The organism is Prolixibacter denitrificans (assembly GCF_003014495.1).
Classification (GTDB): domain Bacteria; phylum Bacteroidota; class Bacteroidia; order Bacteroidales; family Prolixibacteraceae; genus Prolixibacter; species Prolixibacter denitrificans.
In genome coordinates, this window is record NZ_PYGC01000001.1 from 57,672 (window position 1) to 497,593 (window position 439,922).

The following is a 439,922-nucleotide window of genomic DNA, read 5'->3' on the forward strand; positions in this document are numbered from 1 at the left end:
TAGCGTTTTCCTTTCAGCCGCACTCCTACCGGGATGTCAATATAAGTGGACGGAATATTGAGATACGATTTCTCATCCAGACCATTCGTTCCCAGCCCATTTAATATCTCCTGGTTGATGGTATCGTTATAGACCAGCTGCCGGCTTCCAAAACTCATTCCCGGAGTGATGCGCAAATCGGCAAATTCAGTCAAACGAAAATTAGAAACAATTCCTACCGAGAATCCGGGAGAAATCGGATCGACATCCACGCGGATGGAGCGCCCTCTGTAGTATTGCTCTGTCTTACTCTTAACTCCAGCATTTTCGGGAAGCTGCAGAACGGGATTCTGTGCAATTGGATCGGGATAGAACCGGAAACCAAAATCCATCGCGTTTACGCCCAGAAAGAAACCAAAATGAATGGGTCGATCATCAAAGCTTGATAAACTCTGCACTCTCCCAAACTGGGCATAAGTAATATTACCTACCAGCATGAAGGCAAGTAAAAGAAGTAAATATCTGGACTTTTGGTAAATCATCTGTTTCCCGTTAAGGTGCACCTTTTTTCTATGATCAATAACACGATTTTTAAGTGTTTATTGCTCACTCCGCTAAAATGTATTCCCAATTCGCTTTCAGGAATACTCCTGTTATTTATCGCCCAGGTATATCGTTGCGATACCGAAAGTCAAGCGGTACTCGCGCGTATTTTTGAAGCCGGCGTTTCGCATAATAGCCAAAAAATCGGAACCATCAGGGAAAGCCTGTACCGATTCAGGCAAATAGCTGTAGGCCGTTTTGTCTTTCGAAAAAAAGCGTCCCCAAAACGGGAGAATCCGGAACGAATAAAAATGGTACAGCTGCTTCATCGGAAAACTTCGCGGCTGCGAGAACTCCAGAACACATGTAACACCACCGGGTTTTAAAACGCGATGCATTTCTTCCAGACCTTTGCTCAGGTTCTCAAAGTTTCGAACGCCAAACGCTACCGTGATGGCTTCAAAAGTTTCCTCTTTGAACGGGAGATTTTCAGAATCGCCCTCCAGCAACTCAATTGTTCCATTGAGTCCTAAACGCTCCATCTTTTTCCGTCCCTCAGCCAGCATCCCGGTCGAGATATCGACTCCGGTAACTTTATCCGGACTCAATTTCAGCGCTTCGATGGCAAAATCACCGGTCCCCGTAGCAATATCCAGCATCTGTTTCGGCTGATACGGCTTCAGTAACCTGATGGCTTTTCGCCGCCACCCCTTGTCGATACCAAATGAGAGGAAGTGATTCAAAAAATCATAACGAGCAGCTATACTATCGAACATAGCTGCTACCTGCACCTTTTTACTGGTGTCAGAATCTTTATAAGGAGTTACCACAAATTTCAGGTTTATTCCGTCTCTACATTTTCTGTCATCTTGTCCACAAATCCGTAGGAAGTGTCATCGATGCGAATCTCTCCGCGCGTAACGTGTCCTAACGTGAAGAAGGGCAATTTATGCTCACGAAGGTAGTCGACCAGTTCATCTTCTTTATCTTGCGAAACACAAGCGATTACACGTCCCATCGATTCACCGAACAGGAAAGCATCCTGACGGATTTCCGCATCGGTGGTGATATCAAAGCCCAGGTCGTTGGGAAGCGAGGCTCTCAGCAACGTGAAGAACAAACCTCCGATTCCTACCGGACTTAATGACTCCACCAGGTTGCGTTCGGCCAGGCCTTTTACCAAATTCATCAGCTGTTTCTCCAGATCGAGATTGAACTGCATCAACGGCCACTCTTTTATTTCATGATAATGATCGAGGTATTCCGATGCATTTACATCATCATACGATTTCCCGATGAGGAAAATATTGTTCCCTTTCTTTTTGAACTTTGGCGTAATCAACTGCGCATCCTTCTTCATTTTTCCCACCATGCTCACAATAAGCGTTGGCGGAATATTGGCTCGCTCGCGGGCATAATCGTAAAAGATTTTCCGGTGCGAAATCTGCAAACCAAATGCTTCGGCTGCTTTCTCCAAACCACTCCGGGCCTCCTGAACCAACTGCTGATCCATCGGGTCCGACAATTCCACATGGTTGAGCATTACACTCATGGCCACTGGCTCTGCGCCGTAACACACCAATCGTCTGACGGCTTTGGCTACCAGAATTTGAGAAGCGACTTCCGGCTCAACGATCATCCGCCGGTGATCGGCATAAATGGTTAACGAGAACATCCGGTTTTCTCCGTCGATCTCAAAAATTCCCGCTTCACTGGTGTCATCTTTTCCTAACTGCGAAGGATCATCCACCATGGCAGAAAAATCGTTGAAGAAGTTGACCGGCGAAAGATGCGGTATGGCCACCATGGAATAAATGACACTCTGTAAGTTGTCCGGTTCGGGAACCAGATCAATGCTAAACGGCTTTTTTTCTTTTTCGTACATGTGCTTTGAAGGTTTGGTTATAGCCAAAGATTCCTCCTCAAAATTAGCGAACCGATCATTTTATCCTAAAAAATCGTCGTTATTTTTTAATTTCGGCACTAAAACTGAACATTATGAGAAAGATTGCCATCGTAACCGGGGCTACTTCCGGCATTGGTGAAGCAACCGCCAAAATACTGGCCCAAAATGGCTTTAACCTGATTATTACAGGCCGGAGAAGCGAAAAACTGAAAGCTGTTGAAGAAGAGTTGCTGAAGATTGACGATACGAAAGTCCTCAGCCTTGTCTTCGATGTACGAAATAACGATGAAGTGCAAAAAGCACTCTGCAACCTTCCGGCAGAATGGAGCAACGTTGATGTGTTGGTCAACAACGCAGGACTTGCGGTGGGTACCGAACCTGCACACGAAGCCGTTGTCGACGATTGGGAACGCATGATAGACACCAACGTGAAAGGCCTGTTGTATGTCAGCCGTTGTCTGACTCCGGGAATGGTAGAGCGCAAAAAAGGACACATTATTAATATATCTTCCATTGCCGGAAAAGAAGCGTACCCCGGAGGTTCGGTGTATTGTGGAACCAAGCATGCAGTGGGCGCTATTTCAAAAGCCATGCGGATTGAGTTGGTACAACATGGAGTTAAGGTTAGTACGATTAGTCCCGGAATGGTGGAAACTGAATTCTCCCTCGTTCGCTTCAAAGGGGATGAAAGCAAAGCTGATAATGTATACAAAGGACTTACTCCGTTGTACGCGCAGGATATCGCCGAAACCATCTTGTTCATGGTCACCCGTCCTGCCCACGTTAATCTAGACGATGTACTGATTATGCCGACTGATCAGGCCAGTGCCCGTGATGCACGGCGCGACCAATAAGCGGTAGCAATTTGTTGTTCAGAAAAATGCAGAAGCCAGGAGCAAAATTCCGGCAAAAACATTTTTCGAGGTAAAGAAGATTAAATCCCGTACATTTGTCGGGTATCAAACATTCAATATTTAGATAATGAAAATTGAGGTTTCCAACGGAGAGATTGCAGATAAACTGACCATCATCGAAATTAAACTGGAACGAATTTCGGATGAAGCAAAACTGGTGAACCTGAAAAAGGAATACGAAGTGCTGAATGAAGCCGTTTCCCAAATCATCGACAAAAAAGACGCGTTGTACAAGGAATTGTATGACATCAATTGTCAGCTTTGGGACATTGAAGATCGAATCCGCGACCTGGAACGCAACAAGGATTTCGGGCAGGATTTCATCGAAACAGCGCGTGCCGTTTATTTCACCAACGACAAACGTTCGGACGTAAAAAGGCGCATCAACGAAAAAACAGGTTCCAACCTGGTCGAAGAAAAAAGCTACGAAGACTATCAATAGTTTTTGTTCTGAACAAATATCTCCCCGGCTTCATTCGTGTTGCCGGGGATTAAATTTATATGCCGGTGCAACGTATTTTAGTTTTCCGACTTTCCGCCATGGGTGATGTAGCCCTCACGGTTCCCGTTATTCGGGGAATGCTTGAGGAAAATCCGAACCTGTCCATCACTTTTGTTACCCGCCCGTTTTTTGCTCCATTCTTTGAAGGAATCCCCAGACTCCAGCTCTACTTCCCCGATTTAAAAGGAAGACACAAAGGTTTTGGTGGTTTATTTCGGCTTTTTCTCGACTTGCGGAAAGAAGGCCGGTTTGAAACGGTTATCGACCTGCACAATGTTCTTCGGACAAAACTAGTGAGAAGTTATTTTCGCGCGGCCGGCACGTCTGTTTTCTACATCGACAAAGGGAGAGAAGAAAAGAAAGAGCTGCTGAAAACAAAAGAGATCAAACAGCTAAAACATTCTTCGGAACGTTATTGCGATGTTTTCAGAAAAGCCGGCTTCAATGTTCAGATGTCGCCAGTTCCCGCCATTGCCTCTTCCGCAAAAGCGAGCGAAAAAATTCAGGAATACCTGGAAAGCCAAAAATTACCGGAACAAACACTGAAGATTGGTTTTGCACCGTTCGCCACTCATGCAACAAAAATATGGGGATTGGAAAATGCCCGGCAATTGATGCAGCTGATTAACGAAAAGTATCAGGCTCACTTTTACTTATTTGGCGGAGGACAAGAAGAAATCGAAAAGTTGCAAGCGTTATCAACCGACAATGACCACATTACATTGGTAGCCGGCCAAATGAATCTTTCGGAAGAGATTGCGCTAATTACCCGAATGGATTTCATGCTGTCAATGGACTCTTCCAATATGCACATTGCAGCGCTGACCGGAACCAAAACAATTTCCATCTGGGGAGCAACCCATCCGGCGTTTGGATTTTACGCTTTGGGACAACCGGAGGAATACAGTCTGCAAACTCCTGCAGACGAACTGGCGTGCCGTCCCTGTTCGGTTTTCGGGAACAAACCATGTATTCACGAAACCATAAAATGCATGGAAATGCTAACTCCCAATATTGTGTTCCGTAAAATGGAACAACTTAATCTTTTTCAAATTCAGTAGCAGTGGCTACGTCTTTCACCAACGACCACGACATGAAGAAGCTGATTATTATTACACCAATCAAAGACTCGCTGGAAACGCTTATGCATACTATCGATACTTTGCGTTCCGGAACGAACACCATACCTTATTATATTTTCGATGATTTCAGCAATGAAGAAACCATTGGATGGCTGAATGAGAACCAGGAAAAATACCAACTGAAAATCGTCCACCTCAGCGATTATACCAGTCACCCCTCTCCCAATTACCGTCTAACACTGAACATGGCCCGAAAAATGGCACTTGAAGAAGGTGCTCACCTGGCTATTATCGAATCGGACGTGATTGCTCAGCCGGAAACGCTGGAAGCCTTAGTTGAGTTGACGGAACAATTACCGGATGCTGGTTTGGTTGGTTCCGTAACAACCGACAGTTACGGGAATATCAATTTCCCATACAGCTACGTGAAGAAAAGTATGCCAGAAGTGTACCAGACACCGAGAAGTATGAGTTTCTGCTGCACGGTTCTTTCCAATGATTTGATGAAAGCTTTCGACTTTGCGGAACTAGATAGCAGCCGCGACTGGTACGATGTGTATATTACGAAAAGAGCCCGCCAATTGGGATTCAGCAATTACATCAGCCTGAAAAATCCGGTGATTCATAAACCACACGGAAGCCGTCCGTGGAAAATGCTTAAATACAAAAATCCGATTTTGTACTATCTCAAGAAATTTACTCAGAAGCGCGACCGAATCTAATTAATTTCCGGAAAGTACTTTTCCATTTCATTTTCCGGTGACGGTAATTTTTATTTTTCTGGTCGAATTCCAGCAATTTTTGCATCGCCAGTCCCGGATCTTTCTCATTCAGCAAGGCATATTCAGTAGCTAGTAATTCCAATGTTTGCCGGTCGGTATCGAGCTGCCGAAAGTTGTGCAATCCTTTCTCGAAATCGATTTCACCGAAATTCATCCGGTTCAAATCAATCAAACTGAAGTGGTACTCATCACCATCGTGACGAATGAGGGTGTTACCAGGAGAATAATCGAGGTGGAAAATGCCGTTCTTGTGGAGTTTCTCAAACGTGAAAGCCACCCATTGTCGCAAAATCCGGTCGCGTTCACTGACCTGGTAATTCAACACTTCCCGTAAGGTAAAATCGTATTTAAAGTGCAGCGAAGCGTAAAAGCTCTCCTTTAATACACCGCCCCGAATGTACTCGGCATAAGCGACCGGCTGTGGAGTCGGAACACCTAATTTCAAGAGTTTTTCTGCGTAAGCGAACGAACGGGCCGCTTTTGAACCTCTGAAATAAACGTACACAAACTTGTTGAGCAGGTTCGGCAACTTAAACGATTTGACATTGATAATCCTGTCGCCCTTCTCAAAAATCTTCACCTCGTTCCTCGACTTGAAAATCGTTTGCCCTGTTTGAGCAAACTCTTCCCGCAGGTTAGCCACCCAATTTTCAAGTTCTCGAAATTCCGGAGCTATCTGGTAGTTATTTTTTTCTTTCATGAGTTTGATGGAAGAGTAAAACTTCCTTCACAACTGATTACTGATTCATAAAACCCTGCTCACGGAGTACCTCCAGCAGCATATTAGAGAACGTTACATTGTCGGCTTTCTTGTATCGGATGTCCGTAAAAACCTGCGCCAGCGATTCTTTGTTATTCTCGGCTACAAATCCTTTCGAATCTTCGCGTGCTTCCTTCTCTGCGTACATCCGGTCAATATCTTCATCAGAGTAGTCATGATATGTCTCGTTATGAACAACGCTTTCCAGCGGAAGACGGTCTATTTGCTCCGGATCTTCAGCAGGCCATCCAAGCGTAACCGTCGTGATTGGCACGACACCTTTCGGAAGCTCCAACACGTCGATGATATTTTTGGCCAGATACGTGGTAGTTCCCAGATAACAAATCCCCATTCCCTCACTTTCGGCAGCAACACAAACATTCTGGGCCACCAACAGCGCATCGATGGCCGCTGTAACAAACGACAAGAAATTATCGTATCCCGGTTCGGCGTCCCTCAGCTTGCACCATTTATTAAACCGGTTGAAGTCCGCACAAAAGGTCAACACAACCGGAGCCTCTTTAATCATGGGCTGATTGAAGTGACATGGCGCCAGTTTATCCTTCATTTTTTGGTCCTTCGACACAATAATACTGTAAACCTGCATGTTTCCAGTAGTAGAGGCCCGCGTTCCGGCTTCCAGTATTTTATTCAGCATCGGCTTATCGACCGGTTCTGAAGTATATTTTCGAATGGTACGATGGTTTAATAATGTATCTATGAGTGCCATAACGTCAAAAGATAATGATTTTGAGATGCAAAGATAGGAAAAACGAAAGGGCAAAAATAATGACCAATTAAAGGTATCGCCGAAAATTAGTACTATTTTGCCGCAACGAAGCTTTTTCGTTACCTCCTGATAATAAACACGGAAAGTAATGGAAGGAGAGAATTATAAAGTAGAATGACAACAGAATTCAGACAGAAAACCATCTTAAACGACTCAATATGAAGAAAAAAAGCCTCCTTTTTATTATGATTATGGCAAGCGCCTTTTTATTCACCCAATGTCGCTCATGTGGGTGTACCGGTTACACCGCAAAATCAAATAAACGGGTCGCCAAACAGAACCATTCAATGTGGTATAAAAAGTAGTAAAAACCGTCAAAATATCGGACTTTTATATCCTCATTTTCAGACACAAACAATCAGAACCGCGTAATATCAGAATTAACAAAAAGGTAAACAACAAAAATTTGATGTTTTTGAATATATATTGTTTCTTTGTGGGACTATTTAATTAGAGGTTCTAATTCATCCTATAAAACTTTAAAAGAATCAATTATGTCTAAAGTTAAGATTGGTATTAACGGTTTCGGTCGTATCGGACGTTTGGTTTTCCGTGCTGCCGCAAAAAGTAATGATGTTGAAGTTGTCGGTATCAACGACTTGATTGATGTTGATTACATGGCATATATGCTCAAATATGATTCTACTCACGGTCGTTTCGATGGCACTGTAGAAGTAAAAGACGGTAAACTGGTTGTTAACGGTAACGCAATCCGTGTTACTTCCGAGAGAAACCCTGCAGATCTGAAATGGGATGAAATTGGTGCAGAATACGTTGTTGAGTCAACTGGTCTGTTCCTGACCAAAGAAAAAGCTCAGGGGCACATCGATGCAGGTGCCAAGAAAGTTGTAATGTCAGCTCCTTCTAAAGACGATACTCCTATGTTCGTTATGGGTGTTAACCACAAAAAATACACCTCTGACATGACTTTCGTTTCTAACGCATCTTGTACTACTAACTGCCTGGCTCCTGTAACCAAGGTATTGAACGACAAGTTCGGCGTTGTTGAAGGTTTGATGACAACCGTTCACGCTACTACCGCTACTCAGAAAACTGTTGACGGTCCTTCACTGAAAGACTGGCGTGGTGGCCGTGGTGCTGGTCAGAACATTATCCCTTCTTCTACCGGTGCTGCTAAAGCTGTAGGTAAAGTAATTCCTGAGCTGAACGGAAAACTGACTGGTATGTCACTACGTGTTCCTACTCCTGACGTATCTGTAGTTGACCTGACTTGCCGTCTGGAAAAAGCTGCTTCTTACGAAGCTATTTGCGCTGCAATGAAAGAAGCTTCTGAAGGTGAACTGAAAGGTATTCTGGGTTACACCGAGGATGCAGTTGTTTCAACTGACTTCGTTGGCGAAACCTGTACTTCAGTATTCGACGCTGGTGCTGGTATCGGCCTCAACGACAACTTCGTAAAAGTTGTTAGCTGGTACGATAACGAAATGGGTTACTCAACCAAGGTTGTTGAGCTCATCAACCACATGGCAACTGTTGATCACAAGTAATCAATCAACGGTCATCGACCAAATCACAATATTAAAACCCGGGGTTTCTGCCCGGGTTTTTTATTTCCTTTCGCTGGGGTTCGCTTTCGCGGATAGCCAATCCATTTCAGCTTCCCAAAAACCACTGGTAAACCGTTTTTCAATCCGCTGCGCAGAAAAAAAAATTCCCCGCGCACTGCTTCAGCAACGGATGCGCACCCGAGCAAATTTTCCTGCGCAGGAAATGAAAAAGCAATGCGCACCCGATTGAAAGCAAATTCTTCTAAATCATTTCCCTTTCCTGGAGAGCCCGGAATAAAAATAGTTCTGGTCCGCTGAAGTCACCGAGAACGAGGTTTAAGAATTTCCTCCTTCCAGCCATCGCTTAAATAACGATACTTTCTCGCGACTGACCAGCACCGGTTCGTCCGGTTCTTTCTCCAATTTCAGGCGAAGGCGGTTACCCGAATAAATCAGCACATCGCGGATGGCACTCAAACTGACCAAAGCTCCCCGGTTGACCCGGAAAAATTGCTTCGGATCGAGTTCCGTTTCTAACTGGTCTAGGGTAAAGTCCAGATCGTAGCTTTTTCCTTCACGTGTTAACACGAAAGTGGCCCGCTGTTGTGAATAAAAATAAACCACATCGGCAATGTCCAGTGGACGAAGATGCTCCCCTACCCTTATCAAAAACCGGGTCCGGTAGTTCTTTGTCATCATCCGGTAGATTTTGTCAATCGCCTCAACTGAGATCTTTTCCTGATTGCCGGTTTGACTGAAAAGACGCTCATATTTTTCCAACGCCGAGTGAAGCTCCTCTTTTCCGATGGGCTTCAGCAGGTAGTCGATGCTGTTTACTTTGAAAGCTTTCAACGCGTATTCATCGAATGCCGTTGTAAAAATCACCGGGCAGGAAACGTCGGCTTGTTCGAAAATCTCAAAACTCAATCCGTCGGCCAGCTGAATGTCGAAGAAACCCAACTCCGGAGCACCATTCTTTTTCAGCCAGGCAACTGTCTGACGAATACTATCGAACGGACCCGCCACGTCGACTTCCGGAAGGTATTCTCGAATTAACGTCTCCAGTCTTTCGGCAGCCAGCGGCTCATCTTCCACAATCAGTATCTTCATGATAATTGCGTTTCTTCATTCCTGAATAAGGGAATACGGGCTACATAAAATTCTCCTTCCGTACCAAACTCCGGGACTCGTTCCCCCATCAAACGATAACGTTCCTGTAAATTCTTCTGTCCCATCCGGGCTGACACCGGCAGGGTTGATTTTAGTTGCAGATTATTCCTCACCACAACAAAATTATCTTCCCGTTTTACTTCGATATGCAATGGCTTTTCGTTGGATATTTCGTTGTGCTTAATGGCATTCTCCAGCATCAGCTGAAGCCCCATCCGCAGAATCTTCTCCGATTCGCTTCCGCTGAGAAGAAAATCCACCTTCAGCTTTTCACCAAACCGGAACTGCTCCAACACCAGGTAAGACTGGCAAAATGAAACCTCTTCCGCAAGGGTAACCACATCGTCTTGTTCCAGTACGTAGCGATACACTTTCGACAGGTCACCAATAAACCGGCTGGCTTTTCCGGCGTCGACATACACCAACGAATTGAGTGTATTCAGGCAATTGAAAAGAAAATGCGGATTGACCTGATTTTGCAAAGCAGCCAGCTTCGATTCGATGTTGGCCTTTTCCATTTCGGCGTGTTCCTGCAATAAGTTCCTCCAGTTTTTGAAGAAGATGGAGGTGTAAATAATCCCGGCGATACCAATGGAAATAAGGAACTCAATCACGACAGTGAACTTGTAATATTTCATGAATTCGTAAACCGGAACGTGATTCATGAAAATGGCCCAGAGGAAGTTGAACAGAAATACAAAGAAAAGTGAGTACACAACAATCCCGGTCCACATCAATAAGTAGGTTCGCGAACGGTTGATTCTCCAGGGATACCAATGCTGTACCAGCGAAGTAACCCATTCGTTTCCTTTCCACAGGCCCATCCCAATAATTGTGTTATATAATAATATGTTCCAAAACGAATGAATCACTGAATTCAAATCATTCATGGTAAGGGTTACTCCAAACCCTACGCACAATACAATTATCAGATCGCGCAGATGTCTTTTCCAGGAGGTTGCTATCTTTTCCATTAGGTTAAAAGTAATGAAAAGCGTTGAAACATAATATTCGTACTACTTTTTGCACTCTTCCAGAAAATGTTGGTTGGTTTCTTTTCCCCATGCCGGAGCAAACGGCGACGACATTTTCTGTTCGGCGAATAGCTTTTCGGCTTTCTCGAACAACGGCAAAGCGTTGTCTTTTCCGCCGCCCCAAAAAGCTGGTGTATGGTAAACATTCATGGCCATCAGGAATGTGGCGCGCGGATTATTGGCATCGAGCGAAAGCGCTTTTTTAAGAGCACCTGCCGCTTTCTGCGAGAATTCCTGTCCTCTTGAACCATCAACACCAATACGTGCCTGGTACAAATAGCCCTGTAAAGCCATCACCTCGCTGTTTTCCGGTGAGCGTTCCAGTGCAGTATCAATAAACTTCTGCGCCTGGTCGAGCATCTGGTCGCGTTTTTCCTTCTCTTTTCCGGTGTAACTTCCGTTGATGAGTGACAGAGCGCCGTAGTAAGCCGGCATCCATTTCGATGTTTCCACCTGGCTGACACGTTCGAAAATCTGCGATGCAGCGACATATTCCGAAGGTGTTTTTGCTGCGCCCATTTTAGCAAGAGCGTTCTGCATGGCACCTGCATAATTTTGGGCCCAAAGATTGGTGGCTGCAAAAACCACAACGACGATAATAGAAACTACTTTTTTCATGATGTTGCTTTTTTAGTTGTTATTTAATTTGAATGAAGACACCAAGGATGATGCTACGCAGCGTTTCGGCCTGCACGGGAATCCGCTCATATACACCGGAACCATTCGGCTTATCGGAATAACGGTAGGTGTAGGGCTTGTCACGTCCCAACACATTCCCGACAGAGCAATAGAAAATAGTGTAGTTACCAAAGAGATACGCCAGATGTGCCGCATTCAGACTAAAGTTGGAATAGGCCGGGGCTTTCCGTTCCATGAATTCCGGCGTGTTTGGGTCATCATACGGCCTTCCGCTGGCGGCGGTTAAGCTAAATCCAAACTGCGTATTCCAGCCGGCAATCCAATACTTCCCCACCAACGACAACGTATTCTTAGCCACAAATCCGGGAGTTGCCTTTTCGGGAAAATCACGGTAGTCGCGTTTGGTATCGAGGTACGAATACGCAATCCAGTAATCGAGCAGTGGAATGCTTTTCCGGTCACGGAAGAAAACGTCAACTCCTTTTGAATAACCAGTTCCTGATGACGTATAGTGAGAAGGAGCATATTCGTTGGAAGCCTGGTTGAATTTCACCAGATTCTGGTAATCCTTGTAGTAGGTCTCAACCCGGAAATCCCGTTTATCGTAAGAATATTGATAATTCAGAATGAAATGCTTTGCTTCTTCGGCTTTCAGTTGGTGGTTGAAGGCCAAGAACTCATCGGGTGCATTTTGGTAGAAGGCTCCGTAAGCCAGTGAAAGCTGACTGTGCTCTCCGGTTTTCCGGGCAAGTGAAAGTCTCGGAGCTACTTTTACCTTTTGCAGGAGACCGAAATATTCGGGTCGTACGCCTAAACGAACAGCCCAGTTGTCGCCCAACTGAAGCTCTCCCTCAGCATAGGTAGCGAGTGTTCGTTGTGTGAAGCCAGCTTTCTGCCCGGCCACATTCTCGTTGGAGCGTTCATTGTCGTGCCAGTTAGCATCTAACCCCATGTTGATTTTCACCTTTTCCGAGGGCAGGTATTTCAAACCGGCGCGTCCCTGAGAGTAACGGTCCAAAATGTGGTAACTCCCCTCCTCCATTTTGATGTGATCGTCATAATAATCGCCCGATATTCCACCATAAACCATCCAGACATCCGACAACATATTCCGGTAGGTGGAATTCACATATTGGTTGGAAGAATTTAATGCCACATTCTCCCAATTCGTCGACGACGTGGCGTACGGAGCAATCAGCTTATGATGATTAAATGAGTAAAGTGTCTTCCACATTCCCTGTTTTCCAGATTTTACCTGTGCATGTACCAGGCCATTCATTTGAACCGGATCTTCAGCGAAAGCTTTACGGGGCGGATTGATTTTGTTATTGAGGCCGAGGTTGTAATATTCGCCGGAAACACTGACGGATGCCCGATCGAAACGTTTTGTGTAGCCTCCCTGAAGACCAACGTTCAGCAAACCAATAGAAGCATCGGATTCCTCCGGCAAATCGATGGTACGCAGAATAAGCGCCGAAGAAAGAGCCTGTCCATATTCCGCCGAATAACCTCCGGTACTGAACAGCGTTCCTTTGAACAGCTCGGGCGAAAACCGTCCGCGTGAAGGCAAATCGGGTGTGGAGCTACTGTACGGTTGCTGCATTTCCATACCATCGATGAACGTTTTGGTTTCGTAAGCTTCACCTCCACGCACGAAAAGTCGTCCGTCTTCCGCGACTTGTTGCGTTCCCGGCAAGGTTCGCAAAGCGCCGTATACGTCTCCTTCCGATGTGGGCGTAGTTAAAATATCGATGGCCTTCAAGGTAACCGTCTGTTCGTCATCGGCTGTGCCAAATGTACCCGCGGTAATAACCACCTCATCGACCTTGTTATTTTCAGGTTGCAGTTTAATCACCATAGCTGTGTCGGCTTTCGCCGGAATGGCAACCGTGTAAGGAATGTATCCAAGGAAGGTCACTTTCAATCGCTGAGCCCCCGTCAATTCAGAAGTCAACTGAAAGACTCCGTCACTATCGGAGGTCGTTCCTTCATAAGTATTTTCAAAATAGATATTGGCACCCGGCAATGGATGATTTCGTGTGTCGACCACTTTCCCATGAATGGAAATCTGACCGAAGGTCGTAACCGAAAGCAAGGCAAACAGGAATATGAGCTGAATTTTTTTCATCGCAATTTTGGATATTGTGTACCCCAAAGTTGCGGTGTGTCAGAAAGAAAGGAAAAATGAACCGGACGAACTGTCAAATAATGCCGACGAATGGTTGTCAGGCAGGATGAATTGTAGAAGACATTTGGGAATAAATCTTATTCGTAGCGAAGTGATTCGATGGGATCGAGTTTAGCGGCCTGCATGGCGGGCATCAATCCCGAAACCAAACTGACCAAAAGGCATAGGGCTACCCCGGAAAAAATCCAAAGCCACGGAACGATAAACGAGCTTCCTACCAAAGCGGAAACACCATTACCAGCGAGAATTCCCAGGACAATTCCCAGCAATCCTCCCAATTGCCCAATCACAATGGATTCAATCAGGAACTGTTGGCGGATGGTACGGGAGTTGGCTCCCATCGCTTTCCGGACGCCTATCTCGCGGGTTCGCTCCGAAACAGTAACGAGCATAATGTTCATCAAACCAACCGCTGCTCCCAGCAGCGTGATGAAGCCAATAATCGTAGCTGCCAACGTAATGTATTTGATATTCTCCAATAGAATATTTACCAGGTTATCGCTTTTCACAATATTGAAATCGGATTCGTCAGTCACGCTGAGGCCACGAACAACGCGGAAAACTCCTTCAGCCTCCCCCACCGCAATATCAAGCAACTGCGGTGATTTGGGCATTACCTCGATTTGAAAATTCATCTGCGGACGCGAGAAAACCTGTCTCACATTGGAATAGGGCAACAGCACTAGCCGGTCGCCCGATGCACCAAAGCCGCTTCCCTTCTCGGCAAGTACACCCACCACGCGGTAACGCGCCGTTCCGATGGAGATAATCCTGCCAGTGGGATTAACAATTCCCGGAAAAAGTTTGCGGGCCAAGCCATTTCCCAATAAGGCTACATTGCTCCCCGAATGAATTTCCTGTGAAGCAAAATTTCGCCCTTTACTAATATCATAACCGGCGGTCTGCAGGTAATTACCATCCACACCAAGCACCCTGACATTTGGATTGCTTTTTTGCGATTCGTACCGAACCGTTGCGATTCCTGTCGCAAAAACAGAAATGGACACATCAGCCGGAAAATCGAACTGGTTTTTGAATTCCTGCGCCTGGAAATAACTGATGTAGCTGTAATTCTTACTACGATACCGGTTTCCGCCCACTTGTACCCGCATGCCGCGACTCTGAATGGTGAAGGTGTTGGCGCCAAGCCGCGTAAATTCTGCTGTGATGGAATTTTTGATAGAATCAATCGCCGTGAGGATACCCACCAATGCTGTAATTCCAACTGCAATGATCAGAATTGTCAAGACTGACCGCACCCAGTTTCCCCGGATGGATTGGATGGCCATAAAGACATTTTCTGTGGTGAGCGGATTGAACAGCATGAGCAATTTGGTTTGCCTCTCCAAGGTAGAAATATTTCAAACATTTTGAAACAATTCCCCCCTTACAAACCTTTAGGATTTGTATTCGTTTATGATTAATAAATGTTATTTTGCGACATATCTAAATAAATCGATTAAAAAATGGCATACGATGTTGAAATGATTCGTCAGGTGTACGAACGTTATCCTGAAAGAATCGCGCAAGCCCGTAAACTTCTTGGGCGTCCCATGACCCTTAGTGAAAAAATTCTTTACTCTCACCTTTCCGGTGATCTTCCTAACGAACCGTTTAAACGTGGTGATTCATACGTCAACTTTTCACCCGATCGCGTCGCTATGCAGGATGCCACTGCACAGATGGCCGTTCTCCAGTTTATGCAAGCCGGAAAAGATCAGGTATCGGTCCCTTCGACCGTTCACTGTGACCACCTGATCCTGGCAAAGGAAGGAGCAAAAGAGGACCTCACGAAAGCTGAACAGAACAACAAAGAAGTATACGATTTTCTGGCATCGGCCTCGAAAAAATATGGAATTGGTTTTTGGAAACCGGGAGCAGGAATTATCCACCAGGTGGTGCTCGAAAATTACGCTTTCCCGGGTGGAATGATGATTGGAACTGACTCGCATACCCCGAATGCCGGCGGTATGGGAATGGTTGCCATTGGTGTAGGTGGAGCTGATGCCGTAGATGTGATGGCCGGACTGCCCTGGGAACTGAAATTCCCGAAACTGATTGGTGTGAAGCTGACCGGAAAACTCAGCGGATGGACCTCTCCGAAAGATGTGATTCTGAAAGTAGCCGGAATCCTGAGTGTAAAAGGAGGAACCGGAGCCATCGTTGAATATTTTGGCCCCGGAGCTGAATCGATTTCCGGAACCGGAAAAGGTACCATCTGTAATATGGGTGCTGAAATCGGAGCGACAACTTCCACTTTCCCGTTCGATGAGTCGATGAAAAAATACCTGAAAGCGACCGGACGTACAGACGTGGCTGAGATGGCTTCCAAAATTGAAGAGCACCTTCGCCCTGACGCTGAAGTGATGGAGAATCCGGAAGCTTATTACGATCAAATTATTGAAATCAACCTTTCGGAACTGGAACCGCATATCAATGGTCCGTTCACTCCGGATTTGGCAACTCCCGTTTCACAATTCGGTAAAGTAGCCAAAGAAAACGGATGGCCGCTGAAAATGGAAGTTGGTTTGATTGGTTCGTGTACCAACTCATCGTACGAAGATATCAGCCGGGCTGCATCAGTAGCTAAACAGGCTCTCGATAAAGATTTAAAAGTAAAAGCTGAATTCACCGTTACTCCGGGTTCCGAGCAGGTTCGCTATACGGTTGACCGCGACGGTTACCTCGATACATTCGAGAAAATTGGTGGTGTGGTTCTGGCCAATGCCTGCGGCCCCTGTATCGGACAATGGGCGCGTCACAATGCCGAAGACCTGGATGAGAACTCCATCATGACTTCGTTCAACCGGAACTTCTCCAAGCGTAACGACGGTAACCCGAAAACTCACGGTTTTGTGGCTTCTCCCGAAATCGTAACAGCATTCTCGATTGCCGGTACGCTCGATTTTAATCCGGCAACCGACTACCTGGAAAATGCGAAAGGAGAGAAAGTTAAACTGGACGAACCGACTGGTGATGATTTGCCAGCCAAAGGTTTTGACGTAAAAGACCCGGGCTTCATCCCGCCTTCGTCTGAAAACAAAAATGTAGACGTTGTCGTGAAACCGGATTCAGAACGTCTCCAGTTGCTTACACCGTTCGAGCCCTGGGATGGAGAAAACCTGACCGGCATGAAACTGTTGATCAAAGCAAAAGGAAAATGTACCACTGACCATATTTCGATGGCCGGACCGTGGCTCCGTTTCCGTGGACACCTCGACAACATTTCCAACAACATGTTGATTGGTGGCGTCAACTACTTTAACGAGCGCACGAATGCAGTGAAAAACCAGCTGACCGGTGAAATCGGTGAAGTGCCTGCAACTGCACGTGATTACAAGGCCAAAGGAATCGGCTCGGTTATCGTTGGCGACGAAAACTACGGCGAAGGTTCTTCCCGTGAGCACGCAGCTATGGAACCACGTCATCTCGGCGTTCGGGTTGTACTCGTTCGTTCATTTGCCCGCATCCATGAAACGAACCTGAAAAAACAGGGTATGCTGGCATTGACATTCGACAATCCTGCCGATTACGACAAAGTACAGGAAGACGATACCATCGATGTATTGAAACTGACCGAATTTGCTCCGGGTAGTTCACTGATCGTGGTACTTCACCATGCAGATGGCACAACCGACGAAATTGTTGCCAATCATACTTACAATGAAGCACAGATTGAATGGTTCAAAGCCGGTTCATGTTTGAATTTCATTAAAGAAAATCAGTAATATCACCATAAATGATAAAAAAGGCCGGTATCAACCGGCTTTTTTTATACAATTTAAACTTTCCATCCTATTATTCTAAAATTTGGATATTATCAATCTCATTCCTTATATTTACACCAACTAACAATCAGAAAAACAAAGGTATGGAATCAGAAAACATGCAAAATGAGCAAACGAATCAAACAGGAGCTCCACACTCCTTTCAACATGAAATTCCTAATGCATCGGTCGTATTAATTCTCGGAATCATCGCCCTTATTATTTCATTTTTCAACAGTCTTGTAGGTATCGTTGCCGGCGTTGTCAGCCTCGTAATGGCCCGCAACGCAGAGCGCCTATATAACGAAACACCAAGACTTTACACACTATCCTCTTTTTCTAATATCCGTAGCGGAAAGACCTGTGCCATCATTGGAATCGTCATCGCCGTGTTAAAAATTATTCTTATCGGAATCATCCTCGGATTGCTTGGAGCATTCATCCCGTGGGATCAAATTACACATGGAAGTATCCAATTATAAAAATAGTTTGATTCTACATTTTTTAACATTTTTTAATACAATTTCTAACCGATTTTAGAATTTCATCTTTTACTTTGAAATGCTGTTTATGAAAATAGTTCTTAAAAGAAAGTTTTAAACGAGTTTTAGTTTTTCTTTTTCAAGGACTTAAAAAACAGCTCGCAAATTTGACAGTTGGATTACTAGCCATCAAGTCATACTATAAAAAATAATCAGCCTTGGCGGAAGCGGCATCAGAAAATGAAAGCTGTCTGATGTTTTGAAAAGGATTGTGCTTAAAAAAATAAAAACAGAAAACATTTTCCGATTAGATCTTAATTTATTGAACTAAATACGATTATCATGGAAAAGAACCTTAATGCACCGGAGGTTACCTTTAAGAAAAGCGTAGCCCCGTCTCAGTTCCTTGACGTCAAAACCAGAGAAAACGACTTACTTATGGAAACGGAATGGGATAACTTGGACGAGTACTCTGATTTCGGTGAATTGGAGGATCTGAATCAAATCTACGGAGACATCGACGAGATCTTATAACTGAAGGGGCTTTGGCCCCTTTTTTATTTCCGGCCCCCCTTACTACCTTTGCACAAAACCCGTGCAACCCATTCATGAAAAATACCCTTTTTGTTTTGCTTGGTCCTACCGGTGTAGGAAAAACAGATCTCAGCATTGAAATTGCCAAGCACCTCCACACCGAAATTATCTCCTGCGATTCTCGTCAGCTTTACAGAGAAATCCGAATTGGAACTGCTGTTCCGGAAGAAAAATACTTGCAACAGGTTCCCCATCATATGATTCAAAACCTTTCGGTAGAAGATGAATATAACGCCGGCAAATTCGAATACGATGTGCTGAATTTGCTGGACAAGTTGTTCCAAAACCATCAAACGGTTTTGATGACCGGCGGCTCCATGCTCTATATCGACGCTGTATGCAAAGGAATCGATGACCTACCGACGGTTGATAAGGAACTGCGTCAAAAACTTCTCGACCGGTTCGAAAATGAGGGACTGGAACCTTTACGCACAGAATTGAAAAAGCTCGACCCGGACTATTATGAGCAGGTCGACCTGAAAAATCCCAAACGCATTCTCCATGCACTGGAGATTTATTACATGACCGGAAAACCTTATTCTTCCTTACGGAGAGAAGAAGCCAAAAAACGACATTTCGATATCATCAAGATTGGATTAAACCGCGACCGGACCGAACTGTATGACCAAATCAATCGGCGCGTGGAACTGATGATTGAAGAAGGTTTAGTCGAAGAAGCCCGCGGTGTTTACTACAAGCGCCACCTGAACCCGTTGAATACTGTTGGCTACAAGGAACTCTTTGCCCATTTCGACGGAGATTTCACGCTGGAACATGCCATCGAACGAATCCAGGCCAACTCCAGGAAATATGCACGAAAACAGCTTACCTGGTTTCGGCGTGATAAAAACATTCGCTGGTTTCACCCTGATGAGAAAGAAAAGGTATTACAATATATTGACGAACAACTTTCGCAGAACGAGAAAGCATGAAAGGGGACTTCACCATACGGGTTTATGGATTGATTTTAAAAGGACGAAATGTGCTGCTGACCGACGAATTCCAGTTAGGACAACCAATGACCAAATTTCCGGGTGGCGGACTCGAATATGGTGAAGGAACCATCGATTGCCTGCGGCGAGAGTTCAGGGAAGAAATGCAGCAGGAGATTAAAAACATTCAACACTTTTACACCACCGACTTTTTCCAACAAGCAAAGTTTTTCGAGGAAACTCAACTGATGAGCATCTATTACCGGGCTGACTTTACCAATGAACTTTCAACTGATTTTCCGGTTTCCGGGGAACAAGATTATTCCAACCTGAATACAAACGGCGATATGCATTTCCGGTGGTGTCCCATCGAAAATATCGGGCAACAGCTCAGTTTTCCGGTTGACCAAAAAGTGGGTAACATGTTGCAGCAAATGGACGGGATCCATTAACATAAAAAAGCGGAAACATCGTTATGTGCCTCCGCTCAACTCATTATTTTCCTAAATCCGGTTGTATAATAATCGGAACTAATTATTGGCAGACTTTCGGGGACAAATCAATAATCGTCATCCTCCTCATCTTCCTCATCGTCTTCGTCCGCTACATCTTCAATTTCCTCAACTTCTTCTTCTGTATCCTCCAGACCCTCCATCACGAAATCATCGCGCAATGTTCCGTCGTCATCATAGTCATCATCATTCTCGATGATCTCGTACGCCTCATCACGAGTCATTCGGACCAGGTAGTAAAATTCTTCCGCTTCAAAAGGCAAAGCCGAAACAATCTCTCCCTTCGAATTGGTGTAGGTTACCAGATTGTCTGCAAATCCAAAAGGATACTGGATTTTTATCTGCGTCTGCGTATCGGTGGGAAGTTTATCGTAATCCTTTACAACCCGGGGTTTAGTTATTCTATCCATCTGCAAATCAATTTAGGTCTGAAATAATTCCGTTCGTTTTTTCCAATCTTGACTGCCAAACTGTTTCCGGCAGCATTTACTTCGTTTATATGGTCGAAAAATAGTAATTCAGGACATCTAAAAAACAACTTTGAGAAATTTATGAAAAAAAAATTTCCTAAATCCCGTTTTTGCTTTCAATCATCTGTTCTTCAACATATATCCTTCATGCTATATAACTGTTTTTCTTCCGAAAAATTGCCAAATCTCTTCGCGAACAAAGGGTTTGGGCTTTGGGGTGAAATTCTCTACATTTGTTGATTCTGAAAATAAGCTGAATTAAACATCGAAAAATGAAGCTATCATACACCTGGTTAAAGGATTATATTGACCTGGATTTAACTCCCGGGGAAGTGGCTGAAACCCTGACCCAACTTGGCCTCGAGGTAGGCAGCGTAGATGAGGTAGAAACCGTAAAAGGAGGTTTGAAAGGGATCGTCATTGGTGAAGTGAAAACCTGCGTTCCCCACCCCAATTCCGATCACCTGAGTTTGACTACGGTCGATTTGGGCAACGGAATAGAAAGTCCCATTGTTTGTGGTGCTCCCAATGTGGCGCAGGGACAAAAAGTAGTCGTAGCAACTGTTGGAACTACACTTTATGACGGAGATAAAGAATTTCTGATCAAGAAAGCGAAAATACGGGGCGAAGTTTCGGAAGGGATGATTTGCGCCGAAGACGAAATTGGCCTCGGAACCGACCACGCCGGTATTATGGTATTACCTTCCGAAGCAAAAGTTGGTATGCCCGCCAGTGACTATTTCAATGTAAAAAGTGATTATGTCATTGAAATTGACCTGACCCCGAACCGTATCGATGGTGCTTCACACATCGGTGTCGCCCGCGACCTGGCTGCTTATTTGAAACAAAACGGGAATATCGATTATCACGTTCCTTCGGTAGATCATTTTTCGGTGGACAATCATGACCTGGATATTCCGGTAACCATTGAAAATAAAGAAGCCTGCCCGCGTTATTCCGGAGTAACCATTTCCGGTATTACCGTAAAGGAATCACCCGAATGGCTCCAGAACCGGCTGCGTTTGATTGGACTGAGTCCGATCAATAATATTGTCGATATCACTAATTACGTGCTTTTTGAAACCGGCCAACCACTTCACGCTTTCGATGCAGCTGAAATTGCCGGCAACAAGGTAATCGTAAAAACGCTTCCCGCCGGTACGAAGTTCGTCACCCTTGACGAAGAGGAGCGCGAACTCGATGCCAACGACCTGATGATTTGCAACGAATCGGAAGGAATGTGTATCGGCGGTGTTTTCGGGGGAATCAAATCAGGTGTAAAAGAATCGACCACGGCCATCTTCCTGGAAAGTGCGTATTTCAACCCGGTTTATATCCGGAAAACGGCCCGTCGCCACGGATTGAATACCGATGCGTCGTTCCGCTTTGAACGCGGCGTCGACCCGAACAACGTGATTTATGCACTGAAAAGAGCAGCATTGTTGATCAAAGAACTGGCCGGCGGAACCATCTCATCCGACATTGTCGATGTAGTAGCCGATTCTTCCATTATGGATTATTTCCCGGTAACGGTTTCATATAAACATATCAACCGCCTTATCGGGAAAGAGATTCCGGCCGAAACCGTGAAAAGTATTCTCTCTGCTCTCGAAATAAAAATTGAAGCAGAAACTCCGGATAACCTTGATTTGCTGGTTCCACCATACCGTGTAGATGTACGCCGGGAAGCCGATGTAATTGAGGAAATCTTGCGGGTATACGGTTACAATAATGTAGAGCCCGAAAGTGCCGTAAAATCAACTATCCAGAATGCGGAGTTTCCTGATAAGATGAAACTCCAGAATTTGCTTTCTGAAATGTTGACGGCTAACGGATTTAACGAAATCATGTCGAATTCGCTGACCAAAGCCGGTTACTATGAAGAGCTCGAGAGTTTCAAAGCTGAAAATACCGTTGAGTTATACAATCCGCTGAGTTCCGATTTGAACGGTATGCGCCAAACATTGATTTTTGGAGGCATGGAGGCGGTTGCCCGGAATACCAACTACCGGAATCCGGATTTGAAGCTGTATGAATTCGGTAATGTATACAAGTTCAAAGGAAACAAGTCTACCGACAACCCAGTGAAGAATTTCGCCGAGGAGGAACACATTGGATTGTGGATTACCGGCGAAGATGAACCGGAGAACTGGACCACTCAGAGTCGTCCGACCACATTCTTTACACTGAAAGCTTTCGTGGAAAATATGTTGACACGATTGGGACTGGACGTAATGCAAGTCCAGGTGGATACGGTTGATTCTGATATTTTCTCTTCGGGACTGGAATACAAGTTCAATAATCAATCGGTGGCACAAATCGGTTATGTCAGTTCGAAGGTGAAAAAGACTACGGACGTGGACACTGACGTTTTTTACGGCGACCTGAACTGGACCGCCATATTGAAACTTTTGGACAAGAATGGTGTTTCTTATACTCCGCTTCCCAAATATCCGGAAGTGCGCCGCGATCTGGCTCTTTTGCTCAATAACGATGTAAAATTCAGTAGTGTAAAAGAAATTGCCTACAAAACGGAACGGAAACTCTTACGCAACGTCAGCATTTTCGACGTGTATGAAGGGAAAAACATTCCGGAAGACAAGAAATCATACGCGGTAAGTTTCTTCCTGCGCGACGAGGAGAAAACACTAAAAGATAAGCAGATTGACAAAGTGATGAAGAAGTTGCTGAGCGCGTTCGAACGCGAACTGAATGCTCAGTTACGATAATCATCATTAATAAAATAATTCGGGGCCAATTCGGATGTTCGGATTGGCCCTTTCTTGATTCACAACGCTGATGACGCCCAATACAACCAAAGGTGTTTTGCTGGCCATGACGACAGCCTTCCTGTGGGGATTTCTGGCCATTGCCCTAAAAGTAGCCTCAACCATGGTTGACTCGTACACCATCGTCTGGTTTCGTTTTACCATCGCTTTCCTGGCTTTGTTTTCTTTCTTCCTGTTCCGAAACCGGGAAATGTTGCGGATTCTCATCAAACCGCCATTTATTCTGGTGGTCGCAGCACTCGCGCTTGGATGGAATTACCTCGGATTCATGCAGGGAGTTAGTTACACTTCACCGGGGAATGCACAGGTCATCATTCAGCTCGGACCGGTTTTGCTGGCACTGGCCGGCATCATCATCTACAAAGAGAAACTTTCCAAAAGGCAAATTATCGGTTTCGTAGTTGCCTCGGTAGGTTTTTTACTCTTCTACCGCCAGCAATTGATCACTATGTTAGGCAAAGAAGCTGATTTCAACACGGGCGTACTTTGGATTGTCTCAGGAGCTTTTGCCTGGAGTATTTACGCTGTGTTTCAGAAAAAACTGGTGCAAACCCACGATGCACAAGCAATGAACATGTTCATATATGGCTTACCAGCTCTTCTTTTTATGCCTGCAGCCAAATTTGATCATTTAGCAACCCTCACACCAAGCTGGTGGATTCTTCTGATTTTTCTTGCTGCCAATACGCTAATTGCATACGGAACGCTGGGAGCTGCCTTCAAATACATTGAAGCGAATAAAATCAGCATCATTGTTGCTATGAACCCCATCATCACCTTCATTACCATGGCCATCCTGTCGGAACAACATGTTTCCTGGATTCCGCCGGAAAATATTTCCCCGCAAGGTTATCTGGCTGCTATTCTTGTGCTTACCGGTGCGGTATTGGTGGTGAAGCGAAAGCGTAAGAAAGTTTGATGGCCATTCGTTGAGTTTAGCTGGCTATTTTTTTTTATTTTTTGCCATCCTAAACAAAACGAACTTATGAATCTTAGCTTTACCAAACTGAACCGGGTCATGCTCGTACTCATGACTGCATTCTTATTTTCCTGTCAACACGATGATTCGAAGGTAATGACCGTGACCGGAGAAATTCCGGCTTCACAGATGGGCGTTACGCTTTCGCATGAACACATACTGGTCGATTTTATCTGTGCCGACAGCATCAGCGCCGATCGGTACAATCGTGAAGATGTGGTGAAAAGGGTTCTTCCCTACCTGGAAGCGCTGAAACAATATAATGTAAATACGTTTGTCGACGGAACGCCGCAGTTTCTGGGCCGTGACCCTGAATTGCTAAAAGAGCTGTCGGAAAAAACCGGCATGAATTTCATTACCAATACAGGTTGGTACGCTGCCGGAAATTACAAATACTTACCTCAGGAAGCCTACGATTTGAGTGCGGAAGAAATTGCAGCCCGCTGGATAGATGAGGCCCAAAACGGGATTGGAGATACTGGCATTAAACCCGGATTCATTAAGATAGGTGTGAATGACCCGATGACCGACATGGACGTTAAAATTGTGAAAGCTGCCTGCATCACGCACCTGGCAACCGGATTGACCATCATGTCGCATACGGGACTGGCCGGACCTGCCTTTTCGCAGTTGAAAATTCTGGATGAATACGGAGTTGCGCCGTCAGCTTTTATCTGGACACACGCCATGATTGAGCCGAAAATGGATAAAATCCTCACCGCTGCCGATATGGGAACCTGGGTTGCCTTCGACAATCTTACTCCCGAGTACAAAATGGTCAGCCGGATGCTGGATCTTCTCAAATACTTTAAAGCCGCCAGACGACTCGACCGGGTTCTCATTTCTCAGGATGCAGGTTGGTACTCTCCGGGAGAACCTAATGGAGGCGATTTCAGAGAATACTCCACCATTTTCGATACGTTGATGATATTGCTCGACAGAGGAGGTTATACTATGGATGAAATTAACCAAATCCTGGTGACCAATCCGGAAAACGCTTTTACCATCCGCGTACGCAAACTGCAGAAACAGGCTGACAAAACTTCGGATTAACATTTCCGGTCACTTCCTGTTCCTATTTTTGTAACTTCGTTATTGAATAAAAAAAGGAGCAGTTATGACGGATATTCGGGTTACCAAAGGAGATATCACACAACTGAAGGTTGATACAATTGTGAACGCAGCCAATAACTCATTGCTGGGTGGCGGCGGTGTTGACGGCGCCATTCACCGGGCTGCCGGCTCCGAACTGCTGGACGAATGCCGTACCCTAAACGGATGTGCAACCGGCGATGCGAAAATCACGAAAGGTTATCGTTTACCGGCGAAGCATGTGATTCATACGGTTGGTCCGGTTTGGTCAGGAGGTGCTTACAAGGAACGCGAACTGTTGGCATCGTGCTACCGACGCAGCCTGGAAATTGCGGTCGAACATAAACTAAAATCCATCGCCTTTCCCAACATCAGTACGGGCGTATATCATTTCCCAAAAGAAGAGGCTGCCCGCATCGCTGTGGCGGAAGTGAAACAGTTTGTAGAAAATTCGCCATTACCTGAGGAAATCATTTTTTGCTGCTTCGACGACGAGAACTATTTGCTTTACCAGGAAGCTCTACGTTGATCAGTACGATCAATTTTTTCTCTTTTTGTTATTTTCGTCACCATGAAAATTACCATGAAACCGGTCACCAGCCCTGACTCCATCGAATTAGTCGCCCGGCTGGCCGAAGAAATCTGGAACGAGCATTACGTGCCCATCATCGGGCAGGAACAAGTCGATTACATGATTGGGAAGTACCAGTCGGTTCCGGCAATTACCAACCAGATTGACAACGAAGACTACATCTATTTCCTCATATATGCCGAAGAAAAAGCGGTAGGATACGTCGGAATACTAATCAGGGACGAGGAACTGTTCCTGAGCAAATATTACGTACACAGTTCGCAGCGTGGGAAAGGATATGGAAAAGAAGCGCTGGAATTCATACGTCTGTATGGCGTCGATCGAGGATTGAAAGGTATTTCCCTTACTGTGAATAAATTCAACTCGAACAGCATTGCTGCCTACGAAAGAATGGGATTTCTCAACCTTGGGCCGACCGTCGCCGATATTGGCAACGGCTTCATCATGGATGACTACAAAATGCGCCTTCCGCTGGATTAATTCCGGGAAACCGGCTTAAGTAAACAATTCGGCCAGGCTACCGTAATAGTCTTCTTCCCAACCACTTTTCATGTTATCGAAAGCTTCGTCGGGAATGTTGGTCTGATGAACCTCCATGCTGGTTCCATGCTTGTCGGGATGCAGTTTAATGGTGACGACCGAATCTTCATCCTCACCGAAATACCACTTCTGAACAATTTTTTTATCCTGTTCGAACTCTACATTCTCGCCCGAAATAGCTCCATCCCAAATGCTGAACTGCGAGCCCGGTTCGGTACTCATCACCGCCGGTTCTCCCGTCCAGATTTCCAGCATAACCGGGTTGACCAACGCATTATACACATCGGCTGGCGATGCTTTCAGCTTAAAATATTTCTTGAACTCTTTCATCGAATTTTCTTTTTTTTTCGGGATTATTCGGTCCAAAAATACGGAGAATATCCGGTGTGCGTCATTTACCAGGCTCAATATAAAGCAAACTTTCTATTTTTGTCCATCGATTAATAAGAGAGTAACGATATTATGATAACGAAAGTACGAGATTACGCCAACCTGGTTAAATTCGAACATACCATTTTTGCCTTACCATTTGCACTTGTCGGTTTCACACTGGCTATTACCCAAACAGCATCTGTTTTTCGCTGGGAAGAATTGATTTCGGTTCTGCTTTGTATGGTTTTTGCCCGGAACACGGCCATGGGTTTCAACCGGTATCTCGACCGTGAAATTGATGCGGAAAATCCTCGCACAGCCCAGCGCGAAATTCCTGCCGGTATTGTTACCGCTCGCAATGCTGCTGTTTTTGTGGCCATCAACGCGATTTTATTCATCGCCACGACGTGGTTCATTAATCAGCTGGTCTTTTTCCTTTCGCCAATTGCTTTGATTGTCGTGATGGGCTACAGCTACATGAAGCGCGTCACTCCGCTTTGCCATTTTGTGTTGAGCGCCGGACTGGCTTTGGCGCCGATCGGAGCGTATCTGGCGGTAACCGGGAAGTTTGCGCTGGTTCCCATCCTGTTTTCGTTCATTGTCTTTTTCTGGGTTAGCGGATTCGATATCATTTATGCTTCGCAGGATGTGGAGTTCGACCGAAACAAAGGACTGAACAGTGTTCCGGTTTTACTGGGCGTGAAGAAAGCACTGCGTTTTTCGGCACTCGTGCACGTGCTGGCAGCCATTATGGTTGTCTGGGCCGGCATAGATTTACACGCCAACTGGATATACTGGACAGGTGCAGCCATTTTCATCGGCTTGCTTACTTACCAGCAAAGCATCGTGAAACATGACGACCTGAGCAAAGTGGGGCTGGCATTTGGTACCACCAACGGTGTCGCCAGTGTGATTTTCGCTGTCTTCGTGATTACCTCACTTTACATCTAAACTCCGAAGGTTTCGGAACTACTAAAATTGGTATGTAAATCCAATGGTGAAGAGTTCCTGGAACTGCCACTTAGCCCTCTTGCCAATTTGGTTTCCGGCAGCATCATACACAGGGAATTTGGTATCATCGTCGTAGATCAGGTGCGTCATAACCCGGGTATTAATTGAACGCGTCACTTTCATGACCAGCGTTTGTTCCCAGTCGAAATCGAATTTGGTGAACGGATAGCGGTAGTTGACAAACATCTGACCGGCTGTTTCGTAGTGAATGTTTTCGACGATGTCCTTCTTGAACGTTGTTTTAACAATGAAACCGGGTTCCCATAATTTCTTTTCTCCGGGTTTCAATCCATAGTTTGTTGGATCAATTTCCGTTGTATCCCGAACATACGTGGTTTTCGATGTCAAGGGCGAGATAAACAGCGAGAAATCGGCGTTCGGCTTGTAATCCAATCCAATTGAAAAAGTCACATAACCCGGAGCCATAAAGGCAGAAATAGGCTTCTGATGATCGGGATCGGAATACCCTTTGGTCATCTGGGTCTTAAAGTCAAAATCTGCCGAATAATACCACCGGTTAAACGCCGAGTATCCCAAACGGGATTGGTATTCGATTTTATCATCATTCTTCTGTAGCCCTTTGGTATCGGTCCGGTTCATCCCGTAACGAAGCTCAAAGTTGTTCTCCCATTTCATTTTCTTCTTCGAATAATTGATATGGTATTTGGCCACAGCCAGGGCGGACAGCGAACTCTCACCTCCCTTGGCCCAGTTTTTCAACGTCGTTTGTGTGAATCCCAGCGAACCGTCGCCCCCCATTTCCCAGGGTGATAGTTTGGGAGTGATGGTAGGCATCGTCAACAAATTGTCATCGGGCTGTTCCCGCTTGATGGTTATTTCCCGACGGTCGGTAGTTGTAAAACGTTGGATCTGGACTCCATCATCAATAATGACGTCCACTTTCCCCTTGCCCCGGTTTTTCAAGATAACGCCCAGTGAATCGTTCTGAGCATTTTTCAGGTAAAACCGAATCGGCGGCATCGGGTGGTTGGCAGTCCACATCGACTTTTGCTCTCCTGCCAGATTGGTAAAGCTCAATTTCACCGAATCGGCAGCAGCATATTGTGTAAGAAAACGCAATGCCATTCGAAGTGAATCATTCGTAGCAGCTACTGCTCCGTCATTGTAGTATGATAATTTATCGTAGTTGCTTTGCTCCACTTTCTTCCGGTAGGCCTGAGCTGCCGAATCGATATACTGTTGTATATATTTCGAACGATACTGGGCGATGACTGAATCGCGGTAGCTGGTTAAAACTGAATCGTTGTAGCGCAACCGGCATGATTCGACCACACTGCTACGAATAGAATCGAAAGCCGCCGGCGAAATCGAATCGGTTACTCCGAGATTGGTAAAATGCCGGGTAAGACAGCGCTTAAAGGCTGCCGGCATTTGCTTCAGCGAGTCACTCAGCAATCGTTGTGGATCCATCGCAGGAATGAGCCGTACCTCTTTCTCGACATTTTCCAGCAGCGATTCCGGGACTTCAATCATGCTGTTCTTCAAGCTATCGGTCCATTGCTTTTGCAACGATTTCACCTGGTTATCGAGCTGAGTAGATGTTACATACCCGGACACTCTTTCCGGGTGAGGAATATCCTGAGGTCTCCGATCGTAAATGTACACCACGCCGTAATCGGCCAGCAGCTTTTTCATTTCCACCACCGACGTATCGATGGGCTGATTTTCGGCGTAGTTTAATACACCTTTGATGGCTTTCTGATATGTACGATCGGTTAGATACCACTCCCCTCCCGAGTACATGATCCGGTTCAAATAATTCACACTCCACTTTAATGTATCCATCGGATTTTCCGGCTGATCACGACGTTGATCTTTTTTCACAGAAGCAGAACCTTCTGTTTTGGCCCATACAGGACCGGCCAACATCGTAACGAATGCCAGCAATAAGACCGGAAATATTTTTGACATAATTACGTCCCCTGGTTTGGTTTGACACAAAAATAACGATTCAGGACAGATTTATAAAAAGATTTAAAATCATTCCTCCCAACTTTATGTATATCCATTTTCGTGCCATTTTATTCCGGAAACCAAAGAAAATCTTCATCTCAATTATCATTTCGAAATATTATATACAAAAAACCTCCCGGGAATAAGCTATCGGAATGACAACTCATCCGCCGGAAGGCGTTCGAAACATATGAAGGTATTCTATTTTATGCAGTTTTCCGGTAACGCATCACGGCCAGCGAGAACATAACGACGCCATATCCCAGCATGGAAAGAAACTCGTACTTCAGGTCGAAAAATCCGGAGCCTTTCAGCACCACATTCCGAATCACTTTCATCATGTAATACAACGGATTCAGATGGTCGAGCAACTGAGCCCACTTCGGCATACTTTCAACCGGTGTGAACAAGCCGCTCATCAGGATAAAAATCAGCAAGAAAAAATAGCTCAGGAAGAAAACCTGCTGCTGCGTATCGGAAACAACCGAGATGAACAGCCCAAGCCCCATGACACCCAACAGGAAGACTGTTGTAAATCCGTAAAGGACCAGCAGATTTCCATGAAAAGGCAGGTTAAATACCAGCTTGGCTATCAGCAGTCCAAATGACAATACTACCAGTGCAATCACCAGGAAAGGAATCATCTTGGCTGCAATAAACTGGTACTTTTTAATGGGCGTTACATTGAGCTGCTCCATGGTGCCAATCTCCTTTTCCCGAACCAGGTTAACCGCCGAGAGGAACATTCCCACCACAGTCACCAAAATCACCATAACACCCGGAGCCATGTAAAATGCATAAATGAGCGTCGGATTGTACCAGTATCGTGGAGAAACCACAATTTGTTGTGGTGGATCGAATTTGGAAACTCCCATCCAGCTCGCCCTGAGATTGTTGTTGTAATCCCTGATCAGAGAATTCATGTACGACCAGGTCAACTCGGCGGACATACTATTGATGGCATCGACGCGTAACTGCAGCGATACTTTGTTATCCCGTCTCAAATCCCGCTCAAAATTCTGAGGAATGTCGAGCACAACATTTGCCTTGCCTTTTAATAATTGATCATCCGCATCGAAATCTGCATCGTTTACCTGGATTACCTTGAAAAACGGATTTCCTTCGAGCTTATTCACCAGCTGACGCGATGCATCACTCATATCCTGATCGACCACCAAAACATCCGACTTTTTCAATTCCAGCGTAGCTGCATTTACCAGGATAAGCATCTGCACAATGGGCATCACAAAAATGATGGGCCACATCGATTTGTTTCGAATAATCTGGATGAATTCTTTTTGAAGAAGATATCGTAGTATTTTCATTTCTCGTTCTGTTTAAATTCGTTCTTCTACTCCAAACGCAGTTTGAACTTCTTCATACTGATGACCAGGAAAACGGCTGTCATTCCTGTCATTATCAGCAGTTGCTTCCAGATATAGCCGGCTCCAACCCCTTTAAGCATCACAGCCTTTACCGCTTCAATAAACCAACGGGCCGGCATAATATTCGACAGCACCTGCAGCACCACCGGCATATTATCGATTGGGTAAATAAAACCCGACAACAACATGGTGGGCAGCATTAGCGCCATGATGGAAACGAACATGGCCGAAAACTGGCTGGCCGCAATGGTCGAGATTAAAATGCCCAGCGAGAGTGCCAGCATGATATACAGGATGACCACAAACATCAACAGTATCAGGCTCCCCCTGACAGGAACACCGAAAACCAGGTTCCCCAGCACCACAATCGTTATAGCGTTAATGACTGAAAGAATCAGGTACGGCGTGACTTTTCCAATAATGATGTGATGTGATTTCAATGGCGAAACCAATAGTATCTCCATCGTTCCCATCTCCTTCTCCCGCACAATGGTAATCGACGTCATCATCGCAGAGATGATAATGAGAATCAATGCCATCGTTCCGGGAACGTACATAAATGCGCCTTTCAAACTTTCGTTGAAGAGCATCCGGACCTGGGGCTTTATCTCGTAAGGAATATGGTAGTTGATAAATTTCTTCTGCAGGTAATCCTGTACAATGGCATTGGTATAATTCGAAAGTAACTGTGCCGTATTGGGATCCGATGCGTCGGCTATTACCTGCACATCCGCCTTTCCGTCTCGTTCCAGTTTCTTACCGAAATCCTGTTGAAAAACCACCACTTCCTTGATGTTCCCCTTGCGGAAGATATTGTCAATCTGGCCGTCGTTGTCCAGCATGGCATCGAGCTTGAAGTAGCCCGACGACAATAATTTATGCGTGATTTCCCGGGTCACTTCATCGTTCGATTTATCCAGAATGGCAATGTGGGCATCCTTGATTTCGGTGGTAATGACGTAACCGAATAACAGGAGCTGCACAATCGGGATACCGAACAGGATGATCATCGTTCGCGGATCACGAAAGATGTGGCGAAACTCTTTTCGTATAAAACCAAGTAATTGTTTCATCTCTTTTTCTATCTATCGAAATTCATGAATGACCGACTACTCATTTGAGCGGGCCAGTTTCAGGAATACGCCGTCCATGCTGGTGGCATCCCATTCTTTTTTCAGTGCTTCAGGCGTATCGAGTGCGACAATTTTACCAGCCGACATGATGGCTACCCGGTCGCAATATTCTGCCTCGTCCATATAGTGGGTTGTCACAAATACAGTGATTCCCTCGTGGGCTGCCTCGTAGATCAAGTCCCAAAAACGACGGCGGGTTACCGGGTCAACGCCTCCTGACGGCTCGTCGAGAAAAACGATGGACGGGTCGTGAATGATGGCCAACGAAAAAGCCAGTTTTTGTTTCCATCCCAGCGGTAAATCGCGAACCAGTTTTTTGCGTGCCGAGGTGAGCTCCAGCTTTTCCAGCAACTCTTCCGTTTTTTCTCTCCGGATACGGGTTGGAATGCCGTAAATGCCGGCAAACAACCGGATGTTTTCATGCACCGTTAAATCTTCGTACAGCGAAAACTTTTGCGACATGTAACCGATACGGCGTTTGATCGCCTCCCGCTGTTTGAATCCATCCAGACCTGCAACCGTCAACTCTCCCGATGTAGGTTCCAGCAGTCCGCACAACATCCTGATGGCTGTGGTTTTTCCAGCTCCGTTGGCCCCCAGAAAACCGAAAATCTCGCCTTTATAGACATCGAAACTCAGATGATCATCGGCCACAAAATGTCCGAATTTCTTCACCAAATCGCGTACCCGGATGACTGTATTTTCTTTTTCCATATCAGCTATCATGTTTTTGCATCAGGTCCATAAATACATCCTCGATGCCCGGTTCCGTTTCTTTCACTTCCACGTTAGTGTGGCCCAATCCGGTCAGATAATTCATCATCTCTTCCGCCTGCATTTCCTGATTCTTCCATGTAACATGCAGGTATTCTCCAAACCCGAAAACGGATTCAGCTTCCGGATGCTCACGCAGATGATGGATGCACAGGTACATGTTATCCGATCGAATGGCCCACAGCTTGTGAGCAAAGCTTTGTGTCACTTTTTCCGGTGTATCGATGGTCAGAATATTTCCGTCCTGGATAAGGGCTACCCGGTCACAAAGATTGGCTTCATCCATGTAAGGTGTCGAAACAAAAATGGTGATTCCCATTTTCTGCAACCGCTTCAGCATTTCCCAGAACTCCTTCCGGGAAACTGCATCCACTCCGGTGGTTGGCTCATCGAGTATCAGCACTTTCGGGGCGTGAATCAGTGCACACGAAAGTGCCAGTTTCTGCTTCATTCCGCCTGACAATCTTCCGGCCAACCGCTCCTTGAAAGGTTCTATCTGTTGATAAATGTCCTTCACCAAATCGTAATTCTCCTCGATGGTTGTCCCGAAAACCGTGGCAAAAAAGTTCATGTTCTCCTCAACGGACAGGTCTGGATAAAGCGAAAAACGTCCCGGCATGTAACCAAGTTGCTTTCTCAGTTTCCTGAAATCGTCCACCACATCGAGTTGATTCACGGTTGCACTTCCGGCATCGGGTTTGAGCAAAGTGACCAATATCCTTATCAGCGAAGTTTTTCCGGCACCGTCGGGGCCAATCAGGCCAAACAGCTCTCCTTCCTTCACGTCAAGTGATACACCACGCAACGCTTTTACCTCACCGTATTTTTTTTCGATATTTTCGACTGATATCATCATCTCTTCAGTCTTTTAAGATTCGTAACTTCCGGAAATCCCCTCAGCAAATGCTGCCTTTACAGGGGGAAATCGGTTTGTTCCAACTTCCCCTCTTCATGGCTATTTTTGAGAATATAATAAAGGCCCGCAGGCTCGTAGAAACTTCCGGTTTTACTCGTTAATATCAGTTTTTATGATTGAAGCGAACTTCTCCCGGCATACCGATTTTCAGGCTGCCGTCGTTCGGAACTTTCACTTTCACGGCATAAACCAACTTCACCCGTTCTTCTTTGGTCTGAATGATTTTCGGTGTAAACTCAGCCTGCGATGAAATCCAGGTAATGGTACCGGTCAATTTGGTATCGGTTGTCTTCGAATTGTCAATAAGCACCGTCACCTTCTCACCCAGTTTTACGTGTGCCAACTGAGCGCCACTGATATAAATCTTGAGATTCAGGTAGGACAAATCGGCAATTTTAAAGAGCGATTGTCCCGGCGTTACCAACTCACCCATCTCTTTGTATTTCTCCAGTACAGTACCTGAAATGGGTGCTGTGATGTCGCATTTCCCCAACTGGTCTTCGATTTGTGCGACCTGTGCATTTACCACATCAATCTCCTTTTTCAGGGAAACTTCCTGGGTGCGGATGTTGGCAATTTGCCTGTTAAATACATCAATCTGTCCCGTGATGTCATCCATCTGCTTCTGTGTTGCAGCACTATCGGCCAGCATTTTGGTAATACGATGTTTATCAACTTCAGCATTCGCTTTTTGCTGCTTAACGACCGCTATTTGTGTTTGCACGCTGGTCATCTTCGAGCGGATGGAAGCTTTCTGTGCTTCGAGTTGTTCCTTTTTTAGGTAAAGCTGGGTGGTATCTACCAGGCCAACCTGTTCTGAGGCTTTCAGTTGATCACCTTCGCTCAGATTAAACTGAAGCAAATTTCCAGTCACCTGGGATGAGACAATTACATCGTCGACTTCAAAGTTGCCGTAAGCATCCGAGAGTTTATCGTTCCGGTTACAGCTCATCAGCAGAACGCCCGCTGCGAAGGCAAAAAGATATTTTAGTTTCGTTATGCGTTTCATGACGTTATCAGTTATTTGAGAGATTTCCTGTTAATGTATTGTAATTGGCAACTGCCTGTAAATATTGAACTTTCCTTGATTCTAAATTGATTCGCGCCTGAATTTCAGCATTCAAATCAGTAACATAATCAGCTGAAGTTATCACCCCATTTTCGAGCTGTGAAGCCGATTGCGCTGCTACCTTATCGCGGATACTGACCAATTTTTGGTCGGTATTGATAAGCGATTCCAGCTTCTGAATATTTTCAGACGATTGAACCAGGGCCATATTGACATTTTGTTTAAAGGTTTCCCTGGAAGAGTTGACCATCTGTTTCTGAATATCCAGCACTTCGCGTTTCCGGCGACTTTGTTTCCAGTCGAAGATGTTCCATTTAACACCAACTCCAACCAGATAATAAGAACTAAACTCGGACTTCAGCATATTCAAACCAGGCTTACCATAACCTACCTGGCCAAATCCAAACACTTTCGGATTCCTTGTTTTTGAAATCAGTTCAGCACTTTTATCAATGGTATTCTCCATCCGGTTGTAGAGCTTCAGTTCCGGGCGTTGCCACTCTTCATTCTTCTGTGCAATTACCGGTGCCTGGAACTGTGTATTTCCACCAATCGACAGTCCGGTCAACACAGCCAACGATTTAACGGCAGCCATCCGTTTCGCATCCACTTCCTCGATTTGCTGGTCGGTGAGAATTTTCTCGGCACGCAGCGTTTCCACATTCCTGGCCTGAACCATCCCATTTTTCAGTCCCGACTCCAGCACCCGCAACCGCTCGGAAATGTTCTCCTTTTTCAGCTCCAAAACCTTGTGGCTTTTCTGCATCAGGATGATTCCGAAGTAAAGCTGATTTACCCGGTCGTTCAGCGAATACATTTCCACTTCCAGCTTTTGCTGGTCGGCAGCTAAGTTGGCTGCATCGACCTCTTTTTGCGCTTTTGTCAATCCGCCGTCGTAAATATTCTGATGCAAATCGATATAAACCTTATACTGGTCCTTTGAAGGAGTCGGAATATTTATTCCCGGAAGGGATACCGACACGCTGGTCACATCGCTCTGGTAGGTAGCCTGACCATTCAAATTTACTGTTGGCAACCAGTTTGCATCCAGATTCTTTGTCTTCAGATCATTCATCTGCTGCTCCCGGTCCAGGTCACTCAATTTCGGATAATTCTCCCGGGCTTGCTTGTAACATTCCTCAAGAGTTACCTGCCCTACCTGGCCAAACGCCATCTGAACCGGTAAAATGAGTAAGATTAATAATCGTTTCATGTGATAATCGTTTGTTCATTTTTGTCAATACACACCTATTTCACCCCGAACTTTGCCGGGCTCTCATTTTGCACCCCGTTCATCCGAACAGGATATGTTATGGTTACTGTGAATAGCCTGCTCATACAACGACGGAAATGGCCGGTTTCCTTATCTCTACAGGCACATCAAAATGTATAATTGTCTCTTGTACCATTCAATTGCCAAATCCATCTTCTCAGCGGTAACAACTTCCACTTCATCCACCATCGCCATTCGAACCACCGATCATGCTCATGGCATTTCTTTCCACACCGATGGCAATATTCATCTTCATTTGAACAAGCTCTGATGGGATCAAAATCGTGACCGAACAGCAGGCAGACCAAATGAGTTCTGCCTTTTTCTTTTGCGATTGAATTTCTGTTTTTCATGTGGCTCGTAATTTCTGTCTTTTCGCAGGGACGGACTATATTTCAGTTTTTGCAAAACAACGCTGCCATCGCTTGCCAATCGTCTTATCTTTGGAAAACAGGACCTTCCGGCAACGGTCATCTCCGAAGCGGTTCTGCCAACCGTTCTACTTTTTTACCAATGCCTGCTTTATAAAAGCACTGATGGTCCTCCGCCTCTCATCCAGATACGCATCGTACTCCTCGTTATTACTCTTGAAAAAGATCGTCTGGAACAACGGGCGTCCGGCAAAAGGCATAATGACCATTCCAATCATATTCGGTATCAAATCGGCCGCCCGAATCGGATTAATATTACCGGCTTCAACTTCTTCGTCAATTTTCCTCTGTAGGAATTCGGGATCAATTCCACTGGATTGAAGTATTTTGACAAATTTGTCCGGTTCCCGATTAATTTCGCCAATTAAAAACTGAGGCAAAAAAGGGTTATCTCCAATAACGGTAATATAACGATCGACAACGCGGTCGATCTTGTTTAGCAAAGGGCCCTCTTCCTTAAATATTTTCATTAATTCAGGAATCAACAGACCAAATGCGTCCCGAAAGATGGCTTCGAATAGTTTTTGTTTCGAGCGAAAGTAGTAATGAAGCAACGACTTGTTAATTCCTGCTTCATCGGCTATTTCCTGCATTCTGGCACCGTCCATTCCTTTCCTGATGAAAACGTCTCGGGCGGCATTCAGTATCTTTTTCTCTGTTGATTCGCTTGTCATTTCCGATTTATCATTTGGTTTAACCACATGGTCAAAAGTAGATCATATTTGTGACCTACCAAACATTTTGGCTAAAAAATTTAACCACTTGGTCAAATCAGATAGTTTAATTCCAAGAAATCAGACTTTTACCGATTGATTTTTTTTCGATTCAGGTAATTGAGAAGGAATAAAGAGCTGCCTGTTATGACCATTCCGGCAATGGAAAGTACATCGGGATGCTCATCGGGGAGCAAAATCCAGGCGAAGATGGCACCGAAAACCGGGATGATGAATTTCCACATGTTCAGGTCCGAGACTTTTACCCCCGGACGTTTTAAGAGCGTAAACCAAATGGAAAAAGCAGCAGCCGAAAGAAAACTGAGCCAGCCTAACGCGGCATAATACTCAAAAGGTTTTGGTGAAAAATGAAGCCCTTCAACCGGGATGGAAAACAAGAACAGCATCACACCGCCCATAATCATACTGGCTGAACTAAGCACCAGCGGCGGAACTTTGTCTTTATCCTTTGCTACAATAATATTGGTGAATCCGGAATTAATGTTGGTCAGTATCAATAATGCAATGCCGACCAGTATCAGTTTTCCTTCTCCGGAAAGGCTACCCCGTTCAAGGCTAACTAAAACAACTCCGGCCAATCCCAGCAGAATAACGCCCACTTTCTTCAAACTCATTTTGTCATCGGGCATACTAAAATGAGCCACAATAGCGACAAACACAGGTCCCGAACCAACCACAATGGCGCCCAACGCTCCCGGGACCATTGATATTCCGGTATAAAAAAGTGAGTAATGGACAAACGTCTGCAATAGCGTGATAACGAACACCACTTTCCAGTTCTTCAGAATAATACGGAGATAGTCCTTTCGTTGAGAGCAAAAAGGAAGAATAATCAAGCCGGAGATGAAAAAGCGGATTCCGGCAAACTGAAGGGGTGTGGTATATGGTAAGCCAATTTTAATTCCGACAAAAGCCGATGCCCACAAAAGGCAAGCTAAAATGGCCAGGAAAATCGTACTGCTGAGTTTGGTGCGCATGAATCAGGTTTCAAATATTTAAAGAGTTGCAAAACTATGCCTTAAATTTATATCAGCAAAGAAACAACTGTAACCATGGAATTGATTCGACAAATTTTATCAGACACAACGATAAACGCGGGAACCATCGGTTCGCGACTACTTATTTCCTTACTGATTGGAATCGTTATCGGAACAGAGCGGGAGATTCACAATCAACCAGCCGGCCTGCGAACGCATGTTCTCATTTGCCTGGGTTCGACCATCCTAATGATGCTTTCCGTTTACATCCCGCAAACTTATACCAACTTTCCCAACGGTGACCCGGCACGGTTAGCGGCCCAGGTAGTTTCCGGCATTGGATTTCTGGGAGCCGGCGCCATTTTGAAGATGGGCGTTAACATTCGCGGACTGACAACGGCAGCCACCATTTGGGCGATAGCCGCCATCGGTCTCACTGTTGGTGCTGGAATGTACGTTGCTTCTTTCCTCGGAATGTTCATCATGCTGTTCATTCTTATTTTACTAAATGCTTTCGAGAAGCGCTTCCTGAAACCAACCGAACGGAAGGTCATCAGCATTTCCGGGCCACAACGAATGGATGCCAAAGCTTTCGCGGAAATATTCAGGAACGAACGAATCCAGATTATTTCGCGCAACATGGAAGAGGACCGCAACAAAAGTATTTCGGAATTCAGTTTTGCGGTACAGCTCCCCCATCATGTCGAATTGCAAAAAGTAGTTGATAAACTGGCTGACGCCGGAAAAGCATACCGGATTAAAGTTTCCGACAAATAGTATGAACCGAAATTAAAACGAATACCGATGACATATCCCCGCAAAGCATGCAATAGGGAGCGCAACATTATTGTGACCGGTGGAGCCAACGGAATTGGCTTCTTCCTCGCGAAAGCACTCCTGGAACAGGGAGACCATGTTGCGGTTCTCGATCGGAACCGCGGAGCATGCGACCAACTTGTCATGCTCTTTCCCGAACGGTTCCAGTTCTACTCGTGCGATCTGACACGCGAAGATGAGGTATGGACAAGTGTAACAAGCATTGCCGAACAATGGAAGAACATCGATATCTTGGTCAATAATGCATGTTCCGCGGTTTTTAAATCCTTTCGGGAGCGCGCACTCATCTCATTCAAGGAAGAACTCGACGTAAATCTGTTCGGTTACATCCGTACTATTCAGGCCATTTTGCCCACCATGAGAAAACAAAAAAGCGGGATGATTTATAATTTCTCTTCCGGGGTCGGGATAACAGGTTTTCCCGGGATGAGTGGCTATACCTCCTCAAAAGGTGCCGTGGAGGCCCTGACCAAAACACTTGCACTGGAACTGGCCCCGGAAAACATTTCAGTTCACTTGATCCATCCTCCGCTGACCCGAACCACCTCTTCCTCCCCTTTGGGTATTCCACGGCAAATGATGGAAGATCCACAACATGTGGGCACTCGTATTGCCCGTAAAATAGGTTCGGGAAAGCGTGTCATTACCCCCGACCGGAAAACGGCTGTTTTTATCCGGTTGGCTTACCTTTTTCCCTATGCAACCGGAAAATTACTTGCCCGAATGACCCAAAAAGCCAGCGGGAACGCATTTTAAAGATAAGACTGAATTAACCGAATCGCCTGTCCGTAGTAACTGCTTCCAAAGAGGTTCAGGTGGTTCATCACGTGATAAAGCAGGTAAATATTTTCGCGGTATTCATAACCATCGGGCAATGAATTTTCTTCGCGGTAAGCCGAATAAAATTCGGATGAAAAACCACCAAATAATTTCGTCATCGCCAAGTCGGCTTCGCGGTGACCGTAATACACCGCCGGGTCGATGATGACAGGCTCACCATTTTCGTCACTCATGTAATTGCCGCTCCACAAATCGCCGTGCAATAACGCAGGCAGCTCTTCACTTCCCACCAGAATATCTTCTATTTTTTCTTCCAACTTTCGGAAACCGGAACGGAGTTTTTCGTCGGCATAACCGTTACGCTCGGCTAATCGGAGCTGAAAGAGCAAGCGTTTATTGAGGTAAAAAGTCGTCCAGTTGTTGGCTTCTTTCCCTTTCGGGATATTCATCTGCGGGGTCGCCCCGATGTAATTGTCTTCATAAAAACCAAAGTGCTCTGCATAATAGCGGTGCATTTGTGCAAACTGCCGTCCGAAATCTTCAAAGAAATTTCTCTTCCTTCCGCCTTGCGGGATAAACTCCAGCAACAGAAAGTCATCGCCTTGCAACAACACTTCCGGCACACGAACAGCTTCTGCCTTCGCCAACTCTTTCAGGCCGTTGGCCTCATTCCGGAACATCGAGTTATCGAATCCCGACTTCAGGAAAAACGAACGTCCCGATTCTGTTTTCACACGACGGGAATTGGCAATGCAACCACCACCGACGGATTGTGTTCCAGTGATTTTTTCTCCGGCCCAATCTTCAATTCTGGCAATTATTTCCGCTTCACTTCCCATTTTGAATATGCTTTAGTAAACCATTGCAGGCGTCTTCAAGCAGATCCAAAACCAATTCAAATCCTTCTTCCCCGCCGTAATATGGATCGGGAACCGAAGTGTAGCCAAACTCCTCGAGGAAGTCGGTCATCTTGTGTATTTTCTTCCTATCGGATTCATTTCGTGCCAGCGACTGTAAATCGCGAATATTCTGATCATCCATGCCGATCACCATATCAAAACGGTCGAAATCGACGTCAGGATTGACAGGACGCGAAATGCTGGTCAGGTTGTACCCGCGCTTAATAGCATGCGATTGCATCCGCTGGTCGGCCGGTTCGCCTTCGTGGTAACCAATAATGCCCGCCGAATCGCACTCAATTTCATTTTCCAGATTTTTTCTGTCGATGTATGCGTTCATCACTGCTTCGGCACTGGGTGACCGGCAAATATTTCCCAAACAAACAAATAGGATCTGCTTCTTCATACGTGTTAAATTTCAAACCCGAATATCGCAAGTTTTTTGAGGCCTCGCAACCCAGATGAATTATCTTCTCTGTTTCTTGTTTCCAAAAATGACTTAATTTTGACTCCGAAAAATTCATGACCATGAGAAAAATTTTCTTAGCAATTTTGCTTATCGCCGGTACATTCGGCTTTGCCAATGCACAAATTAATCACCAACATGCATTGGGGTTACGACTGGGAGACAACGCCAACTTTGGAACCGAAATCAGTTACCAGTATACGCTTACCCCCATGACTCGCCTGGAAGCTGACCTGGGTGTTCGCTCGGGAAACAGTTGGAACAGCTGGGCCATTACCGGTGTTCACCAGTGGGTTTGGCACATCGACGGAGGTTTCAACTGGTACGCGGGAGCAGGTGCGGGAATCGGCTCGTGGAGCTACCGGAATAATTATACTGACTACGGCGATAGCGGCCTTTTTCTAACCATCGCCGGAACAGCCGGAATTGAATACAATTTTGAGATTCCGCTGCAAGTTGCCATCGATACCCGCCCGCAGATCGGATTCATCAATCCGCAAGGAGATAACCTCAACTTTGATCTGGCCCTGTCCGTTCGGTACTGTTTTTAATCCCATCTTTGATTATTAAAAGATAAAACTTCGATACAACAGATTTCCCTGTTTTTTTGACAAATCGGGGGAATTTTTTTTTTAATGCCCGATGAGAGATTTGACGACAGGAAATGAGACGAGATTAATCGTCAGGTTTGCCCTGCCCATGCTCGCCGGTAATGTTTTCCAGAATCTGTACAACATTATCGACAGCGTGATAGTAGGAAACTACCTGGGCAAGGAAGCCCTGGCTGCCGTTGGTGCGTCGTTTCCTGTCATTTTTACGCTCATTGCACTGGTTATTGGTGTCGGTTCGGGCGCTTCTATCGTCATCTCCCAGTTTTTCGGGGCAAAAAAGACCGATGAAGTCCGGCGTACCATCGATACCATTTTCATCTTTTTTATAGGAGCAGCCATTATTCTTGCCGCTTTAGGCATCACTTTTTCGGAACCGATCTTCAGGCTACTGCAACTACCGGAAGAAATTTTACCGCAGGCACAAACGTATCTTCACATTTACCTAATTGGACTGTTTGCTTTTTTCGGTTTCAATGGCATAGCCTCCATTCTGCGTGGTTTGGGTGACTCGAAAACACCACTCTATTTCATGATCATTGCCACGCTGGCCAATATCGCATTGGATTTACTTTTTGTTGTGGTCTTTAAATTGGGAGTCGGCAGTGTTGCCCTGGCTACCGTTATTTCACAGGCCGGAGCGTTTGTTACAGCAATTATCTATTTGAACCGGACGCATGCTCTCGTAAAAATTACGCTCACACGCCTTCAATTCGACAGAGCGATATTTAAGAGCTGTGTGAAAATTGGCTTGCCTACCGGATTTCAACAGTCGTTTGTAGCGATTGGGGCAATGGCCATCATGGGAATTGTGAATGGATTTGGGACCAACGCCGTTGCTGCCTACACAGTTGCCCTACGAATCGATTCTTTAGCCAAAATGCCGGCCATGAATTTTGCCTCGGCTCTCTCCTCTTTTGTCGGACAAAACCTCGGAGCCAACAAAGAGCAGCGCGCCCGAAATGGTTTCCGCTCCACACTAGTCATTTCTGTAATTTACAGCATCATCATCTCCCTGTTAATTGTCTTCTTTGGAGAATTCCTGATGCGAATGTTTACCGATGATTCGGCTGTTATTCATATCGGCGAAAAATACCTGGTCATCGTCAGTTCATTTTATCTCGCTTTTGCTGCCATGTTCTCGGTGATTGGTATGCTGCGCGGCGCCGGTGATACTCTTATTCCCATGTACATCACCGTTGTCACGTTATGGATTATCCGGCTTCCCCTTTCCTGGTTTCTTTCCCGGGGACCACTTGGTGTCAGTGGAATCTGGTGGGCAATTCCGATTGCCTGGATTGTGGGAGCCATCGGATCTTATATCTATTACCTGTCGGGAAGATGGCGCGGCAAAACCGTTTTTCATCACCAGAATTTTTCATCCGGACAGCCGGTTCCCAAACCTGCTGTAAAACAGTAAAAAAGCTCCGTTACCGCAAACGGACAAAAAGAAGATGCTCTACAACATAATTGTAAAACATCCTTATTCCTTTTAAATATCTATTTTCATTTCCGAAACTGGAAAGAATTTGTTGGCCTAACCTGCCATCTCGTTTCAAATAACCAAAAAATCAAAGCAGGGAAATTTTGCCCTGATCAAACCAATAATCACTAAAGCGTCTGTTATGATTCATTCCGTTTTCTGGCTTATTCCGGCCGCCTCATTATTTGCCCTTTTGTTTGCGTGGATATTCTTTAAGAATATGATGACCAATTCGGAAGGGACCCCTACAATGATAGAAATTGCCCAGCACGTACGTGAAGGTGCCCTGGCTTATCTCACCCGACAATACAAAGTGGTGGGACAGGTTTTTGTGGTGCTCGTTGTCCTGCTTGGGATACTTGCTTATCTGGGAGTTCAAAACCCGTTCGTTCCCGTGGCTTTCCTCACCGGAGGTTTTTTCTCCGGATTAGCGGGCTTTCTGGGCATGCGAACAGCAACCTATGCTTCTGCCCGTACGGCTCACGGAGCTTCTGCATCGTTGAATAAAGGCTTGAAAATTGCCTTCCGAAGCGGAGCCGTTATGGGACTTGTTGTCGTCGGATTCGGTTTGCTCGACATTTCCATCTGGTACATGATTCTGAACAAACTGGTGTATACCGCGACAAACATGCATGAAGGACTTTCATGGATTGGGCTCACCTTTGTTCATGCCGGAACTACAGAACATGAAAAACTAATTGAAATTACCGCTACCATGCTGACCTTCGGTATGGGAGCTTCCACCCAGGCACTGTTTGCCCGTGTCGGAGGTGGAATTTACACCAAAGCTGCTGACGTAGGTGCCGACCTCGTGGGTAAAGTGGAAGCCGGTATTCCGGAAGATGATCCAAGAAATCCGGCCACTATTGCCGATAACGTAGGCGACAACGTAGGTGATGTTGCCGGTATGGGCGCCGACCTGTACGAATCGTATTGCGGCTCAATTCTGGCAACTGCTGCACTTGGAGCTGCTCTTCCCGGTCTCACCGGAGAAGATCAGACCAAAGCAGTTATTGCACCAATGCTCGTTGCTGCTATCGGTATTCTCCTTTCTGTTGCCGGTATTTTCCTGGTAAGAACCAAAGAATCGGCTACACAGAAAAACCTACTGAATGCCTTGCTCCTTGGAACCGGTGGAAGTTCGTTCTTCATTCTGGTTGTTCTTGGATTTATGGTATACTTTGACTGGATTAGCTGGGGAATTTTCGGAGCCGTTGTTTCCGGACTTCTTGCCGGTGTTATCATCGGACAGGGAACTGAATACTTTACTTCCGATGAATATAAACCAACCAAAGGCATTGCCAAACAAGGGTTACAAGGGCCAGCCACCACCATCATCGAAGGAATGGCAGTGGGTATGTACTCAACCTGGATTCCGGTTATTACCATTGTTATTGGCATTATTGCAGCCTACGGATTCGGTGGAGGTTTCCACAGCTTTGCCGATGGTGTTTATGGTATTGGCTTCGCCGCTGTTGGTATGCTCTCCACATTGGGAATTACACTGGCAACCGACGCATTTGGGCCGATTGCCGATAATGCTGGAGGAAACGCTGAAATGGCAGAACTGCCGCCGGAAGTACGTCAACGCACCGATGCACTCGATATGTTGGGAAATACCACGGCTGCTACCGGAAAAGGTTTTGCTATCGGTTCCGCTGCGCTTACCGCAATGGCCTTGCTGGCTGCATATATGGAAGAAATTCGCTTATGGCTGGGAAAACTGGCAGGTGACGGCGTCAGAGAAGTTGGCAACGTGTTGTTCTATAATGATCATATGCCAATGGTAACAGCCGGACAAAGGGCTGTGGAAATTGCAACGGCCAATATTCAGGACTTTGCCGATGCTTACAATCTGACACTTTTCAACCCGCTTCTGCTGGGTGGTATTTTTATTGGTGCCATGATGGCCTTTGTTTTCAGCGCGATGACCATGAAAGCTGTCGGACGATCTGCCGGAGCCATGGTGGATGAAGTTCGCCGTCAGTTCCGCGAAATTCCCGGTATCATGGAAAGGAAACAGAAACCGGACTATGCCCGTTGTGTTGAGATTTCGACCCGCGGTGCCCAGCGCGAGATGATACTTCCCTCATTACTGGCGATTATCGTCCCTGTTGCCGTAGGTATTCTTTTAGGCGTTGCAGGTGTTGTGGGGCTGTTAGTCGGCGGTTTGACCACTGGTTTCACGCTGGCTGTTATGCTGAATAATGCTGGCGGTGCCTGGGATAACGCCAAAAAATTCATCGAAAAAGGTGAATACGGCGGAAAAGGCAGTGAGGCTCACAAGGCTGGTGTTGTTGGCGATACCGTGGGTGATCCGTTTAAAGATACATCCGGTCCGTCATTAAATATCCTGATTAAGCTGATGACGATGGCCTCCATCGTTATGGCTGGTGTTACAGTGGCGTATCATATTCTGTAATACAACTCACACTTAATATTTAAAAGGAGGTGACCGAAATGGACACCTCCTTTTTTTGTTAAAAAGCAATTATTCTATAACTTTCTAAGGAGAAAGAAATCCTATCAAATCATTTAGAATTATTAAAAATACCTAAAAACATTTGCCCTAACCCACCCGCAGTGAACGATTTGATAATATAATATGTTACATATAAATAAAACTAAATTAAATAGAACATGGCGGATCTCAAAACAACGTACATGGGGGTGCAGCTGAAAAACCCCATCATTCTTGGAGCCAGCAGTATTGTTGACAAGCTCGAAACCGTGAAAAAAATTGAACGGGCCGGAGTCGGCGCCATTGTTTACCGCTCGCTTTTCGAGGAGCAGATTCATCTCGAAGAAGCTCAGCTGGACGACATGCTCGGGGAATATGATGAAAGGCACGCTGAGATGATCGACATTTTCCCGAACATTAAACATGCCGGAGCCAAAGAACATCTGTACCAGTTGAAAAAAACGGTCGACAACGTGGATGTTCCTGTTTTTGCCAGCTTGAATGCCATCTATGATTCTACCTGGGTAGAATATGCCAAACAACTGGAAGAAACCGGAATCGCTGGTTTGGAACTGAACTTTTACAGTGTACCGGTTGAGTTGGAAAAAGCCGGGGCGAGTATTGAAGAACATCAGCTGGACATTCTGAAAAAAGTGAAAAAAGCGGTGAAAATTCCGGTCAGCGTGAAAATTTCATCCTTCTACAGCAATCCACTGAACTTTGTGCAGCAGCTCGACAAAGCAAAAACCGATGCCGTAGTTCTTTTCAACCGCTTCTTCCAACCTGAAATTGATATTGAGACCGAAGAGTTCTATTACCCGTTCGATCTGACACATGAAAAAGACTACCAGATTACTTTGCGTTTCGCTGGTCTGCTCTACGGACAAATTAAAAGTGACATTTGCGCCAGTCGTGGTATTTCCGACGGGAAGGATCTGATTAAGATGCTGCTGGCAGGTGCGACCTCCGTGCAGGTTGTCAGCACAATATTCAGGAACAAAGCCGGAGCCATTACCAAAATGCTCGATACGCTCGAACAATGGATGGAAGAAAAAGGCTATAAATCAGTTGACGAATTCCGCGGAAAGCTCGCTATGAAAAATCTGCAGGATCCATACGCATACAAGCGGGCCCAGTACGTCGACATCCTGATGAACTCAACAGAGATAATCAAAAAATATCCAATGATTTAATTCTCCGATTTCAACCCGGCAAACGCCGGGTTTTTTATTCTCCCATTTTGCCTTCCTTTTAGATTCGTTTTTACTTTTCTCCCCTCCTTGTTTAGAACTGATTAAAATCAGTGTATCAGCGTGTAAAAGTTTATGAAAGTCATGTATTAGGCATTTCCTCTTTCCTATTTTTACCATCAGGAAAACCAAACCTTAATAACCGACTATGGAGCTTGCCCGTATAGTTGAGATAGTTAACGGCAGAGTCATCTGTGGAGAGGAAAAACTCAGACGAACCGTCAAGTATGGCTTCAGTTCTGACCTGATGAGTGATGTTCTGACCATCAACATCGAGAACTTGCTGTTGATGACCGGCCTCGCTAATCCTCAAACCATACGAACAGCCGAGATGGCCGATATTGAATTTATTCTGTTTGTCAGGAATAAGAAAATCACCATGGAGATGATAAAACTGGCCAGGGAGAATGATATCGTACTCATTACAACCGGGTATTCACTCTTTCGGACCTCAGCTTTATTATTTAATGCAGGTTTAAAACCGGTGTACTGATGAAACTGAATTTTCAGGTAGAAGGAGGCAATTTTGCCAAGGCGGGCGTCGCATCCAGTGAGGTGAAAAAGGTACTGAAGAAACTGGGAGTTCCTCCGATGGTTATCCGGCGCATTGTTGTCGCCCTGTATGAAGCGGAAGTAAATATTGTCGCCCATGCACAACAGGGAATCATTAGTGTCGACGTACGTCACGATAAGGTGGAAATCGAGTTGCGGGACAAAGGACCGGGAATTGGAGATATCTCCCAGGCAATGCAGGAAGGTTTTTCGACAGCATCAGAAGAAGTGCGCGCCATGGGATTTGGTGCCGGAATGGGATTACCCAACATTAAGAAAAATGCAGATGAACTGAATATCGAGAGCAAGGTCGGTGAAGGAACCACGGTACACATTACTAATTATTTTGCCAAACCATGAATCAATCGAACCAATTGGAACTACACCACGCTATCAAAATCGCCCCGGATAAATGCCGGGCGTGCACGCACTGCCTGCAGGTGTGTCCTACCGAAGCCATCCGTATTCGGAACGGGAAGGCCACCATCATTCCGGGCCGGTGTGTCGATTGCGGCGAGTGTCACCGGGCTTGTCCTTACCATGCTTTTTATGTGGAACAGGACGACCTTTCACGCATATTCGATTACAAATACCGGGTCGCACTTTTCCCTGCCGTTTTCGTGAGTCAGTTCCCTGAAAATATCTCGGAAGAACAAATATATAGCGTACTGAAGCAAATTGGTTTTACCCACACTTGTGAAGTGGAACAGCCGATCTCGGTACTCATCGATTCCATTAAAGACTTTGCACAGAATGAATACGACAGCGAAAGTCCGATTATTTCCTCATTCTGTCCGGCTACCGTTCGCCTGATTCAGGTGAAATATCCGGCACTGACCGATCATCTGGTTTTGCGAAACGCTCCGCATGATTTGGCTGCCTGGTACGTCAGACAACGATTAGCCGAAGAAGGAATCGATCCGTCGGATGCCGGCATTTTCTATATCACGCCGTGTGCTGCCAAAATTGCAGCAGTGAAAAGTCCGGTAGGTGAGAAAAAATCAATTGTCGATGGCATCATTAACATGAGCGAGATTTACAACCAGGTAATGGCAAAAGCAACCGGAGTCACCGGAAACTTTCATTCCTGCGATTGCCGCAATGAAATTTCCCGCGAAGGAATACTCTGGAGTCTTCCGGAAGGAGAGAAAGCAGCTTTCGAAGGGAAATCTCTGTCAGTTGATGGAATGCATAATGTTATTCGTATTCTGGAACGACTGGAAGACGGGGACCTTCCCGACATTGACTTTCTGGAACTACGGGCTTGTGAAGAAGGCTGCGCCGGCGGCATTATGATGACAGGCAATCGTTTTCTGACAGCCGATCGTCAGCACAGCCGGGCAAAAAACTTTCCAAAAGCTCAATCATCTGTCGGAATGGAAGACCTCGCAGAGAAATTGCGTATCGCACCGGTTCAGCCCCGCCCGATGGTTCACCTGGACACCGACATGGAGAAAGCTTTCGCGAAAATGGAGAAAGCCCGTTCCATCATGTGTCACCTACCGGGAATTGATTGCGGTGCCTGTGGTGCTCCGTCCTGTTTGGCTTTGGCCGAAGATATGGTACGGCACGAAGCCCGGATGACCGATTGCATTTACATACAGCAGTTGTGGCAGAAGGAAGGCAAAATATCAGCTGAAAAGGCATTCCGCAACCTGGAAAAACGGTGGGGAGAAAATCGCTTCGACATGGACTGTTCGAAAAGAGGCGCGAAGAATGATAACGGATTTGGATTAATGAACGAAGGAGAAGATGCCGACTTGTACTAGTTTTTATTGCAGAGTAAGATATGAATTGATGCGGCAGGAAGCCGCCGAAAAAAGGAATCAAACCAAAAATAACCTGGATAGAATGACAGTAAAAGATGTACAAAAAGCCCTCGAACTAGAAGTCTTTGGCGGCAAAAAGGGGCTGGACAGTGAAGTAACAGGAGGCTATGTTTCCGACTTACTGAGCGATGTGATGGGAAATGCCACCGAAGGATTGGCCTGGATAACCCTCCAAACTCACCTGAATGTAATGGCGATTGCATCGCTGAAGGATTTATCCACAGTCATTCTGGTTAATGGAAACAAGCCGGAAGAAGATATGCTGGAGAAAGCCAACGAAGAGAATATTCCGGTGCTCGGAACAAAACTGAGCACGTTCGAAATCGCCGGGAAATTGTACCAACTTCTAAATTCCTAAACCATGAAATCGTTCCGGGCCGACCTGCATATTCATTCTCTTCTTTCGCCTTGCGGAAGTCTGGACATGAGTCCGGCCCGGATAATTCATGAGGCAAAGGAACGGAAGCTCGACATCATCGCGGTAGCCGACCACAACTCGACGCGGCAAGCCGGATTGATAAAAAAGCTGGGACAGGACGCGGGAATAACCGTGTTAACGGGTGCGGAAGTCAATACTCGTGAAGAAGTGCATTGTCTTTGCTTGTTCGGCGATGACGAAGCAACCCGGACTTTTCAGGAATTCCTGGACGCCCGTATACCGGAAGAAGAAAACGATGTGGTCATTTTCGGCGACCAGGTGGTAGTCGATGAAGACGAACAAATCGTTTACACGGAAGATCGTTTGCTGATTTCCGCTCTCCGCGCAGGCATCAAGGAGATTGAAACACTGGTGCACAAGCTGAACGGACTTTTTATCCCGGCACACATCGATCGACCGTACAGTGGCATTCTCGACCGTTTGGGATTCATTCCCGAAAATCTGGAATACGATGCTCTGGAACTCTCCTACCGCATGTCGGAAACGGAAATTTGCGGACAGCATCCTGAACTGTGCGGAAAATATTTCCTCCGCTCATCGGATGCACATTACCCGAAAGACATCGGGAGGGCAACCACAACATTTGAGTTGGAAGAAAATTCATTTGAAGCCGTCAGGGCTTATTTGCGAAGTAAGTTAAACCAGTAGCGATGAAAGAGCTTTCGTTACACATTCTCGATATCGTCCAGAATTCGATTCGTGCCGAGTCGACGCGAATCGAAATTACTATTGAGGATTTTGCACAGAAGAACGAATTCCGGATTCTTATCTGTGACAACGGGAAAGGAATGACATCGCAGGAAATGGAAAAAGCACTTAATCCGTTCTACACATCGCGCACAACCAGAAAAGTCGGGCTTGGTCTTCCGCTGCTGAAACAAAATGCGGAACAAACCGGAGGGAAACTAATTCTCAGTTCATCGGTAGGAAATGGTTGCCGTGTGGAAGCTGTTTTGGTTAACAACCATATCGATCGCCAGCCGTTGGGCGACATCGCTGAAACACTGGTTCAGCTATTTTCCTCGTTTCCAACCATCCGGTTCAAATTTAATTATCTCACCGACCGCGGAGATTTCAACATCGATACGGATGAAGTAAAGCAAATACTGGAAGACGTTCCGATAACCAATAGTGAAGTAAGAGAATTCTTAATCAATCATATTAGAGAAAACCTGAAAACGATTCAGGTATCATAACCAATAGATCAATTATGAGCAAAATCAAATCGTTAGAAGAGCTGCGTAAGTTACGTGAAGAGGTGCAAACCCGGATGAAACTTCGCGAAAACAGCGACAAATCAGATGACCTGGTGCGCATCAAGGTGGCCATGGCGACCTGCGGAATCGCTTCGGGAGCCCGCGAAACCATGCGTGTGCTGATTGAGCAACTCGATCAACGTGGAGTCGATGCTGTCGTTACGCAAACCGGATGTATGGGCTATTGCTATGCCGAACCCACAGTGGAAGTTACCCTTCCGGGGAAAGAACCCATTGTGTTTGGCGAAGTGAAAGAAGAACGTGCCCGGGAAATTATCGACAAGTATGTCGTGAATCAGGAATTAATCGACGGTATTATTCCAGTCAATCATCAATCAATTTAAACGTTTAATCGCTTTTCCAAAAACCTTGTTATGACAGATTACAGAATGAACATCCTGGTATGTGGCGGAACAGGCTGCCGCTCATCCGAAGGTGCCACCCTTTACGATGAGTTGGTCTCGCTTCTCGCGGATAAAGGCCTCGAAAAAGAAATCCAGGTCGTTTCCACCGGTTGTTTCGGATTTTGTGAAAAAGGCCCGGTGGTGAAAATACTTCCCGACAATACTTTCTATGTTCAGGTACAGGCTGCCGACGCCCGGGAAATTATCGAGGAGCACATCATCAAAGGACGGAAAGTAGAGCATCTGCTTTACACTGCCCCCGAAACCGGGAAAAAGGTATCCGATTCCAAGCACATGGATTTCTATAAAAAGCAGGTTCGAATCGCCCTTCGGAACTGTGGCTTCATCAACCCGGAAAACATCGACGAGTACGTTGCCCGCGAAGGCTACGCCGCCATGGCCAAATGCCTTGGCGAAATGACTCCCGAACAGGTAATCAAGGAGATCAAGAAAGCTGGCTTGCGCGGACGCGGTGGTGCCGGTTTTCCTACCGGGACGAAATGGGAGTTGACCCGTAAAAGTGAGGCAGACCAGAAATACGTGGTTTGTAACGCCGACGAAGGTGACCCGGGAGCTTTCATGGACCGCTCTATCCTGGAAGGTGACCCGCACTCAGTTATCGAAGCAATGTCCATTTGTGGCTACTGCATTGGCGCCGACAAAGGATTGGTATACATCCGGGCTGAATATCCACTGGCCATCAAACGCCTGAAGATTGCCCTGGAACAGGCACGCAACTACGGCCTTCTCGGAGAGAATGTCCTGGATACCGGTTTCAATTTTGATATTGAACTTCGTTACGGAGCCGGAGCATTCGTATGTGGTGAGGAAACCGCTCTCATCCACTCCATGGAAGGAAAACGAGGCGAGCCAACTTTCAAACCACCGTTCCCGGCTGAAAAAGGATATCTCGGCAAACCGACCAATGTGAACAACGTAGAAACCTACGCCAACATACCTCCCATTATCAACAAAGGTTCCAAATGGTTCAGCGGCATCGGTACCGAAAAATCCAAAGGAACCAAGGTTTTCGCCTTAGCAGGAAAAATCAACAATGTTGGGTTGATTGAGGTCCCGATGGGAACAACCCTTCGTGAAGTGATTTACGACATTGGTGGTGGTATCAAAGGTGGGAAAGAGTTCAAGGCAGTACAAACCGGAGGTCCTTCGGGCGGCTGCCTGACCAAAAACTTCCTCGATACGCCTATCGACTACGAAAGTCTGACTGAAGCAGGCTCAATGATGGGTTCCGGTGGTATGATTGTGATGGACGAAGATGATTGTATGGTTTCCATCGCCAAATTCTACCTCGAATTTACGCTTGACGAATCGTGCGGAAAATGTAATCCGTGTCGTATCGGAAACAAACGGTTGTGGGAAATTCTGGATAAAATTTCCAAAGGAAATGGAACGAAGGAAGACCTGAACCGATTGAAACTCCTCAGTAATGTGGTGAAAGACGCGTCACTTTGCGGACTGGGACAAACCTCTCCCAACCCGATTTTGTCAACCATGGACAACTTCTGGGACGAGTACCTGGCCCACGTCGAAGACAAGCGCTGCCCTGCCGGCCAATGCAAGGCCATGATGCAATACGTTATCGATCCTAACAAATGTACCGGTTGTACACTTTGTTCGCGCATCTGTCCTGTTGCCGCTATTGAAGGCGAACGCAAGAAGCCGCATGAAATCGATCCGGAAAAATGCATCAAGTGCGGTGCCTGTATGGAGAAATGTAAATTCGAAGCCATCTCAGTGGCCTGATTGACCAATCCGTAAATCATCTGAAAAATGAAAATGGTAACATTAACCATCGATAATAAAACCGTTGAAGTTCCTAAAGGAACAACTGTTTTAGAGGCAGCAGCCAAAGTGGGCGTCGAAATTCCCACGCTCTGCCACATGAAACTGGACAACCTGGAAATTGAAAATAAACCCGGTGGCTGTCGTGTGTGTCTCGTCGAAATACAGGGCAGGAAAAACCTCGCACCTTCGTGTGTAACTGAGGCAACCGACGGAATGATTGTCAAATCATCCTCTATTCGCGTAATGAATACCCGCCGGACCATTGTCGAACTGATTCTAAGCGATCACCCGGCCGAATGTCTGACGTGTGCCAAATCGGGCAACTGCGATTTGCAGAGCCTGGCCATTAAAATGGGTATCCGGGAACTGCATTTCTCCGGAGAAAAATCGGTACACCGCGAGGACAAGTCTCCGGCCATTATCCGCGATATGGATAAGTGTATCATGTGTCGCCGCTGCGAAACCATGTGTAACGAAGTACAAACCGTTGGTGTGCTTTCAGCTGTCAACCGTGGATTTAACTCTGTGGTATCTCCGGCTTTTGAACAGGACTTGCAGGACTCGGCTTGTACTTATTGTGGACAGTGTGTCGCTGTTTGCCCCGTCGGTGCGCTTACCGAGCGTGACCAAACCGGAGCCGTTATCAGAGCTTTGTCCAATCCCGATAAAACCGTCGTAGTTCAAACCGCACCTGCTGTGCGCGCTGCATTGGGCGAAGAATTCGGCCAAGAGGCTGGTACGCTCGTAACCGGAAAAATGGCCGCTGCGCTGCGTCGTTTGGGCTTCGATTATGTTTTCGATACCGATTTTGCTGCCGACCTCACCATCATGGAGGAAGGAACGGAGTTGCTCGACCGGTTAACCCGTCACCTCAACGGCGATTCTACCGTGAAGCTTCCTATCCTGACGTCTTGTTGTCCGGCCTGGGTAAAATTCATCGAGCACAACTTCCCATCATTGCTCGACGTACCGTCATCAGCCAAATCCCCACAACAGATGTTTGGTGCCGTAGCGAAGAATTACTTTGCTGAGAAACTGAATGTCGACCGGAAAAAACTGGTCGTTGTGTCTATTATGCCATGTGTGGCCAAGAAGTACGAGCGTGGCCGCGATGAATTCGCAGTGGATGGTAACTCTGATGTAGATTTTGTACTCACAACCCGTGAGCTTTCACACCTGATCAAGCTGGCCAACATCGATTTCCACACACTTCCTGATGAAGAATTCGATCAGCCAATGGGTATGTCAACGGGAGCTTCCGTCATTTTCGGAACAACCGGTGGTGTAATCGAAGCGGCTGTTCGTACGGCATATGAGCTTTATACCAAGAAACCACTTCCGAAAGTAGAATTTGAGGAATTGCGCGGTATGGAAGGTCTACGTCATGCCACCATCGATTTTGGTGGATTGCCATTGCATATTGGCATTGCGCATGGTTTGGGGAATGCCCGTAAACTGCTTGAAGAAATCGCTGCCGGAAGAAGTCAGTTCCATGCTATCGAGATCATGTCGTGTCCCGGCGGTTGTATCGGTGGTGGAGGACAACCATTCCATCATGGAAAATCGGACATCCTGAAAAAACGCCAGCAGGCCATTTACCAGGAAGACCGGAATAAACCGATTCGCAAATCGCATGAGAACCCGTTCATCTACCAGTTGTACGAAGAGTATCTCGGTGAACCGATGAGTGAAAAAGCGCATCACCTGCTACATACCAAATATTTCGACCGCTCCACCGTGTTTGAACAGGACGGTAATGCTTCTGAAACTGACGATAAAAAATAATTTATCATGGAAATAACCAGAGATTTGAAAAACCATAAAGTGCAGTTGTCGGAAAATGCAATTGCATTGGTCAAAAAAATATGTCGCCGTTTCAATTACCAGGAAGGCGAACTCATCAACATCCTTCACGCCGTGCAAAGCCAGTTTGGTTACCTGCCTGCAGAAATCCAGGAGCTGATCGCCAAAGAGCTGGACATTTCAGTGGCCAAGGTGTATGGTGTTGTAACGTTCTACTCGTTCTTTACCATGAAACCGAAAGGCAAATACCCGATTTCGCTTTGTATGGGTACCGCTTGTTACGTAAGGGGTGCTGAAAATATCCTGAACGAAATCAAACGGCAGCTTAACATTGATGAAGGAGAAACTACTCCGGACGGGCTGTTTTCGCTCTCCAGTTTGCGCTGCGTTGGTGCCTGCGGACTTGCTCCGGTACTATTGGTTGGTGAAAAGGTGTACGGACGTGTGGCTCAGGCAGATGTACGAAAAATCATTTCGGAATACAAAGCCGGTTGCCTGACACATCCGACAAAAGAGTAAATACACATATGTTAAGGTCTGTATATCAGACAGAACGGGTCTATTTAGACCCGTTTTTTTTTATGATTTTTGCTATATATTTCTTTAACTTTTCACTATTTTAAGGATATTACAATTTGTTTTAACTCTTATTTCATACCAGTTTTTAAAATATGACTTTTACACATATAGCATTTCATCCGAATTCTATATAAATTCGAAAAGAACGTAGATGATTCAGGAGAGAGAGCCCTTATCGCAGACATCATTTTTTCTTCACTATAAATCATCAAACTATGGATCCAATCCAATCCTTAATTAAAGAGCTGGCGGTGAAACACGGCCGCAAGCGCGAAAGTCTGCTACCTGTACTTCAAGGAGTTGTAGAACAGGAACGTTACCTTTCGGAACATTCCATGATTGAGATCGCGCGGGAACTTGACCTGCCGGCAGCGGAAGTCTATGGAACAGCCACTTTTTATTCTTTCCTCGAACACCGGAAAATGGGCCGTTTCATCATCAGGATTTGCAAAACAATTTCCTGCTCGATGAAAGGGAAAAACCAGGTGCTTCTGGCCATTCAGGATATGCTCAAAATATCGACAGGTGAAACCACACCTGACGGCCGATTCTCCCTGGTTGAAACTAACTGCCTCGGACTTTGTCACAAAGCCCCGGCCATGCTGATCAACGAGGAAGTGTATACCGACCTGACTCCGGAAAAAGTCCGTGAGATTCTGTCGGATTACATGAAGAAGTAACTTTTTCAAACCAAACCAAAAAATCAATCCAAATGGCTGAATCATATCATCTGTTGAAACGAGCCGATTTCATTTTCCGGAATGAAAATGACTGGGAAGAAATTCTCACCAAAACCATTAAGCGCACACCTCAGGACATCATCAATGAGCTGATTAGTTCGGAACTGAAGGGACGTGGCGGCGCTGGTTTTCCAACCGGTTTAAAATGGAAAATTACAGCTGAAGCCAAATCAGCTGAAAAATATGTCATCTGTAACGCCGATGAAGGAGAACCGGGAACCTTTAAAGACCGGGAAATACTCTCCAGGGTGCCCTACAAAGTGCTGACGGCAATGGCTGTTTGCGGACACATTATCGGTGCCAAGAAAGGCATCATTTACCTTCGCGGTGAATATCACTCGCTGAAAGAGTCACTGGAAAAAACCATTTCCGAATTTGAGTATTACTGCAAGAAAATCAAACTCGAGTTTTCTGTTGATGTATTCATGGGAAGTGGCGCCTACATTTGCGGAGAAGAAACCGCCTTGTTCGAATCACTCGAAGGGCATCGCGGGGAACCACGAAATAAGCCTCCCTACCCGACCATCAAAGGGTATATGGACAAGCCGACCGTTATCAACAATGTTGAGACGCTCGCTCATACCTTTACCATCTTTAAATACGGCGCCAAGAAGTTCTACGATTTGGGCGTTCAATTCTCACGCGGGACCAAACTATTCTCTGTTTCAGGCGATACTCCCAAACCGGGCATCTACGAGCTGGAGCTCGGAATGAGCCTTCAGGACTTCGTCAACGAATTCGGTGATGGCGATACCAAAGCAGTTCAGGTCGGTGGAGCTTCCGGATTTTTGGTACCCCGAAAAAAATTCCAGGAAACCGCTATCGGTTACCAGGGTAAACTGACGGGAATTTCCCTTCCGACCGGAGGATCGATGATGATCTACAATAGTTCACGATCCATGTTTAATGTGTTGGACAATTACCTTGAATTTTTCCGCGAAGAATCGTGCGGACAGTGTACGCCTTGCCGCGTAGGTTGTCAGCAACTCCTTATCGGGATTAAAGCAGTGAAACGCGGAGAGCGCCCGGCACAATACCTCGACAAATTGCTGAAGCTGACGGAAACGATGCAGTTGACAGCCAAATGTGGATTAGGGCAGTCAGTCGCTAACTCGTTTGCATCTATTGTCGAGAACTTCCGGGAAGAGATGATCTACTAATCGTGAACCAATCAAACCGTATATCATGACTCAAAAAGTTCAAATAAATATCAATGGTTTCCCGGTAACAGTAAAACCCGGAACCACCATTTTGGAGGCTGCACGGAAAGCAAATGTCACCATTCCTACCTTGTGCTACCATAAAGACTTATGTGTGGCAGGTAACTGCCGTGTTTGCGTGGTAGAAGTGGCCGGTCAGAAACGTCTGTCAGCAGCCTGTGCCACCCCTTGTGAAGATGGGATGGATATTCTGACCAATAGTCTGAAAGTAAGGAATTCCAGAAAACACATCATCGAGCTCCTGCTTTCGGAACACAACGCCGATTGTACCAAGTGTTACAAAAATGGCAAATGCGAGCTGCAATCACTGGCATCGGAATACAAGATCATGACGCAGGATTTCATCGAACTCCTGCCGTGGAAGAACTACACCATCGACATGATCTCGCCCAGTATCATCAAAGACGACAGCAAATGTATCCGTTGTCAGCGCTGTGTACGGACCTGTGCAGAGCTTCAGGGCGTAAATGCATTGACCGTTGCTTACAAAGGCGATCATATGAAAATCTCTACGTTCTTCGAAAAACCAATGAACGATGTGGTTTGTACCAACTGCGGACAGTGTGTGAACCGTTGTCCTACCGGTGCCCTGGTTGAAAAGAACTACGTGGAAGAAGTTTGGGATGCCATTTCTGATCCTAAAAAGCATGTGGTTGTTCAAACTGCTCCGGCTGTTCGCGTGGGACTGGGAGAAGACCTCGGATTCGAACCGGGAAGTCGCGTAACCGGAAAAATGGTCGCCGCACTGAAACGCTTAGGTTTCGATTCGGTACTGGATACCGATTTTACCGCCGACCTAACCATCATGGAAGAAGGTACCGAGCTGCTTACCCGACTGAAGAAAGCGCTTGTGGATAATGATAAGGAAGTGAAACTTCCGATGGCTACTTCGTGTTCTCCGGGATGGATCAAGTACATCGAGCACATGTATCCCGAGTATTTGCCCAACCTTTCTACCTGTAAGTCGCCTCAACAGATGTTCGGAGCATTGGCTAAAACCTATTATGCCAAAGCACGCAATCTAGATCCGGACAAAATCGTTTCGGTTTCCATCATGCCGTGTACAGCCAAGAAATTCGAAGCTGCCCGTTCGGAAATGCACGACAGCGGCTACCGCGATGTGGATTATGTCCTCACTACCCGTGAGCTTTCCATCATGATCAAACAGGCCGGTATCGATTTCATGCAGCTGGAAGATTTGGAATTCGACCGGTTAATGGGAGAATCAACCGGTGCCAGCGTCATCTTTGGTGTAACCGGTGGTGTTATGGAAGCAGCACTGCGCACCGCTTACGAACTGGTTACCGGACGGCCGGTACCGTTCGAAAACCTGAACATTACGCCCGTCCGGGGTATGGAAGGCGTCAGAGAAGCCAGCGTTAAAATTGAGAAACCGTTGAAAGAATGGAAATTCCTCGATGGTGTTGAACTGCGCTGTGCTATCGCTCATGGTCTCATTAATGCAAAAACCGTAATGGATGCTGTAAAAGCAGGAAAAGCCAATTTCCACTTCCTGGAAGTGATGGCCTGTCCGGGCGGTTGCCTCGGCGGCGGTGGCCAGCCCATACCAACCAACTCTGAGATCAGGGAAAAACGCGCCAAAGCCATTTATGCAGAAGACTCAGGCAAACCGATCAGGAAATCGCACGAAAATCCGGAAGTACAAAAAATCTATAAGGATTTCCTTGGCGAACCACTTGGTGAAGTATCTCATCATCTGCTTCATACCACTTACACGCCGCGGGAGCGTTTCTAATCTCGTGTCATTGATTTAACATCTAAAACCCTGGTTGTCGTCCGACCAGGGTTTTTACTTCTGTAAACAACCATTTCCGGATGAGTTGAAAACCTGTCAAAAATCTTATAAAGAGACCGCTTTTCGTGATTCCGGTCATGCTGTTCTCAGCGGGGAAATATATACCTTTGTCTTATAAAACCAACCAATCATGCAGTATCAGACAGCGGCAGAGTGGAAGAAAGAAGTTATTGTCAGGGACGAGATTGATAAGTACCTGATTGACGGGAAAGATTTTATTGATGAGGAAAAAATTCATACACAAATCGCGAATGGCAAAAATCCTGATCCGGAATACATCCGGCAGATTTTGCAGAAATCACTCTCGATAAAAACACTCGCCCCGGAGGAAACTGCCGCCCTCCTTAATGTCGAATCGCCCGAGTTATGGGACGAAATCAATGAAGCAGCGCTCCTGGTAAAGAAAAAAGTTTACGATAACCGCATCGTATTTTTTGCACCGCTCTATTGTTCCAACCTTTGTGTGAACAATTGCGAATATTGTGGTTTCCGGGAAGAAAACTGCGATGAAAAAAGGCGCATTCTTACCCAGGACGAAATCCGCAAAGAAACGGAATCCGTCATCGACGAAGGCCACAAACGATTAATCCTGGTCTTCGGTGAACATCCGCGTTCGGATGTCGATTACATGGTCGATACCATCAATACGGTTTATTCCGTTTACCGCGATGCTCCGGTTTCGGGCCGGGAAGCCAATATCCGCCGGGTCAATATCAATGCGGCTCCGATGAGTTCAGCCAAGCTGAAAAGATTGAAGGACGCGGGAATCGGTACGTACCAGGTTTTCCAGGAAACGTATCACCACGAAACATACAGCAAAGTACATCCGGCGAATACGCTGAAGGGCGATTACCGCTGGCGACTTTATGCGCTTCACCGAGCTATGGATGCAGGTCTCGATGATGTAGCTATCGGCGCATTATTCGGTCTCTACGACTGGCGTTTCGAGGTAATGGGATTGCTTTACCACACCATCGATTTGGAAAACCGTTTCGGTGTAGGACCGCATACCATTTCGTTCCCGAGAATTACACCGGCATCCGGTTCTTCGTTGAGCAATAACCTGCCACATCAGGTTTCGGATGAAGATTTCAAGAAACTGGTAGCTGTTTTAAGGTTATCGGTTCCGACTGCAGGGTTAATCGTTACCGCCCGCGAACAACCCGAACTGAAGAAAGAGGTTATCAACCTGGGCTGTACCCAGACCGATGCTTCCACCCGCATTGGAATCGGTGCTTATTCCGACCAGAAAACAGAAGAGGATCTGGATAAGAAGCAATTCACCATTGGTGACCCACGCGACCTGGACGATGTGATAGGCGAAGTGGCCGAAATGGGATATATTTCTTCGTTCTGCACGGCAGGTTACCGTTGTGGAAGAACCGGTGAAACCATTATGGGGATGCTCAGCCACTGCGTGGAAGGAAAGTTCTGCAAATTGAATGCGGTACTCACCTTCCGGGAATACCTGAATGATTATGCTTCGCCGAAAACCAAAGCGATAGGTGAAGAACTGATTTTAAAAGAGATTGCTGAAATAGAGGCAGAACCCTATTTTAGCAGTCGCCCACACCTGATGGAGAAATTCAGGGCAGAATATAAAGATATTCTGTTAGGAAAAAGAGATTTGTATCTCTGATATTTTTGAATTGACATTATAATCTGATATCAGCCGCCGGACCTTGTTTCGGCGGCTTTCTTTTTTATCATGTAATGGGTAATAAACGGCCTTTTGAGCTCATTTTGCTGTCCTCTTTTTGTTATCCTTACAATCTCAAGACACTGGTTTCAAAGCTCATATCGCAGACAAAATTTTATTTTACTCAACATAAAGTCAAGATTTTATCATTGATTAATGTAAATTTGTTAGAAGTACATTATCAACTAAAAATTATGAACAAAGGAACAGTTAAGTTCTTTAACAGGACCAAAGGCTTTGGTTTTATTAAAGACGCAGAATCAGACAATGAGTATTTTGTCCATGTAACCGGATTGATCGACGAAATACAAGAAAACGATGAAGTTACTTTCGAACTGAAAGAAGGTAAAAAAGGTTTGAATGCGGTAAATGTTAAACTACTATAGTTTATTTCATTTCAGAACAACTTCAATGCCCCTGCTCAAAAAGCGGGGCTTTCTTTTGTAAAAAACAGCCCCTCTTTCACAAAAATGGGCCATTCTGTTTCAGACTAACTTTGCTGTTACGGCAAAACTACAAACCTATTTTCCGCATATGTTTTTGTATCCTCCTGAGAGAAATCGCTCCGAAACAACAACAACAACAACAACAACAACAACAACAACAACAACAACAACAACAACAACAACAACAACAACAACAACTACTACTACTACTACTACTACTACTACTACTACTACAATCAAAACGACATAAAATTCCCTCTCGAATTAATCACAAGTCTGACCTGCCCGTATAGTAAACGGGCAAGCCGGACCCGTTTCAATCTGAACCTTCACTTCGCCTTTTTATGATGTAAGGTTGTGAAAACCTGAAAAACGAACATCGATGCAGCTATAATTCCCACCAATAAGGCAATCCTGCAATATGTGCCACAGAAATAATCATACCCTGCTCCACACATTGATGAAATGCATCCAATCAGGACCATTGCTACATAATAAACGAAGGCCAAAGTCCCCAATCCAAATAATATGGTTAGCAGTTTGTTCATAAACTTTGTTCTTATTATAAATTTATGACCTTACGTTTAATGATACAGCATTGACTTTGTGAGAGTTCTCCCGTAACTTTGTGAAATATTTCACAGCTTATGCGAAAGTCCGCCTTCTCTACCCAATTATTACGCAACTGCACTCTTTGCAGTGAAAAGTCTTGTGCCGCCATGGCCTTGGGGGAAGATGAACTACAGCTTCTGGAAGAGAATTGCAGTGAAGGCATCTTCCGAAAAGGCGAAGAGATTCTTTCAGAAGGTTCGCTTACTTCCCACATCATTTACCTGCAAACCGGTTTAGTGAAAGAATACATAAAAAGCGGCGATCAGCCGGAATGCATTGTCCAGATTATACAAAATCACGCTTATCTTGGGTTACCATCTCTATTTGGCGACCGTGTAAACCATTATTCTTATGCAGCGTTGACTGATGTGGCCGTTTGCTTTATCGACGTAGCTATTTTCAAACAATTTATCCTCGACAACGGAAAATTTGCTTTCGAAATACTCTCGACGGTGAGCCGGGACAGCCTAACCAATTACCATCGCTTCATCAGTCAGGGACAGAAAAAAATCTACGGGAAATTGGCCGATACTTTGCTCTATTTCTCAAAAGCCATATTCCGCTCCAATCGCTTTCGACTTCCACTAAACCGAAATGAAATTTCCTACCTTATCGGTACCAGTCGGGAGAGTGTTTCCAAACAATTGAACAGTTTCGTTCGCGACGGCATCATCAGTCTTCGCCGAAGAGAAATTATTATAAACGAGCCGGAAAAACTGGAACAAATCAGCCGATTAGGATAGTCGTCCCCGTCCTCACTTCTTTGTAATCATTCTGCTTTAATGTATCTTATGCAGGAATTTCAATATGACAGACCTGAGTGACATTTCGTATAAGTCTCAACCACATTAATTTGCACAAATGAAAAGAAGAAGCTTTTTCAAAACAGCTGCCATTGGCGGGGCAGCGTTCACACTTTCTCCATTGGCTGCCTGCGATCAAAAAAACAACCAGGTAGCGGCATCAAAAGCCGATTACACTCAGTTCGATCTGAACGAAGTTACCGTAGCGCAACTCCAGCAGAAAATGAAAAGCGGAGAACTCACGGCCGAACAATTGACGAACAAGTATCTGAAACGAATCAAAGAAGTCGACCAAAGTGGCCCGACACTTCGCACCGTTATTGAATTGAATCCGGATGCTGTTGCCATTGCACGGAAAATGGATGAAGAGCGGAAAGCCGGAAAATTGAGAGGCCCGTTACATGGTATCCCGATTCTGATTAAAGACAACATCGATACCGGTGATAAAATGCAAACAACGGCCGGTTCGTTGGCCTTGGAAGGCAATCGTCCCCAAAACGACGCGTTCATTGTTTCGAAGCTTCGTGAAGCCGGTGCTGTATTGTTGGGAAAAACCAACCTAAGTGAATGGGCCAACTTCCGTTCAAATCACTCATCAAGTGGATGGAGTGGACGCGGCGGACAAACTTGTAACCCTTACGTGACCGACCGTTCTCCCTGTGGTTCCAGTTCCGGTTCCGGTGCAGGGGTTTCGGCTAACTTTAGTGCCATCGCCATCGGAACCGAAACGGATGGTTCCATCGTCTGTCCTTCCGGGATAAATGGTGTGGTAGGTATCAAGCCAACGGTTGGTCTTTGGTCACGTCATGGTATCATTCCAATCTCGCACAGTCAGGACACGGCCGGCCCGATGGCCCGCACCGTTACCGACGCCGCGACTCTGCTGGGACCGTTAGTTGGTGACGATGCTAACGACAGAGCCACGATGAGCGCTTCCAAATGGAAAGGAACCGATTACACCCAATTTCTTGATAAGAATGGATTAAAAAGGGCAAGAATCGGTATTGTAAAAGATTATTTCGGTTTTAACGCCGATGTGGATGCACTCATGAAACAGGCCATGGATGCCATGAAGAAGCAGGGTGCCGAACTGGTCGAATTGGAACCTATGAAAGATCACGATCAGTGGTCGAAGGCCGAATGGACCGTTCTGGTGTATGAGTTCAAAAACGACCTGAACAAATACCTGGCTGAACATCCGGAAGCTCCGAGGAAAAATCTGAAAGAGCTGATTGAATTCAATAAGCAAAATAGCAGTAAAGAGCTGCAGTGGTTTGACCAGAGTATCTTTATCACGGCGGAAGAGAAAACTCCTTCAGAAGAAGAATATCTGAATGCACTTAAAATGACCAAAACGCTTCCGGCAAAATACATCGACGGTGCCATGAAAGAGCACAATCTGAATGCATTGATTGCTCCGACCAACGGACCGTCGTGGACCATCGACCGGGTAAACGGCGACCATTTTGGCGGAGGAAGCTCCGATCTGGCAGCGGTTTCGGGTTACCCGAGCATTACCGTTCCTGCCGGATTTGTGCATGAGTTGCCTATCGGCTTATCCTTTATCGGAACAGCGTGGTCGGAACCACAGTTGATAAAACTGGCCTACTCTTTCGAACAGGCGACCAAATTACGGCAAGCGCCTAAGTTTATTCCGTCACTTTTAACGACACAAGCTTAGCAGTTAATTTGAATCGATAAAAAACTCCCGACCATAACGGTTCGGGAGTTTTCTGTTTTTATGAAACTTGATTTACTAATAGAGCTTCTCAGCCTGAGCAATCGATTTTACCGGACAAATGGTAAAGCTATACTGGTAGCTTTTCGCCGACAGGCGATAAGGTTTATGAGCGATTGCCTGCGCACTCCAGGTATCGTCACCACCAACGCCTAACTGCTTGTAGTCGATGTGTACCGTATAAAAATCACGGACTGGTACCTCATCAATGTGTTTGGCCTGCTCCAAATCGGCTGCAGTATAAGGCCATACACTGAAATCAACTTTTGGTTCGCCACGGACCATCAAACCACCGTTTTTCCCGGCAAGGGCAAACCAGCGAACATCGCTCCGGTTACCGTTCTCCTGAGGACGAACGTATTTGTACTGCAAATCGCTGGTCGGCGTTTGATACAATGCCAGCTTGGCGCCCGATTTCCTGTCCCAGTAATTCTCCCACGGACCTTTTCCGTAATAAGCCGTTTCAGTCAATGTCGCCGGAACTTCCATAGTAAAACCGAAGCGTGGCAAATCCGGAGCATTATCTCCTTTGATAATCTCGGCTGATACCTGCAATGTTCCATCGCTTTCGGCAGAATAATGCACTTTCAGTGTCGATGCGTCAACAGGTAATGTGTAAGTACAAACAACGCCTGATTGATTATCGTCGATTTTGGCTGACTGGAAAATCATATTGGCAACAGCCTCTTTCCAAACCCGCATATCGCGGAAGATATGATTGCCTCCTGCCTCGTCATTGTCCGTAGGCACTCGCCAGAAATTCGGTTTCAGTGGACTGACGAACTGTTCTTTGCCGTCCACTTTATAGGATGAAATTTCGCCTTTCTGTTTGTTCATGACTACCGTGAAATTTCTTCCTGATAAGGTGATATCGTTGCCGGTTTCAGTTGCAGTTACCTTGCCAAGAACTACCGCCGCCGGTTTCACTTTATGTCCCGGAAGAATGAACTCATTCCAGGCGATCTCGAATCCGGAATCTGCCCATGAATTCTTCTTCGCCAATTCCCAACTGAGGTTCAATACGTACTCAGCATCTTTTTTTAGCTTGGCTTGATCAACGGGAACGTGAAAACGGGCATTTTCTCCTGGGGCACAAGCTGGTGTTGGTACAACACCGTGCTGCACTTCCACACCATTTTCCAGTAACGACCAATTGAGCGTATAAGGTTCCAAACCGGTAAAATCCTGCCGGTTCACTACCGTGAAATCAAGATTATTCAAATCAACCGGACTAACACTAATGGGCTGGAATACGTGCTTGCATTCCCACAAAGCCGGTTTCGCCGTGCGGTCGGGTGCGACAATTCCGTTGATACAGAAATTGCCATCGTTGGGCTTGTCGCCGAAATCACCACCATAAGCCCAGTACGGTTTTCCGTTTTTGTCTTTTTCCAGAATTCCTTGATCAATCCAATCCCAGATGAAGCCACCCATCAGGTTGGGATGCGAGCGAATAACTTCCCAGTATTTTTTCAAATCGCCGGTGGAGTTACCCATAGAGTGCGCATATTCACACATGACAATCGGGCGATGAATCCACGGACTCTCAGCCAGTTCTTCCAGCACCGTTGGCGACGGATACATCCTGCTGATAACATCTACCCACTGCCGATCTGTTGGATTGGCGTCATAGGGCTTTTTCCAATATTCTTTGCTGGTAATTGGGATATAATCCGGACTCGTTGGATCGCCCTGTGCCCCTTCGTAGTGAATTAACCGGGTCGGGTCGTAACTGCGAATCCAACCTGCCATTGCCGCATGGTTGGGGCCGACTCCCGACTCGTTTCCGAGGGACCAGCCGATTATAGCCGGATGGTTCTTATCCCGTTTCACCATGCGCACCGCCCTGTCAACAAATGCGTAGGTCCAGGCCGTATTATTCGTGAAATAACCGGTCAGGCCATGTGTTTCGAGATCACTTTCATCGAGCACGTATATACCGTACTTGTCACACATATCGTAGAAATACGGATCGTTCGGATAATGCGAAGTACGAACGGCATTCAGGTTAAACCGTTTCATCAGGAGAACATCATCCAGCATCTCTTTCCGGGTAACTGCTTTTCCATTTACTTCGCTGTGGTCGTGACGATTCACTCCATATAGCTTCACCGGACGGCCATTCACTTTGAATACGCCGTGGTTCCACTCTATTTTCCGGAAACCAACATGGGTACTGGTTGCATCCACCACATTTCCGCCGGCATCCTTTACGGTAACCACCAACGTGTAGAGATACGGATTTTCAGCCGACCATTTCATCGGATTGGTAATATGCGCTTTCAACAATGCAAATGGTACGTTATCGCGCTGCGGCAGCCGCTCGTGGATAATATGATTGACCGATATGCTCATGGTATCGGTTTTCACTTCTGTTCCCTGTTCATCGTACAATTGGGCATTGAACGTCCAGCCTTTCGTGTTTGTGTCATCCATGACTTTGACGCGAGGCCGGACTTGCAGCTCAGCATCTTTATAAGCTGCATCTAAATCCGTGCGAACCGCAAGATCGTATATATTCACTTTCGGTTGCGCTACGAGGTATACTTCCCGGTGAATACCACTCATCCGCCAGTGATCCTGATCTTCCAGGTAACTTCCGTCGCTCCAACGGTACACCTGAGCCGCCACACGGTTCTTTCCGGGTACGAGGTAGTCAGTAATATCGAACTCTGCCGGGAGTCGGCTTCCCTGACTGTAACCCACTTTCTGCCCGTTGATCCACACATACATAGCCGACGAAACGCCGCCAAAATGTAAAATCACTTCCCGGTTCTTCCAATTACCGGGAATATTGAAGTCGCGAATGTATGAGCCCACCGGATCGTCGCGCAAAATGTATGGCGGCTTCGCCGGGAACGGATAGGTAATGTTGGTATAAATCGGGGTACCATATCCTTTCATTTCCCAACTCGATGGCACCGAAATATTGTCCCACCCGGAAGCGTCAAATCCTTTTTGGGCAAAATCGGTGGTGGCATCTTGTGCTTTGGGAACAAAGTTAAATTTCCATGTTCCGTTCAACGATTGGTACCAGGGACTCTGTTCCCTGTCGAGTGTCAGGGCTGTTTGGGTATCCTGAAACGGGTAAAGCGTGGCATGCGCTTCCAGTTTGTTCCGCTCAATCATCCGCGGATTCTCCCAGTCCTTCGGATATTTTTGTCCAAAAGCTGTTAACGACAAAAGCGCTAACACAAATGCAATCAGTGACTTTTTTCTCATCATAAGTTTGGATTAACAGATCAAATTCCAGGGAGTAAAATAAGAAGTTTGGCGCACATATCCAACCAGTACCCACCAGTAGTTTTTATACTTATTTTAATGATAAAAGGGATACAACTGTCCCTCTCTTAACAAGATTAAAAAAGAGTAACATAATATTCTAATGTAATGTCTGACACTTTCAACGGCCTTAAGAAGATAGGCCATATTCGTAAATGAGGCAGTAACAAAAAATTAACCGACTAACTAGTCGTCTGATTGACGCTTCTTTCTTCTTCTATCGAGAAATATCAAGAATCCTCCCACGAGAATAGCCCGTGCAGCAATCATTTCTGAATCCATAAAACAACTTCATTTTTGTTTGCCAACAGCTTTATAAAAGGATTGTTCAGAATAGTTATCCAGCGAACTATTTCATTTTCTTCACTTTAAGCGTATAGAAAATAGTCATATCCGGCTTCACCACAGGCATCGTCTCGGTTAGCAAAGGTTTCACACAAGGCATGTTGTCATACGACCAATTATTCCCGAGGATATCCAGCGAATTCTGAGTATTTCTGGCCTCTTGGGCTTTTTCTTCAGATTCGTGATTTAGCTCCGGTAGTGATAGAACCGTCATCGGGTGTTGTCGGCTCTCCTGGTAATACGTTCCCAAATCGGTGTAATTGGGTACATCAATGCCGGTGGTGCCGAGGTTCAATGATAACTTTTCCTGAGAAAATGCAGAAGTGGTGAAAAAGCCCACAATGAAGGAAATCAGGATGATGGGTTTCATAGTTTGGTATTTTATTTTCTTATTCTATAAAATCAATTTCAACAATCTGCCCGACCATGCAGTAGCTCCCCAAATCCGTTCGCTCATGATATCGGAAACACACGACCTTATCTTCCTTCAATTCGATGTCAAAATCATTCAAATTGATTGGCTCCAGTTTGGTAGAATCCGCCAGTTGAATGATCCACCCGCACCCGTCTAATCCGGTCAGGTTTTTCAATATCCCAGTTTCAGTATCAACACAATGTATTTCATCTTCGCGCTCACAGGCAACCGGTATTAACAACATGAGCACAAAAGCCACCAGAAGTTTTAACTGAATGAAGCTCATCTTTTTCATTACAATGGGTTTAGCATCTCTAAAACAAAGATGTTGTCAACCGGGAATACGTTGCGAGCAGTATCCTATCTCCAGATTTCCTGCTAAAGTTTTTGTTTTACTTTCTCTTCATCCAGCCGATACATTCGAATCGTTTTCGTATCCCAATAACTTTTCTTCACCAGCTCCTTTAACTTGTGAAATTCTTTAGGTGGAAACATTCCGTTTTTTGAATAAAACACTCCGTCGGAATAGTAAACCGTATGAATAACCCAATCATAGTAACTTACGAAAGCCAATATCACATGATTCGGGATAATCGCTTTCCGTCCCTTTTTGGCGAGGAATTCTCCAACCTTCACAAAGTGGTCATTCAAAATCTCCTCTATCGATTCTCTGTCAGTAGAAGAATACTTACTGAAGATATCCTGAGCATATACACTATCATTCTGGAAATACCTTTCCAAGGCATATGAATAGCAATTCTGAGCAGAGGTTTTAATAAATTTTACATACTCTTCCTGCTTTTTCTTTTGAGTCCAAAAAGCAGAATCTTTATCCGTGCTCCTAAACTCACTGAAGTCAATCTGAAGGTCCTTCTTTTGCATGGCTAATGTGATAGTATCGTTCAACCATAGCACATCAAGCCAAACGGTGTGCTCACCGGTTTTTGCAGTATCCAGAACAATACCGCTTAGATTAACTTTGTGGAGGCCTTTTGAAACAGGTTCACTGTGTGCTTTTACCACGGACACCCATAAAACGGCAACCACGATAACGAGGTAGCTAAATTTCATGTTAGTGGTAGTTTAGTTCAACGGTTAACAGCAATTGCCCCTATTATGCGGAATGATCTTATGAATTATTGGTCTGTTTATCTGAAACATGTCCACAACCAGGGCACGATTCAATATCGTTTGTCATTCACTAGCTTAATATACTAATTTATTTTTTCCAACGCCTGCTGAATATCCGATTTTAAATCCTCAATATCTTCCAGACCAACTCCCAGTCGAATCAAAGTATTCGGGATTTTAAACGAATCTTTTGTCTCGTCTGACAAATCACAGTAAATGGTAGAGGAAGGATGGATTATCATCGATTTATTGTCGCAGAAGTTAGTGCCGCGCCGGATTACCTTCAGGGCATCCATGAAATCGAAGCACTGCTTTTTGCTTTTCAGCTCAACACCGACCAGGCACCCCACCTTTGAGTTGAAATACTTTTTCGACAGTTGATAGTAGGGAGACGTCTCCAGTGACGAATATTCCACGCGTTGAACCTTTTCCTGGGCAGAAAGCCAGGAAGCCAGGTTGTGGGCATTTTCGCAAATCCGGTCAATACGTAGCGTCAGGGTTTCCAGTCCCAGCATTTGCAGCCATGCATTTTGCGGCGATAAACAACATCCCAGGTTACTGAACAGCTCTTTTCTCAGTTTCTTCTCGAAAGCTGCATTACCATACATTTGGAAATTTTCCTGTAGCTTCGGGATATATTGCCACTTATCCGACAGGTAAGTAAAAACTGCCCCGCCTATCGATGTAGCCCCTCCGGAAATGAACTTGGTGGTCGACAGAACCTCAATGTCTACGCCGTATTTATGACTTTGGAAGAGATAGGGCGTCAGCAAACTGTTATCCAGAATGAGTAACACCTTCTTCTGTTTGGCAATTTCCGAAATCCGTTCAAAATCGAAGACAATCAACTGCGGGTTGGTAATGACCTCCAGAAAGATGGCGCGCGTTTGCGCATCGATGTTCTGTTCCACTTCGGCGGGATTCTCCGGGTCGACAAATTTGACATAAATGCCCAACGACTTGAGCGTCTTTGTAAAGAAGGAATACGTATTACCAAACAGGTATTTGCTCGCCACGATGTTGTCGCCGGTGTCGCAAATGGAAAGGATGGTTGACGAGATGGCTGCCATTCCCGAACTCACACTCAGGCTGCTTTGGGCATTGGCCAGCGACTTCAGCCGAACTTCCAGCTCCCTTACCGTAGGGTTCGAAATTCGCGAATAAACGAAGGAATCACTCTCGCCCCGGAACGCACGTTCCACCGATGCTGAGTCTTCAAAATCATAAGCTGCCGTTTGAAAAACCGGCGTTTTCAAACTTCTCACATCTCCCTGGTACGAATCATTTTCATCACCGTGAATCAACCGCGTATTTAATCCCTTCATAAGTCTGTTTATTCGTTCATCAATTGCTTTTCCAAACTATTCACCTAACGGTTGAAGGGAGTTTTTGTTGGAGTTTGGAGTGATTTTCTCATAGAAATATAGATAAAATAGATGAAATGTATTCTATCTTTAAAGATGCACCAGACAACAGAGTATTTCTTATTTTAAAAAAGGGATAGCAGGTACATACTTGCTTTTCAATCCTTTTTGACTTCTTCTTATATTGAGAAAGATAAGTGCCAGGTTATAGAAGTATAAACCAACCACCACGATTCCAATTAAAGAGAAATGAAGCATAATATAAGGTAATGAATTCAACAAATTGAAATTCAGAGAAACAATGTGCCCTTTGCTCGCTATCAGCAGAATCAAATAGAGAACCAAGGTCCATGTAATTTGAAAGCTGATAAGTTTTTTGCCCGTATCATCGACGTATTTTACCTTTTCTCTTTTCAGAATCCACATAACCAGCGGAATGATGATTCCCAGGATAGGTTGGATGATAATACTGGCAGAGCTTAAATTCAGTAGTATCAGATAGCCTTTGTCTTCTATTTCGTCCCATTCAAGCAGATCGTCTGGTGTTACCCCAAGTGCTTGGGTAAGTTTTACCAGAGAATCTCCTCTTGGAATCGATTCTCCTTTCTCAATGCGTTGAATTGTTCGTAGACTTAACATCGACTCTTCCGACAACTGTTCCTGAGAAAAACCTTTTCTTTTTCTTAGATCTCTGATTTTGGTTGCTAGATTTTGATTAGTCATTTTAAAGTGATTTATAATTCACCGATAAAAGTACATCGACGCCCGCCCGATTGTAACGCCATATTTATGTCAACTTTACGTCAATTACGCCATCACATGGGCACAAATGGCATACAACAGTCTATGTAGGAGCCGGAAGAAAAGAAAAGCCTTCTCCCTTTTCTACACAAACAAGCGAACATTTTCGAACGAAGGAGTGTAATTTCCGGCTTCGATACCATGAATAATTTCCACCACCTTATCATTGGAAGGGGTAGCGACATGATACTCTTTCCCATATTGGGTGACCACTCCGTTAATGGCATCTACCTCGGTCCGTTTACCTTTTTCCAGGTCCTGAAGCATACTGGCCTTCAGCCTGGCATGTTTCCGCATCGCGATAGGAATAATCATGAAAGAAAACAGTTGTTTCAGCCGATTGGTATAATCCAGCAACTTTCTCAAATCTCGCCCCTGGATAGGTTCCATTTGAATGCCTGCTGCATCCGCTACAGCAAAGCACTCCTTCATGACTGTCTGGATACACTTCCTCGACTCGTTGTTTTGGGCAGCCTCTCCAATCGTGCAGCCCAGAACAGTCGACACACCACTAAAAGCACTGTTAATCGCCAACTTCGACCATCGTGCTCCAACAAAATTGCGTTCGATATCCACAGTCCCCATCACTTCCAGTATCTCTTTTATTTGATGCAATTTCTTCTCGTTTTGATGGGACAAAGCGCCAATACTAAACGTGAGACTATCGGGGCTCGAGGTTAATTCGCTCACTCCATTTCCCAGTAAAGTGGCACCCCAGGCAATGGTACAGCCAAAGGTTTTTTCTTCGCCAATCACCTCGGCCACTGACAATTCGGGGAAACCATTCTGCGCAGTACAGATAATGCCATCTTTGTTGAGATAGCGGGCGATTTGTTGCACCACCTTTTTGTTCTCCTGCTGTTTGGTGAGCAGAAAGATGATATCGTATTTTTCAGACATTTCTTCCGGCAGAAAAGCTTTTACCGGAACCTTCAGGTCAATAGTTCCGGTAATATGAGCGCCGTTGGTCTTCATCCCTTCCACATGCGCCCGGTTACGGTTGATCAAATCCACATCCAGTCCGGCTTTTGTCAAATAGGCTCCGATAACCGTTCCCAGCGAACCCGCTCCGTAAATCGCTATTTTCATATTCATATCAGTTTTAACAAGGAGTTTGCTTTCTGCAAATTAGCTAAAATCAACTTGAAAACACGGTTGCATAGGTTGTGAGATTTCCTTACTGTAAATTTTAATAGGCGTTACCAATGCTGTCACCATTTGGCTGGAGATTGCAATTGTTCTTTTAATAAGTGATTAATATGAAGATATTTCCTAAGATATATTGTAGTTTTACTTCCACAGAGTATTTTTGTTGACATAGCATTAGATATTACCAGCGAATGAAAAAGCGATATTCTATTATTAAAGGGTCAGGATGTTACATACCTGAAAAAAGAGTCGTAAATGAAGATTTTCTGAATAATGATTTTTACGATTCTGAGGGAAATAAAATCAATACCCCGAACGAAGAGATAATTAAAAAATTCGAGAAAATCACAGAAATCAAAGAGAGAAGGTATGTTACAGACGACCTGCAAACTTCTGATATTGCATATTTTGCTGCGAAAGACGCTATCGTAAATTCGGGCATTGACAAAGAAAGCCTTGACTATATTATTGTCGCGCATAATTTCGGAGATATACAAAGTAATAACCGAAAGTCGGATTTGGTTCCCAGTCTCGCAGCCCGGGTTAAAAACAAATTAGGTATTGAAAACCCGGGAACCATATCATTTGATGTGCCTTTTGGCTGTCCCGGATGGCTTATGGGTATGATACAGGCTGATTATTTCCTGAGATCGGGTGACGCAAAAAGAGCTTTGATAATCGGGGCGGAAACTCTCTCCAGGGTATCCGATCCTCATGACAGGGATAGTATGATTTATTCCGACGGTGCCGGTGCAACCATTCTGGAAGCGATTGAGAGTGATGAGCCTGTTGGAATTCTAGCCCATAATTCCCGATCCGATACACTAAATCATGCTTTCCTGCTTTGGATGGGCAAATCAAACAACCCGGATTACGAAGGAGATCAATTATTCCTAAAAATGCATGGACGTAAATTATATGAATATGCGCTGAATACGGTTCCTTCGGTTGTGAAAGAAAGCCTGGAAAAAGCAAAAATTGAGTTGGAACAAGTAGATAAGGTGCTAATTCACCAAGCCAATGCCAAAATGGATGATGCCATACTGGCGCGGTTGTTTAAGCTCTTTCATAAAAAAGATATTCCCAAAGACATTATGCCAATGACCATTGCTGAACTTGGAAATAGTTCGGTGGCAACTGTTCCCACATTACTGAACTTACTACTCAACAATAAATTACCTAACCAGAAGGTGACCAGTGGTAATATCCTGGTGTTTGCTTCTGTTGGGGCCGGGATGAATATTAATTCAATGGTCTACAAAATGCCATAGTTTTTTACTGTTTCCGGTCTATTAGGCCTCATCTCTAGTCTCAGGGCAGCGGTTAATTGAGTTACTTTCTACCGCTGATATACATTGCTTTGGATTTTGTTCCCAGTAGCAAACTTTTCTGGATTTCAAAGCCATTGTTGATGAGTAGTTGCTCTACACGTTTTCGGGTCGTCTTTTCCTTTGTCGCTTCCGCAGAAGGTTTACCAAATGTCTTTAAATAACGGATTCCCATGGCCAGCTTATTAAAAAAACTCATCTCCTCGATGGCGAAAGAGTTGATGATCAACAATCCGCCTTTTTTCAGTACCCGCCTACTTTCGTAAATAACTCGTTCGGCATTACCTATCACATGAATCAGATTGGCCATGAAAACGGTGTCGAAGGTCTCATCTTTAAATTCAAGATTTAACGCATCCGCTTTCCGGAACTCAACATTCTCCAGATTGCCTCTTTTTTTCTTCGCAAAAACAATCATCTCATCCGACAAATCTGTCGCAACTACATGCTCTGCATTTTTTTGCAGCGTTTCCGTATACAACCCGGTTCCGCATCCCAGTTCCAGTACTTTCCCGAGTTTAGCCTCTTTCAGCAATTCCTGGTGGGCCAGCAAAAGAATTTCTTTTCCTACCACATGACTTTGCTTTTCTTCAAACTCATTAGCGAAGCGGCTCCAATAGGTTTCTTTCGAATGGTTCTCCATCATTGGCTTGGTTATGGGTTTGTTTGTTCAAAATGTAGACTGCTGAATAATTCGCTGATACCCAATCTGACTGAGGTTCGGTTCGTCGTTTCAACGATTTTGGGGTTAAAATTTCGGGGTGGTTTTGTGTTGCTTGTACAAGTTACGGAAAGTGTATACAAACTAAAAGAGCGTCCCGGGCGGGACGCTCTTTTGAGAACCAATCTTAAAACCTAATAATTATCTTTCAGCCACGACCAAATACTTGGAAGCTTTCCAGAACTCTTCAGGATTTGTAATCGTGATGGCTTCAACTTCGTTGTCTTTCTGCTCGATTTTGTACGAATCAGCAGGATGTGCTGTTACCATGTTGATTTTTCTCCCACTCACCGGAATCGTAGTCGTCTTGGTGATATCGATTGCCGTAAATTTCGACGGATCGATTTGGTCGTTTAACTTGTCCGTCCTTCCGATTCCCAGTAAGCCTCCTGTGGCTGAAATGACATGCTGATCCCTCAGCTCCTTTGTCGTACCGATTACATAGTAAGCGGTATGAAGTCTATCTGTCTTTTCGTTCAATAATTTCTCTTGCATCGAATTCTGAGTCGACAGTGTGCTAACAGTGTCGTTCAACTGCGCTACCTGTCCGTTCAGATTGTCAACTTTTCCGTTCAGTTCAGTAACCTGAGCAGTCAAATTAGCAATCGACTCCTCTTTTTCCTGAATCTGCTTTTGCAGACTTGCGGTCAATTTTTTCAGTTTCGAGTTACGGTACCAACTGTTTTTTAGTTTCTTGTTCAGGTCGGCCAGCTCTGCTTTGTTTTTGTCCAGCAGATTTTTCACCAAACTCAAATCGTTCATTACCTGAGTTTTTGAATCAGCCGTCTGCTCCCCTGCAGCCTGTACCGAAATCAACTTTTCTTTAACTTTGATGGAATCGAGGTTGGCTGCAATAGACTGAAATGACTCAACAAAATCGTTGATGGTGGAGTCACGTTTCTGTGCTATTTGGGTCAATTGTGCATTCTCTTCCTTCAACTTCTTTAGCTCCTTCTGATTACATGCCGTAAAAAAAGGCAACACGAGCAAAATAATAGCTAACTTTCTCATTTCTCTTTTCTCTTTCGTTTTCGTCCAATAATTAATTTCAAATCACCTGCTAACTAACAAGGGAATACTGTGCCAAAACTTTTTGACAGAATTCTCAACACTGGATACAATTCGCAAATCACTAAAAATCAATAGAAAGAGAGAGCATAAAATTTACTAGGGAAAAATCCGGGTTTACCACGTTCTACAAGGGCTGTGGGACAGATTCCACACTTTGTGGAATGGAATTCCACAGATCTGTTGCCCTTCCACAGTTTCCACACTAAATGAAAATGATGGGATATTAACGGGAGGAAGCTTTTACCCGCTTATGGAAATGTTTGGAGTCGCCCCATTTGCCATAGCCGATTTCACCTTCTGCCAATGCGATGCGGGCATCGAGACATCCCTTACACTGTTCGGGCTCTTCGTCAACGCAGGGTTTGTTTTGGTACAGGGCATAATCGTTTCGATACAGACCGGGCGTAATGTTCGGCATGATGACATTGGCACCTACCTTCACCGCTTTTTCGCGCCCCAGCGGATCGATGGCCTGCAATGCTGTTGCCGCGGCAATATTAATGTCGGGCATGAGTAACCGTAAAACGGCGATCATCTTTAGCGACAAGTTGAACCGTTGCTGCAGCGGCATGAGTGTTTCCCGGTAGGAATACAAGGGTGTTTCGGCATGCTCTAGATATGGGCCCATTCCAACCATGTCGATATCGAAGTTCTTGAAGAAAAGCAGGTCGTCAGCCAGGTTTTCGAGCGTTTGGAAAGGGAGTCCAATCATAACGCCGGTTCCGGTTTGATACCCTGCTTCCTGCAACGAACGCAGACAAGCTATTCGGGTATCGAAATCGTGTAGTTCATCGTTGGGATGTATTTTCCGGTACAGTTCCGGAGTTGAAGATTCTATGCGTAATAAGTAGCGGTGTGCACCGGCTTCGAACCAGCGACGGTACACTTCGGGCGACTGTTCACCTAACGATATGGTAATACCCAGCTCACCGTTGCTCAACTTTTTGATTTCGCGCAACAGGTTTTCCACCCGGTCGGCGAAAGCCGGAGAAGCCAGCTCACCCGACTGCAATACCAGCGAGCCATATTGGTTTTCCCAGGCAAAACGGGCTGCTGCCAGAATCTCTTCATCCGACAAATTGTAACGTTTTACCTCATCGTTGTCCTTGCGAATACCACAATAGTAGCAGTTCTTACCACACACATTCGAGAACTCGACCAGCCCGCGGAAATATACTTCTGAGCCGGTATTCTCGGCTTTCACTTCGGCCGCTCTTCGAAAAAGCAGGGCCTTCTCCTCTCCTTCCAGCGAAAGCAGGCGGACAATATCCTCCCGGGAAAATTCGGACTGTGCTAATATGTTGTTAATATCATTCATGGTTACGGTGCGGTAAAAATACCATATTCTTTGATATCAAGATATGATTTTCTTCCGGCAAGTTCATGAGAAGAAATCATACGTTCTGCTCACCACAGTGCACCTCATTGAACTACCTGAGAGTCTGAATTGTTGATAAGGCGTGACAAATGCAAAAACCATCCCCCATGAAGAATGCATTGTACTACGATAGGGTCGGGCAGAATATTGTCCGGTGTAAACTGTGTCCTCACTACTGTGTCATCAACGAGGGAAAGCGCGGGGCCTGCCGGGTACGGAAAAACGTGGGCGGAGACTTGTATACCGAAATTTTTGAAAAGGTAGCCGCCTACGGCTCCGATCCCATCGAAAAGAAACCTCTTTATCACTTTTATCCCGGAAGCAAAATTTTATCAATTGGCACCATTGGTTGTAACCTGAAATGTTCGTTTTGCCAGAATTACCGTATCTCACAGGTATCGCCTGACGAATTTGATAATTTCAATTTATTCACCACCGAAGAATTGGTGCAAATTGCATTGAATGACGAGTATAATTTAGGGGTTGCTTTTACCTACAGTGAGCCTGGAATTGCTTACGAATATATTTACGAAATCGCCAAAAGGGCGCTGAATACGAGGCTAAAAACCGTGATGGTGACCAATGGTTACATCAATAAGGCACCCCTTCTGAGGCTCTTACCCTACATCGATGCGTTCAATGTCGACCTGAAAGCATTTTCGGAGAATTTCTACCACAAAATGACGCATGCAAAACTCGAGCCGGTTAAAAACAGTATCCGCGTTATTGCGCAATCCGATAGCCACCTGGAGTTGACCAACCTGGTGATTCCCGGCATGAATGACGATTACCAAGAATTTGAAGAAATGGTGCGCTGGATAGCCGGTGAAACCGGCAAAGATACACCGCTACATCTCTCCCGCTATTTCCCGGCATTCAAACAGAACATTGCTGCCACACCAGTCAATACGTTGCTCGATTTGTTTGAGATTGCCGTTCGACATTTGAATTACGTCTACCTGGGAAACCTGGCAGATACTCGTCGAAGCTCTACCTTTTGCAGTAAATGTCACCAGCGGGTTATCGACCGTTCCGGATACTACACCGAAATTTCCGGGCTGGACAAAAAGGGAAATTGCACCAACTGTCACCATCACATCCTCGATCACATTTAGGCTAAGCACCAGGCAGGTCCATTTTCATTCGTTGTTCAATTCTTTTAAAAAGAATACCTTTGCGCTGATTTTATAACGCATGAAGGAAAAAGTAGTAGTCGGATTATCGGGCGGCGTCGATTCGAGCGTTGCCGCATACCTCCTCAAACAGCAGGGGTACGAAGTGATTGGTGTGTTCATGATTAACTGGAAAGAACGCACCGGAACCCTTACATCGAGTTGTACCTGGGAAGATGATATCACCTTTGCGGAAATGATTGCCAAAAAGCTGGATATTCCCTTCCATGTAGTCGATTTGTCGGATTTCTACCGGAAACGGGTAGTTGATTATATGTTCGAAGAGTACGGGAAAGGGCACACGCCCAACCCCGATGTTCTTTGCAACCGCGAGATCAAGTTCGACATGTTCATGGAGAAAGCGCTGGAGCTCGGTGCCGACTATGTAGCTACCGGACATTACTGCCGTAAAGCGGAAGTGGAGAAAGACGGAAAAACGTATTATCGTTTGCTCGCCGGTTCGGATCCAAACAAAGATCAGAGTTATTTCCTGTGTCAGCTCAACCAGGAGCAGCTGGCTAAATCGATGTTCCCGATAGGACATTTGATGAAACCCGAAGTGCGTGAAATAGCCCGTGAACAGGGATTGATAACGGCCGAGCGCAAAGATTCTCAGGGAATCTGCTTTGTGGGAAAAGTGGACTTACCTGTTTTTCTTCAGCAAAAGCTGGAACCGAAAAAAGGCAATGTGATTGAAATCCCGGCAGATTTTATGGCCCGGAAAAAAGATGTAGAAAAAACGCCGGACAATTTTAAAAAGCTGTGCTATGCTTTTCCTTACAAACCCTGGAACGGAAAAGTGATTGGCGAGCATAACGGTGCCCAGTTTTATACCATCGGGCAACGAAAAGGCCTGAATATTGGCGGCTATACTGAGCCACTATTCGTGTTGGCGACTGACATTAACCGGAATATCATATACGTGGGCGAAGGAAAATCACATCCCGGCTTGTACCGCCCCGGATTATTTGTTCCCAAAGAAGACATCCACTGGATCAGGCCCGATTTGGAAATTCCGATCGGAGAAGAAAAAGATTTCCTCTTCCGGATACGCTATCGTCAACCGCTGGAAAAAGGGCGGATGTACATGCGCGAAGAAGGTCTCTACGTCCTTTTCGAAGAGGAACAACGCGGCATTACGGCCGGTCAGTTTGTAGCCTGGTACACCGGTGACGAGCAAATCGGTTCAGGGGTCATCTACTGAGCTCAATTCCGAAAATCATTGTTGTTTTTCTTCGGCGATAGCTCCGTCTCCTTTCTGAATCGGGATGTAACGCAACGACGGCGACTCGATGAGTTCACCCAGACCTAATTTGGGCCACATTGCATCTACTTTCCGGATGGTCTCTATGGAAGAGACCACCGGATTGGGCCAGTCGCGTTTGAAATTATCTAATGAGCCGGATTTCCGGGTTCCGTCAAGTACCAGATGAGAAACTTCGCCTTCGTTTTCGGCTTCAAAAATCTGTGAGTCGCGTTTGGGATCGATATTGCCCGTAACATACCATCCCACAGAATTCATATCATGAATGTCGAGCTCTTCATCAACAATGGCAATGAATTTAACGCCTTTAAAGGCAGCATGTGCAGCCAGCTTTTTGCCGAGCGATTTGACCAAACCCGGTTCATTTTTCTTCACCGACACAACAACAAACGAAATGCCTACATCAAGCAAGTTGGCATTGATATCGTGTACTTCCGGAATCTCCTTTTTTATGTTTTCCACAGAAATTTCGGAACTCTTCGGGACCTGGTAATTTGCCAGTTCTGCATATAGCTCCTCTTCGTATTTGTGGGTGGCATCGAGGCCCATTTTGGAGCCGTAAGCAAATTTGGAAGATGAATGATCTAGCACATCCATCGGCCCCTGCGTGAAATAAATATCGTGCGCCGGATCAACTACCTGTGAAACCAGCCGGGCAATTTCGGGATAATTATGAATATCGGTTTGCCCATCGGCTACAATCATCACTTTGTTGAACATCATCTGACCGGCGCCCCACATGGCATTCATTACTTTGGCTGCCTGCCCGGCAAATGTCTTGTCAATTTTGGAAATGGTCAGGTTATGTGCCACACCGGCCGGAGGTAATTCCATGTCTTCCATTTCCGGAATCATGGTAAGCTTCATCGGGCTCAGGAAAATTCGTTCGGTTGCCCGACCAATGTAAGCATCTTCCTGTGGCGGAATTCCCACAATAGTGGCCGGGTAAACCGCATCTTTACGATGAGTGATACACGTTACATGAAACCTCGGATACCAATCGGCCAATGAATAAAAACCTGTATGGTCACCAAACGGACCTTCCCAGATAAAGTCTTCTTCCGGATCGACATACCCTTCGATGACAAAATCGGCGTTAGAAGGAACTTCCAGGCCGTTGGTAATACATTTTACCAGTTCGACCCTTTTCTTCCTTAGAAAGCCCGCTAACAGGTACTCATCGATGTTATCGGGCAGCGGAGCCGTGGCAGCATAGGTATAAGCAGGATCACCGCCCAAAACAACTGAAATGGGCATGCGTTCGCCCCGTTTCTTGTATTCGTTGAAATGACGCGCCCCTGTTTTGTGCTTGTGCCAATGCATACCGGTCAGTTCCGGACCAAAGACCTGCATGCGGTACATTCCCACGTTTCGAACACCGGTTTCCGGATCGCGGGTCACAACACACGGCAAGGTCACAAACGGACCACCGTCAGCCGGCCAACACGTCAGTACAGGCAATTTGCCCATATCCGGCTCTTTCATTACCACCTCCTGGCATTTACCTTTTCCAGTTACGGATTTGGGCATCCATGAAGAAATCTGGCCCAGCATGGGAAGCATTCGCAATTTCTCCATCAAGCCGGCTTTGGGACTTACCAGCTTCTTAAAGAGGTCTTCGATTTCGTCTCCGATAGCATTCAGGTTATCGGCACCCAATGCCAAGGCCATTCGCTCATTCGAACCAAAAGCGTTGATCAAAACCGGGAAATCAGTTCCTGTGTTTTCAAACAGCAGTGCCTTTCCGCCTCCGGGAGACTTAGACACCCGGTCAACAATCTCGGGTATTTCCAATACCGGATCTACAAACTCACTGATTCTGATTAACTCTCCCTTTTGCTCTAAAAGCTCGATATACTCGCGAATTCCCTGAAATGCCATTCTCAAAAATTTTGATACAAAAATAGGGGATTTTAGCCATCCCCCATCTTTTCGTTTGAATAATCAATATTATCAAATTCCCGCCTGGTCTTTGAACCACTGCAGCGGTTGCGATTTCGGACGTTCGATGGGTAATCCGTACATACGGTCCCAAACGAGTTGTGCCAGTACACCTAAAGCACGGCTGACACCAAACATCACGGTATAAAAGAAATATTCATCGATACCGTAATGCTGAAGAAGTGAACCGGAATAGGCATCTACATTTGGCCATGGATTCTTCACTTTACCCAATGACTGCAATACCGGAGGCACTACTTCGTAGAGGCAGTTCACCACATCAACCATGTGGTCATCTTTCACATATTTCTCAGCGAATTTCTTCTGTGCTACATAACGAGGATCGGTTACCCGAAGAACAGCGTGTCCAAATCCGGGAATTACTTTTCCTTCCGAGATGTAGTTTTTCACATAATTCGCGATTTTCTCTTTTTCTTCGTCAGCACATCCGCATGGGCCAATTTCTTCGAGCATGCCTTTTATCCAGCGAATCACTTCCTGATTAGCATACCCATGAAGCGGTCCAGCCAATCCGGTCATACCAGCAGCATACGCATAGAATGGATTACTCAATGCTGATGATACCAGGTGCGTGGTGTGCGCCGAAACATTTCCTCCTTCATGGTCAGCGTGAAGGAACAAATACATACGGAACAAGCGATACACTTCTTCACTGTCGTATCCCATCATATGGGCAAAATTGGCAGCCCAATCGAGTTTCGGATTTGGCGGGATGATGTCACCTCCCTGGAAGTTGCGGCGATAAATATAGGCTGCAATCGTCGGAAGCTGTGCAATCAGGTTCATCACGTCTTCATAGGTCGTATCCCAGTATTCATCTTTCGGGACGCCTTCGCGATAAGCTTTCTGGAACAGTGACTCTGTGGCCATAGCCATAATACCCGTACTGAATTGCGTCATCGGCTTGCTGGTCGGAGGCAAAGCATTGATCACATCAAAAACATGTCCGGGAACTTTATTCCGCTTCGTCCATTCGTTTGTCAAATACTGGACATCTTCAACAGTCGGCAGCTCATCCAGCAACATTAAATAAAATAAGCCCTCGGGCAAAGGTTCTCCTTCCGGATTTAGTTTGGGAAGCTTCTCCTGCAATTCGGGGATCGAATAGCCCCGGAAACGAATACCGCTTTCCGGATCCAGCTTCGAAGTAACAGTGAGCAAACTTGTAACGCCTTTCATGCCCGTCAGCACCTGGCCCATCGAAACGGTGTCGAGCTGCAGATCACCGTACTCTTTTACCAGCTTTTTTACAATTTGTCTCTCCTGCTCCCCCTTCTTCAGGAGTTTTTCCTTGATATAGTCCATAGTAATAGGTGTTGAGTTGTTCTCAAATCTAATTAATTTATTTAAATATTCTCATATTTCAAACCCTGTCAATTCAATATCATAACAAAAAAAAACGTTAAAAGGTTGATAGATTTAGCGCGCATTCTAACATAAATCTACCCGTATAAAACAAAAAAAGGGGAAGCAAAAATGCCTCCCCTTTTTTGAGTGTAGAATGTTGTATTGATTATTCAGCCTTCTCTTCGTTTTCGTCAGACTGAGCATCAGATTTATCTTCAGCTTTCGGCTCATCAGCTGCCTTTTCTTCCGATACCTCGTCTGCCTTAACAGCTTCTTCTTTGGTATCAGCTTCCGGTGCAGCTTTGGTCTCTTCCTTGGCAGCAGGTTTCTCTGCGACGGGCTTTTCACTGCTTTTCTTTTTCGAACCACCCCTTCTCGAACGAGTTTTCTTAGGAGCTTCTTCCTTCGCAGCCAACATGTTTTCGTTGTAGTCCACCAGCTCGATGATACACATCTCAGCGTTATCACCCAAACGGTTACCGGTTTTCAGAATGCGGGTATATCCTCCCGGACGCTCGCCCACTTTTACGATAACTTCGCGGAACAACTCATTAACAGCTGTTTTACTGCGCAATGAACGGAATGCCATACGACGGTTGTGTGTCGTATCGTTTTTCGCCTTCGTGATGATAGGCTCAACGAACGAACGCAACGACTTAGCCTTAGCAACAGTAGTACTGATTCGTTTGTGCAGGATCAGGGAGTTGGCCATGTTAGACAACATCGCCTTCCGGTGAGAGCTAGTCCTGCCTAAATGATTGAATCCTTTATTATGTCTCATTGTTTATTATTCCTTGTCTAATTTATACTTACCGATGTCCATCCCGAAGTTCAGACTCATACCAACAAGTAAATCATCAAGTTCGGTAAGCGACTTTTTACCAAAGTTGCGGAACTTGAGCAGATCATTCCGGTTGTACTGAACCAGATCGCCGAGGGTATCTACATCAGCTGCTTTCAAACAGTTGAGTGCACGTACCGACAGATCCAGATCGACGAGTTTGGTCTTCAGGAGCTGACGCATGTGAAGTACTTCTTCATCGAATTCTTCATTCGCAAATTTCTCGTCTGAGTCGAGGGTAATCTTCTCGTCAGAGAACAGCATGAAATGGTAAATCAGAATTTTAGCAGCTTCCTTCAGTGCATCTTTGGGATGAATTGAACCATCGGTTTTGATATCAAGAACCAGTTTTTCGTAGTCGGTCTTCTGCTCCACACGGTAGTTTTCAACCGCATACTTAACGTTCTTGATAGGAGTAAAGATGGAATCGATAGGAATCACACCGAATTCTTCTTCAACGGGCTTGTTCTCAACGCTCGGAACATATCCGCGTCCCTTTTCGATGGTCAGTTCAATCTGAAGCTTTACTTCTGGCTCCATATTGCAAATAACCAACTCGGGATTCAACACGCGGAAACCAGTGATGAAATTGTTAATATCACCAGCCTTGAATTGCTCCTGGCCGAACAGGGTAACCGTTACCTTTTCCGTCTCGAAGTCTTCAACTTCCTTTTTAAACCTGATTTGCTTCAGGTTCAGAATCATCTCAGTTACATCCTCGATGACTCCCGGAATGGTAGAAAATTCGTGCTCTACCCCTTCGATTTTGATTGTGGTAATAGCGTATCCTTCCAAAGATGATAACAGAATCCTCCGCAATGCGTTACCGATGGTAATACCATAACCAGGTTCCAACGGACGAAATTCGAACTTGCCGAATTTGTCATCGGATTCAACCATTATCACTTTATCGGGCTTCTGGAAAGCTAAAATTGCCATAAACCTTAAATTAATTTTTATTTCGAATACAACTCTACGATAAGCTGCTCCTTGATATTTTCAGGAATCTCTTCCCGTTCGGGAACATTCAGGAACTTACCAGTCTTAGCTTCCCCATCCCACTCAATCCAGGGATATTTGTTATGACGTTGCGAAGACAATGAATCGGTAACTACTTCAAGCGATTTCGATTTTTCGCGAACACCGATAACATCACCCGGACGTACACTGTACGACGGGATATTTACCACATTGTTGTTCACCACGATGTGTTTGTGGCCTACCAACTGACGTGCAGCTGCACGAGTGGGAGCAATTCCTAAACGAAATACTACGTTATCGAGACGACTCTCGAGAAGCTGAAGTAATACGGTACCGGTAACTCCTTTATGTGACGCCGCCTTCTTGAAAAGGTTGCGGAACTGTTTCTCAAGGACACCGTAAGTATACTTAACTTTTTGTTTTTCTTTAAGCTGGGTTCCGTATTCGGACACCTTCCGGCGACGACGGTTGTTACCGTGCATACCCGGAGGATAATTCTTGTGCTCAAATGCTTTATCTGGCCCAAAAATGGGTTCGCCAAATTTTCTTGCGATCTTAGTTTGTGGTCCTCTATATCTTGCCATTATTTTCTTCTTTTAAATCATCAAAAATTAGACACGACGACGTTTCGGAGGCCGGCAACCATTGTGTGGCAGCGGAGTAACGTCAACAATCTCGGTAACCTGGATACCTACGTTCGCGATAGCACGAATAGCTGATTCGCGTCCGTTACCCGGTCCCTTAACGTATACCTTTACCTTCCGTAATCCAAGATCATAAGCAGTTTTTGCGCACTCTTCCGATGCAGTCTGTGCTGCATAAGGTGTATTTTTCTTTGATCCGCGGAATCCTTTCTTTCCAGCCGAAGACCAGCTAATAACCTCTCCGTTATTATTGGTCATCGAAATGATGATGTTATTGAAAGAAGAGTGTACGTGAGCCTGTCCTACAGCCTCTACGTTTACTACTCTTTTTTTCGAACTTCCAGACTTCTTTGCCATATCTACTTAAAATTATTTAGTAGCTTTCTTCTTGTTAGCAACCGTTTTTCTTTTTCCTTTACGGGTTCTGGCGTTGTTTTTGGTGCTCTGACCACGTACCGGAAGGCCAATACGGTGGCGAATGCCACGATAGCAACCGATATCCATCAGTCGTTTAATGTTCAGCTGATATTCGGAGCGCAGTTCACCTTCAACTTTATATTTTTCATTGATCACTTTGCGAATAGCAGCGAACTGGCTATCGTCCCAGTCCTTTACCTTGACTTCTTTGTCAACTCCAGCCTGCTCGAGAATCTGCTGTGCACGGCTGCGACCGATACCAAAGATATAGGTCAGGGCAATTTCACCTCTTTTATTGTTCGGTATATCTACACCAACTATACGAGCCATATTATTAACGAATTAAAAAATCCTTACAAAATTAATACATTATCCCTGACGTTGCTTGAACTTCGGGTTTTTTTTGTTAATAACGTAGAGACGACCTTTACGCCGAACGATTTTGCAATCGGCACTACGTTTTTTGATAGATACTCTTACTTTCATTTTTCTGCGCTTTAATTTTTATATCTGAAAGTGATCCTTCCCTTAGTAAGGTCGTATGGAGACATCTCAACTTTTACTTTGTCACCAGGTAAAATCTTAATATAGTGCATCCGCATCTTGCCCGAAATGTGAGCCGTGATTACGTGACCATTTTGTAATTCTACCCTAAACATCGCGTTTGACAATGCTTCAATAATGGTTCCATCTTGTTCTATAGAAGGCTGTTTTGCCATAAAAAGTTGTTTTTTTTAATTGCTTCTTCTATAAAGTTAAAAGTTGAAAGTTTTTCAGCTTTCCCATCCCGTACCACAATGGTATGTTCATAGTGAGCTGACGATTCTCCATCTACTGTTCTAACGGTCCAGCCATCGTCTTCGGTTACGACTCCGGGCTTACCCGAATTCAGCATCGGTTCTACAGCCAACACCATCCCGCGCCTGAGCTTCACTCCACGCCCCGGCTTGCCGTGATTGGCAACCGCTGGTTCCTCGTGAAGATTCCGCCCAATGCCATGCCCAACCAAATCTTTCACTATGGTGAAGTCATGTAGTTCGGCATGACGCTGGACAGCATGTCCTATATCTCCGAGCCGGTTTCCTTCAATTGCCGCGGTTATGGCGTCCTCGAGCGAACGATAAGTTGCCCGGCATAAGGTTGTTTCACGTTCCGGAACATTTCCGACCATAAAGGTATAACATGAATCACCGTACCAGCCGTTTAAGAGTACACCACAATCTATGGAAACAATATCGCCGTCCTTTATTTTATATCCGGACGGAATACCGTGCACTACCGTGTTGTTCACAGAAGTGCAAAGGGTATTGGGATATCCCTGATACCCCAGAAAACCAGACTTTCCGTTATTATTTCGAATGAACGTTTCAGCTATCCGGTCCAACTCATTCGTTGTGATACCGGGTTGAATATATAGTGCTATTTCAGCTAATGTGCGACTTACAAGTAAGCAGCTTTCACGAATGAGGTCGATTTCTTCATTGGTTTTGAAGTAAATCATTCTCCTCCGCCTTATATTACAGAAGGACCGCCACCGGTACGTCCCTTGATACGACCACCTTTCAACAGGCCATCGTAGTGACGCATGAGCAGGTGACTTTCAATCTGCTGTAAGGTATCCAGAATAACTCCTACAAGAATCAACAGTGATGTACCGCCATAGAAGTGCGCAAACTGGGAGTTCACTCCCATCATCATTGCAAATGCAGGCAGAATCGTTACCAGTCCCAAAAAGATGGAACCCGGCAGTGTAATTCTTGACATGATGGTATCCAAATATTCAGCCGTGCGTTTACCCGGTTTTACTCCCGGAATAAACCCGCCATTCTTTTTCATGTCCTCAGCCATTTGGACCGGATTAATGGTAATAGCGGTGTAGAAATAGGTGAATATGATTACCAGCATGAACTGGGTAAAGTTATACCAGAATCCGGTGTAGTTCGAGAATGCAGACACGAAGCCACTCATTGATTCCGAACCGGAAAATCCGGCAATACTCATCGGTACGAACATGATCGCCTGGGCAAAGATGATAGGCATTACACCAGCAGCATTCACCTTCAGGGGAATGTACTGACGAACACCGCCGTACTGACGGTTACCTACAATCCGTTTTGCATACTGCACCGGTACTTTCCGGGTACCCTGTACCAACAGGATAGTAACCATAAATACCAGGAACAACAATACAAATTCGACCAGGAACATCACCAGTCCTCCTCCCTGCTCTTCTAACCGGCTAACAAACTCGGCGAAGAGTGCGAAAGGCAGACGGGCAATAATACCAATCATGATAATCAGCGAAATACCATTACCAATTCCCTTATCGGTAATTCGTTCACCCAGCCACATGATAAACATGGAACCGGCTGTCAGAATCACCGTCGAGGCAACAGTAAATGCAGCCCCTTTGATAGCGAAAGCTGTCTCGGGAAGCTGGTAGTGCAGGTTAGTCAGGTAAGCCGGAGCTTGAAACAACAGAATACCCACTGTTAAATAGCGGGTAATCTGATTAATTTTATTACGTCCGGATTCTCCTTCCTTCTGCAACTTCTGAAAATAAGGAACTGCGATACCCAAAAGCTGCACTACAATTGAAGCACTAATGTAAGGCATAATTCCCAATGCGAATACCGATGCATTGGAGAATGCCCCCCCGGAAAACATGTTCAACAATCCTAACAGTCCTTCTGATGATTGCGCCTTCAGTGCACCGAGCTGCGCGGGGTCAATCCCCGGCAACGAGACGTATGAACCGAGTCGGTAAACCAACAGAAACAGAAAGGTAACAGTCAACCGGGATCTTAGATCCTCAATTTTGTAGATGTTCTTAAGGGTCTCGAATAACTTTTTCATTAGGTTCAGAGTATTTCAGTAGTTCCTTCTAATTTTTCGATTGCCTCTTTAGCGCTCTTTGAGAAAGCATGGGCTTTTACGTTGAGTTTTTTACTCAATTCACCGTTTCCAAGAATTTTCACCTTATCGTTTTTAGAGATAAATCCTGCGGCGATGAGCGTGTCAACGTCGATTGCTTCCAGGCCTTTATCGTCGGCTAATTTCTGCAAAACACTCAGGTTGATAGCTTTGTATTCAACCCGGTTCACATTCTTGAAACCGAACTTAGGCACAAGGCGCTGCAAAGGCATCTGTCCACCCTGGAATCCGATTTTACGTGAGTAACCGGAACGGGATTTGGCACCTTTGTGACCACGGGTTGATGTACCTCCTTTACCGGAGCCCTGACCACGGCCAATCCTCTTTTCGCTTTTGGTGGAACCTTTTGCAGGCTGTATGTTATGCAATTCCATATCTGAAAAAAAGTTTTTTGTCGTTAAACTTCTTCAACCTTAACAAGGTGTTTCAGTTTGTTAACCATTCCCTGAATTTGCGGGGTAGCCTCATGCTCGATGGTCTGGTTGAGTTTTCTCAGTCCCAGGGCCACCAGGGTTTTCTTCTGAACCTTTGAAGCACCGATTCCGCTTTTCACCTGTGTAATTCGAATTTTTGCCATTTCTCTAGGTGTCTTTCTTAACCGTTAAACACTTTATCGAGGGTTACGCCACGATGTTCAGCAACTGTGTATGCATCGCGCATTTCGAGCAATGCATTAAACGTTGCTTTCACCAGGTTGTGTGGGTTAGACGATCCTTTGGACTTAGCCAGGATGTCGTGTACTCCAACACTCTCCAGTACGGCGCGCATAGCACCCCCTGCTTTTACTCCGGTACCCGAAGATGCCGGTTTCAGGAAAATTCGTGCACCACCATACTTGGCGATTTGCTCGTGTGGAATGGTTCCGTTAATAACCGGAACCTTAACGAGATTTTTCTTTGCTGCATCAACACCTTTCGCGATGGCGGTGGTTACTTCACTGGCTTTACCAAGACCCCAGCCTACAATTCCGTCTTCGTTGCCAACAACGACGATAGCTGAAAAGCTGAATGTTCTACCACCTTTGGTGACTTTGGTGACACGGTTAATTGCTACTAACCGGTCTTTAAGGTCGAGATCGCTGGTTTTTACTTTTTTAATGTTCTTTGCCATAATGCTTAGAATTTAAGACCTCCTTCGCGAGCAGCTTCTGCAACTGCTTTTACACGTCCGTGATACAAATATCCCCCTCTATCGAATTTAACGGTACTGATGCCTGCAGCTACTGCTTTTTCAGCAGCCAGTTTCCCAACTTTTGCTGCAATCTCGATTTTCGTACCCTTTTCAGAGGCGATTTCTTTATTCAGTGAAGATACGGCAACCAAGGTATTACCCGCTACATCATCGATCAGCTGCACGTAAATCTGCTTATTGCTGCGATATATACTCATGCGAGGAGCCTCGGCAGAACCAGAAATTTTAGTCCTGATTCTTTTACGAATTCTATCTCTTCTTTCTTGCTTTGTAAGAGCCATAACTCAAAAGTCAAATTATTTAACATTGGCCGATTTTCCAGCTTTACGACGCAGCTGCTCTCCAACAAACTTGATACCTTTTCCTTTGTAAGGTTCAGGCATACGGAAGGAACGAATTTTAGCAGCAACCTGGCCGATGAGCTGTTTGTCAGCACTCTTAAGTGTTACGATTGGATTGCTTCGCTTGTCGGTCACGGCTTCTACCTTCACTTCGTCAGGAAGCTGAATGTAGGTATGGTGAGAATATCCCAGAACCAGATCAAGAATCTGTCCTTTGTTCTCGGCACGGTAACCAACACCAACCAATTCCAATTTAATTTCATAACCCTTGGAAACGCCTTCAACCATGTTGTTAATTAATGAACGGTACAAACCGTGCATCGCTTTATGACGCTTCTGCTCAGTAGGACGCTTCACCTCAATGGTGTTTCCTTCTACAGAAACCTCCATTTCGGGATCGACCTTTTGGGAGAGTTCTCCCTGGGGACCTTTTACGGTAACGATATTTTCGTCGCTTACGTTTACGGTCACTCCGGCAGGGACTTCAATGGGCAGTTTTCCTATCCTTGACATTGTAATTCCTCCTTTATTAATAAACGTAGCACAAAATCTCTCCACCTACTTTCAGGTCCGTTGCTTCTTTATCGGTGATAACCCCTTTCGATGTGGAAAGAATGGCTACACCCAGACCGTTCAGTACACGCGGAATTGAATCGGTGTTACAGTAACGGCGAAGTCCGGGTTTGGAGATACGTTTCAGCGTTTTGATCGCTGGTGTACCGTCTACCGGATGGTACTTGAGAGCGATTTTAATGCTTCCCTGGTAGTTTTTCTCTTCATCAATTTTGTAATTCAAAATGTAACCTTTCTCCTTCAGGATTTTGGTCATTTCGATTTTCAGGTTTGATGCAGGAATCTCTACTACTTTATGTTTTGCCTTAAGGGCATTTCTCAGTCGAGTCAGATAATCTGCAATCGGATCAGTCATCTTTGCAATAATTTAAATGATTACCAACTTGCTTTTTTTACTCCGGGAATCAGGCCGGCCGAAGCCATTTCACGGAACTGAATCCTGGAGATGCCGAACTGACGCATGTACCCTTTCGGACGACCAGTGAGTTTGCAACGGTTGTGCATACGTACGCGTGATGAGTTACGCGGCAGTTTGCTCAGTGCAATATAATCACCTTCTTCTTTCAGGCGTGCCCTTTTTTCGGCATATCTTTCAACGAGTTTCGCACGTTTTACTTCGCGTGCTTTCATTGATTCCTTAGCCATATCCTTTAATTCTTTTTAGCGTTTTTAAACGGAATACCAAATGCGCGAAGCAATGCATATCCCTCTTCATCGGTGTCAGCCGAGGTTACGAACGTAATATTATACCCGTTAATTTTCGTCACTTTATCGAGAACGATTTCGGGAAAAATAATCTGTTCGGTAACTCCAAGTGTATAGTTTCCACGTCCGTCGAATTTGTCGTTAACTCCTTTGAAGTCGCGAATACGCGGCAGAGCAACGCTAATCAGACGATCGAGAAATTCATACATTCTTTCACGACGAAGTGTTACGCGAACTCCAATCGGCATTTTTTTACGCAACTTGAAGTTCGAGATATCTTTCCGTGAAGTAGTGGTAACGGCTTTCTGACCAGTAATTGCAGTCAACTCTTCTACTGCAATCTCGATAAGCTTCTTATCGGCGATAGCGGCACCAACTCCCTGGTTGATAATAATTTTCTCGAGTTTCGGAACCTGCATGATGGAGTTATAACCAAACTCCTTTTGTAACGCAGGAATAATCTCATCTCGGTACTTGTTTTTTAGTGTAGGTACGTAATCCATTACTTAATCTCCTCTCCTGATTTTTTCGAATAACGTACTAATTTTCCTTTGTCGTTCAGGCGACGGCCAATGCGAGTCCGCTTACCGCTTGCAGGATCAACCAACATTAAGTTGGAAATGTGCACCGGAGCTTCTTGTTTCAAGATGCCTCCCTGTGGATTTTCTGCATTGGGTTTGGTGTGCTTTGACACCAGATTGACTCCCTCGACGATGGCGCGGTCTTTTTCCCGGATTACCTCGAGCACTTTTCCTTGCTGCCCTTTTGAGTTGCCGGATATAACCACTACGCTATCCCCTTTTTTGATATGTAACTTTTTCTGCATTGTTCTGAATCTTTTTAAAGTACTTCAGGTGCCAAAGAGACAATTTTCATATGGCTGTCACGCAGTTCACGGGCGACGGGACCGAAAATACGGGTTCCACGCATTTCGCCGGTTGCATTAAGCAACACCACTGCATTGTCGTCGAAGCGAATGTATGAACCATCCTGACGGCGCACTTCTTTCCGCGTACGAACAACAACAGCCTTCGAAACAGTCCCTTTTTTCAAGTCGCTGCCAGGAAGAGCGTTCTTAACCGTTACCACCACTTTGTCACCCAAAGAGGCATAACGCTTGCGGGTACCGCCTAAAACGCGAATGACCAAAGCTTCCTTTGCTCCGCTGTTATCGGCAACTGTACAACGTGTTTCTTGCTGTATCATGGTTACTTAGCTCTTTCTAAAATTTCAACTAGTCTCCATCCCTTGTTTTTCGACAGAGGACGGGTTTCCATAATTTTTACGGTATCGCCAATGTTGCAGGTATTAGCTTCGTCGTGTGCATAAAATTTGCTGGTTTTATTCACAAACTTCCCGTACATAGGATGTTTAACCTTACGCTTTTCTGCAACGACAATGGTTTTATCCATCTTATTGCTAACGACAACGCCGATACGCTCTTTCCGAAGATTTCTTGTTTCCATTGTCTTAATTATTTTTCTTCAAGTTGACGTTTCCGCAGTTCCGTTTGCAAACGAGCAATATCTCTGCGGGTATGGCGAATTCTCAACGGATTATCAAGCGGGCTCACGGCATGATTCATTTTCATCCGAACCAGCTCTTCATTCGCGTTATCGATCTTCTCAACGATTTCCGCTGTGGTTAACTCTCTGATTTCAGAAGTTTTCATTACTCATTAATTGAAGATTCTACAAAATCGCGTCGAACAACAAATTTGGTCGTTACGGGCAACTTCTGCGCTGCCAAACGTAATGCCTCCTTCGCCAGTTCGAACGGAACGCCGTCAACTTCAATCAGGATTCTTCCTGGAGTAACGGGTGCGACAAATGCTTCAGGAGCTCCTTTACCTTTACCCATACGTACCTCTGCAGGCTTCTTGGTAATCGGTTTATCTGGAAATATTCGGATCCAAATCTGTCCCTGACGTTGCATGTGGCGGGTTACCGCTACCCTGGCTGCCTCAATCTGGCGGCCGGTAATCCATGTTGTTTCCAGGGATTTAATACCAAAGGTTCCGAATGCCAGTTGATTGCCACGTTGGGCATTCCCCTTCATCCGTCCCTTTTGTACTCTTCTGAACTTTACTTTTTTTGGCTGTAACATCTTTTCTAACTTTCTCGATGGTTAACAGACTAAATTATTTCCTACGCTTCTTGGCTCCGCCACCTTGCTTGCCTCCACGTCCAGGTCCTTTTTGTGAACCTACATTGGGCGACAGGTCGCGTTTACCATAGATTTCTCCTTTGCAGATCCAAACCTTTACACCGATTAAACCGGTTTTGGTCAGGGCTTCTCCAAGGGCGTAGTCAATGTCGGCACGAAGGGTGTGCAACGGGGTACGGCCATCTTTATACATTTCTGAACGAGCCATTTCAGCTCCGTTCAAACGACCGGAAACCTGCACTTTAATACCCTCTGCTCCCATTCGCATAGCGGAAGCAATGGCCATTTTTACGGCGCGGCGGTAGGCAATTTTGCCTTCTACCTGGCGTGCGATATTATTAGCGACGATGCGAGCGTCGAGTTCAGGACGTTTAATCTCGAAGATGTTGATCTGAACTTCTTTCTTGGTGATCTTCTTCAACTCCTCTTTCAACTTGTCGACTTCCTGACCACCTTTACCAATAATAATACCGGGCCTTGAGGTATGGATGGTGATAGTGATAAGCTTCAGCGTACGCTCGATGATAATCTTCGAGATACTAGCTTTAGCCAAACGTGCAGAAAGATATTCCCGCAGCTTGTGGTCTTCGACCAGTTTATCACCATAATTGTCACCTCCGAACCAGTTGGAATCCCATCCTTTGATGATTCCAAGCCTATTAGATATCGGATTTACTTTTTGTCCCATGTATTATTATTTAGAAATTTCTTCAACAACATTCTTACTGGCCAGACGGATGGTTACATGGTTCGAACGTTTCCGAATACGGTGTGCACGACCCTGGGGTGCCGGGCGCAGACGTTTCAGAATACGTGCCGAATCAACGAACACCTCTGACACGTAAAGATCACTTTCCTCAATCCTTACGCCTTCGTTTTTGGATTGCCAGTTCGCAATAGCTGAAAGCAAAAGCTTTTCAACTGCGCGAGAGGCTTCCTTTGACGAGAACTTCAGGACGTCCAGAGCTTGATTCACCTCCATGCCGCGGATCATATCAGCGACAAGACGCATTTTACGCGGCGAAGTGGGACAGTTGCGCAGAACGGCCTGATATTGTTGTTTTTTTGCTTCTTTGAGCAATTCAGCGCTCTTTCTTTTTCTAGAACCCATCGTTAGTACTTTTTACTACATTTTAACATTACCGCGGGTATGGCTTATTTCTTTTTGTTTCCACCATGACCCCGGAAGGTACGTGTAGGTGCAAATTCTCCCAATTTGTGACCAACCATGTTCTCAGTTACATAAACAGGGATAAACTTGTTTCCGTTGTGAACAGCGATGGTATGGCCTACAAAATCAGGTGAAATCATGGAATGTCTGGCCCACGTTTTGATTACCGACTTCTTCCCACCTTCATTCATGGTGAGAACCTTTTTTTCCAATTTAAAGTCGATAAAAGGGCCTTTTTTAAGCGAACGGCTCATAATCGATGATTACTTTTTCCTACGTTCAACAATGTACTTATTCGAAGCCTTCTTCTTAGCGCGGGTTTTATAACCCTTAGCCAGAACGCCTTTACGCGATCTTGGGTGTCCACCCGAAGAGCGTCCTTCTCCACCACCCATTGGGTGATCGACTGGGTTCATAGCTACTCCGCGAACTCGCGGACGACGACCAAGCCAGCGGCTTCGACCGGCTTTACCTGATCTTTCAAGCGCATGATCGGTGTTTCCAACTGTACCTACCGTTGCACGGCAAGCAGTAAGAACCATACGGGATTCGCCTGAAGGTAATTTGACAATCACGTACCTTCCTTCACGAGAAGTAAGCTGCGCATACGAACCAGCCGAACGAGCCATGACGCCGCCTTGTCCGGGATGCAACTCAATGTTGTGAACGATGGTACCCAAAGGTATATTGGCTAACGGAAGGGAGTTTCCAACTTCCGGAGCAACGTTTTCTCCCGAAATAACGGATTGGCCTTCACGAAGACCGTTCGGGGCGAGGATGTAACGTTTTTCTCCATCAGCGTAAACCAAAAGAGCAATACGTGCGGTACGATTCGGATCGTACTGTACAGATTGCACTTTAGCGGGAATACCATCCTTATCGCGCTTAAAGTCGATAACACGGTACTTCCGCTTATGCCCGCCACCTATATACCTCATTGTCATCTTACCGGTGTTATTACGCCCACCGGTTTTTTTAATGGGCTTCAACAATGATTTCTCAGGTGTGTCTGTCGTAACGGTATCAAAGGCACCAATGATTTTGTGCCTTTGACCCGGTGTTACAGGTTTTAATTTTCTAACTGCCATCTCTTAATTTAGATATTGCTGTAAAAATCAATAGTGTCACCTTCTACCAAAGTAACGATTGCCTTTTTATACGAGTTGGTCTTACCAGTCAGAACACCACTTTTAGTATAGCGTGATTTGGCTTTACCTGGATAGACCATGGTATTTAAGGAGGCAACCTTAACGCCATAGAGATCTTCTACAGCCTTTTTAATCTGCTGTTTATTTGCCCTGCGATCAACAACAAAACCGAAGCGGTTTAACGTTTCCGCCTGGTCTGTCAGTTTTTCGGTTACAATGGGGCGAATCAGAATATCAACCATCATTTTTAGCGTTAAATCTTAAACATTTCCTCCATTGCCTTCACAGAACTCTCCACTAAAACCACTTTCTTAGCATGCATAATTTTATATGTACTTAATTCAGAAGCGGTTACAACTTCGGCATTCTGTAAATTTCTGGATGACAAATATATGTTTTTATTTGCTTCAGATAAAACAATCAGCGACTTTTTATCAGCCACCGCCAGATTGTTCTGAATAGCAACAAACTCCTTGGTTTTTGGCGCTTCGAAATTGAAGTCTTCCATTACCACGATATCGTTGCTTTTGGCTTTATAGGTCAGAGCCGATTTTCGGGCTAATGCTTTCAGCTTTTTGTTCAGCTTGAAACCATAGTTGCGCGGTTGCGGTCCAAATGCACGACCTCCACCACGGAAAATAGGCGACTTGATACTACCCGCACGGGCTGTACCAGTACCTTTCTGACGCTTTAATTTACGGGTCGAACCGGTAATCTCACCACGTTCCTTCGACTTGTGGGTACCCTGACGCTGATTGGCCAGGTACTGTTTTACATCAAGGTAAATGGCGTGATCGCTAGGTTCAACAGCATAGATAGAATCAACCAACTCTATGCTTCTTCCGGTTTCTTTTCCTGCTGTATTTAAGATTGCAATTTCCATTACTGTGCAATGATTAAGTATGAACCTTTGGCTCCGGGTACGGAACCTTTAACAATCAAGAGATTTTTCTCTGGGATAACCTTCAGCACTTTCAGGTTCTCTACTGTTACTGTCTTACCTCCATCGCGTCCGGCCATACGCAGACCTTTAAATACACGAGCAGGATAAGAAGCAGCTCCGATAGAACCCGGTGCACGCAGACGGTTATGCTGACCGTGTGTGGATTGTCCAACACCGCCAAAACCATGACGCTTAACTACCCCTTGAAAACCTTTACCTTTTGAGATACCCTGAATATCGACCCAGCTTTCTTCCTGGATAATGTCAACAGTTACGGTATCGCCAAGCTTGAGTTCTTCATCGAATCCATTGAATTCGACTACTTTGCGTTTAGGACTGGTACCGGCCTTTTTATAGTGGCCAAGTTCAGCTTTTGTGCTGTGCTTTTCCTTTTTGTCCTGAAAACCCAGCTGAATTGCTTCGTAACCATCAGTATCGACGGTTTTAACCTGGGTAACGACACAGGGACCAGCCTCAATCACAGTGCATGGGATATTTTTCCCCTCAACACTGAATACGGAAGTCATTCCGATTTTCTTTCCAATTAATCCTGGCATTTCTACTTACTTTAAGCAGTTTATCAAACTTTAATTTCAACCTCAACACCGCTGGGAAGCTCGAGCTTCATCAGGGCATCGATTGTTTTCGCAGTTGAACTGTAAATGTCGATCAATCGCTTGTACGACGACAATTCAAACTGCTCCCTCGATTTTTTATTTACGAAGGTTGACCGCAATACAGTAAAAACGCGACGATGAGTAGGAAGCGGTATAGGACCGCTCACTACTGCACCGGTAGTCTTCACTGTTTTTACGATCTTTTCTGCTGATTTGTCGACCAAGTTATGATCGTAAGATTTCAGCTTTATCCGAATTTTTTGACTCATGATAAGAACGTATTACAGCAATTATATTATAACAGATCAGTTCTTCCTTTAACATTTTCCAGAACCTCAAGTGCGATGTTCTTCGGAACCTCAGCGTAATGCGAGAATTCCATCGAAGAAGTTGCGCGACCAGAAGACAAAGTACGGAGTACGGTAACGTATCCGAATTGTTCTGAAAGCGGAACAGATGCTTTCACCACGCGGGCACCCAGTTTAGAGTCCATGCTCTCAACCTGACCACGACGACGGTTCATATCGGAAACAATGTCACCCATATATTCGTCCGGTGTAACAACCTCTACCTTCATAATCGGCTCAAGCAATACTGGTTTCGCTTTCGAAGCAGCATTTTTGAATGCCTGGCGACCGGCAACCTCAAACGACAACTGGTCGGAGTCGACCGGGTGGAACGAACCATCGAGCAAGGTAACTTTCAAATTCTCTACCGGGAAACCAGCCAACGGACCGTTCACCATAGCATCTTTGAAACCCTTCTCAACAGACGGGATAAATTCCTTCGGAATGTTTCCACCTTTTACTGCGTTCTCGAACTGCAGACCTGAGTGACCTTCATCAACCGGGCCAACTTTAACAATAACGTCCGCAAATTTACCACGACCACCAGTCTGCTTCTTGTAGGTCTCACGCAACTCAACAGTTTCGGTAATCGCTTCCTTGTAGGCAACCTGAGGTGCTCCCTGGTTACACTCAACCTTGAATTCGCGTTTCAGACGATCGACGATAATTTCCAGGTGAAGCTCACCCATACCGCGAATAACTGTCTGTCCGCTGTCTTCGTCAGTTTGTACAACGAAAGTCGGGTCTTCTTCAGCCAGCTTAGCCAAACCGTTAGACAGTTTGTCCAAATCCTTCTGAGTCTTCGGCTCAACAGCCACACCAATAACCGGTTCCGGGAAGGTGATAGACTCAAGCTGAATAGGCTTATCAACAGCACACAGGGTATCTCCGGTGCGGATATCTTTGAAACCAACGGCTGCACAAATATCTCCGGCCTCAACGGCGTCACGCGGTTGCTGCTTATTGGAGTGCATCTGATACAGACGAGAGATACGCTCTTTTTTACCGGTACGGGTGTTCATTACATACGAACCGGCATCCAGCGTTCCTGAATATACACGGATAAAGCAAAGACGACCTACGTACGGGTCGGTAGCGATTTTAAATGCAAGTGCGGTCAGCGGCTCATCAGCTTTCGGCTCACGCATAATCACTTCTTCAGTACCCGGCTTGTAACCTTTTACAGCACCAACATCGATTGGACTGGGCAGGTAAGCACAAACAGCGTTCAGCAACGTCTGAATACCTTTGTTTTTAAAAGCTGAACCACAAAGCATCGGAACGATATCGCCAGCAATAGTCGCTTTACGGATAACACCCTTCATCTCCTCAACAGAAATACTGTCCGGATCTTCGAAGAATTTTTCCATCAGCTCCTCGTCCTGCTCGGCAACTGCTTCAACCAGCTTCTCACGATATTCGTTTGCCTGGTCAACCAGGTCAGCCGGAATCTCTTCAATATCGTATGCTGCACCCATGGTTTCGTCGTGCCATACAATGGCTTTCATCGAAATCAGGTCAACAACACCTTTGAATGTTTCTTCGGAACCAATCGGAATCTGAAGCGGAACCGGATTTGCACCCAGTTTTTCTTTCACCTCACCAACTACTTTGAAGAAGTCGGCTCCCGAACGGTCCATCTTGTTAACAAATCCCATACGCGGAACACCGTATTTTACAGCCTGACGCCATACAGTTTCCGACTGGGCTTCTACACCACCAACGGCGCAGAAAGTTGCAATAGCACCATCGAGTACACGCAGCGAGCGCTCAACCTCTACTGTGAAGTCAACGTGTCCGGGAGTATCGATAATGTTAATCTGATGAATAATATCATTATACTTCCACTCAGTAAATGTTGCAGCCGAAGTAATGGTAATACCACGCTCCTGTTCCTGCTCCATCCAGTCCATTGTAGCTGCACCGTCGTGAACCTCACCAATTCGGTGAGTACGACCGGTATAGAACAAAATCCTTTCGGTGGCAGTGGTTTTGCCGGCATCAATGTGGGCCATGATGCCTATATTTCTTGTATTTTTTAAATCCCTTGCCATGTGAATAATTATACTCTATTCGTGAATCCTTTTACTAATAACCTAACAACACGATACGATTAGAAACGGAAGTGTGCAAATGCACGGTTCGCTTCTGCCATACGGTGGGTATCTTCTTTCCTTTTGAAAGCTCCACCTTCTTCGTTAAATGCTGCCATGATTTCAGCAGATAATTTCTCTGCCATCGATTTACCTGAGCGTTTGCGTGCGAAAAGAATCAGGTTACGGATTGAAATCGCGGTCTTACGTTCGCCACGGATTTCCATCGGCACCTGGAAGGTTGCCCCTCCTACTCGCCTACTTTTTACCTCTACCTGAGGTGTAATGTTCTGAAGGGCTTTTTTGAAAATATCGAGAGACGAAAGTTCGTTGTCTTTCATCCGCTCATCTACTATCGCCAGGGCATCGTAGAAAATTTTGAATGCAGTGGTTTTCTTACCATCACGCATCAAGTCATTTACAAACCGGGTTACCAGTGTGTCATTGAATTTCGGATCTGGCAACAGAATCCTCTTCTTTGGTTTTGACTTCCTCATTTTAGTTACTCTTGTTAAGTGTTATTCGAATCAGCTGTTGTTCAGTCTTCAGTTTGATAGCCTGCATGCACAGACCCTTACTCAACTAAACCACTACACAAATAACTAAATTGTACTAATTTCATTAACTGCAATAAATCGCTTATTTCTTCGGACGTTTAGCACCGTATTTCGAACGACGCTGCGTACGACCTTCTACTCCGGCTGTATCGAGCGCACCACGAATCAAGTGGTAACGTACACCAGGAAGGTCTTTTACACGACCACCACGCACCAGCACGATAGAGTGCTCCTGCAGGTTGTGTCCTTCACCCGGAATGTAAGCGTTTACTTCTTTACCATTGGTTAACCTTACCCTGGCAACTTTACGCATTGCTGAGTTCGGCTTCTTCGGCGTAGTCGTGTACACACGCACACAAACGCCACGACGTTGCGGACAAGCGTCCAGCGCGGGAGACTTACTCTTCTCGTTAATCTGCTTTCTCCCTTTACGTACTAACTGTTGAATAGTAGGCATAAAAGTTTAAAATTTGAACATTAATATATTTACGCACACAAAATGGTTCGCAAAGGTACATTATTTTTCGGAGAATCAGCACTGTTTATTACCCAACAGCGGCAGATCCTGCCTAAAATCGGTTTGCAAAATTACACATTTTCAAGACAAAACCTCATTATCAATAAAAAAAATAGTGCTATCTCCTCGATTTTGAGGATTTTTGAGTTTCTGGAAGGATTTTTCACTAACGCGCCACGCGTTCGCGGAAGATGGATTTGATAGGATCGAAGAGTCGTTGTATCAAACGACGATCTTCGGTAATAATCTCGGCTGTGCCGGAAATCTCGTGATTAAAATCGAGCTTCGTTCCATAGTTAGTCACCAGGCCGTTGGGCAAATTAACCTCACATGAATAGTAGTTATCATTCGGGACTTCCGAAATTTTATCGACACGACCTTCAACCATACCATATTCCATGTACGGATAATTGGCAAATTTAATGTTGACTTTCTGTCCTACCTTCACTTTTCCCGATCCCTGTATCTGCAATTTCACTTTACCAATAATGCGACTGGGTTTATCGGGAACAATCGTAAACACATTCTCGCCCTTCGTCACATTCTGGTTCACACTCCAAAACTTAGTGAAGGTGGCGTTGCCATCAATGGGCGCTTTCATTAAGTAATTCAACTCCCATACACCAATTTCGCCCCGGAGGTTATTGTAGGCTTCTTCCAGCGAAAGCTGTAACCCTTTTTTCTCCTGGTCGTATTTGTTCTGCATGTCGATGACCGACTGTTGCAAATCCAGAATTTTCATCTGGGTTTCGGCCAGCGTTGTCCGGACACCTTCAAAATCGTATTGCTTATTCAGCAACGTCTGCTTGGAGGTTTGATATTCAGCCAGCGACAATACACCTTTATTATATAGTAGTGAATCGCGCTTAAACTTCTGCTTTGCCAGTCCCAAATCTTCCTCAACCACTTTCCGGCGGCTCCACTGCCGGTCGTAGTACATCCGGTAAACTCCTACCTGGTCCTGCAGTGCATTAATTTTTTCGGGATAATAATTACGCTCGGAGAAATGGAGGTAATCATTGTATAACTTCAGAAAGGCCGTATACTTCGGTTGAATGGTACCAAGCGTATAACTATCCTTGAAAACGGTTTGCTTCTTCAAATCGAAGTCGATGAAGAATGGCGACAACCAACGCAAGTGCTTTTCCAAATCCAGCACATCGTCGAAATTGGCCGGATTTTCCAACAACGCAATCCGCTGCCCTTTTTCAACATGCTCCTTATCTTTTACGTACAACTGCGTGATTTTCCCATCGACACGAGCCACTATATTAGCCGGCGGATTTTCGGTGGTAACCACAATGGGAGAGGTAATAATATCGGGATATTTGAAGAACCAGCTACCTACAAAAAGCAACACAACCACCACAAAAACCAGCGTTGTGCCGTTTCGCGTAATCCACGCAGGCATCCGTCCAAGAATATCCTGAACTTCCTCGCTTCTGATTTCCAAGTGTCTCTTTTTTTCCATAAAACCGGTAGCGGTTACTTATTATATATGGTATCCCGAAAAATCAGGCTCCCAACTCCAACTGGTTTTTCACCAGATGGAAATATTGTCCTTTTTTAGCAATCAATTCATTGTGCGTTCCCCGCTCTACAATCGCCCCTTTTTCAAGCACGACAATCTGATCGGCGTTCTTCACCGTGCTTAACCGGTGAGCCACGACAACCACTGTTCTTCCTTTATAGAACTCCTCCATGTTTTCCATGATGATTTTTTCGTTGTTGGCATCCAACGCATTGGTTGCCTCATCGAGGAAAATAAAATCGGGGTCTTTGTAAATGGCACGGGCCAGCAAAATACGTTGCTTCTGTCCCTGCGACAATCCTACACCTTCCTGTCCAATTTTAGTATTGTAACCAAGAGGCAGTGATTCGATGTAGTCCTGAATATTGGCCATCCTGACAGCGTGCAGCATTCGCTCCCTGTCGATAATATCCTGGCCAACGGCTATATTATTAATAATGGTATCCGAAAAAATAAATCCGTCCTGCATGACCACTCCGCACTTGTCGCGCCACAAGCGGCTGGAAAAGTTTCGCAGCTGAATATCGCCTAAATGAATGTCGCCTTTTACCGGCTGATAAAAACCCAACATTAACTTGATAAGCGTCGTTTTTCCACTTCCGCTCATCCCCACGATTGCTGTCGTTTTTTCGGCTGGCACACGCAAACTAATATCCTTAAGCACCATGGGTGAATGTGGCCCTTCGTACTGGAAGTGAACACCATCGATGGTTATCTCTTTGTTTTCCGGGAAAACCGTAATCTTGGGGTCTTCAGCTTTTTCCTCATCTTCCTTTTCGTGAATTTCACCCAACCGCTCCAGCGAAATCTTCGCATCCTGCGCTGTCTGGAAGAAGTTCATCAATCCTTCAATCGGGGCATTCATCTGACCGATGATATACGAAACAGCAACCATCGCACCAAGCGTCATCTGACCATCAATAACCAACTTTGCTGAAAAGAACGAAACCAGAATATTCTTCAACTGGTTGACAAAGCCCGAGCCAATCGTCTGCGTCTGCGTAAGCGATAACCGCTGTACATTTACGCGAAACAACCGTGCCTGAATGCGTTCCCACTCCCAGCGCTTCTGCTTTTCGCTATTGTTGAGTTTGATTTCCTGCATTCCGGTTATCAACTCAATCAGCTTGCTTTGGTTATCGGCCAACTGCGAAAAACGACGAAAATCGAGCTCCCGCCGCTTTTTCATGAAAAAGAGAATCCATACCACATAAAGGATGCTCCCGATAAGGAATATAGCGAGAATCTGCCAGCTATAAATGGCCAGCACGATGGAGAACACCACCAGGTTGAACATGGAGAAAAGGACGTTCAGCGACTGATTGGTCAGGAATTGTTCTATCCTGACATGATCGCCGATACGCTGCATCATATCCCCTATCATTTTCGTGTCGAAAAAGCCAATAGGCAACCGCATCAGTTTCACCAAAAAATCGGATATCAGTGAAATATTGATACGCGTCGTGAGGTGCAATAATATCCAGTTACGGATAAATTCTACGGTAGTTTGCGATATAAATAAAACGAGCTGGGCGACCAGAACCAGGGTAACAAATCCCATGTTCCGGTTGTTGATACCCACGTCGACCATTGATTGGGTCAGGAACGGGAAAATCAACTGGAAGACACTTCCCAGGAATAACCCCAGTGCCAGCTGTACCAGGTATTTCTTATAAGGCTTCAGATAGGCAAACAGGAACCGGAACGAAGATTTATCCTTCTTCTCGTCTTCGATATTATAAAAATCGGGAGTCGGTTCCAGTAGTAAACAAAGACCTTTGGCATTTTCAGTATCTGTCGATCCGGTCCATCCTTTCATAAACTCGCTTACCGAATATTTCAGCAAGCCATACGCCGGATCGGCAACGTAAATTTTCCCTTTTTTGATTTTATATACAACGACGAAATGCTCCTGCTTCCAATGAACAATACAAGGCAACGGAACCTGCTCCGTCAACTGCTCAAAGGAGACACGCGCCCCGATAGAACGCATACCAATCGATTCGGCCGCATCCGATATTCCCAGCATGGATACGCCTTCGCGAGTCAGGTAACTTCGGTCCCGCAGGGTTTGAAGTGAAAAATTTTTCCCGTAATGTTTGGCAATCATCCGGAGGCACGACGGACCGCAGTCCATGGCATCCAATTGCTTAAAGAAGGGAAATCGCTGCATGTACAGATAGTTTAGTCCCTGGAAATGTTTAAGAACAAATATAGCGGGATTCAATTATATTCAAAACAAAATGGTTTTTTATGTATAGTTCAGAAGGCCATATTCGATAAAATATATTCTAAAACATATTTCTACGACTCTATTTCAGGTCATTTCAACCTCCATTTCACCGGAATAAATTCTGATAAATCTGATTGACAAGTTATTTAACCTAAAAAACCGATACTCTTACCCGAAAAAAGCCATCAATCTATTACCATAAAAGGGTTGTGTCTTGTTAAATAATTTTTAATTTTGGTAGACTCGTTTGGCACCTGCCTGAAAAAAACAGGTGCCGTTTTACTATTCAAAACCTTTAAACATTTTTTTCCATCCTAAAAACTTTGACTGCACATGAAAGTATACCAAACCAATGAAATTAGGAATCTGACGTTACTGGGTAATGCCGGCGCCGGGAAAACCACCCTCGCGGAGACGATGCTCTACGAGGGTGGTGTTGTCAACCGCATGGGTGAAGTAGAAAACAAAAACACCGCTTCTGACTATCACCAGGTTGAACAGGAGTACGGAAACTCCGTTCATCCAACCGTTCTCTATACCGAATACAACGGTTGCAAGCTGAACATCATCGATACTCCCGGAATGGACGATTTTGTCGGTGGTGTCATTCCCGCCCTCAGCGTAGCTGCCACCGGACTCATGGTCTTCAATACCGTGAACGGCGTGGAAGTCGGAACCGAAATTGCCAACCGTAACGCTGAAAAATTTCACACTCCGCTTATTTTCGTGATGAACCACCTGAATCACGAAAACACTAACTGGGATATGTCCATCGATTCGGCGAAAGCCGCTTTCGGAAACAAACTGGCCATCGTACAGTATCCGGTCAATCCTGGTGTTGGATTCAACAAAGTGGTCGACGTACTAAAAATGAAAATGTACGAATGGCCTGCCAATGGTGGAAAAGCTCAGATTGTTGATATTCCGGAAGAGGAAAAGGAAAAAGCTGAGCAAATACACAACGAACTCGTGGAAATGGCCGCCGAGAATGACGAGGACCTGATGGAACTGTTCTTCGAAAAAGGCGAGCTTACCGAGGACGAGATGCGTACCGGTTTGAAATTAGGGATGCTCGACCGCAGTGTTTTCCCGGTATTCTGTACCTGTGCTTCCTGCGATATGGGAAGTCGCCGTTTAATGGAGTTCATCATTAATGTGGCTCCGCATCCCGGAGAACTTGCGCCGAAAAAAACGGTCGATGACAAAGAAGTCAAAGCCGATGCCAACGGCCCGACTTCACTCTTCGTTTTCAAAACTTCCGTAGAACAACACGTTGGTGAAATCACTTACTTCAAAGTGATGTCGGGAACTGTAAAAGAAGGTATGGACCTGATAAACACGACCCGCGACGCCAAAGAACGTATTTCGCAGATTTATGCCGTAGCCGGAAAAACCCGGACAAAAGTTGCCGAAATGGTTGCCGGAGATATCGGTGCTACCGTAAAACTGAAAGAAACCAAGCACAATCATACCCTGTCCGACAAGGATGCAAATTATAAATTTCCGCCGCTGCAATACCCGGAACCACGGTACCGGACGGCCATTAAAGCAGTAAACGAGGCCGATGAAGAAAAGATGGGTGAATACCTGCACCGGATGTCCGAAGAAGACCCGACTTATGTAGTTGAGTACTCGAAGGAATTGAAACAGGTAATTGTGCACGGTCAAGGAGAATATCACCTCAACACGCTGAAGTGGTACTTTAACAATATCTTTAAAATTGATATTGAATATCTCAAACCGAAAATTCCCTATCGGGAAACCATTACAAAAGCAGCTCAGGCCGACTACCGTCACAAAAAGCAGAGTGGTGGTGCCGGACAATTTGGCGAGGTGCATATGATTATCGAACCTTATGAGGAAGGAATGCCCACCCCATCTGCCTATAAAATTGATGGTAAAGAATGGAAGGTCAGCCTTCGTGGTACTGAAGAGCACAAACTTTCGTGGGGTGGTAAACTGGTATTCTGCAACTGTATTGTTGGTGGTTCCATCGACGCCCGCTTCCATCCGGCTATTCTGAAAGGAATTATGGAAAAAATGGAAGAAGGTCCGTTGACCGGTTCATACGCCCGTGACATCCGCGTTTGTATTTACGATGGTAAAATGCACCCGGTTGACTCCAACGAGATTTCGTTCAAACTGGCCGGACGTAATGCCTTTAGCCAGGCCTTTAAGAAAGCCGGAGCAAAAATCCTCGAACCCATCTATGATGTAGAAGTATTGGTACCATCCGATCGCATGGGTGATGTGATGAGCGACCTACAGGGACGCCGTGCTCTCATCATGGGTATGAGTTCCGAAAAAGGATTCGAGAAAATTGTGGCTAAAGTTCCATTGAAAGAGATGGACCGTTATTCGACTGCATTAAGTTCGCTGACGCAAGGACGCGCTATGTTCACCATGAAATATGCCGGTTACGAAAAAGTTCCGGGGGAAATTCAGGACGAACTACTTGCTGCTTACGAAGCGGAACAAAACGAAGAATAAACTGTCTTTTCCAACCTATGATTAACTTAAAACCCCTGCATCCATCACCGGAAGCAGGGGTTTTTCATGTTTTATTCTTTACATATCCTGAAGGTCACCTCAACAGGTGAATAAATCCTTTTCGTCGTCGTCGTGTTCCATCACGGCCTTTCGCGTCCACCACATAAAAATAAACGCCTGCTGAAGCCGGTTTCCCGCCAATCTTACCATCCCAGGCTGCCAATTCGGAGTCTGCTGGAATGTAGCCACTCTTTTTGTAGTGATGCACCGTTCTGCCCCAGCGATTCAAAATCTGAAAATCGAGTGATTCCAGCGAACGCGTTTTGATTTTCAACACGTCGTTCATGCCGTCACCGTTCGGCGTAAATACAGGTGGCACCAATACCAGAGCAGTATCGGCCACAATGTAATCGCTCAGGTAAAACGTATCACGGCAGGTGAAATTCGGATTTTCCTTCGCTGCTACCAGCTTCACCATGTAACGTCCCGAATTTTCGTAAGTGTAAACAGGATTCACTCCAGTCAGCGTTTCCATAATCGAATCGACTGGTTGCGTTGCCGTGGAAGCTTCTTCCCTGATAGCTGTAATATCTTTGAACAGAAACCATTCGTATTTGTCATCGTCCGCATTAACCGACTCGTTATTAAACTGCACCTCCAACGGCGCCTGGTAATTCGAGTACTGCGGATCACTTTCCTGGGTGGTTGTCCACGAAAATTTGGCTTTTGGTACTACCGATTGGTACGTCACCGTGGCAGTTGCTGAGCAGCCCGCCCGGTTGGCTACTTCCAGCCGGTAATCTGTATTTTGTGCCGGAACATCGTACATGGTAAAGGCCGGCTGAGTAGACAAACGCACGTCGCCATCGTACCAGGCATAAGTGTTGTTCGATGCCACCGTGACCTGCTGATTCGAAGTAATATCGTAATAGGCAAAAGTCGAACCCGTTACCGTCGATTCAAGTTGAAATGAAGTACAGGTTGATGCAGATACCGCTGCCGTTGCCTGCAACCAGCTATTGAAAACCCACGCCCGGAACGAGTAATTGGTACCACCATCGGTGAAAGAAACCTGGTAACAACCATCTGCCAGATTCTGTATAACAGACGACGTCCCGCTTTCGGTTGAATATGCATCGAAAGTACCGGTGGAACTGTTGTATTTTGTCCAGTTGAATGTTACGACACCACCAGCCGATTCCGCCTGCAACTCGGCAATCTGCTGCCCCTGCTGGGTACAGAAGTAGTAAATCATATCGTTATTCGGGGTCACCGGATAACTCGTACTTTCCGAAAAATCAGATGCCGGCGCAGTAAGTTGCTGCGCATTCGAATGATGAGTCATTCCGGATACGAGAAAAACAACAAGCCAGACTTTAACAACCAGTGGGTTAATTTGCATGCAGGTAATTCTTTGCGGTTAAACCTGAATACAAGTATAAAAATAATCGACGGGAATTAATTTGAATTCCTTGACAGACCATTGAAATTTTTCCTATTAGGCAGTTATATTTGCAATTGGTTACTGAAAAGAAACTGTTATTTTTTAACCGATTAATCCACTCCCGGCGTGAACAACTACCTCGAGGAATTAAATGAAGCCCAACGCGATGCCGTTATCAATACCGAAGGACCTTCGCTGGTGATTGCCGGTGCCGGTTCCGGGAAAACGCGCGTGCTGACCTACCGAATTGCCCATCTGTTGAAGAATGGCGTTCCACCTTCATCAGTCCTGGCACTCACCTTCACAAACAAGGCCGCACGTGAAATGAAAGAGCGGATCGCAAAAATTGTTGGCTCCCAAACGGCCCGCTACCTTTGGATGGGAACTTTTCACTCTATTTTTGCCCGCATCCTGCGCAGCGAAGCGGAAATCATCGGTTACCCGTCCAACTTCACGATTTACGACACGCAGGACACCAAAAGTTTGTTGAAGACCATCATCAAGAGCATGAAGCTCGACGATAAGACCTACAAACCTGGCCTGGTTTACAATCGGATGTCGGCAGCCAAGAATAATCTGATAACGCCGGTTGCTTACCAACAGAACAGTCAGATTCGGGAAGCTGACCAGGCCGCTCGCCTGCCCCGTTTAGCTGAAGTTTATAGCGAATATGCCAAGCGATGTAAAAATGCGGGAGCCATGGATTTCGATGACTTGCTGCTGCAAACGAACCTGCTATTCAAAAACCACGAAGATATTCTAAAGAAATACCAGGAGCGTTTCAAATACATTCTGGTCGACGAGTACCAGGATACCAACTTCTCGCAATACCTGATTGTGAAAAAGCTGGCGCAGGACCACGAAAACATCTGTGTGGTTGGCGACGATGCCCAAAGTATTTATTCGTTCAGGGGAGCGAAAATTGAAAATATTCTGAACTTCCGTAAAGACTATCCGGAATTCAACACCTATAAACTGGAGCAGAATTACCGTTCGACGCAGACCATTGTCGATGCGGCCAACAGTCTCATTCAAAAAAACAAAAGACAGTTGCCCAAACGGGTATTCAGCGAAAATGCCACAGGTGAGAAGATTCAGGTAATTGGTGCGCTGACCGACAACGAAGAGGGCTACCTGGTGGCCAACGAGATCATAGACATGCGGATGAATCACCAGCACCGGTATGCCGATTTTGCCATCCTCTACCGGACTAATGCACAGTCGCGTATTTTCGAGGAAGCGCTGCGAAAGAGAAATATTCCGTACAAAATCTACGGCGGACTTTCGTTCTATCAGCGTAAGGAAATTAAAGATTTGCTGGCTTATTACAGGCTGACCATCAACGTGAAGGACGACGAAGCTTTCAAGCGGGTCATCAATTATCCGGCACGTGGCATCGGTAACACCACGATGACGCGCCTGGAGACTTACGCGGTTCAGAACAATCAAAGTATATGGGAAATTGCTTCGAATCCGGATGAGTGCCAAATGGCTGGGCTGAATGCCGGCACACAGCGTAAAGTGGCCGAGTTCATTCACATGATCGAAGGATTTGCCGGTCAGCTCGCTTCGGCAGAATCTTATGAACTGGCCATGCAGATTGCTTCCGACAGCGGCATGCTAAAAGAGTTCTACAAGGACAAAACACCGGAAAACCTTAGCCGATACGAAAACGTGCAGGAGTTGCTGAATGCCATCCAGGATTTTTCACTGAACGCGAAAGAGGAAGGTCGTCCCAACCAGCTCAACCATTTTATGGAAGAAGTCGCTTTGCTGACTGACCAGGATACTGACAAAGAAGAAGATTTTGATAAGGTAACCCTGATGACGGTTCACTCATCCAAAGGTCTCGAGTTCAAAAATGTATTTATCGTTGGCCTCGAAGAAAATCTCTTTCCTTCGGGATTTTCGGGTACGTTGACCGCCCCGGAACTGGAAGAGGAACGACGCCTGTTTTACGTGGCACTCACCCGGGCCGAGCAAAATGCGTGGCTGTCGTTTGCCAAACAACGCTATCGCTGGGGAAATCTCGAATTCTGTAATCCCAGCCGCTTCATCGGCGAAATTGACGAGCAATTCCTCTATTTCAAATCCGGTGGACTGCAAGCTCATATTCCCAGACGGGAATCGGTGCCTACCGCGAAAGAAGAAACGAGAGGTGCCAGACGAAGCCCAATGGGCATTCGCAGTCAACAAGGAAACGAACAACTCGGTAAACGCCTCACCCGACTAAATGAAGCCAGTAGACAAAACGCCGCAGCCTTTACGGGAAGCGATCCGGAAGAAATACAGGCAGGCATGTTTGTAGAGCATCAACGTTTTGGCCGGGGAAAGGTAGTAGCCATTGAAGGAGCAATGCCCGACAGGAAGGCCAAGGTATTTTTTCCCAATGCCGGAGAAAAACACCTGCTGTTGAAATTTGCCAAACTAAAAATCGTGGAATAATATCCGGTAGTTGAGAAATTCATTTTCGATACCCCGAAAACCTTAACTTTTTGTATTATGCGGCAAAAGGATTAGATTTGTGATCGAAATCCTTCGTGCTTTTGCCTGATACTCCCGCATTATGCAAAATGCCACTTAACCGAAGATACTTTTCAATGGATTATAACTCGAATCGAAAAAAACTGAAACTTCCTGAATACGGAAGGAATATTCACAAGATGGTTGACTACGTGGTTTCTATCGAAGACCGCGAAGAGAGAAACCGTGCGGCCAATCAAATCATCGAAATCATGGGGAACATGTATCCCTATCTTCGTGATGTCAGCGATTTCCGGCACAAATTGTGGGATCATATCGCCATTATGTCCGATTTCAAACTGGACATTGACTACCCTTACGATCCTCCCCGTCCGGAAACCTTCCTCGAAAAACCCAAGCCGGTACCATACACTAATGCTCCGATCAAATATCGGCACTACGGAAAACTCATCGAAAAGATGATCGAGCAAGCCGCTCAGTACGACGATGACAGTCCGGAGAAAAAACAACTGACCCAGATGCTGGCCAACCAGATGAAGAAATCGTTTGTCGTTTGGAACAAGGAAACGGTAAACGACGATAAAATTTTAAAAGATCTGGAGGAATTATCGGAAGGTGACCTGAAAACCGAAGAAATTTCAAGACTTGCCGATACCCGCGATATTCTCAAAGGTGGCGGAAGCAGCAATAAAAAGAAAAGCAAAGGAGCTAACCGGAAACATAAGTAATTAGCCACTTATATGGCACGGTTTATCATAGAAGGTGGACGCACACTCACCGGAGAACTGATTCCACAGGGAGCCAAAAACGAAGCTTTACAGGTAATTTGCGCGGTCTTACTCACCGACGATGAGATAAATATCTCCAACATCCCCGAAATCAGCGATGTGCTAAAACTCATCGAAATGCTGAAAGGGTTTGGGGTGAAAGTAAACCGCAAAGCGAAAGGCGATTATAGCTTTCAAGCCAACCAGGTTGACATCGATTATCTCAATACTGAAGAATTTCGGAAGCTGGCAAGTGGCTTGCGCGGTTCGATCATGATCATTGGTCCGCTGCTGGCCCGCTTTGGGAGAGGAATAATTCCACAACCCGGAGGCGATAAAATAGGGCGCCGCAGGCTGGACACCCACTTTATTGGTCTTGAAAAAATGGGTGCCGATTTTCATTACGATGCAGATAACGGCCAATACCAAATAAAAGCCAACCGACTTTCCGGCACCTACATGCTCCTCGACGAGGCCTCGGTTACCGGTACCGCCAACCTGGTGATGGCCGCGACACTCGCCAAAGGAACCACAACGATTTATAACGCTGCGTGTGAACCCTACGTGCAGCAACTGTGCAGAATGCTTAATTCGATGGGTGCCGTCATCAGTGGAATTGGCTCCAACTTGCTCACCATCGATGGTGTCACATCGCTAAGCGGATGCAAACACAGGCTCCTGCCCGACATGATTGAGGTAGGAAGTTTCATTGGCCTCGCAGCCATGACTTCTTCTGCCCTCACCATTAAGAATGTTTCGTTGCAGAATCTCGGCATCATCCCCGATGCTTTTCGCCGGTTAGGCATACAACTCGAAAACCGGGGTGACGATCTCTTTATTCCTTCTCAGGAACATTACGAAGTGGAGTCGTTCATCGATGGTTCCATTATGTCTATTGCCGATGCGCCCTGGCCGGGACTAACACCTGACTTACTTAGTGTTTTCCTGGTCGTAGCAACACAGGCCCGCGGCAGCGTCCTGATTCACCAGAAGATGTTTGAGAGCCGTTTGTTCTTCGTCGACCGGTTGATTGACATGGGAGCTAAAATCATCCTTTGCGATCCGCACCGCGCAACGGTTATCGGTCTCGACCGGGCCCTTCAGTTACGGGGAACACATATGACCTCACCCGACATCCGGGCAGGAGTTGCTTTGCTTATCGCTGCCCTCTCCGCTTCCGGCACCTCGACCATCGATCATATCGAGCAAATCGACCGGGGATACGAAGCAATCGACGTCCGGTTAAACAGTCTTGGCGCGAAGATTGTAAGAGAACCATAAAAGATTCAATCTCTGAATGTCGAACTTAAAAACATGGTCATGAAATATCGCATCCTCACCTCACTGCTTACTATAGCTTTTATTGCGTTTACGGCAAATGCAAGCCTTGCCAAGAACCACAAAAACAAAAGCACAGGTCCGCCGGTGGGAACATCGGTTGGAAAAACAGCGCCCAACATTGTCGAAACCGGCATCAATGGTGACACCCTCAAACTTTCCGCTTTGCGCGGAAAAATGGTGTTAATCGATTTCTGGGCATCGTGGTGCGGACCATGCCGCCGCGAAAATCCCAACGTGGTAAAAGCTTACGATGAGTTTAAGGATAAAAATTTTCAGGAAGGAAAAGGCTTTACCGTATTTAGCGTCTCGCTCGATCAAAGCCATACTGCATGGGAACATGCAGTCAAAATGGATAACCTGTCATGGCCCTGGCACGTCAGCGATTTGAAAGGATGGATGTCAAAATACGCAGGAGTTTACGGCGTGCGCGGAATTCCTTCCAACTTTCTTATCAACGGAAAAGGAGTCATTGTTGCGCGCAATCTTCGTGGCAATCAACTTGTAGAGACCCTTTCCACATTACAGAAATAATTTGTTAACAGTCCGGTAGGAATCCTTACTTTTGCGGACAATTACTTTTCGGTTCAACCGCTTTGACAGTCGGTCGGGGCGAAAAATGTCAATTTGTCCGAATTAGGCAATTGGCAAAAGTTTTGTTGAACAGTGACGAAATCGATTAGAAAACTTCAATCGTATGAGCAAAGAAAAAAAACAACAGGAGGAACAAAAAGAAATGAATACCAACGAAATGGAAGAAAAAGAAGTAACAATTGACAGCTCCTCCGACAATGACGAAGTTTCAACAGCAGATAAAGAAAAACAATCAGAAGAGAAACACGACGATAAGAAAGACAAGAAAAAGTCGAAAAAGGACAAGGACGCGGACAAAGTAGCAGAATTGGAAAAGCAGGTCGAAGCAATGAATGACAAATATCTGCGCCTTTCTGCTGAATTCGATAATTACCGCAGAAGAACATTGAAGGAGAAAATGGAACTGACCAAAACAGCTGGAGAGAGCATTCTGGTCAATATTCTCCCGGTTATCGATGATTTTGAACGCGCAATTAGTTCTATGGAACAGGGACTAGAATCAGCCGCCGTGAAAGACGGTGTTGAGCTGATCTACGGCAAGTTTAAAGAATTTCTGAACCAGAATGGTGTCAAGGAAATTGAGGCCAACGGTACAGAGTTCGATACCGATCTGCATGAAGCCCTGACAAAAATTCCGGCACCATCCGACGATCTGAAAGGCAAAGTAGTCGATGTTATCCAAAAAGGATACGTATTGAATGACAAAGTGATTCGATTTGCCAAAGTGGTAGTTGGAGAGTAAAACGGAAATATTAACTGACAGGAAAGAAATCGGATAATGGCAAAAAGAGATTATTATGAAGTTTTGGGGGTTAGCAAAAGTGCCAGCCCGGAAGAGATAAAAAAAGCCTACCGAAAAAAGGCGATTCAGTTCCACCCCGACAAAAACCCGGGTGACAAAACGGCTGAAGAGAATTTTAAAGAGGCTGCCGAGGCTTACGAGGTACTAAGCAACCCCGAAAAACGTCAGAGATATGACCAATTTGGACACTCCGGACTTGGCGGCGGTCAGGGCGGATTCAGTGGCCACGACATGTCCATGGACGATATCTTCTCCATGTTTGGTGATATTTTTGGTGGTGGATTTGGCGGTTTTGGAGGATTCGGATCCGGTGGAGGACGGACACACCGTCGCACGAACCGCGGTTCCAACCTACGGGTAAAAGCCAGCCTGACGCTGAAAGAAATAGCACACGGTACCGAGAAAAAAATCAAGGTCAAGAAATACGTCACCTGTGACAGTTGTCACGGTAGTGGAGCAAAAGGTAGCGATGGTTACAGTAATTGTTCCACCTGTCATGGTTCAGGCCAGGTAACCCGTATCAGCAACACCTTCCTCGGCCAAATGCAAACCACTTCCACTTGTCCGACGTGTGGTGGCGAAGGCCAGATTATTACACACAAATGTGATAAGTGCCACGGCGAAGGAATTGTCAGAGGTGAAGAGGTTATTAACATTAAAATACCCGCAGGCGTGGCCGAAGGAATGCAGCTTTCCGTTAGCGGAAAAGGAAACGCGGCCCGTCGTGGTGGTGTTCCCGGAGACTTGCTGGTACTTATCAACGAAGTGAAACATCCGGAACTGATTCGGGATGAGAATGATTTGATTTACAACCTGTATCTGTCATTCCCCGACTTGGCTTTGGGAACAACCTCTGAAATTCCAACGGTCGATAACAAGGTGAAGGTGAAAGTTGATGCCGGAACTCAACCGGAAAAAATACTTCGCTTACGCGGAAAAGGACTACCCGATCTGAACGGCTACGGCAAAGGCGATTTGCTGGTTCGTATTCACGTTTGGGTACCGAAGAAGCTGAGCAACGACGAAAAGAAACAACTGGAAAAACTCCAGGAATCGGATAATTTCAGTGCGAAAAATGCCGCTTCGGAGGACCGGAATTTCTTTGACAAGGTAAAAGATATGTTCTGATAAGAGAAGGCAACTGAATGGTTGCCTTTTCTTTTTGAATAAGAGCAATGTTTATGATTAATGCTCCGCCATTATTTTTTCGCATTAATTAAACATTAAAATACCTCCATTATTTTCGTTTGCTGTTGTGCCGTTTTTAATAAAATACGTATCATTGCAGCAACAATAAGATTATGAACAACGCAATCTTCCATTACGGACATCATCATTTCCTGCTAAAAGGTAGGCCGTAATTGGAATGTCAAAAAATATTCATTAAAATTAACAGGCTTACCTTGAATGAGGTAAGCCTTTTTTTACATCTAAAAAATCGACATGGACTCAACATTACGCATCGCGATTCAGACCAAAGGCCGCTTAAATGAAGACTCAGTCGGTCTGATTAAAGAAACCGGTATTGACCTGATCTCCGGCAAGAGAAGACTCATCTCGGCAGCTAAAAATTTTCCCATGGAAGTTTTGTACCTTCGGGACGATGATATCCCACAGTCAGTTGCTGACGGCGTGGCTGACATCGGAATCGTTGGATTGAACGAAGTGGCTGAAAAAAAGCAGCAGGTGGATATCATCAAGCATTTGGGGTTCAGCAAGTGCCGCCTTTCACTGGCCATCCCGCAATCGCAGGTGAACGAGTACGAAGGTCCGGAATGGTTCAACGGAAAGAAAATTGCAACTTCCTATCCGGAAATCCTCAAGGATTTTTTGGCTGAGAAGAAAATTGATACTGAGATTCATGTCATTACCGGTTCCGTGGAAATCGCACCCGGCATTGGCCTGGCTGACGCCATTTTCGATATTGTCAGTTCCGGAAGTACATTGGTAAGTAACCGCCTGAAAGAGGTCGAAGCGGTGATGAAATCCGAAGCTGTTTTGGTGGCTAACCCACAACTTTCCAAAGAGAAACAAGGTATACTCGATGAATTGATTTTCAGAATCGAGTCGGTGGAAATGGGTAAAGGCAAAAAATATATCCTGCTAAATGCCCCGAACCACAAAATAGATAAGATTGTTGAAGTGCTGCCCGGAACAACTTCACCAACTGTGATGCCCCTGGCGATTGAAGGCTGGAGTTCACTGCACTCGGTAATCGATGATAACGAGTTTTGGGAAGTCATCGGTAACCTGAAGAAAAACGGGGCAGAAGGCATCCTGGTGGTACCAATTGAGAAAATGATATTATAAAAATTCGTTCGATGCAGATTTACAATTATCCTCTTTTTAATACGTGGCCCAAAATTCTCTCGCGCCCGGCTAACAACTATTCTTCGATCAACAGCACGGTCAGGATGATTCTTGACAACGTGAAAAAGAAAGGTGATGCTGCTGTTCGTGATTATACACGACGTTTCGACGGAGCCGACCTCGAAGAATTCAGGGTGAGCAAGGATGAAATGGAGAAGGCTGCAGGTTTGATTGAGCCTGAACTGAAAGAGGCTATTCAGAAAGCGGCGAAGAATATTCTCGCTTTTCACGAGATACAAAAGCCGCCTATGCGGATGATTGAAACAGCACCCGGTGTGAAGTGCTGGCAGAAATCTGTGCCGATCGACAAGGTTGGACTCTATATTCCCGGCGGATCAGCACCGCTGTTCTCAACCGTTCTGATGCTCGGAATTCCGGCCCAGATTGCCGGTTGCAAGGAAATCGTTCTTTGCACACCTCCCAACGAAAAAGGTGAAATCCACCCGGCCATCCTGTTCGCAGCTGGGTTAGTCGAGGTTTCCAGAATTTATAAAATCGGGGGAGTACAGGCTATCGGTGCGATGGCTTACGGAACGGAAACAGTTCCCCGCGTCTTCAAAATATTCGGCCCGGGCAACTCCTGGGTGACGGCTGCCAAGCAGATTGTCTCCGTGAATGACTGTGCCATAGACATGCCGGCTGGTCCATCGGAACTGGCTGTAATGGCAGATGAGTCTGCGGACCCGGAATTCATTGCCGCCGATTTGCTATCACAGGCTGAGCACGGCCCCGATAGCCAGGTTGTTCTGGTTACCACAGAAGAACCGCTAATCAGCAAAGTCATGCAGGCCATCGACCGGCAACTTTCGGAACTGCCACGCGCGGCTATCGCCACCAAAGCATTGGAAAACAGCCGGGCTATTTTGGTAAATGACGAAGAGCAGATGATTGAGCTAATCAACTTCTACGCACCGGAGCACTTAATCATTGCGACCCGGAATACAACGAACCACGCTGACCGGATAACGAATGCTGGTTCTGTATTTCTGGGGAATTTCACTCCAGAAAGTGCCGGCGATTATGCTTCCGGAACGAACCACACGCTCCCAACACAAGGATGGGCACGCTCATTCAGTGGATTGAACCTTGAGAGTTTCTGTAAGAAGATTACTTTCCAGGAAATATCGAGAGACGGCATCCAACAGCTGGGACCTATCATCGAAGCAATGGCCGAGGGGGAACTGCTCTATGCCCACAAAAATGCAGCAACCTTGCGTATCAACTCCAGTGAATCATAGAAAATGACATTCGATATACAAAATCTGTTGCGGGACAACATCCGAAAATTAAAGCCTTATTCATCCGCTCGCGATGAATTCTCGGGCGAGGCAGCGGTATTTCTCGATGCCAACGAGAATCCATTTAATGCTCCGTACAATCGGTACCCCGATCCCCGACAAACAGAGCTGAAAAACAAAATCGTACCAGTTAAAAAGGTTCCCGCTGAAAATATTTTTCTGGGAAACGGAAGCGACGAACCCATCGATTTACTAATTCGGGCGTTTTGCTCTCCCGGAAAAGACAACATTGTTGCCATCGCTCCCACTTACGGCATGTATCGCGTGGCAGCCGATGTAAACGATGTGAGAGTTATCGAATCTCCACTGAATGCCGATTATACGCTTTCACCGAAGCCGGTGCTGGACACGGTTACACCGGATACGAAAATGATTTTTCTCTGCTCTCCCAACAATCCTACCGGGAATGCTCTGGAAAAAGAGGCCATGCTGGAAATCTTGAATAACTTCAATGGTCTGGTCATTGTCGACGAAGCGTACATTGATTTTTGTCCGGAAAAATCGCTGCTTCCCGAGTTGCCGGAACATCCTAACCTGGTTGTATTGCAAACCTTCTCCAAAGCATGGGGAATGGCAGGTATCCGGTTGGGAATGGCATTCGCCAGCCAGGAAATCATTGACGTACTCAATCGCATCAAATATCCGTACAACATCAACATTCTGACCCAGTTAAAAGCAATCGAGCTGATTGAGCTGGAGAAAGAAAAATCGGATTGGGTTAAAATCCTGGTTTCCGAAAGGGAAAAGCTGGCTGAAAAGCTACGGGAGTTCCCGTTTGTGGTGAAGGTTTATCCCAGCGATGCCAATTTTCTATTGATAAAAACACACGATCCACGCGGAATTTATGATTACCTCGTTGAAGAGAAAATCATTGTGCGCGATCGCTCCGGAGTGGCGCTTTGCGAAGGCAGTCTGCGCATCAGCGTAGGTTCTGAAATGGAAAATCAACGACTGATTGAAGCACTGGAAGCGTTAGTTTGAAAAGCTTTCAATATCATCTGAAAATGAAAAAGAAAAAAGTACTATTCATAGACAGGGACGGAACGCTGGTAGTTGAACCGCCGGAGGATTACCAGTTGGATTCGTTGGAAAAGCTGGAATTCGTACCGGGCGTTTTTCGCAACCTGTATAATATCCGGAACCTACTCGACTTCGAATTGGTGATGGTCACCAATCAAGATGGTTTGGGAACGGATTCATTTCCGGAAGAAACATTCCATCCGGCTCACAATAAAATGTTGAAGGCTTTTGAAAACGAGGGCATCACATTCGACGAAATTCATATCGACCGGACTTTCCCGGAAGAAAATGCGCCTACAAGGAAGCCGGGAACAGCCCTGCTGCAGAAATACTTTAGCGAAGAATATGATCTGCCCGGCTCTTTTGTCATCGGCGACCGGCTAACCGACGTAGAATTAGCCAAAAACCTTGGAGCCAAGGCTATCTTCTTCTCCGATAAGGAAATCGATGATGAAGTGTTGAAAGCTCATTGTGCATTGACCACCAATAGCTGGGCGAAAGTTTTCCAGTTCCTGGCAACAGGTGAACGAACAGCTACCATTGAACGGGAAACCGCCGAAACGAAAATCAGTATTACCGTCGACCTCGACGGCTCCGGCAAAGGAAATATCTCAACGGGTCTGGGATTTTTCGATCACATGCTCGACCAGATCGCCCGCCATTCCGGTTGCGATTTGACAATACATGTGAACGGTGATCTCGAAGTAGACGAACATCATACCATCGAAGATACCGGCATTGCTTTGGGAAATGCCTTCCGGCAAGCACTTGGCGATAAGCGGGGAATAGAACGTTACGGGTTCTACCTTCCGATGGATGACTGTCTGGCTCAAGTCGCTCTCGACTTCGGCGGCAGACCGTGGCTGGTTTGGGATGCGGAATTCAAGCGGGAAATGATTGGCGATGTTCCTACAGAGATGCTCTTCCACTTTTTCAAATCATTTTCCGATGCTGCCCTGTGCAATTTGAATATAAAAGCGGAAGGAACAAATGAACATCATAAAATCGAGGGAATTTTTAAAGCATTCGCCAAATCAATCCGGATGGCCATACGAAAAGATCCGATGAAAAATTCATTGCCATCGACGAAAGGGATGCTTTAGTTTTCCGTTTTTCTATTAACATAAAAATACTTCATCCCAAAGAAAGATACATTCATCACATAAAAACGGTCGTTCATCAAAAAATTTTGTTCAAAAGGAAAAGGATCGCTTAATTCGGTCTCAGAACCAAAACCAGTTAAGATAACGGAGTTGACGAGTTCGCTTTCGCACAGAAACTGAAAAGCTCGTCGACACAATCCGTAGCAAAAACATCCATTTATGGTAGCTACCGCCCAACTAGCCGGCGGTCCTACCATCCGGATGCTAAAAGGTTCTGACACCACCACGATAGCTGGTTGTTTACGATACAAACACTCAGATTCGCATTTAATATATCCTTTTCCACCATTTTAAAAAGCTTCCTGAAAAACAGGAAGCCTTTTGTTATGCCCGTTTGGTTTTAAATTGGGGTTAAATTTTGGAGGTAAAGCTCTTAAAATTTCTTTCAACCCCTGGTTTTTCTTTATTTTAATAGGTACAAAACAAATTTAGCCTTCGTGGAAAGTATCAAATCAATACACACCGATAAAAACACCGCAATTCTTCTCATCCACTGCCCTGATCAACAAGGCATTTTGGCTGCGGTTACCGAATTTCTGAACCGGAACAAGGGTAATATTATCTACCTCGACCAGCATGTCGACAGGCAGGAGAAGTTATTTTACATGCGGGTTGAGTGGGAACTCGACGGATTTGTGATTCCTCGTGAGAAGATTGCCGAATACTTTGGAACGCTGGTAGCCGGCCGTTTTGATATCACTTTCTGGCTTCACTTCTCGGACAAACCACCAAGAATGGCTGTTTTTGTGTCGAAGCTTTCTCACTGTTTATTCGATATCGTCGCCAGGTATACTGCCGGCGAATGGGACGTTGAAATTCCTCTGATTATCAGCAATCATGAGAAGCTGGCCCCCGTTGCTCAACGGTTTGGGATTGACTTCGAATATCTTCCGATTACGAAAGAAAATAAAGCTGAGCAGGAACAGAAAGAGTTGCAACTGCTGAAGGACTATGACATCGACTTTGTTGTGTTGGCCAGGTATATGCAAGTGTTGTCCGATGATTTTGTCAAACACTACCCCAACAAAATCATCAACATCCATCACTCGTTTTTGCCGGCATTTGCAGGTGCGAAGCCTTATCACGCGGCTCACGCCCGCGGTGTCAAGATTATTGGAGCAACCAGCCATTATGTAACCCCGGAACTGGACGCAGGCCCAATTATAGCTCAGGATGTGGCGCGTATTTCTCACATCGACACCGTGAATAGCCTGATGAGGAAAGGACGTGATTTAGAGAAGATTATTCTCAGTGAAGCGGTCTACAAACATCTCGAACGAAAGATTCTTGTATATAATAACAGAACAGTAGTATTTAACTAACATCCTCCTACAATGAAACACATTTCAAACCAATTTCGATTAACTTTTTTAGTTCTCTTAATTTCTTTGACGTCCAAAGTTCAATGTGCTACCACAATAGCGCAACACAAGCGAAAAGTTCCAGCTGCCTATGGTTACATTCTTCAGCCTGGCGATCAAGCTCCTATATTTTCAATGACGCTGACCGATGGTACCAAAGTTTCCACGAACGACTGGAAAGGCAAAGTCGTTATGCTCCAGTTTACAGCCAGTTGGTGCGGTGTTTGCCGTCGCGAAATGCCCCACATTGAGAAGGAAATCTGGGAAAAACACAAAGACAACCCCGATTTTGTCCTTATCGGAGTGGATAGAGACGAACCGCTGAATGTTGTCAAAAGGTATGCTTCCGACATGAAAATCACCTATCCGTTAGGACTGGATCCCGGTGCTGATATTTTCGGACTATTCGCAGACAAAGATGCGGGTGTCACCCGGAATGTCATCATTGGAAAAGATGGAAAAATAGCTTACATGACCCGTCTTTTCAAAATGGATGAGTTCAATCAGATGAAAGAAGTCATCGACTCGTTACTGAAACAATAAGTCTGTTATTTGACAAAACTATACTCTTTAAATGGACGTAGCCATTATAAAATACAATGCCGGAAACATCATGTCGGTTGAGCTGGCGCTGAAACGACTGGGCGTGAATGCAACCATTACGGCCGATCCGGATTTCATCCGCAAAGCCGATCGGGTTATTTTCCCCGGGGTTGGCGAAGCGTCGACCACCATGGCCTATTTGCGGGAACATAACCTGGATCGTCTCATCACCAGTCTGAAACAGCCTGTACTGGGCATCTGCCTCGGCCTTCAACTCATGTGCTCGCACAGTGAGGAAGGCGATGTGGATTGTCTCGGTATTTTTCCCGAAAACGTGAAAAAATTTATTCCGGCTCCCGGGCAAGAATATGTTACCAAAGTCCCGCATATGGGATGGAACAGCATCAGTAACCTGAAAAGCGACTTGTTCGATGCTTCGTTGGAAAATCAATATGTCTACTTCGTGCATTCGTATTATGCAGCTGCCGGCGACGATACCGCGGCAACCTGTAATTACATTACACCGTTCAGTGCCGCTTTGCAGCGCGACAATTTTTATGCAACCCAGTTTCACCCCGAGAAAAGCGGACCAATCGGTGCCCGGATTCTCGAGAACTTTATCAACCTCAAAGCCCGTTAAGGAGATAGTACCATGATTGAAATTATTCCGGCAATCGATATTATCGATGGGAAATGTGTCCGTCTGAACCAGGGCGATTATGCACAGAAGAAGGTGTACAACGAAAACCCGCTGGAAGTGGCACGTTCGTTTGAAGATGCCGGATTGAAACGACTTCACCTGGTTGATTTGGACGGCGCCAAAGCCAGTCACATTGTCAACCATCAGATCCTGGAAAGCATTGCCACAAATACATCGCTAACCATTGATTTCGGCGGTGGGCTCAAATCAGACGAAGACCTGCGGATTGCTTTCGAGTCCGGCGCTGCGATGGTGACCGGTGGCAGCATTGCCATTAAATCACCCGAAGTATTCCAGTCGTGGCTGGAAAAATACGGCAACGAACGAATTATTCTGGGTGCCGATGCGCACAATCGGAAAATTGCGGTCTCGGGCTGGCAGGAAACCACCGATGCCAATATCCTGGATTTCATCGCCCTTTGGCAGGAAAAAGGAGTAACTCAGGTCATCAGTACAGACATCAGCCGCGACGGTATGCTTTCCGGACCGGCGACGGAGCTTTACCGCGATATTTTAAACCGAATACCGGAATTGTACCTGATTGCCAGTGGCGGCATCAGCTCGATGCAGGATATTCTGGATTTGGATGAAGCCGGAATTCCCGCTGTAATTACCGGGAAAGCGATTTATGAAAACCGGATTTCGCTGAAGGAAATCGGGCAATATTATGCGAAAAACAGCTAATGCATGCTTGCAAAACGAATTATACCATGCCTCGATATCAAAGACGGACAAACCGTTAAAGGTGTCAATTTTGTCAACATCCGCAACGTAGGCGACCCGGTGGAACTGGGTGCTTTGTATGCCAAACAGGGTGCTGACGAACTGGTTTTTCTTGATATAACAGCAACCCACGAAGGCCGAAAGACCTTTGTCGACCTGGTGAAACGGATCGCCCGCGAAATCAATATTCCCTTCACGGTAGGTGGAGGAATCAGCGAACTAGAGGACGCCGGTAAGTTGCTGGCAGCCGGGGCCGATAAAATCTCAATCAACTCCTCGGCAGTAAGAAATCCACAGTTAATTGATGACCTGGCAAAGAACTTTGGAAGTCAGTTTGTCGTTGTAGCTGTTGATGCACGGAAGAAGCCGGAGCATTGGGCTGTGACCGTGAATGGTGGGCGCATTGAAACCGACAAAGAGCTTTTTGGCTGGGCCAAAGAAGCCGAGAGTCGTGGAGCCGGAGAGATTCTCTTTACCTCGATGGACCACGACGGTACGAAAAACGGATTTGCTAACAAGGAGCTGGCCCAATTGTCCGAAAGTCTTTCTATCCCGATTATTGCATCGGGCGGCGCGGGGAACATGGAGCACTTCGTCGATGTGTTTACCAAAGGAAAAGCCGATGCCGGACTGGCAGCCAGCATTTTTCACTTCCGTGAAATTTCCATCCCCGATCTGAAAAGCTACCTGCGTCAACAAGGAATTGTCGTCCGGTAAAAACGGGAAATAAATGAATTAATTGTACTTCGAAAATAAGGAACAACGAAATGGAACTTGATTTTGACAAAGCCGGAAACGGATTGATACCGGCGATAATACAGGATAACGTGACCAACAAAGTTTTGATGTTGGGATTCATGAATAAAGAGGCCTACGACAAAACGGTAGCCGAAAACAAAGTCACTTTTTTCAGCCGCACTAAAAACCGACTGTGGACCAAAGGGGAAGAATCAGGCAATTTCCTGCACGTGGTTTCCATCCAGTCCGATTGTGATGATGACACACTGCTCATCAAAGTGAATCCGGCCGGACCGGTTTGTCACACCGGAACCGACACTTGCTGGGGCGAAGTGAACCGCAGCGACGACTTCATGTTCCTGAAAGAGTTGCAGGATTTCATCGACAAACGCAAAGAAGAGATGCCCGAAGGTTCGTACACTACTTCTCTCTTCCAGAAAGGAACTGCAAAAATTTCACAAAAAGTGGGCGAAGAAGCCGTTGAAACGGTGATTGAAGCCATGGCGAACAACGATGAACGTCTGTTGTACGAATCAGCGGACCTGATGTATCACCTGATTGTCTTGTTAACCTACAAAGGCTACCGCCTGGAAGACATCGCCCGGGAATTGAAAAAGCGGCATAAATAACGAAGACTGCTTTAAATAAGACATACAGTTCGCCGCCAGCACATACCATGAAAGTGTTTTATTTTCATGGTATTTTGTTTTCCGTTAACCGGAAATAATCATTCGTATTTTATCAAATCGCAAAAGAGTGGTTGTTTTCATCGCCATGTTCACTAACTTCAACGAATGTTTTCGTTTACTGAAGATCCTCAAGCTAAAACAATACGTATGAAACGGTCTCTTAAGTATTTGCTGCTAATTGCCGTGCTGGCAGTTCCTTTTGTTACCAAAGCAGCTTCCCCTAAAGACACGACGAATCCCACATCGGACGTGATTTATTCTGACCAGGATAAAGTGATTCTCGACCGGATTTTTCATGACCTGGAGCCCCAAAAAGATTCCTCGATGGGACAATTAATGGTAATGATCGGTAAAGAATTTCTGGGCACGCCGTATGTTGCCCACACACTGGATAACCGTGATAAAGAAGAGTTGATTATCAACCTGCGGGAACTCGATTGTACCACTTTCGTGGAAAACTGCCTGGCAATTGCCCGGACCATCAAAAGTGGAAAACCGACATTCAGAAAGTTTACACGCGAACTGGAAAATGTTCGTTACCGGAATGGCAAACTGGACGGCTATCTCAGCCGGTTGCACTACTTCAGCGATTGGATTGCCAATAACGAGAAAAAAGGACTGGTAGAAGATGTTACTTACCAACTTGGCGGAACACCCGACCCGCTCACTCTCAACTTCATGAGTACGCACGCCGACCTTTATCCTCAACTAAAGAAACATCCGGAGTGGGTTCCCCAAATGGCCGAACGGGAAAAAGAAATTTCAGCCCATTCGTTTTACCTGATAAAAAAACAGGATTTGGAAGAGGTTGAGTCGGGAATTCAGGATGGTGATATTGCTGCCCTTACCACAAATATCAAAGGGCTCGACATCTCCCACGTAGGCATCATGGTGAAAGAAAACGGAAGAGTACATCTTTTGCAGGCCTCTTCACTCGCCAAAAAGGTGATAATCGACCCAACGCCATTGGCCGATTACCTCGCTCCCCGAAAAAATGCTTCCGGCATTATGGTGGTAAGGCCGCTGTCGCCAAAAGATTGACAATATTGATAAGCAACAGGAAATCCCGGGAAAAACTTCCGGGATTTTTTGATGACCACCGTTCTTCTTTTTTCACTCACCCAAGCCATCGGTACCAAGAACATCAGAACATCCCGAAAAATCGTCAAGACTTTATTTTAATACATCAAAATATTTTTCTAAAACGTCAAGACATTTCTGACAAAAGATCTAAGCATTTCTGCAAAAATGTCAAGACATTATTTGAAAAGATCAAGACATAATTTTAGGAGGTCCGTATTTTTTTAAATAAAGTCCGGACTTTTTAAAAAAAGATAAGGACCTTCTTTCCATCAGATCGGGATTTTCTTTCGATCAGGTCCGGACATGGTTGGAAAAAGATCGGGACTTTATTACAAAAAGATACGGACCTGTTTAAAACGAGATCCGACTTTCTTAAGAACAGGCTATTTCATACAAAAAACTGAGGCCGCCTCTTTTGAGACAGCCTCCTTTTTTACTAATTCAAAATTCAACAAGTCAATCAATAAATCTGATTAATACATATATTCTTTTTGCATTACGGTGCTTAATCCTGCATGAGGTATTCGTTAATCTTTCCGGCAGCATCGCGACCCGAACGAATGGCGTGAACAACCAGGCTGGCTCCACGGGCTACATCGCCTGCGGCAAACACTTTGTCAACCGATGTGGTGTTGGTTACTGCTTTCACGTTTCCACGTTCGTCATATTCAACACCCAATCCGTCAAGCAAACCTTCGTGTACCGGGGAAACAAATCCCATGGAAAGCAGCACCAAATCGACTTCAATCAATTCTTCCGTACCCGGAATTTCTTTCATCTGGAAACGGCCGTCGATTTTTTCCCAAACTACTTCCACCACTTCTGCTCCGGTCACCTTCCCGTCTTTACCAATCAAACGTTTGGTGGCCAATGCCCAGCGCCGCTCGCAACCTTCGAGGTGCGAACTCGACGTACGAAGTGTATTCGGCCAGTAAGGCCACGGGTTGGTGTCGGCACGTTTTTCAGGCGGCTTTGGCAAAATCTCGATTTGTGTTACCGACTCAGCCTTTTGGCGAATGGAAGTTCCCACACAGTCGGAACCGGTATCACCACCTCCGATAACGAGCACTTTCTTTTCCTTCGCGGAAATGCGTTCGTCTTCAGTGAATACTTCGCCACGATTGACTTTATTCTGCTGCTTCAGAAAGTCCATAGCAAAGTGAACACCTTCCAAATCGCGTCCCTCTACAACCAAATCGCGGGGCTGCATAGCTCCCACTGCCAGACAAACGGCATCGTAGTCCTTCAACAGCTGCTCCGGAGTAATATCTTTACCAACTGTTGTGTTGGTTTTGAAGTCTATTCCTTCGGTAACGAAAAGCTCCAACCGCCGATCGATGACGTTCTTGTTCAGCTTGAAATCGGGAATGCCGTAACGAAGCAATCCTCCAATAGCATCGTCCTGCTCGAAAACGGTAACAGAGTGACCGGCCTGATTCAATACATCAGCTGCAGACATTCCTGCAGGGCCGGAACCAATTACGGCTACTTTCTTTCCGGTGCGTACTTCCGGAACACGAGCCTGCACATATCCGCGATCGAACGCCTGTTCTACTACCGAAGCCTCGTTTTCCCGAATGGTAACCGATTCTTCATGAATGGCCAACACACAGGATTTTTCGCAGGGTGCCGGACAAACGCGACCGGTAAACTCAGGGAAGCTGTTGGTTGACGAAAGGATATCGTAAGCCTCTTCCCATTTCCCCAGGTAGATGGCATCCTGCCACTCAGGAATTTTACTGGTTACCGGGCAAGCCCAGTGGCAAAACGGAATGCCACAATCCATACACCGGGAGGCCTGATCTTTCCTGTCCTTTTCGTTCAAGGTCTGTTCAACCTCGCCAAAATCGTATATTCTTTCTTTAACGGGACGGTACCCGCTCTCTTTTTTCGGTATCTCAATAAAACCTTTTGGATTTCCCATGATGAAGATTTTTTTTATTAAACGTGCTGAATTACCTTTCTCTCTTCTCTTCCGGCTTATTCGTGTCGAGCCGGATCATCTTCCGTTAACTGAAGTTTCTTCTTCAATTCCTTCAATTTAAGCTCTTCAAGCACTTTCTTGTATTCGAATGGGATCACCTTAACAAATTTGGGAAGGTACTCATCCCAGTTAGTCAGAATTCGCTGGGCCAGGGAACTCTGTGTATGCAGCAAGTGGTTACTAATCATCTCCTGCAGTTCCTGAATATCGGATCTGTCCTCAACAGGTGTCAGTTCAACCAACCCTTTGTTACAGTAGTAATCGAAGTCGCCTTTCTCATCAAGCACGTAAGCGATTCCACCACTCATACCCGCTGCAAAGTTCCGCCCGGTTGTACCCAGAACGACGGTCCGTCCACCGGTCATGTACTCGCAGCAGTGATCTCCGGTTCCTTCCACAACAGCTATCGCACCAGAGTTCCGAACGCAGAAACGCTCACCGGCAACTCCCCGGATATACACTTCGCCACTGGTTGCACCATATAACGTTGTGTTACCCACAATGATGTTTTCTTCCGGGACGAAATTGGCTCCCTGCGGCGGAACAACCGTTATCTTTCCTCCGGAAAGTCCTTTTCCAAGGTAGTCGTTCGAGTCGCCTTCCAGGCGGAAAGTGCTGCCTTTGGTCAGGAACGCACCGAAACTCTGGCCGGCCGAACCTCTAAAGGTACAGTTAATGGTATCTTCCGGAAGACCTTCTTCTCCGTATCGCTTGGAAACTTCACCCGAAAGCATGGCTCCGACAGTCCGCATCACATTGTTGATATCATGCGCAATCCAAACTTTTTCTCCGCTCTTGATGGCTTTATTAGCCTCGCGGATGAGGGTCCGGTCAATCACATCGTCCAGATTCTTGGTGTTGGGCTGTACGTTGTGAAGCGGATACTGAGCAGCTTCCTTCGGTACATACAGCAACTTAGAGAAGTCAACCGTCTTCATCTTCCAGTTCATCACGTCAGGATTCGGCTCCAGCAGATCGGCACGCCCGACGAGTTCATCGAAGGTGCGGACACCAATCTCGGCCATGTATTCGCGAATTTCCCGGGCAATGAATTGGAAATAGTTGATAACGTATTCCGAGCGTCCAATAAAACGCTTCCGTAACTTCTTATTCTGAGTTGCAATTCCTGCCGGACAGGTATTCAGGTGACACTTACGCATCATCACACATCCCATCACAATCAGTGACGCGGTAGCGATACCAAATTCCTCAGCTCCGAGCAGTCCCATGATAACGACATCACGACCATTTTTCAGCTGCCCGTCGGTCTGCAGCTTAACGCGACCACGCAGGTTATTCATAACCAACGTTTGCTGTGCCTCCGAGATTCCGAGTTCGGCCGGCAGTCCGGCATGCTTGATCGAACTGGCCGGAGAAGCTCCTGTCCCTCCTTCGGTTCCACTAATAATAATGATATCGGAGAATCCCTTGGCTACACCAGCAGCTACCGTTCCTACACCGGTTTCAGAAACCAGCTTCACAGAAACTTTAGCGGCGGGATTTACATTTTTCAGGTCGTAAATCAACTGTGCCAGGTCCTCAATCGAATAAATATCGTGGTGCGGAGGTGGTGAAATCAGCGTAATCCCCGGTGTCGATTTACGGGTTTTTGCGATGATTTTGTTCACCTTATATCCCGGAAGCTGTCCACCTTCTCCGGGTTTTGCCCCCTGCGCAATTTTAATCTGTATCTCCTGAGCATTCATCAGGTAGTTATTGGTCACGCCAAAACGCCCCGATGCGATCTGCTTGATTTTGGAGTTTCTGTCAGTGCCGAACCGGTCCGGATCTTCTCCTCCTTCACCGGTATTGCTTCGTCCGCCAATGGCGTTCATAGCAATTGCCAATGCTTCGTGTGCTTCTTTCGAAATGGAACCGTAAGACATGGCTCCGGTCACGAAACGCTTCATGATATTTTCTTCCGACTCTACCTCATCGACCGGAATCGGATTCTTCTTCCACTGCAAAGCACCCCGAATGAAAGCCGGCTTCTGATTTTCCTTGTCAACCAGTTGGCTGAACTTCTTGTACACATCGTAATCGTTGGTTTTGGTTGCCCATTGCAACAACCCGATGGTTTCCGGGTTCCAGGCGTGATGCTCACCATCTTGCCGGTAATGATATTCACCGGTATTCTTCAGCATAAACTTATGTTGACCGTTGGGAGCAAATGCCTGAGCGTGGAACATCATCGTTTCACGGTAAATCTCTTCGAGACCGATACCGCTGATGCGCGACGCTGTACCTTTGAAATATTTCTCAATCAGTTCCTGGCTTACGCCGATGGCTTCAAAAATCTGGGCGCCGTGGTACGATCGCAACGTGGAAATACCCATTTTCGACAGAATCTTCAGCAAGCCTTTGTCGATGGCTTTGATGTAGTTCTTCCGGGCATCTTTGTATTCCATTGAGATCTCGCCTTCGCGAACCTGCTTATTCAACGCAGCAAAAGCCAGATAAGGATTTACAACACTGGCACCATATCCCAGCAGCAGCGCAAAGTGCATTACCTCTCGCGGCTCGGCTGACTCGACGATGATACCAATCTGCATCCGCTTTTTCTTCTGGATGAGATGGTGATGAACTGCTGAAACACAAAGCAACGAAGGAATCGGAGCCTGTTCTGCAGAAATACCGCGGTCGGTTAATATGATCAAGTTCTTTTTGTCGTCAACGGCCTTTTCGGCCTGAGCCAACATATTATTGAACGATTTCTTAAATCCTTCCACCCCATCTTTTACCGGGAAAAGCATGGGAATGGTGGCATGATTGAATGCCTCGTGCTTCAAATCCTTGATTTTCCCCAAATCGGTATTGGTGATAATTGGGCTGTCGAATTTGATCAATTTGCAGTGCTCCGGGCTCTCTTCCAACATATTTCCCGAAAGAGAACCAATGTAGTTGGTGAGAGACATCACCAGTCCTTCCCTGATGGGATCGATTGCCGGGTTGGTCACCTGGGCAAACATTTGACGGAAGTAACTGAAGAACCGCTTCGGCTTTTCGGAGAAAACAGCAATGGGCGTGTCGTTACCCATGGAACTGGTCGGCTCTGCTCCGTTTTCAGCCATCGGTTTCAACAACATGTTGATGTCTTCTTTCGAGTAACCAAATACTTTGGCGTAAGCCGGGAAATCCTCTCCCATATTCGAAGAAACGCGCTGTTTTACTACGATGTCTTCCATCAACAGGCGGTTTTCTTTCAGCCAGTTGATATACGGATTTCTGCGCGAAAGTTGTGCCTTTACTTCCTTATCGGGAATCAGGATACCTAATTTCGTATCGACCAGCAACAGTTTTCCCGGACGCAAACGGCCTTTTTCTTTAATTTCATCTGCCGGAAAAGTTTGCACTCCAACTTCCGAGCCCATCACAATCAAATCATTGTTGGTGATCACGTAACGTGACGGACGCAAACCATTCCTATCGAGTGTACCACCGATATAACGGCCATCGGAGAAAACCATCGATGCGGGTCCGTCCCATGGCTCCATCAAGGTGGAGTTGTATTCATAAAATGCTTTCAGACTTTCCGGAATCGGGTTCTTTTCGTTGAACGACTCGGGAATCATCATACACAATGAGTGCGGCATGTCGCGGCCTGTCATGTGCAGGAACTCGAGTACGTTGTCAAACGAGGACGAGTCTGACTTTCCGGGTTCAACCACCGGGAAGAGTTTTTCGAGCTCGTCGCCGAATAAATCGGACTGAAGCAGCGCTTCGCGGGCATGCATCCACAGGCGGTTTCCTTTAACCGTGTTAATTTCACCGTTGTGTGCCACCATGCGAAACGGCTGCGCCAGATCCCAGGTTGGAAAAGTATTGGTACTAAAACGGGAATGAACCAGTGCAATCGCACTCTTCATCTCCGGATGAGTTAAATCTTTATAGTAGCTACGCAACTGATCCGGCGTAAGCATACCTTTATAGATAATTACCTTCGTTGAGAAACTGGGCAGGTAAAACGATTCTTTCTCATTCAGATGAGATTCGCGAATCTCTCTCTCAGCCTGCTTTCGAACCAAATACAACTTCCGCTCCAGCGCATCCTGTTCCATGTGAGCTGTAACGAAAACCTGTTTCACGTTGGGTTCGGTCCGTCGTGCAATCTCACCTACGACAGAGCTGTCAACCGGAACATCTCTCCATGCAATTAAACGCAATCCTTCCAGTTCGATATAACGATTCATTACCTCCTGACACACGGCGGCCTCTTCTTCGTCTACCGGAAGAAAAACCAGGCCTGTTCCGTAATGACCTGCTGAAGGCAAATCTATTTTCTGTGAGATGAAAAAGTCGTGCGGAATCTGCAGCAATATGCCTGCCCCGTCACCGGTTTGATTGTCGGCGCTGGTCGCACCCCTGTGGTCCATGTTCCGCAAAACAGTCAGTCCTCGCTCTACTATATCATGCGACTGCTGTCCTTTGATGTGCGCAACAAACCCAATACCACAGGCATCGTGCTCGTTTGCAGGGTCATACATTCCCTGCGGTTGTGGAAATCTTTTCTGCACCATATCTGAAAAATTTAATAGACTAAACTCAGGAAAGTCAGGAAGTGACAACTAATACTTCCGTAAATCTTTCACAAAAAAAAGCTACCAGGCGGAAAACTGTAAGTAAAAAACAGTCTATTTTTTTAGACTGAAAGCAAAAATAGCTTTTAAATCTTATAATTCCAATAATGAAGACGATACCCGGGGGTACGGAATACACTGAATTGGGGGTTGTTAGCGCTACCATAAATATGCAACAGGGTGATTTATAAGCGCATAATCGAACGTATTAAGTTTTCGTTAATAGAAACACCTAATATTATTATAATATGAAGGATTAAGTGCAGAAAAAAAGCCTTTCCGTTATCGAAAAGGCTTTTTTAAGAGCAATTTGTTCAAACCAATCATCATTACTGCCCCAACAGCTTCTGAAAGGCTAGTTCAACCTTCTCAAATGAAAAGCCCTTCAGGACTTCTTCCATTTTTTGATCAATTTCATTCAGACACAAATTCCCAATACTCCCTTCATGTGTATGGTTTACCGCCATATCGGGCTGAAATTCACCTCTGTTTATTTCCTCTCCCACTTCCCGGTAGGCATCACGAAAGGGTACTCCGGAAAGCACCCGGCGGTTTACCTCTTCCACGCTATACATATATTTATAACGTTCATCATCCAAAATGGACTGGTTCACCTCCAGGTTGGCAATTGCAAAATTGGCAATGTCCAAACAGTCATTCAACTCGGCAAAAGCCGGAATGAAGACCTCCTTCACCAGTTGCAAATCCCTGAAATAACCACTGGGCAGGTTATTCACCATTAATGTAATTTGATTCGGCAATGCCTGTATCTTATTACAGTGCGAACGCAAAAGCTCGAAAACATCCGGATTCTTCTTGTGCGGCATAATACTGGAACCTGTCGTCAGCTCCTTCGGCAACGACACAAAATTGAAATTCTGACTCATATACAAACATACGTCCATGGCCAGCTTTGCCAGCGTAGCCGCCACTGACGCCAACGCAAAGGCAACAACCTTTTCCGTCTTACCTCTTCCCATCTGCGCGTATACCACATTGTAATTCATGGTATCGAATCCCAATAAGTCCGTTGTCATCTGCCGGTTCAACGGAAAGGATGAACCGTAGCCCGCAGCCGAGCCCAGCGGATTCTGGTCGGCTACCCGGTATGCAGCCTGAACCAGCAACAAATCGTCAATCAAACTCTCCGCGTAAGCACCAAACCACAAACCAAACGACGAAGGCATTGCTACCTGAAAGTGCGTATATCCGGGCATCAGCACTTCTTTATATTTTTCACTTTGGGCAACAAGCGTGCGATACAACGACTCAACCTTCTCTACTATTAATTTTAACTCATTACGAGTAAAGAGCTTCAAGTCGACCAGAACCTGGTCATTCCTGGAGCGACCGCTATGGATTTTCTTCCCAACATCCCCCAGCCGCTGGATCAACAGCATCTCAACCTGGGAATGCACATCTTCGACGCCATCTTCAATAACGAAATCACCGTTTTTGATCTCCTTATATATATTACGTAGTTCATTGGTCAAAACCGTGAGCTCATCTTTCTCGAGCAGATGAATAGACTCGAGCATATGAATATGTGCCAACGAACCTAGCACATCAAATTCAGCAAGCGAATAATCCATCTCCACATCTTTACCGACTGTGAATCTTTCGATTAGCGAATCGACTTTATATCCCTTGTCCCAAAGTTTCATGATATTTATTATTAGGATTTGCCAAACAAAGTTAATTGAAGTTTGCACAAAGGACTATTCATAGCCACACATTGAGCTCTAAATACGAAAAATTTGATAATCCCTTAATTATTCCGACCCGATTTAGTCATTATCTATAAAATTTCATCACACCCCCTCTTAGGCCACCCCACCAGCAGTAAAAAACTGTTCTTACCAAAACAGACTTCATTCTATTCAAATAACCAATACCTTAACATTTACCCCAAGCAGAATTCATTTTACAATCATTTTGTCATAAATACCCTTTTTTACCTACCAATTTGGGACGATCTTTTAAATTTTTGTTAATTGATGATACCACCCCTTATTTTTATGAGGTTCAAATGAAAAATAAATATACTTTTGAAATCGTTACCCCATTTGAAAAGGGGTTGAATTTCATTTTTTATTGTTTTTTATAATTTACACCCTATAAAATTAGCACCAACACGAAAAATAAAGACAACTCAGGAAGAAAACTTAAAATGCATGTTTAACCCTAAAAATTGCTCAAAATGAAAAAACTTGTTACTGTATTCTTCTCATCCTTACTGTTGCTTTCTGCAACTGTAACCATGGCTCAGGATTCAAAAGGCTCCTGGAATGTTGGAGCAGACCTCTATAACCGTTACGTATGGAGGGGAACTGACTTTGGAAACTCACCTGTTGTTCAGCCCACCATTGAATACTCGGTTGGTGGTTTTGCTATTGGCGCCTGGGGTAGCTACTCGCTGAGTGCCAACACAGGCGGCACCGAAGCAGACCTCTACATGAGTTATGCTTTCGATTCCGGATTGAGCTTCACATTTACCAACTATTATTTCCCGGTTGAACCAGGAAGCAGTGGTAACTATTTTGACTTCAGCAACACGTACCACACTTACGAAATTGGTGCGTCTCAAGCTCTGGGTAATTTCTCCCTTTCGGGATATTACTACCTGAATCAAAACAACGACCTATACTTCGAAGCTGGTTATTCTTTCAAAAAGGTAGATCTGTTTGTAGGAGCCGGAAACGAAAGCTACACCACCGACACCAACTTCAATGTAGTCAACATTGGCCTTTCTACATCAAAAGAAATTCCGATTACCGACAAGTTCTCGCTGCCTGTTACCGGTAGTGTCATTGTCAACCCCGATAAAGATCAAATATTCTTTGTCGTAGGTATTTCTCTCTAGTCCATCATCAAGAAAAAAATCACATACACATGAAAAAAATTGAAGCGATTATCCGAAAAACAAAATTCGATGAGGTAACAGAAGCCCTCAAAGAAGTAGGGATTGATTTCTTCTCGTACTGGGATGTCCGGGGTATCGGACAAGCCCGCCAGGAAAGAGTCTATCGTGGAGTGGTTTACGACACGAGTTCCATTGAGCGCACTAAACTATCCATCATTGTGCGTGACAAAAATCTGGACAAAACGATAAAAGCCATTCTGGAAACAGCCCGGACCGGTGAAATTGGTGACGGAAAAATCTTCGTTGTTGATATCCAACAGTCCTACCGTATCAGGACCGGTGAGTCTGGTGATGAAGCCTTGTTTATTAAAGGTTTGGAGGAGTAAATCAAAACATTCAAAATATTAAATTATGCAAGATACTTCGAAATTAACAGATATTGCGTCGGCGGTTAGTTCCAACGCAACCTCACTCGATACCGTCTGGGTACTTGTAGCAGCCGTTTTGGTGATGTTCATGCAGCCTGGCTTCGCAATGGTGGAAGCCGGTTTTACCCGGGCAAAAAATACAGCCAACATTCTGATGAAAAACCTGATGGACTTCAGTGTCGGTTCATTGGCTTTTTGGCTGGTTGGATTTAGTCTGATGTTTGGCAGCGACATCGGTAGTTTTATAGGTAAACCGAATCTCTTCTTTACCGCAAGTTACGGGAATGACATTCCGGATTTAGCCATCCTGTTTTTCCAAACCGTATTTGCGGCAACTGCGGCAACAATTGTTTCCGGTGCCGTTGCTGAACGGACTAAATTTAGTTCATACCTAATTTTCAGTGTCGTTATAACCCTTTTTATTTATCCTGTTTCAGGCCATTGGGTCTGGGGCGGAGGTTGGCTTTCGGAACTTGGCTTTCATGATTTTGCCGGCTCGACCGTTGTTCACTCTGTTGGTGCCTGGTTAGGTCTGGTAGGTGCCATTATGGTAGGACCCCGTATCGGGAAATACAACGGCAAGTCAAAGGCCATTCCGGGCCATAACCTCACCTTTGGCGCTCTTGGCGTATTTATTCTGTGGTTTGGATGGTTTGGTTTTAACCCTGGTTCACAGCTGGCAGCTGCCGGATCAGATAATTCTCATGCCATTTCATTAATATTTATTACAACTAACCTGGCAGCAGCTGCGGGGGCTTTAACCTCCATGTTTGTTTCGTGGGGACGTTATAAATTCCCGTCGCTGTCCCTGACACTGAACGGTGCTTTAGCAGGATTAGTCGCCATTACAGCTGGCTGTGACACGGTTACTCCGGGTGGCGCAATTATCATTGGCGCTGTTGCCGGAATTATCCTGGTATTCGGAGTTGAATTTATCGACCAGAAACTGCGCATAGACGACCCAGTGGGTGCAGTATCGGTTCACGGATTGGGTGGAGCCGCCGGAACCTTGATGGTTGGTCTGTTCTCTACCAATGGTGGTTTGTTCTATGGCGGTGGAGCAAAACTCCTGGGTATTCAGGCAATCGGTGTACTGGCAGTTATGGCCTGGACTTTAGGTACTGGCTATATCCTGTTCAAGGTCTTGAAATCAACTATTGGCCTGCGTGTTTCACGCCGGATCGAAGAGGAAGGTCTGGATGTTTACGAACACGGAGAATCAGCTTACAACTAACAGCCATAGGTTAGTTATAAGACGAGGGGGAGTTGTTCATTCAACTCCCCTTTTTGCGTTCTTACATTTCGTTTTCTCTTCTAATTATACGCGGCTTGTTCCTTTTTCAGATTTCCCTAACTTAGGAAACCTGAATCGTAAAGCAAACATAATGGTAAAAGAACCTCAGCAAGTCCCTTTGCTTAAAAACCCCAACCTACATATTATTTTTTCAATTACCCTGATTGCTGTAATGGGCGTAGCCAGCATCACGCCGGCCTTTCCCGATGTGATGCATTACTTCAAAATCACTCCGGTTGAAGTCGGATATCTCATCACGGCTTTTACCTTGCCCGGAGTATTACTTACGCCTATCGCCGGGATTTTGGGCGACCGACTGGGACGCAAAAACATCCTGATTCCTTCCCTACTCCTTTTCGGAGCGGCAGGACTGGCCTGCATGTTCACCCGCTCGTTTCATATTCTGTTGGTCTTCCGCCTTCTCCAGGGAATCGGAGCAGCATCGCTAGGAAGTCTGAACATCACCTTGATCGGCGACCTCTTCTCGGGACAACGCCGGGCGGCTGCTATGGGATACAATGCCAGCGTGCTCAGTATTGGAACCGCTTCTTATCCGGCTGTTGGCGGTATGCTCGCCATGTACGGATGGCAATATCCTTTCATTTTACCCATTCTCGCGGTCCCGGTTGCCATTTGGGCTTTAACCCGCCTGAACAATCCCGAACCAGACAAACAACCAGACTTAAAAACCTACCTGAAACGAGCGTGGAACAACATTAATCAACGCGACGTTTGGGGATTATTCGTGATAAACATCCTCATCTTCGTCATTCTCTATGGTGCTTATCTCTCCTATTTCCCGCTGCTGCTTGAAAACCGACTACGCGCCAACTCACTGCAAATAGGCCTTATGATGTCCGGTTTCTCTGTTGTCACCGCCATCACCTCCTCACAACTAAAAAATATCAATCGCTGGTTGAAGCCTCGAACTCAATTGATTTTCAGCTTCAGCTTTTACCTGGTTACGATGGTCGTTATGTCGTTCGCTTCGTCATGGTTTGTACTTTTCATTCCGCTCATCACCTTCGGACTGGGACACGGCATGGCGATTCCAGGAATTCAGAATCTTCTGGTCGGTTTTGCTCCGATGAAGGAACGAGCCGCTTTTATGTCAATCAATAGTATGGTGTTGCGTCTGGGCCAAACAATCGGTCCCGTTTTTATCGGTTTCTTCTACGGCCTGGGTGGAATTTCCACTGCTTTTATTGCGGGAGCCGGCGTAGCCCTCACGATGATATTGCTGGCGGTCTTTTTTATCCGGTTAAAAACAGATACGAACGCGACCACCTAAGGAACCTTTCATCAGCCTGATTTGTATTATTACTAACAGAAATAATTATCTCGACATATGCGCAAAGACGATATCAAACTGGGAGAAGCCGTCTCGATGGGAATTGGCGGAATGGTAGGAGGCGGAATATTTGCCGTTCTCGGACTCGCCATTTCATTGAGCAAAGGAGGAACACCGGTTGCTTTTATGCTGGCCGGAATCATTACTTTATTAACGGCATATGCCTACTCTAAGCTTTCGCTGAAATATCCAAGTAAAGGTGGAACTGTCAACTTTATTAACCAGGCATTTGGCAAAACCATCTTCAGCGGAGGTGCCAACAACCTGTTATGGATTAGCTACATCATTATGCTTTCGCTGTATTCCTCAGCTTTTGGCAGCTACGCCGGAAACCTTTTCCATGTCGTTAGTGACCCAACGCTCAATAAGCACCTGTTCATTTCGGGAATTATCATTTTCTCGACCATATTGAATTACCTCAGTGTTCGCGTTGTGGCTGAAGCAGAATCGGTTGCCGTTTACATCAAGATGACGATTCTGACGCTGTTTATTATTATTGGCGGTTATGGGCTGTTTCATGCTAATCATCTTACTCAGTTCGAATTCAACAACTGGACCGGTCCGGTTAAATTGTTCAGCGGCGGAATGGTTATTTTCGTGGCTTACGAAGGTTTTGAGCTGATTGCCAATGCCTCATCGGATATTGTCAACCCCAAAAAAAATATTCCACGCTCCTATTTTATCGCCATCTCCATTGTGATTTTGCTTTATGTGCTGATTTCATTTGTAACGGTCGCGTCCCTTTCGTTCGATAAGATTCAGAAAGCCCAGGAATACGTACTGGCCGAAGCCGCCAAACCGGAACTGGGACACATCGGGTTTACCATCATCACGCTGGCAGCCATGATTTCTACGTTCACGGCAATCAATTCAACACTTTTCGGCGGAAGCCGTGTGAACTATGAATTGGGAATCGACGACGAACTGCCACACGAGTTCACCAAGCATTTCTGGAACCAGCCGGTGGGACTTCTTTTTACTTCGGCTTTTACGTTGCTTATCGCGAATACGCTCGATCTGGAAAGCATTTCTACATCCGGTAGCGCAGGCTTTCTCATCATTTTTGCGATTGTCAACCTGGCCAACGTCCGATTGTACAAAGAAACCGCCTCGAAACGGTACATTTCAATTGCCGGCTTTGTGATGTGCTCTGTAGCTTTTCTCTTCCTGTTAAAGAATCAACTGACGAACAATTTCTGGGGAATGATCATTTCGTTAGGCATTATTGCCACCTCGTTTGCCATGGAGTATATTTATAAAGCTACCGAGAAGAAGAAAAAAACCGAATCGGCCTACTCCAAAGACTGACAAAAAATTTCGTGCTTCAGATTCCGGGTAAATCAAACCTCCGGCCGTTTCGACTGTTTTATGGAGAGAATACCCTAAAACAAATCAGAATGAACCTGGAGAATATTACCCAATTAATCAAAGAGAGAAGAACGCATCCTACTCGCTTTTTTAACGACAAGGAAGTTCCGAAAGAGCTCATCAAACAATTGCTTGAAAATGGCAACTGGGCCCCTAATCACAAGAAAACGGAACCGTGGAGGTTTGTTGTCATCAGTGGCGAAGGCAGAGAGAAATTTGTTTCGGAAGTGAAAACCGAACTGGAAGAAGCACAAAAAAACGGAGCCGACATTCCTGGCGACAAGGTCAACAAGTTTGCGCTGCACTTCCGGAAGGCACCAGTAGCTGTTGCTATTATAGCCAATCTCGATGAAGAACACCGCCTTCCCGAATGGGAGGAAATGGCTGCCGTTTCCATGGCAGTACAAAATATCTGGTTATCAGCTACCGCTGCAGGATTGAGTGCTTTCTGGGCAACGCCTCCGTTTATTAGCCAATTAGGTAGCTGTCTCGATTTGAAACCGAACCAAAAATCGATGGGATTTCTATTCCTGGGATATGCAAACCGACCATTCCCAGCCAATGGAAGAGAGCCCATTGAAGACAAAATTACCTGGAAGGAATAAGTCGCTAACCCGTATTTTTTAGTGTATCCAAACAAAAACCACAAGTATGACCTCTTCTGAAGAAACAAAGCTGGCTATATTGATTGACGGAGATAACGTTCCGGGCAAAATGGTCAAAGAGATGATGCTCGAAATTGCCAAGTATGGTAATGCAACCATCAAAAGAATTTATGGCGACTGGACCCGCCCCAACCTCAACAGCTGGAAGAATGTGCTACTCGAAAATGCCATTACACCTGTGCAGCAGTACAGTTACACAACCGGGAAAAATGCTACTGACTCGGCAATGATCATCGATGCCATGGACATTCTCTATTCCAAAAAAGTCGATGGTTTTTTTCTGGTATCCAGCGACAGCGATTTTACCAGGTTGGCAACCCGTCTGCGGGAAGCAGGGATGAAAGTGTATGGCCTGGGCGAGAAGAAAACGCCCGATCCATTCATTGCCTCCTGCGATAAATTCATCTATATCGAAATCCTGCAGGAAGATTCGGACACCGATTCAAAAACGGAAGGAGCATCCGGCACGAAAGGAAAAGCCAAACGAAAAAAGACCTTTGACAGAATTACCGGAAAAGTAATTCGCTTAATCGAATCAACCATTAATGACACGGCAGATGAAGATGGCTGGGCATTCATGGGTGACGTAGGGACGCTGTTATTGAAAAAACAACCCAACTTTGACCCGCGAAATTTCGGATATCCCAAACTGACTCCGCTCATCGATTCGATTGATAAATTTGAAATTGAGCCAAGAGCCAGCCAGCGAGGAAAATCTAACCTTATTTATGTTCGAAACAAGGAATAATACTTGTAAAAGTGATTAAAATGCTATAGCAAATCCACTTTTAATATCTATTCCTCACAACACAACAAGTCCACACACCACTGAAATACAGATAAATACCAGACTGTTTTCGCACACGGTGAATACACGGTTTTTTATTATTTTATTAATAAAAGTCATATATTTACCCCTACGAACCATGTATTTCTCTCAATGACAGATGATCAGAAAATATGGAATGATTTTAAATCGAATAAAGACTATGCTCTTTCCCATATTTATCATCACCACATTGATTTGCTCTTTCGCTATGGAAGAAAGTTCACCAGGGATGACGATCTGATTAAGGATGCCATCCAGGAACTCTTTTTTGATTTAATCAGGAGCAGAGAAAATTTGGGTGACACAGATAATATCCGGTTCTATCTGCTCAAGTCATTAAAAAACAAACTAATCAGGATATTACAAAAAGATCAGAAATACATTCATCAAAAGACAGAAAATAACCAGCCGGAATTTTCATCTGTCTATTCGTACGAAGAAGACCTAATTGAACGTGAAAACAGGGAACGAAACGAACAATTACTTTTAAGAGGACTAAATGAACTCTCTCCGAGGCAACGTGAAATCCTTTTTTACCGTTTTACCTGTGAACTTGACTATCCGGAAATCTGCGACATCATGTCTATCAGGTATGACTCAGCTAGAAAAATGGTTTTCAGAGCATTGAATGCACTCAGAAAGGTAATCAGCTCAAGCGATATTATGCTGTTTTTCCTGCAAAAATCAATTCAATGTTAATTTATTTTAATTTTTTCTAAAATTTTCTGTCCACAAACTGCCCCCTCGTGTCTTTACTACTTAAAAGCATAACTGTAAAGACACCAGCAATTGAAAGTTAAGTACCTAAAATACACGACAGAGGAGCTGATTGACAACAAAAACTTCAGGGCCTGGATATTACACGGCAAAAAGAATAAACAGTGGAGTGAGTTTATCAATCTGTTTCCGGAATTTGAGGAGAAAGCACAGACAGCCCGGAAAATCATCCTCTTTTTACACGAAAACGGAACAAGTTCGCAATCCGCTACGGTACATGAACTTTGGAACGAGATTCAGGAATTTGACAAGAAGATAAACCGGCGCAAACAGTTTATTCGTTTCGGAGGATATCTGAAATACGCTGCCATCGTTGTCTTTGCTCTGCTAATTGCAGGCGTTGGATACCGGGTGATACGGAACAACGAAGGCCCTTATCAGTTTTCACAAAATCCGGTAGCCCAAGGCAACGACGATGCACGGCTGGTTCTTTCGAACGGACAGCACATTGCGCTTCGTAAAAACAAATCTTCTATTCGGGTCGACAATACCGACGACGCAATCAAGATCGATAACGACAGTGTCATCAATATGGCTCAACTCGACGCACATAACAATGGCCAGGGATTGAATGAGGTTACAATTCCTTACGGGAAAAATAGCTATATCGAACTGACCGACGGGACCAAGGTGTGGCTGAATGCCGGGAGTAAATTCGCTTTTCCTACCCGCTTTACAGGAAAAAAACGCATTGTTTACTTAACAGGAGAAGCCTATTTTGAAGTAAAACATAACGACAAGCAGCCCTTCGAAGTGAGTGTGCAGGGAATCATCGTCAAGGACATTGGAACCCGTTTCAATATTTCAGCTTACGATTCGGACAAAAGCATTGAAACCGTATTGCTGGATGGAGAAGTCGAATTGAAAGAAGCTGGTGGATTTAGTCTGCTGAACAAAGAGATTGTGATGAAGCCAGATCATAAAGCGTCGTTCAATAAATCGGAAAAGGTTTTCAAAGTGGTTCCGGAACCCAATGCCGACCAGTACATCACCTGGATCAACGGGTGGTACCAATTCTCAGGGCAACGAATCGACGATGTATTCAAACGGCTGGAAAGATATTATAATGTGCAGTTTATTTATCGCCGGCCGTTCCCTTCGTCGGAGTTAGTCGCCGGCAAACTTGACTTGAAAGATTCTCTAAAACAGGTATTAACAACCTTATCCGATATTGTTCCAATTGATTACCGGATTTCGGGCAATCAGGTAATCGTAAACCAGAGAGTAAATGAATTAAATCCGAGAAATTAAAAACAATGAAGGCCAGGAGTCTGCCAACTCCCAGCCTTCTGAAAATCAATGTAACATAAGTTTCACATTAACAGTCCAAATGTATGAAAAAAATTTGTAGGAAATTGTACCCTTCCTATGGGGGTGCATCTAATCTCTTGCTCAAAATGAAGCTATTAGTTGTCTTCGTTTTCGCCGCTTTTTCAACCTACGCGGCAACAAGTTACTCACAGGAAGTGATGTTTAACTTCAACCTACGATCGGTCACTGTTAAACAAGTATTTAATCAAATCGAAAACAACAGTGATTTTATCCTGATTTACAACGAAAATGCTGTCGATTTGAACCGGACTGTATCCGTTCGCGCGAGGAACGAATCAGTTCAGGATGTCCTCGACCAGGTTTTCAGGAATACCGGAAATACGTATAAAATTTATGACCGCCAAATCGTGGTCAAAGCTCCGGTAGAATCGCCAAAAATGCCGAAAGTATCGACTTCCGGTCAACAACAGAAAACCATTTCAGGTACGGTAACCGATGAGGATGGGACCGCGCTGCCTGGAGTTACCGTCGTTATTCCAGGTACGACAACCGGTACCGTAACCGATATCGATGGTAAGTTTTCGCTCGATATTCCGGCGGATGCCAAAAATCTTTCCTTCTCTTTCATCGGCTATTCCACCCAGGTGGTACCGATTGGAGAACTGACAACTTTCAATATCACCCTGAAGCCGGAAACTACCCAGCTGGGTGAGGTTGTGGCAGTTGGTTATGGTGTTCAGCGCAAAAGCGATCTGACCGGCGCTACCGACCGGTTAACTGTTGACGACATGAACAAGAGTGTCGCCACATCTCCTGTGGAAATGATGCAGGGACGTGTTTCCGGTGTGAACATTACCCAAAACAGCGGTGAACCGGGAACAGGAATGACGGTACGTATTCGTGGTTCCAACTCCATCCGTTCCGGACAAACTCCGTTGTATGTGGTAGATGGTGTCCCGCTGGACAACGCCAACCTTACTCCCGACGGAGGAACCGCAGCCGGTATCAACCAAAGTTCCAAGCTCAATCCTATCAGCTTCCTGAATCCTGACGACATCGAATCAATCGATATTTTGAAGGATGCATCGTCCACCGCTATTTATGGTGCCCGTGGTGCCAATGGTGTTATTATCATTACAACCAAAAGTGGTAAACAAGGAAAAGGAAGTATTACATACGACGGTTACATGGGGGTTTCTCAAATCCGTAAAAAAATGGATATTTTGAGCGCCAGCCAATTCCGCAGCTATACCAAAGCTGATGGTTCCAAACTGCTCGATTTAGGCGCAAATACCAACTGGCAGGATGAAATCTTCACGACAGCCATTACACAAAGTCATAACCTTAGCTATGGGGGTGGTACCGAAAACTTCACCTACCGCTCTTCATTCGGTTACCTAGACCAGGAAGGTATTGTAAATGGCACAGGAATGAAGAAAATTAACGGTAGTATCAAAGTTTCGCAAAAGGCTTTCAATGGTAAACTGAAACTGGATGGAAACCTGACCATTTCTCATATTGAAGATATGCGTGCTCCGATTTCAGAAACCGGTGGTTTCGAAGGCGACTTGATTCTTACCGCCCTCAAACTGAACCCAACTTATCCAATCTACAATCAGGACGGCACCTACTATCAGCATGCCATCGACCAACGTAACCCCGTAGCCATGATTAACCTGGTAGACGACCGGACACAAACCGATCGCATCCTGGCTAACATGTCTGCAGAATACGAACTGATCAAGAATCTGAAATACAAAATCAATATCGGTTTCGACCGGACCAATGCCGAACGTCGGGTCAATCAGAATAAAAAGCTGACTTATCTTTCAAACAAAGGTGAAGCAGATATTAACAATATCACCGCCAACAACCGCATGGTCAACAACTACCTGACTTACCTCACGAAAATTGGCGATGACCATTCGTTCAACTTCCTGTTAGGTCAGGAGTACCAATATGTGAAAGTAACCACACACAACACAAATGTAAACGGCTTCGAAGTTGAAGACATCAAGTACACCAACAACCTTGGTTACGGTGATTTTTCGAATGCCGATGTTTCTTCTTCTGCTTACGAACGGGAACTCCAATCATTCTTCGGAAGGGTTAACTATAATTATAAACAGAAATACCTCTTTACTTTTACCGGACGTTACGATGGTTCATCTAAATTCGGTAAGAATAAGAAATATGGTTTTTTCCCGTCCGCTGCTCTTGCCTGGAGACTTTCACAGGAAGATTTCCTGAATAGTTCGACTACAATAAGTAATCTGAAGCTTCGCTTAGGCTGGGGACGCACCGGTAACCAGGAAATTCCGGATAAAATTTCGTTGATGGCCGTAGGTACCACTGCTGACGCCAATGGATATATAAATGGTGCACTGTCTCCCGGAATTACTTTCATCAGGACTCCGAACCCAGACATCCAATGGGAAACAACAGAGCAGACCGACCTGGGTCTCGACTTTGGATTTTGGGATAACCGCCTGTCAGGTACCCTTGACTATTTCCATAAGAAAACCTACAATGTGCTGCTTGAAATTCCTTCCAAAGCACCTGCTGCAACACAAACACAGTGGCAGAATGTTCCGGGGCTGAAAATCCTGAACGACGGTATTGAGCTTTCGCTGAACGCTCTCCTGGTACAGAAAAAGGATTTCACCTGGGAACTGGGAGGTAACTTTTCTTACATCAAAAACGAGGTTAAAGATCTTCCTGTTAAGTTGATTGAAACTGGTAATGCCAGCGGACAAGGTCTTTCGGATACCCGTGTGCAGATTATCACCAACGGACAGCCTATCGGAACATTCTACGGAATGGTATTTCAGGGATTCGATTCAAATGGAATCAGTATCTATAAAACCGATGGTGACGGAAATGCCTTGAAAGAATACTTGGGCTCAGCATTGCCGGATTTCACCTATAGTATGACCACCAAGGTTCAGTACAAGGGATTTGACTTTAGCATGTTCTGGTATGGTTCACATGGAAACAAAGTGTACAATAACACGGCAAACGCATTATTCACGAAAGGTGCACTCGATAAAGGCTATAACGTAACAGTGAACGTACTGAACTCAGACGAAAGCCCTAACAATTCCAATGCTTACTCATCGCGTTTCATTGAGGATGCTTCATTCTTAAGATGGTCAAATGTGACGCTTGGCTATACCTTCGACACGAAGAAAATTAGTTGGTTAGGCAGTGCGCGCGTTTATGTAACGGGTAATAACATAGCACTTATCACCAACTATTCCGGTTTCGATCCGGAAGTGAACGTGGATGCCAACCAAAATGGTGTTCCTTCGCTCGGAATCGACTACACCCAATACCCAAAACCGCGCACATTTACCTTTGGTGTTAATCTTAAGTTTTAATGCTTAAAAAGATGAAAAAAATGAAAAAGCTTAAATTAATTAAATATAGTGCAGTGCTCTTCTTACTCGGAATAATGGCCTGTACCAATCTCGAAGAAAACGTACTGGATGAACAGTTGGGGACCAACCTTGTCAATGATCCGTCCAACATCCAGGCATTGATCAACCCTCCGTATGCCAGCTTGCGTCATACCATTGAATGGTATGATTACTGGGCATTGCAGGAAGTAACCTCAGATGAAGTGATCGTTCCAACCCGTGGTTCCGACTGGTACGACAACGGCGCCTGGATCCAACTGCACTTACAAACCTGGACACCTGACCACATCCGGATGAAGAACGTATGGAATGCTCTCAACCAAGGAGTTTCCCGTGCGAATACGGCAATTTATTACATTGGTCAGTTCGCCCAGGATGCCACTACCGAGCTGGATATCAACGAAGCTCGTTTCTTACGGGCCTATTTTATGTATTTAATCGATGATTTGTATGGACAAGTTCCTTTCCGTCAGGCAGATGATTTGGATTTCTCCGCTACACCGGAGGTTATGAACAGAAAACAAGCTGCCGACTTCATCATTTCAGAACTGAAAGCCATCATGCCCAATCTGAAGACCAAATCAGACGTTGGCTCTGCCAGGGTTACACAAGGTGCAGCACAGGCACTTCTGGCCAAAGTTTATTTGAACTATGAAGTTTATACAGGTGAAGCTAAATGGGATAGCTGTAAATACTACTGCGATCAGCTGATTAACAGTTCAGATTATGCAGTGGCTGACGACTACTGGTCGATGTTCCAGAAAGACGTAGCAGAACATCCGGAGTTCATTCTGCGTGTTCCGATGGACGATAACGTTACTATGGGTAGCGGTAGTGTTTGGGTCAATTTCACCCTGCATTACAGTCAGACTTTCGGAAATATCACCAGTACATGGAACGGCCCTTCTACTACCTCAACGTTTTTCAATACATGGGATAAGCAAAATGATGTTCGCTTCTACGACGACCGCATTAAAAGCCAAACAGGTTTCAACCAGGGATTTTTGGTTGGTCAACAATACGGACTGGACGGAACAGCTTTGGAACAACGTAATGGAGATCCTCTTGTGTTCGTTCCTGAAATTAACCTCACCAGCTCGCCTGAAAATGCTGGTATCCGAGTGGTAAAGTTTGCTCCGAACCCGGAAACGCAAAACCAATTCTCGTCTCCTAACGACGTTCCGATTATGCGTATTTCGGATATCTACCTGATGCGTGCAGAAGCTGAACTGAGAATGGGTGATGAGCCAAGTGCTTTGGCCGATGTAAACTATCTTCGCTCAAAACGTAATGCTCCCGACCATACCTTACCTCAATATACGACACTCACGCTTGGTGATATTTTGAAAGAGCGTGGTTATGAACTGTATTGGGAAGGCTTACGTCGTCAGGATTTGATTCGCTTTGGTAAGTTTACTGACCCGTGGCAGGAAAAACCGGCAACTGATGCCAGTAAAGAAATATTCCCAATCCCACAGTCAGCTGTCGATGTTAACGAAAATCTGACTCAAAATCCTGGTTATTAGTCCGGGACAATTTCATAAGTGGATTAATAGAAAGATGCTGCCCCGGAATGGGGCAGCTCTTGTTTTAAACTGAGCCTCAACAGGCATCCTGTGAGCATCCAAACATCATCGATCGAACATCACATAGAAATCTTACTTCCATCATGAAATATGTCCTTCTGTCACTTCTCATTCTGGTAATCGGAAACAATGTATCTAGAGCATCAAACGAACAGCAGGAAGGTTGGGAAATTACAGCGACCGATACCTCCAACTATGTCGGCATATCCTTGGCCAATGGCCGAATCGGACTCCTCCCGTCTGCTGTACCCTTCAAGGTAAAATCTATCATCCTGAACAATGTATTCGATGAATACATGTACAACAAAAAGGAGCGCCTTATCACCAGCCGGGTATTATTGGGAATCAACTTTGCCAACCTGAAAATGGTGATCGACGGAGACGCAATCACTGCTCAAAATATCTCCCACTGGAAACAGGTTCTAAACATGAAAGATGCCCGATTGACCACCTCTTTTCAGTTCAAAAACAAAGCCTCTATTTCTTACTCCATCTACGCTTTACGCGGAATGCCCTATTCCGGTATGATGGATGTAACCGTGAAGGCCCTGAAAAAGGACGTCAAAATATCGGTATCCGGACAAATCATTTGTCCGAAGGATTATAATCATGTGGTACAAGTTTTTAAAACACCTCAGGACAATGAAATCCGGATGCCTTTACTACAAACGGTGGCGTTAAGTCCTACCGGGAAACAAAAACTGGCCACCACAGCCACATTCGTTTTCAACAACAATGAAGAACCGAAGTTGAAAGAATCGGTTGAATCGCCATTTGAGCATTCTCTCACTTTCTCCCGGGAACTAAAAAGCGGCAAAACTTTCAATTTTGCCTGGGCCGGTGCTGTTTGTACGTCGAAAAACTTCAGTGATCCGCAAAGTGAATCGGAACGAATGGCCATTTATATCATGCGGGGCAATAAACAGGCTGTGATTGATCAGCACACCCGCCTCTGGCATCAACTCTGGCAGGGAGATATTCAAGTGGAAGGCGATTTGGAATCGCAACGCGATATTCGCCTGGCTCTTTACCATCTGTATGCCTTTTCACGTGATGATTCCAATCTCAGTTTATCACCGATGGGACTTTCATCGCAAGGTTACAACGGTCACGTTTTCTGGGACACCGAGATATGGATGTATCCGCCGTTACTGGTATTCAATCAGGGAATTGCCCATTCCCTCCTGAACTACCGGGCTGCTCGTCTGGACAAAGCCAAACAAAAAGCATCTGACTATGGATACAAAGGCGCAATGTTCCCCTGGGAATCGGATGATACCGGAGAAGAGGCCACACCAACTTTTGCTTTAACCGGGGCTTTCGAGCAACACATCACAGCTGATGTGGGAATTGCCTTTTGGAACTATTTCCGGGTAACCGGAAACAAAGAATGGCTGAAAGAAACCGGCTACCCGGTTATCAAAGCAACGGCCGATTTCTGGGCCAGTCGTGCGGTTAAAAACTCTGATGGCTCCTACTCCATCAACAACGTGGTGGGAGCAGATGAATTCGCGCCCAACGTGGATGACAACGCCTTTACCAATGGCTCCGCCCAGACAGTGATGCGTTATGCAGAGAAAGCGACTGAGTTGCTCAACAAAAAACCGAATCCCAAATGGGAAAAAGTGGCTTCCAACCTACGTTTTTACTATTTCCCGGATGGTGTCACCAAAGAACACAAAACTTACAAAGGGGAGTTCATCAAACAGGCCGATGTCAATTTGCTCGCTTATCCGCTTCAGATTGAAACCGACACCGCAGCTATTCGCCGTGACCTGGCGTACTACGAACCCAAAATGGCAAAAGACGGACCGGCCATGGGGCACTCCATCGTGTCGATTCTCTATTCCCGTTTGGGAAATGCCGAAGAGGCTTTCCGGATGTTCAAAAAGGCTTATATGCCCAACAAGCGTCCTCCGTTTGGCGCTCTGGCCGAATCGGCTACCAGCGATAACCCCTATTTTGCTACGGGTGCCGGAGGAATGCTCCAGGCCGTCATCTTCGGCTTTGCCGGATTGGAAATCACCAGCCAGGGCATTGACCAACATACTCCGTGCCTGCCTTCGCAATGGAAAAAGCTGACTATTACAGGTGTTGGTCCCGAGAAGAAAACCTTTACCATCGTTCATCACAAATAGTTTAGCTAGCACTTGTTCTTATGTTAATTTAAATCATTTTTGTTATGAAAGTCAGAAAATATTTTGCTCTGCTGACGGTGGCCATTTTAACAGCCATGGCAGCATGCCAGTCACCCACAAAAAAGGATGACCAATCCATTCCGAACCGAAAATGGTGGAAAGAAGCCGTTGTTTACCAGATTTATCCGCGAAGTTTTAAAGACAGTAACGGAGATGGAGTCGGTGACTTGAAGGGAATTATCTCCAAGCTCGACTACATTAAAAGTTTGGGCGTGAATGTCATCTGGCTGAACCCAATCTACGCCTCCCCTAATCATGATAATGGATACGATATCAGCGATTACCGGAAAATTATGAAAGAATTCGGGACCATGGCTGATTTCGATAGCTTGCTGAATGGAATGCACCGTCGTGGTCTGAAACTGGTACTCGACCTGGTGGTCAATCACACCAGCAGCGACCATGAGTGGTTCAAACAATCACGTAGTTCGCGCACCAACCCTTACCGGCACTTCTACCACTGGTGGCCGGCCGAAAAGGGAAAACCTGCCAAACGGTACAGCTATTTCGATGTTGACAACAATGCATGGAAATACGATTCGACGACCAATGCCTATTATCTGCACTACTTCGCTCGTTCACAACCCGATTTGAATTGGGAAAATCCTGAGGTTCGTAAGAAAATCTACAGCATGATGCGCTATTGGTTCGACAAAGGCATCGACGGTTTCCGGATGGATGTGATTCCGTTTATTTCAAAGGATACGACCTTCCCTCCACTTCCGAAAAAATACCACGGTAACTTCCTGCATTACTACGCTAACGGACCACATCTGCACCAGTATTTGCATGAAATGAACCAGAAAGTCCTGAGTCACTACGATATCATGACGGTAGCCGAAGGTGCTGGCGTCACCAGCGACGAAGCCATGAATTTCGTCGATCCGAAGCGTCAGGAGCTGAACATGCTATACAACTTTGAAGTGATGGGACTTGGTTTAAAAGGTGGAGAGTACCGCGACCTGGATTCCAACGGAGTCAGCCTGGTACAGTTCAAAAAGATTTACACCAAATGGGACAGCGTTTACGGAGAAAGAGGCTGGGGAACTATTTTCCTGGGTAACCACGATATGCCCAGAATGGTCACCCGGTGGGGAAATGATTCACCGGAATACCGGGAGCTCTCGTCCAAAATGCTGACAACTTTCCTGTTGACAATGCATGGAACTCCTTACTACTATTTTGGTGACGAACTGGGAATGGACAACATCAAATTCGACAGCATCAGTGATTACCGGGACATCGAAACCCTGCACATTTACGAGCACATCAAGGAAACCGGTGGTGACTTGCAGCGCTTCCTGAACAACGAAAAGATGATTGCACGCGATAATGGCCGAACACCTTTTCAATGGGATACGACAGCCAATGCAGGTTTTACTTCCGGGACACCGTGGATAAAAGTGAACCCAAATTACAAAACGGTCAATGAAGCGGTAGAAGAAAAAGATCCCAATTCTACCCTCAACTATTTCCGCAAAATGGTTCAGTTCCGGAAAAACAACCTCATAATGGTTTACGGAAAATATGAGTTGCTCGATCAGGACAATCCCAACGTGTATGCATACACTCGTGAACTCAACGGCCGGAAAATGTTGATTCTGCTCAACTTCACCGATCATCAGGCTGATGCTCATCTTCCGGTTAACATGAAAAATGCCAAACAATTAATTGGCAACTATTCGAAAACAGCTGAAAAAGAAAATCCATTATCGTTGAGACCTTACGAAGCCAAAGTTTATCAACTCTGATTTGAAGATTTTACCTCGACACCAAAGCTGACATGTTTTCCACCACAAGGGCTCCTTTATTGGGAGCCCTTTTTGTTTATAATGATTCCAAAATTCAACGGAATTGAAGTGACGTGCTCGCACACCATTTTTTTTTTAATATTTTTATTGTGTTGATTAAACACAATGAGAATATCATAGTCTAACAGAAAATCAACTTAGACGAATGATTATTGACTGAATTAGCCAAACGACACAAACAATATCTTTACATAAAACTCTCTAGTGAAGAAGTTTGCAAAAAACAAAACCGGAATCTGTTTACCAATATAGTCTCTCAACCTAACTTCTTCGTCGATGCTAAACCAATTTAGTTTCCCGGCGAAGAAGTGTTTTTGCTTTAGTATTTTGTTACCGAAACATAACTAAACCTGACATGAAGTATCTTACACGAAGAGATTTTTTTCGTCGTACTGCCTTCGGAATTCTTCCGGCACTCGCTTTGCCTCATCTTGCTCATTCGTCATTGTCTTTTTCGTCTACCGATGTAGAAGTGGAAACGTCTTATGGCAAGCTTCGTGGATTGCGAACGGAGGGTGTGAATATTTATAAAGGTGTTCCCTATGCGGGAAGTGTATCCGGCGAGCGACGTTTCTTAAAGCCGGCCGCACTAAAACCATGGACCGGTGTCAGGGAAGCCACGCGACTGGGACCGCCTTCCATTCAGCCTCCCAATCAAACCTATGGCATCAATGAACCCGATCCGGCAGAAGATTGCCTGACGCTTAACATCTGGACGCCCGCCAACGACGATAAGAAAAGACCCGTCATGGTTTACAATCACGGTGGTGGTTTTAGAACCGGTTCGGCCGGAAGTGTAGCACAAGACGGTTCCAACCTCGCCCGGATGTATGATGTCGTGGTTGTCGCCACCAATCATCGGCTGGGTTTGCTCGGTTATCTTTACCTTGATGAAATTGCCGGCGATGAATATGCCGGCTCCGGAAACCGCGGAATTCAGGACATCGCTATCGCGTTGAAATGGGTTAATGAAAATATTTCAGCTTTCGGCGGCGATCCCGATAATGTGATGATTTTTGGCGAATCAGGTGGTGGAGCAAAAACATCCTGCCTCTATGCCATGCCCGAAGCAGCACCGTATTTTCACAAAGCCTCCATTGAAAGCGGACCGGGCGTAATGATGAAAACAGCTGATGTCGCAGCTGAAACCACCGAGTTGTTACTGAAACGACTGGGAATAGCACGTACCGACTGGAGGAAACTCCTGAAACTTCCTCCTTCGGTACTTCTCGATGCGCAAGAGCAACTGCAAAAGATGGGAGACCTTTCTCAAATCGCCGGTTTCCATGGCATTGGTGCAGCTGGCAAAGGCGGGTTCGGTCCGGTGGTCGATGGAGTTGTTCTCTCAACTCATCCGTTTGATCCGATAGCTCCCTCCCTCTCAAAAGAGAAACCGTTGCAGGTTGGGTGGAACGAAGATGAGTTCATCTTTTTTGCAATGGTTTCCGGAGACACTGAAGCCTTTCAACTAACTCAGGAGAAATTATACCAGCGAATTGAGTCCATCCTGGGAGATAAAGCTCAGTTGGTTGTCGACACGTACCGGGAAGCTTATCCCAAAGCCACACCAACCCAGCTCTTTATTGCCATCCGCTCCATCCTGATCATGGGATTGGGCTCCATCACCATCGCCGAAAGGAAAACAAAACAGGGTGGCGCTCCGGCTTATCTCTACAACTTCGGTTACAAATCTGATTTGAAAGTTCCGGGCACCGACTATGAATTTGGCTCGATGCACGCGCTGGATATTCCATTCAAGTTTCACAACATCGATAATGTGCTGGACAAATCGGGTCACCGAAGTTCCAGTATGGCCGGCAATCGGCCTGAGCGTTTTGCTGCTTCGGACAACATGTGCCAACTGTGGACTTCCTTCGCCAGGACGAGTGTCCCTTCAGCAAAAGGACAACCAACTTGGCCGGCCTATAACCTGGACAATCGTCCCACCATGCGTATCGACTCTTCCTGTGAAGTAATTTATGACCGATACGCCACAGAACTAAGCATGTGGCGAAAAGCATTGAGTTAAAGATAAAACCTAACTAAATCATGAAGACAAACCGACGTAGTTTCTTTAAAACTTTGGGTGCCGGAGCAGCCGGTGCCAGCCTGGCATCTCTTCCTTTTTCAGGAATGGCAACCGAACAACCTTCAGTGAACGACGATGACCAGCAACTCTTTATTGGCGACGATATCGCGATAGCAGAAACAGAATACGGTAAGGTTAGAGGCTTTATTCTTCGCGGAATACACCAATTTCGTGGAATTCCGTACGGAGCCGATACAGGTGGAAAGAACCGCTTTATGCCGCCACAAAAACCGGAACCATGGAAAGAAATTCTGCCTGCCGTTTGGTGGGGAAATACGGCTCCGCAAATCATGGATGGCCGGTATGCGAACGCTTATGCTTCGTTTGTCGACCACTGGAATTACGATGATGTGAGTGAAGATTGCCTCAAGTTGAACATCTGGACTCCAGCCATCGATAAAAAGAAACGGCCGGTATTGGTTTGGTTACACGGAGGAGGTTACACCAACGGTAACGGTATTGAGCAGGATGGCTACGACGGCGAAAATTTCAGTCGCAAAGGCGATACTGTTTTTGTATCGATAAATCATCGCCTTGGTCCCATCGGTTTCTCTGATTTGTCTGGTGTAGGTGGAGAAAAATATGCCGATTCCGGTAACGTGGGGGCGCTCGATATGGTCGCTGCACTGAAATGGGTACAAAATAACATCGCCAATTTTGGCGGAGATCCGCGTAATGTAACGATCATGGGACAATCCGGCGGAGGTGCTAAAGTTTGTATTCTCACGGCGATGCCCGATGCAAAAGGTACGTTCCACAAAGCAGTTCCCCTGAGTGGCTCGACCACCGAAGCAATGGACCAAAACTATTCCAGGAAACTGGGAGAATACGTTTTGAAAGAAGCCAATCTGACATCTTCCGAGATAGACAAATTGCAGGAGATGCCCTGGAAGGAATATATTCTTTTGGCCAACAAGGCTCTCAAAAAAATGAGGGAAGATACTGGTGAAAACAGAGGATTCAGGGGTGGTTTCGCGCCCGTAGCCGATGGAAAAAATATTCCGAAAGGGAAATTTTACACCGAACCAAATGGCCTGTCTTCGGATGTGCCGATGCTTATTAGCAGTACGTTTCATGAGTGGGCCATGAGCCGGACCAATCCGGAGCTGGAAAAAATGACAGCTGATAAAGCCATCGAGATGCTGAAGAAATGGGCTGGCTTTGGCGGTGGATTGGGTGATAAAGCGCCCGAAGTTTACGCTGCATATGCCAAAGCGTTCCCGGATGCTAAACCCGTTGAATTGGCCATTATGATTAGCAGTAACCGAAAAGGCGTTGTCGAAACGGCCAATGCCAAAGCCAATCAAAAAGCGCCGGTTTATGTAGCCTGGTTTGGTTGGCAACCACCACTGTTCGACAACCGCATGCGGGCTTTCCATTGTCTCGATATCTCGTTCTGGTTCGCCAACACCGACCTCATGCTAACGCACAGCGGAGGTGGAAAACGCCCGAGAATGTTGTCTGATAAAATGTCGGGAACACTGATTCAGTTTATGAAAACCGGTAATCCGAACGGAGGAGGTCTGCCCGAATGGCCGCAGTATACAGTAGAAAAAGGTGAAACCATGATTTTGAACGACCGCTCCAAAGTGAAAAACGACCCGGACCGGGAAGCCAGAAATCTAATCTAACGATTATAAATGACCGGAAGCCACTTTTTCATTTTGATTAGTTCCAGTTAAACTCAGGCATTTTCCGGTCATTTTTCTTTTATTTTCCAGAATGTTACATTATTATTGTGTCGTTCGGACGCATTGACATTTAACGCCTGATGAATTGCTAACCTATATCATATTAAAAACAACAATTAATTGTTGTTCAACTAATCTAAACTAAAAACATCATGACAACAAAACGCGAGTTTTTAAAAAAGCTTTCGCTGATTACCGTTGGAGGAGTGCTGGGCGGAAGTGCTGCTCCCGCATTCGCATCCAAAACATTGAATAAAATGGCCGGCCCGTCAAAAAAAGTTGGCCTGCAGATTTATTCGCTGGGAAAAGAACTGACCGATGATGTTCCAAACGGAATGAAAAAGATAGCCGATATGGGCTACAGCTACATCGAGCTTGCCGGCTACCGCGACAGAAAAATGGGACAGTACGGCATGGATGAGTATCGTAAGATTGTGGAAGATGCTGGCCTGGAAATCCGTAGTTCGCACGTTAATCCAGACACCCGCGAGTACAACAAAGGGAATGTTGCTCAGATCGCCGATTACTGGAAGAAAACCGTTGAAGACCATGTAAAACTGGGAGCCACCACGCTGGTTCAACCTGGTATGCCCAAAATCGAAAATCATGACGATGCCGCCCTGGTTTGCGACGTTTTCAACCAGGCTGGAGAAATCGCGAAAGATGCCGGTATAAAGTGGGGCTATCACAACCACCACATGGAATTCAAGCGTATTCTTACGGAAGAAGACAAAAAGAAGAATGCTCCGTGGTGGATGCCGGTCGGCGACGTCATTTATGACCTGATGCTTAACGGGACCAACCCGGATTTAGTGTTTTATGAGATGGATGTGTACTGGACCGTCATGGGACAAAACGATCCGCTGGAGTATTTCGAAAAATACCCGGACCGTTTCCCGGTATTACATATCAAAGATCGGGAAGTGCTGGGCCAGTCAGGGATGATGAACTTCGAAAATATCTTCAACAAGGCTTACGAAAACGGTTTGAATTCATATTACGTAGAACTGGAGCAAGTGAAAAAAGGCATGAACCAGTTTGAAGGAGTAAAACAATGCTTCGACTACCTGGCCAATGCTTCATTCGTCAGAAACAGTTAACAGCCTATAAGCAATCAACTATAACATAATGAAATCTTTCATAAAAATAATCTCGCTTTCCCTGTTTGTACTCACTATCGGTATCTCAGGGTGCGGTCCGAAATATACGACCGAAGACAAAGGTGATTTTGTGCTCGTCCACAACCAGGCTGGAGCTACCGTTGGCTATTCACCGAACACCGGAGTAAAAATTCTGACAGTCGATCGTTTGGGATTTAAAGACCTGAATAAAAATGGTCAACTCGACAAGTACGAGGACTGGCGACTTCCGGTGGATGAACGAGCGAAAGATTTGGCCAGTAAAATGTCGGTAGAACAAATTGCGGGGCTCATGCTTTATAGCGCGCATCAGGCAATTCCCGGACGACCGGGAGGCTTTTTCACTTCAACTTACAATGGAAAATCGTTCGACGAAAGCGGTCTGAAACCGAGTGCTTTGTCTGATGAACAAAAGAAATTCCTGACAGAGGACAACCTGCGGCATGTTCTTATCACAACCGTGGAAAGTCCGGGAGTTGCGGCCCAATGGAACAACAATGCCCAGGCACTGGTCGAAGGCATTGGCATGGGAATTCCTGTAAACAATAGCTCTGACCCGCGCCACGGAACCGATTCGAATGCGGAATACAATGCCGGCGCTGGAGGGAAAATCTCCATGTGGCCGGGAACGGTCGGCATTGCCGCTTCTTTCGATCCTGATTTGATGAAACAATTTGGCGAAATCGCTTCCGCGGAATATCGCGCGTTGGGGATTGCAACGGCTCTTTCACCTCAAATCGACCTCGGAACGGAACCTCGCTGGAGCCGCTTCGAAGGAACCATGGGTGGCGATCCCGATTTGACGACTGATATGGCCCGGGCTTATGTCGACGGCTTCCAAACTTCCATTGGTAAAGATGAAGTTGCCAACGGATGGGGCTACAAAAGCGTGAACGCCATGGTTAAACATTGGCCGGGCGGTGGCCCGGAAGAAGGTGGCCGCGATGCGCATTTTGGTTATGGAAAATACGCTGTTTATCCGGGCAATAACCTGAAAGATCATTTGAAACCTTTCACCGAAGGGGCTTTCAAACTGAACGGAGCAACCCAAATGGCATCAGCATTAATGCCATATTATACCATTTCCTTTAATCAGGATACAGTCAACGGGGAGAATGTAGGAAACAGCTATAGCAAATACCTGATTACGGACTTGCTTCGTGGTAAATACGGCTACGATGGCGTGGTTTGCACCGACTGGATGATTACCAAAGACACGAAGGCCGTCGACCTGTTCCAGGGGAAATGCTGGGGAGTTGAAAATCTGAGCGAAGCACAACGTCACTATAAAGCCATCGAAGCCGGAGTAGACCAGTTTGGCGGAAACAATGAAATGAGTCCCGTTATCGAAGCATACAAAATGGGCGTTGCCGAACATGGTGAAGAATACATGCGCAAGCGATTCGAACAGTCAGCCGTTCGTCTGCTCCGAAATATCTTCCGGGTAGGCTTGTTCGAAAATCCATACCTGGATGTAGCTGAAACTGAAAAAATCGTCGGTAATCCGGAATTCATGAAGGCAGGTTATGATGCTCAGCTTCGGTCCATTGTCCTGTTGAAAAACCAGAATCACATCCTTCCGGTGAAAAAACAGTTGAAAGTATATGTACCGATTCGTTACACACCGGCAGGTAAAAACTGGTTTGGTTTTGCGACACCCGAGAAAAAGGAATATCCGTTCAACATGGACATTGTCAATAAATATTTCGAGGTGGTTGACAATCCTGAAGAAGCAGACTTCGCGCTCGTCGGCATCGAAAGTCCCGATGGCGGAGTTGGCTACGATCGTGAGGATTTGAAAAAAGGCGGAAACGGCTACCTCCCCATCAGCTTGCAGTATGGAGAATACACGGCCGAATACGCGCGCGACCCGAGTATTGCCGGCGGCAGTCCGTTCGAGGATTTCACGAACCGCACCTACAAAGGAAAAACAGTCACCACACACAATCAATTCGATATGGGAATGGTGAACGATACCAAAGCGAAAATGGGCGTCAAGCCTGTTGTGGTTGTCATCAAAGTTTCCAAGCCGATGGTTTTCTCGGAGATTGAAAAGAATTCGAATGCCATTCTCATTCACATGGGTGTGCAGGATCAGGCCATTATGGATATTCTGTCCGGAGCCGCAGAGCCTTCAGCTTTGCTGCCTTTCCAAATGCCGGCCAATATGAAAACTGTGGAAGAACAAAAGGAAGATGTTCCGCGCGACATGGAATGCTATGTTGACTCGGAAGGTCACACGTACGATTTTGCCTATGGCATGAACTGGAGCGGAGTAATCGACGACGAACGGGTAGCCAAATACAAATAAGCTACCGCGAACCTTGTCCCTAACCAGAAACATTTCTGATAGCTAAAAACAGAAAGGCCTGTAAATCTTGCGATTTACAGGCCTTTCATTTTCTGTCGGTCTGCAGGGATTCGAACCCTGGACCCGCTGATTAAGAGTCAGTAAATTTTGTTCTTGATTGTTTTTATTGGTGTATTGGATATCATATAAAATTTTGTTATTCAATTGCTTCTGTGTTTGTTTTGTTTTTCTTAGATTTACTTAATAATACACTTGTGATTTCACATTGATTTCACGCAGTTATTTAGTATGCAAAAAGACAAAGCATTTACAGAAATTCGAAAAGACAGAATTGAAAATGTCACATTGGCTCTCACATTGGATACCAGGCGACCAACTGACAAATTACCGGTTGCAGTAAGAGTAAATAAAGAGAGGAAGACAATCTATTACCGTACAGGTCTCAGATGTACTTTGGATGAGTGGGAGAAGATATCCAAATCTGCCAAAAGAGGGATAAACTTTGAAATAAAGAAATCCCAAATAGCAATCTATGACAAGGTAAAAGCGAACGTTGATTACCTCTTAAGGGAAAACTCATTCAACTTCGACAATTTAAAGTCAAGTTTGACTGGAGAGAAGTCATCCAACTTTTCAATATTTTGGAAGGATTTCGCGGATAGTAAAAAAGTAGGGACGCGCAAGAGTTATCTTAATGCCTTAAACTCTTTCTCATCTGCTGTTGGAACAAATATCGATTTCAGCAGTGTTTCACAATTGATGATTGAGAAGTGGAAAAGCAAGATGGAGAGAAACGGTCTAAGCAACACTACTCAGGGAATATATTTTAGGGCCTGTAGAGCCGTTGTAAATGATTGCATAAGACAAGGCCTAATAAAAAGAAATCAGTACCCATTTGGCCGGGGGAAAGTCATAATAAGGAGAGGTAGGAGTCGCAAAGATGAATTTTTAGACGTTTCCACCATTAAAAAATTAATGCGATTTGAACCTCCGGAGGAATGGTTGAAGGGATATGCTGACGCTGTGGTTGAAGCAATAAACTTCTGGATGTTCTCGTATTTAGGTAATGGCTTAAATCTCGCCGATATCGCCCAGTTGAAATATGAGAAACACTATTTCGAGTCTGGTAAAACCGAATTAAAATTCATACGTGAAAAAACAAAAGACACGACAGATGAGGATGTCGAGATAATAATACCAATTATTCCAGAGGTGCAGAAAATACTGGACAACTACGGAGATGTTCCGGAGCCTGACAATTTTGTTTTCCCACAAATCCTGAATGGAGAAACAGATCCATTCAGGATAAAAGACATTGTAACACAACACAACTCAAATATTCGGAGTCGGATACAGGTAGCTTGCAAGATACTTGGGATAGAGAAAAACCTAAGCATGACATGGGCGCGACATTCCTTTGCAACTAATTTAACTATTGCAGGTGTATCTGAACGATATATTAGCCAGGCAATGGGACATTCAACAAAAAAAAGCATAACACAAGGTTACATCGGCTTGTTTCCGCCTGAAAAAAGGATGAAGTTTAACAAAATGCTGTTGGAGGAATAGATATGAGCGATAAACCATATTTAAGACTGATTGAAATTCTCGATGGCCTATATAATCCTGATTATATTGAAAAGGAGAATGATATAGATTGGGCCGACCTGGAAATAAAGGCTACCGAAAGTATAATAGAAGAACTATTCCATTTCCAAAACGATGAACAGCGAACCGGGTTTTTAAATTTCTTTTTTAGAAGAATTTTTAATCAGGGAAAGGATTATAATTTGGGTTTGTTGAAACGTCAATATATTCCTGACAATTGGACCAAATCAGAATACGAATACATTAAAAATTGCAAACTTGTTCTTAATGGCCTGATAACTGACGTTTCGGAAGCCTGTCTGCAATATGATGGTATAGATTTTACCGAAATCATGGAAAACAATATCAAAACATCCACTGAAGAAAGACCTGATTTTGTTTGGTATGTAAAAACAAAATCTACACCTGAGACTGATATTTCAACCAGAAAACAGAGCTTATCTATACCCCAAATTGCACTTAAATATTATTACGAAGGTGAACTAATTACCAGAGACAACGGTCCAGAAATTGCAAAAAAATACGGTTTTACATCCAAAACATCAGGAGAGAAATTATATCAAAATTTCACGTTTTATTCAAAGACATCTAACAGAACTGGAGACCCTGGAACCAAAATAAAGATGAAAAATATAATAGGTCTTGTTAAATCTGTAATAGAGTTGTTGCCAGAAAACAAGAAGACAAAACCAACCGACGAGGTTAAAATACTAGAAAAGAGACTACTGAAAGAATATTAATTTTTTTATAACCGGTTATAACCGGTCACAGCTTTTTCTTCATGCGACCTTTACACAAGAAACATCAAATCTTGTGTAAAATGAATAATCCTTTTGAAGTAATTGACGCTCGGCTAAGCACAATTGAAGAACTCCTCATCGAATTAAAACACGGGCCAACAAGAGTCGAAAAAACCAATAGGCAAAAACTAAATGGCATCCGTGGAATAGCCAAATATCTTAAATGTTCCGTACGCACCGCTCAAGCACTAAAGGACAAAGGTTTATTTCCAGTGTATTGGGTCGGTAAAAATCTGTATGCTTATTCAGATGAGGTGGAAGAAGGGCTGAAAGAGAAAACCGCCAGATCAAATCACTCGAAATAATCCCAGTGATACCAGAAGGATACATATTGCAGCCTAGAGCTATCGACCAATCCGACATCATACATGAATCTCCAGTTGTGAGAGAGTTATGGTTTTACCTTCTCAGGAAAGTAAACCATAAAGATAATGGCAAATACAGACGGGGGGAAGGTTTTTTCAACCTATCGGGGATTGCCGAGGACCTTCACTGGTGGGTTGGATACAGGAAGAAGAAGTATTCAAAACCGCAGCTTACGAAATCTCTAGGAAGGCTACGCGAAAGAAATATGGTAGAAACAGCGAAGGCAACGCGAGGACTAATCGTAACAATCTGTAAATACGACTATTATCAAGACCCAGAAAACTACGTAGGCAACAGCGAAGGAAATACGAAGGAAACACGAAAGAAAAGACAGGGCTCCACTAAGAACAATAACAAAGAAGAAGGGAATAATGTAAGAATAAGAGAAATCATAGATTTCTATAACGAAACTTGCGTTTCGCTTCCTCCAGTAAAAGCTTTAACGGATAAAAGAATTCAATCCATCAATGCCCGAATTCGTGAACATGGAATAGATAGCGTTAAATCGATGCTCACGAACGCTTCAAAATCTACATTTCTTTCCGGACAAAACGGAAGAAACTGGATAGCCGATTTTGGATGGCTGTTCAAACCTGAAAATTTCATAAAAGTATTGGAAGGAAAGTATGACTATAAGAAATCTGAATCAGAGAAAGGATTTAGGATAGGACAAAAATTACATACGAATAAATACCAAAAAAAATTAGAATGGTAAATGTAAATTTCAACGAGGCGCTGAAGAATCTTCAGATTGCAAAAGTGGATGTGATACGCAAAGCAACATCCTTTTCGTTTGGCACCGTTCCGGAATGCAAAAAGCTTTTTGAGGATGCATTCAAATATGTTGACCACACTGCACGGCCGTTTATCTGGCAACATGAGTATGACCATGTAGTAAATTGGATGCATGACACCAGAGGCAAAGGATTGTTCCTCACAGGCGACATGGGGCGCGGAAAGTCTGTTATCATTATGCAGGTTATTCCACTGCTTTTTCATGTGAAGTTTAGAAAAAACATTCACCCGGTTTCAGCGGAGGAAATCCCCAATAAACTAGAACAAATAGCGAACCGTCCATTTGTGTGTATTGATGATCTAGGAACAGAGGCGGCAGTAAACAATTATGGAGAAAGGTTCGAAGGTTTTATGCGGATTGTCAACGTATGCGAAACTAATCTAAAGCCCCTTTTTGTTTCATCCAACTTGAATTCAGAGCAGATTATGAAACGCTACGACGAAAGAACTTTAGATAGAATTGCCAGGCTTTGTAAAGTCGTGAAATTTGAAGGAGTTAGCTTAAGACCGCAGTAAGTAGCAGCTCATTTTTAATCAGCCCCATCCCCATTAATATCACAGTTACTATATGTCCTGAAGCATAAAAAAATTGAAAAATATTTTTTCACCACAATCATACCACACGCTGATAATCAGGCATCTAATTTTTACAGCAAAAGATAGGCATTAAAAATAGAATTCACTCTTTCCATTTTAACCTAAATGCGAAAAATATGTCAGAAAGCACTTACCAAACAACTTTGAATGAATCGGTCCTGATGGACGTTTCAAAGATATTTTCGGCCTTTGTCGATGAATTGTCAAAGCTCATTTCATCTGTCACATTGAGCTCGACAGGTTTGGCGAAGAGTGGCATTTGGCGGTCTGTGGCGACCAAACAAAAGATTGAAACTTTAATACATCTACTCTCCGAATCGATGATTTTGTACGCAGAGGACGCCGCACTGAAGCATTGGAAGCGCGCGGAGCTCAAGATGAACGACAGAGCAAAAAAAGCCCTATCATCCTCGGACAGGACTTTTAATCAGGATGAGCTGGTCCGGATATTTAACATCAACCTCAATAACCTTCCCGCATCTTCTTTTTCTGTCGATGAAGTAGAATCATTCTCATTCGACAAGCGGAAATTAAAGGCGTTTCTATCCGGCTCCTTCAATAAAGGGGTTTTATCAGTAAGGGAACGGGTAGAATCAATTACGCAGTACCTCATTGATGATATCGAATTTATTGTAAAGGAGAATATTGAGAGTGCAGGATCCATGGCAAGTATGGATTCCCATCTTCGTGAACTTATGATCTCAATGAGGTACAAACGGAACCGGGTATTTATGTCTTACCTGAATATGCTCAGTCTTTTGTCAAAGATAGCCTACATAGAGGCTATGCTGAACCGCCGCGAGATACTCGAAACCATTATCCCAGACTATCGCTCAAAAAATTAACTAAACCTACCTAATCATGACAGATAAAGACCTCGATCAATACATCGAAAAGAACTACCGAAAGTTTCTTGACTATGCCAATTTTCACGCCTCGCGTAATGGCCTGACCAATTTAGGCTCCGAGCTTCTGAATTTTGTCCTGGAGATTGTCCTGGGAGATATGGACCGGGGGAAGGTCCTCGATTTGTTAGGGCGCAAGTACGGCAACTACAACGAGCTGCACACCTACATCCTAGGCATGATTAAAATCAACGCCTTCTCTCCCCGCTCCGACTTTCACCGGAAAGTACTCAACCGGCTCCCCATCGATGACAATGTGAATGTATCCCACCTCCTTTTAACGGATGAAACAGAGATGCAGCGGGATATCTCAGGCGATGTGGTAAGGGAAATGAACGTCTTGAGGTTATTGTCTAGTCGCGTATTGAATGACGAGGAGTTGAGGCTGTTCAATCAGAAATACATAAAGATGGACCACCTGTCTAATCTTGAGGGCAAGCAAGAGGTAATGTATAAGATAATGAACGGTGCCGATGAGAAACTAAAGGCAATGGTCAAGTTTTGCCAATTCCTTGTAAAGGATAAGGCAGCGGTAATGGAACTGTAAAAAATAAGCATCATGAGCGACACGGGAGCATTATATTTTGTTGTTGACCTTGACGTTAGGAAGCTATATGCCGATATCGAAAATGTCAATAAAAAAATCGAAAAGATGGCCGATAATTCCATTGCGCAGGGTAAGCGAATGGATGACACCTTCAGAGCTGTCGGTGGTGCCATTGCCGGGTATTTCTCTCTTCGGTCAATGGCTGAGTTTGCTAAACAAGTAGGTTCTGTACGAGGTGAGTTTGAGCAGCTGGATATCTCTTTGCAGACGATGCTCAAAAGTAAGGATAAGGCCGACAGGCTCATGCAGCAAGTGACACAGTTTGCCGCCACTACCCCATTTGAATTGAAAGATATTAGCAAAGGTACCAAGCAGCTTCTTGCATTCCAGGTAGGCGCCAATGACATTATTCCCACTCTTACAGAATTAGGTGACCTCGCATCCGGGCTGAATACTCCACTTAGCGAGCTGATATCTGCATACGGAAAAGTGAAAGCCAAAGGTAAACTACAGGCCGAAGAGATGAACATGTTTTTGGAAAGGGGTATTCCACTCGTTTCGGAACTGGCGAAAAAGTATGGTGTGGCCGAAAGTGCCATTTACACCATGGCCAGCCAAAGTAAAATCTCATTCCAGGACCTGCAGGATGTGCTGCATAAGCTAACGGCAGACGGCGGCATGTTTGCCGGCATGATGGAGAAGCAATCTCATTCAATCCTTGGTATGGTTTCCAACTTACAGGATAGTTGGGATTTGATGCTGAACAACATGGGTAAAGCAAATCAAGGAATGATTTACGATACCATTGGGTTCGCCCAGACGCTGGTTGCCAACTACCAAAGCATAATTGATATTATCAAGGTATTGATTGCTACAGCCGGAGCATATAAGGCTGCTGAAATTGTGGCCGGATTGATTGAACAGGCACAAGCTGCCGGGTCGCTGGCAAAAGCCCTGAAAGAAACAGCTATTGCACAAAAAACGCTTAACCTATTGCAGAAAGCTAGTCCTATTGGGTTAGTAGTGGGTGCATTTACAGCTCTAATTACTTCTCTTGCATTATTTGGGAAAGAAGCTGATAAAACCACTGAGAAGATTGACCAGATTAAACAGAGTGCAAAAGATGCCGCAGGTGAAGGTATCGATAAGGAGATTGCAAACATTGACGTACTTCTCGGGAAGCTGAAAAATGTAAACAATCAATCAGGAGACCGGGCGAAAGTTATCAATACCATCAATTCACAATATGGTAGTTATCTGAAGAATCTACTTACTGAAAAGACGGCCTATCAGGATATCGAGAAGGCACTGATAAACGTCAAGAATCAACTGAAAGAGAAGATTGAACTCGAAGCACTATCACAACAGGCCACTTCACTATATAAGAACGTCCGGAAATATCAGAGCCTGATTGATGAGGTATCAAAGATGAGTGTTGATAAGTTCAATAAAGAATTTGTGGGCAAGAATAAAGACCTCATAAAGGATGTTATGGGTAAATACGCTGTTGGAGGCTCGATCGTTGAAGGTGTGCAGGGAGCATTTAGGCAGCAATTCATAGATAACATCCAATACATTTTAAAGAGATTCAAAGACGAATACAACAAAATCATAAAGGACATCAATGACCGGACATCCGGGAAAGGTAACGGAGGTGGAGGTGGCGGCGGTGTACCCGGGTTCGATGAGGATAAATTCAAAGCCCAATTAAAAGCTGCGAAAAAGGATTACCAGGATTATGCAAGCCTTATTTCAGAGGAGTCAAGAAAGCAGTATGTGGCAGATTCAAAATATGTCACTGAAGGCAAAAAGACTTTTGAAGATTACCTAAAAGACCTGTATGAGAAGGCAAAGACTATCGGGGAGAAGATCCAGATTGAAATATTTGCAGCCGGTGAAGGCATTAAACTGAACTCTTCACCCATCCCGAAAAAATTGACGCCAAAAACCGGCTCTCAATTGTCGGGTGGTTTGAGTAATACGAAACAGGGGCTCGAAACTCAGAAGTTGCTTTCTCAGGCAAACCTAAAGGTAGAAAAGCAAATCACCGAAGAGAAGAAACGTCAGCAGAAGATATTTGAAAAGAATATGCAGACGCTCGACAATATGCTTTATGCCACCGGGCATCTGGTTGCTAAATATTCTCAACAGCTTGGCCTCACAGAGGACCAGTCGAAAGTTTTACAGGATGGTCTGAACGCTATGAGCGGCATCGCCGATATCGCCCGGGGTGACGTATTGGGAGGTAGTATCAAGATAATTGATTCAATGCTTTCACAATTCCTAAAGGCGAATGAAGCTATTTCGGTGCACTACGAGAATGTTCAGAAGAACATCGAGAAGTTGGTCAATTCTGTCAATATTGCGAACGAAGCCCTCGCAAATATTGGCTCCAGGAATATCCGTCAAAATTTGGCCCTCATCAATAGTCAAATATCAAGCCTGACAAAAGAAGCTGCGAATCTGGCAAAACAACTCGATGGTCAATATTCAGGCAGGCGAAACTATACTGGTAACTCAGGCTCTACTGCCGTCAGTTATTATGGTATTGTACGTGATGAGGTGGCCAGCCTTGAAGAGAGTATTAAAACACTTTCAAGTAGGTTGCTTTCTGAGAGCATTTCCGACGACCAGCGCAAAGCGATTGAAGCCATTTTACAAAGCTACAACGAGCTAAAGGCGCAAATGGATTCAATGACGCAGGATATCACCGGTACCACTGTTCAGGATTTGGCCGATTCAATTGCCCAGGCTTTCATTGACGGAACGGATGCGGCTGAATCATGGGGAAAAGCTGTTGACAATATTATCCGGAAGGTCATCATTGACCAATTAACGGCAAAGTTACTTACCAAGCCTATTCAGGATGCAATTGACCAGCTGGTGTCTGATACACAAGGTGGATTGACTACGCAGGAAGCTGATAAATTCAAACAATCGATTCAGAATATTGCCGACCAGGTAGGACCAGCATTTGAACAAGCTCAACAGGCTCTTGCAGATATTGGAATCAATATCAGCTCAACTGCAGATGCTGCTTCAGGATTAGCCGGACAGGTTAGCCGGTCCATTACCGAAGATACTGCTTCTGAACTGGTAGGATTATGGAACCGGACAGCTTTAGATACCCGGGCGATACGCGACAATTCAAAGTTGGCCATCACTCATCTGGCAAAGATTGAGGCGAATACCGGTACAATTGCAAGAAACAGTGATTATCTGAAAAAGCTGGATTCTATCGATTCCAGACTAGCGAAGCTAAGCACAAGCGGAAGCAGAATATAATCAGGCAGCAATGCCGAAAATTGAAATAATCATGGACAGTAAACAAATCATTGAAACAGACGAAAAGTCAATCAATTTCGTATTAACAAGCATTCAATCCGACATCAACAGCCTGAATAAGGGTATAATCGGATTATTGGTTGAGGACGGTATCACTCCAACCGCTGAACTAGTAAGCCGAATCATCAACGAAGGAGTTGAGGTGATTCGAAATGTGCTACTGGAGCGGTGTGACAAAGACATTAAACGTCTGAAAATTCGCAGCAAAACGATTGAGGAATCAATGCGTAATGATGCGAGGCAACTTGCGGACCGGTATCAAACTGCCGTGTATTCCATCAATAACGCTTTTGCAAGGACATCAGGCAGTATTAACCAGATGACCGGTCAAACTTACAGCACTCAGCAGGCCTTTGCAGTTGAGAACGGGAAAGCGGTCATTTTGGAGGACTTCAGACAGCAGGTAGAGCAAGACTTCACTTATGAGGTAAAAAGCAAAAATCAGGCGGATTTATGGGAAATGCTTGGACGGTTCGCTGAATCTTACAACCAGGTAAACAAAGCGGCTGAACGTGCTGGAATTATGCCGGTAATGGTTGACGACTTCGGCTCCGGATTTCGGTTAAAGAATGATTCGGATGAAATAGAACCGGATCCTCGAGTATTGAATCTTGTTTAACAAAAAAATATAAGAGATATGAATATTAGTTTGATGAAAAAAATCGTCAGAGAAGTTGACAAGAATCAAATTCCCGAAAGCTTTCTAAAGGGCCGGACCATCGAATCTGAGGCCGATTTAAGCGCAGTAGTGGAATCCTACCGGGAAACCGTCGGGACTGTTAAATCGGTCAAAAGCGATGAAGATTTGAATAAAGATATTCAAGAATGGGCCGCAAAAGGTAGCGATAAATGATTTGAAGGGGATTTCCCCTTCTTCAATCTCACATCTAACGGATGAACGACTTCGAAAAAAAACACATTAACAACGCCCTCCGGAATGCTAGTTTGATTGGGCGTCTTTATGATGATTTGGTGAAAAAAATGGCCCGGTTGCTTAGTCAGTATAAGCCTACCGGGGCAAAATCAGTGTGGGATGGAAACAAGGCCCTTGAGCGGAAACTTGACCAACTCCTGCAGTCGTTTGGCGTGACACTTACCGGGCACCTGAAAGAGATGATTGAGAAAGATTGGGAGCTGGCAGAACAAAAGAACGACGAGCTGGTAAAGAATCTTCTCAAGGGTTCAACTGTTACGGTTGCCGGCGTTGTGGTTTACGATTTATTCAACCGGAAAAGGCCGGGCAAGTCGGTCCGTGTAATACTCAAGAGCATCAAAAACCTTTTCAAAAGGAAAAAATCAGATGTGAAGCTGTCGGATGTGATGGCGGCCCCCCGCCGGAGAGAAGCCCTATTGCAGTTTTTGAACAGGAAAGAGGGAGGCATGGGCCTTTCTGAGCGTGTCTGGAAGCTCACAAAGCTAAACAAGTCCATGATTGAGGAGTTGCTCCATAATAATATCATCCAGGGAGGCAGCGCGGCCCAAAATGCAACCCATCTAAAAAAGTACCTCAATAATCCGGACATGTACTTCCGGCGGGTGAGAAATAAGAAAACAGGTAAGCTGGAATTGTCAGCCAGAGCAAAAGAATTTCACCCAGGGCGAGGTGTATACCGGTCCAGTTATCAGAACGCGTTGAGGCTGGCCCAAACCGAAACAAACATGGGTTACAGGATGGCCGACCATAACCGCTGGAAGAATAATCCTACGGTTGTAGGCTTCGAGGTAAAAACTTCGCATAACCACCCCACAGAGGATATGTGTGATGACCTGAAGGGAGAATATCCAAAGGACTTCATTTTTACAGGCTGGCATCCAAAGTGTATTTGCTATGCGGTCCCCGTTATGCTGTCAGATAAAGAATTTGAATCGCATGAAGATGCAATTCTCACCGGTCAAGAGCCGAAAATCAACAGCAAAAACCGTGTAAGGTCAGTGCCGGCCGGATTTAATCGATGGATAAAAAGCAAGGCTAAGGCATCAAAGGGGTGGAAAAATCAACCGTACTTCATCCGGGACAACTTCAAGGGAGGCAAGATAGAAGGAGGTTTGAGGTTATAGAAATAAAAAAGCCTGTGGCCGAAACTTATCAGTGAAGACCTGATGTTGAAGCGTAACAGGATGCAATATTCACAAAAACGTTTTAACAAATGGAGTTATCAAAATTAAGTAACGAGGAAAAAGGGAACCTGGCCATTGAGCTGGTTAAGTCCCTAAAATCAGATGGCGCTGACATCAGCACGCTAAAAGACGAGCTTCTCTCTGTCGATTTAAAACCGGATGACAGTGGAAGGGTAAGATCAGGAACCAACCGGATTAAGCTCGGCCAACTAGAAAACGATATTCGCAGAGCCGTTGAGTTTATTAATGGCCCCCTGCATTCGGCATTTGACAGTTTGGGCGTTGAATTCTCATTCGAGTTGGTGAAAGATGTTTTTTCTGGCGGCAGCAAGTTCGGTGAATTATTCAACAGCAAACTACACAAGGACCTTTCTTTGATGTCTATTCCGGCATCCAGAACACTAATTGAGAATTCGGCCAGAGACGGGCTCCAGGAATTCAATAATGTTGTCAGTGATGGCAGGAGTCGGTTCGGATATAGCGTGTTCGATTTCATCACTTTTGAGGATGGATCTGCAGTGTTTTCCGATGACGGGATGAACCATCTCCAGGATGAATGCGGTATTTTCCTTTCAGACCCAGAAGAAATCAGTCTTTATTCTGCCCATCTCAAAGCATGTGACGCACTGAACGACCTATTCGGCGGCTACGCCCGTATGGATTGGCATAAGATATTTGATTTTGAAAAGGACGGCACGTTTAAACCTTCCCCGGTGTATTATGACGTGCTGTTGAACGGTATCAAAAACGCAAAAGGCAAGAACGATGGAAAAGACTGAATCGCAACAGATAGCGGAAATCATTGACAACGGCACCCAGAAAATAGCTGAGGCGTCCGGAAAGAAGTACAAGCCGATTGAATTCGAGCAGGAGAAACAGCCCACAGAAGAAGAGCGACAGCAGCTCAGTGATAAGGTTGTAGGGCAAATAAAGGAGGGTGAAAAAGAAGAGGAAAAAAAGATGGCCGAGCATGTGAAAATGTTTGGGGAAAAGCCGAAAAATGTTTTCTGGTAGAATCATCCCCATGGCCATAAATCCGTCAATGCGGTGCAAAAATGGGTTTAATGAAGCATTGATTTTAACCAAACAGCAAATATTCAATCGGTTAAGGTTTTAAATAATAGTCTACACACGCCCATTTTTCAGGTCTTCATGATTATTTCAATAGGTAATGGCCGGCACAATCATAATATGCCGGCCCGCTTACCGCTATCGACTCAAATCTATTTTAAGTAAACGCAAAGCTCGAACGACATGCCAGCACCGAAGGGAAATAAAAACGCAGTAGGCAACAAAGGAGGCCGAAAGACCAGCTTTAAACAGGAGTATTGCGAACAGGCTTACCAGCTTACTTTACTTGGAGCCATAGACAAGGAATTAGCTGATTTCTTTCACGTAAGCCAGAGAACTATCAACTACTGGAAAAAGACACACAAGGAGTTCGCGGAGGAAGTCCGAAGGGGTAAAGATATGGCAGATGCTAATGTGGCCGAGAGACTCTATCAGCGGGCCCTTGGATTTGAGCATGACGCGGTAGAGATAAAGGTTGTTAATGGTGAAGTTCTCAAAGTTCCAATCAGGAAGGTTTATCCCCCGGACGTAATGGCCGCTACTTTTTGGCTCAAAAATCGTCAACCTACCAAATGGAGAGACAAGCAGGATGTCAACGTCGAGGGTGAAGGGCTGAACCCTACCGTCATTATTTTGCCCTCAAATGACCGTTAATCGCTCGTCAGTGTGTAGAGTTTTTGCATACCTACGCACGCGCGCGAAGGTTTTTGCATGTTGACATTTATTGACATTTTAAAGCCAATAATCTAAAATCGCTGACTAATCCTTTCTTAACTTATCATTCAGCAATTCGAGCTGTGTTTTTATATCTTCCAGTAATTCTACTCGTCGGTTAATTCTGTAATACCAATTCCAGAAGCCCCGTAGCAACAGATAGACTACAATTAAGATGATACTCAGTATCACAATGTCAAGTGAATCCATGTGTAAAGTATTAGCAAATCAGTAATGATTTAATATGTTTCGGTAGGCTGCAAGGATTTAGATGCAAATTACACAAAAGGATCTCTATATCAAAATACTACAAAGACGTTTGGAATATTCAAAATAAAATTTGTAGGTTTGTTATGTCCAATAATGAAAATCGAAGTTGAATCTTTAAAAGCAAAGAGAATCCTAGAAAAATAATTTGATGTAAAATACTGGTAGCCGGGTAGACCTGTTTGGAGTTGCTCCCGTGGACAGGAATACTACTTCCTTGAGCTTTGCTTTAGGTTTTTGTTATTGGACACCTGCCCGGTTGCCTCAATATTAAATGATATGTCCAATAACATTGCAAAAAAAGATGAAAGCGTAATGCTTGAAAACGGTTCGAAACTCCTTATTGATACCGTAAAAATACACTGGAATAGTGTTGACATCCCAGAAACCATTAGAGCATTGAACAATGTTTTTTTCTCATGGGTAGCTGCAGCTGATTGGGAGCACAAATACAGAAGCTCTAACTCCAGCGAATTCCACAACCTCATCGAATTTCTACTTGACATAGAGCCGGTATTGGCAGATATAGAATTGGCCGGAACCGCAAAATCAGACGTTGAGCGCAATGATGTAAATCAAACACCTTCGAAGGAGAGTGAGGATAAGGTGAGCATTGAAATTACCAAATCCGGATGGCAGATCACTGTTAACAACAACGGAAATAAGGAAACTCAGACTCATCTTGTCTCAAACGGGAAAGCCGCATTGGCTGATTCACGGTTTGATGACAAAAAGATTGATAGAAGCATTATTGATGCCCTGCGCGGAGTTGACCTTATCAATGTTTCTGAAGCTCTTAATAATTGATGACCTTAAAATCAGATAAACCATGATTACAGCAACAGAAGCACAACTAGAAAGGATATTCCGAAGGATTTATACTCTTGGTGAGAGAAACGGAGCCGAAAAGGTACTGGTTGAGCAAGGTAAGATTCCGGATTACATCCGAAGAACCGAAGCTAAAAAGCGTATTGGACCTTCTACTTATGCAAAGTTGGTAAAAAAAGGATTCCTGCACGAGAGGAAGATGGATTCAAGTAAACCGAATAGTCCGATAGTGATTCCAAGGGATGAATTCAACTATGTCCAAATGATGGTCGATAATCCGACGTTTTGATGGTATCAAAGTATTCTCAAATGTAATTATCATGCATTATGATTTCGCCATGATTTCACCACAACAAAAAGTGAGATACAAAATAAATTGCATCTCACTGATTATCTGTGTCGGTCTGCAGGGATTCGAACCCTGGACCCGCTGATTAAGAGTCAGCTGCTCTGCCAACTGAGCTACAGACCGTTTATCCAAACCTCAAAATTACGAAATATCCGGTGCCGTTGTTCTCTGTGAGGCCGTTTAATTCAAGGTATCGTCGCTGGTTTCTTGCGGATTTATTTGTCGACGACGCAAACAATTTTCTACTTTGATGGTATGTATGGAGTGATGAATGAAAAAGAACTAAATCTCTCACTCCGGGATATTGAATACCTGATTGTTGGCCAGGGACTGGCCGGAACCATGCTTGCATTTGAATTGCACCGACGCGGAAAAGATTTCGTGGTAGTTGATTCTCCTTCCGGTGAAAAAGCCAGTCGCATAGCTGCCGGAATCATCAATCCGGTTGTTTTTCGCCGCCTGACAAAATCGTGGTTAGTGGATGATCTTTTTCCAGTATTGAAAGAAACCTATCGGGAACTTGAGAAACTCCTCTCCTGTCAACTACTCCATCCGTTGAAGATTGACAAAATTTTAGGCAAGGAAGAAGGTTCGTTCTGGCTAACTAAATCTATTGAAAACAATTTGGAGTCCTACATTCATTCCGAACCAGATACCACTTTTCATAAAGACGGCATAGAAGCACCTTATGGAATTGGCAAGGTCTTTAACGCCTTCCGGGCCGATTTGCCGTTGCTAATCGACCGCTTCCGGGAATTTCTGATTCAAGAGAATCGCTTCATTGGTGAAAAACTGGACACCAATGATATCATTCGGGAAACCGGAAAAGTGCAATGGAAAAACATCACGGCACAAAAAATCATTTTCTGCCAGGGATTCCGCGCCAGCGACAATCCTTTTTTTCAGTCGGTCAAATTCAAACACACCAAAGGGCAGGTGCTGGATTTGGAGATTCCCGGGCTGAACATTACTGATATGGTCAACAAGGGAATGTTTGTGTTGCCGCTGGGTGAAAATCGTTTTCGGGCTGGCGCTACTTACCGTTGGGAGTTTCCGGATACAATTCCTGACCACGAAGCGACAGCTGAATTAACCGAGAAAATGGACAAGATTGTCAAAGTTCCTTATTCCATAACCGGAAAACGAGCCGGCATTCGGCCAACAACACACGACCGACGACCTGTTCTTGGTTTGCATCCAGATACTCCGGAAATCGGTATTTTTAATGGATTGGGTTCGAAAGGAGCCATGCTGGCCCCTTATTTTGCCCGTGAATTTGCCCACTTCCTTTGCGGAGAATCCGATACCATCCATCCGGAAGTCAATCTTCTCCGGTATTACCGAAAAAAATAACTGGCTTACGAACCGGTCTGAAACAGCGTCGGCGGCTTTTTCCATTTAATGCCGCACCCGGCAGAAGGTTTCTGATCTTCGGGAACCGGCTTTCCATTAAGAACTGCATCGAGCGCTGCCCGCAAATCTTTTCCGGTGATGGGCACATCGTTTTTCGGACGGGCTTCGTCCATCTGTCCGCGATATACACATTTTAAATCCTTATCGAACACGTAAAAATCAGGAGTGCAAGCTGCCATATAGGACTTGGCCACTTCCTGCGTTTCATCGTACAGATAAGGAAACGGGTAACCTTCTTTCGCGGCTGTCTCCTTCATCAATTCCGGTGCATCATCGGGATAGTTATCCACATCGTTGGAGCTGATGCCAACAAAGCTGATGCCTTTGGCTCCGTACTCGTTGGCAATGGCTGTGATTTCGTGATTCACATGCTTTACATACGGACAGTGATTGCAAATAAACATCACAACCGTAGCTATATCTGATTTGATATCATCCAATGAAATATTCTTACCCGAAACAGTATCGGGCAACTCAAATGCAGGCGCCTTCTCGCCCAGCGGAAACATTCTTGAAAAAGTAAGTGACATATCGATTCTCCATCTTTCGTTCACTCCGTTTAACGAAAAGAATCCATCATGGTTTACGAAAAACAGTAGAAAGTCTGAATCACATAAGTTTTAAATCTTCCAGCAACCGAATATAAATATCGATTCCGTTCCGAATCTCTTCCTCGAGAATATATTCATCGGGCGTGTGTGAGCGTGCCGAATCGCCGGGTCCCACTTTCACGGTAGTGTAGGGAATAACCGCCTGATCGGACGTCGTTGGAGAACCATAAGTCTCCAGTCCCAGCTCAACACCACGCTTCACCAGTGGGTGGTCGAGCGGTATGCCTGAAGAATTCAGTCGGTACGACCGGGCTTTCAGATTACTCTCCAGCAAACCAGAAAGCATATCGAAAACTTCTTCATTGGAGTAACATTCGTTGGTCCGAACATCGATGACGAACTTACAACTATCGGGAACAACGTTATGCTGATGACCGGCTTCAATTTGAGTAACCGTTGTTTTCACCGGTCCCAGAACCGGAGATTCTTCCGGAAATTTAAAATCCAAAAGATGTTGAATATCGTCCAGCGCTTTGTAGATGGCATTTACACCTTCGTTTCGAGCAGCATGCCCGGTTTTTCCGACCGCTTCTGCATCGATGACCAGCAACCCTTTTTCGGCAATGGCCAGATTCATCCCGGTAGGTTCGCCCACCAGCCCCAAATCAATCGGTCCCAGTCCCTCCAAAATAGAAGCAACGCCATTGGTTCCGGAAATCTCTTCTTCCGCAGTAGCGCTCCAAATCAGGTTGAACGGCAATTCCGATAACTTGTCGAAATAGCGGAAGGCTGCTAATTGTGCAACTACTGAAGCGCCGGCATCATTGCTGCCCAGGCCGGTCAGCTTACCATTTTGCACCACCGGAGTGAAGGGATCGTTTGTCCAACCATTGGCCGGCTTCACCGTATCGATGTGTGAATTGAACAACACAACGGGCTTCCCATCCTGCCAGTTCCTGTTCTTCAGCCAAAGATTATTTCCCTGACGGAAAGGAGAAAATCCCCACTCCTTTACCTGATTTTCCAGAAACGTAGCTACCGCATCCTCATCGCGACTTAACGACGGAATGCCAATCATATCCTGCAGCAGACGATAGGCGTCGCTGTGAAGTTTTTCAATCGAAAGATTCATAGCATAAGTAAACAGCTGCTTCCCGGACGGAAAGCAGCATCAAATGAGTGTATTCAATTATTCTTCCTCTTCTTCGTGGAAAAGTGCCAGGCGGGTTCCGCCTTTGGAACCGGAAAGGGCCGATGCGTTGGTCACGACCACCGCGTTAACTCCCTGTTTCATTGCATTGAAACCGGTCGTCAGTTTCGGAATCATGCCACCATTTACTGTTCCGGTCGATTTCATCTCTTCGAATTCGGCCATGGTAATTTCGTCAATCACCGAATCTTCATCCGATTCGTCCATCAGCACGCCGCGTTTATCGAAGCAATAAATTAGCGTGACCCGATAGCTGGAACTTAACGCAATAGCCAGTTCCGAGGCAATCGTATCGGCATTGGTATTGAATAGCTGCCCATCGCCGTCATGCGTAATGGGTGCTACCACCGGAACAGCACCATTCTCGAGCAATTCGCGGAGCATGCGATTATTCACATTCACCACATCGCCAACAAAGCCGTAATCAACCTCGGCAACGGGACGTTTTTTGGCACGGACGATATCCAAATCGGCACCAGTCAATCCAAGAGCATTGGTTCCCAAAGCCTGAAGCTTCGCAACCAGGTTTTTATTGACCAGGCCAGCATATACCATGGTAACCACTTCCAGAGTTTCTTCATCCGTAACGCGGCGACCTTCCACCATTTTCGGTTTAACGCCCAACTTTTCGCCAATGGCTGTCGCCTTGGTGCCTCCACCATGTACCAGAATCTTATTTCCGGCAATGCGCGAAAAATCACGAAGCAGACTTTGAAGCGATTCTTCTTCCTCAACTACCTTTCCGCCCACTTTGATGATGGTCAGATGTTCGATCATTTTAGTTCCTCCAGTATCATTTTTAGCACCGCCTGTGCCGATACTTCGCGGTTGGCAGCCTCCTGAATGACGATGGAATCGGGACTATCAATTACACCATCGGAGACAATAATATTCCGGCGAACCGGCAGGCAATGCATGAATTTTGCCTGATTGGTCAGAGCCATTTTTTCCTCGTCAACCGTCCATTTTCGGTCACGGGAAAGGACCTGTCCATAACTACTGTAAGATGCCCAATTTTTTGCATAAATAAAATCGGCATTGGAAAAAGCTTTCTTCTGATCGTATTCAACTTTCACATCGCCCATAAATTCAGGCGCTAACTCATATCCTTCAGGATGGGTAACCACCAGCTCGTAATCAGTTTGACGCATCCATTCCACAAACGAATTGGGAACAGCCTGCGGAAGAGCCTTCGGATGTGGTGCCCAGGTAAGCACGACTTTGGGGCGTTCTTTCGTTTTAAATTCTTCGATGGTCACATGATCGGCGAACGACTGCAACGGGTGCCGCGTAGCTGCTTCCATACTCACGACCGGAACGCCGGAGTAATCGATAAACTGGTTGATGATTTTTTCCTGGTAATCATCTTCTTTGCTTTTGAACTGCGCAAACGACCGTACCCCAATGATATCGCAGTACGAACCGATGACCGGAATCGCTTCGCGAAGATGTTCGGGCTTGTCTCCATCCATGATGATCCCCAACTCCGACTCGAGCTGCCAACCATCCTGATTGACATTTAATATCATGGTATTCATGCCCAAATTCATCGCCGCTTTTTGAGTACTGAGGCGCGTACGTAAACTCGAGTTGAAGAAAATCAGCACCATGGTTTTGTTTTTGCCCAGATGCTGATAGGCAAACGGATTCTTTTTCATTTCGAAAGCGATTTTCAGCGCTTCGTTCAGGTCGGGTAAATCGTGTACGGATGTAAAATGCCTCATGATCTATTTTTTCAGCTCGTTATGTATTCTTAATAAGTTGATGAGATTATTTCGGACGGATTTGTCCGTCGCCTTCTATCAGCCACTTGTAGCTGGTGAGTTCTTCCAACGCCATCGGGCCGCGGGCATGCAGCTTTTGTGTGCTAATGCCGATTTCGGCACCCAAACCAAATTGCGCTCCGTCAGTGAAAGCAGTGCTGGCATTGGTGTATACAGAAGAAGCATCGACCAGTTTGCGGAAAAGATCGAGATGCTCCTGATTTTCGGAAATGATGGCTTCGCTGTGCTTGGAACTGTATTCGGCAATGTGATCGAGCGCCTCCTCGAAAGACGCTACGGTTTTGATGGCCATTTTATAATCGAGAAACTCGGTTCCGAAGGATTCTTCGGTCGCCGGCTTCAATAAATCTTCCGGATAATGCTCTTCCAATGCTTCCATTGCCTGTTCGTCGGCGAAAATTTCCACCTGACTTTCCGGCAGCAATTCCGCCAGGTAAGGCAAATCGCTCAGACGCGATTCATGGATGATCAGGCAATCGAGCGCGTTACAAACACTCGGACGACGCGTTTTCGCATTGTTGATGATCTCGCGCCCTTTCTCTTCATCACCGAACTCATCGAAATACGTATGGCAAATGCCGGCACCTGTTTCGATGACCGGAATGGTTGCATTTTCACGGACGTAATTGATGAGTCCCTGACTCCCGCGGGGAATTAGCAGATCAACATAGCCCTGTGCATTGAGCAATTCCCCTGTCGCTTCCCTCCCGGGAGGAAGCAAAGTCAATATATGAGTATCCAGGTTGAACGATTCCAATACGCGGTGAATAATGGACACGATAGCTTCATTTGAATCCGCTGCATCGCTTCCGCCTTTCAGCACACAAACGTTTCCTGACTTCAGGCATAGCGAGAAAACGTCGAAGGTTACATTCGGACGGGCCTCGTAAATGATCCCGATGACGCCAAAAGGCACACTGACTCGTTTGATTTGCAATCCATTCGGTCGCGTTGTTTCCGACAACAATTTTCCCAACGGTGAAGACATGGAAGCTACACTTCGCATATCGGATGCAATTCCTTCGATTCGTTCCGCGGTCAGCTTCAGTCGGTCATATTTCGGATCGAATGGTGCCATCCGCTGCAGATCTTTTTCGTTCTCCTTCAGGATAAAATCCATTTCCTTTACAGCTTCGTCGGCAACAGCCATCAACACCTGATTTATGGTCTCTTCCGTCACCAGATTCAGCTTCCGACTCGCCTGAAGCGCCTGTTCAAATTGTTCTCGATACTGCATGTCCGGTTGGTTTTTATCTGTTTCTGTTGTTTTTGTCGTAAGGCTAAATTCTATTTCTCAACTTAGCTGAGTTCTATCCAAGGTAGAGGTAATCGTAGTGGATAAATGGCTTTTCGTATTTTGACCCCATTTCACGCTCAACGATTTTAGACGAAAAGCCAGCTTTCCCAAGACCGAGTAGTTTTCCACTTACATCCTTTACCCTAACGATGTCGCCGGTTTTAAACTGACCTTGCACACCGGTAATTCCGATGGTGAGCAAACTGGTTGCTCTTTCTGAAAGCAGTGCGTCACGGGCTCCGTCGTTCACAAACACTTCGCCCCGGGCAAAATCGTCAGAATGGGCCAGCCACTTTTTTACTGTATTCGATTTACGCTTTTCCGGCTCGAACCAGGTATGGGGTAAATCCGAGTTCGGCTCCATCAAATCAGTCAGAATATTTAAATGAACACCGTTCGCAATATGAACCGCTACGCCTTGCCCAGCCAGTTTCGAGGCGATGGAACTTTTAGTCAGCATTCCTCCACGGCCAAAATTCGATTTCTGCGTAGAAATTAATTCTTCTGAAACCGTTTCGCCAACAGCAATGTGTCGAATCAATTCACTGCCTGATTCCCCCGGATTTCCAGTGAAAACGCCATCCACATTGGTGAGTAGAAACAGCGCCTCCACATCCATCATCGACGCAATCAAGCCGGAAAGCTCGTCGTTATCAGTAAACATCAATTCCGTAACCGAAATGGCATCGTTCTCATTGATAACCGGCACGACGCCACTTTCGAGCAACGTGTTGATGCAATTACGCATGTTCAGGTAATGCTGCCGGTCGCTGAAATTCTCTTTGGTTGTTAACACTTGGGCACACGTCAGTCCGTGTTCCCGAAACAGGTCGGCATACCGGTTGATAAGCTTCACCTGTCCAACAGCCGACCAAAGCTGACGCCGCGAAACCGTATCGTGCTTTTTCTGCGGCTCTACCTCGGCCCGACCTGCAGCAACTGCTCCCGAAGAAACAAGAATCACCCTGACTCCTTTCTTCTGCAACGCAGCAATTTGATCGACAAAGTGCGCCATACGGGCAACGTTCAGCATACCATCGTCGCGGGTAAGCAGATTGCTTCCAATTTTTACCACAATACTGGAGTAGCGGTTTGCCATGAGATAAATGCCTTTTTTCCTGAAAAGTAAATTTCAGGTGAATGGGGTTTCACATTTCCGGAGACGGATATTTAACCGTTGTTAATTTTATTGTACGATACCAACAATCCCTGAATCAATGCCGACGAAAATCCCTGATGTTCCATGGCGTTCAATCCGGAGATGGTAATTCCTTTCGGTGTGGTCACCTTGTCTATTTCCCTTTCGGGATGATGACCAGTTTGCAGAATGAGTTCGGTAGCACCTTTCACCGTTTGAGCAACAATTTCCTGTGCTACTTCAGCTCCAAAGCCAATTTCAATTCCGCCTTGTGCAGCTGCACGAATGAAACGCAGCGCAAATGCAATTCCACAGGCTCCCAAAACAGTGGCTGCGGCCATCAGTTCTTCGTTGATATAAATAACTTTCCCCAGCGTTTCGAACAGTTCCTGAATCACATCTTTTTGTTCGTCATTGCAATCGGGTGCCGAAATACAGGTCATCGACTCCTGCAGTGCAATGGCTGTGTTTGGCATCACCCGGAATGGAATAACATTGTCGGGCAACCACGATTTCAAGCTCTCAATGCTCACACCCGTCATCAGTGAAGCCACCATCTGCCCGGTAACAAGCGCGCTACTAATTCCCTGAAGGACACCTTCGGCCTGGTAAGGTTTCACCGCTACAATAACCAAATCGGCTCCTTTCACCGCAGCGGCGTTGTCTGCAGTAACACGAACACCTTGCTTTGCCAGGTCGTCGAGCAGATGCGGTCGCCGACGGGTAATCACCAGTTGCTTCGCAGGCAAACCGGCTTTCAAAAAGCCCTCGGCCATGGCCCGTCCCAGGTTTCCTCCTCCAATGATGCAAATATTCAGGTTCTTCATAGCTTTTCTCATTTTTGTCCTATTCTGCGTTACCACAAACCTAAAGCAGAACACAAATAAGACAATCAATTTAATACATTTTGACGGTATTTTTAACCAATTATTAACCCAATACCCTTTTCAGCGACGATAAAAACCGCTCGGCTTGTTCACGGGTAACAGTTAACGGCGGCAATAACCGAATGGTGTGAGTTCCGGTTACACCGGTAAATATCTTTTCTTCGAAGAGCAGCTTCTTTCGAATTTCTGCGATAGGCTCATCGAACTCCAATCCGATCATCAGACCGCGGCCACGGACTTCCCTGATTTTGTCAAAGCCAGCCAGTGACGCCATCAGGTAGTTCCCAACTACTTCAGCATTTTCGATTAACTGCTCACTCTGCATAATGTCCAACACAGCGATACTGGCTGCACAAGCAAGATAGTTGCCACCGAAAGTTGTTCCCAACATTCCCTTCCGGGCTTCAAACTCCGGACTAATCAGAACACCGCCTACCGGGAAACCGTTTCCCATGCCCTTTGCTATGGTGATGAGGTCGGGTTTTACATTGGCATATTGATGCGCAAAGAATTTTCCACTTCGTCCGTAGCCCGATTGGATTTCATCCAGAATCAGAACGGTTCCGTACCGATGACATAGTTTTCCGGCTTCTTCCAAAAAAGAAGATTCCGGCACACGACAACCACCAATGCCCTGAATGCCTTCCACGATGACCGCTGCCACATCGCCTTCCATCAGTTCGTTTTCTAAGGCTTCTATATCATTCAGCGGGAGGATGATTCGGTCGACAGTATCATTCAGCGGAGCTATGATAGCCGGATTATCGGTGACAGCCACCGCTGCTGATGTCCGTCCGTGAAACGATTTCTCGAAAGAAACAATACGGGCTCTTTCCGTATGAAAGGAAGCCAGCTTCAATGCATTTTCGTTGGCTTCGGCACCCGAGTTGCACAGGAAAAGAGAATAATCTTCGTAACCGGAAAGCGCTCCCAGTTTATGAGCGAGTTCGCGCTGTAACGGATTCTGGACTGAGTTGGAATAGAACCCCATTTTCTTCAGCTGCTCACTCAGCATCTGAACATAATAGGGATGCGAATGACCAACCGAAATCACGGCATGTCCGCCGTACAAATCGAGGTATTCAACACCATTTTTATCGGTGATGGTACACCCTTTGGCCGCCACCGGTTCTACATCGAACAGCGGATATACATCGAAAAGTTCCATATTTTTTCGAATTAGATTCGGGATTAAAATGCGACCGGCTTCAGGTTGAGCCCGGCGGTTTCATTCAATCCGAACATCAGGTTCATATTTTGCACGGCCTGCCCTGACGCACCTTTCAAGAGGTTATCGGTGCAGGAGAGAATAAGCAGTTTGCCATCATGTTTTTCCAGGTAAAGCAATGCCTTATTGGTATTCACGACCTGCTTCAGGTCCGGATTTCCCGGCGACAAATGCACAAACGGATGCCCTTCGTAATAGCGCTGATACAGTTCGCGGGCTTCTTCCACTGTTCCTTCAAAATCGGTGTAAACCGAAGCAAAAATGCCACGTGTGTGGTTTCCCCTTACGGGAATAAAGTTCAGCGGCTGCTCAAACTGCCCTTGCAGCTGTGCTAAGCTTTGACGGATTTCTCCCAGGTGCTGGTGCTGAAAAGCTTTGTACACCGACACATTGCTGTTGCGCCAGCTAAAATGCGAAGTCCCGGACGGCGATTGCCCGGCTCCGGTCGAACCGGTAATAGCATGCACATGCACTTCCTGATTCAACAAGCCCGATGATGCCAACGGCAGCAACGCCAACTGAATACCGGTAGCAAAACATCCTGGATTGGCAATGCGTTTCGCGGTGCGAATCTCTTCTCGGTTCAATTCGGGCAAACCGTACACGAAGTCGTTTCCTTCCCGCTTTAAGCGGAAATCATGACTCAGATCGATGATTTTTACACGCTTCGGGACATCATTCTTTTCGAGGTATTCGGCTGACTTTCCATGTCCCATGCAGAGAAATATCACATCAACAGCATCAAAGTCAATGTCTGAAAACACCAAATCGGTTTCCCCGATTAAATCTTTGTGCACCGAAGTAACCGGTTGCCCATCGTTACTGGAACTTTGTATACAGGAAACATCGGCAGCCGGATGATTTAACAGGATGCGCAAAAGCTCACCTGCCGTATAACCCGCACCGCCAACGATCCCTGTGCTTACTGTAGCCATTGAATGTGTTTATTTCTTATTGACTGAATAGAAAATCTTCAACTGGTTGCCCAGAATTTTGGTGAATCCTTTGGCATCATCTGCCGTCCATCCCTTATTCATCTCGCCGTATTCACCGAATTCCGACTTCATCAAATCGTGCTCCGATTCAACGCCGACCAACTGGAAGGTGTACGGACGCAGTTTGATAATCACCTTTCCGGTAACATTTTCCTGCGTGCTTTCCAGAAATTTTTCGATATCGCGCATCACCGGCTCGAGGTACATCGCTTCGTGAAGAAACATCCCATACCAGTTGCCCAACTGATCTTTCCAGTACTGTTGCCACTTGGTCAGCGTATGTTTTTCCAGCATCTGATGTGCTTTAATAATGAGCATCGGAGCAGCCGCTTCGAATCCGACCCGCCCTTTGATACCAATGATGGTATCGCCGATGTGCATGTCACGGCCAACAGCCCATGCTGCGCCAATTCCTTCGACCTCACGAATAGCATCGATGGTACTGAAATGCTTGTTGCCATTCACCCCTTTCAACTGACCTTTCACAAAATCAAGCGTCAACGTCTCCTCGCCTTCGTTGGTCAGCTGGCTCGGATACGCTTCTTCCGGCAATGTCTGATTACTGGTCAGCGTCTCCTTACCTCCGATACTGGTTCCCCAGAGTCCGGCATTAATGGAGTAAGCCATCTTCGTATAATCGGCCTGTACACCGTGATCTTTCAGGTAGTTGATCTCAAACTCACGGGTCAGCTCCATGTCACGCGTAGGTGTAATAATTTCGATTTCCGGCGCCAACACCTGGAAAGCCAAATCAAAACGAATCTGGTCGTTTCCGGCTCCGGTACTTCCGTGCGCCACATATTTGGCACCAATCTTTTTCGCATACTCAATAATGGCAATAGCCTGAAAAATACGCTCCGAACTGACGGAAATAGGATAGGTATTGTTCCGCAAAACATTGCCATACACCATGTATTTAATACCTTTCTGGTAATACTCTTCCGTTACGTCGAGGGTTTTATGACTCTTCACACCCAACGCGTACGCACGTTTTTCAATATCGGTCAGCTCATCGGGCGAAAATCCTCCCGTGTTGGCAATGGCCGTATGAACTTCCAGGTTCTTCTCTTTCGACAGGTAGATGGCACAATATGATGTATCCAAACCTCCGCTAAATGCCAGTACTACTTTATCACTCATAATAGTTTATGCTTTTTTCCGGTAACCGGATAAGATAATTATTCTGATTTTTTCCCGTTCTTATTTTCGGCCAGTGCCTGTTTTTCTGCTTTGCGTTTATCGACCCACTCGCGAAATACCTGGAAGGGAGTTTTTCCTTTTTTCCCGTTGCCATTTTTCCAAGCCGGATCGTAAAGCATTCCGGTACACAAGCACTTGCTTCGACTGGTTCGCTGCAGAATATCATAATTCACACAGCTCTGACAACCTTTCCAGAATTGCTCGTCATCCGTCAATTCGGAAAAGGTGACTGGCTTGTACCCCAAATCGGAGTTAATTTTCATCACCGCCAGGCCGGTGGTCAGACCGAAAATTTTGGCTTCGGGGAATTTGCTGCGCGACAGTTCGAACGCGCGCTGCTTGATGCGGCGGGCCAAACCATGGCCACGATATTCACGGGGAACGATCAGTCCCGAGTTGGCAACAAACTTGTTGGTGCCAAATGTTTCGATGTAACAAAAGCCGGCAAACTTATCGCCGTCGATGGCAATAATGGCTTTGCCTTCTTTTATTTTCGATTCAATGTATTCATGTGTACGGCGTGCGATACCCGTACCGCGCTCCTTCGAAGCCAGGTCGATGGCATCGTTCACCTCGTCCACATACTTGATGTGTTCCTCTCCGGCCACTACGACCTTGATGGCATCTTTTTCGTTTTTGTTATTCTTCTTTAACGGAAACATGTTTTTCCTTATTAATCAATTTTACCTTCCAGTTTGGGCATGGTCATGATTAACGCGTTGATAACATCATTACGGCCAACTCCCTCTCTGACAATGAGCAGAATAGTATCGTCACCTGCCACTGTTCCTAATATTTCAAATAAATTTGCTTTGTCAATTACTGATGCAATGCTGCTGGCATACCCTGGAAGCGTTGTCACAACCCCCAGATTTCCCGAAAACTCTACTTTCAAAAAACCGTCGGCCAAAAAATTGGCATGCGAAATATCCGGAACCGACTCATCAGTATTCGCGAGATTTTCACGCAAACGGTATATATATCCATGTTGTGAATCGCTGATTTTCATCACCTGAAGCGATTTCAAATCCCGCGAAAGCGTCGCCTGTGTCACCTCGTATCCCTCTTTATTCAACAGATTCAGCAGCTCGTCCTGGCTGCGGATCCGGTCTTCGGAGATGATTTTTTTGATGGCCAACAAGCGTTGTGTCCGGTTCTTCATTATGAATATTTATTTATTCTTGTTGCAATTTTATGCATTAAAATCGAATAATTATGCATTTAAATGTAAATTTATTCATAATTTTGACCCATTCTCAAAAGCGAGGTGAATAATTATTAATTATTTTACATTGAAATTTTGGACATCAAGCAGGAAATAACCTATTTTTGTGCCGTGCAACATGTCTTTAGAATATTAGACAGACACGCTGAGAAATGCGTTTTTGCTGCCGAGTACAAGGCAGTGGGAACGCATTTTTTTTGTCCACACGTTTCGAAAAATCATATAAAATCAGCAATAAAATCAACCGGAAATGCAAAACGTGCAGAAAGCAAAATTGATTCTTGAGGACGGGACCGTATTCGAAGGGAAATCTTTCGGATACGAGAAGTCGATAGCCGGAGAAGTGGTGTTTTACACGGCAATGACGGGTTACCCCGAAAGCCTCACCGATCCTTCCTACACCGGGCAAATCCTGGTATCGACTTACCCGATGATTGGAAACTACGGCGTTCCCAACGACGTGGAAGAAGATGGTATTTTCAGGTACTTTGAGTCGGACAAAATTCATGTGAGCGCGCTCATTATATCTGATTATTCATTCGAGTACAGTCACTGGAACGCGATGAAAAGTCTGGGAGACTGGCTGAAGGAAAATGAAGTTCCCGGTCTGTTTGATATCGACACCCGCGCCCTGACCAAAATCCTCAGGGAAAAAGGTTCGATGCTGGGAAAAATCGTTTTCGAAGGAAACGAGATCGATTTTTATGACCCGAATGAAGAAAACCTCGTTTCCCGGGTAAGCGTCGACGATATTCAGACATACGGAAACGGCGACCACAAAGTAGTGTTGGTCGACTGCGGTGTGAAAAACAACATTATCCGGTGTTTATTGCGACGAAACACGACCGTCATCCGCGTGCCGTGGGATTACGATTTCAATACAATTGAGTGTGACGGAATTTTCCTTTCCAACGGACCGGGTGACCCGGCGATGGTGCAGGAAACCGTTGAAAATGTCGGCAAAGCGTTGGACGATGTGAAGCCCATCATGGGTATCTGCCTGGGAAACCAGCTGCTGGGACGTGCCGCCGGAGGTGATACTTACAAACTGAAATATGGTCACCGGAGCCATAATCAGCCGGTGCTGATGACCGGCACGGACAAATGCTACATTACTTCACAAAACCACGGTTACGCCATCGACGACAAAACCCTGCCGGAAGATTGGGAACCGTTGTTCGTGAATGTGAACGACCAGACCAACGAAGGCATTCGGCACAAAACCAAGCCCTTCTTCTCTACGCAGTTCCACCCCGAGGCCTCTTCGGGTCCGGTGGATACGGAATTCCTCTTCGATGATTTCATCACCAACATCAAGAAGTACAAAAAGCAATGAACCGGCCGAATGAAACAGGCAACACAACTTGTTCATTCATCATGCAAAACGATTGAAAACCATGCTCAATAAAGATATCAAGAAAGTGATTGTCCTCGGTTCGGGGGCACTGAAAATCGGAGAAGCCGGCGAATTTGACTATTCCGGTTCGCAGGCACTCAAAGCGCTGAAAGAGGAAGGCGTCGAGACCGTTCTGATTAACCCGAATATTGCCACCATCCAAACATCGGAAAACATTGCCGATAAGGTGTATTTCCTTCCGGTGACGGCAAAATTTGTGGAAGAAGTGATTAAGAAGGAGAAACCGGACGGTATTTTGCTAGCCTTTGGTGGACAGACTGCCCTCAACTGCGGGGTTGATTTGTACCGTGGCGGTATTCTCGAAAAATATAATGTACAGGTAGTAGGTACTCCGGTACAGTCCATCATCAACACCGAAGACCGGGAGATTTTTGCCGGCATTCTGGGTGAAATCAACGTGAGGACGCCGCGAAGCATCGCCTGTTCTTCCATCGAGGAAGCGAGGGCAGCAGCCGAAAAACTGGGCTTCCCGCTCATCATTCGTGCCGCCTATACCTTAGGAGGTATGGGTTCCGGCTTCAGCTCCAACATGGACGAGCTGAATAAACTGGCCGATAACGCCTTCTCCTACTCGCCTCAGATTCTGGTGGAAGAGTCGCTGAAAGGCTGGAAAGAGGTAGAGTACGAAGTAGTGCGCGACCGTTTCGACAACTGTATCACGGTGTGTAACATGGAAAACTTCGACCCGCTGGGTATTCACACCGGTGAGTCGATTGTGGTGGCACCGTCGCAGACCCTTTCCAATGCCGAATATCACAAACTGCGGGAACTCTCCATCAAAATCATCCGCAAAATCGGTGTGGTGGGAGAATGTAATGTACAGTTCGCCCTCGACCCAAACTCCGAAGATTACCGCGTAATTGAAGTGAACGCCCGTCTGTCACGTTCCTCGGCGCTGGCATCCAAGGCTACCGGTTATCCGCTGGCTTTTGTGGCAGCCAAACTGGGACTGGGCTACGGTTTGCACCAACTAAAAAATGCGGTGACCAAAGTAACCACTGCTGCTTTCGAGCCGGCACTCGACTACGTGGTCGTGAAGATTCCGCGCTGGGACTTGACCAAATTCACCGGCGTATCAAAAAACCTCGGCTCCAGCATGAAATCGGTGGGCGAGATTATGGCCATCGGTCGTTCGTTCGAAGAAGCCATACAGAAAGGTATTAGGATGGTTGGACTGGGCATGCACGGATTTGTGGCCAACAGCGGGCAAGCAAAAATCGACGATGTGGAAGAAGAGCTTCAGCAGCCAACCGACCGTCGTATTTTCGCTATCGCGGAAGCTTTCCATCACGGGCATTCGGTAGACAAAGTGTGGGAAATGACCCGCATCGACAAGTGGTTCCTGCAAAAGCTGAACAATATTTACATCCTGCGCAACGAGCTGGAGAAATTCAACAAGCTGGAAGATATTCCGTACGAGATGCTCCTGCTCGCGAAAAAGCAAGGTTATTCCGATTTCCAGATTGCGCGTCTGGTTCTCAAGAGCGCCGATGAAAAAATCAATGGCGACTTGATAAAGGTGCGCGAATACCGGAAAAAACTCGGCATCGTGCCATACGTGAAGCAAATCGATACGCTGGCCGGCGAGTACCCGGCACAGACCAATTACCTCTACATGACCTACAACGGTTCGGAGCATGATATCGACTTCCAGCACGACGACCAGTCGGTGATTGTGCTGGGCTCGGGGGCTTACCGGATTGGTTCGTCGGTTGAATTTGACTGGTGTTCGGTGAATGCTGTCAACACCATCCGGCAGGAGAAGTATCGCGCCATCATGATCAACTACAATCCGGAAACGGTTTCGACCGATTATGATACCTGTGACCGGCTCTATTTCGACGAGCTCACCTTCGAGCGCGTGATGGACATCGTGGATTTGGAACAGCCAAAAGGAACGATTCTTTCGACTGGCGGTCAGATTCCGAACAACCTCGCCATGCGCCTGCATCGTCAACATGTCCCGATTTTGGGAACCTCGGCAGAGAAGATTGACAACGCTGAAGACCGGAATAAATTCTCGGCCATGCTCGACCGTCTGGGAGTCGACCAGCCGCGCTGGAGCCAGCTGACGACCATTGAGGACATATACAAATTTGTGGATGAAGTCGGTTTCCCGGTTTTGATTCGTCCTTCGTATGTTCTGTCGGGAGCAGCCATGAATGTGGTTTCGAACCGCGACCAGTTGCAACATTTCCTCGAACTGGCCGCTCACGTTTCCAAAGAGCATCCGGTGGTGGTTTCCGAATTCATCGAAAATGCCAAGGAGATTGAGATTGACGCGGTAGCCAAGAATGGCGAAGTGGTGGCTTACGCGATTTCGGAACACGTAGAGTTTGCCGGTGTGCACTCCGGCGATGCGACCATCGTTTTCCCGCCGCAAAAGTTGTATGTGGAGACCATCCGCCGCATCAAGAAGATTTCGCGGCAGGTTGCCCAGGCACTGGAAATTACCGGTCCCTTTAACATGCAGTTCCTGGCCAAGGACAACGACATCAAGGTTATCGAGTGTAACCTGAGGGCTTCCCGCTCCTTCCCGTTTGTTTCCAAAGTATTGAAGACAAACCTGATTGAAATCGCCACGAAGGCGATGCTGGATGTTCCCTTCGAGAAGCCGGACAAATCGGCGTTTGAGCTCGATTACGTGGGTGTGAAAGCACCACAGTTCTCTTTCCACCGTTTGCTGAATGCCGACCCGGTTCTGGGTGTCGACATGGCTTCGACTGGTGAGGTGGCCTGTATTGGTGAAAACTTCTACGAAGCGCTGCTGAAGTCGATGCTCTCGGTGGGTTACCGCATTCCGAAGAAGAGCATCCTGATTTCGTCGGGACCAACCCGCGGAAAAGTGGAAATGCTGAACAGCGCCCGCATGCTGAAGGAACGCGGCTTCACGATTTACGCGACCGGCGGAACGCACAAGTTCTTCCTCGACAACGGCATCCAAACGGAACTGGCCTACTGGCCCGATGAGGAAGACCAGAGCCCGAACACCCTGGAACTGATTCGCGATAAGAAAGTGGAAATGGTTATCAACATTCCGAAAAACCACACCAAACGCGAGCTGTCGAACGGCTACCAGATCCGGAGAAACGCAGTCGATTTCAATATTCCGCTCCTGACCAACGCGCGCGTAGCCAGTGCTTACATCTACGCCATCACCAAAATGAGTGAGGAGGATATTATCATTAAATCGTGGAACGAGTACAAGTAAAGCACAACTCCATAGAATAAACAAAGGCTGTCTCAAACGTGCGTCGCACAATTGGGGCAGCCTTGTTGGCTATAAAGTAGCAATGATAATAATCTCCTTTACCTCTTCTTCGTCAGTAAATCAAACAATTCAGCATTAATGTAGTAGTTTCCCGTTCCAAGTTTGACCTTTTGTAACATGTTGTCGTCCGCCAGCTTATTCAAATAATTGGCTGCAGTCAACCTAGTTACACCTAAATCTTTAACGACAAATTCAATTTTTGTATATGGATGTTTAAACAGATTATTCAATAAATCCTGACTGTAAAACTTATAATTATCCCTTAGACGATGCTTATAATCAAGCATCAATTCTTTGATTTTAATAATCAGTTCAATTGTTTCCTTTGCGGTTACTTCTACTCCTTTTATCATAAACAGGAGCCATTCCTCCCACAGACTTTCATCCCGCACTTTTTGCAAAAATCTGTAATACTCTTGTTTATTCTTAATAATATAACTGCTCAAATATAAAATTGGGAGGTTCTGCAATCTCTCCATTATCAGATAAAGGATGTTAATTATTCTCCCGGTTCTCCCATTTCCATCATAAAAAGGATGGATACTTTCAAACTGGAAATGAATGACAGCCATTTTTATCAATGGGTCACAATCCTGCATCTCGGAGTCATTGACATATTGCTCAAGATTTGTCATTAAACTCAATATTTCCTCATAATTTTGAGGAGGAGTATAAACCGTTTCTCCTGTTACAGTATTTTTTAGTGCCGTTCCCGGTAATTTCCTAAATCCAGCCTTATTATCTTCAAGCACCTCTTGAATCTCAAGAATCATTTTATTTGTCAGTAAACCACTCTTTGAAATCAACTCAAATCCCTTTTTCAATGCTAAAATGTAATTTTGAACTTCTTTAGCTTCAAGCGAGGTAAAGGAATTCAAATTCAATTCTGACTTATATAGATCATCATGCGTTGTAATAATATTCTCAATTGCAGAACTATCCTTGGCTTCCTGAAGTCCGAGCGTGTTAATCAGAATATTTTGATTGGGAATGGAAGAAGCAACACCTTTTAACTCAGCTAAAGCAGCATGAGCTGAAGGCAAAGCCTTTAATACCTTCTTCGTCTCCAAATCTATATTTAATGGAAGTTTTGACAATCTCATAACTGTTATTATGTATAGATTTTCCAATTACCTATACAAATATACTTTCTTTTGTAAAGAAAATCCCAAAATCTATACATTTAAATCATCCAATGTATATAAAACATCATTCTTCATACATACTCCTTTTCTTGTTGATATTCATTATCAAATCGTGGAACGAATACAAGTAAAGCACAACTCCAATAAATGAAACAAAGGCTGTCTCAAACGTGCGTCGCACAATTGGGGCAGCCTTGTTGTTTATTTATAATTCATTCAAGGGGCGCTAGCCCTTTAATCTTCGTAGCATCGTTGGTTCAGTGATAATATAGGGGCGGAGCCCTGACATCTTTCCATTCTCATGCCAATTACATTAGCAATTTTTATCATAACCCAAATTTCATCCTTTGGAGGTTTGTGAAAAGCCCGGGCGGCGGCAAGTGAGCCTTTTTTCGTTTGTGAATGGCTTTGGCGGCAATGATTGGAGCTTTTCATGGATGCGAATGGCTCGGGCGCGGAAAAGTGAAGTAATTTTCGTTTGTGAAAAGCTTCGGCGGCGATGAGTGAGCGTTTTCACGTTAGTGAATGACCTGGGCGGCGAAAAGTGGAGGCTTGCACATTTGTTAACGGCTTCGCTGGCAAAAAATGGAGCTTTAAACGTTTGTTCACGCCTTCCCTGAGAAAAAGTGGACGCATGCACATTTGTTAATGGTTTCCCTGACGAAAAAGTGGAGCTTTTAGCATTTGTTAACGGCTTCGCCGGGGAAAAGTCGGGCTTTGCGCATTTGTTAACAACGCCACCGGATAATTTACTCGTGGAATTCGTCCTTCACCGTTTCACGGAGGTCGTACAGCAGCCACTGCTTTTTCATCACAGCAGTGCGGTCGGCCTGCAGCAGTTTCAGGAAGTCCTTCACCCCCACAGGTTCGTTGCCGTTGCCGTGAATGAGCACAATGCTTCCGGCCGTGGCGGGTTGTCCCTTGGCCAGCCAGGCATCACTGCCAATGGGAATCAGGCCATAGCCGAGTACATTGTCCACCAACCGGTGCTCCGACACCAATCCGGGAAACCGGAAAAACACGGAAAAGAGCAATCCTTTTTGCAACATCGCAATCTCGGTTTGCAGCACTTCGAAATTGAGATTGGTGTTGGGCTCCAACAGAAAGTTCCGGTTGAGCGGCGCGTGCGGATTGTAGTGATGGTTGTAGGTGTGGTTAACCCACGTGACGGCAATCTTGCCCTCGGTATTCATCTCTTTCAACCAGGCGATATCTGCCGGGTGTGTCAGCATGAAGCGGCCGGTAACCGACAAGGCCACCGGAACCGGTTTCTCGGTTTTGGCGAATTCCGAAATCAGTGAGGTAAAAATACCCCTGTCGAGCGGGCGGTGCGACGGACACAAATCGACGGTTAGCGTGATTCCCTTTTCTTTCGGGAAACCGTGAACAATACCGGCATCCTGCAAAGCAAAGGAGCGTTTTTCGGCGGTTTGAATGGCTCTGATGTAAGGCGTGTTTTTATAATCGGCCCGTATCTGCGGCCAGGTGAGCGGCCTGGCAACGATATGCCGGGCCGGAATAATCATGGTCTGGAGGCTGTTCGGGTCGACCCCGATGTAAAACAGCTCTCCCGACTCATCGTATCTCCGAATGATCAGCACCAGTTTTTGCAGGTAATCGCCTGTGCCAAACCAAACCCGGTAGTTACTGATTTTGGTCTGAACTGCTGCGCTAGCGTTGCCATACACGAACAGCATCATCACCATCACTCCTGCGAAAAGGAAGAACCTGGATTTTTTGTAAAAGCCTTGCACCATATGTTGTCCTGAAAGACCGGTCTGTTTCCTGGTTGATTTATCTCCCGGGCGCAATAAGGTTCGCTGCCGGTGGCTAAATATAGTTAATTAGCCGATCGGAAATTCTTCGACAACTTTTTTTAACAGGCCTTGCAGCGCATACAACTTTCACCCTGACGAATCGCCTTCCCTACTTTATATTTCCCGGCAGGAGAACATCAATCGATGCGGTTGCGTTTTAGTGGTCGCTCAGGTAGAAAGGCGGGCCATTGGATTTAAATATGTAAAACAATCGATAATATGTCCGGCCCAATTATTGAACATCCGGGTTAATTTTCCTAAAATTGCAGGCAAAACTAACCTGTCGGACAAACAAATGACTGTGACGGGAATAAGTACTGAACCGAAAAAACATGTATCTATGAAGATCTGGTATTCCTTATTCGCTATATTGATTCTCTTTTCGGCCTGTAGCCATAAAAAATCAAACAAGCTGAAGCACATCCCGTCGTTGCAAACCATTGACAAGCCTTACGGTCAGTTGACGAAACTGGAAGCAGACACAACGAAAGTAAGAGACTGGCCATTCCTGATTTACACCCCCTCGGAAGAGCGCATTAAGCACGAAACACCTGTTATTTTGTTTGTCCCGAACAACACAGGAAAAGCCACCGACAATTTCGATTGGGAAGCCAAGCAGGCCATCAAGGATGCCCGGGCTATGGCTTCGGAGCTGACCGAACAACTGCCGGTGATTTATGTAACGTCAATTTTTCCGCGCCCGCTGCAATACGAGCAGTGGAGAATCTATACGCACGCACTCGATCGCGACGTGATGACTACCTCGCACAAAGCACTGGCACGATTGGATTTGCAGGCTATCGAAGCCTTCAACGAAATTAAAGAGATACTGAAAGAACGCTGGGGCATCGAAACCGACCCGAAGATTGCCGTTATGGGTTTCTCAGCTGCCGGTATGTTTGCCAACCGCTTCACGGCTCTGCACCCCGAAATGGTAAAAGCATCCGTGGTGGGCTCGCCCGGAGGCTGGCCCATTGCCCCGCAAGGAGAATGGGAAGGACGAACCTTGCGCTACCCGGTTGGTACCGGCGATTTCAAGGAGTTGATTGGTAAGCCGTTTAATTTGCAGGCGTTCCGGAGAATCCCCATGTTCTTTTTCATTGGCAGTGATGACACGAACGACTCGGTGCCGTACGACGATGGTTACGACAAGGCCGACCAGGAACTGATTTATAACCTTTTCGGGAAAGATATGCAGCAACGCTGGACCGAAGCAGAAAAGCTTTACAAAGCAGACAGCATCAATGCCACTTATGAAACCTACGACGGTGTGGCTCATAAGGTAACCGACCAAATGAAAGAAGATGCCATTTTATTCCTAAAGAAAAATCTTCAGTAGATTGTTATATTTGAAAAACCTGACTTTTCCGGCTACAACCTAACATCGGAGCGGTTTCTGAAAACGCCGCTCCCATATAGTTTTTTGATAAAAAGTACAGGTTATGGCATTCAACAGACGTAATTTCCTCAAAACCTCAGCCCTGATAATCGGGCTACTGACCATCGTTCCATCGATGCAGTCGTGCAGTTCAGGCCGCCGGCCCGAGCATGTTTCATTTGCCGTATGCTCGGATGTCAATGCCGATGTCATTCCGGATGCAGCCAGACGGCTGAAAGATTTCGTTAAAGCTGCAGAGAAGAATAACGTCGACTTCATTATCTCACTGGGTGCCTTTTGCCCGCCCAAGCCGGAATACAAAGAATTTATCAACATCTGGAATAGTTTTGACGGCGATACGTACCAGGTCCTCGGGGAACATGACCTGGACGAAGCGTCCAAGAATGATTTCCTCCGCTTCACCGATATGCCATCAAACTATTACGCGTTCAAGAAAGGGAATGTCCATTTCATCGTGCTCGATACCAACTACCTTTTTTTCCGGAACGAATACATCGATTATGACCACGGCAACTTTTACGACGAGGTGAAAAAAGGCGTAAATTACGTTTCCCCGAAAGAACTGGATTGGCTGAAGAAAGAGCTGAAACGATCGAATTTAACCACCATCATTTTCTCCCACCAAAGCCTGGAAAATCCCAAAGGTTGCGCCAATGGTGCCGATGTGCGAAAGATTCTGGAAGAAGCCAACAAAGAGGCCGGATACAAAAAGGTGGTAGCTTGTTTCAGCGGACACGACGGTACGGATGTTGAAAAAACCATCAATGGCATTCATTACATTCGCATCAACAGCTTGTCGTACCGTTGGGTGGGCGAAGATTACCAGAGCGATAAGCACTACCCTGCCGCTATCGATCATAATTTCCCGCTGGCGAAGTTTACGCTTCCTTATAAAGAACCGTTGTATGGTATCGTGAAAATTACGCCTGGAAAACTGACGTTAACCGGCAAGCAGACGAGCTTCATTCCGCCCGAACCTGCCAACCTGGGTGTTCCATACAACCTCAACGGCTCGCCCGTAACTCCGGAGATTTCGAATCGCCAGTTTACGTGGGGAAAACAGGAAAAATAACTTCACGTTGTACAGAATTCGGAAAATAATTTCGTTTTTTCAGTAAAATTCCACGTAAGATCTGTAACTATTCCCAAGGTGAATGAACCAATGTAAATGAAGTTGCATTCACTAAACTTATTGAACGTGGAGTTTTTTAATTACGCTTTCCAGGGAAAAACCAAATTCCGCTACTGGCTGCTCATGTTTTTGCTGCTGTTTATCTTCGCGGAGGTGTTGGGTTCTCTCCCGTTTATCGCGGTCATGGCCATCCAGGCAACGCGCGGTTTCGATTTACACTACTCTGCCAGTAACCCGATGGACCTGACCGGTATGGGAATTCCCGCAAGCGTTGGAATCATGCTGGCCATGATGCCGTTTGTACTGGGCTTTGTCGCTTTCGTGATTTTCATGAAACCCGTTCATCAACGGCCTTTCAAAACGCTGCTAACGGGTGCGCGCCGCTTTCGCTGGAAACGTTTTTTCTGGGCCGTATCCGTTTGGCTCGTTTTGCTGGCCGCTTATTCGCTGGTAGCCCACCTAACGGGACTTGAAACCTTTCACTGGAGTTTTAATTCCAAAGGCTTTATCGGACTTGTGCTGGTAGCCATCTTCATCATCCCGTTGCAAACCGGTTTCGAGGAAGTGCTTTTCCGCGGCTACCTGATGCAGGGATTTGCGCGGCTGACTCTCACCCGCTGGGTTCCGCTAATTGTGACGACTCTGATTTTCGGAAGTCTGCACTTCGCCAATCCAGAAGTACAGGAATACGGTGCGTGGATGGTGATGCCGCAATACTTGTGGTTCGGATTATTCTTCGGCATTTGTACCATTATGGACGACGGTCTCGAACTAGCCTGGGGCGCCCACGCCATCAATAATATTTTCGGCACGCTGTTCGTCACACAGGAGGCGAGCGCCATTCCTACCAAGGCCTTTTTCACGATAACGAAATACAATCCATCGTTCGATATTCTGGCGCTTGTGGCCATTTCGCTGGTTTTCATCTGGCTCGCCGCAATGCGGTTCCGATGGGGAAATTTTTCACTTCTCTTTAAAAGAATTCATTTACCTTTAACTGAATATAATCAAAACGAAATCATAGCCGAACCTGAAATTCAGCCGGCCAAATCAATTGACAATTCATCTTATTAACCTTAAAACCATGGAATTATTTTCAGCGCAAAATGTTGTAAAAAACTACAACAAGTTCCGGGCTCTGTCGGAGGTGAGCATTTCGGTAGCCGAAGGAAGCATCTTCGGGTTGCTGGGCCCCAACGGAGCCGGAAAAACAACACTGATACGCATCATCAACCAGATTACTGCACCCGATAGCGGCAAGCTGGAATTCAAAGGACGCCCGCTCAAGGCGGATGACGTTTTCCGGATTGGTTACCTGCCGGAAGAACGCGGTCTGTATAAAAAAATGAAAGTGGGTGAACAGGCACTCTACCTGGCCCAGCTGAAAGGAATGAGCCGCCGCGATGCCATGAAGCAACTGAAATACTGGTTCGAGAAATTCGAAATTACTCCTTGGTGGGATAAGAAAGTAATGGAGCTCTCCAAAGGAATGCAGCAGAAGGTACAGTTTATTTGCACCGTTCTGCATCAGCCCGAGCTTCTCATCTTCGATGAACCGTTCAGCGGCTTCGACCCCATCAACGCCGATTTGCTAAAGAATGAAATCCTGCAACTCCGCGACAAGGGAGCCACAATCATCTTCTCCACACATAACATGGCTTCGGTTGAAGAGCTGTGCGATCACATTGCCTTGATCGATAAATCGAAAAAGATACTGGACGGACCGACCCAGGAAATACGCCAGCAATACAAGTCAAACATCTTCGAAGTGGAATACCGGGGCGATTACGACAAACTGACAAGGAATTTGGGCAACGATTACCAGATTCTTTCCAACGAACCGTCGGAAACAGCCCAAAAATTAGCGGTACAGTTCGTCAATGGCAGTACACCCAATGAATTGCTCCGCGGCTTACTCGAACATGTGGAAATTCTTTCGTTCAACGAGATTATTCCCAGCATGAACGATGTCTTCATTAAAGTCGTCACCGAGAATAAGCAGAACTGATTCAGGTGTCTGTAAAACGTTCCACAAATTCCAATCACAGAAAAACATTGACTATGAAAAAAGTTGGTATCATCATAAAAAGAGAATACAACACGCGGGTAAAAAAGAAATCATTCATTATTCTAACCCTGCTGATGCCTGTCCTTTTTGCCGCCGTTACCATTTTGCCAACCTACCTGGCCACCATGAACGATACGGAAGAGCGCACGGTAGCTGTTTACGACGGTTCCGGCATTTTCCTCGGAAGGCTCGAAAGTACCGAATACACCAAGTTCCATTTCATTCCGAAAGAAGATTACGACAAACTGCGCGACAATCTGAAAGGCTCGAAGTATTATGCTTTGTTGTCCATTCCGCCGAATGTCGTTACCACGAATAACGTCGAACTCTTTTCAGAGAAGAACGTTCCCTTCGATTTGAAGAACAAGATTGATAACAACCTCTCCAGTATTCTGGAAAACGATAAACGATCGGCTTTACTGAAAGAAGCTGCCGTGCCCGATTTGGAACAGAAGCTGGAAGCTGCTCGGACCAATATCCATGTGAATACCATCCGCGTAGGCGACAAAGGCGAAGAGCATAAAAGCTCTACGGAAATCGCCATGGTCCTCGGCTACATCTTTGGCTTCATGATTTACATTTTTATTTTCATATATGGCACCATGGTCATGCGTGGCGTGATGGAAGAGAAGCAAAACCGAATCGTCGAAGTGATTGTCTCCAGCGTGAAACCCTTCGAGCTAATGATGGGAAAAATCGTTGGTATCGCTTTGGTCGGACTCACACAGTTTGCCATTTGGGTGACGTTATTTATTGGAATTTTCCAGGTAGCTAAAGGCTTCATTCCCGACATGTCGCCTGAGCAGGCACAAAACCTCATGGCACAAAGTCAGATGAGCGGACAAATGGAAAGTGTTGCCCAAAGCAGTCAGGTACAGGAAATCTTTTCCATGATGAGTAGCATTAACTTCCCGTTGATAATTGGTTGTTTCTTCTTCTTCTTCATCGGCGGTTATCTGCTTTACAGTTCGCTGTTTGGTGCTGTTGGTTCCGCCATCGATGCTGAAGAAGATGCACAACAGTTTACGTTGCCGGTCACCATTCCGCTTATCATCGCCATCATTGTCATGATGAACGCTATTACCAACCCGGAAGGACCGATTGCGTTCTGGTTTAGCCTGATACCGTTTACTTCTCCGGTTGTGATGATGGTGCGAATACCGTTTGGTGTCCCTGTTTGGGAACTCATCCTTTCGATGGTTTTACTGGTCGCCACATTTATTGGAACCGTTTGGGTAGCTGGTAAAATTTACCGCACCGGAATCCTGATGTACGGTAAGAAACCAACCTGGAAAGAGCTGGGCAAATGGCTCACCTACCGGAGTTAAACCGGAGTGGTGAATTTTCATAATGATTAATATAAAATTGACTTGATTCATTCGGACAATTTTATCCGAAATATCGTATATTTGTCATAGCATGAATATCCTAAGAAGCCATATGTGCAATTGTTGTACCTGTTATACCGCTATCAGGAAGGATATTCTATGCGCAAGCTGATTCTGATTTTTTAGTTCCATAGAAAAACCTTCCCGAACCGGGGAGGTTTTTTTTTGTTCAATTATACTGTTACATCATAACCAATTATCAGACGAATTATGAAAGTTAAAACTATTCTGGAAACCATTGGTAATACGCCGCATGTACGTATTAACCACCTTTATCCCGACGATTACGAGGTATATGCCAAAGTGGAAAAAACCAACCCGGGAGGCAGTATCAAAGATCGTATTGCACTGCAAATGATTAATGATGCGGAAGAAAGAGGCGCGCTGAATCCCGATAGTATTATCATCGAGCCAACCTCCGGGAACACTGGCATTGGACTGGCATTGGTAGCCGCGGTAAAAAAGTACAAACTCATCCTGGTGATGCCCGAATCGATGTCCATCGAACGCCGTCGCATTTTGAAAGCGTACGGTGCCCAACTCGAACTGACGCCCAAAGAACAGGGAATGAAAGGTGCCATCAACCGTGCGAAGGAGCTGGCCGAACAAAACCCCGGTTCGTTCATCCCCTCCCAGTTCGATAATCCGGCCAACATCCAGGCACATGCTGAATTTACGGCAAAAGAAATTTTAGCTGATTTCCCGGAAGGAATTGATTACCTGATTACCGGCGTAGGAACGGGCGGACACATTTCCGGTGTTTCGATGGAGTTGAAAAAACGCTTCCCCGATATGAAAACATTTGCCGTTGAACCGGAAACTTCACCCGTGATTGGTGGCGGAGCCCCGGGACCTCACCCGATTCAGGGAATTGGTGCCGGTTTTATCCCGGAGAACCTGAAAACGGAAACGCTGGACGGAACCATCCAGGTATCGAAAGATGAAGCGTTTGAATTTGCTCAGAAAGCAGCCGCAGAAGAAGGCTTGCTGGTCGGAATTTCATCTGGTGCATCACTGGCCGCGGTGAACAAGAAAATCAAAGAGCTTCCGAAAGGCAGCCGTATTCTGACTTTCTCCTACGATACCGGAGAACGTTACCTGTCTGTTGACGGACTATTTTAATACACGATATTTTACATCGAAAAGGAGGATGGCAACACGCTGTCCTCTTTTTATTTGCTCTTCACTCCCACTCGAATTGCACTTCGCTTTCACCAATCCCCCAATAACAACATTGCGATTTTTCAGTTATCTTTCCCTCCCGTAACCGGATGAACCGGCAGATAAATAGATTTTCTGTAATTAACAGCCAAGCAAAAGATAACCGCAATGAGCCGCAAAGCCATAATCGATTTAGGCACCAATACCTGCAACCTTTTAATAGCAGAGTCACTCGCCAATGGTGAATTTGTCACGTTGTACGAAGGCAAGGAAGCTGTTAAGCTCGGCTTGGGTGGTATCCACAAACAGCTGCTACTGGCCGACGCCATTGAACGGGGATTGAACGCGCTGCACAAACATGCCCGTACCATAGACGAACACCAGGTGGAAGAGGTACGAATATTTGCCACATCGGCATTACGCGGAGCGGAAAATCGGGATATTTTTCTGGATGCAGTGCGCACTAAGCTGGGCTGGGAAATCGAAATCATTGACGGTGCCCGCGAGGCGGAGCTCATTTTCAAAGGCGTCAACCTTTCGCTTCCGGTAAATGGTCAAACCGTTCTGATTCTCGACATCGGTGGCGGAAGCAACGAGTTTATCCTTTCGCAGGGCGACAACATCCTCTGGAAACAAAGTTTCAATATCGGGATGGCCAGAGTACTCGAAATCTTTCGCCCTTCCGACCCGCTACACCCGGATGAAATTCTCAAAATGGAACAGTGGTTCGAAAAAGAGCTTGAGATGCTTTGGCAGGTTTGCGAGAATCACCGCCCCGGAATCCTGGTAGGCTGTTCGGGTGCATTCGATACATTTACCGATTTGTACGAAGAAGTAGAGCCTGAAAGCAACTACCGAACCGCTTCACTTTTACCGGTGGGCGCCTTTCAAAAAATTCACGATACCCTCAAAGGTTCTACCTTGCTGGAACGCCAGAAAATGAAAGGGATGGACCCAATGCGGGTTGAAATGATTGTGGTTGCCTCTGTATTCGTTAACTTTGTGCTGCGCAAACTGGAGATCGGGCAGATGTACCAGTCGCATTTCGCGCTGAAGGAAGGCGCGATGCATGAAATTATGTCCAACAAATCTGAATCCTAAAAATATTATGTCTAAAATCCTGGTCATCGACGACGAACGAAGCATCCGCAATACCATGAAAGATATCCTCGGCTTCGAAGGATACACTGTTGATTTAGCTGAAAATGGCCCGGAAGGTCTCGAACTGGTAAAAGCCAACGAGTACGATACCATTTTCTGCGACATTAAAATGCCCGAAATGGACGGCATTGAAGTGCTGCAACGCATCATGGAGATGCGGTCGGATGCTACGGTAGTCATGATTTCAGGACATGGCAACATCGACACAGCTGTCGATTCCATCAAAAAAGGAGCTTACGATTTCATTGAAAAGCCGCTCGACCTCAACCGGCTGTTGATTACCATCCGCAACGCCAGCGACAAGACCAACCTCGTTCAGGAAACCAAAGTCCTGAAACAGAAAGTCGATAAACAGTACGAGATTGTTGGGGAATCGGAGGCTATCTCACGGGTTATCGACATGACCGACCGGGTAGCTCCTACTGAAGCCCGTGTATTGATTACCGGAAGCAACGGAACCGGGAAGGAATTGGTTGCCCGTCGTTTGCACGAGAATTCTGCTCGTGTACAGGGCCCCTTTGTGGAAGTGAACTGCGCCGCTATTCCATCAGAACTGATTGAGAGTGAATTGTTCGGACATGAAAAAGGAGCCTTTACTTCGGCCAACAAACAGCGGAAAGGAAAATTTGAACAAGCTAACGGCGGAACACTGTTTCTTGACGAGATTGGCGACATGAGTCTTTCAGCGCAAGCGAAAGTTTTAAGGGCGTTGCAGGAAAATATTATTTCCCGCGTAGGCGGCGACAAACAGATTAAGGTGGACGTCCGCGTGGTGGCTGCGACGAACAAAAATCTGCAGGAAGAAATCGAGAAAGGCAACTTCCGTGAAGACTTGTACCACCGCATCAGCGTTATTCTCATCCATGTTCCTGCACTTGAAGAGCGGAAAGAGGACATACCGTTACTGGCTGAACATTTCAACAAGCAGATTTGCAACGAGTACGGTCAACAGCCAAAAGAAATCACCGAAGATGCTATTCTGGAACTGAAAAACAAGAAGTGGACAGGCAACATACGGGAATTTCGAAATGTCATCGAACGGTTGATCATTCTTTGCGATAAGGTTATTACCGACGAAGACGTTCGCATGTACGGAGGGAATTGATTTTTTCGTTAAATTCAATTGATGATTAGTTCATCACTAACCAATTAATCAATTGACTTATGAAACGAATGCTTTTCGCCATCGTTGTCCTATTGGCCGGAATCCCTAACCTATTCAGTCAGGATATTCAGCTTCCTGAGCCCAACAAAACCGGCGGCATGCCTTTAATGGAAGCGCTCGCCAACCGACACTCTACCCGCGAATTCACCAATGACACCATCCAGCCACAGACGATGTCAGACCTGCTGTGGGCTGCTTGGGGGATCAACCGCAGAAACGGTAAACGAACCGCTCCTTCAGCCATGAATCGACAGGAAATTGACATTTACGTGGCAACACCCGAAGCACTTTACTTGTACAATGCAAAGACCAATCACTTGAAGAGAGTGCTGAGCGGAGACATCAGAGCATTGTGTGGTTTGCAGCCCTACGTCGCAACAGCTCCGCTGAATCTCATTTACGTTGCCGACCTCGACAGGCTGCAACTGATCGAAAATTTCGATGACGCACCTTCGGACACGTATGCCAATAGCGGATTCATCGCTCAGAATGTTTATCTCTTCTGTGCCTCGAAAGGCCTGGGATGTGTGGTCCGCAGCTCCATCGACAAAGAATCGCTGGGAAAGAAGATGAAACTGAGGCCGCATCAAAAAATACTGTTGGGCCAGACCATCGGGTATCCGGGCGCTGAAGAAGAGTAGCTTTATCTCTCTTTAGAATTTCATCAGTTTATCCAGTGAAAGTCGGGCCAGCAAGCTTTCGGTTGGCTCCGGGACCAGTATGTTCAATGATTTGTTTTCGACCGAAAGGTGAAGAGGTTCATTATTAACGAAAGGTTCGCCATCCACCTGGTAGCCCAATGTTTCACCTTCAATCTGAATATCTTTCCCCTGGAAATATTCGCAGTATTTCGAACCATCGAGCTGACGGTTAAACAAGCGCAGAGCTAAATCGGGTGCCATGCCTACAGGGAAAGGTTTGAGTATACAGATATCAAGCAAACCGTCGTCGACTTTGGCACGTGGTGCAATAAACGCGTTGTTCCCAAACTGCGAAGTGTTGGCCACCGTTACTACGAAAGCTTTCCGGCGGAATGTCTTCCCATCGATGGTAATCCGGTACCAATGCGGCTGGTACGTCACAAAGTCCCGCAGGACATGCGCTACGTATGAAAGCGGCCCGCGTAACTTGCTTTTTGCAAAACGACCGGCAATGTGGGCATCAAACCCGACGCCGCAGACATTCACGAATCGTCGGCCGTTAACCGTTCCGGTATCGATGACCTTCGGCTGACTGGTCACCATCTCTTTTAGTGCCCGGGCAGGCCACATCGAAAGCCCCAACTCACGGCCAAGTGCATTGCCCGACCCGGCTGGTATCAAACTGAAAAACTTCTCACTTCCCGCTACCGCCGAGATAACCTCGTTGACTGTTCCGTCTCCTCCAACCGCTACAAAAACATCAAACCTGTCCCAATTTTCCCTGACCAGGTGCGACGCATTTCCTTTTCCGGTTGTAAAACAGGTCTCAACAGCAACAGCTATTTCACCAAATACGCGTGCTATCATTTCCGGGAAATGTTTCTTCCCGCTAATACCAGCCACAGGATTGATAATAAACAGGTAACGATATTTCGAATTCCCGGTCATACGCTTCTTTTCAGGGACAAAAGTAACCTTTTCGTTTTTCCGGCAGACCGCGCGCCTTTCATTTCTTTCCGATTTATTTTGTGTCGTTGGGCAATTCGTATTGCTTTTCAGCCGCCAAATCTTATTTTTATCTAGCTAATTTAACCAGATTATATGTCTAACGGTCTCGTCAATCCCAAAGCCAGTTTCGGAACTATGCCGGTATTCCTGACGGCATTATCCACCATTCTCGGAGCCATTCTGTTCCTTCGTTTTGGATGGGCTGTCGGTCAGGTCGGCTTTTATGGTGTCATCGGCATCATCATCATTGGTCATTTGGTAACCATTCCTACAGCTATGGCTGTCGCTGAAATCGCCACAAACCAGCGGGTGCAGGGAGGAGGAGCCTACTTCATCATCTCCCGGTCATTCGGACTGAACATTGGTGCTGCTGTTGGATTGGCGCTTTATCTTTCACAGGCCATCAGTGTGGCATTTTATGTGATTGCATTTGGCGAGGCTTTTGAGCCGGTTTTCGACTGGATTAGGGTAAACTACGGCATTGTCCTCGCCGACCGACGAATCATCACCGTACCGTTAATGCTTATCCTTTCGGTATTGATGCTGGTCCGGGGTGCTAACATGGGAGTTAAAGCACTCTACTGGGTAGTGGCCATTTTGGTTACATCGCTTGGCTTTTTCTTCTTCGGCGATTCCCCCATCAAACCGGAAGTGATTAACCTAAGCAGCCGCATTCCCAATGGCAACAGCTTCTTCTATGTGTTTACCATTATATTCCCGGCTTTCACTGGACTAGCTGCAGGTCTGGGTCTTTCGGGCGACCTGAAGCATCCTGAGACATCTATACCCCGTGGTACGATCTGGGCCACTCTGGCAGGATTGATTGTCTATTTCCTGGCGGCCTACAAATTTGCGGTTTCTGCCTCTCCTGAAGATTTGGTTGGTGACCAGTTGATTATGCAACGCATTGCTGCCTGGGGGCCCATTATCCCGATAGGACTGGCTGCAGCTTCGCTATCATCAGCGCTTGGCTCTATTATGATTGCTCCGCGAACACTACAGGCCATTGGTGCCGACGATATTTTTCCGCAATTTAAACTCAACCAGTGGCTGGCAAGAGGTAAAAAAGCCGACAATGAACCCATCAATGCATCGACCATCACGATTATCATAGCCTTTGTCTTTGTTTTCGTCGGCGATGTCAACTTCGTGGCGCAAATCATCTCCATGTTTTTCATGATTACTTATGGAGCTATCTGCTTGATTTCACTGCTCGAACATTTTGCCGCCGATCCGGCTTATCGTCCGACATTCCGGTCCCACTGGAGCATTTCATTGATTGGTACGTTGGCCTCCTTCTGGGTGATGTTTAAGATGAATATGCCCTATGCCGCATTTTCACTGCTGATAATGACATTGCTTTATGTGTTCATTACGAAAAGCAAGCATGAGAGACGCGGGTTTAACAAGCTATTCCGAGGCGTAATTTTCCAATTGAGCCGCGAACTACAGATATTTGCCCAACGGGCAGACCGTGAAGACCGCGAATTGAGTTGGCGTCCATTTGCCATCTGCATTTCATGTGACACCTTTAGAAGGAAATCGGCATTCGATTTTATGCGTTGGATTTCACACCGCTATGGTTTCGGAACATACATCCATTTCATCAAAGGCATGTTGAACCGTTCAACAACCGCTGAATCGAAGATAGCTCTCGAGCGCTTACTTAAACTGGCAGCCAGCTTCCCCAACCGGGTTTACCTCGACACTATTATATCGCCGTCTTACACCTCGGCTATCGCACAGGTTGTGCAGCTTTCCGGAATTTCCGGACGGGGAAATAATTTGATTCTTTTCGAATTCTCCCGAACGGATCCGCATTCCATTACCGACGCCATCCAGAATTATCCTATGCTTGAGTCGGCCGGGTTTGACATTTGTATCCTGAATACCGGCTACCGTGGATTCGGTTACAAAAAAGAAATTCATATCTGGATTAAACCGGAAGACTACAAGAATGCGAATCTTATGATTCTTCTGGGATACATCACGTTGGGACATCCTGAATGGAAACGCGGTTTCATTAAAATATTCGCCATCGTTCCACACGCTGAGATGCAGGAGGAACGAAACCGACTAATTCGTCTGATCAAACAAGGACGAATTCCCATCAGCCAGTCGAACGTTGAGATGATACCGCTGGAAGAGGGTGAAGACCGGAAAGAGATCATTTCCCGTTTCTCTGTCGACGCTGACCTGACCATTATCGGTTTTAAAACTGAAAAACTGAAAAATGGTATCGAATTGTTTGACGGGTACGGCGATTTGGGCAATATTTTGTTCGTATCATCTAACCAACACAAAAGCATTGAATAGAAAAGCAGGAGAAATTGCTTGCTCCTGCTCAAATATTCTCTCAATATCTACCATTATCTCCACGGAACCATCACCCGGTCCAGACTTTTCCGTCCCTGAATATAGGAAAGGAAAATTCCGTAGTTGGTGAATGGAATACCGATGGCTTCCAAATCACGGATGCGTGCCTGCATTTTTTGGCCACTAATCATGCAGCCTCCACAATGAATAACCAGACTGTATTTCTCCAACTCTTTGTTTTCCTGAAACTCTCGTCCGAAGTTATGCTCCACTTCCACCCCTGGGAAATGCTGCTGAATGTATCTTGGAATTTGCACAATCCCAATGTCCTCTTTAATCCGGGAGTGATTACAGGCCTCGGCGATCAATATCCGGTCGCCGGCCTTGATGTGCTCCAGCGCATTGATTCCTTCGTGAAATCCATTTAGTTTGCCCCGACTAACATAATTAATCATCATGATGGAGAAAGTCGTCAGCAGCATGTCATCCGGCGCCCAATCCTTCATGATGTCCATTGCCTGCGAATCGGTGACAATGGCTTTTGGACGACGTTGCAAACTGCCCAAAAAATCATCCCAGCGTTTTCGTTCGGAAGGATCTCCGCTACGCGCTTTCCCTAAATCCATCCTATAGGAAACCGGAAAGGCCCAGTGCCTTGTGATGTATTCTTCCGCCATCGCCTGCGGACGCAAATACCGTCCCGGCGGGGTTTCCTCGTCCATCGGAATATTCAGGATATAAAACTGGTCTTTTTCCACAAAAGGAAGAAGCTCCAGTTGCTGATTCTTCGACTCGAAATTACCGAGGATAAACTCCAGCAACGGTTGCCGGAATGCCGGGTTGTTGGCTGTTATTCTTAGTTTATGATGAAACTGAATGTAGGGCAATTCCCTCTCCACGTTGGCAATTTTCTCTTCATCGACCGCCTGAAACAGGTTGTAAATGACCAACAGCTGTTTGTCCAACTGGCGTGCTTCTTCCAACACCAGCGCCTCTGTTTCGAACTCATCGGTAGATGGATCGATGATCAAGAGAACCAGATCGCATTCCTTTAGCGTGGATAAAACTTTCTTCTTCTTCTTTTCGCCGAGTCCGGTTCCTTCATCCAAACCGGCTGTATCGAAGAGCTTCACCGGCCCCATTCCGTGAATTTCCTGTAACGTTATTTTGGTATCGGCTGTAGTTCCCGGTGTTGAATCGACAATCGAGGTTTCCTGCTGTGTCAACAGGTTCATCAAGGTACTTTTCCCCGAATTCATCTTACCGAAAATGCCAATGTGATCGCGTTCGACAAGCATGGTTATTGATTTCTATTTGGTTACGATTATTTTCTCTTCCCGCCAATTTAGGAAACTTTTTTCTTGTGATTCAGGAAAACGGGCCGGAAAACTGAAATAAGCCACCTTTCCAATAAAATGGAGGCTTTCCCGAAATTCTTTTTAGTTTTGTAATACTCAAACAGCAATCAATGGAAAGAATCGCAATTTTCCCGGGCTCTTTCGACCCTTTCACCATTGGGCACGAATCCATCGTCAGACGTGCCATTCCACTTTTCGATCAAATCATTATCATGATTGGTTATAACTCGAATAAAAAGCCGTTTTATCCGCTGGCCAAGCGCAAAGAGTGGATCAAGAAGGTTTTTGAAAATGAGCCGAAAGTCAGTGTTGGAAAATTTGAAGGCCTGACTGTTGATTACTGCCGGAAAGTTCATGCCCAGTACATTCTGCGCGGATTGCGTACCGCTGCTGACTTCGAGTACGAACGTGCCATCGCACAGGTCAACAAGAAGATGCATCCGGAAATTGAAACCGTTTTCCTCTTAACCACTCCGGAGCATACACCAATCACTTCGACCATTGTGCGCGATATTCTCCGCCATGGTGGAGACGCCAGCATGTTCCTTCCCAAACAATTGGATATTCAGGAATTTTATACCGAACAGGAAGAATCGTGAGTTGATGATTAAAAGATTGTTTTTTATCGTTCTGGCCGGACTTAGTCTGGCCTTGCAAGCCAATGCATCGGAAGTAAATATCAACGGAGTTGCCCCGGATTATGCCGGGAAGAAGGTTACGTTTTACTATCACCCCGATCCGGTTTTGTACCAGGATGTTCCACTGGCTTCTACAACAATCAAAGAAGACGGGAGCTTTTCACTTTCCTTCTCTCTTTCCCGGACGAAACAGGTTTATTGCAATCTCGATAAATACCAGGGAGTTTTAGTCGTAGAACCCGGCCAGGAGTATCAAGTCATCCTTCCGAAATATGTTCCTCTGACTGATTCGCAAAAGAAAAGCCCGTATTTCAAACCCATTCCTTATTGGTTGGGCCTGAAAAACCGTCCGAAAACCGATATCAATTTCAGGATACGGGAGTTTGTCGAAGAGCTCACCCACGAAATCAACCAAAATGTAAACGACATTTATCACGATGGCTCGCAACGGGTTGCCGGCGAAATCATCACTAAACTCGAAAAGGCTTTTCCGGATACGAAATCTTCTTATTTCAATGTAACGAAAGAGTACTACTACGCCGGACTCGAATATGACGCCAGTCAACGAAACCCGGATGCCGTCGCCATGAAATATTTTGCTACCCGACCGGTGGAATTGGGAAATGCCAAATACCAGGAACTGTTCCGGACGATGTTTACCAATTTCCTGAAAAAGAAAGCGCAATCGGTCGATTTTGAAAAGGTAACACCATTGGTAGACAGCGGCAACTGGAAAGGTCTGCTGGATTTCTTCACAGGAAAAGGATACGATACATCGTTTGCTGAACTGGCTATTCTGAAAGGTCTGAACGATGGTTTTTATTCTTCCTTCTTCGAAAAGGAAGGTGTTCTACGCACATTGAAACACGCTGAAACAGAAGCGACGAATGCCGAATACCGGAACCTGGCCAAAGACATCACGAAACATCTCACGGAAACGATGACCGGAAGTGAAGCTCCTTCGTTTAGCCTGAAAAACAATACAGGCAAGGAAACCGCGTTGAGTTCTTTTCACGGTAGGTATGTGTACCTGAACTTCTTCAGCACCGATAACAATGAAAGCCTGCAGGATTTGAAATTGCTGAAAAATGTTCAGCAGCGTTTTCATCAGGTCCTCACGGTAGTTTCGGTTTCCATGGGCGACAATTTCGACACCGCCAAACAGTTGTGGGAAAAGAATGGTTACACCTGGCCCCTCCTGGATGCTTCGGGTAACCAAAAACTGGCCGATGCTTACCGAGTGAAAGATTTTCCAACCTATTATTTGATAGGTCCTGACGAAAAATTGCTGCTATCGCCGGCGCCGGCTGTTTCCAGGGGATTTCAGGCTGCCTTTGTCCGGGTTTTCCGGAGCACCGAGAATCAGCGAAAAAGAGCTGCTTCTTCCCCTTCCAACAAGTAGTGTTAGGGAAACACTTATGCAAGATGATCGTTTTCTTAAGTTGATTTCGTCCAGCACTTTTAATCGGTCTACTTAAAAAATCTTGTTAATTTTGCATGAAAACAAAAATCAACTACCGCTATGGAAGCTCTACAAATCGAGGTCGCCAAACGATTACTCGCAATAAACACCATTAAAATATCTCCGGAAACACCTTTCACATGGGCATCGGGCTGGAAAGCACCGATTTATTGTGACAACCGCAAGGTGTTGTCGTACCCGGAAACCCGCAAATTTATTTATCAGCAATTTGCCAAACTCATTAAAGAGAAATATCCGGAAGCTGAAGTAGTCGCCGGTGTAGCTACGGGAGCGATTGCTCACGGAGCATTGGTTGCCGAAGAGTTGGGCCTGCCATTTGTGTATGTTCGCTCGAAGCCGAAAGATCACGGTCTGGAAAACCTCATCGAAGGCGATCTGCAGCCAAGCAAGAAAGTTATTGTCATCGAGGATTTGGTTTCCACTGGATTAAGTTCCCTGAATGCCGTAGCCGCTTTGCGCAACTATGGCGCCGACGTGCTGGGAATGCTGTCCATCTTTTCATACAACTTCTCGATTGCCGCTGATAAATTCAAAGAAGCCAACGTTGAACTGACTCCGCTCAGCAATTACAACCTGCTGCTGAAAGTAGCACACGAATCGGGCGAAATTACCGACAGTCAACTGGAAAATCTGAACCGCTGGAGACAAGATCCGGCTCACTGGGGACGATAATCAAACGATATAATTCTATTTTTGCAGCCGGGCACTCGTTATCAATGCCCGGCTTTTTATTTAACCAAGACAAATACCATGGGAACAGAAAAATATGTGAGCGAGGTAAAAACCGTTGCGTATGAGCAAGGAGTTGTTTACCAGAAACTCTCGAATCTGGAGAATCTGAAACCACTGCTAAAACCTGAAAACATTGAAAAAGTACGCGAGCAGATACCCAATGCTCCGGAAATTAACATCGAGGATTTTGAGGCAACCCCCGATAATTGTTCTTTTAAAATCAGTCCTATCGGGAAAGTGGGAATGAAAATTGTCGAGCGCGAACCGGAAAAGAGTATCAAACTAACGGGCGACGGAACCGTTCCTTTCCAGTTTTATTTCTGGATTCAACTTGTCCCGGTCGATGATAGCTCTTGTAAGCTACGGCTTACGCTCCATGCCGATCTGAACCCGATGATTAAGATGATGGTGAACAAACATCTAAAAGACGGCATCGATAAAATGGCGGAAGCTATCAGCCGCATACCGTTTGATTTGAACGGAGACTCGTCGGGCGAAATCGAATCGTAATCAAATGATAAATTCCACCTCCTTCAGGTGGAATTGTTGTTTGGTCCCGTCGCGTCTTTCAACAACCAAACGCCCGATTTCGTCTACACCGGTAATTCTACCTTCGAACTCTTCGTCTCCGGCATGGTAAGGCGCCCACTCGTTCATCCGGAATAACCGCTCCTCATACGCTCTGTTGATTTTCTGTACCTCACCAATCTTCAACTGCATATACCAGTCGTCCAACCGATCGCAGAGTTCTTCCAGACATTCATCCAATAAAAATTCTTTATCTGTCAACAATGATAAGGAAACCGGATTAGGCGCATCGCTGAGAAACTCCCGCTGGTTAATGTTTAACCCGATGCCTACAATGCTCGAAGCGATAGTTCCTTCGCGCAATGAATTTTCGATCAGAATTCCGGCAATTTTCTTTTTCCCTACGTAAATATCGTTGGGCCATTTAATGTGCACATCGGATACGTAAGCGCTCACAAAATCGGAAACAGCGAGCGCAACGGCTTTTGAGATGAGAAACTGGCTAAGGATGGGGACAAAATCCGGGTAAAGCACAACACTCATGGTAATGTTTTTTCCAGGCTCGCTTTCCCAGTGCTGATTTACCTGTCCCCTTCCCTTCTCCTGAACTGAAGTTGAGTAAACAATTCCTTCCGGCAGACGTTTTGTCATGAGTTGTCTGCTGGCATAGTTATTGGTCGAGTCTGTCCGGCTCAGATGTTCCATCTGGTTGCCAATGATTGTGCGCATATCGTAATTACATTTTGAGTGTAAAGATGGCAACCAATTTTTCAATAACTTAACAAAATCGCAATTTTACAGCGATCTGGTTAAAAAAATTATCTTTGTAATTTTAAATTCAATACATGGTGAATAAGACCCGGAACAGCGATTCCGAACATCTTATCGAGGCAATTGTTGAAGGAATACGCCGCAAGAAAGGCCTCGATATCATAAATATTGACATGAAAAAATTGGGTAATACGGAATGTGACAATTTCATTATTTGCCACGGTAATTCCAATACCCACACCGATTCGATTGCCCATTCAGTTGAAGAAACCGTCGAGGAAATTGAAAATACCAGGGTTTGGCATAAAGATGGATATCAAAATGCTCAATGGATTTTGCTCGACTATGGCGATGTGATGGTGCATGTTTTCCAGGAACAGTACCGAAGGTTTTATGATCTGGAAGAACTATGGGCCGATGCCCGGATTATACAAATTGAATCAGAAAGTTGAACTTTATATGGCTGATAATAACATCAAAAAGAATAGCGGATCGGGCACGCCGAATAACAATAAAAAGCCGCAAGGTGGCGGTGGAAAAGGTCGCTTTAACCCTAAGTTTAATCCCATTTATGTTTACGGGATTATTATCCTGATCTTCATTGCGCTTCAGTATTTTCGTTCGGGTGGTTCTCCTGTCGAAACCAATTGGCGAGAAGTGAAAAACACCATGCTGAAGAATGGTGACATTAAGAAAATAGTGGTCGTTAACCGCGAGAGGGCTGAAATATTCCTGAAAGATAGCGCTTATGAAAAATACAAATCGAAATTCGACCAGGGTTTCGGCACTCCCAGTCAGGCAGGGCCTCAGTTTTACTTTATCATCGGTTCAGTCGACACATTCGAGCAAAACCTGAAACAAGTTCAAGCAGATCTTCCCGAAAAGGATCAGGTAATTCTGACCTACGAAACACGACGGGACATTTTCATGGAAGTGATGAGCTGGATACTGCCCATTTTGTTGCTGATCGGTATCTGGTGGTGGATTTTCCGCCGAATGAGCCGTGGTGCCGGAGGCGGCGCGGGTTCGAATATCTTCAATGTCGGGAAATCGCAGGCAAAAGTTTTTGACAAAGATTCTCATGTCAGCACAACTTTCAAAGATGTTGCCGGACTCGCCGAAGCGAAACAGGAAATCGAGGAAATTGTGGAATTCCTGAGGAACCCCGGCCGATACACCAAGCTGGGAGGAAAAATCCCGAAAGGGGCGTTACTGGTTGGACCTCCCGGGACCGGGAAAACCTTGCTGGCCCGTGCCGTAGCCGGTGAAGCCAATGTTCCCTTCTTCTCCATGTCAGGTTCCGACTTTGTCGAAATGTTCGTGGGGGTTGGTGCGTCGCGTGTACGTGACCTGTTTAAACAAGCTAAAGAGAAGGCTCCGTGTATCGTCTTCATCGATGAGATTGACGCAATAGGACGTGCCCGTGGACGAAATCCCAATATGGGCTCCAACGATGAACGCGAAAATACGCTGAACCAGTTGCTGACTGAAATGGATGGTTTTGACACCAACTCCGGAGTTATCATTCTGGCAGCGACCAACCGCGCCGATATTCTCGACCGCGCACTGATGCGTGCCGGACGTTTCGACCGCCAGATTCATGTAGAATTGCCGGATATCAACGAACGGGGTGAAATCTTCCAGGTACACCTGAAACCATTACGAAAAGGCGAAGATGTGGACGTTAGCTTCCTCGCCAAGCAAACACCCGGATTCTCGGGTGCCGATATCGCCAACGTGTGTAACGAGGCTGCTTTGATTGCAGCACGCCGTAAGAAGGAGACCGTACAGAAACAGGACTTCCTCGATGCCGTTGACCGGATTATCGGAGGACTGGAGAAAAAGAATAAAATTATATCGCCCAGCGAAAAGGCAACGATTGCATACCACGAAGCGGGACACGCTACCGTTAGTTGGTTACTGGAACACGCGCATCCGCTCGTGAAAGTAACCATTGTACCCCGTGGAAAAGCATTAGGTGCAGCATGGTATCTCCCGGAAGAAAGACAAATTACGACCCGCGAACAGATGCTGGACGAAGTTTGTGCGACACTAGGTGGCCGGGCTGCAGAAGAAAACGTATTTGGTACTATCTCCTCCGGTGCACAAAATGACCTGGAGAAAGTCTACAAAACGACGTACGCCATGGTCTGCTATTTCGGAATGAGTGATGCAGTAGGAAATGTAAGCTTCTATGACTCTACAGGTCAATCGGATTACAGTTTCAACAAACCTTATAGCGAACATACGGCTGAACTGATTGATCATGAGATAAAAGATCTGATCGATGTTCAATATCAGCGAGCGCGGAAGATTCTAGCCGACAACGCTGAAGGACATAAGCAACTAGCTGAAAAATTACTGGAACGTGAGGTTATCTTTTCGGAAGATTTGGAAGCGATTTTTGGACCCCGTCCGTGGGACCCGCAGAAGGGACCGGAAAAAAAGATCGAAGTTCCTATGGCAGACAACAGCGAAAATAAGCCGCTGACTTCGCCTCCAACTACTTCGCCGAAAGATTCGCCAAAGGATAACAAAGAATCAGCATAACATGAAAAATCCCGGTGCCAGGGAACAAATACTCGACCGGATAAAAAATTCTGCCTTCAGGCAGAAAAGCAAACAAAACGGAATAACCGGAAAGGCGCAGGAAGAGCCCTCTCCGGTTTTTCCCGTTTCTAACCTGCATTTATCGGAACAGTTTCAGCAAGAACTGGAAAAAATACAAGGCCATTTTCATCTGGCAAAAAGCCGTGACGAACTGCTTGCCCAACTAAAAGGGCTTAAGGAAGAATACCGTTGGCCGTTTGTTTTTTGCCGCGATAAAGGCCTTCGGGAAATTTTGAAAGATGCCGGTTTAGAAGTATCTTCCGAAATGCAGCGTTTTCCGGAAACGAAGGCAGCTTTAACCGGTTGCGAATGGTTGATTGCCGAAACCGGAGGAGTATTAGTACATTCGGGTAGCGCCAGCGGACGAAAGCTACATTTCTTTCCCGCCGTGCACATGGTTATGGCCAGCCCTAATCAACTTGTCAGAACACTGGAAGAGGCACTTATCAAAATGGAAGAGCAATACGGTGAAAACCTTCCGTCGCAGATAACGCATATTGCAGGCCCCAGCCGAACAGCCGATATTGAGAAAACATTGGTAATGGGCGCACATGGTCCCAAAGCGGTGCATGTTTTGCTAACGGAATATAAATAAACAAAAAAAGGGATTGTTATGGAAAAAGGATGGAAACAAATTTTCATGACCGGACAGGACTTTAAGGCTCAGATGGCCAAAGACCTGCTCGAAGAAAGCGGAATTGAAGCGCTTATCATGAATCATAAAGATTCAACTTTTACTACTTTTGGCGACATCGAAGTTTATGTCCGCGAAGAAGATGAAGAGCAAGCGCTGGACATCGTTAAAAATCTGAAAAGCGGGGAAAATTGAACGATCTTAAAGTCCGTACTCTTTGGGGAACTATGTTTGTAGCTGTGCTTATCGGGGCAACCTGGATAAGCCCCTATACCTTTTCCCTGTTATTTGTTTTCATTAGTAGTTTTACATTGAAAGAATTTTACGATTTGTTGGCCAAATCCGGTGCGGTCCCTCATCAGAAACTTGGAATATTTGCCGGCATTGTTCTTTTTTTGGTATCCTTTTTTGTCGCGCGGGGAGCCTTGTCGGAAGCATGGCTTTTAACGTTGATCCCTCTAATGCTTTCCCTGTTTATTGCCGAACTTTATCGCAATAAATCCATGGAAATGCCTTTCCGGAATATTGCCTATACGGCCATTGGGGTGATATACATTTCGGTTCCATTTGCCCTACTCAACTTCTTTGTATTTCCCAGAGGAATGGGTTACACCTATGAGCCTAAAATATTGCTCAGCCTTCTGTTTTTCATTTGGGCCAACGATTCAGGCGCCTACCTGATTGGTTCGCAATTTGGGAAACACCGGCTGTTCGAACGTATTTCTCCCAAAAAATCGTGGGAAGGTTTCTTCGGCGGACTGGCAGCCGCCATTATTGTGGCAGCTATGCTGGCTCAGTTCTGGGAACAGTATAGTTTCTTCCCGCTGGCCATTATTGCAGCTATTACCGTGGTGGCCGGTACCTTCGGCGACCTCATTGAATCCATGTTTAAAAGAAGCTTAGGGGTAAAAGATTCGGGAAGTTTTATGCCGGGACACGGTGGCCTGCTCGACCGTTTTGATAGCATTCTAACAGCTATTCCTATGGTATATTTTATTCTTGTATTTCTTCGCTGAACAATATTTACGTAAATTTGCCCAGCACGTTTAAGACCAACCATGAGAATACACAAAGAAGGCTATGCCATTATTGCAGTAGCAGTGCTGATTTGGGCGTTACTGAACGGCCTCGTATGGGAAAGTGGAGAACCTTATTTCTTCGCGTTTATGTTGTTGATTTCAACGTCGGTACTTGTATTTACCATTCGTTTTTTCCGATATCCCGACCGGGAAATTAATCGTGGGAACAAAACCATTCTGGCTCCGGCGGACGGACTGATTGTAGCCATTGAGGAAACCACTGAAACGGAATATTTTCAGGATCGGAGATTACAGGTTTCCGTTTTCATGTCACTGTTCAATGTGCATGCTAACTGGTTACCCGTTGCCGGGAAAATTAAATACGTAAAGCATCACAAAGGACGATACATGTCGGCATACCTGCCGAAATCATCAACCGATAATGAACGGACCACAACCGTTATTCAAATGGAAGATGGTACCGAAATTTTGGTCCGGCAAATTGCCGGCGCCATGGCCAAAAGGGTTGTTACCTACGCCAAAGAAGGTGACACGATGGATCAAGGAGGTGAACTCGGTTTCATTAAATTCGGTTCCCGAGTGGATCTGTTCCTACCTGTTGGCACTGAAATAACAGCCGACATGTGCGAAGCCGTTACCGGAAGTCAAACCGTTCTGGCTAAACTGAAATAACGCGTCAAAAAGCTCAGGTAATCATGCGAAAACACATTCCGAATTTTGTTACTTCGCTTAATATTGTCAGTGGTAGTCTTTCTGTTATGTTTGCCCTCGAAGGGCACATTAACCTGGCCGTGCTGACGATGTTTCTGGCCGCCGTATTTGACTTTTTCGACGGAATGAGTGCCCGCTTACTGAAAACATATTCTCCTATCGGGAAAGAGCTGGACTCACTGGCTGATATGATATCATTCGGACTGGCTCCCGGAATGATGGTGCTGACCTTACAGAAATACGCGCTATTTGGTAATGTATCTTCATTAGTGGGGACATCGGGTGGATGGCTGACCTGGGTATTCTTACTCAGCGCATTCTTTATACCGGTAATGTCAGGGTTGCGGCTGGCGAAATTCAATATCGATGACCGTCAAACAACCTCATTTATCGGGTTGCCAACACCTGCCAATGCTATCTTTTTTGCTTCGCTGGCGCTGATTGCCGAAAACGGAAACAGGCCTGTATTAGACGGGATACTGCTCTCGCCTTACAGTTTGTTTTTTTTCACGATAGTGATGTCGCTGTTGCTCGTTTCCGAAATACCCATGTTTTCACTGAAGATTAAGAACCTGAAATGGAGTGGTAACCAGGTACGCTACCTGTTCCTGCTAATGGTTCTTGTGCTTACCTATTTCTTCAGCTTCTATGGCATCACGCTTTCCATTTTATTGTATATCCTTATCTCTTTCACCCTTAGCCTGAAGAAGTCTGTTTGAGCTTCATTGCTGGTTTCTTTACCTGTAGGAAAGTTGTTTCATTCCCTTTTATGCCGAACAGTTATTTCCGTAAAATCTTTCCCCCGAAAGCAGGAATAAGCTACTTACCTATTGTTCCCTCATAAATAATTCTGCAAACTAAAAAGGGCCATCTTCGCAAAGACAGCCCTTGAATAATTTTATACAAACCGGATTATTCCTCCTCCAGTTTATGCTCATATTTTTTGAGCGCATACTGCACTGCTTTCAAGCTGATGTAGATAAGTATCGGCCAGCTTAACAACCATAATATCGATTCCAAATACATAAACTAAAATTTTTGGGTTTAATAAACATGACCTTCGCCCTCGCCGGTAATTTCCGATTCGGTGATTTTCTCGCGGTTAATGGCTTTCCAGGCATACCAAATATATGCCAGTACAAAAGGAAGCATCAACGAAACGTAACTCATCACTGTCAGGGTATATTTCGATGATGAACTATTTACAATGGTCAACGACGATTGCAAATCGAAATTCGACGGATAGCAGCAGGTGTTATTGTAACCGGCAACCAACATCAGGGCAAATATGGTGAGCACTGTTCCGATCCCGGCGTACCAGATTCCATTGGTTTTGTCTTTCAACAGCGAACTGATGATGCCCCAAAGCACCCCGACTACACCAACAAGGAAGATAATCAGTACTACCGGCATCTGCAGAAAGTTGTGCAGGTACTTGTATGGCTCCATCGATACCTCAAACGTTTTGGGGTCGTAAGCAAAACCTTTAATGAGAAGCAAACGAACCACGAAGTAGAGGAAGAATACCAAAAATGGAATGGTATTATACAGCAACTGTTTCTTGGCATTCCGAAAAATAGTTTCGTGGTCGATGCTGTTCATGAAATACAGAAGGGACAGAACTCTTGCCAGGAAAAATATTGCAAGTCCCAATGCCACGTTGCTGAATGTCAAAACAGCTTCCAGGCCGTGTGCCGGATTTTCCCATTGCGATAGGTTCATGTTGCTAACCGAGAAGTTGGCTCCGTTGAAGAATGTTCCAACTACCACGCCAAGGAGCACGGTTCCCAGCAATCCGTTAACAAACAGGAACACGTCGAAAGTGCGCTTGCCCAGGAAATTACTTGGCCGGCTCCGAAATTCATACGAAACAGCCTGAATGATAAAGGCAAATAACAAGGCCATCCAGGCCCAGTAGGCTCCGCCAAAGCTGGTAGAATAGAAAAGCGGGAACGAAGCGAAAAGTGCCCCGCCGAAAGTTACCAGCGTGGTAAACGTAAACTCCCACTTGCGACCAAGCGCGTTGACAATCATGGTACGCTCGTTGCTGGTTTTTCCCAGCCGGTAAATCAGCGTCTGGCCTCCCTGAACAAACATCAGGAAAACAAGTAACGCAGCTAAAAGTGATATGATGGCCCACCAATAGTGCTGGAGGGTTAAATAACTCATTGATTCAAACATGGTTAGTGTCCTCCGTCTTTAGGTCCGATTTTAATTTGTTTCGCCATAATTTTCACCTCGGCAATCAACAGCAGCGTGAATACAAAGGCAAACAGCCAGAAAGTTACCTGAACAGCGCTCGCATCGATATGCGACACAGCTGCCACCGTTGGCAACAGATCCTGAATTACCCAAGGCTGACGGCCAACCTCGGCCAATGTCCAACCTGACATCGAGGCTATGTAAGCCAGCGGCATGGTAATAATTGCCAACCGAAGGAACCATTTCTTCTTATCGAGTGTGCCTCTGGTAACCCATAGAAAGGCAAACAAGAAGAAGAAAACAAAATAAGTCCCCAACATTACCATGATGCGGAAACTATAGAATACCATAGGAATACTGGGAATCAAATCAGTTGGGCTCTTAAGATATCCATACCCGAAATATTTGAAGTAATTCTTCTGGAAATCGTCAGACATAAATTTTGCCCGTAACTGAGTAGCCTCATCAGCGTTCCCGTTGTCCAGAGCCATCTTATAATCCTTCAAAAGCTGGATGGCCTCCTTCCCCCGGACAATCTTTTCAGGGGCCGATAAAATATTGTGTTCACTATTTCCATTCAGTAAATCTTTAATTCCTGGCATAAACTGGGTGGTATTAAAATACGCGAGAAGAGAAAGGCCCCTGGGAATTTCGACCCTAAAAAGGAAATTCTTCAGTTGCTTATATTCAGGATCAGATTGTTTGGTAGAAAGTACTCCCATAGCAATCAGGCCGGGACCATTCTTACCTTGGTAAAGACCTTCCATGGCAGCCAGTTTCATAGGCTGGTGGTAGGCTACCTGCTGTGTTGAGAAATGACCGAAACCAATCACAAAAACGGAGCTGATCAGACCGAAAACAGCTGAAACCAGGATACTTTTCCGGGCAAAAATAACTTCTCTCTTTTTTAGAATGTACCAGGCAGAGATACCAATGACAAAAATGGATGCCAGTTCAAATCCGGAAAAGATGGTGTGCAAAAATTTGCTGGTCGCTACAGGGGAGAGAAACACATCCCAGAAATTGACCATTTCATTCCTGGCCGTATCCGGGTTAAACTGCATTCCTACCGGGAATTGCATCCAGCCATTGGCAACCAATATCCACAATGCCGAGAGATTGGCCCCTAATGCAGTTAGCCAGGTAGATACAAGGTGAAACCTTTTGCTCACCTTTTCCCAACCGAAAAACATCACAGCAATAAAGGTCGACTCCATAAAAAAGGCCATGATACCTTCGATGGCCAAAGGAGCGCCAAAGATGTCGCCTACAAACCAGGAGTAAGTTGACCAGTTGGTTCCAAATTCAAATTCCAAAATAATTCCGGTTGCCACACCAATGGCAAAATTAATCCCGAATACTTTCATCCAGAATTTGGTAATTTTTTTCCACTCAGGATTTCCGGTCTTTACATAGATAGTCTCCATGATCGCCAGAATAAACGTAATCCCGAGTGTCAGCGGCACGAACAACCAATGGTACATCGCCGTGAGGGCAAATTGGGCCCTCGACCAGTCAACCAAGGATAGATCAAGTAATTCATTCATGTTTTACGATTATTTGATTAATTGATTATTTGATATTGGTCAGATTCTCAATAACGTAATCTCCCCGTTCCTTATCCGTCTTAAAATTCTGCTTGAGCAAATCGGGGAAGAAAAACAGCTTGAGCACAAAAAACATCACAAAAAGTTTTATTAAAATGATTACCCAGAGACTTTTCCCCCATGTCATCTGCCTGAAGCCTTCATAATAAAAGTGGGCGATTTTCTTCAAAATTTTCATTGTGTGCAAACATTATGCGCGATAAACAACTAACCACTTAACAAAAGAAATTGGGAGTTGTTTACTTGGTTTCATTCTGAATAAGGACATAACCAATGAAGATCCTCAACATTAAAATGTATTAGTTTTTCATACGTTTAAAATTTATAATTATGGTCCATCATTTAATTCTAAATTTGAGAACCTATGGAACCGCTTCGCTCTCACATGAACTTTTTTTAATCATTGCCTTTGGCGAACTTTTGATTAAATCAGTTCATGTCCGTTTCATTTAAAGAATCTGAATAGGGAATTTGAATATTATGTAACATTATATTCCGTTTAGGTACAGCAATGTCTGCCAACATTTGATTACCGGGGCTTAAGATAAAAGCATTGAAACAATATCCGCTCCCGGTCCATCATGTTTTACGACACCTTTTGATGGCACCAAAGAGGGTAATGAACTTTGTTACTGAAAGAAGCACATCTATCTTACAGATATAATAAACATGATAAAAATTAACTTTTATACCGAAAAGACTAATCATCTGTCATTTTAGAGGTAAGTTCGCGTACCAACCGGAACTGCGAAAGGAACTCGTGGGCAATAACGCGAAGAACGGTATAAACCGGGATAGCCAATATCATTCCGGCAATTCCTGCAAAACTTCCCGCCATCAGTATCACCAGGAAGATCTCCAGCGGATGTGCCCTGACACTGTTGGAATAGATAACCGGCTGAAATACCACGTTATCGATTACCTGAACAATAACCACCACCAACAGTACCAGCAATATCAGCGGTAAAGCCACATCCGGAAAACTGTCGTCGAGGTGTGTTGCAATAGCGACCAGGACACCGAAAGCTCCTCCAATCCATGGTCCAATGTATGGGATAACATTCATGACACCGGCAAAAACCGCCACAACCAATCCGTGATTAAAGCCCAAACCGATGACCGAAAATCCGATGGTATCCAATATCATAACTCCTAACACCTCGAATATAATACCGATAAAATATCGCTTCAGCAGGTGGTTGATAGAAGTCATTACGTGCTTGGCTTTCGTCTCATATTTGCTGGAAACAAAAACCAGAATAATGTGACTGAACAACTGCTCTTCCTTTAAAAAGAAAAACAGAATGAAGGAGACCGAAAAAAACATGAGAAACAGGTTGCCCAACGTGCCGGCAACCGAAGAGAACAAATTGGTAACCTGACCCAGGTTTAACATGTTCGCCAATTGCTCCTGGATGTACTCCTGCATTCCAGAATCAGCTCCGCTGTCGGCAACAAAATGCGGAAGCTTGTTTGAAAGATGCGCAAAAGCCACATCGAGATAATCCACCACCGAAGTGACATCGATGGCTGACAAATCCTTTATCTCCATTGCCACCAACGGAATTAAAGCCGCCAGAAACCCAATGGTGGCAGCCAACATGATCAGAAGTGTAATCAGTGCGCTACTCGTTTTTCCGAGATGCTTTTTTTTAATTGAGATACGCTGAATAGCCCGCATTAAAGGTCTTCCGATGAGCGAAAGCACAGCTGCAATCAGGATGTAGGCTACAATATTTCTAAAATAGAATAACAGAAAAATCAGGATACTAATCCCGACGAACAGGATGACATTGCGGGTTCGCTGGTTCATATATTTAGCATTTCGGATAAACAAAAATACAAATTAGTTGCTCGTTTTACATCAGTAATTCAATTTATCCCAATTCGCTGTTATCATTCCGGATACCGCGCGGACACCAACCACCTAACACAAAAAAAAAGAACTGCCCCAAACGGACAGTTCCTTTTCTTTTCAATCGAACAAAGAATTTACAGGAATCGCTTCCCGTTTTCACTATCTAATTCTTAGTGGATTATTCACTTTTTGTTTTAATAATGCGATATCCAGAACATCCAGTACGGTATCGACAAAATGGAACTTCAATCCCTTAATGTAAATGGGCTTGATCTCTTCCAGATCCTTCTCGTTCTGCCGTGATAAGATGATTTCCTTTATACCGGCCCTTTTCGCTGCCAGTATTTTTTCTTTTATACCGCCTACCGGCAATACTTTTCCACGCAAGGTAATCTCCCCGGTCATAGCCAGGTTGCGTTTTACCTTTCGCTGCGTAAAGGCCGATGCCAGCGATGTAGCCATGGTAACTCCTGCCGAAGGACCGTCCTTCGGAATAGCGCCTTCCGGAACATGGACATGAACGTCCCACTTCTCGAACGCCTCAGGTGTCATGCCCAAATCGGGCGCATGTGAACGAAGGTATTCCAGCGCAATGGTAGCCGACTCCTTCATCACTTCACCGAGATTTCCGGTTAACGTGAAGCGCCCTTTCCCTTTGCTCAGACTGGTTTCAACGTAGAGAATTTCACCACCGACTGCCGTCCAGGCTAAGCCGGTAACTACTCCTGCAAACTCGTTTCCTTCGTATGTTTCGCGGGTGTAAATTGGTACGCCAAGATATTCCCTGACATCCTCAACTTTGAGTTTCTTGTTATATTTTTCACCAAAAGCTTCTTTCCGTGCTATGCGACGAACAATTTTTGCCAACTGCTTATCGAGTTCGCGAACGCCGGACTCGCGGGTATAATTTTCAATCACCTTCGCCAACACTTCTTTCGGGAACGTCAGGCTTCCCTTTTTCATTCCATGATTTTTCAGCTGACGCGGAACGAGGTGCCTTTTGGCAATTTCAGTCTTCTCCTCAACCAGGTAACCGCTCACATCAATCAACTCCATCCGGTCGCGAAGTGCGGGCTGAATAGTGCTGAGCGTATTCGCGGTAGCAATAAACATCACACGCGAAAGGTCGAAGTCAACGTCCAGGTAGTTGTCGTGAAACTCAGAATTCTGTTCCGGGTCCAAAACTTCCAGCAATGCCGAAGCCGGATCGCCGTGAAAATCCTGCGAGACTTTGTCAATCTCATCGAGAATAAAAACAGGATTGGCGGAACCGGCTTTTTTTAGATTCTGAATAATTCGGCCCGGCATAGCGCCAATGTATGTTTTCCGGTGGCCCCGAATTTCTGCTTCATCATGCAGACCTCCTAAACTCATCCGGATGTATTTCCGCCCCAGCGAACGAGCGATAGACTTACCCAACGACGTTTTACCTACCCCGGGAGGCCCGTAAAGACAAACGATAGGCGATTTCATGTCGCCCTTCAATTTAAGAACAGCGAGATGTTCCAGAATACGTTCCTTCACCTTCTCCAAACCATAGTGGTCTTCATCCAGTACTTTTTCAGCTCGCTGTAAGTCAAAGTTATCTTCGGTGTATTCGTTCCATGGGAGGTCGAGCAATGTTTCGAGGTAACCAACCTGGATGGAATATTCTCCGGCGGCCGGATTCATCCGATTCAACTTCTCCACCTCCTTTTCGAAGAAGCCTGCCATTTCTTCATCCCACTTCATCTCGGCGCCCCGCTTCTTCAACTCCTCAATCTCTTTTTCAATCGGGTTGCCGCCAAGCTCATCCTGGATAGTCTTTATTTGCTGATGAAGCAGATACTCCCGCTGTTGTTGATCCAAATCAACTTTCACCTTACGTTGAATATCCTTCTTCAACTCCATCACCTGAACCTCACGAACCAACAGCCCCATCAATTGATTTCCACGACTGCGAATGTCATTTTCTTCCAGGAGATCCTGCTTTTCGTGCGCTTCCAGCTCAACATTGTTACAAATGAAGTTGATCAGAAAGGTCGGACTTTCGATATTTTTGATGGCAAACTGCGCTTCAGGCGGCACATTGCCGGTATATTTCATCAACTTGAGCGACAAATCCTTCAACGATTCGAGCACCACTGCGAATTCAGAATCATCACTTTCCAGTTCATATTCGTCATGAGGATGAACCAGTGCTTTCAGGTACGGCAGTTGCTCTGTAACGCCGGCGACCTTAATTCGTCTCTTTCCCTGAATGATAATGGAAGTGGTACCATCGGGCATCTCCAGAATTTTCAGAATTTCTGCCATGGTACCTACCGGATACAAATCTTCTGTCTGCGGCTCTTCTACCTTACCGTCTTTCTGGGTAACCGTTCCCAGCAACTTATCGCCGGCATACACATCGCGGATGAGTTTCAGCGACTTCTGACGCCCAACCGTAATGGGCATCACTACGCCCGGAAACAAAACGGCATTCCGAAGCGGCAATATTGGCAGACTTTCCGGCACCTCCACCGATTTAAAGTCCGACTCATCACCATCGGCAATAATTGGTATGAATTCTCCCTGGTCCTCCATCAAACTGCTAAATACGAATTTATGTTTTTGATTATTTCGTTTCATGTATAATCTCTCTAATGACATTTTGTCGTTGTTTTTCGTTTTCACAAGCTGTAGGTTAACAGGTCAATTCCTATGCCAAACCTCCATATTTTACTTCGCTGCCGATTTCTCCAGCCGAATTACAGTGGGAAAGTGATTATCACAACAAAAAAAGCCCCGTAATGATTTACGAGGCTTTCTTCATATACTAAAAGTCGATTACTTTTTTCTCTTATCCATGTGCTTCTGGTAACGATTCATGAACTTATCAACACGTCCAGCGGTGTCGACCAACTTCATTTTACCAGTATAGAAAGGGTGAGAGGTACTAGAGATTTCCAGTTTGATCAATGGATACTCTACACCGTCAACTTCAATATTTTCCCGTGAAGGGGCAGCCGATTTGGTGATGAATGTATGTCCGTTGGACATATCCTTGAAGACCACCAGTCGATAATTTTCCGGATGTATTCCCTTTTTCATTTTTTCCTCGTTTAATATCTTATTCTGAATTTCTTACTTTCCCAAACGGTTTGCAAAGATATATATAGTTCAGAAATCTGCAAAAGAATCCAATAAAAGATTTGTCTAAATAATATCCTGAAACTGAACTGAAATCAATCTTCCTTTTCGGTTTCAGCAGTATCACTTTTCTCTTTGTTTTTGCGTTCCTCCCTCAAAAGGCGCACATCTTTCATCAATTTAGGTGCACGCTCAAACGGTTGATTCGGATCGAACAGGTAACGCATCGTGTAATGGGTCTTGGCGTGTACGCCTCCCACCGATTTATACATGGCCACCATTTTCGGATTGAAATCACCAACCCACGACATTTCAATTTCGTTGTACCAATGCTTCCGCTTCATCACTTTGTCGAGGTGCCAGAAAATGGCCGACTCCAAACCGGACCCCTGGAATTTCGGGACAACTCCCATAATAAGAATCCGGGTACGGGTAATCGTTTTCTTCTTTTTATAATACCAGAATTTCAGCACGTTCTTCAAATTGACTTTGCCGTCGAGCTTGACGAGAATCTGGTTCCAGTCGGGAATCATACCAAAGAAAGCAACCGGCTCGTCGTTGTGGTAAGCAAACCAAAGAAATTCTTCATCGGCGATGAACCTCGCCAACCGGACCATTCCCCGGATATCGTCCAAATCAACCGACTGGTGATTATCGTGACGGGCCCAGGCCTGATCGTATATTTTTACAAAATCCTGGATGTATTTCTCAATATTGCTGAAACGGACATGCTCGAAATGAAAGTTTGGTTTCTGAGCTACCCAGCCGGCAATTTTCCAGAACCTTTCCGGGAATGGATCTTTATGATTGAGGTGATAGCTGTATTGTTCGAAGTAAACCTTGAACCCATAAGCTTCGAAAAAATCACGGTAGTAAGGCTTATGGTAAGGCATACCGAACGCCTGCGGCTGAAATCCGTCAACCAGTAATCCCCAGTTCATCAGGTTTTCGCCAAAATTAACCGGTCCGTCCATCGCTTCCATTCCGCGTTCCTTCAGCCAGTTTTTTGCTGTTTCGAATAACAAAAACGCGGCTTCCTGCTCCTCAACACACTCAAAGTATCCCATTCCTCCGGTGGGTTGCTGAAAAGTGTACGCTTTATTTCCGTTGATGAAAGCGCCTACCCGGCCCAGTAATCTGCCGTCGTCATCTGTCAGAATCCACCGGGTGCCATCGCCGTTTTTATAAAAGGCATTTTTCTCCGGATCGAAGGTGTTATCAATCATCACCTCCAATGGTGGCGCCCAGTTTTCATCGCCACGATACACCTCGTGTGCTACCTGGTGAAAAAGCTTGCGTGTTTGCTTATCCTTTACTTCCCTGACTTGCATATTCCTTGACTTGGTATTTTCTCCGCTAAATTAGAGTAAAAATTGAAATTGACAGTATCAATATTTTGATTAGCTGAACTGCACCCTGGATGACTCATCCTTTATCGTTCAGCATTTCCTGAACATACTCAGATTCCAGTTCATCAATAATTTCTTCCGCCACCATTTGTGACACAGGCGAATCGATGGTTTGCAAAGTACGAGCAAACATAACAGCCAGCTTGTTCAGATTCTTATTCTTCCGCCCCAGGTGCGTAAACGATCGAATAAAGATGCTCGACAATTCCGGATCTTTGGACAACGGCGGCAACACCTCGAAGAATGATTCGAATTCCTCGTCAGCAGTTGTTTTATCTGTCATAGCCAGCCGTCCCATCATCAGTAGGCCAGTCATTTTTACCAGATTTTTCTTCTCCAGACACCATTCTTTTGCCTTCTGAAAAGCAAAAGGGGTATATACAAACAAGTTCATCGACGCCTGCTCAGCCATCTCAATATTCGGAAAACTCTTTACCCAGTAATCCAGTTGTTCTTCGGTTACCTGCTTCGGTTCATCAAGCAACGTAGCCAGTATCATCGTCTCCCGCCACTGTTTGTTCCACAGTTTCAGCGCCAGCAAATGATTTCTGTCGTAACCCGAAGCCAACTGCCGTAACGAAACCACCGATGCTCCCAGGTTGACTTTATATTCCAGTCCTCGCTTAGTCATCATTTCTGCTACAGCGCCATTTTGAATGGGCCGGAGTTTCCGGATGATTTCCTGGTAAGTATTTTCGATTTTCGGATTATCAAGCAGGTATTCCATTACTTCAATATATGACGGTTTCTATCAGAACAAACAAAGTTAATATTCCTGCAGAAAACAACAGGTGTCTTTTCCCATCGAGGTAATCGGCCAACGATACTCCTTCGCGTCGATAAAGCCAGTAGGCAAGATAGTATTTTTCGAACAGATAGGCGATAACGGTCGCAGCAGCAATGCCTTCCAAACCAAACGGGAAGGAAAGCAGCACACTCAATCCGACATTGATAAGAATCTCGTAAAACGAAGCCCGGCTGATGAGCTTTGTCTGCCCTATTCCATTCAGAATGGTTTGTGGAAAAACGAGTCGCGGAATGATGAGCAGCAAATAAATATTGAAGATAGAAGCCGATTCGGCGAAAGCCTGGCTAAAAATAACCGGAAAAAACCAGGGCGAGGAAATCATTAATACCGCGGTAAGCGGAAACATCCAATTCATCATTTTGGCCGACCGTTCCCTGATTTCCTTTAAATGACTTTTAAAGCCCGAAGATTTTCCAAACTTAGGCAACATGGAATTACTGAATGCATTCGCAATGAGAACAACAAAAGGTAGCTCGCGGGCACCGAACCGGAAAATGGCAAATGCAGCTGAATCGAACCGAATGGTTACCAGCCAGCCATCGATATATTGGGCCGAGCCACTAAGCAACGTTGCCAAAATAAGTGGCCACGAACGCAGCAATAATTTCCGCGCCAGCTCTCTTGAAAAAACAACCGACGAATGATGAAAAATCAGCTTTACCAGCCAAACGAACCGGAGCAAAGCAACAAGTCCCAGTATCTCCAGTATCGTTTCAATACCTCCGCCATAAAGCAAAGCAAACAGAATAAGGAAGAACTGAAGTCCAAAAGCACCCGCACCGTAAAGGAGCATTTCCACCGAACGGTTCTTAACCAGATAAACATACACCGTCAGGTTAGCCGGTATCCCGAAAACCACGAAAAGAAGAAACCAGTACCAGGCGTGCCCCGAAAGAAATGCCAGCAGCCCGGCTTTGTAAAGGATCGTAAATACCAGTGCGGTTGCCGTCGAAAATACCAGCAGCAAAAAAAATACAGTAAAGAGAAATGGCGATTTTCGTTGTTCACCATCTGACTCTTCGGCGCCAGCCATGGGCAGTGCTCCCTGTATCAAGCCGTTCACCCAGAAAAAACTGGCCAATCCGGCCCAAAATAGAAATGACTCGTACTGACCAATGTCGCCGACATTCAGTTTGGAGTGGGTCAGCAAAACACCAATCAAAACGAGCATCCCGAAACGGAGCAATTGAAAAACCTGCAACGATTTTCCGCTATTCCAACTCTCTTTCCGTATCAAATTCTAATTTTATTGTTTACCCGAAAGACCAAACTTAATGATTCTCTGCCGGATGAAAAATTATCATTTTCGTCCTACTTCATTCTGTCACAAAATCATCCTGCCGACCTTGAATTATTTGACCATGCAATGAAATCGAAAGATGAGATTTTTTCCAATATTTTTTGTCCGATGATTTGTACCAATCAAAAAACATTATCTATATTTGCATCCGCAATCGCGAAAAATGGTGGATGTAGCTCAGTTGGTTAGAGCACTGGATTGTGGTTCCAGGGGTCGTGGGTTCAAATCCCATCTTCCACCCTACTTCAACCGGTTTCTGAAAATTCAGAAGCCGGTTTTTTTGTTTTAATACATCTCCTTTTCCAACCTCTATTTCTCCTTCTTTTCATTCTGAATTTAACACTTTTCTCTATTGTATTTTCTACAATAAGCAAATTGTCAATTTTCCGTTCACCACTCAAAATTGAACGTTCACCACATAAAATCGACCGTTCGTCAAAAAAAGTTGGTCATTTGAATACAATACTTTTAATTTATCATTGACAGTTACCCAAAGCTATTAATCAACCACACAAAACCGTTCATCCATGAAAGTCAAAATGTTTAACATCGATGGCGAAGTTCTATTCCTGAAAAAGATTTCCACAAGGAATTTGGAAAAGCGTCGCTCTCCGGAAGATAATAAAATGAAAAACCTCAAAAAAGGCATCTATTTTCTTCATTACGACTTTGAGACCAGTCAATTCACAAAAAAAGTCGTAATCAGTTAAAACTTTCCACCAGAGCCGGGCATTAGCCCGGTTTTTTTATCTGCCTTCTTTTGCCAGCATTCTCCAGATTCGTGGATTTCTCCTGAAAAAGTCCTAAATTTCATCTACGTATGATTTGGATGTCCACCCGGACAAAGAAAAACTAACCCGCAACCTGCTAACCGATGAAAAAAGTAACCTTCCTTCTTTTGCTGTGCATCACGCTGCCCCTCATCTCTCCGGCGCAGGAGCGAGAGAGAAGAGTGCTTTCGAATAAAGTGAGAACCATTGTTGCCCGCGACCGGTTGGACGGCTGGTACGCCGCTTTCAACATTGGATACTCGCCCATCGATGAGCGCAATTCGGTTATTTTTGGTCTTCGTGGTGGCTGGGTGATGGGACATTCGTTTACTCTCGGCTTAGCCGGAAATGCTTTTATCTCTCAAAAGAACTCGTTGAGCAATATTCCTGAACTAAACCGTTACCTCGCCGGCGGATATGGCGGACTTTTGCTGGAACCCATTATAATGCCCCGCTCGCCTGTTCATTTTTCTTTCCCCGTTATTGTTGGTGCGGGAGCAATCAACTATTGGGAAGGCTATGATACCCTATCGGGAAGCGCCTCAGTTGTTCCGGCCAATTACCACGACTTAAGTCCTTTTTTCGTTGTAGAACCCGGGCTGGAAATCGAATTAAACGTCTCCCGGTTCTTCAGACTCGATTTGGGCGGAACATATCGGTTCACCAACAAAATCAAGTCGAATAATTTCGCTCCCGATGTACTCCAAACCTGGACCGCTTACCTCAATTTCAAATTTGGTCGGTTTTAATAGAAACTCATTCGGCCTCGTCCCTCTAACTCTCCAATCTTCAATAAACTGATCCTCGTCTTGGTTCGCATGTAAAAATATGGATACATTTGCGGTTCAAAACGCAAGAACTGTGAAAAACAAAATATCAGTATATCTGGCCGTTACCATGGCAATGGCTTTTTGGGCCATCTCATTTGTATGGGTCAAAATTGTGTACCAGGCCTATGGTCCGCTAACCACCGTATTTTTCAGGCTGGTAATAGCCACCATACTGTTGTTTGCTTATACGAAACTTACGGGCAGACTGATGAAACCGGCTCGGAAAGACTGGAAAGCATTTATCCTGCTGGCCTTTTTCGAACCGTTTCTCTATTTCATGGGCGAAAGCTTCAGTCTAAAATATGCTTCAAGCACCGTAGCAGCAGTCATTGTGGCTACCATTCCTCTTTTTTCGCCACTAGCTGCATCCCGTTTTCACGGAGAAAAAGTATCGCCCCGAACCATTTTAGGAATCATTCTCTCGTTTGTCGGGGTAACCGTGGTTGTTCTGGATACTTCGGAAAACCTGTCTGCTTCGATATTGGGAATTACACTGGAGTTTGTTGCCGTAGCGGCCACCGTTGGTTATACCGTTGTTCTGAAAGGTTTGACAAAGAAATATAACACGACCAGCATTGTGGCTTACCAAAGCTTCATCGGCATTTTTTATTTCCTGCCCTTTTGGATGACGTTTGAGATGAACAGCTTTATCCATACACCGGTCAATGTCGATTCGCTTATCGCGATTTTAAAACTCGCCATCTTCGCTTCCGGATTTGCCTTCCTGTTTTTCACGTACAGTGTGGGTAAATTGGGCATCAACAAAGCCAATATTTTTATGAATAGCATTCCGGTATTTACAGCCATTTTTGCCTGGCTGATTTTAGGAGAAACACTTTCGCTCCAAAAATTAACCGGAATTTCGATTGTAATCGCCGGACTATTCCTGGCACAGATGAGAATCAGAAAAAAAGCCCTCAATAATACTCAGGATGAAGTACATCGAAGTGAACGCGAAGAACGTCCGGGAACTATCTCAGCGCAATGAAGACGAAACCCGCAAATTCTTCGCTCAGTTAAAGAAAAAGAAACCCAAACAACTCGATAGTGTTGTCGCCCGTTTGCACGATGAGGCTTTCCAGGAATTCGACTGCCTCGATTGCGCCAACTGCTGCAGCAACTTCAGCCCGATTATCACCGAAAAGGATATCGATCGTCTGGCAAAGCATATGAAGATGAAACCGCCGGCTTTCATTGACCAATATTTGCATGTTGATAACGAAGGTGATTACGTTTTCAACCAAACGCCTTGTCCTTTTTTGATGCCGGATAACTATTGCATGGTGTATGAAAATCGTCCAAAAGCTTGCCGCGAATATCCGCATACCAACCGTCGGAAGTTCGTTCAGATTTTGAACCTGACGCAAAAAAACCGGGAAGCCTGCCCCATCGTTTATAAAATAGTAGAGAACCTGAAAGAGGAAAACTGGTAAACCACGTTTCTACACTATTCAGCAAAAAACATATCTTAGCATAATCATTGCGGTTTCCCGAAAGGGAATAAAAGGCACGAATAACTCAGGCTTACGTGAAAACCAGACTAATCATTGCACTATCGCTTCTACTATCCCAAATGGCGTTCGGTCAGATTGGCGGCGAAGGAACGTACCGGTTTCTCGATCTGACCACCTCTGCACGCGTGGCCGCATTGGGCGGTAACCAGGTAGCGTTGGATGATGACGATTTGGATCTTGTTTTTCACAATCCGGCTTTGCTGCGTGACACGATGCGCAATCAGCTTGTGCTGAATTACGTCGATTATTTTTCCGATATCAAATTTGGTTATGCTTCTTACGCCTGGCACCTCGATAAAATAGGGACGGTTGCCACGGGTATTCATTTTATCGACTACGGAAAATTTATCGAAGCACGCGAAGACGGAACCATTACCGGTACTTTCAGGGCAGCCGAATACGCTTTGAACATATACTGGGCCAAACAGATAACGCCTCGCCTACGCGGAGGAGTCAACATCAAACCCATTTACTCTGTTCTCGAAACCTACCACTCGTTTGGATTGGCTATGGATGCCGGTCTTATTCTTTCGGGACGCGACAATCAATCCACTATCGCGCTCGTGGCAAAAAATATTGGCACACAAATTACCACTTACTACCAGAATGGCGATTACGAAAAACTGCCGTTCGATTTGCAATTCGGCTTTTCCAAGCGACTGGAACACGCGCCGCTCCGGCTCATGGTTACTGCTCGTCATCTTACCAACTGGGACTTAGCCTATAATGAAACGGCATCCGGTTCAACTACTTCGACATTAACGGGACCGACATCCGAGAGCGGTTTTTCCAAAGTGATGCGGCATCTTATTTTTGGTGCAGAATTACTTCCAAGTAAGAATTTCACGATTCGGGTGGGCTACAATCATCAACGCAGGAAAGAACTATCGGTCGAATCCCGTCCCGGAATGGTTGGCTTCTCCGCTGGTTTTGGCGTTCGCATCTCCAGGTTCAATCTAAGCTACGGACTAGCATCTTATCACATCGCCGGTGCATCACACCATTTCTCTATCAGTACAAACCTTTCCCAATTCCTCCCCTGATTCAGCGGATATTCCATTCCTTTTCTTCGGCAAGAAACTTATCTTTGCCCTGCAAACTGAGAATAACATGTCTGAAAATAAAAAAATAGTCATCGCTGTCGATGGCCACTCCTCCTGTGGAAAAAGTACGCTGGCCAAAGCGCTGGCATCCCTTTTAAACTACGCTTATATCGACACCGGTGCCATGTACCGCGCTGTGACCCTTTACGCCCTGCGGAACGGATTGATCAATAATGGCAAGGTAGATGAAGCTGGCTTAATCGCTCAACTCGATCAGATTAAAATTACCTTTCGATATAACGAAGCTGCCGGAAAAAGCGAAACGTTCCTCAACGGTGAAAACGTAGAAGAAGAAATCAGGCAACTGCCGGTTTCCCGGAATGTCAGCCCCGTGGCGACCATTGGTGAAGTGCGGAAACATTTAGTGGCGCTTCAGCAGGAAATGGGAAAAGACAAGGGAATTGTAATGGACGGCAGAGACATTGGAACGGTGGTTTTCCCGGACGCGGAATTAAAGATATACATGACGGCATCGCCGGAAGTGAGAGCTCAGCGCCGGTATGATGAACTGAAAGCCAAAGGCGAAGATGTTTCCTTTGAAGAAATTAAAGCCAATGTTGTGGAGCGGGATTACATCGATGAGAACCGCGAAGAGAGTCCACTCCGAAAAGCAGATGACGCCATTGTTCTCGACAATAGTCACCTCACTCCTGATGAACAGTTAGAGTGGGCTAACGAAAAAGTAATGGAAAGATTGAATCGCAATGGAAATTGAGATTGACAGCAAATCGGGATTTTGCTTCGGCGTAGTGAACGCGATTCAGAAGGCTGAAAAAACGCTCGAAACTGAGGACAGTCTTTATTGCCTGGGAGATATCGTTCACAACAATACCGAAGTGGAACGTCTTTCCCGAAAAGGGCTCGTTACTATCGACCATGAAAAGTTTTTCCAGCTGAAAGATTGCACCGTATTGCTCCGTGCTCATGGCGAACCACCTTCCACATACGAGCATGCCCGCAAAAACAACATCACATTACTCGATGCCACTTGCCCAGTGGTTCTGAAACTTCAGGAGAGAGTTCGTAAAGGTCAGAGCCAACAGGAGGCTCGTAACGGGCAGGTCGTGATATACGGAAAGAAAGGCCACGCCGAAGTAAATGGTTTGGTCGGGCAAACTAATGACAAAGCTATTGTCATCCAATCAGCTGATGATCTGGAGCAAATCGATTTCGACCGGCCGGTGGAACTGTTTTCTCAGACCACAAAAGACATGGAAGGCTTCTATCAGCTGGCCGAAACCATAAAACAGCGCGGCACCGAAGTGATCATCCACGATACACTTTGCCGGCAGGTTTCCAACCGCGTTCCACGTATCAGGGAATTCGCCCGTCGTTTTGATTTGGTGCTGTTCGTTAGTGGCAAAAAAAGCTCTAACGGAAAAATGTTATTTGGAATCAGTAAGGAAACCAATCCCAACTCCAAATTCATTTCCTCACCGGATGAAGTCAAGGCGGAATGGCTTGAAAATATTCAAAAAGTTGGTATTTGCGGAGCAACCTCCACTCCCTGGCATTTGATGGAAGACGTGGCTGAGAAGGTCAGAATACTGACGAAATAATTTTATAATTAATTAACGGTATCGGTTGTTGATAAGAAAACATCGACGCTACTTTTGAGCCGGATTCAAATTTTTCAGAAAATGAAGGAGAATGTTCTCAACATGCCTGAACCCAATGTGTACAGCGACTGTCGCATTAAAAAAATAGCCGTTTTAACATCGGGAGGTGATGCGCCCGGCATGAACGCTGCCATTCGGGCCGTTACCCGAACTGCCATCTATTTTGGCCGCGAAGTAGTCGGAATTTACTACGGCTACAAAGGAATGATTAACAAGAATTTCCAGACCATGAAGTCCGGTGATGTCAGTAATATCATCCAGTCGGGGGGAACGATTTTAAAATCGGCCCGGAGCAAGGAGTTTATGACGAAAGAAGGCCGAGAGAAGGCATACCAAAACCTGAAGGAAGAAAACATCGATGCTTTGGTGGTGATTGGCGGTGACGGGACTTTTACCGGTGCGCGTATTTTTGCCCAGGAATTTAATTTCCCCATCGTCGGTGTTCCGGGAACCATCGATAACGATCTGTTTGGAACCGACTTTACCGTTGGTTACGATACGGCACTCAATACCATTGTTCAGGCTGTCGACAAGATTCGAGATACGGCAACGGCTCACGAGCGTCTGTTCTTCATCGAAGTAATGGGCCGCGATGCCGGTTTCCTGGCCTTGAACGGTGGAATTGCAGCCGGCTCCGAAGCGGTTCTGATTCCTGAATTCGACACCGATATGGGTACACTGGAAACCTACATCGAAACCGGATACCGGAAAAATAAAAAATCATCCATCGTTTTGGTAGCCGAAGGCGATAAAGCAGGCGGTGCCTTTAACATTGCTTCCAAAATTGAAAAAGAATATCCACAGTATGATGTACGCGTCACTGTTTTGGGACACGTACAACGCGGTGGTTCGCCAACTGCATCCGACCGAATTTTGGCAGGTCGTTTAGGGGTTGCTGCGGTAGAGGCATTGCTGGATGACCAAAAGAGTGTGATGGTAGGAATCGAGTTCGATGAAATTGTGCACGTACCGTTCAACAAAGCCATCAAAAATGAGAAAGCGGTCAATCAACACTTGTTAAGAGTACTGCGCATGCTGTCAATATAATTCTGTCAGAAACCGAAAATATTTGCACGTTAGCCGGAGTTTTCTCCGGCTTTTTTGTTCTTTAGGGAAATCAATTAGTTTTGCTTGAAACTGTTTTTACATCAATGATACACCACGCACAGCGCTTTGTCGATGTTATTCTGCCACTTCCGTTGCCGGGAAAATTTACCTATTCGGTGCCGGAAGAGATGAATGGAGAATTGCAGCCGGGCGTGCGGGTCATTGTGCAGTTTGGAAAGAAAAAGTTCTATTCAGCATTGGTTCACCGAATCCACAACGATGAGCCCACCGGATACGAAATCAAGTCCGTAGAAACGATACTGGATAAGCAACCCGTCGTTCATCCCGAGTTGTTTGAATTTTGGGAGTGGATTGCCTCGTACTACCACTGCTCACTGGGCGAAGTGATGAAAGCTGCTCTTCCGTCCGGACTAAAACTGGAAAGTGAAACCCGGGTGATTTTCAACCCGGAATACGAGACTGACAAAGATGAACTGTCTTCCCGGGAACACCTTCTGTTGACTTTTCTCCGTAACCGAAAAATATCCTCTGTTTCCGATTTGAACCGTGCCGACCAGAAAGGCAACGCCTATTCAGTCATCAAATCGCTGTTGAACCGGGGTGCCATTTCGGTAGAAGAATCGCTTCGCTCCGGCTATAAACCACGAACCGAAACATATGTCCGCCTGGCCGAAGAATATTCCGGCGAAAGCCAGTTGACAGAGTTGGTAGATGACTTGTCGCGTGCTCCGAAACAGCAGGAATTGTTGATGCGTTTTCTGGAATACACGCGTTTTGGTAGTGTTGAAGCATTGGAAGAATACAACAAAAAACTTCTGCTGAAGAAGGTCGGAACCACGACTGCCACACTCAATACCCTCATCCAAAAAGGAATTTTTGAATCGGTTGAAAGACGCGTCGATCGCATCAGTCAGTATGCCGGGAATATCCGTGACGGTTTTGAGCTGAGTCTGGCACAGGAAAAGGCTTATACGGAAATCGAGCAACACCTCGAAGATAAACAGGTCACCCTGCTCCACGGCATCACTTCCAGCGGCAAGACAGAGATTTATATCCGTCTCATTGAAAAATATATTCAGGAAAAGAAACAGGTTTTGTACCTGTTGCCCGAAATCGCCCTGACGACTCAAATTGTGCAACGATTGAATCAGGTGTTTGGCGACAAAGCCGGAATTTACCATAGTCGCTTCAACGATGCCGAGCGAGTAGAAATTTGGAACAAAGTGCTAAACTTCAATCCGGAATCGGACGAAAACCAGTACCAGGTTATCATCGGGGCACGTTCGTCGGTTTTTCTTCCTTTTCGGTTTCCTGGATTGATCATCGTAGACGAAGAGCACGAGAATTCATACAAACAGTTCGACCCGGCACCGCGCTACCATGCCAGAGACGCAGCCATCGTGTTGAGCCATCTGACAGGCGCAAAAGTTCTGTTGGGAACTGCTACACCAGCCATCGAGTCGTATTACAATGCCCTAACGGGAAAATACGGCCTGGTAGAGCTTTCCGAGCGTTTTCAGCAAATTGAATTGCCGAAAATCCTCACTGCCGATCTGCGGGATGCATATAAACGCAAACAGATGCGCGGACATTTCACGCCTCTGCTCTTCGAGGAAATTGAAAAAGCACTGGAAGCAAAAGAACAGGTAATCTTATTTCAGAACCGTCGTGGTTTCGCTCCGTTTATTGAATGCAAAACCTGCGGCTGGGTGCCCAAATGCAAGCATTGCGATGTAAGCCTGACTTACCACAAACACAACAACTCGCTGGTTTGTCATTATTGCGGCTACACACTGCATCATCCGTCTAATTGCCAGGCATGCGGAAGCGCTGAAATTACCACAAAGGGATTCGGTACCGAGAAGATTGAAGATGAAGTTTCGCTTATTTTCCCTGATGCCCGGATAGCCCGAATGGACCTGGACACTACCCGTGCGCGGAAATCATTCGAAAAGATCATTCATGACTATGATTCAGGAAAAATCGACATCCTGATTGGTACACAAATGGTGACCAAAGGCCTCGATTTTCAAAATGTGAGTATCGTTGGAATTCTCAATGCTGACAATCTGCTCAACTATCCCGATTTCAGAGCCTACGAACGTAGCTACCAACTCATGGCACAGGTGAGCGGCCGGGCAGGCAGGAAACGCCGGCAGGGGAAAGTTATTATCCAGACATCGGAGCCCGACCACCACATCATTCAGCAAGTAATCGAAAACGACTATACCGGCATGTACAAAGGACAGCTGGCCGAACGAAAGCATTTCAAGTATCCACCTTATTACCGCCTGATTGGCCTGGTTTTAAAGCATCGCGACAAACGTGAACTGGAGCGCATTGCCAATCAGCTGGGCAGCATGCTTCGACGCTCGTTCCGCAACCGTGTGTTGGGACCGGAAGACCCGGTCATTAACCGGATTCAAACCTGGTACATCAAGCAATTCTGGCTGAAAATAGAACGCGATATTTCCATCGTCAGTGCTAAGAAAAAGCTGCAGGAAATACTGGACGAAGCCAAGACTCAACCGGGCAACTCGGGTGTCCAAATCAATATCGATGTGGACCCGATGTAAGTACTCTATTTATTATTATGATAATCATTTACAGTCTGAACAACTAACGTTCCACGCAAAAATGTTATCAACGTTCCACGCGTAGAATAAAATTATTTACTCTCTGGCTGTCTGACTATTATCATCCCTCCCGGATATTTACCTCCAAAAAATTGTTGATAAACGCGGCGTTATTAACAATCTATGCCCCCCGATTCCGTTCTACATTTATCTGTTTACATGTAAATTTTTAATTTTGACAAACATTCTTAATCCAAAACAAACGTAATGGGAAAGATTATTGCATTAGCGAACCAAAAGGGTGGCGTGGGTAAAACAACCACGGCTATCAACCTTGCGGCAAGCCTTGCTGTACTGGAGCAGAAGGTTCTGATTATCGATGCCGACCCCCAGGCCAACGCTACGTCGGGCGTAGGATTCGACGTTCGCAACGTTACCACAAGTATTTACGAATGTATTGTGGACGACGTCGATCCGCACAAGACGATTCTGAAAACCGAAACAGAAAATCTTGAACTTCTTCCATCGCACATCGATTTGGTTGGAGCAGAAATTGAAATGCTCAACCGCCCAAACCGGGAGATGGTGATGAAAAATGTTTTGGAGAAAGTCCGCGATGATTATGATTTTATTTTGATTGACTGTTCTCCCTCTCTTGGACTGATTACCGTCAATGCTTTATCAGCAGCCGACTCGGTAATTATTCCGGTACAGTGTGAATATTTCGCACTCGAAGGTTTGGGTAAACTGCTCAACACCATCAAGATCATTCAAAACCGGTTGAACCAGAAACTCGAAATTGAAGGTTTCCTTCTGACGATGTACGATGCCCGCCTCAACCTGTCGAACCAGGTTTACGAAGAGGTAAAAAGGCATTTCCAGGATATGGTTTTTGAAACCATTATTGCCCGGAACATCAAGTTGTCGGAAGCTCCGAGCTACGGTGTACCGGCTATTTCATATGATGCCAGCTCGAAAGGTGCTGTCAGCTACCTGAACCTGGCCCGTGAATTATTGCAAAACAACGAAATGACAAAACTCAACAGCAAACAAGCTGTAGAACAATAACTCGAACACTAATCATTTTTTAATTTCTGAATTATGGCCAAACGAAATGCTCTGGGAAGAGGACTGGGCGCGTTGATTGATGATGCCGATCAGGTAAGAGAAGCTACCTCGGTTTCCAATGAAGTTGAATTGTCGAAAATTCAGGCGAATCCTTTTCAGCCCAGAACCACTTTTGACGAAGAAGCGCTGGAAGAACTGGCAACTTCTATCCGCGAAATTGGTATCATCCAGCCGTTAACACTTCGGAAATTAAATGATGAGCAGTATCAAATCATTGCCGGAGAAAGACGTTTTAGGGCGGCAAAAATTGCCGGTCTGGACAAAGTTCCCGCGTTCGTCAGGGAAGCAGGTGATGAAGAGATGCTGGAGCTCGCCCTGGTCGAGAACATTCAGCGTGAAGACCTGGATGCCATCGAGGTAGCCCTCAGTTATCAACGACTGATTGAAGAGTGCGATCTCACCCAGGAAAGCCTGAGTGAGCGTGTTGGGAAAAAACGTTCAACGGTGTCGAACTATCTGCGCTTGCTTCGTCTGCCTGCCGTTATTCAAAAAGGCATTCGCGAGCAGGAAATCAGTATGGGACACGCCCGGGCATTGGTCAACATTGCCGAGCCTGAGACACAGGTGATGATCTTCAAGCAGATTGTCAAGTATGATTTTTCAGTCCGGAAAGTGGAAGAGATCGTACGGAAAATCAACTCCGATGATGGTGAAGGCAGTGCCAAACCCAAGAAGACGCAAAGTTTCCCCGAAGAGTACGGAGAATTGAAAACTCACTTGTCGAAATACTTCAATACCAGTGTCGATTTCAAAATAAATGACAAAGGAAAAGGGAAAATTGTGATTCCTTTTACCGATCCAAAGGAATTAGAACGGATCATTGGCATTTTTGACAGACTGAATTCCTAAATTTGTGTCGAAAATAAAGAATCGACATTTTGAAAAAATTTTTAACGGGGCTACTCATCATCATAGGCCTGCTAGGGAATAGCATAGCGAGCCAGGCACAGGTGCGGAAAGCGGTGAATGACAGTGTGAAGATTTCTGAAAGTCTCTATCACAAAAAGCATTCGCCGAAAAAAGCGTCAATATATTCGGCCCTGTTTCCAGGTCTTGGGCAGATATACAATAAAAAATACTGGAAGCTTCCAATCATCTATGGAGGCTTTGCAGGTTTGATATACGGATTTAGTTGGAACAATAATTTGTATAACGACTATTTTGAAGCGTACCGGACCATATCGCAGTACAGTAGCCCAAGCCAATTAACGGCACAGGACAAGGCATACCTCGACAAGTTTATCAATAATCCCTCGATTGATCTTACCAACTCCACTCATTTCAATTATGTGACCAAGCAATTGCAAAGTGGTAAAGATTTCTATCGGAGAAACAGGGATTTAACAATTATTGGTATGTTTGCATTGCATGTGCTAAATATCATTGATGCAAGCGTTGACGCAAACTTTTTCGATTATGACATCAGTGATGATTTGAGTATGCGGATCGCACCTGCTCCAATGAATTATTACGGCAGGCAAACAGTTGGCGTTAAGGTCAACATCAAATTTTAGAGAACGATATGATGGGAAAGTGGAAGAAAATTACATTGCTCGTGGCTTTTGCGGGATTAATCCCGGCGACACTGGTTGCCAAGGATGATTCCAAGACCAGCCGGGATTACGATTTAAAAAAGGCAAGGTTTATTGCCGTTACCAAACTCGACACTGTCGACAATGGTTACGACAAGACCTATACCCTCCCGAATGAAGATTTAAGCGAACTTGAAGCACAGAAACTCGATTCGATGGTCAACACATGGTATGTCCAGAATGCCTTCGAATTTGATAGTCTCAGTTACAATACTCTACCCGACTCACTGAAGAAAGCACTTCCGGATTCTGTTTACATCAACAGGCTTCAGGATATAAATTCGTACATCGATCTGTCTTTCAACAATACCGTCAAGAATTTTATCACGCTCTATACCATCAAACGGCGTGACCAGGTAAAAGTGATGCTGGGACTGGCCAATTATTACTTCCCGATATTCGAGCAGATTCTCGATAAATATAATCTGCCGCTGGAGCTGAAATACATGGCTATCATTGAATCGGCATTGAATCCGAGAGCTTTCTCCCGGGCTGGTGCCTGCGGTCTGTGGCAGTTTATGTACGGAACGGGCAAAATGTTAGGACTGGAAATCAATTCATTTGTTGACGAACGTCGCGACCCGGTGAAATCAACCGAAGCAGCGGCCAAATACCTACAGGATCTGTACAACATTTATGGCGACTGGCACCTGGTAATTGCGGCCTACAACTGTGGTCCGGGCAACGTAAACAAAGCAATCCGCCGTTCCGGTGGAGCCCGGAATTACTGGAAAATCTATTATCACCTTCCGCGCGAAACACGTGGTTACGTACCGGCATTTATTGCTGCTGCGTATGTAATGAACTATGCTAAAGAGCATCATTTGGCCCCTACTCAACCTTCGTTTGATATTGTAACTGATACCATCCAGGTTCACAATTATCTCAACTTTCAACAGGTTTCAGCGGTGCTGAATATTCCGGTAGAAGAGCTTCGTGATTTAAATCCGCAATATCGCAGGGACATTATTCCAGCGACAGCGAAAAAGGCATACACGCTGAAGATTCCGGCGAATAAAACTTCGGATTTCATCGATAAGGAATCGTTTGTTTTCGCTTACAATCGCGATAAATTCTTCCCCAACAACAAAATTGTTGTTCCCAGTCACCATTATTCCTACTTCACTCCGGGTGATGTGGCAGGCAAAGACAAAGTTTACTATACTGTGAAACGGGGAGATAACGTAGGTTTTATTGCAGAATGGTTCCATGTGAGAGCTTCCCAGGTAAGGTACTGGAATAACATTCACCGGAACTTGATTCGTGTTGGACAGAAACTGGTCATTTATGTTCCCAAAGGGAAAGGAGCACATTACAAGCAGTACAACTCGATGACCTTCGCACAAAAGCAATCGGGTAAAGTGCCTGGCAACAGGGCAGTTCAATCAACGGTAGATGTTGACGGTCCGTATACTATATACACCGTGCGCAGGGGAGACAATCTCTGGACGATTGCACGGAAATATCCGGGAGTTTCCAATTTTGATATCATGAAAATGAATGGAATCAAAGATGCGAAAAGCCTGAAACCAGGCCAACGGATTAAAATTCCAACGAATGCATAAAGCAAAATCAAATAAAGAATAAAGGGCTGGCAAACACCAGCCCTTTTCTTTTTTCTAATTCATTTTGCACCGGAGTAATTTTGGAGCACTCGAACTCCGGCGAGGTAAAAAGGCAATTAGAATAAAAAGGAGTATGTGCAATAATAACTTTTTATGTCCATACATACAAATTTTGAACTTAATTTTCAGAGTCATAACTCCTTTTCTTCCCATCACCATTTCCATTAAGAACCGTCAGCATCCTGCATTCTTTATTTCCTTCTCAACTCTAAGCTCCTTCCGGGATTTACAATTTTTTTAACATACTCTATTCTCCTGATCTGATGCAAACTCCTGTATCGGAATGACGACAAGAAAGTCCGTTTTCGGAGCATATTCATACAGGTTCTAAATATTTCTATACCTTTGTACCGCTTTCAAACAATGGGGTGCCTTAAATAACAGGCTGAGAACATACCCTTTGAACCTGTCCGGGTAATTCCGGGTAGGGAACATGTGTTACTCTACTCCCATTGGTTTTTATTCATCTAAAAACCGATTTAAAATGAAAAAAATTCTTGCTTTATGGCTGCTGCAGCTGATCTTCCTTTCAGCGAATGCGCAGAACACGTTGAACGGACGTGTGGAAAATGAAAAAGGCCAACCGCTCATCGGTGCCAACGTTGTTATTGAGAACACTTTTGTCGGGATGCCGACGGACCAAAACGGAGAGTTTAGTTTCAAAGATTTAAAAGCGGGTAATTACAAGCTGAAAGTTTCTTACCTGGGGTATCAACCCATTTCCCGGAAAATTACCGTTCCAGTAAAAGGAAAAATCACCATTACCATGAAATCTTCCGCGGTATTGGCTGATGAAGTAATTGTTTCGGCAACACGAGCAGGAGACAAAACGCCTGTCGCCTATTCCGATGTGTCGAAAAAGAGCATCAAAGAACAAAACATGGGACAAGACATTCCCTATTTGCTGAGCATGACGCCTTCGCTGGTGACTACTTCGGATGCCGGGGCAGGAATTGGTTATACCGGTTTCCGGATACGAGGAACCGATGCCAACCGCATCAATGTGACCGTTAATGGTATTCCGGTAAACGATGCCGAATCGCACGGTGTATATTGGGTAGACTTGCCCGACCTCGCTTCATCGCTCCAAAATGTGCAGGTTCAGCGCGGAGTGGGAACATCGACCAATGGTGCCGGCGCATTTGGCGCAACCATCAATATGCAAACCAACAATCTAAACAAAGAAGCTTACGCGGAAGTGAACTCTTCTGCCGGCTCTTTCAACACCTTCAAAAATACGGTGTCAGCCGGGACCGGCTTGTTGAACGGAAAATTCTCGTTCGATGCCCGGCTTTCTAAAATTACTTCGGACGGCTATATCGACCGGGGATGGTCCGACCTGAAATCGTATTACCTATCCGGAGGTTACTACACACCCAAATCGATTCTGAAAGTCAACATCTTCTCCGGTATCGAAAAAACATATCAGGCCTGGTATGGAATTCCGTCCGATATGCTGGCGACCAACCGCCGGTATAATCCGGCCGGCGAGTACACCGATGCGCAGGGGAAAGTGCACTATTACAAAAACGAAACCGACAATTACTGGCAGGACAACTACCAGCTGCTGTACTCCCATCGCTTCAATGAGCATCTTAATATGAATGCGGCACTGCATTACACTTACGGTCGCGGATATTACGAGGAATACAAGCCGAACCAAAGTTTCTCGGACTACCTGATGACGCCTCCAACCGTTGGTGGCACGCAGGTACAGTCAACCGATTTAGTGCGCCGGAAATGGCTGGACAATGATTTTTACGGAACAACTTTCTCGTTGAACTACGACAAGGGGAAAAATAGCATGACGCTGGGAGGTGCCTGGAACCAATACGACGGCCGGCACTTCGGCAAAGTAATCTGGGCTCAATATTACGGCGAAAATCCGATTAACCATCAGTGGTACTATTCTACCGGACTTAAGACCGATTACAACGTATATGGCAAGTTGAATCACCAGTTCACCTCTAGGCTCAATGCTTATTTCGATTTGCAATACCGGCATATCGGTTACAAAATCGATGGAAAAGACGATGATTTGAGGGATATCACTCAAAGTCACTATTTTGACTTCTTCAATCCCAAAGTGGGGCTTTACTATTCGCCAAACGACCAGAATAAGATGTACGCGTCGTTTGCAAAAGCCCATCGCGAACCGAACCGCAGCAACTACGTCGATGCCGATCCGAACGGTCCCATGCCTACCTCTGAAAATCTGAACGATTACGAAGTCGGCTATAATTACCGCTCCACGAATTTCGCTTTCGGTGTTAACTTCTACTTCATGGACTATGTCAATCAGCTTATCCTGACTGGCGAAATTAACGATGTTGGCTCAGCGATTATGACCAATGCTCCGGACAGTTACCGGGCGGGAATTGAATTAACCGGAGGTTGGCGAATTTGCAAGTCGCTTAGATGGGATGCCAATGCTACTTTCAGCCGGAACAAGATTAAAAACTTTACCGAGTACGTTGACGACTGGGATAACTGGGGACAGCAGATTTCCAACTACCTCGGAACAACCGATATTGCTTTTTCTCCGGATGTTGTAGCGGGAAGTAAAATCACCTGGCAACCAGCTAAGCCGCTTTCGGTGAACTTCTCGTCCCACTATGTCGGAAAACAATACATCGACAACACTTCGTCGGAAAACAGGAAACTCGATGCTTACTTTTTCAGTAACCTGAAAGCTGATTATCATATCCCAACGAACCTTTTCAAAGAATTAACCTTATCGGTTATGGTGAACAACATCTTTAACGCGATGTATTCAAGCAACGCGTGGGTTTACTCCTATTACGAAAATGGTGTGAGAAAGAAGATGGATGGATATTATCCGCAGGCGGGTATTAATTACCTGGTCGGGATTCGAGCCAAATTCTAAAATCTGAGGTAAAAAAGGAAATAAAAAAACCCGCTCGAGGCGGGTTTTTATTTTTTAGTCTTGATTGCCGTCACCAATGACAGCCTGAATACCTTCGTTTGTCAATACAAACTCTTTGTCTTCCTTAATGCAGAAACCTTTCTTCACATTCTTGTTCAGACAGTCGCTGGCATTAGAAAGCTTTGGAATTCCGGCAGCTTTCAATTTCTTGGAGATCATCGGTGTAGAGAATTTTTGGGTTCCCTGTGAGTGCAGATAAACTGCAGTCGCCAAAAATTTCCGCACCTGATTGTTATCGGCTTTTTTCTCTTTCAGGTAATCCAATAACGGATCACTTGATACAGGTTTTTTCGCCTTCACTTCGCGTGGTTTGCGACCACGACGTGCAACAGGACGAGCTTCTTCAGCTGCTACTTCTTCAACTTCTTCCCCTGCAGAAGCTGCTGCAACCTCGCCTCCTAAACTTAATAACGCCGGAGCGCGATCGAGAATACGTCCTAATTGTACTTCTACCCATTCCTTTTCACCCTCGCACGAGAAACGGAATGAACCTAATGTTAATTCAATTTTTGAGTCGGCCATTTTTTAGAATTTTAAAATATGCTGCTATCAGAAATGTGATAGTATTCAGAATACTATCGAGCCAAAATTACAATACTTATAGCTATGTTGCAAGCATTTTATTTTCAATGTTCGATTATAATAGCATTTATAACATATTTTAAAGCATGCCGATTCAAACCGAATAGGAGATTGAAAACCAACAACAAATACCAGTTCCCATTCTCACCAGGCCATGCATTCAATGCCCAAAAGCGTCGAAAGGTGGCTATTTGCTATAACTCCGACTTTAGTTATCATCCATTTGGTTCAGGATGTTTTCAACTTCTTCCTCCGTCTGATGCAACCGGTCTTTGCACACCTTAATCAGATAGGATACTCTTTTTACCTTATCGGAAAGCTCATCCACATCAAGTTCCTCACTTTCCATCTGCTCAAGTATCTCTTCTATCTCATTGACAGCCTCTTTGTATGATATTTTTTTCTTTGTCATGACTGATTTATTTTTTTGATGATTTATTTTCTTTATTTAAAACACGACTGGTAAATGTGCCGTCTTTCAACAATGTACGTACTTCGTCGCCTTCTTGTAATTGCGCTGTTTCTTTCAATGCGTTACCGTTATGATACGTAATCGAATAGCCTCGCTTCAGAATATTCAGCGGATTCAATAACTCCTTTCTCTTTTCTGCAAGTAACAAATGGTTCTTTTCAGCAGAAAAACGACTTTTCGATTGTCCTTTAAGCTTTTCCAACAGATTATCCAACTTCGACTTTCCCTCCTCCAGCTGATGAGCCGAAGCCCGGCTGATAAAATGGCGGTATTCATCGAGTTTGTAGCGATTATCATGAATGATTCGCCCTGATAATTCTTTTATCTCATCTTTCTTCCGGGATAACCGGTATTCATTGTTCCGCAAAATCTCACTAACAGAACTTTCCAGCTGCCAGCCATACCGGCTTAATTTCTTTTGCCGGTTAAACAACAATTGCTGAACCACGGGTTTCAACGTTTTCACAGCGCTATCGAGCCGCTGCCGGGATTCTGCCAGAATGTCTTCCACTGAATTGACAAACTCCTGTTGTAATTCATCCAGATGGACATCAAACTGCATGACTCCGGCAATCAGAAACTCGGCTACAGCTGTCGGTGTTTTCATACGCGTATGCGCTACCATATCGCTGATGGTGTCATCCTTTTCGTGCCCTATACCGGTTATCACCGGAAGGGGAAACTGCGTGATATGAAAGGCCAGTTCGTAATCGTCGAAACAACTTAAATCGAGCTGCGAACCTCCCCCGCGAATGATCACCACCACATCAAAGAAATCTTCGTACAGGTAAATATGCTCCAGTGCAGCAATAATTGATTCACTGGCCTGGTTCCCCTGCATCAGGGCCGGGAACAGATGTGTGTAAAAACGGTAACCGTAGGCGTTCTTATTCAGTTGATTATGAAAATCCTGATAACCCGCCGCCGTCGATGAAGAAATAACCGCTATTTTCTGCGGAACCAGTGGCAATTCCAACTCCTTGTTCATCTCAAATACGCCCTCGTCCTTCAACCGGTTGACCACTTCAAGCCGTTTCCGGGCCATGTCGCCCATTGTGTAAGTCGGGTCAATATCCCGAATATTCAGGCTGAAGCCATACAACGGATGAAACTCGACGGTGGCATTCACCAGCACTTTCATTCCTTCTGAAAGTGGCTGACCAGCCGTTGTCTCGAAGAAAGGCCGCAGCATTCGGAATGTATATGACCAGATGGTTCCGCGCGCCTGTGCCAGCACTTCATCAGAATCTTCATCCTTTTCAACGAGCACCATGTAGCAGTGTCCGCTCCGATTGACTTTCATTTCAGATATCTCGGCAATGACCCAGACAGCTGTCGGGAAAGCATCCTGAAGAACTCCTTTTACCCGATTATTTAGTTCAGATAGTCGTAATTTATTTTCCATTGATGAAGCCATGTGCGCCTTACTTCTTAATGAGTTTATGGTTCTCTGTTTCTCCATTTGTGATCACCCGCAGGAAATACAAACCTGACGGCAGTGAACCAAGATTTATCCATTGGATTCTGCCTGACAAACGTTCTTCCTTCAAAATTGTTCCTGTGCCGTTAATCAATATACAGGTAGCCGAAGTATCATCCAATAATCCCGACCTCTGGTACTCCAATCGAATGTTGTTGACAAATGGATTGGGAGACACTTTCCATTGCTCTTCCGGTTTATCTTCGGTTACTGTCTTCTGCAAAAGTAACGACGCCTTTTCGAAATCGGGAATTCCATATCCCAGGTAATTATCCGGCGAATCATACTGACTGGCACTTCGGATAACGGCATCGATTATTTCTGCCGGTGTTTTTTCCGGATATTCCTGCCACAAACAGGTAGTCAGGCCGGCGACAAGCGGAGAAGCAAATGAGGTTCCGTTTGACGTACCGAGCTCCTCCGGATATTTTTGAATCCAGGCATCCCAACCACAGGCAGCCACTTCCGGTTTAATGCGACCGTCAGCCGAAGGACCGATGGAGCTGAATCTTGCCCTCTCCCCTGCTATATTGACCGCCGCCATGCTCAAAATTCCGTTTGCATCGGCCGGCGCAACGATGTGCTGCCATGCATTATCTCCTTCATTTCCAGCACTGACGCAAACAATCATTCCTTTCTTTTCGGCCAGTTCCACAGCCCGCGTAATCATCAGTGTTTTTCCGTCAAGCTCATCGTAGCTGAAATTATATGCCGGATCATCAAAGTTGAAGTAGCCCAGCGAAGCGTTGATAACGTCGGCACCAATGCTGTCCGCCAGTTCCAAACCAGCAATATAGTTGTCCATCTCAACCGGGTATTCCGAATTCTCATCTTCTGTCCGAATGAGATAATAACTCGCATCCGGTGCTGTTCCAATCAATGTGCCGGGCGAATTCGCCGCCATAAGCGAAAGAACATTCATGCCATGCTGATATTCCTGGAAAACATCGGATTGGGGATTGACAAAATCACGAGTTCCCAACATTCGGTTTTGTTGAAAAAGTGAGTCGAATACCGCTAGCTGATTTGCCGCACGGAAACCGGCATCAAGAATTGCGATCAGCATACCTTGCCCTTTAAAACCATTCTCGTGAAGAATTTTCCCGTTCAACTGTGCTACCTGCTCGCTGGAATAACCATAGCTGTCGTCAGGTTCACCTTGTGCACTTTTTGTCGAAGGTGCTTTAATTTCATCCCACTTACTTTCAGCATTTTTCAATACATTCTCCGGTCTGGTTAGTTTTATCGAACGAACAAAATTCCAGTCCGAAACTCCGGCAGTGTCTTCGGGAGACACAACAGCAACTGTTGCAAAATTGAACCAGCGGGAGGTGTACAAAACTTTAAATCCGTGCTTCTTCAAACTATCGAGATACACAGCGGAGACAGGCAGATCGTATTCATCAATCGGGATATGGTACCGGATGCGACGCGAGAGTGCCCGTTCTGACAAAAAGCTCTCCGGATGCGACAAATCATAAGCTGAGCCAACTTTATCGGTAAATTCGATGCGATACCTTGCACCGGTACTTTGCGCATGAACCAACAAAGGGAGGTACAATAATATGATTAGCCAGGCTAGTTTCATTCGGGAGCTTTTCAGTAAAATTAATTTTTCCGGACAATGAAACAGAATTTTCGTCCATTCTTCTTTGCTTGTCGTTAAAACATCCCCGCTAAATAGACTCTACCAACCTCCAATTTTATATTTTTGAGGAAAAGTGTTGTGATGAGTTACTGGCGAAAAGTGCGTGGATTTCTGTTTCCAACCCGTTATTTAGTATTCTGGGTGGCAGCTGTCGTTTTCCTGATAACGCGGTTGGCAATTCGCTTTCCGCAACTGACTGATAATTGGTATTCCCACGGACTCTATCCGGTTATTGCCACCATCCTTTCGTTCTTCAGTCGTTTTGTACCTTTTTCGCTTTGGGACATCTTCTGGACAGCATTTGTGCTCGCAGCCATTGTTGTTATCCTTTTACTGATATTCCGGAAAATCAGGTTCACTCCAACATTGCTGAAAACCTTGCAGTTTCTGGCCATTCTTTACAGCTACTTCTACCTCGTTTGGGGATTCAATTATTTTCGCCCTTCTATCGACAACCGTCTTCATTTTCCTACCGGGAAATTGCCGGATAGTCTCTTCATCGAAACACTCGATACTTTGATTGCCCAAACGAACGCATCATGGATGGAGATGGACAGTCTGAAGAAAGCTGACATCAATAGTGCCGTTGAAGCTTCGTACAAGGCCAACGCTGACTTTTTACAAATTACTTATCCCAACGGTTACCGTCGGCCGAAAACGATGCTTTATTCAGGGTTATTTGCCAAATCAGGAGTAAGTGGTTATTTCGGGCCGTTTTTCAACGAAGTTCACATCAACGGGAAATTGTTGCCCACCGAATATCCGTTTGTGCTGGCGCACGAAAAAGCACATCAGTTTGGAATGGCACGGGAATCGGAAGCCAACTTCTGCGCTTATGTGGTTTGCAGCACGTCCTCAAATCCATATTTGCGGTACTCAGCCAATTTTAATTTGATACAATATTTTCTCGTGGATGCGCTTCCGCTGAAAAACTATCGCGATTACGTGAAGAAACTAAGGCCCGAAGTGATTGCTGACATACGAGCTGAACAAAAATACTGGCGATCGTTGCGAAATGAAAAGCTGGACCGGATACAAACGGCCGCCAACGACGCCTACCTGAAAAGCAATAACATTAAGCAGGGAACTTTAAACTACAACCAGGTAGTTGAGCTGGTTCTCCGCTGGTATGAGCAAAAGGAGAAACATTAACGTCGGGGCGCCATATATCCGGACGGGTCATTGCGATACTTCTCCGGGTCTTTCAGCACTTCCCGGTTTTTCTCCATCTCGTAGAATTCTTTCTGCTGAGCTTTGTTCAGTACATCGGAATTCAGCAAAACACCCTTATCGTATTTCAGGGTATATTTTAAAGTTCCGTCCTGGTTGTAAAATTTCCAGTCGCCATTGCGCAGATTATTAACGTAATTTCCTTCAATCTCGGGGTCGCCGTTCTCGAAGTATGCAACCGTCAATCCATCTCTTTTCCCGTTGACGTAAACCATCTCGAACTTAAGCTTGCCATCGGGATAATATTCGCGCACAACTCCGTTCATTTTGCCTGCTTCCCACTCACTGGTCCGGGCCGGCTTTCCACTCTTAAACCAGATGGTATCGGTTCCCATATGCAATCCATTGAGGTAATGCTCGCAGGAAACAATGCGGTCGCCATCGAAGTAGGACCAGGTACCCGATTTTTTCTTTCCCAGGAAAACCCCTTTTGCTGTTCTTTTACCATCTTTATTATAAATCTCGGCAATGATGCTGTCCGAACCAGGCACATAGTGCATTCGGGCCTGCAACTGACCGTTGGGATAATATCGTTTCATTTCGCCAACCGGCTCACCATCGACAAATGTTCCTTCGTACTGAATATTACCATTGGGATAGTGGCCAATCCAATGACCTTGCTTTAAACCGTTGGAATCAGTTTGATTCACCGGCTCCTGCGCAAATCCGAAGCTCATAAAACCGATGAGCATAGTAAACACAATGAATAGTCTCACATGCGTTGTTTTTAATTACCCAAAATCTCTTTTCAACAAGAAAAGCAAACAGCCTTTGGCATTCCAGGTTAGGACAATTTCCCGACTAATATAAAATAAAAAGACCGTCTTCTGAACAGAAAACGGTCTTTTTGAATTATCCTTGGGTTTATTAACCTCCAAAGTCGTCGAACAGTACGTTCTCATCCGGAACGCCCAATTCGTATAGCATTTTGGTTACCGCATCATTCATCATCGGCGGTCCGCAGAGATAGTAGTCAATCTCTTCGGGTTCCTCGTGCTTGCTCAGGTAATTGTCATAAATCACCTGGTGAATGAAACCTGTCGGGCCGTCCCAGTTATCTTCAGGAAGCGGTTCCGACAAAGCCAGATGGAATTCGAAATTCGGGAAGTTCTTCTCGATGTCACGGAACTGATCGTAGTAGAAAACTTCTTTCCATGAACGGGCACCGTACCAGAAAGTTACTTTCTTATTCGATTCTTTCACCGTGTGGAACAGGTGGAACAAGTGCGAACGCATCGGTGCCATTCCGGCTCCACCGCCGATGAACATCATTTCGTTATCGTTATCCTTCAGGAAGAATTCACCGTAAGGTCCTGAAATCGTTATCTTATCACCCGGCTTCAGCGAGTAGATGTAAGAGGAACAGATTCCCGGATTCACTTTCTGGAATCCACCGTTTACCCGGTCGAACGGAGGTGTTGCAATACGGATGTTCAGCATCACAATGTTCCCCTCTGCCGGGTGGTTGGCCATTGAGTAAGCACGGTAAGTCGGTTCCGGATTTTTCATCTTCAGATCGAACAAACCGAATTTCTCCCAATCACCACGGAATTTTTCGTCGATGTCGAAATCTTTGAAGTCCACTTCAGTTTTCGGTACATCAATCTGGATATAACCACCTGATTTGAAGTCGAGGTTTTCGCCTTCGGGCAGTTTTACCACAAATTCCTTAATGAAGGTAGCCACGTTCTTGTTCGAAACAACTGTACACTCCCACTTCTTGATACCCATCACCTCCTGAGGGACGCGCATTTCGATATCCTCTTTCACTTTCACCTGACATGAAAGACGCCAGTTGTTCTGCTGCTCTTTCCGGGTGAAGAATCCGGTTTCAGTCGGAAGAATACTTCCGGCTCCCGAATCGACCTGGCAACGGCACATACCACAGGTACCACCACCACCGCACGCTGACGGCAGAAAGATTTTATTATTTCCTAGTGTTGAAAGTAACGTAGAACCGGGCTCCGTTTCAATCGTTTTTTCACCATCGTTGATGTTTACAACGACTGACCCCGATGGGGTTAACTTCTTTTTCGCATACAGCAAAATACCAACCAGCAGCAGGATGACCAGAAGGAATACCACTACGCTGGTGACGATAACTGCTGTTTGTGTTGCCAGAATTATCATGATTTCAATTGATTTTATCATTTAACTCTTAACCCTTTCGGAGATTAAAACTTAATTCCCATAAAGCCCATAAATGCAATCCCCATCAGACCAGTAATGATGAATGTAATACCCAGTCCACGAAGCGGAGCCGGTACATTCGAGTACTGAATCTTTTCACGGATGGCCGCAATAGCTACAATCGCCAGGAACCAGCCAACGCCGGAGCCTAAACCATAAGCTGTTGCTTCGCCGATGTCCACAAATTCACGCTGCTGCATGAACAATGAACCACCGAGGATTGCACAGTTTACTGCAATCAGGGGAAGAAAAATCCCCAGGTTGGTATACAGAGCCGGTGCATATTTTTCAACGACCATCTCCACCAACTGTACCATCGATGCGATAACAGCGATGAACATGATGAAGCTAAGGAAGTCCAAATCAACGTTGGCAAAGTCTTTACTCAACCAGGTTAACGCACCTTCTTTCAATACATAGTTCTCAAGCAGGTAATCCACCGGTACGGTGATTCCCAATACAAATATGACTGCAAGCCCGAGTCCGGTAGCCGTTTTAACCGATTTTGATACCGCCAGGTAGGAACACATTCCCAGGAAGTAGGCGAATACCATGTTGTCGACAAAGATGGACTTGACAAACAGGTTAATATAATTTTCCATATCGCTTGTTCGTTTTTTCTGTTTCCGATTAGTCCTCTATCAATTCACGGTTTTTGGCACGCTGTACCCAGATGATGACACCTACAGTAACCAATGCCATCGGAGGCAGAATCATCATACCGTTATTGGAATACCATCCTCCGTTATCGATGTACCAGCTGGCCGGAATCACATGGTATCCCCAGAGAGTTCCCGATCCCAGAAGCTCACGGAAGAATGCAACAATCACCAGGATGAGGCCGTAACCTGCACCGTTACCGATTCCATCGAGAAATGCCGGAATCGGTTTATTACCCAATGCAAACGCCTCCAGACGTCCCATAATGATACAGTTGGTAATAATCAGACCAACGAATACCGACAACTGCTTACTTACATCGTAAACATATGCCTTTAGAATCTGGTCGACCAGAATCACCAATGCAGCAATAACAACCAACTGAACGATAATACGGATTCGATTGGGAATGGTGTTACGAAGCATTGATATAATTAAATTGGAAAATGCCGTAACCACGATTACAGCCAGCGACATTACCACAGCCGGTTTCAACTGAGCGGTTACTGCCAGTGCCGAGCAAATACCTAATACCTGAACGGTAATCGGGTTTTTGCTGTTCAGCGGGTCGGTCAGCAATCTCAGGTTCTTTTTTGAGAATAAAGGTTCCTTGTCGCTCATTTTATCTTATTTTTTTAAAGAATTCAGTGTATTTGCTCAAATCAACCTGAAGCATCTTCTGCAATCCTTTACTGGTAATGGTACCACCCGAAATGGCATCCACACTGTGTTTCGGATTAGCTTTACCTTTCTCACTTGATTTGGCCACAAAAATGGAAACAAATTTTCCTTCAGAATTGAAAATCGATTTGCCGGCGAATTGCTTTTGAAATCCTTCGGTGGCAATTTGTGCTCCCAATCCGGGTGTCTCTCCTTCGTCGTCGAAGGTCGCTCCGAAAATGGTGCTTCCATCGCTGTCAAAAGCAAGATATCCCCAGATAGGTCCCCACAAACCGGTTCCCCTTACGGGAATGATGTATTTCTTACCCTGATCGCCCAAATCGGCAACATACACAGGTAATTTCTGTTCGTCAGCCGGCTTGGCGTGTTCCTCTTTCAGGTTAACGGTAAAGGCATCCCCTTTGATTTGGTCGCCTTTCGTGTTAACAACGTACGAGTCGGTAATCGTCTTTTTGTAGACTTGCTCTGCCTTATCCGCGCTGACTTCGATATTTAACGACTTCAGTATGCTTTGTTGTTTCTCAATCTTCACATTCTCCTGCTGCGGTGCTTTCAGCTTCATGGCAGCAAACGACAGAACCGCCGCTACCAAAACAACCATTACCGAAGCATATATAAATGTGTAAGCGTTTCCGTTCTTATCCATTTCTTAAATATTTAGGCTTTAACAGTTGCGCGTTTCATTCTACGTTTAATGTTGCTCTCTACCACATAGTGGTCAATCAGCGGAGCAAATACGTTCATCAGCAGGATGGCCAGCATCACACCTTCAGGATAAGCCGGATTGATAACCCGAATCAGGATAGCCAGGAATCCGATGAGGAAACCATAAATCCATTTTCCTTTTGGCGTTTGTGCAGCCGAAACCGGGTCAGTAGCCATAAAGACAACACCGAAGGCAAATCCACCCATGATGAAATGCTCCCAGAACGGAACGGCCATATAAGCATTCACAGCAAAAATATTCAGCAGAAGTCCCATAACGGTTCCACCCAATACAGCTGAAAGCATGATTTTCCAGCTTCCAACTCCGGTCCAAAGCAAGATGGCTGCACCAATCAGAATGGCCAGCGTTGATGTTTCACCTATGGAGCCTGGAATAAATCCGAAGAACATATCAGAAACGGAATACGTGATGGGATGTCCCTGTGCTGCCTGCGCCATTGCGGTAGCACCTGAAAAACCATCGACCGCATGGTTGCCGGCTCCGATTCGCGTCCAGACTGAATCGCCGGACATGAAAGACGGATATGCAAAGAAGAGAAACGCACGTGCCGTAAGTGCCGGGTTCAGTATGTTCATACCGGTTCCACCGAATACCTCTTTACCGAAAATGACGGCAAAAGCGGTGGCTACTGCAATCATCCATAGAGGAGTATTAATTGGCATCACCAGCGGAATCAACATACCTGATACCAGGAATCCTTCGTTAATCTCGTGCCCGCGCATCTGCGCTGTAGCAAACTCAATTCCCAATCCGGTAACATACGAAACGACTACGATTGGTAAAACACGAATGAAACCATAAAAGAAAGTCTGCCAGAAATCAGCAGTTTCTCCCACAGCCAAATTGTGTTGATAACCTATGTTGTACATGCCGAAAAGCAAAGCGGGGATCAGGGAAACGACAACAATCACCATCGTTCTCTTCAGGTCAACATAGTCACGGATGTGTGTTCCGTTCTTATTGGTATGATTCGGGACAAACAAGAATGTCTCGAATCCGCCAAAGACCGATTTGAACATGTGAAATTTACCACCCTTTTCAAAATGGGGCTTTGCTTTATCGAACAAATTTCTAATTGCTTTCATCGATATATTTGAATTATTTTCAACTAAAAAGACAGTCCGTTAGCCTAACTCTTTGATCATGGAGTCAATGCCTTTTCTCAAGATGCTCTGTACCTGAATTTTTGAAGTACAAACATACTCGCAAAGCGCCATATCTTCTTCCACAACATCATAGATACCCAATTTCTCCATCTTGTCGATATCATTGGCCAAAATGGCTTTCAACAAGTATACAGGAAGAATATCCATCGGTAATACTTTTTCGTATTCACCCGAAACAACAAAGGCACGTTCTTCACCGTGCATGTTGGTATCCAGACGATATTTCTTCTTCTTTGAACCGAGCCATGAGAAGAAGGTATGAGACGGACTAAACTTGTTAAATCCGGGGAGGGCCCATCCGAAAGCTTCGTAATAATCGCCTTCCGGGATAACCGAAACCATTGAATCGTAAAATCCTAAGAATCCATCCGATTCGATACGGTTACCAGTCAGTACGTTTCCACTAATAAAACGAACATGATCGTTGGTCAACCGGCCTTTGAACAAACCTGCCAGGTTAGCACCAACCCACGTACGGTAATAACGTGGTTCTTTCACCTCGGAGCCCGCAAAAGCAATAATTCGGGACGGGTCGTAAATGCCTTTTTCAAACAGTTTACCTATGGCAACAACATCCTGCGGCTGAATGGTCCATACGACTTCATTCTTTGCAAGCGGAGCGACGGTATGCAATTGAATACCTACATTTCCCGCCGGATGGGGCCCTTGGAAACGATTGATTTCGACGCCTTTTGAATTGGCAAATACTTTGTTGGCACCTTCAGCAGGAAGACCCAGATAGATTTTACCATCGGTCAGTTTGCTGAGGGCATCCAAACCTGTCTGCCAGGCGCTCTCTTCACCGCTAAGGATGTAATCATAATCGGGAGCCAGAGGGGCACTGTCGAAACACGAAATGAAGATATCCCTGGGATTTTCGTCCGGGCGCGCCACGACTCCGTAAGGTCGCATTTTAAACGCCGGCCACAAACCCGAGCGGAGCAATTCCTCGCGTACCTCATCACGGCTTAAATCAGCCGGATTAGCTTTCCGGAATTCCTCAGACTGGTTCTCACCATCTGCCTTCACAACCACCTCTAAAATCTTGCGACGCTCACCCCTGTTTACGGCAACCACCTCGCCGCTCACCGGAGAAACATACTTTACTTCCGGCTGATACTTGTCAAAAAACAGCGGAGATCCGGCTTTTACCTTGTCTCCCTCTTTTGCTGCAAGTTTCGGGGTAAGCCCATGAAAGTCGGTAGGTTTAATGGCGAAAGTGTCGGGGCGATCCATTTGGTCCAGGATTTTCTCTGCCCTACCCTTAAGCTGAATATCTAAACCTCTCTTGAGCTTTATAACGTTTGACATTGTAGTGATTTGAATGATTAATTTGATGCACAAAAGTAAATATTTAGGTACTTTTTCACAATCTTTGCTCTAATTTATAAGCACATTCTAAAATATTCATTCCCAACGCTATTCAATTTCTAAAAGTAAATCTTGCAAATGTCTGAATATATGTATGTTTTAAGACCTTGATAGTTTATTTAGTTTTTCGTTAATTTTATGCCATGCTTCGTAAATTCACCATACGTACTATTTTCATCCTCACGGCTTCTCTCCTCTTTGGGCCCAGAATATCAGCAAAAAATTTACCGCAAAAAGACAATCCCGATAATGAAAACCTCCTGACGAATCAGGTTTACAGCGATAATATTCATACTGTTCAGTTTTATAGGGAAGGATGGGAATTTTCGCAGCCTGTTCTTGTTTTGGGCTCCGACCAACATTTGGTTCTTAAATTCGATGACCTTTCCGGTGAAGCACAAACCTACAGCTACACCATCAAACATTGCTCTGCCGACTGGACTCCTTCCAGTTTGATTGAGTCGGAATACCTTGACGGATTTTTTGAAAATACCATTGACGATTATGAATATTCGGTGAATACGACGATTCCCTACGTCAACTACCTGCTCCGAATCCCGAATGACGATGTCAAACCGAAAATTTCGGGCAATTACGTTTTAACTGTCTGGAACAATTACGATCACACAAAACCAGTACTTACCCGGCGTTTTTTTGTGGTTGACCAGAAAGTGAGCGTAACCGGAAAAGTAAAACCGGCCACTTACGACAGCTACAGGGGACCAAATCAGGAAGTTGATTTTGCGATACAACACCCCGATTTTTCCATACAGAATCCGCGCGACGAAGTGAAAGTTTTGCTGATGCAAAACGGGCGCTGGGATAATGCAAAAACGGATTTGCTTCCACAGTTTATTAGTGAAAACTCGTTAGTTTACGATTACAGCGAAGAAAACGTGTTCAAGGGAGGAAATGAATTCCGGAATTTCGACATGAAAAGCCTGAGAGTAAACGGAAAAGGCATTGCCGGAATCCAATATTTATCGCCGCTCTTCCACGTTACCCTGTATCCCGACAAGGACCGCCACGGACAGGATTACCACTTTGAAAACGATTTGGACGGGCATTATCTCGTGAAACGGGACAATGTGACTGACAGTGATGTGGAAGCCGACTACGCTATGGTCCATTTTTCACTCGACATTCAGGCACCGCTTACCGAAGGAAACATTTATGTGTTCGGTGAACTTTCGGGCTGGCAGTGCAATCCATCCAACCAGATGACATACAGCATCGAACGCAAACAATACGAATTGGCTCTGCTGCTGAAACAAGGATTTTACGACTACGAATATGCTTATGTGCGGAACGATGATGGAAAGATCGACACCTCGCTGTTGGAAGGCAGCCACGTGGAAACCGAAAATAATTACCAGATTTTTGTTTACTACCGCGGCATCAGTTCGCGCTACGACCAGTTAATCGGCTACCAGGTTATTAATTCGGCCAATCAGTAGGTTCTGCACACAGGCCGAAAGACATTTCCAACACTCCCGAAACCGTCAGACACAGAAGAAGTAATTCTTTCGTGTAACATTTTTGTATTACTTTCGCGGCGCAAATTTTATCGACAATTAAACCATGCGCGAAAGACTAACGGCTTTTCTGAGACTTTTTATTTTCTGGTTTTCCTATTTTATTAGTGCCCGAATATTTTTTGCCGTTTACGAAGTTTCGCTTACGCGGAAATATGCTTTTAGTGAAATCCTGCTCGCTTTTCTACACGGTTCCCGCCTCGATCTGTCGGCTACTGGCTATTTTCTGATGTTAAACGGGTTGTTACTAACGTTATCCATCATTAGTGGAGCGAATGTCTTCCGGAAAATCATTCTTGGAATCAACCGGTTCTTCATCGTTCTTTTCGCGCTGGTCATTGTAGGCGATGCGGAAATCTACCGCAACTGGGGCAGTCACCTCGACAGCACTCCGCTGATGTACCTCAACACTCCCAAAGAGATGTTGGCGTCAACCTCAGCCGGAAGATGGATTCTGCTCTTTACCTTAATTTTTTCCTTTGCGGGATTATGGCTCTTTCTTTTCAAGAAATTCGTTTCTCCCAAAGTCAACTTTTTAAACGCTGTCAGGTATACCTATGCGCTCCCTATGCTGTTGCTCACCGGCGCAATGATTCTTCCCGTCAGGGGAAGTCTGGGAATTGCCCCCATCAACACCGGCTCGGTTTATTTTAGTAAGGATTTGTACCCGAACCACGTTGCAGTCAACTCGGTCTGGAACTTTTTGTACAGCCTGAAGAAACTGCGCAAGATGAATCCACCGTACCGTTTCATGCCCAATGAAAAAGCAGATTCGTTGTTTCATAACTTCTACGCCCATCAAGGTAGTACAAAACACCTTCTGAAAACAGAGCACCCCAATGTTGTCTTGATCCTGTTGGAAAGTTTCACGGCAAAAATGATTGAACCGCTCGGCGGTGTTCCCGGAGTAACTCCGAACCTGAACCGGTGGTGCCACAATGGAATTTTATTTGATCATGTATATGCTTCGGGCGACCGGTCTGCAAAGGGAATTGTGGCCGTAGTGAGTGGTTTTCCGGCACAACCGACCGCCTCCATCATCAAGCTTCCGCAGAAAACCCAACAGCTTCCGTTCATCAGTCGTGAAATGAAAAATGTAGGCTATAACTGCAGTTACTACTATGGCGGGAACGTCGATTTTGCCAATATGCGCAGCTACATTACGCTTGCAGGTTTCGATACCATTGTTTCGAAGAAAGATTTTCCGGAAAAAGACTGCAATTCCAAATGGGGAGTGCACGACCACGTCATGTTCAAGCGGCTGTACGACGATATCTCAAAAAGCAAGGAACCGTTTTTCAAAATGCTGTTCACGCTGAGTTCCCACGAACCGTTTGATGTTCCCATGAAGACTGTTATCAAAGGAGACGATGAGGCATCGAAGTTCATGAACTCGGCTTATTACACCGATAAGTGTCTGGGAGCTTTCCTCGATTCGGCCCGGAAAAGCAACTGGTGGAACAACACATTAATCGTTATGGTGGCTGACCACGGACATCCGCAGCCGGGAAATTCGTTGCCGACCGATCCGCTCAAATACCACATCCCCCTACTCTTCACCGGCGGAGCACTGGCTGTTACTGACACTGTAGTTCACACATTCGGTAGTCAGACTGACATCGCGGCTACGTTGCTACACCAGTTGAGCCTGAACGCGAACCAATTTCGTTACAGCAAAGACTTACTGGCCGACAGCACAAAAAGTTTTTCCTTTTTTGCCTTCAACAATGGTTTCGGATTTCTGAGCGATTCGGCTACTCGTGTTTTTGACAACACTGCAAAAGAATACGTCACATTAAAGGATTCGACGAAAGAGAACGACGCTTTTGGAAAGGCTTATTTGCAGGTAATGTGGAACGACTTTTTGAATAAATAAGACAAGGTCAATTCAGGGAAAATCTCAGGCAATTAAACAACACGGAGGAATCCGTTGCCCGCTTCGATAGGAATCACAAAAAAGAATTTGGACCCTTTTCCCGATTCGGAGGACACCTCTAACCGCGATCCCAATTTATCGACAAAATCCTGGGCAACCGATAGTCCAATTCCTGTTCCGCCATATTCGCGGGTCAGGCTGTTATCGAGCTGATGAAAGCGCCGGAATATGTCTTTATGCATTTCAACCGGAATTCCAATGCCGGTATCGCGCACAAAAAATTCGATGTTATTCTGCTCCAGCAAACGGTAACCAAACTCAATTTCACCCTCGTGTGTAAACTTCACGGCATTGTCGAGCAGGTTCTCCATGATATCCCTGATTTTATTGCCATCGGAGTAAATGGAAAACTGCGGATTATCGTTACCAGTTGAAATATTCAGTAGCAGATGTTTTCTTCCACGCTGCTCTTTTTCATAAATGAATTGCCGGTGCAGATCAACCATCAGGTTATTAACAGAGAAGAATTGCTTTTTGACTTCAATCTGGCCACTTTCAATCCGGGCCAGTTTAATCATATCGTTTATCAGATGCAGCAGCGTTTGTCCATTTTTGGTAATCAACTGAAGATATTTGTCGCGCTCGGCTTTGGGAACTTCTTCTGCAATCAGCATGTTCGAGAACCCGAGAATAGCATTCATCGGGGTACGTACTTCGTGCGAAATATTCTGCAGGAACGCTGATTTGAGTCGATCGGCTTCTTCTGCCTTTTTTTTGGCTTCTTCCAGTCGTTGTTCGGCCAGCTTCCGCTTGGTAATATCGCGCGAAACAGCCATTACTGCAACGTCAGACAATTTCACCATCCGCATTTCAAACAAACAGGTTCCCCTACCGGGAATCTCTAGTGCATATTCGATAGTTTCAATCGCATCGAATTTGATTACTGTTTGGATGGAGTGAAAAACCTGACGCACCATGCGCTCTGTAAATCCCACTTCAAAAATAGAACTGCCAATAATATCGTCGGGCGCGATATCGATTCCTTCCTCTTCCTTCGCTACGTAGTCAATGTAAGTGCCGTCCTTATCAATAACGAAGAAAATATCAGGGATGGTTTCCAACAATAATTTATACCGATGCCGACTGGCAGACAAATCATCCAATGTTTTTTTCGCTGCCGTCACATCGCTGAACATTCCGATTAACTCTTCGGATTCGAGATGGAGAATGGAGATTTCGTACCACTTCTCCATATGCGGAACATAAATTTCGTACTTGCTTTTCTTCCCGTTCAGGAAAATCGCTTGCCAATCGACTTTGTCCCGAAATATCTTTTGAAAAACAGATGATGCCGGACGGCCCCGAACTTCGCTATTCTTCACACCGAACATTTCCTCAAATGCCGGATTGACCCGCAACATTCGCAACCCCGTTTTCTGCCCCTGTTCATCACGAATATAGGACATGTGCAGTATTCCGTCGGGAATCTGAAGCAGAATACTACCGACTCGCCTTTGCTGCATAACCAGCCGTTCGGTCGTTTCCTCAAATGCTCTGCGGTTGAACGAAAAAATAATGTAGGAGAGGAACCAAACCACCAGGTAAATCAGCAGTGGATTGATATAAGGATTATGATCGGGCCAGAAAACAGACATTATATATCCATGATCTTTCACCCACCATGTATGAAGAAATAGCGTGGTAAACGATATGACGAAATAAATGAGAAATTGTATCTGCCTTTCGGCGAAGATGAGCAGAAAGAACAACCCAAAAATCAGCGCGCTTATCGTAAGTGGAATAGACTGCTCTGGTGGCAGCATGGCATATTCCGAAGAAATAAACAGAAAATAAACCGGGATTGGAAGAAGATGAATGAGACCAACCGCAGCACTTCGCTGACCTTTACTAACAAAATAATAACCGAGAATTGCAATCCCGAAAAGGCTTAACTCTCCCTGATAATTATTACGGGTCGGGAAACTAAATGAATCAAAGATAATCCAGCCGGATGTAAGAATAATGGCGGCGAGATAAAAAAAGAAAAGCGTCCGGATTTTTCTCAGATCTCCATGAGTTGCTGCAGGATATGCTTTTCCAATAAAGTTGAATAATTTTTCAAACATCTAATCCCCAGGGTTAGTTTTGCAATTTTAAGCAATTAAAAATAGTAATTTTTCTTCCTCCTACAATTTCGTCTTTTTTCTGTCTCGCTTCCTCACCGCGTGAATAAAGGGAACAGCTCTAAAGCTGATTTTTATTAGCAAATCTCTACATCTAAATCCATAGATTTGTTGCAAAAGGAATAAAAAATTTTATCCTAAACATATATAATAACGCAAAAATACAGAAAATCATGCCCAAAGGATTCTTTAATATTCCTGAAGTAAAAAATGAGCCGGTAAAGAGCTATGCTCCAGGCACACCGGAACGTAAGGAATTACAGGAAAAAATCAAAGAACTGCGCTCGATGACAGTTAGCCTTCCAATGATTATTGGAGGAAGAGAAGTAACAACCGATAAGAAGATTGAAATGCGCCCGCCGCATGATTTGGGGCACCTGCTGGGACACTATTACCAGGGTGATGCTTCGCATGTAAGTCAGGCAATCGACGCTGCTCTTGAGGCCCGCGAAAAGTGGTCCAAGATGTCATGGCAGCACCGTGCCGCTATCTTCCTGAAAGCAGCCGACTTGCTCTCAGGTCCGTATCGTTCAAAAATCAACGCTGCGACCATGCTGGGACAGTCGAAAAATGCTTTCCAGTCAGAGATTGACGCAGCCTGCGAGTTGGCAGATTTCTACCGCTACGGTGTGAAATGCATGGTTGATATCTACGAAATGCAACCTGAGTCTTCAAAAGGAATATGGAACTACGCGGCTTACCGCCCGCTCGAAGGTTTCGTTTTCGCTTTGACTCCTTTCAACTTCACGTCCATCGCCGGTAACCTTCCGGTTGCTCCGGCACTGATGGGTAATACCGTTGTTTGGAAACCATCGAAAACCGCTGTTTATTCTGCAGCTGTTATCATGGAAGTGTTGCGCGAAGCAGGCGTTCCGGACGGAGTAATCAACCTGGTTCATGTGTCAGGACCGACTGCAGCTGATGTTGTATTCAGTCATCCTGATTTTGCCGGAATTCACTTCACCGGTTCAACCGGAGTCTTCCAGAACATTTGGAAAACCATTGGTGAGAATATTCACAAATACAAAACTTACCCGCGCATCGTTGGTGAAACCGGCGGTAAAGACTTCATCTTCGCCGACAATACAGCCGACATCGATGCATTGGCTACTGCATTTGTTCGCGGTGCTTTCGAATACCAGGGACAAAAATGTTCTGCAGCTTCCCGTATTTACATTCCGAAGAGCATCTGGCCGAAGGCTTGGGCAGCTATCGAAGCTCAGTTGAAAACCGTTAAAATGGGTGGACCGGAAGACTTCACCAACTTTGTTAACGCGGTTATTGACGAATCTTCTTTCGATAAACTGAAAGGTTTTATCGACAACGCTCAAAAAGATGCAGACGCTGAAGTAATCTTCGGAGGAAAATGCGACAAGAGCAAAGGTTACTTTATTGAGCCTACTGTTATTCTGGCTCATAAGCCTGATTACATCACCATGCAGGAAGAACTGTTTGGACCTGTAGTAACAGTTTATGTCTACGAAGACGACAAACTCGACGAAACACTAACCATCCTGGATAATACCTCGATGTACGCGTTGACCGGAGCTGTTTTCTCTCAGAACCGTTACAGCATTGAGAAGATTATGGACCGACTGGAAAATGCAGCCGGCAACTTCTACATCAACGATAAACCGACCGGAGCCGTTGTCGGACAGCAACCATTCGGTGGAGCCCGTGGTTCGGGAACTAACGACAAAGCCGGTTCAGTTTTCAACTTTATTCGTTGGGTATCGATGCGGGCAGTTAAAGAGAACTTTGTTCCGCCGCACAACTACATGTATCCAAACTTCCTTCCCGATAAGGAGTAGGATAGTTAAGCATACTTTCATAGTTCAAGAGGAACCTTTTTGCAGGGTTCCTCTTTTTCTTTTAAAAAGGATTGTTTTAATTTGAATAAAAATCAGAAAGTCAACATGCCGAAAATCCCACGGATATTACTCAGAATTGTAGCCAATAAATATTTGCTGGCTTTTGTAATATTCTTCGTGTGGATGACTTTTCTGGACGATCACAATTTTATTTCGCTGTTTCAAGACCAACAGAAGCTCCATAAGTTAAAAGCCGACAAAGCTTATTATGAGCATAAAATTGAATCGGACCGCAGGAAATTAAAAGAGTTACAGACAGATTCTCAAAACCTTGAAAAGTTTGCCCGCGAGCAATACCTGATGAAAAAGAAAAACGAAGACATCTTCATTATCGAAGAAAAATAATTCGTTTTTTAAACAGGCATAGTTTTTGTTTTTCACGTATTTGCATGGCAGAACCAGACCTGAAAAGGCATGGCTGCGGGCTTTAGGTATTTGATAAATCATGATTAATTTCTAATTTACTTAAGAAGAACAACCGATTATGCAATTCGATTTCTTCAAAATAGAAAGCCAGATTGCTCCGAAACAAGGTCGAATCATTATTTCGGAACCTTTCCTACCGGGAAATTATTTCAACCGGTCGGCAGTTCTTCTTGTGGAGCATTCAACAGAAGGAGCGGTTGGATTCATCCTCAATAAACCGGTCGATTTTCCTGTACATGAGTTCATGAATGAGTTCACCAATTTCGAAACGCAGGTTTTCATTGGCGGGCCAGTAAGCACTAATATGATTTACTTCATCCATACGTTGGGTAATTTGGTTCCCGGAAGTGTAAAGGTAATGGACGACCTCTATTGGGGCGGCGATTTCGATCACCTTAAAACGTTGATATCCTCCGGAGTTGTTAATCCAAATCAAGTTCGCTTTTTCCTCGGATATTCCGGATGGAGCGAAGGACAACTCGAAGCAGAAATTAAGGAGAATTCGTGGCTCGTAGCTGAGACCAACGTAAAAAGTATCATGGGAAGTGACCAGAATTTCTGGCTCGAAAGTGTCAAACAAGTTGGAGGTCGTTACAGCATGTGGCAAAATTTCCCGGAAGATCCGAACTGGAATTAATCAATCATCGATATAACATCAGCCTTTTGCACTGCGAAAGGCTTTTTTATTTTGCGCCATCAGCTGCAGTTTTTTCACGATTTCGAAAGTTTTGGTATTGTAGTATCGCCGGTTTCCAATCCCCATTACCCACTGAATTCCCAAAGCATTGTCAATCAGAAAGACCTCTTCTGCTTTTTCCAGTTCAGCAGTAGTAATCCTGTCATTTTCAACGGTCATAAAACCGGCTTGACGGGCTGCTTCGCTAACCATTTCCGTCAGCACAACCTTGTAGCCTTCACTTTTTTCGGAAGGTACATAAAGAACATTCTCCCGGATGAATCCAAACGACGTGCCAATTCCTTCACAGCAAAATCCGGCGTGGTTCAGCAAAATCATGTTCTGACGGCGCAGCGACTGCGCCTTTGCTGCTGCAATCATCCATAGAAACCGACTTCCGGTTTCGTACGGATTCATCACTGTATCCGATTTTTTCCCTTCGTTAAAGATGTCAATCAGCAAACCGTTTTCGTTCATCGGGAAAAAACCTCGGGGAATTTCTTCTGCCGTCAGCAGTACATCGGTTCCTTTCATTCCGGGAAAAAGATAAATGACTACTCTCCCGGCCAGGTAAAACTTGTTCTTGTTCAGTAAGCGGGAAACATCGCGGCGCAGACGGGCACCTGCCAAATCGAAATCTTCAGGGAGGGCCAGATTCACCGCCCGGGTAGCAGCACACAGATAAGCATAGTTTTGCTCGTGAAACAGGATTTCGTTGTCCTCGGTTCGAAACCAGACTTTGATGCCGGCCTCGAGACGGAACAACTCATTTCCTGCAAACAACTTTTCGTCGGCACGAAAAAATTTGCCGTTATATAGAACAAAACCACCTTTCACTGAATTTTGTATTCTTTTAGAAAGTTAAGGCTTATACACGTCGTCCAGAATGGGTTGAATGGCATCACCCCAAGGCTTGTTAGTTTCCACCCGAATTCGTTGCAATCCGGCTCGCTCAGCAGCTTCCATATCGATATCCGAGTCTCCGATAAACCACGAGTGTTCGCGATCGATCTCATACATTTCAATCGCTTCATCAATCAGCAAAGTCCCGGGTTTGCGGCATTCGCATTCCTGAATATCGGAATGGTGCGGGCAATAAAAGATGTCCGTTAACTGCACTCCTTCGGCTTCAAGCAATTCCCGCATATACCGGTGCACCCGGGCCACATCTTTGTGGGTGTACTCTCCCTTATCGATCCCTCCCTGATTGGTAATCACAATCAACAGGTAACCTGCATCCTGCAATCTCTTCAGGTTGGCACCAACGCCTTCAATTAACTTGAAATTGGCTGTGGTATATATGTAATATGCCGGCGTTTTATCGTTAATCGTTCCATCACGATCGATAAAAACTGCTTGATTGTTTCCCATTTAAAACAGGTTATTGATGAACTCGATAAACAACGAAGGACGAATAATGATGGGCAGTATAAACCCAAATATCGCCCCAAGGAAATGAGCATCGTGACCCACATTATCCACATTCCGCTTGCTCATCTGGTAAGAATAAACCAGGTACAGGACTGCGAAAACAACTCCCGGAATGGGCAGCAATCCGAAGAAGTAGATTTTATTCCAGGGGGCAAAGAAGATGGCAGAAAAAACAACGGCCGAAACCGCTCCTGATGCCCCGACTGCATTATAGTAATAATTGTTCTTTTGCTTAATTAAACCTCCCAGGCTTGAGAAGAGAATCCCTCCAAAATACAGTACCAGATACAGGTAGGTTCCGCGTGAACCGAAATTCAGGTAATAATAATGTTCAACGGCTGTACCGAACGACCAGAGCACAATCATGTTAATGAGCAGGTGTTCCCAGTTCGCATGCAAAAACGCGTGAGTGAAAATCCGGAAATACTCCTTCCGGTGAACAACCTGATAGGCGTTGAATTGCAGACGTCCCATCACATCCTGCTGCGAAAAAGCCAGAATTGAAACCAATGAGGTGATAATGATGATAATAATTGTCATACCTGATTTCTTAATGTAAAATTTTATAAATCAACTCACGAAGCAATTCACCACTGTCGGTCGAGCCTCCGCGGGCACCTTTCGATCGCATATCGTATTCGCGCAATAGCGCAACAGCGTTCACCGAACGTTTGATGTTATAATTCCGGGCCGCATTAACATAGTCGCGGATGAAGTAAGGATTAACCCCGATAGCTCCAGCCGCAGCTTTTTCGTTGGTTTTATTCTCCAAAAAATGATAGGCCAGAATCTTACGAAAGTAAGAATGCAATATCCCGATGACAACCGGAAACGGATGCATCTTTTGGTTGTCGGCAAAGTAATTGACAATGCGATTCGCCTTCAAAACATCACGCTTTCCAATGGCCTTTTGCAACTCAAACGCGTTGTAGTCCTTGCTAATACCGATATTACGTTCTACCTCATCTGGCGTAACACTCATGCCCGGAGGTAACGAAATGATCACCTTCTCCAGCTCACTCACAATCCGCTTCAAATCGTTACCGATGTGGTCGGCAATCAACTGGGCCGCGCGAGGCTCCACCCCGTAGCCTTTTACCCGAAGATATTTTGTGATCCAGGCCGGTATTTTACTTTCGTAGATGGGTTTTGCTTCGAAATAAACTCCATTTTTTTGCAGGGCTTTATAAAGCCGCTTGCGCTTATCTACATTTTTGTATTTATAGCTGATGACCAGCAATGTCGAAGGTTGCGGATGCTCGATATACGGAGCCAAATCTTCTATATTTCTGATATTCTGCGCTTCCCGGACTACCACCACTTGGTGCGAAGCCATCATGGGGAAGCGGCGGGCTGCTGTAATGATGGTATCCACATCGGCGTCCTTCCCGTAAAGGATGGTCTGATTGAAGCCTTTTTCCGCTTCGGTTAATACATTACTGGTTATCTCTTCACTGATTCGATCGATAAAATAGGTTTCCTCCCCTTCTAAAAAATAAACGGGTTGGTAATGCTTGTTTTCTATGTCAGATAAAATGGCATTAAAATCCATAGTTAATCGAATCTCAGATGTTTGACGGATTTTCCGTTATTATTCAACTCGAGTAGTGATTCAATACCGATTTCCAGATGCTCGTCGACATACCTGCGGGTTACTTCCTTGTCGCTGGCTTCGGTTTTCACTCCGGTAGAAATCATGGGTTGATCGGAAACCAGCAACAAAGCTCCGCTAGGAATCTGGTTATAAAAACCTACCGTGAAGATGGTGGCTGTTTCCATGTCGACTGCCATGGCGCGGGTTTTTTGCAGGTAGCGTTTAAAACGCTCATCGTACTCCCAAACCCGTTTGTTGGTGGTAAATACCGTACCGGTCCAATAATCGCGTTTGTGATCACGAATAGTGGATGAAATAGCTCGCTGCAGGCTAAATGCCGGAAGTGCAGGAACTTCAGGTGGCAAATAGTCGTTCGATGTACCATCGCTCCGAATGGCAGCTATCGGCAATATCAAATCGCCCAACTCATTCTTCTTCTTGATTCCTCCACATTTTCCCAGAAAGAGAACACCATGAGGATCAATCGCGCTGAGCAAATCCATTATCAGTGCTGCATTGGGACTGCCGATACCAAAGTTGATGATGGTAATGCCATTGGCACTGGCATTCGGCATCGCTTTGTCCTCACCCACAATGGGCACATTGAATTTCTCTGCAAACATCTCGACATATTTCTGGAAATTTACCAGCAGAATATAATTTCCAAAATCATCTAAACTACGCCCGGTATAACGTGGTAGCCAGTTTTTTACAATTTCTTCTTTTGTCTTCATCTGTCAATTTTATGCAAAATTATCAGCTTTTTCCTTTTCTGACCGCTCATCAATCATAAATTAAACAATTAGTTTTGCCTGAACAGAACAATATGTGATGAACTTAAATTTGCCGAAATACAACCTGCGTATTCGCCTGGCTGACGGAAAAAAGAGTGTCTTTGACCCCTGTCGAAAAAAATGGGTGCCGCTAACGCCGGAAGAGCGGGTCAGGCAATTGTTTATTCGTTACCTAAACGAAGAAAAGCAATATCCTCTCTCGTTAATCGCGGTTGAAATGTCTTTGCGTATTAATCGCAATGCATTCCGCAGCGACATTGTTGTTTTCGGTTCACAGGCAGCACCGCTACTCGCTGTGGAGTGCAAAGCGCCCCAGGTGAAAATTACCCAACAGGCATTCGATCAAATTGCCCGCTACAATATGCAGCTTCAGGTAAAATACCTGGTGGTGACAAACGGAATGGAGCATTACTGCTGTCGTTTTCTGCCCGACACCAACAGCTACGAGTTTTTGCCGGCTATTCCGGATTTCCAATCTCTCTAATCTTCCGGATTGATCAACTGAAAGAGATGCTCATCCTTCCAGCCTCTGGCATCGCGAATCCAATCTTTCCGGGTTCCGGCCAACTCAAATCCGAATTTTTTAAATAACCCGATACTGGCTTCATTGTTCGCATCGATATTGGCGTAAACCGCATGAAGGTTCAAACGGCTGAAGCAATATTCCAAAACAAGTTTCAGTGCTTCAGATGCGTAACCGTTTTGCCGGTCTTCCTTTTCAGCAATCAGAATCCCAATACCCGCACGGGAATGGTGTGGCTCAAAATCGAAAAGATCAATCGAGCCAACAGCTCTTCCTTCTGCGCTTTCGATCATCAGGCGAAGCTGTTTACTCTCGTAAATATCTTTATCTGAGTTCTTGATATAAAGCGCAATTAAATACTTGGAAAACGGCGCCAATGTGTCGCTGACCTCCCATACTTCGCTGTTGTTTTCCCAGCGGTACAGCAACTCAATATCTTCGGGCTCTATCGCCCTCAACGTGATTTTATCACTCTTCAGGTATTGTGTCATACGATTTAGTATTTCCCAGTTTGGATATATTTCGTCGAATTATTTCCAGATCGTTTAAAATCCGGTAATCTTTAGCATACAATGTATTAATTTTTTTCACATCCACGTGGCCTTCCCAATGCCTCGAGGAATCGGCACATGATAACACTCCGGGAAGTAAAACCGGCAGTTCAATATCAGTTTCAGTCTCTTCCGATGAATAACCTACCCAGGTTTTATTTCCCTTCAGCACATTAAATATGTTAGAAAAGTAGAATTTTTTTGAGTGAACAAAAGGCAAAATAAACGGAGACAGGATAAATCCCAGAAGGGAAACTGTCATATCCAACATTCTTTTCCTCCTCCTGTTTTCAGGCAAACTGATGGCATTGATGTCAAACAAGATCAAATCGCCGGCATCGTTAGCCGAATGACTGGCAATGAAAAAACCTCCTTCGGAATTAAATATCCTGAAACGAACCGACTGACTACTTGCCTGAACCATCGAGCGAATTATTTCGCCCGCCGGAACATCTTCGGCACAGTACACAATTTCGTCAACGTGGTTAATGCGGGCAATTTCCTGAAGCTGAGCTAATGTACCAAGCGTGTCGCCGGTTTCATCCTTCTCATCCAACACAACCCCACCCAACCATTGAAAGCGGTTGCCCTGGTGAGCTAAAACCTCTTTCACTTTTTGAATTTGCTCATGTGAGCCCACTGAAACAATGCGGTTACTTTTTCCCTTCCCGACAGGATAATTGAGCCATCCCAGCTTTGCCATAACCAGCCTCGCCGGCAATAATGCAATTAGTCCCCAGCCAGCAGCCAGAATAACGATAGCCCGCGAAAATCGAAACGCTTCCCCCATCAGTGAGTAAGCAACCAGTAAAACCAGTGCGGCCGTGAACCAGCTTCGCAAAATTCCACGAATGCGCCAATGCCGGTTATATGCCCCCGATGCCATGAGGGTGACAACAAACAACAGCACATATATCGGGATAACCGTATGCAATAAATCCCGCGGATAGTAACCCGGCTCATGGGCAATCTGCTCCCAGGCAGGAACGAGCCAGCTAAACCCGGCAAACATCAAGACAGCGTCGACTAAAGGCTTCCACAGCCACTGTAAACTTCTTTTCAGCAAACTAAGAGAAGCCCGGAAAAAGATAGCGAAACGAATCATCAGGCTAAACAGCCAGGCGCCGGAAGTCGCATAATGCTTCCGCACGAAAATGAGCATGGCCTTGTAGAACAACCGCACATAATTGAAACTTCCTTTGCGCGTACTTTCTCCTTTGTAATGGATAATGGTTGTTTCCGGGAAGTAGTAATTCTCGTATCCGGCTTGCTGAATCCGATAGGAAAGATCGATGTCTTCGCCGTACATAAAAAAGGTTTCATCCAGCAAACCAATTTGATCCAGAGTTTCCTTCCGAAGTAACATGAAAGCACCGGCTAGCACATCGATTCGATTGGTTTTATCTTCCGGAAGATGCCCCAAATAATAACGAGCGAAAACAGCAGAGTGTGGGAATAGACGAGTAAAACCGAATATTTTATAAAACGAAGCCTTCGGTGTTGGAAACCCTCTTTTTGATTCCGGCAGAAACTTGCCACTCCCGTCAATCATTCGAACCCCAAGTCCACCGGCTTTGGGATGTTTATCCATAAAAGCGATTACCTTCCGGAAAGTATCTTCCTGCACAATTGTATCGGGATTCAGCAGCAGAACATATTCTCCTTTTGCCTGACGAATAGCCTGGTTATTCGCTTGGGAAAAACCAACGTTCTCATGGTTGACAATTAACTTTATCCAGGGAAAGGAATCCCTCAGCATCGCGTACGAACCATCAGTCGAATTATTATCCACGACAAATACTTCCACATCCAATCCTTCGGCTGCTTTCTGCACCGAAGCCAGACATTGGGATAGGAAGAATCTGACGTTATAATTGACAATAACGACTGATAATTTCATGGATGAACGGTTTATTCGTTTTAGTCAGGTTACTAAAAGTCCGGGAACCGTCGGTTCCTTACTGCCCGAGCGACTGTTCGAACAACTGCCGGTTGATGATGGAACGTCCCAACGTCACCTCATCAATGTATTCCAGTTCATCGCCGATGGACACGCCGCGTGCCAGCATGGAAACTTTAACCCCGGATTCTTTTAATTTCTTAAATATATAGAAGTTCGTGCTATCTCCTTCCATCGTGGTGCTCAGTGCCAAAATTATTTCCTTCACATCGCCTTCTCCGACGCGCTTAATCAACGAATCAATTTCGAGATCAGCCGGCCCGATTCCATCCATCGGCGAAATAATTCCGCCCAACACATGAAATACACCGTGATACTGCTGCGTATTTTCGATGGACATTACATCCCTGATATTCTCGACGACACAGATGGTACCGTGGTCGCGGGATTCGTTACTGCAGATGTTGCAAACCTCGGTATCCGAGATATTCCGGCAAACCTTACAGTGCCGTATTTCATCGCGTAAGCGGGTAATGGAATTACTGAAACGATGCACATCCTCTTTGTCCTGCTTCAACAAATGCAGCACCAGCCGTAATGCAGTTTTTTTACCAATGCCCGGAAGCTTGGCAAATTCTGTTACAGCATTTTCCAATAATTTGGATGGGAAAGTATCCTGGGTCATGTTTCGCGAATTCAGTGTGCCCAAAGGTAAGAAGCATGCCTGAAAAAGAAAAGCGTTTACAGGAAACCCGGAATGGCCTTAATCATCGAGCTGAATGATAATCTGTTCCTGCGTGTCGGAATCCAGTTCTACAAACCGAACAGTTCCCGAACCCAAACGCACCATCACATCCCGATAATTTTCCGGATCGCGCCGGGCAGCTTCCAACGTGTTCCGGTCCAACACACTGATCACCATCTGCCCAACACCAAGTTGCCTTAGTGCCTCGAGAATGGTGATTTGCTGTCCTTCGTTAAGGTTTTTACTTACCTGGAAAAGGTGCATTCCGTTTCGCTGCAGGATTTCGGTATCCGGGAAAGTTATTTTTTCAGGATGTTGTTGTAAAATAATTCGATGATTCAGCGAGCAATCCAATAACGTCTTCGCTTTTCGCCCGTCGGCACTGGCAGCTGTTTTTCGGCCAAAAGCCATATTTATTTTTCCGTTTGCCGGACAATGAGCAAAATGGTGCATGCCTGATTTTTTGGCGTATCGGGCACCGGCATCCGATAACAATTGCTCAATTCTGCGAATAAAATCGTCAGAGTGATTTTTTATATTTCTTCTGTAAAGCGACTTGGACAGCAGCTCCCTTTCATTTTCAAAACCCTCGTAATCTTCACCAATAATGTAACTCAGTTTAACCGGGTAGAGTAATTTATCCTGAAAAACAACTGATTCTATCGCAGCCAGACTATCGCCAACATTTTTGATACCGGCCACTTCAACTCCACTTCCCAAAAATGGAATATCATCATCCAAAATCGAATGTCCGTCAGAAATACATTGGTCGTGGAGGAGGGACGCAAAAATAAAGGATGCCTCCCGGTTCATAACGGTATAAAGTATTTCCTCCTGGATGGCCAGGGCTTCTACGAAATATTCTACCTCCCGGGAAAAGGCATCCCATATGCCATCCAAGTTATGAAATTCGGCGAATTTTCCAAAGTCGGGCCCCACTTCCACTCCTGAAATAAAATCGCGCCCGCCGTTCATCGATAACTCAAGTATCTTTAGAAGGTTCACCGCACCAGCCGGACCACCAATACTTCGATGCCAAATGACAAAACCACCATTTCCGTTAGGAATATATTGCTCAGCTTCTTCTTCCGAGACACCGCAAATTTGATTGATGTAAGGAATGAGCACAGAATCATTGAAAAGCAATGGATTAATATTGCCCGCCGACAGTAAGCCTGCTGCCTGGGTGAAAAGTGATTCATCCTGTCCTTCGTAATACCGCAGACAAATTTGTGGCAAAGCCTCTTTTGCCGATGCACTGGTCCGCAAAGCAAATTTGGCAAATCGGTCCGCCGCTTCTTCGTTGGGGCGTCCTTCTCCACCAATAACCAATCGTCCTTCGACACCTAACTGCCGTGCATTGATCAGGCGCCAGAACGATTCCATCAACTGAAGCGCCAATTCCTCGGTCAGCTCTCCGCTTTCGATATCGTTTTTCAAAAAATCACCGAGTGCAACATCGAGGCGACCGTAATTCCCGGTTCCCGAAAGGAGTGAAAACAGATGGATTAACTGAACGGCTTCGCGGAAAGTAGTCGGCTTTGAGTCGGAAATGGTCTCCAGGGCTGAAGCCATGTGCAGCAATTCCGCTTTGCTTTCTTCATGGATGCATTCGTCACTTAAGTCGCGGGCATAAACTGCATATTGATTAATCACACGAACGAGGATATCCAGCACTCCCAGCATGGAATTTATCATCGCCCGTTTTTTATCATCGGCATCTTCCTGAGCAATAGATTGTAGTTCGGCACGGAGTCCGGGTATTCCTACCTGCACCAGCTTAGCGTAATCGGGATTGATTCCGGAAATGCGATAATAAGGCTCAAAAACACCATGATTTCTGAAACGCCTCATCTTATCGGGAGTGAATTTTTCCTCGGCCTGTCGCTGAGCCGATCTGATTTTAGCAACCGAATTTTCGCCCCGCCAAAAAGCTTCCAGCGTTCGCAGGCGTAGCTCTTGTTTAAAGGTCAACTGCGGATGCTCTAACATTTTTTGCATCCGTGCCTCATCATAAAAGTAGCCCAAATAACCTTCGTAAATGGAAATTCCTATCGGCAATGGTTCTACCCTTCCGACGAACCGATCTTTTTTACCGACAGGTTGCATTGTAGCCGGAAATAATACCTCCAAACAATTCAACTCTCTAACCGAGGGTTCCGCTGTTTGAAATTCCTGGTAAACCCGGGTAAACTTCTCCATTATGCAAATCTTCCTGCGGAGACTTTTCATATCAAACTAGTTTCGTTTACCTGATAAATGTAGCTTTCCGTTTCCAAATTATACCCGTTACGTTATCTGTCTGCTAACGACAACTTCATGCCAATTTAGTTAAAAATACAAGCGATGCTTCACCATTTTTGAAAACGACTGCCAAACAACACGTTAAAATATGTTAATTAATTACATATTGAGAATTTCAATTAAACCTTCGTTTATCATTCTTATCTTACGGAAGTAATCATTAATCTTTCTCAGATGAAAACAAAACTTTTATTTGTTCTGCTAAGTATGTTCATGGGAATCACCATGGTAAATGCACAGCCACGTCGTGGCAATATGTCCGCAGAAGACATCGCTAAACGTCAGACTTCTCAAACTGTAGAAGCGTTGAACCTGAATAAGGCGACCTCAGAAAAGTTATACCAGATAAATCTGAAATATGCTGAAAAAATGAAAGAGGCCTTCGCCGACCGAAGCTCCGACCGCGAAGCCATGCGCGATGAAATGATGTCGATAAGGGACCAAAAGAATAAAGAACTCAAGCAACTTTTTACCAAGGAACAATTCGAAAAATACCAGAAACACCAGCAGGAAATGATGCAGCAACGAAGAGGCATGAGAAGATAAAAGAGACCCCGGCTAACTTCCGGGGTTTTATTTTCCTACTACAAATAGTCAATCTCAATCCCTCACTTCGTATTGTAAGTTCATTCCCAGCTTGCGGTATTTTCGCCGGTAGCGCTCAAACAAAACATACAACAACACTGACGCTGCCAGACCGATAGTCAATGACACGTCCCATGGAATACTGAAGCCTTCGGGAGCAAAGAAAAGATAAGTGGTAATCACTGTCGTCATGAATAGTGCAGGCAACAGAGTTATCTGATACATCTTGTTTTCCTGCATTAGGTAAACCGTTACAGCCCACAAAACTATCGTAGCCAATGTCTGATTCGACCAGGCAAAATAACGCCAGATCACACCGAAATTGATTTGAGTCAATAAAAACCCGACGGCAAAAATGGGGATGCTTACCAACAATCGGTTCCGGATAGGACCTTGCGGGAATTTCAAAAAGTCGGACACAATTAACCGCGCACTACGAAAAGCGGTATCACCAGACGTGATAGGTGCTGCAACTACGCCTAGCAACGCAAGCAGACCACCCACTTTACCCAGCAATGAATTGGAAATTTCATTTACGACAAATGCGGCGTTTTCTTGCTGAGCAATCATTATGTCGTTCAACTTGCCCACACCTCCGAAAAAACTCATGCTAATCGCAGCCCAGATCATGGCAACAACAGCCTCCGAAATCATGGCACCGTAAAACACCCGGCGACCATATTTTTCATTGGTAATACAACGTGCCATCAGAGGAGATTGAGTAGCATGAAAGCCGGAAATGGCTCCGCAGGCAATGGTAATAAACAACATCGGAAAAACCGGGAACTGTTCGGAGGCGTGATGTAGATTCCTGAACGAATCGAACGTCAGTTCCGGTATCGGAATTCCTTTTACCAGAATGGCAACCATCAATCCAACTGCCATAAACAGCAGGGAAAATCCGAAAATGGGATACAGCTTACCAATCAACTTATCGATGGGCAACATAGTGGCTGCCAGATAGTATACAAACACGAGGGTTACCCAAAACGCAACACCTCCAAAGCCGGAAGTCATGTCGCTCAGAATTTTGGCCGGTCCCATAATGAAAACCGCTCCGACAATCACCATCAGGAAAACAGTGAAAGCCCGCATAAACTGCTTCATGCCGTTCCCAAGGTAAATACCGGCTATTTCGGAAATACTCAAACCATTATGGCGAATGGACAGCATTCCCGAGAAATAGTCGTGCACAGCTCCACCGAAAACAGCTCCCAACACAATCCACAGAAAGGCCACAGGTCCCCACATAGCACCTGCAACAGCACCGAAAATAGGTCCCAGTCCAGCGATATTCAGAAACTGAATCAGGAAAATTTTCCACCAGGGAAGCGGAAGATAGTCTACACCATCGTTCATTGTTACGGCCGGTGTTTTCCTTCCGGGATCGGCTCCCGCCATTCGCTCCACAAAGCGACCGTAAAAATGGTATCCTAACAGAAGAAAGGTCAGTGAGGCAAGAAATGTAATCATTGGTTTGACAGTTGGTTTCTGCAGTGAAAAATGCAAAATATTCTGGTTTTAAAACCAATCAGTGAAGCTATTATTCAACACGCCAACCAACAAGCTTAAAAAGAAAAAAGGCCTGCAGGTAAAACCTTGCAGACCTTCTGTAGCGAGAGCCGGGCTTGAACCGGCGACCTCATGATTATGAATCATGCGCTCTAACCAGCTGAGCTACCTCGCCATTTTTTCGCGATTGCGGGTGCAAATATAATATGTTTCCGTCACCTGTCAACAGCTTTGCTCAAATTTTTGGAGTTTTTTTCAGCCTTCTCATAATGCTCATGCTTGCCAAACTGGAATAATTTACTATTTTGCAGTAAAATGTTAACCCTCTTTTTAACTTAACTTACGTTCAATAAAACCGCGATGAAGAAACTTCAGCTCGAATATAATTTCAAATCATCTCCTTCCGTATTATTTAGCCGATTAAGTACCGCCTCCGGATTATCAGAATGGTTTGCCGATAATGTGATTGTTCGGGGAAAGAATTACACATTTATCTGGGACAGCACAGAACAGGAAGCCGAAATGTTAGGGAGCCGTCCAAACGATATGGTGCGTTTTCGCTGGACAGACTGTGATGAAGATTGCTATTTTGAATTCAAAGTGGCCCGAGATGAACTAACCGGTGATGTTTCGTTGGTAATTACTGATTTTGTTGAAGAAGACGAAATTGACGATGCCACGGATCTTTGGGACTCCCAAATCGCAGAGCTGAAACACACCCTCGGCTCCTAATCCCATTTGTTCAAAATCCCAAAAATACATTAGCTTTGTGGAGGTTTGAGATTTGACTTATAACTTTCATGAAGCAACTATATAAATATATGATTAACCGGTTCATTGGACCGTTTTTCATGACTTTTTTCATCACGGTATTCGTCCTTCTGATGCAGTTTTTGTGGAAGTACCTGGACGAATTTGTGGGTAAAGGTTTGGATGGAGATGTTATTGCCGAGTTAATGCTCTATGCCATCTCCAGCCTCATTCCGCTGGCCTTACCTCTCTCCATGCTCCTCGCTTCAATTATGACCTTCGGGGATTTGGGTGAAAACAACGAGTTGCTCGCCATGAAAGCTGCCGGCATTTCGCTGACGCGCATCATGAGGCCGCTGATTTTCCTGAGTGTTTTCGTTAGTGTATTTGCCTTCTATTTCGCTAATGATGTTATGCCGGTTACCAACCGGAAATTCGCGGCTCTACTACTCAGTATTCGTTACCAGAAACCGGAGTTGATAGTAAAAGAGGGAGTTTTCTCAAACGAAGTGGACGGCTACTCCATCAAAGTCGGCAAAAAGTCCAAAAAGTCCGATAAGCTTTACAACATCATGATCTACGATCACACGAAGAACGAGGGAAACGTCTCTGTTACCGTGGCTGATTCCGGGACCATGAAAATGAGTGAGGACAAAAAATACATGGTCCTGACGCTTTTTGCCGGTCAGGCCTACACTGACGTCGAATCCAATCCGCGTAGGCGCAATAATAAAGAATATCCTTTCCGCAACGATAAATTTGACAAAGAAGTTTTGATAACCCCGATAAAAGGGATGGACTTCAAGCGGAAGGATGAAAGCACTGTTGGCAACTTTTACAAAGCCCTTAGTCTAAAGCAACTTTCATCCAGCGCCGATTCCATGGCAAAAGAACTGGACCGACGAAGGACCGATTTTGCCGTCAAGCTAAACTATTTGCCACCGCTTACGCGTGAAGTCGTTTCATATGCCCGCACCGACAGTGCTGCCAAATCCAACCTAAAAATGGATGAATATGTCGATGTCGACAGCATGCTGACTCACATGAACCGGAATGTAAAAATGGATATCATCAACCAGGCACTTCGGAATGCACGTTCAAATAAACGTTCGCTTCAACAGGCAAAAGATGATTTGGAACTTCGAACCAAATGGCTGAACAAATATTGGGTCGAATGGCACCGGAAATTCACGCTTTCGTTGGCATGTCTCATCTTTTTCTTCATTGGAGCACCTTTGGGAGCCATTATCCGAAAAGGTGGACTGGGAATGCCGCTCGTCATTTCCATTGTGTTATTCATCTTCTACTACATTATCTCTATGACCGGGGAGAAAATGTCGCGTGAAGGAGTTGGGCATATCTGGGAAGGAATGTGGTTCTCATCCCTGTTGTTTCTGCCGGCCGGTATTTTCCTAACCTACAAAGCAGCCAACGACTCTGTCATTCTCAATATGGACGCATACGCCGAATTTTTCCGTAAGCTGAATCCGTTCAAAAAGAAGAAAAAGGAGAACGAAGAGGAACAGCCTAAACAAAATGAAAATCCTTTCACTGGCCAATAAAGTACCTTTTCCTAGAAAAGATGGCGGCGCCATCGGCATATTAAATATCCTGGAAGGCTATGTCGACAATGGGCATCAGGTTACCCTGCTGGCCATGAATACGCCCAAACATCATATCCGGGAGAATGAGCTGCCAACTGATCTCACGTCGAAAATCAGGTTCCTGCTGGTTGATGTGAATACCAATATCAAAGTACTTTCCTTACTTGTTAACTGGGCTTTTTCGTTAAAAGCATACATCCTCGAGCGCTTCGTTTCGCCACCTTTTGAAAAACAGTTGATTAAACTTTTACAGGGAGAATCTTTCGATTTTGTGCAATTGGAGGGACTCTATCTCTGCCCGTATATTCCCAGTATCCGCCAAAATTCGGATGCCTGGATAATCCTTCGCGAACACAATGTGGAACACGAAATTTGGGAGCGAACGGCGGAGGTTGAAAAAGGTTTTAAGCGGTTTTACCTGAAAAATATGGCGAAGCGGTTGCGGAAAGCCGAAATTGGTTTTCTGAACCAGTACGACATTCTTTCTACCGTAACCGACAGAGACAAGGAAAAGCTCAATCGGTTAGGCAACCGGCAACCGGCAATCGTTATGCAACCTGGCTTTGCCATCGAAACGAAACCGGCAAGTGAGCTCACAGGTCCTTTGTCAATTGGTTTTCTGGGTGCGCTCGATTGGATTCCCAATCAAATCGGCTTAAAATGGTTTGTGGAAAATTGCTGGCCTCAAATCCATTCGGCACATCCGGATATCCAATTTTTGGTAGCCGGAAGAAATGCTCCCGAAGATCTTGATGAATTCCTGAAAAAGCCTGGAATCGTTTTCTTCGGAGAAATTGAAGATGCGCACGATTTTATCTCCTCCCGAAGCGTTCTCATCGTTCCGCTTCTTTCGGGAAGTGGTGTCCGGGTGAAAATCCTGGAAGGCCTGACATTGGGAAAAGCCATTGTAACCACCAGCATCGGTGCGGAAGGTATCCCGGTACAATCAGGCAAAGAGCTGATTATCGCCGATGCGCCGGAAGCATTTGCGAAAGCTGTAATTCAACTAATCAACAATCCCGATCACATTCAGCAATTGGGGCACGAAGCTTTCCGGTTAGCGTCCGAACATTACCGTTACGACAAAGCCGTCATTCCTTTTCTCCAATTTCTTGAAAAAGAAAAGGAGGTGCATCATGCTTGATGTGGCTGCTTTTGTGTTTTGGCTCTGCTTTTTCATCATCTTTTATTCTTTCGGAGGATACGGACTCTTTCTCTGGATCATGCTGAAATTACGAGGCCTTTTCAAAAAAGAAGTTTCCTCTTCCCAAAGAGGGAAAATAGCTACTGAACCTAACATTTGTCTTTTCGTCACTGCTTATAACGAAAGCGCCCATGTGCGCCAAAAAATCGAAAATTCGTTAGCGCTCGATTATCCGAAGGAGAAACTCCAGTTAATTTGGGTGACCGACGGTTCTACCGATGACACACCGGACATCGCATCCACCTATCCACAGGTTCAGGTATTTCACAAACCCGAACGCCGGGGGAAAGCTCACGCCCTCAACCGGGGAATGGCATTCGTTAAGGCGCCTTTGGTAGTGTTCACGGACAGCAATACGCTTTTGTCGGAAGGAACGCTCCGGGCCATCGTTCGGGAATTCGAGGCCCCCGAAATCGGTTGCGTGGCAGGAGAAAAACGAATTGCCGAAAGTAATTCTTCCGGGCCCGTTGCTTCGGGAGAAGGGCTGTACTGGCGAATTGAATCATGGTTGAAAAAACTTGACAGCCGGTTTTACAGCACCATCGGCGCAGCCGGCGAGATCTTTGCCATCCGGACGGAGCTGTATTCCGAACTGGAAGAAGATACCTTGCTGGATGATTTCATTCTCTCCATGCGAATTGCCATGAAAGGATACAGAATTGCTTACGCAGAAGACGCATGGGCCACAGAATTTGCCTCTTCCAATCCGCGCGAAGAGATGAAACGCAAAGTCAGAATTGCCGCCGGAGCTTTCCAAGCAATGGTCCGACTGTCGAAACTTCTGAATCCATTCAAATACGGGAAGCTCACATTTCAATATGTTTCGCACAAAGTTCTTCGCTGGACTCTGGCGCCGATATCTTTGCCCTTTGTGCTGCTTTCTGGAATATACCTTTCATTTCAGACATCTGTTCCCGGCTTGATCGTTTTTCAGGGAATCACCGCTTTGCAAATGCTTTTTTACCTTATCGCACTGTCTGGCTTTCTGTTGCAACGAAAAAACGTACGGTCGGGCTGGTTCTTCGCTCCCTACTATTTCACGCTGATGAATTACGCTAGTTTTCCCGGTTTTATCAGGTATTCACTGGGTAAGCAGACGGTATTGTGGGAAAAGGCTCAACGTTCAGACTCATTCCACGAAGGATTTTCTTAATTTTGCGCTCGAAAGTATTTCTGGCTTTCGAAAAAATAAAAAAATGACAGACTTTAAACTCAATACCATCGACGAAGCAATACATGATATCCGTAACGGGAAATTCGTGATTGTGGTAGACGATGAGGACCGTGAAAATGAAGGTGACTTTATTGCAGCCGCCGAGAAAATAACCCCCGAAATGGTCAACTTCATGGCCAAAGAAGGGCGAGGACTGATTTGTGCTCCTATCACCGAAGAGCGGTGCAATGAGTTGGAACTGGAGATGATGGTTGGGAAAAATACGTCCCTGCACGAAACTCCCTTTACCGTTTCAGTCGATGCTGTAGGCCCGGGTGTTACAACCGGGATTTCTGCTCACGACCGTGCTGCAACAATTCGCTTGCTGGCTGATCCAAAGGCCCGTCCCGAAGATTTGGGACGCCCCGGACATATCTTCCCGCTGAAAGCGAAAAACCGTGGTGTATTGCGTCGGTCGGGACATACTGAAGCAGCTGTTGATTTGGCACGTATGTCAGGTCTGCAACCTGCCGGAGTACTGGTTGAAATCATGAATGAAGACGGTACCATGGCCCGCCTGCCTCAACTGGTGAAAATCGCAGCTAAATTCGAATTGAAGATCATCAGCATAGCCGATCTGATTGCATATCGCTTACAAACCGAAAGTCTGATCGAGCGGGGCGAAGAAGTACATTTACCGACTTCTTACGGCGATTTCCGACTCATCCCCTTTCGGCAGAAATCGAACGGAGTGGAACATATGGCGTTGATCAAAGGAAAATGGAAACCCGGAGAACCTGTTTTGGTGAGGGTGCATTCTTCTTGCGCTACCGGCGATATTTTTGGTTCGCTTCGTTGCGAATGCGGCGACCAGCTCCACAAATCGATGGAGCTCATCGAAAAGGAAGGTCAGGGAGCGATTGTTTACATCCAGCAGGAAGGCCGCGGCATCGGTTTGATGAACAAAATCAAAGCTTACAAGCTGCAGGAAGAAGGCCTCGATACCGTTGATGCCAACGTTCATTTGGGCTTCGACCCCGACGAACGTGATTACGGCGTAGGCGCGCAAATCATTCGCAGCCTGGGAATCGAAAAAATGAAGCTGATGACCAACAATCCTGTAAAGCGCGTCGGATTGGAAGGATATGGTTTGAAAGTCGTGGGAACAGTCCCGATTGAAGTAAAACCGAATCAGTTCAACGAGTTTTACATGAAGACCAAACGAGACCGCATGGGGCATTCGCTTGAACAATTCAACTACGGTGACCGCACCAAAGAATAATGATATGTAAAAAAGGAGGTTCATCCTCCTTTTTTTATCTTTTGTCAGTTCTTTTGGATTTCAATAAACATATTGTTGAAATTAGCCAAAACAGGGACGAATGGGATACCCAACGTATCTTTTGACAATTGTTTGTCCGATATAATATTTGACAAGGGAAAATATTGGGGTAACTTTATTACCGAGGATTTAGGTTGGTTTAGGTTTAGTTTTGGTTTAGACCTAATTTTTCTGTTTTTAAGGTTTCCCTGAAAATTTTCTTCCATCTTTCAGGGAAACCTTTTTTTGATATAGTGACATGATGTGGGATGATATAGAATACAGCGATAATTTAAAAGAGGGCGAAGACTATTACCTGACGAAAGAAGGTTACCGGGTTATGACAGAAAAATACCTGAGGGAACGAGGTTACTGTTGCGGCAATGGCTGCAGGCATTGTCCTTATTTCCCGAAAGCGCAAAAAGGAAATCGTAACTTACGGGAATAGTTCTATTCCTGTTTCCCCCAAAAGAAACGAAGAAGAAAATAAAACATATAAACTGAAGATTATGCAAGGTAAAGACATCCGTATTGTTTTTATGGGCACACCCGATTTTGCTGTTGAGAGTTTGAAAGCACTCGTGGAAAACGGTTACAACGTGGTTGGCGTTATTACTACGCCCGACAAACCCGCCGGCCGCGGGCAGAAAGTGCATACTTCCGCTGTAAAGCAATACGCCATGTCACAAAATTTACCGGTGCTACAACCCGAAAAACTAAAAGATCCGACTTTCATTGAAAAGCTTACAACCTGGAAGGCAGATTTACAAGTCGTGGTTGCCTTCCGGATGCTTCCCGAAATTGTCTGGAGCATGCCACCGATGGGCACCTTCAACCTGCATGCCTCTCTCCTGCCGCAATACCGCGGAGCGGCCCCGTTGAACTGGGCCGTTATTAACGGGGAGCAAGAAAGCGGCGTTTCCACCTTCTTACTTAAACATGAAATTGACACCGGTAATATTCTTTTTCAGGAAAAAGTTTCTATCGGCCCAGACGAGACTGTGGGCGAATTACATGACAAACTGATGGGTGTTGGTGCAAAATTGGTTTTGACAACCGTTGATGCATTAGCAGAAGGAACTGCCAAAGGCATTTCGCAGGATGTGTTGATTGCTCGCGGTGTCAATGTAAAACCTGCACCCAAAATCTTTAAAGACGATTGTCGGATCGATTGGAAACAACCGGGAGCACAGATTCATAATCTGATTAGAGGACTCAGCCCTTATCCTGCATCGTGGACCGTTTTCCAGGAAAAAGAAGGGAATAAGGAAATTTCTGTCAAAATTTACCGTGCCCACTTCGAGAAAGAAAATCACGACACAACTCCGGGAACGGTAATTTCGCCCAACAAAAAGGAACTAAAGATTGCTTGCCCCGATGGATTTGTCAGTATTTATGAGCTGCAAATGGCGGGTAAAAAACGCATGAACGTGGACGATTTTCTCCGCGGTTTTCAGAATGCGGAACAATTTCAGGCCATTTAATTCAAATAATTAACGCCTGCGGGGCTTCTTTTTCCTCAACCAGATTTGCTGTCCGGGACGCGGTTCGTCACCCTGTTTCATCCTGTTTTTGCGATACAATGATTTCAGGCGAATGCCGTATTGCTGCGATATCTGCCACATGGTTTCACTGTCGCGGGCAATGTGGTAATCATTCCCCCTGGCCGCCCGACCGGGTTTCATTTCAAGATAAACAATCGATGATTCGGCTGGCTCGTGTCCTTTATCGGTATCATTGTATTTGTAGATTTCCCATTCTTTCAAGCCATATTCGGCAGCCAACTCTTCGTACGTATCACCTTTGCGCGCACGAATCGACTTCGTTCCATTTCGCTCAACTACCGATTGACTGTCATCCGACAAATCAATGGAGAAATGGTCGACGCGGTTATCATCGCTGCGGGAGGTTTGTGTATTTCTATCAGATCGCTCATTTCCAGCACTCACGACCGCATCTTTCCCATCGTAGTTTTTATCCAAATCGTAAAGCTGATACTTTTCGATAATGTGAATTAACCGTTCCGGATAACGCGGGTCTGTAGCATAACCGGCTCTCTTCAGTCCTCTCGCCCATCCTTTGTAATCGGTAATTTTGAGCTTGAATAACGAGGCATAACGCACATTGTTTCTCAAGAAAAGCGAGTGATCGCGATAAGATTCCCAGGCCGACTTGTATTTCCGAAAACACTCCCTACGCGAATCGTCATCGTGCCGTACGCTTTTCCCCGTCCATCCATTGTTACATTTTATGCCAAAGTGATTGTTCGCATCACGGGCCAATGACGAGTTGCCGTCCCCGGATTCCAGACATCCCTGTGCCATGGTAATACTCGCCGGGATATGAAACTGGTTCATTTCCGCGATAGCAACCTTGGCAAAACGGTTGATGTATTGTTGCCGGGTCATCCGGTGCGCTTCGTCACCCCGGGCTGTAAAGCCGGCCAATAACATAATAAAAGCGATGAAGAGGGAGCGTATCTGGGGTCTCATATTTTCGATTTTATCCCAAAAATAAAAAAAAAGAGGTTCCTCAGCAGGAGAATGACAGCATTCGCGCAGAAATTGTAAATTTGAACCAAACATGGTATACCAATTACGGAACTCCTGCTTCTAAAGCGAATACTGGTGGAGTCTTCCGGCTCAAGTTACCAGCATAATTATTTTTTCGTGAAAGAGATAGTTTTCAGAATTGCACTGACCGAATATTCCGGTATTGATGAATTACCGGTTACCGAAAAAGAACTTTTGCAAAAAGCTCGTGAAGCAGCTAAAGACGCCTATTCACCGTATTCCGGCTTTAAAGTAGGTGCTGCTGTTTTGTTAGAAAACGGACAAACCATAACCGGAAATAACCAGGAGAATGCAGCCTATCCATCTGGTTTGTGTGCTGAACGGACTGCCCTGTTCTATGCCAGTGCTCAATATCCCAACGTTCCTGTGGCCATGATAGCCGTTTCAGCGCTAAAGCAAGAGCTTTTGGTTCACAACACGGTAAAACCTTGCGGAAGTTGCCGGCAGGTAATGGCAGAGTTCGAAGACCGGTTTGAAAAACCGATACGGATTGTCCTTGACGGAGAAGACAGGATTGAAGTGTTAGACGGCATTGATAATCTTTTGCCGTTGCGGTTTAAAAAAGATGCGTTGGATTAATCGCTACAACTTCATTTGAGCAAAATGATCCCAAACAGCGTCGCGAGGAGTAGGCGCTGTTATCGAAATGTTTTCCTGGCTCACCGGATGGATGAACTCAATACTCCGGGCATGTAGGTGAATGCCTGCATCTTTATTCGACCGGGGAAAACCATATTTCAAATCACCTTTGATGTGCAAACCAACAGCCGCTAATTGTGCCCTAATTTGGTGGTGACGCCCCGTGTGTAGTTCTATTTCCAGCAAATGATACCGATCGGAAGAAGCTAGATAGCGATAGGTTAGTGAAGCAACTTTGCCATTAGCCCGACGACCGCTGTAAGCCACTGATTTGTTCTTTTCCGGATACCGAACCAACCAATGCTCCAATGTATCCTCATCTTTAGCCGGGCGATTATCTACTACGGCCCAGTAGGTTTTTCGGATTTCACCCCTATTGCTGAAAAGTTTATTCAGACGACTCAATGCTTTAGAGGTTCGGGCAAACAGTACGATCCCACTGGTAGGCCGGTCGAGACGGTGCGTCACGCCCAGGAAAACATTGCCGGGCTTTCTGTATTTCTTCTTCAGATAAGCCTTGACCTCATCCCCTAACGTCGCATCGCCGGTTTTGTCACCCTGTACGATATCTCCACAGCGCTTATTAACGGCAATAATGTGATTATCCTCGTATAAAACCTCCATATCTGAATATTCTGAAAACTAGCAAAGAAAACAAAGGTCAATGAACTGTTCACCGACCTTTGCTCTGGTTATTGAATCAATATTGTTCTTTGTCGTTCGGGAAATCCTGTGATTTCACATCTTGAATATAATTCCCCACGGCACCTTTAATTTCTGTCGCCAGGTTGTGGTAACGTCGCAAAAAGCGGGGAGAAAATTCCTGCGTAATTCCCAACATATCGTGAATAACGAGCACCTGTCCGTCAACGCCGCCACCTGCTCCAATTCCGATGACCGGAATTTTCAGCTCCTTCGCAACACGCTCACCTAAAGCGGCCGGTATCTTTTCAAGCACGATGGCAAAGCAACCTGCTTCCTCCAGCAGACGAGCATCTTCAATCAGCTTTTCAGCTTCCGCATCCTGCTTGGCCCGAACGGTGTACGTACCGTATTTATGAATCGATTGCGGCATCAATCCCAAATGTCCCATCACCGGGATACCTGCAGACAGAATACGTTCCACCGATTGAATTACTTCTTTACCACCTTCCATCTTCACCGCGTCGGCATGCGTTTCTTTCATGATGCGAATGGAAGAAATCAGCGCCTCCTTCGAATCTCCCTGGTACGTTCCGAAAGGTAAATCAACAACAACTAAAGCCCGGTTAACTGCCTTCACCACAGATTTACCATGATAAATCATCTGATCGAGTGTAATGGGCAGCGTTGTTTCATTTCCGGCCATCACATTCGAGGCTGAATCACCCACCAGTATCACGTCGATTCCGGCTTCATCCACCAATCTGGCCATACTGTAATCGTACGCGGTAAGCATCGAAATCTTCTCACCCCGCAGCTTCATTTCCGATAAAACGTGGGTCGTTACCCGTTTTACTTCTTTATGTACTGACATGATCACTCAAGATTGATTTGTAGCCTACAAAATTACCAAAAACCAATGGTATGATTGTCTTTCTAAATGGAATTATCCTCAAATCGTATTTACATCAAAAGAAAAAGGGACGCTTCCGATAAACGAAAAGTCCCTTTCATATCACATATCAGCGGATAAATTATACCCGGAGGAAAATTCTTTTCTTATACAGATAGTACAGCAACAACCATTCGAAAGCAATGCCGCCAATCGTGAGAATGACCATTCCAAAATCGCCGGCCGGATTGGCTAACCAGCCCAGGAAAAATTTCGAAATGTTCGCCAGACTCTTTCCAAAAATCCTAACGAACATGTATATCGTTATGGAGTTCAAGCCAATCACCTGGAAGAACAAAATCCATCCCTGCCATTTTTTTACATCAATGATGTAATAGAATAACGACAACAAAAGAAAACTAACACCAGCTGTCAGCAAGTCAAACGGGACAGTCCACATCGCTTTGATGATGGGATAAAAGGTAGAAAGCGCCAATGCCACAATTACCAATGCAGCGCCGCTGATGACAAGAAAACCAGCTTTTCGGGCACTGGCAGCTTTGCCATCGCGCAGGATGGCTCCGGCTAATGAGCCCATGAGGGTTACAGCCGTTGCCGAAACAATACACAAAAGCCCCTCAGGATCGAACGTGCCACCATATAGTTTTCCCGGTAGGAAATGCTGATCAATCCATGAATTGACACTACCGACTTTGGTCATTTCGCCGGCACCAAATCCGGGCACCGGAACCGCCAGCTGAAGCAAAGCGATGCCCAGCAAAATACCGCCAAGCCAGATCAGCCGGGTACGAACTTGTTTGGTGTTCATGACAATGAGTGCGGCGAAGAAGTAGGCCAGACCAATCTGCCCCAATACACTGGCATACCGCAAATCGCTAAACCCATTTTCGAAGGCGCCATTATAAAGCAATCCGAAAATGACAAGTGTCAGCATGCGCTTTGTTATCTTGTTCACTAATTCTCTTTTGGGAGTTCCTTTTTCCAGCTTGCCGGTGATGGCATAAGGAATCGCCACACCTGAAATAAACATGAACAGAGGAAAGATGAGATCGTAAAAATGGAAACCGGCCCAGGGAACATGTTCCATTTGTTCGGCAATCACATTCAGCCAGCCCCATTCGGTGGCTTTCGCCAGAAAGACGACCAGTGTTCCGCCGCCGGTAATCCACAACATATCAAATCCGCGTAAAGTATCCAGCGACACCAGACGCTCGTTAATCCGGTTAGGATTGTGTTCAGCATTCATAAGAGTTGGATTTAGTTTGCAGGCAGAAATTTAACGATAATGTTTAGATGAACAAATTAACTCATTGCATTTCAGTTCATCGAAATACCTGTCTCTTCCGGATTAACTGGAAAACTTCCGGCTCTGACACCAGTCCTTCTCTGTCGTTTTGTCACGAAAGATGACAGCCTTCCTTCAGTAAATACTACTAGCGGTGTCAATTTTTCACAAAAAATGGCCGAAAACGGATTGGCACAACGATTGATTAATACTGGGCGAAATTGAAAAAGAAATCAACGAACGTATAAATTAAAATACTTTATCAGCAATGGGAAAAATTATTGGAATTGACTTAGGAACAACAAACTCCTGCGTCTCGGTAATGGAAGGAAATGAGCCGGTCGTTATCCCGAACAGCGAAGGGAAAAGGACCACACCATCCATTGTAGCTTTTGTTGAAAATGGTGAACGTAAAGTTGGTGATCCTGCCAAACGTCAGGCTATTACCAATCCTCATAAAACTGTATTCTCCATCAAACGCTTCATGGGAGAAACATTCGACCAGGTTCAAAAAGAAGTTAATCGTGTTTCCTACGAAGTAATTAAAGGAGATAACAATACTCCGCGTGTAAAAATCGACGACCGGATGTATTCTCCTCAGGAAATTTCGGCCATGGTTCTTCAGAAAATGAAAAAAACCGCTGAGGATTACCTGGGACAGGAAGTGACAGAAGCGGTAATTACCGTACCTGCATATTTTAACGACTCACAGCGTCAGGCAACCAAAGAGGCTGGTGAAATTTCCGGTTTGAAAGTTCGTCGTATCATCAACGAGCCGACTGCCGCTTCACTGGCATATGGTCTTGACAAGCGTGACAAAGACATGAAAATCGCCGTATTCGACCTCGGTGGTGGTACTTTCGATATTTCGGTACTCGAACTGGGCGACGGCGTGTTTGAAGTAAAATCAACCGACGGTGATACCCACTTGGGTGGTGACGATTTCGACCAGGTAATTATCGACTGGTTGGCTGACAGCTTTAAAGAAGAAGAAGGTGTTGACTTGCGTCAAGACCCCATGGCTCTTCAGCGTTTGAAAGAAGCTGCTGAGAAAGCCAAAATCGAGTTGTCAAGCTCAACTTCTACCGAAATCAACCTGCCGTACATCATGCCGGTGAACGGTATTCCGAAACACTTGGTGAAAACCCTGTCACGCGCACAGTTTGAAAGCCTGGCTGATTCGCTAATTACAGCAACACTCGAGCCTTGCCGTCGTGCGATGAAAAATGCAGGCGTTTCTGCCGCTGACATTGACGAGGTTATTTTGGTAGGTGGTTCAACCCGTATTCCTGCTGTGCAGGAAAAAGTAAAAGAACTGTTTGGCAAAGCTCCTTCGAAAGGTGTGAACCCTGATGAGGTTGTGGCCATTGGCGCTGCTATCCAGGGTGGTGTACTGACCGGAGAAGTGAAAGACGTGCTGTTGCTCGACGTAACTCCGCTGTCACTTGGTATCGAAACCATGGGTGGCGTGATGACCAAATTGATTGAGGCCAACACCACCATTCCTACCAAAAAAACGGAAACGTTTACGACGGCAGCCGACAATCAACCGTCAGTTGAAATTCACGTATTGCAGGGTGAACGTCCGATGGCGGGAGGAAACAAATCCATTGGCCGTTTCCACCTCGACGGACTGCCGCCAGCACCACGCGGTGTACCACAGATTGAGGTAACTTTTGATATCGACGCCAACGGTATTTTGCACGTAATGGCAAAAGACAAAGCTACAGGCAAAGAGCAGTCGATTCGCATCGAGGCCTCATCTGGTTTGAGCGATGACGAAATCAAACGGATGAAGCAGGAAGCTGAAGCAAACGCTGAAGCCGACAAGCAGGCCCGCGAGAAAATCGATAAGCTGAACCAGGCTGACAGTCTGATTTTCCAGACTGAAAAGCAGATGAAAGAGTTCGGTGACAAATTGCCGGCTGACAAAAAGGCTCCGATTGAAGAAGCATTGAACAAACTGAAAGAAGCACACAAAAACCAGGATTTGGCAGCTATCGATACGGCTACTGCCGAGTTGAACCAGGTTTTCCAGGCTGCTTCACAGGAAATGTACAATGCAACCAATGCTGAAGCCAACGCTCAGGGTAACCCGCAAGGCGGACAAACCGGTGGTCAACAGGCCGGAGGTCAGCAAAAAGGTGGTGACGATGACGAAGTAACGGATGTAGATTTCGAGGAAGTCAAATAAGCACCCAATATATATTATTCCACATTCATGCCCGTTCCCGACACAGGGGGCGGGCATTTTTTGTGTGCCATATGTCTATTTTTGCTATGTTTGCTTCTATCTGATAAATCATCCCGGCACTCTTTGGCTTAACAGCGAACCATGCAACAAACCCACGATATCCGACCATCAAAGCTTCTCATCATGGAAGGAATGCTGATGTCGTTGGCATTTGTCCTGCCGTTTTCCGAGGCGCTGGTCAGCATCATCACTGTTTTGATTTTTGCATTCTCCTGGCTCATCATTTCGCCTAAAGAAAAATACCAAAGCTTTCGCAAAACCCCGCTGCCACTTTTTCCGGCCGGCATTTTCATTCTTTACTTACTGTGGACGACAGGAACTCATCATCCGGCCAATGCCATCGACGAAATCCGACGCAATGTTTTCTGGCTTCTCATTCCGGTAGCCGTTGCCTATCTTCCTTTAAGCCGAAAACAAATTGACCGCATTCTGTATGCGCTGGCTTTGGGCGTCATCATCAGTTCGCTAGTCGCTTTGATACGATGGCAATTCAGCGAAAGCATAGGAATTACAGACATACGGGATACAACGCTTAATCCGCATATCGGTCATTCGCTGTTGGTTAACTTTTCCTTGTTCTTTCTGCTACTGGAAATTTTCCGTTACCGGGAAGACAGTTGGAATATGCGTCAGATTTCACAACTTGCCGGTGTCCTGTTTTTATTGATTTTCGATTTCTGGCTGCATTCATTGCTCGGATTACTGACACTTTTTGCAACATTCATTGCCCTTTCTTTTTTCACCTACCGGGAAATTCCCAAAAGGTTGCGAAAGTACGTTTGGGCTGGAGCCGTCGTACTCATCATTATTCCGTTGGCACTAATCGGTCGGGAACTATACAGGCAGTTTCACACTTCCATGCCACAACCAGCTCAGGTGGCCAAATTCACCTCTAACGGGAATCCGTATCAAAACGACTTCAGCAAAACCTTACGGGAAAACGGTCACTTCATTTACCTCAGTATTTGTCTTCCGGAATTACAAAAGGAATGGAACAAACGTAGTTCCCTGAAATTTTCAGATAAAGATGCCAATGGCTTTCCCGTGAAAAGTACCTTGATTCGTTACCTGACTTCCAAAGGACTGACAAAAGATTCTGCTGGTGTTGCTCAACTGAGTAATGATGACATTCGAGCCATCCGGGAAGGCTTTGCCAACTGCCGCTACGTCCCAGAACGAATGAACCTTTCGGCACGGATTTACCAAACCATCTGGGAGCTGGATGCCTACCGTTCCAACGGAAATCCGAACAATAAATCGCTGGTACAACGCTGGGCTTATACTCGCGCCGCCTTGTCTATTATCGCAGAGCATCCGTTTGTGGGAGTCGGTACCGGCAACGAAAAGGCCGCTTTCAACGAAATGCTTTCGCGGCAAAATCCGAAACTGCGACCGGCTAATTTCAGTCATGCCCACAATCAATACCTGAATTACCTGGTAACATTCGGAATCGTGGGATTCGCTATCCTGATGTTTCTGTTGATCTACCCGCTGTTTCGTGTTGGAAAATTATCGGTTCTCACAGTCCTTTTCCTTCTAACCATCGGCATTGCGAACCTGGGAGACGACAATTTACAAACCCACACCATACGTACCTTTTTTGCTCTTTTTTATACCCTGCTTGTTTTCGGTTTTGCCAATAGTGCGAAAGAACCGGCAGGCAATTTTGTCTCAAACAACAATCATCAATGAAACTGAAAATCCTTGTCATTCAGCAAAAGCGAATCGGAGACGTTCTCCTGGGAACAGTTATTTGCAATCAACTTCGAAAGATGTATCCCGAAGCGCAAATCGATTACATGGTTTATGCGTTTACCCGCGAGATGGCGGAAAACAATCCCAATATCGATAACATCGTCGTTTTTAATGATTCCGACCGGAAAGTCGGCAATTTGCTGAAGTTCGCCTGGAAAATCAGAAAAGCCAAATACGATATTGTCATCGACGCATATACCAAGATGGACAGCTGGGTGACCACTCGTTTGTCGGGAGCGAAAAAGCGGATTTCGTACAAGAAATTCGGACGTGGACTTTACTACAATATTCTGGTCGATAAGCACAGCCGACCTGCTTCTATTGCCGGACCTGTCATCGAGGAGCGTTTGGCACTATTGGAACCGCTGAAAAAAGAAGGCATCGAGTACGACCCGTATCCGCGCCTTTACCTAACTGATGAAGAGAAAGCTGAAGGCAAACAACTGCTCGAGGAGGCCGGGGTGGATTTGGAGAAGGAGATAATTGTGGCCGGCATCTACGGAAGCGTGGAGAACAAAACTTATCCCGAAGATTACATGCTGGCGGTCATCAAACATTTGATGGAGAATTATTCTGCGCAAATCATCCTCAATTACTTCCCAAATCAAAAGGATGCTGCCCGGGCTTTCGCCGAAAAGCTGGGCCATCCCGAACTTGTCTTTTCCGGTTTAACCGGGAAAAGCCTGCGTGAACTGGCCAAGATCGTTACACATGCCGATGCCTATATCGGGAACGACTGCGGCCATACCAACCTGGCAAAAGCGCTTGAAATTCCAACGTTCACCATCTTCTCTCCTTTCATCGCCCGCGAAAGCTGGGGAATTTTCGACGACGGGAAAAAGAATCTTTCTGTCCATCTGAACGATTTCAAGCCGGAATTAATACAGGGAAAACCCTATAAACTGCTGAAACAAGAATCATCGGGCCTTTATCGCGATTTCCTTCCGGAAATGGTTATCGGCAAGCTTGACACGTACCTGCAAGGTCTTAATATTTCTTAATTGATTTACCGGTAAACAGAAAAGTCTGTTTGTAAAACAATTCTTTAACTACTTTTGTGGCGGAAAATTTCTACAAGATGAAAAAAATAACTCTGCTTGCACTGTTTGTGGGACTGCTGATTATGGCAGGATGTGCCCCGAAAACACAGAAATATGTATACAACGAAGGCACCGTTTACACCACGCTTTATCACTTTATCTATTCGAGTCCTAACGGAAAAGATTTTAAGGACTCAATAGAATTAAAGATGAACGAATTCGGAAACTCGCTTTCCACCTTTATTCCTACTTCCACCATTTCACGTATCAACAAGAATGACTCGACAGTGAAAGTGGATCCTTACTTCCGGAAATGTTTCCTGAAAGCTGAAGAGGTTTCTAAAAAAACCAATGGTGCTTTCGATATGACTGTTGCCCCGTTGGTCAATGCTTGGGGATTTGGTTTTACCAAGAAAGACAGCATCTCCCCTGGGTTGATTGACAGCCTGATGAAAACTGTCGGGTACCAAAAAGTGAAGTTGGTTGGCGATAAAATTGTTAAGGAAAATCCGAATACGATGCTTGACGCCAGTGCCATTTCCAAAGGAGAAGCGGTTGATATGGTTTGCGATTATCTGGCTTCGCATGGTTGCAAAAACTACATGGTAGAAATCGGCGGAGAAGTTCGGGCATATGGTGTCAATGCCAAAGGAGAAACCTGGCGTATCGGGATTAATAAGCCAAATAACAAGGGGTTATACGACGATAACGACCTGGAGGACGTTATTCACCTCAACGACAAAGCGCTGGCTACTTCTGGTAATTACCGGAATTTTTATGTGAAAGATGGCAAACGATACGCGCATACCATCGATCCTCACACGGGTTATCCGGTTCAGCATAGCCTGCTTAGTTCAAGCGTGCTCGCCAATAACTGCATGACTGCTGATGCTTATGCCACCGCCTTCATGGTATTGGGCGTTGAAAAAGCAAAAAAAATTGTGGAAAACGACCCGAATCTGGAAGCGTATTTCATTTATGCAGGGGACAACAACATGAATATGGTTTGGTATTCCAAGGGTTTTAAAAACCTCATTATAAAATAACGATCGAATTTAGTTCGAAAAAAGAAATCCCGCAGCGTCAAGGTCGTTGCGGGATTTTTTATGCCATCAGTTTTTCAGAACCTTTGTTACCATAGGCGGCTGATTTTGCTGCCAGACTTTCAGCAGGTAAATTCCTCTGGAAAGTTTCGGAAGAGATATACTGAATTGGTCTTGTTCATCAGCTCCCGGTGTTCGTTCGCCTCGGTACACCATCTGCCCTTGCGAAGACCACAGCTCAATCTGCATGGGGCTCCTGCTGACTGTTTCAACCGAAAGGTGAATTTTATCGGAAAAAGGATTGGGATAGGTATGAATTCCGGAAACCGCCAACGATGGTTTGTCTTCTATTCCTGTTTCCAGTAACCACTGTGTATCCATCCAGTTGAGACGATCCTGCAACCAGTCCTTTAAATAATTGATTTCAGCAACGTACGACGAACCAACAAATGCATTGGGCCAAACATACTGTCCAATGACCGGCCAACGTTTAAAGTTACGATCGATAGCAGCTCCCAGCATTTCTACCTGCTCATCGATGTAGTTGCTGAGCGAGTCGTTGTTAAACGAGCTGTTTCGTAATTCTGTCCAGCGGTCAAATAACGCTTTTCGGTAAGGCTCATCCTGCATCAACCGGAACCACCAGTGCATACAATTGGGCTCATCCGGTCCGAAATGCGTATATACCCATTGATCGGTTGCCAGAAAATCCGGTGCGTAATCGACATTGCCGAACGCCAGATTGAAATCCCACAGCGGGCCGGCAAATAGCTTCCCACCGTTCGAGTCTTTCTTCTTGTAAAAATAAGTGCTATACCGATAAGCATCTACGTTATTTCCCAGCTCCGACATGATTTGAATATCGATGAACGAGGTAATGTCGATGTATTTCGGATAGCCGTTCACGGGGTCCGCAAACTGACTGCCGTTGAGCATATTCTCGAACCCAGTGATAAAATCCTGAATGTAACCTCTCTGCTCGGTAACAATATCTTCTGCCTTTGGGTAGTAATAGGAAAACGCATACCGCCGGGCATTCATAAACGTAGTTTGCGGATACGAATAAAAGTAATCATTCGCAGTGAGTCCATCCAGTTTGTCGACCCGGACAATGTATCCTCCGGTCAAATCGTCGCCCGAAATTTCTTCTTCTTTCAGTTTATTGATGTCAACCCGGTTTTTATCACGCTTGATTTTTTCGATCAACAAATAAACGCCGTTGTAATTGCCGTTCAGATAAACTTCGCAAAAGCGGAACCGCGGTTGCCATTGCCCCAACTTTGCCCCGAAATAATAGGTCAGTGCATTTCGTAACATCGTTTTGTCGCTGTAGGGAGCGTACAAAACCCAATCGCTCTCCTCCGGCATTCCCAACAACGTCACCGTCGAATCTTCACCAGCTTCATTACGGACTTCGACGGAATATGATTTTTTCGGAAACATCTGGGACGATTGTCCGCGAATTTCAATACCAATATCTCCATTATAGTCCGTCGGCTCATCGTAAATGGTATTCTTAGCTCCGTCCCCGTTGTCGATAACCTGCATCTTTGCCATGATTTTGGGCTCATCAGGAATCGTTTGTCCTTCTGTACTTATCATGATCAAAGGGAGATAGGAAAACTCTTCAGCGGGTTCGGTAAACCAGGATGGAACCGGACGATAATCATTACTTGTGTCAGTAATGCCCAAACTCAACCAGGTCGAAGACGATAAATCACTTGATGTAGCGTTGGCATTATGTACCTGCAACGCCAGAATATTCCGTCCGTTTAGAAGATATAGTTTTAGGCTGTCACGATGAATCAGGAATGAAGGCGGAACACCTCCCTGTGGAATCTGCGCTTCATAAGCGTACGAATCAGCAAATTGATCATGTGCCGGACGAATTCCGGGCGTACCAATATTGGCCCGCGCAATTTCGTGGCCATTCAAGTATGCGACAAAGCCATCATCGAAATCAACATGTAAAACAGCCCGGCCAACAGCCGCCGAATCGACAATATCAAACTCGGTCCGCATGTAAACCGATGTACACGAAGGAATCACTGTCCCGTCATCGTTATCGCCGTAACCAATACCTCCGGGGCCTTGCTCCCACGTCGAATCATCGAAGTTCAAATCGGCCCAGCTAAGCGGCGGTTCGGAAGTGCCAATGAAATAGTGCCATGTATCATCGTCGTAAACAACCGATTCCCAATGGTCAACATCCTGTGCCGACAACCGGTTGGTTACAGCCACAAGCAAAAAAATAACAGCTAACGCGAAAGGGACACGAATGGAAAGCATGATTGGTTAATTGTTTGGTTTAGATTAGTTCTGAAATCAAGGTAAAAATAACAAAATCTCAAAATCTTAGCTCCGGAAAGTTTCTTGTTCCCGACATACAGAAGACCTTTGATAAATATAACCGAAATTACTTTTCCTTTTGGTCAGAATTCCCTGTTCTAAATAGTGGGTACCACTTGACTTCTTATCTGTTTCGCCTTATTTTTAATAACAATAACATTCCCCTCCCCGGAGTTCACCATTCACCAGTGAAACGGAATACCTATGAAGTATTTTTACCTTGTTGTCCTGCTTTTTTCTGCCCATACTATTTTAGCCAGCTCGTTACCACGACCGGTTGAATTGTCCGACCCAATTTTGGTAAAAGACTGGCAAAACGGAAGAGCGGTGAACGTTACCCTGGAAATCGATACACTTTCTCCGACTCATTTTTTCCTGGAGATTGCCAAAATCGATGGCCAACTATTGCGTCAGGTGCGTTTTTACGGAGCCGGAGAAAAGGTTTCTCTCGACAATCTTTCTCACAAGCTGAATAAGAAGAAAGTGATAGAAGACGGAATTTTCAAACAATGGTACCCCAATGGCAACCTCTACTCGACGGAGACATTTCAAATGGGGGTTCCGACCGGAGTCAAAATAGTCTACCATTCTAACGGAGAAAAAGAATTCTATTGCGTTTACGATCCACCGGGGTTCATCTCCGAGCTTCATTCATATACCCGGACAGGCAAAGAGGTAAATGTGAATAAATACCTCGATAACAAAATTTATAGCAAAGTAGACCGGGAACCCCAATTCCCGAAAGGTGAAACAGCACTACGTCTGTACATCAACCAACATATCAACTACCCCGAAGAAGCTTTGAAAAAGGGGATCGTCGGCGAAGTGGTCGTTGCGTTTGTGGTCGACGAAAACGGACGAATTATCGACCCGGAGGTTGAAAAATCTCCCAGTCAGCTTCTTTCACAGGAAGCAATTCGTATGGTCAGCCACATGCCACGATGGCAGCCGGGGTTCCTGGCAGGTTATCCCGTTAAATCGCGAAAGACTGTTTCTATTATGTTCCGGGCTTTCTAACCTTCCCCAACCACAATTTCATTGGCATCTCTAACTTGTTAGATTTCTCTCTTAGTATTCATTGTTCATGCCGAACAAAAAAAGCAATGAACCGTAAGGAAGCACTGTCTGTTCAAACACTGAACAAATAAAAACCAGAAGATAATGCAGAACAGACAGATTATATTAAAATCAAGGCCTGTCGGACGGCCAACCGGAGATAATTTTGAGTTAAAAGAAATCGAAGTTCCAACTCCCGCAGAAGGAGAGATTTTGGTTAAGTCCCTCTACATTTCAGTCGATCCATATATGCGTGGCCGAATGAGCGACGCCAAGTCGTATGTCGAACCGTTCAAGGTAGGAGAACCGATTAACGGCGGTGCCGTAGCTGAAGTGGTAGAAAGTCGTCATGCTGGGTTTTCCAAAGGAGACGTCGTTGTTGGACGCCCGCTGGCCTGGCAGGAGTTGCAGGTTGTCCCGGCCGAAACAGTTAACAAGATTGACAAAAATGCTGCACCGCTGAGTTACTATTTGGGAATCCTGGGCATGACAGGAATGACCGCTTATTTCGGTTTACTCGATATTGGCAAACCCCAAAAAGGTGAAACTGTTGTGGTGTCAGGTGCGGCCGGAGCAGTTGGAACTGCCGTGGGACAAATTGCTCAAATTCAGGGTTGCCGTGTGGTCGGAATCGCCGGAAGCGATGAAAAACTTCGTTACCTGAAAGACGAACTCCATTTTGATGAGGTTATCAATTACCATGAAGAGAAGGAGATGGAAAAAGCAATCGCTGATGCATGTCCCGACGGAGTTGATGTTTACTTCGACAATGTGGGGGGCGAAATTTCCGATGCAGTGATGGCGAACATCAACAAATTTGCACGCATTCCTATCTGCGGACAGATCTCACTCTACAATGCCACTAGTGTTCCGACCGGGCCTCGCATACAACCCATTATTCTCAAGAAAAGCGCGTTGATGCAAGGATTTATCATCAGCAACTACCTTGACCGTTTCCCGGAAGGAATAACCCAGCTCACCGAATGGGTGAAAGAAGGAAAACTAAAACATCGCGAAACCGTTGTCAAAGGATTTGAGAAATTGCCGGAAGCTTTCATCGGACTATTCGACGGAGTGAATACCGGAAAATTAATTGTCGAAACAAAATAAACGCCCCAAGATACAAGAATATGAACCCTAAATATGCTTCCCTTTGGGAACCGTTCCGTTTACCGGTTTCCGGAATTGATTTGAAAAACCGAATCATGATGGCCCCCATGACCACCTGGTCAGGTAACCCCGACGGCACCGTTTCGGACGCCGAAATTGAGTACTATAAAAAACGCTCGGGCGGTGCTGGCGTAGTCGCTACTGCCTGTGCTTACGTCATGCCGGAAGGCAAGGCATTTTCAGGCCAAATCGGGGTCCATTCCGATGACATGCTCCCCAGTCTGACGCGAATAGCCCAAACCATCCAGAAGGAAGGTGCCAAAGCAATTCTGCAAATTCATCACGGAGGAAGAATGTGCCCTCCCGGTGAAGTACCGGAGGGTCAGCCTGTCAGTGCGAGCGCTGTTGCAGCTGAACGTGAAGGAGCCGCCGTTCCGCGGGCTATGACCGAAGAAGAAATTCTGGCCGCCATCAAAGCTTATGGGAATGCCACGCGACTGGCGATTCTCGCTGGCTTCGACGGGGTGGAAATTCATGGAGCCAACACGTATCTAATTCAGCAGTTCTTTTCACCGCACTCTAATCGCCGGACCGACGAATGGGGCGGTACACTGGAAAAACGGATGAAATTTCCGCTGGCGGTGGTCGACGATGTTTTGAAAAATGTCAAGCAATACGCTACATCTCCTTTCGCGGTTGGTTACAGGCTTTCGCCCGAAGAGATGGAAGAACCGGGAATTACCATCGAAGATACATTTCAACTGGTGGATGCCTTGGCTGAAAAGCCGATAGACTACCTGCATATTTCGACGCTCGATTTCTGGGGTGGTTCCATGCGTGATGAATCAGATAAACGCTCGCGCACCACGTTAATACAGGAATGCGTTGGCAACAAAATTCCGGTTATCGGAGTAGGTTCTCTTCACACTCCCGACGACGTACTGAAAGTCGTAGAAGAAGGGAATGTACCACTGGTTGCATTGGGACGTGAGTTACTAATGGAACCGGAATGGGTGCAGAAAGCTCAGAATGGTTCGACAGACAAAATCCGAACGACGCTTTCCGTTCACGATCAGGATGAACTGGTGATTCCGGATAACCTGTGGCACGGTTTAATAACCCGTAAAGGCTGGTTGCCGGTTGTAGACAACGAATAACAACGAATGGAGGGAGAACGAGTGTTTTCCCTCTTTTTATTTCTTGTAGTTCACCGAGCGCAGACTCAACCATGTTCCCCGAAAGGGCACCAGGAAATAATAAGCCAACAAGCGACGATACAAATGTGTGTACTGATTTAACCGCCGAACGAAGAAAAACGGAAGTCCGAAAATGGCGGGTACTAATTTTCCCAGAAGGACACCTGTCATGACCACGAAATGCAGACCGGCAGCAGATAAACCGCGGTAGTGCCGCGAGAGATAAACGTGCCTGGAAATAATGACTTCCGATTTGGTTAGCGCCGTAACCCTCGGATTGATGCGCGTGGCTCCTCCGTGGTTGTGAATAATAGAAACGCGGTTATGCAACGCCACTTTTCCTCCGGCATCGGTTGCTCGTTTGCACAAGTCGACATCTTCGTAGTACAACCAGTAATCATCATTCCAGCCGCCCAACTCTTCAAACTGCTGCTTCGAAATCATCACCACCGAACCGGAAACCCAGTCAGGATAAATAATCTTCTTTTCAGACGAAAAACGCGCTGCCAACTCGTTTTTTTTCACTTTCCGGTAGACCGCACGCAATATTCCGCTTAGCGTGAATAACGTGGGGAAAAATCCAAAAGGGCGTTCTTCGCGACCGTTGCTGTTTTTCTGTCCGCAAGAAAGAATAGTTATTGGAGCCTCGCGCCGAATAGTTGCCAGCAATTCCTTTACTGCTTCTTCTGACGCAACTGTGTCGGGATTCAGAAAGAGGAAATACTCACCGGTTGAAACTTTGGCTCCCAGGTTGCATCCGCTGGAAAAACCGTTGTTACCACTATTCAGATGAAAACGGAACTCCGGAAATCGTTGTTGAAAAGCCTCCAACTTGCCATCATTCGAGCAGTTATCGACCACATTCACCTCGAAAGAGAATTCCTCTCCACTAAAGTTTTTCAGGGCTTCCAAACAATTCGCCAAATGTTTCCACCCCCGGTAATTGACTATAATTATGGATAAATCAACCAAAGCACAACAGTTTGTTTGCGTCACGAAAATATAAATTTAACTCATTGAAGTTGGCAAGAATCTCACTTATTGACTTTTTCATGTATAAAAAACACTCAACTACTCTACATTCAGAAAGCTGACAATCTGTCCTTTGCCCTCAAATTTCAATTTATTATCCCCGGAAATGAGAGCGAATTATGGATTCTTTGTTTAAATTACGCCGTATTTTGTATCGAAGAGAAAGATGTATCGCAACCTTATTGCGTTATTGACCGTAGGCATTTTACTCACTGTATTGGGTATTGATACCAGTTGGGGTAATGAAAATCACGCGGTTCGTCCGGAAACAAGTTCGCATTCCGGAACAATCTCTCACATCCTCTCACCATCCATTATTTTTGAAAGCGGTGTTACTGATTTTCCCGGAACGGAAAGTCAATCACTGCCGGTAATGGTTCGCCTTGCCGGGAACACCAAATCGACTTTTAACTTTCAAATTTTCCCGAATGCACTCCGCCAGCCTTTCATCACCCGGAAAAGGCCGATATACATCATGGTGAGGTGCCTTCGAAATTAGCGTAATCACGTCATACGAATGAAAAAAAAGTCCCGGAGATGACCTTCCGGGAAGAACATTGATGTATCGTTAATTGAAAAAATAAAGAGATGGAAAAACAAGAAGTACAACAGGACAACAGTGCAGAAAACGGCAAAAAGCATTTCAATAAAGACATCTTTTTGATGGTGGCTGTTATTGCCGGACTCATCATTGTTCTGGTAGTCATCAAACATTTGATGGGACTCCAGTAAAAACTCCGGTTTTTGATTAAAACATAAAAAAGGCGCCAATACAAACCGGCGCCTTTCTCTTTTATAATAACTCTTTCAGTTATCTTTTCTCGTAGGGAGCATGCTCTGGTTTTCCTTTGTAATCTTTTAGTTTGTTATTTACCCATTCAATGGCCCGATCGAGCTGCGGATCGTCTCCTTTCGCTTCTTTTGTCAGGTTTTCTTTCACCACAATATCCGGGTCTACACCATGACCTTCCTTAAACCAGGAACCATCCGGATTGTACATACGGAAAGTAGGTATAGTCACATAACCGCCGTCAATCAATTCGGGGGCACCGGTAATTCCAATCAAACCGCCCCATGTACGGGTACCGATAAGCGGGCCTAATCCTGCTTTACGGAAGAAGTCGGGGAATGCATCACCTCCGGAACCACTCCAGCCATTAATCAGCATGACTTTCGGACCGAAATTGGCTTTGGGTGGCCACGACCAGTCTTTTCCATCACGAACCGCAAAGTAAGCCAGATTCTTCCTGTTAAGTAATTCGATGAAGCGATCCGGAATTTGTCCGCCACTGTTGAAGCGCTCATCGATAATCAGCCCCTCTTTATTCCACTGAGCCATATATTGACGAACCAGATCATTCTGACCGTCGATTCCGGTACTGCGAACATAAATGTATCCAACTTTTCCATCGGTGGCTTTATCTACTTTTTCGCGTTTGGCTTCTATCCAGGCAAGGTTGCGTAACCGGCTCTCACTGCTTAGTGTCTTCACAACAATTTTACGAGCCGTTTGCATATCCGGTTTGCTGTTCACCATCAACTCGACAGTTTTGTCTGCCAAGCCCTGAAATGCTTCATAGGGCTCTTTATCGGTGGTAATAGGACGTCCATTCACACTCAGAATATAATCGCCTGCGTGCACTCTCAAATCAGGAGCCGAAAGCGGAGAACGAACTTCCGAATCCCATGGAGCTCCGTCAATGATTTTCTTGATGCGGTAATATTTGCCATCTGCTTCCCAATTAACGCCCAGGTAACCGGTATTGGTCTTCTTCGCGTTAGCCAGGTCACCACCACCACGGTAGGTATGCGACGAACTCAACTCACCGATTAATTCGCCCAGCACATAATTCACATCCCAACGGGTAACGGCATCATCGAGTAACTTGCCGTACTTCACTTTCTGGGCATTCCAGTCAACACCGTGCATGTGCTTATCGTAGAAGAAATCACGTTCGAAACGCCATACGTCATTAAATATTTGTCGCCATTCGGCACGAGGATTTACTGTCATGACCATTTCATCCAATGGCAAGGCTTTTTCGAGCTTTTGTTCGGGCTCAGGCTTAATGATATACAGATTATCTCCCTTCCGCACTAACATCTTTTTGCCGTTGGCCGACAAACGGTAACCATCGGCATCTTCAACTACGGTTTTTTCTTCCCGTTTTTTCAGATCGTAATATTTCACCGGATGTTCTGTCTCCTTGCCGGCATCAACTTCTGTCTGGTAGAAGATTTTTCCGTCTTTAGCACTCAACCCACTATAATCGTTGGCATCCGGAGGAAGAATTGCCAGTCGTTCTTCGAAATTATCGAAATCGATACTGACCGATTTGACCTCTTTGCCGGCATCTTCCTTCTTGTCATTCTCTTCATCATCGCCGTTTTCCTTTTTCGATAAATCGACCACATCGTTGCGTGGAGCTACCGCAGAAGGAATATCTTTTCGCAACGGAATAGCAGCAATTTCTGTTGTTTTCGGATAGATAAACGTATTATCCAAATCGCTGTACTGCGGCTTAAATGAACGGCCCGTGAACAGGAACAGGTATTTTCCGTCAGCACCAAACACCGGATTATGGTCGTCATAATGACCACTAGTCACCTGGTGTTTAATTTTATTCTGGGTATCATAAATGAAGATAGCATCGTTGCGGTTGTCCAGTCCTCTGTCGTAAGTCAGCCAACGACTATCGGGCGACCAGCTGCATGAAAAGCTTTGCAGTGCTCCCTGGTACATCCAAAGTCCTTTGTCAACTGAAACCACCTTGTTGGATGGGATATCGAAATAAGAAATATTCATTGCCTGATCGATGAAAGCAATTTTCTTGCTATCAGGTGACCAGTACAAGTGATAGCGATATCCGGAAGTAAAGTCTGTTACCTTCTTCGCCTCACCGGTCTCCACGTTCTTCAGCATCAAATTGTATTCGCCCGAAGCGTCGCTCCAGTATGCAATGGTCTTTCCATCGGGTGACCAGGCACCAAAGCGCTCTGCCGAACCGGAAGATTGTGTTAAATCGGAAACCACGCCATGCTCGGCCGGAACCGAAAACAGATCACCGCGAGCCATGACCAGCGCCCGGTTTCCATCGGGTGCGATATCAGCCGACTGCATCAGGTCTTTCACTTTCTCCTGCTTCGGCATTACTTCCAATTCATCCGTTACGACCTTAACATTCACTTCATGGTATTGGTCGTCTTTCAGATCCATCAGGTAAAGATTGCCATCCGCTTCGAATACGATATCGTCAGGTCCCAGAGACGGAAAATGGACATCGTAATCGGTGAAGTGAGTCAACTGAGTCGATTTGTCAGTGGCAATGTCATACACCCAGATGTTGTATCGTTCTGCTTCGCCGCGGTCCGACAGGTAGTAAACCTTGTTACCGTGCCACATCGGAAATTCATCGCTGCCATCATCGCGGGTAATGTTTTTCGAACTGAAGTCCTTCAAATCGAAAATATAGATATCCGGAGCCCAGCCACCACGATACCGCTTCCAGGTACGGAAAACCCGCGACTTATAGTTCAATGCGAGCTTCGTGCCATCGGGAGAATAGGAAGCAAAATCGCCGTAAGGCAACGGCAATTTCGTTGCTTCGCCACCGGTGGCTGCAATCGTGTACAGCTGGTTAAAGCGTTGTCTTCCGCTTTCGCGGGAAGATGCAAACAGGACACTTTTCCCGTCGGGCGTCCACCCAACCGTTCTATCAGTGCCGCTGTCGAAAGTTAACCGCTTCGGGACTCCTCCCATTGTCGGAATTACATAAACATCTCGGTTGTCGTCATAACTTGCCGAATAAGCTATTTCGCTGCCATCGGGCGAGAATTTAGCGAACAACTCTTCTCCTTTGGGGGAACTCAACCGGTGAGCAACGCCGCCTTCTTTAGCAACGACCCATAAGTCGCCAGCATAGGAGAAAACGATGTTCTTTGCAGAGACATCGGGAAACCGAAACATTCGCGCATTTACCTGCGCGTTGGAATAAAACACCGTGCTGCAAAGCATTAGCACCGTGCCAATAAACGTGAACAATCTCATATTTTTACTATTTGGGTTATTAGACAATGGTAGTCGTAAATCATTACAGATCTCATGTAACCGATGCATACGAAATGGTGGGAATCATAGCATCACACTCTATCCCAAACAACAAAACGCCTTTCCGGTTTTCCTCTCGAATCAAATATGCATGTAAAACATTTCTTTTTTAAGACAAAACCTTCGTTTTCCTTATTCCGGTTACCGATTCACTTCTCAGAGCCGGATATATTCAGTCAAATCGGATGTCAGAATCCGAAAAAGCTCATCCATCTGGTCGCTCCTGGTTTGGCCAAAAACAAATCCAAATAATGGATAGCTTTTGTAATCCACTCTTCTCAGTTCAAGCGGATTTTCAAAGTTCTTCAGCAACCTTTCATAATCGAAAGACCGAATATCTGCGCCTTCTTTGCCGGTACTGTTATCGAGAACCACAACACTGAAAACCTCACCATCTTTTTCCGCCAGCAGCTGATCCCAATCCGGCTCTTTCTTTGAAAGGAAATAATCGTAAATATTAAAACCATGTGCATGCCAGGCCAAATCGGGTGTGGTGCACCATCCGCCAAAACGCATCGGGTTTACCTCAATCGGAACGATGCGGCCATTGTTGTCAATCCGAACTTCGACGTGCGCTGCAAAATTCTGAACACCGGCAATCATCCCCATCTCTTTCAGAAAATGCTTCATCGGCTCCAGATTCGATGATATAACCTCTTTTGAGGTGATGTAAACCCGGTCACTCATATCCTTATCCGATGAAAAAAGGTGCTTCATAATATTCAGAATAACCGGTTCTCCTTCGGCGTTATAGTAGCAATCGATGGCATACTCGGTTCCTTCGATGCTTGCTTCAGCGATGAATTCCGTCGAATCGAATACCTCCTTCGGATAAAGATCCTGAACAAGCTTTACCTCTTCAGTTATCTTTTCAACAATGCCGGGCCACTCATCCGTTTTATCGACTTTATAAACTCCCATGCTGAAAAAACCCACCGCGGGTTTAATGATGAATGGGAAAGAAAAGCCGGAAACATCAGTTTTAGCCAATTCCCCGAAAGGGATACTTTGAAAAAAGTAATCGGGAAACAGGGGACGAAGTAATTCGCGAAATCGAACTTTATTTTTGAAAAGATTAATCCTGCCTGGTAAACTGGTAAAGGAAAGATGTTCCTCAATCCAATGTATCGAATTTTCGGAATTGGTATAAATCAGTTGCTCCGGATTTCGCTTCATCCGTTGAACGGCCTCTTCTACTGAAATGGTAGGTTGTTCTTCCTCAGCGAAGACTCCTGCTGAAAAAGAATTACGAATTACGGGTATCCGGTACTCTTTAATGGTTTGTTTGAGAAAATCTGAAACGTAAGGTCCTTCTAATAAAATCATTATCAATTCTGATTTAGTAATAGCATGCAACTTCAAATTACTGAAAAACGAATGTACTCTTTTCCTTAGAGAATTAATGTGCTAAATATTACGAAAGCAGAAATTATCAAATACCCCCGGACTCTTGTCAATAGGCTATTTTCACGAAAAATAAAAGAGAATTATACACCATACATTATTTTAGATTGATTCCAATCTCTGAAAATCAAATTCGGACACCCAAGTCTTTATATTTCTGAAAAATACGCTTTCAGTAAGCCTGATTTATAAAGGGATACAAAAGCTTATCAAACCGAACGAAATTTCAGTATATATAGCTTTGTCTATATATGCTTCTAAACATTTGGATGTTTTAGTATTTATACATCTTGATGTAAGTATAAGTTTGTATTTTTCAGCACTCTGAACCACAAAATCATTTAAATATGAAAAATCGTCTATCAAAAAGTCTTTTATTAGGACTTGTTTTTTTGCTGGGAAGCGGAGCGGCATTTGCCACGGATGGTTATTTTAGCCCTGGATATGGAACCATCAGTAGCGGCTTTGCCGGCGCTGGAACAGCATTTTACGAAACATCATTAATTGGAGGTAACCCTGCTGGGAACGTATTTAACTCAAGTGAATTGAGTTTTGGTATTGGTTTGTTTAATCCGAACCGTCAATATACCATCACTGGTAGTCCTTCAGGCTATCAGGGTACTTTTGGTCTTACTCCGGGTACCGTAAAAAGTGATTCGAAGCTTTTTATTATGCCGAACATCGGTAAAAACTGGAAGCTGAATGAAAACAACGCTTTAACGCTGTCGATTTACGGAAACGGTGGTATGAACACTAACTACCCGACACAAACATTCTACGACCAGTCTGCAGACCATACAGGCGTCAATCTGATGCAGATGTATGTGGATTTGGCTTACTCATTCAAACTGGGAGAAAAACACAGCTTGGGTATTTCTGCTTTGTTGGGAGCCCAATCTTTCGAAGCTAAAGGTTTGGCTTCTTTCGCCCCTTTCTCAACAGATGCTACCAAACTGAGCGGAAACGGAACAGACTATTCGGCCGGCGTTGGTTTCAAAGTTGGTTATATGGGTGAGTTGTTCAACGGTTTCTGGTTGGGTGCCAAGTACCAGTCAAAAATCTACATGGGCGCATTCAAAGACTACGCAGGCTTGTTTGCAGAGCAGGGAAAATTCGAAATTCCTTCGAACTGGAGCGTAGGTGTTGCCTACCATCTCTGCAGTGACTTTACTGTATTGGCTGACGTAAAACAGATCAATTACACCAGCTCCAAATCAGTTTCCAATCCGATGATGACCGCTACCGGAATGAATCCACTGGGATCAGACAACGGTGCCGGCTTTGGCTGGAAAGATATGACCATCTACAAAGTTGGTTTCAATTACACAGGCATTGATACCTGGACTTTGCGTGCAGGTTATTCATACGGAAAACAACCGATTCCCGCCAGCGAAGTGATGTTCAACATCCTGGCCCCGGCTGTTAACGAAAGTCATATTGCACTTGGCTTTTCTAAGAAAATCAACGAAAAAGGTAATGCTCTGAATTTCGCCTTCAATTACGCATTGAATAACAAAGTTTCTGGTCCGAACCCAATGGAAGTTCCGGGTCAGCAGACAATCGAATTAGAGATGAATCAACTCTATTTCGAAATCGGTTTTACCTTTTAATGCCTACTTAACTACAGTAACAAACGCGGATTAGACACCGCATTAAAAACCCCGGATTACAGCACCTACGTAATCCGGGGTTTGTTTTTTCTAATCAGAATATCTTATTCTCCGATGGGTTGGGAATGGTGCTTCCGTCCCCACAGTCCTTCCATTTCCTCCAGTGTTCTTCCTTTGGTTTCCGGAACGACTTTCCACATAAACACTGCGGCCAAAATTCCCATGATTCCATAAATCCAATAAGCGAATCCGTGATGGAATGCATTGGTTAGTGCAGTCGAATCGTTCATAATTGGGAAAGTCCACGATACAATGAGGTTTGCCACCCATTGTGCCGCTACCGCGATGGACATCGCTCCACGAATGGAGTTGGGAAAGATTTCCGCCAACATTACCCACGCAACAGGTCCCCACGATACAGCAAATGATGCCGTGTAGAGCAACATGAAAATCAGTGCTGCAATTCCCACATTTCCGATATAGAACATCAAACCTAATGCGAGCATCGAGAAGGCCATTCCAACGGCACCAATAATCATCAGCGGTTTTCGTCCCAGCTTGTCAACCGTTAAAATTGCTACTACCGTGAAAGTCAAATTAACAGCACCAACAATAATGGTTTGCAGCAGCGATGTGTCGGTTCCCGAGCCCATATTCCGGAAAATCTCCGGTGCATAGTAAAGAACCACGTTGATGCCGACAAACTGCTGGAAAATGGAGATAAACACACCGATGATAATCACCAAGCCTCCAAAAGAGAGCCAGGGTGCTTTTCGTTCAACCAATGTCTTCTTAATATCTTGCAAAACAGACTTTGATTGACTCACTCCCACCAGTCGGTTCAATACCTTTTCCGCCTTGTCATCCTTGTCCGCCATCACCAGGTAGCGTGGCGATTCCGGAACGATAAACAAAAGGAAGAAGAACAATCCTGCCGGGATGGTTTCAGAAGCAAACATCCATCGCCACCCGATGGTATCGAGCCAGGTATCGTTTCCCTGACTGGCAATAGCGTAATTCACAAAATAAACCACCAACATTCCGAAAATGATAGCAAACTGGTTCCATGATACTAACTTTCCACGAATGCCAGCCGGAGCAATCTCGGCAATGTACATCGGCACAATCATCGATGCCAGACCAACGCCAATACCGCCCACGACGCGATAGAAGATAAACGAACTCACCAGTTCAAAACCCAGGAAGTTCATCTTATCAGGAATCGCAGAGCCGATAGCAGACAAAGTAAACAGGAAAGCTGCCAGCATCATTCCGTTGCGACGGCCAAGCGTTTGACTGATGTAACCCCCCAGCGATCCACCGATGATACAGCCCACCAACGCGCTGGAAATCGTAAAGCCATTAATGGCGTTTGCCATTCCTTCCGTTAGCTCGTTCGGTTGTGCCCAGAAACGGAAATACCAGATCAGGATAGCAACAATGGCTAATACCGCCATGTAAATCCCACCCTTTTTGCTTCCGTAAAGCTTCACCAGAAAACTGCCCAGCAACACTGCAACGATAACCAGACATAGCGAAACGATAAATTTGTATTCCAGAATCACTTGTGCGGCAAGAGCCGGATCTGAATATAAAGGAGTGATAAAAAAGCTCTTGAGTGCTCCGGTTGCCCCGGAAATAACAGCCGTGTCATATCCAAATAACAGCCCTCCAAGTGTGGCAACCAGGGTGAGTGCAAAAATATATGTCGCACTTCCTTTATTACTTTTCATACGTTGAATAATTATTGGTTTAGATTCTCTCTAATGTCTCAGTCTACAGAGATTCCGGCGGTTGGTGCCACAACTCTGCTTCAACCTGACATTTCTGTTTACACCGAAAGTGTTGGCAGTATTAAAACTGAAAACCTGTTTCCAATGAGACCTCTTCATTCCTCTCCTCCTGTCCGGGAAAGGAAGAAGAGAGTCTCAATACTTTGGAAAACAGGAACAGTCCAAATTATATGCTGATTAAATGTACCAGTTGATCATCTGCTCAAACAGCTCTTGCTTGCCGCTGATTTGCTCGGGTTCGCCCACTTCACTGGCGACTTCACGCAACTGTTCGAGGGTTAGTTTGCCAGCCTCGAATTCGGCTCCCTTACCGCTATCGAATGAAGCATAACGTTGTTTACGACGCTCCAGATAATCGCTTTCGTTCAGAATTTTGTCCGCGATAATCAGACCACGGGCAAAAGTGTCCATACCGGAAACGTGAGCGATGAAGATGTCTTCCAGGTCGGTAGAATTACGACGCAGTTTTGCATCGAAGTTGATACCACCGTTGGTAAATCCACCTGCCTGAATAATTTCCATCATGGCTTCGGTTACTTCGTAAATGTTGGTTGGAAATTCATCCGTATCCCAGCCGTTCTGATAATCACCTTTGTTGGCATCGATAGATCCCAGCAAGTTGGCATCGGCAGCCATTCTTAACTCGTGTGTAAATGAATGGCCAGCCAGCGTAGCATGGTTTACCTCGATATTCAGTTTGAAGTCTTTATCAAGATTGTGCTGACGCAGGAATCCGATAACCGTTTGCGAATCGTAGTCGTACTGATGCTTGGTCGGTTCCATCGGCTTAGGCTCGATAAGGAAGGTACCTTCGAAGCCATTCTTGCGGGCATAGTCGCGCGCCATGGTCAGGAATTGTCCCAAATGCTCCAGTTCGCGACGGGTATCCGTATTGTGAAGACTCATATAACCTTCGCGTCCGCCCCAGAATACATAGTTGGTTCCGCCCAGTTCGATGGTCGCATCAATGGCATTCTTAATCTGTGTTGCCACATTCGTCAATACATTGAAATCCGGGTTTGTGGCTGCACCGTTCATATAGCGCGGGTTACTGAACACATTAGCAGTTCCCCAAAGCAATTTAACGCCGGAAGCCTCCTGCTTGGCTTTCATTTCAGGAAGCAACTGTGCCAGTCGTTTTTCAATTTCAAAAACAGAACCGTCACCTACCAGGTCGGTATCGTGAAAACAGTAGAATGGCGCATTTATTTTGGTAATGAATTCAAATGCTGCATCCAGTTTTTCACGAGCGACATCCATTGGATTAGCTGCAACTGCCCAAGGGAAAACTTTCGTTCCGGGACCGAATGGATCACCACCTTCGCCGCAGAACGTGTGCCAGTAAGCAACTGCAAAACGCAAGTGCTCTTTCAGTGTTTTTCCGGCTACAACACGATTCTCATCGTACCATTTAAATGCCAGCGGATTACGTGAATCCGGTCCTTCAAATTTAACCTGCCCGATTTCGGGAAAATAAGCTTTCTTTCCTTTTAAAATTTCCATGATTATTTGATTAAAGGTCTGTAAACGTTATATATTGAATTGCTTTAAATAAATCGATTCAGTGTATCTAACCATTTTTGATAGGCCACTTCCGTTGCTTTGACTTTGCTCTGGTCCGGCTCAACAACTTCCAACCTTTTCAACCCGCTGAAAGCTTCTTCAAAACCGGAATAGTAACCGGCCCCGATGCCCGCTCCACGCGCTGCTCCTACCGAACCATCGGTATTGTACAACTCGATGGTGGCTCCGGAAATATTGGCCAGTGTTTCACGGAAGACCGGACTGAGAAACATGTTGGCTTTACCGGCGCGAATAACTTTCGCATCAATACCCATCTCCTTCATAATATCCATGCCGTAACGGAAAGAGAATACAATTCCTTCCTGCGCAGCACGAAACAGGTGTCTGCGATCGTGGATATTGAAATTCAGTCCGCTGATTTGTGCTCCAATTTCCTTGTTTTCCAGCACGCGTTCAGCTCCGTTTCCAAAAGGAAGAACGGAAACACCGTCGGAACCAACCGGAACCTGCGCCGCTAAATCATTCATTTCAGGATACGATAAGGTTTCATTCCCCACATGGCGGTTCAACCATGAATTAAGGATACCGGTACCATTGATGCAAAGAAGCACTCCCAAACGATTGGCTTCCTCCGAATGGTTCACGTGTGCAAAGCTATTCACACGCGAAAGCGGATCATATTTCACCGTATCGCTCACGCCGTACACAACCCCCGATGTTCCGGCTGTCGTAGCGATTTCTCCGGGTTGCAGTACATTCAGCGAAAGCGCATTATTAGGCTGATCGCCGGCACGATATGCTACGGGAATACCGGCCTTGATGCCCAACTCTTTTGCGGCTTTATCGGTCACCAATCCCTGGATGCCAAACGTGGGAACCAATTCGGGGGCCAGGTTATCCTGAAAACCAAATTCCTTCATCAGCATTTCCGAAAGCCCGTTTTCACGGAAGTTCCAAAAAATTCCTTCTGACAGGCCGGAAATCGTTGTTCTTACTTCTCCGGTCATTTTCATACCAATGTAATCACCGGGCAGCATAAACTTATCGATGCGGTCGAACAGTTCCGGTTCGTTCTCCTTCACCCACTTTAGCTTGGCAGCTGTAAAGTTTCCGGGGGAGTTCAGCAAATCGGCCAGGCAACGCTCTTCACCAAGCGTCTCAAACGCATTTTGCCCAATTTCCGAAGCCCGGCTGTCGCACCAAATAATAGAAGGCCGTAATACTTCCTGATGCTTGTCTACCAGCACCAGGCCGTGCATCTGGTAGGAAATCCCGATGGCACCAATGGCGTTGGCAGACACATTACCAGCCTGCATCGCTTCCTGTGTTGCCAGCTTCAGGTTCTCCCACCAACCCAATGGCTCTTGTTCGGCCCAGCCCGCCTGCTTGGCGGTAATAGCCATTTCCTTTTTCGGATAAAAAGCCGAACTGACGATTTCGCCGGTTTCTCCGTTTAAAATGGAAGCTTTTACAGACGAGCTTCCTACATCAAATCCCAGTAGATACATTTGTTATGATTGTTTTCTTGGTTTGTCATTACTATTCTGCTCTGTTATGTTTACCTACAATGATTCCCGTATGACCAGGTGGGTTGGAATCACCCGATCGAGCTTTTCATCGCCGGTTACAAAACCCGCAGCCGCTTCTCCCATCTTCACAAAATCGGTTGAAATAACCGTAATGCCTCCCATCACAAACTCTTTCATCGGGGTATCGTTATAGGACAAGATTCCAATATCGCTTCCCAGCTGAAACTTCTTGCTGCGCACCTGCTTCAACAGGCTGCCCAGATCAATATCCTCAAATACCAGATAGGCCTTTCCGATGGTCATTTCCAGCTTCTTCACCTCTTTTACAACCGAAAATCGTAGACCTTTTTCCCTACAAAATCGCTCAATCGCTTCCACTGAATCGTAAGGGTGATACGTATATTCCGGATATACACACACAATTTCTTCGTACTTCTGCAGAAGATGTTGGCCTTCTTCCAGACACCGAGTGACTGAATCGCCAAAATCCTGGTAAACACGAGAGTGTTCCGGGCCGGCATTTATCTTCCAGTCGATAACCAGCAGCCTGTCAGCCGGTATTTTCTTAATAATGCGGGATACATCAGGATGGTCGAAATTCATCACAATGTAGGTATTGTACTTCCCCACACTGTTTTGAATAATGCTTTCGAAAACATTGATATTGTAGTGATGAAAATTCACATCGACCACGATATCTTCCGGAAGCGACTCTTTGAAAGATGAATACAAAACCTCCTTATAAGCCTTGAATGTATCGAGAAACAGAAACACACGCTGCTGATTGCTGGCCACGAAATATCCCTTATTAGGAATGGCTTCGACAATCCCCCGTTTTTTGAGCTCAGCATATGCTTTAAATACCGTGTCCCGCGACATCGACGACTCCTTAATCAATTGATTCACTGACGGCAGGGCATCTCCTTCCTGTAAAGCTTTACGGTTAATGGCATCAATCACAGCATCGACCAACTGCTGAAACTTCAGCACCGTTGAATCCGGGTTCGGTGTAAACGAAAATTCATTCATAGGTTGAAATTTCACAACATCTATTCTGTTCTGTTGTGTTCTGCTAAATTAGATCAAATTTTCTTTCGAAAGCACAGATCAAAACATTTTTTACAGCATAAACCGAAAACGGAATGTGGTAAAATCGGCTCAACCGCCTTTATTTACCTGAATAGATAAGAAATGTTAAAACCTCAGCACCAGTATAATTATATGTAAACAAACGGTCGGTTTCAGTCGTTTTCACATAAAGACGTCCCTACTTTAACCATCATGTCCTACTAAAAACCTTCAATCATGAAAACGAAAGCAATCATTCTGACGATTTTGATATCAGCAGGCGTTCAGCTAACTGCAAAAGCGCAGGAAAATGAGACCGATGGGAAAAAACCGGTGTTTGTTACCGGCATTGTATTTGACAGGAAAGAGATGAAGCCTCTTCCGGAAACGGTATTCATGGTCAACCATCAGAATAGTTCGATCACCGACGACGATGGGAAGTTTTCGTTCTGGGGTTCACCGGGCGATACCATCACTGCCAGGTATGTAGGATACAAAGAGGTAAACATGGTCGTTCCGGATACCCTTTCTGCTTCGGAATACCTGATGGGAGTTTTCATGTCACCCGATACCGTGCAGATTAAAGAGGTTATTATTTTCCCGAGAAACTACAACCTGATGAGTGAAATGAAGCAATTGCCGGTGGATGAGAAAAATCTGATGAATGCTCAACAGAATGTTGACTTGGGAACGGTTCAGGGATTGACCCGATCGCCAAAAACGTATGATGCTGACATGAATACCCGGAATACCATGCGAAAATACCAGATGCAGGCGGAATATAAAGGATTGAAAGTAAGTCCGGCAAACAGTGTGGGCATCTCAACCGGAACCATTACTCCGTCGAACTTTCTTTACGGAAAACCGATTCTTCACAAGGGAAAACTGAAAAAACAGGTCATTTCGAACAACGAACAAGACGTAGTTATTGGACGGTACCAGGCATATCTTGCCAAAAAGTGGAAAAAATATGATGAGATAAAGAAGGAAAAACAAAAAGAGGTGAATCCGAATTAATCATTCGTCATATGATCGATACACAAAAAAAGACCGCTCAGTGAATTGAACGGTCTTTCTCGTTTTTGGGAACCTATTTTGTCAACCGCGGACAAACAGAGCCTTGATGATCAACCATGCCATGTTCGGATTTTCTTTCAAACGGCGGGTTGAATAACCAAACCACTCCACTCCATAAGGTACGTAAACCCTCATGCGATGACCGGCACTCATGATGCGGCTGCGCAAATCAGGCGTTACTCCATACAACATCTGGAATTCGTATTTGTCCTTAGGTGTATTGTATTTCTCGAGTAATTCGAATGCTTTATCAACGAGATATTTGTCATGCGTAGCAATACCAACATAAATCCCGTTTTGCAACATGTACTCCAAATCCTCTAAATAGTGATCGCGAACTTCCTGGTATTTCTTGTAGGCAACTTCAACCGGCTCGACATAAATACCTTTACACAACCGGAAATTCAAGGGAGCTTCCTCTGAATGCATATCCATCAGGTCGCGAACATCACTCAGCGTGCGACGCATATACGACTGAACAACCAATCCTACACGGGTAGGAAATTCAGCTTTCAACCGACGGAAAATCTCAACTTCAGCATCTGTGCAGGTGGAATCTTCCATGTCTACCCGGATAAAGGAATCACACTCATCCGCTGCGGCAACAATTTCGCGGATATTCTGGTAACAACTCTCCTTGTCTAGCAACAAGCCGAACATCGACGGTTTTACCGAGAAATTACCATCAATCTTCTCGTCGGTAAACCGCTTGATAAGCTCGATATACTGTTTCTTATTCTCAGTGGCTTCTGATAATTCTTTGATATACTCACCCAAAATATCAACAGTCACCATGGTCTGTTCAGCATTCAGTTTTCTCGATTCCCGAAGTGCATCTTCAATATTTTCACCAGCAATGTAACGTTTGGAGAAAATCCAGACCAATTTTTTAGGCATGTAAGGCAGGATTCCTGCTATCATTTTATTGAACATAGTCGTAATAGTACTAGTTAGAAATTTTTACTCTTTTTCATCAAGAGGTAAAAGTAGTAAACGCAAAAGGCCCGATTTATGACGTTTATCAAGAGTAAGGGCTAATTTATTTCATGAATTATCAGAAATTGGTTTTCGCAGCCAACAAAATTTAAGGCGCATCCTTTGTGCATTCAGCAATTCGGTTATATTTGTCATTCCTAATTCCATACAAACAATCATTTTACGATTCATATGAAAAATAACTCTACACTCATTCATGTTATTTTGGCACTGGCTGTTATTGGCCTCTATGTATTATACTTTACAGGAAATAAAAAAGGCCAGTCAGACCAGGCAACCACTGAAACACAAACGGGGAATGAACCAGTTAAGGTGGCATTTGTAAAACTCGACTCTGTGTTGGTCAACTACGATTTGGCAAAAGAATTAAACGATAACTTCAAGAGTAAGCAAGATGCCTACACAAATGAGTATGGCCAAAAACGAATCAACTTCGAAAAACAGGCCAACGCTTTCCAGGAAAAACTGAAGCGCGGTGGTTTCCTCACTCAGGAACGCGCCATGCAGGAACGCAACCGCCTTATAGGTATGCAGCAGGATATTCAAAAACTGGACAACGATCTTTCCAGCAAATTGCAATCCATGCAACAGGAAATCAATCAGCAAATAATTGATAGTATTTCCAACTATGTAAAAATTTACAATGCTGATAAGAAATACGATTTGATTTTCAGCAATGCCAATCTTCTGGAAGGTTCTGATCAGCACAACATCACCCGCGAAGTGATTACTGCGCTGAACAAGCGTTACCACAGTTCGAAAAAGTAAGACCCGATTACGATATAACTTGAAAGCCCTGCGAAACCAGGGCTTTTTTTGGCACTATGCATAGCTTCGATTCCTATCTGAAAAAACATGCTGGTTTTCCGCCGTTCATTACCGAAAAGCCGGAAGACCAACTCTCATGTTGCGTGGTAATTCCGTGCTACCGCGAACCGGAATTATTCAAAACCCTGGAATCGTTGTTGTCGGCCACATCGCCCTCTCTCCCAACCGAAGTCATCGTCGTAGTTAATTCCCCGGAAGGAGCTTCGGCTGATGCAGCCGAAATTAACCAGCAAACTATCGCTCAATTCCAAGCATGGAAACGGGAGATTCCCTCCGGGAAAATCTCTTTTCATCTGGTACATGTTCAGGAACTAAAGAAAAAATGGGCCGGTGCCGGATGGGCGCGCAAAATTGGCATGGATGAAGCTATTCATCGCTTCAACCTTGCGGGAAATGAAAAGGGAATCATTGTTTCGCTGGATGCAGATTGTCGCGTATCGCCCAACTATTTTACGGCGATTGAAGAAGCTTTTCAGAGTTGTTCTAAATGCCAGCTCTTCACCATTGGATTTGAACACGATCTACAAGAACTCGGTCTGGATGCTAGTCTCCGCGAAGGAATTACCCGGTACGAATTGTACATGCGTTACTACCGGCATGCCATGCAACTAACCGGGTATCCGAATGCTATTTATACGGTAGGTTCGGCGTTTGCTGTACGGGCCGGAGCCTACGTAAAACAAGGAGGCATGAACCGCAAAAAAGCAGGAGAAGACTTTTACTTCCTGCACAAAGTCGTTCAGCTGGGAACGTTCGGGGAAATCAGTGAAGCGCTGGTTTTTCCGGGAATCCGAACCTCCGACCGGGTACCGTTTGGAACCGGGCCGAAATTGGCTCAATTCCTTTCCGGGGAAGATTCCATGGAAACGACTTATTCCTTTCGGGCTTTTGAAGAGCTGCAGCCTTTCTTCCGAAAAGTAAATGAACTTTACCACCTGAATCAAGAACAACTTGCTGAAACAATCGATGGTCTTCCGGCACCGCTTCGACGGTTTTTGATGCAGTCCGGAGCTACCGATATGATACGCGAATTACAATCCAACTGCTCCGGTGATAGCATTTTTGCCCGACGTTTTTTTCATCGGTTTAACGCCTTTTGGATACTGAAGTACCTGAATTTTGTGCACGACGAGGATTACAAACCGGATTTGTTGTTGAAAGCCGCCCGGCAACTATTGCAGGTGAAGGGCATCGAAAGTGCAGCATCCTCCGATTATTCTACACTTCTTCATATTTTCAGAAATATAGATTACCCGAATCATATTTGAACTATCTTTGCACCAGAGAAAAGAGATGTTATGGTTTTAGTAAAGGTAATTTTACTGGCCGTTGCTCTTGTTTCCCTGGCTATCTTCGGATTAGCTATCCAAATTGTTCTTAAAAAGAATGGGAAATTCCCCGATACGCATATTGGACACAACCGCGAAATGAAAAAACGCGGTATTTATTGCGCCCAAACAATCGATCGGATAGAGCAGGCAAAAGTAAAGAAGGAACAGAAGCTTAAAAACCTGAAGCTCGCGAAGTAAACGGTATATAGCTTTGAAATAATCACACCGGAGGAATCGGGTGATTATTTTTGACTTCATTTAAGACCTTTTTATCTCTTTTATTATTACTTTTGAAGCACAAAACGTTAATGCTATGTTGAAATTGTTTTTACTTGTTTTGGGCATGATCAGCTTCGTATTTTTTGCTTTGGGATTGCGTTTTCTCAAAACAAAAAAGGAAGTCACCGACCCGACTCTGGCCGATCTGAGAACAGGCACCGGCTGCGGTTGTGGTGGCGGAAGCTGCGGTGTCAGTACCGATTCATCATGCCATACCGATTTATAATAATCAACGACTTTAATCAGAAAAAGCCGGACTACTTATCGTAGCGCCGGCTTTTTTTATGACCATTAATTTCTTCTGATTAGAAACGCGATTCTACAACGTCCCAATCCAGAACTTTCCAAAATTCTTCAATGTACGCGGGACGAAGGTTTTGCTTATCCAGATAGTAAGCGTGTTCCCACACATCACAAGTTAACAACGGTGTTTTGCCATCGCGCAGCGGGTTGCCGGCATTGGCGGTCTGGACAATTTCCAGCTTACCGTCAGCATTCTTTACCAACCAGGCCCAACCCGATCCGAAAAGTGTAGCGGCAGCGTTGCTAAATTTTTCTTTGAAGTCTTCCAATGAACCAAAATCACGCTCAATAGCCGATTTCAGTGCTCCTCCCGGTGATGTTTTGGGTGAGCCCGAAAGCTGGAAAAAGTAGAAGGTATGGTTCCAAACCTGTGCTCCGTTATTAAAAATACCGCCCTCGCTCTTCTTGATAATCTCTTCGAGATCGGCATTTTCAAAAGGGCTTCCCGGAACTAATCCGTTCAGTTTGTTTACATACCCCTGGTGATGTTTTCCGTAATGAAATTCGAGGGTTTTCTTACTAATGTGTGGTTCAAGCGCATCGAGTGCGTACGGCAATTTGGGTAATTCGAATGCCATGATAAATTTATTTTAAAGGTTAATGATGATTTTTACTGCAAGAACGAACGAAGATCGAAATTTGTTCGCTCTTTTCATGGCAAACTACCCCTAAAAGCAAAAAAAAGCCGGAGCATCACCTCCGGCTTCTCAAACCAAAAAATCAATTAACCTTTAAAACGTCTATCAACCTCGTCCCAGTTGATAACTTTCCAAAAAGCTTCGATGTATTCAGGACGCTTGTTCTGATACTTCAGATAATAAGCGTGTTCCCATACATCTATACCTAAAATGGGAGTTCCTTTCACATCAGAAACATCCATGAGCGGATTGTCCTGATTCGGTGTGGATTCCACCTTTAGTTCGTTTCCATCCTTCAGTAGCCATGCCCAGCCCGAACCGAAACGTCCGGCTGCTGATTTTGAAAATACATCCTTGAATGCTTCGAGTGAACCGAAAGCAGCGTTAATTGCGTCTGCCAATTCACCTTTAGGCTCTGAACTTCCACCCGGTTGCATTACATCCCAATACAGGTTGTGGTTGTAGAACCCACCTGCGTTGTTACGCACAGCCGCCGGAAATTTTGATACTACCGATAAAACTTCTTCAATGGTTTTACCGTCCAATTCGGTACCTTCAATGGCGTTATTCAACTTACTGGTATACCCTGCATGGTGCTTCGTGTAGTGAATTTCCATGGTGCGGGCATCAATGTATGGCTCAAGAGCCGTATAATCGTATTTAAGTTCTGGTTGAATAAAACTCATATCACTAATGGTTTTTAGTAGTTCAATGTTTTTCAAAAATAATCTTTATTTGGATTTGTTCCAAATTAAAATAAAACTTTTTTGTCCTTTTTCTTCACTCTATTTTTGTAGCCTGAAAATGAATATTTAAGCATCAAAACATCAACACCTTGAACCGAAAAATACTTGACCTCGCCATTCCCAACATAGTTAGTAACATCACCGTTCCGTTATTAGGTCTTGTGGATATGACCCTGATGGGACACCTCGGATCAGCGGTTTATATCGGCGCTATCTCGCTTGGCGGTGTCATCTTCAACTTTTTGTACTGGATGTTTGCCTTCCTGCGAATGGGAACCAGCGGATTCACGGCACAGGCAACCGGGCGGAAAGACTGGAAAGAGAGTGAACTGATCCTGGGACGATCTTTTGCTCTGGCGTTATTTTTCGGCGTTATGCTAATCATTCTTCAAGTCCCAATCGAATGGGTTAGCTTCCGTATACTGGGAGGAAGCGAAGAAGTCAAGCAATTGGCCAGTCAATATTTTTATATCCGAATCTGGGCTGCACCGGCTACCATTGGGCTCTACAGCCTGAACGGCTGGTTCATCGGGATGCAAAACGCCAAGGTTCCCATGACTGTGGCTATTATTATTAATGTAGCCAACATCATTTTCAGCCTGCTGTTTGTGTTTGCTTTCGGAATGAAGTCCGACGGAGTAGCCCTTGGAACCGTTCTTTCGCAATACATGGGTCTGTTTCTTTCGCTTTGGTTTGCCCGGAAAAAATTCGGTGCCCCGCTATCGCGCCTTTCGAAGAATCAGGTTCTCGATATAAAAGCATTACGGATTTTCATGCTGGTGAACAGCGATATTTTCATCCGGACGCTTTGCATCATCGGTGTTTTCACCTTCTTCACCTCGAAATCGGCTGGAATGAACAACACGGTTCTGGCTGTCAATTCGCTGTTGCTTCAGTTTTTCATGTTCTTCTCATTTTTCATGGATGGCTTTGCTTATGCCGGTGAAGCTCTGGCAGGGAAATACTTTGGAGCCGGAAGTAGAGCCAAGCTCAAGAAGGTGACGCAGTTGCTGTTTCTTTGGGGTACTTCTTTAGGAGTTACATTCTCGCTCATCTATCTTCTTGCCGGCAACCAAATTGTTTCCCTGTTAACCGATCAGGTCTCAATCAGGGAAGCAGCCCGCCCATTTATCTGGTGGACAGCATTGGTTCCCATCAGCGGATTTGCCGCCTTTATCTGGGACGGAGTTTACATCGGTGCTACGGCTTCGAAAGGGATGCGGAATAGCATGCTGGCAGCGACCTTCCTGTTGTTCGTTCCGGGATTTCTGCTATTCAAAAATTCCATGGGAAACGACGCCCTGTGGCTGGCGATGATTCTTTTTGTCTTTGGGCGAGGACTGTTTCAAACCATATTGGCAAAAAGGGCAATCTTTAAGCGAATACACTAAAGTCTGAATAGCTTTTATAAATAAATTTTCAAAAAATTATACATTATTATACATTTAACGATATCCATTAACTTTTTTTTTAAATTCGCATTGTCTAGACAGAATCATTTTAAGAAATTGAATGGTCCATCCACAGACAATATTCAGATAACTTTCATGCGTCCCAATAATAAAGAAACAGTTGTTGTCATGCCTGCTGATGGGGCTCTACATACATACAATCACACTAATGAAGAAATTAAATTCGCAGTGTCCCATCCCAGTAGCGTTGTCTTAGGCATTAGCTTGAATGGACAAAGTGCCTCTCCTGCCATTTCGATTGGAGAAGCAAACCCTTCTTACTCAATGAATAAGGAAATCAGCATGTTTGGCATGGCAAAATATGGAGGCCAATGGAGGGGAAGCAGAATTACAAAAAATTAGTTTTACCACTATTAAATATGTGAATATGAAATTATTATTGCTTCTACTGACGATATTACTACCGCTTGTTTCCATGGCACAGGAAGTAAAAAAAGAGAAAGCAAATCATGGCTTGTTTACCATGTTCGGGAGCTCTGTACTTATCACTACAAACAACAGGTTGGTCAGTAGTAAATATGCAGACACCTTTGCTAATGCAGAAACACAAAATCAAGTTCCTGTTTCCCCAAATGGCAATATCTATTCCGGAAGTCAATATGAATTCGACTCAATGAGTGGATTAGGTATTAACGTTATAGCCGGATGGTATATTACGCAGAAGTTTTCCCTTGGAGCAGGAATTGGCGCACAGCCAAACACTGTTCCTGTGTTTCTGAATGGGAGATACTGTTTGACAAATAAAGCCAACGCACCTTTCCTGGTAACGGACGTTGGGATATTCACAAAGTTACTCCATGCCAATAGTGGACATTTTTACCGGTTAGGAGGAGGTTATCGTATCGGATTAGGAAAAAGCCAAAAGACTCGCCTGCTTCTTTCGCTAAATTATGATCGTTCTTTAATAAAAGACGGAGCCTATTACTGGTCAGGAAACGATTTTAATTCAATGATTGCTCACTATGTTGACACCCATTTCAACAATCTTGTTTTTTCTGTTGCTATAGAATTATAAGCATCTCGGCAAATATTTGATTCCCCGATCCGCTTATCCAATAATAATTACAATAAGCGGATTGGGGAATTTTTATCAGTAGTTGAAACTACTCCCTCCCAAAAATTCGCGCAACACCGAAGTGGGCGGTATTTCCTGTGATGAAATCGGATAGAAATAGGAAATGAATACCAGCAATCGAACGGCTTCAGCATATTCCGGCGCATTCTCAGGAACAAGCTCCAACAGATGTTCTGCATACCGTTTCAAAACCCCTAACTCATAAATCAGGGCCGAATTGAACATCACATCGGCATTTTCCTGGTAAGGGAAGATATGTGTATCCTCTCCCCTGCGCACACTGGGCCAGCGTTGGATAGTCGTCCGGGCATCGTAGCCGCGATACTTGCTGTCGCGAATAATGCGCCTCAACAAACGGTTGTCCGTCGTGGGAATATAGGTGTGCTCATCAATGGAAATCTGGGTCAGCGCTGAGATGAAAATTTTGAAAATCCGCTCGGTGTCAATTCCTGGAATCAAACCGGGATTCAACCCGTGAATCCCTTCGATGATGAGGATGCTGTTCTCCTCCAACTTCAGCATCTCCCCTTTGAACACCCGCTCCCCGCTATGGAAATCGAACACCGGACGCTCAACGGTTTCACCGTTCATTAACTTGGTCAAAAACTCATTGAAATACGCAATATCGATGGCTTCCAACGCTTCGAAATCATAATCGCCCGATTCGTCTTTGGGAGTGTGTTCCCTATCCACAAAGAAATCATCCAACGAAATGGAGATGGGCCGCATTCCCACAACAGCCAGCTGAATTCCTAACCGCTTACTGAAAGTTGTTTTACCGGAACTCGAAGGTCCGGCAATTAACACCAGGTTAACCTTATCGCGTCGCGCATAAATCTGGTTGGCAATTTCCACGATTTTCTTTTCGTGAAGAGCCTCTGATATTTTGATGATTTCGCCGGCTCGCTTTTGACGAACCTGTTCATTCAATCCTGCAATATCCTCTATCTGAAGAATTCCTGCCCATTCCTTGTGCTCCCGGAAAATTTCAAACAACTTTTCCTGCCGAACCATCGGCTCCAGTTCATTGGGAGATTCCGGATTCGGAACCCGTAAAAGAAGACCGTCATAGTATTTCTCGAGTCCGAAATGCTTCAAATAACCGGTAGAAGGCAACACGTGTCCATAGAAAAAGTCTCGCCTGTCGGCCAGGCACAGAATCGGCGCATAGATACGGCCGTACTCTTTGAAAAGTTCCGCTTTGCGATGTAAACCTTCCTGCTCAAATATTTCAACCGCTTCTTCAGTCAGTACCCTTTTTCGGGAAATAGGTAAATCTTTGTCGATTAGCTCATGCATCTCCTCCCGAAGTGTCCACACATCCTGCTCGGTAAGCGGTCTTCCTAAATTCTCTATTTCGCAGTAATAGCCTTTCGAAATAGCGTGATCGATTTTCAATTGCGCCTCAGGCCAGATATTCCGCACCGCTATATACAAAACAAACGACAATGAACGAAGGTACATTCGTTGCCCATCGGTATTGCTGTAATCGAAGAATTCTATTTTCTTGGGCTTAACCAATTCAAAATCGAGTGGTTTTACGCGGTTGTTTACGTAAGCCCCCAAAATAGGAGACGGTAATGAGACGTCCATACTACCGGCGATTTCACCGAGTGTAGTTCCCAGCGGAAACGTGCAGAGCTTTCCACTGTTTTCGCATTGCAATTCAATATCTCTTACCATAAAAAGGCTGTTTTCGAATGAATGGGGGCATCAAGTTAACACATTTTGTTCAATTGCAATCAAAATGTCACATGCACTTGCGGGAGGTTTATCCTGCCTGCCCTTATTTTCTTTTTAGCTCTTCCTTCAGGAAACGAGCGGTGTAAGAATTCTTGTGTTTAACAACTTGTTCCGGCGTTCCGGTACAAACAACTTTTCCACCGGTTCGTCCGCCTTCCGGGCCAATGTCGATGATATGATCAGCGACCTTGATCACATCCATGTTGTGCTCGATAACAATTACCGTATTTCCCCGTTCGACCAGTTTATTCAGTACATCGAGCAGTACCCTGATATCTTCGAAATGAAGACCGGTAGTGGGTTCGTCCAGGATATAAATGGTTTTACCGGTATCGCGTTTGCTAAGCTCCGAAGCCAGTTTGACCCGCTGTGATTCACCTCCCGACAAAGTCGTTGACGACTGCCCTAAGGTGATATAACCCAGTCCTACTTCCTGCAGACTTTTCAACTTGGTTAAAATCGACGGGATATTCTCGAAGAATTCAACACCCTGATTAATGGTCATATCCAGCACATCGCTGATGGATTTCCCTTTATGCCGTACTTCCAGCGTTTCGCGGTTGTAGCGTCGGCCATTGCACTTATCACAATGCACGTACACATCCGGCAGGAAATTCATCTCGATAACCTTCATCCCGGCTCCCTGGCACTCTTCGCAGCGCCCGCCTTTCACGTTAAACGAGAAACGGCCGGGTTTATAGCCACGAACTTTCGATTCCGGCAACATCGCAAAAAGATTACGAATATCGGAAAAGACACCGGTATAGGTTGCCGGGTTGGAACGCGGCGTCCGTCCCAGCGGTGACTGGTCGACTTGTACTACCTTATCGATATGTTCGAGCCCTTCAATTTTTTCGTAAGGAAGCGGATCTTTCACCGATTTATAGAAATGTTGACTCAGAATTGGCTGCAGAGTTTCATTAATCAACGTTGATTTTCCACTTCCGGAAACGCCTGTAACGCAGATGAATTTTCCTAACGGGAACTCGACATCGACCTTTTTCAGGTTATTACCGCTCGCTCCTTTGATTCGAAGTACCTCACCGTTTCCTTCTCTCCTCTTTTCCGGGATGGCAATCTTCTTGACGCCATTCAGGTAGGCCGATGTGAGGGTGTTCAGCTTTAACAATTCGTGTGGATCGCCAGCTGCCACAACTTCGCCGCCATGCCGACCGGCAAACGGTCCCATGTCCACCAGGTAATCAGATTCCATTATCATGTCACGGTCGTGCTCCACCACAACAACCGAGTTTCCGGTGTCCCGAAGTTGCTGCAATGAATTAATGAGACGCAGGTTATCGCGATGGTGCAAACCGATGCTCGGCTCATCGAGAATATACAGCACGTTAACCAGTTGCGAACCAATTTGCGTGGCCAACCGGATACGCTGTGATTCTCCACCCGAAAGACTCCGGGCCGAACGATCGAGCGAAAGGTATTCCAAGCCAACGTCCAGCAGGAATCGTAACCGATCCCGAATTTCTTTTAATACTTCCGAGCCAATCAAACGCTGTCGTTCAGTCAACCGGGACTCAATATTCTCGAGAAACATTGAGAGTTCGCCAATGTCCATCTTCGATAGTTCGGCAATATTTTTTTCGTCGATCTTGAAATGGAGAGCTTCTTTATTCAACCGTTGACCGTTGCAGACCGGGCATACATTGGTTTTATGAAACTGGTCAGCCCACTTTTGCGCCTTTTTCGACGGATTGTCACTTTTCTGATTGACGATATACTTCACCACACCTTCGTAGCTCATCATGTAATTGACCGAGCTGCCCAGCGGCGTATTTTTTAACTGAATCCGTTCACTTGTGCCGAAAAGAATGGCATCGATAGCTTCTTCCGGGTACTTGCTCAACGGCGTTTTTAAGGTTACTCCGTATTTCTCGGCCAACGCCTCGATTTGCCAAAATATCAGCGAGTTTTTATAGGATCCTAGCGGAGCAATTCCACCTTTGGCAATACTTACCGACGGATCGGGAATAATCTTGTCATTATCGATTTCGGTTACTTCTCCCAGGCCGTTACACTTCGGACAAGCTCCCTGCGGTGAGTTAAATGAAAAACTGTGCGGCGCCGGCTCGTTATAGGAAATTCCGGTCGTCGGGCACATCAGGTGACGGGAATAGTATTTCGCTTCATCACTTCCTTTTTCCTGGATCATGATGATTCCGCCTCCGTGTTTCATCGCGGTTTCCACCGAATCACGCAAACGCTTCCGATCAGCCGAATCAACCACCAGTTTATCGATCACAATTTCGATGTGGTGATTCTTGTAACGATCGACTTTCAGGCCATGCGTCATTTCGCGAACCTCGCCATCGACGCGGGCGTACAAAAATCCCTTGCGGCGAATCTGCTCGAACAATTCACGGTAGTGCCCTTTACGCCCTTTTACTACCGGAGCCAGAATAATGGTTGGTTTGCCGTCGAAACGCTCCAGAATCAAATTGATGATCTGCTCGTCGGTGTACTTCACCATTTTCTCGCCGGTGTTGTACGAATAAGCAATACCGGCCCGGGCATAAAGCAATCGGAGGAAGTCATAAATTTCGGTGACCGTTCCGACTGTAGACCGTGGATTTTTATTCGTTGTTTTCTGTTCGATGGAAATCACCGGGCTTAAGCCACTGATTTCGTCCACATCGGGACGTTCCATGTTGCCCAGAAACGAACGGGCATACGCGGAGAAAGTCTCGATGTAGCGTCGTTGTCCTTCTGCGTAAATGGTATCGAATGCCAGTGACGATTTTCCACTTCCCGATAGGCCGGAAATTACCGTCAGTTTGTTGCGTGGTATCTCAACATCAATGTTGCGGAGGTTGTGCACACGTGCGCCCCTCACAACAATTTTATCTTCTTTGTTCATTCAATCTGCTTATTCGTCCTGGTCGGAAATAGAATCCTGCTCTGCTTTATTCATCTCCTGGTCCCAATGAAAAGTGCGGTAACCTTTTTCAGGTAACCTGATGACGTAGGTCTTTCCTGACGGATTGGACAAAGTTGTTTCCCTCAACCAGGGATTGAAATATTTCAATATTTTGTAATTCACACCGTGCTCCCGGGCAAAATCGGCAAAATCATCTACCGGCCCGTCGATTGTTACGTTATAGGTCGGAATGATCGGGTAGATTTCATCCTTCGGAACTTTAAATCCATAGTTTTCAGGATCGCTCAGAATCAATTTCAACGCCAGTATGCGATAAACATACCGCCCGGTTTCCTCACCTAATAACAAATCGTAATAATTGTGGTTCTTCTGACGAACAATTTGCCGCGCCACACCGGTACGGCCAGCATTGTAAGCCGCTGCCACCATGGTCCAACTACCATATTTCTCGTAATTGTGCTTCAGGTATTTGCAAGCGGCCTGCGTGGCTTTCACCAGATTGTACCGTTCGTCCACCTCATTATTCACCTCCAAACCATAATCGCGGGCGGTCGGTTTCATAAACTGCCAAATGCCCACAGCACCAGCCGGACTCACTGCCCGATCGAAAAAACTGCTTTCGGCCAGAGCCAGATATTTGAAGTCATCGGGAACGCCCTGTTCCTTCAGTATGGGCTCAATCACGTTAAAATAGCGTGGTGCCTTCTTGATAAAAAGTAACGTTTGGGAATGAAAATAGGTATTCACCAACATTTCCCGATCGAGTGCTTCCTTCACATCAAAATCCTGTAAGGGAACCGGTTCGCCTGCAAAGTTAAGCGTATCGGGTAACTCAGGCGGACTGAAAAAAACCTTTCCTGTATTGTGATTCAGTGAATATGGCGATTTCGTATTGTCATCACTGGTGCTGTTGAAAAACAATCCTCCGATGATGACTCCAATGGCAATTACCGATAAAAAAATGGAAATGCTGTTCAGACTCCCCCTCTCGCGTGATAAATTCCTCTCCTTCAATTTTCCAGGGTTTTAAATTCGAATCTCAAAGATAACCTTTTTGAAAACCGATTCAAACCCCCAAAGCAGGCAGAATTTTAATTAAATGCATAAGTCAATCCCGTGTAAATACCCAACTGGTACGGACGGTAATTGATTTCACTGCTTGTACTAATGGAATTGAGATAATATTTTATCCTGGGTTCCAGTGTCACGGTCACCCGTTTACTCAACTCATACCCCAAACCGAGGCCAACGGTTCCGGCATAAACCAGATCGCGCAATTGACTGGTTTCACCGCTTTGGGTCTTCACGCCGCCTTCGTATAGAGAAGCATTGTTTCCGACCAAAATGTTGGTACTCATTCCTCCGGTTAAATCGACATTTACTTTGCGGTCGATGAGATGGTAGGCTATCAAAACCGGAACCTCAATATACTCCAGGTTCTGCTTCAAATCGGCATTACTGGCATAAGCTGTAGTACCTACACCATTTGACAAATCAGCCAGGTATGCTCCGTCCTTAATTGAAGACGGTGGTTTCCGGAAGTTAACCATCCCAACTTCGGTATTAGCTGCATAGGCTGTCGAGTTGGAATTAACTCCGTAGTCAGTTCTGACGTTCGCAAATTCCGGATTATTGTCGCCGAAAACGGGAACCCGGCTGGTGTTATGCCTGATCTTTGAGTACACGATACCCGATCTGACTGATAACCGCTTGTTGAGTTTATAACCAAACATCACTCCGCCTGAGAATGTGGGTTCTGTGGAAGTAGAGGACTGAGAGACACTTGAAAACGCATTGGCTGCTGCATACAAATCGCCATGACCTCCTGATGACGACTGTCCTGAAAAAAGAGGAGATGCTTCTGCTGCCAATCTCCATCGATTGATCGGTTTATTCTCTTTTTCGTCCTGGTACTTCTGAATGTTGTCAGCAATGATACTCTGGTCATTCAACTTCTGTTTTAAAGCTGCCAGTTGCGAATCGTTATCATTGTCCAGCCCCAAATGCTTTGACAGGAATTGAATCCAGCTTTCATTTCGACCTGACAATGCGGAGTTACTACCAGAAGGAACAGACGGTATGCGGGCGTTGATTTCCGACATGGTCTCATCCTGCTTCCTTTCGGCCATAGCCAAAACAGCCGCTTCGTTTATCTGTACAGTATGATTGCTTCCGTTACCGGGACCTCCGATCATTTTCACCGGCATCACAGAAGCCGAAAGTGTAGCCATTTTGACCGGAACAACCGTTTGCGTTGCACCAGGTGTAGTTTTTTCACCGGCAACGTCAGCCGGTTGGGGCGTAACCGTTTTTTGCGGCACTACAGCCACTTCGTTTGTCGTTTGCTCCTGGTGAGGTTGGGTCACCATCCATCCGGCAATAAACGCCAAAACCACCGCAGCTGCAATCGACAATCCCTTTATCAAAGCCAGCCTATACGCTTTCTTCCGCTTGTCCAGCGAATCTTCGATATTTTTCCAAACATACATGGGAGGAGTTTCTTCAAATCCCTCCAGTCTGTCCCGGAAAAGCTGGTCAATATCGTGTTTTTCAGCTAACATATTGTATTGTTGACTTTGCTCCTTTCAACACCAAATCTTTCATATACTTTCTTCTGCAATATCACCCGTGCCCTCGATAGGTTCGACTTGGAAGTTCCTTCCGAAATCCCCATCATTTCTCCAATTTCCTTATGAGAAAATCCTTCAATCGCATAAAGGTTGAACACCATACGATAACGAGCCGGTAGTTCCTGCACCAACTTGAGCAATTCATTGGCATTAATCTGTGCCAACAAATCTTCACTCAATTGTTTCCCCTCATATACGGCAATATCCTCTACCGGATACAGATTATTTTGCTTGCGGAATTTTTCAAGTGACGTGTTTACCATGATTCGTCTCATCCACCCCTCAAACGAACCTTTGAATTGAAACTGGTCAATCTTGGTAAAGACCCGGATAAACCCCTCCTGAAGATTATCCTCCGCTTCGGTGGCATCTTTGGAATACCGCAGACAGACCCCGTACATCTTGCCTGCGAAGCGTTGATATAGCAGGGACTGCGACTTTCGGTCGCCAGCGGAGCATTTTTTTATGATATCGTCCAGGTCGGTCACGCAGTATACTTTAGTTCGAATTCTCGATCAAAAATCAGGCCCGAATCAAATTAAACTGCAACCTAAATAAATTCCACCAATATAAGAACGCAATGCACGAGCTATTTCTGTTAAAAAATGTTGATAAACTCTCTGTATTTGGGGATGAATATTCATTCTCATTTCATTTAGATTAACCGGTATTTTTCTAAACTCAATGATTAGACGCGAAGCCCGTCTCAAATGGTTGCGTCACTATTCGGATTTTTATCTACGCAACCAAATGTGCCTTCCTCCCATCTAATTCCAAAATGCCAGGCCATGAAGTTAACGAAGCTAGTTACCCTGATTCTATTGCCGGTTTCGATGACCGGTTGTTCTTCCGGGGCGAATGATAATACACCCGGAACCGACATCAAACTCGATGAGAAGTCGACTGAAATAGTCAATTCAGATAATCAGTTTGGATTTAACCTGTTTGGTACGCTCGTTGAGAACGCCGATGCGGGCAGTAACCTGATGATATCGCCGCTGAGTATCTCAAGCGCGCTGAGCATGGTCCTCAACGGAGCTAACGGCGATACTCGCACCCAAATGGAGCAGGTATTGTCGTCCAGCGGCTTTACGACCGATGATATTAATACTGCCTACCAGAAACTCATTCCCGCTTTGCGGAATTGCGACACCAGTGTCGATCTCGACATTGCCAATTCCATCTGGATTCGGGAAAGTTTTCAGGTGCTCGATAAATTTACCGAAACCAATAACGATTATTACGACGCGGAAGTTACCCGACTTCCCTTTGACAACACTGCCGTGAATCAAATCAATGATTGGGTCAGCCGGAAAACGCACGATCGGATTCAGAAAATGGTTACCTCCATCGAACCAAATGATGTGATGTACCTCTTGAACGCTATTTATTTCAAAGGCAGCTGGGCGGAGAAATTCGATTCGAATGCCACGCAGAATAAACCATTCACACTGACCGATGGCAACACAGTCAACGTTCCGATGATGCGGAAACACCTGAAGCTGTCGTACCTGGCGACCAACAAATTTCGGATGGCGGCTTTTCCTTACGGACGGGGGAAATTCAGGATGCTCGTAATGCTGCCCAACGAAGGGGTATCAAATACCGAGATATTGCAATCGCTGGACGCCGATTCATGGCAGACTTATTTGAAAGGAATGAGCCAACCGGTGGAACTGGATGTTTGGCTGCCCAAATTCACCTTTTCCTGGGAAATCGGACTGAAAGACGTGCTGGCCTCCTTAGGCATGCCTAAAGCTTTTTCGCAATCCGAGGCAGACTTCACAAATATCAACAGCGACGGAAGATTATACATCAGCAAAGTGAAACATAAAACTTTTATTGAAGTAAATGAAGAAGGGACAGAAGCTGCTGCTTCCACCTCGGTAACTGTGAGCTATACATCTGTCGGACCGAATGCACCAATAATATTTCATGCCGACCATCCTTTCCTTTTCTTCATTACGGAAGAAGATACCGGGGCCATTTTGTTTATGGGGCAACTGTCGGACCCAAGGTCAGAAAATTAAGAGGGATTATACCAAGACCAACAAATACCCATATTTTTATTCATACCTCTGTGTTTTTAGGCACAAAAAAGGGACGGCCCAAATGAGTCGTCCCTTCATTTTTTAATTTCCTATCAGAACATCGGGTCCCAGGGCGGAAGCATTTCTGCTTTTTCGCTCCAGGCTTTCAATGTTTTGCTGTCGAGATATTTTTTGTTGATAACAAACCGGAACATGTATTGATTGAACCAGTTGTCGGTAAACGTCAGGTAACCGTGGTAATCAGAATCCGGGCCCCAGCTGTTTTCAAACTGCCATTTGGTGGGTTTTCCCTGGTCGTTCACATCAACGGCAATCAGCGCCATTCCGTGTGAAGAACCACTCTCGCCAGTCAAAATACGCTGCTTTTTATCCATGCCGAATTTCACACCGTAAACCGCTCCATAGTCGTAATTCTCGGTAGACAATACGCCTGAACCTTTTACATAGAAGGCGCCCACATCGCAGGAAGCATACATCGGCTCGTTATTTTTAATCGACTCGATGGCAAACTGCTTGATGACATCATTGGGAAGGTTGACATAGTTCCAGTTAATGCCTTCTTCGGTATTGCGATAATTCTCGATTTCGTAGTGTTTGTAATACGGGCGTGTCGGATCGTTCATCAGCATGACGTAATCCGACAGTTTGATATCGCCCAACACTTCATCACGGAATTGCTGCGGTGTGTAGGTTTTGTATTCCGAAAGATTACCGTCTTTATCCTTGTATCTCCAACGGAACTGTTCCGGCGGATTTCCCAGGTTCAGGGCCAGCATCCGGTAAACGCCTTCCAACATCTCTACCCGGCGGTTCTCGATGTCAGTTTTCGATTTTTTGTCGGCTACCATCTGGCGCAACTCCAAACCATCTTCGCGCAACTTGGTCACGATGAACTTCACCATCTTCCGGGTGTTCTCGCTCGAATGAGTTTCGGGCATGACACTCTTGGGAACCATCCCGTACTTGTTCACCAGGTTGACAAAGGAGTTCCAAACGCCACCGTCATCTACCGGTGATTTGAAATACCAGTTCACTTTCCGACTGGTAAATGGAAGGTCGGCACTGGCAACCACATTGTTCAGAAACAGATTGGCCTTTTCGAAAATATCGTAGAAATAGAGGTAGTTCTCCGAGAACTCGAACTCATCGACGTTGAAATGCCGCATGGCCACCGGCCGGAAGATATTCAGCGAGGTAAACATCCAGCAACGGCCCGAGCCTTTTTGGTCGGTTATGCCGGAAATGTCATCCACTTTGTATTTAAAATGCTGGTCGACCTTATCCACATTGTCGCGGTTCAGCGCCAGCTTATTAATATCGTTGTTCGAAAGCGCATTTTCCATCGCTTTGGTGTACGAATCTTCTTGGTACGATTGTCTGATCTTCTGTAGTTGGTCTGCTGTCAGTGCCCCCGATTGAGCCCAGGCCGCGCTGGCAACCCACACCCCCAGTAGCAACAGCAATGTCAGTTTCTTCATCATATTCACTTATCGTTTTGTTTAAAGTTGAACGGTAAATATACTTATATGAAAAAACCTGTCGGGAAACTTTCGTCAGTTTTTAGCTGAATGTGGCGCATTCACCCCCCAAATGCCCGGATTTTGAGTTACTCCCGTTTTGCCGAAGTACTATTTTCACTGAATTGAAGTATCCCGGTTTCCCGGAAGGCATTCGTCACACTGAAAAGAGGTGCCTCAGTTCCCGGAGGGTGTTCACCTCACTGAGATGAAGTGTCTGTGTTACGGTAGGAGACTCGTCATGCTGAAAAGAAGCTCCTCAGTTGTTGCAGGACACTCATCACACTGAAATGAAGTGCCTCAGTTTCGGGGAGATGTTCGTGCACGCTGCAATGAAGCGCCTCAGTTCCGGGAGGATACTCATCACACTGAAACGAAACGCCTCAGTTTCGGGAGGACGCTTTTCACACCGAAAAGAGGTGCCTCAGTTCCCGGAGGGTATTCATCACGCTGAAGTGAAGTGCCCCAGTTTCGGGAGGAGCTGCATTTAATTGCCGATGTGCTTCCCCGGTTTCGGGAAGTATTAAATCCGATCCGAATGAAGCGCTTCAGTTTCCGGGAGAATACCCGTTACAACGCGTGGAGACGCTCCTTTGCACCTAACGGGAAAGAGACAAGGTTCAGGCAAGCATAAAAAAACCCTCCGGTATGGCAGTAACCGGAGGGTTCGTATCCCGATAGAATTAAATCTCTGTTTAGATGTGGATCACCTCGTCGAAAGCGGCAGCAGCAGCTTCCATCACGGCTTCGCTCATGGTTGGGTGCGGGTGAACCGATTTGATGAGCTCGTGACCGGTAATTTCCAGTTTGCGGGCTACCACCAGTTCGGCAATCATTTCGGTTACATTGGCACCAATCAGGTGGGCGCCGAGCAATTCGCCGTATTTGGCATCGAAAATCAGTTTCACAAAACCGTCGGCAGCACCGGCCGATTTTGCTTTACCGGATGCCGTGAACGGGAATTTACCGACTTTCAGTTCGTAACCAGCTTCCTTCGCAGCTTTCTCGGTCATACCGACTGAAGCAATCTCAGGGGTGGTGTACGTGTTAGCCGGGATGTTTCCATAATCGAGCGGCTGCGGGTTTTCACCGGCAATCTTCTCAACACAGATAATACCTTCGGCGGAAGCCACGTGCGCCAATGCCGGTCCGTGAACAATGTCACCGATGGCGTAAACACCTTCCACGTTGGTGCGGTAATAATCGTCTACCTTGATTTTACCTTTCTCGGTAGCAATCTTCATCTCTTCCAGGCCAATGCCTTCGAGGTTTGGTTCGATACCAACCGCTGAAAGGACGATGTCGGCTTCAATCTGCTCTTCGCCTTTCTTGGTTTTCACGGTCACCTTACACTTCTTACCTGAAGTGTCGACCTTTTCGACCGAAGAATTCACCATTACTTTCATACCCATTTTCTTGAACGAGCGTCCAAGCTGAGCAGCTACATCGGCGTCTTCGTTCGGAACCAGGGTCGGCATGAATTCGACCAACGTTACTTTGGTTCCGATAGCTGAATAGAAATAGGCGAACTCGCTTCCGATGGCTCCTGAGCCCACAACCACCATGCTTTCGGGTTGTTTATCCAGTGAAAGAGCCTCCCGGTAACCGATAATTTTTTTACCGTCCTGCGGCAGGTTGGGCAGCTGCTTCGAGTGAGCACCTGTGGCCAGTAGGATGTGCTTGGCTGTATACTTTTCTTTTTTCCCTTTGCTGTCGGTTACCTCAACGGTGTTTTTGGCAACGAGCTTTCCAAAACCTTCAATCTTTTCAATTTTATTCTTCTTGAAAAGAAACTGAACGCCGTTGCTCATGCCACCGGCTACATCACGACTCCGTTTTACCATACCGGTAAAATCGGCCTTGATATCGCCGTCGATAGCTACACCGTAATCGGCTGCGTGTTTGGTATACTCGAAAACCTGCGCGCTTTTCAGCAACGATTTGGTCGGAATACATCCCCAGTTCAGGCAGATTCCACCCACGTTTTCTTTCTCAACTACAGCTACTTTTAAACCGAGCTGTGAGGCCCTGATAGCGGCGACATATCCGCCCGGACCACTTCCTATAACTAAAAGATCGTAGTTCATTTTTTTATCAATCGTTTTCCGGAAAAAAATTTTACACTTCTTCCAACAAAGAAAAGTTCGTTATGTTCGGGGAAGCCGTAAGCAAAAAAAGCCGCCCCTTGCGGAACGGCTTTTTAGCGGCACAAATATTTTATTCGCCGAATATTTCTTTCAGCTTTTGCTCCAACGCCGGACCACGAAGGTTTTTAGCGATGATCTTTCCGTCTTTATCCAACAACAGTGAGTGCGGAATACTAGTCACACCATATTCGCGGGCCACCTTGTTGTTCCAATATTGCAGGTCGGAAACCTGGTGCCAGGTCAGGTGATCATCCTTAATGGCTTTCACCCACGCGTCATGATCACGATCGAGTGACACACCCAAAACAGTAAAACCTTTATCCTTGTACTCGTTGTACACTTTTACCACGTTCGGATTTTCCTGGCGACAGGGACCACACCACGATGCCCAGAAATCGAGCAGTACATATTTTCCACGAAGTGATGACAGTGTAAAGGGATTTCCGTCGGGATCGTTCATGGTAAAATCGGGAGCCACGGCACCAATTCCGGTTACACGACGCTGATCGGCCATTTTCTGCAGCTCTTTCACATAAATTGACTGCTTAATGGATGGGTCGAAGAAAGCCACCAGTGTATCCAAATCCTGGTAAGTGGCATTCTGACCAAACTGCCATAAAGCAACGAACGGAGCAACCGTACTGTTTTTATGCTCGCGGATAAAATTCTTGGCAAATACTTTCTGGTTGTCCACCATTGCTTCGATATCGATCTGCGCTTTTTTCATGCCATCTTCATCACCGCTCATGCGGGCTTTGGCATATCGCTGCTGAATATCTTTAGCCTCACTGGAAAGACGTTTCATTTCATCAGTAAACTGAGAAAAAACGTCGTTTGCTTTTGAGCCTGTTACGACCGTTTTATCCAGACTGTCGGCGTAAGCCTGTACATTTATTTTTCCGTTTTCAGCGAAGAACTGGGAAACCAGTTTTTTCTGGCCCAACCGGATTACGCGCAATTCGGGTAAATCGGTTTTGCCTTTCAGTACAAAGTTTCCATTGTCAAGCTTGGTTGTATCTTCCACATTCCATTGCTTTCCATCATATTTCAACAAAGCCACTTCGCCGGAATCCTGCCCCTGGATATTCCCTTTAATGGTAAATCCATCGGGTGACGAACAAGCTGCGAAAGCAGCCAGGGCAAGCAGCAAAAACAGGAGTTTTTTCATTCGATTCATTTTTTTCATAGTTGCTTATATTATCCTTCTATCAGATATTTTCTTACACTAACGAAACAATACTTGAACATATTTCAATGTGATAAACAAAGTTATCAAAAGATCTGAATCAGTAAAACGGTTCTGAAATTCCTGCATTACATAACTCACCCACCAATATTTCTCTGACCTTCAGGCGCTGGAATCAGCTTTCCTAATGACATTATTCCGGATTCTCATCTTTGTTTCCGAACGTTTTGAAGTAGATATCAAGCAACCTTCGGGCAGCCACAAACGAACTGATCTCGTCGCTCAATACTGCTTTCTCCATTCCATCCAACTGCTTTTTTATTTCAGGATTGCCATAAAAATTGTTTCTCAGCGTTTCGTTTACCGATTCGTACATCCAGTATTTTGCCTGTTCCCGACGACGATGATTGAAAAATCCATTCTTCCGGGTCCGATCGGCGTAATCATTCACAGTATCCCAAATTTCAGTAATGCCTGTGCCTACCAGCGATGAACAGGTCTGTACCTTTGGAATCCATCCCGATTCCGTGGGCGGGAAAAGATGCAGTGCATTGCGGAATTGCGAAGCGGCCATGTTGGCTTTCTCGATGTTACTGCCATCAGCCTTGTTGATGGCTATGGCATCGGACATCTCGATGATGCCGCGTTTGATTCCCTGCAACTCGTCGCCAGCTCCGGCAATCTGAATCAACAGAAAAAAGTCCACCATAGAGTGCACCGCGGTTTCGGATTGTCCAACTCCCACGGTTTCGATGAAAATGGTATCGAATCCAGCGGCTTCGCAAAGAACAATGGTTTCGCGGGTTTTCCGGGCCACGCCGCCCAGCGAACCTGCTGAAGGACTGGGCCGGATGTAAGCATTGGGATCACCTGACAGGCTTTCCATGCGGGTTTTGTCACCAAGAATGGAACCTTTCGTCCGCTCGGAACTGGGGTCGATAGCCAGAACGGCCAGCTTTCCACCTTTTCCGGTGATGTGCTTGCCCAACGCCTCGATAAATGTACTTTTTCCTGCTCCGGGCACACCGGTAATTCCCAACCGGGTTGAGTTTCCGGCAAACGGCAGACATTTAATAATAATGTCCTGCGCCAGCTGCTGATGTTCCGGATTGCTACTTTCTACCAGCGTTACTGCCTGGCTCAGCAAGGTCCGGTTTCCATCCAGAATTCCTTTCACATATTCATCCGCCGGAAGTAATTTGCGTTTTCGTTTTTTCAGAAACCGCTTGACGGAATCTTCATTCACCGAATCAGGCTGCTCAATTCCTTTATTTACGTTCAATCCGAGGTAGTTCGGATCATTTTCAGGGTGGTTGTTATGGTGATTATCCTTGCTCATTTATTGTTCACTTTCCTGCGAAATTACAATTTTTTACTCCGTTTACACGGAATAATCAGCGTATTCGGACATAAAAAAACCTCCACAAAAATGGAGGTTTTCCTGATAAATATTTTTGAATCGGGTTATGACTTCACATTTCCGGTAATCCGTAAAATCGTTGTTGGCTGATCGGGATCGTTCGTGATAACCGTAATCGATTTATTCTGACGACCACGTTTGCCATGCGAGTTAAAGACCACTTTCAAATCGGTGCTTTGGCCCGGCTTAATAACGGTTGTAGCCGGAGTAACGGCAGTACATCCGCACGATGCCCGGATGCGACGGATAACCAAATCGCTCTTACCGGTATTCTTAATCTGGAAAACGTGATTCACTTTCTGTCCTTCACTGATTTCGCCGAAATTAAACACGCGCTCGTCAAAACCGACTTTAGGTGAATTGGCCAACTGTTGCGGAGTCAGTTTAGAGAAGTCTTCCACAATCGTAGCGCTGACACCAATGGAGTAATTATAGTTCGATTCACCGTTTTCGGTCAAATACACACGATCGATCACAAATCCGTATTCTTTCTTTTTCGAGGCGTCGTAGGTTACCACGAAATGACCTTTCTTACCGGGTTGTACCGTTTTCGGAACGATGTTCACTTTCAGATATGACGGTGCCTGCTTCACACCAATCGTCACCGGCTTGTCGCCCAGGTTAACGAATTGGAGGCTGTCGGTTCTGACCTCATCATCTTTAATTTTCACAAAAGCCAGATGATTGGTACGCATCCTAATCAGACCAACCTCGCGAGGATAAAGTTCTTCGGGTGTTTTTACACGGGGAATCACCTTACCGCGAATCTTCAGAACCACCATCGGATTCGTTGCATTTGAGGAGATACTAATCGTCTTGGTAAAATTTCCCGGACGGTTGCGTGGATTGTAGGTTACCCTGATATGGCCCTCGTCACCGGGGGACACAGGTTTCCGGGTCCACTCCGGGGTTGTGCAACCACACGAAGAACGCACATAGGAAACAATCAGAGGCGCGTTACCCGTATTTTTAAATTTGAAATCATACGATACATTCCCTTGTTCTTCCTTGAATGTACCAAAATTATGTTCCAGGTTATCGAATTTTATGGTGGCCCGGTTTTGTGCGACCGCCGAATTCAAACCCGCCATGAACAGAAATAATACTAAAACAGAAACAGTTCTCTTCATAATACAACATTTTATCTGAACAAAACTAATAAAATTATGATTCGCTTATTGAGACCAACTTCAGATAATGGCCTGTAAAAGCACCAGTTTTAACATTCTTTAATTCTATTTAGGAAGTAGGCAGCGTCCGGCTCTTTACGTTCTAATAACGTTGTACTTTGGGAATTTCGTATCTTCGACAAAAACTATGATTTATGGAACTATCGCAGGTTTTGTTGCTGGTTCTGGTCGGATTTACCGCCGGGATCGTTAGTGGAGCACTCGGTGTGGGTGGCGGTATTGTCCTGATTCCGGCTCTGGTCTATCTCTTCGGAATGGAACAACACACCGCGCAGGGAACCAGTTTGGCTATCCTCTTACCACCTACCGGGATCCTGGCCGCCATGGCTTACCAAAAACAGGGTTTCATCAACTGGAAATATGCCATTATCATTACCTTGATCTTCGTTTTGGGTGCCTGGGTTGGAGCACAGTTTTCGATTGCTGTTCCCGAGAAGTTGATGCGACGAATCTTTGCGTTATTCCTGTTAATTGTCGGAGCTAAAATGTTTTTTGGAAAATGATGGAATTGAAGAAAGAGATACAACAACTGGCACAGCAATATTTCGACGACACCGTGGCTATCCGTCGCCACTTACACCAATACCCCGAGCTGTCATTCGAAGAGTTTGAAACCTCCGATTTTATCCAAAATCAATTGGACGAAATAGGTGTTTCCTATCGGACGGGAATTGTGAAAACCGGCATCATTGCCCGGCTTGACGGAAAACTGCCGGGAGGACGAACGATTGCGTTGCGCGCCGATATCGATGCCCTTCCTATTGTCGAGAATTCCAACCAGGGTTACTGTTCGCTCAACCGGGGCGTGATGCATGCCTGCGGACACGATGCACACTCTGCCTCTTTATTGGGAGTTATTCGAATCTTGAAGAAACTGGAACATAAACTTCGCGGCACGTTCCTGTTTATCTTCCAGCCGGGAGAAGAGCAATTTCCCGGAGGCGGAAAACTGTTGTTAGAAGAGGGCGCATTGAATGATCCGAAACCGGAACTGATTCTGGCCCAACATGTGCTACCGGAAATGGAAGCCGGTCATGTTGGTTTCCGTCCCGGGATGTACATGGCTTCGGGTGACGAAATCTTTTTCACCGTTAAGGGAAAAGGCGGACATGGCGCTTTGCCACACAAACTGACAGATACCGTTTTAACAACGGCACACATCATTACTGCACTACAGCAAGTAGTGAGCCGTAACGCTCCGGCCGATATCCCATCGGTGCTTTCTTTCGGGAGAGTAATTGCCGAAGGGGCCACAAACATTATCCCCGATGAAGTGAACGTCTCCGGTACGTTCCGTACCATGGACGAAACATGGCGGGCCGAAGCAAAGGAACGGATTCAGAAAATTGGTCAGGCAATCGCCGAAGGAATGGGGGCCACCTGTGAATTTCAAATCAACCATGGCTACCCCATGCTGATGAACGACCATGAAGTGACCAAGCAGGCCCGCGAGTTTGCCGTCGAATATCTGGGTAAAGAAAGAGTGGAAGACATGGGATTGCGAATGACCTGCGAAGATTTTGCCTATTATTCGCAACAATTTCCGGTGGCCTTTTTCCGCTTTGGCGTGAAGAAACCCGGAAGTAGCGAAACAGCATCACTGCACTCGCCTACTTTCGATATCGACGAGAAAGCACTCGAAACGTCCGTTGGGCACATGGCTTACCTGGCAGCCCGATTTTCGCAGCAGGAAAAAGAATAATCTAAACTAGTCTGTCAAGCCTTCGTTCCGGTACAACTCCGGGCGTCGGTCCTGCAACCAGTTATTTCGCTTTGTCAATGATTTGTCGCGAGCCTGGAGTGGATCGATAGTGGTTATCAGCAGCTGCTCTGTGGTAGCTTCGGCTTCGGCAAGTATTTCTCCTTTGGTTCCACAAATCAGGCTGTTTCCCGTAAAGGTCAGATCCTTCTCCTGCCCGATTCGATTAGCTAACGCGACGTAATAACGATTCGTGACGGCGTGCGCCGGAACCGTTCTTTGGGCCAGGCCAGGCAATACCAAATTGCTTGGATGACAAACGATATCGGCTCCTTTTAGTCCCATAATTCGCCAGGCTTCGGGGAATACCCAGTCGAAACAAATCAGCATGCCAACACGTACTTCGCCCAATGAAAAAACCGGGAAACCTGTGTCTCCCGGTTCAAAAATATCTTTCTCGTTCAAAAACAAATGTGCTTTCCGGTACGTGCCAATCACACCATCTGCATCGAGTAAAACAGCCGAATTGAAAAGTTTGTCATGGGATCGCTCGTTAAACCCTGTCGCAATCGCGAATTGGTGTTTCCTGCATTCTTCCTTAAGGAAAGAAAGAAAATGGCTTTCTTCCACCCTTTCGGAAAGCGACCAGGCTTCTTCCCTTGAAGAGAATGCATAACCAGAATTGGCTAACTCCGGCAAAACCACTAAATCAGCTTCGTCAGCTTCTTCGAGCAAAGAACCAAGTTTAGCAATGGTTGCCTCAATGTTTCCCAACACAGGAGCGAACTGTACCGTGGCAATCTTCATTTCCATCAAAAGATGAATTAACTATTCGTCACCAAACGAAACTCCAAGATTCCGGCCTTTCAGAATCAGTGGGTCAGACGGATCAACCAACCGCAATTTTCCGCCAACCTCATCCAGAGGTACAGCTGCTAACTCATTGTTCCGAACGGCCACCATATTATTATAGGCTCCGTCGGCAATCAGTTCCGTTGCAAAAGCTCCATATTGCGTTGCCAGGATTCGGTCCATTGGCGACGGCGTTCCCCCCCGCTGAATATATCCCAAACGCGTTTCGCGCGCCTCGATGCCGGTATAAGTCTGAATATTTTCGACCACATAACGGGCAGCCGAAATTTTCTTCGGCTTATCAATTCCTTCAGCTACAACAACAATCGAATAGGGTTTTCCCTTGGCAAAACGTTCTTCGATAGTTTTACACACTTTACCAATATGGTAGTCAATTTCCGGAATCAGGATGATGTCGCCACCACCGGCCATTCCAGCATACAACGCAATCCATCCGGCATGATGCCCCATTACTTCGATAACCATTGCACGTTGATGCGAGTTGGCTGTCGAGTGCAAACGGTCGATGGCTTCAGTAGCAATCCCAACGGCTGAATCGAATCCGAAAGTGACATCCGTTCCATACACATCGTTGTCAATGGTTTTCGGGATACCGATGACATTCAATCCCTCTTTCGCCATCATGCTGGCCGTTTTCATGGTACCATTACCACCGATACAAACCACACAATCTAGATCCAGCTCTTCATAAGTTTGCCGAATCAAATCTGGTTTATCGTTGAACTCTTCCCCTTTTTCCAGCTTATAGGGCTTCTCCCGGGAAGTTCCTAAAATCGTCCCGCCAAGGGTAATGATTCCGGACACTTTGGGCTCGTCGAGCTTAAAATACTCCTTGTTAATCAATCCACTGTAACCAGCAGTAAATCCGTAGACTTCCATGCCGTGTTTTACAATGGCTGTTTTACCTACACCGCGAATTGCAGCATTCAGTCCGGGGCAGTCACCACCGGCCGTCAGAATTCCAATTTTTTTTCCTTTTTTACTCATGCTGGATGGAGTTTATTCCTTATGATAGTAATTAAGAAATGTTATGAATTGCAGCTCTAAGAACGATTTTGCCTAACAAATTAATAGAATTACCGTCGGTATCGAAAATTTATGCATTCAATTTTTCTTATTTTTGTGAATGTTCACAAGCTTGAGCTTGTCAACCAAACATTCGACCGAACCTAATTTCTTACAAATAGAAAACACTCATCCCCTAACAATAAACAGGATTGCGTATCAGAAAAAGTGTCCATCGAAACCCCTTTTACGTGGTGCAGGCATATTTACCATATTGAACTAACAAGCTAAGGGATAAAAGTATTATTGAATACCCACAGAAGTTCCTTAATACCGATCCCTTTTATCAATAAATTTTTAAATTAGCGAAGAAACTGAATCGTAACACTAACAAACAAAAGCATCAACTCATGAAAAAAATTGTTTTGCTCCTGATGGTTGCAACCATCGCCTTTGGTGGCTGTAAAAATCAATCGAAAAAAGCTTCTGACGAAAAAGCTACTGCTGAGAAAGTAGAAAAGAGTGCACCTGCTCCCCTCAACACGTTAACTGATCAAGAAAAGAAAGACGGTTGGGTTCTGTTATTCGACGGAAAAACCTCTGATGGCTGGCGCGGATATAAGAAGGATCACTTCCCTGCAGGTTGGGAAGTTGCTGACGGAACACTGCATTGCATCGGCTCCGGTCGTGGAGAAGCTGGCGCAGTTGACGGCGGAGATATCATTTATGATAAAAAGTTCGGCAACTTTGACCTGAAGCTTGACTGGAAAATTTCAGAAGGCGGAAACTCAGGTATCATGTATCTCGGACAGGAAACAAAAGACCACATCTGGGAAACTGCTCCTGAAATGCAAATTCTGGACAATGAGCGTCACCCTGATGCCAAACTGGGTAAGGACGGAAACCGCCAGGCAGGGTCGCTGTACGACCTGATTCCGGCTAAACCGCAAAATGCCAAGCCGGCTGGGGAATGGAACTCAATCGAAATCATCAGCTACAAGGGTACCATCGTTCACAAGCAAAATGGCGAAACCGTTGTTGAGTACCACCTCTGGACTCCGGAATGGAACAAACTGGTAGCCGATTCCAAATTCCCGGCGCTGAATCCTGACTGGGCAAACGTGGCTACCGAAGGTTACATCGGACTGCAGGATCACGGTGACGATGTTTGGTTCCGCAACATTAAAATCAAAGAACTCTAAAAAGAAGTTATATATAAAAAAGGCCCGGAAGATTCCGGGCCTTTTTTATATCGTCAATCAGGATTGTATCCCGAACTGTTCAAAATCTCACTGTAGTTGGTGTCGTTCATCAGGGCTTCCAAGGTGACTTCCTTATGCTTTCGCATGTACTTGCGGACAATTTGCCAGCCCAGCCATACCCCTGTTCTTCCGGGAGATTCAGACGTGAAGCTATTAGTATATGGCGCCGGGTTAATGTAATGCAGAACTTCCAGTCGTTCGGTCGAGAAAAGTAACTTATGCCCTACCAGGTAAGTCCACATCGAACCTTCATTCTTTTTACACCATTTCAGCTTTTGGGTCGGGTAACCAATCTTCAAACTGTCCGCCATATCAGGGAACATCGCATCCAGAAAATACATCAACTTTCCATGGTAAATCATGTGATCGATGAGCTTGCTCTGAGATAATTTTTCGGGATATTCGGACATGGCCCAACCACGCATCGCATCCGGTGCTATCATCTCCGGACGCATATTTCTTCTCCGGTAGTCAGGCAGCGCCAGTTCTTTATAAAATGAGTTATTCGCACCAAGGTAATTGTCCAGACTAATTCCCAAAACTCCCTGCGCCATCACCACCGATTGATTAAAGCCCGAAATACAGGTGTACACATCCGGCACTTTCTTATCGGGGAAATAATACTTATAGTGTTTGAACGCGCCTGTCAACTGCTTTTTCAGCCCCGACAAATCAGGATAAACTGAATCAACCGCTGCCTTGGCTTTCTGAATCATCGGATCCGTTAAAAAGGTTTGCAGGTAATTTGGGTACTGAATATCATCCGGGTTTCCCAGCCGTATTATCCGATAGTTATAAAGTTTGAAGAAGCCGCCGTACTCCTTTTTTATCTGCGGAAGCAACGAGTCCTCATTCAACGGAGTCACCTTAAATAAGTCCTGATCCAATCGTTTGATTTTTAGTGAAACATCGATATTCGAAACATCTACTTTCAACCGATTCTGCCGGCAGGCTGTAAAAACAATCAGAATTGCCGGAATTAACAGCAGGAAAACTTTCTTCATCTAGTGCGATTTAGAATTATCATTAATTTTGTTCAATTCACTTAAAAACCGGAGATTTGTGTCTTATCCGAAGTTGTAAAAAAGCCGCTCAAACAAACTGCTTTTTCGCAAACTTCGTGTAAAAATAAAAAACCAACAGTAAATTATTTGTGTAATCTTGATTATCGTAAAATGAAAAGACCTCTTGTACTCACCGCTATTTTAACGATGATGGTTCTCTCATCGTATGCTCAGCGCCCTTTTCGATTGACATTTGTTGCCAATCCGCAGTTTTCATGGTTAACCTCCGATTCGAAAAGTGTTAGTAACGACCAGGCTCACCTCGGATTCGATTATGGTGTTGAAGCCGACATTTTTCTCGGGAACGAAAGTTATGCGCTGACGACCGGTTTAACGATGAACCAAACAGGAGGAAACCTAATTTACCAGACTGGCCAGAACTTTACATTCGCCGGCGAATCGCTTCCTTCGGGAACGCAAATCGAGTACCGCTTGAAATACCTTGAAATGCCCCTGGCTATTAAGCTTCGATCGAAAGACTTTGGACGGCTAAATATCTACGCACAATTCGGACTGACCAACTGGCTGAACATTAAATCATCGGGTACCAGCAGCGACGGAACGCTGAATGATGCCAGCATCAATGATGAGATCAAAATGTTTAGTATGGGCCTGAACATCGGTTTTGGTATCGAGCACGATCTGGGTGGGAACAATGCCTTAACAGCCGGTGTTGTTTATAATAACGGCTTCACCGACGTGACCTCCAATCCATCGGTGCAGGATAACACCAACCTCAAAACGCTGCGGTTTCGCCTCGGATTCATTTTTTAATTAGATAACTGACATATTAAGCATACGCTGAAATAATGAAAATTGCACTGGCTCAACTCAATTACCACATTGGTAATTTTCAGGATAACAAGGAAAAGATTATTCGCCATATCGGCAAAGCCCGTGAAGCAGGGGCCGAACTGGTCGTTTTTTCAGAATTGTCGGTAACGGGATACTACCCGCACGATCTGCTCGAGCGAAAAGAATTCATCGAGCATTCGCAAAAAACCATCGAAGAGATTGCCCGGCATTGTACCGGCATTGCAGCGTTGGTGGGCGGACCAAGTATCAACCGGAGCCCGAAGGGAAAAATGCTGTACAATAGTGCCTTCTTCCTGAAAGACGGCAAGATTGCAAGCGTGCATCACAAAACCTTGTTACCTACCTACGATGTTTTTGATGAATACCGTCATTTTGAGCCCAACCACGATTTCGAGTTGATTGAGCTGAACGGCAAAAAACTGGCAGTGACCATCTGTGAGGATTTGTGGTATAACCAGCCGGTGCTAAGTGCTTTCGGGCGGGAAAAACTCTATGCGGTTTCCCCGATGAAAGAGTACGCCAAACAAAATCCTGATTTGGTCATTAACCTTTCTGCATCGCCTTTTTCCTACAACCAGGAAAAACTCCGTAAAGACATTTTGTTGAACAATGCCCGCGATTTCAATATTCCGATTGTTTATGTCAACCAGGTGGGAGCGCAAACCGAAATCATTTTTGATGGCGGTTCCCTCTTTATCGACGCTAATGGGGATGTGGTCAGTGAAATGGCTTATTTCGAAGAGGACTTTCGGATTATCGATACTGAAAATACCAACTCGAAGGACGCATTGCGCGAATACGAGCCGATTGAAAAAATTCACGATGCACTCGTTTTAGGTATCAGGGATTATTTCGGGAAAATGGGCTTCAAACAGGCAACCCTGGGACTTTCCGGCGGAATCGATTCGGCTGTTACCGTTGTGCTGGCTGTTTTGGCTCTTGGACCTGAAAATGTGCGTGTGTTGTTAATGCCTTCAAAATATTCGTCGGAACATTCCATCACCGATGCGCGCGATTTGGCCGAAAATCTGGGAATTCAGTATGAAATTGTCAATATCCACGAAATGGTCGATGCCTTTGACCATTCACTGGCGCCGCTTTTCGAAGGACGCAATCCTGATGTAACCGAAGAAAATATCCAGGCCCGCATCCGCGGAACACTGATGATGGCCATTTCTAATAAATTTGGACACATCCTGCTGAACACTTCCAACAAAAGTGAAGCAGCCGTCGGTTACGGAACGCTGTATGGCGATATGAACGGTGGCTTGTCGGTACTGGGCGACGTATACAAATCGGATGTATTTGCTATGGCTCGCTTTATGAATCGCGAGCGGGAAGTGATTCCGGAAAATACGATTATCAAACCGCCGTCAGCGGAATTACGACCAGATCAAAAAGATTCGGACTCGTTACCTGATTATGATATTTTGGATAAAATTCTTTTCAACTATATCGAGCTGGCCAAAAGCCCGAAAGAAATCATCGAAATGGGATTTGAAGAGGACACGGTTCACATGGCTGTGCGAAAAGTTAACATGAACGAATACAAGCGGTTCCAAACGCCGCCAATCCTTCGGATTTCCTCGAAAGCGTTCGGCTTTGGACGAAAAATGCCACTGGTCGCGAAGTACCCTTATTGACAATATTAAGGTTTTATATATGGCATTTCCTCAGACCTCTTAAATCTGAGTTTACAATTCCTTCAAATTAATTTTATATTTGGATTAATTATTTAACTTTGATGCTGTATAACATAAATGCCCGAATTATATGTTTAGTTCAAACTTTGACCTTGAAGGTCAATTTGAAGACAACAAAACAATATTTTATCTCCTGACTCCCGAGGAGAAGGCAGAAGTAGAGAAACATCAGACCTTAACCTATTACAAGAAAAATGAATATATCTTCAAAGAAGGTGATAAGCCTGCCGGAATGCAGTACCTGAAGGAAGGTAAGATCAAAATTTTCAAAGAAGGGGTTGGTGGTCGTGAGCAAATCATCCGGATGGTTAAACAGAACGGTTTGATTGGATACCGGTCGTTACTTGCCGATGAGATGCACAACGGAACTGCGGTGGCGATTGAAGAGTCAGCCATCATCACTATTCCGCCGGATATTCTTTATAATGTATTGTTGCGCAACCACGATTTTTCGCTGGCGCTAATGAAAGATTTGGCCCGTGAGTTAGGTTTTTCCAACCAACGAACGGTTAGTCTCACGCAGAAACATATCCGGGGACGTTTGGCCGAATCATTACTGCTGCTTCGTAACCAGTATGGTTTCGAAAACGACGGCATGACGCTGAAGGTTTACCTGTCACGTGAAGACATTGCAAATCTTTCGAATATGACAACTTCGAATGCAATTCGAACACTTTCGACCTTTGCCGGTGAAAAAGTAATTGCGATTGACGGTAGGAAAATTAAAATACTGGACATGCAGCAATTGCAGCGTATCAGTAAACTGGGATAGCAAAATCAGTTCGACACATATCTAATCTAAATGCCGGTCCGGAGTCATACGAATGACTGCCGGACTTTTTTATTCTGCAAAATACACGCGTTTCACCCGCTGTCCGACGGAAGTCAATACCTCATAAGGAATCGTGTGCAACGTTTCAGCCACTTCACTTACCGGAACCTCATCTCCGAATACAATCACCCGGTCGCCCTCCTGGGCACCAATACCGGTTACGTCAACCATGCACATGTCCATGCAAATATTTCCAACAACAGGCGCCTTTCGGCCTTTTATGCTGACGTGTCCTGCTCTGTTACTCAACAAACGGTTAAAGCCGTCGGCGTAACCAATGGGCAAAACGGCGATTTCCATTGTTTTATCTGCCACACCTTTTCGGCCATAGCCAACGGTTTCGCCAGCTTGCACGGTTCGTATCTGTGAAATAGTGGTTCTCAGCGTTGCTACATTTTGTAGCTCATTTTGTATAAACGAACTCACACCGTAGAGTCCAATCCCCAACCGAACCATGTCGTATTGCCTTTCGGGAAAACGCTCGATGCCCGCCGAGTTCAAAATATGCTTTAATATTTTGTAATCGAATCCGTCGGTAATAATCTTACTCAGCAAGTCAAAGCGCTGAAACTGTTGCTCAGTGAACTTGTCTTCGACCGGTTCATCGGAAACAGCCAGGTGCGAAAACACAGAACGTATATATATGGTATCTCGCGACTGAACAAAAGCAACCAGTTCTTTCAGATGCTCTTCGCGCTCAAACCCCAGGCGCTTCATGCCCGTATCGAGCTTGACGTGGATGGGAAAATTCCGCATGGCATTTCGCCGGAGCGCCGCTTCAAAGTCTTTCAATAATTCGAGTCGGTAAATGTTCGGCTCCAGCCGGTTTTCAATCATCGCATCGAAGCTGTGTTCTTCAGGGTTCATCACCACAATGGGAAGTTCGATGCCTTCCCTACGAAGCTCTACCCCCTCGTCGGCAATTGCCACCGCCAGATAGTCTGCGCCGTGAAACTGCAATACACGCGCTACTTCGGTAGAACCGGTTCCGTAGGAAAATGCCTTTACCATGGCCATAATGAGGGTGTCATGCTTCAATTTCTGCCGGTAAACTTTCAGATTATGTGCCAGTGCTGACATATTAATTTCGAGCACCGTTTGATGCACTTTCTCCTGCAGCATGTCCGAAATCAAATCGAACCGGAAAGTTCGCGCCCCTTTCAGCAAAATCACCTCATCGTGAAAATTCCTTCCATTCAGGTGTTGCAGAAAATCGTCAGTAGAATTATAAAATGCTTTGTCGCCTAACGGGAAAAGTTCCTGGTGTTGGCTGATTTTGGGCCCGATACCGATGAAGCGTTCCACCTTTCGCAAGGCGAGATATTCCGCCACTTGCCCATAAAGTTGCTCATCAGGAATGCCCGACTGCAAAATATCCGATAATATGACCGTACTACGTTTGCCACTATTGCCGGCCTGCTGCTTCAAAAAATCGAGCGCATTGAGCAGCGAACCGGTATCAGAATTATATGAGTCATCGATAACGATAGCACCATGTTGTCCTTTCTTCAGCTCAAGCCGCATAGCTACCGGTGCCAAACGCGCGAACCTAGACTCGAAGCTTCCAGGCTCGTATCCCATCGCCAGCATGGTCGCCCAGCAATGAATGCCATCCTCAACGTAAGCATCATCGGTAAAAGGAAGGAAAACTTCGATTTCACGCCCGTTGAAGATTGCTTTTATTTGCGAACCATCCTTTTGTCTTTCTTCTTCACTGATAAATAAATCGGCACTTTCGTCTTCACGCGACCAGCGAAAAAGATTGGCGTTCCAACCTTCAGCCTTCCTGGCATCAACCGCTTTCTGCAATTCATCGAAATCGGAGCAAAAAACGAAATGCTTGCTACGATTAAAAAGTTGCAGCTTTTCTTGCACCAAATGGCGCTGATTCCGGAAGTTCTCGAGGTGAGCCTGCCCCAAGTGAGTGAAAACACCCCATTCAGGATGCAACAGTTTTTCGAGCTTCTCCATTTCGCCGGGCCTGGAGATACCGGCTTCAAATAGGGAAAGGTTGAATTGCTCGTCCATCAGCCAAACCGAAAGTGGGTTTCCAATTTGCGAATTATAGCTGCGCGGACTGCGAATGATCTTGTACTCCGGGGCCATCAATTCGCTCAGCCACTCTTTCACAATGGTTTTGCCGTTACTTCCGGTTATTCCAATAACCGGATAATTAAAACGGTTTCGATGGTAAGTTGCCAATTTCTGAAGAGCTTCCAACGAATCGGGTACACGGATAAAAGAAGCCTCTGTCAACCCTGAATCATCCGGAACATCTTCAACGATAAAAGTTCTGACGCCGCGCAAATATGCATCCCTTACGTATTGGTGACCGTCCCGCAAATTCCCCTTCAGGGCAAAAAACAGCGTTTCAGGTCCGGCCAGAATGGTGCGGCTGTCGAATGACAAAAAACGGATTGGCTTCGCGTTTTTTTCTCCGTGCAACTCTCCATCTGTAATCTCCAATACATTTTGTAAGGAATAGGCTGTCATAAAGCTTTATTTAGTCGCTTCGCGGTAGCATGACCGGCAAAGCGGTTCGTAGGCTTCTTTCTCTCCCAAAACCACTAATTTGTCAGCATCTGTCAAACGGTGGCTGTAATGGGCTAAATTTCCGCAACGCATGCAAATAGCATGTACCTTGGTGACATATTCGGCGCAAGCCATTAAACCCGGCATGGGACCGAACGGTTTGCCACGAAAATCCATATCGAGTCCTGCTGCAATCACGCGGACACCCTGATCGGCCAGTTTCACACACACATCCACAATCCCCTCATCGAAAAACTGCGCCTCGTCGATGCCCACAACATCTACATCACTTGACAACAAAAGAATGTTCGAGGAGTTCTCGACGGCTGTTGAACGAATGGCATTTTCGTCGTGCGAAACAACGTCAGTCTCTGAATAGCGCACATCTACAGCCGGTTTGAATATTTCCACTTTCTGCCGGGCAATTTCGGCGCGGCGTAACCGGCGAATCAATTCCTCGGTTTTACCGGAAAACATGGACCCTGCAATCACTTCGATACAGCCATGCTTCGTTTTTGCATTTAGGTTCGTTTCGATAAACATGAGGTAAAAATAACCAAATTGTCACCGACCTCAGAGATTCTTTTTCCACAATTGAATGAAATATGTTTTCAATCATTTTTTAACGACCGGTAAGCAAAATTAACCACCGATGATTAAGGATTAATAACGAACAAGATACACGCAGGACCTGACTTTTTTATACTTTTACTTTCTCAAATACGAATCGCAAATCATCATACATATGGAAGCCTCAATATTGTTGCAAATCATTAAGGATGACATTAAAATATTAAATAACCTGGCAGCTGATTTATCCACAGATACCGGGCTCACTTCGGATGAAGTAGAAATTGTTCTGGCCCGGGCCCGAAACGTGGTGAAAGAACTGGAATTGTTGAAATCAAAAGTTGTGGAAAAAGCAGAACCTTCCGCAGTGAAAACTTCACCGGAAAACCTCCAAAAGATTGCAGAAAAGACTATCGAATTAGAAGAAGAGGCTGCTCCGGAAGTCAAAACAGAAGAAATTCCGAAAGACGAAAGGCAACCGGAGAGCAAAGAGTCTAAAGAACCAGAACGGACGGAGACTTCATCTGAAGAAAAAGAGAAGCTGGTTTCCGAAGAACAGGAAGAAGATTCGGACATGGAGTTACTTGAAGTTGAACAGGAAAACAATAGAACCTTAGGCGAGTCGGTGGCAGCACAGCGTTCTATAAACGACCTGATTGGTGAAGACTACAAGGAAGATTCGTTCACAAACCGACCGCTGGGAAGTATCCGTGAAGGCATTAGTCTGAACGACCGGTTCCTTTTTGTGAGAGAGCTTTTTGGTAACAACAGTGACAAGTTCAACGAAGCTGTCGACAAGCTGGATCGGGCTGAGAACATTCAGGAAGCTGTCCATTTCCTAAAATCAAATTATAAATGGAGTAAGACGGAAACCAGTCAGAAGTTTTTGTCATTGGTTAAACGTCGTTTTTTAAGCTAATACTATGGGAAAATTATTCCTCATCCCCACTCCTATCGGGAATCTGGAAGACATCACCTTCCGGGCCGTGAGAATTCTGAAAGAAGTGGACCTGATTTTGGCAGAAGATACCCGGACTTCGGGGAAATTATTGAAACACTACGAAATCGAAAATAAAGTCACTGCTCATCATAAATTCAACGAACACAAGACTGCCGGCCGTTTTGCCGAACGAATTCTGGCAGGCGAAAATATAGCCCTGATTTCAGATGCAGGAACTCCCGGTATTTCTGATCCCGGTTTTCTTTTGGTGCGCAGTTGCCTGGACATGGGAGTCGAAGTGGAATGCTTACCCGGCGCAACTGCTTTTGTGCCTGCGCTTGTTAACTCGGGTCTTCCCTCTGATAAGTTTTGCTTCGAAGGATTCCTTCCTCAGAAAAAGGGTCGACAAAAAAGACTGACAGAACTGGAAACAGAAGAACACACCATCATTTTTTACGAGTCGCCACACCGCCTGTTGAAGATGCTGGAACAGTTTGCGGAGCATTTTGGAGAAGAAAGACAAATTTCAGTTTCGCGGGAGCTTTCTAAAATACACGAAGAAAATGTACGCGGCACCATTGCCGAGGTAACCAGCCATTTTGCCGAAAAAGGAGTAAAAGGTGAACTCGTTGTGGTCCTGGAAGGTTTGCAACACGCCCTGAAGAACAAAGACAAAAATAAAAACGACGGTACCGAGATGATTTAATTTATCTCACTCACCATATTTGCTTTCATGAAACAATACAGACACCTGTTTTTCGACCTGGATAATACGCTGTGGGATTTTGAAACCAACTCGTATTATGCGCTGGAGAGTGCTTTTCAACAATTAGGCTTACTGACAAAACTTGATAGTTTCGAAGATTACTTCAAAATATATCACCGCATCAATCACCATCTGTGGGAACTGTACCGAAACAGGGAAATTACCAAGGATAAGCTGACTGTCAAACGGTTTGAAGATTCGTTACAGGAGTATGGATTACCTCAACCCGGGAGAGGGGCTGAAATCAACGTGGCATATTTGTCACAGATGCCACTAAAAACTCAATTGGTTGAAGGAGCCCGCGAAGTTCTGGAAGCTTTGCATAAAAAATTCAAAATCCACATCATTACCAATGGCTTTCGCGAAGTCCAGCATCAAAAGCTGGTGAACAGTCAATTGGACCACTTTTTTGACAAGATATTCATATCGGAAGTAATCGGAGCCCCTAAACCGAGTCGCGAAATATTTGAACATGCCCTGAAATCAACCAATGCCCGCAAACAGGAATCTTTGATGATAGGAGATTCATGGGAAGCCGACATAAAAGGCGCACTTGAATTTGGCATTGATCAAGTCTTTCTGTCCGATGATTTCTCAGACAACCTTTCTCAACTGCTTGAATCGCCTCAGACTCAAAAAATCGAGTATAAAAAGACAGAATATATTCATCTGACCAACGGACGCACTTCCACTTATCTTATTCATCAGCTTTCGGAATTATTGGATGTTGTGTATTGAATCAGGCAGTGCCTCTGATTTTTTTCATCGTACTACCCAAAAGCCACAGTCACCAACGATCTAAAGCATTTTAGGGATAGATACTAAAAGATTGTTACCCAAAATGCACAAACACCAGTTAAATTGACTATATTTGTTTATGTGGGTTTTGGATGCAAAATTGTTTTTTGACACCCACTTTCGGTTTCATATTGAAAGTGTATTCGATGTAGCCCATAAGCCACTAACACTCTTTAAAGCTGATTTTATGTCTTTACAAAATACGACAAATGACAGGAGCCCAATCCGCTAGTTACTCATAGATTAAATTCGAATACAACAATCACACACACAATCTCTCCGGGCTCCTGTTTTTTTATTTCAATTTTTCCGAATATCCCTGTAAATAGTTAAGAATTTAAAGCTCGTATTCATTCCTGATTAAAACCAGCTACTTCCTGATGAACTCTTTTCAAATTTTGTTTTTTTAACAAGGGCCCACACTGTTTTCATACACCAAACACCAAATCCACAATTTTCAAACAACCACCCCTCACCCTGATAGTATCTTGCAAAAAATAAATACACATTTCACCAAAACCACCCCCTAAAATCAGCAGCTGAATGTTAATTGAAAATTACCTTTTCACCTGCTCTTTATTTAGATTCTGTCTAAATTAACATAGCGTTTTATGTTTTAGAATGATTCTGTACAACATGAAAAATCCTCACATTCTGACAATTTCAAATTGGAAAAGGCAAAAAATGACTTCAATCATGGTTAAAAATCATTCTTAATGCCCCTCTCATCAAGTTTCCGAAAGTATCTAAAAAGTTGCATGTAAATTTCATTTGAATATATTTGCATCCGGTAACACTTTTTAACTAATGCGTTCATATTAGTTATGATTTGGAAGATGTGTATGCTATCATACCACTGACTTGGCGGAGTCAGTCTGAAAGAGAAAAAGATTAAAAGTTTATTGATGCCCGGTAAAAAACCGGAAGAAAGGGGAGGCATGGTCCTAAAGCCATGTAAGGCCAGATTCACAAATCTGGAGTGTGTGTTTATTCTTAATCCGTAAATGCTTGTAATTTCTATAACCACCTGAAAATTGGGAATTAATGCTTACTGTTAAACGTTAAAACTATTTTTATGAAAAAATTTTCGCTGTTACTTGCTCTCCTTGGGTTTCTTGGATTGCAGGTCGTTTTTGCACAAACCAGGGAAATTTCAGGTCTTGTGACTTCCAGCGAAGACGGAAGTTCAATACCTGGAGCATCTGTTGTTGTTAAGGGTACCACCTTAGGTACGATTACCGACATGGATGGAAAATTTACATTGAAGGTACCGGAAAATGCCGCTGCCTTAACTGTCACTTTTGTGGGAATGAAATCACAAGAAATTCCCCTTACTTCTCAAAGTACTTACACAATTAAGCTGGAACCTGAAAACGTTGCCGTGGACGAAGTGGTTGTAACCGCTCTCGGTATTTCCCGTGAGAAAAAATCTCTGGGATACGCTGTACAGAAGGTTAGCGGTGACGATCTAAGTACGGTGAAGACCGATAACTTCGCCAACCTGCTTTCAGGTCGTGCTGCCGGTGTACAGATTAAAGCCAACGGTAACATGGGTGGTTCTACCAACGTTGTTATTCGTGGAAATGCTTCGCTGACCGGTAACAACCAGGCCCTGTTCGTAGTAGACGGTATTCCGATTAACAACTCTACCACGAACAACAGTGGACAGACCACTGGTCGTAGTGGTTATGACTACGGTAACGCGGCATCGGATATCAACCCCGATGACATCGAATCAATCAGTGTTCTGAAAGGTGCTGCTGCAACGGCTCTTTATGGTTCGCGTGCAGCCAACGGTGTTATCATGATTACCACCAAATCAGGTAAGAAAAACAAAAGAGGCGTAGGTGTATCAATTAGCTCTAACGTTACAGTTGGAACTATTGACAAGAGCACCTTCCCTAAATACCAGCACAATTATGGTGGTGGTTATGGTCCTTATTACAGTGACGGAAATTATCCGGGACTTTACCAGTATGACGTAAACGGAGACGGAACTCCTGACTTAGTCGTTCCGACTACGGAAGATGCCTCGATGGGTGAGAAATTCGATCCGAATTTGATGGTATACCAGTATGACGCATTCGTTCCGGAGTCACCGAACTACGGAAAAGCTACCCCGTGGGTTGCTGCCAAGAATGGACCCGACACCTTCTTCAACACAGCTCTGACGAAATCGAACAGTGTTGATATTAGCGGTGCTGGTGACAAATCGACTTTCCGCTTAGGTTATACCAACTTCGATCAGACTGGTATTATGCCGAACAGTGAATTGAAGAAAAACAACTTCAACTTCAATGCAACGTATAATATCCTCGATAACCTGAAGGTTACCGCCATGGCCAACTACATCAACACCCAGGGCAAAGGTCGTAACTCAACCGGTTATAGTGATAACATCCTGTCTTCTTTCCGTCAGTGGTTCGAAGTAAACGTTGATATCAAAGAACAGGAAAGACTGTTTAAAGAAACAGGTCGGAACGTAACCTGGAACCGTCACTCACCAACTAGTGGTACCCCTGAATACTGGGACAACCCTTACTGGGTACGATTTAAAAACTACGAAACAGACAAACGTAACCGTTTGATCGGTTATACTAAATTGGACTGGACAGCTACTGACTGGATGACTTTAACTGGTCGAGTTTCTGTTGATACCTATAATGAGTTACAGGAAGAAAGAAAAGCAATGGGTTCTGTTGCTGGTGAATTTGGTGTAGGTCGTCCCGATGTAACGTCAGGATACTCTAGACTGAACCGCGCATTCATCGAAACCAACATCGACCTGATGGCTAACTTCAATAAAGACCTGACTGACAAATTGAATTTGACAGGTCTTCTCGGTATGAACATCCGTAAAACCAAGATCGATCAGGTTTATGCTTCTACCAACGGTGGTTTGAGTGTTCCGGATGTATATGCATTGAGTAACAGTGCTTCTCCGATGTTGCCACCGGATGAACTTTACAGCATTGTTCAGGTAAATGGTGTGTTTGCACAGGCATCATTGGGCTATAACAACTTACTCTTCCTTGATGCTGCTATTCGTAGAGACCAATCTTCTACGTTGCCTCTTGACAACAATGCATATTACTACCCATCAGTATCTGGTAGTTTCATCTTCTCGAATTTGGTACAGAACGACTGGTTGTCGTTGGGTAAGGTTCGTTTGAACTACGCAGAAGTAGGTAACAGTGCACCGTTTGCAAGTATCAATGATACCTATGTACAGAACTCTCCGTTCAACGGTAACCCAATGGTAACTGTTCCGAATACAAAAAACAACGAAAATCTGAAGCCGGAGAAAACAAAGAGTTTGGAAGCCGGTCTGGAAATGAACTTCTGGAACAACCGTCTCGGATTTGATGTTGCTTATTACGATAACCGATCTGTTGACCAGATTATGCCGGTCGCAATTTCTTACGCAACTGGTTACTCCAGGAAGTATGTAAACGCCGGTGAGGTACAGAACAAAGGTATTGAATTGCAATTGAACGCTTCACCTGTTGTTACGAACAAGTTCCGTTGGGATATCAACGTAAACTGGTCGAAAAACGACAACAAAGTTGTTTCACTTGCTGCTGGTGTAGACAACCTGCAGATTGCAGCATTGCAAGGTGGTGTTACCATCAACGCCCGCGTTGGTGAGCCTTACGGAACCATCCAGGGTACTGACTTCGTTTACAAAAATGGTCAGCCTGTTGTAGGCTCAAACGGTTACTATGAAAAAACTTCCACTTCGGACGTAGTAATCGGTAATGTGAATCCAGATTGGACCGGTGGTGTAAGCAACACCCTGACTTATGGAGACTTTGCACTAAGCTTCCTGGTTGATATGCAACAAGGTGGTAGTGTTTTCTCACTTGACCAATGGTACGGTATGGGTACCGGCTTGTATGCTGAGACTGACTTCATCAACGACCTGGGTAACCCCGTACGTAACACAATTGCCAACGGTGGTGGTCTGATTCTCCCGGGTGTTAAAGAAGATGGTACTCCGAACGATGTCCGCGTTCCTGGTAACGACTACCGTGTATTTGGATGGTCGAAAAACCCGAACAGCAAGTTCGTATATGATGCTTCTTACGTGAAACTGCGTTCAGCTTCATTGACCTACAACTTCCCGAAAACAATGCTCAACAACACCTTTATCACTGGTGCTTCTCTGAGCGTTGTAGGTTCGAACCTGTGGATCATCCACAAAAATCTTCCACACGCTGATCCGGAAGCCAGCCAGGGTGCCGGTAATATTCAAGGATGGCAGAGTGGTGTAATGCCTACTACCCGGAATATTGGTTTTAGTGTAAAAGTTCAATTCTAAACATCGACGCAACTATGAAAAACAGATATTGGTTATTATTGGTAGTGATTGCACTTCTCGCGTCATGTACCGATAAATTTGAAGAATATAACACCGACACAAAGAATCCGTCGGAAGTGCCGGGAGAACCGCTCTTCTCCAACGCAGAGAAGACTCTCTCCGACCAGATTTCCAGCACGAACGTCAACAACAACGTATGGAAGTTGTGGGCCCAGTACTGGACTGAAACAACGTATACGGATGAGGCGAACTACGATATCGTTAACCGTACTATTGCGGACTGGACGTTCAACTACTACTACACTGGTGCTGTAGCCAATGATGGTGTATTAAGTGACCTGAAACGTGCCAAAGAGTTGATTAGTGCACAAACACCTGCAACCGATCCAGAGAAAGTTGCTCAGCAAAACAAGCTCTATATTATCGACTTGCTACAGGTCTACTCTTATCAGCGGTTGGTAGACATCTTCGGTGATGTTCCTTATACCGAAGCTCTTGATATCAATAATATTCATCCAAAGTATGATGATGGAATGACTATCTATAAGGACCTCATCACTCGTGTGGATGCTGATATCGCGGGGCTCGATGATACCGGAGATAGCTTTGGTTCTGCTGACCTGTACTACAACGGAGATGTTTCAGCGTGGAAAAAGTTCGCTTACACATTGAAGGTTAAGTTGGGTATCACTTTAGCTGATGCCGATCCGACATTGGCTCAGTCAACTGTTGAAAGTGCTTATGACAAAGCATTCACTTCATCTGATGACGACTGCCTGATGCCGTATCTGACTAACACTCCGAATACGAACACCCTCTATGAGGACCTCGTATTGAGTGGACGTCATGACTTCGTACCTGCAAATACTGTTGTTGATATCATGAACAACCTGCAAGACCCTCGTCTACCGTTGTATTTCACACAGGTTGATACTTCTACTGAGACAGGTGTTGAAAAACTCGCTTATCTTGGTGGTTCTTACGGTGAAAGTTCTCCTTTCGATAACTACTCTCACGTATCTGACAAGCTGCTTGATCCTACTTTCCCGGGTCTGATTATGACCTACACAGAGCTCCAGTTCTATTTGGCTGAAGCAGCTCAACGTGGTTGGAACGTGGGTAAAACTGCTGCTGAATACTATGATGAAGGTGTAAAATCTTCTATCATGTGGTGGGGTGGTACCGAAGCCGAGGCTAACGCATATCTTGCCAAACCGGATGTTGACTATGCGACTGCTGTTGCTGCCACCAGCTGGAAAGAAGTCATCGGAACCCAATCTTGGTTGGCTTCTTACACAAGAGGTTTGAATGGTTATACTACCTGGCGTCGTCTGGATTACCCGATATTTAATCTGGCTCCGACAATCGATAGCTACGATCAGATTCCGGTAAGGTTCACCTACCCGATTAACGAACAGACTCTGAACGCAGACAACTACGCTGCTGCATCGTCTGCCATCGGTGGTGACTTGTTAACGACAAAACTCTTCTGGGATAAAAATTAATCCTAAATAAATACCCCAGCCCTTTTGGGTTGGGGTAATTAAAATATACAGGAGCCCGTTTTTAATACTACCTATACTCATAGATTAAATTAGAGATACAACAATCACACACACTCTCTCTCCGGGCTCCTGTTCTTCAAATAAAATACAATTCCCCGCGAGGGGGATTTTAATCTAAACCCAGGCTTTTAATTGACTGGTTGAATAGCAAAAGATTTTACTATTCCAGCTATTCCCAATTTATTCCCTGGTTTAGTATGAGCAGGAAGTCTTCGGATTTCCTGCTCTTTTTATATAACGTCATGCTTTATTGGAGAACAATTATTATTCCGCTTAGAGGAGAATAATGAGGTGGAGAAGTAAATAAACCTAAGTTTTATGTTTCTTTTTACGTGCGGCGGGAAATAAAACATTATTTAAGATAAGCCGGTAGCCGGGCGAGTTAGGATGAAGACTTAAATCGGTTGGCGGATCGCCCACTAAATGCCGGTAATCTTCCGGATCGTGACCACCATAAAAAGAGAAGAAACCCTTTCCATAATCACCGTGAATATAACGCGCCTCATGGGCTGCTTTATTTTCACCCATGATGAGAATATTCGCTTTTAATTTATCCTCGTTGAAAGCCGTAGTTTGCCCCATAAAACCTCTAATAATCCGAGTGTGGTCCTGTGTGAGCATGGTTGGCACCGGATCCCATTTTGCTGAATAATCAAACAAGGTGAAATAATCGTCTTCCGGTTTTACTTTCCGGGTCTCCGTTACATCAATATCGGAAAACTCATAAGCGTACGGGTCTTTGACAATGTGAAAATTCTGAAAAGCCAGCGTGTTGCCAAAGTCCAACTTGCTATCCATGTCCGGATCTTCCGGATCGCCGTCATACATGGGACCACAAATATCGGTGTTGTGGGCAGCCAAAGCTATGTCGTAGGTGTCGGTTGCCGCACACATGGCAAAAAGAAATCCGCCGTTTTTGACGAAATTTTTAATAATTTCAGCAACCTTAAGCTTGAGCTTGGAAACTTTCTGAAATCCGTTTTTCTGCGCCATTTCGCGATTAACACGCACCTCTTCCTGGTACCACGGCATGTTATGATAGTTCCGGTAGAATTTTCCAAACTCTCCGGTGAAGTCTTCGTGATGGAGATGCAACCAGTCGTAATTCTTCAACTTCCCGTCGAGAATCTCTTGATCGTAAATTACGTCGTATGGAATTTCCGCATAGCTTAACACGAGGGTTACGGCATCATCCCAGGGTTGCTTATTTGGTGGGGAATATACTGCTATCTTAGGCGCTTTCTGCATGGCAACAGCGTCCATGTTCACGTCTTCACGAGCAATGTACTGTAGGATTGATGAAGCTTTCGCATCCGGGATCGTCTCTACACTAACGCCACGAATCAGGCACTCGTCATGGACATTCCGGTTCGATGGCATCAAGAAACTTCCTCCCCGGTAATTCAACAGCCACTTCACTTCCACATCCTGCTGAAGAGCCCAGTACACAACGCCATACGCCTTGAGGTGATTTTTCTGTTGATCATCCATGGGAATCAGCAAAAAAGCTGCATGCACTTTTGCCGCCAGGATAAACAACAGAATCAGTAGAGAGAAAATTCGCTTCATATTTAACCTCTTTTGAGAAGACCTTCTCAGAAAGGTGTCTCGTCGTCGAGACCTCCTCCGGCAGCCGGGAAGCCTTGTGTGCCCAAACTCTTTTCGAACGGATCATTGTCGTCTTCGTTCATCTTTGAACTAAAACGAGCACCAACCTGCCCATTTCCCAAATCTTCAGGCATGGTGCCGAGACTTTCTTCATCGGGGTCACTAAAGCGCGCCAAATGGCTCTTAAATGCCAAATGAACGTCCCCAACCGCACCGTTACGATGCTTAGCGATGATAATTTCAGCCATCCCGATAAGGGAATTACCACTTTCATCTTCCGTAATACCGTAATATTCCGGCCGGTGAATAAACATAACCATATCGGCATCCTGCTCAATCGCACCTGATTCACGAAGGTCGGAAAGCTGCGGTCGTTTTCCATCGCGCGATTCAACCGAACGGTTCAGCTGCGACAACGCGATAATAGGCACATCCACCTCTTTCGCTATCGCTTTCAGGTTACGCGAAATCGTACTCACCTCCTGCTCGCGGCTTCCTCTCCCTTCCGAGCCGGCAGTCATCAGCTGCAAATAGTCGACAATGATGATGCCGATGTTATGTTGCATTTTTAAACGCCGGGCTTTTGCTCTGAACTCAAAAATGGAAAGTGCGGGTGTATCGTCAATGAAAAGTGAGGCTTCCTCTAAGTTTTTTATTTTGCGGTTCAGCTGTTCCCATTCCCAGTTTTCCAACCGGCCGGTTTTCAGTTTTTCTGAACCTAGTTCCGTTTCTGCAGCAATCAAACGATTGACCAGCTGAATCGAGGACATCTCCAATGAGAATACTGCGACAGGTACATGGTGATCAACGGCCATGTTACGGGCCATCGACAAGACAAAAGCTGTTTTTCCCATCGCCGGACGAGCAGCGATAATCATCAAATCCGTTTTCTGCCAACCGGAAGTCATCCTATCCAGACGCGTAAAGCCCGAAGGAACACCGCTTAGTCCTTCCTCCTTCTTCGAGTTCTCTTCGATCTGTTCGATGGCCTCCCGCAAGATAGGCTTAATAGGCTGCGATTCCTTGGTGATACTACCTTCGGTTACTTTGAACAACGAACCTTCGGCATAATCAATCAAATCCTCCAGCTCCATAGTATCGTCGTACGACTTGGTCTGGATTTCGGTGGAGATACGAATAAGCTCACGCTGAATATACTTCTGAGCAATAATTCGCGCGTGAAACTCAATGTGCGCCGCGGAGGCTACTTTGCTGGTCAGCTGCGTAATGTAAAGCGGGCCGCCAACTTCTTCCAACTCTTCCCGGTTCTTCAACTCCTGCGTCACCATGAGAAGGTCGACCGGCTTTTCGTTGGCACTTAAATCCTGGATGGCTTTGAAAATCTTCTGATGCTCTTCCTTATAAAAACTTTCGGGCTTCAAAATATCCGCCACAGCAATGTAAGCATCCCGTTCGAGCATGAGCGCTCCCAATACGGCTTCCTCTACCTCAAGCGCTTGCGGCGGAATTTTACCGTATTGCGCGTTGAGTTGATCCAATGTTAACTTACCTCTGTTTTTATTGCGGTTATTGTAATTTTCGCCAGCCATTTAACTTAAAAATTAGTGCGTTGTTGGGTCTGCAAAGATCCAAAAATAACGATTCCGACCATGCCATATAGGATATTTTATCCACCATTGGCAGTGCAAACCTGCTCAATCAGCACGTTACCGATTTACCCACAAGAAATCACCAACACCGTAAACATCCTGTCAACATAGTTTTCAACAAGATGTGAACAATTCCAGTTGATAACTACGCTTTAGCCTTATTAATTCCTTCTTCGATGATTTCTGTTAACAACTCCTTCAAATCGAGCTCCATGGCCTCTACCTGCTGCGGAATAAAGCTTGTTCCGGTCATGCCGGGAATGGTATTTACTTCGAGAAAATAAAAACGTCCCTCGTGCCGGATGAAGTCGATACGAACAATTCCGTTGCAGCCGCACAAGTCATAAATCTGCGACGACAGCGCCTGGATTTCCAGCATTGCCTCTTCCGATATCCGGGCCGGAGTAATCTCTTCGGCCATGCCGGCTACATATTTCGATTCGTAATTGAAGAACTCATTCTTCGGAATAATTTCCGTTGCCGGGAAAACCAGCTTTCTTTCACCAATCTTCACCAGACCACAAGTAAACTCGGTTCCCGAGATAAACTCATCAACCAGCACCTCTTCGTCCTCTTCGAACGCTTTTTCAATAGCTGGTTTCAGCTCATCAGCCGTTTTTACTTTCGTGATACCAAAGCTGGACCCTCCTGCATTGGGTTTCACAAAAATGGGCAATCCCAGTTCCGACAGAATCGCGTCGATATCATAGTCATCTCCTTTCACGAGATGAAACGAACGCGCCATTTCAATTCCCGATGTGCGGAGAAAATTATTGCAATAGAATTTATTGAATGTCAACGCCGAAGACTCGGTATCGCTCGACGAATACGGAATACCAATCAGATCGAAATAACCTTGCAGAATACCATTCTCGCCCGGAGAACCGTGAATGATGATATAAGCATATTCAAGCTGAATCTTTTTACCATCAACCGAAAATGAGAAATCCGACTTATCGACATCGGCAATCTTCGTTTCACCGTCGATCACTTCCCACACACCGTTCCTCATTTTTACCATCCACGGTGTAAAGTGCTCCCGATCGATTGATTTCATCACATTGGCGCCACTATTCATCGAAACTACATATTCCGAAGAATCGCCGCCAACCACTACTGCAATGTTTCTCTTTGTCATTCCGGTTACGATTAAAACTGGTTTCTGTTTGAAATATAGGTTCGCCACTTTTCGATTACCTGCGTCATATCTTCAGGCAATTCCGAATCAAAAATCATTTCTTCACCGGTACGCGGGTGTACAAATCCCAGCATTTTAGCGTGCAGCGCCTGCCGGGGAAGAAGCTGGAAACAGTTTTCCACAAACTGCTTGTATTTCGTGAAGGTGGTTCCTTTCAGAATTTTGTCACCACCATAATTATCATCGTTAAATAGCGGATGACCAATGTAGCGCATGTGCACCCTGATTTGGTGCGTCCTTCCGGTTTCCAGCACACATTCCACCAGGTTGACGTACCCAAGCTTTTCAAGCACTTTGTAATGCGTCACGGCAGGCTTGCCATAATCTCCTTCCGGGAAAACCGTGAACACCTGCCGGTTTTTCAAACTACGGCCGATGTTACCTTCAATTGTTCCTTCGTCCTCCTTCAGGTTTCCCCAAACAATGGCGTTATACTTTCGCTTGGTTGTCTTATTGAAAAACTGTGCTGCCAAATGATTCTTAGCCATTTCGGTCTTGGCAACAACCAACAATCCCGTCGTATTTTTATCGATGCGGTGCACCAGTCCCGGGCGAGGATCGTCGCCGCCGTAAAGCGGCAAGTCCTTGTAACGATAGGCCAATGCATTCACCAGTGTTCTGGAATAATTTCCGTGCCCGGGATGAACCACCAATCCGGCCGGTTTATTAATCACCAGCAAGTCGTCGTCTTCATATACGATGTCCAGGGGAATATCTTCCGGAATAATTTTCAGCTCACGACGCGGATAATCCATCACTATGGAAATCTCATCATCGGGCTTTACTTTGTAGTTGGCTTTTACAGAGACATTATTCACCAGGATACTGCCAGCTTCGGCAGCTGACTGAATTCGACTGCGGGAAGCGGTATCGATGCGGTTGACCAAAAATTTATCAATGCGCAAAGGCTTCTGTCCCGGATCGACGGTGAGCCGGTAATGCTCAAACATTTCATTATCGTCGTCCTGCTCGTCCCGATCATCTACCGGCAAATTCTTTTCTGTCATCAAAAACTCCTTATTTATTATCGTCGCCCGAAGAAAGGCTGTCAACCGGAAGCTTCAGCCACAGATCGACCGAATGGCCAATTTCGACACCTTCGTGCCTGTTAAATTCCGGCGATTGCTGCCAAATGACCGCATTCGTCGAATCTTCCTCTGTCTTGACATCTTTGCTGTAAATAACAGCACCAACCGTCAAAGACACATCCTGCAAAATTTTTCGCCCTTCATCATATGTGTATCCGGTCAAATCGGGTACAACCGTCCGCTTATTCTCCATGGTCTTTCCTACAACCAAATCGATAGCTGTTCCCCGGGGAACCAGAATACCCGGATCAATACTGGAACCGTGCAGCTTCTGCGCAAGCACCAAATTATTGAACTCCGAAGGGCTGAAGGTCACATCGCCTAATTTCAATCCCTTAGATTGAAGCAACACCCGGGCTTCCCGTAACGAAACATCAGTCAACTTAGGCAGTTGAACCATTTCCGGTTTAACCGCTGCAATGGTTACATAAACCGTGCGTCCTGCTTTGATGTAGTGGCCACTCCGGGGCATCTGCTCAATCACCGAACCCGGCGAGAAATCGGTGTGGTACACCGAATCACGAATAACCACGTCAATATCTTTATTCTTGGCTACTTTTTCCCAATCCGTCTGCTCCAGTCCGGTAAGATTTGGAGTTGGAAATGCTTCGCCGTGATGCGTATACTTCGATAACGCATACATCGTCAACCACAGCAAAATAAGCGTAAGCACAACGGCCAGAATTACATTCAGCCAAAAAACCTTGCTTTTCAGAAATTTTCGGAATGACATATCTTCTTATCTAGGGTGAATATGACCTTGCAACAAAATTAATCCTAAAGTCGAAAAGTAAAAATTTATCGCACCTGTTGCCCACAAAAAAACCGAAGGTGCATATCTTCATCATCAGATGAAAATTTCACTCTCCGGTTTCCATATCTCTTTACTGATAAATTCCTCAGTGCAATTAATCGAAACGACGAACGATATTGTACAACGTATCGCGTTCGACAGGCACTTTACCAGCCGTCTTAATCATTTTAACCAACTCATCGGTCGAAGCAGACGGATTCTGCTCTTCAGCTCCGGCCATCGAGTAAATCTTTGTTGAATCATCAATGGTTCCGTCCAAATCATCAACACCAAAAGCAAGAGATAACTGCGCAACCGACTTACCAATCATCGGCCAGTAGGCTTTCAGGTGTGGAATATTGTCGAGGAAAATCCGGGCAACCGCGTAGTTTTTCAAATCTTCCAATGTTGTCGATTCAGCAATGTGCGAAAATGCATTGTTTGAATGACGGAACTTCAACGGAATAAAAGTATTGAAGCCATGGGTCTGGTCCTGCAATTCCCTCAAACGATTCATATGATCGACACGGTGCTCGTAGGTTTCAATCAATCCGTAAAGCATCGTTGCATTACTCGGAATTCCCAACTTGTGTGCGGTTTCATGAATCTTCAACCAACCAGCTGTATCGGTTTTATCGGGGCAGATACGGGCTCTCGTCTTTTCATCAAAAATTTCAGCACCACCCCCCGGCATCGAATCCAAACCGGCTTTTTTCAGGGTCTGCAATCCTTCTTCCAACGAGAGTCCTGCTTTCTTTATCATGGCATCCACCTCAACTGCTGTGAAGCCTTTGATATGGATATCCGGCAATACCGACTTGACCGTTTGAACTAAATCGGCATAATAGAAAAGATCACGGTTGGGGTGTACAGCACCCACGATGTGTACTTCCGTAATATCTTTTCCTACATAACTTTCGGCTTTGCGCCGAATATCGTTCAAACTGTGCTCCCAGCTTCCTTCTTCACCATCGTCGCGACGATAGGAACAAAATGAGCAGTGGCTTTCGCAAATATTCGTCGGCTCAATATGAAAGTTGCGGTTGAAATAGACATATTCGTCATTGATACGCTGACGCACTGCATTGGATAACATTGACAAAAAAGGAATCTCGCCTTCCTGATAAAGTGTAACTCCTTCATCGAAAGTAATACGTTCTCCATTAAGTGCTTTTCCAGCTATATCCAGTAATCTGCTGTTCGATACGGTGGTCTTCAGCAGAGAGAAAACATCACTGTTTTGCATGATTTCCAGTTTTTCTGAATTATACGTCCGGATTTCCCGGAATCAGCGACTAAAGTACAAAAAAATACCTTGGTGTCCGCTAAAAAACAGGCCAACATCGGCCATAAACAACAAAAGGTAAAGAGTATTAGCTCCTTACCTTCCGTATATCGTACTCGAAAATAATGTTCATTATCTCTTGTGACGCGGCTCATCTGAAACAGTCAGTTTTTTCCGACCTTTCGCACGACGAGCTTTAAGAACTTTGCGACCGTTTACAGTCGCCATTCTTTCACGGAAACCATGTTTGTTTTTCCTTTTCCTGTTATGCGGCTGAAATGTTCTTTTCATCTCTGAAAATATTTTACTGTTTAATTTCTTTTGTACTTCCTTGCCAATTCGGACTGCAAAATTAACTCTTTTTTTCTTTGCTCCAAACGAATCGGGTTTTTTATAGCTTTTTCTCCGGCAATAATTTCCAGCCAGACAGACGCTGCAAATATATTATTTTGAGGGACAAATTTCATCCCTGATATGTTTCAAAAATGGCCTGTAAAATATTTTATCTTTACGCCCGTTAAGTTTTATGGCATACTATATGTTATATACAGGCGAATCAAGACAATTCAATTGACAAATTGTTTTTTGATTTTCCCGTTTGAAAAGGGACATTTTAAAAACGTGCTTAAAAAACACCCAATGAAAAACTTGCATTATTTACTGTTCTTCGTCCTGCTGGTGACCTCTTGTGCATCGCCGAAGAAATATCTGGCCAATCAAAACTACGATGCGGCGATTGGAAAAGCCGTGCATAAACTACTCAAGTCACCCCGCAAAGCTGAACTGATGGCAACCATCGACCGGGCTTATAAGCTGGCCAACCAACAAGACCTGGAACGGGTTAAATTCCTCGAGCAGGAAGGGAGTCCGCGAAACTATGATGAAGCAGTGGATATCTACCGCCGTTTGAAAAACCGCCAGGCGCTGGTAAATACGGTTACGCCATTCCGTTACAACGGGAAGGTTTACGATTACCCGCTAGTGGATTATGACCAAAAGCTCATCGCATCGAAAAGAAAAGCTGCTGATTATCTTTACGCTCATGGTAACAAACTGATGCAAAACGGCGACAAAGAATCTTTCCGGAAAGCCTATGAAGCATTCAGGAAAGTAAAAGAATACACCAGCGATTACACCGATATCGATCAAAAAATGGCAGAAGCCCACGATAAGGGAATGAGCCGTGTTCTGGTGCAGGCTATCAATAATACCCACCTAAAGTTTTCTCCCCAATTCATGGACAATCTGCTGACCATCGATAACAGCGGATTAAACAGTGACTGGGTGGAGTATGATTTCCGCGATATGGACCGGCAAATGCAGTATGACTACTACGTCAATATCAACCTAAATAATATCCAGATTTCTCCCGACCAATCGGAAGAAAAAGATTACACCGAACAAAAGAAGGTAGAAGATGGCTGGAATTATGCGCTTGACAGCCGCGGCAACGTGATGAAGGATTCGCTCGGCAATGACATAAAAATTAAGAAGTACAAAGAGTTGAAGTGCACAGTCATTGAAACCCATCAGCATAAGACCTGCCAGGTGAACGGCGTGGTAGAATACCTGCAGAATAATCCGTCGAAATTGTTGCGTAAAGTACCGATCGGTACCAACCTCGATTTTGATCATTCGTGGGCTCGTGCTGTCGGAGATTTGGGAGCACTCAGCGAAGAATCGAAGAAAAAATGTCAGGTAAAAGCGATGCCTTTCCCATCCAACCTCGATATGGTTTATGAAGGAACCGATAAATTGAAGCTGGCAATTACCAATGTCATCAGGAATAACCGGAGGTTTATTTATTAACCGGAAAACTTAGAGAGAAAGACAGACCACTTTTTTGGTCTCGAAGAAAGATTCGCTGAAAAAATCAGCAATCGAATATAATTCCACGTCCCGGCGGAATGGTTTAATTTCATCGGCAAAGTCGCCACCCTTGAGATAAATGATTCCGTTGGGACGTGCGTTTTTTTGCTCTTTGGCTATGTTCTTCCGAACCATCGCCACAAATTTTGGAAAAGCAGTTACCGCACGACTAACCACAAAATCGAAAGGTTCTTTCACCTGTTGCACACGGGTATGAACTCCTTTCACGTTGGTTAATCCCAATGCTGCCGCTACTTCATTCACCACTTTTATTTTCTTGCCAATCGAATCAACCAACAGAAATTCTGTTTCGGGGAACAATATAGCCAATGGTATTCCGGGGAAACCGCCGCCGGTGCCTACGTCCATGATACGCGTTCCCGGCACAAATTTTATCACTTTGGCAATGGCCATTGAATGTAAAACGTGGTGGATATAAAGCTCATCAATATCCTTCCGGGAAATCACGTTGATTTTCTCGTTCCATTCACGGTAAAGCGTTCCAAGCCGGGCAAAACGGTCGTATTGCTCCTGGGTTAAATCGGGAAAGTACTTCTGAATAATCTCCATTGCGATGCTCATTTGCCCGTTTTGTCAGAACCCATTTCGGTTTTATTTAACAAGTTAAACAGCATTTCGCGGGCACGAAAAAGCTGCACTTTGACGGTTCCAAGGGGCAAATTTAACTCTTTTGCTATTTCGTCATACGAATACTCCTTGAAATATCGGAGTTCGACTAACATGCGGTAACGCGGCTTCAGTCGGCTCACCATCCGGCGAAGAATGTTGGCGCGCTGCTGACGAATATATTTTTCTTCGGGCGAAAGTGTTTCTGATTTGAAATTGGGATTGTACTCCGAATCTTTCCGGTCGGTATCGGGATTCTCCAGCGGAACCGTATTGGCTCTTCGCTTCCGCAGAAAATCGATTCCATTGTTCGAGGCAATCCGGAACAACCAGGTACTAAAGGCAAATTTGGGTGAATATTGATGAAGATTGGTAAAGGCTTTTCCAAAAGCCTCGATGGTTAAATCCTCGGCATCGGCTCGGTTATTAACCATTTTTAGCAACATGAAATAAATAGCATCTTTATAACGGTTCATCAGCCGCGCAAAAGCATACTCGTCCCCTTCCCTTGCCAGCTTTACAAGCTCAAGGTCTCTACGTGCATTCTCTGACAAGTTGGGGTTTATTTCCATTTCTTCCTCTCCGCCGCAATGTGCTGTCTCCAGCTCATCCAACCATTAATCAGCGGCAGGCAGGTTCTGTACAGAAAGCTTCGCAACACCAATCCTTTATCACCCAAACGATTCGAGGCAACTATCATCAGGATAAATTCCAGCAAGAACCGAAATGCCCAAATACCCAGAATCCAAAACCGATAAGGTGATATAACCAGAAGAACCAGTAAGGCAACATCTGTCAAAATCCTGCTTACCGTATCAAGCGATAAATAGAATCGCTGGGATACAGAAAATTTTCTTCTTAATAACAAATGTTTCTTTTTTAAGTTCATCCAGTCGTAGTACATCAGCGGACCTGAAATACCCACAGAAGTGGCAGCACCGAAGGCCACTGCCGAATTCTTCTTACGCGATAATTTGTTGACGAACATTTCGTTTTCACCGAAAGGTGTATCCAGTTGGGCGGCAAATCCCCGCTTCTCCAGGAAATATTTTCGGCGATAAGCCAGGTTAATATTCGAAATAGGCATTGGTAATCCGAAAAACCAGGCCGGACCGTATCGAAGTGCCAGTGTGAAATTCTCAATGCGTGTCCACCATTTGCCGTAGCCGGAAGTGCGGGAATAGTTGACGTATCCGAAAACAATATCCTTTACGGGCTCCAGATAGGAAGAATAAGCCTCAAGCCAGCCCATACCCGGCACCACCACCTGCGGATCGAGGAAAATCAACCAGTCATTGTCGGCAGCTCTGATTCCCACCGTCAGCGCCAACGCATTGGCGAAATCAGTTTCCTGTTTCACGATGGTTGTCTTCAACTGTGGATACTTGCTTTTCATCACCCTCAACACGGCATCCGTATGATCTGTAGAGCAATCGTCAACAACTATGACTTCGTAATTCGGGTAATTTTGTTCCAACAGAGGCGGCAAAGTTTCCTTTAATTCTTCGGCATAGTTCCGGGAAGTAATAATCAGCGAAACCGATGGCTTCTCTGACGAAGGTTGTTGCTTCTTTCGAAAGATCAGTGAGGCGAGCGAAATCAGATAAACCAACTGAATAAGCGTTCCTATTGCCAAAACAGCCATTCCGATAAGTTCCACCAAACTAAATGTAAGAGTATCTGTCAGCATTATTCTTTTGGTTTTCCGAGTCTCCCAAAAATAGATAATGACGGAGTATAATACCTACATATCGTTATTTTTTTTTCACATATCTCAATCATAAGCTTTCCGGGGATATTACACCATAATAATTATCTTTGTGCGTCAAATTTTTGGTAATGAAGTTCGAACTACAATATACACTGCAGGGAACCAAAGCCCGTGCGGGAAAACTTTATACTGCTCACGGCGAAATTGAAACACCGATTTTTATGCCTGTCGGAACAGTGGGCTCGGTAAAAGGCGTCCATTTTCGTGATCTGAAAGATGATGTAAACGCCCAGATTATCCTGGGAAATACTTACCACCTGTATCTTCGCCCGGGTATGGATACCATCGAAAAAGCGGGAGGTTTACACAAATTCAACGGCTGGGACGGTCCCATCCTGACGGATAGTGGCGGTTTCCAGGTTTTTTCGCTGGGCGACATTCGTAAACTATCGGAAGAGGGAGCTAAATTTCAGTCGCACATTGATGGTTCCCGGCATATGTTTACGCCGGAAAATGTGGTGGATATTCAACGGACCATTGGCGCCGATATCATCATGGCTTTCGATGAATGCCCTCCGGGAGATTCCGATTTCGACTACGCAAAAAAGTCGCTGGAGCTAACCCAACGCTGGCTGGAACGTTGTGTCAAACGTTTCGATGAAACGGAACCGAAATATGGTTACGACCAGACGCTCTTCCCCATTGTTCAGGGAGGAATTTATCCGGAATTGAGAAAGAAAGCGGCTGAGCACGTCATCTCTTTCGAACGCGACGGTTATGCCATTGGCGGTCTTTCGGTAGGAGAAAAAGAGGAAGATATGTATTCGACTATTGAGGTGGTAAACGAAATTCTTCCGAAAGATAAACCCCGTTACCTGATGGGAGTCGGTACGCCAGTCAATATTCTGGAAGCCATCGACAGAGGTGTGGACATGTTCGATTGCGTGATGCCCACCCGGAACGGACGGAACGGAATGTTATTCACCAGCGAGGGCATTATTAACATCAAGAATAAAAAATGGGAGAACGACTTTTCACCAGTCGACCCGAATGGCACCTCGTTTGTTGATCACCATTACACTCGGGCTTATTTGCGGCACTTATTCCAGGCAAAAGAAATGCTGGGAGCCCAAATCGGAAGTCTCCACAACCTGGCCTTCTATCTTTGGCTGGTTGGTGAAGCCCGGGAACAGATTAAGGCAGGAACATTCAAACAATGGAAGAATGTTATGGTCGAAAAAGTGAGTCGTCGTTTGTAGTTTACTATTAAATTCGCAGAAAATTACGCTTAGTCGCATGCAGCTGATGTCAAAACCATACTTAAAAAAAATTGACGTATACATCATCAAAAAGTTTCTGGGTACCTTTTTTCTGGCAATTGCCCTGATTATTGGTATCTCGATTGTTTTTGACATCTCCGAGCACATCGACGAGTTCATCAGTCGTCATGCTCCACTGCGCGCTATTGTTTTCGATTTCTACCTGAACTTCATTCCCTACTTTGCGAACCTGTTCAGTAGTCTGTTCACCTTCATCGCGGTTATTTATTTTACCTCGAAGATGGCTTACAACTCCGAGATTATAGCCATCCTTGCCAGTGGAGTAACTTACAAACGACTAATGCGCCCCTACATGATTGGCGCAGGAATTATCGCTTTGATGTCGTGGACATTGGGAAATTTTGTTATTCCGCCGGCCAATACTGTTCGCATCGATTTCACCAACAAATACCTGAAAGGAGAATACAATAACCAGGACCGAAACATCCACAGGCAGTTGGAACCGGGACTCTATATCTACATGCGGAACTACAACAATAAAAACGATGTAGGATATAAATTCTCTATCGAGAAATTTAAAGACCATAAACTGGTTTCGAAACTGATTTCCGACTATGTGAAGTGGGACCGCGACAAGAAAAAATGGGTGATTCACAACTACTACATTCGTGACCTGAGCGGACCGACAGAAAAAATCACATCAGGTGCTGTAATTGATACCACCCTCCGTATGAAGCCGGAAGATTTTGGCCGGCAAAAAAACCTCGAAGAGACGATGAACTATTGGGAGTTGAATCATTACATCGAGGATTTGAAGTTGCGCGGTGTGGACAATGTCGTGCAATACGAAATCGAGAAACATAAACGAACATCCGGACCTTTTTCCACATTTATCCTCTCGATCATCGGTGCAGCACTCGCTTCGCGGAAAATCAGGGGTGGAATGGGACTCCACTTGGGTATCGGCTTGTTACTCAGCTTTTCTTACATCATGTTCCTCCAGGTATCGACCGTTTTCGCCACCAAAGGAGGGATGGATCCGTTTATTGCGGTCTGGATACCCAACCTCCTGTATTCCATTATAGCTATCTTCTTATACAGGTGGGCATCCAAATAATCGAACAATAAAAACTGTTATTCAATTTTTTGATATCTAAATAGATAGAGATGTCATTTAATGTCGGGTCGTGCTCTTTCCCGGCATTTTTTTTATAATTTTGACCCCCGAAGTAGATGAACTTTATAGGTGATCATCCTGGCTTTTCAAGATGATCTTGAATTTAAATCGTAACCTATGTCATTAAAAAGAAACATCCTGGACCTCCGTAAACGCAAGCAGGAGGTACAGCTGGGGGGTGGTGAAAAAGCCATCGAAAAACAAGTGGCCATGGGTAAAAAGACGGCCCGTGAAAGGATCATGTCAATTCTGGACGAAGATTCTTTCCACGAGTACGATCTTTTTGTTGAGCACACAGCTCGTGATTTCGACATGGACAAAAAGGTGTTACACGGCGATGGTGTTATCATCGGGACAGGTACTATTTACAATCAGCCTGTTTGTATTTATGCACAGGACTTCACCGTAGCCGGTGGTTCACTCGGTTTGATGCATGCCCGCAAAATCACCAAAATCATGGACCACGCCCTGAAAATGCGCGTCCCGCTTATCGGTATTAACGACTCCGGTGGTGCCCGCATCCAGGAAGGTGTCAATTCTCTCGCCGGTTATGGTGAGATTTTCTACCGGAACACCAAAGCTTCCGGTGTTATTCCGCAGATTTCAGTTATCCTCGGCCCTTGTGCCGGTGGAGCCGTTTATTCTCCCGCTTTAACCGATTTCGTATTTGTAGTGGAAAACATCTCCAAGATGTTTATCACCGGACCAAGTGTTATCAAAACAGTGCTTGGCGAAGAAATCAGTATGGAAGAGCTGGGTGGAGCCCGGGTACACAGCGAAATTACCGGTAATGCCCATTTCTTCGCCGAAAGCGAGGATCAATGCTTCGACCAGATCAAAAGCCTGATTTCATTTATTCCGTGGAATAATACGCAGAAAGCACGTAAATTCCCGCCCCAGGAGCCAACCTCTTCGCTCAATGTGGAAGAGATTGTTCCGTCCGATCCGAGGCGTCCGTATGACATCCGCGATATCATTCGCGCTGTGAGCGACAGTAGCGAGTTTCTCGAGATTATGGAGAATTTCGCCCGCAACATCGTTATCGGTTTTGGACGTATCAAAGGCGAGACAGTGGGTTTTGTAGCCAACCAGCCCAAATATCTGGCCGGGGTACTCGATTGCGACAGCTCGGATAAAGCCGCTCGTTTTATCCGCTATTGCGACTCGTTTAACATCCCGATTGTCACCCTCGAAGATATGCCTGGTTATCTGCCCGGCGTCGATCAGGAACACGCTGGTGTCATTCGCCACGGAGCTAAACTGCTGTATGCCTATAGTGAAGCAACTGTTCCGAAAATCACCGTTATTCTGCGTAAAGCATATGGTGGAGGTTACATTGCCATGAACTCGCGCCACCTGGGTGCCGATTTCGTATTCGCATGGCCAACTGCCGAGATTGCTGTGATGGGACCCGAAGGTGCTGCTAATATTGTCTTCCGTAAGGAAATTGCTGAAGCAGAAAATCCGGACGAAGTTCGGAAACAGAAAATCGAAGAGTACAAAGAAAAATTCGCCAACCCGTTTGTGGCCGCTGCCAAAGGTTACATCGACGAGGTGATTGAGCCGGCTGAAACCCGTGCCCGATTGATTCACTCGCTGTCACTTTCCGACAACAAAGTGGATGCCCGTCCGGCGAAGAAACATGGTATTCCTCCGTTCTAAAACGGGATTTTCTGTTAACCAAATCCTTTCAAAATGGAAGAAAGTACACCAAAATATCAAACCTTTGTGGTGAATAGCGCCAAGTACAAAACGCTTTACACGAAGAAGTTTGAAACTCGAAAAAAATGGGAACGCCCAAATCCGTTTGAGATTCGTTCCTATATTCCGGGAACCGTCTTAAAGATGTGTGTAAAAACCGGACAGGAAGTAAAAGAAGGTGAATGCCTTCTAATTCTTGAAGCCATGAAAATGGAAAACAAGATCGAGATGCCTTTTGATGGTAAAATCAAAGAGATTCACGTCGAAGAAGGTGTCAAGATTCCGAAAGATGTTATCATGGTAACCATCGAATAAACAACAAAAGCTGCCTCAATCGGGGCAGCTTTTTATTTTTCCCTTCCGGGGAATAAATCCCCTTTCAAAATTCTTACCGCACATTTTCACAACGATAGATAAGTTTTCAGGCAAAAACAGCCAATCCTATCGATAGCAAGGCATAACCAACACGTAGCAACACACGACTGACGCGAAGAAATCCATAACGGACCTGTAGCAACACGTCACGCACCTGAAGCAATGCACGACCGACCTGTAGCAACTCACGCCGGACGCGAAGCAACGCATCCAGAACGATTCGCAGCTGACCTCCCCTAAAAACAAAAAACTAGAATACTTCCGTCCAGAGAAAACTCCCTTCCGGGAAATCGCTATCGCGCCACATAGGTTCCGCGCGGAATAATCCGAAAACCGACGAGCCACTCCCCGACATGGAGGTATAAACAGCTCCCCGCTCCTTCAGCTTTTCTTTTATAGTTTCTATTTCCGGAAAACGTTGAAAAATTCCTACCTCAAAATCATTGACAACGCTTCCCTGCCAGTTGTTAACCGACAACTGAATGGCTTCTCTCAATCGAATATCCGGTATCCCGGGATGAACTCCGGCATAAGCCTCTTTGGTTCCTACTTCAACCGGAGGTTTCACCAGTAACAAATGCCATCCCGCCAAACTCAGCGGAAGAGTCTCCAGCTTCTCTCCGATTCCGGACGCAAACGAGGGGATATTTTCAAGGAAGAAAGGACAATCAGCACCAAGCCTTGCTGCATACGACATCAGCGTCTCTGAGGGGATATTCAGCCCGAAAAAGTCATTCAGCCCTTTTAACATAAAAGCAGCGTCGGAAGAACCACCGCCTAAACCAGCACCAAACGGTATGACTTTGTGCAGATGAATATCGACTCCCGGCAACGAATAATCGGCCGCCAGCATTCGGTATGCTTTCACCACCAGGTTATTCTCCGGGTTTCCTCCAACTTCAATTCCACTATTGCTGAAACAAACTTCTCCGGTATGGTTCTCAATAAACTCCAGACCGTCCTGCAGTTTCAACGGATAGAATACGGTTTCCAATTCGTGGTAACCGTCCTCCCGCTTTCGCAGAATGTTCAGGCCGATGTTTATTTTGGCGTTAGGAAATACTATCATAGGTTAGCAAAATAAATCCGGGGAAGTTTCCCCGGATTTATGAGTTTATTCTTCCATATAACTTTCCAACGGTTCACAAGTACAAATCAGATTCCGATCGCCATAAGCGTCATCAACCCGGCCGACTGGCACCCAGAATTTATTATCTCTCAGCCATTCGAGTGCATAGGCTGCTTTTTCACGAGAGTAACTGTGCTTCCAGTCGTCTGTCATCAAAACTTCAGCCGTATGCGGTGCGTTTTTCAGCACGTTGTCATTTGCATCCGCTTTGCCTTCTTCAATCTCCTTAATCTCGCTGAAGATGCTGTTCATGGCTTCTACGAAACGATCGAGCTCTTCTTTCGATTCACTCTCTGTCGGTTCTACCATCAGTGTTCCGTGTACCGGAAATGAGAGCGTAGGTGCGTGGAATCCGTAGTCCATTAAACGCTTGGCGATATCGGCTTCAGTTACACCAGCCGATGCTTTCAGGTGACGACATTCCAAAATCATTTCGTGCGCCACCCGATCTTTTTCGCCGGTATACAAAATACCGTAATTGTCTTTCAGCAACGAAGCGATGTAGTTGGCATTCAAAATCGCAATTTTGGTTGCCTGTGCCAGGCCGTCCGCTCCCAGCATTTTGATGTACCCGTATGTAATAGGCAATACCGAAGCACTTCCCCACGGAGCCGCTGAAACGGCGTGCAAACCTACGTGTCCGTTATTCATTACCGGATGCGAAGGCAGGAATTCAACCAGATGCTTAGCTACACCAATCGGGCCTACACCCGGTCCGCCACCTCCGTGTGGAATCGCAAATGTTTTATGTAAGTTCAGGTGACAAACATCAGCACCAATCCGCTTCGGATTAGTCAGTCCCACCTGGGCGTTCATGTTGGCACCATCCATGTACACCTGACCACCATTTTTGTGAATGATGTCACACATTTCAACAATCGCCGACTCGAAAACACCGTGTGTTGACGGATAAGTCACCATGAAGGCCGACAAATTATCCTTGTGTTCTTCGGCTTTCGCCCGAAGAGCTTCCACATCGATGTTACCTTTATCATCGCAAGGAACCACTACCACTTTCATACCGGCCATTACTGCACTGGCCGGATTGGTTCCGTGTGCTGATGAAGGGATCAATACTATATTCCGGTGTCCTTCGCCACGACTCTTGTGATATTCCCGAATCACCATCAAACCGGTGTACTCACCGGCTGCACCGGAATTCGGCATCAGCGAGATATCGTCGAAGCCGGTAATTTCCGACAAATCACGACGCAACTCTTCCATCATTTCGTGGTAACCCATCGCCTGGTTTTTCGGTACAAACGGGTGAATCCCGTTGAACTCAATCCAGCTGAGTGGAATCATTTCGGTAGCTGCATTCAGTTTCATGGTACACGAGCCTAACGAAATCATCGAATGTACCAGCGAAATATCTTTTTTCTCCAGCCGCTTGATGTAACGTGCCATCTCGGTTTCGGAGCGATACTTGTTGAAGACGTCCTGCCCCAGGTACTCCGATTTACGACTGTATTTCTTATCAATCTTCGAATTCTCAGGAATCTCCTCGATAACCGGAATCCGCTTGTTAGCTGCCTTCGCAAAAACTTCCAAAATCCAGTTAATGTCCTCCAGGTTGGTCGTTTCATCAATACTCAGGCCCACTTCACCTGATTCGAAATAGCGGAAGTTCATTTCCAAATCAAGCGAAAGCCACTCAATATCTTCTTTCTTCACGTGTCGCGGAAGCGAGATACGAATGGTATCGAAGAAATTGGCATTTTCCTGCTTGTATCCAAGTTTGGTAATCTCATCTGCCAGCAAAACACCAATGCTGTGTGCTCTGTCGGCTATACCGCGAATGCCTTCCGGACCGTGGTAAACGGCATACATTCCGGCCATTGTCGCCAGCAGTGCCTGGGCTGTACAGATATTTGAAGTTGCGCGCTCACGCTTGATATGTTGCTCGCGGGTTTGCAGCGCCATTCGCAAGGCCAGTTTTCCGGTAGCGTCTTTCGACACGCCGATAATGCGGCCGGGCATATAACGTTTGTAATCTTCCTTAATGGCAAAGAAAGCAGCAGAAGGTCCACCATATCCCATCGGAACTCCGAAGCGCTGCGCTGAACCAAACACCACATCGGCATCCCATTCACCCGGAGGCGTAATCAAAGCCAACGCTAACAGATCGGACGCAACCGCAATTTTACAATCGTTGTCGTGCAGGCGGCTGGTGAAGTTGCTATAATCCTCGACTTCACCTTTCAAATTGGGATATTGCACGATGGCTCCAAACCAATTCTCTTCAATCTTATCGCGTGAAAAATCACCAACTTTCAATTCAATTCCCAGCGGCTCGGCACGGGTTTGCAACACATCGAGAGTTTGCGGCCAGACGTTTTCATCGACGAAACAAACATTCGCTCCGGCTTTCTGCTTTCCACGACTACGGGTAGCATACATCAGCGACATGGCCTCTGCAGCTGCCGTAGCTTCATCGAGCAACGAAGCATTCGCCAAATCCATAGCCGTCATTTCGCACACCATGGTCTGGAAGTTCAGCAATGCTTCAAGGCGTCCCTGCGAAACTTCCGCCTGGTAAGGCGTATAGGATGTGTACCAAACCGGATTTTCCAGGATATTACGCTGAATAACTGCCGGGGTAATCGTGTCGTAGTACCCCATTCCGATGTAGGTATTGAAGACCTTATTTTTGGCAGCCAGTTTTCTGATTTGTTTGAAATAGGCCCGTTCGGTCAAACCATTCGGCAAATTCAACGGTTTTTCCAAACGAATATTGGACGGAACCGTTTGTTCAATCAGCTCGTCCATTGATTTTACGCCGATAACCCCAAGCATTTCGTCCAAATCACGATCGCGGGGTCCTATATGGCGGTTGACAAATTTATCGATTGCCATCGCTAGTCAATTTTAGTTTATTATATCCCGACACAATTTTAAGGTCTTCTGTAATAGGAAAACATGATTTTTCCCTTTTTCCCAAACCGTTTTTACTGCAGAAAAGGATTGTTTTTTATTTCGTCTCCAATCGTCGTTTCCGGTCCGTGACCGGGAAACACTTTCGTGGCCGGATCAAGTCCCAGTAATTTCGATTTGATGCCAGTGATCAATGCTTCGTGCTCCCCTCCCGGAAGGTCAGTTCGACCGACAGAACCATAAAAGAGGATATCACCAGCAATCAACATTTTCTCTTTTGCGTTGTGAAATGCCACGCCGCCCGGCGAATGTCCCGGAACATGAATGACTTTCAACGTGGTGTTTCCAAATGTTATTTCATCACCTTCGTCGAAGAATTTGGCCGGTTTCGGAGGCTGGTGCATTGCAATGCCAAACATTCCTCCCTGCTCCTTCGCATTCGAGACCAGTGAATTGTCGTCTTTATGCATTTCCACTTCCAAATCCCACTGACGCGCAGCAAAACCGTTCCCAATCACGTGATCGAAATGGCCATGAGTATTCAGTAGTTTGACCGGCGTCAATTCTTTTTCCTCAATGAAACCAGCGAGAGCTGCTTCTTCAGCAGGTTTCGAACACCCCGCATCAATTATGGCGCACTCACCTGTTTCATCCCATACCACATAGGTATTTACCGCTACCGGATTAAATGTAAACTTTCGAATTTCCATCATAGCTTTCTTGTATTATCCTGATTTTCCGCCAACGAGCGGGACAAAAATAAAACCTCCTTTATCTTCAGTTCTGTACTCAGTTTCCGACTCCCTCACCACCAGCTTCATTTCCTGGTGATGCTGTGAACCTACCGGAATTACCATACGTCCGCCGACCTTTAATTGTTCCAGAAGAGCTTCGGGAATGTAAGGTGCTCCGGCCGTGACTATTATCCTGTCGAATGGCCCGTACGTCGGCAATCCGGCATAACCGTCTCCGTGAAAAAACATGGGTTCGTAGCCGATGGAGGGTAACAATGCTCTTACCTTATCGTACAGCTCCCGATGACGTTCGATGGTAAAAACCGTGGCTCCCATCTCACAAAGTACGGCTGCCTGGTAACCTGAACCGGTGCCAACCTCCAACACCTTGTCGAATTTTTTCACTTCGAGCAACTGCGTTTGAAAAGCGACCGTATATGGCTGCGAAATGGTTTGCCCCTTACCTATCGGGAATGCTTTATCCCGGTAGGCAAACTGCACAAAGCTGCTGTCCATGAACAGATGGCGAGGTACATTACCGATGGCTTCCAACACATTGGCTTCCGTTATTCCTTTCGATTGAATCTCGCTGACCAGCTTCCGTCGCAGACCACGATGTCGGTAATTATCTTCCAAGGGCCGTTTGTTTTTCAAATTCGCCAACAAAAATACCTTTCAATTGTGGGTTTTTCAACAAAAATGGTTGATAAATAAGACCGCCAAGAGATTCTTCCATACACTTAGCCTATGTACATTTGTGTATATGCTGAAACCCGGAATTATTTTACCCCCCAAATCAACGAAACACCTTATCGGGAAATTACCTGATAAGAAGAAATTACACTGGTATATTTTTGATAATCATCAAAAGTGGGATGCCGGTGAACATGCCCATTTCAGCTTATATGAGAGCGATGTAATCCCTTTGATCTCCGATGTTCTGTTCGTGCTCGATCCGGAATTCTGCCATTTTGAATACCTGACCTTCGCCATTCGGAACTCATGTCACCTCTTTATCGAAACAATCGACAAGCTGACGATAACACAACAGGAGCAGTTGATCGAACTGGCCCACGAAGCCGGCACCCAAATTGTCGTGCGAGCCGACCAGCTGCACTTGCCGCTGACAAAGCAGTTGTTCCAGCTCAACCAATTTCCTCGTATGATAAAAAGCGAATACGCCTCGACCAGGCCGAACGAGGATCTTTTTACTCACATCCGCTGCTTTGTCCGGATTATTTTAAAATTGAATCCAACCGAAATAACGGAAATGGCGGTAGCTGGAGGTAACTTTCTATCCAAATCGACAGACTTTGTCGATATTCATCTGGATTTCGCCGATGGAATGGTGGCGTCAATGAATTTTAGCAATCTCGCCTCTGCCGAATCGTCCCGGCTGCTTGTTTTCCGCAATGGTGGACTGATGGATGCTAATTTTACGGCGAATCACCTGGAACTCGTTCCCGAAAACCGGACCTTTTCTTTTTCCGGCTCAGACACCGATGAGCTTCTGTTCCAGCAAGTTAACAATCTCCTGGTAAGCATTGACAATATGGACTTTTCGACTCACTCACTGGAGGAAGAGAAAGAAGTTGTTTTTCTGCTCGACCGGATAAAAGAGCAACTCAGGCTCAAATCCGTTTCCATCTAGTCAAATTTTGTATTCATTTGCATAAGTTTTTTAAAATCCAGGCGTTTTGTAATTTGAAAGCCCGAAATTCACAAAACCAATAGAAACCTAACCTCATCAGTCAAATGAAAAGGAGAAAGTTCCTTGCCAGTTATATTATTTCTGACTATTTGGCCGCTCTTTGCGCCTGGATATTATTCTACCTGTACCGGAAACATTATGCCGAGGCTTTAATCTTCGGGCAAAACCATACCATCGATTTTACCCGCCAGTTTTATCTAGGAATTATTTTAATTCCACTCTTCTGGCTCGGCCTGTATACCATTTCGGGATTTTACAACGATGTCCTGCGAAAGTCGCGCCTGCTGGAGTTAGGCCAAACTATCTTTTCAGCAGTATTGGGCTCACTTTTCATCTTTTTTATGTTTCTGCTCGATGACTACATTCCCGACTATACTTTCTACTACAAACATATTCTGGCACTCTTGGGCATCCAATTTATACTAACTTACATCCCAAGATTGAGCATTTCCACCATCATGGTGCACCAGTTCAAAACCGGACGTATCGGCTTCCCAACCTTGATTATAGGCACTAACGAAGTTGCTCACCGTATTACCCGTGAGTTGGAATCGCAACCTGTCCCTACCGGGAATCAAGTGGTGGGATATGTTACAATCGATGAGGAAGACAAAGATGCAGAAGTGCCAAACGAACAGGTGTTGGGCTATCTGAACAATATTCCCGAAGTCATCAATCAACACAAAATCGAAGAGGTCATCATTGCCACCGAATCGTCGGACCATAAAAAGCTGAACGACATCATTAACCGGTTGGCGGGTCGGAACATCATCATTCGCGGTATCCCCGATATTTATGATATCCTTTCGGGAGCAGTTAAGATGACGACGGTTTATTCAAGTCCCTTGATTCAGATTTCAAACGGAATTATGCCAGCCTGGCAGATGAACATCAAGCGTTTGCTCGATATATTTATTTCGATTATTGGACTGATTGTTTTATCTCCATTATCCCTTGCCTGTATCATTGGTGTGAGGTTCTCATCGCCGGGCCCTATTCTTTACCGGCAGGAACGCATCGGACGCTATGGAAAACCATTTATCATGTACAAATTCCGAAGCATGTACAACGATGCAGAGAAAAACGGACCGGACTTATCCAGCCATAATGACCAACGAATTACTCGCTTTGGTCGATTTCTCCGAAAATCACATTCCGATGAAATACCACAATTTATCAATGTGTTGAAAGGTGAGATGTCGGTCGTGGGGCCCCGTCCTGAGCGCGCTTTTTATATCAGTAAGATCGAGGAATCGGCACCACACTATCGCCATTTGCTACGCATTCGTCCGGGAATTACCAGCTGGGGACAGGTGAAATACGGCTATGCTGAAAATGTGACACAGATGATTGAACGCCTGCAGTACGACCTCATTTATTTACGAAATATGAGTTTGTATGTAGATTTCAAAATAATCATCTACACAGCGATTAATATCCTTCAGGGAAGGGGGAAGTAAAATAGAAATAGCGTCAGCCCTCCAGTTTGAATTTTTGTATGGGACGATAAACGGGACCAGCCGGCTTTAGGATACTTTCGTAGAAAACTACTTCATTTACGATTATCTGCTGAAAAACTACCTCTCGATAATCATCAAGCATCTTCTTCAAATTATCCGCCTCTTTGAGCCATTTAACGCGACCTAATGTCAGGTGTGGACGAAAACCCCGCTCTACCCCTTCGAAACCGGCGCTTTGTACCATCAATTCAGTTTCTGCAGCAAGTTCCGACAGGGCTTCATCTCCCTCCAGCCCTATCCACAAAACCTTGGGACTTTGTGTTGAACCAAACTTTCCGAATCCCCTCAGCGCGATTTCAAAAGGTGCCTTTTGATTAAATATGCCGGGTGCTTCTTGCAAAATTTGCCCAATCTGTTCCTTCGTAGTATTTCCCAGGAAACGCAACGTCAAATGCATTGTATCCGGATTGACCCAATTTATCCTGCTTTTACTCAATTTCCCCTGCAGCTCGTGTATGAACTTCAGCAACTTCTCTTCCGGACGGATATGTATGGCGATGAATGTACGTTTGCTCATATCGTTCCCTGGTTGATTTGTTGCACAATATTCTCAATCATCCAGTCTTCTCCGTAAGGGTTGTAACGAACTTTCAAATCGTTTCCAAATATCCGGGCCACCGTCTGCCAGAAAAACGCTGTAAAGCCACCCCGGAACTCCTTGATGATTTGATATGACGAGTGCCCCGTCTCCCGGTCAATCAGCTTCATGAGTATTCTCCCTTCTGAAATTTTCATATGCTTAATCTCATCGCCATACTCGTTCATCAGGTCTTCCTGCACCTGCTTAATATATTTCTTTCGCTGCCGATCGGTCTTTAATGTGACATACACCTTGTTGTATTCCTCCAACTTCTTAGCAGCCAATTTAGCCATCGGGTAAACCTTTTTTACAATTAGCACCATCCGGTTATAGCGCCGTTGCTGCCTGCGGTAATACCTCCTGCTATGCGGCTTAATCTGAATAGGATCGAGGACCACATGAGGAATGGAATCGACTCTCCCGACAAGTGAATCCGGCAACTCCGGAGGTACTAAAACCACCTGACTGTGTCCGGCTACCGCAATGAACAGAAAAACGAAAATGTACAACCACTTTTTCAACTCATCCTCCTTCTTTACCGTATAAAAATAACAATCAACAATAGAAAATGACACAATAAAAGACATTGCTAAACATATTTCCCGCAAAATTCAGTCCACTCATATTTAACTATATTTGCCTCACATTAACACAAATGACACCACAATATTTATTATAGAGTCAATGAAAAAATTTAACGTAAATGTCAGCTCGGAAATCGGGCAATTAGAGGGAGTTATTCTACATACTCCCGGGCAGGAGGTGGAGAATATGACTCCTCAAAATGCCGAGCGCGCCCTTTACAGTGATATCCTGAACCTATCGGTTGCCAGACAGGAATATGCGCAATTAAAAGGTGTTTTGGAAAAGGTTGCCAATACCTTTGAAGTAAGAGATTTGCTGACTCAAACCCTTCAAAATTCGCACGCAAAAGAGCGAATTATCAACCGCATATGTGAACGTGAAGATGCTTTTTGCGAAATATCAGCTTTGTATGACCTCCCGGAAGAAGAGTTGGCCCGGCAGCTCATTGAAGGTTCCATTTTAAAACGCGATAACCTGACTAAATTTCTGAGCAAAGAGCGCTTCGCCCTTCGCCCGCTGCACAACTTTTTATTCACGCGCGATACTTCAATGACTGTCTATGATGAGGTTTTGATTGGAAAAATGGCGAGCCCGGTACGCGACCGAGAAGCCTTGATTATGGAGGCTATTTTCAAAGACCATCCACTCTTCGGAGTGAAGACCATCAACCCGATCGTTCCCATTAAAAACATTCCATCCAGTCCCCTGGCCAGCATCGAAGGCGGTGACGTGGAGATTGCCAGGGACGATGTGATACTGATCGGAACGGGTGTTCGTACCACTTCACAAGGAATTGATTATCTGATTGAATCGATTAAAGAGAAGAAAACATCCGCCAAGCATATTATTGTCCAGGAACTGCCACATACGCCAGAATCATTCATTCACCTCGATATGACTTTTACATTCCTGAACAAGGATGAAGTAATGGTTTATGAGCCCCTGATTCTTGGAAACAATAAATACCAGACCATTCACATTACCATCGATAACGGCGAGGTAACCAGCATCAAACTGCACGAAGATCTACTGCAAGCTTTGAAAGAAGTAGGCATGGATATGAAACCGATTCAGTGCGGAGGAACCAAGGATGATTGGACGATGGAACGGGAACAATGGCACAGCGGAGCCAACTTCTTCTCCATTGCACCTGGAAAAGTAATTGGCTACGAAAGAAATAACTACACCATCGAGGAGATGAGCAAAAATGGTTACGACATCATTAAAGCTCAGGACATTATCGAAAACAAGGCAGATATTCACGCATCGAAGAAAGCGGTTATTACCATTGCGGGTTCAGAACTGAGCCGTGGTGGAGGCGGTGCCCGTTGTATGACGATGCCTGTGGGACGGAAAAAAGTAGATTGGTAGATGACGAGAAAGCTGAAAACAAATGAACTGGGGAGATTATCTGTCGATGAGTTTAAAGAGGCGGATAAGCTCCCGGTAACTGTTGTTTTAGACAATATCAGGAGCGGAAACAATGTGGGCTCGGTATTTCGCACCTCGGATGCTCTTCGTGTTGAAAGAATCATTCTTTGCGGAATTACAGCTACGCCGCCAAACAAAGAGATTCATAAAACAGCTATAGGTGCGGAAAAATCAATCGATTGGGAATACTTTAAGCACACCGAAGAGGCTGTTCAAAAACTAAAAGATGAAGGCTATAGAATTGCCGGAGTGGAACAAGTGGAGAACAGCACTTTATTGCCTGATTTTAAAGCGAATGCTGACACTCCATTAGCTCTTGTTTTCGGCAATGAGGTAAAAGGTGTACAACAACAAATCATCGACATGTGCGATGAAAACATAGAAATCCCACAATACGGAACCAAGCACTCATTCAATATCTCGGTGAGTGCAGGTATCGTATTATGGGATATCTGCAATAAAATGCGTCGGTAATAACATACCGAACATATACAACAATCTCAGGGTGGATTCATTGTGCACTAAGCACGATAATCCACTTTTTTCTTTGAAAGAAATAAAGGTTTTACCAGAGTAGAATTGTAAAAATGCAGATGCAGAAATTCTATTCCGAAGTAGTTTTCACACTACTCCGGAATAGTTTCTGAAATATTTTAAATTGAGTCTTACTCTACGATTGACTTGAACTGCTCGTCGTTGAAGTACTTCGAGAACTCGAGATCAACCTTGGCGATGTCTTTATACTTGGCATCTTTGTTCACGGCAGCCTTCAGGCTATCGTACAACAGAGTTGTCTTAGCAGTACGTGCACCGATGATAGCTTTCAGGTAATCACCCAATGCTGACTCTTTCTTCAGGTTGTTCAAAGTGCGGAGTGCTCCATTGTTATCGCCGGTAAGCATCTGAGCAAGAGCTTTGTTGACACAAGTTCCGTCACCGAAATATTTAACGGCTGCATCATAGTCACCTTTCAGAATACTTACAGTACCCAGGTTGTAGTTCACTTCCTGACCGGCACCACTAGCTGCACTGAAGAGTTCCTGAGCTTTGTCTAGATTTCCGTTCACCAGTGCTACTCCACCGAGGTTGTTCTGGATGATTGGGTTTTTCGGATCCAGTTTGTCAGCCTTTTCGAAGTTTGACTGAGCATCGCTGGTGTTACCCTGATTCATTTCAACAACGCCGAGGTCATTGAATCCACGCCAATCTTCCGGGAACTGACGAGTGAAGCTGGTGTAAATTGCTTTCTGCTTGTTCAGGTCTTCAGTAAGAGAAGCTGCGTAAAGCAATTCTGCCTGGTTGAGTTTGGAAGGATCGGTGTCTGCGAGATTAGCAATTTCCTCGTCAGTTTTACCAATCAAATCAACACTGGCAATAATTTTTGAACGACGCAGTTTCGGAAGAATTGTTTTTGCGATTTCCTGGAACGGACCAGTCAGGTTGCGAATCTCACGCTCGCGAACTTCCGGATCCTGGTACATTGAAAGTACACGCAAAATCATTTCCTTATCCTGGATATTGGATTTCTGCATCAATTCTTTGAAACCTTCCCAGTCTTCCGGAGTGTATTTTCCGGTAACTTCAGTTTCAACTTTATCTTTTTTCAGTTTTCTGTCAACAACTTTGGTAGCTGAACCTTCACGTTTTTCAGCCAACTTGGTATTGAACTTCTCAGGTCCGTCCGGAGAAGCATAAGCTGAAACCTCAACGCCTTTCAGATCTTTGCGGTCTGCTTCAAATGCGTCTTTAATATACTGGTTCAACTTATCCATGTCTTCCTTCTTCAACTGAGAACCGCGAACATATGAACTGTTGATGAGATACATCAAATCTGCTTTGTACTGATCGGGTACGACACGCTGAAATTTATCAATTGTCGGGTCATAAACGCCAGTAGTATTCTTTTCTTTCTGAATACCTACGATTGATGCGGGTTGGTCTTTAACCAAAGTTGAGGTTGCAATTACGCCGTCAGCAATCTTAACCGGATCGAAATCCAAAGTCTGGTCTCCTTGAGAAGCGGTGATGCGAACGACCAAATCAGATTTACGCATGCCATCTACATAAGGTACGCTACCTTTATATGAGAAAGTTCCACCGTTGGTGTAGCTAATCACTTTGTTATTAGCTTCAACCTTTTCTCCCTGCAATTTGTAAGGAGCATACGCTTTTTCTCCACCCTGATAAGTCAGAACGGGAGTAGCTGTAATAGTAGCTTTCTTATTAAAGAACTTTTCAGGAATACGCCCCTGAATCTCAACATCAACGTTACCACCTTTTGCTACAAGCACTTCAGGAGTAACCGTGTAGTTGATCTTATCGGCATTCTTCTTCATTTTCTGCAGACTGGCACAGCTTGACAGCATCATCGCGCCAACGAAGAACACAGCAACAGCCTTAAAATTGATTTTCTTCATGATGAACCTTTATTAATTTTCAAAACCAATTGTTCGACACTTTTCACAAAAGTAAAATCTTTTGTTAATTAAGAAAAGCTTTAGAACGTTTTTTTATTATTGAATCTAATTATAATATCACTCTGTTTACCCCCAAATTATAGGACTTATGAAAAATAACATCGATTAGTTTTTCATAATCTGCCTGGTTCTCCACGAAATCAATATTCCGGGTATCAATAATAACAATCGGGAAGTCATTTTGCTGACGGAAAAAGCGAAAATATCCTTCACTAATTTTCTTGAGGTATTTTTCGTCGATTTCCTGCTCGTAATCCCGTCCTCTCTTCCTGATATTTTCAATCAGACGATTCTCAGGAAGGTGAAGATACACATACAAGTCAGGCTTGGGGTGTTTATCATATATGATTTCAAAGAACTTACGATACAACTGATACTCATCTTCAGCGAGTGTATTCTGAGCAAAAATCAGCGATTTCATAAAAAAGTAATCGGCCACCGTCAACTGGTGAAAAAGATCGCGATCAGAAAGCTCCCGCTTCAACTGATTATATCGTTCGGCCAGGAAGGATAACTCAAGAGGGAACGAATACCTTTCCGGATCTTTGTAAAATTTCGGCAGAAACGGATTATCTGCAAACTTCTCAAGAATCAGTTTAGCCTGAAAATCCTGACTTATCCGATTTGATAATGAGGTCTTTCCCGACCCTATATTACCTTCTATGACCAAAAAACTTATATCCATACAAACCCGGGGTAAAAATTCCGGGAAAGATATCCAATAATTTGCGAAGGGTCAATTAAATTTTGGCTCAACCCCCATTTCGTAAAACACAAATGACCAGATATCGGTGTACTCATCTATTATCTTCGACGTTGGTTTTCCTCCTCCGTGTCCTGCCTTGGTTTCAATGCGAACCAACGTCGGATTTTTACCATCGTTATACTCCTGCATCCGCGCCATATATTTAAAGGTATGCGCCGGCACGACCCTATCATCATGATCGGCTGTCAATGCAAGAATTGCCGGGTAGTGTCCTCCCTTTTTAATGTTATGATAGGGAGAATAAGCATACAGATACTTGAACATCTTCTCGCTATCGCTACTGGTACCGTAATCACCGGCCCACGACCAGCCAATAGTAAATTTGTTGTAACGAAGCATATCCATCACTCCCACCTGCGGAATCGCAACGCGGAATAAATCAGGGCGCTGATTGATGACAGCACCTACCAGCAAACCACCGTTTGAGCCCCCCATCAAAGCCAGATGATTGGTGTCGGTGTATTTCTTTTCGACCAGATATTCCGCTGCCGCGATACAATCGTCGAATACATTTTGTTTGTGCATTTTGGTGCCGGCTTCATGCCATGCTTCGCCATACTCTCCTCCTCCTCGCAAATTCGCGACAGCATAAACACCACCTTGCTCAAGAAAAACCATTCGTGCCGGTGAGAAGTATGGTGTCAGACTAATATTAAAGCCGCCGTATCCATATAACAGAGCAGGATTCGTTCCATCCAGCTTGGTTCCCTTCTTCATGAAAATGAACATCGGAACCTTCGTACCGTCCTTGCTGGCATAAAAAACCTGCCTGGTTTCAAAGTCTTTCGGATTGAATTTCAACTCAGGTTGCCTGAATACTTTCGACTCACCTGTTACCACATTGTACTGGTAAATGGTATTCGGCATCGTCCATGATTCGAACGTGTAAAAAGCTTCACTATCATTCTTCTCACCAATCAGCACCGAAGCGCTACCCATCTCGGGCAGCTCAATGTTCCCGGTCAGTTTTCCGTCGGGCTGGAATAACTGTAGAACAGTATGAGCATCTTTCATATAAGAAGCACATATTTTTCCTCCAACGACCGATGCATCACTCAACACATCGTCCGATTCAGGAATAATTTCCTTCCAGTTAGCTTCCTCCGTATGCTTTGGGTCTACTGCAATTAACCGGTATCGGGGTGCTTTGTAATTGGTCAGAACCAATAGCTTCCCATCCATATCATCGATAACCTGGAACTCTTTGTCAAACGAAGTATAAACCGGCTTCCACTTTCCATTCCTTTCATTATTCATCCTCACATAAAGCGAGTTACCAATAGACGCCTCGTACTCGGTGAGATATTTAATTTTTTCGTCTCTCGTTACGCTAACATCCGACAGCCGTTTCGGATGTTCCGGCGTGTCGTACACCATTTTATCATCCGACTGAGGTGTGCCGACCTTATGATAATACACCTTATGATACTCGTTGGATTGACTCAATTCATCGCCTGCCTTAGGCTTATTGTACCTCGAATAGTAAAAACCATCGCCATCCCATCCAATGCCAGAGAATTTAATCCACTGCAAACGGTCGGATAGCTTCTCTCCGGTATTGATATCCAAAACATATCCCTCATTCCAATCGGAACCTGAGCGGGCCACAAAATAGGCGAGATACTTCCCGTCGTTGGAAACACGTGCGGCGCTAAGCGCTACGGTTCCGTCGTCGGACAGTTTATTGGGATCAAGTAATACTCTTGGCTCAGCATCTAAATTATCCTGAACATAGAGTACACTTTGATTCTGCAATCCATCATTCTTGTAATAAAAATACTTACCTGCCCTTTTGAAAGGAGCCGAATATTTGGGGTAATTCCAGAGGTTGGTCAGTTGCTTCCGAATACTATCCCGGTAGGGAATCTTGGCCAGAAAAGCATTGGTTACTTTATTCTCTGCTTTCACCCACTCTGCCGTTTCTTCCGAATTATCATCTTCCAGCCAACGATACGGGTCACTTACTTTATGACCAAAGTAATCGTCAACAACATTGTCTTTATGCGCCACAGGATATTTTATTTTCTGATTGTTCGTACAGGAAAAGGCAAATAAAGCCAGACCTGCAAGTAGTATGGTCCCTTTCACAAGCTAAGTATTAAGTTTAGTTACTAAACATTTAATGTCTGTCTGGTATAAAAAGAAACACAAAAAGTACGCAAAGGTTTAATTCTTTGCAACTTAAACGAATAAAAAAGTTAGCTAAAATGGTTATTCCCCTTAACAAATCCTCAAAGGAGCTTCTTTTTCGCTCTCATATTATTGTCTTTTCGACCTCCGAGCACGTATCCAATCAACATTCCAATAATGGTTCCTCCAACAATGAAACCCCATTTCTGCCCATGAAATAACACCAAATCAATCAAGGCTCCCACCAATGCACCGGCTGGCAAACCAAGCGCTGACCACCTGTAGGTAAAATAATAAGGTGGAAGAAACCCGTGTTCTTCGGTCATGTGTGAGGCCAACGTCGAGAGTGCCCGATCAAATTTGCGCCTTCTCTTACCCGGATTCTTCACCGCATCGTTCATTCCGGCAATGGTTTCCCTGACGCCGGAGTGCATTTCCCGGCAAACCGGACAATCTTTTGAAAATTGGTCCAGGCGTTGAACATTGCGCCAAAACTCTTCCAGTCGATAAAATCGAACATCCTTTTCCGATATACCTTTCAGGTTTTCACGGAAAAGCTCCTCTGTCTCATTCAGCCACGCTGATTCTTTCGCTTCCATGTATAAAAAAAGATTGATTAAATATAGAAAAAACTGGCAGAGATAAAAAAAGCCCGGTCACCCGGGCTCTTAAATATAGTATGAATATACATCTATCGGTTGTTGTCACGACGCGGCGGACGACGGTCTCCACGGTCACGATTACGATCACCACCTCTGCGGTCGCCTCGACCACCCCGATCGTTCTCGTTTCCGGTACGCTCCGGACGAGGCAGCAATACCTTTCTCGAAAGTTTCAGTTTACCTGTACGTTGATCAACCTCAAGTAGTTTTACTTCTACTTCGTCGCCTTCTTTCAGCACATCGGCAGGATTCTCGACACGTTTCCAATCGAATTCCGAAACGTGGAGCAAACCTTCTTTACCCGGCATGATCTCTACAAAAGCACCGAATGAAACGATTGACTTCACTTTACCTTTGTAAACTTCGCCTACTTCAGGTACAGCAACAATCGCACGCACGCGCTCTAAGGCAGCATCAATTGCTTCACGGTTGGGTGCGCTGATTTCAACGATACCCAAGTCATCAACTTCCTCAATTGCGATAGTTGATTGGGTATCTTCCTGAATCTGCTGAATGATTTTTCCTCCAGGACCAATAACCGGACCAATCATCTCTTTCGGGATAGTGATGGTCACGATTCGCGGTACATTCGGTTTGTAATCTTCACGAGGTTCTTCAATCACTTCGAGAATCTTACCCAGAATGTGTTCACGTCCTTCTTTGGCTTGCTGCAGTGCCTGAGCCATCACTTCATATGAAAGTCCGTCAACTTTAATATCCATCTGGGTAGCGGTGATTCCTTTTTCTGTTCCGGTTACTTTGAAGTCCATATCTCCCAGGTGATCCTCATCACCCAGAATATCGGAAAGAACAGCAAATTTATCTGAATCCTTATCGGTAATCAATCCCATGGCGATTCCTGAAACCGGGCGTTTCATTTTTACACCGGCATCCATCATGGCCATCGTTCCCGCACAAACCGTTGCCATCGATGACGAACCATTCGATTCAAGAATATCCGACACAATACGCATGATGTAAGGGAAATCGTCCGGAATCATTCCTTTCAAAGCACGGTGAGCCAAATTACCATGACCAATCTCACGGCGTGAAACACCTCTTGGTGTACGTGGTTCACCAACAGAAAAGGGTGGGAAGTTATAATGCAACAAGAAACGCTCACGTCCCTGAACAGTTACATTGTCGATAATCTTCTCATCCATTTTAGTTCCCAGCGTCAAACTAGTCAACGACTGTGTTTCACCACGAGTGAAAATCGCGGACCCGTGTGCTCCCGGCAGGTAATTAACCTCGCCCCAGATAGGACGAATCTCATTGGTTTTCCGTCCGTCAAGACGAATCTGCTCATCCAGGATCATCCGGCGTACAGCTTCTTTTTCCACATCGTGGAAATAACGACCAATCAAGCTAAGCGGAACTTCTTCTTCCTCTTTTCCTTCACTGTATTTCTCAATGAATTCTTCCTTAACCTTATCGAAGGCTTCGTAACGTTCCTGTTTGTTCTGTATCGTTGCCCGAGCTACATCGTATACTTTCTGGTAAGTTTCCTTTTTAACCAGTTCACGCAACTCTTCGTCGTTTATTTCGTGTGAGTACTCACGCTTTACCACCCCAAGTTCAGCAGCCAGTTCTTCCTGAACCTTACAATGTTGCTTAATGGCATCGTGCGCAAATTTGATGGCTTCCAGCATTTCATCTTCGGAAACCTCATCCATTTCACCTTCTACCATCATGATGTTGTCATACGATGCCCCCACCATAATATCGATATCAGCCTTTTCCAACTGCTCCAACGAAGGATTGATGACTAACTTTCCATCAACACGACCTACACGAACCTCTGAGATAGGACACTCAAAAGGCACATCGGAAACAGCGATTGCTGCAGAGGCTGCCAATCCCGCTAACGAGTCCGGCATTTCATCTTTCCCTGTTGAAATCAGGGAAATCATCATAGCCGTTTCAGCATGATAATCTTCCGGAAACAGGGGACGCAGAGCGCGGTCGACCAGACGAGCTACCAAAATCTCATCATCAGAAGGACGTCCTTCACGCTTCAGAAAACCACCGGGGAAACGACCCGCAGCAGAAAATTTTTCACGGTAGTCAACCGACAGGGGCATAAAATCAACGTCTTCCTTAGCTTCCTTTGCCGAAACGACAGTGGCTAACAACATTGTATCACCCATTTTAACTACAACCGATCCGTCTGCTTGTTTTGCTAGTTTTCCAGTTTCGATAGTGATGGACCTTCCATCACCCAGATCGATTGTTTTTTCAATAGCTTTGTACATAATCTCTTCTTCAAACAATTAATAAGTTTCAAACAAATGGGTGGGGCTTTTTTAAAAAATACCAAAAAAGGCAATTCGAAAATTGCCTTTTAAGGTCGTTCGTTTATCTACGAAGATTAAGTTCTTTCAGAATAGCACGATAACGCTCAATGTCTTTTCTTTTCAGATAATCGAGCAATGAACGGCGCTTACCAACCAGACGAATCAGTGCACGCTGGGTGCTGTAGTCTTTGCGGTTCTTTTTCAGGTGCTCAGTCAAGTGACTAATGCGGTATGAGAATAACGCAATCTGACCTTCGGTTGAACCAGTGTTGGTAGCACTTTTGCCGTGCTTTTCAAAAATCTCTTGTTTCTTTTCAGATGTTAAATACATTTTCTTAAAATAATTCGTGTGATACAATTATTACACCGCAGTATTCGAGTGCGATAGCAACGGCGTAACATTATCTGCAAAAATCAGCCCCAAAAGTAAAGAAAAATATTGAAAAACTGTAATCTTTATTTGTGAATATTTCATTTAAACCATTTGACTAACAACCGCTAAAGCGATTCAGGCTCCTGCTCCAGAAATTCCTGTAATTTGGTTACCTGCGCATGCGAACCCAAAACGAATAATTTATCGCCCCGATTGAGCATATGCCCGGGGCCCGGATTGAAGACATATTTTCCTTCGAAATTCTTCAGTCCCACAATGGTAGCTCCCGTCACATTTCCCACTAGTAAATCAGCAATGGTTTTTCCTTCGTACTCCTCAGCCATCCTGCTACAGGGAACCTCTGTGAGGCTTACCGATTTATTTCGCTGAAGCAGAACATACTCGACAAACTCCACTACATCAGGCTGTGTAACCAACCGAGCCATACGCTGACCTCCCATGCGTTCGGGCATAATCACATTGGTTGCACCTGCCCGGCGAAGCTTCATATCCGAACCAATCTCCGAAGCACGACTAATAATCAACAAGTTAGGATTCATGCTTCGCGCCGTTAACACGACAAACACATTATCGGCATCATTTGGTGTTGTGGCAATCAATGCACGTGCATGGTCGATTCGAGCCAACCTTAAATCATCCTCGTGAGTAGCGTCGCCGCGAACATATAGCAGGTTGGGATCTTCGCGAATGCGCTCAATCACATTATCGCGTTTTTCGATAATAACAAAATGTTGATTATGATCCATGAGCTCCAGCGCCGCTTGTTCTCCGTTTCGGCCAAAGCCACAAATAATCACATGATCGGTTAGCTTTTCAATCTTCTTGTTCACGCGATTCGTCTTTAAATAATTAATAAACTCTCCATCGAGGAAAAAACGCACCAAACTGGAACCAACGTAGGCAATATTACCCAGCGATAAGATAATCAAAATTGATACAAATATTTTCCCGGCAGGAGATAGAGGTTTTACCACCTCGAATCCTACGGTGGAAACCGAAATAATGGTCATATAAAATGCATCAACCAGATCGAGGCCTTCAATAATCATAAACCCGAGGACGCCGAAAATAATCAGCGACAGCAGGAGGACGATCCCAATGCGTAATGTTCTGTAAGTTTGTTCCTCAAAGAGGTTCATGCAAAATAATTTTATGCCCGATTCCGCAACTCAGACACCGCTTCAACTCGCAATACCTGCTTTTTAAGTGCAACAAGGCTTGTGATTCCAGGGCGTTGTCCGCTTCTATTCCGGACACGGTCCACTTTCGTATTACCATATTGTCCTCTGCCGGCAAATCTTCCAGCAGCTGCAGAGCCCTATTCTTCAAATATAGTTTATTTTGGTTTTCTCCATACAGGAAATAAAAGGGAACAATCACATTAATCACCAATAATCTCAGTGCCTGCTCCCCGAGTTTTTTCTTACGGCGAGGCGATTCCCGATTGAAATGATAATGCGTATCCCAGTACGGTGAAGCAACGACCTGAAACCAACCACGGATTTCGTCCATATTTTTTGCTTCCAGCAGTTTTCCCAATAACCCCTGCGAATTGTATATCAATCGTGCAAACTGAGCCAGGCGGATTGTCGGAAAATTGACCGGACGCATTCGCATGAATTTCCACAGATGCCCTTCAATGGGACGCAAAGAGTATTTTCCGGCCAGAAACCGGTATTCCTTTCGCAACTGCAGATAATAATTATCGGCAAACAGCTCTTCGCCTAAAAGTCCGGCCTGACCGAAAAGCAATGCCTCGGTTTGCATGAGCGAATCGTGATGATGAGCCAGAACCTTCTGGGGCAACGACCGGACAACCATCTCAAATGGCTGGGCATTCACTTTAAAACCAAAGCCCCGAGCCAACATCCGGTAAAAGGTTTCTCCCCAATCGCCATTCGTATCCTGAAGCAGTTCATCTACGACTCCCGTCTTTTCTTTCAGGCGTTCAATCATTACACTGTTCAGGAAAAACTTCACGCGAAAGGGATCTATGCGGAAAAGACGCGATGCACAGGCTACCCAGTCCTTGCTTTCGGTTAATTCCTGGTAATTTCTTTCGATGGTATCCGCCCATTTCAAAACAAATGTGGGAAGTTCGGCATCCAGAGCATTTTTTACCGGTTCGTCATGTTCAGCGACGACATGCAGTATAACGTTGTTATAGGCCGGGTCTTCTTGATGACCGTGACGATTCCAATCGGAAGATTTTTGGTGTATTTCGACACTGCCCACCCATAACGTGTCGCCAATTTGGATACGTGCTTCTGAGAAATCAGGTCCGGCATGCAGGTTATGCATTCCGGGCTGAAGAATTTCAACGGGTTCTCCGCCAATCGTTTTTTGCTGACGGGTTTGATATAAACGGTGTTTCCAGATAAAGTGGAGAAACTCTTCTTTCATACGGTTGGTGGATAATATTCCTGAAATTACAAAATTCCAGCCTCATTAACCAACCATAATGTATATCAAAGTTTATACTTCCGGATTTTGTTGTAGAGGGTTTGACGAGTGATTCCCAACTGAGTAGCTGCCGCGCTGTGATTCATTTTGTGCCGTTCCAGCGCTTTTTTAATCATCGATTTTTCCATTTCTTCGATGGTATCCGGAATCTTGAATAACTGTGATTGTGCAGCCGACCGGAACATAAAATCTTCCGGACGCAGCACGTCTTTTTCACACAGGATTACAGCTTTCTCTATTGTCAGCTTTAATTCGGAGATGTTTCCCGGCCAGGGATTCAGCTTTAATTCTTCCAGCGTCCGGGCACTCATCCGAAGCGGCCCTTTATGGTATTTGGCACTAAACTGCCCGATGAAAAAATTAGCAATCTCTTCAATATCTTCCACCCGATGCCTTAATGCCGGAATTTCGATAGCCCTGGACGAAAGACGACGATAAAGCTCTTCGTGAAAAGCGCCTTCGTTTACCAAAGACCTTAAATCCTCTGCTGTCCCCAACAACAATTTAACATTTACCGGTACAGCTCTGACGGCGCCAACCGGCTCAACCGTATTACGCTCCATGTAACGTAAAAACTGTTCCTGAACCGAAAGAGGTATTTTGGCGACCTCCGGAATATATAGTGTTCCGCCTTCAGCAATCTGAAACTTCCCGGGGAGATCGGGATCGGCAGTTGGGTAATTCCTTTTCTTCACTCCAAAAAGATAACCGCCCAATTCGGTTTCCCGCTCCAATAAACTGTTTGCCTCCAGGAATAATTCGTTCCGACGGGATGACTGACTATGAATGTAACGGGCTACTGATTTCTTGCCACTTCCGGTTTCACCCTGCAACAAAATAACATCAGGCGTATCGATCACGCCCGCTAAGGCGTGCATCATCCGATTGTAAGGCACAGAACTTCCCTGAATGACTGGTTCAGTTTGCAACAACTCTTTTTTTATTCCATCGAAACGGGACTCAATTAGCTCACACCGCTCCTTCATCAGCTTCAATTGAACAACCGAACGAAGCGACGCAACAAGTTTTCGAGTATTTACAGGCTTGAAAGCAAAATTGGCGGCCCCTTCTTCAATCGCCCGGTCACCGAGCATCACGTCATCTTCGTTAAGTAGAATAACCACCTCTATCCGGGGATTGATCCGTTTTATTTCGCGCAACCAATAAAGGCCACGCTCTTCACCCTCCCTTACACCGGAAAAATCAACGTCTAAGATCGCCACATCGGCCTTCTCGGTCTTGAGATAAAACGGCAGCAGGTTAGGATTTGAAAAGGATTTCACCGATTCAAAGTCCATCCTGAGCGCCATCTCCAACGACCCGCCAGGACCTTTTGCGTCATCAATGATTAATATTCGACCTTCAGACATTAATTATCTAATTTCTAACAAAGATACGTCCACTTCTTTCTGAGAACAACCTAATCTGTAAATTTTTTTTACACTTTTTTCGGTTTTATTCCCTACTTATATTACTTATCTTACAGTATGTTAATTTCGTCACTATGAAACACATCAACCTAACCATTACTCTGATAGCTTTTCTGTCGGGGGTTTCCTTATTTTTTGCCTGCTCATCTTCAAAAAATGATAAATCCAATACTACCTCTTCGGGAAAAAATGTAAAGGGTGAATTAAAGGCTGTCCGGAATTATCAAAACGGTAAACTTTCATCTATTGTTCATTTTAGGGACAGTGTCGCAGAAGGTGAAGCCCGTAATTTTTATTCCAACAGGAAGCTGGCTTCAGTATTTTACTACGAACACGGGAAACTGCACGGAAAAGCGGTTAAATACTATCCGGATGGAAAAGTTTATCGAATCCGCTGGTATGTTCACGGAAAACTCCAGGACACGGTAAAAAAATACTATGAATCGGGCAAACTCATGTCTAAGCAAACCTATAAGGATGGAATGCCTTCGAACGATTTAAAAGAATACAAGCAAAACGGGGAACTGATAACCAATTACCCCACCCTTGTATTTACGCTTAAAAATTCGGCCGATTTCTATAAACGAAAACTACTGGAATTTAGGTTATCGAATGGTTCCAATGCGGTCCGATATTACTATGGTCCACTTACAGAAGGGAAATACCTGGACCCGGAAGCTACTCTTATCGGACAGCGGGGCAATACAGGACAAATTGCACTTCAACCGGAAGATCTAGGTAGAAAACTGGTAGTCATTGCTAAATACATCACTCCGTTTCAAAATGTCTACCCGATCCAAGCCAGTTACACTTATAAATAAAAAGGGCATCCCTTTCCCAGGAATGCCCCGTATTTATTTTTCAGAATAAAATATAATCAGCTAAAAATAACCGATTGTAAATAGTAGGTTCCTGCACCAGCCAGATAGCCTAACGCCGCAATCCAGGTGATTTTTCGGGCATACCAACCAAAGTGTATCTGTTCCATTCCCATCGCAGCTACTCCGGCAGCAGACCCGATAATTAACATCGAACCTCCGGTACCAGCACAGTAGGCCAGGAACGACCAAAACTGTCCATCCTGCACAAAAGAAGCCAGGTAACCTTCTGCTCCTGATGGTGCAATACCATACATTCCCATCGCACCAGCAACCAGCGGCACGTTGTCGACGATGGAAGACAGTGCTCCAATAATCAGGTTGATTCCAAATATATTCCCGACATGCACGTCCAGAAACTTAGAGACAATATCGAGTTGACCAGCTGACGACAAACTCGCCACTGCGGTCAGGATTCCCACGAAGAAAAGAATGGTCGGGGCATCGAGATTTCGGACAACCCGACTTACGCTGAGAATTCGTTTATCTTCATGCGGACGATTCCGCAGCATGAAATCGGTTATCAACCAAATAACTCCCAAGCCAAGCAGCATACCAAGATACGGAGGCAGATGCGTAATGGTTTTAAATACCGGCACAGACAACAAGGCACCTACGCCAAGGAAGAAAATAAATTTCCGTTCACCTGCAGAGGTAAACTCTTTCGTGTCTTCGTCGGTCAATTCCGGGCGCTCCGTCTCACCTTTCATGAATATTGAAGCGATGATAAGTGGTACCATCATACTAACCAGGCTGGGCAAAAATACCGATTTCACAATATGTTCTGTGGTAATCTGTTCTCCAATCCACAACATAATGGTCGTAACGTCACCAATAGGCGACCAGGCACCTCCCGCGTTGGCTGAGATGACAATCATACTGGCAAAAATCCATCGGTTTTCAGGCTTTCGCAGAATTTTCCTGGTAAGCGTAATCATTACAATCGTGGTCGTCAGGTTATCCAGTACTGCCGACATGAAGAAGGAAAGCACACTGATTAACCACATCAATTTCACCCGGTCGCGGGTCGTAATATGATCGGTAATTACACGAAACCCCTGGAAACGGTCTACTACCTCAACAATCCCCATCGCACCAAGTAGAAAGAGCATGATGGATGCAATTTCAGACAGGTGATGGAAGAGCTCGTGTTCTGTTACAAACTCACGGATCACCTCGGGTGAAGTAGACTCCGGATGCTGAGAAATAAACTCGTGCCAACTATGGCTGTAACCTAACGAAAGAATATCGGAACCTCCGAGAGCATAAACTGCCCACATCAACGCACCGGTAATTAAGGCAGTACCTGCTTTATTTATTCGTATCTCGTGCTCAAAAATAATTCCAGCATATCCCACGAGAAAAATAATTGCCATTAATTCAAACATTCTGCAAAAGTTTAGTTTAGTAACAACTTATATAAATAATAAAAGTTTGGACATTTTTCTGAAATAAAACGTTACAAGCTGGTATTCATTACTTTTTATTGACTCTTTTTCCTTTCTTTCCAGCGCCCGAAGATACATATGCGATCTACTATTCAAAGTGTTTTATGTCACTAAAGACCAAAATAGAATACCGCCGCACCCGACAAATACCCAAGAAATGCCAGGCCCGACATCCGTTTAAAGTACCATCCAAAACTGATATTTTCCATACTCATAGCCGCGACACCCGCCGCTGAACCAATAATCAACATCGAGCCTCCCGTTCCGGCGGTATAAGCCAGAAACGTCCAGAAATTACCATTCACGACAAAACTTGAAAGGTAACCGGTGGTATCGGGCGAGGCAATGTTGTACATTCCCATCGAGGCCGCTACCAGCGAGGCGTTATCGATAAGTGAGGATAACATTCCAATCAACATGTCAATGCCGTAAATGTTTCCTACTTCACTGTCCATCTTCATGGCAACAAGATCCAACAAACCAGAGGATGCCAATGCTGCCACCGCCGTCAGAATACCGGCGTAATAAAGAATCGTCGGGGCATCAAGCTGACGAACAATCCGGCTCACACTTAACACCCTCTTATCTTCACGCGGATGTGCCCGCAACATAATATCAGTTGTAATCCACAGCACCCCCAGCCCGAACATCATGCCAAGATATGGCGGTAAGTGGGTAAATGTTTTAAATATTGGAACAAATATTAACGCTCCAACTCCCAACGCCAAGATGAAACGCCTCTCCCACGGAGCTGTAAATTCCTTTGACTCGTCTCCTGCGTCTCCCGATCCTTCATCAACTCCTTTTATAAAAAAGGAAGCGATAATCAGCGGAACCAGAATATTTACCAAACTCGGCAAAAAGATGGCCTTAATAATATACGCAGCTGTAATCTGTCCGCCAATCCAGAGCAGAATGGTGGTTACATCACCTATTGGCGACCAGGCACCACCGGCGTTGGCCGCAATAACAACAATGCTGGCAAAAATCCACCGATCTTCGGCCTTGTTAATCAGCTTCCGGATGAGCGAAATCATGACAATGGTGGTCGTCAGATTATCGAGCACCGCCGAAAGGAAAAACCCCAACAAACCCAACACCCACAGTAACTTTACTTTATTCCGGGTATGAATATGGTCGGTTAATACCCTAAATCCCTGGAAACGGTCGACAATTTCAACAATTCCCATGGCACCCAACAGAAAAAGCAAAATACTCGCGGTATCTGAAAGATGCGGCAACAATTCATGATTGACGATGAAGTTGGTGACAACCTCTTGCGTTACCGGACCATTGAATTGCGAAAGATAGTTATGCCAAGCATGACTATAGCCCACCGAAAGTATCTGGCTGCCTCCTGCTACATATACAATCCAGATCAGCACGCTCATTATAAGCGCCGAAGCCGCCTTATTTACTTTGATGTTATTCTCAAGGATAATTCCGGAATACCCGACGAGAAAAACCAATATCATCACAATCACCATGGCCATAACAAAAATTCCTCTTTGCCGCCTTCAAATCGCCTGAGCAGAATTAACGATTATATCAGCTTGTGAAGTTTTAGCGTTTCTTTCATCTCGCCCGCCACTTTCAATGCATTTTCCCTTGCCTTTTCAGCAAAGTCTTCACCGTCCGAAGCATAAATGATTCCACGCGACGAATTCACCAGCAATCCACATTGCTCGTTCATTCCATATTTCGCAACCTCTGCCAGACTGCCTCCCTGCGCTCCCACGCCCGGAACCAGTAAAAAGTGATTGGGAATAATCTGACGTATACCGGCCAACTCCTCCGCTTTAGTGGCACCTACCACATACATCATATTTTCGTTGGTTCCCCATTGACTGGAAGACTTCAATACCTTCTCGAACAGTCTCTCACCGGTTTCTTTGTCTTCCATAAACTGAAAGTCGAAAGCACCTTTATTAGATGTGAGTGCCAACAAAATAACCCACCGATCGAGATACATCAGGAACGGCTTTACGGAATCTTCGCCCATGTAGGGAGCCACCGTTACAGCGTCAAAATCGAGATGGTCGAAAAAAGCCCGGGCATACATAGAGGCAGTATTGCCAATATCGCCACGTTTGGCATCAGCAATGATGAAAATGTCCGGATGATTGTGACGAATGTAATTAACGGTTTTCTCCAGGCTGCTCCATCCCTGAACGCCCAGCATTTCGTAGAAGGCCAGGTTAGGTTTGTAGGCAACGGCCACATCGGCTGTGGCGTCAATAATTTCTTTGTTGAAAGCAAATACCGGGTCGGTTGCATCAAGCAGGTAACGCGGAATCTTGCGGATGTCAGTATCCAGTCCTACACACAAATAGGAACCTTTACGTTTAATGTTTTCAAATAGTTGTTCGGTAGTCATTCACTGAAATTTTGGCACGAAATTAATTTTATTAAGAATAAATCAATCCAGCGGGTTTAGGTTTTTACAAAAAACTTACATTTCACTATGTTATGATAATGAATTCCTAAAATATTTTTGCCTCTCAACCTTTTTCACCGGGATCAGATGATACCTTACAGCTCACTCTCTTTCATCCGTTGAGCATTTTCTTCTACCCGAAGCTTGTCGATCACTTCTTCGATATCACCATCCATGATGGCTGAAAGATTATACAAGGTCAACCCGATGCGGTGATCGGTTACACGTCCCTGCGGATAGTTGTAGGTCCGTATTTTGGCCGAACGGTCGCCCGTTGATACCATCGTCTTTCTGCGCGATGCCACATCATCGAGATATTTCTGGTACTCCATGTTGTATATCCGGGTACGTAATTCCGTCATGGCTTTAGCCAGGTTTTTCAACTGCGACTTCTCATCCTGACAGGTAACCACAATCCCGGTAGGAATATGCGTTAAGCGAATAGCCGAATACGTGGTGTTCACACTCTGTCCACCCGGTCCGGAAGAACAATACGTGTCTTTCCGAATATCGCTTTCCTTCACCTCCACATCAAACTCTTCAGCTTCGGGAAGAACAGCCACCGTTGCTGCCGAGGTATGCACACGCCCCTGCGTTTCGGTTTGCGGCACACGCTGCACCCGATGCACACCCGATTCGTACTTCAATACTCCATATACGCCTTCACCGGACACTTTGGCCACCATCTCCTTGTAACCGCCAGATGTACCTTCGGTGTAGTGGGTAATCTCCATCCGCCAACCTTTGGCGTCACAATATTTGGAGTACATACGGAAAAGATCGCCGGCGAAAATGGCAGCTTCGTCTCCTCCGGTTCCACCGCGAATTTCCAGGATGGCATTCTTGCTGTCTTCCGGATCGGCCGGCACCAAAAGCAACTTGATGTCTTCCTCCATCTCCTCCACTTTGGCTTCGCTGCTTTCGAGCTCTTCGCGAGCCATTTCACGAACCTCCTCGTCACTTTCTTCGGCCAGCATTTCGCGGGCATCTTTAATGTTCTGAAGCACCCGTGCGTATTCCGTAAATGCTTTCACCAACGATTCAAGCTGCTTGTATTCCTGATTCAGCTTGACGTATCGCTTCATATCCTTCATCACGTCCGGGTCAGTAATCTGTTTACCGACTTCCTCAAAACGTATCTGAATGCTTTCGAATTTATCTAATAGTTTGTTATCTGACATAGTCTTTAGCGTTTTGGCATTTCTTTCCCATTTAAAAATTCTCAATCAATAAATTATGGGAGAAGCTAATGGTATGCAAAAGTGCCAAATTCCGATTGAATGGTTAGTTTCTTTCCTTCATGTTTTTCAACACGCCCAACAATTTGCGCATCAATTTCGAACTCTTTGGAAATGGCAATAATGGCATCGGCAACTTCAGGCTCGACATACAGTTCGAAACGATGCCCCATGTTGAATACTTTGTACATTTCCTGCCACTCGGTTCCGCTCTGCTCCTTGATGAGCTTAAAAAGCGGGGGAACCGGAAACATATTATCTTTAATTACGTGCACATTGTCGACAAAATGCAGGACTTTGGTTTGCGCTCCACCCGAACAGTGAATCATTCCGGAAACCTGCTTTCTGTATTTCTCCAGAATTTTCCGAATTACCGGAGCATAAGTACGCGTGGGCGAAAGCACCAGTTTCCCTGCATCCAGATCGACCTCTTCAATTGCGTCGGTTAGACGGCATCCGCCGGAATAAACCAAATCGTCCGGAACAGAAGGATCGAAACTTTCAGGATATTTTTCAGCCAGGTAATGGGCAAATACATCGTGACGGGCTGAAGTCAGTCCGTTGCTTCCCATTCCGCCGTTGTATTCTTTTTCGTAAGTAGCTTGTCCTGATGAAGACAAACCAACAATTACATTACCGGGACGTATATTATCAGCTGAAATCACATCTTCTCGCTTCATCCGGCAAGTCACCGTGGAATCGACAATGATGGTGCGAACCAAGTCGCCTACATCGGCTGTTTCGCCACCAGTAGGATAAATGGAAATTCCCTGTTCGCGGAGTTCGGCACATAGTTCTTCTGTACCATTGATGATGGCTGAAATCACTTCGCCGGGAATGTTGTTTTTATTTCGTCCGATAGTGGATGAGAGCAGAATGTTGTCGGTGGCTCCCACACAAAGCAGGTCATCGAGATTCATGATGATGGCATCCTGTGCAATGCCTTTCCAAACCGACAAGTCGCCGGTTTCTTTCCAGTAAAGGTAAGCCAGTGATGATTTGGTACCGGCTCCGTCAGCATGCATAATGTTGCAATAATCGGGATCACCACTCAGGTAATCGGGTACTATTTTACAGAATGCTTTCGGGAAAAGCCCCTTGTCGATGTGCTTGATGGCGTTGTGCACATCTTCCTTCGATGCCGAAACACCGCGCCGGTTGTATCTGGTTTCGCTGCCCATAGGTGAAAAATAGATTTTGCCGAGTGGGTAATCCCCTCCGGATGAAAAACAACCGCAAAATTAATATCTTTTTAGACTTTCACCTTTATGGAATTGTTACTCCTTGGGTGACGGCGCAAATTTCTCCCGGTAATCCGTCGAAAGCACCCTGAATTCGGTGCGACGATTAATTTGATGACAAATTTCCTGCTCTTCTTCGGTCGGCAATTTGTTAATGAAATCGCAGGTCAGTTCTTCTCCTCTTTTCAGGAAGTTGTATTTCTGGGCCAACTTCCGGTTGACCGTTTTGGGGGCTGTTTCACCATAGCCTTTTGCCACCAACCGCGCCGGTGAAATACCATTCGCCACCAGGTAATTCACAACCGACTCCGCCCTTTTCTGCGAAAGCTCGAAATTGAATTTGGCATCTCCGCGACAGTCTGTATGCGCCATGAGCTCGATTGTTACCGTTGGATTTTGCACCAGGATTTGAACTAAACTGTCCAACGCATTTTTCGATGCCGGTAACAGATCCCATTTCCCGAAATCGAAATAGATGTTGTCGACCCGGATGGGAGCATCAGTCGGAGTAAGTGCCAAACTAACATCAAATGTTTTACTATCCTTCAAACCAATGGTCGTTTCATTGGCTTTGGCATTGAGGTAGCCTTTCTTGAAGGCAGCCACCACGTACTCCGTTTCCGGATTGAGCCGGAATTTGAATTTCCCGTTATCGGCATTCAGCCGCAACATCGTTCCGTCGGTACCAATTAAACGGATGGTCGCGTTCTTCAATCGGTTACCGGTTTCCTTATCAACTACATTGCCATCGATTTCGAAAATCTTCGGCGGAAGCACAAACGAGAAAATGTCATCACCGCGGGTTCCTTTCCTATTCGTCGTAAATAATCCCCGATCTTCTCCGGGAATAAAATAAATGGCAAAATCGTCACCGGGCGAATTGATAGGCGACTTCATATTCTCGACTTCCCATTGACCTTTGTCGTTCTTAACGGCCTTAAAAATATCGAGACCGCCCATCCCGACGCGAAAATCGGAAGAAAAATACAACTCCCCGTTATCGCGAATGAAAGGGAACATTTCGTTACCAGGTGTATTGATGGCAGGTCCCAAATTCACAGGTTTTCCCCAGGCACCTGGAGCTCCTTCGGCTTTCCAAATATCTTTTCCACCAAAACCACCGGGCATATCCGAAACAAAATAGAGCGTCCGCCCATCCGCTGACAACGATGGATGAGCAATCAACAAACTATCGCCGCCCAATTCCACTCGTACCGGATCTGACCAAGTCCCACCGGTTTCGGAACTCGTATATATTTCGGCCCCCATCGACTTCGTTTTGTCATAACGGCACCGGGTAAAGTACATCGTTGTGCCACGGGAATCGAAAGAAGCTGCTCCTTCATCATCGCCGGTGTCCACCGTCAGATTTTCATCAATCAATGTTGGTTTTTCCCAGCGGCCTTTTTGCTTGTCGTAGTAGGAGTGAAAAATGTCGCCATACAATTGTCCCGTAATCGGGCTATCACGGCGACCGGTTGCGCCTTCGCGCGAAGAAGTAAACACAATCTGATTTTCGTGACCACCGGGATAAACACCGGCATAATCGCTCGCTTTCGAGTTCAGCGATTTAAGATCTTCTATCTGGAACCGGGTTGGATTATCCAACCATTTCGGCGTTCGGTCACACGACGCGATACCATTTAATGCATGCTGATCGCCCGGGCTTGTTTTGAGATACTTCTGGTAATTGGCAATCGCCTCATCATACTCCTGGTCGGCCCGCAACACATCGGCGTAATGTAAAAAAACAATCGGATCGGAATAACCACGAACAATGGCTGTTTTGTAGAAAGTAGCTGCCCGCTTGTATTCGCCAATGTACTTGTAGGCTTCTGCAATCCGGAATTGTATTTCGGCCTTTACTGCCCGATTTTTGGTTTTTCGGTAGGTTTTCCGGTACTGTTCGATGGAGCGATAATATTCCCCAATTTCATAGGATTTATTCGATTTCGACAATTTCCCGGAGGCCTTGCAACCACCCAGCACAAGAGTCAACATCAATACCGATATTAAAACAAAGATTGAGGACTTAGACTTCATCGATTAGGAATTATGAGCCGTAAATTTAGACCTTTTCCGGCTAACGTAAAACCCTTGCGGCTATTTGATAACATCTGAGATAAAAGAAAGCCGTTTTCCCAAAAGAAAACGGCTTTTCAAATCTAATCTAAATGGAATTTGTCCTTGTAAAATTATCTTGCAAAAAGTAATTCACGATACTTAGGCAGCGGCCACAATTCGTCATCAACAATTAATTCCAGTTTATCGATGTGATAACGGATATCATCGAGGAACGGACGAACTGTTTTATCGTAAGCATAAGCTTTTTCACGCTCGCTTTCGATAGCGTTAGCCACCTTACGGGTTTCAATCATTTCAGACACTTTAGCCTTAATGTTCGAAATATGTCCTGAAATGGTACGAATCATGTCCAAACGGGCACCAGCCAGTTTTTCAAATTCGCTGGCAGGGAAAAGATCCTTCAATCCCTGAACATTCTCGATCAATGCAGTTTGATAGCGAATCGCAGTAGGAACGATGTGGTTAATAGCCAAATCACCCAACACACGTGCTTCAATCTGAATCTTCTTGGTGAATTTCTCGAATTCAACTTCGGTACGGCCCTCCAGCTCCTTCGGTGTATAAATTCCCATTTCACCGAAAAGGTTAACCACTTTATCCGACAGGTAAGCGTCCAGTGCTTCCGGCACATTTTTCACGTTGGTCAAACCACGACGAGCTGCTTCTTCGACCCACTCTTCGCTGTAACCGTTACCATCAAAACGGATGTCTTTACATTCAACAATGTATTTTTTCAACACCTGGAAGATAGCTTCGTCTTTCTTCACTCCGCTTTCGATGATGACATCCACATCCTTCTTGAACACAGTCAGCTGTTTTGCCAAAGCTGTATTCAGTGCAATCATCGCGGAAGCACAGTTAGCTGAAGAACCTACCGCGCGGAACTCAAAACGGTTTCCGGTGAAAGCAAAAGGTGAAGTCCGGTTACGGTCAGTATTATCGAGCAGAATCTCCGGAATACGACCAATATCCAGTTTCAACGCCGTTTTTTCGTCCGGAGTCATTTTCCGGTCAACCACTGCTTCTTCCAGGTAATCCAGCATCCTGTTCACTTCGGTACCGAGGAAAGCAGAGATAATAGCCGGCGGAGCTTCGTTTGCACCCAGACGGTGAGCATTAGCTGCTGTCAGAATCGATGCACGGAGCAAATCCTGGTTATCATGCAGCGTTTTCAACGTATTGACAACAAAAGTCAGGAACTGCATATTTGCTTTCGGATTCTTTCCGGGAGAATACAGGTTTACACCGGTATCCGTTGAAAGCGACCAGTTGTTATGTTTTCCGGAACCGTTAATTCCGGCAAATGGTTTTTCATGAAGGAGGACACGGAAACCGTGGTGACGCGCAATGCGGCTCATGGTATCCATGATGAGCTGGTTGTGATCGTTCGCCAGGTTCACTTCCTCGAAAATCGGAGCTACCTCGAACTGATTCGGAGCGACCTCGTTGTGACGGGTTTTCACCGGGATACCCAATTTATACGCCTCGTTTTCCAGATCACGCATGAAGTAAGAAACCCTCTCCGGAATGGAACCGAAATAGTGGTCATCCAACTGTTGATCTTTAGAAGATGAGTGTCCCATCAACGTACGACCAGTCAAAATCAGGTCAGGACGTGCATTATACAATGCCTCGTCGATCAGGAAATACTCCTGCTCCCACCCCAGGTTAGCCTGTACTTTGGAAACGTTTTTATCGAAATACTGACAAACAGCAACAGCAGCTTTATCGACAGCGTTAAGCGCCTTCAGCAACGGTGCTTTGTAGTCAAGAGCTTCACCGGTATATGAAATAAATACAGTAGGAATACACAGAGTCGTTCCAACAATAAATGCCGGAGACGAAACATCCCATGCCGTATAACCACGTGCTTCAAAAGTATTCCTCAAACCACCACTTGGGAAAGAAGATGCATCAGGTTCCTGCTGAGCCAGTAATTTTCCTGAGAAATTCTCAACAACGCCACCCAATTCCGAATACTCGATAAAAGCATCATGTTTCTCTGCAGTACCATCGGTCAACGGATGAAACCAGTGAGTGTAGTGAGTTGCACCATTTTCAAGTGCCCATGCTTTCATGCCTACAGCTACCAAATCAGCCGATTTACGATCGATGGTCGTACCCTTATCAATCGCATCGGTCACGGCTTTGTAGCCTTCTTTAGACAAATACTTTTTCATCTTCTCCCGATCGAAAACTAATTTTCCGTAATAATCGGAAGTGAGATTTGCTTCACGGGGGACACAAACAGGTTTTCTTTCCAGAAGTGTCTCGAGGGCTTTAAATCTAAATGTCGCCATAGTTATTCAGGGATATTTGTGAATGATTTTCTATATTTCAAAATCAAAAGTAATTTTTTTGACATACATCCTTGCTTTTTGCGACTATTTTGTGTTTCATTTTCACAATTTCTTAATATTCCCCCTCGTTTTTTGACATATATCTGCAATTTTTACCATTTTTTTAATCAAAAAGATGTTTTTCGATTTCCAGAAGCCGAAATTCATTTTCAAATCATCGTATTTTCAGCAATTTCCGTAATCAAATGTTATCATTTAACCTTTTTCACCAATAGTTTTTGTATTGTTTTAACAAAAAAGGGGAATACAAAGACTGTATTCCCCTTTTGGATAATTGTTTGAGTAATGCTATGTAGTCATCTTCTTCTACTTTTCACCTTCTGCAAAATATTTATAGAAAAGTGGAATAGTCCTAATTCCATTATAGAAGTTTTCCAATGGGAAGTTTTCGTTGGGCGAATGGATCGCATCCGACTCCAGGCCAAATCCCATCAGGATGGTTTTAATTCCTAAAATCTCCTCAAACGTCGAAATAATCGGAATACTACCTCCACTGCGTACAGGTACCGGTGTACGACCAAATACATCCTCACAGGCTTTTTCGGCTGCACGGTATGCAGGCAAATCAATCGGGCAAACATAAGCTTTACCTCCGTGCAACGGGGTCACCTCAACGGTTACCGTATCGGGAGCAATGGATTCGAAATATTCTTTAAATACAACCGCCATCTTTTCATGATCCTGATTCGGAACCAAACGGCTGCTGATTTTCGCGTATGCTTTGGACGGTAGAACCGTTTTTGCTCCTTCTCCAGTATAACCACCCCAGATACCGCATAAATCGAACGATGGGCGAATTCCTGTCCTTTCATTGGTCGAAAAACCGGTTTCACCATCAAGTTCTTTTACTCCGATTGATTTTTTATACTCCTCTTCATCGAAGGGAGCTTCCGCCAGCTTGGCCCGTTCTTCATCCGAAACCTCCAAAACATCGTCATAGAACCCCGGAATGGTGACACGATTGTTCTCGTCAATCATACCCGCAATCATCTTACTCAGAACATTAATCGGATTGGCTACAGCTCCGCCAAACAGTCCGGAGTGTAAGTCGCGGTTGGGGCCGGTCACTTCCACCTGCCAGTAAGCCAAGCCACGCAAACCGGTCGTAATCGAAGGAATATCACGGGCAATCATGCTGGTATCCGAAACCAGGATAATATCGGCTTTCAGCATCTCTTTATTCTCTTCACAGAATTTGCCCAGATTAGGGGAACCCACCTCTTCTTCTCCCTCAATCATGAACTTCACATTGCAAGGAAGGGTGTTGTTCTTTACCATGAGCTCAAAAGCTTTGGCGTGCATGAACGATTGTCCTTTATTATCTTCAGCTCCGCGGGCCCATATTTTTCCGTCTTTGATTTCTGCTTTAAATGGATCGGTATTCCATTTTTCGATCGGATCGACCGGCATTACATCCATGTGACCATAAACCAATACGGTTGGTTTGGCCGGGTCGATAATCTTTTCTCCGTAGGTAACGGGATTACCATCCGTTTCGAATACTTCTGCTTTGTCAGCACCTGCATCCAGCATCAGCTTTTTCCAGTACTCGGCCGCTTTGTACATGTCAGGCTTGTGCTGAGCGATGGAACTGATAGATGGAATACTAATCAGCTCGAACAGTTCTTCGAGGAACCGCTCCTTGTTCTCGTCGATATATTTATTAATATAATCCATGATGTAATTTTGTTTTTTGAATGCCTAAGGTACATTTTTTTCCTGTTGCGGACTGAATCCGCTTTTCGGAAAATCATCGATTTAAGCATAGAATATCCGAAAACAAAAACAATCCCGTTTCCGAAATATCGGACAAGCGTTCACATTTTGGACATCGAACCGGACCTTTTTAATCCCATCGTTATCAAAAGCAGGCAGGTTAATCAGACTATTTGTTATCTGCCTGTTTGTTTAAAAACAAATTGACAATGCCCCAAATCAGTTGTCTACTGCCGAACGGAAAATCACCTCAACGTATTTCATGTTTAGTTCTATCTCACTAACTTTATATGTAAACCGAATAGCTATGACACTGGAAGAAACAATCAATCATTTCCTATCCCGCGCAAAACAAATCGAAGAACAAGCCAGGCAGCAATCCGAACTGGGTGACCTCACCCAGCATCAGCTAAGTTGCCTCAGAAAAATCGACAAACTAAAACATCCCCTGCCTTCGGTTTTGGCCGAAGAGTTATCTATCACCAAACCAACGACAACTGCGCTAGTTGAAAAACTGGCAAAAAAGAACGTGATAAAGAAAGTTCCGTCGAAAAAGGATAAAAGGGCTTTCCATTTGCATTTAACCGGAGCTGGCAAAAAATTAATTCGGCTACACGAATCTGTTCAGGCAGAAGTAATCAGCCAGCTAACCAAAAATCTCAACGAATCGGAGAAAGACATTCTTGGGTACCTCCTGGCAAAAACACTGTCAGAAGAATAGAGCAAAATACCAGTTCAACCAAACCTATAAATACTCATTTTATGAAAACATTCGAGTTTCGATATCATCACCTTGGCATTCCCACAAAAGAGAAAAAGGAAAATGAAGTCTATCATGAAGGACTAAAATTCTTTCATTCCGGTTACGAATCGAGTGAATTCGGAATTGAATGGATGCGTTTTGAAGATGATTCACCGATGCCGGAACTCGTCAAAACGGTACCTCACGTTGCGTTTGTGGTACACGATATGGACGAGGCATTGAAAGGACGAAATATTATAGTGGAACCCAACAGTCCTTCGGAAGGCATATTGGTAGCTATGATTGAAGAAAACGGTGCCCCCGTCGAGTTCCTCCGGTTTACGTCTCCGGACGAGGGTAGAAAAACCCACACATCCATGAGTCATGGCTAAAAAAAGAAAGGGAGATGGACGCTTCCACTCTCCCTTTCCAAATGTTTAAATGTCTAAAAGCCTAAATTAAGGCCAGAGCCAAATCAGGTAAAGATGATTTGGGTATTTTCCCCACCAGCCATTTCATAGAATTGACCAATGGTAATGATATCTTTTACCTCATCGCTCAAATCCTCCTTCTTGAGTTTGAACATATCTACGGCCAGCTTGCAGGCAAACACTTCGCCTCCACCGGCTGTAATCATCTCCAAAAACTCATCAACCGGCGGCATATCGAGCGCATCCATTTCTTTGCGCATCATCGACGATACACCACTCTCTACTCCTGGCAATACGCCCAGCAACGACGGGAACTGTAAACCTCCCGGCATCCGCATAGCCGGATTACCCAATGTAGCGGTATGTAATTTATTCATTCGCTTTTTGGTAATTCCATCGAGCCCGAAGAAGGTGAAAAACAGTTTTGCTTCAATACCTTCCATCACAGCTCCATTGGCCATTACCAATGCAGCGTATACATCTTCCAATGATCCCTTGGCACAAATAACCAGTACCTTTTTCAGGGGTGTTTCTGCATGTTCACTCATCATTCAAGGAATTAATTGGTTAAACACAACTGGTAGGTTTCGGTATACCGGCCAGCTTCGATGAAATCTTTAACGGACCACCAGGAAACAGTTGATAGAGTCCTTTAATATCGACAATACCCGACTTACCGACCTTGCGAATAGTCAAGGCCTCTCCGGTTTCAAATTGTTCACGAAGATATTTCAATACCTCCAGGTGCTTATCTGTCAGCTCAATTCCAACTTCCGCTGCCATCTCCTTGGCAATCTCTTCATTCCAGTCAGCCGGATTCACGAAATAACCTTCGTCACTCACTTCAACTGTTTTGCCTGCATAATTTTTCTCAGCCATTGTTCTATTGTTTTTTTATTGATTTATTAACTATAATTATTGAGTAGAAAAATTCTTCATAAATGTTACCATAAACCCAAGTGCCTTTTTCATCTCAGGTTTATTGAGTTCGCGCATCATGCGGAAGACAGATACCTCAGGAACTTTCTGATTGCTGGTTTCGGCCAGAGCCTGGGTCGCATTCTTCATACCCTGAATCACTTCGGGACGGCCCAAAGCCTTCAGCATTTCCAGCATCGGCTCAACGTTCTCGCCCAATTGTTTCAAATCTTCAACTGAAACTTTGGTGATAACTTTGTCCAATACATTTCCGCTTTCGCGCAGAAATTCGAAATACCCTTTCCGGTCAAACTCATCGAGCTTATCGGTGAAATCCATGATGGTTTCATTCACGATAGGAGTAACATCCTTAACCAAATCGGCCATGCTCTCGAACGTGATAAGTAAATCGCGGAAATTCCCGATGTTACGCAGCAACCGCAATCCCATTCCTTTTAACTGTTCGGGATCAAGTTCTACCTGACGGTTTTCCAGTTCCACCACGGCCGTATCGTACACATCCTTTCCCACGATGGAAATATCAGATACCAAATCTTCCAGCTGATTGGTTTTGAGCCGCTGTTCGTTCACGTGCTCCAACAACAGATCAACTTTCGCATTCAGTTCCGAAATTTGAACTTGTAGTGCTTTATCGTCCATGGTTCTCCTTATTTTATCATTTTCTTACCAGCCATCGTCATTAACGGATCGATGGGCAACTCTTTCCCGCGAAGGAGAATATGCCAGTACATCCAGCGGAACATTACTTTTCCGTAGTGATTAATCTTGGTATTTTTCAGCAAACCAAACGGCCCGATTCCCGGCAACGGGAATGTACCCGGAAGTGGTTCGGTATCGTAGTTGAAATCGATGAGTGCACCTTTTCCGAAACCGGTTTCGATGTAACAGTTGGCGTGTCCATCAAATTTGGCCATCAACGGGCGACCTTCGATAGCGCTCATCAGGTTCTCGAAAAGTATCTCGGCAGCAAAGTGAGCCACACTACCAGCTTTTGATGTAGGCAGATTGGCTGCATCACCCAACACAAATATATTCTCGTATTTCTCCGACCGCAAAGTGTGTTTATCGGTAGGAACATAATTCATATCATCGCCCAGGCCACTTCGTTCGATAACCGAATTCCCCATGTTCATCGGAACAATGGTTAATACATCGAAAGGAATTTCCTGCTCGTCGTATGATACAATGGCTTTTTTCTCGTTATCGACTTTTTCGAGATAAAAATCCGGAACAACCTTGATATTTTTCTCTGCCAATAACTCACTCAACATCTTGGTAGCAATCGGCTTGGTGAATGCTCCGGCCAGAGGTGTTACAAAGGTAATGTCGACTTTGTCACGAATTCCTTTTTCGGTGAAGTAAGCATCGGCCAGACAAACAAACTCGATTGGGGCAACCGGACATTTGTATGGCAGCTCAGTAATGGCCAGAACCAGTTTTCCACCTTCCCACTGCTTAAAGAATTTCTGCAACTCGACAGCGCCATCAACTGTGTAGAAATCAAAAATTTCTTTTCTCCACAATTTGTCTACCAATCCCGGAGTTTGGTCCGGACGGGTTTCTGTACCGGTTGCAATAATAAGGTAGTCATATAATAAAACGCTTCCATCAGCCAGGCGAACTTTACTTTCTTCCGCTTCGACTTTGTCGACTTCGGAAAAAACCATTTTTACGCCCGGTGGAATAAAATCGGCTTTCGGTTTGACAACATCCTGCTTATTGTAAATCCCAAAAGGAATAAACAAAAAACCTGGTTGATAATAGTGAGTGCGGTGCTTATCAACAATGGTAATCTCCCACTCATCCCTGTCGAGGACTTTTCTCAGCTTGTTGGCCATCATTGTGCCAGCAGTACCCGCTCCTAATATTAATATGCGTTTCATCGTTACTGGGTTTAGAACATCATTAAAAATCTCAGAAGCGAAAATACCTACCCTCCTCATGTTATTTTAAAAATGTCGTGTGACAATTATCATCAGCTAATATTTATCATATCTTTTTAATACCTTACAGTCCTAAATAATCAGGGAAAATAAATATGAGCACCTTTGAATGCACCTGTGAACGATGTCATCTCAAAACGCTGTTTTTCAGACACATTACAAAGAATGAGATTCGTTCAATCTGCACTCAGAAAGTTGAACACAACTACGAAAAAGGCGATGTGATCCTCCGTGAAGGGGATCCCATCAAGAATTTTCTTTATCTCAAAGAGGGATTGGTCAAGCTTTCAAGAACAACTGGCGACGACAAAGAGCAGATTATCAGTTTTGCCAAACCATTTGATTTTGTCAGCCTGCTGAGTGTTTTCTCATCGGAAAGTTACCATTATACGGTTACTGCCATCGAAGATTCGACAACCTGCGAACTCGATCTCGAACAAGTGAAAGAAATTGCCCGTGAAAACGGTGTTTTCACCCTCGATTTGATGACGCGCGTCAGCGAAGCGACCGATCGAATCATCCTGGACAATTTGGAAATAAAACAAAAACACCTTCACGGCAGGGTTGCCTACGTTCTTTTGTTTTTCGCCAACAAGGTTTATGAACGAGACGACTTCGAATTACCCATTTCCAGAAAGGAGATTGCTGAATACATCGGCATGACCACCGAAAATGTCATCCGCACGCTTTCTGAATTTAAAAAAGATAAAATCATTCGGATCTTCGGGAAAGAGATTGACATCGTCGACAAAGAACGGCTGGAAAGTATTTCGCTCCACGGGTAAAAACCAATCATTCTTTTTTTCATTCGGAAACAACTCCCAACACCGGATTTGTTGTACCTTCATGTGATTTTAAATCGTGAAGAGATGAAAGAAGCGGAGCATGACAATCAAGTGTTCGACGGCATCGATTATAGCCGGCAAACCATCGGTGGAGAAGAGTATTACGATTGTACATTCAGGAACTGTAATCTTTCGGAAGCCAATCTTTCGAACAGCGATTTCAACGACTGCTTTTTTGAAAATTGCAATCTCAGCCTGGTCAAATTAACCAATACCGGCCTGAAGACGGTTTCATTCAGAAATTGTAAGCTAATTGGCATCGATTTTAATTCTTGCAATTCTTTCCTGCTCAGCGTAAAATTCTCGAAATGCCAGCTCGATTACGCCGGATTTTATCAAATGAAACTCAAGGAAACCTCATTTGAGGAATGTTCACTGGTTGAAGCCAATTTCTCGGAAAGTGACTTATCCAACGCCTCCTTCCGGGAATCTGATTTGACGAATGCTGTATTTGACTTCACTGATTTAACCAACGCTGATTTCCGGAGCGCGCACCATTACTCCATCGATCCGGAACGAAATAAACTGAATCAGGCAAGGTTCTCGCATTTTGGACTTGCCGGGTTGCTCGGGAAATACAACCTGCGCATCGAATAGCCAGGTGTACATTCTTTGCGATACGGTTAACTGAATAAAAAGATTGTATTTTTGTGATCAAAAATTAAAGATATTATGACAAAACGTGCTGAGATTCATACCGAGAAAGGGGTAATGAAAGTAAATTTTTACGAAGAGGATGCGCCAAACACCGTGGCTAATTTCATCAAGCTGTCGAAAGAAGGATTTTATGACGGACTGACTTTCCACCGTGTGATCCCGGATTTCGTTATTCAGGGTGGTTGCCCCATTGGCGATGGTACCGGAGGACCAGGCTACAAAATCAAATGTGAACTGAACGGGAACAACCAATACCACGATCGCGGTGTATTGTCGATGGCTCATGCCGGCCGCGACACCGGTGGTTCGCAATTCTTCATTTGTCACAACCGGCAAAATACACAACATCTCGATCGCCAACATACCTGTTTCGGTAAAGTGTACGAAGGTCTTGATGTTATCGATGATATTCGTCCTGGCGATGTCATTGAAAAAATTGTCATCATCGAAGACTAAACGATTTTCATATGAAAATGAAGCCCGGCTGAATTCAGCCGGGCTTTTTTATTACAGCTTCAGCTTTATTTTGTTCTTTTCCAACCATCCGGTTAACATCACAACCAAAAGTGCAAAAATCAACGATTTCAGGATGCCGACGAAACCAGTCCTCAGGGCAATTGGCAGCACTAGGCCCAAAATGCTTCGTATCGGATAAATAAAATAAGGTAACAGGTACGCCGTTAAAGTGGCTGTTCCAGCCGGTCGGATTATATTGGCCCAGTTGGTTTTTCCTTTTTTATCGGCAACGAAATACAGCAATCCGAACAGCGCAAACCCCATTCCCGAGCAGATACCGACCCATGCCGGTGTCGCCTGAATTTTTGAAATACCCCATTCAGGCTTTAAGCTGAAACCATATACAAAAGCCACAACACCGAGTATCGTCATCCACATGTAGAATAACTTTTCTTTTCCCGATGACATCAACTTCCGCAAAACAACGGCGGCAACCAATCCTCCTGCCGTTAGGGCCGGATTAGAACCCGTTACAAACGGACCGGCAACACTCCTGAGAAACGCCCATCCGGAAGTCCACCCGGCAAGATCGGCGATATTCAGTAAGTTGAAAAACATCCAACCGGCAATAACGAACCAAAGATTTCCGCGGGAAGCGACATAAAGCAATGCGTTCAACAGGTAAGCCCAACCAATCAGACCTAAAATTCCCCACCAATGAACCTGCATCCATGACTCACCGTTTTCACCTCCGTGATAAATGGCCGCCAGAAAAATGAAAATAGCAACACCTATTCCCTGCATTACATACACGGTTCGTTTCGATAAACCGGTTCGCTTCCAGTTAAGCCAAATCAACATAATGCCAGCTCCCATTAACAGTTCCCAACCAAAACGGCCGACAATTACACGGTTACCAGCTATTTCTTCGAGATTCATCATATAGAATCCCATCAAAATGAGGGACACTGAACGAATGAATATGTGCCAGACAATTTTCCCGGTCGAATCTCCTTTCTTCCGGCGATTCGCTACCGCGAACGGAATACTCAGTCCAACGATAAAAAGAAAAAGTGGAAATATGATATCCGAGAATCCGAGATAATCTTCGGTAGCAGAGGCATGTTCCAACCATTTGGGAACACCTTTCAAAGACCACAAATCGTTTACAAAAATCATGAAATACATGGTCAGGGCACGCAGAATATCAATAGCAGCCACCCGACCTAAGGAAGTTGGTTTTGTCATGGTATCGTTCGATTGTTAGAATAAAGAATGGTTGTTTTACATTATTTCCCGGTCCATGCTTTGGACAAAGCTTTAAAGCACCCGATGTCACTTAAGCCATTTTCCGGCTGTTCATTTTCTTTCCAACGACGAAGAAAACTTTCGGCCGGAGTCCAAACGGTATGCATTACCCCCAAAAAATTCTGATTCATTGGCGACGGCGACTGCTGACGGAAATTCTTCATATCGTCCAGTTGCTGCAGAGCGACATCCGCCTTTCTCCACGGACAACTGACAACCCGCAATCCCTTTTGTGCAAAATAAGGTGCAGTGGGAACTGCTTTCACATAATGCCAATCGCAAATAACCACATCTTTCGGAATCATATCGACTGCAGGCCAGGTATTATTAAAACTGCCTTCCCACATACCAATTCCACTGGTTTTACCATCGATTAGCCGATCGCCCCAAATCCACAATTCCGTTCCGCTTTTCGCCAGATGGTCATCAATGCGTTTCACCTCGTCGGCAAATAATTTAGCTTTCGATTTCCCTGCACAGCGGGGACAATCCGGGTCGCCAATGTAGAACACTTCATCCATACCTGCATGAAATGCTTTGGCATGAAAAGCGGCGACAATTTCATCCACAACATCAAAAACCACCTTATGAACTCCCGGGTGCAACGGGCAATAACTTTTACAATACAGGCTATCGCTATTCGGCCACTTGTATTCTTCCGGCATTTTTACTTCCGGTGTTTCATCGAACTGTGGATACACTTTCAGCAAATTTCCCAAATCGGATGCCCAGGACTGATGCCCCAGTAAATTAACCTGTGGAATAATAGCTATCTCATGATTGTGACAAGCCTCAACTATTCGATCTACATCATTCTGCGAAAGCGCATCTTCATCCCGCAATTCAGGGTGACTCTTATACTGATAATTATAATCGACGCGCAGAACCAACGTATTGACACCTGCCGGGCCTAATACATCGTTAATAAATTCCAAAAATGTATCCAGATCGGCCGGCTTGGGTGCTGCGATGCAGAAGCCACGTACAGGTGGTTCAGGATTCAATTTCTCCTGTTGTGCAAAAACCGGAGAGAGCAGAAAAACAAGCAGAAGTAACGCGGTAATCCTTTTCATGTCAGTTAGTTTTATCGATTTATGCTAAATTTATACGATAAACACCCAACCGCAAAAACTCTTTAAAAGTTTACCGTTGTCCTACATGCTATTCTTCTCCGAAATAATAAAATATATTGTATAACAGCTGACAAAACAAACCGACATCGGAATAATCCGGCTATATTGCACCCGATCCTTTTACTATAGTAACCACGAAACCGTATACAAAGGTTTTCAACCAGAAACCGGGTTCTTCCCCTGCAATAGGGCCAGAACCCGGTTTCTTTTTTTACATAAACTAAAGTTTATTTTATGGCTTCCCTAATGACTTCCTCGAGACTCAATTCACCTTCAGAAATGGTTATAGCCGATTCAATCATCGCCAGGTGAGAGTACGCCTGCGGGAAGTTCCCCAACATGCGCTTGGTTTTAAAATCCAAATCTTCGCTGAATAACCCCAAATGATTCGAATAGGATAACAAACGGTTAAACCGCTCGCGCGCCTCTTCTTTATATCCGATTTTGTACAAGCTGTTTATCAACCAGAATGAACAAATCGTAAATGCCGATTGAGGCTCTCCAAAATCATCTTCATTTTTATACCGGTACATCAGTCCGTCGTGTTCCAATTCGCGTTGTACAGCCAACACGGTGCTCTTAAAGCGCGGATCGGATGCCTGGATAAAACCATAAGATTCCATCAACAAAACAGATGCGTCCAAATCATCGCTCCCATAAGCCTGGGTAAAGGATTGTTTTTCTTCCGACCAGGCATTTTTCAATATGCTATCGCGAATACGGTCCCTCAACTTTTCCCACTGGGTGAACACTTCTTCCTGCTTCAACAAATTTCCAATCTTCACCGCCCGATCGATGGCCACCCAACAAAGCACTTTACTAAATGTGAAATGCCGGCTCTCATTCCTAAACTCCCAAATTCCCTTATCGGGCTTTTGCCAGTTTCGCTCTACCATCTTCACAATATTCCGGACCAACGTCCACAACTCCTCGCTATACTCCAGGCTGGCCGGGAAGAGTTTAAACTGCTGGTAAACAACATCGACCAAAATACCGTAAATATCGTTCTGCTTCTGCTTATAAGCTGCATTTCCAATCCGAACCGGGCAGGAGCCTTCATAGCCTTTCAAGTGCTTCAACACCTTTTCTGAAAGCTTTTTCTCGCCACTGATGCCATACATGATTTGAATACGCTCATCTTTCTCCGGCAGCAGGCTGATGATAAAATCGAGGTACCGCTGGGTTAAACTTAGATGACCGAGTCCCGTCATGATACGAACCACCATCGATGCATCGCGAATCCAACAGAAACGGTAGTCCCAGTTTCGTTCTTCACCAATGGTTTCCGGTAGCGAAGTAGTAAGGGCTGCCAGCACAGCTCCTGTTTTTTCGTAACTCAGCAATTTCAGCGTAAGCGCGCTCCGGTTAATTTCGTCATTGTATTCCTTGAACCGCGTCGTTCGCTCCGACCAGTTTAACCAGTACACCTGTGTCCGCATCAACTTCAGGTAGGCTCGTTTCACATCCTGTCTTAACAGTTTCTGGTTATAACTCACCAGGATAAACTGATCTTCCGGAAGATGAAGGATTTCACCCGCTACTAATTTCTGCTTATCGAAACTGGTATACAGGTAGAGCGAGTCATAGGGACCTTTGGTGGTGTTAGATTTTATGTAATGGTCGCTTACTACCGTCTTGGTTTCAAACTCGGCATATTCGAGTCTCGGATCGTACACAATCCGAAAAGAAGGATTACCAGTAATATGTTTGAAGTAACGGATAATATCGGGCGGAGAATAGTATTTCTCCTTTTGATTCTCATACCGGGGCATGAAATCATGCACCTCGAAAATACCGTCTTCACACTCGAACCGGGTACAAAGTATATTGGTTCTGGGAAGATAGAACTGTTTCGATTCGTTTAGCTTTTCAGGCAGGATGGCCATGTGCCCTCCCTTTTCATCATCCAGTAACCGTCCAAAGACTGACGAGGAATCAAATTTGGGCAGACATAACCAATCGATTGAGCCATCTTTGGATATCAATGCCGCACTTTTACAATTCCCTACAATTCCATAATTCAAATTATCCATTCTGCCGTTTTTGTTTCTGCCAAATTTGTTTAATCGCCAAAAAAGGGCTATTATCAGTAAAAATCCAAAAAAAATAAACTAATTATATGAGCAAAATTCATATTGTTTCAAACCGGCTACCGTACAGCATCAAAGATACGGAAAACGGTTTTTCTCTGAAACCGAGCGTTGGAGGACTGGCCACCGGGATGAAATCAATTTACAAAGACTATCATGGCTCATGGATTGGTTGGCCCGGAGTGGCCAAAGAAGACCACTCAACAAAAGAACTCGACCAAATTGATGCTCTACTGGAAAAAGAAAATTGCATTCCGGTACATTTGAGTCACGAAGAGATCAATCTTTATTACGAAGGCTTTAGCAACCGAACCATTTGGCCCCTCTTTCACTATTTCACCCAGTTCGCTGATTTCAACGCTGAAACCTGGGAAGTATACAAAGCCGTTAACCAAAAAATGGCCGATGCGACCATTTCCATCCTGGAAGACGGCGACTCAGTCTGGGTACACGATTATCAGTTACTTCTCGTACCCGAAATGATTAAGTCGAAGATGCCTAATGTTACAATAGGCTTTTTCCTTCACATCCCTTTCCCTTCATTCGAGGTTTTCAGGACGTTGCCGTGGCGTAAAGAACTTATAAAAGGTATGTTGGGAGCCGATTTGGTCGGTTTCCATGTATACGATTACGAACGACACTTTTTCAGTACGGTTCGCCGGCTGTTCGGTTACGAAATATCGTTCAATCAAATTCACGTTGAAGACCGTATTATCCTGGCCGACGCTTTCCCGATGGGAATCGATTACGACAAGTTCCACGATGCGGCATTGGCCACTCATCAAAAGCCATTGCAAGAAAAGTCAAGGTTACACCAGGAGCTGGAGAAGTATTTCCTCACCTCACCCGATCGTCGCCTGATACTCTCCATCGATCGTCTCGATTACACGAAGGGAATACCGAACCGCTTGAAAGCTTTTGCGCGCTTCCTGGAAAAGTACCCCGAATTTCGATACAAAGTAACGCTGGTTATGCTCGCCGTTCCTTCCCGCGGACAAGTTGACCATTACCAGCAATTGAAAAAAGAAGTGGACGAGTTGGTAGGTAGCATCAACGGGCTTTACGGTAGCATTAACTACACGCCTGTCTGGTATTTCTATCGCTCGTTACCTTTCGAGAACCTTATCGAGTTATACAGTTCCTGTGATGTGGCGTTGATTACGCCAGTTCGCGACGGAATGAACCTGGTAGCTAAAGAATATGTCGCCTCCCGGACCAATAAAAGTGGAGTCATCATTCTCAGCGAGATGGCTGGTGTTGCTAAAGAGATGGGCGAAGCCATCATTATTAACCCAAATGACGAGAACGATACAGCCGAGAGCATTTACCAGGCGCTAACGATGCCGTTGGACGAGCAACGCGAACGCATGAGTTATCTGCAGGATCGTATCAAACGCTATGATATTTTTAAGTGGGCAAATGAGTTCGTGAAATCGCTGAACACTGCCCGTGATATTCAATCTGACTTCCTGGCAAAGCGTATCAATTCCAAAATCCAGAAACAACTTGTTGCTGATTACAGGAAAAGTAAGAAAAGAGCCATTTTCCTCGATTATGACGGAACATTAACTAATTTCCGGAAAAATCCACAGGATGCTTCACCTGATGAAGAACTTCACAACCTGCTCAAACAGCTTGAACAAGACGAGCATAACGATGTCACGCTGATCAGTGGCCGTGACCGGGCAACGTTGGAAAAATGGATGGAAGGACACAAAGTCAATCTCATCTGCGAACACGGTGTTTGGGTCAAGAATCTCGGTGGCACCTGGAAAACGCTGACCAACATCAGTAACTCATGGATTGATATGGTCCGACCGATTCTGGAAAACTTTGTCGACAGAACACCCGGTTCATTCATCGAGGATAAAAACTATTCTATTGTCTGGCATTACCGCAAAGCGGAACCCGAACAAGGTGAGTTGCGTGCCAACGAACTGAAAGACGAGTTAACCAACCTGGTCTCGAATCACAACCTGGAGATCATGGAAGGAAATAAAGTGATTGAAGTGAAGAACGGAGGTATCAATAAGGGTGTCGCAGCTCTCAATTTCCTCCATGGGAAGGATTATGATTACGTGTTGGCAATGGGAGACGACTGGACGGATGAATACATGTTCCGAGAACTTCCGCGTGAAGCGATCACCATCAAGGTTGGTTTAAAACACACGAGTGCCGCCTACAACCTCGAATCGGTGGCTGCAGTCAGGGAATTCCTGGGAAACCTGGTCAACGCATCGAAATAAGAAGACAAATAAAAATGCAGAAACGGGGAGCCAGACGCTTCCCGTTTTTTATAGGTAAATCATTTTCCGGGTCATCCCTCCGTCGACCACAAAATTCTGACCTGTGATGAAACTGTTTTCAGACTGAGCAAGAAAAAAAGCCATGGCAGCGATATCCTCTACCTTCCCAACTCGGCCAGCCGGATGCTGCCAATGATCTTCCTTCGTCAGTTTTTCCTCACTGGCAACTGATTTCTTTTTCAATGCTGAAACATCGATCCAGCCCGGCGAGATACTGTTTACCCTGACTTCAGGGCCTAAGCTCATCGCCAGCGAGTGCGTTAAAGCATATACGCCGCCCTTCGACGCCGAATAAGCTTCCGTATCCGGCTCTGACTGAAATGCCCGCGTTGAGCACAGATTAATAATAACACCTCTGTTCTTCTTCAGCTCCCCGGCACAATATTTTGAGCAAAGAAAGGGACCATTCAGGTTAACGTCAATAACGTGCTGCCACTCTTCCAGCGAAAGCTCCGTGACTGGTTTGTTTTTCGCTACCGCTGCATTATTGACCAACACATCAATCCGCCCGAATAGCGAGACCGTTTTCTGAACAGCCGACCGGACCGCTGCTTCATGAGCGACATTACACAACAAATACGCAAAATCATCTGAGTTTTGTTGCTCCTTCATTTCGCGTCCGGCTTCATCATCTACTTCCCAAATGACAACTTTCCAGCCCTCCTTCAGAAATTTCTCCGCTATTCCGCGTCCAATTCCCTGGGCGCCACCGGTAACTACAACAACCTTTTGCTTCATGTCATCTACGTTCGTTTTTTTCAAAATAGAAAAAATATCCTCTTCCTGTAAAGAAAAAACAGTTGCAGATTTTATGAAAAAGAAAAGGGACACCTTTTTGCGAAGGCATCCCCTTTTATCTTGTTCACTTTTCCTTATCAGGAATAAAGGAAGCGTTTAATTTTTTGCGTTGGTGTACGCTCAAAAGGTGTCGGTTGAACCAGTACCAACTGAACCTGGGCAAACTTGCTCACCCGGGAATTTACGTAGGACTGCAATTCTTTCAACGTCTCATCGACTTTTTCGTTGATAAACTGTTCCGCCTGGTCCCGCATCATATGATACTTCTCTTCCAGTTCTTCTACATTTAAATGCACCAAAGCTACCAGTTTGCCTTTTCGCTGTACTACCAGCGATTCTACCACATGGCGGAAGTTGTTAATCACCGACTCTATTTCTTCCGGATAGATATTCTCGCCCGAAGCACCCAGAATCATGTTCTTAATCCGCCCTTTCATGTGCAGATAGCCCTCCTTGTCAAAGACTCCCAAATCGCCGGTACGGAACCAACCATCTTCGGTTAATACTTCCTTCGTCAACTCGGGTTCCTTAAAATATCCTTTCATTACATTGGGCCCTTTGGCCAAAATCTCGCCTTCCCCGGTTCTGGGATCGATATTATCGAGCTTTATTTGTACACCTTCCAACGCCGGACCCACTCCCTGCAGTTTGGTCCACCCGGGACCTGCACCGGCCAGCAATGGCGCAGTTTCGGTCAATCCATAACCAATTGCATAAGGGAATTTTGCTTCGCGCAGAAAAATTTCTGCCTGGCGGTCAAGCTTGGCTCCGCCAATTCCAAAAAACTCCAGCTTCCCACCAAAAGTTTCATACAGCTTTTTACCTGCAATCTGATGTAACTGTTTGCGGATAAAAGGAACTTTATACAATGCCCGAATTATTCCGTTCTTCTGGAATTTCGGCAAGATTTGCTGCTTGTATATCTTTTCGATGATTAACGGAACTGATAGCATCAACGTTGGTTTTACCTCCTGCAACGCAGGCAGCAATACTCTTGCTGTCGGTGGCTTCTTCAGGTAATAAACCGAAGCACCATACATTATCGGAAGTAATAAGCCCAGCGTATTTTCAAACGTATGTGATAACGGAAGCAGCGAAAGGAAACGATCGGTTGAACGTACCTCCTGAATCGTATGACACTGGCGGGCATTCCAAACCAGGTTGCGGTGTGTCAGCATCACTCCTTTTGATTTTCCGGTAGTACCGGAAGTATAAATAATCGATGCCAGATCGTCCTCACCAACCTCCACTGATGTCTCACAAACGACTTCGTCTGACAAAGCCGACGGAATATTCGTTATCTCCTCCTTGGCTTGGTTTTCAGGAATAAGTGCAAATGTATCGACCAGAATCACATGATTCAGTTTAATCGATTCAAATTCCTGAACCTTATTGTACAGATTTTCAGACACAAAAAGTGTTTTTGCATCCGAATGCTTTAAAATATTCTCTATTTCCGCCGGTGAAAAATCAGGCAAAATGGGGACTGCAACCGCGCCAATCCATGATATGGCAAAAAATGTAATTCCCCAGTTGGGCATATTGTTGCTCAACAATCCTATTTTATCACCTTGTTCAATTCCTAAATCACGCAGCAATCCTGCTACTCTCTGTACTTCAGATTTCAATTGAGTATAGGTGCGGTAGTCTTCACCAATAAAAACAAGCGATTTCTCGTCTTTAAATTCAGCAAAACTACTCCGAAGCATTTCCGGAATAGTTAGTTTATCCAGTTTTCTCATTTTTTCTTCTCCAACCCCAAAAATAATATTTCTACATGCTCTGCAATTTCCGTTCCACGATTTTTCATCTTTAACATACCTGATTTCGTTAGACTTCAGGTGTAATTCATTCATTGAAAAGCAGTTCAAATCTATTTGAACGAATTATAAATTGCACAGGCACAAATATACGATATTTGTCTAAATATCAATAACTTCAGGATTTTTCAAACATTTAGGTCAAATGATCGGCAATAATATGTATTTTCCCTGTGAATACAATCCGAACTTTACTCAATAGTTGATATAATGAATCGCCACAATAAGGAAGAGATTGTTAAACAAACAGAAGTTTTCATTCAATCGCGCTTCTCGGGCGACAGCTCAGGACATGATTGGTGGCATATCCATCGGGTAAGGAATCTTGCTCTTGAACTGGCCAAAAGAGAACATGCCAACACTTTTGTCGTGGAAATGGCTGCATTGCTACACGATTTAGACGACTGGAAACTGAATCGCAACAGGAACCAGGTCGAAAAGTGGCTGAGCAACCTTCCTCTTTCCGGCGATGAGAACTCACAAATACTGGATATCACCCGGAATGTTTCGTTTAAAGGAGCCGGAGTACCAACGCCAATGACCAGTATTGAGGGCAAAGTTGTGCAAGATGCAGACAGGCTCGATGCCATTGGCGCTATCGGGATTGCGCGAACGTTTGCTTACGGCGGAAGCCGCGATCGATTGATTTACCACCCGGATGCAAAGCCCGAAATGCACCAAAGCTTTGAAAGCTATCAGCAAAACCAATCGCATACCATCAATCATTTCTATGAAAAATTGCTTTTGTTAAAAGATCGGATGCAAACACAAAGTGGTTATGAGATGGCTCTACGTCGTCATCAGGTGATGGAAGACTTTCTTGATGAGTTTTTCAAAGAATGGGACGGCGTAAAATAACAACCAGGGCATTGAGCAAATAACTCCAAACGATTCTGATTTTCGTTGCCCATTTTTTCGGTATTTTGAGTCAATTCTGATTGAACTCTGCTGTCTATAATTATTATGTTTTTAAATACTTACCGGTTTTCTCCCGTTTTCAATGTTTTTTTATTTCCTAATCCGTAAATTTATATTAAAAGAAAACCAGAACTGCCTAAGGACTAACAGGTCCTCTGCTTACTTCTAAAGAACATTTCGCGTTCTGTACCTGATTCTTGTTTGATAACTTTTTTAAATATCTAGTCATGAAAAGTACACTGCGGTTTTTCATTCTTTTCATTGGATTGATATTAGCTGGTTGCTCGAGCGATAAAGTTAAGGTTGGTTTGCTGATACACAGTCTGGACAAAGAACGTTGGGAGAATGATCAAAAATATTTTATTGAATCTGTAAACGAACTGGGGGGGAAAGTATTCGTTGCTATCGCAGATAACGACGAACAGAAACAAATACAACAGGCTCAGGACCTTCTAAAAAGAAAGATTCAAACCCTTGTTGTCATTCCTGTCAATCAGTATAGTGCCGCCAATATTGTCGATTTGGCTCACAACCGCTCAGTCCCGGTTATTTCGTATGACCGCCTTATCAACAACAGTCGTGTTGATTACTATGTCTCTACCGACAACATCAAAATCGGTGAAATGCAGGCCAATTACATGGTCAACCTCGTTCCGGAGGGAAATTATGCCTTGATTGGAGGTTCGGAAAATGACAACAACAGCCGGATGCTGTACCTCGGTCAGATGAACATTTTGCAACCCTACATCGAACGGAATGAAATATACCTGGTATACCGAAAATTCACCAAATTCTGGTCGGAAGATGAAGGTTACCAAATGGCAAAAGAATGCCTGGATGAAAACAACAACCAGATAGATGCCATTGTTGCCGGTAATGACGCGATTGCATACGGGGTTCTGCGGGCATTAAAAGAGCAGGGACTGGAAAAGAAAATCGCTGTAGCCGGAATGGATGCCGATCTCCGAAACGTACGTGAGATTGTGAAAGGCAACCAGGTAATGACGGTTTATAAACCGATTAGAACAATGGCTTCTACTGCAGCCGAAATTGCGGTCAAACTCGCCAGAGGAGAAAAATTCGAAGGCTGTAATAACCGCGTTAGTAATGGCAAACGACTCGTACCGGCCGTTTTACTCGATGCTCTCCCGGTGACAAAAGACAACATTGAACAAACCGTTGTCGCTGACGGCTATTTAAAAGGAAAGGACATTTACCAATAAACCCCTGAAAAGAAGAGAGGCAATTCCCATGAGCACTGATAAATGGGGACTGCCTCTTTTTATGTCTTTATTTTCCGGAGAATTACTCGCGTGGCATATTTTCAGCTGCATATTGCAACTCTTCGTACCACTCTTTTCCGTATTTACGAATCAAAGGCTCTTTCAGAAACTTCCACAAAGGCAACTGTTCCTTTTGTCCACAGGCTTTTCCCGGCTTACAAATATCCAGTTCCTGATAATTCACCGCATCAAAGCGTTTGTATTCGGTTATCCGAATGGGGAAAAGATGACAGGATACCGGCTTTCGGAAATCGATTTTCCCATCAAGATAAGCCCGTTCAATTCCACACTTCACTACACCGGCTTCATCACGGTAGGTATAAACACATTCTTTATTACCGATAATGGGTGTTACCAAATCACCGTCGGAATCGATAATGGAAAAACCCTGTCGCTTTACCTGGGCCTTGTTTTCTTCCGAAAGGTAAGGCTCAACTTCGGGATATATCCGCTCGATAATCTTTGCCTCTTCTTCTGTTAATGGTGCGCCACTATCGCCTTCCACACAACAAGCTCCCTTGCATTTCGACAAATCGCAAAGAAAATGTTGATCCAACACATCAAAACTAATCAGTGCTTTTCCTATCTCAATCACCTGTTTATTATTTAGCTGTTAGTCACCTGCAGGGATTCAGTCCCAGAGATGAACGTCGGCAAAAATAAAAAAAGAACCGGGAAAGCAACACTCTCCCGGTTCGTTATTTATTCGTGTAAGAACAATTTATGCATTCTCTATCAGAACTTTTCCTGTCATTTCTTTCGGAACATTAATTCCCATGATAGTCAACAATGTGGGTGCCACATCCGCAAGGATACCGTTGTTCAGCTTCCTGTCCTTGCTGTCAGTTACCCAAATGCAGGGAACCGGATTGAGTGAGTGGGCCGTGTTTTCACTGCCGTCTTCATTTAATGCATTATCGGCATTACCATGATCAGCAATGATAACGACATCGTAATCATTCGCACGAGCGGCCTCAACCACTTCCTTCACACATGCATCCACAGCTTTTACCGCAGTTTCAATAGCTGAATAAACGCCGGTATGACCAACCATGTCGCCGTTTGCAAAGTTCAGACAAACGAAATCGGCTGATTTATCATTCAATTCTTTCACGATGGCATCTTTCACTTTCGGAGCCGACATTTCGGGTTGCATATCGTAAGTAGGTACTTTCGGCGATGGAATCAGGATGCGTTTCTCTCCGTCGAATTCTTGTTCGCGTCCGCCGGAAAAGAAGAAGGTTACGTGTGCATATTTTTCGGTTTCAGCTATGCGGATTTGCTTCAAACCTTCATTGGCAACCACCTCACCCATGGTGTTGGCCACATTATCTTTGTCGAACAAAACGTGAACGCCTTTGAAGCTGGCATTGTAATTGGTCATGGTATACCACTCAACCGGCATGGTATGCAAACCGGCTTCCGGATGTTCTTCCTGGGTAAATGCCATGGTCAGTTGACGCAAGCGGTCGGTGCGGTAGTTGAAACAAATCACTACATCACCTTCCTGAACTGTAGCTAGTGGAGCGCCATTTTCGTCGACCATTACGACTGGCTTAATGAACTCGTCTGTTACCCCTTCGTCATATGATTCCTGTATAGACTTTAGAATATCTTTGCTCTTCTTACCTTCGCCTTTTACCAACAGGTCGTATGCCAGTTTGATACGCTCCCAGTTTTTGTCGCGATCCATTCCGTAATAACGCCCAACCAGTGAAGCAAAACGGGCATTGGTTTTTTCCAGGCCTTTCAAATCGCTTTCCACAAATCCGTAACCGGAACGGGGATCTGTATCCCGACCGTCGGTCAGGCCATGAACAAATACCTTTTCCAATCCTTTCTCAGTAGCAATCTGAGCCAGGGCAATCATGTGATCGCTCAGGGCATGCACACCGCCGGGGCCAATCAGGCCAATGAGGTGAACCTGCTTGTCATTCGCTTTAGCATAATCATAAGCTTTGAGCAGTTCCGGATTACTCCACAGGGATTTATCCCTGATCGCCTTATTGATTTTCACCAAATCTTGGTAAACGACACGGCCGGCACCAATATTAAGGTGTCCGACTTCGGAGTTTCCCATTTGGCCGTCGGGCAGACCAACATTTTCGCCGGAGGTTAATAATTCGCTGTGAGGATAATTATTCCAAAGCTCATCGATAAATGGTGTGGGAGTACTGTAAATTACATCGCCTTTCGATTTGTCACCAATCCCCCATCCATCGAGGATCATGAGCATGGTCTTTTTAACGTTTGCCATCTTGAATTCTACTTGTTTAATTAACGACTTTAATCGTCGCAAAATTATGATTTTCAAGCGAGGAATAAAACCAGCATATTGGACCGAATGAACAAATTAAGGATTTATTAAACGTAATCTGAAAGCATAATAACGAGCAATTTAAATCGAATGATCTGGAAGAAAATTGGTTGATAAATTCATAAGACAAAAGAGTTTCCAATCTAACGCTTTCTTGCTATAAGCATTCTGGTAATAACCGCTACATAGAGAAGATTCATACAATCAACTTCGATAAAAACAAAAGAGGGAAAGATTCTCACCTTCCCCTCTTTGTGGTGCCACCTGGCTCCGAAGCATCGGAGGAACCAGGACACACTATTCAGAAAATCTTTTCAGCAAACTATTTACCAATTCAGAGTCCTCTTTCAGCTTATTAATAAACTTTCTGCTTTTCATTTGCTTGATAAAACGCTCCAACTTCAAGGCCTGTATTCTGTTTTCACACCGTATCGATAAGTACAACGACCAGTCGTTGGCATATTTCGTACTTGAACCTTCATAAAATCCTGTATTATGCCGACTGATTCGTCCAGCAACATCTACTGTTTCACCAACATAAAAACGGTCAAAGGATTCTGAGTAAATGATATATACATAGTGAAGGCCCATACCATCAACTTCGATAAAAACAAAAGAGGGAAAGATTCTCATCTTCCCCTCTTTGTGGTGCCACCTGGCTCCGAAGCATCGGAGGAACCAGGACACACTATTCAGAAAATCTTTTCAGCAAACTGTTTACTAATTCAGAGTCCTCTTTCAGCTTATTAATAAACTTTCTACTTTTCATTTGTTTGATAAAACGCTCCAACTTCAAGGCCTGTATTCTGTTTTCACACCGTACCGATAAGTACAACGACCAGTCGTTGGCATATTTCGTACTTGAACCTTCATAAAATCCTGTATTATGCTGCCTGATTCATCCAGCAACATCTACTGTTTCACCAACATAAAAACGGTCAAAGGATTCTGAGTAAATGATATATACATAGTGAAGGCCCATACCATCAACTTCGATAAAAACAAAAGAGGGAAAGATTCTCACCTTCCCCTCTTTGTGGTGCCACCTGGCTCCGAAGCATCGGAGGAACCAAGACACACTATTCAGAAAATCTTTTCAGCAAACTGTTTACTAATTCAGAGTCCTCTTTCAG

395 protein-coding genes, 3 tRNA genes and 1 pseudogene (1 of these 399 only partly in view) are annotated in these 439,922 nt (G+C 45.2%); 196 read left to right on the forward strand and 203 right to left on the reverse strand.

Translation table 11 applies throughout. From position 1 onward, the window contains the following. The 3 genes from porT to CLV93_RS00235 all read right to left on the reverse strand — a co-directional run. Positions 1-521: the 5' portion of a type IX secretion/gliding motility protein PorT/SprT gene (gene porT, locus CLV93_RS00225; protein WP_106540164.1), read on the reverse strand. 298 nt of this gene lie to the left of the window's left edge; 521 of the gene's 819 nt are visible here — the first part of the coding sequence; it begins with the start codon at positions 519-521; the stop codon falls past the left edge of the window. 111 nt (positions 522-632) lie between these two features. Then, positions 633-1,352, reverse strand: coding sequence for a bifunctional demethylmenaquinone methyltransferase/2-methoxy-6-polyprenyl-1,4-benzoquinol methylase UbiE (gene ubiE / locus CLV93_RS00230; RefSeq protein WP_106540165.1), 720 nt, complete (start codon positions 1,350-1,352; stop codon positions 633-635). An 11-nt stretch (positions 1,353-1,363) separates the two neighbouring features. Continuing rightward, positions 1,364-2,407 (reverse strand): AIR synthase-related protein, encoded by a 1,044-nt coding sequence (locus CLV93_RS00235; protein ID WP_106540166.1) that lies wholly within the window; start codon positions 2,405-2,407, stop codon positions 1,364-1,366. Between the two features lie 113 nt (positions 2,408-2,520). Between CLV93_RS00235 and CLV93_RS00240 the strand changes: the two genes are divergently transcribed. The 4 genes from CLV93_RS00240 (at position 2,521) to CLV93_RS00255 (ending at position 5,648) form a co-directional block, all read left to right on the forward strand. Next, entirely contained in the window at positions 2,521-3,282 is a 762-nt protein-coding gene (locus tag CLV93_RS00240) for an SDR family oxidoreductase (RefSeq protein ID WP_106540167.1), read from the forward strand. A 127-nt stretch (positions 3,283-3,409) separates the two neighbouring features. Continuing rightward, complete coding sequence (locus CLV93_RS00245; protein ID WP_106540168.1) at positions 3,410-3,784, forward strand: DUF6165 family protein; 375 nt, start codon at positions 3,410-3,412, stop codon at positions 3,782-3,784. A gap of 65 nt (positions 3,785-3,849) precedes the next feature. Continuing rightward, entirely contained in the window at positions 3,850-4,905 is a 1,056-nt protein-coding gene (locus CLV93_RS00250) for a glycosyltransferase family 9 protein (RefSeq protein WP_170108827.1), read from the forward strand. A gap of 2 nt (positions 4,906-4,907) precedes the next feature. Continuing rightward, on the forward strand, positions 4,908-5,648 hold the full coding sequence (locus CLV93_RS00255; RefSeq protein ID WP_106540170.1) for a glycosyltransferase: 741 nt from the start codon (positions 4,908-4,910) through the stop codon (positions 5,646-5,648). Here CLV93_RS00255 and CLV93_RS00260 read toward each other — a convergent pair. Both CLV93_RS00260 and CLV93_RS00265 read right to left on the reverse strand, forming a co-directional pair. Further along, positions 5,623-6,408, reverse strand: coding sequence for a lipopolysaccharide kinase InaA family protein (locus tag CLV93_RS00260; protein ID WP_106540171.1), 786 nt, complete (start codon positions 6,406-6,408; stop codon positions 5,623-5,625). The two genes, CLV93_RS00255 and CLV93_RS00260, sit on opposite strands and share 26 nt — an antisense overlap. Before the next feature lie 37 nt (positions 6,409-6,445). Continuing rightward, complete coding sequence (locus CLV93_RS00265) at positions 6,446-7,198, reverse strand: NADPH-dependent oxidoreductase (RefSeq protein ID WP_106540172.1); 753 nt, start codon at positions 7,196-7,198, stop codon at positions 6,446-6,448. A 554-nt stretch (positions 7,199-7,752) separates the two neighbouring features. Between CLV93_RS00265 and gap the strand changes: the two genes are divergently transcribed. Further along, entirely contained in the window at positions 7,753-8,766 is a 1,014-nt protein-coding gene (gene gap, locus CLV93_RS00270; RefSeq protein WP_106540173.1) for a type I glyceraldehyde-3-phosphate dehydrogenase, read from the forward strand. A gap of 336 nt (positions 8,767-9,102) precedes the next feature. On the opposite strand, the gene CLV93_RS00280 is transcribed toward gap, so the two are convergent. The 5 genes from CLV93_RS00280 to CLV93_RS00300 form a co-directional block, all read right to left on the reverse strand. Next, complete coding sequence (locus CLV93_RS00280; protein WP_106540175.1) at positions 9,103-9,876, reverse strand: LytR/AlgR family response regulator transcription factor; 774 nt, start codon at positions 9,874-9,876, stop codon at positions 9,103-9,105. Then, a complete protein-coding gene (locus CLV93_RS00285) occupies positions 9,873-10,910 on the reverse strand; it encodes a sensor histidine kinase (RefSeq protein ID WP_106540176.1) in 1,038 nt (345 codons plus the stop codon). Before CLV93_RS00285 ends, CLV93_RS00280 begins: the two co-directional genes overlap by 4 nt. A gap of 42 nt (positions 10,911-10,952) precedes the next feature. Continuing rightward, entirely contained in the window at positions 10,953-11,588 is a 636-nt protein-coding gene (locus CLV93_RS00290; protein WP_106540177.1) for a tetratricopeptide repeat protein, read from the reverse strand. Positions 11,589-11,607: 19 nt separating this feature from the next. Beyond that, positions 11,608-13,737 carry a TonB-dependent receptor gene (locus tag CLV93_RS00295; RefSeq protein ID WP_106540178.1) on the reverse strand — a complete coding sequence of 710 codons (2,130 nt, stop codon included), beginning with the start codon at positions 13,735-13,737 and terminating at the stop codon, positions 11,608-11,610. A 137-nt stretch (positions 13,738-13,874) separates the two neighbouring features. After that, positions 13,875-15,146 (reverse strand): ABC transporter permease, encoded by a 1,272-nt coding sequence (locus CLV93_RS00300; protein ID WP_211297709.1) that lies wholly within the window; start codon positions 15,144-15,146, stop codon positions 13,875-13,877. Between the two features lie 117 nt (positions 15,147-15,263). Between CLV93_RS00300 and CLV93_RS00305 the strand changes: the two genes are divergently transcribed. The 5 genes from CLV93_RS00305 to CLV93_RS00325 all read left to right on the forward strand — a co-directional run bounded on the left by CLV93_RS00305 (position 15,264) and on the right by CLV93_RS00325 (position 20,024). Next, positions 15,264-17,525: an aconitate hydratase gene (locus CLV93_RS00305; protein ID WP_106540180.1), complete on the forward strand. Its 2,262-nt coding sequence runs from the start codon at positions 15,264-15,266 to the stop codon at positions 17,523-17,525. Positions 17,526-17,668: 143 nt separating this feature from the next. Further along, on the forward strand, positions 17,669-18,046 hold the full coding sequence (locus CLV93_RS00310) for a CCC motif membrane protein (RefSeq protein WP_146141921.1): 378 nt from the start codon (positions 17,669-17,671) through the stop codon (positions 18,044-18,046). A 342-nt stretch (positions 18,047-18,388) separates the two neighbouring features. Continuing rightward, positions 18,389-18,580, forward strand: coding sequence for a hypothetical protein (locus CLV93_RS00315; protein ID WP_106540182.1), 192 nt, complete (start codon positions 18,389-18,391; stop codon positions 18,578-18,580). 74 nt (positions 18,581-18,654) lie between these two features. Continuing rightward, positions 18,655-19,572, forward strand: coding sequence for a tRNA (adenosine(37)-N6)-dimethylallyltransferase MiaA (gene miaA / locus CLV93_RS00320; protein ID WP_106540183.1), 918 nt, complete (start codon positions 18,655-18,657; stop codon positions 19,570-19,572). Beyond that, positions 19,569-20,024, forward strand: a complete 456-nt coding sequence (locus CLV93_RS00325; protein ID WP_106540184.1) for an NUDIX domain-containing protein — start codon at positions 19,569-19,571, stop codon at positions 20,022-20,024. Before miaA ends, CLV93_RS00325 begins: the two co-directional genes overlap by 4 nt. 107 nt (positions 20,025-20,131) lie before the next feature. Here the strand turns inward: CLV93_RS00325 and CLV93_RS00330 are convergent, their stop codons facing one another. Continuing rightward, positions 20,132-20,494, reverse strand: a complete 363-nt coding sequence (locus CLV93_RS00330) for a hypothetical protein (protein ID WP_106540185.1) — start codon at positions 20,492-20,494, stop codon at positions 20,132-20,134. Positions 20,495-20,826: 332 nt separating this feature from the next. Here CLV93_RS00330 and pheT point away from each other — a divergent pair, with 332 nt between their 5' ends. From pheT to CLV93_RS00355, 5 genes are all read left to right on the forward strand, one after another. Then, the gene (pheT, locus tag CLV93_RS00335; protein WP_106540186.1) at positions 20,827-23,283 is read left to right on the forward strand and encodes a phenylalanine--tRNA ligase subunit beta; all 2,457 of its coding nucleotides are present in this window, start codon (positions 20,827-20,829) and stop codon (positions 23,281-23,283) included. A gap of 70 nt (positions 23,284-23,353) precedes the next feature. After that, positions 23,354-24,262, forward strand: coding sequence for a DMT family transporter (locus tag CLV93_RS00340; protein WP_106540187.1), 909 nt, complete (start codon positions 23,354-23,356; stop codon positions 24,260-24,262). Between the two features lie 66 nt (positions 24,263-24,328). After that, positions 24,329-25,375, forward strand: coding sequence for a phosphotriesterase family protein (locus CLV93_RS00345; protein ID WP_211297710.1), 1,047 nt, complete (start codon positions 24,329-24,331; stop codon positions 25,373-25,375). Positions 25,376-25,439: 64 nt separating this feature from the next. Further along, complete coding sequence (locus tag CLV93_RS00350) at positions 25,440-25,943, forward strand: O-acetyl-ADP-ribose deacetylase (protein WP_106540188.1); 504 nt, start codon at positions 25,440-25,442, stop codon at positions 25,941-25,943. 42 nt (positions 25,944-25,985) lie between these two features. Then, positions 25,986-26,486, forward strand: a complete 501-nt coding sequence (locus CLV93_RS00355) for a GNAT family N-acetyltransferase (protein WP_106540189.1) — start codon at positions 25,986-25,988, stop codon at positions 26,484-26,486. A 15-nt stretch (positions 26,487-26,501) separates the two neighbouring features. Here CLV93_RS00355 and CLV93_RS00360 read toward each other — a convergent pair whose 3' ends face one another. Further along, a complete protein-coding gene (locus CLV93_RS00360; RefSeq protein WP_106540788.1) occupies positions 26,502-26,876 on the reverse strand; it encodes an SRPBCC domain-containing protein in 375 nt (124 codons plus the stop codon). 132 nt (positions 26,877-27,008) lie between these two features. Here CLV93_RS00360 and CLV93_RS00365 point away from each other — a divergent pair, with 132 nt between their 5' ends. After that, positions 27,009-27,869, forward strand: a complete 861-nt coding sequence (locus CLV93_RS00365; protein WP_106540190.1) for a UbiA-like polyprenyltransferase — start codon at positions 27,009-27,011, stop codon at positions 27,867-27,869. Positions 27,870-27,890: 21 nt separating this feature from the next. On the opposite strand, the gene CLV93_RS00370 is transcribed toward CLV93_RS00365, so the two are convergent. The 7 genes from CLV93_RS00370 to CLV93_RS00400 all read right to left on the reverse strand — a co-directional run bounded on the left by CLV93_RS00370 (position 27,891) and on the right by CLV93_RS00400 (position 36,393). Further along, complete coding sequence (locus CLV93_RS00370) at positions 27,891-29,861, reverse strand: DUF3078 domain-containing protein (RefSeq protein WP_106540191.1); 1,971 nt, start codon at positions 29,859-29,861, stop codon at positions 27,891-27,893. A 248-nt stretch (positions 29,862-30,109) separates the two neighbouring features. Then, on the reverse strand, positions 30,110-31,228 hold the full coding sequence (locus tag CLV93_RS00375) for an ABC transporter permease (protein WP_106540192.1): 1,119 nt from the start codon (positions 31,226-31,228) through the stop codon (positions 30,110-30,112). 26 nt (positions 31,229-31,254) lie between these two features. After that, entirely contained in the window at positions 31,255-32,361 is a 1,107-nt protein-coding gene (locus CLV93_RS00380) for an ABC transporter permease (RefSeq protein ID WP_106540193.1), read from the reverse strand. Positions 32,362-32,397: 36 nt separating this feature from the next. Beyond that, positions 32,398-33,135 (reverse strand): ABC transporter ATP-binding protein, encoded by a 738-nt coding sequence (locus tag CLV93_RS00385; protein WP_106540194.1) that lies wholly within the window; start codon positions 33,133-33,135, stop codon positions 32,398-32,400. 1 nt (position 33,136) lies between these two features. Further along, a complete protein-coding gene (locus CLV93_RS00390; protein ID WP_106540195.1) occupies positions 33,137-34,051 on the reverse strand; it encodes an ABC transporter ATP-binding protein in 915 nt (304 codons plus the stop codon). A gap of 163 nt (positions 34,052-34,214) precedes the next feature. Further along, on the reverse strand, positions 34,215-35,120 hold the full coding sequence (locus tag CLV93_RS00395; RefSeq protein ID WP_106540196.1) for an HlyD family secretion protein: 906 nt from the start codon (positions 35,118-35,120) through the stop codon (positions 34,215-34,217). Positions 35,121-35,127: 7 nt separating this feature from the next. Then, positions 35,128-36,393, reverse strand: a complete 1,266-nt coding sequence (locus CLV93_RS00400; protein WP_106540197.1) for a TolC family protein — start codon at positions 36,391-36,393, stop codon at positions 35,128-35,130. 187 nt (positions 36,394-36,580) lie between these two features. Between CLV93_RS00400 and CLV93_RS20170 the strand changes: the two genes are divergently transcribed. Beyond that, positions 36,581-36,724 (forward strand): hypothetical protein, encoded by a 144-nt coding sequence (locus CLV93_RS20170; protein ID WP_153637072.1) that lies wholly within the window; start codon positions 36,581-36,583, stop codon positions 36,722-36,724. 228 nt (positions 36,725-36,952) lie between these two features. Here CLV93_RS20170 and CLV93_RS00405 read toward each other — a convergent pair whose 3' ends face one another. Then, positions 36,953-37,558, reverse strand: coding sequence for a TetR/AcrR family transcriptional regulator (locus CLV93_RS00405; RefSeq protein ID WP_106540198.1), 606 nt, complete (start codon positions 37,556-37,558; stop codon positions 36,953-36,955). 128 nt (positions 37,559-37,686) lie between these two features. Next, positions 37,687-38,595 carry a DMT family transporter gene (locus CLV93_RS00410; RefSeq protein WP_106540199.1) on the reverse strand — a complete coding sequence of 303 codons (909 nt, stop codon included), beginning with the start codon at positions 38,593-38,595 and terminating at the stop codon, positions 37,687-37,689. 75 nt (positions 38,596-38,670) lie between these two features. Here CLV93_RS00410 and CLV93_RS00415 point away from each other — a divergent pair, with 75 nt between their 5' ends. Both CLV93_RS00415 and CLV93_RS00420 read left to right on the forward strand, forming a co-directional pair. Next, the gene (locus CLV93_RS00415; protein WP_106540200.1) at positions 38,671-39,372 is read left to right on the forward strand and encodes an MgtC/SapB family protein; all 702 of its coding nucleotides are present in this window, start codon (positions 38,671-38,673) and stop codon (positions 39,370-39,372) included. A 27-nt stretch (positions 39,373-39,399) separates the two neighbouring features. Next, complete coding sequence (locus tag CLV93_RS00420; RefSeq protein WP_106540201.1) at positions 39,400-40,188, forward strand: SDR family NAD(P)-dependent oxidoreductase; 789 nt, start codon at positions 39,400-39,402, stop codon at positions 40,186-40,188. On the opposite strand, the gene CLV93_RS00425 is transcribed toward CLV93_RS00420, so the two are convergent. Together CLV93_RS00425 and CLV93_RS00430 are read right to left on the reverse strand one after the other, a co-directional pair. Further along, the gene (locus CLV93_RS00425; protein ID WP_106540202.1) at positions 40,185-41,051 is read right to left on the reverse strand and encodes a fructosamine kinase family protein; all 867 of its coding nucleotides are present in this window, start codon (positions 41,049-41,051) and stop codon (positions 40,185-40,187) included. The genes CLV93_RS00420 and CLV93_RS00425 overlap by 4 nt on opposite strands. After that, complete coding sequence (locus tag CLV93_RS00430) at positions 41,041-41,517, reverse strand: low molecular weight protein-tyrosine-phosphatase (RefSeq protein ID WP_106540203.1); 477 nt, start codon at positions 41,515-41,517, stop codon at positions 41,041-41,043. The genes CLV93_RS00425 and CLV93_RS00430 overlap by 11 nt, the downstream gene beginning before the upstream one ends. A gap of 122 nt (positions 41,518-41,639) precedes the next feature. On the opposite strand from CLV93_RS00430, the gene CLV93_RS00435 reads away from it, so the two are divergent. The 19 genes from CLV93_RS00435 to CLV93_RS00525 all read left to right on the forward strand — a co-directional run bounded on the left by CLV93_RS00435 (position 41,640) and on the right by CLV93_RS00525 (position 61,908). Further along, complete coding sequence (locus tag CLV93_RS00435) at positions 41,640-42,128, forward strand: outer membrane protein (RefSeq protein ID WP_106540204.1); 489 nt, start codon at positions 41,640-41,642, stop codon at positions 42,126-42,128. A 91-nt stretch (positions 42,129-42,219) separates the two neighbouring features. Further along, positions 42,220-43,605 carry an MATE family efflux transporter gene (locus tag CLV93_RS00440; RefSeq protein WP_106540205.1) on the forward strand — a complete coding sequence of 462 codons (1,386 nt, stop codon included), beginning with the start codon at positions 42,220-42,222 and terminating at the stop codon, positions 43,603-43,605. 205 nt (positions 43,606-43,810) lie between these two features. Continuing rightward, positions 43,811-46,090, forward strand: a complete 2,280-nt coding sequence (locus CLV93_RS00445) for a sodium-translocating pyrophosphatase (protein WP_106540206.1) — start codon at positions 43,811-43,813, stop codon at positions 46,088-46,090. A 218-nt stretch (positions 46,091-46,308) separates the two neighbouring features. Beyond that, the gene (locus CLV93_RS00450; protein ID WP_106540207.1) at positions 46,309-47,322 is read left to right on the forward strand and encodes a dihydroorotate dehydrogenase-like protein; all 1,014 of its coding nucleotides are present in this window, start codon (positions 46,309-46,311) and stop codon (positions 47,320-47,322) included. Positions 47,323-47,527: 205 nt separating this feature from the next. After that, positions 47,528-47,872, forward strand: coding sequence for a DRTGG domain-containing protein (locus CLV93_RS00455; RefSeq protein ID WP_106540208.1), 345 nt, complete (start codon positions 47,528-47,530; stop codon positions 47,870-47,872). Continuing rightward, entirely contained in the window at positions 47,872-48,291 is a 420-nt protein-coding gene (locus CLV93_RS00460) for an ATP-binding protein (RefSeq protein ID WP_106540209.1), read from the forward strand. The genes CLV93_RS00455 and CLV93_RS00460 overlap by 1 nt, the downstream gene beginning before the upstream one ends. Continuing rightward, the gene (locus tag CLV93_RS00465; protein WP_106540210.1) at positions 48,288-49,700 is read left to right on the forward strand and encodes a [Fe-Fe] hydrogenase large subunit C-terminal domain-containing protein; all 1,413 of its coding nucleotides are present in this window, start codon (positions 48,288-48,290) and stop codon (positions 49,698-49,700) included. Before CLV93_RS00460 ends, CLV93_RS00465 begins: the two co-directional genes overlap by 4 nt. 82 nt (positions 49,701-49,782) lie before the next feature. Beyond that, positions 49,783-50,118, forward strand: a complete 336-nt coding sequence (locus tag CLV93_RS00470; protein ID WP_106540789.1) for a DRTGG domain-containing protein — start codon at positions 49,783-49,785, stop codon at positions 50,116-50,118. 3 nt (positions 50,119-50,121) lie between these two features. Next, entirely contained in the window at positions 50,122-50,847 is a 726-nt protein-coding gene (locus tag CLV93_RS00475) for a PHP domain-containing protein (protein ID WP_106540211.1), read from the forward strand. Between the two features lie 2 nt (positions 50,848-50,849). Continuing rightward, positions 50,850-51,395, forward strand: coding sequence for an ATP-binding protein (locus CLV93_RS00480; RefSeq protein WP_106540212.1), 546 nt, complete (start codon positions 50,850-50,852; stop codon positions 51,393-51,395). A gap of 14 nt (positions 51,396-51,409) precedes the next feature. Continuing rightward, positions 51,410-51,799 (forward strand): (2Fe-2S) ferredoxin domain-containing protein, encoded by a 390-nt coding sequence (locus tag CLV93_RS00485; protein ID WP_106540213.1) that lies wholly within the window; start codon positions 51,410-51,412, stop codon positions 51,797-51,799. A 30-nt stretch (positions 51,800-51,829) separates the two neighbouring features. Next, positions 51,830-53,623, forward strand: a complete 1,794-nt coding sequence (locus tag CLV93_RS00490) for an NADH-quinone oxidoreductase subunit NuoF (RefSeq protein ID WP_106540214.1) — start codon at positions 51,830-51,832, stop codon at positions 53,621-53,623. 27 nt (positions 53,624-53,650) lie between these two features. Beyond that, a complete protein-coding gene (locus CLV93_RS00495; protein ID WP_106540215.1) occupies positions 53,651-55,450 on the forward strand; it encodes an NADH-dependent [FeFe] hydrogenase, group A6 in 1,800 nt (599 codons plus the stop codon). 6 nt (positions 55,451-55,456) lie between these two features. Beyond that, positions 55,457-55,987: an NADH-quinone oxidoreductase subunit NuoE gene (nuoE, locus tag CLV93_RS00500; protein WP_106540216.1), complete on the forward strand. Its 531-nt coding sequence runs from the start codon at positions 55,457-55,459 to the stop codon at positions 55,985-55,987. Between the two features lie 275 nt (positions 55,988-56,262). After that, positions 56,263-56,727, forward strand: coding sequence for an NADH-quinone oxidoreductase subunit NuoE family protein (locus CLV93_RS00505; protein ID WP_106540217.1), 465 nt, complete (start codon positions 56,263-56,265; stop codon positions 56,725-56,727). 32 nt (positions 56,728-56,759) lie between these two features. Beyond that, the gene (locus tag CLV93_RS00510; RefSeq protein WP_106540218.1) at positions 56,760-57,947 is read left to right on the forward strand and encodes an NADH-ubiquinone oxidoreductase-F iron-sulfur binding region domain-containing protein; all 1,188 of its coding nucleotides are present in this window, start codon (positions 56,760-56,762) and stop codon (positions 57,945-57,947) included. A gap of 25 nt (positions 57,948-57,972) precedes the next feature. Further along, positions 57,973-59,763, forward strand: a complete 1,791-nt coding sequence (locus tag CLV93_RS00515; protein ID WP_106540219.1) for an NADH-dependent [FeFe] hydrogenase, group A6 — start codon at positions 57,973-57,975, stop codon at positions 59,761-59,763. 190 nt (positions 59,764-59,953) lie between these two features. Continuing rightward, positions 59,954-61,462, forward strand: a complete 1,509-nt coding sequence (hydG, locus tag CLV93_RS00520; protein ID WP_106540220.1) for a [FeFe] hydrogenase H-cluster radical SAM maturase HydG — start codon at positions 59,954-59,956, stop codon at positions 61,460-61,462. Positions 61,463-61,716: 254 nt separating this feature from the next. Continuing rightward, a complete protein-coding gene (locus CLV93_RS00525) occupies positions 61,717-61,908 on the forward strand; it encodes a cold-shock protein (RefSeq protein WP_106540221.1) in 192 nt (63 codons plus the stop codon). Positions 61,909-62,043: 135 nt separating this feature from the next. Here CLV93_RS00525 and CLV93_RS20175 read toward each other — a convergent pair whose 3' ends face one another. Further along, on the reverse strand, positions 62,044-62,208 hold the full coding sequence (locus tag CLV93_RS20175; RefSeq protein WP_153637020.1) for a hypothetical protein: 165 nt from the start codon (positions 62,206-62,208) through the stop codon (positions 62,044-62,046). A gap of 407 nt (positions 62,209-62,615) precedes the next feature. Between CLV93_RS20175 and CLV93_RS00535 the strand changes: the two genes are divergently transcribed. Both CLV93_RS00535 and CLV93_RS00540 read left to right on the forward strand, forming a co-directional pair. Beyond that, positions 62,616-63,323, forward strand: coding sequence for a Crp/Fnr family transcriptional regulator (locus CLV93_RS00535; RefSeq protein ID WP_106540223.1), 708 nt, complete (start codon positions 62,616-62,618; stop codon positions 63,321-63,323). Between the two features lie 118 nt (positions 63,324-63,441). Next, positions 63,442-65,064, forward strand: a complete 1,623-nt coding sequence (locus CLV93_RS00540) for an amidase (RefSeq protein WP_106540224.1) — start codon at positions 63,442-63,444, stop codon at positions 65,062-65,064. A gap of 75 nt (positions 65,065-65,139) precedes the next feature. Here CLV93_RS00540 and lacZ read toward each other — a convergent pair whose 3' ends face one another. From lacZ to CLV93_RS00575, 7 genes are all read right to left on the reverse strand, one after another. Beyond that, positions 65,140-68,346, reverse strand: a complete 3,207-nt coding sequence (gene lacZ / locus CLV93_RS00545) for a beta-galactosidase, LacZ type (protein WP_106540225.1) — start codon at positions 68,344-68,346, stop codon at positions 65,140-65,142. A 406-nt stretch (positions 68,347-68,752) separates the two neighbouring features. Continuing rightward, on the reverse strand, positions 68,753-69,118 hold the full coding sequence (locus CLV93_RS00550; protein ID WP_106540226.1) for a hypothetical protein: 366 nt from the start codon (positions 69,116-69,118) through the stop codon (positions 68,753-68,755). A gap of 19 nt (positions 69,119-69,137) precedes the next feature. After that, a complete protein-coding gene (locus tag CLV93_RS00555; protein ID WP_106540227.1) occupies positions 69,138-69,458 on the reverse strand; it encodes a hypothetical protein in 321 nt (106 codons plus the stop codon). A gap of 83 nt (positions 69,459-69,541) precedes the next feature. Then, positions 69,542-70,234: a hypothetical protein gene (locus CLV93_RS00560; protein ID WP_106540228.1), complete on the reverse strand. Its 693-nt coding sequence runs from the start codon at positions 70,232-70,234 to the stop codon at positions 69,542-69,544. 143 nt (positions 70,235-70,377) lie between these two features. Continuing rightward, positions 70,378-71,619 carry an aminotransferase class I/II-fold pyridoxal phosphate-dependent enzyme gene (locus CLV93_RS00565; protein WP_106540229.1) on the reverse strand — a complete coding sequence of 414 codons (1,242 nt, stop codon included), beginning with the start codon at positions 71,617-71,619 and terminating at the stop codon, positions 70,378-70,380. A 159-nt stretch (positions 71,620-71,778) separates the two neighbouring features. Continuing rightward, positions 71,779-72,381 carry a helix-turn-helix domain-containing protein gene (locus tag CLV93_RS00570; RefSeq protein ID WP_106540230.1) on the reverse strand — a complete coding sequence of 201 codons (603 nt, stop codon included), beginning with the start codon at positions 72,379-72,381 and terminating at the stop codon, positions 71,779-71,781. A gap of 162 nt (positions 72,382-72,543) precedes the next feature. Next, positions 72,544-73,548 carry a ketopantoate reductase family protein gene (locus CLV93_RS00575; RefSeq protein ID WP_106540231.1) on the reverse strand — a complete coding sequence of 335 codons (1,005 nt, stop codon included), beginning with the start codon at positions 73,546-73,548 and terminating at the stop codon, positions 72,544-72,546. A 251-nt stretch (positions 73,549-73,799) separates the two neighbouring features. On the opposite strand from CLV93_RS00575, the gene CLV93_RS00580 reads away from it, so the two are divergent. After that, positions 73,800-74,879, forward strand: a complete 1,080-nt coding sequence (locus CLV93_RS00580) for a 3-oxoacyl-ACP synthase III family protein (RefSeq protein ID WP_106540232.1) — start codon at positions 73,800-73,802, stop codon at positions 74,877-74,879. Between the two features lie 61 nt (positions 74,880-74,940). Here CLV93_RS00580 and CLV93_RS00585 read toward each other — a convergent pair whose 3' ends face one another. From CLV93_RS00585 to hydE, 3 genes are all read right to left on the reverse strand, one after another. Next, positions 74,941-75,582, reverse strand: a complete 642-nt coding sequence (locus CLV93_RS00585) for a class I SAM-dependent methyltransferase (protein WP_106540233.1) — start codon at positions 75,580-75,582, stop codon at positions 74,941-74,943. 216 nt (positions 75,583-75,798) lie between these two features. Next, positions 75,799-76,668 carry a Cbp1 family collagen-binding glycoprotein adhesin gene (locus CLV93_RS00590; RefSeq protein WP_106540234.1) on the reverse strand — a complete coding sequence of 290 codons (870 nt, stop codon included), beginning with the start codon at positions 76,666-76,668 and terminating at the stop codon, positions 75,799-75,801. Between the two features lie 283 nt (positions 76,669-76,951). Continuing rightward, positions 76,952-78,046, reverse strand: a complete 1,095-nt coding sequence (gene hydE, locus CLV93_RS00595; RefSeq protein WP_106540235.1) for a [FeFe] hydrogenase H-cluster radical SAM maturase HydE — start codon at positions 78,044-78,046, stop codon at positions 76,952-76,954. Between the two features lie 167 nt (positions 78,047-78,213). Here hydE and amrS point away from each other — a divergent pair, with 167 nt between their 5' ends. Then, positions 78,214-79,221, forward strand: a complete 1,008-nt coding sequence (gene amrS / locus CLV93_RS00600) for an AmmeMemoRadiSam system radical SAM enzyme (protein WP_170108828.1) — start codon at positions 78,214-78,216, stop codon at positions 79,219-79,221. A 79-nt stretch (positions 79,222-79,300) separates the two neighbouring features. Continuing rightward, the gene (gene mnmA / locus CLV93_RS00605) at positions 79,301-80,482 is read left to right on the forward strand and encodes a tRNA 2-thiouridine(34) synthase MnmA (protein WP_106540237.1); all 1,182 of its coding nucleotides are present in this window, start codon (positions 79,301-79,303) and stop codon (positions 80,480-80,482) included. A gap of 15 nt (positions 80,483-80,497) precedes the next feature. On the opposite strand, the gene CLV93_RS00610 is transcribed toward mnmA, so the two are convergent. From CLV93_RS00610 to CLV93_RS00795, 37 genes are all read right to left on the reverse strand, one after another. Then, positions 80,498-82,423 (reverse strand): menaquinone biosynthesis decarboxylase, encoded by a 1,926-nt coding sequence (locus CLV93_RS00610; RefSeq protein ID WP_106540238.1) that lies wholly within the window; start codon positions 82,421-82,423, stop codon positions 80,498-80,500. Between the two features lie 72 nt (positions 82,424-82,495). Further along, positions 82,496-83,809, reverse strand: coding sequence for a citrate (Si)-synthase (locus CLV93_RS00615; RefSeq protein WP_106540239.1), 1,314 nt, complete (start codon positions 83,807-83,809; stop codon positions 82,496-82,498). Positions 83,810-84,017: 208 nt separating this feature from the next. Further along, positions 84,018-84,632 carry a 50S ribosomal protein L17 gene (gene rplQ, locus CLV93_RS20625; protein WP_106540240.1) on the reverse strand — a complete coding sequence of 205 codons (615 nt, stop codon included), beginning with the start codon at positions 84,630-84,632 and terminating at the stop codon, positions 84,018-84,020. A 6-nt stretch (positions 84,633-84,638) separates the two neighbouring features. Then, positions 84,639-85,631 carry a DNA-directed RNA polymerase subunit alpha gene (locus tag CLV93_RS00625; protein WP_106540241.1) on the reverse strand — a complete coding sequence of 331 codons (993 nt, stop codon included), beginning with the start codon at positions 85,629-85,631 and terminating at the stop codon, positions 84,639-84,641. A 17-nt stretch (positions 85,632-85,648) separates the two neighbouring features. Then, positions 85,649-86,257, reverse strand: a complete 609-nt coding sequence (rpsD, locus tag CLV93_RS00630) for a 30S ribosomal protein S4 (RefSeq protein ID WP_106540242.1) — start codon at positions 86,255-86,257, stop codon at positions 85,649-85,651. A 27-nt stretch (positions 86,258-86,284) separates the two neighbouring features. Next, positions 86,285-86,674, reverse strand: a complete 390-nt coding sequence (gene rpsK / locus CLV93_RS00635) for a 30S ribosomal protein S11 (RefSeq protein ID WP_106540243.1) — start codon at positions 86,672-86,674, stop codon at positions 86,285-86,287. 12 nt (positions 86,675-86,686) lie between these two features. Then, a complete protein-coding gene (gene rpsM / locus CLV93_RS00640; protein ID WP_106540244.1) occupies positions 86,687-87,064 on the reverse strand; it encodes a 30S ribosomal protein S13 in 378 nt (125 codons plus the stop codon). Positions 87,065-87,103: 39 nt separating this feature from the next. Then, entirely contained in the window at positions 87,104-87,220 is a 117-nt protein-coding gene (gene ykgO, locus CLV93_RS00645) for a type B 50S ribosomal protein L36 (RefSeq protein WP_081782363.1), read from the reverse strand. Between the two features lie 11 nt (positions 87,221-87,231). After that, positions 87,232-87,453, reverse strand: coding sequence for a translation initiation factor IF-1 (gene infA, locus CLV93_RS00650; RefSeq protein ID WP_027585466.1), 222 nt, complete (start codon positions 87,451-87,453; stop codon positions 87,232-87,234). Then, positions 87,432-88,235: a type I methionyl aminopeptidase gene (gene map / locus CLV93_RS00655; protein WP_106540245.1), complete on the reverse strand. Its 804-nt coding sequence runs from the start codon at positions 88,233-88,235 to the stop codon at positions 87,432-87,434. Before map ends, infA begins: the two co-directional genes overlap by 22 nt. Positions 88,236-88,246: 11 nt before the next feature. Beyond that, positions 88,247-89,590: a preprotein translocase subunit SecY gene (gene secY / locus CLV93_RS00660; protein WP_106540246.1), complete on the reverse strand. Its 1,344-nt coding sequence runs from the start codon at positions 89,588-89,590 to the stop codon at positions 88,247-88,249. Between the two features lie 5 nt (positions 89,591-89,595). Next, entirely contained in the window at positions 89,596-90,042 is a 447-nt protein-coding gene (rplO, locus tag CLV93_RS00665) for a 50S ribosomal protein L15 (RefSeq protein WP_106540247.1), read from the reverse strand. Between the two features lie 23 nt (positions 90,043-90,065). Beyond that, positions 90,066-90,245, reverse strand: a complete 180-nt coding sequence (rpmD, locus tag CLV93_RS00670) for a 50S ribosomal protein L30 (protein ID WP_106540248.1) — start codon at positions 90,243-90,245, stop codon at positions 90,066-90,068. Between the two features lie 17 nt (positions 90,246-90,262). Next, positions 90,263-90,778, reverse strand: a complete 516-nt coding sequence (gene rpsE / locus CLV93_RS00675) for a 30S ribosomal protein S5 (protein WP_106540249.1) — start codon at positions 90,776-90,778, stop codon at positions 90,263-90,265. Between the two features lie 5 nt (positions 90,779-90,783). Then, positions 90,784-91,140 (reverse strand): 50S ribosomal protein L18, encoded by a 357-nt coding sequence (gene rplR / locus CLV93_RS00680; RefSeq protein WP_106540250.1) that lies wholly within the window; start codon positions 91,138-91,140, stop codon positions 90,784-90,786. 15 nt (positions 91,141-91,155) lie between these two features. Next, positions 91,156-91,713, reverse strand: coding sequence for a 50S ribosomal protein L6 (gene rplF, locus CLV93_RS00685; protein ID WP_106540251.1), 558 nt, complete (start codon positions 91,711-91,713; stop codon positions 91,156-91,158). Positions 91,714-91,729: 16 nt separating this feature from the next. Further along, positions 91,730-92,128, reverse strand: a complete 399-nt coding sequence (rpsH, locus tag CLV93_RS00690; protein WP_106540252.1) for a 30S ribosomal protein S8 — start codon at positions 92,126-92,128, stop codon at positions 91,730-91,732. A gap of 20 nt (positions 92,129-92,148) precedes the next feature. Beyond that, complete coding sequence (gene rpsN / locus CLV93_RS00695) at positions 92,149-92,418, reverse strand: 30S ribosomal protein S14 (RefSeq protein WP_106540253.1); 270 nt, start codon at positions 92,416-92,418, stop codon at positions 92,149-92,151. 5 nt (positions 92,419-92,423) lie between these two features. After that, entirely contained in the window at positions 92,424-92,981 is a 558-nt protein-coding gene (rplE, locus tag CLV93_RS00700) for a 50S ribosomal protein L5 (protein WP_106540254.1), read from the reverse strand. Further along, positions 92,981-93,304, reverse strand: coding sequence for a 50S ribosomal protein L24 (rplX, locus tag CLV93_RS00705; protein ID WP_106540255.1), 324 nt, complete (start codon positions 93,302-93,304; stop codon positions 92,981-92,983). The genes rplE and rplX overlap by 1 nt, the downstream gene beginning before the upstream one ends. Positions 93,305-93,318: 14 nt before the next feature. After that, on the reverse strand, positions 93,319-93,684 hold the full coding sequence (rplN, locus tag CLV93_RS00710; protein ID WP_106540256.1) for a 50S ribosomal protein L14: 366 nt from the start codon (positions 93,682-93,684) through the stop codon (positions 93,319-93,321). A gap of 2 nt (positions 93,685-93,686) precedes the next feature. Continuing rightward, positions 93,687-93,944, reverse strand: a complete 258-nt coding sequence (rpsQ, locus tag CLV93_RS00715) for a 30S ribosomal protein S17 (protein ID WP_027585463.1) — start codon at positions 93,942-93,944, stop codon at positions 93,687-93,689. Between the two features lie 8 nt (positions 93,945-93,952). After that, entirely contained in the window at positions 93,953-94,150 is a 198-nt protein-coding gene (gene rpmC, locus CLV93_RS00720) for a 50S ribosomal protein L29 (protein ID WP_025863441.1), read from the reverse strand. After that, positions 94,150-94,584, reverse strand: a complete 435-nt coding sequence (gene rplP / locus CLV93_RS00725) for a 50S ribosomal protein L16 (RefSeq protein WP_106540257.1) — start codon at positions 94,582-94,584, stop codon at positions 94,150-94,152. The genes rpmC and rplP overlap by 1 nt, the downstream gene beginning before the upstream one ends. Positions 94,585-94,618: 34 nt before the next feature. Further along, positions 94,619-95,332: a 30S ribosomal protein S3 gene (gene rpsC, locus CLV93_RS00730; protein ID WP_106540258.1), complete on the reverse strand. Its 714-nt coding sequence runs from the start codon at positions 95,330-95,332 to the stop codon at positions 94,619-94,621. Between the two features lie 6 nt (positions 95,333-95,338). Next, positions 95,339-95,755 carry a 50S ribosomal protein L22 gene (gene rplV / locus CLV93_RS00735; RefSeq protein WP_106540259.1) on the reverse strand — a complete coding sequence of 139 codons (417 nt, stop codon included), beginning with the start codon at positions 95,753-95,755 and terminating at the stop codon, positions 95,339-95,341. A gap of 44 nt (positions 95,756-95,799) precedes the next feature. Next, the gene (gene rpsS, locus CLV93_RS00740; protein WP_106540260.1) at positions 95,800-96,069 is read right to left on the reverse strand and encodes a 30S ribosomal protein S19; all 270 of its coding nucleotides are present in this window, start codon (positions 96,067-96,069) and stop codon (positions 95,800-95,802) included. A 9-nt stretch (positions 96,070-96,078) separates the two neighbouring features. Beyond that, positions 96,079-96,903, reverse strand: coding sequence for a 50S ribosomal protein L2 (gene rplB, locus CLV93_RS00745; RefSeq protein ID WP_106540261.1), 825 nt, complete (start codon positions 96,901-96,903; stop codon positions 96,079-96,081). A gap of 8 nt (positions 96,904-96,911) precedes the next feature. Then, complete coding sequence (gene rplW / locus CLV93_RS00750) at positions 96,912-97,208, reverse strand: 50S ribosomal protein L23 (protein WP_371864360.1); 297 nt, start codon at positions 97,206-97,208, stop codon at positions 96,912-96,914. A gap of 8 nt (positions 97,209-97,216) precedes the next feature. Further along, complete coding sequence (rplD, locus tag CLV93_RS00755) at positions 97,217-97,846, reverse strand: 50S ribosomal protein L4 (RefSeq protein ID WP_106540262.1); 630 nt, start codon at positions 97,844-97,846, stop codon at positions 97,217-97,219. Next, a complete protein-coding gene (gene rplC, locus CLV93_RS00760) occupies positions 97,846-98,463 on the reverse strand; it encodes a 50S ribosomal protein L3 (RefSeq protein WP_106540263.1) in 618 nt (205 codons plus the stop codon). Before rplC ends, rplD begins: the two co-directional genes overlap by 1 nt. Before the next feature lie 23 nt (positions 98,464-98,486). After that, positions 98,487-98,792, reverse strand: coding sequence for a 30S ribosomal protein S10 (gene rpsJ / locus CLV93_RS00765; RefSeq protein WP_025863432.1), 306 nt, complete (start codon positions 98,790-98,792; stop codon positions 98,487-98,489). A gap of 26 nt (positions 98,793-98,818) precedes the next feature. Then, positions 98,819-100,885, reverse strand: coding sequence for an elongation factor G (fusA, locus tag CLV93_RS00770; protein WP_425529587.1), 2,067 nt, complete (start codon positions 100,883-100,885; stop codon positions 98,819-98,821). Between the two features lie 98 nt (positions 100,886-100,983). Beyond that, positions 100,984-101,460, reverse strand: coding sequence for a 30S ribosomal protein S7 (gene rpsG, locus CLV93_RS00775; protein WP_106540265.1), 477 nt, complete (start codon positions 101,458-101,460; stop codon positions 100,984-100,986). Between the two features lie 142 nt (positions 101,461-101,602). Further along, on the reverse strand, positions 101,603-101,977 hold the full coding sequence (rpsL, locus tag CLV93_RS00780; RefSeq protein WP_106540266.1) for a 30S ribosomal protein S12: 375 nt from the start codon (positions 101,975-101,977) through the stop codon (positions 101,603-101,605). A 226-nt stretch (positions 101,978-102,203) separates the two neighbouring features. Beyond that, on the reverse strand, positions 102,204-103,490 hold the full coding sequence (locus tag CLV93_RS00790; protein WP_170108829.1) for an HlyD family secretion protein: 1,287 nt from the start codon (positions 103,488-103,490) through the stop codon (positions 102,204-102,206). A 61-nt stretch (positions 103,491-103,551) separates the two neighbouring features. Beyond that, a complete protein-coding gene (locus CLV93_RS00795) occupies positions 103,552-105,741 on the reverse strand; it encodes a peptidase domain-containing ABC transporter (RefSeq protein ID WP_106540269.1) in 2,190 nt (729 codons plus the stop codon). Between the two features lie 393 nt (positions 105,742-106,134). Between CLV93_RS00795 and CLV93_RS00800 the strand changes: the two genes are divergently transcribed. Then, positions 106,135-108,291, forward strand: a complete 2,157-nt coding sequence (locus CLV93_RS00800) for an elongation factor G (RefSeq protein WP_106540270.1) — start codon at positions 106,135-106,137, stop codon at positions 108,289-108,291. Between the two features lie 94 nt (positions 108,292-108,385). Here the strand turns inward: CLV93_RS00800 and CLV93_RS00805 are convergent, their stop codons facing one another. Then, positions 108,386-109,693, reverse strand: a complete 1,308-nt coding sequence (locus CLV93_RS00805) for a T9SS type B sorting domain-containing protein (protein WP_106540271.1) — start codon at positions 109,691-109,693, stop codon at positions 108,386-108,388. A 168-nt stretch (positions 109,694-109,861) separates the two neighbouring features. On the opposite strand from CLV93_RS00805, the gene CLV93_RS00810 reads away from it, so the two are divergent. The 17 genes from CLV93_RS00810 (at position 109,862) to CLV93_RS00895 (ending at position 127,366) form a co-directional block, all read left to right on the forward strand. Beyond that, positions 109,862-112,180 (forward strand): ATP-dependent helicase, encoded by a 2,319-nt coding sequence (locus tag CLV93_RS00810; protein ID WP_106540272.1) that lies wholly within the window; start codon positions 109,862-109,864, stop codon positions 112,178-112,180. 155 nt (positions 112,181-112,335) lie between these two features. Continuing rightward, on the forward strand, positions 112,336-112,947 hold the full coding sequence (locus tag CLV93_RS00815) for a DUF4290 domain-containing protein (protein WP_106540273.1): 612 nt from the start codon (positions 112,336-112,338) through the stop codon (positions 112,945-112,947). Between the two features lie 12 nt (positions 112,948-112,959). Then, on the forward strand, positions 112,960-114,267 hold the full coding sequence (gene murA, locus CLV93_RS00820; RefSeq protein WP_106540274.1) for a UDP-N-acetylglucosamine 1-carboxyvinyltransferase: 1,308 nt from the start codon (positions 112,960-112,962) through the stop codon (positions 114,265-114,267). A 39-nt stretch (positions 114,268-114,306) separates the two neighbouring features. Continuing rightward, a complete protein-coding gene (locus CLV93_RS00825; RefSeq protein ID WP_211297711.1) occupies positions 114,307-114,858 on the forward strand; it encodes a TlpA family protein disulfide reductase in 552 nt (183 codons plus the stop codon). 163 nt (positions 114,859-115,021) lie between these two features. After that, positions 115,022-115,660, forward strand: a complete 639-nt coding sequence (locus CLV93_RS00830; RefSeq protein ID WP_106540276.1) for a nucleotide exchange factor GrpE — start codon at positions 115,022-115,024, stop codon at positions 115,658-115,660. 36 nt (positions 115,661-115,696) lie between these two features. Further along, the gene (dnaJ, locus tag CLV93_RS00835; RefSeq protein ID WP_106540277.1) at positions 115,697-116,848 is read left to right on the forward strand and encodes a molecular chaperone DnaJ; all 1,152 of its coding nucleotides are present in this window, start codon (positions 115,697-115,699) and stop codon (positions 116,846-116,848) included. A gap of 315 nt (positions 116,849-117,163) precedes the next feature. Continuing rightward, positions 117,164-118,030, forward strand: coding sequence for an ATP phosphoribosyltransferase (hisG, locus tag CLV93_RS00840; protein ID WP_106540278.1), 867 nt, complete (start codon positions 117,164-117,166; stop codon positions 118,028-118,030). 11 nt (positions 118,031-118,041) lie between these two features. Further along, positions 118,042-119,328 (forward strand): histidinol dehydrogenase, encoded by a 1,287-nt coding sequence (hisD, locus tag CLV93_RS00845; RefSeq protein ID WP_106540279.1) that lies wholly within the window; start codon positions 118,042-118,044, stop codon positions 119,326-119,328. A gap of 3 nt (positions 119,329-119,331) precedes the next feature. Further along, positions 119,332-120,369: a histidinol-phosphate transaminase gene (gene hisC / locus CLV93_RS00850; protein WP_106540280.1), complete on the forward strand. Its 1,038-nt coding sequence runs from the start codon at positions 119,332-119,334 to the stop codon at positions 120,367-120,369. Positions 120,370-120,392: 23 nt separating this feature from the next. Beyond that, on the forward strand, positions 120,393-121,511 hold the full coding sequence (gene hisB / locus CLV93_RS00855; protein WP_106540281.1) for a bifunctional histidinol-phosphatase/imidazoleglycerol-phosphate dehydratase HisB: 1,119 nt from the start codon (positions 120,393-120,395) through the stop codon (positions 121,509-121,511). Between the two features lie 497 nt (positions 121,512-122,008). Then, positions 122,009-122,893, forward strand: a complete 885-nt coding sequence (gene purU / locus CLV93_RS00865) for a formyltetrahydrofolate deformylase (protein ID WP_246187170.1) — start codon at positions 122,009-122,011, stop codon at positions 122,891-122,893. Between the two features lie 138 nt (positions 122,894-123,031). Beyond that, complete coding sequence (locus tag CLV93_RS00870; protein ID WP_281351397.1) at positions 123,032-123,475, forward strand: TlpA family protein disulfide reductase; 444 nt, start codon at positions 123,032-123,034, stop codon at positions 123,473-123,475. Positions 123,476-123,506: 31 nt separating this feature from the next. Then, positions 123,507-124,115: an imidazole glycerol phosphate synthase subunit HisH gene (gene hisH / locus CLV93_RS00875; protein WP_106540284.1), complete on the forward strand. Its 609-nt coding sequence runs from the start codon at positions 123,507-123,509 to the stop codon at positions 124,113-124,115. Positions 124,116-124,127: 12 nt separating this feature from the next. Further along, positions 124,128-124,859 carry a 1-(5-phosphoribosyl)-5-[(5-phosphoribosylamino)methylideneamino]imidazole-4-carboxamide isomerase gene (gene hisA / locus CLV93_RS00880; protein WP_106540285.1) on the forward strand — a complete coding sequence of 244 codons (732 nt, stop codon included), beginning with the start codon at positions 124,128-124,130 and terminating at the stop codon, positions 124,857-124,859. 3 nt (positions 124,860-124,862) lie between these two features. Next, positions 124,863-125,615 carry an imidazole glycerol phosphate synthase subunit HisF gene (gene hisF, locus CLV93_RS00885; RefSeq protein WP_106540286.1) on the forward strand — a complete coding sequence of 251 codons (753 nt, stop codon included), beginning with the start codon at positions 124,863-124,865 and terminating at the stop codon, positions 125,613-125,615. A gap of 50 nt (positions 125,616-125,665) precedes the next feature. Beyond that, positions 125,666-126,265: a bifunctional phosphoribosyl-AMP cyclohydrolase/phosphoribosyl-ATP diphosphatase HisIE gene (hisIE, locus tag CLV93_RS00890; protein WP_106540287.1), complete on the forward strand. Its 600-nt coding sequence runs from the start codon at positions 125,666-125,668 to the stop codon at positions 126,263-126,265. Positions 126,266-126,472: 207 nt separating this feature from the next. Further along, complete coding sequence (locus tag CLV93_RS00895; RefSeq protein ID WP_170108830.1) at positions 126,473-127,366, forward strand: N-acetylmuramoyl-L-alanine amidase-like domain-containing protein; 894 nt, start codon at positions 126,473-126,475, stop codon at positions 127,364-127,366. 547 nt (positions 127,367-127,913) lie between these two features. Here CLV93_RS00895 and CLV93_RS00900 read toward each other — a convergent pair. The 3 genes from CLV93_RS00900 to argH all read right to left on the reverse strand — a co-directional run bounded on the left by CLV93_RS00900 (position 127,914) and on the right by argH (position 135,633). Next, the gene (locus tag CLV93_RS00900; RefSeq protein ID WP_106540289.1) at positions 127,914-129,332 is read right to left on the reverse strand and encodes a glutamate synthase subunit beta; all 1,419 of its coding nucleotides are present in this window, start codon (positions 129,330-129,332) and stop codon (positions 127,914-127,916) included. 56 nt (positions 129,333-129,388) lie between these two features. Further along, positions 129,389-133,909: a glutamate synthase large subunit gene (gene gltB, locus CLV93_RS00905; RefSeq protein ID WP_170108831.1), complete on the reverse strand. Its 4,521-nt coding sequence runs from the start codon at positions 133,907-133,909 to the stop codon at positions 129,389-129,391. 389 nt (positions 133,910-134,298) lie between these two features. Then, a complete protein-coding gene (gene argH, locus CLV93_RS00910; RefSeq protein ID WP_106540290.1) occupies positions 134,299-135,633 on the reverse strand; it encodes an argininosuccinate lyase in 1,335 nt (444 codons plus the stop codon). Between the two features lie 536 nt (positions 135,634-136,169). Here argH and CLV93_RS00915 point away from each other — a divergent pair. The 31 genes from CLV93_RS00915 (at position 136,170) to CLV93_RS01065 (ending at position 173,866) form a co-directional block, all read left to right on the forward strand. Further along, a complete protein-coding gene (locus CLV93_RS00915) occupies positions 136,170-136,832 on the forward strand; it encodes a TorF family putative porin (RefSeq protein WP_106540291.1) in 663 nt (220 codons plus the stop codon). Between the two features lie 29 nt (positions 136,833-136,861). After that, positions 136,862-137,218: a P-II family nitrogen regulator gene (locus CLV93_RS00920; protein ID WP_106540292.1), complete on the forward strand. Its 357-nt coding sequence runs from the start codon at positions 136,862-136,864 to the stop codon at positions 137,216-137,218. A gap of 25 nt (positions 137,219-137,243) precedes the next feature. Next, on the forward strand, positions 137,244-138,494 hold the full coding sequence (locus CLV93_RS00925) for an ammonium transporter (RefSeq protein WP_106540293.1): 1,251 nt from the start codon (positions 137,244-137,246) through the stop codon (positions 138,492-138,494). 151 nt (positions 138,495-138,645) lie between these two features. Continuing rightward, positions 138,646-139,845: an MFS transporter gene (locus CLV93_RS00930; protein ID WP_106540294.1), complete on the forward strand. Its 1,200-nt coding sequence runs from the start codon at positions 138,646-138,648 to the stop codon at positions 139,843-139,845. A 57-nt stretch (positions 139,846-139,902) separates the two neighbouring features. Then, the gene (locus tag CLV93_RS00935; RefSeq protein ID WP_106540295.1) at positions 139,903-141,213 is read left to right on the forward strand and encodes an APC family permease; all 1,311 of its coding nucleotides are present in this window, start codon (positions 139,903-139,905) and stop codon (positions 141,211-141,213) included. An 89-nt stretch (positions 141,214-141,302) separates the two neighbouring features. Further along, entirely contained in the window at positions 141,303-141,878 is a 576-nt protein-coding gene (locus CLV93_RS00940; protein WP_106540296.1) for a nitroreductase family protein, read from the forward strand. Between the two features lie 46 nt (positions 141,879-141,924). Next, complete coding sequence (locus tag CLV93_RS00945; protein WP_106540297.1) at positions 141,925-142,686, forward strand: NYN domain-containing protein; 762 nt, start codon at positions 141,925-141,927, stop codon at positions 142,684-142,686. Positions 142,687-142,878: 192 nt separating this feature from the next. Next, entirely contained in the window at positions 142,879-143,466 is a 588-nt protein-coding gene (locus tag CLV93_RS00950) for an RNA polymerase sigma factor (protein WP_106540298.1), read from the forward strand. Between the two features lie 90 nt (positions 143,467-143,556). Continuing rightward, on the forward strand, positions 143,557-144,795 hold the full coding sequence (locus tag CLV93_RS00955) for a FecR family protein (protein ID WP_106540299.1): 1,239 nt from the start codon (positions 143,557-143,559) through the stop codon (positions 144,793-144,795). Positions 144,796-144,941: 146 nt separating this feature from the next. Continuing rightward, positions 144,942-148,196 carry a TonB-dependent receptor gene (locus CLV93_RS00960; protein WP_246187172.1) on the forward strand — a complete coding sequence of 1,085 codons (3,255 nt, stop codon included), beginning with the start codon at positions 144,942-144,944 and terminating at the stop codon, positions 148,194-148,196. 20 nt (positions 148,197-148,216) lie between these two features. Next, positions 148,217-149,761 carry a RagB/SusD family nutrient uptake outer membrane protein gene (locus CLV93_RS00965; protein WP_106540793.1) on the forward strand — a complete coding sequence of 515 codons (1,545 nt, stop codon included), beginning with the start codon at positions 148,217-148,219 and terminating at the stop codon, positions 149,759-149,761. A 143-nt stretch (positions 149,762-149,904) separates the two neighbouring features. Continuing rightward, on the forward strand, positions 149,905-151,959 hold the full coding sequence (locus tag CLV93_RS00970; protein WP_106540301.1) for a kojibiose hydrolase: 2,055 nt from the start codon (positions 149,905-149,907) through the stop codon (positions 151,957-151,959). A gap of 44 nt (positions 151,960-152,003) precedes the next feature. Further along, positions 152,004-153,770 carry a glycoside hydrolase family 13 protein gene (locus tag CLV93_RS00975; RefSeq protein ID WP_211297712.1) on the forward strand — a complete coding sequence of 589 codons (1,767 nt, stop codon included), beginning with the start codon at positions 152,004-152,006 and terminating at the stop codon, positions 153,768-153,770. Positions 153,771-154,185: 415 nt separating this feature from the next. After that, on the forward strand, positions 154,186-155,859 hold the full coding sequence (locus tag CLV93_RS00980) for a carboxylesterase/lipase family protein (RefSeq protein ID WP_106540302.1): 1,674 nt from the start codon (positions 154,186-154,188) through the stop codon (positions 155,857-155,859). Between the two features lie 20 nt (positions 155,860-155,879). Continuing rightward, on the forward strand, positions 155,880-157,550 hold the full coding sequence (locus CLV93_RS00985) for a carboxylesterase/lipase family protein (RefSeq protein WP_106540303.1): 1,671 nt from the start codon (positions 155,880-155,882) through the stop codon (positions 157,548-157,550). Positions 157,551-157,762: 212 nt separating this feature from the next. Next, complete coding sequence (locus CLV93_RS00990; RefSeq protein ID WP_106540304.1) at positions 157,763-158,710, forward strand: sugar phosphate isomerase/epimerase family protein; 948 nt, start codon at positions 157,763-157,765, stop codon at positions 158,708-158,710. Between the two features lie 28 nt (positions 158,711-158,738). Then, positions 158,739-161,060 (forward strand): glycoside hydrolase family 3 protein, encoded by a 2,322-nt coding sequence (locus tag CLV93_RS00995; RefSeq protein WP_106540305.1) that lies wholly within the window; start codon positions 158,739-158,741, stop codon positions 161,058-161,060. 288 nt (positions 161,061-161,348) lie between these two features. Next, a complete protein-coding gene (locus CLV93_RS01000; RefSeq protein WP_106540306.1) occupies positions 161,349-162,629 on the forward strand; it encodes a tyrosine-type recombinase/integrase in 1,281 nt (426 codons plus the stop codon). A 2-nt stretch (positions 162,630-162,631) separates the two neighbouring features. Next, positions 162,632-163,408, forward strand: coding sequence for a hypothetical protein (locus tag CLV93_RS01005; protein ID WP_106540307.1), 777 nt, complete (start codon positions 162,632-162,634; stop codon positions 163,406-163,408). Between the two features lie 80 nt (positions 163,409-163,488). Beyond that, the gene (locus tag CLV93_RS01010) at positions 163,489-163,773 is read left to right on the forward strand and encodes a DUF3853 family protein (protein ID WP_170108832.1); all 285 of its coding nucleotides are present in this window, start codon (positions 163,489-163,491) and stop codon (positions 163,771-163,773) included. Between the two features lie 5 nt (positions 163,774-163,778). Then, entirely contained in the window at positions 163,779-164,549 is a 771-nt protein-coding gene (locus tag CLV93_RS01015) for a hypothetical protein (protein WP_106540309.1), read from the forward strand. Then, a complete protein-coding gene (locus tag CLV93_RS01020; protein ID WP_106540310.1) occupies positions 164,543-165,145 on the forward strand; it encodes a P-loop NTPase family protein in 603 nt (200 codons plus the stop codon). Before CLV93_RS01015 ends, CLV93_RS01020 begins: the two co-directional genes overlap by 7 nt. Positions 165,146-165,342: 197 nt before the next feature. Further along, complete coding sequence (locus tag CLV93_RS01025; protein ID WP_106540311.1) at positions 165,343-166,071, forward strand: hypothetical protein; 729 nt, start codon at positions 165,343-165,345, stop codon at positions 166,069-166,071. A 16-nt stretch (positions 166,072-166,087) separates the two neighbouring features. Continuing rightward, a complete protein-coding gene (locus CLV93_RS01030) occupies positions 166,088-166,678 on the forward strand; it encodes a hypothetical protein (protein WP_106540312.1) in 591 nt (196 codons plus the stop codon). A 12-nt stretch (positions 166,679-166,690) separates the two neighbouring features. Next, a complete protein-coding gene (locus tag CLV93_RS01035; RefSeq protein ID WP_106540313.1) occupies positions 166,691-169,963 on the forward strand; it encodes a tape measure protein in 3,273 nt (1,090 codons plus the stop codon). A 31-nt stretch (positions 169,964-169,994) separates the two neighbouring features. After that, positions 169,995-170,642 (forward strand): hypothetical protein, encoded by a 648-nt coding sequence (locus CLV93_RS01040; protein ID WP_106540314.1) that lies wholly within the window; start codon positions 169,995-169,997, stop codon positions 170,640-170,642. Between the two features lie 18 nt (positions 170,643-170,660). Next, a complete protein-coding gene (locus CLV93_RS01045) occupies positions 170,661-170,876 on the forward strand; it encodes a hypothetical protein (RefSeq protein ID WP_106540315.1) in 216 nt (71 codons plus the stop codon). Positions 170,877-170,917: 41 nt separating this feature from the next. Beyond that, the gene (locus tag CLV93_RS01050) at positions 170,918-172,081 is read left to right on the forward strand and encodes a BAR domain-containing protein (protein ID WP_106540316.1); all 1,164 of its coding nucleotides are present in this window, start codon (positions 170,918-170,920) and stop codon (positions 172,079-172,081) included. Between the two features lie 89 nt (positions 172,082-172,170). Then, complete coding sequence (locus CLV93_RS01055) at positions 172,171-172,920, forward strand: hypothetical protein (protein WP_106540317.1); 750 nt, start codon at positions 172,171-172,173, stop codon at positions 172,918-172,920. Then, on the forward strand, positions 172,907-173,155 hold the full coding sequence (locus CLV93_RS01060) for a hypothetical protein (RefSeq protein WP_106540318.1): 249 nt from the start codon (positions 172,907-172,909) through the stop codon (positions 173,153-173,155). The genes CLV93_RS01055 and CLV93_RS01060 overlap by 14 nt, the downstream gene beginning before the upstream one ends. Positions 173,156-173,395: 240 nt before the next feature. Further along, positions 173,396-173,866: a terminase gene (locus tag CLV93_RS01065; RefSeq protein WP_106540319.1), complete on the forward strand. Its 471-nt coding sequence runs from the start codon at positions 173,396-173,398 to the stop codon at positions 173,864-173,866. Between the two features lie 105 nt (positions 173,867-173,971). Here CLV93_RS01065 and CLV93_RS20180 read toward each other — a convergent pair whose 3' ends face one another. Further along, a complete protein-coding gene (locus CLV93_RS20180; RefSeq protein ID WP_153637021.1) occupies positions 173,972-174,136 on the reverse strand; it encodes a hypothetical protein in 165 nt (54 codons plus the stop codon). Positions 174,137-174,472: 336 nt separating this feature from the next. Between CLV93_RS20180 and CLV93_RS01070 the strand changes: the two genes are divergently transcribed. Both CLV93_RS01070 and CLV93_RS01075 read left to right on the forward strand, forming a co-directional pair. Continuing rightward, complete coding sequence (locus CLV93_RS01070; RefSeq protein WP_106540320.1) at positions 174,473-175,000, forward strand: hypothetical protein; 528 nt, start codon at positions 174,473-174,475, stop codon at positions 174,998-175,000. 22 nt (positions 175,001-175,022) lie between these two features. After that, positions 175,023-175,310 carry a hypothetical protein gene (locus tag CLV93_RS01075; protein WP_106540321.1) on the forward strand — a complete coding sequence of 96 codons (288 nt, stop codon included), beginning with the start codon at positions 175,023-175,025 and terminating at the stop codon, positions 175,308-175,310. A 110-nt stretch (positions 175,311-175,420) separates the two neighbouring features. Here CLV93_RS01075 and CLV93_RS01080 read toward each other — a convergent pair. Continuing rightward, positions 175,421-175,493: transfer RNA gene (locus CLV93_RS01080), tRNA-Lys, on the reverse strand. Between the two features lie 144 nt (positions 175,494-175,637). Here CLV93_RS01080 and CLV93_RS01085 point away from each other — a divergent pair. Then, positions 175,638-176,723, forward strand: coding sequence for an NAD(P)/FAD-dependent oxidoreductase (locus CLV93_RS01085; protein ID WP_170108833.1), 1,086 nt, complete (start codon positions 175,638-175,640; stop codon positions 176,721-176,723). Between the two features lie 5 nt (positions 176,724-176,728). Here the strand turns inward: CLV93_RS01085 and CLV93_RS01090 are convergent, their stop codons facing one another. The 12 genes from CLV93_RS01090 to argR form a co-directional block, all read right to left on the reverse strand. Continuing rightward, positions 176,729-177,337, reverse strand: a complete 609-nt coding sequence (locus CLV93_RS01090) for a thioredoxin family protein (RefSeq protein ID WP_211297713.1) — start codon at positions 177,335-177,337, stop codon at positions 176,729-176,731. A 55-nt stretch (positions 177,338-177,392) separates the two neighbouring features. Continuing rightward, positions 177,393-178,466 carry a M20 family metallo-hydrolase gene (locus tag CLV93_RS01095; RefSeq protein WP_106540324.1) on the reverse strand — a complete coding sequence of 358 codons (1,074 nt, stop codon included), beginning with the start codon at positions 178,464-178,466 and terminating at the stop codon, positions 177,393-177,395. A gap of 57 nt (positions 178,467-178,523) precedes the next feature. Continuing rightward, on the reverse strand, positions 178,524-179,321 hold the full coding sequence (argB, locus tag CLV93_RS01100; protein WP_106540325.1) for an acetylglutamate kinase: 798 nt from the start codon (positions 179,319-179,321) through the stop codon (positions 178,524-178,526). Next, positions 179,318-180,268 carry an N-acetylornithine carbamoyltransferase gene (locus tag CLV93_RS01105; RefSeq protein ID WP_106540326.1) on the reverse strand — a complete coding sequence of 317 codons (951 nt, stop codon included), beginning with the start codon at positions 180,266-180,268 and terminating at the stop codon, positions 179,318-179,320. The genes argB and CLV93_RS01105 overlap by 4 nt, the downstream gene beginning before the upstream one ends. Positions 180,269-180,314: 46 nt before the next feature. Next, positions 180,315-181,565: a glutamate-5-semialdehyde dehydrogenase gene (locus CLV93_RS01110; RefSeq protein ID WP_106540327.1), complete on the reverse strand. Its 1,251-nt coding sequence runs from the start codon at positions 181,563-181,565 to the stop codon at positions 180,315-180,317. A 73-nt stretch (positions 181,566-181,638) separates the two neighbouring features. Beyond that, entirely contained in the window at positions 181,639-182,724 is a 1,086-nt protein-coding gene (gene proB / locus CLV93_RS01115; RefSeq protein WP_106540328.1) for a glutamate 5-kinase, read from the reverse strand. 71 nt (positions 182,725-182,795) lie between these two features. Further along, a complete protein-coding gene (proC, locus tag CLV93_RS01120) occupies positions 182,796-183,590 on the reverse strand; it encodes a pyrroline-5-carboxylate reductase (RefSeq protein ID WP_106540329.1) in 795 nt (264 codons plus the stop codon). Between the two features lie 103 nt (positions 183,591-183,693). Then, on the reverse strand, positions 183,694-184,818 hold the full coding sequence (locus CLV93_RS01125; protein ID WP_106540330.1) for an aspartate aminotransferase family protein: 1,125 nt from the start codon (positions 184,816-184,818) through the stop codon (positions 183,694-183,696). 23 nt (positions 184,819-184,841) lie between these two features. Then, a complete protein-coding gene (argC, locus tag CLV93_RS01130; protein ID WP_106540331.1) occupies positions 184,842-185,813 on the reverse strand; it encodes an N-acetyl-gamma-glutamyl-phosphate reductase in 972 nt (323 codons plus the stop codon). 9 nt (positions 185,814-185,822) lie between these two features. Then, positions 185,823-187,013: an argininosuccinate synthase gene (locus CLV93_RS01135; protein WP_106540332.1), complete on the reverse strand. Its 1,191-nt coding sequence runs from the start codon at positions 187,011-187,013 to the stop codon at positions 185,823-185,825. 38 nt (positions 187,014-187,051) lie between these two features. After that, on the reverse strand, positions 187,052-187,735 hold the full coding sequence (locus CLV93_RS01140) for a GNAT family N-acetyltransferase (protein WP_106540333.1): 684 nt from the start codon (positions 187,733-187,735) through the stop codon (positions 187,052-187,054). A gap of 11 nt (positions 187,736-187,746) precedes the next feature. After that, positions 187,747-188,235: an arginine repressor gene (gene argR / locus CLV93_RS01145; protein WP_106540334.1), complete on the reverse strand. Its 489-nt coding sequence runs from the start codon at positions 188,233-188,235 to the stop codon at positions 187,747-187,749. 313 nt (positions 188,236-188,548) lie between these two features. Here argR and carA point away from each other — a divergent pair, with 313 nt between their 5' ends. Then, complete coding sequence (gene carA, locus CLV93_RS01150; protein ID WP_106540335.1) at positions 188,549-189,634, forward strand: glutamine-hydrolyzing carbamoyl-phosphate synthase small subunit; 1,086 nt, start codon at positions 188,549-188,551, stop codon at positions 189,632-189,634. A gap of 61 nt (positions 189,635-189,695) precedes the next feature. After that, on the forward strand, positions 189,696-192,926 hold the full coding sequence (gene carB, locus CLV93_RS01155; protein ID WP_106540336.1) for a carbamoyl-phosphate synthase (glutamine-hydrolyzing) large subunit: 3,231 nt from the start codon (positions 189,696-189,698) through the stop codon (positions 192,924-192,926). 98 nt (positions 192,927-193,024) lie between these two features. Here carB and CLV93_RS01160 read toward each other — a convergent pair whose 3' ends face one another. Beyond that, positions 193,025-194,056: a Fic family protein gene (locus tag CLV93_RS01160; protein ID WP_211297714.1), complete on the reverse strand. Its 1,032-nt coding sequence runs from the start codon at positions 194,054-194,056 to the stop codon at positions 193,025-193,027. Positions 194,057-194,880: 824 nt separating this feature from the next. Further along, positions 194,881-195,888, reverse strand: a complete 1,008-nt coding sequence (locus CLV93_RS01165; RefSeq protein ID WP_106540338.1) for a polysaccharide deacetylase family protein — start codon at positions 195,886-195,888, stop codon at positions 194,881-194,883. Positions 195,889-196,288: 400 nt separating this feature from the next. Here CLV93_RS01165 and CLV93_RS01170 point away from each other — a divergent pair, with 400 nt between their 5' ends. From CLV93_RS01170 to CLV93_RS01210, 9 genes are all read left to right on the forward strand, one after another. Continuing rightward, positions 196,289-197,287: a hypothetical protein gene (locus tag CLV93_RS01170; RefSeq protein ID WP_146141923.1), complete on the forward strand. Its 999-nt coding sequence runs from the start codon at positions 196,289-196,291 to the stop codon at positions 197,285-197,287. Positions 197,288-197,390: 103 nt separating this feature from the next. Beyond that, positions 197,391-198,419: a metallophosphoesterase family protein gene (locus tag CLV93_RS01175; protein WP_106540340.1), complete on the forward strand. Its 1,029-nt coding sequence runs from the start codon at positions 197,391-197,393 to the stop codon at positions 198,417-198,419. Positions 198,420-198,545: 126 nt separating this feature from the next. Further along, positions 198,546-199,553 carry a CPBP family intramembrane glutamic endopeptidase gene (locus CLV93_RS01180; protein ID WP_170108834.1) on the forward strand — a complete coding sequence of 336 codons (1,008 nt, stop codon included), beginning with the start codon at positions 198,546-198,548 and terminating at the stop codon, positions 199,551-199,553. Between the two features lie 10 nt (positions 199,554-199,563). Beyond that, on the forward strand, positions 199,564-200,487 hold the full coding sequence (locus tag CLV93_RS01185; protein ID WP_106540342.1) for an ABC transporter ATP-binding protein: 924 nt from the start codon (positions 199,564-199,566) through the stop codon (positions 200,485-200,487). A gap of 53 nt (positions 200,488-200,540) precedes the next feature. Then, the gene (locus CLV93_RS01190; RefSeq protein WP_106540343.1) at positions 200,541-201,875 is read left to right on the forward strand and encodes an ABC transporter permease; all 1,335 of its coding nucleotides are present in this window, start codon (positions 200,541-200,543) and stop codon (positions 201,873-201,875) included. A 270-nt stretch (positions 201,876-202,145) separates the two neighbouring features. Beyond that, complete coding sequence (gene cysK / locus CLV93_RS01195) at positions 202,146-203,057, forward strand: cysteine synthase A (RefSeq protein ID WP_106540344.1); 912 nt, start codon at positions 202,146-202,148, stop codon at positions 203,055-203,057. A 207-nt stretch (positions 203,058-203,264) separates the two neighbouring features. Then, positions 203,265-204,197 (forward strand): Ppx/GppA phosphatase family protein, encoded by a 933-nt coding sequence (locus CLV93_RS01200; protein WP_106540345.1) that lies wholly within the window; start codon positions 203,265-203,267, stop codon positions 204,195-204,197. A 7-nt stretch (positions 204,198-204,204) separates the two neighbouring features. After that, positions 204,205-205,362, forward strand: a complete 1,158-nt coding sequence (locus CLV93_RS01205; RefSeq protein ID WP_106540346.1) for a sigma-54-dependent transcriptional regulator — start codon at positions 204,205-204,207, stop codon at positions 205,360-205,362. Positions 205,363-205,421: 59 nt separating this feature from the next. Continuing rightward, complete coding sequence (locus CLV93_RS01210) at positions 205,422-206,063, forward strand: nitroreductase family protein (RefSeq protein ID WP_106540347.1); 642 nt, start codon at positions 205,422-205,424, stop codon at positions 206,061-206,063. A gap of 12 nt (positions 206,064-206,075) precedes the next feature. Here CLV93_RS01210 and CLV93_RS01215 read toward each other — a convergent pair whose 3' ends face one another. After that, complete coding sequence (locus tag CLV93_RS01215; protein WP_106540348.1) at positions 206,076-207,011, reverse strand: diacylglycerol/lipid kinase family protein; 936 nt, start codon at positions 207,009-207,011, stop codon at positions 206,076-206,078. 153 nt (positions 207,012-207,164) lie between these two features. Between CLV93_RS01215 and CLV93_RS01220 the strand changes: the two genes are divergently transcribed. Continuing rightward, positions 207,165-209,387, forward strand: coding sequence for an APC family permease (locus CLV93_RS01220; RefSeq protein ID WP_106540349.1), 2,223 nt, complete (start codon positions 207,165-207,167; stop codon positions 209,385-209,387). A 53-nt stretch (positions 209,388-209,440) separates the two neighbouring features. Here CLV93_RS01220 and CLV93_RS01225 read toward each other — a convergent pair whose 3' ends face one another. After that, on the reverse strand, positions 209,441-210,685 hold the full coding sequence (locus CLV93_RS01225; protein WP_106540350.1) for a GTPase: 1,245 nt from the start codon (positions 210,683-210,685) through the stop codon (positions 209,441-209,443). A gap of 170 nt (positions 210,686-210,855) precedes the next feature. Here CLV93_RS01225 and coaD point away from each other — a divergent pair, with 170 nt between their 5' ends. From coaD to CLV93_RS01245, 4 genes are all read left to right on the forward strand, one after another. Beyond that, entirely contained in the window at positions 210,856-211,344 is a 489-nt protein-coding gene (coaD, locus tag CLV93_RS01230) for a pantetheine-phosphate adenylyltransferase (RefSeq protein ID WP_106540351.1), read from the forward strand. Between the two features lie 4 nt (positions 211,345-211,348). Continuing rightward, complete coding sequence (locus tag CLV93_RS01235) at positions 211,349-212,785, forward strand: TlpA family protein disulfide reductase (RefSeq protein WP_170108835.1); 1,437 nt, start codon at positions 211,349-211,351, stop codon at positions 212,783-212,785. Between the two features lie 120 nt (positions 212,786-212,905). After that, complete coding sequence (gene pyrE / locus CLV93_RS01240; RefSeq protein ID WP_106540353.1) at positions 212,906-213,538, forward strand: orotate phosphoribosyltransferase; 633 nt, start codon at positions 212,906-212,908, stop codon at positions 213,536-213,538. 78 nt (positions 213,539-213,616) lie between these two features. Continuing rightward, a complete protein-coding gene (locus CLV93_RS01245; protein WP_106540354.1) occupies positions 213,617-214,108 on the forward strand; it encodes a polyketide cyclase in 492 nt (163 codons plus the stop codon). Here CLV93_RS01245 and CLV93_RS01250 read toward each other — a convergent pair whose 3' ends face one another. Next, the gene (locus CLV93_RS01250) at positions 214,109-214,855 is read right to left on the reverse strand and encodes a biotin--[acetyl-CoA-carboxylase] ligase (RefSeq protein WP_106540355.1); all 747 of its coding nucleotides are present in this window, start codon (positions 214,853-214,855) and stop codon (positions 214,109-214,111) included. It abuts the gene before it with no gap. 116 nt (positions 214,856-214,971) lie between these two features. Between CLV93_RS01250 and rsfS the strand changes: the two genes are divergently transcribed. Genes rsfS through CLV93_RS01285 form a run of 7 tightly spaced genes read left to right on the forward strand, consistent with a single transcriptional unit; the run spans position 214,972 to position 220,611 of the window. Beyond that, a complete protein-coding gene (rsfS, locus tag CLV93_RS01255; RefSeq protein ID WP_106540356.1) occupies positions 214,972-215,349 on the forward strand; it encodes a ribosome silencing factor in 378 nt (125 codons plus the stop codon). A 7-nt stretch (positions 215,350-215,356) separates the two neighbouring features. Continuing rightward, positions 215,357-217,447: an ATP-dependent zinc metalloprotease FtsH gene (gene ftsH / locus CLV93_RS01260; protein WP_106540795.1), complete on the forward strand. Its 2,091-nt coding sequence runs from the start codon at positions 215,357-215,359 to the stop codon at positions 217,445-217,447. Between the two features lies 1 nt (position 217,448). Beyond that, positions 217,449-218,102: a LutC/YkgG family protein gene (locus CLV93_RS01265; RefSeq protein ID WP_106540357.1), complete on the forward strand. Its 654-nt coding sequence runs from the start codon at positions 217,449-217,451 to the stop codon at positions 218,100-218,102. An 18-nt stretch (positions 218,103-218,120) separates the two neighbouring features. Beyond that, on the forward strand, positions 218,121-218,336 hold the full coding sequence (locus CLV93_RS01270; protein WP_106540358.1) for a putative signal transducing protein: 216 nt from the start codon (positions 218,121-218,123) through the stop codon (positions 218,334-218,336). Further along, complete coding sequence (locus CLV93_RS01275; protein ID WP_106540359.1) at positions 218,333-219,157, forward strand: phosphatidate cytidylyltransferase; 825 nt, start codon at positions 218,333-218,335, stop codon at positions 219,155-219,157. The genes CLV93_RS01270 and CLV93_RS01275 overlap by 4 nt, the downstream gene beginning before the upstream one ends. 42 nt (positions 219,158-219,199) lie before the next feature. Next, positions 219,200-219,853: a phosphatidylserine decarboxylase family protein gene (locus CLV93_RS01280; protein WP_106540360.1), complete on the forward strand. Its 654-nt coding sequence runs from the start codon at positions 219,200-219,202 to the stop codon at positions 219,851-219,853. A gap of 23 nt (positions 219,854-219,876) precedes the next feature. After that, entirely contained in the window at positions 219,877-220,611 is a 735-nt protein-coding gene (locus CLV93_RS01285) for a CDP-alcohol phosphatidyltransferase family protein (protein ID WP_106540361.1), read from the forward strand. A gap of 325 nt (positions 220,612-220,936) precedes the next feature. Here CLV93_RS01285 and CLV93_RS01290 read toward each other — a convergent pair whose 3' ends face one another. The 9 genes from CLV93_RS01290 to CLV93_RS01330 form a co-directional block, all read right to left on the reverse strand. Further along, positions 220,937-222,061, reverse strand: coding sequence for a cytochrome d ubiquinol oxidase subunit II (locus CLV93_RS01290; protein WP_228488744.1), 1,125 nt, complete (start codon positions 222,059-222,061; stop codon positions 220,937-220,939). A gap of 14 nt (positions 222,062-222,075) precedes the next feature. Continuing rightward, complete coding sequence (locus CLV93_RS01295) at positions 222,076-223,641, reverse strand: cytochrome ubiquinol oxidase subunit I (protein WP_106540363.1); 1,566 nt, start codon at positions 223,639-223,641, stop codon at positions 222,076-222,078. A gap of 25 nt (positions 223,642-223,666) precedes the next feature. Then, complete coding sequence (locus tag CLV93_RS01300) at positions 223,667-223,879, reverse strand: DUF4492 domain-containing protein (protein WP_106540364.1); 213 nt, start codon at positions 223,877-223,879, stop codon at positions 223,667-223,669. A gap of 522 nt (positions 223,880-224,401) precedes the next feature. Next, positions 224,402-225,514, reverse strand: coding sequence for an AI-2E family transporter (locus tag CLV93_RS01305; protein WP_106540365.1), 1,113 nt, complete (start codon positions 225,512-225,514; stop codon positions 224,402-224,404). A 204-nt stretch (positions 225,515-225,718) separates the two neighbouring features. Beyond that, positions 225,719-228,190, reverse strand: coding sequence for an endopeptidase La (lon, locus tag CLV93_RS01310; protein ID WP_246187173.1), 2,472 nt, complete (start codon positions 228,188-228,190; stop codon positions 225,719-225,721). A 177-nt stretch (positions 228,191-228,367) separates the two neighbouring features. Next, positions 228,368-228,631: a type B 50S ribosomal protein L31 gene (locus CLV93_RS01315; protein WP_106540367.1), complete on the reverse strand. Its 264-nt coding sequence runs from the start codon at positions 228,629-228,631 to the stop codon at positions 228,368-228,370. A gap of 134 nt (positions 228,632-228,765) precedes the next feature. Beyond that, on the reverse strand, positions 228,766-230,001 hold the full coding sequence (locus CLV93_RS01320; protein WP_106540368.1) for a GNAT family N-acetyltransferase: 1,236 nt from the start codon (positions 229,999-230,001) through the stop codon (positions 228,766-228,768). Positions 230,002-230,095: 94 nt separating this feature from the next. Next, a complete protein-coding gene (locus CLV93_RS01325) occupies positions 230,096-230,806 on the reverse strand; it encodes a DNA alkylation repair protein (RefSeq protein WP_106540369.1) in 711 nt (236 codons plus the stop codon). A 4-nt stretch (positions 230,807-230,810) separates the two neighbouring features. Beyond that, complete coding sequence (locus tag CLV93_RS01330; protein WP_106540370.1) at positions 230,811-232,124, reverse strand: MATE family efflux transporter; 1,314 nt, start codon at positions 232,122-232,124, stop codon at positions 230,811-230,813. A 228-nt stretch (positions 232,125-232,352) separates the two neighbouring features. Here CLV93_RS01330 and CLV93_RS01335 point away from each other — a divergent pair. The 15 genes and pseudogenes from CLV93_RS01335 (at position 232,353) to CLV93_RS01405 (ending at position 248,899) form a co-directional block, all read left to right on the forward strand. Beyond that, positions 232,353-232,428, forward strand: a tRNA-His gene (locus CLV93_RS01335). A gap of 283 nt (positions 232,429-232,711) precedes the next feature. Continuing rightward, positions 232,712-232,897: pseudogene (locus tag CLV93_RS01340) on the forward strand (T9SS type A sorting domain-containing protein); the annotation flags it as partial. Between the two features lie 164 nt (positions 232,898-233,061). Further along, complete coding sequence (locus CLV93_RS01345) at positions 233,062-233,706, forward strand: hypothetical protein (protein WP_106540372.1); 645 nt, start codon at positions 233,062-233,064, stop codon at positions 233,704-233,706. 112 nt (positions 233,707-233,818) lie between these two features. Continuing rightward, on the forward strand, positions 233,819-234,775 hold the full coding sequence (locus CLV93_RS01350) for a DMT family transporter (protein ID WP_170108836.1): 957 nt from the start codon (positions 233,819-233,821) through the stop codon (positions 234,773-234,775). Continuing rightward, the gene (locus CLV93_RS01355) at positions 234,720-235,220 is read left to right on the forward strand and encodes a YkgJ family cysteine cluster protein (RefSeq protein ID WP_106540374.1); all 501 of its coding nucleotides are present in this window, start codon (positions 234,720-234,722) and stop codon (positions 235,218-235,220) included. Before CLV93_RS01350 ends, CLV93_RS01355 begins: the two co-directional genes overlap by 56 nt. A 95-nt stretch (positions 235,221-235,315) precedes the next feature. Next, positions 235,316-236,344 carry a type IX secretion system protein PorQ gene (porQ, locus tag CLV93_RS01360; protein ID WP_146141924.1) on the forward strand — a complete coding sequence of 343 codons (1,029 nt, stop codon included), beginning with the start codon at positions 235,316-235,318 and terminating at the stop codon, positions 236,342-236,344. 67 nt (positions 236,345-236,411) lie between these two features. Continuing rightward, positions 236,412-237,119, forward strand: coding sequence for a (d)CMP kinase (gene cmk, locus CLV93_RS01365; RefSeq protein ID WP_106540376.1), 708 nt, complete (start codon positions 236,412-236,414; stop codon positions 237,117-237,119). Beyond that, a complete protein-coding gene (locus CLV93_RS01370; protein WP_106540377.1) occupies positions 237,109-237,963 on the forward strand; it encodes a 4-hydroxy-3-methylbut-2-enyl diphosphate reductase in 855 nt (284 codons plus the stop codon). Before cmk ends, CLV93_RS01370 begins: the two co-directional genes overlap by 11 nt. 81 nt (positions 237,964-238,044) lie before the next feature. After that, complete coding sequence (pfkA, locus tag CLV93_RS01375) at positions 238,045-239,070, forward strand: 6-phosphofructokinase (protein ID WP_246187174.1); 1,026 nt, start codon at positions 238,045-238,047, stop codon at positions 239,068-239,070. Between the two features lie 104 nt (positions 239,071-239,174). After that, positions 239,175-241,667, forward strand: a complete 2,493-nt coding sequence (gene priA, locus CLV93_RS01380; RefSeq protein ID WP_106540378.1) for a replication restart helicase PriA — start codon at positions 239,175-239,177, stop codon at positions 241,665-241,667. 267 nt (positions 241,668-241,934) lie between these two features. After that, positions 241,935-242,735, forward strand: coding sequence for a ParA family protein (locus tag CLV93_RS01385; RefSeq protein ID WP_106540379.1), 801 nt, complete (start codon positions 241,935-241,937; stop codon positions 242,733-242,735). A 33-nt stretch (positions 242,736-242,768) separates the two neighbouring features. Next, positions 242,769-243,644: a ParB/RepB/Spo0J family partition protein gene (locus CLV93_RS01390; RefSeq protein WP_106540380.1), complete on the forward strand. Its 876-nt coding sequence runs from the start codon at positions 242,769-242,771 to the stop codon at positions 243,642-243,644. A gap of 29 nt (positions 243,645-243,673) precedes the next feature. Beyond that, positions 243,674-244,309 carry a DUF5683 domain-containing protein gene (locus CLV93_RS01395; protein ID WP_106540381.1) on the forward strand — a complete coding sequence of 212 codons (636 nt, stop codon included), beginning with the start codon at positions 243,674-243,676 and terminating at the stop codon, positions 244,307-244,309. Positions 244,310-244,317: 8 nt separating this feature from the next. Next, entirely contained in the window at positions 244,318-245,952 is a 1,635-nt protein-coding gene (locus CLV93_RS01400; protein ID WP_106540382.1) for a lytic transglycosylase domain-containing protein, read from the forward strand. A 544-nt stretch (positions 245,953-246,496) separates the two neighbouring features. After that, entirely contained in the window at positions 246,497-248,899 is a 2,403-nt protein-coding gene (locus CLV93_RS01405) for a TonB-dependent receptor (protein WP_106540383.1), read from the forward strand. Positions 248,900-248,953: 54 nt separating this feature from the next. Here CLV93_RS01405 and CLV93_RS01410 read toward each other — a convergent pair whose 3' ends face one another. The 4 genes from CLV93_RS01410 to CLV93_RS01425 form a co-directional block, all read right to left on the reverse strand. Next, positions 248,954-249,481, reverse strand: a complete 528-nt coding sequence (locus tag CLV93_RS01410; protein WP_106540384.1) for a hypothetical protein — start codon at positions 249,479-249,481, stop codon at positions 248,954-248,956. Between the two features lie 268 nt (positions 249,482-249,749). After that, positions 249,750-249,953, reverse strand: a complete 204-nt coding sequence (xseB, locus tag CLV93_RS01415) for an exodeoxyribonuclease VII small subunit (protein ID WP_106540385.1) — start codon at positions 249,951-249,953, stop codon at positions 249,750-249,752. A gap of 7 nt (positions 249,954-249,960) precedes the next feature. Continuing rightward, a complete protein-coding gene (xseA, locus tag CLV93_RS01420; protein ID WP_106540386.1) occupies positions 249,961-251,430 on the reverse strand; it encodes an exodeoxyribonuclease VII large subunit in 1,470 nt (489 codons plus the stop codon). Between the two features lie 7 nt (positions 251,431-251,437). Further along, positions 251,438-253,081: a S8 family serine peptidase gene (locus CLV93_RS01425; RefSeq protein WP_106540387.1), complete on the reverse strand. Its 1,644-nt coding sequence runs from the start codon at positions 253,079-253,081 to the stop codon at positions 251,438-251,440. Between the two features lie 123 nt (positions 253,082-253,204). Here CLV93_RS01425 and CLV93_RS01430 point away from each other — a divergent pair, with 123 nt between their 5' ends. Next, positions 253,205-254,293: a DUF3810 domain-containing protein gene (locus tag CLV93_RS01430; RefSeq protein ID WP_146141925.1), complete on the forward strand. Its 1,089-nt coding sequence runs from the start codon at positions 253,205-253,207 to the stop codon at positions 254,291-254,293. Here the strand turns inward: CLV93_RS01430 and CLV93_RS01435 are convergent. From CLV93_RS01435 to CLV93_RS01465, 7 genes are all read right to left on the reverse strand, one after another. Next, the gene (locus tag CLV93_RS01435) at positions 254,290-255,087 is read right to left on the reverse strand and encodes a toxin-antitoxin system YwqK family antitoxin (RefSeq protein WP_146141926.1); all 798 of its coding nucleotides are present in this window, start codon (positions 255,085-255,087) and stop codon (positions 254,290-254,292) included. The genes CLV93_RS01430 and CLV93_RS01435 overlap by 4 nt on opposite strands. Positions 255,088-255,238: 151 nt before the next feature. Next, a complete protein-coding gene (gene nqrF, locus CLV93_RS01440; RefSeq protein WP_106540390.1) occupies positions 255,239-256,501 on the reverse strand; it encodes an NADH:ubiquinone reductase (Na(+)-transporting) subunit F in 1,263 nt (420 codons plus the stop codon). Positions 256,502-256,545: 44 nt separating this feature from the next. Continuing rightward, positions 256,546-257,163: an NADH:ubiquinone reductase (Na(+)-transporting) subunit E gene (nqrE, locus tag CLV93_RS01445; RefSeq protein ID WP_106540391.1), complete on the reverse strand. Its 618-nt coding sequence runs from the start codon at positions 257,161-257,163 to the stop codon at positions 256,546-256,548. Positions 257,164-257,191: 28 nt separating this feature from the next. Continuing rightward, complete coding sequence (locus CLV93_RS01450; protein ID WP_106540392.1) at positions 257,192-257,842, reverse strand: NADH:ubiquinone reductase (Na(+)-transporting) subunit D; 651 nt, start codon at positions 257,840-257,842, stop codon at positions 257,192-257,194. Between the two features lies 1 nt (position 257,843). Continuing rightward, complete coding sequence (gene nqrC / locus CLV93_RS01455; protein ID WP_106540393.1) at positions 257,844-258,548, reverse strand: NADH:ubiquinone reductase (Na(+)-transporting) subunit C; 705 nt, start codon at positions 258,546-258,548, stop codon at positions 257,844-257,846. A gap of 11 nt (positions 258,549-258,559) precedes the next feature. Further along, positions 258,560-259,714, reverse strand: a complete 1,155-nt coding sequence (locus tag CLV93_RS01460) for an NADH:ubiquinone reductase (Na(+)-transporting) subunit B (RefSeq protein WP_106540394.1) — start codon at positions 259,712-259,714, stop codon at positions 258,560-258,562. Positions 259,715-259,753: 39 nt separating this feature from the next. Then, entirely contained in the window at positions 259,754-261,106 is a 1,353-nt protein-coding gene (locus CLV93_RS01465) for a Na(+)-translocating NADH-quinone reductase subunit A (protein ID WP_106540395.1), read from the reverse strand. 203 nt (positions 261,107-261,309) lie between these two features. On the opposite strand from CLV93_RS01465, the gene CLV93_RS01470 reads away from it, so the two are divergent. Together CLV93_RS01470 and CLV93_RS01475 are read left to right on the forward strand one after the other, a co-directional pair. Next, positions 261,310-262,623 (forward strand): type IX secretion system plug protein, encoded by a 1,314-nt coding sequence (locus tag CLV93_RS01470; RefSeq protein WP_106540396.1) that lies wholly within the window; start codon positions 261,310-261,312, stop codon positions 262,621-262,623. 124 nt (positions 262,624-262,747) lie between these two features. After that, the gene (locus CLV93_RS01475; RefSeq protein WP_106540397.1) at positions 262,748-264,577 is read left to right on the forward strand and encodes an LTA synthase family protein; all 1,830 of its coding nucleotides are present in this window, start codon (positions 262,748-262,750) and stop codon (positions 264,575-264,577) included. A 32-nt stretch (positions 264,578-264,609) separates the two neighbouring features. Here CLV93_RS01475 and CLV93_RS01480 read toward each other — a convergent pair whose 3' ends face one another. After that, the gene (locus tag CLV93_RS01480) at positions 264,610-266,703 is read right to left on the reverse strand and encodes a PAS domain-containing sensor histidine kinase (RefSeq protein ID WP_106540398.1); all 2,094 of its coding nucleotides are present in this window, start codon (positions 266,701-266,703) and stop codon (positions 264,610-264,612) included. A 230-nt stretch (positions 266,704-266,933) separates the two neighbouring features. Here CLV93_RS01480 and pruA point away from each other — a divergent pair, with 230 nt between their 5' ends. The 3 genes from pruA to CLV93_RS01495 all read left to right on the forward strand — a co-directional run bounded on the left by pruA (position 266,934) and on the right by CLV93_RS01495 (position 269,694). After that, on the forward strand, positions 266,934-268,571 hold the full coding sequence (gene pruA / locus CLV93_RS01485) for an L-glutamate gamma-semialdehyde dehydrogenase (RefSeq protein ID WP_106540399.1): 1,638 nt from the start codon (positions 266,934-266,936) through the stop codon (positions 268,569-268,571). A gap of 105 nt (positions 268,572-268,676) precedes the next feature. Next, on the forward strand, positions 268,677-268,976 hold the full coding sequence (locus CLV93_RS01490) for an FtsB family cell division protein (protein WP_211297715.1): 300 nt from the start codon (positions 268,677-268,679) through the stop codon (positions 268,974-268,976). A 139-nt stretch (positions 268,977-269,115) separates the two neighbouring features. After that, positions 269,116-269,694 (forward strand): YqgE/AlgH family protein, encoded by a 579-nt coding sequence (locus CLV93_RS01495; RefSeq protein ID WP_106540400.1) that lies wholly within the window; start codon positions 269,116-269,118, stop codon positions 269,692-269,694. An 18-nt stretch (positions 269,695-269,712) separates the two neighbouring features. On the opposite strand, the gene CLV93_RS01500 is transcribed toward CLV93_RS01495, so the two are convergent. The 5 genes from CLV93_RS01500 to CLV93_RS01520 are packed head-to-tail and all read right to left on the reverse strand — an operon-like array spanning position 269,713 to position 273,492. Further along, the gene (locus tag CLV93_RS01500) at positions 269,713-270,570 is read right to left on the reverse strand and encodes an aminotransferase class IV (RefSeq protein WP_170108837.1); all 858 of its coding nucleotides are present in this window, start codon (positions 270,568-270,570) and stop codon (positions 269,713-269,715) included. A gap of 24 nt (positions 270,571-270,594) precedes the next feature. Further along, positions 270,595-271,104, reverse strand: a complete 510-nt coding sequence (locus tag CLV93_RS01505; protein WP_106540402.1) for a D-glycero-alpha-D-manno-heptose-1,7-bisphosphate 7-phosphatase — start codon at positions 271,102-271,104, stop codon at positions 270,595-270,597. Then, positions 271,105-271,704, reverse strand: coding sequence for a rhomboid family intramembrane serine protease (locus CLV93_RS01510; protein ID WP_106540403.1), 600 nt, complete (start codon positions 271,702-271,704; stop codon positions 271,105-271,107). Between the two features lie 10 nt (positions 271,705-271,714). Further along, positions 271,715-272,716, reverse strand: a complete 1,002-nt coding sequence (gene holA / locus CLV93_RS01515) for a DNA polymerase III subunit delta (RefSeq protein ID WP_106540404.1) — start codon at positions 272,714-272,716, stop codon at positions 271,715-271,717. Between the two features lie 2 nt (positions 272,717-272,718). Further along, entirely contained in the window at positions 272,719-273,492 is a 774-nt protein-coding gene (locus CLV93_RS01520) for an AMP nucleosidase (RefSeq protein WP_106540405.1), read from the reverse strand. 97 nt (positions 273,493-273,589) lie between these two features. Here CLV93_RS01520 and CLV93_RS01525 point away from each other — a divergent pair, with 97 nt between their 5' ends. Next, on the forward strand, positions 273,590-274,036 hold the full coding sequence (locus CLV93_RS01525; protein WP_211297716.1) for a type I restriction enzyme HsdR N-terminal domain-containing protein: 447 nt from the start codon (positions 273,590-273,592) through the stop codon (positions 274,034-274,036). On the opposite strand, the gene CLV93_RS01530 is transcribed toward CLV93_RS01525, so the two are convergent. The 4 genes from CLV93_RS01530 to CLV93_RS01545 form a co-directional block, all read right to left on the reverse strand. Next, complete coding sequence (locus CLV93_RS01530) at positions 274,033-274,566, reverse strand: GNAT family N-acetyltransferase (RefSeq protein ID WP_106540407.1); 534 nt, start codon at positions 274,564-274,566, stop codon at positions 274,033-274,035. The genes CLV93_RS01525 and CLV93_RS01530 overlap by 4 nt on opposite strands. Continuing rightward, on the reverse strand, positions 274,544-276,526 hold the full coding sequence (locus tag CLV93_RS01535; protein WP_106540408.1) for a glycosyltransferase: 1,983 nt from the start codon (positions 276,524-276,526) through the stop codon (positions 274,544-274,546). Before CLV93_RS01535 ends, CLV93_RS01530 begins: the two co-directional genes overlap by 23 nt. A 58-nt stretch (positions 276,527-276,584) precedes the next feature. After that, positions 276,585-277,211: a recombination mediator RecR gene (recR, locus tag CLV93_RS01540; protein ID WP_106540409.1), complete on the reverse strand. Its 627-nt coding sequence runs from the start codon at positions 277,209-277,211 to the stop codon at positions 276,585-276,587. A 78-nt stretch (positions 277,212-277,289) separates the two neighbouring features. Next, positions 277,290-279,503 carry a pyruvate formate lyase family protein gene (locus CLV93_RS01545; protein WP_106540410.1) on the reverse strand — a complete coding sequence of 738 codons (2,214 nt, stop codon included), beginning with the start codon at positions 279,501-279,503 and terminating at the stop codon, positions 277,290-277,292. 246 nt (positions 279,504-279,749) lie between these two features. Between CLV93_RS01545 and CLV93_RS01550 the strand changes: the two genes are divergently transcribed. After that, positions 279,750-280,121 (forward strand): hypothetical protein, encoded by a 372-nt coding sequence (locus CLV93_RS01550; RefSeq protein WP_146141927.1) that lies wholly within the window; start codon positions 279,750-279,752, stop codon positions 280,119-280,121. 54 nt (positions 280,122-280,175) lie between these two features. Here the strand turns inward: CLV93_RS01550 and CLV93_RS01555 are convergent, their stop codons facing one another. Next, positions 280,176-281,633 carry a carbon starvation CstA family protein gene (locus tag CLV93_RS01555; RefSeq protein ID WP_106540412.1) on the reverse strand — a complete coding sequence of 486 codons (1,458 nt, stop codon included), beginning with the start codon at positions 281,631-281,633 and terminating at the stop codon, positions 280,176-280,178. 140 nt (positions 281,634-281,773) lie between these two features. Next, positions 281,774-281,847: transfer RNA gene (locus tag CLV93_RS01560), tRNA-Met, on the reverse strand. A gap of 185 nt (positions 281,848-282,032) precedes the next feature. On the opposite strand from CLV93_RS01560, the gene CLV93_RS01565 reads away from it, so the two are divergent. The 7 genes from CLV93_RS01565 (at position 282,033) to fmt (ending at position 289,188) form a co-directional block, all read left to right on the forward strand. Further along, positions 282,033-282,404 carry an START-like domain-containing protein gene (locus CLV93_RS01565; RefSeq protein ID WP_106540413.1) on the forward strand — a complete coding sequence of 124 codons (372 nt, stop codon included), beginning with the start codon at positions 282,033-282,035 and terminating at the stop codon, positions 282,402-282,404. A 68-nt stretch (positions 282,405-282,472) separates the two neighbouring features. Continuing rightward, the gene (locus tag CLV93_RS01570) at positions 282,473-283,984 is read left to right on the forward strand and encodes an LptF/LptG family permease (RefSeq protein WP_106540414.1); all 1,512 of its coding nucleotides are present in this window, start codon (positions 282,473-282,475) and stop codon (positions 283,982-283,984) included. After that, entirely contained in the window at positions 283,959-285,170 is a 1,212-nt protein-coding gene (locus tag CLV93_RS01575; protein WP_106540415.1) for a glycosyltransferase family 4 protein, read from the forward strand. Before CLV93_RS01570 ends, CLV93_RS01575 begins: the two co-directional genes overlap by 26 nt. Continuing rightward, positions 285,163-286,383, forward strand: a complete 1,221-nt coding sequence (locus CLV93_RS01580) for a glycosyltransferase family 2 protein (RefSeq protein WP_106540416.1) — start codon at positions 285,163-285,165, stop codon at positions 286,381-286,383. The genes CLV93_RS01575 and CLV93_RS01580 overlap by 8 nt, the downstream gene beginning before the upstream one ends. 43 nt (positions 286,384-286,426) lie before the next feature. Then, positions 286,427-287,665 carry a bifunctional 3,4-dihydroxy-2-butanone-4-phosphate synthase/GTP cyclohydrolase II gene (locus CLV93_RS01585; RefSeq protein WP_106540417.1) on the forward strand — a complete coding sequence of 413 codons (1,239 nt, stop codon included), beginning with the start codon at positions 286,427-286,429 and terminating at the stop codon, positions 287,663-287,665. A gap of 298 nt (positions 287,666-287,963) precedes the next feature. Further along, the gene (locus CLV93_RS01595; RefSeq protein ID WP_211297717.1) at positions 287,964-288,152 is read left to right on the forward strand and encodes a C1orf53 family protein; all 189 of its coding nucleotides are present in this window, start codon (positions 287,964-287,966) and stop codon (positions 288,150-288,152) included. 61 nt (positions 288,153-288,213) lie between these two features. Next, complete coding sequence (gene fmt / locus CLV93_RS01600) at positions 288,214-289,188, forward strand: methionyl-tRNA formyltransferase (RefSeq protein ID WP_106540420.1); 975 nt, start codon at positions 288,214-288,216, stop codon at positions 289,186-289,188. A gap of 9 nt (positions 289,189-289,197) precedes the next feature. Here the strand turns inward: fmt and CLV93_RS01605 are convergent, their stop codons facing one another. Then, positions 289,198-290,196, reverse strand: coding sequence for a glucosaminidase domain-containing protein (locus tag CLV93_RS01605; protein ID WP_246187175.1), 999 nt, complete (start codon positions 290,194-290,196; stop codon positions 289,198-289,200). Between the two features lie 177 nt (positions 290,197-290,373). Here CLV93_RS01605 and cdd point away from each other — a divergent pair, with 177 nt between their 5' ends. Then, entirely contained in the window at positions 290,374-290,856 is a 483-nt protein-coding gene (cdd, locus tag CLV93_RS01610; RefSeq protein WP_211297718.1) for a cytidine deaminase, read from the forward strand. A gap of 3 nt (positions 290,857-290,859) precedes the next feature. Here the strand turns inward: cdd and CLV93_RS01615 are convergent, their stop codons facing one another. From CLV93_RS01615 to CLV93_RS01625, 3 genes are all read right to left on the reverse strand, one after another. Next, the gene (locus tag CLV93_RS01615; protein ID WP_106540422.1) at positions 290,860-291,540 is read right to left on the reverse strand and encodes an RluA family pseudouridine synthase; all 681 of its coding nucleotides are present in this window, start codon (positions 291,538-291,540) and stop codon (positions 290,860-290,862) included. Positions 291,541-291,616: 76 nt separating this feature from the next. After that, entirely contained in the window at positions 291,617-292,432 is an 816-nt protein-coding gene (gene panB, locus CLV93_RS01620; RefSeq protein ID WP_106540423.1) for a 3-methyl-2-oxobutanoate hydroxymethyltransferase, read from the reverse strand. 160 nt (positions 292,433-292,592) lie between these two features. Further along, entirely contained in the window at positions 292,593-293,717 is a 1,125-nt protein-coding gene (locus tag CLV93_RS01625) for an acyltransferase family protein (RefSeq protein ID WP_106540424.1), read from the reverse strand. A 307-nt stretch (positions 293,718-294,024) separates the two neighbouring features. On the opposite strand from CLV93_RS01625, the gene dnaK reads away from it, so the two are divergent. The 4 genes from dnaK to CLV93_RS01645 all read left to right on the forward strand — a co-directional run bounded on the left by dnaK (position 294,025) and on the right by CLV93_RS01645 (position 299,851). Beyond that, positions 294,025-295,950 (forward strand): molecular chaperone DnaK, encoded by a 1,926-nt coding sequence (gene dnaK / locus CLV93_RS01630; RefSeq protein ID WP_106540425.1) that lies wholly within the window; start codon positions 294,025-294,027, stop codon positions 295,948-295,950. Between the two features lie 141 nt (positions 295,951-296,091). Next, the gene (locus CLV93_RS01635; RefSeq protein WP_106540426.1) at positions 296,092-297,702 is read left to right on the forward strand and encodes an O-antigen ligase family protein; all 1,611 of its coding nucleotides are present in this window, start codon (positions 296,092-296,094) and stop codon (positions 297,700-297,702) included. Further along, entirely contained in the window at positions 297,699-298,766 is a 1,068-nt protein-coding gene (locus CLV93_RS01640) for a glycosyltransferase family 9 protein (protein WP_106540427.1), read from the forward strand. The genes CLV93_RS01635 and CLV93_RS01640 overlap by 4 nt, the downstream gene beginning before the upstream one ends. 77 nt (positions 298,767-298,843) lie before the next feature. Further along, the gene (locus CLV93_RS01645; protein ID WP_106540428.1) at positions 298,844-299,851 is read left to right on the forward strand and encodes an FAD:protein FMN transferase; all 1,008 of its coding nucleotides are present in this window, start codon (positions 298,844-298,846) and stop codon (positions 299,849-299,851) included. 66 nt (positions 299,852-299,917) lie between these two features. Here the strand turns inward: CLV93_RS01645 and CLV93_RS01650 are convergent, their stop codons facing one another. Continuing rightward, entirely contained in the window at positions 299,918-302,137 is a 2,220-nt protein-coding gene (locus tag CLV93_RS01650) for a CotH kinase family protein (protein ID WP_106540429.1), read from the reverse strand. 264 nt (positions 302,138-302,401) lie between these two features. Between CLV93_RS01650 and CLV93_RS01655 the strand changes: the two genes are divergently transcribed. The 3 genes from CLV93_RS01655 to CLV93_RS01665 all read left to right on the forward strand — a co-directional run bounded on the left by CLV93_RS01655 (position 302,402) and on the right by CLV93_RS01665 (position 305,520). Further along, positions 302,402-303,214, forward strand: coding sequence for a TonB family protein (locus CLV93_RS01655; protein ID WP_106540430.1), 813 nt, complete (start codon positions 302,402-302,404; stop codon positions 303,212-303,214). A gap of 144 nt (positions 303,215-303,358) precedes the next feature. Beyond that, the gene (locus CLV93_RS01660; protein ID WP_106540431.1) at positions 303,359-304,363 is read left to right on the forward strand and encodes an NADP-dependent oxidoreductase; all 1,005 of its coding nucleotides are present in this window, start codon (positions 303,359-303,361) and stop codon (positions 304,361-304,363) included. Between the two features lie 20 nt (positions 304,364-304,383). Continuing rightward, on the forward strand, positions 304,384-305,520 hold the full coding sequence (locus tag CLV93_RS01665) for an NADH-dependent flavin oxidoreductase (protein WP_106540432.1): 1,137 nt from the start codon (positions 304,384-304,386) through the stop codon (positions 305,518-305,520). Between the two features lie 36 nt (positions 305,521-305,556). Here the strand turns inward: CLV93_RS01665 and CLV93_RS01670 are convergent, their stop codons facing one another. Then, positions 305,557-306,555: a glycosyltransferase gene (locus CLV93_RS01670; RefSeq protein WP_281351366.1), complete on the reverse strand. Its 999-nt coding sequence runs from the start codon at positions 306,553-306,555 to the stop codon at positions 305,557-305,559. A gap of 202 nt (positions 306,556-306,757) precedes the next feature. On the opposite strand from CLV93_RS01670, the gene CLV93_RS01675 reads away from it, so the two are divergent. Both CLV93_RS01675 and CLV93_RS20185 read left to right on the forward strand, forming a co-directional pair. Further along, positions 306,758-307,090: a hypothetical protein gene (locus CLV93_RS01675; protein ID WP_106540434.1), complete on the forward strand. Its 333-nt coding sequence runs from the start codon at positions 306,758-306,760 to the stop codon at positions 307,088-307,090. A gap of 89 nt (positions 307,091-307,179) precedes the next feature. Then, the gene (locus CLV93_RS20185) at positions 307,180-307,323 is read left to right on the forward strand and encodes a hypothetical protein (protein WP_153637022.1); all 144 of its coding nucleotides are present in this window, start codon (positions 307,180-307,182) and stop codon (positions 307,321-307,323) included. 79 nt (positions 307,324-307,402) lie between these two features. Here the strand turns inward: CLV93_RS20185 and CLV93_RS01680 are convergent, their stop codons facing one another. Together CLV93_RS01680 and CLV93_RS01685 are read right to left on the reverse strand one after the other, a co-directional pair. Next, on the reverse strand, positions 307,403-310,639 hold the full coding sequence (locus tag CLV93_RS01680; RefSeq protein ID WP_106540435.1) for a S41 family peptidase: 3,237 nt from the start codon (positions 310,637-310,639) through the stop codon (positions 307,403-307,405). A gap of 216 nt (positions 310,640-310,855) precedes the next feature. Beyond that, positions 310,856-312,025: an ATP-grasp domain-containing protein gene (locus tag CLV93_RS01685; protein ID WP_106540436.1), complete on the reverse strand. Its 1,170-nt coding sequence runs from the start codon at positions 312,023-312,025 to the stop codon at positions 310,856-310,858. Positions 312,026-312,450: 425 nt separating this feature from the next. Here CLV93_RS01685 and CLV93_RS01690 point away from each other — a divergent pair, with 425 nt between their 5' ends. Continuing rightward, on the forward strand, positions 312,451-313,713 hold the full coding sequence (locus CLV93_RS01690; RefSeq protein ID WP_106540437.1) for an OmpP1/FadL family transporter: 1,263 nt from the start codon (positions 312,451-312,453) through the stop codon (positions 313,711-313,713). A 104-nt stretch (positions 313,714-313,817) separates the two neighbouring features. On the opposite strand, the gene xylE is transcribed toward CLV93_RS01690, so the two are convergent. The 4 genes from xylE to CLV93_RS01710 form a co-directional block, all read right to left on the reverse strand. Continuing rightward, entirely contained in the window at positions 313,818-315,446 is a 1,629-nt protein-coding gene (xylE, locus tag CLV93_RS01695) for a D-xylose transporter XylE (RefSeq protein ID WP_106540438.1), read from the reverse strand. 237 nt (positions 315,447-315,683) lie between these two features. Further along, positions 315,684-317,009 (reverse strand): xylose isomerase, encoded by a 1,326-nt coding sequence (xylA, locus tag CLV93_RS01700; protein WP_106540439.1) that lies wholly within the window; start codon positions 317,007-317,009, stop codon positions 315,684-315,686. A 44-nt stretch (positions 317,010-317,053) separates the two neighbouring features. Then, positions 317,054-318,538, reverse strand: coding sequence for a xylulokinase (locus CLV93_RS01705; RefSeq protein ID WP_106540440.1), 1,485 nt, complete (start codon positions 318,536-318,538; stop codon positions 317,054-317,056). A gap of 54 nt (positions 318,539-318,592) precedes the next feature. Further along, positions 318,593-319,588, reverse strand: coding sequence for a GntR family transcriptional regulator (locus CLV93_RS01710; protein ID WP_106540441.1), 996 nt, complete (start codon positions 319,586-319,588; stop codon positions 318,593-318,595). 276 nt (positions 319,589-319,864) lie between these two features. On the opposite strand from CLV93_RS01710, the gene CLV93_RS01715 reads away from it, so the two are divergent. After that, positions 319,865-320,644, forward strand: coding sequence for a peptidase associated/transthyretin-like domain-containing protein (locus CLV93_RS01715; RefSeq protein ID WP_106540442.1), 780 nt, complete (start codon positions 319,865-319,867; stop codon positions 320,642-320,644). 81 nt (positions 320,645-320,725) lie between these two features. Here CLV93_RS01715 and CLV93_RS01720 read toward each other — a convergent pair whose 3' ends face one another. Further along, entirely contained in the window at positions 320,726-321,601 is an 876-nt protein-coding gene (locus CLV93_RS01720; protein ID WP_228492017.1) for a proline dehydrogenase family protein, read from the reverse strand. A gap of 270 nt (positions 321,602-321,871) precedes the next feature. Here CLV93_RS01720 and CLV93_RS01725 point away from each other — a divergent pair, with 270 nt between their 5' ends. The 4 genes from CLV93_RS01725 to CLV93_RS01740 all read left to right on the forward strand — a co-directional run bounded on the left by CLV93_RS01725 (position 321,872) and on the right by CLV93_RS01740 (position 324,364). Further along, entirely contained in the window at positions 321,872-322,468 is a 597-nt protein-coding gene (locus CLV93_RS01725) for an OmpH/Skp family outer membrane protein (protein ID WP_106540444.1), read from the forward strand. A 56-nt stretch (positions 322,469-322,524) separates the two neighbouring features. Beyond that, positions 322,525-323,796 (forward strand): glycosyltransferase family 2 protein, encoded by a 1,272-nt coding sequence (locus CLV93_RS01730; RefSeq protein WP_106540445.1) that lies wholly within the window; start codon positions 322,525-322,527, stop codon positions 323,794-323,796. Positions 323,797-323,826: 30 nt separating this feature from the next. After that, on the forward strand, positions 323,827-324,057 hold the full coding sequence (locus CLV93_RS01735) for a hypothetical protein (RefSeq protein WP_106540446.1): 231 nt from the start codon (positions 323,827-323,829) through the stop codon (positions 324,055-324,057). 115 nt (positions 324,058-324,172) lie between these two features. Further along, on the forward strand, positions 324,173-324,364 hold the full coding sequence (locus CLV93_RS01740; protein ID WP_106540447.1) for a hypothetical protein: 192 nt from the start codon (positions 324,173-324,175) through the stop codon (positions 324,362-324,364). 79 nt (positions 324,365-324,443) lie between these two features. Here CLV93_RS01740 and CLV93_RS01745 read toward each other — a convergent pair whose 3' ends face one another. Next, the gene (locus tag CLV93_RS01745; protein WP_106540448.1) at positions 324,444-325,019 is read right to left on the reverse strand and encodes a superoxide dismutase; all 576 of its coding nucleotides are present in this window, start codon (positions 325,017-325,019) and stop codon (positions 324,444-324,446) included. A gap of 146 nt (positions 325,020-325,165) precedes the next feature. Next, complete coding sequence (locus tag CLV93_RS01750; RefSeq protein ID WP_425529588.1) at positions 325,166-325,801, reverse strand: superoxide dismutase; 636 nt, start codon at positions 325,799-325,801, stop codon at positions 325,166-325,168. A gap of 113 nt (positions 325,802-325,914) precedes the next feature. On the opposite strand from CLV93_RS01750, the gene CLV93_RS01755 reads away from it, so the two are divergent. After that, positions 325,915-327,216 carry an MATE family efflux transporter gene (locus CLV93_RS01755; RefSeq protein ID WP_106540450.1) on the forward strand — a complete coding sequence of 434 codons (1,302 nt, stop codon included), beginning with the start codon at positions 325,915-325,917 and terminating at the stop codon, positions 327,214-327,216. A 382-nt stretch (positions 327,217-327,598) separates the two neighbouring features. After that, on the forward strand, positions 327,599-328,312 hold the full coding sequence (locus tag CLV93_RS01760) for a hypothetical protein (RefSeq protein WP_106540451.1): 714 nt from the start codon (positions 327,599-327,601) through the stop codon (positions 328,310-328,312). Between the two features lie 75 nt (positions 328,313-328,387). Here CLV93_RS01760 and CLV93_RS01765 read toward each other — a convergent pair whose 3' ends face one another. From CLV93_RS01765 to CLV93_RS01785, 5 genes are all read right to left on the reverse strand, one after another. After that, positions 328,388-330,055 carry a nucleoside kinase gene (locus CLV93_RS01765; RefSeq protein ID WP_106540452.1) on the reverse strand — a complete coding sequence of 556 codons (1,668 nt, stop codon included), beginning with the start codon at positions 330,053-330,055 and terminating at the stop codon, positions 328,388-328,390. Between the two features lie 103 nt (positions 330,056-330,158). Continuing rightward, positions 330,159-332,987, reverse strand: a complete 2,829-nt coding sequence (uvrA, locus tag CLV93_RS01770) for an excinuclease ABC subunit UvrA (RefSeq protein ID WP_106540453.1) — start codon at positions 332,985-332,987, stop codon at positions 330,159-330,161. 9 nt (positions 332,988-332,996) lie between these two features. Further along, positions 332,997-334,022, reverse strand: coding sequence for a lytic transglycosylase domain-containing protein (locus tag CLV93_RS01775; protein ID WP_246187177.1), 1,026 nt, complete (start codon positions 334,020-334,022; stop codon positions 332,997-332,999). Positions 334,023-334,099: 77 nt separating this feature from the next. Further along, on the reverse strand, positions 334,100-335,569 hold the full coding sequence (locus CLV93_RS01780) for an outer membrane beta-barrel protein (RefSeq protein WP_106540454.1): 1,470 nt from the start codon (positions 335,567-335,569) through the stop codon (positions 334,100-334,102). Beyond that, positions 335,563-336,126, reverse strand: a complete 564-nt coding sequence (locus CLV93_RS01785) for an RNA polymerase sigma factor (protein ID WP_106540455.1) — start codon at positions 336,124-336,126, stop codon at positions 335,563-335,565. Before CLV93_RS01785 ends, CLV93_RS01780 begins: the two co-directional genes overlap by 7 nt. Before the next feature lie 300 nt (positions 336,127-336,426). Between CLV93_RS01785 and CLV93_RS01790 the strand changes: the two genes are divergently transcribed. Next, positions 336,427-337,668: a serpin family protein gene (locus CLV93_RS01790; RefSeq protein ID WP_170108839.1), complete on the forward strand. Its 1,242-nt coding sequence runs from the start codon at positions 336,427-336,429 to the stop codon at positions 337,666-337,668. A gap of 113 nt (positions 337,669-337,781) precedes the next feature. On the opposite strand, the gene CLV93_RS01795 is transcribed toward CLV93_RS01790, so the two are convergent. The 5 genes from CLV93_RS01795 to CLV93_RS01815 form a co-directional block, all read right to left on the reverse strand. After that, complete coding sequence (locus CLV93_RS01795) at positions 337,782-339,170, reverse strand: C1 family peptidase (RefSeq protein ID WP_174821570.1); 1,389 nt, start codon at positions 339,168-339,170, stop codon at positions 337,782-337,784. Between the two features lie 731 nt (positions 339,171-339,901). Further along, positions 339,902-341,293 carry a dihydrolipoyl dehydrogenase gene (gene lpdA, locus CLV93_RS01800; RefSeq protein ID WP_106540457.1) on the reverse strand — a complete coding sequence of 464 codons (1,392 nt, stop codon included), beginning with the start codon at positions 341,291-341,293 and terminating at the stop codon, positions 339,902-339,904. A gap of 130 nt (positions 341,294-341,423) precedes the next feature. Continuing rightward, a complete protein-coding gene (locus CLV93_RS01805; RefSeq protein ID WP_170108840.1) occupies positions 341,424-342,521 on the reverse strand; it encodes an AhpC/TSA family protein in 1,098 nt (365 codons plus the stop codon). A 211-nt stretch (positions 342,522-342,732) separates the two neighbouring features. After that, on the reverse strand, positions 342,733-343,878 hold the full coding sequence (meaB, locus tag CLV93_RS01810; protein ID WP_106540459.1) for a methylmalonyl Co-A mutase-associated GTPase MeaB: 1,146 nt from the start codon (positions 343,876-343,878) through the stop codon (positions 342,733-342,735). A gap of 125 nt (positions 343,879-344,003) precedes the next feature. Next, positions 344,004-345,089, reverse strand: coding sequence for a DUF1573 domain-containing protein (locus tag CLV93_RS01815; protein ID WP_106540460.1), 1,086 nt, complete (start codon positions 345,087-345,089; stop codon positions 344,004-344,006). Positions 345,090-345,283: 194 nt separating this feature from the next. Between CLV93_RS01815 and CLV93_RS01820 the strand changes: the two genes are divergently transcribed. Both CLV93_RS01820 and CLV93_RS01825 read left to right on the forward strand, forming a co-directional pair. Further along, positions 345,284-345,652, forward strand: a complete 369-nt coding sequence (locus CLV93_RS01820) for a sulfite exporter TauE/SafE family protein (protein WP_106540461.1) — start codon at positions 345,284-345,286, stop codon at positions 345,650-345,652. After that, positions 345,649-346,851, forward strand: coding sequence for a M20 metallopeptidase family protein (locus CLV93_RS01825; RefSeq protein WP_106540462.1), 1,203 nt, complete (start codon positions 345,649-345,651; stop codon positions 346,849-346,851). The genes CLV93_RS01820 and CLV93_RS01825 overlap by 4 nt, the downstream gene beginning before the upstream one ends. Positions 346,852-346,857: 6 nt before the next feature. On the opposite strand, the gene CLV93_RS01830 is transcribed toward CLV93_RS01825, so the two are convergent. Further along, positions 346,858-347,661: a nitrilase-related carbon-nitrogen hydrolase gene (locus CLV93_RS01830; protein WP_211297719.1), complete on the reverse strand. Its 804-nt coding sequence runs from the start codon at positions 347,659-347,661 to the stop codon at positions 346,858-346,860. A 15-nt stretch (positions 347,662-347,676) separates the two neighbouring features. Next, positions 347,677-348,708: an ATP-dependent 6-phosphofructokinase gene (locus CLV93_RS01835; RefSeq protein WP_106540463.1), complete on the reverse strand. Its 1,032-nt coding sequence runs from the start codon at positions 348,706-348,708 to the stop codon at positions 347,677-347,679. A gap of 428 nt (positions 348,709-349,136) precedes the next feature. On the opposite strand from CLV93_RS01835, the gene CLV93_RS01840 reads away from it, so the two are divergent. Continuing rightward, positions 349,137-349,928, forward strand: a complete 792-nt coding sequence (locus CLV93_RS01840) for a DUF1080 domain-containing protein (RefSeq protein WP_106540464.1) — start codon at positions 349,137-349,139, stop codon at positions 349,926-349,928. Between the two features lie 53 nt (positions 349,929-349,981). On the opposite strand, the gene gldB is transcribed toward CLV93_RS01840, so the two are convergent. Continuing rightward, complete coding sequence (gene gldB, locus CLV93_RS01845) at positions 349,982-350,992, reverse strand: gliding motility lipoprotein GldB (RefSeq protein WP_106540465.1); 1,011 nt, start codon at positions 350,990-350,992, stop codon at positions 349,982-349,984. A 171-nt stretch (positions 350,993-351,163) separates the two neighbouring features. On the opposite strand from gldB, the gene CLV93_RS01850 reads away from it, so the two are divergent. The 3 genes from CLV93_RS01850 (at position 351,164) to CLV93_RS01860 (ending at position 354,343) form a co-directional block, all read left to right on the forward strand. After that, positions 351,164-351,826: a porin family protein gene (locus CLV93_RS01850; RefSeq protein ID WP_106540466.1), complete on the forward strand. Its 663-nt coding sequence runs from the start codon at positions 351,164-351,166 to the stop codon at positions 351,824-351,826. Between the two features lie 35 nt (positions 351,827-351,861). Next, positions 351,862-353,511 carry an NAD+ synthase gene (locus CLV93_RS01855; RefSeq protein ID WP_106540467.1) on the forward strand — a complete coding sequence of 550 codons (1,650 nt, stop codon included), beginning with the start codon at positions 351,862-351,864 and terminating at the stop codon, positions 353,509-353,511. A 130-nt stretch (positions 353,512-353,641) separates the two neighbouring features. After that, positions 353,642-354,343 (forward strand): Crp/Fnr family transcriptional regulator, encoded by a 702-nt coding sequence (locus CLV93_RS01860; RefSeq protein ID WP_106540468.1) that lies wholly within the window; start codon positions 353,642-353,644, stop codon positions 354,341-354,343. A 69-nt stretch (positions 354,344-354,412) separates the two neighbouring features. Here CLV93_RS01860 and CLV93_RS01865 read toward each other — a convergent pair whose 3' ends face one another. Both CLV93_RS01865 and CLV93_RS01870 read right to left on the reverse strand, forming a co-directional pair. After that, positions 354,413-356,896, reverse strand: coding sequence for a bifunctional UDP-N-acetylmuramoyl-tripeptide:D-alanyl-D-alanine ligase/alanine racemase (locus CLV93_RS01865; protein WP_106540469.1), 2,484 nt, complete (start codon positions 356,894-356,896; stop codon positions 354,413-354,415). Between the two features lie 6 nt (positions 356,897-356,902). Then, positions 356,903-357,478: a thymidine kinase gene (locus CLV93_RS01870; RefSeq protein WP_106540470.1), complete on the reverse strand. Its 576-nt coding sequence runs from the start codon at positions 357,476-357,478 to the stop codon at positions 356,903-356,905. A 202-nt stretch (positions 357,479-357,680) separates the two neighbouring features. Between CLV93_RS01870 and CLV93_RS01875 the strand changes: the two genes are divergently transcribed. The 5 genes from CLV93_RS01875 to CLV93_RS01895 all read left to right on the forward strand — a co-directional run bounded on the left by CLV93_RS01875 (position 357,681) and on the right by CLV93_RS01895 (position 365,835). After that, a complete protein-coding gene (locus tag CLV93_RS01875) occupies positions 357,681-358,424 on the forward strand; it encodes a hypothetical protein (RefSeq protein ID WP_106540471.1) in 744 nt (247 codons plus the stop codon). A gap of 4 nt (positions 358,425-358,428) precedes the next feature. Beyond that, complete coding sequence (rsmI, locus tag CLV93_RS01880) at positions 358,429-359,151, forward strand: 16S rRNA (cytidine(1402)-2'-O)-methyltransferase (RefSeq protein WP_106540472.1); 723 nt, start codon at positions 358,429-358,431, stop codon at positions 359,149-359,151. 27 nt (positions 359,152-359,178) lie between these two features. Further along, the gene (locus CLV93_RS01885; protein WP_106540473.1) at positions 359,179-359,949 is read left to right on the forward strand and encodes a YjjG family noncanonical pyrimidine nucleotidase; all 771 of its coding nucleotides are present in this window, start codon (positions 359,179-359,181) and stop codon (positions 359,947-359,949) included. Positions 359,950-361,084: 1,135 nt separating this feature from the next. Then, the gene (locus CLV93_RS01890; protein ID WP_106540474.1) at positions 361,085-364,330 is read left to right on the forward strand and encodes a SusC/RagA family TonB-linked outer membrane protein; all 3,246 of its coding nucleotides are present in this window, start codon (positions 361,085-361,087) and stop codon (positions 364,328-364,330) included. Between the two features lie 14 nt (positions 364,331-364,344). Further along, complete coding sequence (locus CLV93_RS01895; RefSeq protein WP_106540475.1) at positions 364,345-365,835, forward strand: SusD/RagB family nutrient-binding outer membrane lipoprotein; 1,491 nt, start codon at positions 364,345-364,347, stop codon at positions 365,833-365,835. A gap of 369 nt (positions 365,836-366,204) precedes the next feature. Here the strand turns inward: CLV93_RS01895 and CLV93_RS01900 are convergent, their stop codons facing one another. From CLV93_RS01900 to CLV93_RS20190, 8 genes are all read right to left on the reverse strand, one after another. Beyond that, positions 366,205-367,464: an asparagine synthetase B gene (locus tag CLV93_RS01900; protein ID WP_106540476.1), complete on the reverse strand. Its 1,260-nt coding sequence runs from the start codon at positions 367,462-367,464 to the stop codon at positions 366,205-366,207. 26 nt (positions 367,465-367,490) lie between these two features. Beyond that, positions 367,491-369,053, reverse strand: a complete 1,563-nt coding sequence (gene dnaB / locus CLV93_RS01905) for a replicative DNA helicase (protein WP_106540477.1) — start codon at positions 369,051-369,053, stop codon at positions 367,491-367,493. A 205-nt stretch (positions 369,054-369,258) separates the two neighbouring features. After that, positions 369,259-370,251, reverse strand: coding sequence for a D-alanine--D-alanine ligase (locus CLV93_RS01910; protein WP_106540478.1), 993 nt, complete (start codon positions 370,249-370,251; stop codon positions 369,259-369,261). 11 nt (positions 370,252-370,262) lie between these two features. Beyond that, positions 370,263-371,318: an RluA family pseudouridine synthase gene (locus CLV93_RS01915; protein WP_106540479.1), complete on the reverse strand. Its 1,056-nt coding sequence runs from the start codon at positions 371,316-371,318 to the stop codon at positions 370,263-370,265. 10 nt (positions 371,319-371,328) lie between these two features. Continuing rightward, the gene (locus tag CLV93_RS01920) at positions 371,329-372,132 is read right to left on the reverse strand and encodes a PASTA domain-containing protein (RefSeq protein WP_106540480.1); all 804 of its coding nucleotides are present in this window, start codon (positions 372,130-372,132) and stop codon (positions 371,329-371,331) included. Positions 372,133-372,307: 175 nt separating this feature from the next. Next, on the reverse strand, positions 372,308-373,438 hold the full coding sequence (mqnE, locus tag CLV93_RS01925; protein WP_106540481.1) for an aminofutalosine synthase MqnE: 1,131 nt from the start codon (positions 373,436-373,438) through the stop codon (positions 372,308-372,310). 171 nt (positions 373,439-373,609) lie between these two features. Continuing rightward, on the reverse strand, positions 373,610-373,768 hold the full coding sequence (rpmH, locus tag CLV93_RS01930) for a 50S ribosomal protein L34 (protein ID WP_106540482.1): 159 nt from the start codon (positions 373,766-373,768) through the stop codon (positions 373,610-373,612). A 20-nt stretch (positions 373,769-373,788) separates the two neighbouring features. Continuing rightward, the gene (locus tag CLV93_RS20190) at positions 373,789-373,944 is read right to left on the reverse strand and encodes a hypothetical protein (RefSeq protein WP_153637024.1); all 156 of its coding nucleotides are present in this window, start codon (positions 373,942-373,944) and stop codon (positions 373,789-373,791) included. Positions 373,945-374,116: 172 nt separating this feature from the next. Here CLV93_RS20190 and CLV93_RS01935 point away from each other — a divergent pair, with 172 nt between their 5' ends. Next, a complete protein-coding gene (locus tag CLV93_RS01935) occupies positions 374,117-375,286 on the forward strand; it encodes a hypothetical protein (RefSeq protein ID WP_106540483.1) in 1,170 nt (389 codons plus the stop codon). Positions 375,287-375,295: 9 nt separating this feature from the next. On the opposite strand, the gene rsmG is transcribed toward CLV93_RS01935, so the two are convergent. The 3 genes from rsmG to CLV93_RS01950 are packed head-to-tail and all read right to left on the reverse strand — an operon-like array spanning position 375,296 to position 377,663. Next, positions 375,296-375,928, reverse strand: coding sequence for a 16S rRNA (guanine(527)-N(7))-methyltransferase RsmG (gene rsmG, locus CLV93_RS01940; protein WP_246187178.1), 633 nt, complete (start codon positions 375,926-375,928; stop codon positions 375,296-375,298). After that, entirely contained in the window at positions 375,925-376,527 is a 603-nt protein-coding gene (locus CLV93_RS01945) for an RNA polymerase sigma factor (RefSeq protein WP_246187179.1), read from the reverse strand. Before CLV93_RS01945 ends, rsmG begins: the two co-directional genes overlap by 4 nt. A gap of 8 nt (positions 376,528-376,535) precedes the next feature. After that, positions 376,536-377,663, reverse strand: a complete 1,128-nt coding sequence (locus CLV93_RS01950; protein WP_106540485.1) for a glycosyltransferase — start codon at positions 377,661-377,663, stop codon at positions 376,536-376,538. 149 nt (positions 377,664-377,812) lie between these two features. Here CLV93_RS01950 and tgt point away from each other — a divergent pair, with 149 nt between their 5' ends. The 4 genes from tgt (at position 377,813) to CLV93_RS01970 (ending at position 382,157) form a co-directional block, all read left to right on the forward strand. Then, a complete protein-coding gene (gene tgt / locus CLV93_RS01955) occupies positions 377,813-378,943 on the forward strand; it encodes a tRNA guanosine(34) transglycosylase Tgt (protein WP_106540486.1) in 1,131 nt (376 codons plus the stop codon). A 37-nt stretch (positions 378,944-378,980) separates the two neighbouring features. Then, entirely contained in the window at positions 378,981-380,081 is a 1,101-nt protein-coding gene (locus tag CLV93_RS01960) for an LptF/LptG family permease (protein ID WP_246187180.1), read from the forward strand. A gap of 177 nt (positions 380,082-380,258) precedes the next feature. After that, on the forward strand, positions 380,259-381,803 hold the full coding sequence (locus tag CLV93_RS01965; protein ID WP_106540487.1) for an acyl-CoA carboxylase subunit beta: 1,545 nt from the start codon (positions 380,259-380,261) through the stop codon (positions 381,801-381,803). Between the two features lie 33 nt (positions 381,804-381,836). After that, a complete protein-coding gene (locus tag CLV93_RS01970) occupies positions 381,837-382,157 on the forward strand; it encodes a biotin/lipoyl-containing protein (protein ID WP_106540488.1) in 321 nt (106 codons plus the stop codon). A gap of 106 nt (positions 382,158-382,263) precedes the next feature. On the opposite strand, the gene CLV93_RS20195 is transcribed toward CLV93_RS01970, so the two are convergent. The 5 genes from CLV93_RS20195 to CLV93_RS01990 all read right to left on the reverse strand — a co-directional run bounded on the left by CLV93_RS20195 (position 382,264) and on the right by CLV93_RS01990 (position 387,590). After that, on the reverse strand, positions 382,264-382,422 hold the full coding sequence (locus CLV93_RS20195) for a hypothetical protein (protein WP_153637025.1): 159 nt from the start codon (positions 382,420-382,422) through the stop codon (positions 382,264-382,266). A gap of 45 nt (positions 382,423-382,467) precedes the next feature. Beyond that, on the reverse strand, positions 382,468-383,286 hold the full coding sequence (gene ispE, locus CLV93_RS01975) for a 4-(cytidine 5'-diphospho)-2-C-methyl-D-erythritol kinase (RefSeq protein ID WP_106540489.1): 819 nt from the start codon (positions 383,284-383,286) through the stop codon (positions 382,468-382,470). 45 nt (positions 383,287-383,331) lie between these two features. Further along, positions 383,332-386,202 (reverse strand): aminomethyl-transferring glycine dehydrogenase, encoded by a 2,871-nt coding sequence (gene gcvP, locus CLV93_RS01980; protein WP_106540490.1) that lies wholly within the window; start codon positions 386,200-386,202, stop codon positions 383,332-383,334. Positions 386,203-386,294: 92 nt separating this feature from the next. Then, on the reverse strand, positions 386,295-386,933 hold the full coding sequence (locus CLV93_RS01985; protein WP_106540491.1) for an MBL fold metallo-hydrolase: 639 nt from the start codon (positions 386,931-386,933) through the stop codon (positions 386,295-386,297). Between the two features lie 12 nt (positions 386,934-386,945). After that, on the reverse strand, positions 386,946-387,590 hold the full coding sequence (locus CLV93_RS01990; RefSeq protein ID WP_106540804.1) for a protein-L-isoaspartate(D-aspartate) O-methyltransferase: 645 nt from the start codon (positions 387,588-387,590) through the stop codon (positions 386,946-386,948). 127 nt (positions 387,591-387,717) lie between these two features. On the opposite strand from CLV93_RS01990, the gene CLV93_RS01995 reads away from it, so the two are divergent. After that, positions 387,718-388,605, forward strand: coding sequence for a Gfo/Idh/MocA family oxidoreductase (locus CLV93_RS01995; protein ID WP_106540492.1), 888 nt, complete (start codon positions 387,718-387,720; stop codon positions 388,603-388,605). 104 nt (positions 388,606-388,709) lie between these two features. Next, the gene (locus tag CLV93_RS02000; RefSeq protein ID WP_106540493.1) at positions 388,710-390,125 is read left to right on the forward strand and encodes a sugar transferase; all 1,416 of its coding nucleotides are present in this window, start codon (positions 388,710-388,712) and stop codon (positions 390,123-390,125) included. Positions 390,126-390,138: 13 nt separating this feature from the next. Here CLV93_RS02000 and thpR read toward each other — a convergent pair whose 3' ends face one another. Together thpR and CLV93_RS02010 are read right to left on the reverse strand one after the other, a co-directional pair. Beyond that, a complete protein-coding gene (thpR, locus tag CLV93_RS02005) occupies positions 390,139-390,702 on the reverse strand; it encodes an RNA 2',3'-cyclic phosphodiesterase (RefSeq protein WP_106540494.1) in 564 nt (187 codons plus the stop codon). After that, positions 390,699-391,352, reverse strand: a complete 654-nt coding sequence (locus CLV93_RS02010) for a DUF4294 domain-containing protein (RefSeq protein ID WP_106540495.1) — start codon at positions 391,350-391,352, stop codon at positions 390,699-390,701. The genes thpR and CLV93_RS02010 overlap by 4 nt, the downstream gene beginning before the upstream one ends. Before the next feature lie 97 nt (positions 391,353-391,449). On the opposite strand from CLV93_RS02010, the gene CLV93_RS02015 reads away from it, so the two are divergent. Beyond that, positions 391,450-392,721, forward strand: coding sequence for an arginine deiminase (locus tag CLV93_RS02015; protein ID WP_106540496.1), 1,272 nt, complete (start codon positions 391,450-391,452; stop codon positions 392,719-392,721). Then, positions 392,722-393,255, forward strand: a complete 534-nt coding sequence (locus CLV93_RS02020; RefSeq protein WP_106540497.1) for an RNA methyltransferase — start codon at positions 392,722-392,724, stop codon at positions 393,253-393,255. 191 nt (positions 393,256-393,446) lie between these two features. Here the strand turns inward: CLV93_RS02020 and CLV93_RS02025 are convergent, their stop codons facing one another. The 9 genes from CLV93_RS02025 to CLV93_RS02065 form a co-directional block, all read right to left on the reverse strand. Further along, positions 393,447-395,198: a tetratricopeptide repeat protein gene (locus tag CLV93_RS02025; RefSeq protein WP_106540498.1), complete on the reverse strand. Its 1,752-nt coding sequence runs from the start codon at positions 395,196-395,198 to the stop codon at positions 393,447-393,449. Positions 395,199-395,307: 109 nt separating this feature from the next. Beyond that, positions 395,308-395,943 carry a deoxynucleoside kinase gene (locus CLV93_RS02030; RefSeq protein WP_106540499.1) on the reverse strand — a complete coding sequence of 212 codons (636 nt, stop codon included), beginning with the start codon at positions 395,941-395,943 and terminating at the stop codon, positions 395,308-395,310. A gap of 51 nt (positions 395,944-395,994) precedes the next feature. Next, positions 395,995-398,112, reverse strand: coding sequence for a prolyl oligopeptidase family serine peptidase (locus CLV93_RS02035; RefSeq protein ID WP_106540500.1), 2,118 nt, complete (start codon positions 398,110-398,112; stop codon positions 395,995-395,997). A gap of 143 nt (positions 398,113-398,255) precedes the next feature. Next, on the reverse strand, positions 398,256-398,753 hold the full coding sequence (locus tag CLV93_RS02040; RefSeq protein WP_106540501.1) for a hypothetical protein: 498 nt from the start codon (positions 398,751-398,753) through the stop codon (positions 398,256-398,258). 92 nt (positions 398,754-398,845) lie between these two features. Further along, a complete protein-coding gene (gene pnp / locus CLV93_RS02045; RefSeq protein WP_106540502.1) occupies positions 398,846-401,071 on the reverse strand; it encodes a polyribonucleotide nucleotidyltransferase in 2,226 nt (741 codons plus the stop codon). A gap of 103 nt (positions 401,072-401,174) precedes the next feature. After that, positions 401,175-401,444, reverse strand: a complete 270-nt coding sequence (gene rpsO, locus CLV93_RS02050) for a 30S ribosomal protein S15 (protein ID WP_106540503.1) — start codon at positions 401,442-401,444, stop codon at positions 401,175-401,177. A gap of 167 nt (positions 401,445-401,611) precedes the next feature. Then, a complete protein-coding gene (locus CLV93_RS02055) occupies positions 401,612-402,646 on the reverse strand; it encodes a potassium channel family protein (protein ID WP_106540504.1) in 1,035 nt (344 codons plus the stop codon). After that, positions 402,633-403,910, reverse strand: coding sequence for a DUF2851 family protein (locus tag CLV93_RS02060; RefSeq protein WP_106540505.1), 1,278 nt, complete (start codon positions 403,908-403,910; stop codon positions 402,633-402,635). The genes CLV93_RS02055 and CLV93_RS02060 overlap by 14 nt, the downstream gene beginning before the upstream one ends. Positions 403,911-403,975: 65 nt before the next feature. Then, positions 403,976-405,340, reverse strand: coding sequence for a sigma-54-dependent transcriptional regulator (locus CLV93_RS02065; protein ID WP_106540506.1), 1,365 nt, complete (start codon positions 405,338-405,340; stop codon positions 403,976-403,978). Positions 405,341-405,474: 134 nt separating this feature from the next. Between CLV93_RS02065 and CLV93_RS02070 the strand changes: the two genes are divergently transcribed. Beyond that, positions 405,475-406,221 (forward strand): toxin-antitoxin system YwqK family antitoxin, encoded by a 747-nt coding sequence (locus tag CLV93_RS02070; RefSeq protein WP_106540507.1) that lies wholly within the window; start codon positions 405,475-405,477, stop codon positions 406,219-406,221. 56 nt (positions 406,222-406,277) lie between these two features. On the opposite strand, the gene nhaD (CLV93_RS02075) is transcribed toward CLV93_RS02070, so the two are convergent. The 8 genes from nhaD (CLV93_RS02075) to CLV93_RS02110 form a co-directional block, all read right to left on the reverse strand. Further along, positions 406,278-407,666, reverse strand: a complete 1,389-nt coding sequence (gene nhaD / locus CLV93_RS02075; RefSeq protein ID WP_106540508.1) for a sodium:proton antiporter NhaD — start codon at positions 407,664-407,666, stop codon at positions 406,278-406,280. Between the two features lie 170 nt (positions 407,667-407,836). Beyond that, positions 407,837-409,219: a sodium:proton antiporter NhaD gene (nhaD, locus tag CLV93_RS02080; RefSeq protein WP_211297720.1), complete on the reverse strand. Its 1,383-nt coding sequence runs from the start codon at positions 409,217-409,219 to the stop codon at positions 407,837-407,839. A gap of 50 nt (positions 409,220-409,269) precedes the next feature. Beyond that, a complete protein-coding gene (gene pyrF / locus CLV93_RS02085) occupies positions 409,270-410,103 on the reverse strand; it encodes an orotidine-5'-phosphate decarboxylase (protein ID WP_106540509.1) in 834 nt (277 codons plus the stop codon). Positions 410,104-410,258: 155 nt separating this feature from the next. Continuing rightward, positions 410,259-411,344 (reverse strand): peptide chain release factor 1, encoded by a 1,086-nt coding sequence (prfA, locus tag CLV93_RS02090; protein WP_106540510.1) that lies wholly within the window; start codon positions 411,342-411,344, stop codon positions 410,259-410,261. 65 nt (positions 411,345-411,409) lie between these two features. Then, positions 411,410-412,582 carry an AIR synthase related protein gene (locus CLV93_RS02095; RefSeq protein WP_106540511.1) on the reverse strand — a complete coding sequence of 391 codons (1,173 nt, stop codon included), beginning with the start codon at positions 412,580-412,582 and terminating at the stop codon, positions 411,410-411,412. A 96-nt stretch (positions 412,583-412,678) separates the two neighbouring features. Further along, a complete protein-coding gene (gene porE, locus CLV93_RS02100; RefSeq protein WP_106540512.1) occupies positions 412,679-414,685 on the reverse strand; it encodes a PorE family type IX secretion system protein in 2,007 nt (668 codons plus the stop codon). A 152-nt stretch (positions 414,686-414,837) separates the two neighbouring features. Next, positions 414,838-417,027 carry a glutamine synthetase III family protein gene (locus CLV93_RS02105; RefSeq protein WP_106540513.1) on the reverse strand — a complete coding sequence of 730 codons (2,190 nt, stop codon included), beginning with the start codon at positions 417,025-417,027 and terminating at the stop codon, positions 414,838-414,840. 366 nt (positions 417,028-417,393) lie between these two features. After that, the gene (locus tag CLV93_RS02110) at positions 417,394-418,764 is read right to left on the reverse strand and encodes a dipeptidase (protein ID WP_106540514.1); all 1,371 of its coding nucleotides are present in this window, start codon (positions 418,762-418,764) and stop codon (positions 417,394-417,396) included. 346 nt (positions 418,765-419,110) lie between these two features. Here CLV93_RS02110 and CLV93_RS02115 point away from each other — a divergent pair, with 346 nt between their 5' ends. Continuing rightward, positions 419,111-419,524 (forward strand): MarR family winged helix-turn-helix transcriptional regulator, encoded by a 414-nt coding sequence (locus CLV93_RS02115; protein WP_170108842.1) that lies wholly within the window; start codon positions 419,111-419,113, stop codon positions 419,522-419,524. Between the two features lie 41 nt (positions 419,525-419,565). Then, positions 419,566-419,937: a hypothetical protein gene (locus tag CLV93_RS02120; RefSeq protein WP_106540516.1), complete on the forward strand. Its 372-nt coding sequence runs from the start codon at positions 419,566-419,568 to the stop codon at positions 419,935-419,937. An 83-nt stretch (positions 419,938-420,020) separates the two neighbouring features. Here the strand turns inward: CLV93_RS02120 and CLV93_RS02125 are convergent, their stop codons facing one another. The 4 genes from CLV93_RS02125 to sqr are packed head-to-tail and all read right to left on the reverse strand — an operon-like array spanning position 420,021 to position 422,798. Continuing rightward, entirely contained in the window at positions 420,021-420,527 is a 507-nt protein-coding gene (locus CLV93_RS02125; protein WP_246187181.1) for a DsrE/DsrF/DrsH-like family protein, read from the reverse strand. 16 nt (positions 420,528-420,543) lie between these two features. Beyond that, positions 420,544-420,855, reverse strand: a complete 312-nt coding sequence (locus tag CLV93_RS02130) for a TusE/DsrC/DsvC family sulfur relay protein (protein WP_106540517.1) — start codon at positions 420,853-420,855, stop codon at positions 420,544-420,546. A gap of 36 nt (positions 420,856-420,891) precedes the next feature. Beyond that, the gene (locus CLV93_RS02135) at positions 420,892-421,554 is read right to left on the reverse strand and encodes a helical membrane plugin domain-containing protein (protein ID WP_106540518.1); all 663 of its coding nucleotides are present in this window, start codon (positions 421,552-421,554) and stop codon (positions 420,892-420,894) included. A gap of 8 nt (positions 421,555-421,562) precedes the next feature. Further along, positions 421,563-422,798, reverse strand: coding sequence for a type III sulfide quinone reductase, selenoprotein subtype (sqr, locus tag CLV93_RS02140; RefSeq protein ID WP_106540519.1), 1,236 nt, complete (start codon positions 422,796-422,798; stop codon positions 421,563-421,565). A 155-nt stretch (positions 422,799-422,953) separates the two neighbouring features. Between sqr and CLV93_RS02145 the strand changes: the two genes are divergently transcribed. From CLV93_RS02145 to CLV93_RS02155, 3 genes are all read left to right on the forward strand, one after another. Further along, complete coding sequence (locus CLV93_RS02145) at positions 422,954-423,643, forward strand: Crp/Fnr family transcriptional regulator (RefSeq protein ID WP_106540520.1); 690 nt, start codon at positions 422,954-422,956, stop codon at positions 423,641-423,643. Positions 423,644-423,727: 84 nt separating this feature from the next. Further along, positions 423,728-424,300, forward strand: a complete 573-nt coding sequence (locus CLV93_RS02150; RefSeq protein ID WP_106540521.1) for a pentapeptide repeat-containing protein — start codon at positions 423,728-423,730, stop codon at positions 424,298-424,300. Between the two features lie 75 nt (positions 424,301-424,375). Continuing rightward, positions 424,376-424,816, forward strand: coding sequence for a peptidylprolyl isomerase (locus CLV93_RS02155; protein WP_106540522.1), 441 nt, complete (start codon positions 424,376-424,378; stop codon positions 424,814-424,816). Positions 424,817-424,867: 51 nt separating this feature from the next. On the opposite strand, the gene CLV93_RS02160 is transcribed toward CLV93_RS02155, so the two are convergent. The 3 genes from CLV93_RS02160 to CLV93_RS02170 all read right to left on the reverse strand — a co-directional run bounded on the left by CLV93_RS02160 (position 424,868) and on the right by CLV93_RS02170 (position 429,290). Next, a complete protein-coding gene (locus CLV93_RS02160; protein ID WP_106540523.1) occupies positions 424,868-426,064 on the reverse strand; it encodes a DUF5009 domain-containing protein in 1,197 nt (398 codons plus the stop codon). 41 nt (positions 426,065-426,105) lie between these two features. Continuing rightward, entirely contained in the window at positions 426,106-427,197 is a 1,092-nt protein-coding gene (locus tag CLV93_RS02165) for a family 20 glycosylhydrolase (protein WP_106540524.1), read from the reverse strand. Positions 427,198-427,484: 287 nt separating this feature from the next. Further along, on the reverse strand, positions 427,485-429,290 hold the full coding sequence (locus tag CLV93_RS02170; RefSeq protein ID WP_106540525.1) for a glycoside hydrolase family 15 protein: 1,806 nt from the start codon (positions 429,288-429,290) through the stop codon (positions 427,485-427,487). Between the two features lie 86 nt (positions 429,291-429,376). Here CLV93_RS02170 and CLV93_RS02175 point away from each other — a divergent pair, with 86 nt between their 5' ends. Further along, positions 429,377-431,593, forward strand: coding sequence for a bifunctional alpha,alpha-trehalose-phosphate synthase (UDP-forming)/trehalose-phosphatase (locus CLV93_RS02175; RefSeq protein ID WP_106540526.1), 2,217 nt, complete (start codon positions 429,377-429,379; stop codon positions 431,591-431,593). Between the two features lie 48 nt (positions 431,594-431,641). On the opposite strand, the gene CLV93_RS02180 is transcribed toward CLV93_RS02175, so the two are convergent. Further along, on the reverse strand, positions 431,642-432,391 hold the full coding sequence (locus tag CLV93_RS02180) for an SDR family oxidoreductase (protein WP_106540807.1): 750 nt from the start codon (positions 432,389-432,391) through the stop codon (positions 431,642-431,644). A 137-nt stretch (positions 432,392-432,528) separates the two neighbouring features. Further along, on the reverse strand, positions 432,529-434,193 hold the full coding sequence (locus CLV93_RS02185; protein ID WP_106540808.1) for an AMP-binding protein: 1,665 nt from the start codon (positions 434,191-434,193) through the stop codon (positions 432,529-432,531). Between the two features lie 288 nt (positions 434,194-434,481). On the opposite strand from CLV93_RS02185, the gene CLV93_RS02190 reads away from it, so the two are divergent. Together CLV93_RS02190 and CLV93_RS02195 are read left to right on the forward strand one after the other, a co-directional pair. Continuing rightward, positions 434,482-435,129, forward strand: coding sequence for an HD domain-containing protein (locus CLV93_RS02190; RefSeq protein WP_106540527.1), 648 nt, complete (start codon positions 434,482-434,484; stop codon positions 435,127-435,129). Between the two features lie 287 nt (positions 435,130-435,416). Then, the gene (locus tag CLV93_RS02195; protein WP_106540528.1) at positions 435,417-436,412 is read left to right on the forward strand and encodes a sugar ABC transporter substrate-binding protein; all 996 of its coding nucleotides are present in this window, start codon (positions 435,417-435,419) and stop codon (positions 436,410-436,412) included. 82 nt (positions 436,413-436,494) lie between these two features. On the opposite strand, the gene CLV93_RS02200 is transcribed toward CLV93_RS02195, so the two are convergent. From CLV93_RS02200 to CLV93_RS02210, 3 genes are all read right to left on the reverse strand, one after another. Next, entirely contained in the window at positions 436,495-437,067 is a 573-nt protein-coding gene (locus CLV93_RS02200; protein WP_106540529.1) for a DUF3109 family protein, read from the reverse strand. 126 nt (positions 437,068-437,193) lie between these two features. After that, a complete protein-coding gene (gene gpmI, locus CLV93_RS02205; protein ID WP_106540530.1) occupies positions 437,194-438,729 on the reverse strand; it encodes a 2,3-bisphosphoglycerate-independent phosphoglycerate mutase in 1,536 nt (511 codons plus the stop codon). 357 nt (positions 438,730-439,086) lie between these two features. Further along, the gene (locus CLV93_RS02210; RefSeq protein WP_211297721.1) at positions 439,087-439,422 is read right to left on the reverse strand and encodes a GIY-YIG nuclease family protein; all 336 of its coding nucleotides are present in this window, start codon (positions 439,420-439,422) and stop codon (positions 439,087-439,089) included. Positions 439,423-439,922 lie beyond the last annotated feature (500 nt).

Bases quoted from the DNA above. Each gene is read 5' to 3' on its own strand.
- CLV93_RS00235 (WP_106540166.1), bottom strand. From the start codon at position 2,407: ATGTACGAAAAAGAAAAAAAGCCGTTTAGCATTGATCTGGTTCCCGAA.
- CLV93_RS00240 (WP_106540167.1), top strand. From the start codon at position 2,521: ATGAGAAAGATTGCCATCGTAACCGGGGCTACTTCCGGCATTGGTGAA.
- CLV93_RS00245 (WP_106540168.1), top strand. From the start codon at position 3,410: ATGAAAATTGAGGTTTCCAACGGAGAGATTGCAGATAAACTGACCATC.
- CLV93_RS00260 (WP_106540171.1), bottom strand. From the start codon at position 6,408: ATGAAAGAAAAAAATAACTACCAGATAGCTCCGGAATTTCGAGAACTT.
- CLV93_RS00265 (WP_106540172.1), bottom strand. From the start codon at position 7,198: ATGGCACTCATAGATACATTATTAAACCATCGTACCATTCGAAAATAT.
- gap (WP_106540173.1), top strand. From the start codon at position 7,753: ATGTCTAAAGTTAAGATTGGTATTAACGGTTTCGGTCGTATCGGACGT.
- CLV93_RS00280 (WP_106540175.1), bottom strand. From the start codon at position 9,876: ATGAAGATACTGATTGTGGAAGATGAGCCGCTGGCTGCCGAAAGACTG.
- CLV93_RS00285 (WP_106540176.1), bottom strand. From the start codon at position 10,910: ATGGAAAAGATAGCAACCTCCTGGAAAAGACATCTGCGCGATCTGATA.
- CLV93_RS00290 (WP_106540177.1), bottom strand. From the start codon at position 11,588: ATGAAAAAAGTAGTTTCTATTATCGTCGTTGTGGTTTTTGCAGCCACC.
- CLV93_RS00295 (WP_106540178.1), bottom strand. From the start codon at position 13,737: ATGAAAAAAATTCAGCTCATATTCCTGTTTGCCTTGCTTTCGGTTACG.
- CLV93_RS00305 (WP_106540180.1), top strand. From the start codon at position 15,264: ATGGCATACGATGTTGAAATGATTCGTCAGGTGTACGAACGTTATCCT.
- CLV93_RS00310 (WP_146141921.1), top strand. From the start codon at position 17,669: ATGGAATCAGAAAACATGCAAAATGAGCAAACGAATCAAACAGGAGCT.
- CLV93_RS00315 (WP_106540182.1), top strand. From the start codon at position 18,389: ATGGAAAAGAACCTTAATGCACCGGAGGTTACCTTTAAGAAAAGCGTA.
- miaA (WP_106540183.1), top strand. From the start codon at position 18,655: ATGAAAAATACCCTTTTTGTTTTGCTTGGTCCTACCGGTGTAGGAAAA.
- CLV93_RS00325 (WP_106540184.1), top strand. From the start codon at position 19,569: ATGAAAGGGGACTTCACCATACGGGTTTATGGATTGATTTTAAAAGGA.
- CLV93_RS00330 (WP_106540185.1), bottom strand. From the start codon at position 20,494: ATGGATAGAATAACTAAACCCCGGGTTGTAAAGGATTACGATAAACTT.
- pheT (WP_106540186.1), top strand. From the start codon at position 20,827: ATGAAGCTATCATACACCTGGTTAAAGGATTATATTGACCTGGATTTA.
- CLV93_RS00340 (WP_106540187.1), top strand. From the start codon at position 23,354: ATGACGCCCAATACAACCAAAGGTGTTTTGCTGGCCATGACGACAGCC.
- CLV93_RS00345 (WP_211297710.1), top strand. From the start codon at position 24,329: ATGAATCTTAGCTTTACCAAACTGAACCGGGTCATGCTCGTACTCATG.
- CLV93_RS00350 (WP_106540188.1), top strand. From the start codon at position 25,440: ATGACGGATATTCGGGTTACCAAAGGAGATATCACACAACTGAAGGTT.
- CLV93_RS00355 (WP_106540189.1), top strand. From the start codon at position 25,986: ATGAAAATTACCATGAAACCGGTCACCAGCCCTGACTCCATCGAATTA.
- CLV93_RS00360 (WP_106540788.1), bottom strand. From the start codon at position 26,876: ATGAAAGAGTTCAAGAAATATTTTAAGCTGAAAGCATCGCCAGCCGAT.
- CLV93_RS00365 (WP_106540190.1), top strand. From the start codon at position 27,009: ATGATAACGAAAGTACGAGATTACGCCAACCTGGTTAAATTCGAACAT.
- CLV93_RS00370 (WP_106540191.1), bottom strand. From the start codon at position 29,861: ATGTCAAAAATATTTCCGGTCTTATTGCTGGCATTCGTTACGATGTTG.
- CLV93_RS00375 (WP_106540192.1), bottom strand. From the start codon at position 31,228: ATGAAAATACTACGATATCTTCTTCAAAAAGAATTCATCCAGATTATT.
- CLV93_RS00380 (WP_106540193.1), bottom strand. From the start codon at position 32,361: ATGAAACAATTACTTGGTTTTATACGAAAAGAGTTTCGCCACATCTTT.
- CLV93_RS00385 (WP_106540194.1), bottom strand. From the start codon at position 33,135: ATGGAAAAAGAAAATACAGTCATCCGGGTACGCGATTTGGTGAAGAAA.
- CLV93_RS00390 (WP_106540195.1), bottom strand. From the start codon at position 34,051: ATGATGATATCAGTCGAAAATATCGAAAAAAAATACGGTGAGGTAAAA.
- CLV93_RS00395 (WP_106540196.1), bottom strand. From the start codon at position 35,120: ATGAAACGCATAACGAAACTAAAATATCTTTTTGCCTTCGCAGCGGGC.
- CLV93_RS00400 (WP_106540197.1), bottom strand. From the start codon at position 36,393: ATGAAACGATTATTAATCTTACTCATTTTACCGGTTCAGATGGCGTTT.
- CLV93_RS00405 (WP_106540198.1), bottom strand. From the start codon at position 37,558: ATGACAAGCGAATCAACAGAGAAAAAGATACTGAATGCCGCCCGAGAC.
- CLV93_RS00410 (WP_106540199.1), bottom strand. From the start codon at position 38,595: ATGCGCACCAAACTCAGCAGTACGATTTTCCTGGCCATTTTAGCTTGC.
- CLV93_RS00415 (WP_106540200.1), top strand. From the start codon at position 38,671: ATGGAATTGATTCGACAAATTTTATCAGACACAACGATAAACGCGGGA.
- CLV93_RS00420 (WP_106540201.1), top strand. From the start codon at position 39,400: ATGACATATCCCCGCAAAGCATGCAATAGGGAGCGCAACATTATTGTG.
- CLV93_RS00425 (WP_106540202.1), bottom strand. From the start codon at position 41,051: ATGGGAAGTGAAGCGGAAATAATTGCCAGAATTGAAGATTGGGCCGGA.
- CLV93_RS00430 (WP_106540203.1), bottom strand. From the start codon at position 41,517: ATGAAGAAGCAGATCCTATTTGTTTGTTTGGGAAATATTTGCCGGTCA.
- CLV93_RS00435 (WP_106540204.1), top strand. From the start codon at position 41,640: ATGAGAAAAATTTTCTTAGCAATTTTGCTTATCGCCGGTACATTCGGC.
- CLV93_RS00440 (WP_106540205.1), top strand. From the start codon at position 42,220: ATGAGAGATTTGACGACAGGAAATGAGACGAGATTAATCGTCAGGTTT.
- CLV93_RS00445 (WP_106540206.1), top strand. From the start codon at position 43,811: ATGATTCATTCCGTTTTCTGGCTTATTCCGGCCGCCTCATTATTTGCC.
- CLV93_RS00450 (WP_106540207.1), top strand. From the start codon at position 46,309: ATGGCGGATCTCAAAACAACGTACATGGGGGTGCAGCTGAAAAACCCC.
- CLV93_RS00455 (WP_106540208.1), top strand. From the start codon at position 47,528: ATGGAGCTTGCCCGTATAGTTGAGATAGTTAACGGCAGAGTCATCTGT.
- CLV93_RS00460 (WP_106540209.1), top strand. From the start codon at position 47,872: ATGAAACTGAATTTTCAGGTAGAAGGAGGCAATTTTGCCAAGGCGGGC.
- CLV93_RS00465 (WP_106540210.1), top strand. From the start codon at position 48,288: ATGAATCAATCGAACCAATTGGAACTACACCACGCTATCAAAATCGCC.
- CLV93_RS00470 (WP_106540789.1), top strand. From the start codon at position 49,783: ATGACAGTAAAAGATGTACAAAAAGCCCTCGAACTAGAAGTCTTTGGC.
- CLV93_RS00475 (WP_106540211.1), top strand. From the start codon at position 50,122: ATGAAATCGTTCCGGGCCGACCTGCATATTCATTCTCTTCTTTCGCCT.
- CLV93_RS00480 (WP_106540212.1), top strand. From the start codon at position 50,850: ATGAAAGAGCTTTCGTTACACATTCTCGATATCGTCCAGAATTCGATT.
- CLV93_RS00485 (WP_106540213.1), top strand. From the start codon at position 51,410: ATGAGCAAAATCAAATCGTTAGAAGAGCTGCGTAAGTTACGTGAAGAG.
- CLV93_RS00490 (WP_106540214.1), top strand. From the start codon at position 51,830: ATGACAGATTACAGAATGAACATCCTGGTATGTGGCGGAACAGGCTGC.
- CLV93_RS00495 (WP_106540215.1), top strand. From the start codon at position 53,651: ATGAAAATGGTAACATTAACCATCGATAATAAAACCGTTGAAGTTCCT.
- nuoE (WP_106540216.1), top strand. From the start codon at position 55,457: ATGGAAATAACCAGAGATTTGAAAAACCATAAAGTGCAGTTGTCGGAA.
- CLV93_RS00505 (WP_106540217.1), top strand. From the start codon at position 56,263: ATGGATCCAATCCAATCCTTAATTAAAGAGCTGGCGGTGAAACACGGC.
- CLV93_RS00510 (WP_106540218.1), top strand. From the start codon at position 56,760: ATGGCTGAATCATATCATCTGTTGAAACGAGCCGATTTCATTTTCCGG.
- CLV93_RS00515 (WP_106540219.1), top strand. From the start codon at position 57,973: ATGACTCAAAAAGTTCAAATAAATATCAATGGTTTCCCGGTAACAGTA.
- hydG (WP_106540220.1), top strand. From the start codon at position 59,954: ATGCAGTATCAGACAGCGGCAGAGTGGAAGAAAGAAGTTATTGTCAGG.
- CLV93_RS00525 (WP_106540221.1), top strand. From the start codon at position 61,717: ATGAACAAAGGAACAGTTAAGTTCTTTAACAGGACCAAAGGCTTTGGT.
- CLV93_RS00535 (WP_106540223.1), top strand. From the start codon at position 62,616: ATGCGAAAGTCCGCCTTCTCTACCCAATTATTACGCAACTGCACTCTT.
- CLV93_RS00540 (WP_106540224.1), top strand. From the start codon at position 63,442: ATGAAAAGAAGAAGCTTTTTCAAAACAGCTGCCATTGGCGGGGCAGCG.
- lacZ (WP_106540225.1), bottom strand. From the start codon at position 68,346: ATGATGAGAAAAAAGTCACTGATTGCATTTGTGTTAGCGCTTTTGTCG.
- CLV93_RS00550 (WP_106540226.1), bottom strand. From the start codon at position 69,118: ATGAAACCCATCATCCTGATTTCCTTCATTGTGGGCTTTTTCACCACT.
- CLV93_RS00555 (WP_106540227.1), bottom strand. From the start codon at position 69,458: ATGAAAAAGATGAGCTTCATTCAGTTAAAACTTCTGGTGGCTTTTGTG.
- CLV93_RS00560 (WP_106540228.1), bottom strand. From the start codon at position 70,234: ATGAAATTTAGCTACCTCGTTATCGTGGTTGCCGTTTTATGGGTGTCC.
- CLV93_RS00565 (WP_106540229.1), bottom strand. From the start codon at position 71,619: ATGAAGGGATTAAATACGCGGTTGATTCACGGTGATGAAAATGATTCG.
- CLV93_RS00570 (WP_106540230.1), bottom strand. From the start codon at position 72,381: ATGACTAATCAAAATCTAGCAACCAAAATCAGAGATCTAAGAAAAAGA.
- CLV93_RS00575 (WP_106540231.1), bottom strand. From the start codon at position 73,548: ATGAAAATAGCGATTTACGGAGCGGGTTCGCTGGGAACGGTTATCGGA.
- CLV93_RS00580 (WP_106540232.1), top strand. From the start codon at position 73,800: ATGAAAAAGCGATATTCTATTATTAAAGGGTCAGGATGTTACATACCT.
- CLV93_RS00585 (WP_106540233.1), bottom strand. From the start codon at position 75,582: ATGATGGAGAACCATTCGAAAGAAACCTATTGGAGCCGCTTCGCTAAT.
- CLV93_RS00590 (WP_106540234.1), bottom strand. From the start codon at position 76,668: ATGAGAAAGTTAGCTATTATTTTGCTCGTGTTGCCTTTTTTTACGGCA.
- hydE (WP_106540235.1), bottom strand. From the start codon at position 78,046: ATGAATGATATTAACAACATATTAGCACAGTCCGAATTTTCCCGGGAG.
- amrS (WP_170108828.1), top strand. From the start codon at position 78,214: ATGAAGAATGCATTGTACTACGATAGGGTCGGGCAGAATATTGTCCGG.
- mnmA (WP_106540237.1), top strand. From the start codon at position 79,301: ATGAAGGAAAAAGTAGTAGTCGGATTATCGGGCGGCGTCGATTCGAGC.
- CLV93_RS00610 (WP_106540238.1), bottom strand. From the start codon at position 82,423: ATGGCATTTCAGGGAATTCGCGAGTATATCGAGCTTTTAGAGCAAAAG.
- CLV93_RS00615 (WP_106540239.1), bottom strand. From the start codon at position 83,809: ATGGACTATATCAAGGAAAAACTCCTGAAGAAGGGGGAGCAGGAGAGA.
- rplQ (WP_106540240.1), bottom strand. From the start codon at position 84,632: ATGAGACATAATAAAGGATTCAATCATTTAGGCAGGACTAGCTCTCAC.
- CLV93_RS00625 (WP_106540241.1), bottom strand. From the start codon at position 85,631: ATGGCAATTTTAGCTTTCCAGAAGCCCGATAAAGTGATAATGGTTGAA.
- rpsD (WP_106540242.1), bottom strand. From the start codon at position 86,257: ATGGCAAGATATAGAGGACCACAAACTAAGATCGCAAGAAAATTTGGC.
- rpsK (WP_106540243.1), bottom strand. From the start codon at position 86,674: ATGGCAAAGAAGTCTGGAAGTTCGAAAAAAAGAGTAGTAAACGTAGAG.
- rpsM (WP_106540244.1), bottom strand. From the start codon at position 87,064: ATGGCTCGTATAGTTGGTGTAGATATACCGAACAATAAAAGAGGTGAA.
- ykgO (WP_081782363.1), bottom strand. From the start codon at position 87,220: ATGAAAGTAAGAGTATCTATCAAAAAACGTAGTGCCGATTGCAAAATC.
- infA (WP_027585466.1), bottom strand. From the start codon at position 87,453: ATGGCAAAACAGCCTTCTATAGAACAAGATGGAACCATTATTGAAGCA.
- map (WP_106540245.1), bottom strand. From the start codon at position 88,235: ATGATTTACTTCAAAACCAATGAAGAAATCGACCTCATTCGTGAAAGC.
- secY (WP_106540246.1), bottom strand. From the start codon at position 89,590: ATGAAAAAGTTATTCGAGACCCTTAAGAACATCTACAAAATTGAGGAT.
- rplO (WP_106540247.1), bottom strand. From the start codon at position 90,042: ATGGAATTGCATAACATACAGCCTGCAAAAGGTTCCACCAAAAGCGAA.
- rpmD (WP_106540248.1), bottom strand. From the start codon at position 90,245: ATGGCAAAAATTCGAATTACACAGGTGAAAAGCGGAATCGGTGCTTCA.
- rpsE (WP_106540249.1), bottom strand. From the start codon at position 90,778: ATGGCAAAGAACATTAAAAAAGTAAAAACCAGCGATCTCGACCTTAAA.
- rplR (WP_106540250.1), bottom strand. From the start codon at position 91,140: ATGGCTCTTACAAAGCAAGAAAGAAGAGATAGAATTCGTAAAAGAATC.
- rplF (WP_106540251.1), bottom strand. From the start codon at position 91,713: ATGTCAAGGATAGGAAAACTGCCCATTGAAGTCCCTGCCGGAGTGACC.
- rpsH (WP_106540252.1), bottom strand. From the start codon at position 92,128: ATGACTGATCCGATTGCAGATTATCTGACTCGACTGAGAAATGCCCTT.
- rpsN (WP_106540253.1), bottom strand. From the start codon at position 92,418: ATGGCTAAGGAATCAATGAAAGCACGCGAAGTAAAACGTGCGAAACTC.
- rplE (WP_106540254.1), bottom strand. From the start codon at position 92,981: ATGGATTACGTACCTACACTAAAAAACAAGTACCGAGATGAGATTATT.
- rplX (WP_106540255.1), bottom strand. From the start codon at position 93,304: ATGCAGAAAAAGTTACATATCAAAAAAGGGGATAGCGTAGTGGTTATA.
- rplN (WP_106540256.1), bottom strand. From the start codon at position 93,684: ATGATACAGCAAGAAACACGTTGTACAGTTGCCGATAACAGCGGAGCA.
- rpsQ (WP_027585463.1), bottom strand. From the start codon at position 93,944: ATGGAAACAAGAAATCTTCGGAAAGAGCGTATCGGCGTTGTCGTTAGC.
- rpmC (WP_025863441.1), bottom strand. From the start codon at position 94,150: ATGAAAACTTCTGAAATCAGAGAGTTAACCACAGCGGAAATCGTTGAG.
- rplP (WP_106540257.1), bottom strand. From the start codon at position 94,584: ATGTTACAGCCAAAAAAAGTAAAGTTCAGAAGAGTACAAAAGGGACGG.
- rpsC (WP_106540258.1), bottom strand. From the start codon at position 95,332: ATGGGACAAAAAGTAAATCCGATATCTAATAGGCTTGGAATCATCAAA.
- rplV (WP_106540259.1), bottom strand. From the start codon at position 95,755: ATGGGTTCTAGAAAAAGAAAGAGCGCTGAATTGCTCAAAGAAGCAAAA.
- rpsS (WP_106540260.1), bottom strand. From the start codon at position 96,069: ATGAGCCGTTCGCTTAAAAAAGGCCCTTTTATCGACTTTAAATTGGAA.
- rplB (WP_106540261.1), bottom strand. From the start codon at position 96,903: ATGGCAGTTAGAAAATTAAAACCTGTAACACCGGGTCAAAGGCACAAA.
- rplW (WP_371864360.1), bottom strand. From the start codon at position 97,208: ATGATGGTTGATATTCTGATTCGCCCCATTGTAACCGAAAAACTGACA.
- rplD (WP_106540262.1), bottom strand. From the start codon at position 97,846: ATGGAAATTGCAATCTTAAATACAGCAGGAAAAGAAACCGGAAGAAGC.
- rplC (WP_106540263.1), bottom strand. From the start codon at position 98,463: ATGCCAGGATTAATTGGAAAGAAAATCGGAATGACTTCCGTATTCAGT.
- rpsJ (WP_025863432.1), bottom strand. From the start codon at position 98,792: ATGAGTCAAAAAATTCGGATAAAGCTGAAATCTTACGATCATAACTTG.
- fusA (WP_425529587.1), bottom strand. From the start codon at position 100,885: ATGGCCCACATTGATGCCGGCAAAACCACTGCCACCGAAAGGATTTTG.
- rpsG (WP_106540265.1), bottom strand. From the start codon at position 101,460: ATGAGGAAGTCAAAACCAAAGAAGAGGATTCTGTTGCCAGATCCGAAA.
- rpsL (WP_106540266.1), bottom strand. From the start codon at position 101,977: ATGCCTACTATTCAACAGTTAGTACGTAAAGGGAGAAAGCAGATTAAC.
- CLV93_RS00795 (WP_106540269.1), bottom strand. From the start codon at position 105,741: ATGCAGCGATTTCCCTTCTTTAAGCAATTGGATGCCATGGACTGCGGT.
- CLV93_RS00800 (WP_106540270.1), top strand. From the start codon at position 106,135: ATGAAAGTATACCAAACCAATGAAATTAGGAATCTGACGTTACTGGGT.
- CLV93_RS00805 (WP_106540271.1), bottom strand. From the start codon at position 109,693: ATGCAAATTAACCCACTGGTTGTTAAAGTCTGGCTTGTTGTTTTTCTC.
- CLV93_RS00815 (WP_106540273.1), top strand. From the start codon at position 112,336: ATGGATTATAACTCGAATCGAAAAAAACTGAAACTTCCTGAATACGGA.
- murA (WP_106540274.1), top strand. From the start codon at position 112,960: ATGGCACGGTTTATCATAGAAGGTGGACGCACACTCACCGGAGAACTG.
- CLV93_RS00825 (WP_211297711.1), top strand. From the start codon at position 114,307: ATGAAATATCGCATCCTCACCTCACTGCTTACTATAGCTTTTATTGCG.
- CLV93_RS00830 (WP_106540276.1), top strand. From the start codon at position 115,022: ATGAGCAAAGAAAAAAAACAACAGGAGGAACAAAAAGAAATGAATACC.
- dnaJ (WP_106540277.1), top strand. From the start codon at position 115,697: ATGGCAAAAAGAGATTATTATGAAGTTTTGGGGGTTAGCAAAAGTGCC.
- hisG (WP_106540278.1), top strand. From the start codon at position 117,164: ATGGACTCAACATTACGCATCGCGATTCAGACCAAAGGCCGCTTAAAT.
- hisD (WP_106540279.1), top strand. From the start codon at position 118,042: ATGCAGATTTACAATTATCCTCTTTTTAATACGTGGCCCAAAATTCTC.
- hisC (WP_106540280.1), top strand. From the start codon at position 119,332: ATGACATTCGATATACAAAATCTGTTGCGGGACAACATCCGAAAATTA.
- hisB (WP_106540281.1), top strand. From the start codon at position 120,393: ATGAAAAAGAAAAAAGTACTATTCATAGACAGGGACGGAACGCTGGTA.
- hisH (WP_106540284.1), top strand. From the start codon at position 123,507: ATGGACGTAGCCATTATAAAATACAATGCCGGAAACATCATGTCGGTT.
- hisA (WP_106540285.1), top strand. From the start codon at position 124,128: ATGATTGAAATTATTCCGGCAATCGATATTATCGATGGGAAATGTGTC.
- hisF (WP_106540286.1), top strand. From the start codon at position 124,863: ATGCTTGCAAAACGAATTATACCATGCCTCGATATCAAAGACGGACAA.
- hisIE (WP_106540287.1), top strand. From the start codon at position 125,666: ATGGAACTTGATTTTGACAAAGCCGGAAACGGATTGATACCGGCGATA.
- CLV93_RS00895 (WP_170108830.1), top strand. From the start codon at position 126,473: ATGAAACGGTCTCTTAAGTATTTGCTGCTAATTGCCGTGCTGGCAGTT.
- CLV93_RS00900 (WP_106540289.1), bottom strand. From the start codon at position 129,332: ATGGGAAATCCAAAAGGTTTTATTGAGATACCGAAAAAAGAGAGCGGG.
- gltB (WP_170108831.1), bottom strand. From the start codon at position 133,909: ATGGTGCAGAAAAGATTTCCACAACCGCAGGGAATGTATGACCCTGCA.
- argH (WP_106540290.1), bottom strand. From the start codon at position 135,633: ATGAAACTTTGGGACAAGGGATATAAAGTCGATTCGCTAATCGAAAGA.
- CLV93_RS00915 (WP_106540291.1), top strand. From the start codon at position 136,170: ATGAAAAAACTTGTTACTGTATTCTTCTCATCCTTACTGTTGCTTTCT.
- CLV93_RS00920 (WP_106540292.1), top strand. From the start codon at position 136,862: ATGAAAAAAATTGAAGCGATTATCCGAAAAACAAAATTCGATGAGGTA.
- CLV93_RS00925 (WP_106540293.1), top strand. From the start codon at position 137,244: ATGCAAGATACTTCGAAATTAACAGATATTGCGTCGGCGGTTAGTTCC.
- CLV93_RS00930 (WP_106540294.1), top strand. From the start codon at position 138,646: ATGGTAAAAGAACCTCAGCAAGTCCCTTTGCTTAAAAACCCCAACCTA.
- CLV93_RS00935 (WP_106540295.1), top strand. From the start codon at position 139,903: ATGCGCAAAGACGATATCAAACTGGGAGAAGCCGTCTCGATGGGAATT.
- CLV93_RS00940 (WP_106540296.1), top strand. From the start codon at position 141,303: ATGAACCTGGAGAATATTACCCAATTAATCAAAGAGAGAAGAACGCAT.
- CLV93_RS00945 (WP_106540297.1), top strand. From the start codon at position 141,925: ATGACCTCTTCTGAAGAAACAAAGCTGGCTATATTGATTGACGGAGAT.
- CLV93_RS00950 (WP_106540298.1), top strand. From the start codon at position 142,879: ATGACAGATGATCAGAAAATATGGAATGATTTTAAATCGAATAAAGAC.
- CLV93_RS00960 (WP_246187172.1), top strand. From the start codon at position 144,942: ATGAAGCTATTAGTTGTCTTCGTTTTCGCCGCTTTTTCAACCTACGCG.
- CLV93_RS00965 (WP_106540793.1), top strand. From the start codon at position 148,217: ATGAAAAAGCTTAAATTAATTAAATATAGTGCAGTGCTCTTCTTACTC.
- CLV93_RS00970 (WP_106540301.1), top strand. From the start codon at position 149,905: ATGAAATATGTCCTTCTGTCACTTCTCATTCTGGTAATCGGAAACAAT.
- CLV93_RS00975 (WP_211297712.1), top strand. From the start codon at position 152,004: ATGAAAGTCAGAAAATATTTTGCTCTGCTGACGGTGGCCATTTTAACA.
- CLV93_RS00980 (WP_106540302.1), top strand. From the start codon at position 154,186: ATGAAGTATCTTACACGAAGAGATTTTTTTCGTCGTACTGCCTTCGGA.
- CLV93_RS00985 (WP_106540303.1), top strand. From the start codon at position 155,880: ATGAAGACAAACCGACGTAGTTTCTTTAAAACTTTGGGTGCCGGAGCA.
- CLV93_RS00990 (WP_106540304.1), top strand. From the start codon at position 157,763: ATGACAACAAAACGCGAGTTTTTAAAAAAGCTTTCGCTGATTACCGTT.
- CLV93_RS00995 (WP_106540305.1), top strand. From the start codon at position 158,739: ATGAAATCTTTCATAAAAATAATCTCGCTTTCCCTGTTTGTACTCACT.
- CLV93_RS01000 (WP_106540306.1), top strand. From the start codon at position 161,349: ATGCAAAAAGACAAAGCATTTACAGAAATTCGAAAAGACAGAATTGAA.
- CLV93_RS01005 (WP_106540307.1), top strand. From the start codon at position 162,632: ATGAGCGATAAACCATATTTAAGACTGATTGAAATTCTCGATGGCCTA.
- CLV93_RS01010 (WP_170108832.1), top strand. From the start codon at position 163,489: ATGAATAATCCTTTTGAAGTAATTGACGCTCGGCTAAGCACAATTGAA.
- CLV93_RS01020 (WP_106540310.1), top strand. From the start codon at position 164,543: ATGGTAAATGTAAATTTCAACGAGGCGCTGAAGAATCTTCAGATTGCA.
- CLV93_RS01025 (WP_106540311.1), top strand. From the start codon at position 165,343: ATGTCAGAAAGCACTTACCAAACAACTTTGAATGAATCGGTCCTGATG.
- CLV93_RS01030 (WP_106540312.1), top strand. From the start codon at position 166,088: ATGACAGATAAAGACCTCGATCAATACATCGAAAAGAACTACCGAAAG.
- CLV93_RS01035 (WP_106540313.1), top strand. From the start codon at position 166,691: ATGAGCGACACGGGAGCATTATATTTTGTTGTTGACCTTGACGTTAGG.
- CLV93_RS01040 (WP_106540314.1), top strand. From the start codon at position 169,995: ATGGACAGTAAACAAATCATTGAAACAGACGAAAAGTCAATCAATTTC.
- CLV93_RS01045 (WP_106540315.1), top strand. From the start codon at position 170,661: ATGAATATTAGTTTGATGAAAAAAATCGTCAGAGAAGTTGACAAGAAT.
- CLV93_RS01050 (WP_106540316.1), top strand. From the start codon at position 170,918: ATGAACGACTTCGAAAAAAAACACATTAACAACGCCCTCCGGAATGCT.
- CLV93_RS01055 (WP_106540317.1), top strand. From the start codon at position 172,171: ATGGAGTTATCAAAATTAAGTAACGAGGAAAAAGGGAACCTGGCCATT.
- CLV93_RS01060 (WP_106540318.1), top strand. From the start codon at position 172,907: ATGGAAAAGACTGAATCGCAACAGATAGCGGAAATCATTGACAACGGC.
- CLV93_RS01065 (WP_106540319.1), top strand. From the start codon at position 173,396: ATGCCAGCACCGAAGGGAAATAAAAACGCAGTAGGCAACAAAGGAGGC.
- CLV93_RS20180 (WP_153637021.1), bottom strand. From the start codon at position 174,136: ATGGATTCACTTGACATTGTGATACTGAGTATCATCTTAATTGTAGTC.
- CLV93_RS01070 (WP_106540320.1), top strand. From the start codon at position 174,473: ATGTCCAATAACATTGCAAAAAAAGATGAAAGCGTAATGCTTGAAAAC.
- CLV93_RS01075 (WP_106540321.1), top strand. From the start codon at position 175,023: ATGATTACAGCAACAGAAGCACAACTAGAAAGGATATTCCGAAGGATT.
- CLV93_RS01085 (WP_170108833.1), top strand. From the start codon at position 175,638: ATGAATGAAAAAGAACTAAATCTCTCACTCCGGGATATTGAATACCTG.
- CLV93_RS01095 (WP_106540324.1), bottom strand. From the start codon at position 178,466: ATGAATCTTTCGATTGAAAAACTTCACAGCGACGCCTATCGTCTGCTG.
- argB (WP_106540325.1), bottom strand. From the start codon at position 179,321: ATGATCGAACATCTGACCATCATCAAAGTGGGCGGAAAGGTAGTTGAG.
- CLV93_RS01105 (WP_106540326.1), bottom strand. From the start codon at position 180,268: ATGAGGCATTTTACATCCGTACACGATTTACCCGACCTGAACGAAGCG.
- CLV93_RS01110 (WP_106540327.1), bottom strand. From the start codon at position 181,565: ATGCAGTATCGAGAACAATTTGAACAGGCGCTTCAGGCGAGTCGGAAG.
- proB (WP_106540328.1), bottom strand. From the start codon at position 182,724: ATGGCAAACCGCTACTCCAGTATTGTGGTAAAAATTGGAAGCAATCTG.
- proC (WP_106540329.1), bottom strand. From the start codon at position 183,590: ATGAAGAACCTGAATATTTGCATCATTGGAGGAGGAAACCTGGGACGG.
- CLV93_RS01125 (WP_106540330.1), bottom strand. From the start codon at position 184,818: ATGGAACTTTTCGATGTATATCCGCTGTTCGATGTAGAACCGGTGGCG.
- argC (WP_106540331.1), bottom strand. From the start codon at position 185,813: ATGGCTACAGTAAGCACAGGGATCGTTGGCGGTGCGGGTTATACGGCA.
- CLV93_RS01135 (WP_106540332.1), bottom strand. From the start codon at position 187,013: ATGAGTGATAAAGTAGTACTGGCATTTAGCGGAGGTTTGGATACATCA.
- CLV93_RS01140 (WP_106540333.1), bottom strand. From the start codon at position 187,735: ATGTTTCCGTTAAAGAAGAATAACAAAAACGAAAAAGATGCCATCAAG.
- argR (WP_106540334.1), bottom strand. From the start codon at position 188,235: ATGAAGAACCGGACACAACGCTTGTTGGCCATCAAAAAAATCATCTCC.
- carA (WP_106540335.1), top strand. From the start codon at position 188,549: ATGCAAAACGTGCAGAAAGCAAAATTGATTCTTGAGGACGGGACCGTA.
- carB (WP_106540336.1), top strand. From the start codon at position 189,696: ATGCTCAATAAAGATATCAAGAAAGTGATTGTCCTCGGTTCGGGGGCA.
- CLV93_RS01165 (WP_106540338.1), bottom strand. From the start codon at position 195,888: ATGGTGCAAGGCTTTTACAAAAAATCCAGGTTCTTCCTTTTCGCAGGA.
- CLV93_RS01170 (WP_146141923.1), top strand. From the start codon at position 196,289: ATGAAGATCTGGTATTCCTTATTCGCTATATTGATTCTCTTTTCGGCC.
- CLV93_RS01175 (WP_106540340.1), top strand. From the start codon at position 197,391: ATGGCATTCAACAGACGTAATTTCCTCAAAACCTCAGCCCTGATAATC.
- CLV93_RS01185 (WP_106540342.1), top strand. From the start codon at position 199,564: ATGGAATTATTTTCAGCGCAAAATGTTGTAAAAAACTACAACAAGTTC.
- CLV93_RS01190 (WP_106540343.1), top strand. From the start codon at position 200,541: ATGAAAAAAGTTGGTATCATCATAAAAAGAGAATACAACACGCGGGTA.
- cysK (WP_106540344.1), top strand. From the start codon at position 202,146: ATGAAAGTTAAAACTATTCTGGAAACCATTGGTAATACGCCGCATGTA.
- CLV93_RS01200 (WP_106540345.1), top strand. From the start codon at position 203,265: ATGAGCCGCAAAGCCATAATCGATTTAGGCACCAATACCTGCAACCTT.
- CLV93_RS01205 (WP_106540346.1), top strand. From the start codon at position 204,205: ATGTCTAAAATCCTGGTCATCGACGACGAACGAAGCATCCGCAATACC.
- CLV93_RS01210 (WP_106540347.1), top strand. From the start codon at position 205,422: ATGAAACGAATGCTTTTCGCCATCGTTGTCCTATTGGCCGGAATCCCT.
- CLV93_RS01215 (WP_106540348.1), bottom strand. From the start codon at position 207,011: ATGACCGGGAATTCGAAATATCGTTACCTGTTTATTATCAATCCTGTG.
- CLV93_RS01220 (WP_106540349.1), top strand. From the start codon at position 207,165: ATGTCTAACGGTCTCGTCAATCCCAAAGCCAGTTTCGGAACTATGCCG.
- CLV93_RS01225 (WP_106540350.1), bottom strand. From the start codon at position 210,685: ATGCTTGTCGAACGCGATCACATTGGCATTTTCGGTAAGATGAATTCG.
- coaD (WP_106540351.1), top strand. From the start codon at position 210,856: ATGGAAAGAATCGCAATTTTCCCGGGCTCTTTCGACCCTTTCACCATT.
- CLV93_RS01235 (WP_170108835.1), top strand. From the start codon at position 211,349: ATGATTAAAAGATTGTTTTTTATCGTTCTGGCCGGACTTAGTCTGGCC.
- pyrE (WP_106540353.1), top strand. From the start codon at position 212,906: ATGGAAGCTCTACAAATCGAGGTCGCCAAACGATTACTCGCAATAAAC.
- CLV93_RS01245 (WP_106540354.1), top strand. From the start codon at position 213,617: ATGGGAACAGAAAAATATGTGAGCGAGGTAAAAACCGTTGCGTATGAG.
- CLV93_RS01250 (WP_106540355.1), bottom strand. From the start codon at position 214,855: ATGCGCACAATCATTGGCAACCAGATGGAACATCTGAGCCGGACAGAC.
- rsfS (WP_106540356.1), top strand. From the start codon at position 214,972: ATGGTGAATAAGACCCGGAACAGCGATTCCGAACATCTTATCGAGGCA.
- ftsH (WP_106540795.1), top strand. From the start codon at position 215,357: ATGGCTGATAATAACATCAAAAAGAATAGCGGATCGGGCACGCCGAAT.
- CLV93_RS01265 (WP_106540357.1), top strand. From the start codon at position 217,449: ATGAAAAATCCCGGTGCCAGGGAACAAATACTCGACCGGATAAAAAAT.
- CLV93_RS01270 (WP_106540358.1), top strand. From the start codon at position 218,121: ATGGAAAAAGGATGGAAACAAATTTTCATGACCGGACAGGACTTTAAG.
- CLV93_RS01280 (WP_106540360.1), top strand. From the start codon at position 219,200: ATGAGAATACACAAAGAAGGCTATGCCATTATTGCAGTAGCAGTGCTG.
- CLV93_RS01285 (WP_106540361.1), top strand. From the start codon at position 219,877: ATGCGAAAACACATTCCGAATTTTGTTACTTCGCTTAATATTGTCAGT.
- CLV93_RS01290 (WP_228488744.1), bottom strand. From the start codon at position 222,061: ATGAGTTATTTAACCCTCCAGCACTATTGGTGGGCCATCATATCACTT.
- CLV93_RS01295 (WP_106540363.1), bottom strand. From the start codon at position 223,641: ATGAATGAATTACTTGATCTATCCTTGGTTGACTGGTCGAGGGCCCAA.
- CLV93_RS01300 (WP_106540364.1), bottom strand. From the start codon at position 223,879: ATGAAAATTTTGAAGAAAATCGCCCACTTTTATTATGAAGGCTTCAGG.
- CLV93_RS01305 (WP_106540365.1), bottom strand. From the start codon at position 225,514: ATGAACCAGCGAACCCGCAATGTCATCCTGTTCGTCGGGATTAGTATC.
- lon (WP_246187173.1), bottom strand. From the start codon at position 228,190: ATGTCATTAGAGAGATTATACATGAAACGAAATAATCAAAAACATAAA.
- CLV93_RS01315 (WP_106540367.1), bottom strand. From the start codon at position 228,631: ATGAAAAAGGGAATACATCCGGAAAATTATCGACTGGTGGTCTTCAAG.
- CLV93_RS01320 (WP_106540368.1), bottom strand. From the start codon at position 230,001: ATGCAAGTCAGGGAAGTAAAGGATAAGCAAACACGCAAGCTTTTTCAC.
- CLV93_RS01325 (WP_106540369.1), bottom strand. From the start codon at position 230,806: ATGGAATACCTGCTTGATAATCCGAAAATCGAAAATACTTACCAGGAA.
- CLV93_RS01345 (WP_106540372.1), top strand. From the start codon at position 233,062: ATGAAAAAAGTAACCTTCCTTCTTTTGCTGTGCATCACGCTGCCCCTC.
- CLV93_RS01355 (WP_106540374.1), top strand. From the start codon at position 234,720: ATGAAGTACATCGAAGTGAACGCGAAGAACGTCCGGGAACTATCTCAG.
- cmk (WP_106540376.1), top strand. From the start codon at position 236,412: ATGTCTGAAAATAAAAAAATAGTCATCGCTGTCGATGGCCACTCCTCC.
- CLV93_RS01370 (WP_106540377.1), top strand. From the start codon at position 237,109: ATGGAAATTGAGATTGACAGCAAATCGGGATTTTGCTTCGGCGTAGTG.
- pfkA (WP_246187174.1), top strand. From the start codon at position 238,045: ATGAAGGAGAATGTTCTCAACATGCCTGAACCCAATGTGTACAGCGAC.
- priA (WP_106540378.1), top strand. From the start codon at position 239,175: ATGATACACCACGCACAGCGCTTTGTCGATGTTATTCTGCCACTTCCG.
- CLV93_RS01385 (WP_106540379.1), top strand. From the start codon at position 241,935: ATGGGAAAGATTATTGCATTAGCGAACCAAAAGGGTGGCGTGGGTAAA.
- CLV93_RS01390 (WP_106540380.1), top strand. From the start codon at position 242,769: ATGGCCAAACGAAATGCTCTGGGAAGAGGACTGGGCGCGTTGATTGAT.
- CLV93_RS01400 (WP_106540382.1), top strand. From the start codon at position 244,318: ATGATGGGAAAGTGGAAGAAAATTACATTGCTCGTGGCTTTTGCGGGA.
- CLV93_RS01405 (WP_106540383.1), top strand. From the start codon at position 246,497: ATGAAAAAAATTCTTGCTTTATGGCTGCTGCAGCTGATCTTCCTTTCA.
- CLV93_RS01410 (WP_106540384.1), bottom strand. From the start codon at position 249,481: ATGGCCGACTCAAAAATTGAATTAACATTAGGTTCATTCCGTTTCTCG.
- xseB (WP_106540385.1), bottom strand. From the start codon at position 249,953: ATGACAAAGAAAAAAATATCATACAAAGAGGCTGTCAATGAGATAGAA.
- xseA (WP_106540386.1), bottom strand. From the start codon at position 251,430: ATGGCTTCATCAATGGAAAATAAATTACGACTATCTGAACTAAATAAT.
- CLV93_RS01425 (WP_106540387.1), bottom strand. From the start codon at position 253,081: ATGAAACTAGCCTGGCTAATCATATTATTGTACCTCCCTTTGTTGGTT.
- nqrF (WP_106540390.1), bottom strand. From the start codon at position 256,501: ATGATAATTCTGGCAACACAAACAGCAGTTATCGTCACCAGCGTAGTG.
- nqrE (WP_106540391.1), bottom strand. From the start codon at position 257,163: ATGGAAAATTATATTAACCTGTTTGTCAAGTCCATCTTTGTCGACAAC.
- CLV93_RS01450 (WP_106540392.1), bottom strand. From the start codon at position 257,842: ATGAGCGACAAGGAACCTTTATTCTCAAAAAAGAACCTGAGATTGCTG.
- nqrC (WP_106540393.1), bottom strand. From the start codon at position 258,548: ATGGATAAGAACGGAAACGCTTACACATTTATATATGCTTCGGTAATG.
- CLV93_RS01460 (WP_106540394.1), bottom strand. From the start codon at position 259,714: ATGAAAGCAATTAGAAATTTGTTCGATAAAGCAAAGCCCCATTTTGAA.
- CLV93_RS01465 (WP_106540395.1), bottom strand. From the start codon at position 261,106: ATGTCAAACGTTATAAAGCTCAAGAGAGGTTTAGATATTCAGCTTAAG.
- CLV93_RS01470 (WP_106540396.1), top strand. From the start codon at position 261,310: ATGCTTCGTAAATTCACCATACGTACTATTTTCATCCTCACGGCTTCT.
- CLV93_RS01475 (WP_106540397.1), top strand. From the start codon at position 262,748: ATGCGCGAAAGACTAACGGCTTTTCTGAGACTTTTTATTTTCTGGTTT.
- CLV93_RS01480 (WP_106540398.1), bottom strand. From the start codon at position 266,703: ATGTTTGAAAAATTATTCAACTTTATTGGAAAAGCATATCCTGCAGCA.
- pruA (WP_106540399.1), top strand. From the start codon at position 266,934: ATGCCCAAAGGATTCTTTAATATTCCTGAAGTAAAAAATGAGCCGGTA.
- CLV93_RS01490 (WP_211297715.1), top strand. From the start codon at position 268,677: ATGCCGAAAATCCCACGGATATTACTCAGAATTGTAGCCAATAAATAT.
- CLV93_RS01495 (WP_106540400.1), top strand. From the start codon at position 269,116: ATGCAATTCGATTTCTTCAAAATAGAAAGCCAGATTGCTCCGAAACAA.
- CLV93_RS01505 (WP_106540402.1), bottom strand. From the start codon at position 271,104: ATGGGAAACAATCAAGCAGTTTTTATCGATCGTGATGGAACGATTAAC.
- CLV93_RS01510 (WP_106540403.1), bottom strand. From the start codon at position 271,704: ATGACAATTATTATCATCATTATCACCTCATTGGTTTCAATTCTGGCT.
- holA (WP_106540404.1), bottom strand. From the start codon at position 272,716: ATGGATTTTAATGCCATTTTATCTGACATAGAAAACAAGCATTACCAA.
- CLV93_RS01520 (WP_106540405.1), bottom strand. From the start codon at position 273,492: ATGAAGACAAAAGAAGAAATTGTAAAAAACTGGCTACCACGTTATACC.
- CLV93_RS01525 (WP_211297716.1), top strand. From the start codon at position 273,590: ATGAACTTAAATTTGCCGAAATACAACCTGCGTATTCGCCTGGCTGAC.
- CLV93_RS01530 (WP_106540407.1), bottom strand. From the start codon at position 274,566: ATGACACAATACCTGAAGAGTGATAAAATCACGTTGAGGGCGATAGAG.
- CLV93_RS01535 (WP_106540408.1), bottom strand. From the start codon at position 276,526: ATGAAATTATCAGTCGTTATTGTCAATTATAACGTCAGATTCTTCCTA.
- recR (WP_106540409.1), bottom strand. From the start codon at position 277,211: ATGACCCAGGATACTTTCCCATCCAAATTATTGGAAAATGCTGTAACA.
- CLV93_RS01545 (WP_106540410.1), bottom strand. From the start codon at position 279,503: ATGAAAAGTCTCCGCAGGAAGATTTGCATAATGGAGAAGTTTACCCGG.
- CLV93_RS01550 (WP_146141927.1), top strand. From the start codon at position 279,750: ATGAAAACAAAACTTTTATTTGTTCTGCTAAGTATGTTCATGGGAATC.
- CLV93_RS01555 (WP_106540412.1), bottom strand. From the start codon at position 281,633: ATGATTACATTTCTTGCCTCACTGACCTTTCTTCTGTTAGGATACCAT.
- CLV93_RS01565 (WP_106540413.1), top strand. From the start codon at position 282,033: ATGAAGAAACTTCAGCTCGAATATAATTTCAAATCATCTCCTTCCGTA.
- CLV93_RS01570 (WP_106540414.1), top strand. From the start codon at position 282,473: ATGAAGCAACTATATAAATATATGATTAACCGGTTCATTGGACCGTTT.
- CLV93_RS01575 (WP_106540415.1), top strand. From the start codon at position 283,959: ATGAAAATCCTTTCACTGGCCAATAAAGTACCTTTTCCTAGAAAAGAT.
- CLV93_RS01580 (WP_106540416.1), top strand. From the start codon at position 285,163: ATGCTTGATGTGGCTGCTTTTGTGTTTTGGCTCTGCTTTTTCATCATC.
- CLV93_RS01585 (WP_106540417.1), top strand. From the start codon at position 286,427: ATGACAGACTTTAAACTCAATACCATCGACGAAGCAATACATGATATC.
- CLV93_RS01595 (WP_211297717.1), top strand. From the start codon at position 287,964: ATGATGTGGGATGATATAGAATACAGCGATAATTTAAAAGAGGGCGAA.
- fmt (WP_106540420.1), top strand. From the start codon at position 288,214: ATGCAAGGTAAAGACATCCGTATTGTTTTTATGGGCACACCCGATTTT.
- CLV93_RS01605 (WP_246187175.1), bottom strand. From the start codon at position 290,196: ATGAGACCCCAGATACGCTCCCTCTTCATCGCTTTTATTATGTTATTG.
- CLV93_RS01615 (WP_106540422.1), bottom strand. From the start codon at position 291,540: ATGGAGGTTTTATACGAGGATAATCACATTATTGCCGTTAATAAGCGC.
- panB (WP_106540423.1), bottom strand. From the start codon at position 292,432: ATGTCAGTACATAAAGAAGTAAAACGGGTAACGACCCACGTTTTATCG.
- CLV93_RS01625 (WP_106540424.1), bottom strand. From the start codon at position 293,717: ATGAATGCTGAACACAATCCTAACCGGATTAACGAGCGTCTGGTGTCG.
- dnaK (WP_106540425.1), top strand. From the start codon at position 294,025: ATGGGAAAAATTATTGGAATTGACTTAGGAACAACAAACTCCTGCGTC.
- CLV93_RS01635 (WP_106540426.1), top strand. From the start codon at position 296,092: ATGCAACAAACCCACGATATCCGACCATCAAAGCTTCTCATCATGGAA.
- CLV93_RS01640 (WP_106540427.1), top strand. From the start codon at position 297,699: ATGAAACTGAAAATCCTTGTCATTCAGCAAAAGCGAATCGGAGACGTT.
- CLV93_RS01645 (WP_106540428.1), top strand. From the start codon at position 298,844: ATGAAAAAAATAACTCTGCTTGCACTGTTTGTGGGACTGCTGATTATG.
- CLV93_RS01650 (WP_106540429.1), bottom strand. From the start codon at position 302,137: ATGCTTTCCATTCGTGTCCCTTTCGCGTTAGCTGTTATTTTTTTGCTT.
- CLV93_RS01655 (WP_106540430.1), top strand. From the start codon at position 302,402: ATGAAGTATTTTTACCTTGTTGTCCTGCTTTTTTCTGCCCATACTATT.
- CLV93_RS01660 (WP_106540431.1), top strand. From the start codon at position 303,359: ATGCAGAACAGACAGATTATATTAAAATCAAGGCCTGTCGGACGGCCA.
- CLV93_RS01665 (WP_106540432.1), top strand. From the start codon at position 304,384: ATGAACCCTAAATATGCTTCCCTTTGGGAACCGTTCCGTTTACCGGTT.
- CLV93_RS01675 (WP_106540434.1), top strand. From the start codon at position 306,758: ATGTATCGCAACCTTATTGCGTTATTGACCGTAGGCATTTTACTCACT.
- CLV93_RS20185 (WP_153637022.1), top strand. From the start codon at position 307,180: ATGGAAAAACAAGAAGTACAACAGGACAACAGTGCAGAAAACGGCAAA.
- CLV93_RS01680 (WP_106540435.1), bottom strand. From the start codon at position 310,639: ATGAGATTGTTCACGTTTATTGGCACGGTGCTAATGCTTTGCAGCACG.
- CLV93_RS01685 (WP_106540436.1), bottom strand. From the start codon at position 312,025: ATGATTTTATTAGAAGGACCTTACGTTTCAGATTTTCTCAAACAAACC.
- CLV93_RS01690 (WP_106540437.1), top strand. From the start codon at position 312,451: ATGAAAAATCGTCTATCAAAAAGTCTTTTATTAGGACTTGTTTTTTTG.
- xylE (WP_106540438.1), bottom strand. From the start codon at position 315,446: ATGAAAAGTAATAAAGGAAGTGCGACATATATTTTTGCACTCACCCTG.
- xylA (WP_106540439.1), bottom strand. From the start codon at position 317,009: ATGGAAATTTTAAAAGGAAAGAAAGCTTATTTTCCCGAAATCGGGCAG.
- CLV93_RS01705 (WP_106540440.1), bottom strand. From the start codon at position 318,538: ATGTATCTACTGGGATTTGATGTAGGAAGCTCGTCTGTAAAAGCTTCC.
- CLV93_RS01710 (WP_106540441.1), bottom strand. From the start codon at position 319,588: ATGAATGAATTTTCGTTTACACCGAACCCGGATTCAACGGTGCTGAAG.
- CLV93_RS01715 (WP_106540442.1), top strand. From the start codon at position 319,865: ATGAAAACGAAAGCAATCATTCTGACGATTTTGATATCAGCAGGCGTT.
- CLV93_RS01720 (WP_228492017.1), bottom strand. From the start codon at position 321,601: ATGCCTAAAAAATTGGTCTGGATTTTCTCCAAACGTTACATTGCTGGT.
- CLV93_RS01725 (WP_106540444.1), top strand. From the start codon at position 321,872: ATGAAAAATAACTCTACACTCATTCATGTTATTTTGGCACTGGCTGTT.
- CLV93_RS01730 (WP_106540445.1), top strand. From the start codon at position 322,525: ATGCATAGCTTCGATTCCTATCTGAAAAAACATGCTGGTTTTCCGCCG.
- CLV93_RS01735 (WP_106540446.1), top strand. From the start codon at position 323,827: ATGGTTTTAGTAAAGGTAATTTTACTGGCCGTTGCTCTTGTTTCCCTG.
- CLV93_RS01740 (WP_106540447.1), top strand. From the start codon at position 324,173: ATGTTGAAATTGTTTTTACTTGTTTTGGGCATGATCAGCTTCGTATTT.
- CLV93_RS01745 (WP_106540448.1), bottom strand. From the start codon at position 325,019: ATGGCATTCGAATTACCCAAATTGCCGTACGCACTCGATGCGCTTGAA.
- CLV93_RS01760 (WP_106540451.1), top strand. From the start codon at position 327,599: ATGGAGGCCAATGGAGGGGAAGCAGAATTACAAAAAATTAGTTTTACC.
- CLV93_RS01765 (WP_106540452.1), bottom strand. From the start codon at position 330,055: ATGGTAAGAGATATTGAATTGCAATGCGAAAACAGTGGAAAGCTCTGC.
- uvrA (WP_106540453.1), bottom strand. From the start codon at position 332,987: ATGAACAAAGAAGATAAAATTGTTGTGAGGGGCGCACGTGTGCACAAC.
- CLV93_RS01780 (WP_106540454.1), bottom strand. From the start codon at position 335,569: ATGTTAGCTGAAAAACACGATATTGACCAGCTTTTCCGGGACAGACTG.
- CLV93_RS01790 (WP_170108839.1), top strand. From the start codon at position 336,427: ATGAAGTTAACGAAGCTAGTTACCCTGATTCTATTGCCGGTTTCGATG.
- CLV93_RS01795 (WP_174821570.1), bottom strand. From the start codon at position 339,170: ATGATGAAGAAACTGACATTGCTGTTGCTACTGGGGGTGTGGGTTGCC.
- lpdA (WP_106540457.1), bottom strand. From the start codon at position 341,293: ATGAACTACGATCTTTTAGTTATAGGAAGTGGTCCGGGCGGATATGTC.
- CLV93_RS01805 (WP_170108840.1), bottom strand. From the start codon at position 342,521: ATGAAAAAACTCCTGTTTTTGCTGCTTGCCCTGGCTGCTTTCGCAGCT.
- meaB (WP_106540459.1), bottom strand. From the start codon at position 343,878: ATGAGCAAGGATAATCACCATAACAACCACCCTGAAAATGATCCGAAC.
- CLV93_RS01815 (WP_106540460.1), bottom strand. From the start codon at position 345,089: ATGAAGAGAACTGTTTCTGTTTTAGTATTATTTCTGTTCATGGCGGGT.
- CLV93_RS01820 (WP_106540461.1), top strand. From the start codon at position 345,284: ATGGAACTATCGCAGGTTTTGTTGCTGGTTCTGGTCGGATTTACCGCC.
- CLV93_RS01825 (WP_106540462.1), top strand. From the start codon at position 345,649: ATGATGGAATTGAAGAAAGAGATACAACAACTGGCACAGCAATATTTC.
- CLV93_RS01830 (WP_211297719.1), bottom strand. From the start codon at position 347,661: ATGGAAATGAAGATTGCCACGGTACAGTTCGCTCCTGTGTTGGGAAAC.
- CLV93_RS01835 (WP_106540463.1), bottom strand. From the start codon at position 348,708: ATGAGTAAAAAAGGAAAAAAAATTGGAATTCTGACGGCCGGTGGTGAC.
- CLV93_RS01840 (WP_106540464.1), top strand. From the start codon at position 349,137: ATGAAAAAAATTGTTTTGCTCCTGATGGTTGCAACCATCGCCTTTGGT.
- gldB (WP_106540465.1), bottom strand. From the start codon at position 350,992: ATGAAGAAAGTTTTCCTGCTGTTAATTCCGGCAATTCTGATTGTTTTT.
- CLV93_RS01850 (WP_106540466.1), top strand. From the start codon at position 351,164: ATGAAAAGACCTCTTGTACTCACCGCTATTTTAACGATGATGGTTCTC.
- CLV93_RS01855 (WP_106540467.1), top strand. From the start codon at position 351,862: ATGAAAATTGCACTGGCTCAACTCAATTACCACATTGGTAATTTTCAG.
- CLV93_RS01860 (WP_106540468.1), top strand. From the start codon at position 353,642: ATGTTTAGTTCAAACTTTGACCTTGAAGGTCAATTTGAAGACAACAAA.
- CLV93_RS01865 (WP_106540469.1), bottom strand. From the start codon at position 356,896: ATGACAGCCTATTCCTTACAAAATGTATTGGAGATTACAGATGGAGAG.
- CLV93_RS01870 (WP_106540470.1), bottom strand. From the start codon at position 357,478: ATGTTTATCGAAACGAACCTAAATGCAAAAACGAAGCATGGCTGTATC.
- CLV93_RS01875 (WP_106540471.1), top strand. From the start codon at position 357,681: ATGGAAGCCTCAATATTGTTGCAAATCATTAAGGATGACATTAAAATA.
- rsmI (WP_106540472.1), top strand. From the start codon at position 358,429: ATGGGAAAATTATTCCTCATCCCCACTCCTATCGGGAATCTGGAAGAC.
- CLV93_RS01885 (WP_106540473.1), top strand. From the start codon at position 359,179: ATGAAACAATACAGACACCTGTTTTTCGACCTGGATAATACGCTGTGG.
- CLV93_RS01890 (WP_106540474.1), top strand. From the start codon at position 361,085: ATGAAAAAATTTTCGCTGTTACTTGCTCTCCTTGGGTTTCTTGGATTG.
- CLV93_RS01895 (WP_106540475.1), top strand. From the start codon at position 364,345: ATGAAAAACAGATATTGGTTATTATTGGTAGTGATTGCACTTCTCGCG.
- CLV93_RS01900 (WP_106540476.1), bottom strand. From the start codon at position 367,464: ATGAAGCGAATTTTCTCTCTACTGATTCTGTTGTTTATCCTGGCGGCA.
- dnaB (WP_106540477.1), bottom strand. From the start codon at position 369,053: ATGGCTGGCGAAAATTACAATAACCGCAATAAAAACAGAGGTAAGTTA.
- CLV93_RS01910 (WP_106540478.1), bottom strand. From the start codon at position 370,251: ATGACAAAGAGAAACATTGCAGTAGTGGTTGGCGGCGATTCTTCGGAA.
- CLV93_RS01915 (WP_106540479.1), bottom strand. From the start codon at position 371,318: ATGACAGAAAAGAATTTGCCGGTAGATGATCGGGACGAGCAGGACGAC.
- CLV93_RS01920 (WP_106540480.1), bottom strand. From the start codon at position 372,132: ATGTCATTCCGAAAATTTCTGAAAAGCAAGGTTTTTTGGCTGAATGTA.
- mqnE (WP_106540481.1), bottom strand. From the start codon at position 373,438: ATGCAAAACAGTGATGTTTTCTCTCTGCTGAAGACCACCGTATCGAAC.
- rpmH (WP_106540482.1), bottom strand. From the start codon at position 373,768: ATGAAAAGAACATTTCAGCCGCATAACAGGAAAAGGAAAAACAAACAT.
- CLV93_RS20190 (WP_153637024.1), bottom strand. From the start codon at position 373,944: ATGAAATTTGTCCCTCAAAATAATATATTTGCAGCGTCTGTCTGGCTG.
- CLV93_RS01935 (WP_106540483.1), top strand. From the start codon at position 374,117: ATGAAAAACTTGCATTATTTACTGTTCTTCGTCCTGCTGGTGACCTCT.
- rsmG (WP_246187178.1), bottom strand. From the start codon at position 375,928: ATGAGCATCGCAATGGAGATTATTCAGAAGTACTTTCCCGATTTAACC.
- CLV93_RS01950 (WP_106540485.1), bottom strand. From the start codon at position 377,663: ATGCTGACAGATACTCTTACATTTAGTTTGGTGGAACTTATCGGAATG.
- tgt (WP_106540486.1), top strand. From the start codon at position 377,813: ATGAAGTTCGAACTACAATATACACTGCAGGGAACCAAAGCCCGTGCG.
- CLV93_RS01960 (WP_246187180.1), top strand. From the start codon at position 378,981: ATGCAGCTGATGTCAAAACCATACTTAAAAAAAATTGACGTATACATC.
- CLV93_RS01965 (WP_106540487.1), top strand. From the start codon at position 380,259: ATGTCATTAAAAAGAAACATCCTGGACCTCCGTAAACGCAAGCAGGAG.
- CLV93_RS01970 (WP_106540488.1), top strand. From the start codon at position 381,837: ATGGAAGAAAGTACACCAAAATATCAAACCTTTGTGGTGAATAGCGCC.
- ispE (WP_106540489.1), bottom strand. From the start codon at position 383,286: ATGATAGTATTTCCTAACGCCAAAATAAACATCGGCCTGAACATTCTG.
- gcvP (WP_106540490.1), bottom strand. From the start codon at position 386,202: ATGGCAATCGATAAATTTGTCAACCGCCATATAGGACCCCGCGATCGT.
- CLV93_RS01985 (WP_106540491.1), bottom strand. From the start codon at position 386,933: ATGATGGAAATTCGAAAGTTTACATTTAATCCGGTAGCGGTAAATACC.
- CLV93_RS01995 (WP_106540492.1), top strand. From the start codon at position 387,718: ATGCTGAAACCCGGAATTATTTTACCCCCCAAATCAACGAAACACCTT.
- CLV93_RS02000 (WP_106540493.1), top strand. From the start codon at position 388,710: ATGAAAAGGAGAAAGTTCCTTGCCAGTTATATTATTTCTGACTATTTG.
- thpR (WP_106540494.1), bottom strand. From the start codon at position 390,702: ATGAGCAAACGTACATTCATCGCCATACATATCCGTCCGGAAGAGAAG.
- CLV93_RS02010 (WP_106540495.1), bottom strand. From the start codon at position 391,352: ATGTCTTTTATTGTGTCATTTTCTATTGTTGATTGTTATTTTTATACG.
- CLV93_RS02015 (WP_106540496.1), top strand. From the start codon at position 391,450: ATGAAAAAATTTAACGTAAATGTCAGCTCGGAAATCGGGCAATTAGAG.
- CLV93_RS02020 (WP_106540497.1), top strand. From the start codon at position 392,722: ATGACGAGAAAGCTGAAAACAAATGAACTGGGGAGATTATCTGTCGAT.
- CLV93_RS02025 (WP_106540498.1), bottom strand. From the start codon at position 395,198: ATGAAGAAAATCAATTTTAAGGCTGTTGCTGTGTTCTTCGTTGGCGCG.
- CLV93_RS02030 (WP_106540499.1), bottom strand. From the start codon at position 395,943: ATGGATATAAGTTTTTTGGTCATAGAAGGTAATATAGGGTCGGGAAAG.
- CLV93_RS02040 (WP_106540501.1), bottom strand. From the start codon at position 398,753: ATGGAAGCGAAAGAATCAGCGTGGCTGAATGAGACAGAGGAGCTTTTC.
- pnp (WP_106540502.1), bottom strand. From the start codon at position 401,071: ATGTACAAAGCTATTGAAAAAACAATCGATCTGGGTGATGGAAGGTCC.
- rpsO (WP_106540503.1), bottom strand. From the start codon at position 401,444: ATGTATTTAACATCTGAAAAGAAACAAGAGATTTTTGAAAAGCACGGC.
- CLV93_RS02055 (WP_106540504.1), bottom strand. From the start codon at position 402,646: ATGAACCTCTTTGAGGAACAAACTTACAGAACATTACGCATTGGGATC.
- CLV93_RS02060 (WP_106540505.1), bottom strand. From the start codon at position 403,910: ATGAAAGAAGAGTTTCTCCACTTTATCTGGAAACACCGTTTATATCAA.
- CLV93_RS02065 (WP_106540506.1), bottom strand. From the start codon at position 405,340: ATGTCTGAAGGTCGAATATTAATCATTGATGACGCAAAAGGTCCTGGC.
- CLV93_RS02070 (WP_106540507.1), top strand. From the start codon at position 405,475: ATGAAACACATCAACCTAACCATTACTCTGATAGCTTTTCTGTCGGGG.
- nhaD (WP_106540508.1), bottom strand. From the start codon at position 407,666: ATGTTTGAATTAATGGCAATTATTTTTCTCGTGGGATATGCTGGAATT.
- nhaD (WP_211297720.1), bottom strand. From the start codon at position 409,219: ATGGCCATGGTGATTGTGATGATATTGGTTTTTCTCGTCGGGTATTCC.
- pyrF (WP_106540509.1), bottom strand. From the start codon at position 410,103: ATGACTACCGAACAACTATTTGAAAACATTAAACGTAAAGGTTCCTAT.
- prfA (WP_106540510.1), bottom strand. From the start codon at position 411,344: ATGTCAGATAACAAACTATTAGATAAATTCGAAAGCATTCAGATACGT.
- CLV93_RS02095 (WP_106540511.1), bottom strand. From the start codon at position 412,582: ATGGGCAGCGAAACCAGATACAACCGGCGCGGTGTTTCGGCATCGAAG.
- porE (WP_106540512.1), bottom strand. From the start codon at position 414,685: ATGAAGTCTAAGTCCTCAATCTTTGTTTTAATATCGGTATTGATGTTG.
- CLV93_RS02105 (WP_106540513.1), bottom strand. From the start codon at position 417,027: ATGGCGACATTTAGATTTAAAGCCCTCGAGACACTTCTGGAAAGAAAA.
- CLV93_RS02110 (WP_106540514.1), bottom strand. From the start codon at position 418,764: ATGGATTATATTAATAAATATATCGACGAGAACAAGGAGCGGTTCCTC.
- CLV93_RS02115 (WP_170108842.1), top strand. From the start codon at position 419,111: ATGACACTGGAAGAAACAATCAATCATTTCCTATCCCGCGCAAAACAA.
- CLV93_RS02120 (WP_106540516.1), top strand. From the start codon at position 419,566: ATGAAAACATTCGAGTTTCGATATCATCACCTTGGCATTCCCACAAAA.
- CLV93_RS02125 (WP_246187181.1), bottom strand. From the start codon at position 420,527: ATGATGAGTGAACATGCAGAAACACCCCTGAAAAAGGTACTGGTTATT.
- CLV93_RS02130 (WP_106540517.1), bottom strand. From the start codon at position 420,855: ATGGCTGAGAAAAATTATGCAGGCAAAACAGTTGAAGTGAGTGACGAA.
- CLV93_RS02135 (WP_106540518.1), bottom strand. From the start codon at position 421,554: ATGGACGATAAAGCACTACAAGTTCAAATTTCGGAACTGAATGCGAAA.
- sqr (WP_106540519.1), bottom strand. From the start codon at position 422,798: ATGAAACGCATATTAATATTAGGAGCGGGTACTGCTGGCACAATGATG.
- CLV93_RS02145 (WP_106540520.1), top strand. From the start codon at position 422,954: ATGAGCACCTTTGAATGCACCTGTGAACGATGTCATCTCAAAACGCTG.
- CLV93_RS02150 (WP_106540521.1), top strand. From the start codon at position 423,728: ATGAAAGAAGCGGAGCATGACAATCAAGTGTTCGACGGCATCGATTAT.
- CLV93_RS02155 (WP_106540522.1), top strand. From the start codon at position 424,376: ATGACAAAACGTGCTGAGATTCATACCGAGAAAGGGGTAATGAAAGTA.
- CLV93_RS02160 (WP_106540523.1), bottom strand. From the start codon at position 426,064: ATGACAAAACCAACTTCCTTAGGTCGGGTGGCTGCTATTGATATTCTG.
- CLV93_RS02165 (WP_106540524.1), bottom strand. From the start codon at position 427,197: ATGAAAAGGATTACCGCGTTACTTCTGCTTGTTTTTCTGCTCTCTCCG.
- CLV93_RS02170 (WP_106540525.1), bottom strand. From the start codon at position 429,290: ATGGATAATTTGAATTATGGAATTGTAGGGAATTGTAAAAGTGCGGCA.
- CLV93_RS02175 (WP_106540526.1), top strand. From the start codon at position 429,377: ATGAGCAAAATTCATATTGTTTCAAACCGGCTACCGTACAGCATCAAA.
- CLV93_RS02180 (WP_106540807.1), bottom strand. From the start codon at position 432,391: ATGAAGCAAAAGGTTGTTGTAGTTACCGGTGGCGCCCAGGGAATTGGA.
- CLV93_RS02185 (WP_106540808.1), bottom strand. From the start codon at position 434,193: ATGAGAAAACTGGATAAACTAACTATTCCGGAAATGCTTCGGAGTAGT.
- CLV93_RS02190 (WP_106540527.1), top strand. From the start codon at position 434,482: ATGAATCGCCACAATAAGGAAGAGATTGTTAAACAAACAGAAGTTTTC.
- CLV93_RS02195 (WP_106540528.1), top strand. From the start codon at position 435,417: ATGAAAAGTACACTGCGGTTTTTCATTCTTTTCATTGGATTGATATTA.
- gpmI (WP_106540530.1), bottom strand. From the start codon at position 438,729: ATGGCAAACGTTAAAAAGACCATGCTCATGATCCTCGATGGATGGGGG.
- CLV93_RS02210 (WP_211297721.1), bottom strand. From the start codon at position 439,422: ATGAGAATCTTTCCCTCTTTTGTTTTTATCGAAGTTGATGGTATGGGC.